Here is a 461,373-nt window from a genome sequence, read left to right as displayed (position 1 = left end):
CGCCCTTGCGGGAGGCCAGCTCGATCTGTCCCCGGTCCGGCAGCGGCAGGGTGATCACCCGTGGTGCGGGGTACCCGGCACGGCGCACCGCCTGACGACCGGTTTCGGACAACGCCCATGTCTCGGTCGCGGCGTGCCGGGGGCTGTGCTCCCCCGTGGGCAGGACGTCGATCAGGTGCCGTCCTGCCGGTACCGGCTGGTCGAAGTCGCAGCGCACGACCACCGGGTAGGAGGGTGTGTCCGCCGAGGGAAGGCCGGAGGCACGTACCGCCACGCGCAGGAGCTCCGCGACTCGCCCAGTACCGAGGACGGCCACGCCGAGTTGGTCGACCAGCGGTGTCCGGCCTTCGCCGGAGGGGTGCCGCACGGCTTGCTGAGGTACCCGCAGGTTCGTCGTGCCCACCCCGATGCACCATTCGCGGAAGGAGGTGGCGTCCGCCCCGAACGGGTCCGGGTAGTCCCGCTGCAACAGCGCGTCGTCGGCCCACACCGCCGCGGTCCAGCGGGATGCTCCCGCGGCCCGCTGCCACTCGCCGGCCGGAGCGCACGCCCAGTCCAGGAACGCCTCCACGGGATCGTGCTCCCGCGGTTCGAAGGGGCTGACCGGTACGGGTTCGCCGGTCTGCTCGGCACTGAGCCAGCAACTCAGGTACTCACCGCGCAACGCGTCCGGGATGACGAAACCGTCGGGTAGCGCGCGGAAGGCGTGCGGTTGCTCCGCCGTGTATCCGGCCATGACGAGGGCGTTGCGGTAAGCGGCGCACAACCGCGCCAACAGGGGGTTCTCCGATAGCAGCACCCGGGGGCGGTCCGCGTAGTTCGCCGAGAACAACCAGGGCCGCTGTGGCTCGAAACCTGTGAAGTGCACACTGCGCAGCGCGGTGCCGTCCACCGTGTACCCCCCCGCGGGCGAGGCCTCCAGCTCACGCTGGGCGGCGTTGAACGCCGACAGCCCCACACCGGGATCGCGCAGGACGTGGTGATCCACCAGGGCCGGTGCTCCCTCCAGGAAGTCGCCCCCTCCGGCCGGATCGGCCCGCACCTGCTCCGCCCACAGGGCCAGGAACCGCTCGGCTCCCGGACCGACCACGACCATGCTCGAGTCGAAGGTCCCCGCTTCCGCCAGGTCTGTGGTGCTGGGACGCAGGCCGTCCCGGAACAGCGGGCGCAGCACGCGCGGCACCAGGGCGACGGGACGCTGCGGCGTCACTTCGGAGACGATGTCGCCGAATCCGGCGAAGACCCGCACCGAGGGGTCCAGGTACAGGACGGTCGCTCCCGACTCCAGCAGGTTCGTGAGCAACCGGGGGCGGATCACCCCGCGAAGCTGCTCGGCCGTGCACGCCAGCGCCAACCGGGCGAACTCGACCGCGTCCACCCCGATGTCCATCGGTGTCAGGAACTCGGCGCGCTCCCGCTCGTCGAGCGCGTCCGGATGGTCCATCAGCAGGGTGATGAACCGTGCGCCGGCGTGACCGGCCAGAAAGGAGTCCCGAAGTACCCGCGCGGCGGGGATCTGGTCCCGGGACACGACCGTGCAGCCGACCAGCACCGTGGCGGGATCGGTCGTGTCCATCCGCTCGGTCTCGGATGTGTCGGGGGTTTCGGAGGGCCACCCGGGTTCGTCGGGGTCCTCCGGCACGGGATGGGTGGCACCGGAGTGGGGGGAGGCCTCCGGAGGGGTCGACTCGTCGAACGGTTCGGGGGGAGTCCGGGGGTCAGTCACGATCCCGAACTTACCGTTGAGCGCTGACCGGAGGCACTCCCCGCTGCTCACAACATCGGCATGAGGGTCCGCAACTCGTAGGGGGTGACGTGACTGCGGTAGGAGTTCCACTCGTCACGCTTGTTGCGCAGGAAGAAGTCGAAAACGTGCTCACCGAGTGTCTCGGCGAGCAGTTCGGAGGACTCCATCTCGGCGAGAGCCTCGTTGAGGTTCTGCGGCAGACTCGCGTACCCGGCCGCCTTGCGTTCGCTCTCGGTGAGCGACCACACGTCGTCCTCGGTCGCCGGGGGCAGTTCGTAGCCCTTCTCCACTCCACGCAGGCCCGCGGCCAGACTCACCGCGTAGGCGAGGTAGGGGTTGCAGGCGGTGTCGAGGTTGCGCAGCTCCACCCGTCGCGAGGTGGACTTGCCCGGCGAGTACATCGGTACCCGCACCAACGCGGAACGGTTGGCGTGACCCCAGCACACGGCCGTCGGAGCCTCGCCCCCGACGACGAGGCGCTTGTAGGAGTTCACCCACTGGTTGGTGACGGCGCTGATCTCCCTGGCGTGGTACAGCACACCCGCCACGAAGGCACGCCCCGTCTCGGAGAGTTCGAAGGGGTCCTCGGGGTGGTAGAAGGCGTTCTGGTCGCCCTCGAACAGACTGACGTGGGTGTGCATCCCCGAGCCGGGTTGGGTGCTGAACGGCTTGGGCATGAACGAGGCGCGCACTCCCTGGGTCAGCGCGACCTCCTTGACGACGTAGCGGAACGTCATCACGTTGTCGGCCATCGTCAGTGCGTCGGCGTAGCGCAGGTCGATCTCCTGCTGGCCGGGCGCCCCCTCGTGATGGCTGAATTCCACCGAGATCCCCATCGCCTCCAGGGTCTCGATGGCGTTGCGGCGAAAGTGCGGGGCGGTGTCGTGGCTGGCCTGGTCGAAGTAGCCGCCGGAGTCGGCGGGGGACGGTTCGCTGCCGTCGGTGGGAAGGTTTTTGAGCAGGAAGAACTCGATCTCCGGATGCACGTAGCAGGTGAAGCCCGCCTCCGTGGCCCGCGAGAGCGTGCGGCGCAGGACGTGCCTCGGATCGGCCCAGCACGGTGACCCGTCGGGCATCACGATGTCGCAGAGCATGCGCGCCGAGTAGTGCGCGCCGTCGGAGGTCTCCCAGGGAAGCACCTGGAACGTGGAGGGATCGGGCTTGGCGACCATGTCCGACTCGTAGATCCGGGAGAATCCCTCGATCGCCGAGCCGTCGAAACCGATGCCCTCGGCAAAGGCTCCTTCCAGCTCGGCCGGCGAGATCGCCACCGACTTGAGGATGCCGAGGACGTCGGTGAACCAGAGCCGCACGAAGCGGATGTCGCGTTCCTCCAAGGTACGGAGTACGAACTCCTGCTGACGGTTCATACCCGCAGCCTAAATCCTCCGACCGGGCACCACCCGTGCGCGCCCCGTGATCAACTTCCGCAGCGGGTTCCTTCCGGGGGAAGCTTCAGGTCCACGAGATAGCGGATCCCCGCGTCGTCCACGCACGAATTTCCCCGGAGGAACACCGTGTGCCGGGTTCCCCGGAAGGTCAACAACCGGCCGCCGAGGGTCTTCGCGAGCCGAACTCCGGCTTCGTGGGGAGTGGCGGGATCGCCCGTGGTCGAGAGGACGAGCGTGGGTGGCAGCTTCGCTGGGTCGGGCGGAACGGTGTCACCGGTCACCGGTGCGGGCCAGAAGGCGCACGGGCCGCGCGCACCGCTCGGCGGGTACCCGTCGTCCAGGAACGGAGCCGCTCGCCGGTAGCGGCGGTCGGCCTCCCGCTTCCTGGCCCTGTCGGTGATGCGCGGATCGTCGACGCAGCGCACCGCGTCGAAGGAGTCGGTGATACCGGAGTACTGACCGTTGTCGGCCCGCCCGTAGTAGGAGTCGGCCAGGCCCAGCAGGATCTGCCCGTTGCCCCGCTCCAGTTGGAGGAGCCCGTCGTTGAGGCGTGGCCACGTGCTCGGGGAGTACAGGGCCTGGATGGTGGCGGTGGTGGCGCCCGAGTAGGACAGCCTCCGGTCTCCCGCCGTGGGGACGGGCCGTCTCACCAGCGGACGGGTGAGCCGCTGGTAGACCCCGACCGCTCGGGAGGGATCGTCGCCGAGGGCGCAGCTGGCCCGCGGGGCGCACCAGGCCGCGAACGCGTCGAAAGCCCGCTGGAAACCGGCGGCCTGCGCGACCATGGATTGCACGGTGTCCTGCTTGGGGTCGATAGCGCCGTCGAGCACCATCGCACGCACGTTGCCGGGGAACTGCTCGGCGTACTCCGCGCCGATACGAGTGCCGTAGGAGTACCCGAGGTAGGTCAGCTTCTCGTCGCCGAGCGCGGAGCGCAGCACGTCCATGTCCTTGGCGACGTCACGGGTTCCCATGTTGGCGAGCAGCTCGGTACCGCTTCGCCGTGCACACCGGGCGGCGTAGGCGCGGTTCTCGCTTTCGGTCCTGGCCACGGCCGACGGTGAGGTGTTGGCGTCGGAGTCCAGTCGTTCGGCATCCCGTCCGTCCGCGGTCAGACAGTTCACCCGGGGCAGGCTGGCGCCGATACCGCGAGGATCGAAACCGACCAGACCGAAGCGGCGGCCGAGTTCGGTACCCGCCACGGTGCCGCTCAGTCCGGCCGCCATCGTCATGCCGGAGGCTCCCGGCCCACCCGGGTTGACCACCAGCGAACCGACCCGCCGCGAAGGTTGGCCGGCCGGTTTGCGCAGCACGCCGAGGGTGAGGCTCCTGCCCCGCGGCTCGGAGTAGTCCATCGGCACCGTCAGCCGGGTGCACTCCAGCCGCCGGTTCCGGTAGGCCGACCGGGTTCGGGGAGTCGTGGCGTACTCGGCGCAGGGCCCCCATTCCAGTGACTGACCGTAATAGCGCTCCAAGCCGGCCGGTACCGGCCCCACCGGCCCGTTTTGCTCGGTGTGCGGTTGCAGCGGCGGTGGCTGTGATGTCGGAGCGCAGGCCACGGCACCCACCAGAACGAGTGCGCCCAGGACCGTCAGCAGGCGAGTCACTCGTGGATCATGGCACGGGATCGGCACGACACTCCGAGCCGACCCTCCCGACGCACGCGGCGCGACTGCGGGAGAATGGAGCAATGCCTCAGCTGCGCATCGCTCTGGCACAGGTCAACCCCTGCGCCGGTGACATCACCGGAAACAGCTCGATGGTCCTGGAATGGACTCGCAAGGCCGTGCGAGAGGGCGCCAACCTGGTGGCCTTCCCGGAGATGGTGCTGCCCGGATACCCGGTCGAGGACCTGGCCCTTCGCAAGTCGTTCGCGGCGGCCAACCGGGCGGAGATCGACGCACTGGCCCGGCGGCTGCGTGAAACCGGATGCGGAGACGCTCTCGTCGTCGTGGGGCATCTCGACCACGACGACACCGGTGTGCGCAACGCGGCCTCGCTGCTCTACGGCGGCGAGATCGTGGCGACCTACTACAAGCACCACCTCCCCAACTACGGGGTCTTCGACGAGGCCCGCTACTTCGCACCGGGCCACGAACTGCCGATCGTGCGGCTGCACGGGTTGGACATCGGCGTGGTGATCTGCGAGGACATCTGGCGCAACGGCGGCCCTGTCGCCGCGCTGGGCCAGGTGGGGGTGGACGCCGTGGTGTGCATCAACGGGTCGCCCTACGAGCTGACCAAGGACGACCAGCGCATGCCCCTGGTCAAGCAGCGCGCCGCCGAGGCGGGCTCCCCCATGGCTTACGTCAATCTCGTCGGTGCGCAGGACGAGCTCGTCTTCGACGGCAACTCGATGGTCACCACCGCCGAGGGCGAGCTGCTGACTCGAGCGCCGCGTTTCGTCGAGCACCTGATGGTGCTGGACATGGACCTGGTGGCCGGTGGCCACACCGCCACCGAAATCACCGAGCCCGAAGCGGACGAGGACGCCTTCGTCACTCCGCGCCTGCCCGCCTTCGACGTCCGGCGGATCACGGTGGCCCCGGACCCGCTGCCCTCCTACGAGCCGCTGCCGCCGCCCCCGGAGGCCGAGCCGCTGTCGGAGGAGTCCGAGGTGTGGTGGGCACTGGTCACGGGCTTGCGCGATTACGCGCACAAGAACGGTTTCCCCTCGGTGACCTTCGGTTTCTCCGGCGGCATCGACTCGGCGATCTGCGCGGCGCTGTGCGCCGACGCCCTCGGCGCGGACGCCCTGCACGGCGTGTCCCTGCCGTCGAAGTACTCCACCGAGCACTCACGGTCCGACGCCGCCGAGCTCGCCCGCAGGCTGGGGTGCCACTTCGAGGTGCACCCGATCGCGGACATGGTCTCGGTTTTCGTGCGCCAGCTCGGACTCACCGGTGTGGCCGAGGAGAACGTGCAGGCCCGTTGCCGGGGCACCACGCTGATGGCGCTGTCCAACCAGCACGGGCACCTGGTTCTCGCCCCGGGCAACAAGACCGAGCTAGCGGTGGGCTACTCCACCCTCTACGGTGACTCGGTGGGCGGTTTCGCACCGATCAAGGACGTCCCCAAGACCCTGGTGTGGCGGCTGGCGACGTGGCGCAACGCCGAGGCGGAAAAGCAGGGCGAGACGCCCCCCATTCCGGAGAACTCGATCAGCAAGGCTCCGTCCGCCGAGCTGCGTCCCGATCAGGTCGACACCGACTCGCTGCCACCGTACGAGCTCCTGGACGAGGTGCTGGACGGTTACGTGGAGGGTGATCGCGGGTACGCCGATCTCATCGCGGCCGGGTTCGACGCCGAGCTCGTCGAGCGGATCCTGCAGATGGTGGACCGGGCCGAGTACAAGCGGCGACAGTACCCGCCGGGCACCAAGATCTCCTTCAAGGCCTTCGGCCGCGACCGCCGCCTCCCCGTCACCAACCGCTGGCGCGAGGTACGTCCGTAGCCGCGGGACCGTTCAGCCGATCCGGGCGCGCAGCGCGTCCAGCTCCGCGGTGCCGAGGACGAGGACGAGGACGAGCCCGCGAAGGGTGTCTTCCAGGTGCTCGGGCGGGACGTGTGTGCGCTCGGTGCGCCCCGAAGCGTGTTCCACGGTGAGTTCGTCACCGACGAGGCGACGACTGACCGCGTCATCGAGCCGCATGACCACCGGTTTTCCCCTGAACGACGAGTGGGGGCGAGCACCGTTCGGGGTTCTGCGCTGGAACGTGCCTGTCCGTGTCCTTCCACGTGGACCCGGTCAACCTTCGACTCGAAGGAACCCGGAGGACGGCGAAAACCAAGTCGTCTCACCGGGGAGCTGATCAAGTCCAGCATCGTGCTGGCGCTCACGGAGAGTCGCGCCGGGACGGAAAACAAGCCCGCTGGAAACCCACGTAAGACCAGCCGCGCTGGCACCGGGCATCGCCCCGGGAAGACCACACCACCTGTGTGGCCAACGTTGCGTAGCAATACGCAACTCAGGAAGTGCACGCTTTCACGCACTTCCTGAACGGTGGGTCGCGGTGTAGTGGTGGGCGACCTCGTAGTCCACCGCTCGCTGCAGCTTCACCCGCGCCATGCGGCTCCAGCCCGGGGTGTCGGCCGAGGACCACGTCGATGTTCTCGAAGGGGATGGTCCGCACGTGTGCCTCGTGCAGGGAACGTAGCGCCTCGGTCGAGGGCGACACGCGGGGATGGTCGATGCGCTCGAGGTAGGCCTCGACATCGACCGCGGCGATGTCCCACTCGTCGTTTTCGGTCGTTCGCCGTGTCGGAATGCTCGTGCGAGCGACCATCGCCCTTCCAGCGCGCTCGAAGTCAACACACCGTGCTCGGGAAAGCACGCGGCGCCCCACCGCCAGGTCCCGGTGTGACGTGCGTCGGAAGGTGTCCCCGTCGCTGCGCGACCGTGCCACGCTGGTGTCGTAAGCATCCGTAGCTAGCCCGTGGACCCGCCCGATGGGCCGCGAGGAAAAGGATGGTCGACGAGATGAGTTCGGAAAACCACTCCACCGCCGCACCGGCGACGCGGAGTACCGGCGATCCCCACGCCCAAAGCCCCGGCACCGAAACCGCCCCCTACGGCTCGCCCCCGCCGCGGCGGCGAGTACGGGTGCACCACCTTCAGCAGTTCAAGGAGAGCGGCACGGCCTGGCCGATGCTGACCTCCTACGACATGTACAGCGCCCGGATCTTCGACGAGGCCGGGATTCCGGTACTGCTCGTGGGGGACTCGGCCGCCAACAACGTCTACGGTTACGACTCCTCCCTGCCGATCACGGTCGAGGAGCTGCTGCCGCTGACCCGCGCCGTGGCGCGCTCGGTCGAACACGCCCTCGTGGTCGCCGACCTGCCGTTCGGCTCCTACCAGGCCTCGCCCGAGCAGGCGCTGGAAACGGCGGTGCGCTTCATGAAGGCCGGTGCGCACGCGGTGAAGCTGGAGGGCGGACGCCGCTACGCCGCTCACGTCGAGGCGCTGGTGTCGGCGGGAATCCCGGTGATGGGACACATCGGCTTCACCCCGCAGAGCGAGCACGGACTCGGAGGCTACCGCGTGCAGGCACGGGGTGAGCGGGGGGAGGAGTTGCTCGCGGACGCGCTCGCGCTCCAGCAGGCCGGTGCGTTCTCCGTGGTGCTGGAGATGGTCTCGGGGCAGGCCGCCAAGCGGGTCACCTCCGAGCTGCGAATCCCGACGGTGGGCATCGGCGCCGGTCCGGACTGCGACGCCCAGGTGCTGGTGTGGACCGACATGGCCGGGATGAACACCGGACACACCGCCCGCTTCGTCAAGCGCTACGCCGACCTCGGCGGCATGCTCTCCGAGGCCGCGAGCGCCTTCGCCGCCGACGTGCGCGACGGGGCCTTCCCCGCTCCGGAGCACAGCTTCGACTGACGCCGACAACCGGTATCACCCGCTTCCGGAAGAAACCGCCCGGCAGCTCCGGGAACACGAGAACCGGGCACACGCCGGCGCTCGGGGGCGACGAAAAGCGATTTCGTCGCCTCCCCGGGGGCGAAGGTTCCTCACTCGTCACCGACCGAAACGGAGTGAGGCTCACTTCCGGGATCCGGACTGTTCGGCTCGTTGCGCCAGGACATCGGCGTGGCAGGGTTCGGGAGCGCACCAGCAGCCGAGCGCACGGTTGTTGAGCTCGCCCTCCTTGACTCGTCGGACCAGCTCCGGCTGCTCGTCGAGCCACTGCTCGTAGTCGCGCACCATCTTGTCCCGGTCGGACTTGGCCTCGGCGACGAACGGATTGGCGAAGTCCGAACCGGGCCAGGAGTGCCGCTCTCCCGCCTTGCCGACGTAGTGCACGAGTCCCCGCGAGACCAACCACGGCACCAAGTGCTTGTGCGGACCGCTTTTACGGACGTTGACCACCGTCACGTGACCGTCGAGCACCTGCTCGGCCCGTCGCCGTTCGTCGTCGGTCCACTTGCCGGCCTCGTCGGGAAGTTCGTCGCTCCGCTTCACCACAGCAGCTCACCTCACGTTCGCGGGTTTCCCCCACGAAAGTGCCCGGCTCGCCACGTCATCACACGTCGGTGACCCGGATGCCCGCGTGCGCCTTGTAGCGGCGGTTGATGGCGATGACGTTGGCCGTCAGGGCCTCCACCTGGTGGGCGTTGCGCAGCCGACCACCGTAGATGCCGCGCACTCCCGGGACCACGTCGGCCAGTTCCCGAACCACGTCGGTGGCCTCGCGGTCGTCGCCGAGGACGAGGACGTCGAGATCGACGTGGGTGACGGCGGGGTCGGCGAGCGTGACCGAGGAGACGTGGTGGAACGCCGCGGTGACCCGTGACTCCGGCAGCAGCTGCTCGGCCTGCTGGGCAGCGCTCCCCTCCGGGACCTGCAGCGCGTAAGGCCCCTTCTTGTCGAAGCCGAGCGGATTCACGCAGTCCACGACGATCTTGTTCTTCAGCTCCTCGCTCAGCGAGCGCAGCGTTTCCTCGTGGGCGTCCCACGGCAGGGCCGCCAGCACGATGTCGGCCTCCGCCGCGCAGCCGGAATTGTCCAGTCCCGATACCTCGCCGCCGACGGTCTCGGTGATCTCCGCGGCCGCCTGCTGCGCCCGCTCCGCGGAGCGGGAACCGATCACCACCCGCAACCCCGCCTGAGCCCACCGCACGGCCAGTCCCCTGCCCTGCGCTCCGGTGCCTCCCAGCACACCGATCGTCATCTCCCGCACGCCAGTCACACCGGCCCCTTTCGTCGAATTCCTCGTCTCCTCCACGATCAGGGGCCGACGGCGAATACGCCAGATCACAGCGGTGTGGGGGCCACCACTTCGAACGCGACGGCACGCCGGACGGGATCGGCTTCGAACAGGCGCACACGCACCCGCCGTCCCTCCTCGAGGCCGTCGCCCCGGCACGGCGCGATCACCGGCGGATCGGCCACGAAGACCTCGCCACCGTCCCCCTCGGCACGCAGCACGGTGGCGACGTACTCCTCGCCGATGTGGCCGGTCAGGGTCCAGGACTGCGCCTGGGCGATGCACGCCCGCTCCACCTGGGTCGCGACCCGGTCGGACCCCCCCATGACGGAGGGCAACTGCGGTAACGCCGTACTCACCCACTCCGGTACGTCCCGCCCCGCGTCGACGGCCAGGCACACCTCGGCTCCGTACCGGTCCACGAGGCGCCGCAGGGGCGCCGTGACGTGCGCATAAGCGGCACCGATACCGGCGTGGCGGGTCTTTCCGGGCGCACCGTCCTCGAAAGAGGTGTATCCCGCGCCCCGAAGCAACCGGATGGCCGCCACGTGCAGTGCCAGGGCGTCGGGACGAGCCGGATCGATGCCGGCGAGGAACTCGGCGGGGCCGACCGAGGACGGCCAGTCCAGTCCCAACCGGGCCGCCGACCTGCGCAGCACTTCGATCGTCCCCGGTTCCGGATCGGGGACCGTACGCAGTACTCCGATCCCGGACGAGCACATCATCTCCGCCGCGCACATTCCGGTCATCAGGGAGATCTCGGCGTTGTAGGCCTCCAGTCGCAACCGGGGCCGCAACGTCAGCGACCAGCCCTCGTCCCCGTCCGGGTTCACCTGCTGCTCGGGCAGCCCGAGCTCGATCGCCCCACGGCGAACCGCCTGTTCCCTGCGGAGTTCGCCCACCTCGGGCAGCAACGCCACCGCCGGGGACGGGGTCCCGAGAGCCAGCGATCGCTGCAGCCCCTCGTAGTCGAGTTGGGCCACCGAACGCACCCAGGCACGCCGTACGTCGACCCGTACCGGGACACCGTCACCGTCGAGGTCGAGTCTCCACAGCACGGCGGGCCGGGTCTGCTCGGGCAGCAGACTGGCGGCGCCCTCGGACAACAACGTCGGGTGCAGCGGCACGGTGCCGTCGGGGAGGTAGAGCGTCTGACCGCGGCGGTGCGTCTCGACGTCGAGGGCTCCACCGGGCGGGACGAAGGCCGCGACATCGGCGATGGCGTAATGGATTCGATAACCCCGGCGGCCACGACGTTCCAGCAGCACGGCCTGGTCGAGGTCCTTGGAGCCCGGCGGGTCCACGGTGACCATCGCCAGGTCGGTGGCGTCCACGCGCACGTCCGTGAAGGCGGGATCGACCACGACCCGCTCCGCCTCGCTCAGGCTCGCGAACGAGAACTCCCCGGGCAGCCCCAACTCCGCGCGCACGGCCGAGAAGTCCGGTCCGGCGCCCTGCCCGACGGCGACAGCACCGGCACCATCCTGTGGTCCGCACGCCGCCGCCATGAGGATTCAGTCCTCCTCGTCCCGGCCTCGTCCGGTCTCGTCCCAACGTCGCTCGGCCTCGTCGGCGGCCTTGGTGCGCTGCCGGGCTATTTCGAGGGCCTGCGCGGCGGTACCGGCGTCGGGGTAGGGACCCAACCGATCGACCGAGCGACAACCGGCACCGGACTCGACTTCGCGATGCTGTAGGCAGAAGTACCAGCCGTTCGGGTCCATGACCCGAGCCTGCCATGCCCGCACGCGCATGTCACGAGGCGGAAGGAGGAACTCACCAGGTGGGGGGCGGTGCCGGAGCCGGCTGCTGACCCTGGCCACCACCGGATCCCCGATGCGGGATCGGGTCCATGCAGGAGACCAGCACCTGCTTGGTCTCCGGGTTCTCCACCGTCCGACCGTCCCGCCACCGGTACTCCAGCTCACCGCTGTCGCCGACCTCGACGGTGCATCCCACCTCGGCCAGCTGGTCGTCGTCGAGATCGGTGAGCAGTTCGTAGCGGGAGGGGACGACCTGGTAGATCGGCCACCGCAGGTGCCCGAAAGCCTGGTGGAACTCCTCGAGCAGTTGGCGCATGTGTTGCTGCCACGGCAGTGGCATGGATTCCGCCAGCGAGCGGGGCAGCACCGCGTAACCGCTGTCGACGCCGTGGCTCGCCTCGGAGAGGTAGTCCCCGAGTGGTGTGCTCGACGCGGGCGGACCGCTCGGACGCGGAATGGGATTCGGGGTGAACATCCTCAATCCTCCTGCAGGTGTGCGGGCATCGCCGTCGGCTGTTCGGCCACCGGCACGAGCGCGACGGATCACCGGACACGAAACATTCTCGCCGCTCGGGCGGGAAACGTGGCGTCCCGTCGCCGGGCGCGTCGTCACCGGATCACTTCGAGTCCCGCGCGGCCTCGTCGGGGACGGGGCGCACCACCGTCGGCAGCAGCTCGCCGCCGTCCCAGAGCTCGGTGCGCTCCACTGTCTCACCCGGCTGCGGAGCCTGGATGATCTTGTTGTTCCCCACGTACAGCGCCACGTGGTGAATCGCGCCCGGGTTCCGCCCGGTCCCCCAGAACACCAGGTCCCCCGGCTGCGCCTGCTCCAGCGGTACGTGTTTGCCCGCCTGGGCGTACTGGGTCTGGGAGTACTTCGGGATCTGGACCCCGGCGGCGGCCCACGCCTGCTGGACGAGCCCGGAGCAGTCGAAGGAGTGCGGGCCGGCCGCGCCCCAGACGTAGGGCTTACCGATCTGGTTCTCCGCGTAGGAGATGGTCTTGGCGGCCAACGCGCTCGTCGAGGACAGCTGTTCGCAGCCGCTGAAGCTGCTGACGTTACCGACGGTGCTGACCAGGTGCGCGGACATGGCCTGCGCTTCGTGGTACCGGTCGGGAAAGGCCGAACGTTCGACCGCCTGGGCGGCCTCACCCGGCCGCATCTCCTTCCAGCCCTCGACCTCCACCAGCACGTCGTAGAACTTGTTGATCGCGTACTCGACGTCGGTGACCTCGGCGGGACTGCCCCAGCCCTGAGAGGGCCGCATCTGGAACACGCCCAGCGAATCGCGGTCGCCGTGACGGACGTTGCGCAGGTTCGACTCTGTCTCGCCCGCCTGGATGGCGATCTGCCAGGCACGCGGGGGAAGGTCCCGCTCCTTGCCGATGCTGATGATCCGCTTGGAGATCCGCCGGGACTCCGCGCTCAACGTCTTGGCCGCGCGCTTGCCCTTGACGGTGGCGTTGCCCCAGGGACCGAGACCGCTGCTGCACTGCGACCAGCTCTGCCCCTGACGACCACCCATGCCCGCCAGCAGACCGGTGACGGCACCCACGCCGACCAGCCCGCCGAAGCCCAGCAGCACCACCAGCGCGAGCACGAGTTTGCGCATCTCAGGCCACCTTCTCGTAGTTGGCGACTCGCCACCCCTGATCGGTGTCGACGACCCGGACCTCGATGACCCCCGCGTCGGTCGGTAGCCGAACCCGCATGGCGGTGGCCGTGGAGGAGGTCGCGGTGACCGGCCCGGTGATCTTCGTCGCCGCGATGTTGGCCGGGTTGATCGTGGCCATCTGGGTGATGAACTCGGGAGTGGTGTAAGGCTTCAACCGCTCCAGCCACTGGCTGCTGGTGGTCCCCGGTGCGTGCTTGATCCACTGCTTGCCCCAGGCTTCGACGGTGGCCAGACCGTCCGGGTTCGGCGGTGCCTGTTTCGGCGATTCCGTGGGCACCGAGATGGACGGGGGCGAGGACTCGAGGGAGGAGGTGCTCGATGCGGACTCCGTCGGGGATCCGTCCGAGATTCGCGTGGAACCGACGCCCCGGCCCTCCTCCCGAGCGGCGCTGCCCTGCGGGGGCTCCGGAAGCAGCAGCCCCACACCGCTGGCAGCGGCCACGAAGAGCACGACCGCGACGATCAGGTGCTTGGGCGAGCGCAGCGGCCAGCCCCACAATCGGCGATACACCGCGGCGCGACCCCGATGGGTCCGGATCGGCATCGTTACCTCCCGGTCCTGCTCGGACGACGGCGGTCATTCATCGGCGACCTCCAGACCTCGCGACGGCCGGTAGAGGACCTGGACCGGCCGCCCGGCTACCACCTCGGAGTCCTTCCGCCGTGCCGGCCACGGGACGCTGGGCTCGGACGGACCACCACCGGCGGGACCACCACCGGCGGGGCCACCCGTTCTGGACGGCACCAGCACGGGGTCCTCGTCGTGGGTGTCCCACGAGGCCACGGAAACGGGGGAGGTGTCGACCACGCGGCTGCTCGCCTCCGGCAACGCGTTACCACCGTTGCGCACCGCACCGGGACGCTGCCGACTGCTCGCGTCGCCGGACGGAGCCGCCGAGTCCGTACCGCTTCCCGCGGGCGGCGGACCGGAGGGCAGCTCTCTTCGAGCCGTCTCGTTGTCCATGCGCCGGGCCGTGGCCACGACGGAGGGCGCCTCGGACTCCGGACGCTCGCGGCGCCTGGCTCCGGTGCCGCGCGACGTGGTGGTGTCCTCGGAATCCGAGGACTTCACCTGCTCCCAGAACTCGTCCTGCGGGCTGGACGGCTGCTCCTTTCGGCCACCGCGGAAGCGCGAGAACACCCCGGGAGGCACCCGGGGCATCGCACCGCCCACGGACCCGGCCGACAGCTCGATCATCTGCCCCATGCGCCGGAACGGCTTTCCGATCATCAGGAACATGATCGTCAGCAATCCGGCCAGCAGGATCTGGGTGAGCGGGCTGAAGGGGCGCGTCGGGTTGAAGACCCAGTTCAGCACGAGAGTGTGGATCCCGGCCATCGCCGAGATCACGATCACGTTGAGCATGGCCGCCCCCGCGATCCGTCCCACCGAACGCAGTACCTCGTGGTACAGCAGCGCGACGAGTCCGATCAGCGGCCCCGCCAGGATCAGTATCCTCAGCATCAACTGGGCGAGCAGAATCGCGGCCTTGGCCAGCAGCTGGAACGAGGTGTAGGCCAGTCCCTGAGTCATCGCCAGCGTCCCGGCGCCGATACGACTTCCGCTGAGTCCCTGGAGGTGTCTGTAGGAATCCTCGCTCATCTTGGCCGCGACTTCCTTGAAGGCCTGCTGCTTCTCATCGACCGTGGGAGCCTCTTCCCCGGCGGCTGCCTCGGACTTGGTCCACGCTTGAGCCGCCAACAGCTCCCGCCCCAGCTGATCGGCTTCGTCGGAGTCGGGGCGAGCGAACTCGCCCCGCAACCAGTTGCTGTAGACGACCTCGTTGTGCAGCAGGGTGGGCAACGCATCGCGCTCGTCGACCCCCACCTCCCTCAGGAAACCGCCCTGCACGGCGGAGGTGGCGCTGATCAACATCCCGTCCAGGGCGTGGGTGTAGGCCAGCGGGGTCAGATAAGTGGCCGAGGCGAACCAGAGCGCGGCCAGCGCCCACATACCGCGCTTGCCGATCGTGGCCAGGTCGCCCTGCCAGATGTAGCGGAACAGCACCACGGCCAGCAGCAGGGCGACCAGTCCGAACCAGGGGGCGAACACGCTGTCGTACAGCGCCACGGTTCCGCTCGCGACGACGTCGTCGAGCTGGCCCAGGATGTTGCCGTCGGCCAACGTGTAGTGCAGACCGTTGGTGGCCGCGACCATGGTCTTGCCCACGTTGAACAGCTGATTGCCGATCCAGGTGTCGACCATCGCGTTGGGGTGGGTCATCCCCTGCGGGCCGCAACCGAGGTCGTAGGTGTGCCAGACCTGACCGGCGTAGCCGTACATGTCGTAGGGGCTGCCCGACTGACCGTCGCCGGACTCGGACGGATCGAGAGCACCGACCATGCCGGCTCCCGGACGTTCCGGGACCGGCGGTTCCCCGCAGTTCATGGGCTGGGCGATGGCGGGAGCGCCCAGCGCCGCCTGCATCCCGAGCAGGGCGGTGACGATCAGCAGTGGGCCGCGCCTGCGTGCCGCACCGGTGTACTCGCGGCGACTCTTCGCTCGCCGCCGCAGCACCACGAACACGGCGGCGAGTCCCAACACCAACGTCACGGCCCACACGGTCAGGAAACTCCTCGCGTGTCGTCGCCCCGATGCCCGTTGTTCCCGGCTCCGTATGAAGTCGCGGGTTGCTCGTCCTGGCCGAGTGCGGCGGCTTCCAGCTCCCACTCACCGAACTCGTCGAGCTCGTCCGGGTGGTCGAGCTCTCCGGGCGCGGGAGAATCGGAGTTGGCCGTACGGCCGGGTGCCGCCTCGGCACTGACCTCCGACTCATCCGGACGGCCCTGCGGAGTCGTGTCCAGCGCGTTGCGCATGTGTTCCAGGTGCGGCCCACCGAAGTCGATGCGAATGCGCTCCACGCCGCTGGCACCGTCACCGAAGATGAACTGCCGCGGCGACCGGTCCCGCTCGGTGTTGTTCCGGGCCGGCCCCGGCCTGCGCCCCAGGGCCGAGACGACCTGCTCGTAGCCGGCATCGACGGGAACCTTCAGCAGGCGCAGGGCGTCGGACTGAGCCTGCTCGTCGTCGAGACGTCCCACGAACACCGAGTCGAGCAGCGACACGAACCCCTCGATGCGGAGGAAGTCGGCGGGGATCTGGCTGGACAACAGCACCCGCACGTTCCACTTCCGGGAGTCCCTGGCGAACCGGTTCATCAGCACCCGGCCGGTCGGAACCTCCGAGAGGAAGAACGCCTCGTCGATCCACACGCCCTTGCGCTCTTCCTTGGGGCGTTCGTACACCGAGCGCTGTGTCAGCCAAGCCGCCAGGTTGAGCAGCTGCACGCCGAGTGCCTCGCTGTCGGTCCAGTGCTCACGCCCGGAACCGTCCTTGGGCAGGGTCAGACCTGCCATCGTCAGCACGGTCAGCCGGTCCTCACGGGTCTGCGAGTACGGGTCGGCGTCGGCTTCCGGTATCAGCAGCGACATCCGCTCGCGGATCTCGTCGAGGAAGTCGGCCACCACCACGGCGTGCTCGTGATGCTCACTGGCGTCGCGGCGCAACGCCTCGAACACCATGCCCGGATGCGCGTCGGCCTGACCTCCCACGGCGCGAACGGCACGCAACAGCACGATCCGGGTCTGCGGCATCCGGGAGACCTCGTAGGGCAGCAGGCCGGTGAGCACGTCCAGGACGAGCCGGCGCCGGGTCGCCGCGGCCAGCGCACGCTCGCGCCGCCAGCTGCGCTCGGGGTCGTCCTCGTCGACGAAGTGCTCCAGTTCCGGTTCGGCCACCACCCGGTACGGGTTGAGGATGCCGGGCTGGGCGTTGAGCAGGTTGATCGGTCGCGCGTACGGACGCAGCTCCGGCAGCTTGCACAGTTCGGCCAACGGTCCGGACGGGTCCAGGATCGTCCAGTTCGCCCCGGCGCGCAGGGTCTTGTAGACCAGCCCTCCCCCCAGGAAGGACTTGCCACCCCCCAGGCCCGCGACCAGAGCGGTCAGTCCCGAGGAGTCCCGCACCTCCTGGGACATCCACGGGTCCCAGGCCACCGGCCGGCGCGTGGCCGTGCAGGTCTCCCCGAGCAGCACGCCCCTGCGGTCCCCCACTTCCGCGGTGGCCTGGGGGATGGCCGAAGCCGCCCACACGACCGAACCACGCCGCATGTACGCCGCGGAGGCCAATTGCTCGCCGGGGATGAACTCCCGCGCCAACGAGTACTGGGCTTCCGGGTGCTCGATGGCGATCTTCGGCTTGTACATCTCGAGGATCTGCTGGGCCAGCCTCAACGCGTCACGCTCGGTGGGACCGGACACCGCCATTCGCCACCACGACCGCACCCGGGTGGCCAGCGCCGTGAACCCGGAGGTCATCTCGTCGTCGATCTCCAGGACCCGTCCGGCCTGGCGAGCCAACGACGTCGGCGGCTCCAGGCCGTGCTCCTCGGTGTAGTGCCGGACCTGCGAGCGCACCTTGTTCATCTGGCGTTGCAGTTCGCCACCGACGTCCTCGGGGCGACGCACGTAGATGCGTGCCGACCACTCGACCGGAGCGGGCAGGCGGTCCGAATGCTGCATCCACGGGTCGTCGACCTCCGGGATCTGCAAGCCGTGCGACTGCCCCAGGGTCAGCACCGCGACGTTGCGACTGACGCCCGCGTTGGAGCCGGTGCGCCCCCGCACCGTCACCGTCGGCGCGTAGGGCTCCTGGTGCATGTCCGCGGCGTCGGTGAACGAGGCGAGGTCTTCCGGTTCCCACGGTGCTCCGGGCACGGCGGGGAGGTTGCGCGGGGCGGGCAGACCGAGCGAGCAGGATCGGTGCATCAGCCACGAGACCTCCTCGGCGGTGACCGGGCGCCCGTCCAGTCCGGCGGAGCCGATCACCTGGTCCAGGTGCTCGATCTCGCTGTCCAGGGCGACGAGTTCGGCCTCGACGGCCTCCGGCAGCACCTTGCGCAACAGCGGGGCGGCGCTTTCCACGGCCCGGTCCATGACGGTGCGGGTCTGCACCTGGACACCGAGATAGACCTCCTTCTCGGCCATCGACCGACCCATGAGCTGCTGCTGCTCTCCGACCATGTAGTCGTCGAAGGTGAGCGCGCCCGGCACGTCCGGCAGCTGATTACGAGCGTTGTACACGTGGGCCTCGGCCCACATCCGGATCGGGTAGGGCCGGTTGGTCACTCGCAGGTGCATCCACCTGCCCTGCAACTCCGAGTACTGCCCCGCGATGGCGGTGATCAGGTCTTGGCGCTGCGAGTCCGATCGGAACGACCACCGCTGCGGGGAAAGCCGGTACCAGGCGAAGACGTCCTGGCCGGTGCGCAGCAGGTGACCGTCGATGGAACGCGCCGCGATCGAAGGCGTGTAGGACGGGACCGCCTGCTCACCGGAACGCTTGCGTTCCTTGCGCTTGCCCTTCTTCTTCGCCGTCGAATACTGGGCGGCAGCGCGATGTGGTTGCCCCGAGACCGGCTGCGAGTCTCGCTCACGACCTCGCCCGCGACCGAACACCGCGAACCTCCTTGCTGTGTGGGCTCCTGCCGGCGGACCTGGTTCCCTCGGCAGGCCGCCGGGAGCGGCTCGGGGACCGGCTGGTGCCGCCGCCCCGTGTGGACTGTGACTGTGTGGACCGTTTCGCGCGGCCGGACCGCCGCGGCTTACCGGACCGTCTCGCCTGCTTGGGGCGTGGTCGCTGTTGACTTATCCGGACTCGTGCCGCACTGGCAGCGCCACCCCTGGCACGCACCGTCTCCCTCGGGGCCGAGAGTTCACGCAACCACATCACCATGACCGCGCTCAGCGGCCGTTCGTGTGTGATTCGGGAGCAGATGAGGCGAGTCACCGCGATCGTGATGACCACGGCCCAGGCGGTGGAGAAGAAACCGAAACCGATGTTCATCCGGCGCTCGACGGCCAGCACGACGAGGAAGACCATGGCTCCCACGCCCCAGGCCACGTAGCGCGCGCGCCACGGAAACGTGGCCTTCGGCGGCCCGAGCCAGACCGCGTCGACCCGATACACCTCGTCGTCGGTGCGTACTCGCACTGGCGATCACCCGCTGCTGCTGAACAGACCGGCGATGAACGTACCGATGTCCACACCGGCTCCGCTGACGGCCAGGCCGACGATCGCCAGGGCGACGAAGACGCCACCGACGCGGCGCATGACACCGGCGTTGTCCCCCTTGCCGCCACCGAGCCAGAGCAACAACAGGGCCACTGTCAACAGCAGCAGTGGCAGCAGGTTGTTGATGATCCAGCCCCGCAGCCCGACGGTGTTGAGATCGGCTTGTGCCAAGACGTCCAGTTGTGCCAACGAGTCCAGCGGTACGGCGGTCATCACGGTGTCCCTGAGTACGAGAAGTGCTGTCGGGTCGGTGCCTCGGCCCGCCGGGGCGCTCCCGGCGTGCGATACGAGTAGAACATGAGTCGGTCACGAGCTGTAGTGGTTGTGGGCGGGGTGTCGTACGCCACCGGACAGCTTGCCATGCGTCGTGGAGGTCCGACGAGGAATGCGAGAGACGATTCAATACGGAGAGTGAAAGTGCGTTGCCAATCGATCCTCGGAAACACGCTTTTACTCACCCACTCGCCGTCCTTTCGTCACACACCGTGCACTTCTGAGTGACGAGTGCGTGCTCGCTGCCACTGCCATGATGCGCCGAACCGGATCACACGGCCGTGAAGTCCGCGGCGCCCACGTCGATCCCACTAATTGATCATGATATTCGACAGCAAGGCTAGCGGCCGGAGACACCCCGTTTCTACGGGGGAAGCGAATGTCACAGCAGGTGGAAAGCTCACACCAGCACAAAGGGTCTCGGCGCGCGATCGCGAGGCCGGGTCGTCTCCCACGATTCGGGAAACTCGGATGTACTCGCAAACGGGTGAAATTCGTCCGGACAGCTCCGGTCGGCACGAACGCCCGGACGCCGGGCTCGCGCACCGGCGAGCCACGGCGGAGCGAAGGAGCGGACGAGTCGGCCTGTAAGCCGGATCCTGTTCGTGGGGGCCTCGCGGCGCACCCACTCGGCGACCATCCATCTTGGCCCGCCGTCACCGACGGGCTCCAGCGGTCCACCCGCAGGTCTCGGGCGGGCCACCCTCGAACACCTGCGCAGGCACCGAAAGCACGGTGCCCTCTTGACCTTGCTCCGGGCGGGGTTTACCGAGCCACCCCGGTCACCCGGGGTGCTGGTGGTCTCTTGCACCACCGTTTCACCCTTACCCGGCTCACGCCGGGCGGTCTGTTTTCTGTGGCACTTTCCCGCGGGTCTCCCCGGGTTGCTGTTGGCAACCGCCCTGCCCTGTGGAGTCCGGACTTTCCTCGACCGCGCGGGCTAGGCCCGCGCTGCCGCGGTCGCCCGGCCGGCTCGTCCGCTTCACGCATTGTACTGCGCTCAGCTCGGGGCAAGTACCACCGGTTCACCCCGGCGGGGTCGACGCACGGAGCATCCGCTTCGGGGCGAACGGAACCGAGTGGCTCCACCACGGGCCGGACCCACGCCACGGAGGCAGGCAGGCAGGCACGAGACGGGACCGGGCGCGGCCGGTCGACCTCAGCCCAGGTGGGAAGTGTCGTTGACGAGCCGGACCGAGGCGTTGCCGTCGGGGTAGAACTCCACGAGGGATACCGAGGCCAGATCCAGGTGCAGCCGGTAGAACAGCGTGGGCCCCACGTCCAGCCCGAGCCGCAACATCGCCTTGATCGGAGTCACGTGACTGACGATGACGACCGTCCGACCCGCGTACTGTTCCACGAGCTCGCGCTGCACCGAAGCGACTCGCTCGAAGACCGCCTGCAGGCTCTCCCCCCGCGGCGGGTCGACGCTCGGGTCCCCCAACCACCGGCGATGCAGGTCGGTGTACTGCTCCGCCGCCTCGGAGAAGGTCAGTCCCTCCCAGGCACCGAAGTCCGTCTCCAGCAGCCCCTCGTGCGTCCGTAGCTCCGCCCCCGTGGCCTCCACGACGGCCCGCGCCGTCTGCTGTGCCCGCGACAGCGGGGACGTGATCACCGGTGCGGCGCCCTCGGCGGTGACCACTCCCTCCAGCGCGGCCACCCGCTTGGCGGCGGCCACGGCCTGCTGCTCTCCCAACGGGGTCAGCTCCACGTCTCCGCGCCCGGAGTAGCGACGATCCACCGACATCGCGGTCTGGCCGTGGCGCACCAGGACGAGGCGGGTCGGAGCTCCCATCGCCCCGGTCCACGTCGACGACGCGGCGGGAGCGGTCGTTTCCGTCCGCGCGGCGGTCTCGGCCGGCGGCTGTTCGGGTTCCCGCGGCTTTCCGAGCCCCGCCTGCTCGTCCATCGCCTCGTTGGCCAGGCGATCGGCGTGCTCGTTGCGCGCCCGCGGAATCCATTCGAACCGCACACGCTCCAGGCGGCCGACCAGCTCAGTCGCCCGCCGAGCCAGCGGTTGCAGGCTGGCGTGCTTGACCCGCCAGCGACCCGACATCTGCTCGACCACGAGCTTGGAGTCCAGCCGGACGTCGGCCTCGGTGGCCCCGAGTTCGACGGCCGCCCGCAGTCCGGCGATGAGCCCCTCGTACTCGGCGACGTTGTTCGTCGCCGATCCCAGTCCTTCGGAGCGCTCGGCCAGCACCCGTCCGCTGGAGTCCCAGACCACAGCACCGAACCCGGCGGGCCCGGGGTTACCCCGCGATCCCCCGTCCGCCTCGACGACGACCCGCATGCTCACTGTCCGGACTCCCGAGTACGCACCAGGATCGCACCGCACTCCTCACAGCGCACCACTTCATCGGCCTGTGCCTCGCGCACGCGGGTCAGCGCGGTGCGGTCCAGCTCGATCCTGCAGGCTCCGCACCTGCTGCCCCGCAGCAGACCCGCTCCCGTGCCCCGCTGCTGACGAATCCGGTCGTAGATCGAAAGCAGGTCCTGGGGCAGGTTGGCGATGAACGCGGCGCGCTCGGCGTCACGCTTGGCCTCGGAGGTGTCCAGGTCGGCCAACGCCTCGTCGCGACGACCCTGCGCGTCCTCCAGGGTGGTCTCGGCGGTGGCGACCTCCTCGCGCGCGTGGGTGACGTTGGCCTCCTGCGCCTCGCGGCGCTCCATGACCTCCAGCATGTCGTCCTCCAGCGCCTCCTGGCGCCGCGACAACGTGCTCAGCTCGTGTTGCAGGTCCTCCAGCTGCTTCGACGATCCGGTGGAGTCCAGCAGCTTGCGATCGCGTTCCTCCCGCGCACGGACCTGCTCGACCTCGGTCTCCAGTCGCTTGATCTCCCGGTCGAGATCATCGAGCGCGGTCTGGGCCGTCACCAGGGAATCCCGTTTCTCCCGCAGATCACGCTCGGCCCGACCGATCTCCTCCAGTTCGGGCAATGTCCGGCGGCGGTGGTGGATCCGGTTGAGTTCGGCATCCACCTCGGCGAGTTCGAGCAACCTGTGTTGAACGGCGGGATCGGCTTTCACGCGGGCGTCCTCCCGAGATCGGTGGTCGCACCGAAGACGTGGGTGGTCCAGGGATCGGTGCGACGAGTGGAGACAAGAACCTCCACAGTATCCGGCAATGTCGCGGCCACGGTGTCGGCGGCCTGCTGACACCAGGGCCACTCACTCGCCCAGTGTGCGACGTCGACCAGGGCCGGTGCTCGTCTGCCCGGAACGTCCTCCTGCGCGAGGTGATCCCCGGCGGGATGGTGCCGCAGATCCGCGGTGACGAAGGCGTCCACCCCGGCCGCGGTGGCGGTGCTCAGATGGGAGTCGCCCGAACCACCACAGACGGCCACCGACGAGATCGGGCGGTCCGGATCCCCCGCTCCGCGCACTCCCCAAGCGGTCGTGGGCACGCTGTCCGCCACCCTCCGGACGAAGTCGCCGAACGGTTCGGGCTCCGGCAGCACTCCGATGCGCCCCAGGCCCGTGCGCGCGCCTTCGGCATGGGGCACCAACGGCCCCGTCACCGTCATCCCGATCGCCCCGGCGAGCGCATCGGAGACGCCGGGATCGGCGCTGTCGGCGTTGGTGTGCGCGCAGAACAGCGCGATGCCCGAACGGATCAACCGGTGCACCAGGCGTCCCTTGGGGTCGTCCGAGGGCACTCCGTGGACCCCACGGAGCAGCAACGGATGATGCGCGACCAGCAGCTGTGCGCCGAAGTCGATGGCCGCGTCCACGGTCGTCTCGACGGGATCCACGCAGAACAGCACACGCTGCACCGCCGCCTGGGGATCCCCGCAGACGAGACCGACCGCGTCCCAGGGCTCGGCCAGGTTCGGCGGATAGGCGTTCTCCAGGGCCGCGACCACGTCCTGTACCTGTGGAGTCACACTCGTACCCCGCTGTCCGTCGGTGTCGATTCGAGAATCTCGTGCAGGGTCTCGACCAGGACCGCGTTGTCCTCCGGCGCGCGCACCGAGACCCGCATGTGATCGGTGTCCAAGCCGGGGAAAGTGTCACCCCGCCGCACCGCGATGCCGCGCTGCCGCAGACGCTCCCGAACCTCGGCGCCGCCGGGGACCCGCAACAGCAGGAACGGAGCCGCGGCCGGACCGCGCACCTCCACACCGGGCAGCGCCCCGAGGTCGGCGGCGAACGCATCGCGATGGGAGGCGATCCGCGCGGCGGCCTCGTCGGCCTCGGCCAGCGCCGAGGGCGCGCAGCAGGCATCGATCGCTTCCAGCGCGAGCGTGCCCAACGGCCAGTGCGGGCGGGCGTGGGCCAGGCGCGCGAGCAGCTCCGGATCACCCAGCGCGTAACCGGCCCGCAGTCCGGGAAGGCCCCACATCTTGGTCAGACTGCGCAGAACCAGCAGACCCGGCAGCTCAGTGGTGGTCAACGACTCGGGCTCCCCCGGAACGGCGTCGGCGAAGGCCTCGTCGACCACAAGCACCCGTCCGGGCCGGGCGAGCTCGGCGAGTGCCTCGGCCGGGTGCAGTACCGAGGTCGGATTGGTCGGGTTGCCGAGCACGACCAGATCGGCCTCGTCCGGGACGGCCTCCACCCGGATCCGGTATCCGTCCGCCGGGTCCAGCTGCACCCGGGTCACCGGGACACCGGCACCGCGCAGCGCGAACTCCGGTTCGGTGAACGAGGGGTGCACCACCGCCGCCAGCCGCGGACGCAGCGTCGGCAACAGCGCGAACCCCTCGGCGGCACCGGCCAGCGGAAGCACCTCACCGGGATCACGACCGTGTCTGGCCGCGATCGCCGTGCGCGCTGCCAGGTCCTCGGTGGCGGAGGGGTAGTGACCGAGACGGTCGAGGGCTTCGACCAGGCGCTGCCGCAACCACGACGGCGGGCGCTCCAGCCGGACGTTGACCGCGAAGTCCAGCAGGCCGGGTTCGGCGTCGACATCCCCGTGATGGCGTAGCAGTTCCCGATCATCCCGGCTCGTCATCCCCAGCAGTCTAAACACCGGTCGCTCGGTGCCGTCGAAGCGGCGGAGACCCCTGGGCGCTCGAGCGCTCTCGGGTGTGCCCCTACTACCCTCGGCAACCGTGCATGTGGTTTTCCTCTGTACCGGCAACATCTGCCGGTCCCCCATGGCCGCGCTGGTCTTCGGCGAACACCTGCGCCGTGCCGGACTCGACCAACGTGTCACGGTGACCAGCGCTGGAACGGGACCGTGGCACGTCGGGCAGGACGCCGACGAGCGCGCCCGCAAGACGCTCGCCGAACACGGCTACCCCACCGAACACACGGCCGGGCAGCTCAGCGAGGAGCAGCTGGAGGCCGACCTGCTGCTGGCCATGGACGCCGGTCACCTGCGGGTCGCACGGGACAGCGCCGTCGACGCCGACAAGGCGCGCCTGCTGCGGTCCTTCGACCCCGCCTCGGACGTCTGGGCCGAGATTCCCGATCCCTACTTCGGCGGACCGCGTGGTTTCGAGGACGTGCTGGGCATGATCGAGGCCGCCGTGCCGGGCGTGCTGGAATGGGTGCGCGAACATCTCCCCGAGGACAGGACGGCGTAGGTGACCCCATGAGCGTGGCGAGCGAAGCACTCTCCGCCGTCGCCGAGCACACCGGCCGGACACCGAGCGGGGCCCGGCCGCTCGGTGGGGGCGACGCGGCGCAGGCGTTCGAGGTGCGGTTCGATGACGGCACCACGGTGTTCGCCAAGACCGCTCCCGCCGACATGCCGGGCGCGCTCCGGGCCGAAGCCGCCTCGCTGGACTGGCTGGCCGAACCGGCGAGCGTGCCGGTCCCCGCCGTCCACGGTCACGACGAGCACTGGCTGGTCACCGAGCACGTCGAGTCCGCGTCCCCCACCCCGGAAGCCGCCGAGGACCTCGGACGCGGCCTGGCGCGGTTGCACGCGGCCGGCGCCCCCGCGCACGGTGCTCCGCCTCCGGGCGGACCCACCGACGCCTGGATCGGACTCGCGCCGATGCGCAACGAACCCGTCGCGGAGTGGCCCTCCTTCTACGCCGCCCATCGCATCGAGCCCTACCTGCGACGTGCCGTGGACTCGGGGGTGATGGACACCGCCGAGAGCGCCGTGATCGGGCAGGTGTGCGCGCGAATCGACGACCTGGCCGGGCCGGCCGAACCGGCCGCCCGCCTGCACGGTGACCTGTGGACCGGCAATGTGCACTGGGGTGACGACGGCACCGGAACGCGGGCGTGGCTGATCGATCCGGCCGCCCACGGCGGGCACCGGGAAACCGACCTGGCGATGCTGCAGCTGTTCGGCTGTCCGCACCTGGAACGTGTGCTGGGCGCCTACGAGGAGGTGGCCCCGCTGGCACCGGGCTGGCGGGACCGCGTGGGCCTGCACCAGCTCTTCCCGCTGCTGGTGCACGCCGTGTTGTTCGGACGCGGTTACGCGACCAGGGCCGTCACCGTGGCACGCTCGGCCCTCGGGTAGACCGTTCAGAAAGTGCGTGGAAACGTGCGCTTCCTGAGCCGTCGTACTGCTGCGCGGCGTTGACCCCGACCCGGTGGTGGGTGGGGTCTTCCCGTGGCGGTACCCGGTACCAGCGGGGCTGGTCTCACGGGGGTTTCCGGCGGGCTCGTTTTCCGTCCCGACGCAACTCGCCGTGGACTCCGCGAGGCCCGCGAGGTCGCGGGCCGCGTTGAGGTCGGGATCAGCGCGGCAGCCGCAGTGATCGCAGGTGACGGGGTGGACGATGACCTCCCCGGTCGACAGCACCACCAGCGACGTCACCCCGAGATCGACACCGACCGCGCCGCCACGGTCGGCGGATGTGGATTCGGAACGCTCGATCTCGACGGACAACGACACCCGCCACCGCCACGGCGAAACGACACCGTCGCCGACCGGACCCGAGCCGTACCGCGCTGCCCGTGCCGCGCCAGTTCGCGGGGCGACTCGCGGATACGCACCACCCCGTAAGTGCGTCCCGCGACGCGCTGATCCATCACGACCATCACCCGAGCCAAGCCCCCAGTCGTAGGCGAACCGCGCCCCACGCAGCGGACATCCCCGGAATCAGCGTGACAACGCTGCTACCGCAACTCCTTCGTCGACAACAACCCCACCGCGCCCCGCACCCGGCGCCGCGAACACCCACCGAGACAGCGCACGCACTAACACGGTTCGACCCACACAAGCACACAACCACGAACAGTTAAACAACCCCGGCGGTGCGGGGACGGGTACTCGGCCTACGGTGGAAGGGTGCGCTTGAAGTTCCTGCTGCGACCCGGTTGGATCGCCCTGATTCTGCTGGTCGGTGTGTTCTCGGCGGTGTGTTTCACGGTGTTGGCGCCGTGGCAGTTCAGCCGCAACGCCGAGACGCAGGCACGCAACGATGCCATTCGCGAGTCGATGCACGCCTCGGCGCGACCGATGCGGCAGGTGCTCCCCCCGGGCAGCGAACCCACCGTCGCCACCGAGTGGATGAAGGTCACTTTCAGCGGGCACTACCTGCCCACGGGCGAGACCCTGGCGTGGCAACGCACGGTTCTGGGAGAGCCCGCGTTCGAGGTGCTGACCCCGTTCCGCCTCGACGACGGCCGGACCGTGCTGGTCGACCGCGGCTACGTCCGGCCGGTGCAGGGCACCCGCGCGCCGGACTACCCCGCTCCCCCCACCGGCCACGTCACGGTCCGCGCGCGAATCCGCACGAACGAGATCGACTCCGAACAGCGGCCCACCTTCCGGCACGACGGGCATCGCTGGACCTACGCCGTCAACTCGCGCACGGTCGGCGAGGGTGCCGGCATGCGACTGAGCCCCGGCTACTTCGCGCTGGTCGAGGGGCAGCCCGGTGTGACCTCGGCGCTTCCGCTGCCACGACTGGAGTCCGGTCCGTACTTCTCCTACGCGCTGCAGTGGATCGCGTTCGGAACCATGGCACCGTTGGCGCTCGGCTACTTCGTCTACACCGAGGTCCGGCCCCCCGGCTCCTCCGGTTCCCCGGGATCCTCCGGCTCCCCGAACGGTTCGACTCCGAGCCGTACCACACCCGAGCGGCGCTCGCGTCGCAGGGTATCGGTGGCCGAAGCCATCGCCGAGGACGAGCGACAGGAACGGGAAGGGATCTCCCGCGACGGCTGAGAGCGCCGGATCAGCGCTTGCGGCGCCCCCCGAAGAACGCGGCTCCGGTGGCAGCCAGCACCCCGCTGACCGCTCCGATCACCCGGGACAGCTCCACGCTGCGGGTGACGTCGCCGGCATCGGCCGTGCGCCCCTCACCCAGCACGGGGCGTTGCTCGACGGCGTGACCGTAGTCCGTCCGCCCTCCCAACCGGATCTGAAGTGCTCCGGCGAAGGCCGCCTCGATCTGGCCGGCGTTGGGGCTCGGGTGCGCCGCGGCGTCCCGTCGCCAGGTTCGCCAGGCACTACCGGCCGATCCGCCCACCACGGGCGCGCACAGGGACGTGAGCACGGCGGCGATCCGGGAGGGGACGAAGTTGGCCACGTCGTCGAGCCGGGCGGCGGACCAGCCGAAGTCGCGGTAACGGGGACCACGGTTGCCGACCATCGCGTCGAGGGTGTTCACGGCGCGGTACGTGACCAGTCCCGGCACCCCAGCCACCGCCGCCCACACCAGCGGAGCCACCACCGCGTCCGAGGTGTTCTCGGCCACCGACTCGACGCTGGCACGTGCCAGCCCCTGCAAGCCCAGGTTCGTCGTGTCCCTGCCGCACAAGTTGCACAGGCGGCGGCGCGCGGGCTCCAGTTCACCCGCGTCCAGACAACCTGCCATCGCCGTGCCCTCCCGGGCCAGCGAGGCACCGCCCAGTACCACCCAGGTGACCGTGCCCGTCACGATCGCGTGCGAGACCGGACCACGCCGGGACAGCCGCTCGGCGACCAATCCCAGCGACGCCGTACCCGCGACGAGCAACCCGGTGTGCACCATCCCCGCGGGGCGGCTGTCCCGGTACAGCAGCCGCTCCGCGGTGTGCGCGGCCTTGCCGAAGGCGGCGACGGGGTGACCACGTCGAGGGTCCCCGATCACCGCATCGGCAGCCACGCCGAGTAGCAGCCCCACAGCTCGCCCCGCACTCACCCGTGACCTCCCCGAACGACAGTCGCACCTTTCGGCACGCAACGTTACCGGGACCGGCGGCTCATCCGGTCGCCACCCGACATGTGACCGGGCGTGGCGACCCGGCGAGTTATCGTGGCCCACCGTGACCGTCCCCGATCGCGGCGCCGACGAACAGCGGCTGCACCTGTACACGTACCTCCAGGCACCCGAACACCGGACCTACCTGGTGATCATGCGCTTGTTCACGTCGACGCTGTTGGCGGAGCTTTCGGTGAGCGAGGTCGCGGCGACGCTGGCCACAGCGGAGCGGGAGGGGCGCGTCGAGCCGGGTGAATCCGAGATCGACACCGTTCTCGACCGGCTCAAGCAGCTCGTGCGGTGGGGCAATCTCGTGGTCGGCAGGCGGGAGACGTCCGCGGCCAGCATCGCGGAGTTCCAGCACGGGAGCGTGCGCTACCAGGTCAGCAAGCTCGCCATCCGGGTACAGCGCGAGGTGGACACGCTGCTCCGGGTTCCGGAGGGCGCCAGGGAGATCTCGCGGGAACTGCTTCCGGCGATCGAGCGCGGACTCTCCGAGATCACCACGATCCTCGACGAGGAACCGACCTCCGGGGAGCGGCTGGCCGAGCGCGTCACCACGGTCTTCCTCCAGCACGCCGAACTCGCCGCCACGGTCCGCGACTTCTACGCTCACCTGGGCCAGGTCGTCACCCGCCACCAGCCGGCCCCGGAGGAGATCTCCGGTCTGCGGGACCTGCTGGTCGAGTACATCCAGCTGGTCATCGAGGACGTCCTGCGCCACACGCCCACGATCGCGGATTCGCTCACGGAACTGGCCGGTCGACGCGAGCAACTGCTCCGGATGCTGGGACCCGCCGAGCAGCTCGGCACCGAGGTCGAGCGCGCGCGGGGCCGCAGCGAAGCGGACTGGCGGGAGCTCACCGAGTGGTTCGTGGACTCCCCGGGACGCCCGAGCCAGGTCAGCGCGCTGCGCGAGGCCACGGCCCACGCCATCGGCTCCCTCCTGGCCAGCGTGAAGCGGGCCACCTCGGACAGCGGTCTGGTACCCGGCCACCGCGGGGAACTGCTCAAGCTGGCGCGCTGGTTCGACCAGGCCGACGACGAGAGCGCCCACCGGCTGCACGCGGCGGCGTTCGGGCTGTACTCGGCCCGGCACCTGCTGCCCGCGCCGGATCACGACAGCGACAACCACGAGGTCGCCTGGCGCGACGGGCCGGTGCTCGACATCCCGATCAACGTGCGTAGTCGCGGGGACCGCGGAGCGCGGGGGCGTGCCTCGCGCGTACCGCACGATCCCCTGACCGAGGAGATGTTGCTGACCGATGCTCGCGAGCAGGAGCGGCGGCGCCGGGACGCCGCGGCCGAGCTGACGACGGCGGGGTCACGGCTGAGCGAGACCCGGTTGTCGGCCGAGGCGCTCGGGATGCTGTGCGAGCTGCTGACCCTGGCGATGGATCAGCGTGAGCGGGAGGAGGAGCGGGGGTCGGTGGTCGATCCGGTGCACCGGATCCGGCTCACCGTCCGGCGCGAACCCGGGCAGCACACTCGGATCGGCGGTTCCTCGGGAACGCTGACCCTGGCCGACACCGTGCTCGTGGTCCACGGCGAGGACACGGCCGCGCAGCTCGCCCTGGACGGAGGGAACCCATGAGTGGAAACGGCTCACTCGTCCCCGGTTTCGACGCCCTCGGGGACATCGAGACGGCGAACGTGGTCCGGTGCGCCCGGGTGCTGCTGCGCCGCCCGCTGCTGCGGCCGGACAGCCCGGACGGGGAGCTGCTGCCGCTGGTGTACCGGCATCGTGAGGTCCTGCGGGAGCTGTTCGGTGTCCTGCTCGGTTACCGGGTGGTGATTCAGCGCGGTTTCGCCCGGCTCTACAAGCCCGGACCCGTCGCCGACACCACACGCGGGATCTCGCTCTCCCCGCGCGGCTACGCCTACTTCGCGCTGACCCTGGCCGCACTCACCGGAGCCGGGCGGCAGGTGTTGCTGTCCCGGCTGGTCGGTGATGTCCGCACCGCCGCCGTGGAGGCGGGAATCTCGATCAGCGACGACCAAGCCGATCGCCGGGCGCTGAGTGCGGCGCTTCGGCAGCTCGTCGCCCTGGGAGTGCTCGACGAGACCGAGGGCTCGGTGGCACCCTCGGCGGGCGACCCCGGAACGGAGGCGCTGCTCACCGTCGACATCGACCTGCTCGGCCACCTCGTGACCGGTCCCGTAGCCGAGGCCGGCGATGCCGAGGACCTGATCAGGCGGGCTGCCACCGCCCACCACCCCGACACGGGGTCGCTCGGTACCGAACACGCCGTCCGCCGCAGGCTCGTCGAGGATCCGGTGGTGCACTACGCCGACCTGCCCGCCGAACAAGCCACCTGGTTGCGCGGTCGTCACGCCGCCGAGTCGAGGGTGCTGGAGCGCTACTTCGGTCTGGTCGGCGAGACCCGCTCGGAGGGGATGGCGGTCACAGATCCCACCGACTACCTCACCGACGTGGTGTTTCCCGGACCTGGCAGTGTCGCCCGGATCGCACTGCTGGCGCTGCCGCTGCTGCTGGAGCGCGGTCGCAGGACCGAGACGGGCAGCCATGCCGTGAGCTGGCAGGACATCGACGACGTGTGCGGTGAGCTGGTCGAGTCCTATCCCGCGGCGTGGTCGCGCCAGGCCACCGAGGAACCCGGGGAACCGACCCGTTCGGTGGTGACCCTGCTGCACCGGCTCGGCATGGTGAACAGGCAGGATGACGGGGTGGAGGCCCCGTGGCTGATCAGCCCGGCCGCCCACCGCTGGGTTCCGCGTCCCGACGCGAACCCGAGCACCGGCAAGGACCACGCACCGCCGCCCCCGCCGGAGTGGTCGCTGTTCGATGAACTGGAGGGGTGACGGTGAGCGGATCCGACGGTCTCCTACCGCGATCGGAGGGGCACGGAACCACCAGGTGGAAGCTGCATCGCGGCGGCATCGTCAACATCTGGCAGTACGGCGAGCAGACCTTCGCCCTCGACGGGGGCAGGGCGGTATTTCAGGGCGCCAACGGTGCCGGTAAATCGCGCACCCTGGAACTGCTGCTACCGCTGTGCCTGGACGGCGACCTGCACCAGATCGGCTCCAAGGGTTTCGACACGGTCAGCCTCCGCCGGTTGATGCTCGACGAGTACACCGGTGGACCCAACCGCATCGGCTACGCCTGGATCGAACTGCACCGGACCGACGCCGACGGTGACGACGAGTTCCTCACGTGCGGGGTCGGGATCAAGGCCTCCGGGCACTCCAAGCAGATCAGCGACTCGTGGCGGTTCATCACCGACGAGCGGGTCGCCGATCGCCGGACCGACGGCGGGCTGAAGCTGATCGGAGCGGGTGAGGTTCCGCTCGGTCCCGCGCAGCTTCGCGAGTCGCTCGGAGCCGACTGCGTCCTGGACGAACAGGCCTTCCGCGCCAGGATCGCCGCCACGGTCTACGGCGTACCGGCCGCCCGCTACGGTGATCTGCTGCACCTCCAGCGCACTCTGCGCAATCCCGAGGTCGGCCTGAAGATCCTGGAGGGCCAGCTCGAACAGATCCTGTCGGAGGCGCTGCCACCCCCGGACCCCGAGCTGATCGAGCGACTGGCTTCCTCCTTCGAGGACCTGGAGTCCATCCGGGACAACATCCTCCGACTGACCGATGCCGACGGCGCGCTGAAGACGTTCCTGGACACGTACTCCGACTACGCCCTCGCCGAGCTGCGCGACCGCGCGCGGACAATGCGCACCGCCGAGGACGGGGTACGCGAGCTGCGGGCGGAACTGGACGATCTGCGCTGTCGCCTGAGCGACAAGCAGCGGGAACGCGCCGAAGCGGAGCAGGCCGTCACCGAAGCGGAAAAACGGGAGAGCGAGCTCGACTCCGGCCTGCGTACCCTGCGCGCGCACAGCGATCCGGGGAGCCTGTACGACCGGCAACGGCTGGTCGACGACGCCCACGACACGATGGTGGCCGCCTTGGACACCGCAAGCAGGAATCGTGCCCAGGAACAACGTTCGGTGGAGGCGGTGGTCGGGCTGGTGCGCCGTCTGGCCGGGGACACCGAAGCAGCGGAACGAGCCGCCCAGCACGCGAAGCGGCAGCTGAACACGGCCGGCCTCGACGACTCCCCGACTCCCCGACTCCCCGAGGTACCCACCGCACACCCCACCGTCGCATGGGAGCGGGTACGGACCGCGCCGGAATCGGAACCGGACACCGTTGAGCGCCCGGTTCCTCCCGAGGTCGACGTCGAAGGAACGACGGCCGCGTTCCACGAGGCCCTCACCCTTGCGGAGCAGGCTGCCACGGCGGCCAGGGAGCGCGGTGCGCACACGTTGACGCTTCACCAGCAGGCGCTCGACCTGGACGCCCGGCTGGAGGGAGTGGCGGAAGTACACCAGCAGATCAAGCAGGCCAAGGTTGCGGCCACCGACGCGGTCGGCAGGCGCAACCAGGCGCGGCAGGAACTGTCCGAGGCCGCCAGATCCTGGCTGGAGGACTTCCGTTCCTGGGCGGAGGGACGGCCGAGTACCGCACCGGACGAACCCGTTCCCGATCCGCCCGGATCGGAACAGCTGATCGAGGATCCCTCGATCGCCCGGCAAGTCCGCGACCAAGTCCGTCGGTGGGCGCAACCGTGGTTGCACCGAGCCCGGCAGGTAGCCACCGACATCGAGCAGGAACTCGCCGTGCTGCGCTCGCACGGTCGTGGTCGGGAGGAAGAGCTCTCCGCCCTGCGCGCGGGGACCGAGCGCACCCCGGCCAGGGCCTGGTGGGTCACCGCCGAACGCGGTGACGGCCACGGGACGGCGTTCTACCGGCTGGTCGACTTCGCCCCGGGGTTGACCGAGGAGGACAGAGCGGGCCTGGAGGCCGCGCTGGAGTCCAGCGGGCTGCTCAACGCCTGGGTCACGGCCGACGGAGTCGCACTCGCCCCGGGAACTCAGGAACTGCTGGCCGCTCCCGACCATCGACACGGTGCCCGCGGCCTCGACGAACTGCTCGTTCCCGCGACCGAACCCGGTTGCCCGGTCTCTTCCGAGCGCGTCGCCGCTCTCCTGGCGGCCGTCCCGATCGACGGTTCGGCCGGCCTGTCGGTCGCTCCGGACGGGAGCTGGCGTACGGGAGTGCTGTCCGGAACGTGGCACAAGCGCACGGCCGAGTACGTGGGCGCCGAGGCGCGCGAGGCGGGCCGAAAGCGTCGGATCGCGGAGCTGGAGACGGAACTGGCGCGGCTGCGTTCCGAGGTCGGCGAGGCCGAACGGCGGTACAGCGCGGCCACCGAGCAGGCTTCCGACCTGGAGCGGTACGTGGAATCCCTGCCCGACGACGGGGACTTGCTGACCGCGCACGCCCGGCTGTCGGCAGCCACGGAGATCGCCGCCGCCGCCGAGAACGAGGCCGCTCGGCTGACGTGGGAGCACGAACAGGCCGAACAACGGCTGCGGGCCGCGCGCTCCGAACTCGTCCGCGCGGCCGGGGAACTCGGTCTTTCCGCCGAAACCAGGGTGTTGGAGTCCGCGCACCACGCCGCGTTCGAAGCGAGGGACTCCCTCGACGGGTTGCGGGACATCCTCGAGGGGCGGTGTCTGACGACGCTGTCCGAGCTGCACGGCACGTCGCTGCACCACGACGTCGCCGTCACCGATCGAGCCGCGGCCGAGACCCGGGCCGAACGGTGCTGTCACGACCACGCGGAGAAAGCCGACGCACTGGCCGAGCTGCGCTCCACCGTGGGGGGCGAGAGCCAACGGACCGCCGACAGGGTCGCCGCGCTGGAGCGGGAGCACGCGGACCTGCGCGCACGACTTCCCCAGTTGCGGGAAGCGGTCACCGAGCTGCGAGTGACCGAGGGCAGCCTCTCCACCGAGGAGGACGGCAAGCGCACCCGGCTCGCCGAACGTGAGAGCTCGGCCGAAGCCGCCACCGAAGCGTTCCGGCAGGCATTGCGAGTGCCGGGCCTGTGGTCGGCCGTGAGCACCACCGCGGCACCTTCCGACCCCTCCGAGGTCGCCGACCTGGTGCTCGCGGACAGCCGCCCCGCGGTGACGGCGGCGCGGGTCCAGGACGAGCTCCACGTCCTGAAGCGGACGCTCGGCGGTGGTTACGACATCAGCGCCGCTGAGCGACACGGGCTGATGACCGTCACGGTCACCAGTGAGCGGGGGCCGCAACCCGTCGCCGAGGCCGCCCGGGACGTGACCGAGCGCCTCACCGAACAGCGCGGCTACCTCGACGAGCGCCACCGCTCTGTCTTCACCGGCTACCTGGTCCGCGACCTCGTCGAGCGGTTGCGCGAGCAGATCGCGGTGGCCGACGACCTGTGCACGCGCATGAACGAGGTACTCGATGGCGCGCACTCCAGCCAGGGGGTGCACGTACGGCTGGAGTGGCGTCCCTCCGCCGCGCTGGACGACGACCTGCGCCGAACGATCGACCTGGTACGCGCCCCGTTCGCCGAGCGGGACGACGAACAGGACGCACTGCTGCGGCGCGTGTTCACCGATCTCATCGAGACCGAGCGGGACAGCGCCTCCGGCGGGTACGCGGAGATCCTCAGCCGCGCGCTGGACTATCGCCGCTGGTACGACTTCACCGTCCGAGTGCGCGACACCGACCCCGAAGGCAAACCCCGCGTGCGACGATTGAGGCAACTGTCCTCCGGGGAGACGCGGCTGGTGTCCTACGTGACGCTGTTCGCCGCGGCCTCGGCTTTCTACGACACGATCGCCCACGGACAGCAGGGGCCGCTGCGACTGGTACTGCTGGACGAGGCCTTCGAACGGCTGGACGACCCGACCGTCGCGCGAATGCTCGGATTGCTGGTGGACCTGGACATGGACTGGGTGATCACCTGGCCCAGCGGCTGGGGCGTGTCCCCCAAGATCCCGAGAATGCACATCTACAACGTGCTGCGGCCACGCAGCGGGCACGGGATCGCCTGCGCCCACACCACGTGGGACGGCCGGAGCATGGAACGGGCGGAACATTGAACGAGACCGAGGACATCCGGGCCGCCTGGGACTCCTCCCTATTGAACGGCCTCTGGCAACGAGCGCGGGAAGCGCTGGAGGCTCCCGATCGCCCGGCGACGTTCCGGCTGGAACTACCGGACGAGCAGACCCGGCAGGCCGTGGGAGAGCTCTACGGTCGGCCGATGTGGGGCCAGGGAACCCGCATCAACGTGTCCAAGCTGGATGCCGCGTTGCGGGCGAGTACCCGATCCGGACTCGGGTTGGAGCAGGTGCTGGAGATCCTGCACGAACGTCCCGTGGTATCGCGGGAGTCGTCGGCCCGCACCGAGCAGCGCGACCGCGTCGGCGAAGCGCTGAACGCGGCGCTGAACCGGTGGGGCCTGACCGAGCGGGAATGGGCACAGCCCTGGACGAGCTGGCTGCGCCAGTACGGGCGGATCGCCGAGGACGAGCTGGACCGGATCGCCGAGCGGTCGGCGGCGGTACTCGCCCAGCTGGTGCTCGACCCCGGGAGCACTCCGCGAGCGTGGTGGTCTCGGGCGGAGCTGGCCGCCCGTTTCGGTGGCGGGACGCGTCACCTCGACAACGGCGGGGCGCTGGCTCGGGTCGTGCTGCGAGCGGCGGCGATCGCCCACGACGTGGAGCCGCCCGGCAACGAACGCGACCGCAGGAGGCTGTGGGAACTCTGCGGCGTCACGCTCGACGCCGTGTCGGCCACGGCGCTGTGCTGGGCGTTGCCGCTGGACGGCACGGACGAGTGGTCACGGAACGCGCGGCGACGTACGGAGCTCGGGCTGCCCGTGCACCTGACTCACCTGGACCTGGGGGCCGCGCCGCGACAGCTCGTCGAGGCGGGCACCGCGGTCGCTGTCTGTGAGACCCCGCGCGTGCTGGAAGCCGCCGTGGAGGCGGGGATCCGACACCCGATGGTGTGCACCCACGGACACCCGACGACGGCCGTGTCCGAGTTGCTGAATCGCCTCGGCGACAGTGGAGCGGCCCTGCGTTACCACGGCGACCTGGACTGGACGGGACTGACGATCGCGCGGTCGCTGTACGACCACCACGGCGTGCTTCCCTGGCGCATGTCGGCGAACGACTACCGCGAGGCGGTCAACCGCGCCTCGGCCGAGCGGCTGGACCTACCGGTGCTGACCGGGGAGGCGACCGAGGCGCCGTGGGACCCGGACCTCCCGGAGCTCATGGCCAGCGCCGGCCGCGCCGTCGAGGAGGAGACCGTCCTCGACGATCTCCTGACCGACCTCCGCACCGGTCTGGGCTGATCCCCGCCCGGCGCTGCTCCGCTTCCTCAGGAGCGGCTCCGCACGAGAACGCGCGAGCCCCCGACCGAGGCCCCGTGCAGGATCCACTCCAGCGGGCCACGGCCGAACAGCTCCCGCCACGACCAGCAACAGACCAGGGTCACCAGCGCGAACCCGGTCAGCGGCAGCCACGGGTGCTCCCCGAAGTGGGGAACGGCGGCGTCGGTGAGCACGAACTTCATCGCGACCCCCTGCAGGGTGTAGGCGGTCAACGCGAGTGCGCCGACGGCCGCCAACGGGGCGAGCACGCCACGCAGCCGTTGTCCCACGAACAGGCACAGCGCGAGCACGGCGATCGCGCACCCGGCTGAGCCCACGATCTCGAACGGGGTACCGGAATGGGGTGCCGAGAGCAGCAGGTTCGCGAGGTTGTTCGCGGGAACCACCCCGAAGTTCGACTCCTGCACGAGTTCGAGCGGGGAGCTGCCCATCTTCGCGGCCAGCGGTCGCAGCCGGGCCAGCGTCGGCTCCAGGGCACGAAGACCGCCGAAGACGTGCAGCGCGAGCCAGGAACCACCGTAGCCGAGGACCGCCAGGCCGACACCGGTGCCCAACATCCGCGTCCGGACGACGGTCGAGCGCAGGTCGAGCCGTCCGATCGCCAGGCCCGCGAGGACGAACGGCATCCACGTCAGCACCGGGTAGGCGCCGGTCAGCACCAGGCGCAGTGCGGCGGAACCGGCCTCCGGCAACGTCGTGAGGTCCCCGAACGAGATCGTGCCGCCGATGATCTTCGTGTTCAGGGGCATGCGGACGACGAAGGAGATCAGCGGGCTGGCGATCGCCCACGCGGCGGCGATCACCGCGAGCGCGACCGGGCGAAGTCGCAACACCGGCAGCGCGAGCAGGAAGTACAGGCCGTAGAAGGACAGGATCACCATCATCGGCGTTCCGAGCTGGGTCAGGGCCATGCCGAGGACGAACAGGAGCACGGCGCGCACCGCGATCCGGACCCGGTCGCTTCGCAGGTCCGGCCCCGCGTGCGGGACGCTTCCCCCGGTGAGCAGCGCCAGGGACACTCCGGCCAGGGTGGCGAAGAGGATCGAGGCGTGTCCTTCGCCGAGGGTCGCCAGGACCCCGGCCGCTCCACCGGCGTGCGGATCGAACCGGAGTGGCCCGATGTGGGCGATGAACATGCCGAGCACGGCCAGTCCCCGTGCCAGGTCAACGCCGATCAGCCGGGATTTCCGAGAGCTCTCGGCGTGGGGGTCGGGGGTACCGCGAGAGCTCGCGGGGGCGGAGTTCTCCTGATGGACAGACACCACCGCAAGGTAGGCGGAGGAGGGCTGCACCGGCATCGACCACAGGTCGTGATCTGCGGTAGCACCCGCGCAGGAGGCGGACAGCGGCCCGGAGGTCTCCCTCCTACCGCGAGCCTACGACCGTGGGCCCACCCCTGCGTCCCTCCCCGCTGACGGGTGACACAAGATGTTGCCGGTGCGTACCCCGCGAACGGACGATCACGAGCGACACGACCGGCAGGCCGTGACCGGAGGGCGAAACGAGCCCGGGTCGATGCTCGGACGGATTCGGGCCTGGTGGCCCGCCTGGGCGACCGATGTCGTGCTGACCCTGCTGGTGCTGTGGGCACAGGTGCTGTCCGAGGTCAAGAACCCGGCCAGCGCCGTGCTTCCGCTCCCGTGGGGCGTGGTGGTCGCTGCGACGGCGCCCCTGGCGCTGCTGGCGCGGAGGTACTACCCGGTCGCCGTGCTCGTGGTGAGCACCGCCGCGATGTTCACGGGTATGTCCAATTTCGGCGCACAGGTCGCGCTCTACGCCCTCGGCTCCTACTGCCACGACCGCCGACTGATGTGGGGCTTCGCGGGTCTGAACATGATCGCCCTGCTGTTCTACACGAATGCCAACGAGGCCGACGGTCTGTCGGGCTTGTTTCAGATCGTCGTGCTGCTGGGAGTCATGTGGCTGCTTCCGCTGGTCACGGGGTTGTACGCCCGCACTCGACGGGACTATCTCACGGGACTGGTCGACCGCGCCGAGCGTGCCGAGCGCGAGCAGGCCCTGATCGCGGAGCGCGCACGGGGCGAGGAGCGCACCCGCATCGCCCGGGAAATGCACGACGTCGTCGCGCACCAGGTGAGCCTGGTCGTGATGCACGCCGGAGCGCTGCGGACCGTGGTGCACAAGGACCGGGAGCAGGCGGCCCGGGCGGCCGGCGTCATCGAGGGGGTCGGGCAGCAGGCGATGCAGGAGCTCCGGCAGATGCTCGGAGTGCTGCACTCCCACGACGCGAGCGGGCCCAGGGTTGGTTCCTCTTCCTCACCCCCGAAGGTGGAACGGATTCCGGCCCTGGTCGAAGCATCGCGGGAGGCCGGTCTGAACGTGGGGCTGAGCATCGAGGGTGATCCCGAACCGATGTCGGAGCAGGTCGAACGCGCGGCATATCGGGTTGTGCAGGAAGCGCTGACGAACGTGCACAAGCACGCGGGCGGTTCAAAGGCCGAGGCGCTGATCAAGCACGAAGCGGGGCGGCTGCGCGTGGAGGTCACCAACACCCGCCCGGCCGACGGGTTCGAGCGAACCCTGCCCAGCAGCGGCCACGGACTCGACGGCCTGCGCGAACGGATCGGGCTCGTCAGCGGGGACATCACGGCCGGCCCCCTCTCCGACGGGGGTTATCGAGTGCGGGCGACGCTCCCCACCGGAGCACGGAACTGAGGACTTCTCGTCCGGATGACGACGAAGCCGGTCGCGCTGACCACGACCCATCTCGCCGGCCGATGCTGCCTCAGCCGTGGTGGGGCTCGACGATCTCGACGCCGTGCATGCGCCGGACGAAGTCGGCACCGAACGCGGTCGAAGGAGTGTGCGTCCCCGGTGTGGCCGCTCCGGCCAGCAAGGCCTCGACAGTACGCAGCACCGAGTCGGCGGTGAAGTCGTAGGTGTCGGGTCCGACGAGCGCGGTGCGCACCGTTCGACCCGCGGGATCCCCGACCTCCGCGAAAACCTCGACCCAACTGTCGGAGCGGCTCCGTCGCCCCGGCCCCCGAACCAGCGCACCGATCGCTGCCTTGCCGATGCGCTGGGGCAGGGGACGTCCCAGCACCGTGCGCGCCCAGCCGGAGGACCGCGTTCCGACCCGGTCCAGACCGGGCAGTCGGGCGAACGTCGTGATGGTTCCGATGCCGGTGCTGCGATAGGCGGTGCTGAGATCGCCCCACGGCAGCGAGGTCACGCGGCAGCGCCCCGAGGGGAAAGGAACCTCCCGGCCCCGCTCCGCGACGGGAATGTTCCGGAGGTGCCCGTCGACGCGAACCCGGCCCCCGAGGCCCATCCCCTCCCACGCGCTCTTCAGGGTCCCGGGACTGATTCCGCCTCCGACCCGGAAAGCCAAATCGAGGCGGGTGGCCGTCGGCAACTCGGCCGCGGCCAGCGCCGCGAGGCAGTCGGTCGGCACCACGTCGAAACCCGCACCGGGCAACAGGGTCACACCCGCGTTCAGGGCTTGGTCGTGGCGGCCGAAGACCGACTCGAACACGTCGACCTCACCGGTGATGTCCACGTAGTGCGCACCGGCACGCAGGCAGCCGTCGACCATCGGTGCCGAGGTCGCCGAGAACGGACCGGCACAGTGCGCCACGACGTCGACGTCCTCCAACGCGGCGGCCACCGCCCGGGGGTCCAGGTCGAAAGTCCGGTACTCCAGACCCAGCGGAATGGCGATGCTCGCCACCTTCTCGGCATCACGACCGGCCAGGACCGGCCGCTGGCCGCGCCGAGCGGCCAGCTCGGCGACGAGCCTGCCGGTGTAGCCGCTGGCTCCATAGAGCATCCACGTCATGGCGCCCCTTCTCGGAAGTGAATCACGCTTCCGTGAACACTGTAGTCGCGCGAACGACCGTAGCGGCTCACCACTCGGCGAAGGAGCCGTCGGCGTTGCGCCACACCGGGTTGCGCCACCGGTGGGCCTGCTCGGAAGCCCGCCGCACGGCCTGCTCGTCGATCTCGATCCCCAGGCCGGGACCGGTGAGGCGCTCGACGAAACCGCCGGTGTAGTCGAAGACCGAGGTGTCGACGAGGTAGTCGAGCACGTCCGATCCCTTGTTGTAGTGAATGCCCAGGCTGGTTTCCTGGATGACCGCGTTCGGACTGGCGAAGTCGACCTGCAGGGACGCGGCCAGCGCGATCGGACCGAGCGGGCAGTGCGGCGCCAGGCTCACCCCGTACATCTCGGCCAGCGAGGCGATCCGTCGGCACTCCGAGATTCCCCCGGCGTGCGAGAGATCGGGTTGGGCCACGGCCACGCCACCGGCCAACACCTCCCGGAAGTCCCACCGCGAGTACAGGCGCTCCCCCGTGGCGATGGGGATCGTGGTGAACTCGCCGAGGCGCGCCAGCTCGAAGGACAGTTCCGGGACCACCGGTTCCTCCACGAACATCGGGTGCAACGGCTCCAGTTCCCGGAGCAGCTGCCTGGCCACGGCGGGCGACACGCGCCCGTGGAAGTCGATCGCCACATCGTTGTCGGTACCGATCGCCTCCCGCACGGCGCCGACCCGCTCGGCCGCCTCCCGGATCTCACGGTGGCTCTCCAGTCCCCGCGTCCGACCGGTGGCGTTCATCTTCATCGCGGTGAAGCCGCTGTCCACCCGCTGGGCGGCGTGTTCGGCGGCAGCCGTCGGTTCGTCCCCGGCGATCCAGGAATACACCCTCATCCGGTCCCGCACCGGCCCGCCGAGCAGGTCGTGCACCGGTACACCGTGAACCTTGCCCTTGATGTCCCAGAGCGCCTGATCGATACCGGCCACGGCGCTGGACAGCACCGGGCCGCCCCGATAGAAACCACCCTTGCTCAGAACCTGCCAGTGGTCCTCGATCCGGCTCGGGTCCTGGCCGATCAGGTAGTCGGCCAGCTCGTCGACCGCGGCCCGCACGGTCTCGGCACGGCCCTCGACGACCGGTTCGCCCCAGCCGACCACCCCCTCGTCGGTCTCGACACGCAGGAACAGCCAGCGAGGCGGCACCTGGTAGGTCTGCAAGCCGGTGATCTTCATCGTCTCTCCGATCGCGGGCACTAGTGGCGGTCCAACTACGTCTCCAGCACATCATCCGGCCGTGCGGTGACGCTCAAGGACCTCCTGTGCCCGCACGACCTCCCCGCCGAGCGAACTCACACCAACGTCAGCACCGCGTCCACCGTCATCCAGACACCGAACACGGCGAACAAAAACGCGGCACCGTAGCGAACGAGACGTTCCGGCAGATGCTTGCCGAACAGCAGCCCGACCCCGATCGCCAGAGCATCCGCCAGCACCATGCCCACGGTGGAGCCGATCCAGGTACCCAACCACCCGTGCTGGGTGGCCAGGGTGATGGTCGCCAGCATCGTCTTGTCACCCAGCTCGGCGAGAAAGAAGGCGGCCGTCACCGCCAGCACGGCCGAACCCGTGCTCCGGGCGGCCCGGTTCCTTTCCGTGTCCGTGAGCCGGTCCCCCCGAGCGGTCCAGGCCGCGAATCCCAAAAAGGCCACTCCCGCGACCAGGCCGACCCACCCGGCGGGTATCAGGTTGCCCATTCCCAGACCGAGCGCGACCGAACCCGCATGGACGACCGTCGTCGCCGCGGTAATTCCGAGCAGCACCTGCCAGGCCCGGTACCGGGTGGCGAAGGTCATCGCCATCAACTGGGACTTGTCGCCGAGTTCGGCGACGAAAATCGCCGTCGAACTCACCGCGATGCTGGTCAGCACTGGAGTCGCCCTTCGGTCGCCGCCGGAGACGAAGACACGACGCTTCGACCCGGCGTAGTAGGCCTGGTCGAAGGTCTTGCCCACCCATTACAGGGCTTCCCGGCCGGGTACCACCAGGCACCAGTGTGTCGACGCAGGAGATTGCAGGCTACTCCCCTTCTCGCCACATGACGTTATCCCCTTTTTCGGTGATGTTCAATAAGCGTGTGCCGTCCAACACTCGCATCCCGAAATGCGCTTCCTCCAAACAATCGTTTCGGCACGCCGTAATACGAATTTTCGTCATGGCTGGCCACGAATTGCCGGACTCCTGACGAATTCCCACCGCCGCACCGTCGAATACGGGTGCGCCCGCCCCGAAGCGGGCATTCGTTTCCGCGTGCTTCAAGGCTGATCCGCGGTAGTCCGGGCACGCCCGGGCACATCGGGGTCGCATCCCAGGTAGGCGACCCGAGCACGAATCGATCCCCGGGTGCGGGCGAAGTCCCGAGCCAGCTCGGCCAGCAGCTCACCACCGGAGGTCTCCGCGGCGGCCATCCAGCGCTGTCGCAGACGTTCGTCAAGTTCTTCGGTCCACGGCTGCCCCGCGTTGGCGGGCCGCGAGCGAGCACGCGCGGTATTCAGGCCCGTCGGTCGAACACCGTGCAGAGCGGCCGCACCGTCGAGAGTGCGCGTCAGGAAAGCCACCGCATCAGCGAAGCCCTCCACGGCCATCAACAGGTTGCCTTCGGCAACGATCCGGCCGTCGGCGTCGGCGCCGGTGAACTCCACCGCCACCGACGCGGGTTGGTCCGCGCAGTCCGAGGTGCCGGCCCGGACGCTGTAGGTGTGCTCTCCGACTCGGAGCTCATCGCGAAAGTCCATACACCGACGCTAAAGCGGCCGGTCCGCCGACCCCGGCGTCAAGCACCCGCCGACGCACGCGTGTCGGCAGGTTTTTCCGCCGCCACCGAGCGACGACCGTGCTGGAGGAGGGTAGCCGCGCACTCACTTCCCTCCGGAGTTCGGATCCGCCGGCCGTCGTCAGTCGAAGGCGAGCTCCGAGGCGGTGGTGCGCAGTGGCCAGTCGTCGGCGGCCGAACGCACGTCGGTGGCCCGTCGGCGAAGTTGTTCGACCTCGTGCTGATCGTCCTTCCCCGTGGCCAGGCGATCGAGGTAGTCGGCGAAACCGAGTTGCTGCGTGCGGTACCAGCCCCGCTGTTGCTCGTGCAGTTCGCCCGGATCGACGGTACCGATCTGCTCGGGGTAGTCCTTGGCCAGTCGCCACGCCAGCCGAGCGCAGGCCAGCGAGTCACCAGCGGAGCTGTGAGCGTCGTCGAGGCGCACGCGATGGTGCTCGCACAGTGCGCCGAGCGTGCGTTTGCCCTTGCGGAAGCGGTCCACCTGCTTGTCGATGCACATGGGATCGACCACCGGGCCGGTGATGTCCAGCGGCCGCTGGTGGTGACGGCGGAGTTCGGCGGACAGCAACGACAGGTCGAAACTGGCGTTGAAGGCGCACAACGGACTCGTCCCCGTCCACACCTCGGCCAGCACCTCGGCGATCTCGGCCACGACGGTGGACGCGTCCCGACCGTGCTCGCGAGCGTGCTCGGTGCTGATGCCGTGCACCTCGGTGGCCTGCTCCGGGATCTCCATACCGGGATCGGCCAGCCAGCTCCGGACCACGGGCCGGCTGCCGGGCTCGATGGAGATCACCGTGGCCGTCACCACCCGGTCGTTGTCGGTGTCCACCCCGGTGGATTCCACGTCGAAGGCCGCGAGCGCACCGTCGGCCCATGTCACGGGGGAAGGGTTCATGATCCGACCGTAACCGCGGGGCGGTGCACCGGGAAAATCACGGCGAAAGCGTTACCCGGTGTGATCACGACGGCTCGTCCCACAACACCGCGGAACTGTGATTTCCTCATGGTCGGCGGGAGAAGGAGGATCATGACCCGACGAACCTGGCTGGACGTGTCCTTCCACGAGAAGGACGAGGCCAAGCGTCACGGAGCGCGATGGGACCCTGCCGAGAAACGCTGGTACGCCCCGCGTCCGGGGATGACCGCTCTGCGACGCTGGGAGGCGCTTCCCGACGTCCCCGATCCGCTGCCCGGGGAGGACCGTTCGTTCGGTTCCGGGCTCTTCGTCGATCCGGTTCCCTCGTCGTGCTGGTTCACCAACGTGCGTTCCTGCGTCGCCGGCAAGGACTGGGAACGGCTGCGTCGCGTGGTCACGCGCCGAGCAGGGCAGCGCTGCGAGGTCTGCGACCGCGCGGAGGACCGTGCGAGCAGGTTCTGGATGGAAGTCCACGAGCGGTGGGACTATGACGAACGGGAGCGAGTACAGGCGTTGCGGCGCCTCATCTGCCTGTGCACCGACTGCCACCGGGTCACCCACTTCGGGCTGGCCCGGGTCCGCGGTCACGCCGAGCACGCGTTCGCACACCTGCGAGCGGTGACAGGCATGTCCGAGGAGAAGGCCTCCGAACACGTGCGGAGCGCCTTCGCTCTGTGGGAACGACGCTCGGCACACCAGTGGTCCCTCGACCTCCGCCTCCTCACCGACGCCGGAGTGACCGTGGCGCCGCCGCCCGACAAGGCCGCCCGAGTCGCCGTCGCCGAAACGGAGCTCCGCAAGAACGCCGAACGCTGATACGTCACCGGAAACGTGGCGTTGCGGATCCGGCCGTACGGGTTCATCGAAGCAGCCCGAACGCCGCGCAGCACCGACCGGACGCTCGGACGCGGCAGGCGCTTCTTGTGGCGAGCGCGCGAACTGGGCGGGAACCAGCACCGACAGCCGGGGTCAGTGCCCTCGGCGAGTGCGGAGTCCGCGTCGAGTTCCGTAGCCCACGGCCAGCCGGTAGACGAGCTGCGAGGGCGGGAGCCGATGACCGCCCCGGGCGTGTGGCGCGTAACCGATCCGGTCGTGGTCGTTCTCGAGCCAGCCGGTGTGGATTTGTCGGGTCTGACCGAGCACGTGACGAGTAAAGGAGTGGGCGGTCAGGCCGGCACGTCGGCGCCCCGGTGGGACGAGTCCTCCGGACGTCGTCAGGACGATGCCGCCGGCGGCGGTATCGTCGATATTCACCGGCGCGACGAGGCTGCGCGCGAGACGATCCTCAATGCCTGCACGGGCTTGGTGCGCGATGGTCGGCACCTCACGATGGAGGCGATCGCCCAGGCCGCTGGAGTCGGTAAGCAAACGCTCTACCGCTGGTGGCCCTCGAAAGGGGCCGTCGTGGCCGAGGCGATGAACCGGCGAGCCCACACGCGTGCCCGCGTGCCCGACACCGGAACGGTGCACGAGGACCTGACCACGTTCCTGGCCGATACTTTCGCAGGAGCAGCGCAGTCGGCCAACCAGCGGATGTTGCGTCGGATCATGGCCGGTGCCCAGCAGGGCTCCTACCTGACCGAAGCCGTCGCGGACTTCACCGCGACACGGCGCGAGGAGTTGCGCGAACTCCTGGAGCGCGGGCAACAGCGCGGCGAGATCGCCGCCGATGTCGACCTGGGCGTTCCGGTCGACCAGGCATACGGGGTCCTGTGGTACCGACTCCTGCTCGGCCATGCCCCGCTCGACCGACAGGCCGCCTCCGGACTGGCCGACAACCTCATGGCCTCGGCTCTGCACCGATGAAGCGTCTGCTGAGGGGGGCTACGACAGCGCCAGAGTCATTCGCGCGAGCGGCCGCTGGGAACGAGTGCCGCGGAGACGACTCGTTCGTAGGCTGACTTGTAGTCGCCGATGGCGGCCTTGCGGGACTTCTCGAATCGGATGGGAAGCGGGAGCAAGACCGCGAAGAGCACGACCGACACCAGTGACGCGATCGCGAGAACGTTTCCGGCGCCGGTGTGGCCATCGCGCCACAGGTCGGGGGCGAGGAAGCCGGTGAACGCGAACACCGCGGGTAACGCACTGAGCCAACCGAACCGCACGACCTTGCGCCGCCAGGCGAGATGGCGACCACGCACCGCGTCGAGAACCGCGTCGGAGAGGACGTCCACGCTGGTCTCGCGCAGCACCCGCGCCGCTTCTTCCCGCGCCGGGGGACTGTCGCGCAGTTCGGTGAGACTGGGGCCGCTGAGGAACTCCGGGCCGAGCCGCTGTGTCGTTGCGGACGTCCTGGCGCGCTTGACCTGGAAGTGGAGCGAGCCCCCGCTGCGTGAGATCCCCTCCACGGTCCCCCCGCGAGTGGCGGCGAGCTCGCGGTAGCGGGACAGCGACATCCGGCCGGGCATCTCCGCCAGCGAAACCCGAGCCGTTCCCGAGATGTCGGTGGTCAGTCCGTCGAGCCGAGCCAGGAACTCCGCCTCCGGCGAGCGCTCCTGCCCAGTCACGTCGCCACCGGCCCCCGCACCTCGCCCCGAGGATTCTCCCGCCGGAACAGCAGACGCCACTCGTTGCCTGTGATCTCCTCATCCCGAAACGCCCAGCCGTGCTCCTGAGCGGTGCGTAGGATCTCCGCCTTCGGCAAGGCCCCCAGCTCGTCGCGACGCAGGGTCAGGTCAGCCGCATCGGCCGCTTCGCTCAGGGTATTCTCCAGATGCTCTTGGTGTCGCTTATAGCCGAGAGCCCTGTCCATGTCGTTGCGACTGCCCTGAAGGGTTCCCGATTTTTCGCCACCGGACTGCACGACTGATCTCTGAAAGTTGAGAGAGCGCTCGAGCTCGTCCACGAAACAGAACCCTTCGGAATTTGCGATATCGCGCAGCATCTCCGGGGTCACCTTCGAGTACGCGCCGGAACGCAACTCCGACGCGCCCGCTTTCGTTTCCTTCTTCAGCAAGTCCCGGCGAGCCCGATCCAGGCGCTTTTCAAGCGGCTGAAGTCGATTCTGAGCTATGGCAAAAATTCCGACGGACAGGAAAACGACGACAAAAACTCCGAAAACCGCGATGAACATGTAGTAAAATATCATGCATGAGTCACCTGGCACCCACTGTTGTCACAGTCCTTCCAGTTTGGAGGCGATCGAGCGGCGCTGCGTCTCGCTCCAGGAGATGGTTTGGCAGATTTCGGCCATCATGGCGCCGTAGTCGTCCCAGTCCCACAGGAATTCGGTGGCCAGGGCGAAGATGGCCAACTGATTACGGTTGGCCATTGGCACGATGAGCTGGAACTGGCGGCTGCGACGAGTTTCCTGTGACTCCGCACCGGTGAGGTTGACCTCCAGCTCGGCCTGATCCTCTTGGACGACGGCAAGGCAGCGACCGACGGTCAGGTCCACGAAGTCGACTTCCCGCCCTGTTTGTCCGCGGAGCTCCTCGGCCAGCACCGTAAGCGGCTGGGAGGCTTTCAGCTCCGCGTGACGGACCAATACTGTGAACTGTGCCGTAGTGGCCGCCGTGGGATCTTGTGCGGAGCGACCGACGAAGTTGGCCGCGTAGATCACACCTTCCTCGGCCATCCGCCGCCCCGAGTGCTCATTGGCCATGATGACGCGCAGGAGCTGTTCGCCACTCAATCCAGGCATGTTGCGTTGCAACGATTCCAGCAGCTTCTCAGCTCGTTCCTGCGAGCTCCCCGCAAGATCAATCGATTCGACCCCCGAGTGCAGCGAGGAAGCAAGCGGAAAATGATCGGATGCGTCTGTTGTTTCCGTGGAACTCATGGTCGTCTCTTACCCTAGTGCTTTCGCGAAGTTCGCGATGGATCCGCCCATCTCGCCAATCGGTCTCATGTTTCTCCGCCAGTCACCGTAAGTTTGAGCCCCTGTGCCTCCCAGGGCGGCGTACCCCGTCCCGTCCTTGATGTTTCCCGTGGTTTCGTTTCCGATCGCCAGGTCGGCAGCGACCGGGACCTGAGTGCCCACGTTGAAAGTGCCCTGATTCCACCTTCGCGACCGTGTCGGCTCCCTCGGTAGTGCTAGCTACCTTGTTTCCAAAAGCCTTGGCCACATCAGCGGGCTCTGCCATCTTGGTCACCGCGTTCGACGCCTCGTCGGCGAAAGTCTTGGCACCCACTCGACCGGCGTCGACCAGTCCGTCGGCCACGTGCAGTGCCTCCGTAGCAGCAGTTCCGCCCTTGGCCCTCGGCCCCACGACCGGGAGCATGCCGAGTGCGTCGGTGCCCAGGCCGACCCAGGCGTTCAGACTGGTCCACTTATCCTCGACGGCCATTTCACTGCCGTGGGCCGCCAGGGCGACTCCGCCGGTGACGAGGATGATCGGTCCCGTAATGAAGTTGACGCCGGGGATGAACGACAGCGTTCCGGCGACCGCGGCGATCATGCCGGCTCCGTCGCCGATCTCGCCGAGGTGGTCGACGACCCAGTTGCCCATGTCGGAGAACGTGTCGCCGACGGCGTCCCAGAAGCCCGGTGCGACGCTGGTGGCGTCGTTGAGCTTGCTCTTGACAGTCCGGGCGTCGTCTTCCCACCGGTCCTGCAGGTCCTTGGCCTTGCGGCGGATGTCGTCGACGCGGGCCCAAGCTTCTTCCGCGTTCTGGCTGGCCTGCGCGGCGGCGTTGGCGTTGGCTTCTGCCTGCTTGTTGGCCGCGTGCGCGGCGGCCGGATCGTCGGGGGCGTGGGCGATCGGGGTGCTGGCTTTCGCTTTGGCCTGCTGTGCGGCGGCATCGGCTTTCTCGGCGGCGGCGAAGGTAATCGGCGGGTTTCGCAGCTACGACGGTGATTCGACCGATACGGCCCGCTGATGCGGTCCGTCCAGGCACAATGCGCCCGTGCTCGATGATCGACAAGCCCTGCGGCGCGGTGCACGACGTCTGAGGCAGCTTGCTACCCCGGCGGGATCGCGCTCATCCCGGCTCTGCTGCCGGCTACGGGTGTGCTGGCGTGGGTACTGGTGAATTGGACTGGGGTCGCTGCACGGGCGTGGCACCGACTGAACGCTGGGGAGCGAACGAAGCTCCGGTATTCCTGCTCGGTGTGCCGAGCCGAACTGTTCGTAGTACATCGTGGTCCGCACCAGGTCCCGCTCACGCGGTCCGATCGCAAAACCGTCGAGGTCGATCAGCGCGGGTGCGTCGCATGGGCCAGCCGCGGCCGGTGCTCGGCACGCGCGAACGGGCGAGCTCGGGCAACCACCGGATCAGCCGGGCGACTTCCTCCAGCGGGACGAATTCCTCCTCGTCGGACACCGACTCCCAGAAGGTGACCAAGCGCCCACCGACCACCACCGGCTGCTCGATGCCGAGATCCCGGGTGGCCGGGTAGACGCAACCCTCGAGGTCGAAGTACTTGTCCAAGTACCGCGTCAGCAGCTGCTGAACAGTCGCGCTCGTGCGGGTTCGGCCGCTCGTCCACCTGATTCAGCAGGAGGGTCAGGGCCTTCTCGGCCTACTGGCCGGACGTCACTGCCCTGGTCGATCGACCGCGCTGATTCACCCGCGCGTCGAGACCGTGTTTTCCCCGAGTATTTCCCCAGGTGGGAGAGGGTGGGCGCAGCTGGGCTCGAACCAGCGACCCCTCGCTTGTAAGGCGAGTGCTCTTCCGCTGAGCTATGCGCCCGACAGTCGTGGTCGACCGGGACACTACTGTACCGGTCGACCACCACCAGCCGTTACGCGGACACCTCTGCGAGGGCCTTCTTCCAAGCCGCCTGGTCACGGGGCTCGCCAGGCTGGTTCACCTCGGCGAAGCGCACCTTGCCCGCGGTGTCGATGAGGAAGGTCCCGCGAAGGGCCATCCCGGCCTGCTCGTTGAACACGCCGTAGGCCTTGGCGGCCTCACCGTGCGGCCAGAAGTCCGACAGCAGCGGGAACGTGTAGCCCTGCTGCTCCGCCCACGCCTTCAGCGCGAACGGGGAGTCCACCGAAACGCCGAGCACCTGAACCTGGTCGTTCTGGAAGTCGTCCAGCTCATCACGTACCTGGCACAACTCGCCCTGGCAGACACCACTGAAGGCGAACGGGTAGAACACCAGCAGCACGTTCTTGTCGCCCCGGAAGGACGACAGCGAAACCTGCTCCTTGTTGTAGTCCGGCAGCGTGAAGTCCGGTGCTTCGGCACCGACCTCGACCGTCATGGGCACGCACCCTTCTGTTCGGCGTGAGCCTGTCACCGTCGAACCTACACCGATCAAGCCGGTATGAGGGCACCGGCGTTACCGATGCCCTGCCGATCACCGTTTGGACTTCGTCTTACGCGACCCCAGACGCGTTCCCGTCCAACCGTCGAGATTGACGTTGGACGTCTGCGCCAAATTGGATGTCGATGCGGCCTCGGCGATGTCACTGGGCTCGACGTAGCCCTCGCGACCGGTTTTGGGAGTCAGCACCCAGATGACCCCGTCGTCGGCCATGGGGGCCATGGCATCGAGGAGCGCGTCCGTGAGATCACCATCGTCGTCGCGCCACCACAGCAGCACCACGTCGACCACCTCATCGGCTTCCTCGTCGAGCAACTCGCTTCCACAGCGCTGCTCGACCGAGGCCCGGAGGGCGTCATCGACGTCCTCATCCCAGCCAAGCTCCTGAACCACCATGTCCGGCTCGATATCGAGCCTCTCGGCGACGTCGACTTCAGACTTGCCGGCGTCTTCCGCGGCGACCACGGTCTTTTCACTCCTCCAACTACACCGGTACGGCGACCCTCCCGGCCCCGCACACATCCTGGTTTGCACGCTTTGGTCGACAGCGAACACCGTGGCCCACCGCCGACGCAACCCGCACGGCCAAAACACACCGTGGCGGCACGTTGGGAACCGACTGTAGACGCCCACCCCTGCAACCGGCCAGCGTAGGCACCTCACACACCCGAGTGAGGTGTGAGTTCACCGGCGTCCGCTCCGGAGCGCGGGCACGAATTCCGACACACCCGTCGGGGACGATGACGATACGCGCGTTACTGACCAAGATGGGGGACGATGAGGTCACCGGGTGCCACGACCCGGTTACAACGCCCACGACATCGTCGAGGAGTGTCCCGTGTCCCAGCATGACGGCCAGCCGAGCATCTCCCCCCAGCGCGTGCGGGTCATTCGGGACGGGCTGGCCTCGCACCTGCCGGACATCGATCCGGAGGAGACCGAGGAGTGGTTGGATTCGTTCAACTCCGTGCTGTCGGCCAACGGCCAGCAGCGTGCCCGCTACCTGATGCTGCGGCTATTGCAGCGCTCACGCGAAGCCGGTGTCGGCGTCCCCTCGCTGACCAGCACCGACTACGTCAACTCGATCCCCACCGAGCGGGAACCGTGGTTCCCCGGCGACGAGGAGAGCGAACGCCGCTACCGGGCGTGGATGCGGTGGAACGCGGCGGTCATGGTGCACCGCGCGCAGCGTCCGGACATCGGCGTCGGCGGTCACATCTCCTCCTTCGCGTCATCGGCGAGCATGTACGAGGTCGGGTTCAACTGGTTCTTCCGCGGCAAGGACCATCCCGGGGGAGGTGATCACCTCTACATCCAGGGCCACGCCTCCCCCGGCATCTACGCCCGGGCCTTCCTCGAGGGGCGGATCGGTGCCGACCAGCTCGACGGTTTCCGCCAGGAGTACTCGCACGCCGGTCCCGGCGGGGGCCTGCCCTCCTACCCGCACCCCCGCCTGATGCCGAACTTCTGGGAGTTTCCCACCGTCACCATGGGACTCGGCCCCATGAACGCGATCATGCAGGCCCGGTTCAACCGCTACCTGCGGGACCGCGGGATCAAGGACACCAGCCAACAACACGTCTGGGCGTTCCTCGGCGACGGCGAGATGAACGAACCGGAGTCGCGGGGGCTGCTGCAGGTCGCGGCCAACGAGGAGCTGGACAACCTCACCTTCGTGGTCAACTGCAACCTCCAGCAGCTGGACGGTCCGGTGCGGGGCAACGGCAAGATCATCCAGGAGCTGGAGTCGTTCTTCCGGGGCGCGGGCTGGAACGTGATCAAGGTGGTGTGGGGACGCGAGTGGGACGCGCTGCTGCACGCCGACCGGGACGGCGCGCTGGTCAACCTGATGAACACCACCCCGGACGGGGACTACCAGACCTACAAGGCCAACGACGGCGCCTTCGTCCGGGAGCACTTCTTCGGCAGGGACCCCCGAACCAGGGACATGGTCCGGAACTACACCGACGACGAGATCTGGGGTCTGCGCCGGGGCGGTCACGACTACCGCAAGCTCTACGCCGCCTACAAGGCGGCCATGGAGCACAACGGTCAACCCACGGTGATCCTGGCCAAGACGATCAAGGGCTATGGGTTGGGCGCCCATTTCGAGGGCCGCAACGCCACGCACCAGATGAAAAAACTGACCCTGGACGATCTGAAGTTGTTCCGGGACAGTCTGCGGATCCCGCTCTCCGACGAGCAGCTCGACCGCGACCCGTACCTGCCGCCCTACTACCACCCCGGCCAGGACGCCGACGAGATCCAGTACATGCAGCAACGGCGTCAGCAGCTCGGTGGGTACCTCCCCGAGCGGCGGGTCAGGTCCAAGCCGCTGGTCCTGCCGGGCGACAAGGTCTACGACGTCATCCGACGCGGCTCGGGCAAGCAGGAGGTGGCCACCACGATGGCCTTCGTCCGACTGCTCAAGGAGCTGACCAAGGACGCCGAGATAGGTCCTCGGCTGGTGCCGATCATCCCGGACGAGGCCCGTACCTTCGGGATGGACTCGATGTTTCCGTCCCAGAAGATCTACAACCCGCTCGGCCAGTCCTACACGCCGGTGGACTACCAGCTCATGCTCGCCTACCGGGAGAGCGAGCAGGGGCAGATCCTGCACGAGGGCATCAACGAGGCGGGGTCGACCGCCTCGTTCATCGCGGCGGGCACCAGTTACGCCACCCACGGCGAGCCGATGATCCCGGTCTACGTCTTCTACTCGATGTTCGGGTTCCAGCGCACGGCCGACGACCTGTGGGCCGCGGGCGACCAGATGACGCGTGGTTTCCTGCTGGGCGCGACGGCGGGGCGCACGACCCTGGTCGGTGAGGGGTTGCAGCACGCCGACGGGCATTCGCAGCTGATCGCCGCCACGAACCCGGCCGTGGTCGCCTACGATCCGGCGTGGGCCTTCGAGGTGGCCCACATCGTCCGGGACGGGCTGCGACGGATGTACGGCGAGAACGCCGAGAACGTCTGCTACTACCTCACCGTCTACAACGAGCCCTACCAGCAGCCGGCAGAGCCGGATGACCTGGACGTGGACGCGCTCCTGCGCGGGCTGTACCGCTATCGGCAGGCTCAGGACCGCTCCGGGCCCGGCGCGCAGATCCTCACCTCCGGCGTGACCATGCCCGAAGCCTTGCGGGCGCAGGAACTGCTCGCCGAGGAGTGGGGAGTGCGGGCCGACGTGTGGTCGGCGACCTCGTGGACGGAGCTTCGCCGCGAGGCCGAGACCGTCGATCAGTACAACCTGCTGAACCCCGAGGAGGAGCCTCGTACTCCGTACGTCACCCGCGCGTTGGGGCAGTCCGACGGACCGGTGGTAGCGGTCAGCGACTGGATGCGGGCGGTGCCCGACCTGATCCAGCCGTGGGTTCCCCAGGAGATGGTCAGTCTCGGCACCGACGGCTTCGGGTTCTCCGACACGCGACCGGCGGCCCGGCGAGTTTTCCTCGTCGACGCCGAATCCACCGTGGTCGCCACGCTCGCGGCACTGGCCCGGCGTGGTGAGGTGGATTCGGCGAAGGTCGGCGAGGCCTGCCGCGAGTACCGCATCGACGACGTACGAGCGGCGGCACCGCAGCCCTCCGGTTCCGAGGAGTCCTGAAGCCGCACGGATCGTGACCGTCCGGCACGCGCGGGTACGGTCACGATCCGCACCACCCGTCACGAGCCGCCGGGAGGCCACTCCGCCATGTCCGCGCTGGCGCCGACCGAAGCGAAACACCTACGCCGGGCGATAACCCTGTCCCTGGAAGCCGCTCGGTCCGGAAACCGTCCGTTCGGGGCCGTGCTGACCGGAGCGGACGGTTCGGTGCTCGCCGAGGGTGGCAACACCGTCGCCACGACGGGCGATATCACCGCCCATGCCGAGTCGGCCGCCCTGCGCATCGCCGGCACCGAGCTCGGCACGGAAGCGTTGCACCGTACGACGGTGTTCGCCAGTGGCGAGCCCTGCCCGATGTGCACCACGGCGATGTACCTGGCCGGGGTCGAGCGAGTGGTTTTCGGGATGCCCCTGCCCCGTGCGAACGCGGCCTTCCCCCAGGACGCACGGAGCATGAACGTGCGTACCCGGGACGTCCTGGCGTTGTTGCCGCACGGGATCGAGGTGGTCGGTCCCGTGCTGGAGGACGAGGCTGCCGCCGCTTTCCCGGCGAACGCGTAGGACCACGTAGCGCCGGGGAGGAAATCACATCGTGCCCCCTTCGCGTGCTGGTGATGTCAACATCGTCCGTCGGTTTCCTCGGTTCGACCTCAGCTCACAGGCCGAGTCTCGGTGCCGGTTCCCGACCGAACGGCCTATCGAACACACGTGCGCATACAAGTAGAGTGTCGGTGACACTTGATAGACATGCGGGCAGCAAGGGCGACAAGGGGGTTGTCGGATGAACGACACGGACCGCGCCATTCTCGACTTCGAGAGCCAGTGGTGGCGCCATGCCGGCGTCAAGGAGCGGGACATCCGGGAACGCTTCGGGCTGACGCCGACCCGGTACTACCAGCGCCTCAACCGACTGCTGGACGAACCGGAGGCGCTCGAGCAGCATCCGACGCTGGTCAACCGCCTGCGACGACTGCGCGACTCACGCGCCGACGAACGCGCGGCGAGATCGGGCTAGGGCGGCAGCGGCGAGCTCCTCGTCGGTCTACGCCTGAAGTGTCGCCGGAGAGCACCGGGAGCGTTCAGCGACGAGATATCGTGCGACTGTTAGAGCCATGAGTGCGGGCAACGTGGACGAGCGCGGCGATGAGCAGGAGCAGGTGTCCCCCAAGACCCTGCGTCGATTGGAGCGCGCTTCGGGGGAGCTCGCCAACGCCAGCATCGAGGCGATCCAACAACGACTGCCCTGGTTCCAGCGCCTCCCCGCCGACCAACGGGCCAGTGTCCTGCTGGTGACCCAGACCGGCGTGTCGAACTTCGTGTCCTGGCTGCAGGATCCGACCGAGGCGATCAGGCTCACGGCCGAGGCGTTCCGAGCGGCACCGAAGGACCTCTCGCGCTGGGTGAGTCTGCGCCAGACCGTGGACATGGTGCGAGCCGCGATCGACGTGTTCGAACAGCGACTGCCTAGTCTGGCCGAGGACGAGCCCGAGCGCATCCTGCTCACCGAGTCGATCCTGCGCTACACCCGGGAGATCGCCTTCGCCGCCGCCACCTCCTACGCGGCGGCGGCCGAGGCTCGCGGAGCCTGGGACGCCCGGCTGGAGGCCCTGGTGGTCGACGGCATCGTGCGTGGGGATGCCGAGGAGTCGCTGCTGTCACGAGCAGCCGCGCTCGGCTGGGAGCCCGGCTCGGAAGCGACGGTGTTGATCGGCAACGCTCCCTCGGACGACCCGCCGACCATCGTGTACCAGGTGCGCAGCCGCGCCGCTCGGGCCGGACGGCCGGTGCTACTCGGGGTGCAGGGCTCGCGTCTGGTGGTCGTGCTCGGTGAGCCCTCCGACGACCGGGCGGGCCATCGGGCGGCGGCCAGTATCGCCGAAGCGTTCGGCGAGGGCCCCGTCGTCGTCGGACCGACCGTGTCGAGCCTGGCCGAGGCCCGCCATTCGGCCAACGACGCGATGCAGGCCCAGCGCGCGGTCGTGGCCTGGCCCTCGGCCCCTCGCCCGGTACCGGCGGAGGACCTGCTGCCCGAACGAGCACTCGCGGGAGATCCCGAAGCCGAGCGCCAGCTCGTCGAGGGGATCGTCATGCCGCTGTCCGACGCGGGTACGGCGCTCATGGACACCCTCGACACCTACCTGGAGGTGGGCGGTGTCCTGGAGACCTGCGCCAAGCAACTCTTCGTGCACCCCAACACCGTGCGCTACCGGTTGCGCCGCATCGCCGACATCACCGGCCGCACCGCCTCGAACCCCCGCGACGCGCTCGTCCTGCGGGTCGCCCTCGCGGTCGGCCGTCTGGCCAAGTCCCGCGGCCTGTGGTGAGCTGCCCGGACGGCGGAGGGCACCACCGCTTCGCTGTTCAGCGCACGAAGTCGAGCGCCCACCCCTCGGGCACGATGCGCTGTTCCGGATAATGCCACCCGAACTCCCCGGCCACGGCGAACAGCTCCGACTTGCTCAAGTGCCGGTAGCGGTCCCAGTACACCACCGTGCTCAGCCCGGACTCCTTCGCGTGCAGCTCCTTCCGCAACCGCGCCTTCCCCCGCCACCGCCGCAACGCCCGCACGAACCGGGGCGGACGAAACACTTCGGTAAATGCCAAACACACGGCGATAATAATTGCAGCCTGCATCAACCGAATTGATGCCGACTTAAATGTATCCAACATCAACCACCCTGCGCGATCTTGTTAGCATTAAAGCGAAAACGGCAAAAACTCCTCCGTGAAAACCGAATCCACCCACCTCGAAACCCTATGGTCGAGTTATTTCATAAATCATTCCCCGAGGGGAATCTCGGAGTTTTGCCCAACGCACGCACGCCACGCCATCGTGATCGTCCCGCGAAGAGCGCAGCCGCTCCCTCAACTCTTCCACCAGCCGACAAGCACCCCGGCGGCGAGCGATGAAGCGCTCAACCTGAAACCGAGCAACAAAGGAAAAAGCCGCCAACGCCCCGACAAGGAGCACCGTGTCGTTCATGGTGACAACCTCGATTCAAAGCAGTCCTGCAAAACACTCAGCCGCCGGGTTACGCTTCGATCGGCAACGTGCCCTCGAATTTCGAAACGACACGAGTCCGAGCATCTCGCGGGTGATCGCGAGACAATAGCCCCGGTCTTCCGGCGACTCGGCGCTCAGCGCGAGAGCAACCGTTCGATTACCGCCCGGAAACCGGACGAACGCCCCGACTCGAGCCGTTTGGCGAGCTTGCCAGCGACTCCTCGCTGACGTCGCGCATCGCGTCGAGCACCTGCCGGAGGTTCTCCGATGCCCGGTCGAGGTTTTCCTCCAGGGCGCCCAGCCCCTCGACGTCCACCTGAAAGTCCGTCGTCGCCCCTCAGCCCCGTGATCAAAGCGGGGGCAGCCTATCCGGTGGCTCATGCACGCGGAGTCGGGTCGACCACCTCCAACGCGTGCGAATGGTCACACCGCGAGACGCACGTTTGATCCTCTTGTCACCGGAGGGTGACAACCGACAATGATTCAAGTCCCGGTCACCTCGGCAGCACCACCCTGGTTGTAGACACTCCATAAATTTGAGGCGCCGACTTCGTCCGTGTCAGCATCACGTCATCCCCCGGACGACGTGTTCAGTGGCAGGCGTGATCGCACTTCTCGCCCCCGGCCAAGGTGCTCAGGCACCCGGAATGCTCAGTCCGTGGCTCGAACTGGACGGCGCCGAACAACGTGTCCGGACCTGGTCGGATGCCACCGGGCTGGACCTGGTGCGCCTCGGAACGACCGCCACCGAGGAGGAAATCAAGGACACCTCCGTCACCCAGCCGCTGGTGGTGGCGCTGTCGCTGATCGCGGCCGAGCAGCTGCACGCCCGGTTGAGCCTGCCGAGCGAAGCCCCGGTGACCGGGCACTCCGTCGGAGAGCTCGCCGCCGCGGCGCTGGCGAACGTGCTCAGCTACGACGACGCCGTCTCACTGGCCGGCGTGCGCGGGCGGGAGATGGCCGCGGCGTGCGCGCTCGAACCGACCGGCATGTCCGCCGTGCTCGGTGGTGACCCGGACGACGTCGTGGCCCACCTCGACCAGCTCGGCCTCGACCCGGCCAACCGCAACGGTGCCGGTCAAATCGTCGCCGCGGGCCGCAGAACCGCGCTGGAGGAACTCAGCGAGGACCCGCCCGACGGCGCTCGGGTGCGCCCGCTGCCGGTGGCCGGCGCCTTCCACACCCGGTTCATGGCTCCCGCCCGCGAGGCGCTCGACGACTACGCGCGCGAGATCAAGACCGTCGACGCGGACCGTCCGCTGCTGTCCAACGCCGACGGAGCGATCATGTCCGGGGCGACCGAGGTGATGCAACGGCTGGTCGAGCAGGTCACTCGCCCGGTGCGCTGGGACTCCTGCATGGCGGCCCTGGCCGAGCGCGGTGTGACCGCGACGGTGGAACTGCCGCCTGCGGGCACGCTGTCGGGCATGGTCCGGCGCGAGCTCAAGGGCACCAAGACCGTGGCCCTGAAGACCCCCGACGACCTCGACAAGGTCGCCGACCTGCTGGCCGAGCACGGCCGTGACGACTCCGGGAGCAATGCGTGACCAACCGAACCACCATGACGCTGAACAGTGGTCCCGCCGCCACCAGGCTCCTCGGTTCCGGAAGTGCCCAGGGCAATCGGACGGTCACCAACGACGATCTCGCCCAGCTCGTCGACACCAGCGACGAGTGGATCCAGCAGCGCGTCGGCATCGTCAGCCGCAGGCTCGGTGAGGACGACCAGACCGTGGTCAACATGGCCGTGGAGGCCGGCGCGAAGGCCGTCGCCGACGCGGGCCTCAGCCCGTCCGACGTGGACCAGGTGATCATCGCGACCTGCACCATGCCGGGACCGATCCCCAACGCCGCGGCGCAGGTCGCCGACCGGATCGGCATCAAGGCCTCCGGGGCTTTCGATCTCAACGCCGCCTGCGCCGGGTTCTGCTACGCCCTCAACGTGGCTTCCGACGCCGTGCGCGGGGGGACCGTGCGCCGCGTGCTGGTCATCGGCGCCGAGCGGTTCCAGGAGTGGATCGACTGGCAGGATCGCGCCAACTGCATCATCTTCGCCGACGGCGCCGGAGCGGCTGTCGTGGGTCCTGCCGACGAACCCGCCATCGGGCCGGCCTCGCTGGGCAGCGCGGGAGATCTCGTCGACACCATCTACCTGCGGGACAACCGCTACATCTACCAGGAGGGTCAGGCGGTCTTCCGGTGGGCGACCACTCAGGTCGCCCCGGTGGCCGCCGACGCCGTGGCACGGGCCGGCCTCGAACTGTCCGACATCGACGCGCTGGTCGCCCATCAAGCGAACCTGCGCGTCGTCGAGGCGATCGCCAAGAAGCTACAGAGCCAGGGTGCCCGTGACGACCTCGTGGTCGCTCGTGACATCGTGCATTCCGGCAACACCTCCGCCGCCTCGATCCCGCTCGCGCTCGACCACATGCGGTCTGCGGGCGAGATCTCCAGCGGGGATGTGCTGCTGCTGGTCGGTTTCGGCGCGGGACTGTCCTACGCCGGTCAGGTGGTGGTCTGCCCGTGACCGCGACCGACGCCCACACCGACTCCCCAAGCCCGACCGGGTCCGTCCGGTCGTCAGGCGTGAACAAGGAAGGAAACACCGTGCCGAACGAGGAAATCACCCAGGGACTGGCCGGCATCGTCGAAGAGGTCGCCGGTGTGGACGCCGAGGACGTGGCCGTCGAGAAGTCCTTCGTCGACGATCTCGACATCGACTCGCTGTCCATGGTGGAGATCGCCGTGCAGGCCGAGGACAAGTTCGGGGTCAAGATCCCCGACGACGAACTGGCCAACCTCAAGACCGTGGGCGATGCGGTGGACTACATCGCCAAGAACGCATGAGTGCGACCGATGTCGTGGTCACTGGGCTCGGCGCGACGACACCGCTCGGCGGTGACGTAGCGTCGACCTGGGACGGCCTGATCAGTGGACGCAGTGGCGTCGGCAAGAACGAGGCGGAGTGGGTCGACACCTACGAGCTGCCGGCCCGGCTCTCCGCGACGCTGGCGGTGGAACCGAGCGAGGTTCTGCCCCGCGTGCAGTTGCGGCGACTGGACCGGTGCGAGCAGATCGGCGTCATCGCGGCTCACCAGGCGTGGGCCGACGCGGGATTCGAGCTGCCCACCGACGAGCAGCAGCCGGTCGACCCGGACCGTCTCGGGGTGTCACTGGGCACCGGCATCGGTGGGCCGCTCACGTTGCTGGAGCAGAACGACCTGCTCCGGGACAAGGGATTGCGCAAGGTCTCGCCGCTGACCGTGCCGATGCTGATGCCCAACGGTCCGGCCGCGCACGTGAGCCTGGCGCTCAAGGCCCGTGCGGGCGTGCACTCGCCCGCATCGGCGTGCGCCTCGGGCTCGGAGGGCTTGGCCACCGGGCTGGAGATGATCCGGTCCGGGCGAGCCGACGTCGTGGTCGCGGGGGGTGCGGAAGCTTGCATCCATCCGATCACGGTCGCCGGTTTCGCCCAGTCCCGAACGCTGAGCACCCGTAACGACGCGCCGGAGGAGGCCTCCCGGCCGTTCGACACGGATCGGGACGGTTTCGTCATGGGCGAGGGTGCCGGTGTGGTCGTGCTGGAAAGCGCCGAGCACGCTCGGGCACGTGGAGCTCGCGTGTACGCGCGGCTGGCGGGCGCTGGCATCACCTCGGACGCCTACCACATCACGGGCAACGATCCGGAGTGTCAGGTGAAGGCGGTCCGGAGCGCGGTGCAGAACGCGGAGCTGACCGCCGACGAGGTGGGGCACGTCAATGCCCACGCCACCTCCACCGTGGTCGGTGACGTGGGTGAATCCACCGCCGTGCGCAAGGCGCTCGGGGACCACGTGGTGCTCACGGCTCCGAAGGGATCCCTGGGGCACCTGGTCGGTGGTGCTGGTGCGGTGGAAAGCATCGTCACCGTCCTGTCGCTGCACAACGGGGTGATCCCGGCGACGCGGAACCTGGACAACCTCGATCCGAAGGTCGAGCTCGACGTGGTGGCCGGAGAGCCGCGCAAGGTCGAGCTCGACGCCGCCGTCAACGACTCGTTCGGGTTCGGTGGGCACAACGTCGCGCTGGCGTTCACCCGTTCCTGAGCGCTGTAGCAGTACGTCAACCATCCGTCACCCGTGGAGGAGTCCGATGACCGCGCTGGCCGCGCGTCCCGACAGTGAGCGCGCCGAGCAGGATCCGCGTGACCCGCAGCTGCGGCTGGAGCAGCTGTTGGACGAGGGTTCGGTGGCGCCGTTGCACCCGCGGGACGCCAGTGGGGTGTATGCGGTGCGGGGACGCATCGACGGGGCGAAGGTGATCGTGTACTGCAGCGACGCCACCAAGAAGGGTGGTGCGCTGGGCTCCGAGGGGTGCGGGCACATCGTGGAGGCCATCGACACGGCGGTGCGGGAGCGGTGCCCGGTCATCGGCGTGTGGCACTCCGGAGGTGCTCGGATCCCCGAGGGAGTCGAGTCGCTGGACGGGATGGGTCAGATGTTCGCGGCGATGATCCGCGCCTCGGGCAAGGTCCCGCAGATCTCGGTGGTGGTCGGTCCGGCGGCGGGTGGTGCCGCCTACGGACCGGCCCTGACCGATCTGGTGATCATGGCTCCGGACGGACGGGTGTTCGTCACCGGTCCGGACGTGGTGCGCAGCGTGACCGGCGAGGAGATCGACCAGGAGGGTCTCGGCGGCACCGAGGCGCACGGGTCCAAGTCCGGGGTGGTGCACGTGGTCGCCCGCGACGAGCCCGACGCCTACGTCCGTGCCCGGCACCTGACCGGGATGCTGGCCCAGCCGGGACTGTTCGACCTGGCCTCGGTGCAGACCGGCAGCGACCTGCGGATGCTGCTGCCCGAGACCGCACGGCGGGCCTACGACGTCAAACCGGTGATCAGGGGCATCCTCGACACCGACGAGTTCGGGACCGCCGACTTCGAGGAGCTGCAGGCCAGGTGGGCGCCGAACATGGTCACCGGGCTGGGCCGGCTCGGTGGCCGCACCGTCGGCGTCCTCGCCAACAACCCGCTGCGCAAGGGCGGGTGCCTGGACTCGCTGTCGGCGGAGAAGGCCGCCCGGTTCGTGCGCATGTGCGACTCGTTCGGGGTGCCGCTGCTGGTCATGGTCGACGTTCCCGGTTACCTGCCCGGCGTGGGCCAGGAGTGGGGCGGCGTCGTGCGCCGCGGGGCGAAACTGCTGCACGCCTTCGGCGAGGCCAGCGTTCCCCGGGTGACCCTGGTGCTGCGCAAGTCCTACGGCGGGGCCTACATCGCCATGAACGCCCGCTCGCTGGGCGCGACCACCGTCTTCACCTGGCCCGAGGCCGAGGTCGCCGTCATGGGTGCCAAGGCCGCCGTCGGCGTGATCCACCGCAAAACCCTGGCCGCCACTCCCGAGGAGGAACGCGAAGCCCTGCAGGACAAGCTCGCCGAGGAACACCAGAAAGTCGCTGGTGGCGTCGACCGCGCCCAGTCCATCGGCGTCGTCGACGAGGTCATCGAACCCAAGGAGACTCGCCGCCGCGTCGCCGAAGCCCTGGCCGCCGCCCCCGCCGGGCGCGGCCACCACGGCAACATCCCGCTGTGATCGCGGTCGGCTCGGATCATCCGCTGAGGGGAGGCGGCGGCCGGTTTCGCGCGAAACCGGCCGCCGCCTCCCCTCAGCAGGGGCGGAACAGGGCGTTACCGGGATGTCCGACCCCGAGCCGCAGTCCTCCGGAGTACCGCACGATCGGGTAGACCGTGCGCCACCGCAGACAGCCCACCCGCATCGTCGACGGGGCGTCGGAGGGGTCCTGGACGCTGGTGAACGACAGCAACACGCGCAACGAGTCGTCGGGGCCACCGGTGATCCGGTGGATCCTGATGCTGCCGTCGGACGTGCTCTGGTAGTTCTCCAGCCACTGGTCCTTCGGTTGCTGCCGCTGCTTGGCGGGGACGACGGTCGTTTTCCACCGGTCGTAGCGCGTGACATTGACGGAGTCGAAGTAGGTCTGCAGCAGAATACGCACGGCGCCGTGATCAGGGTGCTCGGCGGCACCCTCGCTGAGCACCACGCGGGAGGACCCCGGTTGCTCCTGCGCGCGGGTGGGAGTGGGCGCGGGCTGCGCGGGGGCGTCCGTGGGCTGCCCGTAGCGGAGACGAATCGCGACTCCCCCTGCCACGGCCGTGATCAGGACCAAAACGACCAACGGCACCGTCCACTTCGGCCAAGCCGATCCGGAACGTCCGGGTGATGAGGTCGCAGGCACCCTTCGAGCCTGCCACACGCTGTCACGGTGACATCGACACCCGGGCGTTCCCGCGAGAACGCGGCGTTGCTCATCCCACGCTGTGCAGCCAGGTCACGGGTGCTCCGTCACCGGCGCGGCGGTAGGGTTCCAGCGCTTCGTCCCAGGCCGCCCCCAGCAACTGTTCGACCCGGTGCCGAAAGGCCTCGGCACCACGGCTGTCGGTCGCGATCGCGCGGAGCTGGTCCTCGGAAACCATGATGTCGCCGTTGGCTCCCGTGCGGGAACGCCACAGTCCGAGTTCGGGAACGTGGCAGCACCGTTCCCCGTCCACTCCCGGAGTGGGATCCTCGGTGATCTCGAAGCGCAGCATCGGCCACGCGCGCAGCGCGCTCATCAGCCGAGTACCGGTCCCCGGCTCGGCCGACCAGGTGCATTCGGCACGCAACTGCCCGGGAGCGGCCGGTTGGGCCGTCCATTTCAGTACGGTTCGGACACCGAGCGCTCCCGAGATCGCCCATTCGACGTGTGGACAGACGGCGGACGGCGCGGAATGCACGTAGACGACACCACTTGCCGGACCGCACGTAGGACCACGAGTGCTCACTGCTGACCTCCGCTGTTCGACGAGGGACGTCTTCCCCTACGACCTCGCGTCCCGACGGATCGACCAACGAGCGATCACTCGCCGCGCCATTCTGCACCGCCGACATCAGCGCGCGCCACACGAGACCTCCGCGGCCGTGTGCACCTCGAAAGCCCCGAGAGATCGTCCAGGACGGGCAGCGAGTTGCTCCGATACGGTGAAATCCCAGTTCCGGGGCGTAATACCGACTCGGACGAATATCACCGGTATGGCTCAGCGGCTCCGACGGGCGAGTGCGCAACACCATCCGAAAGGATGAATATCATGATCAGGAGCAGCTCGTCCGGCACCGCTCCGAACGTTCTCCCGTGCCATGCCCGGCCCCTCACATTCCATAGTTTTCCAGCAGCCGCAGCCACACCTCGCTGATGGTGGGAAACGGCGGGACCGCGTGCCACAGGCGTTCCAACGGCACCTCGGCGACCACCGCGATGGTCGCCGAGTGCAGCAGTTCGGCCACGTCCTGGCCCACGAAGGTCACCCCGAGCACGACCTTGCGATCCTCGTCGACGACCATCCTGGCGCTGCCCCGGTAACCGTCGGCGTGGAGAACCGCCCCGGCCACCGTCAGCTCCAGGTCCACCGTGCTCGTGCGGTAGCCCTCGCGTTCGGCCTGCGAACTCGTGCGGCCGACCGTGGCGACCTCCGGATCGGTGAACACCACCTGGGGAACCGCGCCGTGGTTGGCCGTCGCCGTGTAGGTGCTCCAGTCCGCGGCTCCCGTCACGTCGGTGCCGTCGGCCGCCGCCACGATGACGTCGGCGGCGATCCGTGCGGCGTACTTGCCCTGGTGGGTCAGCCGGGGCTGATCGGTCGCGTCTCCGACCACGAACAGCCACCTGCCGTCGACTCCCCGCACGAGGCCGTGATCGTCCACGGACAGCGGTTCGCCCGGCCGCAGACCCACCGTCTCGAGTCCGATCTCCTCGGTCCCGGGCCGGCGACCGGTGGCGACCAGCAAGCGCTGCGCGGAGAAGGAGGAACCGTCCTGCAACTCCAGCCGCACCCCGCCCTCCTCGGGAGTCACCCGGCTGAGGGAGGTGTCCGTCCGCAGGTGCACCCCGTCCTCGCGCAATCCCTGGGCGACCAGCTCACCGACGAATTCCTCCATCCCGTGCAGCGGCCGCGACCCGGTGTCGATCAACGTCACCTCACTGCCCAGCCGTGCCCACGCCTGAGCCATCTCAACTCCCACCACGCCGGCCCCCAGCACCGCGAGGCTGGAAGGGACCCGCTGTGCCGAGGTGGCCTCCCGGGAGGTCCACGGTTCGACCTGATCGAGTCCGGGGACCGGGGGGAGGTTCGGGGCGCTGCCCGTGCACAGCACGACCGCGTGGTTCGCGTCGAGGCGCAGCGCACCCTCCGCGCCCCGAACCTCCACGGCACGGTTACCGACGAGGTGGGCGTTACCCCGCACGACCTCGATCCCGGCCCCCTCGGCCCAGTCGACCTGCCCGGAGTCGTTCCAGTGCGAGGCGAAGGAGTCACGCCTGCGCAGAACCTCGTTCGCGTCCAGATCACCGCTCACGGCCTCGCGTGCGCCTCCGACGCGACGCGCGGCGGCGAGCGCGTGTCCCGAACGCAACAGTGCCTTGCTCGGCATGCACGCCCAGTACGAGCACTCGCCGCCGAACCGGTCCGTCTCGACCAGGACCACCGACAGTCCACCGCTCGCGCACCGCGCCGCCGCGTTCTCACCGACGGCGCCGCCACCGAGCACCACGACGTCGTATCGCTTCGTCTCCGTCATGGGTATCAGCCCAGTACATCCGCACGAGGCCGGCAACCCGACGGCGAGGTCACCCCCACAGCACGGCGGGTGCGGCGACGCAGTCTCCCGCGCACTTTGAGGGGACACCGCTGATGTGCGAACCGTCGACGAGCCACCGCCGTCCCCCCGCCGAGACCAGGTAGCGGCCCAGCAGGTCCGCCGAGAGACCGATCCGCCCCACGCCGCCATCGGAGGGGCCGACCTCGAACGGCGTGCCCGCCGCGACACGTTCCCCGCTGCGGGGATCGAACGTCGCGATGCGCATCGTGCCGGGACGGCAGTCGACCGAGTTCAACGCCGCCACTCCGGTCTCGGTCCAGGTGATCGCCAGCGGACCGCACTCCGACCGCAGCACCGGGGTCAGCGTGGTGGCCCCGGCAGCGGCGAACCGGACACTCGTAGCCCGAAGCGCGGAGTCACGTGACCTCGTCAGCACCGCGACCCCTCCCCGCGGACCCACCGCGAGATCCACCACCTCGACTCCTCGCGGAACGGTGATCCCGCGCGAGTGTCGTTCCCCGACGACGACCACCTCGTGATCGACGAGGTAACCGACACCACCCGCGCCGGCAGCCAACCCCGTGATCCGCTGCCCCGCGGGCGCCCGTTCGATCGTGCGTCGTTCTCCGTCCGGCATGATCTCGACGACGGCGGAGCGGTCGCGCTCGGCAGCGACCGCGTAGACGCGCTTGCCGTGAACGGCCAACGGGCTCGGTGACCGGCCGGGCACTCGGGACACCTCGCGAATCCGCTCACCGGAAGCGAGGTCGTAGGCGGCGATCACACCCGGGCGAGGCTGTGCGAGGTAGCTGTTCGGGGCCACACCGACCGGAGCGGGCACACTCCGATCCGCGGGCACGACCACCAGCGCCACCAGAAAAGCCCCCGTGGCCACGACCGCGACGGCCACCGCCGCGCCCAGCGGACGACGGGCGCGGCGCGAAAAGCGACGACGGCGGGTCGCGGCCAGCAACCGGGGCAGGGTGTCGGAAGCGGGCCGGACATCCTCGACGTAGCGGTGCAGTTCCTCGCGGACCATCTCGGCATCGGTCTCCGCCCGATTCTCCCCGTGATTCACACCCGCTCCCGCAGCATTTCCGACAATCGCGCCACACCGCGCGAACAGTACGACTTCACCGCGCCCCGCGTAACGCCCATCAGCTCCGCGGTGCGGAATTCGCTGAAGTCCGCGTAGTAACGCAGGACGACGGCTTCCCGTTGCCTGCGTGGCAACCGCGCCAGAGCGGCGCTCAGCACCGCACGGTCCACTCCCCGGCTGCTGTTGTCGGGCTGGGCGTCCGGCACGGCGATGCGCGGCTGATACCGCTTGGCCACCAGCCTGCGGCGCAGCACCGAACGGGCGCGGTTGAGCACCGCCTGACGCAGGAAGGCCAGCGCCTTGTCGGGGTCGCGCAGCCTCGAGCGGGAGTCGTAGACCCGGACGAAGGCATCCTGCACGATGTCCTCCGCGGAGGGGCGGTCGTCGACGAGCAGCGCGGCGATGCGGAGCAGTTGCCGGTAGTGCTGTTGGTAGAGGTCGGTGAGTTTGGCCGTCAGCTCATCCATGTCCGCCAACCCGTCGCTCGGCCGGGCGGTCACGGGCACGGCGATCGAAACCGTCACGTACCAGCACGACGCCCGAGACCCCCTTTCAGGTTGGCAACCGACATCCACTTTTTTCCATTCAACCAGTGCCGCCGACGGCTGACGGTACCGGCATCGACACCGATGCCGTCCGGTTCGGACGGACCGCTCCGGAATAACCGATCACGGACAGCGTTGTCCGAACAGGACCACACACTCCAGCGGGTCCTGCGGGGTGGCTTGCTCTAGTGTCGGTACGGCAAGGTCTCCAGTAGTGTCCCGCGAGAAGCTCGTGAGGAGGGAAGGCTCCTGCCCGGTTCTCGGGAGCGGGTAGGGCCGATCTCGGATGAAGTTCGGAATCTCCACATTCGTCACCGACGAGGGCATCGCCCCCGCCGAACTCGGCAAGGCCGCGGAGGATCGCGGCTTCGACTCGCTGTTCCTCGCCGAGCACACCCACATCCCCACCAGTCGCGAAACCCCCTACCCCGGTGGCGAACCCCTGCCCCGGATCTACTACCGCACGCTGGATCCGTTCGTGAGCCTGACCGCGGCGGCGACGGCGACCGAGAACCTGCTGGTGGCCACCGGGATCGCCCTGATCATCGAACGTGATCCCATCGTCACGGCCAAGGAGGTCGCCAGCCTCGATCACGTTTCCGGGGGACGCGTGATCTTCGGGGTCGGCGCGGGATGGAACCGCGAGGAAATGCGCAACCACGGCACCAACCCGGCCCGCCGGGGCGCTCTGATGGACGAACGGATCCGCGCCATGCGCGCGATCTGGTCCCAGCAGGAGGCCCAGTTCCACGGCGAACACGTCGACTTCGATCCCATCTACTCCTGGCCCAAGCCGGTGCAGCAACCGCACCCGCCGATCTACGTCGGCGGGGAGAGCGCGCGTTCGTTCGCCCGCGTGGCCGAGTACGGCGGTGGGTGGCTGCCCCGCGCCGGAACCGAGAACCTCGCAGAGCAGATCAAGCAGGTCCGGGACCAAGCCGGGTGGCGCGTCCCCGTCTCGCTGTACGCGGCTCCGGACGATCCCGCCAGCGTCGACGAGTACGAACGGGCCGGAGTCGACCGGATCCTGTTCTCCCTGCCGACCGAGCCACGCGACGAGACCCTGCGGCAGCTCGACCGGATGAGCGGCCTCATCCGCGGGTAGGAACACATCCGCGTGGTGGTCACGTCGCCGGGCGGGCCACCACGCTCCCACCGGACACACCTGGTGCTTCGCCGGACACGCATGCCTCCGCTTCTCCCGCATGATGGTGAACCCGCCCGAAGGACTGGACAACCGGGCCCGTGAAGTCGATCCTCTTGACGGTCGTGCGGTTGATCGCACGGCTGTGTGGACATTGAAGGAGACCGGGCGCGGTGGCAGAAACGACGGAAGCGACGTCGACGAAAGAGACGTCGAGAAAACGAAGGATGAGTCCCGGCGAGATCGTCGTCTGGGCACTCGTGGCGGTCTTCGGGGCGGTCGCCTGGGGGTTACTCGCGCTCAGTCGCGGGGAGGAGCTCTCGGCGGCGTGGCTGGTCTTCGCCGCGGTGGCCTCCTACGCCATCGCCTACCGCTTCTACGCGCGCTTCATCGCACGCCGCGTGTTGCGCGTGGACGACAACCGAGCGACACCAGCCGAGCGGTTCGACAACGCCACCGACTTCCAGCCGACCGATCGCAGGGTGCTGTTCGGTCACCACTTCGCGGCGATCGCGGGAGCGGGTCCCCTGGTGGGGCCGGTGCTGGCGGCCCAGATGGGGTACCTGCCCGGCACGATCTGGATCATCGTCGGGGTCATCTTCGCCGGGGCCGTGCAGGACATGGTGGTGCTGTTCTTCTCCACCCGGCGCAACGGCCGCAGCATCGGCCAGATGGCCAGGGAGGAGATCGGCCCGGTCGGCGGTGCGGCCGCGCTGATCGCCGTACTCGCCATCATGATCATCCTGCTGGCGGTGCTGGCGCTGGTGGTCGTGGGCGCGCTGGAGGACTCGCCGTGGGGTGCCTTCTCCATCGGGATGACCATTCCGATCGCGCTGTTCATGGGCTGCTACCTGCGCTACCTGCGCCCGGGCAGGATCATCGAGACCTCGGTGATCGGTATCGCCCTGTTGCTGCTGAGCATCATCGGCGGCGGTTGGATCGCCGACTCCGCGCTGGCGGAAGCGTTCACCCTCACCGGCAACCAGATCACCTTCTCCCTGATCATCTACGGTTTCGTCGCCTCGGTGCTGCCGGTGTGGATGCTGCTGGCTCCGCGTGACTACCTCAGCACCTTCATGAAAGTCGGCGTGATCGTGATGCTCGCCGTGTCCGTGGTGATCGCGATGCCGGTCATGCGGTTCCCGGCCGTGACCGAGTTCGCGATGAACGGTCAGGGGCCGGTGACCGCGGGATCGCTGTTCCCGTTCGTGTTCATCACGATCGCCTGCGGTGCGCTCTCCGGCTTCCACGCACTGGTGTCCTCGGGCACGACGCCGAAACTGGTCGAGAAGGAGTCCCAGGTTCGGATCCTCGGCTACGGCGGGATGCTCACCGAGTCGTTCGTGGCGATCATGGCCCTGGCGGCGGCGTGCATCATCGACCCGGCGCTGTACTACGCGATGAACATGCCCGATCCCGTACTGGGTGAGACGCTGCGGTCGGCCTCGCAGGCCGTGGCCGGGATCGGTTTCCAGATCACGCCCGACCAGTTGGCCGCGGCAGCCGCCGCCGTCGAGGAGGAGACCCTGGTCGGCCGCAGCGGAGGTGCCCCCACCTTGGCGCTGGGCCTGTCGCAGGTGTTCTCCGACGTGGTCGGGGGCGATTCCCTGCGGGCGTTCTGGTACCACTTCGCGGTCATGTTCGAGGCGCTGTTCATCCTGACCACCGTGGACGCCGGTACCCGCGTGGGGCGGTTCATGTTGCAGGACACCATCGGCAACGTCTGGAAGAAGTTCGGCGACGTGAGCTGGAAGCCGGGGATCTGGATCTCCAGCGGGCTGATGGTCGCCGGCTGGGGCTACTTCCTGTGGGCCGGGGTCAACGATCCGCTCGGGGGCATCAACCAGCTATTCCCGCTGTTCGGCATCGCCAACCAGCTGTTGGCCGCCGTCGCCCTCACCGTGGGCACCACGATCCTGATCAAGAGCGGCCGGGCCAGGTACGCCTGGGTCACACTGGTGCCCCTGGCCTGGGACATCGCCGTCACGCTCTCGGCGAGCTGGCAGAAGGTCTTCTCCGCCGATCCCGACATCGGCTTCTTCGCCCAGCGCGCCCAGTACCAGACCGCCATCGAGGAGGGACGCACGAACCTGGGCTCGGCCAAGAGCCTCGAGGACATGCACCAAGTGGTGTTCAACAGCACCCTCGACGGCGTGCTGAGCATCCTGTTCGCCCTGCTGATCATCGTCGTCCTCGTGGACGCGATGCGGGTCTGGGTCAAGGCGCTGCGCGGAAACGAACCGCCCACCAGCACCGAGGCGCCCTACGAGGAGTCGCAGCGGTGGGCGCCCTCCGGTCTGATTCCGACCGCCGAGGAACGTCGGATCCGGCGAGAGCACGCCGAGCAGGAGCAGGAGCAGGAAACGGTCGGAGCCGGTAGTTGAGTTCGCCTGCGATGTTGTCCAGGCTGCGCGCTGGTCTGCGCGCAGCCTGGCAGATCGCTCGTGGCGTCGTCGGGGAAACGGCCTACGAGCGCTATCTCGAGCATCACCGGATCCATCACCCCGACGAACAGCCGCTCGGCGAGCGCGAGTTCTGGCGCCGGCACATCGACCGCGGGGACCGCGATCCCGGGGCGCGGTGCTGCTGATACCGGTCAGGCCTCGATCAACGGCAGGGGAAAGCCGACGGCGCCAGCGAGTTTGGACAAGTCGGCGGGGTCTGAAGTCACCACGGTCGCGTCGTGCTCGATCGCGGCGACCACCACCGCCGCATCCACCACGTCACTGGTGCCGCTCAGGCGCAACAAACGACCCACCGAGACTGCGGTCTCCTCGGTGAACGGCACCACCCGAGAAGTCTTGCGGAGTTTGTGCATCGGATACTGCCGAGGATCTTGGCGCCACACCTGAGCGAAAGCGACAGCGGGCAAGAAGATGTCACGACCGGTCTCAAGAGTCCTCGGTATCCGCTGAATCACGGCACCGTTCGGCAGTGACTCGACCTTGATCGGCACCCCGACGTCGAGCACGAGATCGAACCTGGCATTCATCCGGCAAGCCGCTCCCCTGTCTCGTGCCACTCTGTTTCCTGCGACTCTGTTCCCTGAAACGGTGCTGACAGCATCGCCGGAGCTGCCAATCGCTTTTGTTCATGGTCCGGGGCGGGCGGCTGCCAGAACCCTGCCTGCTCCAGCTCGTGTTCCACAGCAGCGACGGTCTCCGCGTCAGGCTCTCCGAATTCCTCGAAGTACTCCTGAACCGCCGCCCGCGCCGCGTCCCGTCCCGCTGCCTGCTCGGCCGCCCTGGACAGCCATGCCGACAAGGACATGCCATCGCGTTCGGCCGCCTGCGTGGCCTTGTCGGCGACTTCTTCGTCCAACGAGATGCTCGGTTTCTTCACCACCGCGCGGTCAGCATAAGCCGCCAGTACGACTCCGGGAGCACTTGACACGCATCGTCACCAATTGAGCACCTCGCGAACGGGCGGCCTCGTGGCCACCGAAGTTTCGTGCCGTGACTTCCACTGGGCAGAAGCTTGGGGTCGTGTCCTGCACCGCTCACCCTGAGAGGCTCAGGTCACTACCGACGAAGAAGGAGCAACGGATGCACACCCAGGTCGCGATCGTGGGAGCGGGACCAGCAGGAACGCTGCTGTCGCACCTGCTGCACCTGCAGGGCATCGACTCGGTCGTCCTGGAACGCCGCAGCCAGGAACACGTCCAGCAACGCGTCCGCGCCGGAATCCTGGAGCAGGGAACGGTCGACCTGCTGCGCGAGTCCGGGGTCGGTGAACGACTGGACCGCGAGGGCGACGTGCACCACGGTGTGAACATCCAGTTCGACGGTGAGCGCCACCGCATCCCGCTGAGCGACCTCACCGGCGGCCGGACCGTGACCGTCTACAGCCAGCGCGAGGTGGTCAAGGACCTCACCGAGCGGCGCCAACGCGACGGCGGGGAGGTGCTGTTCGAGGTCGACGACCTCACCGTCGACAAGATCGACACGGAGCGGCCGGTGGTCCACTACACCCACGAAGGCCGCACGCAGGAACTGACGTGTGATTTCCTCGTCGGGTGCGACGGGTTCCACGGCCCGTGCCGACAGGCGATTCCCGCCGAGTCCCTCAGCGTCTACGAGCGCGTCTACCCCTTCGGGTGGTTGGGCATCCTGGCGACGGTACCGCCATCCACCGAGGAGCTGATCTACTCCAACCACGAGAACGGCTTCGCCCTGCACAGCCTGCGCTCACCCGAACTGAGCCGGCTGTACCTGCAGTGCGACCCGAACGATCCGATCGAGCAGTGGCCGGACGAGCGGATCTGGGCGGAGTTGCAGACCCGGCTCGGCAGTCCGGGATGGACCCTCCAGGAGGGCCCGATCATCGACAAGAGCGTCACGGCATTACGCAGCTTCGTCGCCGAGCCCATGCGCTACGGTCGCTTGTTCCTCGCCGGGGACGCCGCACACATCGTTCCGCCCACCGGGGCCAAGGGGCTCAACCTCGCGGTGTCCGACGTGGAAAGACTGGCCCGCGCGGTCACCGACTTCTACGGCACCGGCAGCACGACCGGACTCGACACCTACTCCGAGGACTGCCTGCGTCGAGTCTGGAGGGTTCAGCACTTCTCGTGGTGGATGACCTCCATGACGCACCGCTTCGAAGGACCGGACGCCGCGTTCGACCGGCGACTCCAGCGTTCCCAGTTCGAGTACCTGCTGCACTCGCCGTCGGCGGCGACCACCCTGGCCGAGAACTACGTGGGACTCGCCAGCATCTGAACCCGCGCCGGTCGGCACCGCACTGGTGCCGACCGGCCCCGCCCGCTCGCGTTCGTAAAACAGCACCAACCGCTTGGCTAACCGCATTTCGGACACTTGGGCGTTCCACCGCCCTGGGGGGGAATCAGGGGACTTCCACAAGTGGGGCACATCGATAGGGTCACTCCTGTTCGTGATGCACCTCCGGACATTCCTCATCCATGACCGCCTCCACCCAGAGGTCCGTGCGCTCGTCCTGCCGGGTGATCGAGACGTAGATGCTGTCGCCACGCGAGGCCGTACTCTCGTCCGCGGCCAGGTCGTGATCGATGTGCCTGCCGTCGGCCATGTGCCCCCATCCGGCGTTCTCGCCGAGCAGCTTGACCGCCGTTCGCGGCGAGTGCTCGCGGGTCCTGTCCGCGAGCCATTCGGCCACGGACCTGGGGCTGAACAGAGTGACGTCAGGCTCGCGAGCGAGCCGGGACACGCGTGTCGACTGCCCCTGCTCATCCCGCTTCTCGCTGTAGGCGTGCCAGTGCTTGCCCAGCCGCCGCCACTGGTCGAAATCCTGCATGCATCGCTCCGTTCGCGGTCGCGGGTACGGCACCTTCCCTCTCCGAAGGCTCGGGAACCAGCGAGCATCGGCCCGCCGGGAGAATCGATACAGCATCGACGATCTTGACCTCGTAGCGGGTGGCTTTCGCGGTGTCATATTCCACCGCGCGCGAGAAGGCGTCCGCCGCGATTGGAAGCACGAAAACAAGAAGCGAGAATTGCTCACCAAAAACGCACCGTGGCAAGTTAATTCTTTCGAGTCAGGTATGTCCCGAACGGGAGCGCATCGGCGGATTTCGGCGTGTGACCGTTCGTCCGGTCCTCGGGCGGAGTCCCCGCTCCGGTTTCGGCGGCGGCCCGCGTCGCCCACCGCAGCCAGGCTCCGGTACCCCCGAAACAGGTACCGACGGATACCGGCGACCGTAAGCCTGGAGAGCCCGATGAACACGTACACCGATCGCGGCAGCGAAGCCTCGCGGACCCTCGCGCCGGGGTGCTTCGCACTGCTCGCCGTGTTCTGCTGGTCGACCGGTGTGGTCCTCTACGGGCTCACCAGCGCTCTCGTGCTCAGCAGACCGGTGTTCTACGACCTGCGAGGTCGAGCTCACCCGGCCGTACCGGGTGGCCATGGGTATCACCACCATCACGACCCTGGCCGGTGCCCCGGCGCCGGGGATGACCGGGACATCGCTGGTCACCGCTGCCCGGGAGCTCGTTACCGGGATCACGGTGGTTTTCCGGAGCTTCGGTACCTGGCTGATCCCCGCGTTCGTGACCGCGGGCTGGTGGCACCACGTCATTCACCGGGTTCCGGTGCGCCAAGCCCCGCCCTGGTGGGGCATCGTGTTCCCGCTCGGCATGTACGGCGCCGCGACGCACGCGCTCGGCACCACCAGGCTCGCGCCCGTCCTCACCGCGCTCGGCGAGAACGAGATCCGGCTGGCGCTGGCCGCGTGGACGGTGGTCTTCGTCGCCATGCTCCTGCGGTCGTTCCGCGCAACACGGCATGATTAACGAAGATCGTTCATCACCCCTCGACACACCCGCTGTTGATCAGTACTCTGCTGCTGTCCGCCTGACCCCCAGTGGTGGACACTCGACGCCCCGCATTCCCGGTGGCCTTTCCAGGTCGGCCGGTCGAGTGCGGGGCGCGTTTTCGCGTCTCCACCGGATCAGTACCACTCGTCGGACCACCACCGAACGCACCGAGGCCGCCGGCCAGTGTTGCAGTACTCGGTGACCGCTTCGGCTTACGCGTCCGCCGGCAGTGGCCCTCCGGCATCGGGCCACTTACCTTTCGCCACGTGTCCGCCCGCGGTCACCTTGACCTCTTGGGGACGAAAGGTGCGATCGAGCTCTCGCCTGCGCTGGCTGAGCTCGTAGTTCACCGACATCAGGCCGAGGAACAGCACCCCGAGACCGATCTCGAGCCAGGGGGAGCGACCGTGCGGGGTGACCAGATCGCCGACGATCACGCTGGCCCCCGCGAGCACCAGAAGCAGGGTCGGCAGTGGGAGTTGCGTCGCTTTCATGGGGTACCTCTTCGTTCGGTCCACTTCGCAGTGCCTCCGCGACGCTCGATGGTCGGACATCGGACCTGACCGAATCGCGGGAGAACAGCGCAGGGTGGATTACTCCGGTTGGCGTCACGAACAGGTTCGCCGGCAGGAGTGAGGCGGGGCTGAACGGCAGATGAAGCAGTGATCATCTCGATCCGCGCCTGCTGCTGGCGCGGATGCGGTCCGAACCGGCGCAGGAGTATCTGCTCGGAACACGCGTCGTGATCGAGTTCCTCGTCACGGACGAAAAACTCAGCGCGGTCGGCTACCGCTGAACGACGAGGAATCTTCGGTCCGCACTCGGGGTCCGATGTGCGAGGTCGACGTGCATGCCAGTGCTTCCTCGCTTATGACACGAGATCCGGTACGGGCACCGTTCCATACGCGAATCGCTCCGCAAGCACTCCGTTCGCTGACGAGGACGCAGCGCAGCGCGCTGTCGGGACGGCGCTGAAAAGCGAGGGTGACTCATCGGTCGGCCCTGTACGACAGCACGTCCACAAGCAGGTGAGCCAGCACGCGAGGTGGAGAGGCCATCCGTGGAAGTAGCCTGTGCCCGTCCGAGCAGCGTGATCGTACTTCCGTGGAAGGCTCGCCCCCTGACGTCGTGCCACCGACCGTGGCTCGCATCGTGGTGCCGGGATGATGCTTCCTCGTATCTGGAGACTTCCTCTGATCAGAAGGCGCCACCGCTGGGGGCGGACCAACTCGTCGTTGACTGGCTCGCGGTCGTGACGCCGGAAACGTAGCTGATCACCCCGCGGGTTCGGTTCCACCTCGTCGTCCCACGTCGGTTACGGCCGGGTAGAGTTCTCGTGCTCACGCTAGCGTGGGGCGGTGCTGTCGGGGCAGACCGCCGGTTGGCGTAGGGAGTTTGTGATCATGACGGAGGATCCCGTGTCGGAGGAGCTGGCTGTCTCGCTGGCGCACATGATGCGGCACCTGTTCGCGCAGGGTCTGGTGGAGAGCACGCTGGATCGCGTCGCCACCTATGCGGTGAGCACGGTCGAGGAGTGCGAAGAGGCCAGCATCCTGATGTTGGGGCGAGGGCGGCAGCTGACGACTCTGACCAGTACGAGCTGGTGGGGCCAGGAGTCGGATCGGCTCCAGACCGAGCTGGGCGAGGGGCCGTGTCTCGATGCGATCGAGGACCAGCAGGAGACCTATCGGACCCCCGACATGGCCAACAGCGAGCACCGATGGCCACGGTACGCCCCTCGGGCCTCCAAGCTTGGAATCGGCAGCGCGATGGGGTTCCTGCTGTTCAACGAACAGGAGACGTTCGGGGCCCTGAACCTGTACTCGTCGCAACCCCACGCGTTCACGGAGCGCTCCGAGCGGGTGGGCTGGGTTTTCGCCTCACATGCTGCGGTGGCCTTCGCCAGTGCCCGGAACGATGCGCAGCTACACGAGGCGATCGAGACCCGCCAGGAGATCGGCGAGGCGCTCGGTATCGCCATGGAGCGCTACAAGCTCTCCGAGCAGCGAGCGTTTGAGGTGCTGAAGAGACTCTCGCAGAACAACAACGTCAAGCTCCGCGACATCGCCCGCCAGATCGTCGAAACCGGCGAGATCTCCGGAGACGGTAACGGTTGAGCCGCTGGCATCCTCGCCCAACCACCAGCACGGGGCCTCCCGACCACTCCCGAACCGCACCCACCTCTCATCGCCTGCATCTCGAGGCCCTCCCGGGAACTTGGGCGGCGACCCCGAGCTTCAACTCCTGTGACGCTGGGATTCCTCGAAGCAACCAGGTCGAGGGCTAGCGGGTCAGCTCGTGTTGCGGGCCTCCTCAACGTGCGTCGGGGACGAAACCGGTAACCGTGCCTGGCGCACTTTTTGCCCATCCGAGCACTACTCGAGGCAAGGCTGTGGGCAGCGCGGCTCGCCCCGCGAGCCCCGATGTCCGCAGTCGCGGCAGCGGAGCGCCGGACTCAGCAGTACTAAGCCGACCAAGCCGGCGCTCATGGGGAGCTGTCACGTTGCCGGATGACTTCGGGTCTGGTTGTGAGTCGTCTTGTAACCGCCCTCGATCGAGCGTGCTTCGCCACCCGGTGCTCGTCGCTGTTCCAGCGTGCTCGGCTTTCCCCCGGCGGCCCCGGAGGGGCCGCCCACGATGAAGCCCAGCGCGCGGGCGATCGCCGGGCCATCGGGCACGCTCGCCCGTCGATCACCCAGGACGTGTGCATGGACAAACGTCCCACTTCGCGGGAAGCTGCCGACATCCTCGATGAAGCTTACGGATCAGAGCGAAGCGGAGTTTTGTGCACGTAAAGTGCACGGTCGGTTGGCGTTGTCGGTCTGCCCAAGCCGCTGACCTGGGGTGGAGTGGGGCGGGTCGGATTTGAACCGACGACCTGACGAATTATGAGTTCGCTGCTCTGACCTGCTGAGCTACCGCCCCCACAAGGCTCACGCGCGTGATCGTAGCGAGTACGTGCACGAAAGCTGCGCGCGGGGTTCCATCACACGCGGACACATCGAGGGCGGCGCCTCCAGCGATGCGTCACCCTCGTGTCTCCCGCGTTCACCGACTCATGATGGTCGCGATCTCCAACGAGCCGGTCACCTCTCCGATGATCACGACAGTGGCCAGCAGCGCTCCGACGACGGCCACGGTCAACACGGCCAACATGGCCAGATAAACGAGCGCCTTGATCGGCTTCGGCAACCGGGTCACCGAGGCGAAGTCGGGCACTGCCAGCCGTGGCTGCTTGCCGATTCCTGGTGCGGACATCAGTACTCCCCCGTTCCTGCTCCGTCCCCGTCTCCTGACTCCACTGCCCCGAGGACGCAAAGCAATGGGTTTCACGTTGTATATAACGCATGGCGGCGCCGGCTTGTTCACCGGAGCCACCGACGTCAGCATGCGATTACCGATCATGAGCGGACGTTCTGACCTGCAAAAACAGTGAAAATATCCCCGGTATTGCACTCGAATTACCGCCCGCGCGCCGGGAATCGTTACCCAAGCCTGACCTTTTCTTCACCCCGTCGCCCACCTAGGTGACAGGGCCGTCACGGCCGAACGTCGCCACGGAAGTGCGGGAGCGCATCGATGATCGCACTCTCCCGCGCACAGGAGATTCCCACCCCGAACGCGCACCCGATGATCTTTCGCGGTTGGGGGCGCGCTCCTGATCGTGGCTCATTCCAACGACTGGGAAGATCGCTCCCCGACATGCTCGTGCGTCGCGGTAGCACCGGCGTCGTCCGTGCTCCGAGTATCGGTGAGGGTCGCGCGCAGCTCGGCCAGCTCGGCCCTCACCGCGTGCAGCTCCTCGAGGACGGCTTTCTCCTGGAGCCGGGATTCCTTGCGGGATTCCTCCGCACCCTGGATGTGCTCGACGAACCAGGACGCTATCGAGGCGGTGACCACACCGAGCAACGCGATGCCGCCCAGCATCAGCCCCGCCGCGATGACCTTCCCCCGCGCGGTCACGGGTGCGTAGTCGCCGTAACCGACGGTGGTCATGGTGGTGATGGTCCACCACAGCGCGTTGGGGAAGGTGGTGATACTCGCCCCCGGCGCCCCGCGTTCGGTCTCCAGGACGGCCAGCGCGGCGCAGTAGCCGAGCAGGAGCGCGGAACCTCCGGTGTAAATCCCGACGTTGCGGCGCACGCTGCCGCTGGCGGCTCGGTTGAGCGCGGTCAGCACCGTGACGATACGCAGCAGCCTCAACTGCCGGAACACCGGCAACACGACCACCACGAGATCCAGAACGTTCCGTCGAACGAAGCGGAGCTTTCGCTGCGCGAGCGCGAGTCGGACCACGTAATCGAGGGCGAACAGTGCCCAGATCGCCCACATCAAGGCGTTGACGCCCAGGGCCCGGCCCGAGCTCATGTCGGGAGCGAGCACGTGCCAGGTGTAGGCGACCAGGAAAGCCACGGCAGCGGCGACGAGGGGCCACTGCATCCGGTACTCCCACGCGGCCACCCTCGGCTCGTCGCGCGTCGTGGTGCCCTTGGCGCCGTCGGCGGCCTTCCCAACCTCTTCGTCCGTGGTCACGGGCTTGATGCTGACAGACTGCGCTGGTCCACCGCTGTAGCATCGCTCACCTGCGGACGACATCATCGCGGCTGCGTGCGCTCGTGGCCGGCCGAAGCGGGCAAAAGAAGAACCCCAGGTCGGTGACCTGGGGTTTCTGCTCCCCCGACTGGACTCGAACCAGTAACCTTTCGGTTAACAGCCGAATGCTCTGCCATTGAGCTACGGAGGATTACGTCGATGCGAACTCGACCGTGTATTCACTTCGTCTTCGCTCTGCCGTTCACAGCGCCTCGACGCTGACAACACATACTCTAACTCATCCCCTCGAGGGTTTTCACACCCCCCTCCTCGAGTTCGCCGTGCCCCACGACGGAGCCGACCGACGATCGTGACCAGCAGCGGCGACACCAGCCAACCCCGCTCCACGCTCAACGGCGCCTCGCCACGGCGAAGATCCGACGGAACGGAAACCACGTGGTGCCACCGGAGCGTCGCGGATACCGTTCCCGCAAGCGCGTGGCGAGCTCGGCGCGGAACCGCTGCCACCGCCGCTCGTCCAGAGCCGCGCGGACGGGGCGCAACGCCGTCCCGCTGACCCAGTCGAGCACCGGGTCCTCCCCGCTCAGCGCGTGAACGTAGGTGCTCTCCCATGCATCGACCTCGGCACCGAGGTCGGCCAGGACGTCGGCGTAGTCCACCGGAGCGAGCACGGAGTCGGAACGCAGCAGACCGGCCGCGTGTTCGCGCCATTCGGGCTCGGCTGCCAGCTCACGAATCTCCTGGTAAGAAGGCGAGTCGAAGTTTCCCGGCACCTGGAGGGCGAACCACGCCCCGGAGGGCAGCGCCGGTATCCAGTTCCTGAGCAGGTCGACGTGTCCGGGGATCCACTGCAGCACGGCGTTGCACACGACGACGTCGGTGTCCTGACGCGGACGCCAGTTCCGCGCGTCCTCGACACTCGCCTCGATCCCGTTGGCGCGAGCGGCCCGGACCATCTCGGGGGAGGAGTCGATCGCCTCGACAGCGGCCTCCGGCCACCGCGAGGTCAGCAGCGGAGTCAGAGTGCCCGCGCCGCACCCGAGGTCGGTGACGCGTCGCGCGGTTTCCGCCCCGACTCGGGCGAGCAGATCGTGCGCGGGCCGGTCACGCTGTTCGGCGAAAGCCAGGTACTGCTTCGGGTCCCACATGAGCACCTCCGGCGAGAGTGAACCGTACGTTCGTACTGTAGCCGTCGCCGGAGCCCTCGCGGTGCTGTTCGCCTCACTCCCGGGCGGAGTCCCGTACCCGGCGTAGCTGGTCGGCGATCTCGGCGGCGTAATCCGCCAGTACGACCTCATCGGTTCCCCGATCCGCCCGCACCTGCAGCACGATGCCGTCCTGGCCGGGAATCTTGCGCTGCACGAACCACGCGCCCCCGCCGGGCAGCTCGCGGTGGTGGCTGGATTTGATGGAACCGGTCACCCTCGCGTGCACCACTTCGGGAACGCGCCCCGGCGACGACAGGACGAACCGCCGCGGCGCTTGATCACGCAGCAGGACGGCCGAGCCCGCCGTACCGAACTCCTCGGACTCGATCACGGTGAGCACGCCGTCGTTCCAGGACGCCCTGCTCAGCAGGTGCCACCCGACGCGCCTGGTCGTCCCGCCCTCCGGTACCCACAGCCCCGTGCTCGTTGCCACCAACGACCCGGCGTCGCCGTGCGCGACCGCCAGGACCTGCTCATCGGCCCCAAGCGTGCCGGAGAACCCCTCCGGCAGGATGTCGGTCCCGTTCATGCGCGCCAGCAGTCGCCGCGCCCAGCGTCGGAGTCCCAGGCTCATACGGCTCCGTCCACGGCCTTTTCGAGCAACGACTTGCGGTACTGCTCCAGGGCCACCAGGTCACCGAACAACGCGTGGTACTCGTCGGCGTCGTCGAGGGGCGACAGTCGCTGCACCCGTGACTTGATGTCGGCGATCTGGCCCGCCACCAAGTGCTCCTGCACCCGGGCGAGGATCCCGTTGACGTAGCGGTGGTCCGGTTCCGACTTCGTGTCGGGCGCTTCCACCGCGAGCTGGGTCAGCAGGCTGCCGGTGAGCCGGTCCGGGCAGTGCGGGCCGACCGCGTCGATCAGCTCCGGTCCCGACAGGCCCGACATCGTCCCACCCGCCGCGATCAGCGCGCGGTGCAGCTCCCGGTAGACGGGCTCGGTGAACGCCTCCTCCGGCAGCGAGTCGTACTGCGGACCGGCCAGGACGGGTACCTGCAGGGCCGCCTTCAGCACCTCGCGCTGGGACCACCGGGGGAGGTCGTGGCGCGGGGGACGCGCCGGCAACTCGGCCTCGAGACCGAGCGAGTCCTGGTTCGAGTCGCGAACCTGCTTGCGACGCGGTTTCGCGGGCTCACTGCCACCGGCCGTCTCCCGAACCCGCCGCACGACCTGGTTCTCGTCGCCCCATCCCGCCCACCAGGCGAGCTTGGCGGCGTAGCCGTCCCGGTTGGCGGGATCCTTGATCTGACCCACCAGGGGGACCGTGCGCTTGAGCGCGGCGACCCTGCCCTCCACGGAGTCCAGGTCGTAACCGGTCAGCAGGCTGCGAATGGCGAACTCGAACAACGGGCGACGGCGGGCGACCAGGTCCCGGACCGCCGCATCACCCTTGTGCTGACGCAGCTCGCACGGGTCCATCTCGTCCGGGGTGATCGTGACGTAGGTCTGGGTGGCGAACTGCTGCTCGCCGTCGAAGGCCTTCAGCGCCGCCTTCTGCCCGGCCTCGTCCCCGTCGAAGGTGTAGATCACCTCGCCGCGGAAGGCGTCGTCGTCCATCATCAACCGCCGCAGCACGGCGATGTGGTCCTCCCCGAAGGCGGTCCCGCACGAGGCGATCGCCGTGGGGACCCCGGCCAGGTGCATCGCCATCACGTCGGTGTAGCCCTCGACGACGACGGCCTGATGGCGCTTGGCGATCTCGCGCTTGGCCAGGTCGATACCGAACAGGACCTGCGACTTGTTGAAGATCGGGGTGGCCGAGGTGTTGACGTACTTGGCATCGATCGGGTCGTCGTCGAACACGCGCCGGGCACCGAAGCCGACGATGTCACCCCCGAGGTCCTTCAGCGGCCACAGCAGACGGCGGTGGAACCGGTCGATCGGGCCGCGGCGGCCCTCCCTGGCCAGTCCCGCCTTGTAGAGCTCGTCGAGTTCGAATCCCTTGCCCAGCAGGTGCTTGGTCAGCTTGTCCCAGCCGCTCGGCGCGAACCCGCAGCCGAACGTCGTCGCGGCGGACTCGTCGAACCCGCGCTGGGCCAGGAACTCCCGAGCGGCCTGCGCCTCCTGCGAACGCAGGCACTCGGCGTAGAACTCGGCCGCGAGCCGGTGCGCCTCCACCAGCCGCGCCCGGGTGCCCGGATCGCGCCGGGTGGTCGAGCCGCCGTCCTCGTAGCGCAACCGCAGTCCGGCCCGGTCGGCCAGCCGCTCGACGGACTCGACGAAACCGAGGTGTTCGGTCTTCATCAGGAAGGCGATGACGTCGCCACCCTCACCACAGCCGAAGCAGTGGAAGGTCCCGTGACTGGGACGCACGTTGAACGAGGGGGTCTTCTCGTCGTGGAAGGGGCACAGCCCCTTCTGAGCGCCACCACCGGCGCCGCGCAGGGCGACGTACTCACCGACGATATCGTCGATCCGGTTGCGGTCGCGTACCTCGGCGATGTCGCTTTCCCGGATCTTTCCTACCACGCCCCCCAGTCTAGAGGTCGGCTGGTAAGCACCCCGACGCGGCACAATGACGAGGTGGACGAGGGTGACGACGCTCTGGCGGCCGAGTTCGACCGCCACCGACCGAACCTGCTGCGGGCGGCCTACCGGCTGACGGCCAGACCCGCCGATGCCGAGGACGCCGTGCAGGAGGCGTGGCGGCGGCTCATGCGGTTGGCCGAGGCGCACAAGGCGCGGATCGGCGACCTCGGTGCCTGGCTGACCACGGTCGTCGGGCACATCTGCCTGGACCACATGCGCTCGGCGGCGGTGCGCCGGGAAAGCTACGTAGGACCGTGGTTGCCGGAACCGGTCGTCGGCGAGGTCGACGGGCAGGCGCGGGACCCGCTGGACGTCGTGGTCGATCACGAGGACCTGCGGTTCGCCGCGCTGCCCGTGCTCCACGAACTGACGCCGGAACAGCGGCTGGCGTTCGTCCTCCACGACGGGTTCGACACGCCGTTCGCCGAGATCGCCGATGTACTTGGCTGCACCGCAGCCACCGCGCGCCAGCACGCTTCACGCGGACGGCGCGCGATGACAACGGCCGGGCCACCACCGCGCATCCCGATGCCCGAGCAACAGCGCGTCCCGGGCGAATTCCTCGCCGCCGTTTCGGCGCGTGACGTGGCGGCTGTGGCCCGCGTCCTCCACCCGCGAGCCGCCCGTCCACGGCGACAGCGACGGCAGGGCACGCACCGCGCGGCACCCGGTGGTCGGCGTCGACAAGGTCTCCCGGTTCGTCGTCGGCCTGGCGGAGAAGTACGGGGACGACCTGCTCAGCGGCATGCGCCCGGCACTGGTCAACGGTGACCTCGGCTTGATCCTGCCCGGCGGGTCCGAGACCGCGGAAGTGCGCCCCCGGGTCATGACCTTCACCGTTCGTGACGGCCGGGTGGCCGAGGTGTTCGACATCTTGACGTGCTCCCCATCGTGAATGGGGTTCCCACGCGGCTATGCCGCGTTCGGGGTGGTACTGCCTCGCGGGTTCCCCTGCTTCCTCGGAGACCGCCCCGGTGTGGGGTCTTACGTCGCCTCCACAGGCGTTTAGCCTCTCCGCGCGTCCTGCGGCGAGGATGTTCTTCGCGGCATTGGTGTCCCGGTCGTGCACAGCGCCACACGGACACGACCAGGTACGCACCGACAAGGATTTCTTGCCGTCGAGACGCCCGCACACCGAGCAGGTCTGCGAAGTGGGCAGCCATCGGTCGATGACCACCAGTATTCGGCCCCATCGGGCGCACTTCTCGACCACCAACCGCCGGAACCCACCCCAGCTGGCGTCGTACACTGACTTCGCCAACCGCGTACGGGCCAACCCGCTGACCGGGAGGTCTTCCAGAACGACCGTTTGGCTCTCACGAGCGATCCTGGAAGTTTCCTGATGCAGCCAGTCCAAGCGGGTATCGGCCACCTTCGCGTGCTGCCGAGCCAGCTTCGTGCGGGCCTTGTCCCGGTTCTTCGACCCCTTCTCCTCGCGTGACAGTGCCCGCTGCAGCCGCTTGAGCTTGCGTTCCGCCCGCCGCAGGAACTTCGGATTCGTGATCGCGTTACCGTGCTGGTCCACCGCAAACGCCGGCAACCCCAAGTCCAGGGCGAGTTCCACCTCGTCTCCGTGTTTGTCGAGCACCGGCGGCAGGGTCTCGTCACCCACCTCGACCACGGACGAGGCAAAGTACCGACCATCGGCGGTTCTGACAATCGTCACCGACGACGGTGCCGAGGGCAGATCCCTCGACCACCGCACCTCGACATCACCGATCCGGGCCAGCCGCAGCCGCCCGTTGGCCCGCACCGCGAACCCGCCCGTGTGCAGCCGGATCACCTGCCGAGCATCCCGCTTCGATTTGAACCGAGGTGTCCTGACCCTGCGGCCGGCACGCTTACCGGACAGCGAGTCGAAGAAGTTCTTGTACGCGGCATCGCAGTCGCGGATGGCTTGCTGCAACACGATGTTCGACGCTTCGGCCAACCACCCGCGTTCGGCGGTGTGCTTCGCCTCAGTGATCAACCGCTTCTGCAACACGGCGCCGGTCGGGTATTTCTCCCCGGCAGCGTAGGCGTCGTGGCGGGCACGCACTGCATCGTTGTAGACCACACGAGCATTACCGAACGCCTGACTCAACGCCTGACGCTGCCCGTCGGTGGGATACAACCGATACCGGTACCGCAACTGCACACCCACACCATCGACCACCAGTTCGCCACCCTGAAGACCACGAACGAGTGACCACCACAGAACCACCCTGATCGACTCGCTCCGACCCGGAGACCGGAATTTGCACTGAATCTATCGTCAATCCGGACAAGCTCGGGCGCGTGCCGCTGTGAGCGGGGGCGGCTCCGGTAAAGCCGCCCCCCTCGGTCAGGACGTCGGAACGCGGCAGGCCTCGCCGGAGGCGAATCCCTGGGAGGTGATGCCCAGGGCGTGGTTGAACCGCGTGCGCTGGTTCTCCACGGCGATCACGTGGGTCAGCTCGACCACGCGCTTGTGGCCGAGACGCTCGTCGAGCTCGGCGACCTGCTCGTCGGTGACCCGCATCGGCTGCTCGGTCATGGCGTCGGCATAGGCGATCACCAGGCGTTCCAGATCACCGAAGCGCTCGGAGGCGGCGTAGTCGTCGATCCCGGGGAGCCCGGCGGTGTCCAGCCCCTCCCGATGTTGCAGCATCGTGCCGAAATCCACGCACCACGAGCAGCCGATCCGCGTGGACACCCGGTAGAGGGCCAGCTCCCGAATGCTCGCGGGCAGAGTGGTGGCCGTCTTCTCGATCGCCAGCTCGCCGACGCCCAGGCCGAGCAGCAGGCCCGGGTGGTGTGCCGCGACGGAGGCCGACCGCAGCACGGCGCCATAGCGGCGCCGGGAGAACCAGTAGCTCAGCCTGGTCAGGCCGGCCCGCCTGTTCGGTGGTCACTTCCGGAATCCGTGGCATCGTCGCTCCCCGGTGGAAAGCCCGCCCGGTGCGGGCGCCCACCCGGTTGACGAGACGGAACCGCCGAACGTGACAGCGCCGGTCAGCCGCGCCCCGACCAGCTCGGGGCGACCACGCGGGCCAGGAAGTGGAGAGCCCCGGTTTCCCGGTGGCGCACCAGGAACAGGAAGGGCCTGTTCACCTCGACCCGGATCGGATCGGGCTCGTCGACCGCCGCCATCAGGCGCATCATCACCGCCGTGGCCGCGGCGCCCTCGAATCCGCTCTCGTCCACCCGTAGCACCGACTGGTGCAGCACGGCCGAGACCCGCAGCGGATGCGGGGTCAGCGGCGCGAAGTCGGCGTCCGGGGTGAACAGGGTCCGGGCACCGAGCTCGCCCAGCGCGCCCTGGAGTTCGGCCTCGCCGGTGGCCTCGAACTTCGGCATCGACAGGTCGAGGCGCTGCTGCCGCGTCGCCGACACCAGCGCCTCGATCCGGGCGGCGTCCAACCGCGGCTCGGCCTGCGCCAGCCCGTCGTCGGGCAGCAGGACGACGGCTTCGAGTCCTCCCTCGGCAGGAAGGGTCACGACCTGCCACCCGTCCCGGGCCGCGTATCCCAGCCCGCGGGTCACCCGCATGGTGGGCACCTCGCGAGTGCCCTCCGGGGCGTGGAACGGGAGGTCCCGCGTGGCCTGCTCGTCGAAGGCCTCGGTCCAGGACGTCTTCAGGTACAGCGCGTTGACCAGGGCCGCGACCGTGTCGGAGTCCACCATTCCGGGTGCGATGAGTTCCGGGATCAGGTCACGGGTGGTCCGGGCGACGTCGGCGTTGATCTCCTGGCGGGCCTGTTCCGGGGCGGTTCGAAAGGGAGCACCGCGCACGGCACCGCCCGGCCAGTCCGACAGCTTCCGCACGTAGGAATCCTCGAGCGGCAGCTGCCCCTCGGCCCAGAGCGTGTTGGCCACCGCCAGGACGGGATCCTCGGCGCCGGCTCCGGCCTCGTCGAGCTCGGTCGCGCCTTTCAGCAACCCGAGGATGTCGGTGAGGTCGTCGTCACTCGCGCGCAGGGCGCCCAGGATTTCCTGCCGGGTTCGTCCACCGGCCGCTGCGGCGGCCAGTCCCAGCGCGCTGGCCACCGAATAGGGCGACCAGCAGAAGTCCCGGTCCGTGGCGGGGGCGAGCCGATGGTGCAGCGAGAGGCTGAAGTCGACGTGGTTACTCGCGGCCACACTGGTCTCCGTTCGCGAAGGCGCTGCTCGGCGCTTTGTCGCTCGGTCGGATCCGAGTCTGCCACGGTCCGCCTCCGGTGTGTTCGCGCAGCGAGCACCTACTCGGCGTCGGCCAGCCCCATCAGCCGCAGCTCCCTGGCGATGTAGTCGGCCGCGGCGAGGGCCGCGGGGTCCTCCCAGTTCAGGTCGCTGACCCAGTCGGCCAGGTTGTCCGCGTTGACGTAGGGCTCACCGCTCATGTCGAGCTTGCGGATGTAGTGCCGATTCGGCATCACGAAATCTCCTCACGGCGCGTGAGTACTACAGCGCCGTATCCCTGTCGAGCAGCGTCATCAACTCGGATGACCAATACACAGCGTCACTATTGTGCGTGCGGGAAAGTCCTGAACACCGGCGAAGCGGAGATAAGTCACACCGTCCCGCCCCCCGAGAGCACGTACCGGCGGTGCCAGGTGACTGCCTGTTCGTCCGTGAGCGAGGCGACCTGGTCCAGCACCACCCGAAGCCGGTGGGCGTCGTCTCCGGCGTGCTGCCACGCCGCGGCCAACGCCGGATCCAGCGACTCAGGAGCACCGTCGGCGAGCACCCCGACCAGCTCGGTGAGCAACGCACGCTGACGCTCCTGCAAGCTCAGTCGCCCGGGATCGCTCATGACGTAGCGCAGCGCGACGGCCTTGAGCACCGCGACCTCGGCGATCACCTGATCCGGCAGCACCAGGTCGGCACCGTAGCGCGTGAGTGGTCCCGGCCCGAACTCCGCCCTGGTGGCCGACACGGCCGCCGTGGCGAACCGGCCCACGAGCTCGCTGGTCAGCTGCTTCAGGGCGACCTGGGCCGACAGGGAACCGTCGTAGTCGAGCACGGCCGCGACGGTGGGGAGCCGCACCAGCTCCACGGCGGCCGATTCAAGCAGGTCGACGCTGTCGGCCGAACGCACCTCGTGGTGGAAATGCTTCGCGGCCATCCGGGCGATCTCGGAGCGCTCCTCCTCGCGGGTCAGCATCCGCAGCGAGATGCGCCCGGAGTGCACTCCGTCCTCGACGTCGTGCACCGAGTACGCGACGTCGTCGGACCAGTCCATGATCTGGGCTTCCAGGCAGCGCCGGGTGTGCTCGGCTCCCGAGCGCATCCAGTCGAACACCGCCAGGTCGGAGTCGTAGACGCCGAACTTGCTCCGGTCCCGTCGCTTCGGCCACGGGTACTTCGTGGTCGCGTCCAGGCAGGCACGTGTCAGGTTCAGGCCGTGGCCGGTTCCGGCGGAGTCCACCAGCTTGGGTTCGAGCCGGGTGAGGATGCGCAGCGTCTGCGCGTTGCCCTCGAACCCGCCGCAGCTCGCGGCCACGTCGTCGAGAGCTTGCTCGCCGTTGTGCCCGAACGGGGGATGCCCGATGTCGTGGGCCAGCCCGGCCGTGTCGACGACATCGGGGTCCGTCCCCAGGTCGTGGGCGATCCCCCGGCCGATCTGGGCCACTTCGAGCGAGTGGGTGAGCCGCGTGCGCGGCACGTCGCCTTCACCGGGGCCCATGACCTGCGTCTTGCCCGCCAGCCGCCGCAGGGCCGCCGAGTGCAGCACCCGGGCGCGGTCCCGCGCGAAAGGGGTCCTGGCCTCCTGCGCGTCCGGCAGGGCGGCCTGCTTCGGTGACTCGGCGAGCAGCCGCGTCACGTCGTGATCACCGTAACCGGGCAGGTCGTCCATCGACCTCAGCCTACGGCGCGACACCGCAGAAACGTCGAGCGGAAGAGCCGGAGCACGGCCTCAGTTCAACCCCATGCCACTGACATCGGCCGAGGCGTGGGACAAGCGGTAGTAGAGCATCGCCGCCGTCTCCCGAATGATGTACTGCCGCCGGATGTCGGCACCGTCCACGGTCGGCCCCACCCGGGTCGGCGACGACCAGGCCCGGAGCCCGACTTCGTTGGCCATGGTCCGCGAGCGCCACGAGTGCCACGGGTCGCTGACGATCAGTGCCGTCTGCCAGTCGCGCTGCTCGGCCAGGTCCCCCACCGCACGAATGCTGCGCAGCGTGTCCTTGCCCGTCTCGACGTCCTCGACACCGTGCGAGGGCACGCCGTGGTCGACGAGCCACATCCGGCTCGCCTGGGCCTCGGTGTAGTTGTCACCCTCCTGGTTGCCCCCCACCGTCACGATGTGCTCGGCATAGCCCTGCTCGTAGAGGCTGAGGGCGTGCTGGAGACGCGCCTTCAGCACGGCGGAGGGCTCACCGTTGTACTGCGCCGCACCCAACACGACGATCATGTCCGCGGGTCGCCGCTGTTCGACACCGGCGACCTGCCAGACGCGGAAAACGGTGCCTCCGAGTACCAGCACCGCCACCAACAGCGCACCGAACAGGATCCTGCGCAGGGCTCGCCCACCACCGGGCGAGCGCGGGTCTCGTACGTCTCGGGCGTGGGTCACGTCCCGCATGGTTCCAGATCGACATGAACCGCGGGCGCCGTCCCTGCCCGGAGGTGTTCAGAAGTCTCCGATCGGTAAGGCCACCCGCTCAGCCGCACCTGTCGTCGGGCAAGCGGCGCAGCCGCTTGCCCGCCAAGCACGCAGGTCGATCCGCCCGAGGTTCCGCGCTACCCGACCCCTGCACGACTCCTCCGGGGAACTGCGATCAGCAGCCGACGAGACGGGCGGCCAGGTAGCTCTCGAGCTGGTCCATCGACACCCGCTCCTGGGCCATCGTGTCGCGCTCGCGAACCGTGACGGAGTGGTCGGACAGCGAGTCGAAGTCGACCGTGACGCAGAAGGGGGTGCCGATCTCGTCGTGCCTGCGGTAGCGGCGACCGATGGCACCGGCGTCGTCGAACTCGATGTTCCAGTTCCGCCGCAGCGTCGTGGCCACGTCCTTGGCCTTCGGCGACAGGTCGCTGTTGCGCGACAACGGCAGCACGGCGACCTTCACCGGAGCCAGTCGGCGATCCAGCTTGAGCACGACCCGCTTGTCCACACCGCCCTTGGCGTTGGGGGCCTCGTCCTCGCTGTAGGCGTCGACGAGGAAGGCCATCATGGGCCGTCCGACACCGGCGGCGGGCTCGATGACGTAGGGCCGGTACCGGGAGTTGCTGGCCTGGTCGAAGTAGGACAGGTCGACCCCGGAGTGGTTGGAGTGCGTGGTGAGGTCGAAGTCCGTGCGGTTGGCGATCCCCTCCAGCTCACCCCACTCCTTGCCGCTGAACCCGAAGCGGTACTCGATGTCCACGGTCCGCTTCGCGTAGTGCGACAACTCCTCCTTCGGGTGCTCGTGGTGGCGGAGGTTGTTCGGATCGACGCCCAGACCCGTGTACCACTGGGTGCGCTCGTCGATCCAGTACTGGTGCCAGTGCTCGTCCTCGCCGGGCTCGACGAAGAACTCCATCTCCATCTGCTCGAACTCGCGAGTGCGGAAGATGAAGTTGCCGGGCGTGACCTCGTTGCGGAAGGACTTGCCGATCTGACCGATGCCGAACGGCGGCTTCTTGCGGGAGGTCGTCATCACGTTGAGGAAGTTGATGAAGATGCCCTGGGCGGTCTCCGGCCGCAGGTAGTGCAGGCCCTCCTCGGAGTCCACCGGGCCGAGGAAGGTCTTGAGCAGACCGTTGAACATCTTCGGTTCGGTGAACTGGCCCCGGTTGCCGCAGTGCGGGCACGGCACCTGGGAGAGGTCCTCCTCGGTGGCCTCCTTGCCGGTGCGCTCTACGTACTCCTCGACGAGCTGGTCGGAGCGGAAACGCTGGTGGCAGGACAGGCACTCAACGAGCGGGTCGACGAACTCCCGAACGTGACCGGAGGCCTCCCAGACCTCACGGGGCAGCACCACCGACGAGTCCAGCCCCACCACGTCGTCGCGCCCCTGCACCATGAAGCGCCACCACTGACGCTTGATGTTGTCCTTGAGCTCGACACCCAGCGGACCGTAATCCCACGCCGACCGGGTACCGCCGTAGATCTCACCGCTCGGGTAGACGAAGCCACGGCGCTTGCACAGGTTGACGATCGTGTCGATCTGGTCGGTGGGCACGTTCACTCCACGCGTCAGTAGGGTCGAACAGGGTGGTCTTACGGGTCGATACGCTGGTTTTCCAGCGTACTCAGGTCACTTGACAGCATTGTGTACCCCCACCCTTCCCCTTCGTCCGCACCCGTGGCGCCACACGATCGGCTGACATGGGCCGTGGTCGGAGCTATCCGTAGGATGGGAGGGGGCGCGACAGCGCACTCGGCCCGTCGGGACTCGTAATTCAGTCCGCCGGAGCCCTGTCGCCGGAGCTCTGTCACCAGAGCCCTGTCCAAGCCCCGCCAGGCCTGTCGAAACCTCGTCAGCACGAACCCCGCCGGAAGGGAAACCATGGCCGCCGCCAATCCGGACTCCGTTCCAGAATCGGCGCGGCAGGCCGCGAAGACCGAGCCGGCCCCGGAAGTGCTCCCGGCCGGGAGCGAGTCCCACGCCGACGACGTGCACTCGTCGGAGCGCCTGGCAGCCAGCCCCGAACCACAGCGCCCCACCAGCACCCTCTCCGAGGCCGGTGAGCTGCTGCGGGCCCTCGCCGCACCCGTGCGCATCGCCATCGTCCTCCAGTTGCACAGTGCCGAGCGGTGCGTCCACGAACTGGTCGACGCGCTCGGGGTCTCCCAGCCCCTGATCAGCCAGCATCTGCGTGTGCTCAAAACCGCCGGGATCGTGACCGGGAAGCGTCACGGCCGCGAGGTCGTGTACCGCCTCGTCGACGAGCACCTGGCCCACATCGTGGTGGATGCGGTAGCACACGCGGAGGAAACATCCGAGACGCGAGTGGAAGGTTCGACTCCCCTCGCACGCGACGACGGACAGGAGACAGCGTGACCACCGGCGAGCGCCCCACGGCCGCCGTACCGGGTCTGCGGGCGACCAAGCAACGAGCCGCCGTGTCGAAGCTGCTCAGCGAGACCAACGACTTCCGGTCGGCGCAGGAACTCCACGACCAGCTCAAACGCCAGGGCGAGGGCATCGGTCTGACCACCGTGTACCGCACCCTGCAAAGCCTCGCCGACGCCGGAGAGGTCGATGTCCTGCGGACCGAGTCGGGGGAGGCCGTCTACCGCCGGTGCTCCAGTCACCATCACCACCACCTGGTGTGCCGCCACTGCGCCCGCACCGTGGAGGTCGCCGATCCGCCGGTGGAGAGCTGGGCCGAGCGCATCGCCGCCGAGCACGGCTTCTCGGAGGTCGATCACACCGTGGAGATCGTGGGCACGTGCCCGGAGTGCGCCCGCACGGCCTGAAAAGCCGCTGCGCGGCCGCCGCGCTCAAAAGAGACGATCACCACCTTGATCACCCGTGGTTCCCGCCCGTCACGACCCACGTGTCATGATGTCGGACCGATCGCCGCGACCCGTGGCGATGCCGCCGATCCCAGAAAGGGCCAGACAGCGTGAGCGACGAACAGCGCACCACACCCCGACGCGGGCTCACCGCGGCGCAGAAGACCCGTGCCGCCGCCGAGTACGAACAGGGGCAGACGATCCGCACGCTGGCGGCGAGCTACCAGGTCTCCTACGGCACGATGCATCGCGTCATCCGCGAGTCCGGTGTGGCCGTACGGCCGCGCGGCGGAGACACTCGTCCGCAACGCGGCCAGTGAGGCCCTCGCTCACTCCGGCACCGGGTTCTCGACACTGCTGAGCAGCTCACCACGCAACTGCGAAGCGGTGGAGACCACCAGCATCAGCAACGTGCCCAGCGGTGCGGCGTCCATGCCCTGTGCCGGAAAAGCGTAACGCAAAGTGACGTCCATGCCGCTTTCGGTACGCACCACGCCGAGCGTGCCGAACAGTCCCTGACCGGCCCGTTCGGCCGCCGACTGCGCGAGCTGGTCCTCCTGCGGGAGGTCCCACGCCACCACGCAGGACAGGCTCAGCACCGTCAGACCGTCCGCGAGCTGCATGGCCTGAACGGCACAGGGCACCTCGGAGTGCCGAAAGGTCAGGGCGCCGTCGTCGTCGACGTGGACCTCGTGGTACGTCTCCAGCGCTTCCTTGGCCGCGGTCAACAGCTCCGCGGTCGTGGCTGCCTCCTGAGTCATGAGTGATCCTCTCGATCGGAGACGGTGGCCTGGTCACTGCGGTCGACGGCACCGCCGAAACGTCGATCACGACCCGCGTAGGCCTCGCACGCGCGCCACAGGTGGTGACGATCCACGTCGGGAAACAGGGTGTCCTGGAACACCATCTCGGCATAGGCGGACTGCCAGAGCATGAAGTTCGAGGTCCGCCGCTCTCCCGAGGGCCGGATGAACATGTCCACATCCGGCATATCGGGCTGGTAGAGATGCCGAGCCACGGTGCGCTCGTTGACCTTTTCCGGATTGATCTTTCCCGCGGCGGCCAGCCGGGCGATCTCCCGTGCGGAATCGCCGATCTCGGCGCGGCCACCGTAGTTCACGCACATGGTCAAGTTCATGACCTCGTTGTTCTCGGTCCGGGTCTCGGCCGAGCGCAACTCGTTGACCACACTGCGCCACAACTTGGGGCGCCGTCCGGCCCACCGCACACGAACACCCATCTCGTCGAGCTCGTCGACACGGCGACGGATGACGTCGCGGTTGAATCCCATCAGAAACTTGACCTCCTCCGGGCTGCGTTTCCAATTCTCCGTGGAGAAGGCGTACAGGGACAACCACCGCACCCCGACCTCGATGGCGCCGCGGGCGAGTTCGAGCACCACGGCCTCGCCCTGCTTGTGCCCCTCGACCCTGGGCAACCCTCGTTCGTTGGCCCATCGCCCGTTGCCGTCCATGACCACGGCGACGTGATTGGGCACCAGTTCCGGGGGCAGCTCCGGTGGCCGGTCTCCCTCGGGATGCGAGGCGGGTGCGACCACACTCGGGTCGTCCTTCCCCCGTCCACTGCGTCGCAGCATGGGGAATGTCTCCTTCGTCGTCGTCAGCGCGGTCCGTGCCGAACCGACGGACCATTCTCCCGGACCGGGGCGCGGGAAGTGTTCAGTGGTCGCCCGAATCGAACGGCGAGGCCACCGTCGGAAGGCAGCCGCGTCATTCCCGTGGCGCGGTAGAACTCCTGTGCGCCCGTGTTACTCGCCCGCACGCCCAGTTGCACGCCGGGGGAACCGGCGCGGGCGAGATCGGTGAACACCGCGTCCAGCAGCCGGCGACCGACGCCCTGACCGCGAGCGCGGGCCAGCAGGTTGATGTGCAGGTGCGAGGGGTAGGCGTCCAGGTCGATCGACAGCATCCGGCGCGGGTGGTGCAGGCAGGAGCGCAGTTCGTCGTCGGCGTCGTGGGGATCGACCCTGCGGCTGGCCGGATGGCTACCGGCGAAACGAGGGGCCCACTCCAGCTGCCAGCGTGCGTAGAACTCGGCGGAGTTCAGCGCCGCCACCGCGTAGCCGAACACCGTTCCCCGCCACTCGGCGACGAAGACCAGTTCCGGCTGCAGCAGCAGGTAGGGCTCGGCGAAGACGTAGGCCATCAGCCGGGGATCACGCAGGATGGCGGTAGCGGAGTTCCCGGCGTCTCCGGTGGCCACGCAGATGCGGTGCACCGCCGGAGCATCTTCGGGACGGTAGCTCCGCACCCTCAATCGTGGTTCCAGTGACCGGCAGCGCTCATGCCGGAGTCATCGACCTCCCCCGCGGCGGCCGCTCGGGCGCGGATGGCGTCGGGAACCGGAGGGCGCGACACGTCTCGTTGCACCAACGGCAGCGATCGTAGCCGCCGTTCCAAGTGCCACTGCAAATGAGCGGCAACCAGTCCGCTGCTCTCGCGCCGTACCCGGGTGTTCGTGGTCTCCGCGACGGACCAGTCACCGTGCAACAAGGCTTCCAGCAGGGAAAACGTCCCCGCGACGGGACGCACGGCACCGGCGGGCCTGCATTCTTCGCACACCGCGCCGCCGACGGGGACGCTGAAAGCGCCGTGCGGTCCCGGTGCCGCGCACCGGGCGCACTCTTCGAGCGCGGGAGCCCAGCCCGCATACGACATCGCCCGCAGCACGAACGCGTCGAGCACCAGCGAGGCGTCCCGTTGCCCGTCCGCCAGCGCGCGCAGCGCTCCCACGCCGAGCAGGTACAGCCGCAGCACCGGCTCACCCTCCTCGGCCGCGAGCCGGTCGAGCGTCTCCAGCACCGCACACGCCGTGGTGTAGCGCTGGTAGTCGCCGACGATCCCGGCGCCGAACGCGTCCAGGGTCTGCACCTGGGTGATCACGTCGAGAGTGCGGCCGCTGTGGAGCTGCACATCCACGTGGCAGAACGGCTCCACGCGCGCGCCGAAGCGCGAGGACGTCCGACGGACCCCCTTGGCCACTCCGCGGATCTTGCCGTGGCGACGACTCAGCAGGGTGACGATGCGGTCGGCCTCACCCAGCTTCTGCACCCGCAGCACGACCGCGGTATCCCGGTAGAGGCTCACCTCTCCAGTGTCGCACTCCGCCCCGGCCGGACCGGCGCGACCATGACGGCTCCCACACGAGCCACTCTCACGGCGCCGAACCGCCGATCATTTCGCCGAACGGGATCTACTTCGTCGCGATGACCAGCGTCTTGGCCATCTTGTCGTGCCAGCCCTGCCTGCGAACGCTGTCGAACGTCGGCGACAACCAGCACAGCAGCCCCATGATCCACCCTATGCAGGGGATGATGCTGCAGCCGTAGGGCACGGCCCACCGGGCGAACGCCGGACCCCAGCCCGGCAACTGCCCGGTACCTTCCTGAACGACTCGAACACCGAGAACTTGCTTCCCCAAGGTGGCTCCCCGCGTCGCGATCATCGACACCTCGTACATGACCGAAACGACGAGCATCGTGAGCGAAAAGACCAGGAACGTTCCGATCGTGCCCAGGGAGACAGCGGCTCCTGTGGAGTCGCCGCTGCTCGCCGCTATCGCTCCCATGATCACTAGCATCAGGACGATGAGCACGGTCAGGGCACCGCCGACGATCAGCCCGTCGAGCAGCCGAGCAAGCAACCGGTTACCGAGACCAGCCAATCGAACCGGCCCCACACCGGGGATCTGCACCACATCACTGACCATGTGAGGTGCCGGAGCGGGTTGCCCGTAGCCCGGCATCGCCCCGTACGGCTGGGACTGCGGTCCGGAAGGCGGGCCGTAACCGGGCTGCTCGTAGGGCTGCTGTGGTTGAGGTCCGGAAGGCGGGCCATAACCGGGCTGCCCGTAGGGCTGCTGTGGTTGAGGACCGGAAGGCGGGCCATAACCGGGCTGCCCGTAGGGCTGCTGTGGTTGAGGACCGGAAGGCGGGCCACCGTAGGGATTGCTCACGAAAAACGTCCTTGACTCTTCGGTACCGGCAGTACTGCCGATCTCGGGAACCGGCGCGCCGCAAGATACCCGATGCTCTCCGCACCATGGGCTCGTTTTCACCGATTCCGCCCCGGAGGTGACCGAGGCCTCCTGTATAACTCAGGCGCGCAGTGCCGTGAACGGCTCGAACGGGAGGTTGCGCAGCACCGTCCACGTCAGCACGACCACCGCCAACCCGCAGCCGAGGAGCTTGCCGAAGAAACCGGACGGCCACACCCGAGCCGCCACCCCCAGCTCGCGACGAGCACCGGACACCAGCATCGCCAACACGAACGGTGGAAACACCAGCAGGGCGAAGGCGTTGAAGTCCAGCGCTGAGAGAAGATCACCGTGCAACACCGCACCGATCATGCGGCTTCCACCGCAGAACGGACCGTCCAGCCCCGTGGCGAAACGGAACAGGCACGGTACGGAAAGGAGGCCGGCACCCAGCACCAGTCCCAGCACACCCAGCACGGCGACCGAGCTCGCGGTCCCGGGCACCTTCCGTAGCACGGACCGCATCCGGGTCGTACCTCCCGCCCCGAGCCTCAGCGTCGAGTGATGACCAGCGTCTTGGCCATCTTGTCGTGCCAGCCCTGCCTGCGAACGCTGTCGAACGTCGGCGACAACCAGCACAGCAGCCCCATGATCCACCCTATGCAGGGGATGATGCTGCAGCCGTAGGGCACGGCCCACCGGGCGAACGCCGGACCCCAGCCCGGCAACTGCCCGGTACCTTCCTGAACGACTCGAACACCGAGAACTTGCTTCCCCAAGGTGGCTCCCCGCGTCGCGATCATCGACACCTCGTAGAGCACGGTGATGGGCAGCACGAGCAAAGCATAGGCGAACACGCCCACGATGAATCCCGCCGTCCCGGCCATCGCGGCGGCGTCGGCGGAGGCCGGGGCGAACATCGCGACGCCGATCATCGGCATCAACACTCCCAGCAAGATCACGGCAACAGCGTTGATCAAGCTTTCCAGCGGCCGAGCGGCCAACCGGTTGCCGAGCCCGGCCAGGCGTAACTGCCCGCCCCCCGGGGATCTCGACGATGTCGGTGACCACGTGCGGTCCCGGCTGTTGACCGTAAACGGGCTGACCGTAACCCGGCTGGCTGTAGACGGATCGTCCGTAGAGCTGCTGTTGTGGTCCGGACGGGGGTCGTGCGGGGTGTTCATGGTGAATTCCTCCGGAGCCGACGCGAAAGCGGCCGTCACGCTCTATGTCCGCGTACGAACGTAGCCGCGATGTCCGCGGAGTAGCGCCGATTCCCGAAAACTCGTCCGGAACGAAAGTTCCCGGAGCTGCACCGTATTCACATCGAAACACCTTGCCCGGCCCGGAGACGACACCGACCGCGCGTCGAAGCACGAAATCCCGCCGTGGACGCGAGGGCCTTCAGAAGCCCAGGCGACGCAGCTGCTTGGGATCGCGCTGCCAGTCCTTGGCGACCTTGACGTGCAGGTCCAGGTGGATTCTGCTGCCCAGCAGCGCCTGGATGTGCTTGCGCGCCTGCGTCCCGACGTCCTTGAGCCGCTGCCCACCCTTGCCGATGACGATGGCCTTCTGGCTCTCCCGTTCCACGTAGATCACGGCGTAGACGTCCAGGATGTCCTCGCGCTCCTCACGCGGAACCATCTCCTCGATCAGCACCGCCAGGGAGTGCGGCAGCTCGTCACGAACCCCCTCCAGCGCCGCCTCCCGAATCAGCTCGGCGATGAGCGTGGACTCCGGCTCGTCTGTGATCTCACCGCCGGGGTACAGCTGCGGCCCTTCCGGCAACTGCCGCACGAGCAGGTCGGAGACCACGTCCATCTGGTAGTCACCGGAGACCGAGACCGGTACCAGATCGGTGAACTCCATCAGTTCCTGCAGGGCCAGCAGTTGCTCGGCGACCCGCTCACTGCCGACCCGGTCCGCCTTCGTGACGATCCCCACCACGGGGGTGTGCTGGGTGATCTTCGCCAGCTCCTCGGCGATGTAGCGGTCGCCCGGGCCGATCTTCTCGTCGGCGGGAACGCAGAAGCCGACCACGTCCACTTCCGACCAGGTCTCGTACACCAGATCGTTGAGGCGTTCCCCGAGCAGGGTGCGCGGCCGGTGCAGACCGGGGGTGTCCACGATGATCAGCTGCGCGTCCGGACGGTTCATGATGCCGCGGATCGCGTGGCGGGTCGTCTGCGGTTTGCTGGAGGTGATCGCCACTTTGGAACCGACGAGCGCGTTGGTCAGCGTGGACTTGCCCGCGTTGGGGCGGCCGACGAAGCAGGCGAATCCGGAGCGATGTGTTTCGTTCGAGCTGGTCACCGTCCCATTGTCTCCGGTGGCCTCAGCTGGCGTGGGCGGCGGTACGCATGGAGCTCAACAGCGTCTGGTGTCTGATCCACCCCACCAGTTCCGTCTCGTCGGCGGTCAGCACCGGTACTCCCGATCCTTCCGCTCCGACCAGCACCTCCAGCGCGTCGACGAGCTTGGTCTCGGACGACACGGTGTCCGGGAGCTCGGCCAGCTGGCCGACCGTGTCGCTCACGCGTTCGTTCTTGCCGAGCTCCTCGGCCACGGCGCGCGCGGTCACGCACCCCTGGTACTGCCCGGAGGAGTCGACCACCGGAAGGACGTCGTGTCCGGAGGCCGCCAGGGTGTCGGCGGCCTCACGCAGCCGCGTGTCCGCGGGCAGCGTCCGAGGTAGCTCCTCCATCACCGAAGCGACCGTGCTGTCCGGCAAGCTCCCCCGCAGGTGACTGGCCTCCAGGTCGATACCGCGGCGCCGAAGCTTGGTGGTGTAGACGGTGCTCTTGCTCAGGGTCCGGCTGACCAGGGTGGCGACCACCACGGCCAGCATCATCGGCAGGATGACCGAGTACTGGTCGGTGATCTCGAACAGGACGATCACACCGGTGATCGGCGCCCGGGCGGCACCGGCGAAGGCGGCGCCCATGCCGATCAGGCCGTAAGCACCGGGCGAGGCGACGATGCCGGGCAGCAGCGCATGGGCGGCCAGGCCGAACGCGGTGCCCCCCATCGCACCGACGAACAGCGACGGGGCGAACACACCACCGGAACCACCGATACCGATGGTCAGGCTGGTGGCGATCATCTTGCCGACCATCAGCAGCAGCAGGAACCCGATCGCGTAGTTGCCGGTGATGGCGTCCGCCAGCACCGGGTAACCGACCCCGTACATCTGCGGCAGCACCAGCAGCAGGCCGCCCAGCAGCAGTCCTCCCACGGCGGGCCGGAGCCACTCCGGCCCCCGCCAGAGCCAGTCGCAGACGTCCTCGACGAGGTAGAGGACCTTGCTGAACAGCACGCCCGAGGCGCCGATGAGCACGCCCAGCACCGCGAAGAGCCCGAACTCGGCGGGGCTGTGCAGGTGGAACGCGGGCAGGGACAGGAACGCCTCGTTGCCCATGACGGCACGACCCACCACGCTGGCCATCACGCTGGCGAGCACGACCGCACCGAACGACTCGATCGTGAAGCTCTGCAGGATCAGTTCCATCGCGAAGAACGGTCCGGCCAGTGGCGCGTTGAACGTCGCCGCGATGCCGCCGGCCGCACCACAGGCGACCAGCACGCGTAAGCGGCGTTCGGGAAGTTTGACCCACTGTCCGAAGGTCGATCCCAGCGCGGAACCGATCTGCACGATCGGCCCCTCCCGGCCGACCGAACCGCCACCCCCGATACACAGCGCCGAAGCGAGCGTCTTGACGAGGCTGACCTGTGGTTTGATCCGCCCTCCGCGCTCGGAGACGGCGTACATGACCTCGGGAACACCGTGCCCCCGGGCTTCACTGGCGAAACGCTGGACGAGCGGGCCGTAGACGAGACCCGCCACGACGGGAGCCAGCAGCAGGAACCAGGACCCCCAGCCGGGCAGCCACGGATGTCCGGCGCCGGGCGTCGCGGAGTAGTCGGCATGACCGGACAGCACCAGCGTCGCCCACTTGATCAGCCACCGGAAGGCGATGGCGCCGAGTCCGGCACCCGCGCCGATCACCAGCGCCAGGAACATCAGTCCGCTGCCGCGCTCTCGCAGCCAGTCACCAAGCGGTCGCCGTACTGGCACGGGAACCGCCCCCGTCCGTACCCCAGTCTTGGTCTCAACCACGGTTGCATTATGCAAATCTTGCCCTGTGCAGGTCAATGTGAGAATGGAGACATGACCGAAGAAGCCCCACCGGGCGGCGACGAAGTGGACGCGATCACCGAGTCGGTACTGACAGCATCGCGGCTGCTGGTGGGGGTTTCGGCCAAGTCGGTGGCGGCAGTGGCCGGCCCCATCACGCTGCCGCAGTTCCGCCTGCTGGTCGCGCTCGGCTCGCGGGGACCGTTGAAGCTGGTCTCGCTGGCCGAACTGCTCGGAGTGAACCCCTCCACAGCGACCAGGACCGTGGACAGGCTGGTCACCGCGGGGTGGGCCGAACGCAACAGCAATCCGCAGTCCCGCCGCGAGATCACCGTCGGACTCACCCCGCAGGGACGTGAACTGGTGGACCGGGTCACCGATTACCGCAGGCGGGAGATCGCCTCCATAGTCCAGCGGATGCCCGCCGAGCGGCGGGAGGGCCTCGTGGCCGCGCTCCAGGCGTTCAGCGAGGCCGGTGCGGAACCACCACCACGCACCTCGCCCTACGACGCCGCCCTGACGCAGTGGGACTGATCCGCACCACGGGGCGTGACACCACGACTTCGTCGGCCTTCGGGCTCCTTGCTCGACGTCGCGATGCCGACCTCGCAAACGGCGGATGGGAGTACGTGCTGCATTTGCCGTCCCCACGGCCTCCGAGGCAGTGACTCCTGCCACCGGGCAGCGTCAAACCACCCGACCTCGGTGGGTTCCTGCTTCCGCACCAACCGCCCCGGTGCGGGGGCCTACGTCGGATCCACAGGCGTTTAACCTCTCCACCTCCCGCCGCGCTTCAGCGGCGAGTTTCCGTCCGGCGGTGAGGATGTTGATCGCTGCATTGACATCACGGTCCAGCTCCGCCCCACAAGCAGCACAGCTGAAGACGCGCGTCTTCAGCGGCGCGGAGTCCTTGGTGGCACCGCAGGCGCTGCACGTCTTGCTCGTGGGCAACCATCGATCGATGATCACCAATACCCGTCCCTGACGGGCACACTTCTCCTCCGACAACCGCCGAAACATGCCCCAACCGGCATCGTGCACGGACCTGGCCAGGCGCCCGCGGGCCGAACCGGACACGGCCAGGTCTTCCGCCACGATCAGTTGGTTCTCCCGAACGAGGCGAGAGGTTTCCTGGTGCAGCCAGTTCAACCGGGCATCGGCGACCTCGGCGCGCTGGCGAGCTAGTTTCCTACGATTCTTGTCCCGGTTGTTCGATCCCGCTGCTTGCGGCTGAGTTCCCGCTGCGTCCGTTTGAGCTTGCGTTCCGCCCTACGCAAAAATTTCGGGTTCGTAATGGCGTTGCCGTGCTGGTCCACCGCGAACGCCGAGAGCCCCGAATCGAGGTCGATCTCGACATCATGGCCGTGCTCATCCAGCACGGGTCGCTGGGTTTCATCACCGATTTCGACCACGAACGAGCAGAAGTAGCGATCGTCGGCGGTCTTGATGACGGTGACCGAAGAGGGCTTGCTGGGGCAGGTCGCGGGACCAAGCCAAGCGCACGTCTCCGACTTGGGACAACCGGAGCTCGCCGTCGTCGAGAACACGGAACGCACCCGGCTGGAACCGAACAGCTTGACGCGGGTCCTTTCGGGATTTGAACCGAGGACACCTCACTCTCCCGCCCTCGCGTTTCCCCGTCAGCGAGCCAAAGAAGTTCCTGTATGCCGCGTCACAGTCGCGAAGGCTCTGCTGCAACATCGAGTGCTGTAGGCTGGCCAGCCACGCTCGCTCCGGAGCTTTCTTGGCCTCAGTGATCAACTGCTTCTGCAATACACTGCCGGACGGATGCTTCCGCCCAACCGCGTACGCGTCGCGGCGGGCGGCTACGGCATCGTTGCAGACCAGCCGAGCACACCCGAACGCCCGCAGCAACGCCAGCCTCCGCCCCGGATCGGGGTACAAACGGTAGCGATACCGCAGTTGCCTCTGTCGACCTCCTCGCTCTCGTATGGTGCGGGACAGCGAGAAGGACCGACAAAAACGCACGGACCGATTCCCGGCGTCCTCGGTCGGTCACGTGCGGGATCGCACCACCGAACGGGCCCTACTGAACGTCGACGACTTCGCCGTTGTCGTCGGCCCGCAGCACCCGGATACCCGTCCCGAGGTCGAGTACGGCAGCCACCGATTCCTCGTCCAGGACGTCGGCAGCGGTGACGACGGCGGCCGCTTCGAGACTTTCGGCACCGCTGGCCACCGCCGCCGCCACTGCGGCCTGCAAGGCACTCAGCCGCAACGAGGGCAGCGCGACGGTGCAAGCCGTGTAGGTACGGCCGTCGGTGTCGCGCACCGCGGCTCCCTCGGCCGCGCCGATACGGGCACGCGCCGACCGAGCCAGTGTCACGATCTTGGCGTCCTCCGGGTCGAGGTCCGCGGGCACCGACTCTTCAGCGTACTCAGCCACGATTGGTGCTTCCTTCCCGTTCGGCACCCTGACGGTGCGTGTTGTCGTTCTCGGCCCAGCGCACGAGCATGGCGTTGATCCGAATTCTGCCACGGTGGTCCTTGCCGCCCTCGGCGCGCAGCCGCAGGCCCGCGAGCTCGGCCTCGGCGCCGGGCAGTGGGACCCGACCGAGCCGTTGCGCGAGCAGACCGCCCACAGTCTCGACGTCGGAGTCGTCCAGCTCGGTCCCGAACAGCGCCGCGAGGTCGGCGACGGGCAATCGGGAGCTGACCCGGACCACTCCGCCCTCCAAGTGCTCGACGGGACGGTGTTCCTCGCGGTCGGACTCGTCGGTGATCTCGCCGACGATCTCCTCGATGATGTCCTCGATGGTCAGCAGTCCGGCGGTACCGCCGTACTCGTCGACGGCGATGGCCATGTGACTGCGGGAGAGCTGCATGTCCCTGAGCAACTCGTCGCACCGCTTGGAGTCGGGCACGAAGCTGGCCGGGCGCATGAGTTCGGAGACCACGGGGACGGTCTCCTGAGAGGAGCTGGATTGTTGCGAGGAGCCGGGGTCCTGCAGGGTGCCGCGCTCGGTCATCGCACCGGCCAGGTCCTTGAGCGTGACCACGCCCACGATGTCGTCGACGCTGTCGCCGATGACGGGCACCCGGGAGAACCCGGAGCGCAGCGACAGCGCGAGGCCCTGCCGCACCGTCTTGGTCTGTTCGATCCAGATCATCTCGGTCCGCGGCACCATCACCTCGCGGGCGGTGGTGTCGCCGAGTTCGAAGACCGAGTGGATCATCTCGCGCTTGCCCGCGGCGACGACTCCGCGCTCACCCGCCAGGTCCACCAGCTCCCGCAACTCGACCTCGGAGGAGAACGGTCCCTCGCGGAAACCGCGCCCGGGAGTGATCGCGTTACCGACCAGGATCAGCAACCGGGTCAGCGGGTTGAGCAGTCGGGCCAACACCCGTACCGGGGCCGCGGCCACCAGTCCCACCGCGTAGGGGTGCTGACGACCGAGCGTGCGCGGCCCGACACCGACCAGGACGTAGGAGACGACCAGCATGACCAGCGCGGCGACCAGTACCGCCCAACCGGAGGAGGAGGTCGCCCCCAGTACGACCACCGTGACCACCACGGTCGCACCCAGTTCGCACGCCAGCCGCAGCAGGAGCAGCAGATTGACGTGCCGGGGCCGGTCGGACAGCACCAGGGCGAGTTGTTTCGCGCCACCGCGCCCCTGCCGCACGAGTTCGTCGACCCGTGCTCGCGAAGCCGCTCCGATGGCGGCGTCGGCCGCGGCGAACAAGCCGGCGACCACCACCAGCAGGACAGCCCACGCCAGCAATGCGGGTAACTGAGTCACCGCCATCCACCCCTAGGTGTGGTGTTTCGGCACGTTACTTCCGGCAGGACGGAGGGAAACGCGACCATCCGGGTGCCGGTCATCACAACCTCCCGAGGTACTACGCCCGGGGCGTGTCGTCCGTGGAGGAACCCTCCAGCCCCACCGCACCCAGTACGCGTGAGTCGGCGTCGTGTTGCACGGCCTCGGCCCTGGCCTGGCGGAAGTCGGCCAGCAGCCGGTTCTGCAGCGAGAACATCTCGCGTTCTTCCTCCGGCTCGGCGTGGTCGTAACCGAGCAGGTGCAGCACCCCGTGCACCGTCAGCAGGTGCAGCTCCTCGGCCAGCCCGTGACCGGCCTTCCTGGCCTGCTCCTCGGCGAAGGAGGGGCACAGCACGATGTCACCCAGCATGGCCGCACCGGACTCACCGGGCTCGGGCCCGCCGGAGGAGCCGTACTCGTCCATGGGGAAGGCCATCACGTCCGTCGGACCCGACAGGTCCATCCAGCGCTCGTGCAGGTCGGCCATGACGTCGTTCTCGACGATCACGATCGACAGTTCCGCGAGCTGACTCACGCTCATCTTGTCCAGCGCGTAACGCGCCACGGACACGATCGTGGTCTCGCAGACTTCGACGGAGGACTCGTTGGCGATCTCGATGCTCATGTGCGCTTCCGTTGCTGCCCGTTGCCGCCACCCGAAGCTTGCCCGGAGTCCGGGCTCTCGTCGTGGGACTGCCAGCGGTCGTAGGCGTTGACGATGTCGGTTACCAGCCGGTGCCGGACCACGTCCTGGCTGTCCAGCATGCTGAAGTGCACGTCGTCGATGCCTTCGAGGATCTCCCGCACCACCTTCAGACCACTGCGCTGCCCGCCCGGGAGGTCGATCTGGGTGATGTCGCCTGTGACCACGATCTTGGAACCGAAGCCCAGCCGGGTCAGGAACATCTTCATCTGTTCCGGCGTGGTGTTCTGCGCCTCGTCGAGGATGATGAAGGCGTCGTTGAGCGTACGCCCGCGCATGTAGGCCAGCGGCGCCACCTCGATGGTGCCCGCCTGCGTGAGGCGCGGAACCGACTCGGGGTCGATCATGTCGTACAGGGCGTCGTAGAGCGGCCGCAGGTACGGGTCGATCTTCTCGTAGAGCGTACCGGGCAGGTAGCCCAGCCGCTCCCCGGCCTCCACGGCCGGACGGATCAGGATGATCCGGTTGACCTGCTTGGCCTGGAGCGCCTGCACGGCCTTGGCCATCGCCAGGTAGGTCTTGCCGGTTCCGGCGGGACCGATGCCGAAGACCACGGTGTGGTCCTCGATCGCGTCGACGTAGCGCTTCTGGTTGACGCTCTTCGGCCGGATGGTACGTCCCCGGTTGGAGACGATGTTCATCGTCAGCACGTCGGCCGGCGACTCGTCCTGCTCCGCCGAAAGCATCGACACACTCCGGCTGACGGCCTCGGGAGTGAGCTGATTGCCCCGGGAAACCACCGTGATCAGCTCGTCGAAGACCTTCTCGGCGAAGGCGACCTCGCCGACATCGCCGGACAAGGTCACTTCGTTGCCCCGGACATGCACGTCGGCGTTGACGAGGCCCTCGACGGCCCGCAGGTTCTCGTCCTTGGACCCCAGAAGCCCCAACACCGCGGTGTCCGGGATGGTGATGCTCGACTGCGTGACGGCCTGAGCCGGCTGTTGTTCTCCGGACTGGGCGGCTCCACCCGCTGCGATTCCGGCCACGTGCTTTCGGGCCTACTTCCTGCGCGCATGCGCGAGTCGGTATCGGTCTTTCCGCGTCACCCTCGATGATAGAGCACACCACAACGACAGTGCCGCTTCAGCGGGTCAACTCGATCGCGGCCACCGGTCGGTCAGCACACCCAGGGCGCCGAGGGCCACGGCACCGGCCGTCGAGGCGCGGAGCACCTCGGGGCCGAGCCGGACCGGCTGCGCCCCGGCCGAGGTCAACGCGTCCAGCTCGTCCGCGCTGACGCCGCCTTCGGGACCGACGACGAGGGCGATCTCACCCTCGTCGGGGATCGCCACCGAGGCCAGCGGTGTCTCGGCCGATTCGTGCAGGACCAGCGCGGCCCTGGTGTGCTCGACGAGCTCGGTGACCCCGCGGGTACCGCGGGGCTCTTCCACCTCGGGAGTCCACGGCCGCCGCGCCTGTTTGGCGGCCTGAGTGGCGGTGTTGCGCCACCGGGACAGCGCCTTCGCACCGCGCGGACCGTCGTCCCAGCGCGCCACGCACCGGCTCGCCCGCCACGGCGTCACCGCGTCCACTCCGGCCTCGGTCGCCAGCTCCACGGCCAGCTCACCACGTTCTCCCTTGACCAGCGCCTGGACCAGGCGCACCCGGACGTCGGGAGCGGGGACACGCCAACTGTGCACCACGCTCAGCCGGAGCGTGTCCCTCCCGACGTCCAGGACCTCGCACCGGGCGAGTCCGCCACGCCCGTCGGAGAGCAGCAACGCCGCACCGGTGCGCGTTCGACGCACCGTCGCGGCGTGCTTGCCCTCCGGGCCGTCCAGAGTGGTTTCACCGGTTTCCGGCAGTTCGTCGACGGAGAACACCGGAAGCGAGGAGGACACCGTTCACCTCACCTCAGCGGTGGCCGGAACGGAAGCGGGAGAAGAACCCGCCACGGTGGCCGTTACCGCTGGCGCTGACCGTGGGCTCGGGCTGTTCCTCACCCCGCGCGGCGGCGAGCTGGCGAAGCAGCTCGGTCTGGTGCTCGTCGAGGTTGGTGGGCACCTGTACGTCCAGGTGCACGTGCAGGTCGCCGTGCCCGCTGACGCGACCGTTCGACCGCAGCTTGGGCAGCCCCTGACCGCTGAGGACCTGCTCGGCACCGGGCTGCGTGCCCGGCTCGACCGTCAGCTCCTCCTTGCCGTCGAGGGTGTCCAACGTGACGACCGTGCCCATGGCCGCCGCCGTCATCGGGACCTCGACGTGGCAGTGCAGGTCGGCACCGTCGCGCACGAAGCGCTCGTGGGGAAGTTCGTCGACCTCGACGAACAGGTCCCCCGAAGGACCTCCACCCGGGCCGACCTCGCCCTCACCGGACAGCCGCACCCGCATCCCGTCGCCGACGCCGGCGGGGATCTTCACCGTGATCGTGCGACGCGCCCGCACTCGACCGTCACCACCGCACTGCTGGCACGGGTCGGTGATGACCTCGCCGAAGCCCCGGCACTCCGGGCAGGGGCGCGAGGTCATGACCTGGCCGAGGAAGGAACGCTGCACGGACTGGACCTCGCCGCGTCCACCACAGGTGTCACACGTCGATGGCGCCGTACCCGCGCGGGAACCGCCACCGTCGCAGGTGTCGCACATCACGGCGGTGTCCACGGTGATGTCCCGGCTGACTCCGCTGGCACAGTCCTCCAGCGTCAGTTCCATCCGCAGCAGCGCGTCCGAGCCCTGCTGCACGCGGCTGCGCTGTCCGCCACGGCCACCGCCCGCGGCACCACCACCGCCTCCGAAGAAGGCGTCCATGATGTCGCCGAGGCCGCCGAAGCCCGCGAACGGGTCCTGACCGCCTCCTCCGGCGCCGCCGCCGCCGCTTTCCAGCGGGTCGCCGCCGAGGTCGACGACCTGGCGCTTCTTCGGGTCCGACAGCACCTCGTAGACACTGGTGACCTCCCGAAAGCGCTCCTGAGCGCCGTCCTCCTTGTTGACGTCGGGGTGGAGCTCCCTGGCGAGCTTGCGGTAGGCCCGCTTGATCTCGTCCTGAGTAGCGTCCTTGGCCACCCCGAGGGTCCCGTAATAGTCCCTGGCCACCTTTTGCGTTCTTCCTCTGCTAGTCCGACGGGTTCACACCACAAGACTCGACCGTGCTCGCCGCACCGCCGTCAGCGTCCTGCCAGGATCTCTCCCACGTACGTGGCGACGGCACGTACCGCCGCCATTGTTCCCGGATAGTCCATCCGAGTGGGGCCGACCACGCCCAAACCCCCCAGCACCATCCCATGCGAGCCGTAACCCGTGGACACCACGGAGGTCGTCTGCATCTCCTCGGCCTCGTTCTCCATGCCGATTCGTACCGTGACGGTCTCCGCGTCCCGGGCCGCGGCCAACAGTTTGAGCACCACTACCTGTTCTTCCAGCGCTTCGAGCACCTGGCGTAGCGAGCCGGGAAAGTCGGCCACGTTGCGGGTCAGGTTGGGGGTGCCCCCAAGCACCATACGCTCTTCCGGCTGCTCCACGAGGGTCTCGATGAGCACGCTGCACACCCGGGTCATGGCGTCGCGCAGTTCCGGCGGCGCCTGCTCGGGCAGCTCGGCCACCGAGGCGGAGGCATCGGCCAGTCTCTTCTCGGCCATCGCCGAGTTGAGCACGGTCCGCAGCCTGGAGACCTCGTCGTCACCGATGACGTCGCCGAGGTCGACCATCCGCTGATCGACCCTGCCGGTGTCGGTGATCAGCACCAGCATCAGACGCGCCGGCGTGATGGTGACCACTTCCACGTGTCGTACGGTGGAATGCGCCAACGTCGGGTACTGCACGACCGCGACCTGCTGGGTCAGCTGGGAAAGCAGCCGAACGCTGCGGCGCATCACGTCGTCGAGGTCCAGGGCTCCTTCCAGGAAGGCGTGGATGGCACGGCGCTCGGCACGCGTCAGTGGTTTGACTTCGTGCATCCGGTCGACGAACAGGCGATACCCCTGGTCGGTCGGAACGCGGCCCGCACTGGTGTGCGGCTGAACGATGAGCCCCTCTTCCTCCAGCACCGTCATGTCGTTGCGTACCGTGGCGCTGGAGACACCGAGATTGTGCTGGTCCACGAGCGTCTTCGAACCGACCGGCTCGTTCGTGGAGACGTAGTCGGCCACGATCGCACGAAGCACCTCGAAGCGGCGTTCCTCGGCGTTCACCCCGCGTCACCTCCTCCTCGTGGCACCTCCGCGACCGTTCACCCGAACGACCACCTTCCCATTTTACGTACTCGCCGCACCAAACCCGGCGAACACGGGACGCTCGACCTCGGTGAACCGGCGGGTAACGTCCGGCGGTACGGCAGCGCCGGGGACACCGCAGCCGGTGGAGGAGGAGCCGTTCACCCGTGATTTTCAAGGACGTCCGTGAAGGTCGGCCCTATCCGGAACACCACCTGACCACCAAGGACTGGTCCAGAATCCCACCGCGTCAGGTCCGCCTGGAGACGCTGGTGACCACGACCACCGTGCTCAAGCTCGACCGGCTGCTCAGTTCGGACTCGACCTTCTACGGCGACCTGTTCCCCCACGCGGTGCTGTGGCGCGGCGAGCTCTACCTGGAGGACGGCATTCACCGCGCGCTGCGTGCCGCCCTGCAACAACGCACGGTCCTGCACGCCCGCGTCCTCGAACTCGACGCGCTGCGCTGAGCTCAGGTGTCGTGCGTGCTCGTCCACGAGCGCGACGAGAGAGCTCGTCGCGGGGCGGCACCACGTGGAGCGCTACCGGCGCTCACCCCAGCAGGCGGGTGACGACGCCGTCGGCGAGCAGACGGCCCCGGTCGGTGAGCACGCAGCGGCCCGTTTCCAGCGCTTCCGCACGCAGCAGTCCGTCGGCCACCGCCTGCTTGGCGGCGAGCAACCCGGCGTCGTCGAGAACCTCCACCGGCAGACCGTCGGCCAACCGCAGTTCCAGCATGATCCGTTCGACCCGCTGGTCCGCGGTGTCGAGGACCTCGCGAGCCGCCGCCGGTGACTTCCCCTCGCCCAGCATCGTCGAGTAACGGGCGGGGTGCTTGACGTTCCACCAGCGCACACCACCGACGTGGCTGTGGGCTCCCGGACCGGCGCCCCACCAGTCACCGCCCTGCCAGTACCCGATGTTGTGCCCGCAGCGGGCATCGACGCCGGAGGCCCAGTTCGAGACCTCGTACCACCCCAGGCCCGCGCCGCTCAGCACCTCGTCGATGAGCTCGTAGCGCTCGGCCAGCACGTCCTCGTCCGGCATCGGCAGCTCACCGCGCCGGACCTTGCGAGCCATCGCCGTACCGTCCTCCACGATCAGCGAGTACGCCGAGACGTGGTCCACCCCGGCACGCAGGACGGCGTCCAGCGACGCCCGCAGGTCGTCGGTGCTCTCCCCCGGCGTTCCGTAGATCAGGTCGAGACTGACGTGCTCGAACCCGGCCGCCCGCGCCTCCTGCGCCGCCTCGACCGCGCGCCCGGGGGTGTGCCTGCGCTCCAACACTCGCAGCACGTGCTCGGCGGCCGACTGCATCCCCAGCGAGACCCGCGTGTAGCCCGCTCGCCGCAGCCCCTCGAAGAACTCCGGGGAGGTCGACTCGGGGTTGGACTCGGTGGTGACCTCGACTCCGGCCGTCAGACCGAAAGTGTCGCGGATCGCTCCCAGCACCTCGCCCAACCGGTCGGCCCCGAGCAGCGAGGGCGTCCCGCCGCCGACGAACACGGTCTCGGCCGCGGGAACGGGATTGTCGCCGGCGGCCAGCACCCGGGCACCGAGCTCGAGCTCGGCCCGGAGTCCGTCGAGCCAGCCGTCGAAACCGGCCGACGAGCCGAGTTCGTCGGCGGTGTAGGTGTTGAAGTCACAGTAACCGCAGCGCGTGGCGCAGAACGGCACGTGTACGTAGACACCGAACGGGCGCCGCCCCAGCGTCGTCAGCGCGCTCGCGGGGAGCGAGCCGTCTTCGGGGGCGGGATCGCCGGTGGGTTGCGTGCTCACACCTCCAGTGTCCCAGCCTCGCTCTTCAACGGTGTCCCACCATGCGGATGGTGTTGGACCGCTTCGTAGGCGCATGGCACGCTGAAAGCCATGGACGCGACCACGACGCTGCTGCTGGTCGCCCGCCGCTACGTGGATTTGCGGCGGGTGTCGAGCGCGCTCTGCCGGAGCAGGGGCTAGCCCCGCCGCCGCGTTCCGTACTATCCAGTCGGCGCGGGGGACGCCGACCGTGAGAACCGTCACCCCGACGGACTTTCTATGCGGCGTTACCGCGCCATGTCAACCCGGAGGTTCCGACGATGGTCCCCCCGACGGAAGCCCCGAGCCAACCCCAGCGTCGCACTCCCGCTCGCAAGGGCAAGTCCCGCGGTGAGGGCCAATGGGCACTGGGGCACCGCGAGCCGCTCAACGGCAACGAACGTTCCAAGAAGGACGACAACCCGCTGAACGTGCGGCAACGCATCGAGAACATATACGCCTACAAGGGATTCGATTCGATCGATCCGGCCGACTTGCGTGGCCGGTTCCGCTGGTGGGGTCTCTACACCCAGCGCGCTCCCGGCATCCCCGGCGCGCGGACCGGCACGATCGAGCCGGAGGAGCTCGACGACTCGTACTTCATGCTGCGCGTCCGCGTGGACGGCGGTGCGCTGAGCACCGAGCAGCTGCGGGTCATCGGTGAGATCTCGCGGACCTACGCCCGCGACACCGCCGACATCACCGACCGGCAAAACGTCCAGCTGCACTGGATCCGGGTCGAGGACATGCCGGCCATCTGGCAACAGCTGGAGTCGGTGGGCCTCTACACCACCGAGGCGTGCGGCGACTGCCCGCGCGTGGTGCTGGGTTCGCCGGTGGCCGGCGTCGCCGCCGACGAGATCGTCGACGCCACCCCGGCCATCAAGGAGATCGCCGACCACTACATCGGCGACGAGTCGCTGTCGAACCTGCCGCGCAAGTTCAAGACCGCGATCTCGGGATCCCCGCGTCAGGACGTCGTGCACGAGACCAACGACATCTCGTTCATCGGCGCCGAGCACTCCGAGCACGGCGCGGGTTTCGACCTGTGGGTCGGTGGTGGCCTGTCGACGAACCCGAAGCTCGCGGTCCGGCTGGGCAGCTGGGTGCCCCGCGAGGAGGTGCCCGAGGTCTGGAACGCGGTCGTGCAGATCTTCCGCGACTACGGCTACCGCAAGCTGCGCCACCGGGCCCGGATGAAGTTCCTGGTCGCCGACTGGGGCGCGGAGAAGTTCCGCGAGGTGCTGGAGAACGAGTACCTCGGGCGCAAGCTGATCGACGGTGACGCCCCACCGATCCCGGAGGGCCCGCGTGACCACGTCGGGGTCCACGAGCAGCGGGACGGCAACTACTACGTCGGTGTCACCTCGGTGGCCGGCCGGGTCAGCGGTTCCACGCTGCTGGCCGCCGCCGACGCCGCCGAGCGGGTCGGTTCGCGGCGGGTACGCACCACCGTCGAGCAGAACCTGCTGTTCCTCGACGTGCCCGGCTCCGAGGTCGAGACGCTGATCTCCGACCTCGACGAGCTGCGGCTGCGGGCGCGGCCGTCCTCGTGGCGGCGCAACGTGATGGCCTGCACCGGCATCGAGTTCTGCAAGCTGGCCATCGTGGAGACCAAGAACCGGGCCACCGATCTGATCGAGGACCTGGAGAAGCGGCTGGCCGACGTGCAGAGCGAGGTCGACAACCCCGTCACGGTCAACCTCAACGGTTGCCCCAACGCCTGCGCGCGGACTCAGGTCTCCGACATCGGTCTGAAGGGCCAGCTCGTCACCGATGCCGACGGCAACCAGGTCGAGGGTTTCCAGGTGCACCTGGGTGGCGGCCTCGGCCACGATCCGGGCTTCGGCCGCAAGATCCGCGGCCACAAGGTCACCTCGTCCGAGCTCGGTGACTACGTGGAGCGGCTGGTGCGTCGTTACCTCGACCAGCGCTCCGAGGACGAGCTGTTCCGCCAGTGGGTCGACCGCGTCGGGGACGAGGAGCTCAAGTGAGTGCCGAACCGAGCCCGGAGGGCAGGGCGGTTCCGTTCTACTGCCCCTACTGCGGTGACGAGGACCTGATGCCCGAAGCCGAGCCGACGGGAGCGTGGAAGTGTGAGTCCTGCCGGCGAGTCTTCACCGTGAAACTCGTGGGACTGGCCCTGGAGTAGCGGGGCCGAGACCGATCATCTCCACGCGAGGGAGCCAGGATCCATGACTGCCGAAACCACCACGAATCCCGGAATGCGACGCGGCGACGAGGAGTTGCGCGCGATCGTGGACGACGCAGCGCCGCGACTGGCCGAGGCATCGGCTTCCGAAGCGCTGCGCTGGGCGGCCGAGACCTTCGGGGACGGCCTGATCGTCGCCTCCAACATGCAGGACGCTTCGCTCGTCGACATGGCGGCCAGGGCCAGGCCCGGTGTCGACGTGCTGTTCCTGGAGACCGGCTACCACTTCGCCGAGACTCTCGGCACACGCGATGCCGTGAGCCAGACCTATGACGTCACCATCGTCAACGCGATGCCCGAACAGACAGTGCCGGAGCAGGATGCCAGCGAGGGGGAGCGGCTCTACGACCGCGACCCGAACCGCTGCTGCTTCCTGCGCAAGGTCCTGCCACTGCGCAACACGTTGTCCCGGTACGAGGCGTGGGTCACTGGCGTACGTCGCGTTGAGGCGCCGACCAGGGCAAACACTCCCATCGTCAGTTGGGACGAGCGAAACGACCTGGTAAAGGTGAACCCGTTGGCCGCATGGACCGACGAGGACATGGACGCCTACATCGCCGAACACAATGTGCTGACGAACCCGCTGGTATCGGCGGGTTACCCCTCGATCGGGTGCGCACCCTGTACGGCGAAACCGGCGCCGGGTGCCGATCCGCGCAGCGGTCGCTGGGCGGGCACGTCGAAGACCGAGTGCGGCCTGCACGGCTGAGCGGAGGAATCATGACCGTACGAACGAGCGAGGTGGACGACCTCGCGCTGGAGGAGACCCCGGCACCCGAGGCGCCGCCCCAGGTGGACAACCTGGACGCGCTGGAGTCCGAGGCGATCCACATCTTCCGGGAGGTGGCCGGGGAGTTCGACCGCCCGGTGATCCTGTTCTCCGGGGGCAAGGACTCCACGGTGCTGGTGCACCTGGCGCTGAAGGCCTTCCGGCCCGCGCCGGTGCCGTTCCCGTTGTTACACGTCGACACCGGGCACAATTTCGAGGAGGTGCTGGGCTTCCGCGACGATCTGGTCGCGCGTCACGACCTGCGGTTGGTCGTGGCACGAGTGCAGGACTGGATCGACGACGGCCGGTTGTCCGAGCGGCCGGACGGCACGCGCAACCCGCTGCAGACCCAGCCGCTGCTGGAGGCCATCGAGCAGAACCGGTTCGACGCGGTGTTCGGCGGGGGCCGTCGGGACGAGGAGCGCGCCCGGGCCAAGGAACGCGTGTTCAGCCTGCGGGACTCCTTCGGCCAGTGGGACCCGCGGCGGCAGCGCCCCGAGCTGTGGAACCTGTACAACGGTAAGCACCGGGCGGGCGAGCACATGCGCGTGTTCCCGCTGTCGAACTGGACCGAGCTGGACGTGTGGCGCTACATCCAGCGGGAGAAGATCGAGCTCTCGCAGATGTACTACGCGCACCGCCGCGAGGTCTTCGCCCGCGACGGCATGTGGCTGACGTCCGGGCCGTGGGGCGGTCCCGGCGAGGGCGAGACCGTCACCGAGAAGACCGTGCGCTACCGCACGATCGGCGACGGCTCGTGCACCGGAGCGGTCGAGTCGGAGGCCTACACGGTGGACGACGTGATCGCCGAGGTCGCCGCCAGCCGCCTGACCGAGCGTGGCGCGACCAGGGCCGACGACCGGGTGTCGGAGGCCGCGATGGAGGACCGCAAGCGGGAGGGCTACTTCTAGATGACAGACGACACCAACACCCTGACCCGCACCGCACCGGACAGCGGGACGGAGGTCTCACTGCCGGTGCACACCGATCTGTTGCGGCTGGCCACGGCCGGTTCGGTCGACGACGGCAAGTCCACGCTGGTCGGGCGCCTGCTGCACGACACCAAGTCGGTGCTGGCCGACCAGCTCGACGCGGTGCACCGCGCCAGCGCGGACCGCGGGTTGGACTCCCCGGACCTGTCGCTGCTGGTGGACGGACTGCGTGCGGAACGCGAGCAGGGCATCACCATCGACGTGGCCTACCGGTACTTCGCCACGCCCAAGCGCAGCTTCGTGCTGGCCGACACACCGGGGCACGTGCAGTACACCCGCAACACGGTCACGGGCGCTTCGACCGCTCAGCTGGCGGTGTTGCTGGTCGACGCGCGCAAGGGTGTGCTGGAGCAGACCCGCAGGCACGCGGCGGTGCTGGCGCTGCTGGGAGTACCGCGGCTGGTGCTGGCCGTCAACAAGATCGACATGGTGGACTTCGACGAGTCGACCTACACCGGCATCACCGAGGAGTTCACCCGGCACGCGCTGGCGCTGGGTTACGGATCCCGGGACGTGGTGACCGTGCCGGTCTCGGCGCTGCACGGCGACAACGTGGTCGAACGCTCCGAGCGCACCCCCTGGTACTCCGGCCCGTCGCTACTGGAGCACCTGGAGACCGTGCCGGTGGCTCCGGACCCGCACGACGCGCCGTTCCGGATGCCGGTGCAGTTCGTCATCCGCCCGCGCACCGCGGAGCACCCGGACTACCGGGGATACGCGGGACAGGTCGCGGCCGGAGTGATCGCCGAGGGCGACGAGGTCGTCGTGCTGCCCGCGGGCGCACGCAGCCGCGTGTCCCAGGTGGACACACCGGACGGTCCGACGACGCGAGCGGCCGCTGGGCGGTCGGTCACGGTGCTGTTGGAGGACGATCTCGACATCGCCCGCGGCGATCTCATCGCCTCCGCCGACTCGGCACCACGGGTCACCGACGAGCTCGACGCGACGGTGTGCTGGCTGGCCGAGAAACCGCTGCGGCCGGGAGCGCGTGTGCTGGTCAAGCAGGGCGCCAGCAGTGTGCAGGCCAAGGTCGTGGAGTTGTCCGCCCGGTTCGACGAGCAGCAGCTGTCCAAGATCGACACTCCCGAGGCCCTGGAACTCAACGAGATCGGCCGAGTCCAGCTACGCACCTCGGAGGCACTGCCGATCGACGACTACGCCGACAGCCGCCGCACCGGGTCGTTCCTGGTCATCGACCCCTCTGACGGCACCACCCTGGCGGCGGGACTCGTCGGCCTGCCGCTGAGCACCCTGGCCGACTCCGTGGCGTAGCGGAGTCCACGGTCGAGGAGAGGTTCATGAGCGACGCACCACTAGTGGCGGTCGCCCACGGCAGTCGCGATCCTCGGTCAGCCGCGGCGATCCACGCCCTGCTGAACGCGGTCCGCGCCGAGCGACCGGACCTGGACGTGCGCACCGCGTTCCTGGATCTGTCGGATCCCCGGGTGGAAGACGTGCTCGACGCGGTCCACGATCACGGCCACTCCGAGGCCGTGATCGTCCCGCTGCTGTTGGGGCACGCCTTCCACGCTCGCGTGGACGTGCCCCGCGTCGCCTCCGAAGCCGAGCGGCGCCATCCCGGGTTCCGGGTGCGCACCGCCGGGGTGCTGGGCCCCGACCAGCGGTTGGCCGGGGCCGCCCGGGATCGGCTGCTCCAGGCGGGTGTCGATTCCGACGATCCGGAGCTGGGCGTGATCCTGGCGGGGGCGGGCTCCTCGTACGCCCCCGCCAATCGCCTCGTCTCCGAGGTGGCGGCCCGCTGGGAGCGGGAGAATTCCTGGGCCGGGGCCGTCGCGGCGTTCGCCGCCGCGGCCGAACCCGACGTCCCGGCAGCCGTGCGAACGCTGCGGGAACGAGGCGCACGCCGCTTCGCCATCGGCTCGTGGTTCCTGGCCCCCGGCCTGCTCCCGGACCGCGTCATCGGCCACGCCCACGACCAAGTCCGCGATCCCACGATCGCCGAACCGATGGCCGACCACCCCCGGCTCGTCGAGCTCGTCCTCCAGCGCTACACCGACGTCGACCGGACCGAGGACCTCCTGCCGGGCAGTCCGCGATAACGAACGCCCGGACCCGTTCCCGGCAAAAGCCCGGTTTCCCACTCCGCCACCCGCCCGGGCGCCGCGACGACCACGGGTTTGACGACCACGGCGCCCGGGGCATTCCTCTCGCGATGAGTCCTGTTCAGCGGCCGACAGCCGTACCCGACAGCTCCTCTCCCCCCTCGGCACGGCTTCCGGGGACCATCGCGTAGGAAAGACGGCCCATGCCCAAGAATGTCTTCGTCCTCGGTTTGGACGAGCAGAACCGCAAGCCCCTCGAGAACCTCCAGGACAGCTCCGAGTACCGCTTCCACCCCCTGCTCAGTGTCGAGGAACTCGTCGAGGGCGAGATCGACCTGCGCGGGCTGCTCGACCAGGCGAACGCCCAGCTGGAGGCTTTCGAGGGCTCTGTGGATGCCATCGTCGGATACTGGGACTTCCCGGTGAGTTCGATGGTGCCCATCCTGTGCCACCACTGGGGCTTGCCCAGCGCGAGCCTGGAGGCGGTGCTCAAGTGCGAGCACAAGTACTGGAGCCGTCTGGAGCAGGCGAAGGCGATCGACGAACATCCGCGGTTCGGCCTGGTCGAGCTCGACGACGAGACTCCCCCGGAGTCGGTCGGCTACCCGATGTGGGTCAAGCCGGTGAAGGCGTACTCCTCCGAGCTGGCGTTCCGGGTCGACGACGACGAGGGGTTCAGGTCGGCCCTGGCCGAGATCCGCGCCGGTATCGGACGGGTGGGCAACCCCTTCGAGTTCGCGCTGTCCTACGCCGACCTGCCCCCGGAGATCGCCGAAGTGGGCGGTCACCACTGTCTGGCCGAAGAGGCCGTGTCGGGACGTCAGGTCACCGTCGAGGGCTACAACGACGGTGACGAGATCCACGTCTACGGCGTGATCGACTCCTACAACTACGAGGGCACACCCTGCTTTCAGCGTTACCAGTACCCCTCACGGCTCCCGCGTGAGGTCACCGACCGACTCACCGACGCGTCCAAACGCGTGATCACCCGGATCGGCCTGCGCTCGGTGTTCAACATCGAGTACTTCTGGAACCAGGAGACCGGAGCCATCCACCTGCTGGAGATCAACCCACGCCAGTCGCAGTCCCACGCGATGCTCTTCGAACAGGTTGACGGCGTGTCCAACCACCAGTGCATGGTCCACCTGGCGACGCGGCGCCCACCCGAGATGCCCCATCGGCAGGGGCCTTACGCGGTGGCCGCGAAGTGGTTCTGCCGCCGCTTCTCCGACGCCGTCGTCCGCCGCGCTCCCACCCTCGACGAGGTGGAAGCCGTACAGCGCGACATCCCCGGTGTTCTCGTGAATCCGACGGCGCGCGAGGGCGACCGCCTCTCCGACCTGAGAGGTCAGGACAGCTACAGCTACAACTACGCGATCGTGAACGTGGGCGCCGACACCGAGGACGAGTTGAAGGACAAGTACGAGCGGTGCGTCCGGGCGCTGCCCTACGAATTCGACTGACCAACCGAACCGCGCCTCCAGGAGGTGTGCGATGCGAACCGTGACGTCCCTGCCGCACGAGGTCGACGAGGACGAGCACGTGTGGATTCCCCTTTCGGACGGGACCCGACTGGCAGGCCGGATCTGGCGTCCGGTCTCCTCGGACGAGAGACCGGTTCCGGCCGTGCTGGAGTTCATCCCCTATCGCAAGCGCGATCTCACGGCGCTCCGCGACTCGATCCACCATCCGTACCTGGCCGGGCACGGATACGCCTCCGTTCGCGTGGACCTGCGTGGCAGTGGCGATTCCGAGGGCGTGCTCACCGACGAGTACCTCGAACAGGAGTTCCGCGACGCCGAGGAGGTGCTGGACTGGCTGGCACGGCAGCCGTGGTGCAGCGGGCGGACCGGCATGATGGGGATCTCCTGGGGTGGCTTCAACGCCCTCCAGCTCGCCGCGCGCCGCCCGGACAGCCTGCACGCGATCGTCACCGTCTCGTCCAGCGACGACCGCTACGCCGACGACGTGCACTACAAGGGCGGCTGCCTGCTCAGCGACAACCTGTCCTGGGCATCGGTGATGTTCGCCTACACGTCCTGCCCTCCGGATCCGGAGCTGGTCGGCGAGCGCTGGCGCGAGATGTGGCACGAGCGACTGGAGGGCAGCGGGCTCTGGCTGGAGGAGTGGCTGCGTCACCAGCGACGTGACGACTACTGGCGGCACGGTTCGATCTGCGAGGACTTCTCCGACGTGAACTGCCCCGTGCTGGCGGTCAGCGGCTGGGCCGACGGGTACTCGAACTCCGTGTTCCGCCTGATGGAGAACCTCGACGTCCCCCGCAAGGGGCTGATCGGCCCGTGGTCGCACAAGTACCCGCACCTGGGAAAGCCGGGCCCGGCGGTCGGCTTCTTGCAAGAAGTCGTGCGCTGGTGGGACCACTGGCTCAAGGACGTCGACAACAACGCGATGGACGGCCCCATGCTCCACGTCTGGATGGAGGACAGCATGCCGCCGTCGACCGCCTACGAGCAGCGTCCGGGGCGTTGGGTGGGTGAACCGTCCTGGCCCTCGCCGCACGTGCACCCGGTTGAATACACCCTGGGGCCACGCATCCTCGCCGAACCCGACGAGGAGGTCGCCGAGCGGTCGGCGACGATCGAGTCACCGCTGTCGGTCGGCCAGTTCGCCGGCAAGTGGTGCTCCTACAACGCACCGCCGGACCTGCCCTACGACCAGCGCGAGGACGACGGCGGCTCGTTGGTCTTCGACAGCGCGAAGTTGTCCGAGCACGTCGAGTTTCTCGGCGCTCCGGTGCTGAACCTGTCGTTCGAAGTGGACCGGCCGGTGGCGATGGTCGCGGCGCGGTTGTCCGATGTGGCTCCGGACGGCAGGGCCACGCGTGTCACCTACGGTCTGTTGAACCTGACGCACAGCCACAGCAACGCGGAACCGGAGAAGCTGGTTCCGGGAGAGACCTACCAGGCGCAGGTGTACCTGAACGGGTGCGCGCAACGGTTTCCCCCCCACCACCGGATACGGCTGTCGATCTCGACGTCCTACTGGCCGCTCGCCTGGCCACCGCCGGAACCGGTGCAGCTGACCGTGCACACGAAACGCAGCAGCATCGAGCTGCCGATTCGCCCGACCACGGAGCCCGACAACATCTCGGAGTACCCGTTCGACGAACCGGAGGGGTGCCCGCCCATCACCGAGACCCAACTGCGTTCCGGGGACGGTCGCTGGACGGTCTCCCGCGACCTCGTCGACTACAAGTCGGCGCTGGAGGTCGTCAAGGACCTCGGCACGGTACATCTGGACGACATCGACCTGGAGCTCACCCGCAACGCCTACGAGCGCTACAGCTGGGTCGGCGACGACTTCAACTCCGTGCGTGGCGAGAACACCTGGACGATGCGGTTCGCCAGGGGGGACTGGCAGGCCGAGACGGTGACTCACACGGTGTTGACCTCGACTCCCACCGAGTTCCGGGTGCACGCCACCCTCGACGCCTACGAGGGTACGGAGCGGGTGTTCTCGCGGAACTGGCAGCGCACGTTTCCACGCGATCACGTCTGAATCCGTTGTGGACGCTGCTCCACACGGCGGAATCCCTGGGCCGTTGCGGTGAAATTTCATCGAGCTACCGCACCGACGTCCGGCATTCCGTCATGATTCGCCCGTGCCGCCCACAGCGGGCGCACCCCGGCAGCGGCTCGGAAGTCCCCCCGACACTCCGGCCGCTGCCCTCCGGGGGCCGGTGCGCCACCCCGTGATGTCGAGCGGATAATCACGCAGAGTTCTCACCGCACTCTCAGCTTCACCCCTTGCGGTCATGAGAGAGTACGGAGACAGCACCACGCGGAACCAATCACAGCACCGGCACGTCGAAGAGGCAGGCGGCCCTCATCGGAGGAGTTCCCGGGCGTGAAACCTTCGTCGAGGTGCCGCAGGGACCGAGGCTGGAGCGAGGAATCGGGGGAAACAGCGGGAGATGAACACCCAGCAACCGAGCCGACCGGTCATCACACCGGCGATGCGGGAGCAGGCCACCAAGCAACCGAACACCTGGCTGTACGTGGTGGACCCGATCTTCACCGACTCCCAGACGGAGGTGCCGCCCTGGGGATTCATCGGTGGCTACCGCGTCGACGAGCGCGGGGAGATCACAGAGGACTTCTCGCCCAACCCGAACTACCGGCCGTCCCCGGTGGCGCTGCGCCTGCCCGCTCCGACCAACGACGTGGAACGCGCCCTGCAACTGAGCACCACCGGCTATGCCCAGGGCCAGACCCTGCTGAACGCGCTGCTGGACGCCGAGCTGATCCTGTTCGCCCAACCCCAGGGAAACGGGCTGTTCACGCTCGAACACGAGTCCGGACGACGCCAGCTACAGGTGTTCACCTCCGATGGTTACCTACCCGCCAACTGGACCACCTGGCAACGCATGACCGGCAGGCAGTTGGCCACCCGGCAACCGGCCGGGATGGACCTCCAGGTGAACCCGACCAGCTCGGTCAAGGCCAGGGTCCCCGGGGAGGAACTGATCAAGGTGGCCGGCGCCACTCCGGTCCGGGCGATTCCGCCCCAGAACACCGCACCGGCGGGCCCCTCCCAGCAGGGCGCCCCCACTCCCGCCGCAGCGCCGAACAGCTCCCCGCCGGAAGCCACCCAACCCGTCGCCGCGGGCAGGACCGAAACACCGCCGAAGCCCGTCGAGCAGGAACCTCGCAAACCCACCGACACCTCCCCCTCGGAGCAGGCGGCCACGGAAGCGACGCAGTCCGACTTCGGGCGCCGCTTTCTGGGATCCCTGCTGGCCGGGGCGATCGGGGACGCTCTCGGCGCGGCGGTGGAGTTCTACCCGATCAACCAGATCCGCAGTCGCTACGGCGAGCGCGGTGTGACCGACTACGACCGCGACGGGGACCGGCCGGGTGAGTTCACCGACGACACCCAGATGTGTCTGTTCACCCTGGAGGGACTGGTCCGCGGGCACGTGGCCGTCCGGCACGGCCTGGCCACGACGCCGTTGCCCGCCGTCCAGTTCTCCTACCAGCGCTGGTTGCACACCCAGGGATACACCTGGCAGCGAGCGGCGGGCCCGTTCGCCGCGGACCACCCCGAACCCGACGGATGGCTGGTCGGTCAACACGAGCTGTTCTCCGTGCGCTCCCCGGGCAGCGGGGGCATCACCGCGCTGCGGGACTTCGCCTCCGGTGCCGCACCCGGCACCTTCGTGAATTCGATCAACGACTCCGACAGCTGCGGGGGCGTGGTGCGGGCGGTCGGAGCCGCCCTGTGGTCCGAGGACCCGAAGCAGGTCTTCGAGCTGGCCAGTGCCACCGCGGCCCTGACCTACTCGAAACCGGACGGCTACCTGCCCGCTGGAGTGCTGGCGGTGCTGGTGCACCGGCTGCTGCGGGGTAGTCCGCTGCGGAACTCGGTCGATGAGGCGCGGTCCCTGCTGGTCGGCTATGCCGGGCACGAAGGGACCGATCGGGCGCTGGGCGAGGCCGTGGAACTCGCCTCCCGGGGAGAACCCACTCCGGAACAGCTCAAGGACGCGCTGGGAGGGGGCTGGGCCGGTCACGAAGCGCTGGCCATCGCTGTGTGCGCGGCGCTGAGCACGAAGAACATGTCCGCTGCCGTGATGCTGGCGGTGAACCACTCGGGGGACAGCGACTCCACCGGCGCGCTCTGCGGCAACATCGTCGGAGCGCTGTACGGTTCCTCGGCCCTGCCCGGCGTGTGGCTGCGTGATCTGCGGCAACGGGAAACCATCGAGACGCTGGCCGCCGAAGCGCTGCTCGAATTCGGCGCGCAGCCACCGAACCACGGACAATGGTCCCTGCGCTATCCCCCCACGCCCGAACACGCCTCGCTTTCCTTCGTCTCCACCCTGCCCACCGTCGAGGCCGCCGAGCGCGGGGAACCCGAAGCTCCGGAAACCTCCGAGGAAACGGAAAACCCCGGGGAAGCGGAGCCGACGAACGCCGCCGAGATCGCCGGACCGGACCCCGGTGGGCAACGCGCGGCCGAACGGCGAAACCACGCGGACTGGTCCCAGGCGGTGCTGGGGTGCCTGCTCGGCGGGTCCGTCGGCGACGCGCTCGGCTACGCCGTCGAGTTCGACTCGTTGGAAGTGATCCGCGAGAAGTACGGACGAGCGGGTCTGACCGACTTCGTCGACGCCCACCGCCCAGGCGGGTCGATCAGCGACGACACCCAGATGACGCTGTTCACCCTGGAAGGGCTCATCCGGGCCAGCATCCGGCGCCGCCTGTTCGGCGAGACGGAACCGGGAACGCAGGTGCAGTACGCCTACCAGCGCTGGTTGCACACCCAGGGTTTCGAGTGGCGGGACGCCGGGGGGCCGATCGCCGACACCCGACCGGACGGGTGGCTGATCCAGCAGAAGGGTCTTTTCGTTCGACGCGCCCCCGGATCGACCTGCGTACAGGCTCTCCACGGTTACGCCAGCGGCAGGAAACCCGGTTCGTTCACCCACCGCCTCAACGAGTCCAAGGGGTGCGGTGGTGTCATGCGAGCAGCCCCGGTGGGACTGTGGTCCGAGGACCCTGCGGAGGTCTTCCGCGTGGGAGCGGTGACCGGGGTCCTCACCCACGGTCATCCCAGCGGTTTCCTGCCCGCCGGTGCACTGGCCGTCATCATCGGAGAGCTGCTCGTCGGGCACTCGCTCACCGACGCCGTGGAGAGTGCGCTGCGGGAGCTGTCGGTCTGGGACGACAACGAGGAGACCACGGCCGGAATTCGGCGCGCGCGGAACCTGGCCGCCGAGGGCGAGCCGAGTGCGGAGAAGATCCAGCAGGAGCTCGGCGGCGGCTGGGTCGGTGAGGAAGCGCTGGCCATCGCCGTGTACGCGGCGACGGTCCGACCGGACTCGTTCTCCGAAGCGGTCACACTGGCGGCCAACCACTCCGGGGACAGCGACTCCACCGCCGCCCTCTGCGGCAACATCATGGGGGCGCTGCTGAGCGTGGAGGCGATCCCCGAGCAGTGGCGGAGCAAGCTGGAGCTGCGGGAGGTCATCGAGCAACTGGCGACCGACGCGTGCCGTGAGTTCGGCCCCCAGCCGCCCGAGGAACCCGAATGGCTGGAACGTTATCCCGTCGGTGCCGTGGTCGAGCTCTCCACCGGAAACGACATCGCCCCGCGGGACTCCGCGGAGCTCGTGGCACCGGAGGAACCCGTCCCGACGACACCGGAAACATCCGCACGGGAGCCCGTCACGTCCACGACCCCCGAACCGAGTACGGAGGCCGTGGACGACGAGAACGACTCCGCCTCGGCCACCGAGGTGGAGCAGGCGGACTCCGAGCCCGCGGAGCACCCGGGGGCCTCGCCCACCACCGCGGACGAGCAGGATCGCCACCGCTCGGCGCCACGGGATTCGCTGCGCTCCCCTGCCCCGGTGAACTCGGAACCGAATCTGACCGAGCTGGCCGATCCGGTTCCGGCGGCGGTCGCCTCGGTCCAGGAAGCCATCGAGACCGAGCGAACCGAGGACGCGGAATCGGACGACGCCGCCGACCCGCTCTCCGAGGAGGAGCTGCGGCTGCTGGCGGCCTGGCGCAAATTCCGCGACGGTGACGAGGGCACCCCGGTCGAGCTGTCGCAGGGGTTGTACACGCTGTTGGTGGAGGCCTTCGGCGAACGACGCGCCGCCCAGATCGTAGGCGACAACACCGAGACGCGGGAGCGAAACCTGCTTCCGGCACAGACCCCCGTCGAACTCGATCTCGACGAACGGTTGGCCGGCTGCGTCCTCGGGGGAGCAGTGGGGGACGCGCTCGGTGCGCCCTGGATGTTCACCGATCTCGCCGACATCCGAAAGAACCACCCCGAAGGACTTCGCGAACTCGGCACGGCCTTCGGACGCCGCGGGGCCGCCACGGCCGTCACCCAACAGACCGCCTTCCTCCTCGAAGGCTTCATCCGGGCCAACATCCGCGGAATCATGCGCGGCATCTCCGCACACCTGCCGGGAATGGTGCGCTACACGCTGGAGAGCTGGCTGAACGCCCAGGGGACGACTTTCGAACCCACCCTGTTCACCAGCGCGCTCGACCGCTTTTCGATCCTGCGGGCCCAGCGCTTCCCGGACGAGGCCACCCTGACGGCCCTCGCGCGGTGGCGCGGTCACAATGCCGTTCCCACACCCGCCGCTCCGCCGAACGCCTCGACCAACGCCACCGCCACGGCACGTGGTGCGGTCGTGGGCTTCCACACCCGCGAATGCGCGCAAGCCGTCGCCCTGGGCGCGGAAGTCGCCGTGGTCACCCACGGCGGGCCGGACGGCTACCTGCCCGCCGGGGCTCTCGCCGGCCTGGTCAGCACCCTGTCGCAGGGGCGGACGCTGGTCGACGGTGTGAACGAGGTCCTCGCCGAGCTGGACAAGTTCGAAGGGTGCGAGGCGACCGCGCTGGGGCTGCGTTCGGCGGTGAAGCTCGCCGAGCAGGGACCCGTCCCGTCGGAGTCGTTGGAGGAGCTGGGATCCGGCTGGCAGGCGCCGGAGGCCCTGGCCATCGCGCTCGCCGCGGCCCTGTCGCACCCGGACTCCTACGTCGATGCCGTGTCGCTGGCCGCGTCCCACTCCGGCAACAGCCCGGCCACCGCGGCGATCTGCGGCAGTCTGCTCGGTGCCGTCCGCGGATCCGGGGACATCCCGTCGGAGTGGTCGCGGGCCCTGGAGCTGCGCGAGGTCCTGGACGAGCTGCTGGCCGACCAACAGCGGATCGGCGCGGAGATCCACAGCGAGCAGCCCGTGCCGGGCTGGGCCAAGCCCTACGTCACGTAGGTCACCGTGGACGAGACGATGAGTCGGTTCGACGAGTCCGAGAGGATCCTGCTCGCGATGTGGCGCCGCTACCGCGGGACCGCCCCGAACGAGCCGGACACGATCCAACACGCCCTGCTCGGTGCCTGGCGGCGGTACGACCGCTCTCCGGCCGCGCGCCCGCTCCGAGTCACGGCGCTGCGGCACCGGCTGAACGAGCGGCCGTCGTCGTCCACACCGTCCACGGGGCTGTTCGGGCCGTCCGGGTACCTCCCCGACTCCGCCGGCCGGGTACTGGGACTGGTGCTGGGAGGATCCGCGGCGGAAGCACTGGCACGGGGGCGCCCCGGCGAGCGGACCACCGCCACGCTGTTCACCCTGGAAGGGTTGATCCGGGCGCACACCCGCGCGCGGACCAGCGGCGTCGAAGAACCGGTCCACGAAGCGCTGGCGGGACTGCGGCGCTGGTTGCACACCCGTGGCGTGGCCTGGCGTGACTGCGTCGGTCACGAACACCTCGCCGACGAACCGGACGGCTGGCTGGCCGCGCAGGAGCTCCCCCGCGGCATCACCAGTGACGACACCGCGATGGTCACGACCCTGGCACGCACCGTGACGAACGGCCTCTCCGGGACGACGCGGCATCCCGCCAACCGGGCGAGCTCGGCGACGACCGTTCCGCTCGGTGCGCTCGGTGCACTGTGGTCGAACGCGGGCGAGACGGTGTTCGATCTGGGCACGGAACTGACCGCGCTGACCCACGGCGACCCGCGAGCACACGTCCCCGCGGGTGTCCTCGGAGTCACCGTCTCCGGACTGCTGCACGGCCGCGACCTGCGAAGCAGCATCCGCGCGGCGTTGAGATACGACAGCGGCGACGTGACCGGCCCGATACGCCGGGCGGTGCGGTTCGACCAGCGGCGGCCGGTGGGGCACCGCCCCAGCCGCCGAAACCTGGAAGCCATGAGCGGTGGACGTACCGGAGCGGAAGCACTCGCCATCGCCGTGCGGGTCGCGCTGGCCTGCCCTGACGACTTCGCCACGGCCGTGAACCTGGCCGCCGATCACCACGGCGACACCGTCACTTCCGCCGTGCTGTGCGGACAGCTGCTGGGGGCGCTCAACGGTCCCGCCATCGTCCCCGCCGCCTGGCGCGACACGCTCGACGGCCTCCTCGAACGCGTCGCCGAGGACGCCACCGCGGAGTTCGGTCCGCACCCCGAGGAGTCCGCTTCGTGGTTGCGGCGCTATCCCGTACCGGGGTCGCCAGAACCCACCGCCTCCCCCGACGAACCCGCGCGCTGGCAGCGGCGGTTCGTGGGAAGCGTGCTGGGATGCACCGTGGGCGAGGCGTTCGGGACTCCGATCACGACGGAGAGCTGGGACGACATCCGGGGTCGGCACGGCGAGCGAGGACTCGCCGATTACGTGCCCGCCGGACACCCGTCCGGTCGGCTCGGCAGCGACAGTCAGCTCCTGCTGTTCACCCTGGAGGGCATGATCCGTGCGGGCGTGCACCGCAGGAACGGTGGTGGGACCGACCCGATCCGCCCTCTCCAGCACGCGCACCAGCGCTGGCTGCACACCCAGCATCTGAGCTGGCCACGCGCGGCCGGTGAGTTCCTGAGCGGCACTCCCGAGCCGGACGGCTGGCTGGTCGGGGAACGCGGCCTGTTCCATACCCGCGCTCCCGGGCGGACCATGATGCGCACGCTGATCGCCTTCGCCAAGGGGCAGCAGGCGATGGGCACCCCCGAGGATCCGGTCAGCGACTCACGGGGCAGTACCGCCGTGCTCCGAGCCGTACCGGCGACGCTCTGGAGCAACGATCCCACCGAGGTCTTCCGGGTCGCGAGCAACACGGCCGCCCTGACCCACGGCGCTCCGGCGGCGCACCTGAGTGCGGGTGCCCTGGCCGTGCTCGTCTCCCGAACGACGCACGAGGAGCCACTGCCGATGGCCGTCGATGCCGCGCTGAACCAGCTGTCGGGGCACCCGGGACACGAGGAGGTGACGCGGGGTGTCGAAGCGGCGGCGAGGTTGGCCGCGTCCGGCCCCGCCGACCCGAACGAACTCGAAAAGCGGCTCGGCACCGGTTGGACGGCTCCCGAGGCACTGGCGATCGGGCTCCACGCCGCCCTCGTGTCCGGTGACGACTTCGACGCCGGTCTCCGCGTGGCGGCGAACCACTCCGGCAACAGCGCCACCTGCGCGGCGGTGTGCGGAGGGCTGCTGGGAGCCGCGCTCGGTGCGAACGGGATCGATTCCCGCTGGAGCACCGACCTGGAACTCGCCGAGACCGTCGAACGCCTCGCCGAGGACGCCACCCTGGAGTTCGGCACCCGACCACCGACCGACTCCGCCTGGACCACCCGCTACCCGCCCACCTGATCGAGCTGGAGAGCCGGGAACGGCCGTGGCCTCAGCACGACCGTAAGGCTAGTGTTCGACGTATGGCCGACGAACTCGTACACCGGACCGTGGACAACGGCATCGCCACGATCACGCTGGATTCGCCGCACAATCGCAACGCGCTGTCGGCACGGCTGCGCATGGAACTACGTGCGGCGCTGACGGCCTCGATCGACGAGAATTCGGTGCGTGTGGTCGTGCTGGACCACACGGGGCCGGTGTTCTGCGCCGGGATGGACCTCAAGGAGTCGCGCGACGAGGAGAGCACCGAGGAGCAGGGGGTCCGGGACCTTCCCGCGCTGCTCGAACAGATCTGGACCAGCCCGAAGCCGGTCGTGACCAAGCTGGCCGGTCCGGCGCGTGCCGGAGGGATCGGACTGGTCGCCGCCAGCGACATCGCGGTCGCCGCCGACACGGCCACGTTCGCCTTCAGCGAGGTCCGCATCGGGGTCGTCCCCGCCACGATCTCGGTGACGGTGCTGCCCGTGCTGGACACGCGCCAGGCCCACGAGCTGTTCCTGACCGGCGAGAAGTTCGACGCCGGGCGTGCCGCCTCGATCGGCCTGCTGAACTCGGCCGTTCCCGCCGAGCAGCTCGACGCCGAGGTCACCCGCTACACCGACATGCTCGCCCTCGGCGGTCCGAAGGCGCTGGCGGCGACCAAGGAGATGCTGCACCGTCCACGGCCGACGAAGCTCAGCGACGACTTCGCCGAGATGCTCGCGCTGTCGGCCGAGCACTTCGCCGGCGAGGAGGGCAAGGAGGGCATCAGAGCCTTCTCCGAGAAGCGCCGGCCCAGCTGGGCCCCTCGCCCGTCCTGAAGCTCGTCCACTCCCGTGGATGCTGTGCACGGGTAAGGTCATCCGTGCGACTGTTCCCCGGCCTGGGGCCGGGGAACCCTTCCCGGCTCGCGCCGGAAAGTTCCCGCTTCTCAGCCGATTGCCCCGTCCGGAAGGTCTCCCGTTGAGGTCTGACACCGGCTCCGCAGGCCGACGCCGCCAGCCCGGCGGCCTTGATGTTCGCTGCGGCGTTGACGTCCCGGTCGTGGGTCGTGCCGCAGCCTGCGCACGCCCACGTGCGCACCTTCAGCCGCATCACGTCGGCGAGCCCGCCGTTTTTCGGCATGTTGCGCGCCTGAAGATCCTCGATCAAGATCTTGTGGTTCTCACGGACGAGTCGAGTGGTGACCCTGTGCAGGTGGTCTTTCCATCGGTCGGTGATCCGCGCGGGCACGCGGGCCACCTACCGGCGGGCCTTGGCCCGGTCGTTCGACCCCTCTTCCCCGCGAGGCAGCTCCCGCTGTGCCTTCGCCGGCTTCTTTCGGTCGCGGCGTTCGTGTTGCGGGTCGGTGACCTTTTCGCCGGTCGACAGCGTCGCCAACGACTCGATTCCCCCGTCCACGCCCACTGCCTGATCGGTCGGCGCGTGATGGTCCACCGAGGTTTCGACCGGAACCGGGACGAACCATCGGCCGGCCGCGTCACGCGAGACCGTCACCGTGGACGGCTCAGCACCCTCCGGCAACGGGCGCGACCACACGATGTGCAACGGCTCGGGCATCTTCGCCAGCCTCAACCGGCCATCACGCCACGCGCAAGCCGACCTGGTGTACTCCGCCGACGGACGCGACTCAAACCGCGGACACCGCGCCTGCTGGGCGAAAAAGTTCGAAAACGCCATCCGCAGATGCGGCAGCGCCTGCTGCAGCGGCACGCTGGACACCTCGCCCGGATACGCCGGCCCCTCGGAGCGCTTCCACGCGGTGAGCAACTTCGAGGTCTCGACGTGTTTCACCCGGCGCTGCTCGGTGAACCACGCCCCGGTCCGCACCTCCAAGGCAAGATCGTAGACCTTGCGCGCACAGCCGAACGTGCGCAACAACCCGCCCCGCTGCTGCGCAGTGGAGGTAGAAGCGGTGGCCGTACACCCGCTTCGCCCGCGTCCTGACCATATTCACGTACCAGCGATCTTTCGCACAAGCCTGATCACGGGATGGTCGCCACGACCATTCGAGACCGACTCCTCCCCGGCGTGAACGCCGAGGTTTCCACCGATAAGGAGGCGCGATGACGACGCCGAGAGGACACTTACGCCGAGTCGGGATGACGTTCGGGATACCCGTGGTGGCCGCCGCCGTCATCCTGGTCTTTTACCTCACGTGGCTACCCCGGCTCCCCGAGCGCCTGGCCACCCATTTCGGCATGGGCGGACGTGCCGACGGGTTCACCTCCGTCGGCGCGTTCCCCTTCGTCATGCCCACGGTGACCCTCGGCTTCGGGGTCCTTTTCGGGTTACTCGCACTGGCCATGCGCAGGAATCCCTTCGCGCAGCGGTTGATGAGCGCCGCTGCCGGCGGAGTCGCCCTGATGATGCTGGCCATCAACGTGCTGCTGCTGCACGAGCATCTCGACGTCGCCGACTCCACGGCGGTGACGCTGCCCGGCTGGCACATCGGCACGGTCGGGATCGGCATGGCCGTGGGCGGTGCGCTGGGCTGGTTCGCGGCGGGCAGCACCCCCGCCGTCGAGGCCGAGCCGCCACCCGACGTCCACACCCCCGTGCGGGAACCGGCCGTCGGCGAGACGGTGAGCTGGCGACGGAGTCAGACGTCCCCGGTGATCGGGTGGATCATGGTGGGGATGTTGCCGGTAGTGGTGCTGACCTGCGCGGTGAGCACCTGGTGGCTGCTGGCCCTGCACATCCCGGTGTACCTGCTGCTGGCGTCCTTCGCCCGGGTCGTCGTCGAGATCGACGACTCCGGGCTCACGCTGCGCATGTTGGCGGGCCTGCCCCGGATCCACGTTCCCGTCCCCGAACTGCGCACCGCGTACAGCCGCGACATCGCCCCCTTGCGCGACTTCAGCGGATGGGGTTGGCGCAGCAACAGCACCGCCTGCGGGCTCGTCCTGCGATCCGGTTCCGGCCTGTGGGTCCACCGCAAGCAGCGGGAACCGCTGGCGGTGACCGTCCCGGACGCAGAGGAGGCCGCCGCCCTGCTCAACGGCCTGCGCGACCGGCGCGCCGCGGGCGGTCGCTGAGAAGCGGGTCAGCCGCGGGTGACCACCGCCGAGAAGGGGCGGTCGGGGGCGGAGTCGATCGCGGCGTCCTGCAACACCGAGCTTATGCCCCGATACGACTTCGGGTCGTGCTCGGCCAACACCTCGTAGCCGGACCAGATGAGCACGTGTTCACCCTCGGGCAACCACGACAGGTCGGTCAGGCAGTCGTGCAGGGCGTCCAGGTTGCGCCCGGCCCACTCGGGGAAGGACAGCACGGCCGCGATCCCGCACAGCATCATGCGTTTGTTGACCAGCTCCGTACCGTCCAGCACGTGCGGAATGGCCCCACGCCTGCGCGCGTCCTCGGCAGCCTGCCGAGCGGTGGCGGCGGCAGGAGGCCCAGCCGGTTCGCTCACCGCCGGTTCCTTCCTCAGCAACTTCGTAGCAAACATCAGCGCTTCACAAGATCAACGATGAGGAAAAGTTCCGGCCGGTTTCGTGCCGCGCCGTCGCGACCGAGGCGGCCGCCGACTCCGCTCCGGAGTCGCCACCGGTGTTCTGGCGCACCAGCCACCCGACGATCACCAGCACGATCAGTCCCACGAGGGCGATCGTGATACGCCTGCGGGAGCTCACGACGTCCTCCCCGCGACGATGGCACGGCGGTCAAGGAAGCCGAGGCCGTCGGCCCGGCCAGGACGGTCAGGAAGCACTGCGCTCCCCCATCCCGAGCTTACGCCGCTCGGCACGCGAACCGGACACATCGCGCCGACCCAGCGGCGGCTCGGCCCCACGCACCCGGGTCACCCGGGCCGACAGGCCGTCGACCACGCGGTCGACGACCCTGGCCACCGCCCAGGTCAGCGGCACCAGCACCGCCAGCGTCAGCATCACCTGCAACGGGTACGGGAGCCGTACGAGCCACAGCTCGACCCCGTCCCACCAGAGGACCAGCCACTCCATCACAGCGCGTCAGAGTACGCCTGATTTCGACGAGGCGTACGGCGCCCTCGGTATTTCGCTGTCCGCCGAGAACCCCCGGGCCGTGACGGCATGTCACCCACCCGCCGAGCCCCTCCCGCTCAGCCCGTGCCGGCGGACCGTTGCCGGATCGAGTTGATGACGGCACCGAAGTCGTAGCCGCCACCGCCCTCCTCGTTGAAACGCTGGTAGATCTCGGAGGCGAGGCGGCCGATCTCGGTTTCGGTACCGCTCTGCTCGGCGGCCGAGACGGCGAGGTTGAGGTCCTTGAGCATCAGCGCGGCGGCGAAGCCGGGTTCGTAGTCCTGATCTGCCCTGCTGGTGGGGACCATGCCGGGCACGGGGCAGTTCGTGGTCAGCGACCAGCACTGACCGGTGGAGACCGAGGCGACGTCGTAGAGCGCCTGGTGGGAGAGCCCGAGCTTCTCACCCAGCACGAACGCCTCGCCCACCGCGATCATCGAGGCGCCGAGCATGAGGTTGTTGCACATCTTGGTGACCTGCCCGTTTCCGGCCCCGCCGCAGTGGATCACCTTGCGCGCCATCGGCTCCAGCACCGGTTCCGCCCGCCGGAACGCCTCCTCGGGGGCGCCGACCATGAACGTCAACGTGCCCGCCTCCGCTCCGGCCGTGCCCCCGGACACCGGCGCGTCCACCGAGTCGAACCCGGCGCTGTTCGCCAGTTCGTGGGCCTTGCGGGCATCGGTCACGTCGACGGTCGAGGAGTCGATCAGCAGCGTTCCCGGATCCGCCGCGTCGAGAACGTCGCCGTAGCAGTCCAACAGGGGTTTCCCGCCGGGCAGCATCGTGATCACGGCATCGACCCCGCGCACGGCGTCCGCGACGGACTCGGCCGGTGTCACGCCGTGACCGGCGGCGGCCTCCAGGGTCTCGGCCGTGAGGTCGAAGCCCCGTACCGAGTGCCCGGCCCCGACCAGGTTCGCCGACATCGGGCCACCCATGTGGCCCAACCCGATGAAACCGATGACAGCCATGCCACTTCCTTCCTCGAGATTGACGTACCTGACGGGGCCGAGCACGGGCACTCAGTCGGACAGACCGAGATCCCCCACCTCGGGCGGCTGGAAGAACCGGTCGACGAAGTCGGTACCGACCTCTTCGACACGACCGGGCGACCACGCCGGGTTCTTGTCCTTGTCCACCAATGTCGCGCGCACGCCCTCGACGAAGTCCCCGATGCGCACGCAGGCCTCGGAGACGCGGAACTCGCGGTCGAGCGCCTGTTCCAGTGAACTCTCCCGCGCCGCCTCCCGCAGCGAGCGCAGCGTGACCTTCAGCGAGGTCGGTGACTTGGTCACGATCGCCTCGACGGCCGAGCGAGCCGCCGGTTCCGGACGTTGCCGGAGACGGTGCAGGAGCTCCTCGACGCTGTCCGCCGAGTAGACCTCGTCGATCCATCCCCGCTCGGACTTCAGGGCGGACTCCGGTGGCTGCTCGGCGTACTTCTCCAGCACCGCGTCCACCGGCCCGGTCGACAGCGCCGCGGCCAACTCCCCCAGACCGGCACTGGGGACGTAGTAGTCGGCCAAACCACAGTGCAGGGCGTCGGCGGCTCCCACCGGCGCTCCGGTCAGCGCCATGTGCGTGCCGAGCTCACCCGGAGCGCGGGAAAGCAGGTGGGTACCACCGACGTCGGGAGCGAAGCCGATGCCCACTTCGGGCATGCCGACCTTCGAGCGCTCGGTGACCACCCGGTGCGAGCCGTGGGCGGAGACGCCGACTCCGCCACCCATGCAGATACCGTCCATGAGGCCCACGACCGGCTTCGGGTACCTCGCCAGCGCCGCGTTCATCCGGTACTCCTCGCCCCAGAACGTCGCCACCAGCGATTCGTCCCCGGTCTGGGAAGCGTCGTAGATCGCACGGATGTCACCACCCGCGCAGAGCCCGCGATCCCCGGCTCCCTCGACGAGCACGGCCCGGATCCGGTCGTCGTCGCGCCACTTGTCCAGTGCCGCCCGCACCGACCGGACCATGCCCAGGGTCAGCGAGTTCAGGGCCTTCGGCCGGTTGAGCGTGATGCGCCCCAGCACCCCCTGCTCGTCGATCAGGAGTTCCTGCTCGGGGTCCGATGTCATGATTGTGACTCCAACAGTCCACGGGAAATGATCAGTCGCATGATCTCGTTGGTACCTTCCAGGATCTGATGCACCCGCAGGTCGCGGACGATCTTCTCCAAGCCGTACTCGGCAAGGTATCCGTATCCGCCGTGGATCTGAAGGGCCTCGTTGGCCACCGTGAAGCCCACGTCGGTGGTCATTCGCTTGGCCATCGCGCACAACCGGGTGGCCGACGGGTCCTTGGCGTCCAGTGCCGAGGCAGCCCGCCACAGCAGCATCCGGCCCGCCTCCAGGTCCGTGGCCATGTCGGCGATCTTGAACTGCACCGCCTGGAAGTCGCCGATCCGCGCGCCGAAGGCCGTGCGCTCACGCACGTAGTCCAGGCTCTTGTCCAACGCGGCCTGGGCACCACCGAGCGAGCAGGCCCCGATGCTGAGCCTGCCGCCGTCGAGCCCGGACATGGCGATCTTGAAGCCGGTGCCCTCCGCGCCGAGCCGGTTGGCCACCGGTACCCGCACGTCGGTGAACACGACCTGCCTGGTGGGCTGGGTGTTCCACCCCATCTTGCGTTCCTCGGCGCCGAAGGAGATGCCCTCGCTGGCACCGTCGACGACCAGGGCGGAGATGCCCTTGGCACCCGGCTCACCGGTGCGCACCATGACCACGTAGACGTCCGAGGTGCCACCGCCGGAGATGAACTGCTTGACGCCGTTGACCACGTAGTGGTCCCCGTCGCGGACGGCGCCGGTGCTCAGCGCTCCCGCGTCGGAACCGGCCTCGGGCTCGGTCAGGCAGTAACTGCCGAGCCGCTGCATCGAGCACAGCCCGGGCAACCAGTGGGCTCGCTGCTGCTCGTCACCGAACTCGTCGATCATCCACGCGACCATGTTGTGAATGGAGACGTAGGCGGCTGTCGACGGGCAGCCGGTGGCCAACGCCTCGAAGACCAGCGCGGAGTCGAAACGACTCAGCCCGCTGCCGCCGAACCGCTCGTCGACGTAGACACCTCCCATGCCGAGCGTGCCCGCCTCGCGCAGCACCTCCACGGGGAAGTGCTTGTCCTGGTCCCACCGCACGGCCTCGGGGGCGATGCGTTCGGCCGCGAACTCCCGCGCGGTCTGCTGGATGGCCCGTTGGTCCTCGCTCAGCGAGAACGGCGACGCCTGCGGACTCGCCTCCGTTGCCACGCCCACGTGTCCTCCTTTGCCGGGTGCCGGGATCGCCGGTCAGCCCATGGTCGGGATGGTGAAGCTGGCGCCTTCCTTGCGTCCGGAGGGCCAGCGTGAAGTGACCGTCTTGGTCTGGGTGTAGAAGCGGATCGAGTCCGGGCCGTGCTGGTTGAGGTCGCCGAATCCGGAACGCTTCCAGCCTCCGAAGCTGTGGTAGGCGATCGGCACCGGGATGGGCACGTTGATACCGACCATGCCGGTGTCCACGCGCCCGGCGAACTCCCGGGCGGCGTCCCCGTCACGGGTGAAGATCGCCACGCCGTTGCCGTACTGGTGTTCGCTGGGCAGGCGCAGCGCCTCCTCGTAGTCGTTCGCGCGCACCACCGACAGCACGGGGCCGAAGATCTCCTCCCGGTAGATCCGCATGTCCGGGGTGACGTGGTCGAACAGCGAACCACCCGTGAAGAAGCCGTCCTCGTAGCCCTCCTTGCGGAAGCCGCGTCCGTCGACCACCAGCTCGGCGCCCTCCTCGACGCCGAGGTCGATGTAGTCGTGGACCTTCTGCCGTGCCTCCGCGGTGACCAGCGGCCCGAAGTCGGCGGACTCTTCGAAGCTGGTTCCGATGCTGAGGTCGCGAACGCGTTCGTTCAGCTTCTCCACCAGGGCGTCCGCCGTGGGCTTGCCGACCGGCACGGCGACCGAGATCGCCATGCACCGCTCTCCCGCCGAGCCGTAACCGGCACCGATCAGCGCGTCCACGGCTCCGTCGAGATCGGCGTCGGGCATCACGATCATGTGGTTCTTCGCGCCGCCGAAGCACTGGGCGCGTTTCCCGTGCGCGGCGGCCGTGGAGTAGATGTACTCGGCGATGTCCGAGGAACCGACGAAGCCGACCGCGTCCACGACCGGGTCGGTCAGCACCGCGTCGACAGCGGTCTTGTCGCCGTTGACGACGTTGAGCACGCCCGGTGGCAGACCGGCCTCGATGAACAGCTCGGCCAGACGCACCGGCACGGACGGGTCCCGTTCGGAGGGCTTGAGCACGAAGGAGTTGCCGCAGGCGATGGCCGGGGCGGCCTTCCACAGCGGGATCATGGCGGGGAAGTTGAACGGGGTGATGCCCGCGGCGACCCCGAGCGGCTGACGCATCGAGTAGACGTCGATGCCGGTACCCGCGCCCTCGCTGTACTCGCCCTTGAGCAGGTGCGGGATCCCCGCCGCGAACTCGACGACGTCCAGGCCGCGTTGGACGTCACCCCGCGCGTCGGGGACCGTCTTGCCGTGCTCGGAGGCCAGCAACCGCGCCAGCGAGTCCATCTCGTCCTGACACAACTGCAGGAACTTCATCAGCACCCTGGCCCGCTTCTGCGGGTTCCAGGAGGCCCACTCGGGCTGGGCCTCGGCGGCGTTGGCCACGGCGGCGCGGACCTCCTCGGCCGAGGCCAGCGGAACGTGGGACTGGACGCGACCGGTGTTCGGGTCGTAGACGTCACCGTAGGAGCCCGAGGTACCCCGCACTCGCTTACCGCCGATGAAGTGCTCCAGTTCGTTGGTCATACCGCACCCTTCGCCGCCGTTACTCGGAACCCAAACCTTTGGCCCTCCAATCATTCATGGTTTCCGAGCAGACGCAACAGGGTGTCTTCCGTCACACTCGAAAGAGGCTGTCGTCACCGCACGACCCGTTCGGAGGCGAGATCGTGTTGACTGAGGACGTGGACGTCGACATCGCACCCTTCGACCTTCAGGACCGCTTGGACGAGGTCCGGGCGCTGGCGCGCACGGCCATGACCGATGCCGGGCAACCCGGCGGGATCCTGGTCGCGAAGTACCTGGACGAGGTCACCGAACTGGACGGCCTGCTGGCCCTCGGCGCCCACCGGGGGCAGCGACTGGTGGGGATGCTCGTCGGATGGCCGACCGCCAGTCGCGAGTGGTGGCCGCACCACGTGCGTCCGGCGCTGACCGCCACGCACAACGAACACTGGCTCGACGACGCCTTCGAACTCGCCGAGCTGCACGTGCACCCCGATGTGCAGCGCCACGGTCTGGCCTCGGCACTGCTGGACGAGGTGCGGTTGCGGATCGATCAGCCGCGCATCGTGCTGGGCACCAACGCCCTGAACAACCAACGGGCCAGGCAGTTCTACCGGGGCCAGGGGTTCCGCACGCTCACGGGACCGTTCGAGTGGCTGGGGCTCGACATGCGCATCTTCGTGCTCGGCCTCGAGTTCTCCGGGAGCTCACGCGGCTGAACACGTGGCTTCACAGCACGGCGGTGATCGCTTCCGCCCACGGAGCGGGCAGATCGTCCAGGCCCGCGGTCACGTGCTCGGCGAGACCCCGGTTCCCCATCCGGAACGCGAACACGTCGGCGACCGTCACCCCGTGCTCCGGCCGCGACAGCACCTTGCGCTCATCGCCGGCACCGACCTCACCGGGCGTTTCCACGGCGAGGTAGGCACCGGTCCTGCCCACGGCGGTGAAGCGCTTGACCAGGTCGGCGGCGTTCCAGAAACCGGCGAAGACCCGGCACGGAGTACGTGGACCCGTCACGCGCACCACCGCCGTGCCGACACGCCACCGCTCCCCGATCAGGGCCCGACTGGCATCGCAGTCCACCAGTGTCAGGTTCTCCCCCGCGCTGCCCGCGACGAGCTCCCCGTCCAGCTCCTCCGACCAGTACCGCAGGTCCTCGGCGTCGTAGGCGTAGGCGGCCTGGTACCAGGCGCCGTGACGCTTTGTGTCGCGGACGCTGTCACCACGGACCCCTTCCCGCCCGAACCACACCCGGTGCCCGACCGGTCGCTTGTCGATGCCGGTGCTGCCCACGCTCCCGGTCCAGTCGCCGGTCCGGACCACGGCGATGTTGACTGACTCGACGTATCCCACGAGCTCAACCTATGGGCAAGGCAGCCGCCCGCGCACCCTTGTTTCTCGTAGTCCCGGTCACGCCAGGGCCGTGGACGGCACCAGCCGGGCGGGGTCGCCCCACCCGGCTTCCGTCGTCGGCGCGACCGGGGCGACAGCCGCCACGGTCGCGCCGAGCACCGTCACGCTCCCTGATGGGCGATCTCGACGGTGATGCTGTGCGGCCCGGTACTCACCTCGTAGGGCAGCTCCGAGTGCGATTCGATGATCCCGATACCGAGCTTGACGTGCCCCTCGAACGACCCCAGGTTCTTGACCTGAGCGACGACGCTCTGCCGTTGCGGATCGACCGGAACCGCACCGGCCGCCGCGTCACCGTCATCGGCGTGGGTGAGATCCAGCTCCAGCGCCGGCCCCCCCTCCAGGTTGGCGGGGCGGCCCGAACCCTCGTAGCGCAACGGCTTGGGCCGATAACCCACCTGGTAGTCCGGGGTTCCGCTCCCGGGCGCGAACTCCAGGCGGATCGCGTCGCTGCCCTGTCGACGCAGCAGCCGCACATCGGTCAGCACCGCCGGGTCGGGGCCCGTGGCGCTGCCCGTTCCGGATTTGTCGCCGGTGGTGAAGCCGTCCTGCCGGGCACCACCGGAGTCCCCGAGCTCCCGGCGGGCGATCGTCTCGCCCGCGGCGTTGCGGGCCACCACGGCCTGCACGAACTTCGGCGCACTGACCGGGGAGAAGGCTCTGGCACGACCGTCGAGGACGTCGACGAGCCCGAAGTGCTCGGCCTTCTCGACGACGGGACTGCCGTCGTTGGCGATCAGGTCGACATCCCTGACGGCCTCGTTGTCGACGATACCGACGAGGTAGTCTTCGGCACCGACCGTCAGGGACCGCAGCTGAAGCTTCGGTGGCCCTGCGGGCACCGGGTCGCACACCGCTCGGCTCGACCGGTCGGTCCGGACGTCGACGCAGTAGCCCTGCTCCGAGGAGTAGCCGACCACGGAGAACTTCCGGTTGCCCCGATCGTAGGAAGCGATCCGGGTCGGCTCGTCCCGCGTGGGACCGGTTTCCCGCGGGGAGGAATCACCGGTCGACCGCACGGACCGTTTCGACCGCTGGGCCGAGTCCCCCGTCTCCGAGCTCGGCGTTCCGCGCGCCGCGGACTGGTGCCATTCCGGTGTCGACGTGGTCGCGACCGAATCACCTCCCGAAGCACAGCCGGTCACGGCGGCCATCGCGGCAACGGCACCCACGGTCAACGCCGCTCCGCGAGCACGCAACAAATCGAACGTCATCGCTTCCTCCCCGTCAGCTCGGGACCTTCCCTCTCGAAGGAGACCGCCCGGGAGACGCACCCGTCCCCGGGCGGGTTGTCTCGCGAGAGACACGGAGTCGAAGCACTTCGCCGCCCGCTCCGGCGGGCCGACGAAAAGTGGGCGGGAACCCGGCTGCCGGGTTCCCGCCCACTCGCACCATCGCGATCACTACACCCCGCCACAGGGCCGCTGGTGCGTCAGGGAGAGCGCCGTTGCGCTCAGAACTGGGCCGTCTCGGTCGAGCCGGCCAGCGCGGTGGTGGACGAGTCCGGGCTCACCGCGGTGTTGATCAGGTCGAAGTAGCCGGTACCGGCCTCGCGCTGGTGCTTGGTCGCGGTGTAGCCGTCCTTCTCGGCGGCGAACTCGCGCTGCTGCAGGTCCACGTAGGCCGTCATGTCGTCCTTGGCGTAGTTCTTGGCCAGATCGAACATGCTGTAGTTCAGGGCGTGGAAGCCGGCCAGGGTGATGAACTGGAACTTGTAACCCATCTGGCCGAGCTCCCGCTGGAACTTGGCGATGGTGCTGTCGTCGAGGTTCTTGCTCCAGTTGAACGACGGCGAGCAGTTGTAGGCCAGCATCTGGTTCGGGTACTTCGCCTTGATCGCCTCGGCGAACTGGCGGGCCTCGTCGAGATCCGGCGTGGACGTCTCCATCCAGATCAGGTCCGCGTAGGGCGCGTAGGCCAGACCACGCTCGATGCACGGCTGGATGCCGTTGGACACCTTGTAGAAGCCCTCGCTGGTGCGCTCGCCGGTGACGAACTTCTGGTCACGCTCGTCGACGTCGCTGGTCAGCAGCGTGGCCGCCTGCGCATCGGTACGGGCCACGACCAGCGACGGAACGCCGGCGACATCGGCGGCCAGGCGAGCGGAGTTGAGGGTCTTGACGTGCTGGCTGGTGGGGATGAGCACCTTGCCACCGAGGTGACCGCACTTCTTCTCCGAAGCGAGCTGGTCCTCCCAGTGCACACCGGCGGCACCGGACTGGATCATGCCCTTCATCAGCTCGTAGGCGTTGAGCACGCCACCGAAGCCGGCCTCGGCGTCGGCCACGATCGGGGCCAACCAGTGCCGGTCCTCGGTCTCCACCTCGGAACCCTCGGAGTCCAGCGCCTCGGCCCAGGCGACCTGGTCGGCGCGCTTGAGGGCGTTGTTGATCCGGCGCACGACCTGCGGGACCGAGTTGGCCGGGTAGAGGCTCTGGTCCGGGTAGGTCTCACCGGCCAGGTTGGCGTCCGCGGCGACCTGCCAGCCGGACAGGTAGATCGCCTGGAGGCCGGCGCGGACCTGCTGAACCGCCTGGTTGCCGGTCAGCGCGCCGAGGGCGTGGATGTAGTCGTTGTCGTGCAGGAGGTTCCAGAGCCGCTCGGCTCCCTGGCGGGCCAGGGTGTTCTCCTCTTGAACCGAACCCCGCAGGCGGACGACGTCACCAGCCGAGTAGGTACGCTCGACGTCCTTCCACCTCGGGTCGGTGTCCCACTCGCGCTGGAGGTCGTTGGCGGCCTGGAGGGCTTGCTCGCGGGTACCACGCTCGGGGCTCATGGTCTCCACCTTTCGATCGCTTGCGGCCTGCTACTTCCCAGTGTTGATGCTTGGGCAAGGAAAAACGAGGACTCTTTGGGGGGAAATTTTCGCTTCTTTTCGCTATCATGAAGCTCATGGCAGAGTTCACCGAAGAAGAAGACCGTACTTTTTCCAGTGACCAGGATCTGCTGGTCTTCGGTCAGCGCCTCCGGCACCTGCGCCGCGCCGCCGGACTGACCCTGGTCGAGCTGGGCGACAAGGTCGGGCGCGCCCCGTCCCAACTGTCCCTGCTGGAGAACGGTCACCGCGAGCCGAAGCTGTCCCTGCTGCGGTCACTGGCCGGAGCGCTCGGCAGTTCGGTGGACGAACTCCTGTCGAAGAAGCCGCCGAACCGGCGCGCGGAGCTGGAGATCGCCGTCGAGCAGGCTCAGCTCGACCCGCTGTACCAGCGCCTGGACGTGCCACCGCTGAAGATCGGCAAACGGGTCCCCACCGAGGCCCTGGAGCACGTACTGGCCCTGTACGAGGAGCTGCGGCGACGCGAGACCAAGCAGGTCGCCACCCCCGAGGAGGCCCGGCAGGCCAACGCCGAGCTGCGCAGCACCATGCGCGAGCACGGCAACTACTTCCCCGAGATCGAGAAGGCCGCGTCGGACATCCTCGACCGGGTCGACTACCACGGCGGCCCGTTGTCCGAGGGAGTGATCCAGTCCATCGCGACCCACCTGGGGTACGGACTGCGGTTCGTCCACGACCTGCCCCGCTCGGTGCGGTCGGTGACCGACCTGCGAAACAACCGGATCTTCCTGCGGCGGGAGTCGCTGGGCATGCACAGCCCGCGCACCATCCTGCTGCAGACGCTGGGGCACCTGACCCTCGGACACCGCCAGCCCCGCGACTTCGCCGACTTCCTGCGCCAGCGGGTCGAGGCGAACTACTTCGCCGCCGCCGTACTGGTTCCCGAACGCGCCGCGGTGAGCTACCTGCGCCAGGCCAAGGCCGACCGGGACCTCGCCGTCGAGGACCTGCGCGACGTGTTCTCGGTGTCCTACGAGATGGCCGCCCACCGGTTCACCAACCTCGCCACCGAGTACCTGGACCTGCGCTGCCACTTCGTGCGCAACGACGAGACCGGCATCATCTACAAGGCCTACGAGAACGACGGGCTGGTGTTTCCCAGCGACGCCACAGGAGCCATCGAGGGACAGCGGATGTGCCGCTACTGGGCCGGACGACAGGTCTTCTCCTCCTCCGACAGGTACTCGACGCACTACCAGTACACCGACAAGCCGGGAGCCACGCACTGGTGCGTGGCCCACGTCGATCCCAGTCGCGGCAAGGACTTCGCGATCACCCTGGGCGTGCCCTACACCGAGTCGCGGTGGTTCCGGGGGCGCGACACCACGAACCACCACCGGTCCGGCTGCCCCAACGGCGAGTGCTGCCAGCGCCCGCCGGCCGAGCTGGCCAACCGCTGGCAGGGCATGGTCTGGCCGTCGGCTCGGGCGCACTCGCACGTGTTGTCGGCGCTGCCCTCGGACACCTTCCCCGGCGTCGACGAGGCCGACGTCTACGCCTTCCTCGACTCCCATCAGGGGTGACCACTCTTTCGGGTGGTACGTCCACCGCAGTTTGACTTGATTCGTCCATCACCCAGCTCGCGAAGCGTGGTGACCTGCTCCGAAAGATACGGAAAACCGCCGAGCGACGAGGCGTGGCCTTGGAGGCTTCCGAACGTACCAACCACGCGGGAATCCGCTGCGGACACGCGCGCACGACCGTCGGCCGCCACACCGAGACCCCGGACCGGATGGTCGAAGTGATCTTCAAGCAGCTTGAGCCGGCACTTGGGAAGAGGTGGTGGAAACGACCCACTTCACCGCGGCAGCTCGGCGAGACGGCCGCTGGTGGGTGATCCAGCGTGATCAATATCCAGGCGCCCTGACTCAGGTCAGTCGCCTGGACCGCGCAGACGAGATCCGCCGCGAAGCGATCGCCTTCGTCGCAGAGGCACCAGAAGAGTCCGTCGAGGTGGCGGTCACTCCGGTTCCGGAGCCCGAGGTCGCTGATGTACTACGCGAATCGGAACAGCTCCGCGCCGAAGCAGCGGACAAGGACAAGGAGGCGTCGATGCTCAAACTCGAGGCCGCGCGGAAGCTGGCCGACACCGGCCTCACCGTTCGAGACATCGGGACCATCTCGGGGGTCTCGTACCAGCGTGCGCACCAGTTGATCAATACACCGGGCAACGCCTCAGGAGGGCATCACCAGCTCGCGTCATAGACCGACGCACCACCCCGCCCGAACAGTGCACCACGATCCGCACTCGGGACCCATCGAGAACCGTCCGGACTCGGCCTCCCCACCGCGCGGAAGGCCCGGAGCCTCCGCGCGGCGGCTTCGAGGCGCGGCGCCGGCTACTTCTTGCCCTTCTTGTCCTTGTTCTCCTTGTCTTCCTTGCCGGAGCCCTCGTCGGTGGACAGGGCGGCGACGAAGGCCTCCTGGGGAACCTCGACGCGACCGACCGTCTTCATCTTCTTCTTGCCTTCCTTCTGCTTCTCCAGCAGCTTGCGCTTACGACTGATGTCACCGCCGTAGCACTTGGCCAGCACGTCCTTGCGCATGGCGCGCACGGTCTCGCGGGCGATGATCCGCGATCCCACGGAAGCCTGGATCGGCACCTCGAACTGCTGACGCGGGATGAGCTCCTGCAGCTTGTTGGCCATCCGCGAGCCGTAGGAGTAGGCATTGTCCTTGTGCACGATGGCGCTGAAGGCGTCGACGGCCTCGCCCTGAAGCAGGATGTCCACCTTGACCAGGCTGGACGCCTGCATGCCGATTTCCTCGTAGTCCATCGAGGCGTAACCGCGCGTGCGCGACTTGAGATGGTCGAAGAAGTCGAAGACGATCTCGGCCAGCGGAATGGTGTAGCGCAGCTCGACCCGGGTCTCGGAGAGGTAGTCCATCCCGTCGAGGTTGCCGCGCCTGCTCTGGCACAGCTCCATGATCGGCCCCACGAACTCCGACGGCGCGATGACCGTGCACTTGGCCATCGGCTCGCGCACCTCGGAGATCTTGCCCTCAGGCCAGTCCGAGGGGTTGGTGACATCGGTGTCGCTGCCGTCCTCCAGCGTCACGCTGTAGACGACGTTCGGCGCGGTGGAGATCAGGTTCAGGTTGAACTCCCGCTCCAACCGAGCCCGCGTGATCTCCAGGTGCAGCAGCCCCAGGAAGCCGCAGCGGAAACCGAACCCCAGCGCGCCGGAGGTCTCCGGCTCGTAGGTCAGGGCGGCGTCGTTGAGCAGCAGCTTGTCCAGCGCGTCACGCAGCACCGGGTAGTCCGACCCGTCCATCGGGAACAGCCCCGAGTACACCATCGGCACCGGGTCGCGGTACCCGGGCAGCGGCTGCTCGGCCCCGTTCTTGTCGAAGGTGACGGTGTCACCCACGCGGGACTGGCGAACGTCCTTGACGCCCGTGATCAGGTAGCCGACCTCACCCACGCCGAGCCCCTTGGAGGGCTTCTGGTCGGGCGAGATGATGCCGACCTCCAGCAGCTCGTGGGTGGCGCCGGTGGACATCATCCGGATCCGCTCGCGCGGAGTGATCCTGCCGTCCATCACGCGGATGTAGGTGATCACCCCGCGGTAGGTGTCGTAGACGGAGTCGAAGATCATCGCGCGGGCGGGCGCATCGGCGTCGCCGCTGGGAGCGGGCACGTTCAGCACCACCGAGTCGAGCACGTCCGAGACGCCCTGACCGCTCTTGGCCGAGACCCGGAGCACGTCGGATTCCTCGCAGCCGATGATGTGCGCGAGTTCGGCGGCGTAGCGGTCCGGTTCGGCGGCGGGCAGGTCGATCTTGTTCAGGACCGGGATGATCTCCAGGTCGTGCTCCATCGCCAGGTACAGGTTCGCGAGTGTCTGCGCCTCGATGCCCTGCGCGGCGTCGACGAGCAGGATCGCGCCCTCACAGGCGGCCAACGAGCGGCTGACCTCGTAGGTGAAGTCGACGTGGCCGGGGGTGTCGATCAGGTGCAGCACGTGGTCGGCCCCGTCGACCTGCCACGGCAGGCGCACGTTCTGGGACTTGATCGTGATGCCGCGCTCGCGTTCCAGATCCATCCGGTCGAGATACTGGTCACGGTAGGCTCGCTCGTCGAGCACCCCCGTGAGCTGCAGTACCCGGTCGGCCAGGGTCGACTTGCCGTGGTCGATGTGGGCGATGATGCAGAAGTTCCGGATGCGCTCCGGAGACGTGAAGGTGGTGTCCGCGAACGTGCTCACTGAAGATTTCCTCGCGCCGATGTCGACTCGCGTCCGTGCAGGGTCCTCCCCCATCGTCCCACGCCGCCGGGAATGCCCGGTGTCCAACTCCGGGTCGTCCCGTGCCGATCGCTCAGGGCTGACGCACGTCGACTCGCAGCGGATGATCCTCCGGGACGTGGACGAGCACGATGCGGACCCCGTCGGGGTCGGCGATCCAGCCCTCGTCCAAGCCCCAGGGCTGACGCTGTGGTTCGGCCAGCACGGTGGCCCCGAGGTCGCGCAACCGGGCGAACTCGCCCTCCAGGTCACGCACCTGCAACCACAGGACCTGGTCCGGACTCGGTCCCTGCTCGGCCGCACCGGACACTTCCAGGAAACCCTGCCCCAGGAAGAAGACGGTCCCCACGGCGAATTCCCGGTATATCGCCAGCCCGAGGGTGTCGCGGTAGAACTCCAGCGAGCGCTGACGGTCACGCGGGTGCAGGATCATCCGGCTGTTCAAGACCTCCATACCGCCGTTCTACCCGAACACGGCGGTCGCACAACACGGCCACTCGAAGCCGATCGATCCGCACGTCGGCGGAGGACGAGCTTCCGGACGGCGCTGACCAGCAACCGAGCAGGCCGGTCCCAGATACCGGCGGCCGCACCCGAAACGGGCGGGGACAGCACCTCACCGGCAGACGCAACACCACCGAACGCGAGTGGTGGGCCGGACGAACCGGCACGCTTGGCGAAAGAGTTTCAGCTCACGGAGGCGGGCGTAGCGGTGACCTTCGAAAAAACAGCGGGAGTCACCGCAACCTCACCCGTACCCGCAGGCGCGTGACACCGGGTCCTCCAGGGGAGCCCTCCGGGCCGCTGCCTCGTCGAAGGTACGGATGTATTCCAGCCGTGGCCGCCGGCTTCACTCGGATCCACCCTCCCGATCGGCGAATCGGAAGCGAAGCCCTGAGCGCAGCCGACGGCCACGATCACGTCACATCACCGTGTCGACGTCACGATCGACGCCGACGTGGTTCGAGACGGAGTCGCACAGGAGAGTCTTACAGTACGCGGACTCCACTGGCCTGGGGTCCCTTCGGACCCTGGGTCACCTCGAACTCCACGTACTGATCCTCCTCGAGGTTCCGAAAGCCGGAACCGTCGATACCCGAGTAGTGCACGAAGACGTCGGCTCCACCGTCATCCGGAGCGATGAAACCGAAGCCCTTCTCCGAGCTGAACCACTTCACAGTGCCTTGCGCCATCTTTGGCTTCCTTACAAGTGCTGGGAACCGGCGCCACATCCTGCACGTGAACGCCGGGGCCTGGCTTATCAGACGGCGATGTCTCCAGCTACCTGAAGGACAACGACGCGCCCGCACCATCGTTTCACGAGCGTGTCGTATACACGAACGGAAACCAGCCGCCCTGTCCAACGAGTCGACCCGCGCTTTTGTTCCCGGCCCGGCAAGTCGACTGCCACTCGATCGCACCGGCCGCCGACTGACCAAAGAGTGATATCACTAAGCTATATCAGCGATGTGATCGCGCACCGGCCGAGCGGAGGCGCAGCGGACGACGAACGAACCCAGAGGCGGGAACCACCGGCATGACGGTCGGCACCGGAGTGACCGTGTCCGCCCCGGCCGCGCGGGAACACGAGGTGAGAGGGTCCCTCGTCGAGCTCGGCGAGGAGCGCGAGGCCACGGTGATCAGTAACCTGTTGGTGGTCCCGTGCGGAGAACAGACCCCACCCAGCCCGTTGTCAACGCGAGTTCGCTCCATCACCGAAGGCGCGGTGTGACACCCCGAAAGAGCTTCCTGCTCCGCCTCGACCCGGCCGTGCACGACGCCCTGGCCAGGTGGCCCGCGGACGAAATGCGCAGCACCAACGCGCAGGTGGGATTCCTGCTCCGCCGGGCGCTGGCCGATGCGGGACGCCTCCTCGGCGAGAGCGGCGAGCAGGCCCGGCGCGGCCGACCACGCAAACACGAAGCACCGGACGAGCAGGAATGACCGTGCCCGCCCACGGCCCCGCCCTCTCGCGGGGTCGTTGCTACGATGTCAAGCCGTGCCGCGTGGCATTTCCGACCAGGAGGAAAGCTGCCCTCGTCCGGCAGCGCCACACCAAACGCGACACGAGCACAGCAACCGGGAAGAGGCGCACCAGTGGCCAACATCAAGTCCGCGGCCAAGCGGATCCGCACCAACGAGGAAAACCGCCAGCGCAACAAGTCGGTCAAGTCGTCGGTCAAGACGGCCATCCGCAAGTTCCGCGAGGCCGCTGCCGCCGGTGACAGGGACAAGGCGCTCGAGCTGCAGCGCGCGGCGGCACGCTCGCTGGACAAGGCCGCCAGCAAGGGCGTGATCCACAAGAACCAGGCCGCCAACAAGAAGGCGGCGATGGCGCGGCGCACCAACCAGCTCTGAGCCACGTCCGGGGGGTGGCGCGGGTCAGCACGACCCCGCGCCGCCCCGTCGGCCGAACTAGCGACCCTGCAGGCCGACCAGTCGCAGCACGGTACGTTCCAGGGCGTAGTCGGCATCCGCCGCCTGTCCCTTCACCTCGGCGTTGACGGTGGCCACCGCCCGCATCGCCTCGGCGACGCTCGAGCTGTTCCACCCCCGCGCCTGTGACAAAGCCTTGCGCACCTTCCACTCGGGCAGGGAGAGCTCCCCGGCCAGCCGGTACGTGTCGGTCCGACCCGCCGCGGCCACTCTGCCGATGGTGCGCACCGTGTCGGCGAGCGCGTCGGCGATCAACACCTGGGGAACTCCGATCCGCAGCGCCCAGCGCAATGCCTCCAGCGACCCGGCCCGGTCTCCCGTGACCGCTTTCTCGGCCACGGCGAATCCGCTCACCTCCGCACGCCCCTGGTGATAACGCCGCACGGCGGTCTCGTCGATCCTGCCGTCGGTGTCGGCGACGAGTTGCGAAGCAGCCGCTGCCAACTCCCGCAGGTCCGACCCCACGGACTCGATGAGCGCGCTCACACCGGCGGCGTCGATGCGCCCACCGGCATTGCTCACCTCCTCCCGGACGAACGCCTCCCGCTTGGCGGGTTTCGTGATCTTGGGGCACTCGGTCACCCTCGCCCCGAGGTCGCGCAGCGCCTTGGGCATTTCCTTGGCCTGCTTGGCGCGTCCCCCTCCGCTGTGCACCACCACCAGGACGACGCCGTCGGCCGGTTGCCCGGCGTGGGACAGGATCGCCTCCACGATCTCCTTGTTGGCCTCCTGCGCGGCTTCCAGGGCCACGACACGACCCTCCGAGAACAGTGACGGACTCAACATTTCGTCCAGCTCGGACCCGGTGAGCTCGCTCACCTTCACCCGCCGCGACTCGGCCGTCGGATCGGCTTCGCGCGCATCCCGTACAGCGGCCCGCACAGCGCGCTCGACCAGCAGTTCCTCATCACCGAGCACCAGATGCAACGAAGACGGATCGACGGCCATACGTGCATCGTCGCACGGGCTCACGACAGTGCTGCCGGCTCTCGGATGCTGGACGAAGTTGGCCGGATGGCGGCAAGGTGTCGTAGCGTGACCGCAACAAACGGATAGCTCATCCAGAGGGGCAGAGGGATCGGCCCGCAGAAGCCCCGGCAACCGGCGCCGGCCGTTCGTGATCGTGTTCGCGAGGCCCCGGCGAGAAAGGTGCCAATTCCGACCCGCCAGCGGGACAGATGAGGAAAGGACCTCGCGATGACAGCTGCCGCCGATACCCGGAACTCCGCGGCGAACAAGCACTTCGACCTCGGCCCGGCCGCCGAACTCGTGTCCAAGGAAGAGGGGCACCGCCAGCCACTGGCCCCGGAGTTCGTGAGCCTGGAGGACTTCTCCCCGCTGGAGGTCGCCTACGACTTCGGGCGGGTACGCCGTGAAGACATCGAGGCCGGACCGCGGTCGATCTGGCGGTACAAGAGCCTGCTGCCGGTACCCTCCGACGTCGAGCAGCACCCGAACACCGAGCCGGGCTGTACCAGGCTGATTCGTGCCGACGGACTCGCCAAGGCCCTCGGCGTGAAAAAGCTCTGGATCAAGGACGACACCGGCAACCCCACGCACTCGTTCAAGGACCGCGTGGTCGCCGTCGCGCTGGCCGCCGCCCGCGAGTTCGGCTTCAACGTCCTCGCCTGCCCCTCCACGGGCAACCTGGCCAATGCCGTGGCCGCGGCCGCAGCACGCGCGCGCTGGGACTCGGTGGTGCTGGTGCCGTCCTCGTTGGAGCGCGCCAAGGTCCTCATGACCGCCGTCTACGACGGTTCGCTGCTGGCCGTCGACGGTAACTACGACGACGTCAACCGGCTGGCCACCGAACTGGCCGGGGAGCACGAGGACTGGGCCTTCGTCAACGTCAACGTCCGGCCCTACTACTCCGAGGGTTCCAAGACCCTCGCCTTCGAGGTGGCCGAGCAGCTCGGTTGGCGACTGCCCGAGCAGGTCGTCGTGCCCATCGCCTCCGGTTCCCAGCTGACCAAGGTGGACAAGGGCTTCCGGGAGCTCGGCGAGGTCGGCCTGGTCGAGCCGACCCCCTACCGCATCTTCGGCGCGCAGGCCGGCGGGTGCTCGCCGGTGGCCACCGCTTTCAAGGAGGGCCACGACACGGTCCAACCGGTGCGGCCGGACACCATCGCCCGGTCGCTGGCCATCGGGGCTCCCGCCGACGGCCCCTACGTCCTCGACACCGTGCAGCGCACCAAGGGCGCCATCGAGGACGTCACCGACGAGGAGGTCGTCGAGGGGATCCGGCTGTTGGCCCGTACCGAGGGGATCTTCGCCGAGACAGCCGGCGGTGTCACCGTGGCCAACGCCAAGAAGCTCGTCGAGAACGGCCAGCTCGATCCCGACGCGGAAACGGTGCTGTTCATCACCGGCGACGGCCTCAAGACGATGGACGCCGTGCAGGAGCACCTCGGCCCGAAGGCCACCGTGGCCCCCAACACCGAGGCGGTCGACGAAGCTCTCGGGCGCTGATCCTCAGGAGTCGGGCTGCAGTGGGTCACCTCGGCTCACGGTGGCCGGACCGTGCCGGCCGGCCAGGACCGCGATGTCTCCTCGCCGGTCGGTACGCAGGACCCGTGCTCCGGCCCGGGTCAGGCTGCCGACCACCATCCTGCTCGGGTGCCCGTAGTCGTTGTCATGGCCGACGCTGATCAGTGCCAGCCGGGGACGAACGACGTGGAGGAACCGTGGGATCGTGGTCCTGGAACCGTGGTGCGGGACCTTCAGGACATCCGCCCGCAGGTTCCGTCCCGAGGACAGCAACCTCGTCTGAGCTCGTAGTTCGATATCCCCGGTGAGCAGGATTCGTCCTGCCGTGGTCGTGGCCATGAGCACCAGGGAGGAGTCGTTGATCGACGCCTCGGACTCCGTCGGCGGGACGGTCGGTGCCAGTACTTCGAGCGCCAGACGCGACCAGCGCAGCCGTTGCCCCTCCCCGATCCGGATCAGTCGAGTACCCGCCTCGGCACTCGCACGGCGGATCTCCTCCATCGCCCAGGCGGGTTCGCTTGCTCCCCCGACGGCCACGGTCCCCACGGCACGCCCCTCCAGCACCGAGGCCAGCCCACCCATGTGGTCGGCGTGCAGGTGGGTGATCACGATCAGCGGTACGCGCCGGATGCCGAGCCGGTCCAAGCAGTCGTCCACGGCAGCGGAGTCCGGCCCGGTGTCCACGATCACCGCCGTGTTCGGTTCACCGGTGGCCAGTGCCAGCCCGTCCCCCTGGCCGACGTCGCAGACCACCATGCTCCATCCGGGCACCGGCCATGCCGGACGCAGCGTCCGTACCGGAACCAGCACGGCCACCACGAGTACCAGCGTCACGGCCAGCACCCGGCGAACGCGCCTGACGCGCAGGGCGACCGAGGCGATCACGAGGAAAACTGCCAACAGCAGACCGCCCCGGGCTCCCGAAGGCCATTCCAGAGCGGCTCCCGGAACGGCCGCGGCGTGGTGGGCCACCGCCAGCACCCACTCCAGTTCCGGTGCGGCCAGCCACACCAGGGCTCGAGCGAACCAGGGGAGTACGGAAGCGGTCACCGTGGCCGTCACCCCGAGCACCGTCGCCGGAGCCACCATCGGCCCGGCCAGCACGTTGGCCAGCACCGCCAGGAGACCGATCCGCCCGGACAGCGCCGCGACGAGCGGAGCGGTGGCCACCTGTGCCGCGGCGGGAACCGCGAGCGCCTCGGCAACACCGATCGGGACTCCCCTGGAGTGCAGGGCCGCCGACCAGGCCGGTGCCAACAGCACCAGCGCGGCGGTGGCCGCCACGGACAACGCGAAGCCCACACTGGTCGCCAACCCGGGTACGACCAGCACCAGACCGACGACGCCGGCCGACAGGGCCGGCAGCGCCGAGCGCTCGCGGCCCAGCACCAGTGCCAGCAGGGTGATCGCCCCCATGACCGCCGCGCGCAACACGCTGGGCTCCGGACCCGCGAGGAGCACGAAGCCCAGCAGAGCGAGTCCCGCGGCCGACGCCGCGAGGACAGGACCGATACGCAGCAACCTGAGCAGCAGGAGCACCGCGCCGCAGACGATCGCCAGGTTCGCACCGCTGACGGCCGTGAGATGACTCAGCCCCGCGTCCCGGAACTCACGCACCACCCCGCTCGGCAACATGCTGGTGTCCCCCACCACCAGTCCCGGCAGGAGTCCGGCGGCGGCCGGACCCAGCACCGTGGTGCTGGTCTCACGCAGCCGGGCGCGCAGGTACGCGGCACCGCGTTGCCATGGGGGCGCGGTCGTGGGATCGGTGGGCGGCCCGTACACCGAAAGAACCGCGACCAGCGGTTCCGCGCTGCGTGGAGGCACGAGTCCGGCTTCGACCGTGACCTCCTGCCCCGCGATCAGCTCCCGCCACTGCTCGCTCGGCACGAGCAGGAGCACTTCACCACCGATGCTCACCCAACGACCGCCGATCCGAGCACCGCGCAGGTCCCCACGCACCACGGCCCGAGATTCCGCATTGCGAGTGCCGTAGGAAGGGCCGTGCAGGGGTGACGGTGTGTCGTCGAGGACCACCCGCACCGTCGCTCGCGCACCATGCTCGGCCATCGCGTGCAGGGGATTTCGTTCAACCTGATGTACCCGGAGGGCGATCCCGCCGGCCGAGACCACCACGAGCACCAGTACCGCGAGACCTCCGTACACCCATCTCCTCGACCGCGCGAGAAACCACGTCACCGGCACGAGCACAGCTGCCGACAACGCCACGATCAGCGCCGGAATCCAGCCGCAGAAAAGTCCCAGCAGCGTACTTCCCCACACCGCCACGGCAGCGGGAGCGAGCCGAAAGTCGACGACGCGGCGGCGAGGAAGAGATTCCTGTCGAGGATCTCCCGAGGACTCCATCGGTCACACCCGGACCATTTCCCTCAGTCGGGAAAACCGCACCTCGCCTATGCCACTGATCTCCCGGAGCTGTCCCACCTCGGTGAAACGCTCGTGCTCGCGGCGCCACCGCAGAATCCGCTTCGCGGTCACCGGCCCCACTCCGGGAAGTTCCTCGATGTCCTCCCGACTCGCACGATTCAGGTCGAGTTTGGCCGTTCCGGTTCCCGCGCCCCGACGGCCTTGGGGGGAACGGTCCGAACCACGTGCGTTCGCCGGTACCGGCACCCCGACGTAGAGCTGCTCCCCGTCGGTGAGCTCACGAGCGAGATTGAGCGCCGTGACTTCGGTGTCCGGCAGCGCCCCTCCGGCGGCTCGCAGAGCATCGGCGACCCGGGAGCCGGGTTCGACGGTCACCAGTCCCGGCCGGTGCACCTCGCCTACCACGCTGATCACCAGTTCCCGAGGAGCCGCACTGCTGCTCGCCGGAGCCGTGGAGGACGAGGGCAGCGTCGGCAGTGGCGGTGCAGGAGTGATGGAAGGACGGTTGGTCCACACGGTGACGACGATGACGACCGCTCCCACCAGACCGGCGAACACGATCACCAACAGTCCCTTTCCGCCCGGGTCCACCCTGGACTGCAACCACGATTCGGGGAGCCAGCGCCGCACCAACCGCCGAAGCCGTGTCGGGGGCGTGACCGAGTTGCTCGTGGCACCCGGTTCCGGGGAATCATCGGATTCGGCACGCTCCGGAGGATTCCCCTCGGCTTCGGCCATCAGCGCAAGCAGGCGCCGCCGTGCCTCGGGGTCCCCGCGCGACTCTATCCCGCCGTCGCGAAGCGATTCCACGGAAGAGCCGTGGAAACGAGACTCGTCCATGCCGTCGAAACTAGCCCGTCTCGGCGGAACGACGAATCATCGATATCAGTTCCTGTGGACGAACCAGGCCGCTGTGGACAACTTCTTCGATGATTCACAAGGTTTCGCGCGAAACCGGGAAAACCCACACCACGATGCGGCCACGCAACAAAGCGACGTTACCGGAAAGTGTCCTTCCAACCTCCGGGCAGGATCACCACTCCCGCCGCCCCAGGACCGATGTGCGTCCCGACCACCGCCCCCACTTCGGAAACCACGCATTCCTGGTGGTCCGGGAGGTGAGCACTGATCCGCTCGGCGAGCTGTTCGGCCAGCTGCGGAGCGGCCAGGTGGTGAACCGCGGCCGCGACCGGGCCGGTCCCCGCAGCGTGCACGGAGGCGTCCACGAGCCGGTTCACGGCCCGCGCCGTGGTCCGCACCTTCTCCAGGACCTCGATGCGTCCCTCGCTGACATGCAGCAGGGGCTTGACAGCCAGCGCGGTGCCCACCAATGCCGCGGCGGTACCGATACGACCGCCCCTACGCAGGTGGTCGAGCGTCTGCACCGAGAACATCGTTCTCGTGCGCTCGACGGCTCCCAGAGCAGCGGCTTCGACCGCGGGCGGGTCCGAACCGAGCCGTGCGGCCTCGGCGGCTGCCAGTACCGGAAACCCCAGTCCCATCGCGGTGGATCGGGAATCCACCACGCGGATCAGCTCCGGGGCCACATCGGCGGCAGCCGCCCTGGCCGCGTCCCAGGTCCCGGACAGGTGACGCGACAGGTGCACCGAGACGACGGCATCGGCACCGGCGTCCAGAGCCCGCCGGTACGCCCGCGCCAGTTCCTCGTAAGTCGCCCCCGAGGTCGTCACACGATGTTTGCCGTGCAGGGCCGCCACGAGCTCGTCCGGACCGAAGGCACCCTCCTCGACGGAGTCGGCGCCATCCACGCTCACGTGCAACGGCACCGTAAGCAGCGCATAACGCCGTGCGAGTTGATCGGGCAGGTACGCGGTCGAGTCGGCAACCACGGCGACGGACACCACACGCTCCCTATCCGAGGCTGCCCACGTGCGTTCCACAACCTGCCGCGCCCCCGGGGACGGTCTCCCTCACTCCGGCACACCGCCGTTGTAGGTCATCAACCGCCAACGCTGGTCACCATCGCTCCGGCGAGCGAGCACCGCCCAGTGGCAGTTGGACACACCGCCCAACCCCGGCCACAGGGAGGTCGGCCAGTCGAGCAGCCGCGCGGTCAGTCCTGTGATCAGCCCCCCGTGCGTACACAGCAGGGCGGTGCCGGAGTGGGTCAGGTCGAGTTCCTCGACGACCTCCCGCGCGCGTTCGGCCACTTCGACCCTGGACTCCCCACCGGGCGGAGCCCAGGTGGGTTTCGCACGCCAGTTGCCCATGGCCCCGGGCCAGCCGTGTTCGACCTCGGCACCGTTGAGCCCCTGCCACTCGCCGAGATGAGTCTCGCGCAGGCGCTTGTCCAGGCGCACGGACGGACCGCTGACCTCCGCGAACGCCTCGGCGGTCGCACTCGCCCGCTGCAGGTCCGAGCTCAGGACCACGTCGGGGCGGAATCCGGCGACCAGCGGAGCCGCACGTCTGGCCTGCTCGTGGCCGGTGGAGGTGAGCACGCTGTCGAGGTGGCCCTGAATTCGTCCCACCGCGTTGTACTCGGTCTCCCCGTGGCGCCACAGCACCAGTCGATCCAGCGTCACTCCCCGCCCTCACTCGACTCGGTGGACTCGGCGGTGGAGCCGCCCTCGTCGAACTCGATGCGCGGGCAGTCCTTCCACAACCGCTCCAGGCCGTAGAAGGAACGTTCGTCGACGTGCTGGACGTGCACGACGACGTCGATGAAGTCGAGCAGGACCCACCGGCCCTCGCGCGTTCCCTCCCGCCGAACCGGCTTGGTACCGGCGGCGCGCATCTTCTCCTCGACCGTTTCCACGATGGCCTCGACCTGCCGCTCGTTGGGCGCGGAGGCGATCACGAAGCAGTCGGTGATGATCAGTTGTTCCGACACGTCCAGCAGGACGATGTCCTCGGCCTTTTTCTCCGCCGCCGCCCGCGCCGCCACCAGGGCCAGCTCACGGGCGTTGTCAGTGGCTACCACGTCACTCCTTCCGGGTGGGTACCGTCTTGTACCCGGCATCGAGGATAGCCAGCCGCCTCACGGTCCGTGGTATCCGCCAGCCGGTGCTCGTCGTCACACGCCGGAAGGGCGCGGTCCCCACTCCGGTGCGGGGGAGTGGGTCTCCGGCCGGTAGAGCCCGCGTTTCGAGATGTACTGGACTATGCCGTCCGGAACCAGGTACCACACGGGCAGCCCCGCGGCCACGCGCTGACGGCATCCGGTCGAGGAGATCGCCATGGCGGGGATCTCCACCAGCGACACCGAACCCTGCGGCAGGTGCTCGTCGTCCAGCGGGTAGCCGGGCCTGGTGACGCCGATGAAGTGCGCGAGCCCGAACAGCTCCTCCACCCGGTGCCAGGACAGGATCTGTTCCAGCGCGTCGGCACCGGTGATGAAGTACAGCTCGGCATCGGGGTACTGGGCGCTCAGATCGCCGAGCGTGTCGATGGTGTACGTGGGACCGCCGCGGTCGATGTCGACCCTGCTGACCGAGAACCGCGGGTTCGAGGCCGTGGCCACGACGGTCATCAGGTAGCGGTCCTCGGGCGAGCTGACGTACTCGTGCCCTTTCTGCCAGGGTTGCCCGGTCGGCACGAAGATCACCTGCTCCATGCCGAACTGGGCCTGTACCTCACTGGCGGCCACCAGGTGGCCGTGGTGGATGGGATCGAAGGTGCCACCCATGACACCGATTCGGCGCCGAGACATGGTTTCCGACTCTAACCGGCCGAGCACGACCGGTGTTCCGACACCCGCCCTCACGGCTCCGGGGCGATCACCGCCCCGGATTCGGCGTCGCGGACCGTGATCGCCTCGACCGGGCAGGACTCCGCCGCGTCGACGATCTCGTCGGCCGGTTCCACCTGGGAACGCAGCGGGCGGGAGACCCCGTCACGAAGCTCGAAGTGCTCGGAAGCCATTCCCACGCACATCCCCGAGCCGATGCAGCTCGGACCGTCCACCTCGATGAGCCAACTCATGCTTACCTCCATGCCGTCGATACGGCGAATGCCACGTTACGCCTCGGTGTCCCATGCCACGGGTAGTGACAACGGACCGCGGACGATCATCCCGGTCTTCCACGGCACCTCGTCCTCGGGGACCGCGAAACGCAGGCCGGGCAACCGCGCCAACAGGGTCTCCAGGGCGACCTGCAACTCCATCCTGGCGAGCTGGGCGCCGAGGCAGTGGTGCGGACCGTGCCCGAACCCGATGTGCGGACCCGCCTCGTGGTCCAGGCCGAACCGCTCGGGGTCGGAGAAGACCTCCTCGTCCCGGTTCGCCGAGGCGACTCCGACCACGACGGGCTCGCCCGCTCGCACGAGCACCCCGCCGAGCTCCACGTCCTCCAGCGCGTAACGCGGGAAGGCCGCGCTCACCCCGAGCGGCACGTAGCGCAGCAGTTCCTCGACGGCTTCCGGCACCCGCTCCGGCTGCTGCCGCAGCTGCTCCAACTGCTCGGGGTGGGTCAACAGGACGTAGACGAAGTTCGGGATCTGGCTGGCCGTGGTCTCGTGACCCGCCACGAGAATACCGACCGAGAGCTCCACCAGTTCCTGCTCGGAAAGCTTGTCGTGCTCGTCCCTGGCTTCGACGAGCGCGCTGAGCAGATCGTCCTCGGGCTGCTGCCGCCTGCGCTCGATCAGACCGGCCATGTAGTTCTGGAACCGGTCGATGTAGTCCTCCACCTGCTGCTCGGTCAGCTTGGTCGTGGACAGGAAGGCGTCGGACCAGTCGCGGAAGTCCGCGCGGTCCTCGTAGGGCACACCGAGCAGTTCGCAGATGACCGTGATGGGCAGCGGCAGGGCGAAGTCCTCGACCAGTTCGGCGGGGCTACCGCTTTCGAGCATCCCGTCCGCGAGTTCGTCGGCGATTTCCTGGGCGCGAGGGCGCAGCCGCTCCACCCGGCGCACGGTGAACGCCTTGGCCACCAGCTTTCGCAACCGGGTGTGCTCGGGTGGGTCCATCGCCAGGATGCCCCCGGCCGGCCTCCGCGACCGCAGACGCGGTTCGTCGTTGTCGACAGCGGCGGCCCGGCTGAACCGGGGGTCGGCGAGCACCGTCTTGGCGTCCTCGTAGCGGGTGGCCAACCAAGCCGGCTGCCCGTAGGGCAGCTGGACGCGGGACAGCGGCTCGGTCTTGCGGAGTTCGGCGTAGAACGGGTCCAGCCGCAACTTCTCGGCCGCGCTGAAGGGGTAGGACCTCGGTGTCGATTCCGTGGTGGTCATGCACAGCTCCGGAAGAGTGTCAGCGATTGTAAGCGCCTGCTTACATAATCACCATACGCTCGCGCCAGCACACGCGCACGCAAGATCACCTGAAACGACGAGTGGACGGATCAGCTGTCTTCCTCCGGCGTCGAAGAATCGCTACGCTCCAACAGCACCGAGATCGCCCGCATCATGTGCTCGGACAGGGCGTCGGCGGGCGCGTCGGCCAGCGGTTGCTTGCGCAGGACCGAGCGAACCATGCCCACCCCGAAGAACCAGGCCAGCACCAGGTCGGCACGCAACATCGCGTCATCGGAATCACTGAGTTCCGCCAGCCGCTCCACGTAAGAGCCCCCCAGCTCCTCACGCAGCACACGAGCGGCACGTTCGTCGCTGAACGAGCGCAACATCGCCGTGAACGGATGCTCCCCACCGGGATCCCCGCGGTCGGACAGCAGCCCCTTCAGGATCCTGCCGGGCAGTTCCTCCGCCGGGGCCCCCTCCAGCAACTGCCTGCTGTCGCGGTTGAGCACCTCGGCGAACAGCTCCTGCTTGGAACCGAAGTACCGGAACAGCAGGGCTTGGTTGACTTCCGCGTGCGCCGCGACATCGCGCACCGTCGTCTGATCGAAACCACGCTCGGCGAACAGCTCCGATGCCGCCTGGAGCAGCGCCGCCCTCGTGGCCGCGGAATCGTGTCGGCGGCGTGGAACCTCCGGCTCCTCCCCCACGTCGGCCTCCTCCGGTGCCGGACTTCCTCGGACATCACGGGGCGATACCACCCGGATGATCACCCGCCCCACGCGAATCAGTGGGAGCGGTCACTCGCGCGGGGCTGTCCCCATCGTGCTCGCGGTCCTGCCACGACGGGGACGCACTCCCGGAATCAGGTCCGCTTCCGGGCCCGATCAGGGCCGGAGGTGGCCGTCCCCGAAGGTGAGCCACTTGGTGGTGGTCAGCTCCGGCAACCCCATCGGGCCGCGGGCGTGCAGCTTCTGGGTGGAAATGCCGATCTCGGCACCCATTCCGAACTCACCGCCGTCGGTGAACGCCGTCGATGCGTTGACGTTGACGGCCGCGGCGTCCACGCGCGCGGTGAACTGCCGCGCCGACCGGACGTCGGTGGTCACGATGGCCTCGGTGTGCCCGGATCCGTGGGTGGCGATGTGCTCGATCGCCTCCGGCAGCGAGTCCACCACCGCCGCCGCGAGGTCCGACGACAGGTACTCGGCGTCCCAGTCCTCGTCGATCGCGGGAACGACGTACGAGGAGTCACCGGCGAGCTCGACGAAGCGCTGGTCACCGTGCACGGTCACGCCCGCGTCCGCCAGTTCCCCCACGGCCACCGGGACGAACCGGTCGGCGATGTCGCGGTGCACCAGCACGGTCTCGGCGGCGTTGCACACGCTGGTGCGGCGCGCCTTGGAATTGACCAGCACGCGCACCGCCGTGTCGAGCTCGGCGTCGGCGTCGACGTAGACGTGGCAGTTGCCCACGCCGGTCTCGATCGCCGGTACCGTGGCCTGCTCGACCACGGCGGAGATCAGCCCGGCACCACCCCGGGGGATCACGACGTCCACCAGACCGCGAGCGGTGACCAGATGGCGCACCGAGGCGCGGTCGTGGCAGGGCACGAGCTGAACGGAGTCGGCGGGCAGCCCGTGGGACCGCAGCACGTCGGCCAGCACGGCCACCAGGGCGGTGTTGGAGTTCTCCGCCGAGGAGGATCCGCGCAGCAGTACCGCGTTGCCCGACTTGAGCGTCAGGCCCGCGGCATCGACGGTCACGTTCGGACGCCCCTCGTAGACGATGCCCGCGACTCCCAGCGGCACCCGCACCTGCTGCAGCCGCAGTCCGTTGGGCAGCACGCTGCCGCGAACGACCTCGCCCACCGGGTCCGGAAGCCCCGCCACGGTGCGCAGCCCCTCTGCGACACCGACGATCCGGTCGGCGGTCAGCGCCAACCGATCGATCATGCTCTCCGGAGTGCCCGCCTCCCGCGCCGCGGCGACGTCACGCTCGTTGGCGGTCAGGATCTCGGCGGTTCGCTCCACCAGCGCATCGGCCATCGCGTGCAGCAGGGCGTCCTTGGTCTCCCTGGTGGCCAGCGCCAGCTCTCCGGCGGCGTGCCGTGCCCGGCGCGCGGCGGCGTGCACCTGCTCGCGCAGTTGATCGCCCTGCGCCGCGGCGGTACCCACAGTGCTCACGGACTCGCTCACTGAATCGGTGCTCGTAGTCACACTCCCAGGATAATCGCCGTGCGTACCGGGACCGGCGGGAGTGGGCCGCGACGGGCACGACACAATCGCGGCGTGGACGAACAATCCCTGCGTGAACTCGCCGAGCAGCACCTGCGAGCGCTGGCCGGGCCGGAGGCCGCCCTGCGCGAGGACCAGTGGAGCGCGATCCGTGCGCTGGTGCTCGAACGTCATCGAGCGCTGGTCGTGCAGCGCACGGGTTGGGGCAAGTCGGCCGTGTACTTCGTGGCGACCGCGCTGCTGCGGGAACTCGGCGAAGGACCGACCGTGATCGTCTCGCCGTTGCTGTCGCTCATGCGCAACCAGGTGCAGGCCGCCGCCTCGGCAGGGGTCCACGCCGCGACGATCAACTCCTCCAACACCGAGGAGTGGTCCTCGATCGAGGAGCAGGTCGCCGTGGGCGAGGTCGACGTGCTGCTGGTGAGCCCGGAACGGCTGAACAACCCGGACTTCCGCGACACCGTGCTGCCGGAGCTGACGCACGCCGCCGGACTGCTGGTGGTCGACGAGGCGCACTGCATCTCGGACTGGGGCCACGACTTCCGGCCGGACTACCGCAGGCTGCGCACCCTGCTCACCGAGCTGCCGGAGGGGGTGCCGGTGCTGGCCACGACCGCCACGGCCAACGACCGGGTCGTCCAGGACGTCTCCGAGCAACTGGGGGTCGGCGGGCACGGCGGCTCCGCCGAGACCCTGGTGCTGCGCGGCACCCTCGACAGGGAGAGCCTGCGGCTGGGTGTCGTGCGGCTGCCGAGTTCGCAGTCCCGGCTGGCCTGGCTCGCCGAACAGCTCGCCGAGCTTCCCGGTTCCGGGATCATCTACACCCTGACCGTGGCCGCCACCGAGGAGGTCTCCGGATTCCTGCGTCAGCGGGGTTACGAGGTGGCTTCCTACTCGGGGCGCACCGACGCGACCGAGCGCGGCCAGGCCGAGGACGACCTGCTGGCCAACCGCGTCAAGGCGTTGGTGGCGACCTCGGCGCTGGGCATGGGCTTCGACAAGCCCGATCTCGGTTTCGTGGTGCACCTGGGGGCGCCCTCCTCGCCCATCTCCTACTACCAGCAGATCGGGCGTGCCGGTCGCGGGGTGCAGCGTGCCGAGGTGCTGCTGCTGCCCGGCCAGGAGGACTCCGACATCTGGAGCTACTTCGCCTCCCTGGCGTTCCCGCCCGAGCCCACCGTCCGCGCGGTGCTGGACACGCTGACCCGAGCCGGTGGACCGCTGTCCACGGCGGCGCTGGAACCGCGGGTCGAGCTGGGGCGCGGCAGGTTGGAGATGGTGCTCAAGGTGCTCGACGTCGACGGCGCGGTGCGCCGGGTCAAGGGCGGCTGGGAGTCCACCGGCGAACCCTGGAGCTACGACGCCGAACGCTACGAGCGCGTCGCCGCCGAGCGGCGGTCCGAGCAGCAGGCGATGTTGGACTACATCGACACGCCGCACTGCCGGATGGACTTCCTGCGGCGCCAGCTCGACGACCCGTACACCGAACCGTGCGGCCGGTGCGACAACTGCACCGGTACCGCCCACTCGTCCGAGGTCGGTCGTCAGGCCTTGCAGCTCGCCGAGGAGCACCTGAACCAGCCCGGAGTGGAGATCGCACCGCGCAAGCGCTGGCCCACCGGCATGGACGCGCTGGGGGTACCGGTCTCCGGCACGGTGCGGGAGGTCGAACAGGCCGCACCGGGCCGCGCGGTGGGGCGGCTGACCGACATCGGGTGGGGCAACCGGCTGCGCGAGCTGCTGGCCCCCTCGGCTCCCGACCAGGAGCTGCCCGACGACCTCTACCAGGCGTGCATCCGGGTGCTGGCGTCCTGGGAGTGGTCGCAGCGGCCGGTCGGCGTGATCTCGATCGGCTCCCGCACGCGGCCTCGGCTGGTGGGGAACCTGGCCACCCGCATCGCCTCGGTCGGTCGGCTGCCGCTGCTGGGCGAGGTGGTCACGAACCCGAACACCGCACCGCGGAGGGGCACCAACAGCGCTCAACGGGTCGCGGCCCTGTGGCAGCAGTTCCGGATCCCCGACGACCTCGAACTGTCCTCGCTGGAGGGACCGGTGCTGTTGATGGACGACTACGTCGACACCGGGTGGACGCTCACGCACGTCAGCCGCCTGCTCCGCCACGCGGGAGCACCGGCCGTCCTCCCCTTCACCCTGGCCACCACGAGCTGAGCACAAGCGACGGCCGCCGGGATTCGTCGCGGTGCGGATCTGTTGCCGTGGCAGCTCGGAACGTAGTGTGTCCGCACCTGTTCGAAACGTCCCCGGAGGAGACGGCGGTGGCAGAGCGGACGGCACGCCCCGCGACGGGGGAACGGCATCGGTTGCCGGTGCGCAAGCTGGTCGCGGCCAGCATCGGCAACGCGATCGAGTGGTACGACTGGACCGTCTACGCCACGTTCAGCGTCTACTTCGCCGGTGCGTTCTTCCCCAGCGACAACGAGACGCTGGCGCTGATCAACACGCTGGCCGCGTTCGCGCTGGCGTTCTTCTTCCGCCCGCTGGGCGGCTGGCTGCTGGGACGGTTCGCCGACCTCAGGGGACGCAAGACGGCGATGCTGGTGACCATCGCGCTGATGGCGGGCGGCTCGCTGCTCATCGGCGTCCTGCCGACCTACGGGCAGGTCGGCTGGTTCGCACCGCTGGCACTGGTGCTGGCCAGGATCGGCCAGGGGCTCTCGCTGGGCGGCGAGGTCTCCAACGCCTCGGCGTACCTGGCCGAGATCGCCCCGCCCGCGCGCAGGGGCCGCTACTCCTCGTTCTTCTACATCTCCACCGGTAGCGCGCTGCTGTTCGCCTCGCTGCTGGGGTACCTGCTGACAGGGGTGCTCACCGAGCAGCAGCTGAGCTCCTTCGGCTGGCGGATCCCCTTCGTCCTGGGCGGCGCGCTCGGACTGCTCGGACTGTGGCTGCGACGCACGCTGAGCGAGACCGAGCAGTTCGAGGAGAACAGTGCCAAGGCCCGGGAAATCAGGAATCCGCTGTGGACCACACTGTCCCGGCACCCGAAGGCGGTGGGACAGCTCGTGGGCTTCACCATGCTGTCCACGCTGTGCTACTACACGTTCTTCAGCGCCCTGACCCCGTTCGCCGTGGGATCCAGGAACGCCGACGCGACGAACGTGTTCCTGGCGTTGTCGGTCGCCACGGTGCTGTTCATCCTCCTGCAGTACCCGATGGGTGCCCTTTCCGACCGGTACGGCCGCAAACCGCAGCTGCTGGCGTGGTCGGCGGCCACGGCCGTCCTCATCGTCCCGTTGTCGGCACTGGTCGGTCCGGGAACGGGCGGCCTGTTCGTGGTGTTCTGCACCGGTATCGGTCTCTACACGGCGATGACCTCGATCGCACCGGCGATCATGTCGGAACTGTTCCCGACCGCGTTGCGCGGGCTGGGCATCGGTGCCTGGTACAACCTGACGGTCGCGATCTTCGGCGGCACCGCACCGCTGCTCATCAACACTTTCGCCGCGATCGGCGCGTCGACGGCGTTCTTCTACTACGTGGCCGCCGGTGGCGCCGTGGCGTTCCTGGTGATCCTCACCCTGCCGGAGACCCGCGCCACCGAACTCCGCTGATCTCGCGGACGCCGAGCGGCAGCCGCAGAATCCCAGAGCATCCTCGTGTACGTGGTTCCCCGGCTCTCGCCGCCTCTCAGCAACAGCGCTGGACGACGAGCTGTCAGCAGACGCTCACAACGCGAGAAACCTGCGCAGAATCTTGCGAACGGCAGCAACGGTTTCCTCGTCGCACGTACCGCTGGGTTTGCGAAGCTGGTCAGCGGAGATCGCACGCACCTGTTCGCACAGCGCCCACGTGGACTCCTGCAGACCGGTCGTCGCACCTCCAACAGGAACGTGGTGCGGCAGTCCACGGTCTCGTGTGGTCAGTGGCACGGCCAGGACCAAACCGGGGATGTGATCGGTGTACTCGCCGCCGGAGACAACCAGCACGGGTCTCCACCCCGCCTGCTCCCGATCAACAGCAGGGTCGGGTTTGGTGAAGGTGATCGTCCCCGACCTCACTCCTGAGCATCCACGAGTCGGGCGCTGACCCATTCGTCTCGTTCGTTCACGTAGTCCGACCAGGCTTCCGGATCCTGGCGCAACCGCTCGTACCCCGCGTCGACCGCGGCCCAGAACTCCCGGCGCTCCAGAGCCTCCAGGGCCTCGGCGATAACGTCGGCCTGCGACACATGTCGCTCTTGAGCCCGCTGGGCAAGCCTGTTCCGCAGCTCGTCGGGAACCTTGATCGTAGTCGTCACGAGACTAGAATACCATCGAGGTATACTTTTTCGAATACTGATCTTGCATATATCCGGATCCGATCACAGGGGGACGAGGTCGTCGGCGTGGATGACCTCGCGGCGCTGCTCGGGGGGTAGTTCGTGGCTGGACCGGCCGATCAGCTCGGGAAGTTCCGCGGCGTCGTAGGCGACCACGCCGCGCGCGACCACCGACCCCGCCGGGTCGGCCAGCTCGACCACGTCACCACCCTCGAAAGAGCCCTCCACACCGGTGATCCCGGCGGTCAGCAGCGATCGCCGACGCTGCACCACCGCCGTCACCGCGCCCTCGTCCAGCCGCAGGAGCCCCTGAGCACCCGCCGCGTGCGCGAGCCAGAAGCGGCGGGCCGACAGCTGCGGGCCCGTGGAAGCGAACGCCGTGCCCACGTCGGCCCGGCCGAGAGCGCTCGACGCCTGTGCGGCCGAAGTCAGCAACACCGGGACACCGGCGGAGCAGGCCACGCTCGCCGCTCCGACCTTCGAGGCCATGCCCCCGGTACCGAGCCCGGAGGCTCCGGTGTCGCCCGCCGAGACTCCCTCCAGGTCCGCGGCATCGGCCACTTCCCGCACCACCGACGCGTCCCCGTCGCGGGGATCGCCGTCGTAGAGGGCGTCCACGTCGGAAAGCAGCACGAGCGCGTCGGCGTCGACGAGGTGCGCCACCAGTGCGGCCAGCCGATCGTTGTCCCCGAAGCGGATCTCGGAGGTGGCGACCGTGTCGTTCTCGTTGACCACCGCCACCGCCCCGAGCGTCAGCAGCCGGTTCAGCGTGCGTCGCGCGTTGCGGTAGTGCGACCGCCGCACCACGTCGTCGGCGGTGAGCAGCACCTGCCCGACGGTGAACCGGTAGCGGGCGAACGATGCCGCGTACGCGTGGGCCAGGGCCTGCTGCCCCACGCTCGCCGCGGCCTGCTGGGTGGCCAGGTCCCGCGGGCGGCTCCGCAGTCCCAGCGGGGCGATGCCCGCCGCGATCGCCCCGGAGGAGACCAGCACGAGCTGACTACCGGCAGCCACCCTGGCGGCCAGCGCGTCCACCAGCACGGCCAGGCGATCGTGATCCAGTCCGCCCTCGGTCGTGGTCAGCGAGGAGGAGCCGACCTTGACCACGAGACGCCGTGCGGCGCCGACGGCCTGCCGCGCCGGGGACTCGGCCAGTGTCTCGTCCGGGCTCACCGGTCGCCCTCCTCGTCGGTGCCCTCCTCGTCGGCGATGGCCTCGTCGGGGACCGTCTCCTCCACCCCGGCGCCCGAGCGCCGTGCCTTCATCGCCGCTCTGCGCTCGTCCTTGGACACCCGGTCGTCGGTGTCGAGCCGCATGTCGGTGCCCCGTCCGCTGAGCGCGGCTTCACCCCCGGCCGGAGTGGAGGGCTCCCAGTCGAAGGTGACATCGCCGATGGTCACCGGGCTGCCCTGTTGCGCACCCCGCCGGGCGAGTTCGGTCTCCACGCCGAGGCGGGCCAACCGGTCGGCGAGATAGCCCACGGCCTCGTCGTTGTCGAAGCTGGTCTGACGCACCCACCGCTCCGGTTTCTCGCCGCGCACGACGAAACCACCCTCGAGTTCGGGATCCTCCTCGACGGCGAAATCCGAACCGCCCACGCCCGTCGGGCGAACGACGACCCGCGCGGGTTCCGGCTCGGGCAGCGCCGCACGATAACGCTCGACCTCGTCGGCGAGGGCGAAACTCAGCTCACGCAGTCCTTCGTGAGTGGCGGTGGAAACCTCGAACACCGGCCAGCCACGGGCGTCGAGATCGGGACGCATCAGCTCGGCCATTTCCCTGGCGTCGGGCACGTCCATCTTGTTCAGCACCACCAGCCGAGGACGTGATTCGAGATCGACCACACCGTCCTCGGAGCTCAGCGCCGGCGTGTAGTCGGCGAGCTCGGCCTCGAGGGCGTCGATGTCGGAAATCGGGTCGCGCTCCGGCTCGTAGGTGGCGCAGTCGATCACGTGTACCAGCACGGCGCAGCGCTCGATGTGCCGCAGGAAGTCGAGTCCGAGTCCGCGCCCACCGCTGGCGCCGGGAATGAGGCCGGGCACGTCGGCCATGGTGAACACCGTCTCACCGGCGCTGACCACACCGAGGTTCGGCGCCAGCGTGGTGAAGGGGTAATCGGCGATCTTGGGGCGGGCCGCCGAGAGAGTCGAGATCAACGAGGACTTGCCCGCCGAGGGGAAGCCGATCAGGCCGACGTCGGCGACCGACTTCATCTCCAGCGTGAAGTCGCCCTGATCGCCGGGCTCCCCCAGGAGGGCGAAACCGGGCGCCCTGCGTGCCTTCGACGCCAGGGCGGCATTGCCCAGGCCACCCCGGCCCCCGCGTGCGAGGACGATGCTCGTGCCCGGACCGATCAGGTTGGCCACGACCTCGCCCTCGGGGGTCTGCACCACAGTGCCCTCGGGCACGGACAGGGTCAGGTCCTCGCCGACGGCACCGTTGCGGTTACTGCCGTGCCCCGGCTTGCCCGAGGACGCCCGTACGTGAGGACGGTGGTGATAGTCGAGCAACGTGTGCACACCCGGGTCGACGACGAGGATGACGTCGCCACCCTTGCCTCCGTTGCCGCCGTCCGGGCCGCCCAGTGGCTTGAACTTCTCCCGGTGCACCGAGGCACAGCCGTTGCCCCCGCCACCAGCCGCGACATGAATGTTCACGCGGTCAACGAAGCGCGACACCGATACCTCCTGCATACACGAGAAAAAGAAAACGAGGGGCAGGGCCGGTGGTAACCGGACCCGCCCCTCGTCGGGAAATCGCAGCCGAGGCCCGGGTCAGGCCTCGGCCGGCACGATGTTGACGGTCTTGCGACCGTGCTTGCGCCCGAACGCGACCTCGCCGGTGGCGAGTGCGAACAGCGTGTCGTCCTTGCCGCGCCCCACGTAGCCACCGGGGTGGAACTTGGTGCCGCGCTGACGAACGATGATCTCGCCGGCGTTGACGGCCTCACCGCCGAAGCGCTTGACACCCAGGAACTTGGGATTCGAGTCGCGGCCGTTCCGAGAGTTGGACGCGCCCTTCTTCGTCGACATGAGTTCTCACGCCCTCACTTCGTGATGCCGGTAACCTCGACACGGGTCAGCTTCTGCCGATGACCCATGCGCTTCTGATAGCCGGTCTTGTTCTTGAACTTGTGGATGCGGATCTTGGGGCCCTTGGTCTGCTCGACCAGCTTGCCGGTCACCGATACCTTGTCCAGCGCGGCGGTGTCGGCGGTGACATCGGAGCCATCGACGACCATTAGCGCCGGGAAAGTGACCTCGGCTCCCAGCTCGCCCTCGAGCTTCTCGACCTCGACGACGTCCCCGACAGCCACCTTGTACTGCTTGCCGCCGGTCTTGACGATCGCGTACATGAGTCGGAAGTCTCCTGCTGCTCGGTTTCGCTAGTTCACCGGTCTGCGACGGACGCCCTTCCCGACCGGTGATCGGGATTACCGCGACACCGACATGGCCCCGCGGTCGGTTCCTGCCTCGACGACGGTAGCCGACCTTCCCGGGCAGACACCGCCTCAACAGGCGTTTAACCTCTCCGCCCGTCCGGCGGCGAGAAATCCTGGAGTCATCATACAGCCGGTCGGCATCGCAGCCGAAAAGACCCCGTCACCATCCCCGGCCGAAGCGCCGAACAGCGAAGCCGCCTCACGAAGTGGCGCCGAAACACGAGGAGATCTCACTATACCGACCCCGGCGACCCCGCGCGGTTGCTACTGTTGATCGCCATTCGAGGCGACGGGAGAACACGGCGTGACGGAGATCTCATCCGAGAGCACATCGCAGCGGGACACAACGCCGCCCGTTTCGCAACGCGACCGGCTGGAGCGGCTTCGCCTCGCGCGCTCCGGACCGTGGCTGCTGGGACTGCTGGCACTGGTACCACCGGTGATGATGCTGCGGGAAGTCCTGAACTACTCGCAGATGCACTTCTACGACTACTGGTGGGTGCTGCTCGACATCACCAACCCGGACGGATCGCTGCGCCCCTGGGAACTGCTCAACTTCCGCAACGAACACCCCTTCGTGCTGCCCACTCTGCTGTTCTGGCTCAGCGCCCGCTTCGGCGACGGGCTCAACCAGCCACTGGGCGCACTGATCATCGTCTTCGGCGTCGCGTCCGTGCTGCTGGTGTGGCGACTACTCCCGTCGGGACTGGGGCGCTGGCCCCGCGCCGGACTCGTCGTGGCCACCTCCACGCTGGTGTTCAACCCGCACGGCATCCACAACTACGTGCGCTCGATGAGCGGGGCCTCCTGGCTGCTGGCCCTGATGCTGGTGCTGGCCGCGCTGCTGGCGATGCAGCGCGGGCGCCCGCTCGTGGCCGTGGCGCTGGGGCTGCTGGCCTCCATCAGCTACGGCACCTCGTTCGCGCTGTGGCCGGGGCTGGTTCTGATGGCCTGGCTGCGCGGCGACCGCAGGCGGTGGGTGATCACTCCCGCCGTGGTGGGAGTGCTCGTGGTCGCCACCTGGTTCGTCCTGCGCGGACCGCAGGGCGGCGGCGACTCGCCCACCGGGGATCCCGCCCAGGTAGCGCTGACCGGGCTGAGCATGCTCGGGTTGGTCTGGACCGGGTCCGGTGTGGCCATCGCGCTGCTGGCCGCCGTGGCGGGCCTTGCGGTGCTGGCTCTGCACGTGCCCACTTCGCTGTCCCCCGAAAACCGCCGAAGCAGCGCGCCCTGGTGGGGCCTGGTGGTCTACGCGCTCGGTTGCGCGGTGATGATCTCGGGATCGCGCGCGGCGTTCGGCACGGAAGCCGGACTCCAGAGCCGCTACAACAGCATGGCCGCGGCCCTGTGGATCGCTCTCCTCGTCATCGTCGTGAGCTGGCCCCGCGTACGGCGGCCGGGTACCCGGGCGGTGGTCCTCGGCAGCACGGTCGTCGCCACGGTGACGCTCAGCGTCCCCATGGCACAGACGGTGCGTGAGGACTCCTCCACCCAGCGCCTCCTCGCGGTCGCCGCACGCGTGGGGGCCACCGACACGCTGACCAGTCGCTTCCCCCGGCCTCAACAACTCCTGCCGCGGCTGCGGGATCTCGGCCACTACCCGTTCTCCGACGAGTTCGGTCTGGGATGCGGGCAGGGCATCGAAGTCGGCGCGCGCGTGAACACGTCGAAGTGGCGCACCCCCGGCATCGGCAGTTACCGGGAACCGTTGCCCAACGGGCGGAACGTGCTGCTCAACGTCGAACACGACAAGCTCCACGACGACACCCGGCTGTTGAAGGGCTGGGCGATCTCCGGAATCGAGCGGGCGCGATGCGTCGTGGTGCTCGACGCCGCCGACAGGGTCGTCGGCGGTGGCGTGGTCGATCTACCTCGCCCGCAAGCGGAGACGAAGACGCCCGGGGTGGAACTCGGGCTCGGTTACCGTGCCGTCGTCCCGGCCGGCTCCGGTCCCCTGCGGCTGGCGTTCCGCTTCCCGGACGGCTGGTGGAAACGACCCCTGTCCCGGAATCCCGAGGTGGCGAACTCTTGAGCACAGCACGAGCCGACCAAGACAGACCCGCGGTGGAAGTGAGCCTGGTAACGGCGGCGAAGAACGAGGGGGACAGTCTGCCGCGGCTGTTCACCGAGATCCGCGAGGCGATGGACGCTCAGCACCGCACCTGGGAGCTGCTGATCGTCGACGACGGGAGCACCGACGACAGTTGGCGGGTGATCTCCGAGGACCTGACCGCCGACCCACGCGTGCAGGGGATCCAACTGCGCCGCAACTTCGGCAAGGCGGCGGCGCTGGCCGCCGGGGTCGCCACGGCGAAGGGACCGCTGCTGGTCACCATCGACGCCGACCTCCAGGACGACCCGGCCGAGATCCCGCGCCTGCTCGACGAGATCGACGACGGGGCCGACCTCGTCAGCGGGCACAAGGCACAGCGCAAGGATCCGCTGGGCAAGCGACTGCCCTCACGTGTGTTCAACCGCCTCACCGGGGTCATCACGGGACTGCGGCTCTCCGATCACAACTGCGGGCTCAAGGCGGCCAGGACCGAGATCTACCGTCGGGTCCCGCTCTACGGCGAGCTGCACCGCTACATACCGGCACTGGCCCACCAGCTCGGCTATCGGGTACGGGAGCTGGCGGTCAACCACCGCTCGCGCGTGCACGGCCGGTCCAATTACGGCCTCGAACGCTACGTGCGCGGTGCGCTGGACCTGCTCACCGTCGTCGAGCTCACCCGCTACGGGCGACGCCCTGCCCATCTCTTCGGTGGCCTCGGCCTGCTGTTCGGCACGCTCGGCACCGGGATCCTGCTCTACCTCACGGGCGTGTGGCTGTTCACCCCGGAGCCGATCGGCACCCGGCCACTGCTGACCCTGGGCGTGCTGCTGGAGATCTTCGGGATCCAGATGATCTCGGTGGGACTGCTCGCCGAACTGGTCCTGCACCGCACCAGCAAGGGGCACGACGTCACCATCCTGGTCGCCGAACACACCGGTGACGGGGGTTCTCGGGACGGGGGTTCTCGGGAGAGCGCGGAAAGCTCGGTGGACCCCGAGCACGCGGACCGTTCACCGAGGTGAACGCGTCGTTGTGGCACTCTCACCGCCACAACGACGCGTTCGCCGTCGACCAGGAACTACTCCAGCGAGATCTTCGCCTGCGGAATGAACAGATTCCCGCCACCGAGCTTGACGTTGTGCACGACCGCGTCGGTGAACGTCAGCTTCGACAACCGCAGGAAACTCAGATCCAGGTTCGGCAACAACAGCGAATCCGGCGACAGCGTGACCGGCACGGCCGGATAGCCGAGGACATTGAGCGTGCCGGTCAGCTTCTGCGTGTAGAGCTCGATCGGCCCCTCGGTGACCGTGGAGACCAGGCCGGGAGCGCTCGCCGCCTTGATGTCCTTGCCGTTGCCCAACTTGCCACGCTGCACGAGATCCTTGATCTTCAACTTGTCGACCGTGAAGTGCAGCGTCTTGACCTGCTCTCCGTTGACCTCCCGCAACTCGTAACCGTGGTAGTGCGTACCGATCAGGGTCAGCCTGCTGGAGGTCAGCGTCCAGGCCCTGCCCGGCCCCGGCTCGACCTCACCCGGCTTCGGATCGGCGGTCGGCAGGTGCGGTGTCGACGGAGCGGACGACGCACTGCTGGACGGAACCGGTGCACCGCTCGACGGAGTCGGTACCCCGCTCGTCGGAGTCCGCGTGGCGGACTCCGACGGCGCCTTCGCCGAAGAGCTCGACGACGGAGCGGACGACTCCGCCGAGGAACTCCACAACGGATCCAGCAGGGACGGCGGCCCCGCCGCGCTGACCTGCGCGTCGGCCGAGCCGACGAACGAGGCGGCCCCGCCGAGCACCGTCAGGCTGGCGACCAGCGACACCGCCGGCCACAGGACACGCCGCCGGCGCGACTGCTGCCTCCGATCCCGCGATTCGGGGTTCACGCATCGCCTCCTCGCGTCGTCACGGATTGCAACCGCGTCGTCTCCCACTCGTCCGAGTCGGTTTCCGGTTCCGCGGCCGAATCGTCACGCCGCTTCCTCCGCTTCGATCGTTTCGACTTCTCCGGCGGTTTCGGCGACCACGACAGTGCCAGCGCGGCGCCGACGAGACCGAGGAGCGTACCGATCAAAAACGAACCCAGATTGGCGGTCACGATCGCCACGAGCGCCAGCACCAGCGTCACGATCCCCGCGGCCGTCCGGAACTGCGGACGGATCCACAACGAGACACCGCAGATGACCATCACGATCCCGATCACCGTCGCCGAGATACCACCGAGGGTGCGCAGGGATATCACGGCGTCACCGAACTTCAAAGAGGCGTACGGCGGGTACAGCAGGATCAGTGCCGACAGCAGTGTGAACGCACCGGCCCAGAACGGCCGCTGCCTGCGCCACTGCCGGAACTGCCGCCATCCCACCCGTACCTTGCCGGGCGCTTCCGCCTCGTCCGTCGAAGCATGGGACATCGGCTCATCGCCTCCTACCCGAAGGATCGTGCGCTCACGGACATCAGAAGCACGCGGCTTCCCGCCCGGTACTGGTGGTGATCTTGACGTCGTTGAGCCGCAACGTCGAAGCGGTCGTCGACCACGCGACCTGCCGCAGGTCGGCGATGGTGGCGCTGTCGGCCTGGATGCCGAAGGCGCCGGAATCGCCTCCCACGCCGGGGGGACCCTTCGTGAGGTTACCGGCGTCGCGGCCGATCTCGACGTTGTTCAGCGTGAGGTCACCGGTGACGGTGTCGACGCCGATCACCAGGTTCTTGGCCTGAAAACCTCCCTTGCCCGGTGCTTCGATGCGTACGGTCGTGTCACCGACGCCGGGGATGTCGGGGACCACGAACGACTGGCAGAAGTTGTCCAGCGTGGCGTCCCGGAAGCCGTTGACCAGCACGGGGCGGGCCTTGTTCGCACTGCGGTCCACGGAGCCGTACTGCACGACGCCCTCCGCGGAGAGCTTGTCCGCCGAGGCCTTGTAGCTCACTCCGGAAATGCTGAACGAAGCGGCCAGTGCTCCCTGGGACAAACCGGTGAACAGCGCGCCGATGCCGAGTACGCCCACACCCATCACCAGACCGAAGCGTCCCCAACGGGTCCGTCCGCGTCCGGGCTCTTCCGCTCGCCCGTCGTTCGACTCGTTCTCTGCTGCCATCGCGTCACCTCATGACTCCGGATGACCGTGTGACCGAACACCCAGAGTGATTTCAGTTACTGTACTGGCCGGTAACAGTAGAGGAAAATCACACATGACGCTATGGTTCACGCCACTTTCGTAAAAAATTCTCACCAGTTGATCACGGTGTGTACAACAGAAAGAGAACAGTTCTCCGAGGAGAGCAACGAAAAGGCCGTGCTTCGCGGCGACTCAACGAAGCACGGCCTTGACGAACGAGCGGCGGATGACCTAGGCGGGCGGTCCCGCGGAGCGGCCGGAGGAACGGCGGCTCGAACGACGCGCCGCCTTGGTGGTGACCTGCACGGCACCACTGTCGGTCCGCTCGTCCGAGTCGGTGGACTCCGCCCCGGACTCCGGCGTGGCGTTCGGTGCCACGACCACCGGTGTCGGTGCCGAACCGACACTGCCGGCCGCCCTGCTCACCTTGCGCCGCTTCGGGCGGCTCGCGGGCGTCTCCCGGGAGTCAGAAGTCTCCTGTTCGGGAGAAGCCTCCGGGGTCGGAGCAGCCTCCCGCTCCGGAGCAGCCTCCTGGGCCGGGGGAGCCTCCTCGGCCGGAGCAACCTCCGGGGCGGGGGAAGCCTTCTCAGCCTCTTGGACCGGAGCAGCCTCCTGGACGGCGGGGGCACTCTGCTCCGCACCGGCCGGCGCCGAGGTGGATTCCTTGGGCTCGCCCTTGGACTCGCCCTTGGACCGCTTGCGCTGCCGCGGCCGGTCTCGCTCGCCCGTTTCGCGTTCGGGTTGCCCGGCAACGGCCGGCTCCGGCTGCTTGTCCCCGCTCGCGACCTCGTGGGCCGGGGCGGCCGTCGTGTCGGCCGGGGACTCCTGCTGTGCCCCCTTCTTGCGCTGGCGGCCACGACGCGATCCTCCGCCGGACCCGTTGCCGGTTCCGTTGGTGGCGTGGACGTGCTGGGAGTGGTCGACCAGTTCCGTCGTCACCAGCACCCCACGACCGCGGCAGTGTTCACAGGTGCTGCTGTATGCCTCCAGCAGCCCGGTTCCCACCCGCTTGCGGGTCATCTGCACCAGTCCGAGCGAGGTGACCTCCGCGACCTGGTGCCGCGTGCGGTCCCTGCCCAGGCACTCGGTCAGACGACGCAGCACCAGGTCGCGGTTGGACTCCAGCACCATGTCGATGAAGTCGATCACGATGATGCCGCCGATGTCGCGCAGCCGCAGCTGGCGCACGATCTCCTCGGCCGACTCCAGGTTGTTCTTGGTGACCGTCTCCTCGAGATTGCCACCGGAACCCGTGAACTTGCCGGTGTTGACGTCGATGACCGTCATGGCCTCGGTACGGTCGATGACCAGGTAGCCACCGGAGGGCAACCAGACCTTGCGGTCGAGGGCCTTGGTGATCTGCTCGTCGATGCGCTGCTCGGCGAAGACGTCCTTGGGACCGGTGTGCTTGATCAGGCGCGGCATCAGCTCGGGAGCGACGTGCTGCACGTAGGCCTCGATCGTGTCCCACGCGTCGTTGCCCTGCACCGTCAGCGAGGAGAAGTCCTCGGTGAACAGGTCACGCACCACCTTGATCAGCAGGTCCGGCTCCTCGTAGAGCAGCTGTGGTCCCTGCGCCTTCGGTGCCTCGGCCCGTTCCTTGATGATCTCCCACTGGGCCTCCAGCCGGAGGACGTCGCGCTCCAGCGCCTGCTCGCTGGTGCCCTCGGAGGCCGTCCGGATGATCACGCCCGAGTTCTCCGGCACGATCCGCCCGAGAATCTCCTTGAGCCGCTTGCGCTCGTTGTCCGGCAGCTTGCGACTGATCCCGGTCGCTCCACCACCGGGCACGTAGACCAGGAACCGGCCGGGAAGACTGACCTGGGTGGTCAACCGGGCGCCCTTGTGCCCCAACGGTTCCTTGGTGACCTGGACGAGCACGTTGTCACCGGTGGAGAGCGCCTGCTCGATCCTGCGGGCCTTACCGGCCAGCCCGGCGGCGTCCCAGTCCACCTCACCCGCGTAGAGCACCGCGTTGCGGCCCTTGCCGATGTCGACGAAGGCCGCCTCCATGCTCGGCAGGACGTTCTGCACCCTGCCCAGGTAGACGTTGCCGACCAGCGAACCGGTGTCGGACGAGGTCACGAAGTTCTCCACCAGTACCTGGTCCTCGAGCACCGCGACCTGTGTCTGATCGCCCTGCTCGCGCACGACCATCCGGCGCTCCACCGACTCGCGTCGGGCGAGGAACTCCGACTCCGACAGCACCGGAGCGCGCCGCTTCCCGGTGTCGCGCCCGTCCCGGCGACGCTGCCGCTTGGCTTCCAGGCGCGTCGAACCCTTGATCGCCCGGACCTCGTCCGTGGCGTTGTCGTGCCGCTCGGCCTCGGTGGTCTCACGGACGTGCACGACGGTGTTCGGCGGATCGTCCTCACGGGTACTGCCGTCACCGTCACCACCCGAACCCTTGCGGCGGCGCCGACGCCTGCGACGGCTCGACACGGCCTCGCCGGGATCCTCCTGCGCCTCGCTCTCGGCGGGCTGAGCGGAACCGCTCTGCTCATCGGTGGTCTCGGCGGACTTGTCCTTCTTCTTGCCCGCCGACTCACCGCCCTTGTTCTTCTTGTCCTTCTTGCTCTGCTTACCGACGCGCTCGGCCTTGTCGGCCTTGTCGGGCTTCTCGGCCTTCTCCGGTTTGTCGGCCTCCTCGGAAGGGGCCTCCTCGGAGGGCTCGGCGTTCGGGTCGGTGGAATCGGCCTGCTCTCCGTCACCACCACGTCCGCGGCCACGTCCCCTGCGGCCACGCCGCCGACGACGGCGCCCGATGTACTCTTCCTCGTCCTCCGCCGTCCCCTCCGAAGCGTCCGAGGACTCGCTCGGTGTCTCCGCGGGCGGCGCCTCCGCGGACGGAGGCTCCTCGCTCGGACTCCCCGCGGGGGGAGACTGCTCGCTCACGGGCTGCTCGGGCTCGTCGCGGACAGGCGCTTCCTGGTTGGCCGGCGGCGGCTCCGGTGCCAGAAACATCGCCTGCAGAGCAGGCGCGACCGGAGCAGCCTGTGCACTGTCGGTGGCCACCGCCGTGCTCGCTTCGGCCGTCTCCGCGGTCGCTTCGGCAGCCGGAGTCGGCGCAGCGGTCTCGCCGGGCTCCTCCCGCGACTCGGACGTCCGCTCCGCCTCGTCGGCGTGCGGGCGAAGCGTGTGGACCACTCGTAACGCGAGTTCACGGCTGATGTTCGCCTGCGCACTGCGCACGGACTCACCCAGCGAACCCAGCGTCGTGATGATCTCCCGACTGCTGGTACCCAGCAACTTCGCCAGCGCGTGAACCCGCAGTTTAGGGGGCAACTCGAATGTAGTCGACTCTGCCTGCGAGCCATCCCCAGCGGGTGTGGTCGATGGCCCGCTGGCACTTCCAGCGGGCGTTTCCATGTTCAACATCCAGCTCCTTCGCCCCCGGGCGCATCCTGCGTACAGGACGCGGCCACACAGGGACCTTCTACGATCTTCGGTCTCCGCCACCCGCCGGTGACGGCAATTCTTCGGTTCCCCGAGGTCCCGACGTTCGTCGAAGTCTCACGACGGGGCCGACGGCGCCTGCTCACCGAGTCCGTCACCCGACGGGGAACTCACCTCGTCGGGCTCCGGCCGCTACCCTGTCCTGGGCCAACGGGTCGGTAAGCTCTCCTCGTTCGTCGAGCCGCCCCTGCCGCAACCGGGTCGCTCGCGCGACTACCGGCAGGACCGGACCGGCGACGACGCGAAGAGCACTCAGTACGTCGTCGGGTCGTACGACCGGTGTTGCCTGCCGTACGACCGTTACGAGTATCCCATATGGTTCCGAATCTTTCGCCCGATCGTCCATATCCGCATCGGACTCGGATTCACGAACACGCAGCGCGATCAATTCCTCGCAGGAGGGTGTCCCCTCGTGCACCTCGGCACTGATCACCGCGGCCCGTGCGTCCAGACTACGGCGGCCGTTCTTGGTCATCCGTTCGACCTCGACCGTGGGCGCCTCCATCAAGCGTGCCACCGCCGAGCGCAGTTCGGCCACCCGCACGCCGGGAAGCTCGATGCGCCACAGCCCGGCCTCCAGCCGGTCAGCCAGCGAATCGGACCCCGCGGGCACCACGTCCAGCAGATCCATCCCGGTGGGAAGTACCCACCGCAACTGCTCGTGTAGCTTCAGCGGATCCACCTGCTCGGCGAGATGGATCTCGACGTACTCCGCCTCGCTGGCAGCTCCGGTCGGTACCGCACCCGCCCAGGATACCTTGGGGTGCGGAGTGAAGCCCCGTGAGTGCGCCATCGGAACACCCGCGCGGCGCAACCCACGTTCGAAAGCACGAGCGAGGTCGCGATGCGAGGTGAAGCGCAGCCGACCCCGCTTGGCGTAACGCAGCCGCAGCTTCTGGACCGATGCGGCGGGCGAAGTGGGTTGATGCCGACTCACCGACGCGCTCCCCGGGGTCTCGCCGGTCTGCTGATGGACCGTACTCTTCCCGAACACCCTACCGGCAAGACGTCCACCGCCGACGAGCGGTCGGGGTGCCGACGGCGCCACACGGAGTCGTCGGAGCACGAGACCGTGCAACCGGCGGGCCCTCATTCCGACGGGGACAGGTCCGGGTTCCGTACCGGCGACGACGAACCGACGGGCGTGATGGGCAGCAGCGGACGTCCCGAGGGCCCCACCTCGATGTCGGTGCCCATGGTCGGGCACACCCCGCAGTCGAAGCACGGCGTCCAGCGGCAGTCGTCCTGCTCACGGCCATGCAGCGCGTCCGTCCAGTCCGTCCAGAGCCACTCCTTGTCCAGCCCCGAGTCGAGGTGGTCCCACGGCAGGACCTCCTCCGCGGTGCGCTCACGCGTGGTGAACCAGTCCGGCCCCACGCCGAACGGAGCCAACTCCTCGCGTGCGCACCTCATCCACTGCTCGAAGGAGAAGTACTCGTTCCATCCGTCGAAACGACCGCCCTCGCGCCACACGCGCTCGATGACTCGGCCGAGCCTGCGGTCACCGCGCGAGAGCAGTCCCTCGATCAAGGAGGGCCTGCCGTCGTGGTAGCGCACACCGATGCTGCGGCCGAGACGACGATCGGCCCGGACCGTCCGACGAAGCTTGCGCAGTCGTTCGTTGACCGTCTCGGGATCGCACTGCGCGGCCCACTGGAAGGGCGTGTGGGGCTTGGGCACGAATCCGCCGATGGAGATCGTGCAACGGATGTCGTCGCGCCCGGCGGCCCTGCGACCGGCCCGGATGACCTCCTTGGCCATCGCGGCGATCTGGAGCACGTCCTCGTCGGTCTCGCTCGGCAGACCGCACATGAAGTACAGCTTGACCTGGCGCCATCCGTGGACGAACGCGGTGGTCACAGTGCTGATCAGTTCCTGCTCGGAGACCATCTTGTTGATCACTCGGCGGATTCGCTCACTACCGCCCTCCGGTGCGAACGTCAGGCCCGACCGCCGACCGTTGCGGGAGAGCTCGTCGGCGAGGTCGACGTTGAAGGCGTCCACCCTGGTGGAGGGCAGCGACAGCCCGGTGTTGGTGCCCTCGTACCGGTCGGCCAGGCCCTTGGTGATCTCACCGATCTCGGAGTGGTCGGCCGAGCTCAGCGACAGCAGGCCGACCTCGTCGAAGCCGCTGGCCTGGAGGCCGCACTGAACCATGTCGCCGATGCCCTCCGCGGAGCGCTCCCGCACCGGCCTGGTGATCATTCCCGCCTGGCAGAACCGGCACCCGCGCGTACAACCCCGGAATATCTCCACGCTCATGCGCTCGTGCACGCTCTCCGCCAACGGCACCAGCGGCTGCTTCGGGTACGGCCACTCGTCGAGATCGCTCGTGGTGCGCTTGAACACCCGATACGGCGCGCGCCGGTGGGTGGGTGCCACCTCACCGATCCGCCCGTCGGGCAGATAGCTCACCTCGTAGAGCGCCGGCACGTAGACGCCGTCCGTCTCGGCCAGCCTCAGCAGGAGCTCCTCCCTGCCGCCGGGACGGCCCTCGGAGTCGAACCGCCGAAGTACGTCGGTGACCTCCAGGACGGCTTCCTCGCCGTCGCCGAGCACCACGGCGTCGAGGAAGTCCGCGACGGGCTCGGGGTTGAAGGCGGCGTGCCCGCCACCCAGCACGACGGGATGCTCGTCCGTGCGCTCGGTCGCGTACAGCGGGATACCCGCCAGGTCCAGGGCGGTGAGCAGATTGGTGTAGCCGAGTTCGGTGGCGAAGCTGACCCCCACCACGTCGAAGGCGCCGACCGGGCGGTGGCCGTCGACGGTGAACTGGGGAACGTCGTGTTCGCGCATCAGCGCCTCGAGGTCCGGCCACACCGAGTAGGCGCGTTCGGCGAGGGCGTCGGAACGCTCGTTGAGCAGCTCGTAGAGGATCATGACGCCCTGGTTGGGCAACCCCACCTCGTAGGCGTCCGGGTACATCAGGCACCACCGCACAGCGACGGTGTCCCAGTCCTTGACGGTGGAGTTGGGTTCACCACCCACGTACTGGACGGGCTTGGACACCCGCGGCAGCAGCGGTTCCAGGCGTTCGAAGACGGACTCGACGGGCACGCGGTCAGGATAGTTCCCGCACCGCGCGCCCGTCGCACGGCTCGGACGCTCTCGCGCCGCCTCAGACCTCGCGGGTGAACCAGACCTGGTCGCGCTGGTCGTCATCACCGACGCGCAGCGCACCCGGCCACCGGCCACGCTCGGTCCAGCCCCGGTCTGCGTAGAACTCCTCCAGCTCCTGACCGGAGCGGGTGGTCAGGCTCAGTTGCGCCAGCCCCAGTGCCTGGGCGTGGGACACGGCGGCGTCGAGCAGCGTCGCGCCCAGTCCCCGCCCCTGCACGTCGGGATCGACCAGCAACCACTCGATCTCGGCGTGGTGCTGTCGCACGGGCAGCTCACCCGGACGCAGGACGACAGCACCCGCCAGCGCGTGAGCCTGGCCCGACGTGAGCATGTGCCGACGCTTCGGGCGCACCGACAGATCTCCGATGACGTTCTCGACGACGCCGGTGATGGTTTCGAGCTCGGTGGTCGCCGTGAATCCGGTCGCCCCACCCGCGACCGTGACCCGCCCCAGCAGGTCGGTCAGCGCCGTGGACAGTTCCGGATGCGGTTGGTCGACCCGGTGCGGACCACTGGTGAAGTCCGGCTCGCTCATGCCTGCAGCTCCGGGAACCACAGCTTGAGCTCGCGCTCGGCGGACTCGACCGAGTCCGAGCCGTGCACCAGGTTGTACTGGACCTCGAGGCCGTAGTCGCCGCGCAGGCTGCCGGGGGCGGCCTTGCCCACCGGGTCGGTGCCGCCGGCGAGCTGCCGGAACGCCGAGATCGCGTGCGGTCCCTCCACGACGGCCGCCACGACCGGGCCGGAGGTGATGAACTCCAGCAGCGACTCGAAGAACGGCTTGCCGTCGTGCTCGGCGTAGTGCTGCTCGGCGAGCTTGCGGTCGACCCGGCGCAGGTCCATCTCGACCAGCTTCAGACCCTTGCGCTCGATACGACCGATCACCTCGCCGACGAGGCCGCGCTCGACACCGTCGGGCTTGATCAGCACCAGCGTACGTTCACTCACGGGCGTGTCTCCTTCGATATCGGGGGCGCACGTCCGTCGAACCGCCTGCGCCCGATTCGTCCCCCAGCGTATCGACGCACGTGGCCGTCCCCGGCGAGCGGGGGCTACGGCGCGATGAGCTCCACGGTGGGGAAGTACGTGCGGTAACGACGGGCATCGCGCGTCAGCAGCCTCAACTTGCTCACGGCCGCGTGCGCTCCGATGAAGGAGTCCGGGAGAGGTGCGTGCTTCCGTCCGCCACGCTTGCGGTGGTCCTGGAAGCACTTGCCCGCCAAGAACGCCGCCGACCACGGGAGCGGAGTTCGGAGGAAGTAGTCTTCCGGAAACGCCTCTTCGACTTCCTCCACCGTCGGGAAGCGCACCGAGACTTCGGCGAAGATCAAGGGTTTGATCACGAGTGGTCCCTCGTTGGCCGCCCGCTCAAGCGCGGACGCCGACCACTGCACCCAGTCGGCCTCCGCAATCACAAGATCCAGCAAGGCGTTGGAGTCGACCAGCGTAGCCGGCGCCCGGTTACGCTCGCTCTCCACGCGTCAGTTCCATGATCTCGTCGGTACTCATGCCCTCGCCACCGGCTCGCCCCGTCAGGTGTCCGACCAGGCGTCGTCCCCGATTCGGGCTCGCGTGACTGCGCCTGAGCACGAGGGCGTCCTCCCCGTCGACGAACTCGACCTCGTCGCCGGGCATGATGCCGTACTGCTCGCGCTTGTCGACCGGGATGGTGGCCTGACCCTTTTCGGTTACTCGCACAAGAGTAGGAATACTACCGTCCTTACTCTTACATCATGATCATCACTCGCTCGTGTGGCTCCACCACGCGCTGACTCTGGTGTGAACGGGAGCACGACGATAGATTCGACGGCATACCGACCGGCCGGTCCGGGCCGGGACAGCGAGCGAGGAGAGCCGCGATGCGCGCCGCCGTGCACACCGCCCCGAACGAACCGCTCCGGATCGAGGAGCTGGCCGATCCGCGTCCCTCCCGCGGCGAGGTGGCCGTCGACGTCACCTCGTGCGGCGCCTGCCACTCGGACCTGCACGTGCTCAAGGGCGAGCTCCCGTTCCCCACCCCCGGTGTGCTCGGGCACGAGGTCGCCGGCGTGATCAGCGAGCTGGGGTCGGACGTCACCGACCTGGCGGTCGGCGACCGCGTGGTCACGAGCTTCATCATGCCCTGCGGGGACTGCGCGCAGTGCGCGAGCGGGAACGAGGAGATCTGCCTGAACTTCTTCGCCTACAACCGGGCCAAGGGCCAGCTCTACGACGGCGACACCCGGCTGCGCCGACCCGACGGCGAGCCGGTGTGGATGTACTCGATGGGCGGGCTGGCGCAGCGCTCGGTGACCCCGACCACCTCGGTCTACCGGGTTCCCGACAACGTCGAGTTGGCCGACGTCGCCTCGATCGGCTGCTCGACCATGACCGCCTACGGGGCGCTGCGGCACACGGCCGACGTGCGGGTGGGGGACGCGGTGGCGGTCATCGCCGCCGGCGGCGTCGGCTCGGCGCTGATCCAGCTCGCGGCGGTGTTCGGGGCCTCGGTGATCGTGGCCGTCGACATCAGCGACGAGAAGCTGGCCGACGCCCGCGAGCTCGGCGCCACGCACACGGTCAACTCCGGTACGGTGGACGCGGTCGCGGCCGTGCGGGAGGCCACCGGCGGGCGCGGGGTCGATGTGGCGTTCGAGGCCCTGGGGAGTGCGAGCACCTTCGCCGTCGCGCGGGACTCGGTGGTCGAGGGCGGCCAGGCCGTCATGGTCGGCATCGCCCCCAAGGGCACCACCGGCGAGCTCGACCTCGGCACCCTCGCCAGGAAGAAACTGCAGATCAAGGGGTCCTACGGGGCCAAGCCACGACGTGACATGCCGGTGCTGCTCGACCTGGTGGCACGCGGCCGACTCCGCCCGCAGGACACCGTCAGCCGCCGCTACCCGCTGGAGGAGGTCGGCGAGGCCTACGCGGCGCTGGACCGCGGCGAGGTACGCGGCCGAGCCATGATCGACATCGGCTAGTCCGACGAATCCAACGGGTGGCGCCACCTCAGACCGGGATAGCGGGCGAACCCACGATCAGCGGTGATCCACTCGCAGCCGTGCTCGATCGCGATGGCCGCCAAATACGCGTCGGGGACGAGGTTGCCCTTGGCATCGGCCTTCCGACACAGCTCGGCAAAAATGTCCCAGTGCCTGGGGCCGGGGTCCAGTGGGACGAAAGCAGGCGCCGAACGAATCACGTTGACGAACTCCAGTGCCTTGTCCGGTGCCAGCCACCCCGGCCATACCCTGGGGTTGGTCACGACACGTAGGTATCCACTGAACACCAACGACGGAACACCCACCGGCGTGGGGCCGTTGAGCGCCTCTTCGAGCCATTCGTAGTAGGCGGAGTGATCCGGCAGCGCAACGTTCTGCGCGTTCAGCAGCACGTTGACATCGCAGGCGATCACCTCTCGTCGTCCATGAAGTCGCGCAGTGCGGCATTGTTCGCCAGGTCCACACCCGGCTTCGGCTCACCGAGATCGAAGGTCGGCAGCGTGAACCGCGGGACCTCCTTGCTCTCCATCTCGGACCGGCGCAACTCGGCGAAGCGCACGTCCTCGTCGATCAAGGCACTAACGGTCGTGCGCTCCATCGCCGCACGCTTCTTCAGATGATCCAGCAGATCACCCTCGATGGTGATGGTGGTCCTCGTCGCCGTCGTCATACATACGAGAATACGCAGACCGCATCATGATGCACCACCCTCGGACGGGCGAAATCAGGACTGCGGAGGGTGACCGGGTGGGTGGCCCAGTTGGTCGGCCAGGCGCCCCTCGCGCATCCGCCGGGCGACATCGCGACGCAGGTAGAGCATGTAGCCCCAGATCCCGGCGAAGAGCAGCCCCATGACTCCGATGGCCGGATGCGCGAAGAAGCACAGGATCATCGCCGCCTGGAGGGCCAGCGCGAACCCCAGCCCCCACGAGCGGCGCTGCACGAACGCCGCGACCAGCATCAGCACCGCCAGCGCGCCCACCACGGCGAAGCCGACGCTGCCGACCCCGGCCCCGAGCTGCCAGACGACCGGCAGGGCGAGGCCGAACACGATGAACTCCAGCACCAGCGTGCCCGCCATGACCCCGCGCAACCCCTTCCAGGGGTCGCGCACCTCGGGAGGAGCCGTCGGCAGGCCCTCCTCCCGTGCGGGCTCCTCCGGATTCGACGCGGTCACACGGGCTCCTTGCCGAACAGTGCCCGGCCCTCACCCGCGGTCACGACCGATCCGGTGATCACCACACCACCACCGGTGATCGACTCGTTCGGGTCCGAGGTCTCCTCGGCCATCCCGATCGCGGTCTCGACCGCGTCGTCCAGTCGGGCCTCGACGACGATGCGCTCCTGCCCGAACAGCTCGGAGGCCACCCCGGCGAGTTCGTCGGGGTCCATCGAGCGCGACGACGAGTTGCGGGTGATCACCAGCTCCTCCACCACGGGTTCCAGCTCGCTCAGGATGCCGCGGGCGTCCTTGTCGCCCATGATGCCGACCACCGCGACCAGGCGCCGGAAGGAGAACTCCGAACTCACCGCGTCCGCCAGCGCTCGCGCGCCGTGCGGATTGTGCGCGGCGTCGACCAGCACCGTAGGTGCGGAACGGACCCGTTCGAGGCGCCCGGGAGTGATCACGCTCGCGAAGCCGTCGCGAACGGAGTCGATGTCGAGCTGACGATCGGACCCGGCGCCGAAGAACGCCTCGACGGTGGCCAGCGCGATCGCCGCGTTCCGCGCCTGGTGCTCGCCGTGCACCGGCAGGAACACCTCGTCGTAGACACCGCTGAGCCCCTGCAGCCGCACCATCTGGCCGCCGACGGCCACGGTGCGCTCCAGCACGCCGAACTCGTGCCCCTCACGGGCGACGGTGGCGTCCATCTCGGCGACGCGTTCCATGACGACCTGCTCCACCTCGGCGGGTTGCGCGGCCAGCACCACCACCGATTCGGACTTGATCACTCCGGCCTTCTCCCCGGCGATACCGGCGAGGTCGGAGCCCAGGTAGTCGGTGTGATCGACCGAGACCGGGCACAGCACCGCTATGTGCGCGTCGGCCACGTTGGTGGCGTCCCAGCTTCCGCCGAGTCCCACCTCCAGGACCGCCGCCTCCACCGGGGCGTCGGCGAAGGCGGCGAAGGCCATCCCGGTCAGCACCTCGAACTTGCTCATCGGCACGTCGCTGCGGGAGTCCACCAGGGACACGTAGGGAGCGACGTCGCGATAGGCCTCGACGTAGTCGGCCGGGCTGATCGGACGAGCGTCGATGCTGATGCGCTCGGTGGCCATCTGGAGGTGCGGGCTCGTGTAGCGACCGACGCGCAACCCGATGCGGCTGAGCAGGGCGTCGACCATGCGCGCGGTGGACGACTTGCCGTTGGTTCCGGCGACGTGCAGAACGGGATACCCGCGCTGCGGCTCGGCCAGCAGGTCCGTCAACGCCCTGATCCGGTCGAGCGAAGGCTCGATCTGGGTTTCCGGCCGGCGCTCGTTGAGCTCGGCCTCCACGACCCGCAGCTCTTGCAGCCCGCTGGACTCCGTGCCGGTCACGCTGTCACTCCCCTGTCGAAAAACGGCCCTGTTGCCACGAACGGCCCTGTTGCCACGCCGGCGAAGAGTCTACGTCGCCGGAACCCCCTACTCCTGCGGCAGGGATGCCAGCCGGGCGTTGATGCGATCGACCTCACCACGAGCCGTCTCCCGCCGAGCACGGATCTTGTCGACGACCTCGGCCGGCGCCTTGGCGGTGAACGACGGGTTGTCCAGCTTCTGCTCGGTGCCGGAGAGCTCCTTCTCCGCCGCCGCGAGGTCCTTGGTCAGGCGCTTGCGCTCGGCGGCGACGTCGACCGCTCCGGACAGGTCCAGCTCCACGGTCACGTCACCGGTGGCGAGCCCGACCTCGATCGAGGCGGTGGAGGCGAACTCCTCCCCCGGTTCGGTGATCCGGACCAGCGAGCGGATCGCGGGCACGTGCTCTCCCAGTCCGGCGGCCTCGATCCCGCCGAGGTTGGCCGCGACCTTCTGCCCCGGCTTGAGGCCCTGGTCGGAACGGAACCGGCGGATCTCGGTGACCAGCTTCTGCACCGCGGCGACCCGCCGGGCGGCCCCCTCGTCGGCGGGTTCACCCGTCGGCTTCGGCCAGTCGGCCACGACCAGGGACTCCCCGCCCGTCAGCGTCGTCCAGAGCTCCTCGGTGACGAACGGGATGGTCGGGTGCAGCAGCCGCAGCAGCACGTCGAGCACGTGCCCGAGAACCGCGCGGGTCGACTCGGCGCGCTCCTGCCCCTCGTCGAGCTGCGTCTTCGACAGCTCGACGTACCAGTCGCAGAACTCGTCCCAGGTGAAGTGGTACAGCGCCTCGGTGGACTTGGCGAACTGGAAGTCCTCCATGAGCTCGTCCACCTCGGCCACCAGGGCGTCGGTGCGGTCCAGGATCCAGCGGTCGGCGTCGGTCAGCTCGGCGCGCGGCGGCAGGTCCCGCCCGGCGACGGCCCCCTTGGCCAGCGCGAACCGCGTGGCGTTCCACAGCTTCGTGGTGAAGCTGCGGGCTCCGGAGACCCACTCCTCGCTCATCGGCGCGTCGGTACCGGGGTTGGCGCCGCGGGCGAGGGTGAACCGCACCGCGTCGCTGCCGTAGGTGTCCATCCACTGCAACGGGTCGACGGTGTTGCCCGCGCTCTTGGACATCTTCTTGCCGTAGGGGTCGCGCACCATGCCGTGCAGCGCGATGACCTTGAACGGCTCGACCCCGTCCATCGCGTAGAGGCCGAGCATCATCATCCGCGCGACCCAGAAGAACAGGATGTCGTAGCCGGTGACCAGCACGCTGGTCGGGTAGAACTTGTGCAGGTCGGCGGTGTCGTCGGGCCACCCCATCGTGGAGAACGGCCACAGGCCCGAGGAGAACCAGGTGTCGAGCACGTCCTCGTCCTGACGCCATCCCTCGCCGCTCGGCGGCTCCTCGTCCGGCCCGACGCAGACGACCTCGCCGCCGGGGCCGTACCAGATCGGGAGCCGGTGGCCCCACCACATCTGCCGCGAGATGGCCCAGTCGTGCAGGTTGTCGATCCAGTCGAAGTAGCGCTTGGCAAGCTCCGGCGGGTGCACCGCCACCCGGCCGTCGCGCACGGCGTCACCGGCCCCCTCGGCCAACGGGGCGACCTTGACGAACCACTGCAGCGACAGCCGCGGCTCGATCGGCTCCTTGGAGCGGGAACTGTGCCCGACGCTGTGCAGGTACGGGCGCTTCTCCGCGACGATGCGGCCCTGCTCGCGCAGCGCCTCGCGAATGGCCTCGCGCGCGGCGAACCGGTCCATCCCGTCGAAGGCGGTGCCGCTGTCGGCGATCCGGCCACGCTCGTCCATGATCGTCGGCATCGGAAGGCCGTGGCGGCGCCCGATCTCGAAGTCGTTCGGGTCGTGGGCCGGGGTCACCTTCACGGCACCGCTGCCGAACTCGGGGTCGACGTGGGAGTCGGCGACGACCGGGATCTTGCGACCGGTCAGCGGCAGCTCGATCTCGGTGCCGACCATGTGCTGGTAGCGCTCGTCGTCGGGGTGCACCGCCACGGCGGTGTCACCGAGCATCGTCTCGACGCGGGTGGTCGCCACGACCAGCGAGTTCTCGCCGTCGCCGTAGCGCATGGACACCAACTCGCCCTCGACCTCCTTGTGGTCGACCTCGATGTCGGAGATCGCGGTGCGCATCTCCGGAGACCAGTTGACGAGCTGCTCCGCGCGGTAGATCAGTCCGTCGTCGTAGAGCTTCTTGAAGATGGTCTGGACGGCGCGGGACAGGCCCTCGTCCATGGTGAAGCGCTCGCGGGTCCAGTCCACGCCGTCGCCGAGGCGCCGCATCTGGGACAGGATCGCCCCGCCGTGCTGCTCCTTCCACTGCCACACGCGGTCGAGGAAGCCCTGCCGCCCCAGCTCGCGGTGGTCGACGCCCTCCTCGCGCAGCTGCTGCTCGACGAGCGCCTGCACGGCGATGCTGGCGTGGTCCATGCCCGGCAGCCACAGCGCCTCGTAGCCCTGCATCCGGCGGCGCCGCGTGAGCAGGTCCATCAGGGTGTGCTCGAAGGCATGGCCGATGTGCAGGCTGCCGGTCACGTTCGGCGGCGGGATGACGATCGAGAAGGGCGGCTTGTCGCTGTGCGGGTCGGCGGTGAAATAGCCCCGGTCCACCCAGCGCTGGTACAGCTCGGCCTCTACGTCGGCCGGGTTCCAGGTCGACGGAAGTTCACGGGACTGCGCTGCGCTGGTTCGTGTCACACGGGAATTCTACGAACCGTGTTCCGGGACCTCGTGCGGTGCTAGGGTATCGGCTCTACCGACCCCGACGTGGAGGCGCTCACCGCCATGACCCCCACCGTGCTCGAGCAGGTACGGCGCGGCCACCGAAACCTGTTCGACCTGGTCATCGGGCTCCACGCCGGGACGCTCCGGCAGCCGACCCTGCTGCCGGGCTGGACCAGGGGACACGTGCTCGCCCACCTCGCGCACAACGCTCGGGCGCTCACGCGGGTCACCGTCCACGCGTCGCGGGGCGAGCTCGTCGAGAACTACCCCGACGGGGACCGCGACGAGGCCATCGAACGGGACGCGCGGCGGGAGGCGGGCGAGCTCGTGCGGATGCTGACCGCCCACCAGGAGGAGCTGGAAGCCGTGTGGGAGGGCCTGAGCGGCGAGGACTGGGACAGGCCGGTCAAGTTCCGCGACGGCACGGTCGGGGACCTGCTGCTCTGCCGTTGGCGGGAGAACGAGATCCACGCCGTCGACCTCCTCCTCGGCCGCACCGAGGAGGACTGGTCACCGGAGTTCTCCGAGCACGCCATCGACTTCCTGAGTCCGCGCCTGGAGGGAAGCGACGTCACCGTCGCCCCGGACGATCTCGACCGCGCTTGGAGCTTCGGCACCGGCCGGGCACGGCTGAACGGCTCCTGCCGCACACTGGCCTGCTGGATGGCCGGCCGGCCCCCTCAGCAGCTTCCGGCCTCCGAGGGGCCACTCCCCGACCTCGGCCCCTGGCCGTGAGGAGCGGACTTCGCTGTGGCTGCCGGACTCATGACCGGGAGAAGGGAGAACCCAGGCCACCAATGATGATCACAAGCCCCCTGTAGAACATGATCAAGGTACCAAGGAACAGTGGAAACACGATGAAGCCCAGCCAGCCAGGTGCGCTACCTTCATACTTGGGTTGCCATTCACTGCTCCCGCTCAAGTAAACAGGTATTCTTTTGCCGACATCAGTCGTCTCGAACACTGAAAAGGACCTGTCATAGCGAAGCTGGTTATTCTCGTATCCCTGTATCGGATCGACCACGCCCTCGCACTGCGACCGCATCCCCAGCATGGCCCAGTTCGGTTCACACGACTCCAGAACGAGGTGCCCGTTGACGGAAAGTATTTTACTCCCGCCCTGATCACCCCCAAGGAAAAGTCCGTAGCTGAAGTACGCCGCGTAAGCCAGCACGACGGCGATGGCCCAGTATCGCCAACAGTGCCTCCGCGGAACGGGAATCCGAATGTTCGAGTGCTTCCTGTTTCCTTCCGACCGATTTCCGGATTCTCTCGGAAAGTCATCCGCCCCCGCCGCTCCCTCTGGATCCTTTCGAAACTGTCGTGCCACGAAAGCGACACCGAGGACGACGAGCCGCGCGAGGAACAGATACCAGAAAGCGAATGCCACGAGAAGGGAGCCGCCGATCAAGAACTCGGCCGGCGGCGGCGGCACGTCCTCCCGCGCTGCGGTCCAGGACTGCCCCGCCAGGATCCCGTAGGACCGAAACACGTCGATGGACCGGCCGACGTCGGCGCTGTCGAACCGCGAGAACGAAGCTTCGTAGTGCTCCGTATCGTCGGTCAACAGCGGGGTGACTGTCCCGGTGCACGTAGAACGCAGCCCAAGCACCGTCCAGTTTGGCTCGCACGACTCGACGACGAGGCGCCCTTCCGGAGACGGAGTTCCCTCGTGGGCCTTGGCCAGGAAAACGCCGTGGTCGAAGTACGCCGCATAGCTCATCACCACGGCCATGATGAAGGGCGCCCAGAGCGGCCACTTGTGGGCGGGTTGTTTCGTGTTCTTGCGCAAGGCGTCGAAGAAGCGGGCGATCCCGCGACGAGCCCGGGAATCGGGAACCCACCACTTCCACCACAGCCATCCGCCGCTGGTCAATTTCCACAGGGCCACGATCGTCAAACCCAGCGTGACGAAAACCAGCGCCACACCACCGGCTCCAAAAAAGGCAGTATGCGGTCCCCCCGTCCTCGCCATTATCCAGGAAAGGAATCCTCCGAACGCCGCAGAAGCCAGAAATATTCCACCGCTACGAAAACAACGGCGCACCCTACCCAGCGTGCTGGCGCCCTCCTCGTCGCTACTGATCACGTTCACTCCGGACCTCTCTGGTTTTGGACTCGTGGGGCTTTTCGGTAGGAGTCCCCTTCTCGGGATCGCCTTCCTCCTGGCCGAACGCCTTGTTGACCTCCTTTCCGTACTCCTTACCGACAGCCACGCCGTCACCGAACCACGGTTTGACATTGCCGAGGTCCTTCGGTGTGGGCGCGTGCTGCCCCAAATCTCCGGAGAGAGCCCTGACCCAGTTGCCGCCATCGAGGGCACTCTTGTTCAAGTGATTGTCGGTGTGCTCGACAACCCGACCGAGCCTGGTGTTGGCCAGCGGCCCTCCCTCCGCATCCCATCGGTCGGCTGTGGCGCGCATGTTCTCCGCACGAGTGTTGGCGGAGTCCGTGAAGTCGTCCACACGCTGGTTCCGCGCGTCCAACCCCTGCCCTTGGAGATGGTCACCGAACGCCTCGCGGCTGGCGGCCTTGGTCTGCGCCTCGGTGGCCATGTGCTCTTCCTTCATCTTGAGCCGTCCGCCCAACCCGCTGTCGGGGCGGCTCCTGCTGCTCGCCGAGAGATCGTCGGCACGCTTACGGAGGGCGTCAGCGGAGGACTTGGCCAGACCACCCAGCTTGTCCATGGCCGTGAACAGCTTCTTCAGGTACTGCGCGATCCTGCCGGCGATCTCGACGGCCTTGGCGACGGCCCGAGCGATGAAAGCCGCCACCGAACCCCCGAAGGTGAACCAGCTCGACGCGAGAGCCGCAGCTCCCCAGGCGATCAGAGTCCCCACCATCTCGGCGATCAGATCTCGAACCAGCGCACGAGTGGCCGCGACGCCAGCACCGGCATGCTTGATTTTGTTCGACACCGCTGACGACGCTGCGGAAGCGTTCATCACGTGTTCGAAAAGATTGGCCGCGGCTCCACGGTAGGCCTGACCGGACTGCCCCCGCCACTCCTCGACCTGCTTCATCGAGCTCTTGTGCTGGTCTCCCACCTGAGAAAGATGCTGGGATATGTTTCCCCAGGTATTGGCGGCGGCCTCGATGGCCGGAGGATCCCCCATCAGGTCGTCGAAGGGCTCGCGAACCCACTCGACGTTCTCGATGACCCATCCGATGGGAGCAGCGGCCAGCGTGGCCAGCGGATCGGTCAGGAAACCTGCAGCGTCGAGGGCCATCCCGAGTCCGTCGATGGCCAACTGGGTCTCATCGACCTCCGCACCTTCCTTGAAAACGTTCTGAACGTTCGCAGCGAAGTCCTCGGCACCGTCCAGCGGACCGGCACCGGTGAACGTCTTGTCCTCGACCTTGATGTCGGCCTGCAGGTCCTCCATCTACATCGTCCTCCCCAGCTCGTTGGCCGCACCCTCGTCGCGCTCGCGGAAGTCCCGTGAGGCGTCCAGGACCTTCTCCCCTTGGTCCTCCATTGCCTCGGGAAGGTTCCTGAGCATCTCCTCCGCCGCATCGCGCTCGTCCATGAAGATCAAGGCCCACAGCTGACACAAAGCACCCATCGCTCCGGAGTCGATGGGGGTCTGCGTCGAGGCCGTATGAGCCTTGTCGAGCTGGGAAGTGATCTCGCCGGTGAGGTGTTCACCGTGGGCGTCCATGGCGTCGGTGTTGGTGTTGGTGTAGCTCACGACGTGCCTCCCCGCCTGCGCCGCTGCTGCCACTCGTCGTACTCGTCGGGCTCCGCCTCGTCGGCGCTGCCGGGCCGGCCTCCGGAAGCGGCCGAGTCCTCGTCGTCGGGCTGCATCCGGGCGATGCTCGCCTCGACCTGCTCGCTGAGGAAGTTCATCGCCTCGCCATCCCCGAGCAGGGGCTTCATGCTCTCCTCGACCTGGCGCGCCGCCTGGGACTGCGCCTGGCGAATGGTCTCCATGATCGTGGAGGCCAGCTTGGTGTGGCCGAGTTCGAGCGACCGGGCGGTGAGGTCGATCGACTCGATGCCGCCGCCCCCGGCGACCGTGACCGTGACGCTGCCGTCCGAGCTGCTCGCCTCGCCGCGAGCGTTCGAGAACGCCTCCTGCGACTGCTCGAGCTGCTCCTGCATCTGGTTGGCCTTGCTTTCGAAGTCCGCAAGGTACTGGTACGGATCCACGAGTCTCCCTGATCGCCGTGCGTTGATCAGGCGGGATCGTATCGCGCTACCACCGTCCAATGTGACGGATCGGAGAAATCGGCGACTCCACCCAACCAGAGCCCGGCACCGAGCCGAGCCAGCCGATGCTTGCGCGTCTCGTAGGAGGGAACGGCCCGCGCACCCCTCAGTCGTGTTCGACGAATCCCGGGGCACCGCAGCACTTCTTGTACTTGCGCCCCGAACCGCACCAGCACACCTCGTTGCGTTCCGGAGGCCAGCTGATGCCCCGCCCGTGCTCGGCCAGCCAGCCCGCGTAGTCGTTCCGGATCGACGCCGTCGAGGGGTCGCGCTCACGCTCACCGCAGAAGTCGAGGAACTCGGCCACGTCACCGTGCGCCACGAGCGGTGTGTCCCCTTCGGCCGAAGCACGCAGCACGCGCTCGGTCTCACGACGGTGATCGACATGCGCCCGGGCGCCTGACTCCGAGTCGGCTGAGCTGTCCGACGACCGCCGCGGAACCCGCTCGTACTCGGACTCGGGCCAGTACAGCACGGCCGTGGGCCTGGACACCGGGTTCTGCCGCTCGAAGGAGTCGAGCGCGCTGCCGAAGGCGTCGTGGGCCTGCTCGCCGAGCTCGTCCAGCGTGTCCGCGGGTTGGTCCAGGGCCTCCCGGATTCGGGAGCGCGTGGTCAGCAGCATGTCGAGTTCCTGGTCGTCGACGACCTCGTCGACGCCCGGGGTGAACGGTTGCGGGTAGCACCGGGAGAGACCGGCGTTCGCCCAGTTCAGCGCCCGCTGATACTCCCCGTTCTCCTCCAGCGTCTCGGCCACGAAGTGATAGGTGCTCGGCACCGTGGGGCGACTCCGCCAGAGCTCGTCGAGCAGTTCGTTCCCGCGCACCGCGTCGTACTCCTCGATCAGGAAGGACGCGTAATAAGCCCGCGGATCGGGAAGTTCCGGCTCGGTCCCCTCGGCGGCGGCCAGGCGGTAGCAGCGTTCCGCCTGCTCCAACTCACCCGCCTGAGCCCAGGCGTGCCCGGCCTCGCACAGGACGTCGACGCGCTCGTCCGGATATTCGGCGAGGTCGGCTTCGGTCTCGCGGGCCCGCTGCGCCCACTCCGCCGGCGACTGCGGCAACCGGTGACCGGTTTCCGTCACGGCGTTCTCGGCCGGCAGCTCGTCACGGCCCTGCCGCAACCGGGCGGATTCCCCATCGGTCATGCGCCGAGGATAGCGATCTCCTCATCGCCACCACGCGGGTGCGGTATCGGGCACGGGCTGTTCGGGAAGCCGATCCGGTCAAGTGGTTCACCTGCGCCTCCCACTCACCCGAAGACCAAGTTGCCGCGAGTTCTGAACTAGTTCTTACTCGGGGTGTGATCACCGAGGTGCAGTGGAGCGAGTTACAACGCGATCCCCACTCCGTCGCCGAGCGGACCGAGCAGGGCGTCGTGCGTGTGCGCCGTCGCGGTAAAGCTCCACTCCTGCTCCTTCAGGAGGACGAGAGCACGCTGGGAGCGGAGGGGGCGGCCACGGCCGACCGAGCGCCGCGCAACTTGTTCACCCACCTCGACAGTGCGGAGATCGCGCGGATGCTCGGCGACACCTTTCCCCGGATCGACCTCCTGCCGGAGGACGATCGTCACCGGTTCGCCATCGACTTCAGCAGGGCGTTCGAAACATCCGCCGAGCTGGAACGCTGGAACGTGCTGTCGCAAACCGTGCGCGAGTGGAAGGCGACAGCGGCCGTCCACGCCGACCCTCGACTGCACCGGGCGCTGAGCGGTCCTCTCGACGAGGACCACGGACCGGTACCACCCCCCGAGGCCGGTGAGTAGTGTCCGCCAAACGCAACGACCGAGCCCCCGCCCGGCCGACCCGGCGGTTGGGAACCGCGCTTCGCGACGAACGAAGCCGCAAAGGGCTGGGAAGAGCTGTGTCGCACGGCCAAAGCCAACACCTGGGAAGCCTGGATCGTGCTGACCGAACAACCCACCGAACCGGAAAACCCCGCCCGCCAGCATCGCCTTCGTGGGAGTTCGGCCCATCGCAAGCTCGGGACGAAGGAACTGGACCAGTGGCAGTACGAAGTAACGTCGGGCGGCAGAGCTTGGTACTGCCCCGACCCGGACACGCGAATCGTCTGGCTCGTTCATGCTGGAACTGGTCATCCCAAATCAACCGAATGACGCACCGACGGGCGCGATCGCGCCGCTGCGGCTGCTCACCCGACCGCACGCGTCCACATGCTTGCTCGATCACCGCTCGCCGTTCGGGCGGGAGCGTATCCTGTGTGACCCGACAGTTGTGATCGATCGGGACGAAAATCCGGGAGGTGCGAATGGGACGAGTGACCGTGCGACGGCCGGTGCTGCGGATCAATGCCGACGGCACCCGCCAGCGGCCGGACACGCTGGCTGCCGAGGAACCACTGGAACTGCGCGTCGACTCGCGGCCGTTGACCGTCACCATGCGCACTCCCGGTAGCGATGTCGAACTCGCTCACGGCTTCCTGCTTACCGAAAGCGTCATCACGGGCAAGACCGACGTCGCCACCGCCCGCTACTGCGACAGCCCCGGCCCGGACGGCCGCAACACCTACAACGTGCTCGACGTCCAGCTCGCCTCCGGTGTCGCGCCGCCGGACGCCTCGGTGGAACGCAACTTCTACACCACCTCCTCGTGCGGCGTGTGCGGCAAGGCCGCGCTGGACGCCGTACGGCTGAGCACCCACCACCCCCCGGCCTCCGACTCGTTGGAGACCACTCCGGAAACACTGACCGAGCTCCCCGAACGACTGCGCGAGGCGCAGCGCGTGTTCGACTCCACCGGCGGGCTGCACGCGGCCGGGCTGTTCGACTCCAGCGGCGAGTTGCTGGCCGTGCGCGAGGACGTGGGCAGGCACAACGCCGTGGACAAGGTACTGGGCTGGGCCTTGCTGCAGGAGCGGGTGCCACTCGCCGGATGCATGATCAACGTTTCCGGGCGCGCGTCGTTCGAACTGGTGCAGAAGGCCGCGATGGCCGGCATTCCACTGCTCGCCGCCGTGTCGGCACCGTCGTCGCTGGCGGTGGAACTCGCCGAGGAGCAGGGGATGACGCTCGTCGGTTTCCTGCGGGGGTCCTCGATGAACGTCTACACCGGAGCCGAGCGGATCCGAACCGCCGAGGCCGCTGTCGGCCACTGAGTGAAATGTTGCGGTCGACGGGATGGCCAGCGACGGTAGAGGAGTGAGGAGATCCATGGAAACCGGCGGGCACTCCCCTGCGAACCCGGTCGGACGACGTACCCTGCTCGCCTCCGGACTCGGGGCGCTGAGCGTCGGTGCCTTCAGCCTGACCGGACGCGAAGTGGAATCCGAACCACCGCCCCGTCCGCACAACGCCGTCACCGTCGAACGGGTCCACTCCCGAGCACGTCACCGCGAGGTGGAGCTGGTGACGATCGCTCCGGAGGGCGTTCCGCACGCGGACCTCCCCGTCTGCGTGTTGTTCCACGAGCGGCATCGCACCGCCCGCGAGTCCGTCGACCTGATGTGGGCTCCCGCCGTGAACACCGCGAACCCACCACAGTTGGCGTTCGTGTCCGTCGACGGCGGGAAGAACGGGTACTGGCGCGAGCATCCCGAGGACGACCCGATGAGGATGATGCTGGAGGAAGTGCCGGGGTGGCTGAAGCAGCGGGGACTCGGCGGCCCGAACGGACTGCCCCGCACCGCGGCGGGATATTCCATGGGGGGATACGGAGCTCTGGACTACACCCGCCGCAGACAGGCGAACGGGACACCGCTGGCCGCGACGGCCGTGCTCTCCCCGTCGTTGTTCACCAGCTGGCAGGAGGTGGAGGTGCGTAACGCCTTCGCCAGCAAGCAGCAGTGGGCCGCGCTGGACCCGTTGCGCCACACGGACGAACTCGGGGACGTGGCACTGGCGGTGTGGTGCGGTACCGAGGATTTCCTGCTCGAGAGCACGCGCAGGTTCGCGGAACTGACCGACCCCGAAGTGGTCTCGTTCGGTCCCGGCGTCCACGAGGACGTTTACTTTCACACCGTCCTGCCGCACGCCGTGAGTTTCGTCGGACGCCACCGGGCCGAGACCGCGTGACCGTCTTCTAGACATCGCGCTTCCCCCACGACGCGGGCCGCAGGTACACCACCCAGGTCACCACCACGCACACCAGGTAGAAGCCGATGAAGGTGACGAAGGCGGGGACGCCACTGCCCGCCGGGTCCCCGTAGGAGTCCCGGAAGACCAGGTTGATGAACACACCCCCGAGAGCGCCGACGGCACCGGTGATGCCGAGCATCCCACCGGAGAGCCGGCGTGCCCGGGTGAACGAGTTCCCCGACCCCCGACCCGTCGCGCCGACCCACTCGGCCGCGATCGCCGGGATCATCTTGTACGTCGAGCCGTTGCCGACCCCGGCCAGGACGAACAGCGCCGAGAACGCCACCAGGAACAGGGGGAAGGCGTCCCCGGCCGAGGCCACCAGCAGCATTCCCGTTCCCACCACCATGAGCAGGAAACTCACCAGGGTCACTCGCGCACCGCCCCACCTGTCGGCCAGCCAACCGCCGAGGGGCCGTGCCAACGAGCCCAGCAGCGGTCCCAGGAAGGTGTAGCTCGCCGCTCGCAGCGGACTGAAGTCGAACTCGGTCTGCAACACCAGACCGAACGCGAAACCGTATCCGATGAACGAACCGAACGTCCCGACGTACAACAACGAGGTCCACCACGTGTGGGGGTTGCTCGCCGCTTCCCGCAGGCCGCCGTGACGGGCTCCCACGGCGTCCACATCGTCCATCCACTGTGCTGCTGCCAGTGCGGCCAACACGATCAACGGCAGGTAGATCGCCGCCACCAGGGAGGGGTGGGTGTTACCGACGGTGGCGATGACCAGCAGTCCCACGAGTTGGATCACCGCGACGGCGATGTTGCCGCCGCCCGCGTTGAGCCCGAGCGCCCAGCCCTGGTGGCGCTGCGGGAACAGCGCGGTCACGTTCGTCATCGACGAGCCGAAGTTCCCGCCGCCCAGCCCGGCGAACGCGCCGATCAGCACGAACACCCACAGCGGCGTTCCCGGTTGCCGTACGAAGTAGCACGCCAACAGCGTCGGCACGAGCAGTACGGCGCTGGAAAAAACGGTCCATCGCCGACCACCGAACCGCGTCACCGCGGCGCTGTACGGCAGCCGCAGCACCGCCCCCACCAACGTCGGCGTCATCACCAGCAGGAACTTCTGCGACGCGGAGAACGGCAGGCCGATGTCCGGTGACATGAACAGGACCATGACCGACCAGATGCTCCAGACGGAGAACCCGATGTGCTCGGAAAAGACGGAGCACAGCAGATTGCGGCGCGCGATGCGCCTGCCCGAGCGCTGCCAGAAGGCCTCGTCCTCGGGATCCCAGCCCTCGATCCAGCGTGCCGGAGGTGTGGAGGTGGTCGTCAACGTGGGACTCCTTTCGCCGGGGTGACCCCACGCTAGAAAGGAGGTGTTTCGTCCGGGATCGTGTCGAGTTACCGCCGCGCAACGGGTTGTGGGTTTCGGCGGTCGATCGCGGACGACAATGTCACCGCCCCGTCATCGCTGTTCGACCGATCGCAACATCGGGGCCCCACGCTGGGGACATGACGGGACGAGACAGAACCTCGCACGGCGCCGAGGCCACGAGAACCCTCCGGGGACACCGGGAGATCACCGAACTGGCGGCGGTGTTCCTCGCAGCCGGCCTGGTCCACCTGTTCACGTCCGCCATCGGTCACGTCGAACAGGGCTCCTACGCATTGATCGTGCTCAGCGGTCTGCTCGTAGTCGGCGACCTGGTTCGCGCGCGCCGGAAACGACGAAGCACCACCACCGACGACGCGGTTCCTCCGCCACGGCATCGGGGGGGGACGGGTCCGACGGCCCCTCCCGGAGGCTCCGTCGAAGACGTGGCTCCGCTGCCGCTGTGGCGGCTGCGGGTTTCGATGAAGGACACCCCGGGACGGCTGGCGCAACTGGCGGCGAGGCTGGCCGCGCTCGGCGGTGACATCCGCACCGTGCACGTGCACCCGACCTGTGACGGTGTCGTGGACGAGCTCCTGCTGCACGTTCCGGAAGGCGTCACGGCGACCGAACTGACCGAAGCCGCGGGTGAGGCCGGCGGGGAACGGGCCGGCGCGGTCCGCGCCGACGTCCGGGAGCTCGACGACGTGCCGACGCGCTCGCTCGATCAGGCCACGAACCTGGTCGAGGGCACCGCGGAACTCGTCGACGTGCTGCGGGGCCTGCTCGGCAGGATCGAGGTCCGCTGGTCGGAGGAGCCCGCGGACGGGCCCGCCGAGAGCTTCACCGAGGACGCCCTGCGCGTGTCGGCGCCGGGTGGCGGCGTCCTTCGGCTGCGGCGTGACGGGGCGGCGTTCACACCCGCCGAGTTCGCCCGCTCCCGCGCGATGGCATCACTGGCCGCCGCCTGCCGAACTCGAATACCGGCGGAGGTTCGACACGTCACCGTGGCGGGCCATCCGCTGATGCTCCGGCGAGCCGATCGACACGACCTGGAACCGGTCCTGGAGTTCCATCGGCGCTGCTCCGAACCCACGCGTCATCAGCGCTACTTCGACACCCCGACCGATTCCGCGTCGCTGCGGCGCCGGCTGGAGTCGGGGCTGGAGCGAACGTTGGTGGTGCTGACGCGATCGGACGGGATCGTGGCCGTGGGGAACCTGTCCCTCGAGGAGGACGAAGCCGAACTGGCGCTGATGGTCCGCGACGACTGGCAACGACGCGGTATCGGATCGATGCTGTGCGCCCACCTCGTCGCGGAAGCCGAATCGGCGCACGTGCGCTCGGTGAGAGCGCTGACCCAGGCGCACAACACGGTGATCGCCCGGACCCTGCGAGCGACCGACTTCGGACTCGTCGGCGCGGCCGAACCCGGCGAATGGCTCTGGAGTCGCACCACGAGCGACGCGGTGGCAGCCGACTCCCCCGTGCTCACGAGCAGCGGTGGTCAGGACGGTACCGGTGAGACCGGTCGTCGGTGACCGGGTGAACGGAGGAGTTTCGGCGATGAGAACGCCAGACCTTCTCCGTCCGCCCCCTCGGGAAACCTCGGTCAGACGAGCCGCAGCTTGGCCGGGGAACGATCCGCGGTGTGGGGCTCGGCCCCGAAGCGATCCACCAGCGGCACCGTGCCGTAGAGGGTCCAGCGCAGCACCGAGTCCCACGGCCCGTATCCGGCCTCGGTGTTGAGGTGCCCCCCGTCCGGGATGACGTCGAGGTCCACGCGCAGGGCGTCGGCGATCTCGTGCGCGCTGTGCATGGGCAGGTACTCGTCACCGGTCCCGGCGACCAACCTGGTCAGCCCCGCCGCGCGGCGCAGCGCTCCGGCGTCGAGCGGATACGGCGCCAGACCTCGCACGTCGGGATGACGCCACTCCGGCTCCGGAGGCGACACCAGCAGCACCCGGTCGGCTCGCCGGACCGAGAAGTCCATCGTCGCGGCGTGGTGCAGCCACAACGGCACTCCGCAGGAGTGCGCCGCCACCACGAGTTCCGCCTCGTCGGGGACGGCCTCCAGGTGCCGCCGCAGCGCGGGCAACCAGGCGTCGAACCTCGGATGGTCCGGATCGGGCAGGGTGGGCAGCTCGACCGTGACCCCCTCGTCGGTCAGCTGAGCGGCCAACCACCGCTGCCAGTGCCACGGGCCCGAACCGGTGAACCCGTGTATCAGCAGGACGTGCATCTTACTCATGGCGGTGCTCCCGAAAGTCGGCTCGCGGATGAGGACCAATGATCATTCATGAGCGGCCGACACGCAGCGTGAGAGATGCCACGAGTCACCGGCACGTACCGTCGACTCGACGAACGGGCGGGTTAGGCGGACTTCTCGCGGCGTTCGTGACGCGAGATCTGCCGAGCCACGATCGTGGGGTTCACGCCCTCCCGAACGGTCTGATCGGTGATCACGACCTTGGCGACGTCCGAGCGGCTCGGAATGTCGTACATCACGGGGAGCAGCAGCTCCTCCAGGATCGCCCGCAGTCCCCTGGCGCCGGTGCCGCGCACGATCGCCAGGTCCGCGATGCCCTCCAGGGCCGAGTGGGTGAACTCCAGCTCGACACCGTCGATCTCGAACAGCTTCGTGTACTGCTTGATCAGCGCGTTGCGCGGCTCGGTGAGGATCTTGACCAGGGCCTGCTTGTCCAGGTTGGTGACGCTGGCCACGGTGGGCAGCCTGCCGATGAACTCCGGGATCAGGCCGTACTTGATCAGGTCCTCAGGCAGCACCTCGGAGAAGTGCTCGGACGAGTCGATGTCGCTCTTGGTGCGCAGATCGGCGCCGAATCCGACACTGCTCTTGCCGACCCGGTCCTCGACGATGTCCTCCAGACCCCCGAACGCGCCCGCCACGATGAACAGCACGTTGGTGGTGTCGATCTGGATGAACTCCTGGTGGGGATGCTTGCGCCCGCCCTGCGGGGGCACGCTGGCCGTGGTGCCCTCCAGGATCTTCAGCAGTGCCTGCTGCACCCCCTCACCGGAGACGTCCCGGGTGATGGAGGGGTTCTCGCTCTTGCGAGCGATCTTGTCGACCTCGTCGATGTAGATGATGCCGCTCTCGGCACGCTTGGTGTCGTAGTCGGCGGCCTGGATCAGCTTGAGCAGGATGTTCTCGACGTCCTCGCCGACGTAGCCGGCCTCGGTCAGCGCCGTGGCGTCGGCGATGGCGAACGGGACGTTGAGCATCTTGGCCAGCGTCTGGGCGAGGTAGGTCTTGCCGCAGCCGGTCGGGCCCAGCATGAGGATGTTGGACTTGGCCAGCTCGATGCTCTCGTCGCGGTCTCCTCGTGAGGAGCCCTGCTGCTCACTGGCTTGAATACGCTTGTAGTGGTTGTAGACGGCGACCGAGAGGTTGCGCTTGGCGCCGTCCTGACCGATGACGTACTGGTCGAGGAAACCGTGGATCTCGCCCGGCTTGGGCAGCTCGTCGAGCTTGGCCTCGCCCGACTCGGCGAGCTCCTCCTCGATGATCTCGTTGCAGAGATCGATGCATTCGTCGCAGATATACACGCCCGGACCGGCGATGAGTTTCTTCACCTGCTTCTGGCTCTTCCCACAGAAGGAGCACTTCAGCAGGTCGCCGCCATCACCGATACGTGCCATGCCGCTGACCTCGTCCCCTCCGGTGCGCCGTCCTGTGGCGCCCCTGATACGTGTATACCCTCGACGGTACCTGTCGTTTCCCGAGTTCGGGGAGGCTCGCTACCACGAACTTGCCGCCACGAACCCGCACTCCGCGGCGAGCGACTTCACCGCTCCCCGCCACGCCGGGCACGACGAGGTCCGCCGTGCCCGGCGCGTCGTGGATCAGGAGCGCTGCTGCGAGAGCTTGCGGTAGGGCATGACCTCGTCGACGATCCCGTAGTCCCTGGCCTGCTCGGCGGTCAGGATCTTGTCCCGCTCGATGTCCTCGCGGATCTGTTCCTTGCTCCGGCCGGTGTGGTTGGCCAGCGTCTGCTCCATCAGATCGCGCATCCGCTGGATCTCGTTGGCCTGGATCTCCAGGTCCGAGACCTGACCGTAGACACCCTCGGTGGCGGGCTGGTGGATCAGCGCACGCGCGTTCGGTAGCGCCATGCGCTTGCCCGGCGTCCCCGCCGCCAGCAGCACGGCCGCCGCGGAGGCCGCCTGGCCGAGGCAGACGGTGCGCACGTCCGGACGCACGTACTGCATGGTGTCGTAGATCGCCATCAGCGCGGTGAACGAGCCGCCCGGCGAGTTGATGTAGATCTGGATCTCGCGGTCCGGGTCGTCGGACTCCAGGTACAACAGCTGAGCCATGATGTCGTTGGCCGAGATGTCGTCGACCTGCACGCCGAGGAAGACGATGCGTTCCTCGAACAGCTTGTTGTACGGGTTGGACTCCTTGACCCCGTAGGCCGTGCGCTCGACGAACGACGGCACGTTGTACCGGGCGTTGGGAAGCTGGAATGAGCTCACGTCGGTGACTCCTCGTGACTGTGATTGCCGAGACGGACGCGAACGGTCGATCACGCGCTCGGCAGGTTGGCGCGGTTGGCGATGTGATCGATGAAGCCGTAGTCGAGAGCCTCGTCAGCGGTGAACCAGCGGTCGCGGTCGGAGTCCACGGTGATCTTCTCGACGGTCTGTCCGGTCTGCTCGGCGATCAGCTCGGCCATCTCGCGCTTGTTCTTGGAGAACACGTCGGCCTGAATCGCGATGTCCGAGGCCGTGCCACCGATGCCCGCGGACGGCTGGTGCATCAGGATCCGCGAGTGCGGCAGCGCGAAGCGCTTGCCGGGCGCGCCCGCCGAGAGCAGGAACTGCCCCATCGAGGCCGCGAAACCCATCGCCACGGTCACCACGTCCGGCTTGATCAGCTGCATGGTGTCGTAGATGGCCATACCCGCGGGAACTGAGCCACCGGGTGAGTTGATGTACAGCGAAATGTCGCGTTCGGTGTCCTCGGCGGCCAACAGGATCAGCTGCGAGCAGATCTGGTTGGCGATGGAGTCCTCGACCTGGGAGCCGAGGACGATGATGCGCTCCTGAAGCAGTCGCTCGTAGACTGAGTCGGTCAACGAGAGGCCACTACCGGTGGATCGCATCTGCGGCGACTGTGCGTCGGACGCCGGAACAGTCTGGTGCTGCGTCACGTCTCCCTGCCTTCTTCCGGAATGGACCCGTCCGCTTCGCGTCGGCCGGGCCGAAATCGTTGTCCGTGATCCCTTACGACTGACCCTAACGAACGTGGGCGGCACCAGCTTCCCAGTACCGCCCACGTTCGCTCAGAGCATGTTTTTCGATGTGGTGCCCCACGGCCCCCGGATCACTGATCGTCGCGGGACTTCTCCTCGGACTGATCCTCGGAGGCGCCCTCGACGACCTCGGGCTGCTCCTCGGACTCGTCCTCCTGCGTGCCGAACAGCTCGTCCAGGTCCATGGCGTTGCCCTGCTCGTCGGTCACCGTGGACTGACGCACCACGGAGAACAGCGCCTTGCTGCGCCGGATGTCGGCGTAGATCGCACCGAGCTGGCCGGACTGCTGGATCTGCTGGACGTACTGGTCCGGGCTCGTGCCGGACTGCTGGGCCTGGTAGATGATGCGCTCGGTGAGCTCGTTGTCCGAGACGGAGATGCCGTCGGCGTCGGCGATCGTGTCCAGCACGAGCTGGGTCTTGACCGCCTCCTCGGCTTCCTGCCGCGTCTTGGCGTTGAACTCCTCGCGGCTGGAGCCCTGCTCGGTCAACGACTGGACGAAGCGCTCCTCGTCGTGGTCGAACGGGTGCACGGCGTCGTGCTCGCGTGTCTCGACCTCGGACTGGACGACGCTCTCCGGCAGCGGCACCTCGACGCGCTCCAGCAGCGACTCCAGGATCTTGTCCCGAGCCTGCATTCCCTGCTGCATGCGCTTGACCCGGCCGAGCCGCTCGCGCAGATCGGCGATCAGCTCGTCGATCGTGTCGAACTCGCTGGCCATCTGGGCGAACTCGTCGTCGGCCTCCGGCAGCTGACGCTCCTTGACGGAGTGCAGCGTGACCGTGACCTCGGCATCCCGACCGGCGTACTCGCCTGCGACCAGGCTGGTGGTGAAGGTGCCGGTCTCGCCCTCGCTCATGCCGATCAGCGCGTCGTCGATGCCCTCGATGAGCTGGCCGGACCCGATCTCGTAGGACAGGCCGCTGGTCTGGGCCTCCTCGACCGCCTGGCCGTCGACCTCCGCCGCCAGATCGATGCTGACGAAGTCACCGTGGGCGGCGGGGCGCCCGACGCTGATCAGCGTGCCGAACCGGGCACGCAGCTCGTCGAGCTGGTCCTGGATCTCCTGATCGGTGACCTCGACGTTCTCGACGGTGGCCGAGAGGTCGCCGTAGGACGGCACAGTCAGCTCCGGCCGAACGTCGACCTCGGCGCTGAACTCGACCTTCTCGCCGTCGGCGATATTGGTGACCTCGATGTCCGGGCGGCCGAGAGTGCTGACCTCGCTGCTGTTGACGGCCTCCAGATACTTGGACGGAACCGCCTCGTTGACAACCTCGTCGAGCACGGGGGCGCGACCGATGCGGCTCTCCAGTACCCGCGCCGGGACCTTGCCGGGGCGGAATCCGGGGATTCGGACCTGCTTGGCCAGTTCCTGGTACGCGCGGTCGAAGTTCGGCTTGAGCTCGTCGAACGGCACCTCGACGTTGAACCGTACGCGCGTCGGGCTCAGGTGCTCGACGGTGCTCTTCACGTGGTCTCCTAGTGCGAACGTGCTTGAAACTCCCGGCGGTGCCTGTGGAAGCCGAAAGGCGCGTGATCTCCGATCGCTCCGTCGACGCCGGGCTGACCTCTGAGTCTATTGCGTACTCTCGCAGTACCCGGTGTTGGGTTCCGCTGCACTTGCCGTGGCCGGAACAGTACCGGGTATTCGCGCCCGTACCGACCGACATGCTTGGGGAAAAGTGCGACAGCTCGGCGAGGCAGAGCACGAGACGACCGGGGCCACCACGTGCGCGGCACTGTCCGAGGCACTCGACGAACCCCTCGCGGGCACGGCCGCGGTGGCGGGTGGTTGGCTGTGCCTGGAGCAGCCCGGCCCCTGGGGACGCGACGCCCTCCTGCAAAGTCATCTCGACTCCGAGGTGGGAGCGGCCCTGTCGGCCCGAGCGGAGGCCGCCGGTGTTCGCGTTCAGCTGATTCGCGGTCCCGGGCGGCATCCGGACACCGATCGACCCCGTCGGGTCTACCTGGCGCACACCCGTCCCGAGCGGAGCTGGCTGCGCACGCGCACGGTGAACGACCCGGCCGAACTGCTGGAACTGGACTTCGAGCGGATCGCCCGCGGGCACCACGACTCCTGGGGCGAAGCGGTGTCCGATCCCGTGCTGCTCGTGTGCACCAACGGCCGACGTGACCGGTGCTGCGCGGTGTGGGGCCGGGCGCTGGTCTCGGAACTGGCCGGGCGGCACGACGGACTGTGGGAGACCACGCACACCGGCGGGCACCGGTTCGCTCCCGCCTGCGTGCTGCTGCCCTCCGGCTACACCTACGGGAGGATCACCACGCACCAGGCCGAATCCGTGCTGTCGGCGGCCTTCGCGGGCAAGGTCGTCACCGAGGGGTGCCGGGGTCGAGCCTGCTGGCCCGGTGCGGGTCAGGCCGCCGAACTGGCCGTTCGCGAATTCACCGGGGAGTACCTCGCCGACGTCCTGTCGGTGGAGGAGCCCCCGGCGGAGAACGGACAGGTCCGCGTGACGCATCGCGACGGCCGGCGCTGGACCGTGACCGTTCGCAGCCACGAGCTCGAACCACCGCGGCCAAGCAGCTGCGGCAAGTCATCCGCACGACCGACTTGCCGGACCGTCGAGCAGGTGTCCCCGCTGGACTGAGAACGCGGCGCGTCACCGGGTGGCCCGCGTCGGCGTGACCGCCGTGGCGATACCGCTCCCGGGCGCGGTCGACGGTGCCGGGGTGTCCACGAACACCGAAACCCCCACCAGAAAGGCCGAAACGGCTCCCAGCAGGGCCGCCACGACCACGGCGGGCAGGCGTGGACGCATCGAGCGGGCGAAGGATGACTCGACGTGGGTAGGCACATCTGCCTCATCGTGGAGCACCCCGCCCGCCGTTACCGCGCGAAAGGCCGGCCACCCGCAGGTGACCGGCCCGGAGTCGGGGTGGCGGGATTTGAACCCACGGCCCCTCGCACCCAAAGCGAGTGCGCTACCAAGCTGCGCCACACCCCGGAACACACCCGAAAACCCGGGTGCTTGCAAGCACTCTATCGCGACCCGTTACAGTGGGATGCACGCGGTCGACATCAGCCGATGTTCGATCCCCCTCGCGGGTGTAGCTCAATGGTAGAGCCCCAGCCTTCCAAGCTGGTCACGCGGGTTCGATTCCCGTCACCCGCTCTCACCGGGCTCCCCGGTCACCACGGTGACCGGGGAGCCTTCTCGTCTCGGGCGGCCTCCCGGGCCAATTCGCTTGCCCGACCCCGTCGCGGCACGCATGCTGGACTTCCACGGCCTTCTACTGGGGAGCACCGGAGAGCGGATCCGCCGCCGACGCGGGAGTCCCGTGCCGTGATGCGGAAAAGAGGAACACGCTTGTTACGACTGCGCGCGGGACTGCCGGAGTACAAGTGGCTGGTCGGGATCACCTTCGTACTCGCCCTGGTCATGCAGATCCTGGACATCACCATCCTCAACGTCGCGCTGGCGACGCTGGGGCGACGCTTCGGGGTCGAGCCGAGCACGCTGCAGTGGGTCCTGACCGGATACATGATCAGCCTGGCGGTGTTCATCCCCGCCTCCGGCTGGCTGGCGGACCGGTTCGGCAGCAAGCGCACCTTCCAGCTGGCCGTGATGATATTCACCCTGGCCTCGGCGCTGTGCGGGCTGGCTCCCGACATCACCACGCTCATCGCGGCCAGGGTGTTGCAGGGCGTCGGTGGCGGGATGCTCGTCCCGGTCGGACAGGCCATGCTCTTCCGGGCCTTCCCCGCCCACGAACGCGCGAAGGCCGGAGCGATCCTGGCCATTCCGATCACCATCGCGCCCGCCCTCGGCCCGCTGCTGGGCGGTGTGCTGGTGCAGTACGCGAGCTGGCGCTGGATCTTCTTCATCAATCTGCCCGTCGGGGCGGTGGCCCTGCTGTTCACCGTGCTGTTCCTCCGGGAGGAGCACCGGCAACGCCCGGGCCGGTTCGACCTGCCCGGTTTCCTGCTCGCCGGATCGGGGCTGGCCACCCTGCTGGTCGGGCTGGAGCAGGCCGCCAAACGGGGCTGGGCGAGCACGTCCGTGTGGATGGAACTGATCAGCGCGGTGCTGCTCCTCGGCGCGCTGGTGTGGCGCGAGCTCAGCGTCGCCGAACCGATGCTGAACCTGCGGCTGCTCGGTCATCGGCTGTTCGGCACCGGCAACGTCCTGTTGCTGTGCCAGACGGGGGCCATGTTCGGCGTGTTGTTCCTGCTGCCGCTGTACCTGCAGAACCTGCGCGGAATCTCCCCCGTCATGGCCGGGCTGGTGCTGATGCCGCAGGCGCTGGTCATGCTGGTGGTGACCCAGTTCGTCAGCCGCGCGTACGGGCGCGTCGGCCCGAAGCGGCTGATCGCGGTGGGATTCGCGCTGCTCAGCGCCGTCGGCGCCACCATGCAGCTGCTCGGTCTGCACACCTCGCTGTGGTTCGTCGTGGGCGTGCTGGCCTTGCAGGGGGTGGCCATGGGACTGCTGATGACACCGCTGCAGACCGCCACGTTCGCCCAGACCACCTCCGCGGAGATGGGGCAGGCGACGTCGATGTTCAACGTCAGCAGGCAGGTCGCCACGGCGCTGGGAACGGCGGTCGTGGCCAGCGCGCTGGGGATCCTGACCAGTGCCGCGATGGCCGGAGTGGATCCGAACGTGCCCGCCCGGGTGGCACAGGCCCAGCTGCAGGGGTACCGGGGCGCGTTCCTGGTCGCGGTCGTCTTCGGCCTGCTCGGCCTGGTGTTGACCCTGCGGGTGCGCGACTCCGACGCGGCGGCCACGCTCGATCAGTCGCGCCGCGCGGAGGCGGCCGAGACGACCGTGAGCGAGTAAGGCAACGTGGGTGCCACGCCTCGTGCGTGAGATACCTCAAGCCGGCGCCACGCACCGTCCCACACGACGTCGTGGCAATGCATGATTCAAAGGTGACCGAGATGCCCCACGCCGACCAGGTCCGCAATCACGCCCGCTGGCGCCCGGGCTGGAGCCCCGGACGCACCAGCTACGCCTGGCTGCTTCCCCTCGGCGACCAGCCCGCCCTGCGAGAGCTGGCCAACCAGTACCAGTACGCGCTGCGTGACCTGCCCGGATTCGATCCCGTCCCGCTGGAGTGGATGCACATCCTCCTGCAGGAGGTCGGGTTCACCGACGAGGTACCGCAGGGCCGCGTCAACACGCTGCTCGACACCGTGCGCACACGGCTGTCCTCGACCGCGTCGCCGCGGCTGACCTTCCAGGAGGGCGTCGTGCTGCCGGAGTCGCTGGCGCTGCCCGCCGAACCGCGCTCGGACCTGTCCGACCTGCGCTCGACGCTGCGCGAGGCGACCGCCGAGGTGATCGGCGAGTCGCTCCTGCCGGAGGAGCCCGAGCAGACGGATCAGCACGTCAGCCTCGCCTACTCCACGGCCGAGGGCCCGGCCGTGTTCGCCAAGGCCGTGCTGGAGGCCACGGAGAGCTCTCCCGCCACGGTGCGGGTGCCCGCCGTGTCCCTGGTCAAACTCAGCCGCGATCACTCCTCCAACGAGTGGGAGACCGTCGACACCGTGCCCTTCGCCGCCTGAGGAGAGCCGGTCGCGTCGGTGGTGCGTCGGCGGTAGGAACGTGAGCATGGCCGATCCGACTCTGACCGCCCACACCCTCGCCCACGACGACTACGACCGCTACTTCGACGTGTTCAGCGACGCCCTCATGGCGGACCGTCGCGAGCAGTTGCGGGAGCGGTTCCGCCCGGTGTTCCGGCCGGAGCGCTCGCACGGTGTTTTCGACGGCACCGAGCTCGTCGGTGTCGGTGGTCTGATGGCTCCGGAAATCACGCTTCCCGGAGCCGTGAGTTGCCCGCTGGCCGCTGTCACGGCGGTCGGTGTCCGGCCGGGGCACCGCAGGCGGGGCGTGCTGACCACCCTCATGCGCGCGCAGCTGGACGCCCTGCGCGAAGCCGCCACCGAACCGATCGCCGCCCTGTTCGCCTCCGAAGGAGCCATATACGGCCGGTTCGGCTACGCGGTGGGTTCCGAGGAGGCGCGGCTCGCACTGCCACGCGGCGCCGCCTTTCGTCCCACCGTGGAGGTCGATCCGCGCCCGGTGCGCGAGGTCGGGCGAACCGAGGCGCTGGAGCTACTCCGACGAGTGCATCCCGCGGTGGCCGACCAGCGAATCGGCTGGCTCACGCGGGACGAGGGTGCCTGGCACGCCCGTGTTCTCCACGAGGAAACGGGTGCGGACGGCACCGGAGCACTGCGCTACGCGGTGCACCCGGAGGGCTACGCGCTCTACCGGCCGAAGTCGAACTGGACCGCACGCGGCCCGGCCTACGAGATTCACGTCCAGGAGGTCGCGGCCACCACGCCCCGGGCGTACGCGACGTTGTGGCGCCACCTGCTCGATCTCGACCTCGTCGGCGAGGTGCGCTGGAACAAGGCGGCGGTGGACGAACCCGTCACCAACCTGCTCGCCGATCCCCGGCTGGCGGTGCGCGATGTGTCGGACGCCCTGTGGGTGCGGTTGGTGGATCTGGACCGGGCACTGCGGGCGCGCCGGTACTCGGCACCACTGGACGTGGTCATCGAGGTCACCGACTCCTTCTGTCCCTGGAACGCCGGACGCAGGCGGTTGCGGATCGACGAGGACGGGGTGGCCGACGTCGCCCCGTCCGACGCTTCGGCGCAGCTGGCCGTGGACACGACCCATCTCGCCGCCGCCTACCTGGGTGGTACGTCCCTGTCCGCGCTCGGCCGTGCGGGACTGGTCACCGAGCTCGGAACGGGCGCGTTGCGGCGTACGTCGCGAGCCTTCGCCGCCGAACACGCTCCGCACTGCCCCGAAGGGTTCTGAAAACGCGAGTAGGGTCGAGAGTGCAGATCCGTGGGCGCGGCAGAGCCCGGGATACAGGCCGTGGGAGACAGAGCGTGGGAGGCGTCATGGAAACCTTCGTCTGGTTCCTAGTGCTCGTGGTGCTCGTCGCGGTAGCCGCGGTCTGGTGGTTCAACCACCGGGCGACGGTCCGGAAGCAGGAGCTCGACGACATCAGGGCCGAAGCACGTCGGTGGGTCGAGCGTCTCGGTGGACAGATACTGAACCTGGTCGGCACCAACGAAGCCGCCAAACAAGCTCTCGTCGACGCCTCCGAACGACACACCGCGGCGGTCTCACAGCTGGAGCAGGCCACCACGGTCGAGCAGTCCCGTTTGACCACGCAGACCGCATTGGAGGGGCTCTACTACGTGCGCGGTGCCCGGGTCGCCATGGACATGGACCCCGGTCCGGAGCTGCCCGACCTGGCCGGCCAGCAACGTGCGGGCAGGGTCACCGAACACCGTGAGGTCGACGTCGACGGTCAGCGCCAGGTCGCCTCGCCCGAGCCCGGCGAGCGGACACCGCACTACTACCCCGGCGGGACCGTCGCCGGGCGTCCGGTGCCGCAGGGCTGGTACAGCGAGCCGTGGTGGAAGCCCGCCCTGGCCGCAGGAGCGTGGGGTATGGGTTCCTTCCTGCTCATGGGCGCCCTGTTCAGCGGAATGGACGGCGTCTCGGCCGCTGCCGCCTCCCCGGAGGAGTTCGCCGGCGGTGACATGGGCGACGGCATGGGTGGCGACATGGGCGAGATGGGCGGCCCCGACGACATGGGCGGCGGCATGGACGGCTTCGACTTCGGAGACCTGCTCGGCGGCGGCTGACCCGTCACCGTCCGGGGGTCCGCGCTATCCACGCTGGCAGGTGGGGCACCAGTAGAGCTTGCGGCCCACCAGCTCGGAGGTGGCCACGGGCGTGGAGCAGTGCAGGCAGGGCTGGCCGGCCCTGCGATAGACGTAGACCTCGCCACCGTGGCGGTCCTGGCGCGGTTCCCGTCCGGTGACCTCGGGCATGTCCTCGGGTCGCACGGTGTCCATGCGCCCGCTTCGCACACCGTCGGCCATCAGCTCGACCAGGTCCCGCCAGAGCAGCTTCCACCGGTCGTGGTCCAGTTCTCGTCCGGGCAGTTCGGGAGGGATGCCCCGCCGGAACAGCACCTCGGCACGGTAGATGTTGCCCACACCGGAGACGATCTTCTGGTCCATCAGCAGCGCCGCGATGGTGCTGCGGGAGCGCGTGAGCCTTTCCCACCCTCGTTCGGGATCGGCGTCCTCGCGCAGCGGATCGGGCCCGAGCCGCGAGAGCAACGTCGTGGCCTCGTCCTCCGTCAGCAGTTCACAGGCGGCCGGACCGCGCAGGTCAGTGCCGTGCGTCGACCCGACCACACGCATCCGCACCTTGCCGCGAGGTTCTTCCAGCGGCACCGGCAGCTCGGTGAACTTGCCGTAGAGCCCGAGGTGGACGTGAACGACGCGGTCGGGCGCGTAGACGTGCAGGAGGTGTTTGCCGTACGCCTCGGCGCGGTCGAGCACCAATCCGTCGACCAACGAGGCGCCGGAGGCGAACCGCCCCTGGGGACTGTGAACCCGAACCGCCGATCCGGCGTACCGCTGCTGGTGCAGCCGAGCCAACCGGTGCAGGACATGACCTTCGGGCACGGGTTACACCACGACCGACACGACGACCGACCCCACGAGGTAGGCCAGCACGCACCACAGCGCCACGAACAGACCGCGGCGCACGGCTGCTCTCGCTTCGGACTGTTCGCGGTGCACCAACCCCACCACCGTCCCGGCGACGACGGAGGCGCAGAGGACGAGGAAACCACCGGCGATCAACATGAGGCCGAGGCCCAGCACGCAGTCGGGGGTGCGACAGAGGGCGCCGACACCACCCGCCAGGGCGGGAACCAGCTCGGACTGGCCGTAGAAGAGCACGAGCACCCCTGCCAGCGTCGTCGAGAACGCCAACAGGGGCGTGAGCAACCAGGCGAGCGCCTGACGCTGCGTGGGCATCGGCTCAGTCGTGGGGCAGGGCCGGGGGTTCGTCGGTCCGCTCGTAGTCGGCGAGCATGTCGATGCGGCGCTGGTGCCTGCCGCCCTCGAACTCGGTGCCCAGGAAGATGTCGACGATCCGCTCGATCTCCTCGGTGGTGTGCATCCGCGCACCGATACCGGCCAGCAGCGCGTTGTTGTGCTGCCGGGACAGCTTGGCGGTGTCGACGTTCCAGGCCAGCGCGGCGCGGGCGCCGGGGACCTTGTTCGCCGCGATCTGCTCACCGTTGCCGGAACCACCGATGACCAGGCCCAGGCTGCCCTCGTCGGCCACGACACGTCGAGCGGCCTCGATGCAGAAGGGAGGGTAGTCGTCCTCGGCGTCGTAGACGGCGGGACCGACGTCGGTCACGTCGTGGCCGAGATCGGCCAGCCGCTTGACGAGGTGGTTCTTGAGTTCGAAGCCTGCGTGATCGGATCCTAGGTAGACGCGCACGGTCGCAGTGTGCCAAACGGACCACCCCACCGGTGCACCCTGGTTAGGCTCTGCGGTCGTGACCGCTCAGCATCCGCACGGAGTCAGGTTCGACTGGGGGATCGACGGCATGCGGAACCTGGCCACCGAATGCCCCGTGGTGGTCGTGGTGGACGTGCTGTCCTTCAGCACGTGCGTTGATGTCGCGATCGAAGCGGGCGCCCGTGTCTTGCCGCTACGTTGGCACGACGCGCGCGGCCGTCGAGCGGCGGAAGAGGCGGGCGCCGTCATGGCCGGACCACGCGGCACCGCTGGATGGTCGCTGAGTCCCTCCTCGCTGAGGGGTCTGCATGCCGGCGTATTACTCGCGCTCCCCTCCCCTAACGGAGCCACATTGTGCGCTGAAGCCGCCGATCTCGGTGCCACGGTGTTCACCGGCTGTCTGCGCAACACGACAGCCATCGCGCACTCGGCCGCGCACGCAACGGACGGGGAGCCGATCGGTGTTGTCGCGGCCGGGGAGCGCTGGAACGGCGGGGCATTGCGCCCCGCCGTGGAAGACCTGCTCGGAGCAGGCGCGATCACGGCGGAGTTGCGAAAGCACGCTGTCACGTGCTCCTCCGAGGCCGACCTCGCGGCCGTGACGTACCGTGCCGCCGCGCATCGCCTCGGTGCGCTGATAACGGACGGCGCATCCGGACGCGAACTCTCAGCACGGGGCTTTGCTCACGATGTGGAGCTGGCTTGCGACACGAACACGAGCTCGGTGGCGCCCCGACTGCGGAACGGCGTCTTCGAGGAGGGGTGACGACGTGGGGCGATGGGTGGATCTCGGCGACGGGGTGCTGGTGCGCCGCTACGCGGAGCTGGACCTGTCCGTGGGACTGGTCGTCGGCGACGAGTGGGCACTGGTGATCGACACGCGTGGTGACCGCGAGCAGGGCGCAGAGCTCGCCACGGCCGTACGGGAGATCACCCCGCTGCCCTGGAAGGTGGTTCTCACGCACGGCCACTTCGACCACTGCTTCGGCACGGAGGCGTTCCTACCCGCTCCCGTCTGGGCGCACGAGGGATGCGTCTCCCACCTCGAACGGACCGCGGCGGCTCAGCGCGACGCGTGGACCGAGCACTATCGCGAGCAGGATCGGAACGACACGGCCGACGCGCTGGCCCGGACGGTTCCGGTCGTGCCGGACCATCTCGTGCACGAGGAAACCGTGATCGGCCTGGGCGGGCGGTCGGTGCGGCTGTCCCATCCTGGCAAGGGGCACACGGACCACGATCTCGTCGCCGCGGTGGAGGACTCGGGGGTCGTCTTCACCGGCGATCTGGTCGAGAGCGGCGGGCCGCCGGATTTCGAGGACGCCCACCCGTCGCGGTGGCCGCACGCCGTGGACGCCCTCCTGGAATCGCGGTGCTCCACCCTCGTACCCGGCCACGGCGATCCCGTCGGGCCGGGATTCGCCACCGCCCAGCGGGACGAACTCGCCGCCCTGGCCTCGCTGTGCAGCGAGGTCTCGTCCGGTGCGATCACCGCGGACGAAGCACTGTGCCGATCCCCTCTCCCTGCCGAGACCACGCGTACCGCACTGCGGCACACCGCTTGCTGACGTTGCTCCCTCGCGGACAGCGACGCGCCGGCACCGTCCGGAACTCGTCCGGACGGTGCCGATGACGATCCGTGTTCTCGACGTACGCCACGTCGACTCCGGCGGGTCCGCACCTCGGCGGACCCGCCGTCGAACCGCACCAGTGTCCGAAGCCGTTCCCGCACGGAGACCGCCCCGGACGCTGTCAACGGCCACTCGTGCAACCGACTCAGTAGTCGAACTGCGGCGACTCGGTACGGGTGCGCTTGAGCTCGAAGAAGTAGGGGTAGCTCGCCAGCAGCCGGGCACCGTCGAACAGCTTGCCCGCTTCCTCTCCCCGGGGAACCCGCGTCGTGATGGGGCCGAAGAACGCCACGCCGTCGACGTGGATCGTCGGGGTACCGACGTCGTCACCGACCGGGTCCATCCCGGCGTGGTGGCTGGCACGCAGCTCGTCGTCGTACTCCTTGCTCGTGGCGGCATCGGCCAACGAGGCTGGCAGGTCGACCTCGGCCAGCGCCTCGGAGATCACCTGGTCGAAGTCCCGATCGCCCTGATCGTGGATCCGCCTGCCCATCGCCGTGTACAGCGGCGAGAGCACGTCAGCACCGTGATGCTTGGCCGCGGCCACGGCCACCCGCACCGGCTTCCACGCGGAGTCCATGAGCTCCTGGTACCCCTCGCCCAGGTCACGCCCCTCGTTGAGCACGCTCAGGCTCATCACCCGAAAGTGCAGGTCGATGTCGCGGACCTGCTCCACTTCGAGGATCCACCGCGAGGACACCCAGGCGAAGGGGCACGCCGGATCGAAGTAGAAGTCCACCCTCGGCCGCTCCGAGAGTTCGGGGTAAGCCTCGGCCACAGTCGTCATCGCCATCTCCAGATCCGGATCGTTCGCGACTCGTTCCCCCGTCTCAACCGCCGACCTCCCCGATCTCTTCCCGAAGACGCCGACACGCCGAACGACGAACACCCGCCCGGCGGCGAGCGCGGTGTGGACGTGATTGGATGCCAGCAATCCGCAATGATGCCGCACCGACGGCGCCCATCGAAGAACAACGAGGTGATCCGTGGCCCCGCCGAATCTCACCCGCCAGCAGGCCGAGCAGCGTGCCGAGCTGCTCACGGTCCGGTCGTACGTGGTGGACCTGGACCTGTCCGAAGGCGCGGGCGGGCAGGACGTGGAGACCTTCGGCTCCACCACGACGGTGCGCTTCCACAGCGCCGACGTCGGCGCCACGACCTGGATCGACCTGATCGCCGCCCGGGTGCGCAGCGCCGTGCTCAACGGCGTCGAGCTGGATCTGTCCGACTACGAGGAATCCCGCGGGATCACCCTGCCGGGCCTGGCCGAGGACAACGAGCTCGTCGTGCGCGCCGACTGCGCCTACACCAACACCGGCGAGGGGCTGCACCGCTTCGTCGACCCGGTCGACGGCGGCGTCTACCTCTACAGCCAGTTCGAAACGGCCGACGCCAAGCGGATGTTCACCTGCTTCGACCAGCCGGACCTCAAGGCCACCTATCAGCTCACGGTGACCGCTCCGGCCGAGTGGAAGGTCGTCTCCAACTCCCCGGCCGAGATCGGCGCCGAGGTCGACGGCGCGAAGCGGCACGTCTTCGACACCACGCCCCCGATGTCGACCTATCTCGTCGCCCTCGTCGCCGGCCCCTACGCGGAATGGCGGGACACCTTCCACGGCGTCGACGGCCAGGACGACATACCGCTGGGCCTGTACTGCCGCGCCTCGCTGGCCGAGCACCTCGACGCCGAGCGCCTGTTCACCGAGACCAAGCAGGGCTTCGGCTTCTACCACCAGGCCTTCGGGGTGAACTACCCGTTCGCCAAGTACGACCAGTGCTTCGTGCCCGAGTTCAACGCGGGCGCCATGGAGAACGCGGGCTGCGTGACCTTCCTCGAGGAGTACGTCTTCCGCTCCCGGGTTACCGAGTACCTCTACGAACGCCGCTCCGAGACCGTGCTGCACGAGATGGCGCACATGTGGTTCGGCGACCTCGTCACGATGCGCTGGTGGAACGACCTGTGGCTCAACGAGTCGTTCGCGACCTGGGCCAGCGTGCTGGCCCAGGTATCGGCCACGCAGTACACGCACGCCTGGACGACGTTCGCCAACGTGGAGAAGTCCTGGGCCTATCGCCAGGACCAGCTTCCCTCCACCCATCCGGTGGCCGCCGACATCCCCGACCTGCAGGCCGTCGAGGTCAACTTCGACGGCATCACCTACGCCAAGGGCGCGTCGGTGCTCAAGCAGCTCGTCGCCTACGTCGGCCTGGAGAACTTCCTGTCCGGTCTGAAGGTGTACTTCGACCGCCACGCCTGGGGCAACGCCACGCTGGAGGACCTGCTGACCGCGCTGGAGGAGGCTTCCGGGCGCGACCTGTCGTGGTGGAGCGCCCAGTGGCTGCAGACCACGGGGCTGAACATGCTGCGGCCCAAGATCGCCACCGACGAGGCCGGGCGCTTCACGGAGTTCGCGGTGCTCCAGAGCCCGGCCAGGCCCGGCCAGGGCGAGCACCGTACCCACCGGCTGGCCGTCGGCGTCTACGACGACGACTCCACCGGCAAGCTGGTTCGCACCAACCGGGTGGAGCTCGACGTCACCGGCGAACGCACCGAGGTGCCGGAGCTGCTCGGCACGCACCGCGGCAAACTCGTGCTGGTCAACGACGACGACCTCACCTACTGCACGATGCGGCTGGATCCGGAGTCGCTGGCCACGCTGATCGACCACATCGGGGACGTCTCCGAGTCGCTGCCGCGCGCGCTGTGCTGGTCCACCGCGTGGGAGATGACCAGGGAGGCCGAGCTCAAGGCGCGCGACTTCGTGACTCTGGTGCTCGGGCAGGACGCCGCGGGCGGCATCGGCGCCGAGACCGAGATCGGGGTCGTGCAGCGGGTGCTGATGCAGGCCCAGACCGCGCTGTCCTCCTACGCCGATCCGGCATGGCAGCCGGAAGGCTGGCAACGCTACGCGGAGCGGGTGCTGGAGCTCGCCCGCACCGCCGAGGCCGGTTCGGACCACCAGCTGGCCCTGGTCAACTCGCTGACCAGCTCGGTGCTCAACACCGATCAGTTGGCCGTGCTGCGCGGGTGGCTGGACGGTTCGGCACCGCTGAAGGGCCTCACCGTCGACACCGACCTGCGTTGGCGGCTGCTGCAAGCGCTGGTCGCCCACGGTGTCGCCGAGGAGACCGAGATCGACGCCGAGCTGATCCAGGACCCGACCGCGACGGGTCAGCGGCGTGCGGAACGGGCCAGGGCGCTGATCCCCACGCCGGAGGCCAAGGAGCGGGCGTGGCAGCGTGCCGTACACGACGACGAGCTGCCCAACGCCATCAACGAAGCGATCATCAGCGGCTTCCAGCACCCGCGCCAGCGCGAACTGCTGGTGGACTACGTGCAGCGCTACTTCGACGAGATCGACGAAGTCTGGCAGCGGCGCTCCAGCGAGCGTGCTCAGCCGACGGTGATCGGCCTGTTCCCCTCGTGGGCCGTGGAGCCGGAGACCGTGCAGGCCGCCGACGCGTGGTTGGCCGGTGAGCACCCGCCCGCTCTGCGCAGGTTGGTCTCCGAAGGCCGCGCGGGGATCGTGCGCGCCCTCGCCGCACGGGAGTTCGACCGCTCCTGAGGAACGAGCAGGCGCGGTGGTGGCCGTTTCGGGCGAGCTCGACCACCACCGCGCCGCTTCGTGACGCTACGGACTCGCATGGACACGTCACGTAAGATGATCGCAGCGGTCCGGCGAGCGGTGGAGCGGTCATGCACGAGTTGATCTCCTCGATATCCCAGCTCCTCTGGCCGCTGATCACGCTGGTGGCCCTGCTCATCTTCCGACGGGCCATCTGGCGGGTGCTGCGTACCGCCGAGCGGCGCGAGCTGGAGTTCGAGGTCGGTGGCCAGCGGCTGACGTTCCACGAGCTCAACGATCAGCAGAACGAGATGATCCAGGACCTGCAGCGTCAGTTGAGCAATCTCAACGAGAAGCTGGATGAGAGCGAGCGGACCACGCTGCCACGGCCGTCCGAACCGGAGTCGGCCTCCGAACCTCCCGTGGAGCGGGCACCGGACGAGTTCTCCGAGTTCGAGCAGGCCCCCGAGCCCTCCGACGAGACCGAACTGCCCCCGGTGCACGCTCCCACCGGCCCGGAACCGTTCGCCGTGCTCTGGGTGGCCGAGCGGCCGGAGACCCACGCGCTGCTCGTGGAGCAACTCCGAAGCAACGGAGTGCGAGTCACGACCACTCGGACCACTGACGACGCCCTCTCGGAAGTGGCCAACCGCCCGTACCGGCTGATCGTGTCGGACATGTCCCGCAAGGAGGACGGCCGGCGCCGCACCGACGCCGGCCTCGCGTTGCTGCGCGAACTGCGCGACCTCGGCGTGGACATCCCGGTCATCGTGTTCAGCGCGCAGCGCGGCCAGTCGCAGTACGGAGACCAGGCCCGTCGACTCGGCGCCGTGGCCACGACGTCCTCGGCCTACGAGATGTTCCGGCACTTCCAGAACTTCGACCTGCTGTGACCCGGAAGAGTCCCTTCGAGGGGATTCGCGCGTAACGGGCCGGCCGACCTCGGGTTCAGTGTCCGGGGGTGGACTCGAAACGGGTCCCGGCCGCATCCGAGAGCATCCGCAACGCGCCGACGAGTCCCTCGACCAGATCGCCCTCCTTGAAGGAGGCGACCATGTTCATCACGGCGAGCTTGCAGGTACGGTCCGGAACCCGCCGGTGGGACTCCTCACCCGTGATCACTTCGATCTGGCGCTGACCGGGCGAGACCGCGATCAGCACCCCTTCCGGGGACCGTCCCGCCAGGTTGGCGTGGATTTCTTCGGCACGCTCACGAGTCTGCTCGCCGAGATCACCGAGGTAGATCGCGAACTCCAGGCCCGTCGTACGGCTGGACAGTGCCAACGCCTCGTCCAGACGCGTGAGCTGGCCCTGGCTGAAGGGCAGGCTCGGCCGTTGCGGCTCGATGCGTCGAGCGATCGAAACTCGCCCGGTGGGCATGCGCACCTCACCGGTCGCCAGTTCCTCGGACCGCTTCCCGGCCGAGGTCTCCGCGATGTCACCAGTTGCCACGTGCGCCTCCCCGAGCCGTGTTGAGCTGTGGCTCCGTCCCGGTGTCGGTCTCCTTCGCCGGCGGGCTGCTCGTAGTCACGCTCCCCGGGTCGGCCACCCAGAAGACCGGCGGAAAGTTCCACTCCTGACCGGCGCGATAACGGGGGCGATGGACGAACTTCGGCCACAGCACGATGAGCACGACCACCCCGTAGATGGCCGCGGGGATCACCGCCAAGACGAGCAGGGTCTGCAGGACAGTCACACCAGCACGGTATCCGATGTTCGTCGCGTCCGGGCCAAGAGGCACGACGGAAAAAGGTGACCTCGGAAGCGAGCACCCCGGAACGTCCCGCGTAACGGGTGACACAGCTCGAAAAATCATCCAAAAGTCACACAGAAGCCGTCCAGAGATCACGGTGTGTCACCAAACACCGTGTGTTAACCCACCGATTTTACAGCGTTCACCCGAAGCCGACCACTGTTCGGAGTCCGACCGGAAGGGGGCAACCGGCGGTCAAGTTGGCGGCTTGTATCCGGCCAGTGGTGATTCTAGTTTCACCTGTATGGGTCTTGCGTATTCGATCAAACTTGTTCCAGGCAAGACCACGACTACAGGAGGTACATAATGCTCCCGAGCAACCGCCAAAATCAGGACCGCACTTTCACCCGTTCGGACTACAGGGCCGCACTCATTGAACACGGTGTGCGCATTAATAGTTACGACAGTGGCGTACGGATCAGCGGCAGGAGCGGCGTACGCATCAGTACACGCCACGGCGTCCGGATCAGCAGCAGGTCCGGTGTCCGCATCAGCGACCGCCACGTCGGCAACCGTCACGGCGGCCGCGTCGACAGCCGGAGTGGGGTACGTACCAGCAATCACCGCGGCGTGCGCATCAGCGGCAGGAGCGGCGTGCGCATCAGCGGCAGGCGGAGGCGAGTCGCGGTTTGAGCAGGAAAGTCTCAGCTACCGCGACCGGGTACCTGTTCACCCAGATAAGGAAGCCAGAGCGGATCGGGATCATGCGTTCCCGAAACCAGTCGCCAGTGCCTCCCCCGAGGAGCTCGCGGCGTTTCGGACAACTGCCATCCCAGCTCGCGCAGAGTCCGGTCCGCCTTCCGGTGATTGCACCTCGCGCAGCAGGCGACGCAGTTCTCCCAGGAATGTCCGCCACCACGACTGCGCGGTACGACATGGTCGATGGTCTCGGCGCGCTTGCCGCAGTACGCGCACCGATAGTTGTCACGCTGCATCAACGCCGGCCGGCTCAGCGGCACTCGTCCGCGATAGGGCACTTGCACGAAGGTGCTCAGCCGGATCACCGAGGGCACCTCGAGACTGCTGGTGGCCGAGTGCAACGTGTCCCCGGCCGAGTCTCCGTGAACCACCTCGGCCTTACCGCACATGACCAGCACGATCGCGCGGCGCAACGGCAGCGCGGTGAGCGGCTCGAAGGTCGTGTTGAGCAACAGCACGCGCCGCTTCCACCGGGACGTCGTACCGTGCGACAGGCACGAAACGGTCCGCGACGCCAGCCCCGTGGCTGCGCCGGCAGGCGTGGGTTTTCGGTCGGGCACTCGACCACCTCCACCGGTTACCGAGCAATAGTCGAACACAAAACCCGGCCGGAACGCACGTGTGATCCCCGTCGCACCGGGAAAATTTCGGTGAAGCCAGGCTGAACCAACATCAAATCGAAGGGCGTGCCCCCTTCGCACGAGTCCGAAACCGCTCCGTCCCGAAAAACGCACGCGAGGAAACGCTCCGAAGCATCGGGACGAAGTCCGTATGGTCGGTAACTGTGACCGACGTGGAACCAACGGCCCTGTCCTACCCGAACGCCGAACGAGCCGAGCTCGTCGAGGAGCTCCACGGCCACACCGTGTCCGACCCGTATCGCTGGCTGGAGGATCCCGCCGACCAGCGTACTCGGGAGTGGTCGCCGGCCCAGGACGAGCTCGCCCGAACGTGGCTCGACGCGCTCCCGGGCCGGGAACCGCTCGCCGACCGGATGAGGTTCCTGCTGCGGGCCGGTTCGGTCTCGGCTCCCGTGTGGCGGGCCGGACGAGCGTTTTTCACCCGACGCGCTCCCGACCAGGAGTTCCCCGTCCTGCTCGTGCAGGAGGCCGACGGCCACGAGCGCGTGCTGCTCGACGTCATCGCACTCGACCCCTCGGGGCTGACGACGCTCGACCGCTGGTCGCCGAGTTTGGAGGGTGAGCGGCTCGCCTACCAGGTCTCGACGGGTGGTGACGAGGAATCCGTGCTCCACGTCCTCGACGTGGACAGCGGGGAGCTCCTGGACGGCCCGATCGACCGGTGCCGCTCGTCGTCGGTGGCGTGGCTGCCCGGTGGGGCGGAGATCTTCTACGTCCGCAGGCTGCCTCCCGAATCGGTCCCCGAGGACGAGCGCCAGTTCCACCGCCGGGTATGGCGGCACCGCATCGGCACCGATCCCGCCCAGGACCTGCTCGTCCACGGCCAGGACCTGCACCACACCTTCTTCTTCGGAGTGAGCGTGTCCCGGGACGGGCGCTGGCTGCTGATCCACGGGAGTCCGGGCACGGCGCGACGCGACTCGCTGTGGATCGGCGACCTCTCCGACGGTGCCGCGATCCCCCGATTGCACCGCGTCCTCAGCGACTCCGACGAGGTTCGTGCCTCGGCCTGGGTGGAGCAGGACGGGCGGTTGTACGTGCAGACCACGCTGAACGCGCCACGCTGGAGGCTCTGCGTGGCCGACCCCACGGCTCCGGACCCGGCCGACTGGGTGGAGCTGGTCGGTGAGGAGCAGGACTCCGTCCTCGAAGCCGCTCGTCGGCTGCCTCCGACCGCGGAGGCTCCCGCCCGGATCGCGGTGCTGCGAACGCGGCACGCGGTCTCCGAACTGGCCCTGCACGATCCCGACACCGGCGAGGCCACCGGCACGGTGCCATTGCCGGGTACCGGTCAGGTCACCGGGCTGACCACGGTCGACGAGCACACAGAGGTGCACGGCGAACGGGTGTGGATCGGCTGGACCGACTTCGCCACCCCGCCGTGCGTGTACTCCCACTCGCGAACGACCGGGCGGACCACGCTCACCGAGCAGGCCCCCGGCACCCCCGAACTGCCTCCGGTGCACACCAGCCAGGTGCGCTACACCTCGGCTGACGGCACCACGGTCCGGATGTTCGTGCTGAGTCCCACCCCGGAGCCCGACCGCACGCGCCCGGTACTGCTCACCGGCTACGGCGGGTTCTCCCTGTCCCGCGAGCCCGGGTACTCGCCCTCGGCGCTGGCCTGGGTCGCCGCGGGTGGCGTGTGGGCGCAGCCCTCACTGCGCGGTGGCGGCGAGGAAGGTGAGTCCTGGCATCGCGCCGGGATGCGGGAGAACAAACAACGCGTGTTCGACGATTTCCACGCCGCTGCCGAACACCTGATCAGGCAGGGTTGGACCAGCGCTGAACAACTCGCGATCACCGGCGGTTCCAACGGAGGCCTGCTGGTGGGGGCGGCCCTGACCCAGCGGCCCGAGCTCTACCGGGCGGTGGTCTGCTCGGCTCCGCTCCTGGACATGGTGCGCTACGAGAAGTTCCTGCTGGGGCCGTTGTGGAGTGAGGAGTACGGCAGTGCCGAGGTCGCCGAGGAGCTGGGCTGGTTGCTGGAGTACTCGCCGTACCACCGCGTGACGAAGGGCACCGACTACCCGTCGGTGTTGTTCACCGTCTTCGAGTCGGACTCCCGCGTGGACCCCTCGCACGCTCGCAAGATGTGCGCCGCGCTGCAACACGCCACGGTATCGCCCCCCACCGGGCAACCGGTCCTACTGCGCAGGGAAACCGAGGTGGGGCACTCCGCTCGCGCTGTTTCACGTACGGTGGGGCTGGCGACCGACCAGCTCGCCTTTCTCGCGGAGGCCACGGGACTCGTCCCCGAGTAGGACGCCTCCCGCCCCCGAGGCCGGCTGACGTGGCGATTCGAAGATCGTCGCGATGCGTCGTGAACGGCGGGGCGTTCACGAAGCACCTCCCCCGAGCGTGGGCCGGCACGCCCTGCGAGTCGCGAGCGGAGCGTCGCCCCCTGCGAAACATCACCATGGAGCCCCCGAACCATGATCGAAGCGTTATCCGAGCCCAAGTGCGTCAACGAGGTCGACACCTGGTGTAACACGGTCTTCCAGTGGTCCGAGAATCCGTGGCTGGCGAAGTACGCGGACATGCTGATCGCCAAGCCGCTGCAGATCCTCCTGATCGTGACCGTGGCACTGGTGGTGCGCTGGCTGGCGCACCGGACCATCGGCCGACTGTCCCAGACCAACGGCAAACCCCCGAAGCTGCTACAGCCCCTGCGGGAACAGCGCGGCGAGGCCCTCGCCGGGGAGACGCTGGCCGAGCGGCGCAGTCAGCGTGCGCGCACGATCGGTTCCGTGCTGAAATCCCTGGCCTCGTTCGTCGTCTTCGGTTTCGCCCTGATCTACGCGCTCAAGGTGCTGGGCATCGACCTGGGTCCGCTGATCGCCTCGGCCGGTATCGTCGGTGTCGCCCTCGGTTTCGGCGCGCAGAACCTGGTACGCGACTTCCTCTCCGGTGTCTTCATGATGATCGAGGACCAGTACGGCGTCGGGGACTGGGTGGACCTCGGCGAAGCCACCGGCACCGTGGAGACGGTGGGCCTGCGCGTGACGACGCTGCGCGACGTCAACGGTACGGTCTGGTACGTCCGCAACGGGGAGATCCTCCGCGTGGGCAACTCCAGCCAGGGCTACGCGGTGGCCGTGGTCGACCTGCCGGTCGCCCACAGCAGCGACGTGAAGAAGGCTCAGGAGGTCGCGGGCACCGTCGCCACCGAAGCCGCCTGCCGCGAACCGCTGTCCTCGGACGTCCTGGAGGAACCCGAAATGCTCGGAATCAACCAGATCACTTCCGATACGATCACCCTGCGGCTGACGGCCAAGGTCCGCCCCGGACAGCAGTGGTCGGTGCAACGCAAACTGCGCGCCGAGATCAAGCGTGCCTACGACGTCGAGAGCATCAAGCCCCCTTACCCAGCGGGGCGCCTGATGCCAAACTCGGAGAACCACCAGTCCTGAAAGCACTCCGTAGGGAGAACGTGTGAGCACGCCCGGAACCTTCTACGAACAGGTAGGCGGCGAGCCCACCTTCCGCTTCATCGTGGCCCGGTTCTACGAAGAGGTGGCCAAGGACGAGCTGCTGCGCCCGCTCTATCCCGAGGAGGATCTCAGCGGCGCGGAGGAACGTCTGCGGCTGTTCCTGATGCAGTACTGGGGCGGCCCGCGCACCTACTCCGAGGAACGCGGCCACCCCCGCCTGCGAATGAGGCACGCGCCGTTCAAGATCGGCCTGACCGAGCGGGACGCCTGGCTGCGCTGCATGCGCATCGCGGTGGACGAGGCCGAGCTCGCCCCCGAGCACCGCGACCAGCTGTGGCAGTACATGGAGATGGCCGCACACGGCATGGTGAACTCCTGGTTCTGATCCGGAACAGCAGCCCAGGAAGGTATCCGACTCCGCCCCCACCGGGGGCGAACGACCGATGGCAGGATGGGACATCGTGCGCCGCTCCCCTGACAATCACCTCCCGCGCTCCGAGGCGCCTTCGTGGTGGCGGGACGCGATTTTCTACGAGGCCGACCTGCGGTGGTTCGCCGACTCCGACGGGGACGGCGTCGGTGATCTCGACGGAGTACGCGAGAGACTGGGATACCTGGAGCTGCTGGGTGTCGACGCTCTCTGGTTGACCTCGGTGCCGATGACCGGTGCCGGCCCGTCAGTGACCGACCCGCACGAGGCGGGAGCGGTACTCGAATCGTTCGAGTTCCTCGCGGAGGAGGCGCACGACTGCGACCTGCGGCTGATGATCGACGTGGGCGTCGACATCGCCGAGCTCCGGCAGGCGCGCTCGCGGGAGGAGCTCGCCGAGACGCTGCGGTTCTGGATGGAGCGGGGTGCCGACGGGGTCCGCATCACACCCACGGCCTCCCACAGCGCTCCTGAGGAGAGCATGCCGGCGGCGGACGCCGTGACCGAGATCAGCGACCTGATTCGTTCCACGGTCGAGGAGTACCCGGAGCGGGTGGTGGCCGCGCTGGCCGAAAAGGACCGTTCCGGGGGGTGGCACCTCGAGTTTCACCCGGGGATGGCTGACGTCACCTTCGACGCGGAAAAGCTGCGCGAGGTCATCAGTCACGGTCTCGCGGAGGCGGAGTCGTTGGGAACCCGCCCCACTTGGATGACGGCGGACCACGGACGTCCACGCCAGGTGACGCACCACGGAGGAGGCGACAAGGGCACGGCACGTGCACGTGCGATGGCCCTGGTCACGCTGGCGTTGCCCGGTGCTGTCCGCGTCGACAGCGGCGAGGAGCTCGCGCTCCCCGACAACCCGCTCTCCACCCGGGTGCCGATGCCCTGGGAGGCGGCGACCGTACCGCCACTGTTGACCGAGCAGTGGGCACGGTTGACCGTGGAAGCCCAGTTGGAGGATCCGGTCTCGACCCTGTCGCTGTACCGCGAGGCTCTCGAAGCGAGACGAACGCACGCCGAGGGGGACACCGTCGAGTGGTACGGAGCACCCGCCGGGTGCTTCGCCTTCCGGCGTGGAGGCTCTCTCGTCTGCGCGGTGAACACCTCCGAAGAACCGGTGCCGTTGCCACCGGGCGAGGTGCTGCTTTCCAGCGGTCCGCTGATGCAGGAGCACCTGCCCCCCGACACGGCTGCCTGGTTGGTGTGATCCATTCCTCTTTCCGGGTGGTTTCCCCGACGTGACGAGGAAGCCACAGGTAAATTGATTCACGTCTCGACCATCCGACCCGCCGGGAATCCATGACCGCGTCAACCTCGGCCGAGCAGGCTTCCGCCAAACGGCCAGGACGCCTGATCGGCATCGACCTCGCCCGTTTTCTCGCCGTACTCGGGATGTTCTGCGTTCACTTCGGTGTGCCGTTCGCCGGTGACGAGCTCACCGCGCGTGTCTTCGAGATTTCCAGCGGTCGCGCCACGGGCCTGTTCACCTTCCTGGCCGGGGTCTCACTCTCGATGATGTCCGGACGGCGGCGAATACCGACGGGGGCGGACCTTCACGAGGCTCGCAAGCGGATCGCGATCCGTGCGGTGCTGATGATCGTGCTGGGACTCGCGCTGGTCAAAGCCACCGACGCGACCGGGTTTCTGCTCACGGTCATCATCCCCTTCTACGGCACGTACTTCATGCTGTCCCTGCCGTTCATCGGGATGCGCCCACGGGGACTGCTGATCTCCGCCGCGACCGTGGGAGCACTCGGTCCGCAGGTCGCCTTCCTGCTGCGCACGTGGCTGACGCCGAACAGCCCGCTGTCGACCGTGACGACGGTCGTCGACATGCTCGACCCCGGCCACCGGCTCGCCGAAATAGGACTGCTGGACACCCTGCTGCTGGGGTTCTACCCGGCCATGTCCTACTTCGCTCTCGTGCTCGCGGGAATGGCGGTGGGACGGATGGACCTGCGCGCGACGGGGTTGCGGGCTTACATGGCCGCCTGTGGAGCTCTGATCGCGTTCCTGAGCTACACCGTCTCGGACCGGTTGTTGCGCGCTCTCGGCGGATCGCCCGACGCGGTGTTCAGGGGCCCCGTCTCGGTGGACCAGCCGGAAACGCTGCTGTCCTCGATGGCGCACACGGGGACGAGCTTCGAGCTGTTCGGGGCGTTCGGAGTGTCCCTGCTCGTGCTGGCGGGGTGCCTGGAAGTGGCCGACCGACTGGGCCGGCTGCTGTTCCCCCTGGTGGCAGCGGGTTCCATGGCCCTGACCCTGTACACCGTGCACGCGCTGGTCCTGGCCTGGCAAGTGGTGGTCGGCGGCTGGCCGCTGCACGGTGTCGAAGCCTCGCTGGCCGAACTCGCCACGATGCCGCCGGGAGCCGAGGACGTCCCCGGCCTCCCCGCGTTCCCCGCTGACGGGGAGCTGCCCACCGGGTTCATCGCATGGGTCAACGCCTACATGCCCGAGGTCTTCCTGATCGGCTCCCTCGTCTTCGCCACAGCCTGGCAGCTGAAGTTCCGACGCGGCCCGCTGGAGGCGGCCATCAGCGAGTCGATCCGCTGGCTCTCCGATCCGCAGGCGGCGCTGACCGCCCAGTCCGCCAAGCACTCCGGCAACCGAGGTTGACCGAGGCTTCGCGGACCGAGCGGCGGGGACTCACATCAGCAGCGGGAGCAGAGCGTAGCGGCGGCGCAGGACCGCACCGAAGCGGGAGTCCAGCCGCAGCCACGAGTCCGTGGCGCTGACCCGCACCACCTCGTCCTCCGTGGGATCACTCACCAGGAATCCCATTCCCGAGAGCACGAACAAGCAGCGCAGCGGCACCTTGATCTCGAACCCCGATCCGCTGACGGTGAACACTTCCTGGTCCATCAACGAAGCGGGTGGGGTGCCCTTCGGGCCGACGTTGTCCCGAGCCACACCGACACCCTGTTCGGCCACCTCCCCCACCAGCTTCGCGGGCAGGTCGTCGACGCGGTGCCAGCCCCGGTCCGGTGGTAGTTCGGAACGCCACAGCAGGTCCCGGGACGGCCCGGGGTCCATGGTCGCGCCCCCTGCCACGGTCAGTGTCGCCAGCAGCTCGTTGCCCGAGGCGGTCAGGTCCCCCGGTTCGACCTCCCCCGCCACCGAGCGGGTGCACAACGCGTCGAAAGGGGTGGCCGACCACGCGTCGAGAAGACCGGTGTCACCGCGTCCACGCAGGCGGATCGCCGCCTGCTCGTCCATCCGCACAGCGCGGGCGACGAACGCTCCGAGATCGTCACGATCCGCGGAACGAGGTATCCGCAATTCAGGCACCGGTGGGCTCCTTGTCCGCCAGTTCGACAGCGACCTGCCACTCGGCGAGGAAGTCCCGCTCCGCGGCGGTGAGCCGCCGGGGACGTCCCGCCGCCAGGTCGTAAGGCACCATCAGTGTCTCAGCCGTGGCCACCGAGGCCGATCCCCAGGCCGAAGCGGTGTAGTCGATCAGGAAGGAGGCGGCCCGCAGGTCGCGCACCGACATGCGCACCTGGAGCGATCCCGCCTCGTACACCAGTGGTGCGTGGTAGTCGATCACGACCCTGGCCACGACCATGCCCTCGGCCATGCCTTCCAGCCCACGGTGTCCCGCCTCGGTGAACAGCAGGCCCGCACGGGCCTCCTCCAGCAACGTGATGGTCCTGGCGTGGTTGACGTGGCCGAACGCATCCATGTCGGACCAGCGCAGAGCCACCTCGGCGATGAAAGCGCTCACCGGATTCCTTCCCTCTCCTCGTCGCACGAGTCTCAGGACTCATTCCTCGAAAGCGGCGGAGCCGCTTGTTTCCACGCACGCAGCTCGACCCGCCGGGATCCTCAGGCGAGGGCCTCGCCAGGACAGCTGACACGTGGCACAGTGACTACTCGATGTGTCAGATCCCGCAGCGAGGCCCCGGCTGAGGTTCCCACCCAGCCCCTCACACGAGCCGTCCGAAAGAATCCTTCATCGAACCATGCTGCGCAGTTGCCTGGTCGCCACTGACAGCGTCGCCAAATCCAGCCGCCCGGAGCGCTTGATCTCATCCAGCGAGGATCGCGCACGGCTGAGGCGGGAGGCGTTGGCCCACTCCCACTCCGCGATCTTGTCGTCGGCGCTGTCCCCCGGGTCACTGCCGCGCAGCACGTCGATGGTGATCGCACGAAGCGAAGCGTAGAAATCGTCCCGCAGCGCCAGCCGGGCCAGCGAGTGCCACCTGTTGCCGCGTTCCAGCGCACTCACCGACGTCAGCATCCGCTCGATGTCGAGGTGTTCGTACAGCGCGTAGTACAACTCGGCCGTCTCCGAAGGGCTGCGTTCGGCGCTGATCCCGGCATCGCGCCCGGCCAGCTCGGCGATCTCGGTGATGTCCAGCACCGCGAAGGTGTCCAGGAAGGCACCGACGCGCCTGGCCAGGGCCGGTGGCACTCCCGCGGCGACCAGCTTCTCGGTCCGCTCCGCGGCCGCCTCGGCCGCGCGCCCCCGCAGCAGTCCCGGCACCGAATCGGAGAGCTCGGCGACCACCGGCCGGAAACGATTGATCTCGGCGCCGATCGCCAGTGGTTGCGGCCGGTTCGACAGCAGCCAACGGGAGGCCCGGTCGAGCAGCCGTCGGGTCGCCAGCACCATCTCGTCGGCCACGGAACTGTCGACCACCGTTTCCAGGTCCTCGATCTGCCGCCACAGATCGGGCAGGTCGTAGACCCTGGTCACGACGGCGTAGGCACGCACGGCGTCGGTGGCGTCGGCACTCATCTCCTCCGAGAGCCGATAGGCGTAGGAGATCCCCGCGCCGTCGACCACCTCGTTGACCAGCAGGGTCGTGGTGATCTGCCGCCGCAGGGGGTGTTCCGGGATGGCGTCGGCGTAGCGGTCGCGCAGTGGCTTCGGGAAGTAGTCCGGCAGCCGCCGGGCGAAGGCGTCGGCATCGGGCAGATCGCTGTCCAGCACCTCGTTCTTCAGGGCGAGCTTGACGTGCGCCATCAGGGTGGCCAGCTCCGGCGAGCTCAGTCCCCGCCCCTCCTTGAACAGTTCCCGGAACTGCTCGGAACTGGGCAGCGCCTCCAGTTCGCGGTCGAGCCCGGTGCGCTTTTCCAGGTCGGTGACCTGGCGCGCGTGGACCGAGACCATCGCCGCCGCGTGGGACCGGGAAATACCGAGCACGGCGTTCTGCCGGTAGTTGTCGGCCAGCACCAGCTCGGCGACCTCGTCGGTCATCTCCGGCAGCAGCTCGTTGCGCTGGACGCCGTCCAACCGGCCTCGCGCGACCAGGTGATCGAGCAGCACCTTGATGTTGACCTCGTGGTCGGAGCAGTCCACACCCGCGGAGTTGTCCAGCGCGTCGGTGTTGACCTTGCCGCCTGCCCGCGCGAACTCGATCCGCCCGAGCTGGGTCAGGCCGAGGTTGCCGCCCTCGCCGACGACCCGCGCCCGCAAGGCGTTGCCGTCCACGCGTACCGAGTCGTTGGCCTTGTCGCCCACTTCGGCGTGGCTCTGCTCGCTGGACTTGACGTAGGTCCCGATACCGCCGTTCCACAGCAAGTCCACCGGAGCGCACAGGATCGCCCTGATCAGCTCGGCGGGGGAGAGCCGCTCGACCTCTTCCGCGATGCCCAGTGCCCGGCGGATCGCCGGGTTCAGGTTGATCGACTTCAGTGAGCGGGACCAGACACCGCCCCCTTCGCTGATCACGTCGCGGTCGTAGTCGTCCCAGGTCGAGCGGGGCATGTCGAACAGTCGCCTGCGCTCGGCGAACGAGCTCGCCGCGTCCGGATCGGGGTCGATGAACACGTGCATGTGGTTGAACGCGGCGACGAGCCTGATGTGCTCGGACAACAGCATGCCGTTGCCGAACACGTCACCACCCATGTCACCCACGCCCACGACGGTGAATTCCTCCCGCTGGGTGTTCGTGCCGAGCTCGCGGAAGTGCCGCCGGACGCTTTCCCACGCCCCCTTGGCCGTGATGCCCATTTCCTTGTGGTCGTAACCGACGGAACCGCCCGAGGCGAAGGCGTCACTCAGCCAGAAACCGTAGGAGTCGGCGACCTCGTTGGCGATGTCGGAGAAGGTCGCGGTGCCCTTGTCCGCGGCCACCACCAGGTACGTGTCGTCACCGTCGTAGCGAACCACGTCCCGGGGCGGGACCACGGTGCCGCCGGCGAGGTCGTCGGTGAGGTCCAGCATCCCGGAGATGAACATCCGGTAGCAGGCGATGCCCTCCTTCTGGACCGCTTCCCGGTCGCTACCGGAGTTGCCCGTCGAGGCGGGCGGGCGCTTGACGACGAAACCGCCCTTCGCCCCCACAGGCACGATCACCGCGTTCTTGACCGCCTGGGCCTTGGCCAACCCCAGCACCTCGGTGCGGAAGTCCTCCCTGCGATCCGACCAGCGCAGGCCACCCCGGGCCACGGAACCGAAGCGCAGGTGCACTCCCTCCACGCGCGGGGAGCAGACGAAGATCTCGAATCGCGGTCGCGGCTCGGGGAGTCCCTGGATCCGGTGGGGTTCCAGCTTGAACGCCAGGAACGAGCGTCGTGCCCCGTTCGAGTCGGTCACGAAGTAGTTCGTGCGCAGGGTGGCCCGGATGAGGCCGAGGTAGTTGCGCAGGATGCGATCGGCGTCGAGGCTGGTGACCTCGTCGATGAGTCGCGTCGCCTCGTCGACCAGGGCCTGCTCCTGCGTGGACCGTTGGTCGGCGGTCAGCGACGGATCGAACCGCGTCTCGAACAGGCGCATCAGTACGACCGTGGCGTCCGCGTGGGCGAGGATGGCGTCCTCGATGTAGTCCTGGCTGTAGGCGATGCCCACCTGCCGCAGGTACTTCGCGTAGGCGCGCAGCACGCTCGTCTGGTACCAGTTCAGACCCGCACGCAGTACCAGGGAGTTGAACCGGTCGACCTCGGAAACACCCTGCCAGCCGGCGCGGAAGGCGTTCTCGAAACGCTCGCGCACGCTGTCGAGCCGCTCCGTGCCCACCTGCTCCACCATGCCCTGACCCAGCCGCAGGCCGAAGTCGAAGATCCAGCAGCGGGTGCCGTCCTCGCGCAGCACCTCGTAGGGGCGTTCGTCGACGACTTCGACCCCCATGCTCTGGAGCACGGGCAGCACCTGCGACAGCGTCATCCGCTCGCCGAGGAACATCTTGAAACGACGTTCACCCGGTGTCGCCCCGTGCGGGGTGTAGAACGACATCTCCAGTTCGCCGGACTCCCGCAACGAGTCCAACCGGCGCAGATCGACGAGTCCCTCGCTGGCGCTGAAGTCCTCCTTGTACGCCTCGGGGAAGGAAGCCGCGTAGCGCTGCCCGACCTCACTGGTGGCCTCCGAGCCGCGCCCGGCGTACCGGAAGCCGCCCTCGGTCTCCTCCACCTCGTGGACCATCCGGTCGTCCCAGGTGCGGATCGCTTCGCTGAGGCGCCGCTGCACCCGGTTCAGGTCCGGTTCCACCTGCTTGGCCGGGTCGGTGTGCACCAGGAAGTGCACCCGCGCCAGGGTCGACTTACCGACCCGGGTGCTGTACTCCAGACCGCTGCCTCCCAGCTCGGCGAGCAGCACCTCCTGCATGGCCAGCCGGGAGCGGGTGGTGTAGCGGTCCCGGGGCAGGTAGACCAGGCAGGAGAAGAAGCGGCCGTAGGGATCCCGTCGCAGGAACGGCTTGAGCTTGCGCCGCTCGGCCAGTGCCAGGACCCCGGTGATGATCTCCCGCAGCACCTCGGCACCGGTGGAGAACAGCTCGGTGCGCGGGTAGTCCTGGATCTCCTCCAGCATCCGCTGACCGGAGTAGGACTCCATGGGAAAACCGGCCTGGTGGATGACCTCGCGGACGCGGCGCTCGATGACCGGGATGTCCAGCACGTTCTCGTGCAGGGCGGTACTCGTGAACAGCCCGATGAAGCGGTGCTCGCCGACGACCCGACCTCGGGAGTCGAAAGTCCTGACCCCCACGTAGTAAGGGTGCACAGCACGATGCACCGTGGATGGTTCGCTCGCCAGGGTCAGCACCAGCAGCTCGTCCGACACGGAGCCGGCCGCCGTGTCCGTTCCCGCCATCGGATCGCGAGTCGTGAGACTGTCGTTGCGCAGCACCCCCAGACCCGAAGCCAGCGCGGCACGCAACGCCGGTGCGCTGTCCTCGGAGTCCCGGACCAGCTCGTTGTGCTGGTATCCCAGGAAGGTGAAGTGGCCGTCGGCCAGCCAGCGCAGCAGGTTGGCCGCGTCCCTGACGTCCTCGAAGGCCAGCGGGGGCGGATCGCCTTCCAGCGCGTCGGCCAGACCTCGTGCGGTGCCGACCATGCGCTCGGCGTCCTCGACGACCTCACGCACGTCGTTGAGGACCTTGAGCAGTGCCTGCTCGAGCCCGCGGGTGCGGTCGGGGTCGGTGACCCTGTCGACCTCGACGTACATCCAGGACTCGGCGATGGCGTCGCCGGGTGGTGCTCCCGGGTCCGCGTTCGGCAGGACCTCCCGGAGTTCACCTGCCACGTCGCGGCGGACCACCACGATCGGGTGTACGATGCGCTGCACTTGAGCACCGTCGCGGGTCAGCTCGGCGATCACCGAATCGACCAGGTACGGCATGTCGTCGGTGACCAGCTGGACCACCGTGGCCGGGGTCTGCCAGCCGTCCTCGGCACGGTCGGGATTGAAGATCTCGACCACGGGACGGCCCGCGGTCCTGCTCGCGGCCAGTGCGTGGTGTGAGCGCAGTGCTCCGGCGAGATCGGCGGGCTCGTCGTCGGCGATCTCCTCCGCCGGAACGTGGCGGTAGTACTTGTCCACCAACTGCGCCAGCTCCGGAGCAAACTCGGCCGTCCTGCCCAACAGGCGATCCTTGGCCTGCTCAGGAGTCTCCGAGTGACTACCGGTCACGGCGGAAGGCATGCTGGATTCGCGGCTGTTCTGGGTACTCAACGGTCCGGTTTTCGAGGTCATTGTTCAGGCAGCTCCCATGTCGCGACACCTCGTTGTGTCCACACGGCTCCACCCTAGAACCTCGGGGAGCCATCATGTCGGCCTGGCGCGCAACAGCGGACACATCGTGTTCGTCTCGGAGCCGGCCCCAGCACTGAACCGATCAGTGGATGGGCGGCGTCCAGGACGAGGAGTCCGCGGAGGTCGACTCCGGGGCGGCATGGCGACGCCGCGCCCTGCCACGTTGGGCCACGGATTCCCCCGTGGATTCCTGCGTGTACCGCGCGGACCTCGTCGCGTCCGTGCTCTCGTCGGTGTCCGCTCCGGCATGGCGGCTCACCGCGGAACTCGCCCCCGAGTCGCCGTGCCGGCCACCGCGGTAGGCCACCAACGCCTCGGCCAGCAGGTCGGCGAGGCCGTTCTCACCGTGGGACTCGGAATCCTGCCGCCCCACCTTGATCGCGGGAAGCCCCTGGAGCAGTTCGCTGTGCGTGGCGAGGAAGTCGTCGCCTGACACCGCTTCCGGAGTTTCGGCCTCCTCCCGATGGCGGGAGTCGTACTGGCCGGTTTCCCCCTCACCGGGAGAGCGCCGGTTTTGCAAGCCGGCGCGGATCTCCGCCAGGGACCGCCTCGGCGACCACGTGCCACCCCCGGAACCACCCGTGTCGGAGTCGTGCGTCTCGGCCGACTCCCCTGCTTCGAACCGGTTCGCTCGCGCCTCGCCGTCCACGTCGCCGAGCGCTTGTTCCGCTCGCTCGTGGGCGGGAGGACCCGTTCCCTGAAGCGGTGGAGCGGCTACCACGGGCATGATCGTGGTCACGTCGGGCATCGGCGCTTCCGCTTCGAACCCCGTCTCGCTCGGTCTTTCCCAGGGGGCCGGCCCGCGTCCTTCCGGGTAACCACCGGTCGAGGTTCGCGCACCCTGTTCCCGACCGGATGCCGCGGTGTCCTGTTCCGCGGGCCACTGCCTTCCCACCTCGATCTCGGAGGAGCGTTCGATCTCCTCCGGCTCGCGGCGGGCGGCCCTGCGGATCTCGTGGGCCAGATCCGGCAGCATCTCCTCCCGCGGAGACGGTGCGACGGCGGACGCCTCGTGCGGTTCGTCCCGTACCGGCGGGACGTCCCCGCGCGACTCCCGCGAAGGCGATTCCTGCTGACGGGGCACCGCCATCCCGGCCATCTCGGGCGCTCCCGTGGCGAACTCCTCGACGAGGCGCAACCGCGCGGCATGCACGCCAGCACGCCAGCGGCGGTCCGCCGCATGGGCGTCGCGGAGACAGTGCAGGGCCTCGGCGAAATCCTCACAACGCTCGTGCAGCTGGGACAGCGTGCTGAGCACCTCGGCCCGCAGGTGATCCAGGCCGTGGCGCTCGGCTCCGGCCAGTGCCTCGTTCAGCAACCGCATCGCGATGCGGTACTCGCCCTCCGGGACGTGCACTCGTGTGGCCAGGGCGAACCGCAACCATCCCGCGGGGTCGGCCGCGGGAGCTCGCAACGGCCGCCACAGGACCGGCGCCGCGGTCCGCATCGCCTCGGCGGAAAACCCCAGGTCAAGAAGCGCCTGCACGCGTTCCAGGACGAGGCGAGCCTGAACGTCCCCACCTTCGGCGGCGGGATCCTCGAGCCGCTCCAGCAAAGCCAGCCCGTTTCCGGCGGCCGTCGCCGCCGCCTCGGCCTCACCGTGCCTGCGGTGATGGCACGCCCGCTCCGAGCCCACCCTGGCCCGCAGCAACCGAACGGTGTCGCGATCGAGTTCGGAGTCGGCGGAACAAAGGCGTTCCGCCTCGTCCAGAGCTGCCGCACGTTCACTCGCCCCGCGGTGCACGGGCAACGCCGCAGCCAGTTCGATCAGCGCGTGTACCCGGACCACGGGATCCACGTGCCCCCGTTCCAGCACGGAGCGCAGTAGCCGGAGAGCCACGTCGTGGCTCCCCGCGCCCCGTGCACAACAGGCCAGCTCCACGCACAGTTCGGCGACGCCTGCCGCATCGCCGCTGAACTCGGCGTCGCGCATAGCCGTGATCGCACGTTCGGTCACTGTCACGCCGTGTCCGAGACGGTTCGAAGCGAACAGGGCGAGCGCTTCGGCCTGCGACCGCAGTACGCCGTCACCGTCACGCCTGGACTCCGTCACCACCCGATCGCTGAGCATCAACGTCAGTTCCGGAGCCCGCCAGCGCAGTTGCCGGGCGGACTCCAGCAACTCCCGGGCGGAGTCGCTCGGGCCAGAACCGTGCACGCTCGCCACACTCGACTCCCCGCTCGGATTCAGCCTCGCGTCAGCTTACGGTGCGTGACACGGTGCGGGCGAGCGCCGTCCTGCCCGAGCCGCTCGATCTTGTTCTTCTCGTAACCCTCGAAGTTGCCCTCGAACCAGAACCACTTCGCCGGATTCTGGTCGTCGCCCTCCCAGGCCAGGATGTGCGTGGCCACACGGTCCAGGAACCACCTGTCGTGCGAGATGACCACGGCGCAGCCCGGGAACTGCTCCAGTGCGCTCTCCAGCGAGGAGAGCGTCTCCACGTCCAGGTCGTTGGTGGGCTCGTCCAGCAGCAGGGTGTTGCCGCCCTGCTTGAGAGTCAGCGCCAGGTTCAGCCGGTTGCGTTCACCACCGGAGAGCACCCCGGCGGGCTTCTGCTGGTCCGCCCCCTTGAATCCGAACGCGCTCACGTAGGCCCGGGAGGGCATCTCGACCTGGCCGACCTGGATGTGGTCCAGCCCGTCGGAAACCACCTCCCAGACGTTCCTGTTCGGGTCGATGCTCTCACGGTTCTGGTCGACGTAGGACAGCTTCACGGTGTCGCCGACCCTGACCTGGCCGGAGTCGGGCTCCTCCAGACCGAGCATGGTCTTGAACAGGGTCGTCTTACCCACACCGTTCGGGCCGATCACACCAACGATGCCGTTGCGCGGCAGATTGAACGAGAGCCTGTCGATCAGGGGGTTCTCCTCGAAGCCCTTGGTCAGCTCGTTGGCCTCGATCACGAGGTTGCCCAGCCGCGGGCCCGGCGGAATCTGGATCTCCTCGAAGTCGAGCTTGCGGGTCTTCTCCGCCTCCGCGGCCATCTCCTCGTAGCGCTCCAGCCGCGACCGCGACTTGCTCTGGCGGGCCTTGGTGTTCGAGCGGACCCACTCCAGCTCGCCCTTGAGCCGCTTCTGCAACTTGGCGTCGCGCTTGCCCTGGACGTCCAGACGCTCCTGCTTCTTCTCCAGGTAGGTCGAGTAGTTGCCCTCGTACGGGTAGGTACGCCCGCGGTCGAGCTCCAGGATCCAACCCGCGACGTTGTCCAGGAAGTAGCGATCGTGGGTGACGGCCAGCACGGCACCGTGGTAGTTCGCCAGGAACTGCTCCAGCCAGTGCACGCTCTCGGCGTCGAGGTGGTTGGTGGGCTCGTCGAGCAGCAGCAGGTCCGGCTTGCTCAACAGCAACTTGCACAGCGCGACACGACGACGTTCACCACCGGAGAGGTACCGGACCTCGGCCTCCGGCGGTGGGCAGCGCAGGGCGTCCATGGCCTGCTCCAGCTGGGAGTCCAGCTCCCACGCCTCGGCGTGGTCCAGGACCTCCTGGAGCCTGCCCATCTCCTCCATCAACTCGTCGGAGTAGTCGGTGGCCAGCTGCTCGGCGATCTGGTTGAACCGGTCAAGCTGCTCCTTGACCTCGCCGACACCTTCCTCAACGTTGCCCAGGACCGTCTTGTCCTCGTTCAGCGGGGGCTCCTGCTGCAGGATGCCCACGCTGTAGCCCGGCGACAGGAAGGCCTCACCGTTGTTCGGGTAGTCGAGTCCAGCCATGATCCGGAGCACGGTCGACTTACCAGCCCCGTTCGGGCCGACCACGCCGATCTTGGCGCCCGGGTAGAACTGAATGGTCGCTTCATCAAGGATGACCTTGTCCCCCTGAGTCTTGCGAACCTTCTTCATGGTGTAGATGAACTCGGCCATGGGACAAATGGTAATTGCGGCCGGTAGTGGGACGTGCACTGCGGTCGGCCCGTCCCACCAGCATGATCGGACCCCTGGGGAGCGGAGGGATTTTCCCTGATCAACACGCTGACAGAGAGGTTGTCAACCGCCTTCGGAAGCCACCAACGAGGCCCACTCGCCCTCCCCCGCCGCGGGGGGTTCCGCGGCGTGCGAGCCCGGCCGTTCGAACTCACGTCCCAACGACCGGACGCGCGCCAGGTCCAACCCGACCGCGTTCGCCTCGATCTCCGTGCTCGACCGTCGCTGGCCGTCGACCTCGTAGTCACGTGTTCGCAGCCGTCCCGTCACCAAGACGGGATCGTTCTTGAAGACGCCGTTGGAAACTCCGTCGGACAATCGCTTCCAGCAGTTCACGGTGGCGAAGACACGATCGCCGTCGACCCACTGCTCGGCGGCCTTGTCGAAGCGGCGTGCCGTACTGACCATGCGAAAACTGGTCACTCGGCTACCGTTGGTGGTCTCGCGCGCCTTGGGGGTGGTGATGACGTTGCCCACCAGGGTCACGGTCGTCTCGAACATGTCTTCCGCCCTTCCGCCACGGAACCCGTGGCCCGTCTGCGATCGCTTCCTCGCGACCTCGCAAACCAGCTTGCGGCACGTCGAGCACACAGCGCCACCAATTCATCACACACTGTTGGCAACTGCCTGCCCTGTGGATGAATCAGCTTTTCTTTTTCGTTGCTGCCGAAGAACTCGTCCACCCCCCGGCGACTCGATGACTCGCCCACGAGAGTTTTGACACATACAGTAATAAAATAACTACAAATCGACGCACGCAGCTGAGAGCCTAGTCACGAAAAGGACAGCTTTATCACTGTATGTACCCAGCGTGGAGATCGAATCGCTCATCCGGAGCCCCCGCACCGGTCCTCGACTGTCGATCGGCTTGCCATTCGATACCGGCTTGGCAACACCTGATGTGTGGGTTCTCCCAGTGACAGCACAGACCGTTACGCTGCTTGTTGCAGCTCAGCCGAGTGCGGCCGCCCTCGTAGCTCAGGTGGACAGAGCAAGAGACTTCTAATCTCTAGGTCGTAGGTTCGAGTCCTACCGGGGGCACCACTTCCCACCAGGGAAAACCCGTCGACCACGCCAGGTCGGCGGGATCTCATGACCCACTCTGTGACCCGCCGTCCCCTACACTGGGGGCATGGCTGGGCGCTCGAAAAAGCGACGGCAGCGCGGTGCGATCGACCGCTTGCCGAACGGATCCCTGCGAGTCAGGGTCTCCGCAGGTCTCGATCCGGTCACGAAGCAACGGCACCGACTCGTCGAAGTCGTGCCGGCGGGACCGGAGGCGGAACGCGAAGCCGAGCGGGTCCGGACTCGACTACTCAACGAGGTAGACGAGCGGCGCAACCCGAAGACCACGGCTACCGTCGAACAACTCCTCGACCGCTACCTGGACAAGCACTTCGACGGCGAACCGACGACCAGGAACGGCTACCGGAGAGCCGCCCGCAAACACGTGCTGCCCTACATCGGCCAGGTCAAGGTGGGTCAGCTCGACGCCGACTCCCTCGACTCGCTGTACTCCGAGTTGCGCCGGTGTCGTGATCACTGCACCGGCAAGCGCCGCATCGACCATCGGACCAGCAGCAAGCACGAGTGCGATCACCGCTGCAAGCCGCACAAGTGCCAGCCGCTCGGCGCGACCGCCATACGCCAGATCCACTACCTGCTTTCCGGCGCTTTCAAGCGCGCGGTGCGGTGGAAGTGGGTCGCCGTAAGCCCCGTGGGACAAGCAGATCCACCACCTGCTCCCCAACCACACCCGACGCCTCCGGACGCGCGGGAAGCGGTCCGGATCCTCAACGAGGCATGGCGAGTCGACGAGGACTGGGGCGCCCTCGTCTGGACCGCGATGACCACCGGTGCTCGGCGGGGCGAGCTCTGCGGGCTTCGCTGGGACCACGTCGACTTGAACGCGTCCGTCCTGCGCCTCAAGCAATCAGTCGCCTACGACGAACAACGCAAGCTCTGGTTCGCCAAGAGCACCAAGACGCACCAACAACGCCGGATCGCACTCGACACGGAGACGGTCAACGTCCTGGCGGACCTGAAGGCACGTCACGAGCAACGTGCTGCGCGGTTCGGCCTCGATCTGACAGCCGAGGCCTACGTGTTCTCGCCCGATCCCGACGGGGTTCAGTTCCTGATCCCCGACACCGTGACGCAGCGCTACGAACGCATGGCCCAGCGCCTCGGTATCAGCACCTCTCTGCACAAGCTGCGGCACTACTCGGCCACCGAGCTCATCTCCTCCGGTGTCGACCCTCGGACCGTCGCCGGCCGCCTTGGTCACGGTGGTGGCGGCACGACCACGCTGCGCGTGTACTCGGCGTGGGTCTCCGAAGCCGATCAGCGTGCCTCCGAGGCTCTGTTCTCACGGATACCCGAGCGCCCCGACAAGCCGATCAGCGCCGAGGAGCGGGCCAAGACCGCACCCGGGAGCCCGTACGAGCAGATCGCTTTCGACCTTCGTTCACGGATCGCGGCAGGTGAGCTCACCGCTGGTGACGCCATTCCGACACTGAAGAAGCTCATGGCCGACTACGACGTGGCCGCCGGCACCGCCAACCGAGCCGTGACGCTGCTCAAGGACTGGGGACTCGTCGAAGCCACTCGCGGCCGTCCCACCACTGTCACGCAAGGCGCAGCTGAGCACCTGGCGATCGAGGAGCCAGCGCCACAGCCAGTCGCTCCGACCAGCCCCGCAGAAGTCGATGCCGACGCCACACCCGCAATCGGTCCAGTGCTGTTGCAGTTCGAGGTCCGTCACCTCGGCGATCCAGTTCGCACCTTCACCGCCGAAGCCGACCCGAACGACCCCGACCACCTCCGACGCCTGCTCGCCGCATCCGTCCGCCGCGACGGCCGCGCCGCTGACGAGATCATCGACTACGAACTCGACGTACGCAGCTCCGATGGTGAGCTCCTGAGGACCTTCGTCACCCTGTCCCCGTAGTTACCTGCCGTCGTGAAGATCCCTCGTAGGGGCAGTGCGGACCCGCGACGAGACCCGCATCGTGCGCCACCTCGTACGATTGCGACCCCTTGTAGGGGCGGCGGGTCCGCGAGTGCAGGGGCCAAGCCCACAGGTTGCTACCCCTCATAGAGGCGGTGCGGGCGCCGGCGTGAAGCTGCACAGCCGCGAACCCTGCGAGTTGCGACCCCTCATAGGGCGGTGCGGCCCTGGTCCTCGACGAGGCCAACCTCAGTCACGATCGGTTGCGACCCCTCGTAGGGGCGGTGCGGACCTGCGCGAACAGCTCACGCTGCTGATCCCCGAGGCTTTGCGACCCCTCATAGGGCGGTGCGGCCCTGGTCCTCGACGAGGCCAACCTCAGTCACGATCGGTTGCGACCCCTCGTAGGGGCGGTGCGGAGGACCGGGGCGCGCCGCTGGTGGCGCTGGTGCACAAGTTGCGAGCCCTCATAGGGGCGGTGCGGACTGGGAGCCGCTGGGCAGGAGCCGATCCAGCTACGGGCGTTGCTACCCCTCATAGGGGCAATTGCGAACTGCCGCGCGTGGTGATGATGCGCCGTTGACCGCGCTGTTGCGACCCCCTCGCAGGGACGGCGCGGACCCCGTTGGTACTTCTCTCGCTACCAGCGGTTCCTGCGGTTGCGACCCCTCTCATAGGGGCGGTGCGGACCGGGCGCCCGGCGGTGAAGTACGCACGCCCGGTCAAGTCGCGACCCCTCGTAGGGGCGGTGCGTGCGCGTGGACCCTGGTCAAGATCCTGCTCGGCATTCTGGGTTGCGACCCCTCGTAAGGGCGGTGCGGGCGCCTACACGCTGCTACTCAACCGTGTCGGCGAGGAAGGTTGCGATCCCTCGTAGGGACAGTGCGGACGCGCCGGACCGGGCTGATCCATCCGCTCGGGCCGGTTGCGATCCCTCGTAGGGACAGTGCGGACTCGAGGACGTGCAATACAACCTCAAGCACGCCAGGCACCGTTGCGATCCCTCGTAGGGACAGTGCGGACATGGACAACCCCCGCATCATCGACCAGAACTACGCGTTGCGATCCCTCGTAGGGACAGTGCGGACCGCCAAGCGACAGGAATACCTACGCCACCGCCTGGTTGCGATCCCTCGTAGGGACAGTGCGAACTCGCCGAGGAGAAGGCGTCGCGCATCGCCGCGCCCGCCTCGTTGCGATCCCTCGTAGGGACAGTGCGAACCCGAGAGTAAAACCGCTGGTCATTGCTGGTGTGATCTTGTCAAACAGCAGATCGTGCGCAGCGGTCCGAGAGTCTGACGTCGCGACGCCGGGACTCGCTGAAGATCGCACTACAGGATGTCATGAGGGCGATCGTCGGCGACACCCCAAGACTGCCGTTCCGGCGCAGCACCGGGCGGGAAAGTGTAGACGAGGACGTGGTCGTAGCTGGCGTCGATGTGCGCCCCGATGTCGGCGCGGAGCCGGACGAGCTGAGCGGAGCTGAGGTCACCCTCAAATACACTGCGCTGCATGTGGTGCAGGTACTTGCGGCAGGTGCGCAGGACTCCGGCATTGCGCTCGCTGAGCGTGTCGTAGACGAGGATGGTGTACACGCTCACCACCACACCCGAAAAGGTTTGTACGCCTCCCCTTCCAAGCACCGCCGGGTGAGCGCGAGCGCGTCGAGATACATGAGCTCGTCGTAGCTGACCTTCCGCTTCAGCGTGCGATGACTGATGGTCGCTCCCAGCTCATCACGGACGGTCTGAATGATCAGCTTCCGGCCGGAGTCACTGAGCATGGCTTCGTGCGCGTCGGTGTCGAAGTGCTGAGGTTTGAGCTGGCTGCGCCCGGCCAGCCGCAGCAAGATTCGCTCGGCGAACAACGGCTTGAACAGCTCGGCGAGATCGAGCGCCAGCGAGTGGCGGTGCCGCTCCGTGCTGCTGTGCAGGAAGGCCACCCCGGTGTGCAAAGGAGTCAGCCGAAGCACGCTGAGCACACGCGCGTAGACCAGACCGTTGATGTAGCTGATGACGGCATTGCCAGCATTGCTCGGCGGACGCCGGTGACGCCCTGCCAGTTGAAGCCACTCGGGCAGCTGCGTGTCGAGTACCTCCCAGGCGCTACGGCGAAAGTTACCTTCGGCAGCCATGAGCTCCTCGCGGGCAGCAGCGCTCTTCACCTCTGCTCTCAACCGCTCGTAGGGTTCGTGCAGCTCACGGCGACCGAGAAACCGGCGGACGTTGAACGCGGCGGAATCCACGATCGAACGCGCTGTCTTCATCGCCTCGTCATGACTGGTGGCCAGCTGAGCCTGTCCGAGGACGGTTTGACTGGAAGTCGCGCTGTCCGCGGGAAGCAGTGATCCCGCGTAGTCACCGTAATAACTGAGGAAGTGGACGTTGATGCGGACACGACGATGGAGCAAGCAGAGGAGTCTGAGCTGGCTGTCTCTTCAACGACTGAGAACCACGAGACCAAGCAGCCTCCCCACAGCGGTCCGACGCTCTTTCAGTGCGAGGTCCACTACCTCGGCGAGCTGGTCCGCACCTTCACCGCCGAAGCCGACCCGAACAACCCCGACCACCTCCACCGCCTACTCGCCGCCGTCCGCCGCGACGGCCGCGACACCCGGCGAGGTCCTCGACTACGAGCTCGACGTCCGCCAGCCCGACGGCGAGCCGCTCACCACCTTCGTCACGATGACGGCGTGAACACGAATCGTTGGGCGAACTACGGTTACATCACCAGGGAGATCACTGCTGCCACAGCTGATACAACTCCGGCGAATGCCGATATCGTCGTAGCTCCCCCACTGAACTTCCGGAAAACTCCACGGCCAAACCTAGCCCAGCTCTGGCGGCTTGCCAACACCTTCGCGTTCTCCCATTTGTGGGCTTCAAGATGGCAACCCCGAAGCAGCCCCCTGGCGTTATTCTTGCAAAATGATACTCCATCCCGATTTAGGGCGCAGCATGGAGCCGGAGCCTGGAATAGGAAGTACACGACAAGTGCAAGTGACATTATTATCAAGATGACTGGGTCCGCGTTTATGCGGAACCAAGCGAAGTAGAGCACGACGAGGAGGATGTACCCCCAGTAGCGGGCGATGCGCCTCTTGGTTTCTGCTCGCATAGCAATGCACGATACGAACTGCTTGTCGAGTGCCGCGACGGCCAAATGGATGATCCTACGATGTAATATGTGACCTAAATAACAAGTTTTGCTGTTGTCTTTCGCGGTCCTTGGTTGATCGAATACTCTCGAACTGTATTTAATTTCATTCGATCCGGTTGTGCCGAAGTAAATTTTATCGAAAATACAGAGGCATGATGAACTTATCGTTCAAATAGAACAGAATGCAGGAATGCTGGGATTGCTGTCGGGTCGCTCTTGGGCCTCGACGAAGATCTCCCGGTCGTGAGCGTGGCTTCGGTGCGGCCGAGCGATACGCTCGCCGTATGGCGGAAATCCCGGAGGCTACGGAAGCCAAGGCCCTTGATGCGGAGGCGGCGAGTGGTGCGCTGACGGCGGCTTGTGCAGCTGCTGGGCTGGACGCGGCGGGCGCTGAGCTGATCCGGATCGGGGAGAACGCGGTGTTCCGGCTGCGGGAGCCGGTAATCGCGCGGATCGCGCGCACGGCTAGCTATGCCGAGGCCGCGCGGCGAGAGGTCGCGGTGGCGCGGTGGCTGGAGGACTGCGGCTACCCGGCCACGCGCGCACTGGGCATCGAGCAGCCGGTGGTGGTCGACGGGCGCGTGGTGACTTTCTGGGAGTCGGTCTCCGACGAAGAGGAGTTCGCCCCACTCGAAGAAGTCGCCCGGCTGATCCGGTGGCTGCACGAGCTTGAGGAGCCGCCGCTGGAGTTGCCCGAGCTCGACCCGTTCGCCCGTGCCGAGTACCGGCTGCGGTTGGCCCATGCCGGCCTGAACGCTGCGGATTTCGCCTACCTCGAACAGCGGGTGAACAGCGCCCGCCGACAGTGGGGCGAGCTGGACTTCGCGCTGTCTCGCGGTGCCGTGCACGGTGACGCCAGTATTGGCAACGTGATCCGATCCAGCACCGGCGAGCCCGTACTGATCGACCTCGACGGCTTCGCGACCGGGCCGCGTGAGTGGGACCTGGTGCAGACCGCGATGTACTACGAGCGGTTCGGCTGGCACACCGAGCAGGAATACCGGACCTTCGTCGAGGTCTACGGCTACGACCTGCTGACCTGGCCGGACTACCCGAAGCTGGCCGACATCCGCGAGACCCTGATGACGCTGTGGCTGAGCCAGAAGGCCCAGCATGACCAGCGCAGCGCCGACGAGGTCCACAAGCGCCTCAACACGCTGCGCACGGGCGCCGACCGCCGCGACTGGGCACCCTACTGAGTGTTCTGCGGTCTACTCGTGGTGGTCCGGCGTGTCGAACGTCTGGGCATCGAGGGCGTCCTCCCGGCGACGCGCCATGACCAGCACGGTCCCGATGCCCGCCCCGACGAGTAGGACGGCGGCGGCGAGGACGGCCAGAGCCGGGCCGAGCAGTTCGGGGCGGAAGAGGGAGATCGCGGCGAACACGGCGGCGATCACGAGCAGAAGCGTCCCGGCGCTCTTGGTCGGCACCGTGGGGCGATACACCTCGCGGCGCAGCGACTCCAGGCCGGGACGCAAGCGCAGCATCCCCGCGGCGAGATTGTTGATCCGGGCGCCGTGGTGCACCGAGTGGGCCATCCCGGTGTAGGCCAGCGCCCACAGCTGCCGGTTGGCTTCGATGGTGGTCATGGAGGTGCGGACCCTGCGCCCCTCGTTGTCTCGGAGGCGCAGCATCCAGCCGAACACAACACCGCGGAGGGTGATGTCGGTCAATGCGTAGGTGTCCACCCAGCGCCGATTCACCCGCAGCCAGTCCGAACCGGCCACCAGCCGGGTCGTCCAGTCCCGGACGACGGTGATGACGAAGATCAGAGCCATGAGGGTCCAGTGCACCGGATCCTCCAGCCAGGTCCAATTCCCCTCGGAGGACCGCAGCGAAACCACGTAGACCACCGTCAGAATGCTGGCAGCACCGAGCACGGCCACGCGGTCCGCGCCATACACTTCCAGCGCCGGGCCACGACCTTCAGGAGATTCGTCGCCCTTGCCAGCTCTGGTCGTGAGCTGTGCAGGAACACCGAGTATCACCGGAGCCGTCGGAGGGCGCGGCTGGCCGCTCGTGGCATCCGGACGTGGCGGAAGGTGTGTGGTCATTGCGCCGAGCCGCGCAGGCGACGGTGCAGCCACGGCTCCCGGGGAAGCGCAAAAGAACCCCTCTGCCGTGTCACCCTTGCCAGCCTTCGGGGCGCGGCACTTTGAACGCGCTGTGGACCAGGCCGTTGGTTTTGGCGTCTCCGGCGATGACGGAGTGCAGGATGCCGTTGTAGACGAGGTCCCACATGTCGCGGTCTTCCTGGATGTCGTCGGACTTGATCGTGAGTTCGCGTCCGGAGCTGTCTTTGAAGTCCAGGTGGATCGAGTGACTGCGATGCCGCGCCTTGATCTCGGTGAGTTCGTACAGGCGTACCCACATCTTGCCGACCTTGATCCACTCGGCTCCCACCGCGCATTCGACCGATCGAAAGGACGAATACACGCCGAGGGCCCCCAAGGCCATCGCGGGCCACGTCCACCAGAAGGTCATCCATGTGAGGTTGAAGCCCTGCATGAGGGTGACGCCGATCACGATGAAGGCGTATGCGAGCAGTCCACTGAAGATGGCATTGCGCTGGCTGTGGCGATACCACTCCAGCATGCGCCCCTCGCCCTCTGGCGGTGTCGGCATGCGGCGGATGCTCTGGTCCCGGTCGCGGTCCTGGTCCTTGGGAGGTTTGTCCTCCTTGTTGAACCCCGGGGCGCGGGGTGGCCGAGGTTCGCCCGATATCGGGTCTGGTTTGGGGGGCAACTCGGAAGCTGCCAGAAAGATCCTGTCCGTCACGCCAACCTCCTACTGTGGATCACCAACGAGTCAGCGAGCAGCATGGCTCACTCCCCGGTGGCAGCGTTCGCGCCCCAGCTGGCGAGGAGGCCGCCTCCAATACCCCCGACGACGCCGCCGATCACGGTCCCCACTCCGGGGCAAATCATGGTGCCGACGGCCGCACCGGCCCAGCCACCAGCAGCGCCTCCGGCGAGATTGGCACCGGTGTCCTCGACGGCTTCGCCGACGTCCTTGCCCATGGCAACATCAACGCCACCGGAAACCACAGTGAAAGTGGTGCCTACGAACGGGACGCCGCGCAGTGCTTTCGATCCGAACTTGGCGAATTTCGAGCTGCTCTTGACCCAGCGACTAGGATCAGCGGCAACGATGCCCCGGCCCTTCGATCCAAGAGGACCGTGAAACTTGCTGGCGTTGGTGGCTTTCGCATGAGCCTTGTTGGCGAGATTCTCGCCTTCGGCGGCGGCGTTCTTGCCGATCTGGCTGAGGTTTCCGGTCTTTTGCGCTGCTCGAGCTTGAATGGTTGAGGCAGCGGAGTCCAGCCGGCTGGCCCTCTCGAAGAGCCGCCCTGCTTCCTCGTGGGCACCCTTGATACTGCTCAAACCCCCGCTGACGACCATCATGGAGTAGGTCTTGGTGGTCTTGACCGTGGCGAGCGGGTCCTTCATTGCCTTGTCCAGGGCCTTGTGGGCCTCTTCCTGCTTGGTGCGGGCGTCTTCGACCGTGGTGCGGGCCTCCGCGAAGGCGCGTTTCTTCGCTTCGTGTGCGGCGATGGCGGCCTGGGAAGCTTGCGACTGGTGAGTTTCGATCTGCTGTCCCATCGGCCCGGGCGGCAGGTTCTCGGTCCCCGCGCCCTTGGGGGCGGGGCCGGGTGGCAGGATCGCGGTCGAGGTGACGATGAGTTTCCCGTCGCGGGCCACGGTGCGGGCCTGGTGCATCCGCTGGTTCACGGTGTCGATCTCGCCGGCGAAGGTCTCCAGGGCGGTTTTGACCTGCCCGACGAGCCCTTCCAAGGTGTCGGCGTCCTTGCCCTGGTAGGTCAGGGTCTGGCGTGCGGCATTGCCGGCCGTGCCCTGCCAAAAGCCTTCCGAGGCACCGCGCTGCCCGTAGACGGTGTCACCGATGTGGGTCACCCCGGGTTTGACCTGGCCCAGCCAGTCGGCGGTGGTCCGGCACGAGTCCGGATCGTCCAGCACCTCGGTGTTCAGCTCGCCTGCCATCGCCCCAGTTCCTTCCTGCTGCTGTGGAGAATGCCTGCGCTCGTTCGGAAGATGCTTGCCACGCGGCGAACTCAGTCCGGGCCGAGCTCCTTGGCCTGGCGCTGCAGCTCCTCGGCGTTGGTGTTGTCGACCTGGCCGTAGCTGCCGTCGCTGGAGTCGATCTTGCCCGCAGTGTCCTCGACTCCGGCGATGAGACCGGCGGCCGTTTTTGTGATCTCCGAGAGGGTGTGGCCGACCTGCTCCGCCGAGGTACTCACCTTCGGTGCGGGAGGCACTGTCTGCGCTGCATTGGTCAGCTTGTCCGTGCTGCTGCGCAAGTCGCTGGCCATGGACCGCAGCTTCTCGTGATCGGCCTCGATGCCGTCCCCAGCGCTAGTCATCGTTCCAGTTCCCCTCGTTAGTCCCGTGGCGCAGGTGCGGTGGCAGCGGTGTGTCCAGACAGATCGTGTGGGCACCCGCCTGCTGGCGAACCTCGCTCAACAGCCCGGCCGGAACCGGCACCGACGCCTGCTGAGGGCCACATCCGGCCTCCACGGCCGCCGTCGAGGTGTAGGCCATCACGGCCAGTCGGTCGCCGGGCATGGGTTGCAACTCCAGGTTTGCCTGCTCGTCGCCGTCGCGGAACGGTTGTGCGGCCAGGTGCACGATCGCCCAGTCCTCGGACTCCTCGGACTCGTCTTCATCCCAATGAGCTTCCTCGTCGGCCCACCCGCCGGCCGTGCCCCGCAGCTCAGGTGGCAACGATTCATCCAGCATCACGCCGAACCGGAAACTCGGCAGCCGTCCCCCGCCGCCGGCCTTCTCCGTGGCGAGCTCGGTCAACCGCGTGGTCGGAATCAGGATCCACGGCTGATCCGGACCACACCCCTCCACGAAGCGCTCCAACGAGGAGTAGGCAAGCACCACCAGTTGCTGGTCCGCCTCGCGGATCTCCAACATCAGCCCGCCGGTGCTCTCGTCCGGGCGAGCAGCCAGATACACCTGCCCCGGCAGGTACTCCGTCTCGTCCGGATCCACCACCGTCGGACGATCCCCAGTTCCGGGCACATTCCCTCCAGTACGCATGTTCGGCCCGGCGCGGTCGCTCCGGCCGAAGCCGCGCGAACGATACCGAACCGCAACCGAGTAGCAACACCGTGGATCTACTCAGTCAGAGCTCCGTGGCAACCCGGGCAGCGAAACATCCTTCGGGTCAAACACGAGTGAGCTCGCAAAACACCGCGCACAGGACCTTACTGAGCGCTCTCCGGGCGCCAGAGCGGCATGGTCTCGGCCTGCTCCCGGAAGTCGCGGGCGACGGTGCTGGTGCCGAGCGTGGTCAGGCGCTGGCGGAACTCGTCGACGTAGACCGCGCAACGGGCGGACTTGAGCTGCTGGCCGATGTCGATGGCCTTCAGCGCGACCTGGCAGGCGTGCTCGTCCTCGCCCTGGTCGAGGTAGGCATCGGCCAGCACCATCGTGGCGAAGAAGTCGCTGCGCAGGTACTCGCCGTTGGCCTCGCCGAGGGACTGGGTGGCGTAGGTGGTGGCGTGCGTGGCGCGCCCGAGATCGCGGTTGCAGTGGCCGAACTCGGCGGCGAGCTCGGCGTCGTCGAAGTAGTCCAGGAAGTCCGGCCCCTCGCCGGGCTGTCGTCGTTCGAACTCGCTGACAGCGGCCGACAGCGCGGTGTCGCAGTCGCTGGTCTCGCCGAGACGAGCGTGAGCACGTGCCTCCATCGCGTAGAAGTGCGCGGTCAACGTGGGCGTGGCCTGCGAAGCGGTTCCCATCCGAGCAGCCCGTGCCAGGTTCGCCGCCTCGCGGAAACGACCGAGGTAGGTCGCCTGGTGACTCATGGCGTCGAGGATGCTGCCCGCGAGCAGGGTGGCCCCGCCTTCCTGGGCGAGCGCGAGAGCCTGGATGAAGTACCGCTGAGCCATCCCGTGCACGCCGGAGTCGTAGGACATCCAGGCCGCGAGCAGCGTGGACTCCGCGGCTGTGGCGAACAGGGACCTGCCCGTCTCCTCGGTGTAGCTCCCACGTAACAGCGGGGGTAGATCGCTGCGCAGGAACTGGATCAGCGAGTGGCGAGCGTGTCCGCCCCCGTACTGGTTGTCGAGCTGGCCGAACAGGTCCGTGGTGGTGCGGATGCGTTCGATGTCGGCGAGTCCGACCCGCCGGCTCGCGGAGGACGGAGTGATCAACCCCGATGGCGTCCCGACGAGCCAGTTCAACGAGGCTTCGTTCCAGGCCGCGACGTTCGTCCCTGCCGTCACCAGCGCTTCGGCGTCGTGAAGGTCGGCCCGCCACAGGCGGGAGACCACGGCGACGCTCTCCTCCGCCGTCTCCGGGTACTGAAGCCCCAAGTCCGCGGGTAGTGGGGACGAGTCCCCGAAGCCCACTTCCTCGGCATCGACGCGGCGACCGAGCTTTCGGGCGAGTGCGCTGACGATGAACCCGCAGGTCTGCGCGTCGCGAGGAACCACACCGTTGAGCCAGCGGGTGACGTAGGTGTGGCTGTACTCCCGCTCGATTCCCTGGCTGCGCGCCTCCCTGGTCACGGCACGGGCGAAGACCTTCTTGCCGATCGAACCGTCGCGTGCCAGGAAGGCGGCCTCGCGCATGACCTTCGCCAGGTGTTCGTTGCCCGCCAACGCCGTTCACCCCCGGAATGTGTCCCGAGTGTACGAGTGTGCCCCCGAGTGCGCCCTGTTGTCCGGTGTTGCTGCTGGGGATGCTTGGTGATGTCGAACTTAACCGAGGCGACAAGGAAAGGACAGGAGGAGGTCGGAGTGCCGATGACGGATGGGGAGAGGCGAGAACTGGCTGCCGAGCTGGAACAGCTGCGTGCCGACTTCGAGGAGTGGGTGTCCGGCTTCCACGGTCGGCTCGAAGAGGTCGCGAACTCGGTCAGCCCTCGTCGCGAGCCTGGCTCTCCAAACGGGACAGCCGCTGATCGAGCTGACCAACCGCTTGGTCGAGAGCGGTGCGCAGGGAATCGATCTGCTGCTTGATCTCGAGGTATTCGCTGCTCGGGGCTTCCGGTGCCGGTTCGCTTCGCACGTAGACGCCCTTGCCGGGCTGACCGACCACCAGCCCCTCGTTGCGGAGCTCCTTGACGGCTGCCCGCACGACGGTGACCGAGACGTCGAACCTCTCCATGAGGCGGCTGGTCGAGGGAAGCTCGGCGCCGACGGGCAGCGTGCCGCGAGTGATCTGCTCGCGCAGCTCGGCGGCGACGCGCTTGTACTTGGGTTGCCCGTCGTTCGAGGTCAAATGCGGTCTCCCTGATTCGGCTCACCCGCTCTCCCCTCTAGTTGACCACACCTGGAAACAAGCCGGCAGAGCCGGCGTTGACAAGCAATGTGCACCATGTGCACCATGTGCATATAGTTGAACCAGTCGATCGGAGCTGACGATGCGGAAATTCCAGTCATCTGACGTGGTGCGGGAGGAGGTTCCCCGCTTCTACAACGTCGCCCAGGTCGCGCGGATGTTCCAGATGTCCACGATGACCCTGTACCGGGCGATCGCGGCCGGGGAGTTCCCGGCGGTGCGGATCCGCGGGCGCTTGATCGTCCCGGCGAAGGCCATCGACGAGATGGTCGAGGCCGCCTACGAGCACGGCGGAGAGGTCGACGCCGCCGACTTCGCGACCGAGGGGGCGGCCTGAGATGACGAAGCCGACCGAGGACGCGCAGATCAGCGCCGAACTGATCAGGACGATGCACGACCAGGTGCGCGGCGAGCTGACGCGGGTCGACAGCAAGTCGAGCACGCTGCTGGCGCTGATCGGCACCGGGCTCGGCGTCGTGGTCGCCGTGGCTACCCGCGGACCGCTTCCGGTCCCGGCGAGGATCGCGTTCGGCGCCGCGGCGCTGCCGCTGGCGGTGTCGGTGTTCTACCTGCTGAGGGTGGTGCGGCCGAAGATCGCCGGTGCGGCGTTCCTGCGCTACCGGCTCAAGACGACCGAGGCGATCGTCACCGAGTTCGAGGACGAGGCGCGGTCCGCGGCGCACTGGCAGGCCGCCCGGTTGCAGAACGCCTCGCAGGTGGTGCTCGGCAAGTTCCGGAACCTGCGGATGGCCACGAACTGGCTGGTCGCCGGCCTGGTCCTCGTCGCGATCGCCGCCAGTCTCGCGGTCGGGCTGGGATAGCGCATGAGCGGAAAGGTCATGACCTGGGTCTGGGAACGCTCGCCGACGAAGGGAACGGAGCTGCTGATGTTGCTAGCGATCGCGGACAACGCTTCGGACGACGGTACGGACGCCTTTCCCTCGGTGCGGACTCTGGCGCGCAAGACCCGTCTGGACGAGCGGACCGTGCAACGCGTGATCCGGCGACTGACCGACGAGGGGCACCTGCGGGTGGAGAAGGAGGGCGGCCGGAAGTCCAACCGGTACGCCGTCCTGATGGATCGGGAGTCGTCCACACCCCCGGCGAATCGCCACCCCCGGCAGAACGCCACCGGTGGCACAGCCACGCCACCCCAGCCCCGGCACGATCCCGCCACCCCAGGGGCGGCACAGCTGCGCCACCCGAACCTCCCTGGAACCGTCCTCGACCCCTCCTCCGGCGCGCGCGAGGACGAGCGCTCGCAGTCGGATGGGTTCGACAAGGAGGAGGGGGAGCCTTCGGCGGACATCGACGCGGTGCTGGATCGGCTCGGGAGCGCCTGGCCGTTGACTCCGACCCAGCGCCGACGGCTGGCACCGAAGGTGGTCGAGGCCCTGGCCGCCGGATGGTCGGCACAGCGGCTCGCCGAGCACTTGAGCGCCAACCCGGAGGGCGTGAAGTCACCGGCGGCCGTGCTCACGTCTCGGCTGGACGATCTTCCGTCGGCCGCCGACGGCGCTCGGGACCAGCGCCCGTCGTGGTGCGGACAGTGCGACGAGCCCAGCCGGACGATCGAGCGTTCCGACGGCCGCTGGAGGCGCTGTCCGGACTGCCATCCCCAGCACGCCGACCGGAACTCGGGGCGGCCGAAGCCGCCAAGCACCCACCGCCCCGAGTCCTCCACCCCGACCGATCACCAAACCGGAAGGAGTACCACCAGTGTCTCGCACCGAGCGTGAGTCCGACCAGCGGGAATCCGCCGCCTCCTGGCAGCTGCCGAACGAGGCTCGGTGCTCCGAGCAGCGGCGATCCTGCCTGGGACGAGGTGAGTTGCAGCTCGACCCGTACGCGCGCGAGATCGGCGAGCAGAACATCCACCGCTACCTCTGCTCGCACTGCGCCGGAGAACTCGCCGACGACATCTGACCCGCTCGGGGTGGCCGAAGCCGCCAAGCACTCACCACCCCGAGTCCTCCACCCCGACCGATCAACTTCAAGGAGAGAAGCGATGCCCGGAAAGCTGATCTGCCCCGAGTGCGGCGAGGAAGCCCTGAACAAGCCGCCGCGCTCGATCACGCCGCAGATGCGCGCCGACGGTGCGCCGCAGTACAGCCACCACGACGGCGAACCGCTGTGCCCGGTCGTGAGCGACTCGGGTTACAGGCCGGCCGAGCCGATCCGCTCGAGCTGACCCGTCCGGCTCGGGGCGGTCGAAGCCGCCAAGCACCCACCGCCCCGAGCTCTCCACCCCAGTACCGACGACCGATCGGAGACACCTGTGTCCACCTACGTCGTTTTCACCCCCGACGACCAGTACGACCGGGACCACGCGAGCGACGGTGAGTCCCGCTACGGCGCCTACCTGCGCCGCAACCTCGCGTCGTTCCTCGACATCGACGACTGGCCGACCGGTGACCCGCTGGAGTTCGCCGCTGCGGCGTGGCGCGTGGCCCAGTCACCGGTGATGAGCCCTGCCTACGTGACCGCGCACCCGCGCGTGCTCAGCACGAGCGTCGGCTGGGACTTCGAGCACTGCCTGGCGATCACGGTCGAGGTCGCGTCCGGCGTGCCCCGTGAGGTCGCCCGCGGGCTGCGCGGCAGCTGGACCGGGTGGCGTGAGGGAGACCCCTGGTTCGACGAGGAAGCCAATGACCGCCCGGTGGCGAGCTCGGTTCTGAAGTTCCGGGTGCCGATGCCGGAGGACGGTCTGCCCGAGCCCGCCTACCGCGCCGCGTCCGAGCCGGACACCGAGGTGGCCAAGGAAGCCGTGGAGATCGTCTGCGGGCGCCTCAACGCCGCGCTCGGCGGTGCGTTCTCCCGGTTCGACCGGAAGGAGGTCGCGTGATGACGTCGCAGCAGCGTTTGACCCGCACCAGCGCCTTGTACCGGCTGCTGACCCACCTGGACGGTTTCAACTTCGGTGGTCACCCGGTCTGCGCGGAATCCGACCCGGAGCTGTTCTTCCCGGTTTCGAGCACGACGAGCCAGGAGGTGGCCCGAGCCAAGGAGATCTGCGCCGGCTGCGAGATCCGCGAGGCGTGCCTGAACTTCGCCCTGCACAACGGTGATCAAGGAATCTGGGGCGGCACCACCACCCAGGAGCGCCGCGAGATGCGGGCCACCGGTGCGTCCGGAACGGAGCGTGCAGCATGACCGCGTATCTCGAGTCGGACGTGGTGGACCTCCACGGCACGCGGTTGCTGCGGTGCGGTGAGGGGCAGCTGTACGCACCCGAGTCGGCCATCGCGAACGAATCGGTCCCGACCGAGCCGGAGCCCTCCTGCGAGGCGGCGGGCTCTGGGGGCGAAAACCAGGGACAACACCCGGCCGAGCCGACCCCGGAGCAGACGGGCGAAACCGGCCGCAACCGGCCGGGGCGGCTGACCGACGCAGTGGCTGCTCGCCGGCGACGGGCGCGGCGCTACCGCGCTGCGGGATTGACCGGCCGGGTGCGACGCAGCCGGGACCGGTCGGCCGAGGCCGAGCAGTTGGCCGACGTGCCCGACCGGGGAGTGATCCGCCGCCGGAGGCGCAATCAGGTGGCGGCCGAGCGCGAGCGGTTGGCGTCCGACCCGTACGCCGAGGCGTACGCCAACCGCCGCGTGCGGGCCGTCGCGCTGGCCATGTCGTTCACCGGGATCGCGCTCGGCGTGAGCATTTCCTCGTCAGCGGCCCAGACCACGATCGCCACGGTCATGGGCTGGACCGCGGACCAGATCGCCTACTGGCTGGCCTACGGCGCGGACCCGGCCCTGGGACTGGTGCTGTTCGCCTCCCTGCTGGTGCGCACCGTGGCCTCGGCACGCGGCGTGGCACTGCCGGATCAAGCCAAGCGGATGTTCACCAGGGTGGAGATCGGACTGTTCGCCCTGGTCGCGGTCCTCAACGCCGGTCCGTCGGTCGCGGGACTGATCACCGTCCTGTGGACCGGCGCGTGGTCCTCGGTCGGCACGGCACTGATGGTGCTGGTCATCCACACGCTCGGCCCGGTGCTGGTGGCGACCGGTGTGTTCGCGCTGCCGTACGTGCTCGACGTCCTGGCCTGGATCTCGGTGGCCACCACCGCCAAGACCACGGCGATCGCTTCCCGGGGAGATCACCAGCCCGCGCTGCGGGGCCACGACCAGGTGTTGGCCGCGCTGGATTCCGGTGAGCTGTCCAGTGCCTCGGCCAGTGCGATCGCCCGGTTCCTGGGCTGCGACAAGCGGCACGCCGCCCGCCTGCGCGACGTGATCAAGGGGAGTGAGGCGGCATGAGCGAGCAGCACTCTCCCGATCCGGTGAACCGGGCCGCACGGCACCTGCGCACCCGGCGCGGGCAGAACGGATCTCGACCGGTCTCCGAGAGCGCATGGCGCTGCGAAGACCTCTGGCAGCCCGACGAGCAGATGGACATCTGGCAGTGCATCGACCAGGTCGAGCTCGACGCGATGCGCGAGCGCGGCGAACTCGACGAGGAGGAGGGAACCGAGGATGGCCACGACCAAGCGTGAGCCCAAGAAGGTGCGCTCGACCCGTCGTCGAGCCGCGCACCACGCGGACCGCGCACGCAGGGCCACGACGCCGGTCGAACGGTACAGGGCTGCGCAGGACGCATTGGTCAGCGCGACAGCGCATTCCCGCACTCCGGCGAGGGTGGCTCGGGCTCACTACGACGAAGTGGCGAACCACGTCCGGCGCGTGCTGGCCCAGGTCGAGCTGGGCGAGGCCAGCACCGCGCTGTACGAGCACAAGCTCACCCAGGTCGGTACCGACCTGGCTCGCCTGGGCGCGGCCCTGATGTGCCTGCGTGGCGCGATCGCCCATCTTCCCGACACGGAACGCGACCGGCTCTACGAGCACTACGCGCGGTACCTGAGCGAGGAAGCACACCGCATCAACACCGAGGGAGGTGAACGGTGATGCCCATCCCCGACCCCTGGAGCACCTCCGGTAAGGAGTCGGCGGAAAGCCCGCAGTCAGCTCCCAATGGGGCACGCGAACACGAGCCCGAGCGCGATCGCGCACGCGCGCGCGAGGCGAGCCCCGGACCGCCCGGTGCGGACGGCTCCGGGGAGGTTGTCCCGTTCCCCGGCACGACCTCGGAGCAGAACACGGACAGTGGTTCCTCGAAGGAACTCCGGAGCACTGAGGACTCGTCAGAGACCGCGAAGGGCTGGCGTGCGGCGGCGACGGTCTGGGCCGCCGAGGCACGCGAAACGGCTACGCGAGTCGTCGACGGGTCGGTGTGGCGCTCTCGCCCTCCGGCTCTGCGCGACATCCACATCCGCGCCCAGCGCGCGGAGTGGGCCGGAGATATCCCGGCCCTGCGCACGGCCGGGGTGTGGTTCGGCTACGTGTCGCTGGCGCTGACGGCCGCCGGCTACGGGGTGCTGTGGGTGGTCGGCCGCCCGGCCCGACTCGCCGTCGCTGCCCTGATCACTGTCCTGATCGTCGTGTTCGCGGTCTGACAAGGAGATTTCCATGAACTTCGCAATCGCACTGACCGCGTTCGGTCTGCTGTTCGTCCTCCGGAAGCGGTCGAGGACCCCGTGGTGGCTGCGCGCAGCCCTGGGTCTCATCGCTGGGGCGAGCCTGGCCAACACCGGCCTCGGTGCCTGGGCCGCCGCACGGGTGACAGATGTTTCCGGCCTGATCGGACGGATCCTCAACGCCAACGGAGCTCTGATCGTCGGTGTCGTCGCCCTGATCGTCAGCGTGATCGTCGTCTACGACATCGCCGTGGACCGCAAGGCCGACAAGCCAGCCATGATCGGTCTGATCGTGCTGCCCCTGCTGTTCCTGGCCGCCGTCGGTCCGCTGGCCACCGCGGGAAGCGGCTTGTCCGACGCCATCGCCCAGGTCGCCAGCAACAGCATCGGCAAGCTGATCGGGGGCTGACGTGGGTATCGACCTGATCATCGCGATGGCGGCCTCCGCCATGATCGTCCGCGGCTGGGAGAAGTCCAAGCGGCGTTCCGCTGCGGCGTGGGCCGAGGCTCGCCACCGGGCGGAGGAGCGGGGCGCGGCCCGTCAGCGGGCTCGTCAGGAGCGTTCCGAGGCGTGGCAACAGCGCCTCGACGACGCCAAGGCCACCGGACCGCGCAATCCGTTGTGGTGGGCCTACGCCACCGGCTGGATCGTCGCCGCAGCCACCGCGGCACTGACCGCGGGTGTCGCGGGCGCTGTCACCGGGGCGATCTCCGGCGCCCGTGGTGGGTACAAGGTCGGCCGTGCCGGTCTCCGACTCCGGTGGACCTACCGCGAGACCTGGACGCAGTGGCGCACTCACCGGGAGTGGATCGAGACCGAGCGGTGCGAACGCTGCGGCGGCTACGTGCCGGTCGATCAGGTCGTCCTCGTCGACGAGCACGGCCGAGTGTGCCCGGACTGCGTGCCCACCCCGTCTTTCGAGCGGTCCTCGACTCCCGACGAGGACGAGCCCACCGAGCGAGCCGAGGCCGGAGACCGCAGCAGGCGATCTCGCGAACACACCCGGACGTGGACGGCCGGACAGAGCCCGCGCTGCGTGGAGTGCGGGACCACCGCCACCGAACCCGGCTGGGTGCTGTGCGTGCTGTGCGCGAGATTGCGGCACGAACGACGGAAGAAGCAGCGGGAGCACGAGCAGCGCAGCGCCACGGAAGACACCAAGGCCTCCGGGCAGGACGACAGCCGGCCCTCACGGATCTACGTCAACGCCGAACGCGCTGACGTGCAGGAAGAAACCCGACCGAAGGAGATCACGACCATGTCCGAACTCGTCCCCGCCAACGGCGGTTCCGACCTCGCCGGTACCGGTGAGGGCTACACCGACACCGTCAGCACCCTGGCGACGCTGGCGAAGCTGCTCAACCGGGCGCACGAGGAAGTGCAGAACCTCGGCGACATGCTCACCGCCAACAGCCTGGACTCGGAAACGCTCGGCCAGATCAACGAGCTGGCCGACGCGCTCGACTCCGCCGCGCCGATGGCGGACGGCCTCCACAAGCACGTCGAGTCCCGTCACGCCCCCGTCGCCGACGCCGTGGCCGGCGCGGGCGGAAGCGGCAACATCGCCGCGAAGTCCTGGTACGACCAGTACTGATCTGGCGGGTGCGTGTCCCGCCCCGGCGGTCGTCGGGGCGGGGCGCGGACCCGGACAGCTCAGGAGGCTCCATGACCACCAAGACCCCACTGAAGCCGGACGCCGAGGTCGCGGAACCGGCTCCCGAACCGACCAGCTCGGACACGATGCTCCAGGCGCGCCAGGAGGCGATGCGGCTCGGAAAGCGGTGGCGTCGACAGGCGCTGCCACTGGCGGGAATCGGCGGCACGCACGCCGTCGGGGCGGCATCGGCCGCTCTGACCGGTCCCGCGGCGCTGATCCCGGTCGCCGCTGGCTGGGCCGCCACGGCAGGTACCTACGGTCACGCCCACAAGCGCGCGTCCCGCTGGGACCGGCTGTACGCGGGTATCGCCGCTGCAGGATCCGCGAGCTTCCAGGCAGGGTTGGGTCTGGTCGGCGCCGATGGCATCACGGCGAGTCTGCTGTGGGCCTGCGGCTGCGCTCTCTCGGTGCCCTACTGGGTGCGGCACTCCGAACCGGACCCGGACGTGACCGCCGAACTGGCCGCACCTGCACCGCCACCCGAGGCTCTGCCGGTGGCTCCGGGAACCGCGGACAGGCGGATCCGGCTGTGGGACGAGCACATCGCCGCCAGCGGCAAGGCCCTGCCCGGCTCGACGCTCAGCGACATCTCCGCCTTCGCCTACGGCTGGAAGGCCAAGCTCGAGCTCGCCATCACCGAGCACTGGCACGCGGCCCTGCAGGCCAGGAAGTCGATCCTGTCCGTGTTCGACCTGCCCGACGGGCGGGTCTTCGTCGAGGCGATACCGGGGGAGTCGGTGCGCAAGGCGCGACTGACGGTGCTCACGAGCGATCCGCTGCAGCTGAAGACCCGGTGGCAAGGACCGGGACTGGACCCGTCGACGGGCAAGTTCCCGCTCATGGTCGCCGCCGACGGGCAGCCGTTGCCGTTCAAGCTGTGGAACCCCGGCGCCGGCGCGATGCACGCGCTGATCTCGGGCGTGACGCGCTCGGGCAAGACCAAGGTGCTCGACGTGATCCTGACCGAGGCGGGCATGTCGGACCGGGTGCTGCCACTGGTGATCGACGGCGGTGGAGGTGCGTCGCTGCCGCAGTGGCGAGGTCGTACCAAGCTGTTCGCCGATACCCCGGCCAGAGCTCGCAAGGTGCTGCGCTACGTGCTGCGGCTGATGGAGCGTCGGCGGCCCGCCGTGGAACGGCAGGGTGGCGGATCGCTGGAGCCCTCGCCGGAGACGCCGCTGATCCCGGTGGTCATCGACGAGGCGCACAAGCTGCTGATGAGCGACGACGAGACCGACAACCGCGACGTCGTGCGCATGTGCGAGCGGATCGTGCAGGAGGGTGCGAAGTTCGGGATCTGCCTGATCCTGGCCACCCAGGTGCCGTCGATCAAGCAGCTCGGCAACTCCACGGCGCTGCGGGACCAGGTCAAGGCGGGAACGATCGTGGGCCTGCGCATCACGGAGAAGGGTTCCGGCAACATGATCGACACCGGGGACCCGATGCCGGAGCACCTGAAGGACCTGCCCGCGGAGTTCCCGGACGGAGCTCCGACGCACGGCCTGGGCTACATGATGACGGCGCGGAAGATCCGGGCTCGGGCGCTGCTGCTGGAGAACCCGGCGGAGCAGCCCCTGGTCGACGTTCCCCTGGACGCCGACTCGGCCGCCGAGCCGCTCCCCGCTCTGACCGAAGAGGCCAACGAGGAACCCAACAGCGAGCGCGAGTCCGCCAGGCACCTCCAGTCGCTCACCGAGGATCCCGGGGACGCCGACGAGCGGATCCAAGCCGCCATCGACGCCGGCACGCACCCCGACGCGGTGTCGCTCATGCAGGCCACCGGCCTCACCTTGGCCCAAGTCCGTCAGGCCCTGGCCAGGAGGTGATCCGGGTGTCAGGCGATGTAGCTGTAGAGGTCGTCGGCGATCTTGACGAGCTTGGCCGCGTCCCGGTCCGAAGTACCCGTGTTGGCACGACCGGCGGTGATGGTCAGCAACACGTGCCGCCTCAGGAGACGGTCGGTGTGGTCGTGTCCGTGCTTGAGCCAGCGGGTGAACTCGTCGGCGAACTGACGCACCACCTTCGAATCGCTCGGTGGCCCGGTGACCTGGCACGCCGCCTGCACCGCCGCCAACCGGTCGTTGACGATCTCGTCCACACCGGGGATTTCCACCGCACGGGCCGGATTCGCATCGCTCATGCGAGCGACAGTACACACTCGCGCGCCCGTTCAGGACCGTCAGCGCGCTGACCCCGAGACTTCCGGCCGCACGACGGCCGGAGCCATGAAGAACCGACCTGCGCTCGCCACGAAGCCGCCAAGCACCCGGCGTGAGCAGGTCCCCACCCGAACCGAAGGGAATCACCATGCCCCGCAAGACAACGCGGCGGAAGGGTCCGCCGGTGCTGCACTTCCCGAAGCCCTCGTGCTCGCTGTGCCACCGCGAGACCGTGGAGCGGGCCGGACGGTTCCGCTGCCGCTCCTGCGGCTGCTCCTGGGACGCCGACACCGCGCACCTCTACCCCGGTGAGTGGGACGCCACCGAACAGGAGGTGGCGTGATGACGCTGGACCCGAACGCCGTGCTCGCCGTCGCGAGCTCCGGCGGATTCCTCACCGCCGGACTCCGGGTGCGGCAGCTGCGTCGTCAATTGCGCACCGATCCGCTGACCGGGTTGGGCAACCGCACCGGGTTGCAACACGCCTTCGCCAGGACGCGGGCTCGTCCTGGTTACTGCGTGACCGCGCTGATGGTCGACCTCGACGACTTCAAGGCCATCAACGACACCCACGGGCACCGCGTCGGCGACCAGGTGCTCGTCGAGGTCGCCCGACGACTGCGACGACACCAGCACCGCGGGCAACTCGCCGTGCGGATCTCCGGTGACGAGTTCGCGCTGTGGCTCGGCCGCTTCCGGGACACCCCGCGGTGTTGGATCGCGGTCCAGGAGCACGTCCGCGCCGTGGCCGCCAGCATCGTCGAGCCCATGTCCGTGGACGGGCAGCGCCTGTTCGTCACCGCCAGCGTCGGCGGAAGCATCGTCTCCTCCACCGTGACCGGTCTCGAGGACGTCCTCGAACCCGCCGACCGGGCGATGTACGGCGAGAAGACCTCTCGGACGACGCGGCGGGAGGTGTCCTGATGGCACGCACCGACGCGCAACGCACCCGTGACTACCGGGCTCGCCAACGTCGTCGGAATCCACCGATGCGGCGTCCCGGCGAGAACATCGACCGGGCCGGACGTTCCTGGCGGATCCTGACTGATCAGCAAGTCCGGGGCATCCGTGCCCGCTTGACTGATGATGACGCGCCATCACGGGTCGCGGTGGCCCGTGAGTACGGCGTGCATCCCTCCACGATCAGCCAAATCGCGGCCGGGCGCAGGAGGGCCACCGCATGATGAACGGCAGTCATGCGGCGACCGTGCTGCTGGTCGGCGTCGCAGCCACTGGGCTCGCGGCGCCGACCACCGGCCTCGCCGCCAGCGGACTGTTCGCACTCCAACTCACGTGACCTTGGCACGTACGTGTCAACGGTTCGCCGTCAATGCCGAAGGGAGGTGAGCACCATGTCGAGTGAGTCCACCAGCGTCACGCTGCCGCTGGTCGGAGCGCTGGAAGCCGTGTGGCTGGCCATTCAACGGCACCATGCCGAGGTCCCCGACGTGGTGCTCACCCTCGGCTCCGGCACGATCGGCGCATCTCAAGGCGCGGTCACGCTGGGACACTTCGCCGCCCGCCGATGGCAGCAGGCCACCGGCCAGCAGCTCCCGGAGCTGTTCATCGGCGGCGAGGGACTCCGCCGCAGCGCTGCCGAAGTCCTCGGCACGCTGCTGCACGAGGCCGCCCACGCGCTGGCCTTCGCCCGCGGGATCAAGGACACCTCCCGGCAGGGCCGATACCACAACACCCGATTCAGGACCCTCGCCGAGGAGCTCGGAATCACCGTCGAACACGACCAGAGCCTGGGCTGGAGTCACACCACGGTCCCCGAGGTGACTGCCAGCAGGTACGGGGCCGAGGTCGACCGGCTCAGCCAGGCGCTGACCGCTTATCGCTACAGCGAGTACCAAGCCCTGATCGGCAACCCCGACCCCGGCGACGGGGAGGGCACCACCGACACCCCGAGCGGCACCGGCGGACGGCGCAGCAACAACAACGGCGTCAGCGCCGCCTGCGAATGCGGTCGACGTATTCGCCTGGCCCGCTCCACCTACGACCAAGGCCCCATCACCTGCGGCCTGTGCCGCCGCGAGTTCACCGAGTGAGCGACGGGGCTTCATCCGTATCGAGACGGGTGAGGCGCCGGGTCCACTCGGACCACCCAGCAAGGCCCGACCGGGGCGACCAACCTCCTACAGCCGCCGCCCCGGCCGGGTTCCACCCCCACGAAGGAAGTGGAGACCCCATTGTCTCTGGACAAGAGCTTGCCGCTCATCGACCTGAACCGACCCGTTCCCACCCAGCCGGAGCCGAACACCCCGGCCGAGGTCCACAGCCGCCTGGAGCGATTCCTGACCCAGGCGCGGGAGCACATCGCCGGGTTCACCCCGATCGACGACAGCGACCAGGCCGACCCCGACACCGCCTTGAGCAAGACGCAGCTGCTGTCGCTGCTGATCGGCTTCGTCGGCTGCGACACCACCGAGGCGCTGGACAACCGCACCTACACGCTCGTCTACACCGACCCCGAGCAGGGCAAATCCAACTACCAGACGATCTGCATCCCCGACTATCGCCAAGCCTCACCGGTACTGTTCACCCGCGAAGGCGGCAATCGGGCACGGCTGACGCTGCGCTCCACAGGCGAGACCCTCGCCGAGGTGCTCGTCCACGCCCGGCTCTTCGGTGCCAGCAGCCACTACTACAGCCGTGTCTCCCCGGACTTCGTCGAACTGCCCACGGCGACGATCATCTCGCCGTACTCGACCTGCGCCGGCGGATGCCTGGGCTGTTCCCGCGGTGCGGTCAAGAGCTTCACTCCGCCTCCGAAGGACTACATCGAGCAGCACGTGGCCGGCTTGGCTGCGGATTACGACCAACGCGGCTGGGATCGCGGCGAGCTCGTCAGCGTCAACATCACCACCGGCTGTCAGCCCGACGAGGTTCGCGAGCTGGAGATGATGGTGCAGCTCATGCAGACCTACCGCCGCTACGGATTCGCCAACGCGGCCTTCCACGCCTTCACCTACGCCATCGACTCCGCCAAGGCGATGGAGATCCTGCGCGAGCACGGCGCGATCGGCTTCATCGGCACCATCGAGACCTTCAACGACGCCGAACGCATCCGCCAGTAGGGCCGCAAGAAGGGAGCGATCACCTTCGACCAGCACCTGGTCAAGTACCAGCGAGCCCACGAGGTCGGCTTCGACATCGTCGAAACCGACTACGTCCTCGGCGCTGACTCCTACACCGAGATGCTCGACGGCATCGCCACCCTGGACGAGGCCGGAGTCGCGGTCGTGCCCAACATCAAGCGCAACTACACCCTCGACCAGTTGAACAGCAACCACCCCGACCTGTAGCAGCACGGCATGAGCTACATCGCAGACGGCTTCCACGCCGCCCCCGCGTCGTATGGCAACGGCACCATCAAACGCCGAGCAGCCCGATACTCCATCGACTACCTCCGCCGCCAAGGCCACGACGTGACCCTGCGCGACCTGCCCATCCGTCACACCTGAGCGGCTCACGCAATACGGACACTGAAAACCAAATAGATTGAAATAAAATCCCTACTTGCTCGACTGTCCACAAAGTGCGGACAGTCGAGCAAGTTTTTAGTTGACGGGATTTGGCTCGCCGTCGCAGGTATATTTACTACCTAAATTCTTCAAGTTTTGCTGCTGTCTTTTTGAGATCATCAGCGAGGCTGTGCAGGTCATGCATCCGTGCTTGAACAGTATTGAGGTTCTTTGTTGCTACATTCAATGAATGCGTTGAATCATGGAGGCCTTCAAGGTCTTTTGCTGATTCATGCAGAAGTTCGGCTGTATCTTCGAGATGAGAAAGCTTCCTTGTAGCTTGATCCAGCAAGCTTATGCTGTCGGTATCCAGGAAAGAAGCATTCTGGCGCACGTCGTTAAACTCGCCGACCAGGCCACGAAGCACATTGGCGGCCTCTGAGTCGACTTCTTGAAAACGGTCGAGAGCCCCTTGGAGCTGTTCGTCGCGCACTTCGACAGCTTCCGATATCATTTCTTGAAGTCGTTCTTCGGTCACGTTTTTTATCTCGTTCAGAGATGCCTGTCCTGAGGTTTCGCGCTCATGCTTCCATTTGGAGAGAGTTGATACGGGGTAGCTATCAGGGTCGATCTTGTCCACCATCTCGTGGTGCGGCTTGCAAAGTAGGATCAAGTTTCCAAACGAATCTCTCTCCTCGTTGGTCATGTCCGGTTCATAACGTGCCCCATTAGGCTTCGCTGCTCGGATGTGTGCCCGTTGGAGGTTTAGCACTGACCTGCCGTTCACGAATACCACTGTAGGTACGGTGCAGTCCGGCCAGTAGCACGACCCGGCGGAAAGTGAAATCAGCCCCGCAATATCACCAGTGCTATAGTTTCGATTAGACATAGAAACCCTCCTTGGATTCCTCTTTGATCTTGCTGTTGGCAGCGTATCGATGCAGTGCCGAGCATGAAACACCCAAACGCGTGAACCTTGCTATAAGGCGCTGATCTGCAATATCTTGGCTATTCGCCTGTCAGGACCTTGAGGGTGCTTCCATGTTCGACCTTGCTCCCAATCTCCGCACCGCGGGTACGCCGAGAACCCCGAGAGTGCTGGCGAGCACCCATGTCGCTGCGGCCGTGAGCATGGCCGGGGCCCCCAGCTGTGCAGCGATCGGGCCGGTGGCAGCGAGGCTGAGAGGTACGAGCACGAGGTTTCCCAGCTGCGAACAAGCCGATACTCGAGAGAGGCGTTCCTCGGGCACGTGGGTCTGCAGCATCCACGCCTGTGTGGTCAGGAAGTAGGAGCCCTGGAGTCCAACACCGACGGCCGCGGCTGCGATGAGCCACACAGGCTCTGCGGACGCGAGCAGCAGCAGGTACGGCACCATCAGCAGTGAGGCCGCCAGAGCAGGTACCAGCGGTCGTCGCGGGTGAAGTCGGAGCGCGATTAGGCCCCCAGCGATCGATCCGATGGCTTGGGCGACGCCGATGATGGCCCAGGCCGCCGCGCCGCCGAGCTTCTGTTCGCTGACCAGGGGGCCGAGCACCATGTGCGGACCGAGGACCAGTCCCTGCAGCAAAGCAGCGTAGAGCAGTAGCGCCGCCAGCCACGGCGTGGTGGCGACGTAACGCCATCCGGACCACATGCCCCGGAGCACCCCCTGCCGCTGCACCCGCGGCGAGGTGCCCAACGAGGGCAGCAATGCCAGCGACATCGCGCTGACCGCGAACGTCGCCGCGTCGACGATCAACGCCCATCCGGAGCCGAACGTGGCCACCAGGACGCCAGCGGTGCTGATGGAGATCATCTTGTTGGCATGGGTGGTCAGACTCAGCAGCGCGTTGGCCTGCCGCAGCTGGCTCTCGGGCACCAGGCTCGGCACCAGTCCCGTGGCCGCTGGTGTGAATAGCGCTGTCCCTACTCCGGCAGCAGCTTGCAGTGCTATCAGCACCCCGATTCCGGATGTGTCTGTGACCAACAACAAGCCACTCGCAGCCTGAGCGGCACACCTCAGCACGTCGGCAGCCACCATCACTTGTCGCCGGTCCCAGCGGTCCCCGACGGCTCCGCCGACCAATACCAGCACGGCCACCGGCACCCGGTTGGCCAGCAGCACCAAGCCCAGGTCCGCTGCTGAGCCGGCCAGCTCCAGCACCGCGAACGCGATCGTCAACGGCACCAGGCTGTCGCCGAACGTCGACAGCACCTGACCAGCGAAAAACCGTCGAAACCCTGGGTAGTGCAGCGGCCCCAGTGAACCAATACCCACCACCAGCTTTCGACGTGCCCGATGGCACTTCGACGCGATCACCCGCCCATCCAACTGCACAGCACTGACCAAGAGAAGAGTCCCAGCTACTGAGGCTGCTTAGCCCACGCGGGCAATACTAGCGAAATTCGCTAGCAATGTTGTATTATGCCGATCATGGCAGTACGAAACCTCATCAACGACCTGACATGGTTGGCATATCCCCATGCCACACCGGACAACATCGAGCCGCCAGAGCTTGCCGATGACGCCGAGAGCGATCTCGCTGACAGGCGGATTGACCTTGCTGAACAGATGCAAGCCGCCTTGGAAGGCGGTGACATCGACCCACTGCTCGGGCAGATCAGTGCAGCACGAGCGCGACGTGACGAGGCGGATCGCAAAATTCGCCTGCTGATGGCTTACGGACGCGAGTTCACCGGCACTCGCCCCGACTACACCTGGGAGAGCCTGGCAGCTGCCGCCAGGCTGCCCTACTCCACAGCCCGCAGCACCTTCGACGAAGACGACATCGCCACTGTCGCTGAACGCCTGGAAACCGAACCTCGTAATCGGACTCCTCGGGAACAAGCATGACTCACGCGGAAGCAGATCACTGCACATGCGTCCCGGAATGTCCCGGCCTCGTCACTGAGGTCGACGGCGATAAACTACGAGCACACCCCTCCACAACATTTGGCCCGTTGTCCTGCATGTACTACGCCCACTGCACCGGATGCGGCGCTCGCTACACCGGTCCATGGCGTCTGCCACCACGAGGACCAGAACAACGCCAGCGCCCATGGAGACCTTGCAGGGGACGCTGAACGAATGGGCCTGCGGGAGAGCTCTCCCACGAGCCCACTCATCGCGGTACTTCAGTTGCTCCTCTTGCTGTTACGAGTCCTGCCTCCGGTAGGTCATTCCGGCTCGGAAGTAGCGGGCGTGAAACCTGGTTCGCACAAGGTATCGATGACAGCGCCACCGTTGCCATACACGATGGTGTCGGAGTCCCAGGCCAACTCCACATCACCGAGTCCTCGGTTGCGGACCATCCAGTCGTAGTTCCGGAGCGCTGTGCGTGTTTCTTCGTTCATAACGTGAAGACTAGCTGTAATGACTCGGGAAGTTGCGGTTTTTACAGAGACAATGCGGATCAGCGGTCCGTAGCTAGCCGCACGCACCGTGTCAACGTTGCGCAGACGGCGCGAACACGGCGGTCTCGACTCGTCTTCACCAGCATCCCATTGCTATCCCTCGCAGGGCCGTGCAGACAACGCGACTCGCAGGTGGTCGAAGCAGTTGTTACCCCTCATAGGGGCAGTGGGGACATGCCTGGTCCGACGACACCGGGCTCCTGGTACACGGGTTGCTATCCCTCGTAGGGGCAGTGCGGACGCTGCTGCGGGCGGAGCCCGTCGCGCAGCAATGGTGGGAGTTGCGATCCCTCGTAGGGACGGTGCGGACTTCAGCGTCTCCACCACCACCGTCAAAGCCGCGATTGCGTTGCGATCCCTCGTAGGGACAGATGCGAACGCGCACAGGCACTCGTCGCTGCAGCCCGCGCCCTGTTGCGATCCCTCGTAGGGACAGGTGCGACGCCCTCCAGCGCCTCGAAGCGCAGCGGGTCGTCACGTTGCGATCCCTCGTAGGGACGGGTGCGACCCTTCCCCCACTACCGCAACGGCACCATGACCTTCGCGTTGCGATCCCTCGTAGGGACGGGTGCGACACGACCACAGTGAAGCTGGAACAAGTCGTCCCGGGGTTGCGATCCCTCGTAGGGACGGGTGCGACCACACTGCAAGACCCCTGGTGGGGCAAACAGCCCAAGTCGCGATCCCTCGTAGGGACGGGTGCGACCACACTGCAAGACCCCTGGTGGGGCAAACAGCCCAAGTTGCGATCCCTCGTAGGGACGGGTGCGACCCGAGAGTAAAACCACTGGTCATAGTCGGTATGATCTTGTTAAACAGCGGACCGTGTCCAGCAAGCCGGAAGTCAAGCACAGCCTCGGCCCGACTCGCTGAAAAGCACGCTACAGGACTCCACGAGGTCAATCACTGACAACATGCCGCGACTGCCGTCCGACACGGCCTCAGCAGGGAGCACAGCACAGGGGACAGTTGGGCTATACGGTGACCGCCCCGAAGCCGGCGGAATTCGATGCACCGAGCCCCCACGACCACAGTGCCTGGAGGGTCGCTGGTGGGCCGGACAACCGCAAGGCTACCTCGGCACCGATTTTAGTGCCTCGGCCGACCGCGAGCGAGTGTTTGCGGCCCACACGCGTCAGCATCTCGAGTTTCACGTCGGGGTCGAGGTCGAGGGTTTCGGCCTTGCGGCGCAGGTTGTTCACGAAGTAGGTTTCCCAGTCCGATTCTCCGGGAAGCAACCAGCGTTGTTTGCGTAGTCGTTGGCCGTGTTCGTCCCGCCCTGGTGGACCTTTGACCACGACCGGGGTGACCGTGCTCAGTTCCGCTGTTCCGTGGGAGAATAGCGGCGGGAACACGGGGGTCACTCGCTGCACCTGTAGAGCCACGCCGCCCCAGTCGAGCACGGACCTCTCCTGCAGTCCGGCGTTCAGCGCGTGAGCGATCTCGGTCAGGGGGCTGGAAAACTCCACCACGCCCGGCCCGCCAGCCGCATGCACGCCAGAGCGAGCGCGCGCCTCGGGAAACCGCGGGGCGCTGTGCCCGATCGGCACCAGCCCGTGCGGGCCCAGACCGGAGGTGTGCAGCCGGTCTCCCCACGACGGAGCGTTCTCGGCCAGCAGGCCGTACATGACCCCCCGACCCGGTCGCAGCACGTCCCGCTTCGGGATCTCCGTCGCTCTCGTCGTCAGCTCCACCCGCAGCCGCACGCAGACCTCCTCGTGATCACCCCGAGGTCTACCACACGCCGCGCCAGCGACGGGCCCGATTCACCCAGCTGGCTTCGCCATCCCTCGTAGGGACGGGTGCGACACGGGCTCGTGTCCTACTGGTGCGCCTACCTGAAGGGTTGCGATCCCTCGTAGGGACGGTGCGAGCACGACCAGAACCAGCTCGTAGGCCCGGTCCTCGTTCCGTTGCGATCCCTCGTAGGGACGGTGCGAGCATGGCTGTGTACCTCTACAAGCAGGATCACGGCATGTTGCGATCCCTCGTAGGGACGGTGCGAGCTTGGCCGGGGGGCGCCGTCATGTCGCGGAAACCGGGTTGCGATCCCTCGTAGGGACGGTGCGAGCCCGAGAGTAAAATCGCAGGTCACAGTGCTTGTTATGAGATCAACATGCCGCCCTGCGGCAGCAGGCCGCCAGTCTGGCATGTCGACGCCGGGGCCTGCTGACCGGATCTTACTCCGCGGGCTGCGAATCGTGCAGAGCCCCGCTTCGTCGAGGTGGGGTGCTCGGCTGAGAGGGGCGCACGCGCATTGGGATGTAAACGTCTCTGGCGTAGTCGTAGTGTATGAGGTGGGTACCCTGGAAGAAGCGGCACTCGTACTGGGAGAGGTGCCAGCCGACGGTCAGAGCCACGGTCTTGGGGATCATGGCGACCACGACGAGCTCCCTGTTTCCGCTGTCTCTCTTAACGCGGACGAGCTGCCCTGCGATTTCCCGGGCGAGCTGCTTCAAGCGCGCACCGTCGTGATTAGGTGGGTTATCCCGGCTCGGGATGCTCCCGCCGGCGGTGAGGACGTGCACGGTCTCGACACCGAACTGCTCGAAGGCGCCGGTGGAGAACTTCTCGGCCATGGGAGTGAACGCCAGCCAGACCCCGACTCGACCGCTTTGGTCCGCAACGGTCTCGTGGCACTTCACGTCCACCCCACCGGAACCACCTCGTTGCAGCTCGAACTCGTGCTCATTGCTGGGGGAGAGCTCCAGGAGTCGTAACTCGCGGCTGGTCGGCAAGTACGCACCGACGGCCAGGGCAGTCGGCCAGAGCATGTTCGGAGCAATGGTGCACCCGGTGTCATCGCGATCGGTGTTAATAGCGGTCTCCAGAGCCGCACCCATCTCGTGGCACGACTGGTGCAGGTCGATGACTCCCTCGATCGTCTGGCTGTCCAGGTCGGACCAGCGGACTAGGGAACGCGACGACATGCGCTGCTTGGTAGCGGACGTCAACGAGGCCGTCCGCAGATCTCGCATCCGCTCGTCGAGCAGGTGGACGTAGAACAGGGTGCCCGCGTTGCGCCAGACTCTCGAACGCCAGTACACGGCCAAGAACGCCAGCAGGATCGCGGCGAGCAGAGCAAGACCGCGGTACCAGACGAACTGGGGGTTCCATACGGGTTTGGCCAGCAAGTCTTCGATGACCAGGGCGACGGTCGCCGTCGTCAGCGCGGTCGCCACGACGAGCAGGAAGTTCGCCACGTCCGCACCCTTGGCGCTATTCACCCAGCGCAGCGGCCTTTTTCGCTCTCGATCCCCAGGAATTTTCATCACTCTCCCCTACGAGTGGATCACGTTCGGTACCGTAGCTCATGATCGAGTCGGCGAAGTCGCGGTGATCGACGTCCCAGGGCAGGGGTCACCTTGGAGGCAATACATGGACGAGACGTTCGTCAACCCGTACACGTTCGTCCCCTTCCCCAGCAGACCACCAGTGCGGAAGCGTCCGCACGGGCACCTCGGGGACCCGAACCTGCTGTCGGGAGCGCTACATATCAGGATCACGGCCGAGGCACCGCTGCTGGTTCGCAACATCACCCGGCTATCAGAGGGCTCGGACCCCGGCCCGAGCTTGCCTCTTCACCCCGACGGAACGCCATTCATCCCGGGCTCGTCGCTGAAGGGAGCTCTGCGGTCACTGCACGAGACGCTGGCGAACGGATGCCTGCGGGTGTTCAACGCCAATTTCTCCCCGACCTACCGCGACAGCGCCGAGTCGGACGTGCCAGCGGACCTTCGGCTGGCACAGGTCACCCAGCACGACGATCCGAAGCAACCACCGACCATACGGCTCTGCGATGACGAGGAACCGCGACGACGCGTGGGCCAGGACCTGCTTCAGCAGCTCAACAGCGACGGCACCTTAACCTCCGGGCAGCTGCTGAGCATCGAAGACTTCAAGAAGGGGATGGCCACCGACGCCGAGCGGAACAAGCACGGCAAGTGGATGTTGTTTCTCAGCAACGCCAGCGCCCGTGAGACGAAACATCCGTATCGCGCCCACGTCGGCAAGCTCACGAGTCACTCGGCCGACGTCTCGGAGTCGGCGTGGCAGCGGTTCCAGCGTGCCGTGAAAGGCACCGATGATCAGCGCACCGCCCAGCAAGAGAGGCGCGGCAGCGACCAGAGGTTCGTCGACGTCACGTTCCAGTACGATCCCAAACAGCAGGGTAACGCCCCCGAACTGAAGCTGGGCTGGCGCTACGTAGCCAGCTCGCAGCTCTCCCCCGGTCAGCCGGTCTGGGTCCGGACGGACTCCTCCGGACAGCGAGTCACCGACCTGCGGCTGGCCATGATCTGGCGTCATCCGGCCGATGAGGGGGACACCGCCGGCGAGCGTGCCGAAGATTTCCCCCCGTGCTGCTCCGTCAACAAGCTCTGTCCGAGTTGCCGCATGTTCGGGTCCGCCGACGTCAAGGGCAAGGACGACGAGGTGGCCAGGCAGAACTCCTACCGCGGGCACGTGCGGTTCGGGGACGCCCAGGCCACGACGGACGTGCAGCCGCTGGAGGTGACGCTGCCTCCGATGGGGGCGCCCCGCCCGGGCGCGGGTCAGTTCTACCTCGTCAACGACCCTTCGACAGTGGGCAACGCGGGCAAGCCTCCGCTGCGCGAGTGGAGTTCGTCCGCCGACTTGCAGGAGAGGCGGCGTCTTCGGGGCCGGAAGTACTACTGGCACACCCCGCCCGCTGGGCAGGAGCCACCTGCACGAGGTACAGCTCGCGAGCATCAGACGAACGAAGAGATGCTCGCCGAGGCGGCGGCTTTTCCGGCCGGCACCGAGTTCACCGCTCGGCTGAGCTTCACCGACCTCGACCGCGAGCAGCTCGGTGGCCTGTTGGCAGTGCTGCAGCCCGGGTTATTGCTCGAGCGCGAGGGACTGCGGCATCACCTCGGCGGCGGCAGGTCGCTGGGTTATGGCACCTGCTCGATCTCCCTCGATCGCGAGGCGGGCTGGGTGCGCTACTCCGGCACCAGATACGGAGCGCCGGGCCCCGAAGTGAGCCTCGATGACGTGGCGGAGTTCCTCGACGAGTTCCAACGGTCGGAGTCCAGCAAGGACACCCTGCAGGAGATCGGTCCGCTGGTGGCGAAGGTGCTGGATCCGAGCAGCGTCGACCCGGACACGGTCTGGTACCCGCCCGGTGCCTCCTGGTCGAAGCGCGGAGAGAAAGAGTTCGACGACGGCTACGACTTCTGGCAGCAGAGCTCCGGTGCCGAGCTCAAGGAGGAAAAGGGCGTGCGGACCGGATACCCCCTCGCTCCCCTGCCCGACGTGAGTGCCCCCGACCAGTCCCTGCCCATCGTGAAGGACGACCAATCAGTGGAACTGCCTCGCCAGAAGCCGCTGCCGGGTGATCGCTGATGGCCGACTACCTGGACATCGGGGTGGTGCGCATCCAGTCGTGGCTGACCCGGACACCGGTGCTGCGCGGCCGCCGGGGCGCCTCCGCCATGATCAGTAGAGCGACCGAGCGGGAGGAGATCGAGAAGGCCCTCGCGCTGGTCGAGGGCCTGGCCGAGATCAACGAAGTGGCCGGCCAGGTGGACGGCGTGGTCTCCCTCCAGCTGCTCACCGGATCCAAAGACGGGATCAGGCAGGTCGAAGAAGCAGTCGCGAGCCATCTGCGTCAGCACCTTCCGGCCGCCAGCCTTCAAGCAACGTACTGGCGAGGCGAGACCTATCTCGACGCCCGCACCGGCGATCCGGTCGCCGAGCGCGACTGGCCGGCACCGGTCGCGGAGTGGCCACCCGGCCGACCCTGCCAGTGGTGCCGCACGTGGCCGGCCACCGAGGTCGTCGGGGTCGGTGACGACGGACAGGAAACGGCGCTGTGCGCGGACTGCCTGCTGCGCAACGACCCGCGAAATTCCGGGCGCAACACCAGCAGACGACGTATCCCCCGTGCCGAACGTGAGCTGCGGAAGCGACTCGGCGACGAGACCGCACCCCTGCCCGACGAGTTCCAGGTGCTCGCCCGCCAGGGGCCGAACGACGACAACACGCACCTGGCCACGCTGCACGCCGACGGCAACGCGATCGGCAAATTCATCAGACAGGTCCGCGGCAAGCAGCGGAAATCCCCCGGCACCAGTCTCAATGTGGCACAGCTCCTCGACGAGGCGACCTGGCAGGCCCTCGTCAGCGCGGTCCAGAGCGTTCACCAGGGCCGGGAGAAGCTTCCCGTGATCCCGCATCTGGTCGGTGGGGACGACGTGCTCGTCAGCGTGCCCGTCCACGACGGCTGGCGATTCGCCGAAGAGCTGCAGCACTCCTTCGACCAGCACCTGCAACGCTTCAGCAGCGAGCTGGCCACCACACTGCCGTCGTTGTCGGTGGGGTTGGTGATCCACCACGAGACGACGCCGTTCTCCACCGTCGTCGAGCTCGCAGAGAGCCTGCTGGGCAAGGCTAAGCAGGAGCACCGCGGGGACAGGGCCGCCCTCGCCTGGCAGGACATCACCAACGAGGGCCCGACCCCGACGGGACGTCCCAGCGTGCCGCACAGCGCGCTGCGCCAGCAGTGGGAAGCGCTCCGCGAGCTGGCCGGGCTCACCCCCTCGACTCGGTCACGACTCGCCCAGCTTCAGCGGGCTGTCCGGAAGGGCGAAGGCGGAGCCACGGAAGCTCGGGACGAGCACGTCGGGCGGCGTGGCCTCCACTCCGCAGTAGGACCGTTCGTGAGCGGAAACGCAATGGATCTTCTCGACGCCCTGGGGATGGTGCGGTGGTGGTCTCAGTCATGAACACGCTCGAGTTCCGCATCGCCTTCCACGGTCCCTTCCGCGTCTCACTCGGCCACGCCGACTCGGGCGTCGATACCACCCTGGACCCTGCCGATCCGCTGCCCGCCACCAGCCTGAAGGGCGTCATGCGGGCCACCGCGTTCAGTCTGCTCGGCCAAGACTCCCGGGCAGCACGAGAAGTGTTCGGCTCCGGCTCCCAGCCCTCGCCGTGGAGGTGGAGTCGCGCGCACATTTCTGCCGATCAGTGGCACGGTACTCGACCGGCTGCTCGGGTCAGCATCGACGAGGAGACGCACACCGCCAAGTCCGACATGCTGGCCGTCGCCGAGGAAGCCGGCGCCACATCCGCGACGTTTGCCATCACCCAGCACGGCCACCTGGATGCCGAGCAGTTCGCCGCGCACCGGGCGATCCTGACCATCGCCGCCCAGGCCACCCGCTCGGTCGGGGCGCTGCGCCGCCGCGGACTGGGCTGGGTCAGCATCCAGTGCACCAACCACGAACCGGACGAGGACAGCGTGCGCCGCTTCCTGGAGCTGAAAACATGACCGAGGCCATCCGCGTCACCGTCACCCTCGACGAGCCCATGGCCGCCCGCCAGGCCCGCGCGCACTTCCACCAGGACACCCACGACCACGTGCCCGGCACGGTGTTCCGCGGGGCACTGGCCGCGGCCTGGATTCGCCACCACGGCCCGCCCTCCACCGACGACACCGAGTTCGCCGAGATCTTCGAGGGCGAGGGCAGCTTCGGCCCCCTGCACTCGGCGGCGAGCCTGCCCGTGCCGATCAGTGTGAAGACGCACAAGTACGAGCCCAGCAAGGATTGCAAGCAGCTGTGGTGGGACAGGGCCACCGACGGTAACGCGGACATCTGTGACTGCTGTGGTGAGAAGCTGGAGAGCAGCAAGGGGGTCACCAACGGTGCTGTGGCGCGGGACAGCCGCACCCGAGCCTCGCTGGACACCAGCGGCGTAGCCGAGGACGGCAAACTGTTCAACCAGAGCACATTGCCCGCCAGGACACGTCTGCACGGCTGGGTCTACGGACCTGCCGTACGAGCCCTCCACCTCGATGGTGAACCGATCGACGCGCTCCTGCTCGGAGGCGGGCGCAGCGTACGCGGACGCGCCACCGTCGACCTCGACACCGACACCGAACCCGATCCCGTCGAGCAGGACGGCACCGTCATCGTGCTCCGACTGGCCGGACCCGGGATCTTCGTCGACGGACTGGGGATGCCGTCCGAGTGCCCCGACACCACCGAGCTGGCCGAGGTCCTCGGCGTCGACCACGTCGACATCGAGGACAAGTGGACCCGCTGGGAGGAGGTCGGAGGCTGGCACGCCGCCAGCGGTCTGCCCAAGCCGACCGAGCGCGTCATCGCGGCTGGATCCACGTACCGCCTGCGCTGCAGCGAAACCGCCAGCGAAGCTGCCCGCCGCACGCTCATGGCCCGGGGGGTTGGACTACGCCGCCGCGAGGGCTTCGGAGCGCTCTACCGCATGCCCGAACCGCCACGCGGCCTCCCCGACTGGAAAGGAACGGTCGCACCCCTTCGTGGGCACAAGAAGTTCCCGATCCTGATTCGAGCGCTTCGCAAACGCACGCAACAGGTGCGACAGGGCAGGCAGGACGACTCGATATTTCGACAAGAGCTCGACCCGGCCCGGAACTCCGCAAAGATCATCGCAGCTCTCGAAGGCCTGTTGAGCGTCACCGACGCCGACCGCTACAACCAGATCCTCGACTACCTGGAGTACGACCAGTGAAGGTCACCCTGTTCACCGTCCGGGTGCGAATGCTGGCCTCCGGCGGGGTCACCGGCCCGGAGTCGACCAAGACCTCCGAGGGAGGACACCTCCTCAAGCTGCGTCGCGACCCGGCCGGCAACATCCACCTGCCGGGCAGTACGGTCGCCGGAAGCCTGCGCGACCACTGCCGCGGTGACGATCGGCTCGTCGGTGTTCTCGGAGGAACTCCGGAGGAGACGAAGAAACCCTCGGCCATCCAGGTGCTCGGCACCGTGCCTCGGACATCGATACCTCATGACGAGGCCCTGTCCAGCCATGCCCGCACCGCCATCGACCGGGAGCGCGGTGCCGCCAGCAACAGCACCTTCCACTCCGTGCAACAGCTGCCTTCCGGAACCGAGTTCGACATCATGCTGCGCTGGGACGATCCCGACGAGCAGCAGTACCTCGCCTTCCTCGAAGCCGTGAAGACCTGGCATCCGCAGTTCGGGCGCGGGGCCAGCCACGGCAGCGGGCGCTGCGCCGTCGTCGGCTGGGGCACCGAGCACTACGACCTGACCACCACGGAAGGGCTGCTGGCCTGGATCCAGCAACAGAACTCCTATCCCAACCCCGACAAATCCCCCGGTGAGTCCGCTGGTGCGGCGCAGGTACTCGACCTGCCCATGGAGATCGTCGACGGGCTGCACATGGGCACGGGCAAGGCCGTCGAAGACGACGATGGAACCGATCTCAGCCGCATCATGCGTGACGACGAGGGCTACCCGATCCTGCCCGGCTCCAGCCTCAAAGGCGTTCTGCGCTCCCGCGTCGAGTACATCTGCCGAGTCGTCGGAGCACAGACGTGCCGCGATCAGCGGTGCGGTGACTGCCGCCCCTGCTGGCTCTTCGGCTACAGCGGTGACAACGGCCAGGCTCGCCGAGCCGCCGTGGCCGTGCTGGATGCCCGGATCACCGAAGCCCACGCGGAAAAGCGTCAGCACGTCGCCATCGACCGCTTCACCGGTGGCGCTGCCGACGCACTCCTCTACCGCGACGAAGTCATCACCGCCGGGCAGTTCCGGCTGCTCGTCGAAGAACTCGCCGAGCTCGACGAGACAGATCGGCTTCTCCTGCAAGCCGTCGCCACCGATCTGCACGACGGGCTCATCGGGCTCGGTTCCAACACCACTCGAGGACTGGGCACCGTCCGCATCACTGCCCCGTCCTGGACACCACCCGAAAACCTGAACCAGCTGGCAGCACTGCTCACGAACGGAAAGCACTCATGAGCGCCTGGACCCTGCGCGGCACCGGCCGCCGCGATGCCGACACGTGGAACCAGCTCCACGCTGTCACCGAATCCTGGACGGCAGCCTGGGCCGACGTCGAGGGCTTCCACCTTGAGACCATGCCCGCGACACCACCGGTCACGACCCATGTCTGGGCCTGGAGCACCGGCCGGTGGCTCCGAGTGCGCATCGACGGCGCCCACTGGTGGGCCGCTCTGCTCGCCAACAACAACGAGCAGGAAGACGACCTCTGGACTACGTCCGAGTCGATCGCTGAACCCAGCATCACCCCGCTGCGGCACTGGATGCCCGACGAAGGCCAGGTCAAGCAGTACCGCGGCAGCGACAACGTGCTGGGCGAGCACTCCATGATCCAGATCACGCCGCTGCGTCGCACCACCGCTGCCTTCCTCGGCCACGCATCCACACATCAGGCATAGCGCGATCACCCTGCGCAAGGGCGACTACGAGGGCGACTACGACGAACCAACGCCTGCGCATCGGCAGCTACAACCTGTGTGACTAGTTGCGATCCCTCGTAGGGGCGGTGCGGACACCCTCGCCGCAGGCCGCATTGGCTGCGGCGTTTGCGTTGCGATCCCTCATAGGGACGGTGCGGACCCTCGAAGCGCTGCTGAACCTGTACGGGGCGATGGAGTTGCGATCCCTCATAGGGGCAGTGCGGACCCGGTGGGACCGACGCAGTGGACAAGCAGACCTCGAGTTGCGATCCCTCGTAGGGACGGCGCGGACACCTCGATGCGACGTGCCTGGAGATGGCCTACATCGCGTTGCGATCCCTCGTAGGAACGGTACGGGCCGAACCCGACACGAACAAGGCCACGATCACCCTCGACGAGTTGCGATCCCTCGTAGGGGCAGTGCGGACGCGGTTCGCCCGCGCTACCGGCAAGGGGTCGTTCCAGTTGCGATCCCTCGTAGGGACGGTGCGGACAAGTTGATGATCTCGGGAAGCTCCACCGACCCGTTGTTGCGATCCCTCGTAGGGACGGTGCGGACCGCGCCGTGACCGCCCGCGTATCCGGCCGGTTCCCGTTGCGATCCCTCGTAGGGACGGTGCGGACCGGCAGGCGGACGAATGATCAAGGCAGAACAGGAAGTGTTGCGATCCCTCGTAGGGACGGTGCGGACCGGGGATGTGGTGGTTGGTGTCGGCTACAGCCGTCACAGGTTGCGATCCCTCGTAGGGACGGTGCGGACCATAACCCCATTCCTGCGGAGGACGTCGAAAAGGTGTTGCGATCCCTCGTAGGGACGGTGCGGACCCAAGGAAGGGCCACATCATGAACCAGCAGGACAGTTGCGATCCCTCGTAGGGGCGGTGCGGACCCGAGAGTAAAACCGCTGGGCATATCCGGTGTGATCTTGTTAAACAGCGGGTCGTGTCCAGCAAGCCGGAAGTCTGACGTTTCGTCGGGCTGGCTCACTGAAGATCGGGCATCCAGGATGCCACGAGAGTAGCCGTCAACCACACCCCAGGACCGCTGTTCCCATCCGCCTCGGCATCAGATCGATCGGTACCGCCGGCCCGGCGAAGTCACCTTGGAAAACCACTCCCCTTGGTCCGAGACTGAGCGAGATCAAGCCGGACCGAGCCGCGTCAGGACTTCGCCGTCGTGACCCACTCCGTGACCCGAAATGGAGTCGACACGGGTGGCCACAGCGGGATGACGGGGCCGACGATGTGACCATCGTCGCTGGTCGTTGTCGGTGTCGATGCTGCTCGGGCGCCTTCTAATCTCTAGGTCGTAGGTTCGAGTCCTACCGGGGGCACCACTTCCCACCAGGGAAAACAGTGCTCGTCCCGCAGGCGAGCACGGCGCGCTCACTGTGTCGAGCCCGAGGAGCGACGACGTCCCGTGTCCTCGGTCTCCTGCCGGGCGGATACCGCGAGGCAGGACCGCCGGGTCTCGGCACGATAACGAAATCGGGACCCCGACGCCGACGAACGTCGGCAGGTGCCGGGTTGCGCGACCCGCCCCGTCTCGGTCGACGCCCGTGGCGGTCGGCCCTGGCACGCGCGGCGGTAGGCGCTGGGAGTGGTGTGGGCGTCGCCAGCCGGCAAGGCCCGCAGGTTGGCCACGGTACCCCGGCCGACGCGGTGGGCGATGTCGGCGACGGCGAGCCGTTCGTCGAGGTGCCGGCAGGCCCACCACGCTGCCGGCCACCGAGCCGGGTGTGGGCTCGCAGACGGTGACGGCGTAACGACGACGCTGGTCGGGGTGGGCGAAGACCTGCAGCGGGAGGGCCATGTCGAACAGCACGACCTCGGACAGGGCGAGCACGCGACGTCCGGTTGCACTGGACCGACCAGCCCTACGTCCGGCACGTCGACGACGGCCCGGAGGTCTTCGTCGTCCTGGACGGCGCCGTGGACATGCACTACCGCCAGGACGACCGGGAACGGATCGAACGCCTCGCTCACGGACGCGTCTGCCACGCCGACATCGGTGACGAACACGTCGCTCACCCCGCACCGGAAGCGAGGAGCCTCGTCGTCGAGCGAAAGGACAGCGTGTAGCGAACCGGCCTCGCCCGCACGGGGGGCAGAGTTCACCACCGGCGACGGAGCCGGGAGCCGGGACGGGCCCCGGCTCCCGGAGCCGCGAGGATCAGTAACGAACCTGCTGGTCAGCGGCCGGAGCGGAGTCCACGAACAGCTCGGGCGGTACAGCCACACCCGCGGCGAAGTTCCGGTCCACCTCGGCGGCTTCCTCCCCGTTGGGGTGCGCGCTGGAGCAGTCGGTGCCCGCGCTGTGACCCGACATCAGCTCCTCGCAGACGCCGGTACGGCGGTCGGGCAGTCCGAAGATGTGGCCGAACTCGTGCGCGGCGATGCGGGTGGGGTCGTGGCCCTGGTCGACGGCCTGCCGACCCATCCAGATCTTCCCGCGCCCCAGCCCGTCGGTCCGGGCGCGCGGCCAGCCGTCATCTGCCACGACGACCACGTCGGCGGAGCCATCGGCGGGTTCCAACCGCACGTTGTCCACGCTGCTGTTCCAGATCCGCGCGGCCTCGTCCACGACGTCGCGGAAATCGGCCGCTCCGCCGGCGTCGTAGGTGACCACACGCGGGGCCGCTTCCGGGGCGGCCACAGCCGTTCCGGCCACGGGCAGCCCGACCAGCGCCAGCAGTGCGATCGCGAAAACGGCGAAAACGGATCTCGACCTGAACGGATTCATCTATCCTCCTCGGGACGGAAACGACGGGCGGTCGAGAAACATAGCCGCGCCGAGCCAGGCCGGGAACAGTCATAAGTGGCACGGCCGGGCCACCGATCAGTGGAGGAATCACGAGCCTGAGCGCCCTCGCAGTGGCATGGCGGGCATGGGCCGAACTCGGCGAGAAGCTCGACGACGAGCAGTGGTCCCGGCCCACCAGACTCGAAGGCTGGAACGCCAAGCACGTCTACGCCCACCACAGTGGTTTTCCGGCCGGGCTGGTCGCGCTCAACGCGGCACCTCCTGCGCGGGGAGCACTCACTCACACCAGTAGCGCCGAGCTACTCGCCGACATGCAGCGGGCGGGAGGTCCGGCCGACGCGATGGCCGACCAACTCCGTCATCAGGCCGTCGAGCACGCCGCCGCGCATTCGACCTCCGAACTCGTCGAAGCGTTCACCACGACGGCTCCCCGGGCCATCGCCGAATGCGAGCAGCTCGATCCCACGCGCCCGATCGACTACACCGGCATGGGGATCGTGCCCCGGGGCGAAGCGGGGCGGATCGTCCTGATGGAAGCGGTCGTGCACTACTTCGACATCGCTTCGGCCCTGGGCATGACGATGCCCGGGCCGATGGCCGGTGAGCCCGTCCGGGACACGACCCTGCTGCTCGCCGAAGTGGCCGATCCGGTCGCGCTGATCGAGGCCGCCACCGGACGGGGCGAGCCGCCCGTGTTCCCCGTGCTGCGCTGAAGCACCGTTCGGGAAACGTGTAGAAGCGTTCCTGAGCCGTCGCATTCGGCGCGGCGCTGGCCCCGGACCGGTCGGGCCTTCCCGTGGCGGTACTCCCCGCACCACCCCTCTTGTCCTCGCGTCCCGTGGTCATTACCGTGCCCTAAAACTTACAGCGTTAGTTATTTGGCGCACAGTACGGCTCACGAATCCGGCCCCGACCACGAAGGGCGCCCGACATGGCCATCACCCAGGCACCTCCCCGGCGCGTGGCACTCGCCAGTCTCATCGGCACCACCATCGAGTGGTACGACTTCTTCATCTACGGCACGGCCGCCGCCCTGGTGTTCGACCAGATGTTCTTCCCCTCGTTCGATCCCGTGATGGGCACCCTGGCCGCTTTCGCCAGCTTCGCCATCGGCTTCATCGCCCGGCCTCTCGGCGGTGCCGTGTTCGCCCACTTCGGTGATCGCGTGGGCCGCAAACCGATGCTGGTCTGGTCGCTGACGCTGATGGGCACGGCGACGCTGCTCATGGGCCTGCTGCCCGGATACGCCACCATCGGGGTGTGGGCACCGGTGCTGCTCGTCCTGCTGCGTTTCGCCCAGGGCATCGGTGTGGGCGGCGAGTGGGGCGGCGCCGCGCTCATGGCCGTCGAACACGCACCGGATCACCGGCGGGGCTTCTACGGAAGTTGGCCGCAGATCGGCGTGCCCGCCGGTCTGCTGCTGGGCAACGTCACCTTCTCCATCGTCTCCGCGAGCCTCAGCAACGAGCAGTTCATGGCCTGGGGATGGCGCGTGCCGTTCCTGTGCAGCGCCGTACTGATCATGGCGGGCTTCATCATCCGGCTCAAGATCAGCGAGAGCCCGGTCTTCGAGAAGGTGATGCGGAACAAGGAGAAGACGCGCACACCGCTGCTGGAGGTCCTGCGCACCCACCCGAAGAATCTCGCACTGGCTACCGGGGCGTTCATCGGCACCCACGCCACCTTCTACATCACCAGCACCTGGATGGTCTCCTACGCCACGGAAACACTGGCCTACGAGCGCACCACCGTCCTCAACGCCAACTCGCTGCTGAGCTTCTCCGACATCCCGCTGATCCTGCTCTTCGGACTGCTGTCCGACCGCATCGGACGACGTCCGATGTTCCTGGGCGGCATGGCGGTACTCGCGCTGTTCGCGGTGCCGTACTTCCTGCTGGTCGACACGGGGATGATCGGACTGTTCCTGATCGGCGGCTTCGTCGTGCAGTGTTGCCGCAGCGCGGTCTACGGCCCCCAGTCGGCCTACTTCTCCGAACTGTTCGACGCCCGATTCCGCTACAGCGGGGTCTCGATCAGCTACCAGCTGGCCTCGATCCTCGGTGGCGGCATCGCCCCCATGATCTGCACCGCGCTGTTCGCATGGACCGGATCGTCGATGGCGATCGCGGGCTACGCGATCGTGCTCGCCGTGATCTCGTTCCTGTCGAGCTACTGGCTGACCGAAACCCACCGCGGGAACCGGGCCGCGACACTCGCACCGGCCGGGGAGGAACCCGCCACGACCTGACTCACCCCAGCACCGGCAGGCCTACGGCGGCGTCGACGGCGATGGCGACGAACAGGACCGTGAGATAGCTGTTGGACAAGTGGAACAGCTTCATCGGGTTGACGTCGTCGCCTCGGCGCACCGAGGCGTGCAGCCGCTGAGCCACGACCAGGAAGGTCGCTCCCACCAGGAGCGCCGAAGCGATGTAGATCCAGCTCGTCACGGGGAACAGCAACAACGTGCACGCCACGGTCGCCCACGAGTAGGCCAGGATGCGGGCGGAAACCTGGCGCGGGGTGGCGACCACGGGCAGCATCGGAACCCCGGCACGTTCGTAGTCGTCCCGGTACTTCATGGCCAGCGACCAGAAGTGCGGCGGGGTCCACAGGAACACGACGCCGAACATCACCACGGCCGGCCAGTCGACCGTGCCGGACACCGCGGCCCAGCCGGTCACCACCGGCATGCATCCGGCGGCCCCGCCCCAAACGATGTTCTGGGAGGTGCGCCGCTTCAGCACCAGGGTGTAGACGAAGACGTAGAACAGGGTCGCCGCGAGCGCGAGACCGGCCGCCACCAGGTTCGCTCCCAGGCCCAGAACGGCGAAGGAGAGCACGCTCAGCGCGATGCCGAAGACCAGCGCATGGCTGCGCGGGACGCTGTAGCTCACCAGCGGTCGTGACTTGGTGCGGTCCATCACGGCGTCGATGTCGGAATCGGCGACGCAGTTCAGCGCGTTGGCGCTGCCCGCCGCCATCGCCCCGCCGAGCAGCGTGACCACCACCAGACCGAGGTCGGGGATCCCCCTGGCCGCGAGGAACATCGCCGGGATCGTGGTGACGAGCAGCAGCTCGATGACACGGGGTTTGGTCAGCGCCACGTAGGCACTCAGCACGGTGCGTGGACCGGAGTGCCGCGCCGTCCGCGTGGCGGTCATGACAGTGCCGACCGGGTGTCGGCGGCGGCTCCGTCCTGGTGCCGACCGGCCCAGTCCCGATACCAGCGGACCACCCTGCGCTCGGCGAAGAAGGCACCGAACGGCACGGTCCCGGCGAGCAGGACCAGCAGCATCCTCCCGAGCTGAACCCGGAGAAGCCTGGTGAGGAAGAGCGCGACCAGCAGGTAGACCATGTACAGCCACCCGTGGGCGATGCCGATCGTGGTCGTCCAGGTCTCACCGAACCGCTGGATGCCGCTTCCGTCCGGCCAGCCGTACTTGAGCACCACGGCCACACACAGCGCGATCAGCAGGACGGCTGTCACGTAGGCCATGACTCGATAGCAGGCCAACAGAACACTCGGCTTCACGACAACTCCCTCAATCCCGTCTCGCGTCGCCAACCCCGTGCCGATGACGAGAAGTTGGTCACGCCGGGAGCGACGACCGGACGGCGAGACGCGACCACCACACGTTTTCGTTCCAACAGACCCTACGTCACGTGTCGCACACCCATGCGGCGACCGTGCCGCACAGTGTTCCCGACCACGTCACGATCGCCGAGGTCACTGCGGAACGGTGACCCCGGGAAAGCGGTACGCCCGCGCGATCAACTCGTAGGAGCGGAGTTTCGCGTCCCGGTCGGGGATGTTGGCCGTGAGCATCAGCTCGTCCGCGCCGGTGCGCTCGCGAAGCTCGTCGAGGCCGGCACGCACCGTCTCGGGTGAGCCGTAGACGGCATCGGCCAGCCAGTTGTCCACGAAGGCCCGCTCCCGCTCGGAGTAGGGGTACTCGGCGGCCTCCTTGACGGTGGGCATCCGGCCCGGATTGCCCATCCTCAGCCGCAGCATGCTCAGCGCGATGGGGCGGGTGAGCTCGAGGGCCTCCTCGTCGGTGTCGGCCGCGACGACCTGCACACCGATCTTCGCGTACGGCTCGTCGAGCACCTCCGAGGGCTTGAACGAGTCCCGGTAGAGCTTGAGCGCGGGCAACGTGTTGTCGGCGCTGAAGTGGTGGGCGAAGGAGAACGGCAGTCCGAGCGAACCCGCGACCTGGGCGCTGAAGCCGCTGGAGCCCAGCAACCACACGGGCGGCATCGGCCCGTGCGGGATCGCGTGGACGTCGACGTAGGGGTGGTCGGCGGGGAAGTCGTCATCGAGGAAGGCGATCAGTTCGCCGAGCTGCTGGGGGAAGTCGTCGGCCGACAGCGGTCCGGTCGTGCGCCGCAGCGCGCGGGCGGTGCCCTGGTCGGTACCGGGAGCGCGGCCGAGACCGAGATCGATCCGGCCCGGGTACAACGCCTGGAGGGTGCCGAACTGCTCGGCGACCACCAGCGGCGCGTGGTTCGGCAGCATCACGCCACCCGAACCGAGCCGGAGCGTGTTGGTCACCGCGGCCAGGTGCGCGATCAGCACGGAGGGGGACGAACTGGCGATACCGGGCATCCCGTGGTGCTCGGCGACCCAGAAGCGGTGGTAGCCCCAGCGCTCCACGGAGCGAGCCAGCTCGGCGGAGGTGCTCAGGGCCTGCGAGGGGCTGGTGTCGACCCCGACTGGAGCCAGGTCCAGCACCGACAGCGGGACGGGCGACTCCCCGCGGGCGATTCCTCGGATCGGGTGCGACTCCGCCTCGGACGGCTGCTCGTTGCCGAGCGCGGTACGGGAGGGGTTGGCGACGGTGTCCATCGAACGGTGCAACCCGTTCACTCCGTCCGTTGTTCCCACGGACGGCGTGGACCGGAAGCGGAGTCGGCGGGCGGAGCCCGGCCGGGTCACGTCCGGGCGTCCGTGCGGACCCGCACGCGCGACCGGACGCTAGCTCTCGACGCTGAGACCGGCTTCGGCCGCGAGCGACGGTGCGACCGAGGTGGCTTGTTCGAGGGTGATCCGCGCGCCCCCCAAACGCGAGACACCGCGCGCCCCGAGCAGGTCCGACGTGCGCAGATCGCAGTCCACGGCCTTGTTCACCTCGAAACCGGCACCGTCGAGCGAGCACTCGTGGAAGATCACGTTCGACAGGTCACCGGTGATCGTGGCCTCCCGAAACCGGCACTCCGCGAACACGAGCGCCCCCCTGACCTTTTCCACGTGGATCGCCGCGTAATCCAGTCGACAGCCGTCCAGGTACACGTCGTCGGCCCTTTCCAGCGACAGCCGCAGACCGATGGCGCGACCGCGGAGGATTTCCGTGCGGTTGGCCCTGACGGACTGCCAGGAGGCATTGGACAGGTCGACGTCCTCGAACCGGACGTCGGAAAGTTCCAGCGGCGCGAATCGACTTCCCGCAAAGTCCGCTTTCCGGACCGACGACCGAACCAGTGACCCCCCACCACGGACACCGGTGAAGTCACCTGATGTCACTTCGACCTCGTCGCAGTCGAAATCGTCCCGAAAAGTGACGTCCTCGGCCGTCAGATCGGCCGGATCGAACGACGGACGTCGTACGGCCCGCCCGCCGGCGGGGGCACGGGGATCCATGCCCGAACCCTACTCGACGGATCCACCGTCGGATGCGGAACTCGCGTTCACTCCGGCTCGGCGGTGAGGGCGTACGAGTGGCGGGAAACCGGCTCGGGGGACTGCCGCCGTCGCAGGATCGAGTCGCGGATCTCCCCGGCGCGCACGGCACCGTTGGACAGCAGCGACGAGGTGATGCCGTGGGTGTGTTCCGTGGCCCCCTGCAGGTAGATACCGCCCCGCAGTTCGTCCGTGGTGTGCACCCGGTAGTCCCGGGTGACGCGAAGCCGACCGTCCTCGTCGCTGAGGCAGTGCTGCCCGGCCGCGCCGAGCAGTCGCAGCGGGTCGTCCGGAAGGCACCCCGTGGCATAGATCAGCAGGTCGGAGTCCAAGGCGACCCGCTCACCGGTCGGCAGGAACTCCGCCGTCACGCGCGCTCCGTCCGGCCGGGATTCGACGGCGGCCAACCGCGAGGCGTTGAGTATCCGCAACCGTTGCCGTCCCCGGACCTTCTCCTGGTAGACGCGGGCGTATAGCTCCTCGATGAGTTCGAGGTCGACCACCGAGTAGTTGGTGTTGCCGTGGTACTCCATCAGCATCCGCTTGACCTCGGCGGGTGAGGAGTAGAAGTCGTCCACGGCCTGCGGATCGAAGATCCTGTTGGCGAACGGGCTGTCGTCGGCCGGGGTGTGGCCGTAACGAGCGAACACCGAACAGACCTCGGTGCGGGGGAATCTGCGATGCAGGTACTCGGTGACCTCGGCCGCGCTCTGCCCCGCACCGACGACGGTGATCCGCCCGGGATCCGTGCCGTCGAGTTCCTCGACCCGGTGCAGCAGGTCGAGGTTGTGCCACACCCGGTCACCCAGTTCGGCCCCGCTGGGGACGTTCGCCCGCAGCCCCGTGGCGATCACGATGTCGCGCGCCCGGTACACCGAGAGCCGGCCGGGATCGTCACCCTGGCGCACGACGACGTCGAAGTAGTCGATGCGGCCGTCGACGAGGACGGGGCGGACCTCGACGACCTCGGAGTCGTAGTGCGCGAAGTGGTCGAGTCGTCCCGCGGCCCACTCCAGGTAGTCGTGGTACTCGACTCGAGTGGGAAACATCGTTTTGTGGTTGATGAAGTCGGTCAGTCGTCCACGGTCGTGCAGATAGGACAGGAACGAGAAGTCGCTGGCCGGGTCCCGCGTGGTCACGAGGTCCTTGAGGAACGAGACCTGCATCGTGGTGCCCTCGATCAGCATTCCCCTGTGCCAGCCGAAGGACGGCTGTTGCTCGAAGAACAGGGCGTCGAGCCGATTCCGTCGGTTCGACCGGCGGTTGTGCTCCTCGATCGCCACCGCCAGGGCCAGATTGGAGGGACCGAATCCGATTCCCACCAAGTCGTGGACGGCGCCTTGCGTTTCGGTCGGTGACACAGACACTGTTGTCCCCTCGTCGCCCGTGTCCACGGGCGGTGCGAGTCGTTTTCGAATGATTCAGGACGCATTTGGTCAAAGCGGCGGAGCCGCTTTGGAGCCATGTACGCAGCTTGTTCGCCGGGGGTTCTCAGGCGTCGCCTCGCGAGGACAGCAGCCACGTGGCCCAGTACCTACTCGATGTGGCTGCTCCCGGAGACGAGGCGGCGTCTGAGGTTCCCCTACCCGCACAGCTACGCAAGCCATTGCGAAAGCACTCCTCAGTCGCGATCGTGGTTGTAGCGATCGTGGTAGTCGGGTTCGGCCATTCCGTACTTCCAGTACCCGACGGCCAGCACCGAGCTCGCGTCCAGCCCGCGGTCGTTGCGCAGGTGCCTGCGAATTCCGCGCACCATCGCGGACTCCCCGGAAACCCACGTGGACACGTCCTGGCCCTCGGGAATGTCGACGCCGCGGACCGCCTGGTCCAGCAGCGTGGAACGTCCGGGCTCGATGCCGTCGCGGTGCAACCAGGTCAGCTTCAGGTCCGGAGGACACTGGATGTCCTGCTGCTCGGCGGCGTCGGCGACCTCGACGAACACCTGCCCCCGTGCCGTGACGGGCAGTCGTTCGATGATCGAGGCGATCGCGGGCAGGGCGGTCTGGTCGCCGACGAGCAGGTACCAGTCGGCTCGGGGGCAGGTCTTGCCGCCGGGACCCATGATGCCCAGGAAGTCGCCGGGACGGGCGCGCTTGGCCCAGGAGGCGGCCACGCCGTGGTCGCCGTGCATCACGAAGTCCACGTCGAGTTCGCCCCGCGTCTCGTCGTAGCGGCGAACCGTGTAGGTGCGCATGGTGGGGCGTTCGGACGGGTCCGGCCACCGGTAGCGGCCGGTCTCGCGGTCCAGCGCGGGCAGCACGGGCCGCCGCTGCCCCTCCCGGGGAACGAAGACCTTGACGTTCGGGCCGTTGTGCTCGTCCAGGAACCCCTCCAGCTCGTCACCGCCCAACGTGACCCGCCGCATCGACGGGCTCAGGTCGGTCGTCCGGAGCACCTGGAGCGTGCGTGCGGGCGGACGGGGGTGCGAAGCACGAGGAGCTCGCTGCGCTGTCATCGGCCACGTCTTCCTTCCTGGCTCACCGTCGAAAGAACGTAATAAGGCTAGCCTAACCATAGAACACGGTTGTTGTCTTCCCCTCGGTGAGGCACATCGCCGGTTCAGTGGCCGTTCATCGACTCCTCGGCGGTGGCTTCCTCCATCCTGGTGGGCACCACCCGCCGCCGCGGGCCGCCGAGGCGCAACGCCAGCGGCACGCAGACCAGGGCGAAACCGGCCGCGACCAGCATTCCGGCGTGGTAGGCCGCCAAGTTCGGCACCGGGTTGCCCGCACTGTCGAGTGTGCTGGTCCCCACCACGGCCAGCACACCGGCGATGAGCGCCACTCCCAGCGCGCTGCCGACTTGGCGCTGCACGTTGAACAAAGTGGAGGCACCACCGGTTTCCGAGTGACTGATGGTGGTGAAGGCGACGACCTGGAGCTCGATCGAGGCCGCCCCGACGAAGAAGCCCGAAGCCAGTTGGATGCCACCCACCATCCACAACGGAGTATCCGCGTGAACCGTGTTCATCAGCGCGAACGAGACGGCGGCACCGAACATCGCCGCGGCGATGATTCCGCGTGGCCCCACCTTCGGATGCAGTCGTGTGACCACCTGTGAAGCGGCCATCAACCCGACCGCCTTGGGCAGCGTCACCAGCCCGGTCTCCCACGCGGAGGCACCCAGCGCCGTCTGGTACATCAGGGTGAAGGCGTAGAGGGTTCCGAGGAAACCCACCATGCACAGGCACAGCAGGATGCTGCCCCGCCGGAAGTTCGCGTCGGTGAACAGTCCCAGTTCGAGCATGGGGTCCCGGATCCGGAGCTGCGAGAACACCAGCACTCCCAGGCACACCAGGCCCGCGAGCGCGAATCCCCAGACGTCCGGGGCGAACAGGCCCCGGTGGCCGACCGTTTCCAGCGCGTACATCACCAGCCCCAGGCCCGGCGCGGCCAGCGCGAAGCCGAGCAGGTCGAAGCGCTTGTTCCCGGACTCGACGTGCTCGGCCAGCGTGAACGCACCGAACACCAGTGCCAGCACGCCGACGGGCACGTTGACGTAGAAACCCCACCGCCAGGTGAGGTGCTCGACGAACAGACCACCCAGCACCGGCCCCAGCGCAGGAGCCACGGCGGTGGGCAGGATCAGCACCCGCGAGATCCGGACCCGCTCCTCGGCGGGATAGGCGCGGAACAGCATCGTCAGCGCCACCGGGCTCATCACACCGCCACCCGCACCCTGGAGCAGGCGGGCCAGCGTGAGCTGGGTGAGGTCCTGGGCCGCGCCGCACAGGGCGGAGGCGACGACGAAGGCGCCGAACGCGGCCAGAAACGTCCTCTTGGTACCGAAGCGGTCGCCCAGCCATCCCGACATCGGTATGCACACGGCCAGACTGACCAGGTACGCGACATTGACCGCACTGGCGGCGCTGGGCGTCACGGCGAAGCTGTCACTGATCGTCGGCAAGGCCACGTTGACGATCGTGGCGTCCATACCGTTCATGAACATCGCGGCGACGTAGACCACGCACACCGCGACCTTCGGGCTCGCCTTGCCCGTCAACCGCTTGAGCATCCCGGTACTTTCAGTTCGAGGCTTGCGCGGCGGAGGACGACGGAGTCGTGGGATCGACTCGCGCCGCCGGGGGCCGCTGCGCGCCGGCGGGGCGCATGTCCGTCCAGGAGCTCTCGATGTGCTCCAGACACGCCTGCTTGCCGGCCGGACCGTGCGTGATGGTCCAACCTGCGGGCACTTCCACCGAGCACGGCCACAGCGAGTACTGGTCCTGGTCGTTGACCAGGGCGTAGTACGACGCATCGGGGTCGTCGAACGGATTGGTCATCTCCACCTCCTTAGCGGGTTGTCGCGGTTTCACGATTCGGTCCGGTGCAGGCGCTGCTCGACGACGGCGGCGATCTCGGCGAGCGGACCGGGCTGGGTCATGTCCTTGTGCTCGCAGGCGATGTCGTGGTCGTCCACGTCGCCCTCGACGTAGGGCTGCCACATCCCCGCGGTCAGCGACTCCTTGGCCGGGTTCACCGTGGCGGTGAAGAACAGCACGTCACCGCGGAACTTGTCGTGGTCGGCCGTGTTCTCCAGAACCGCGCAGTTGGCGAAGTTGTCGATGATCGCGTCGACGGTGTGTTCGGCCAGGTTCGCCAGCGCGCTGCTCTCGTCCGAGAGCGCCTCCAGCACGTCCGACCGCCGCAGCGGACCGTCGGAGAAGACCGAGAGGTCGTAGCCGGCCATGTAGAGCAGTGCCCAGAGCGCTTCCTGCTCGGTGGGCAGTACGTCCCACACGTCCTTCGGGTAGGAGTCGAGCATCGCCAGGAACCGCACCTGCTCCCCCTGAGCCTGGAGCTGGGTGCCCATCTCGTGGGCGATGACGCCGCCGAAGGACCAGCCGAGGAAGTGATAGGGACCGTGCGGTTGGACTTCGCGAACGTGCTCGAGGTACTCGGCGGCCATCTCGCGCAGGGTCGGCGCGACCGGTGCCGGTTCGGCGAGTCCGCGTGCCTGGATGCCGTAGAGCGGGCGTTCGGCGTCGATGTGCTTCATCAACCCCGCGAACGGCCAAGCCAGCCCGGCGGCCGGATGCACGCAGAACAGCGGTTCCTTGCTGCCCTGGACCCGCAGCGGCAGCAGGATCTCCAGCGCGTCGCGCTCGGTACCGCCGTCCATGCGCTCGGCGAGTCCGGCCGGTGTCGGCGCGGCGAACAAGCTGCCGACGTTGAGCTGCACACCGAGCTCGTCGCGAATGCGGCCGATCAGCCCGGCGGCCAGCAACGAGTGCCCGCCGAGGTCGAAGAAACCGTCCTCGACACCGACGGTCGGCAGTTGCAGGACCTCGGCGAACAGGGCGCACAGGATCTCCTCGGTGGGGTTGCGCGGCACGGTCCCCCCCACCGACCCGCTCAGGTCCGGCTCCGGCAGCGCGGCGCGGTCGAGCTTGCCGTTGGGCATCAGCGGCAGCGAGTCCACGAGCACGACCACGACGGGGACCATGTAGTCGGGCAACACCGAACCGACGTGGCGGCGGAGTTCGGCGTTGTCCGGACCGGCACCCGCACGCGGTACGGCGTAACCGACGAGGCTCTTGTCCGCCCCCCGCTCCCGGACGATCACCGCGGACTGGACCAGGTCGGGGTGCCGGGCGAGAACGGCCTCCACCTCACCCGGTTCGATCCGGAAGCCACGGATCTTGACCTGGTCGTCGGCTCGTCCGGCGAACTCCAGCACCCCGTCCGGGCGCCAGCGCACCAGGTCGCCCGTGCGATACATCCGGGAACCGGGCGGCCCGAACGGGTCGGCCACGAACCGCTCGGCGGTCACACCCGGCTGGTTGAGGTAGCCCCGTGCCAGGCCGGTCCCGGCGACGTGGAGTTCCCCCACGACACCGGGCGGCACGGGTTGCAGGAAGTGATCGAGCACGTGGAGCCGCGTACCCGGGTCGGGCACTCCGATCGGCACCGAAGCCCCTGGAGCGCTCGGCGCGCACTCCCACAGCGTCGAGTTCACGGTCGCTTCGGTGGGCCCGTAGCAATTGAGCATGCGGTGGTGTCCCGCCCACCGCAGCACCAGGTCCGCGGGTACCCTCTCCGCCCCGCACAGCAGGGTCGCCTGCGGTGGTAGCTCGGTGTCGGTCGGGAACATCCCCATCACCGACGGCCCCACGGCCAGATGCGTGACCCGGTGCCGGCGTGCGTAGGAGGCCAGTGGTTCACCGGGAACCCGCCGATCGGACGGCACGACGACCAGCGTGCCGCCGCTGAGCAGGCCCATGCACATTTCCCAGAACGCCACGTCGAAGCTGGGCGAGGCGAACTGCAGCACCCGGCTCTCGGCGGTGACCCCGACGCGGCGGGTCTGGGTCGCCACGAGACCGGCCACTCCGCTGTGCTCGACGACCACGCCCTTGGGGGTTCCGGTGGAACCGGAGGTGTAGATGACGTAGGCCGCGTCGTCGACGCGCAGCGGGCTGGTGCGCTCGGCGTCGCTCAGCGTGGTGCCCTCCGCGCTCGCCAGTTCCGTCCGCAGCCGCTCGGAGTCGATCACCAGCGCCCGGGTGCCCGCGACGTCGGGAAGACTCGCGGCCGTGGCGGCGTCGGTGACGATGTGCCGCGGACCCGCGTCGTCGACCATGTGGCGCAGTCGATCGGCCGGGTAGTCGGGGTCCAGCGCCAGGTACGCCGCTCCGGAGGTCATGACCGCGATCAGGCTCGTGATCAGTTCGGGCGAGCGGGGCAGCAGGACGCCGACGACGTCGCCCGGCCCGGTACCGTGCGCGACGAGCACCCGTGCCAGCGAGTTCACTCGTTCGTCGAGCTCGCGATAGCTCAACCGCACGTCATCGAAGATCACCGCGTCCTTGCGCGGTTCCCGCTCGACCTGCCCGCTCAGCAGGGCGGGGAACGTGGTCGGCGCCGTGTCGTCGCCCTCGGCCACGGCGTCGCCCCACTGCTCGAGCAGCTCTCGCCGGTCACCGAGGACGTCCAACCGGTCGATCGGACACCGGGGGTCGTCGGCGGCTCCCTCCAGCAGCCGCAGCAGCAGGTGCACCATCTCCTCGGCGGTGTCGTGCCGGAACAGGTCGGCGCTGTAGAGCAACACCCCGTCCAGGTGCTCGTCCCGCTCGGTGACGCTGAAGGCCAGGTCGAACTTGGCCGTGCCCGCGTCGTAGGTCTCCACGCTGGTCGAGAGGCCGGGGAACTCGGCGTGGATCGCGTCGGTGGCCGTCCAGTAGGCCACCATCACCTGGAACAGCGGGTGCCGCGACAGCGAGCGCGTCGGGTTGACGACCTCGGCCAGCCGTTCGAACGGCAGCTCGCTGTGCTCGTAGGCGGCCAGGTCCGTCTCGCGGACACGGTCGAGCAGCTCGCCGAAGCCGGGCTCACCCGAGGTGTCGGTGCGCAGCACCAGGCTGTTGACGAAGAAGCCGACCATCTCGTCGAGCTTCTCGTCGGCGCGTCCGGCGACCGGGGTGCCGACCGGAACGTCGGTGCCCGCGCCGAGGCGGGTCAGCAGTGCCGCCACTCCCGCCTGCACCACCATGAACACGCTGGCCCCGTGCTCGGAGGCCAGCCGGCGCAGCCGCCGGTACAGCGCCGGGTCGACGGTGAAGGTCACCGAACCGCCCCGATGGCTGGGGGACGCCGGGCGCGGGTGGTCGGTGGGGAGTTCGAGCTGGTCGGGAAGGCCCGCCAGGGTTTCGGTCCAGAAGGCCAGCTGTCGCGCGGCGAGGCTGTCCGGGTCGTCCTCGTCGCCCAGCAGGTTCCACTGCCACATCGTGTAGTCGGCGTACTGCACGGACAGCGGCGGCAGGTCCGGTGGCGAACCACGCAGCCGCGCGGTGTACGCGGTGGAGAGATCGCGCATCAGCGGGGCCATGGACCACTCGTCACCGGCGATGTGGTGCAGCAGCAGCAACAGCACGGACTCGTTCTCGCCGGTGCGGAACAGCATCGTGCGCAGCGGTGGTTCCTGGGCGAGGTCGAAGCCGCGCCCCGCCGCCGTGAGCAGTTCCTCGTCGAGCGCGGACTCGGTGGTGCGCACGGACGCCGGAACCGGTCGCGCCCGCTCGGGATCGAGGATCGACTGCCGTGGTCGCCCCAGCGTCTCCGGGAAGATCGTGCGCAGGCTCTCGTGCCGCTCCACGACGTCGCCGAGGGCCGCCCACAGCGCCTCCTCGTCGAGGTCCCCGGACAGGCGCAGGGTGATCGGCAGGTTGTAGGTCGGGCTCGCCCCCTCCAGCCGGTACAGGAACCACAGCCGCCGCTGGGCGAAGGACGGGGGCACGACCTCCGGGCGCGGCACCGGCCGTAACTCGGCTCTGCCGGACTCGCCCGCGTGCTCCAACTGCTCGGCCAGTCCGGCCACGGTCGGGTGCTCGAACAGCGCCCGGATGGTCGGGTCGCTGCCGAGCTCCGTGCGCACGCGCGCCAGCAGCCGAGTGGCCAGCAGGGAGTGGCCACCGAGGTCGAAGAAGCCGTCGTCGATGCCCACCTCGGCGAGACCGAGCACCTCGGCGAACAGGGTGCACAGCGACGCCTCGGTCTCTGTGCGCGCGGACCGGCCACCCGCCTCCGCGGTGAACTCGGGGACGGGCAGCGCCTCGGTGTCGAGCTTGCCGTTGGCGGTCAGGGGCAGTTCGTCGACCTCGACCAGCGCCGAGGGCACCATGTAGTGCGGCAAGGACTCGGCGGCGTGGGACCGCAGTCGGGCGGCATCCGGTCCGCCACCGGGACGCGCGACCGTGTAACCGACCAGTCTGCGATCACCGGGACGGTCCTCACGAACCACCACGGCCGCCCGGGCCACCTCGGGATGCGCGTTCAGGACCGATTCGACCTCTCCGGGCTCGATGCGGAAACCGCGCACCTTGACCTGCTGGTCGGCGCGGCCGAGGAACTCCAGGGTTCCGGTCTCGTCCCACCGGGCGAGGTCACCGGTGCGGTACATCCGGGAACCGGGCGGCCCGAACGGATCGGCCACGAACCGTTGCGAGGTCAGCCCACGCCGCCCCAGGTATCCACGGGCCACACCCGCTCCCCCGACGTACATCTCCCCCACCGCACCGGGCGGCAACGGGCGCAGTCCCGCGTCGAGCACGTAGACCCGCAGGTCCGGGATGCCCCGGCCGATCGGACTGGCCTCGTCGTCGAGATCCCCGGAGCCGACCTCGGCGTAGGAGACGTGCACCGTGGTTTCGGTGATGCCGTACATGTTGATCAGGGCGGGTGCGGCGGGATGCCGCTGATACCAGCCGCCGAGCCGGGTGGGGTCGAGCGCCTCACCCCCGAAGATCACGAAGCGCAGCGCCAGCTCCGCCGAGGTGGCCGGGTGCTCGCCGTCTGCCTCGACGAGCTGGTGGAAGGCCGAAGGTGTCTGGTTGAGGACGGTGACCCGCTCACGAGCCAGCAGCTCCAGGAACTCGCGGGGTGACCTGCTCACCGCGTGCGGCACGACGACCAACCGACCGCCGTGCAGCAGGGCGCCCCACAGCTCCCACACCGAGAAGTCGAAGGCGTAGGAGTGGAACAGGGTCCACACGTCGTGCGGACCGAACCCGAACCACTGTTCGGTCGCGGTGAACAATCGCACCACGTTGCCGTGCGGGATCACCACGCCCTTGGGCTTGCCGGTCGAGCCGGAGGTGTAGATGACGTAGGCGGCGTGCTCGGGAGCCAGTCTGCCCCGTTCACCCGGGCCCGGGTCGTTCTGGGAGTGCTGGGACAGGGCCGCGGCCGTCTCCGGGTCGTCCAGGACCAATCGGGTCAGGGACTCGGGCAGGCGGTGGGCGTGCTCGACGTCGCTGACCGACACGGTGGGGCGGGCGTCGTCGAGGATGTGGGACAGCCGCTCGGCGGGGTGCTCGGGATCCAGCGGCAGGTACGCCGCACCCGACTTGACGACCGCGATCAGTGCGACGACCAGCTCCTGCGAACGCGGCAGGGCCAGCGCCACCAGGTGTTCCGGGCCGACACCGTGGTCGACGAGGTAGTGGGCGAGCCGGTTGGCCCGCGCGTTGAGCTCGGCATAGGTCAGCGTCACCGCGTCGAACGTGACGGCCGTCGCCCGCGGTGTCCGCGCCGCCTGCTCCTCGAACAACTCGGGCAGGGTTCGTTCAGGCCACTCCTCGGTCCCCGAGTTCCACTCGTGCACGATCCGCTCGCGCTCCTCGTCCGAGAGCAGCTCGATCCGGGCGATCCCGGTCTCGGGTTCGACGGTGCCGAACGAGCGGAGGAACCGCAGGAACCGCTGCCGGTGGGCGGCGAGGTCCCGCTCGGTGTGGACCCGGGGATTCGCGTCGAACTCGAAGCACAGCTCGGCACCGTCGGTGTAGACGGCTAGGGTCAGATCGTCGACCGGCCCGGCGGCGAGGTTGTGCACGGTGGCGGGAGCGTCCCCGAAGGACGAGTCGTAGTCGAAGGTCTTGATGTTGACCAGGGGACCGAACAGCGGGCGGTCGAGCATCCGCAAACGTCGCCGCAGGTCCTCGCTGCGGTGCTGCTGGTGCTTGCGAAGCTGACGCATCTCGCGGGCGACCTGGTCGATCAGCTCCTCCCGCGTGGTCTCGGGAGCGACGTGCAGCCGCAGCGGGAGCACGTTGACGACCATGCCGGGAGTGCGCAGCGCGGCGGAACCCCTCCGGTTCATGACCGGAACGCCGAGGATCACGTCGGGGGAGCCGGTCATGCGGTGCACGTAGGCGGCGAGCGCGGCGACGAGGGCGTCGGGCCAGATGGTGCGGCTGCGGGCGGCGGCCTCCGAGAGTCGTCCGGTCTCCTCCTCCGGAAGCCGGTCCGACTGGCGCAGGAAGGAGTGGGCACTGGTACGGAACCGGCCCGCCAGGGGCGTCGCCTCGGGCCGGTCGGCGAACTTGCCGTCGAAGAACGCGGCGTCCCGGGGTGCCTTCTCGGAATCGCGGTACCGGTGCTCCTCGGCGAGCAGCTCGGCCAACGTCCCGAAGGGGGACTCTCCGGGCTCCTCCGCCGCGATCAGTGCACTGTAGACCTCGGCGACGCGGCGCAGGACGATCGAGAAGCCGTAGCCGTCGATGGCGACGTGGTGAATGCGCTGGTACCACCACCAACGCCCTTCGCCGAGTTCGAACAGTGCCGCCGTGAACAGCCGTCCGCGGCCACTGGCCGCCGTGGTGGGATCGACCGGTTCGGCCAGGTCGTCACGCATCCACTCCAGCGCACGAGCGTCCGGATCGGCCTCGGCGCTGACGTCGAGCACCGGAACGTCGACGTCGACGGTGGGTTCGACCACCTGACCCGGTTCGTCGCCGTCCTCGACCACGCGCAGCCGCAGCGACTCGGTCTCGTCGACGACGCGGCGCAGAGCGCTCCGGAACACATCGGGGTCGACGGTGCCGTGGATCTCCACGTATTCGCCGGTGTTGTAGATCGGATTCGCACGGTCGAGCTGCTGAGCGAACCACACCCCCGCCTGCGCGGAGGACAGCGGCAACACGCCTGAAGGTTCCGGCATCGTCTGCGTCTCTCCCAAGTAACCGGCGAACGAAGTAAGGCTAACCTTATTTCACATGTCCGGCTCTCGCCAGGAGGAGACACGGTGCCCTGACTCTCACCCCGCTGCGGCACCGCGGGGCGTACGGCGCCACGCCCTCCCGGAACTCAGCGGGGGTGCACCATCAGGGCCGAGTTCTTCGTCGGCAGTCCCACCTCGCGCTCCCGGGTGTAGCCGGCCTTGGCGAAGGCCGCGATCGAGGCCGCGTTGTGGACGTTCGGCTCGGCCACCACGCGAGGGCACTCGGGATCGGCCTCCAGCAGCCCCCTGGCCACGGCCAGCAGCAGCGAGGAACCCAGTCCGCGCCCGATCACCGCATCGTCACCGATCGCGATGTGCACCCCGAGATCACGGGGATGGCGCGGGTAGCACCCGGCGAGCTTGTCCCGCTCCACCCGGTAGAGCTCGACGTAGGCGATCCGGCGACCGTCCAGGCTGACGATGCAGGGCAGCGAGTGCGACCCACCGAGCTGAGTGGCCAGTTCGGTGTGCCACTCCTCCCGCGACCACGCCTGGTTCCAGTTGACCGCGACGTGCTCGGTGTTCATCCACTCGTGCACCAGGGCGGCGTCCGGCCCACCGTCGTCGCCGGTGAGCTCGACGGGACGCAACGACCACCCCTCGCCCAGCTCGGGCAACGGCACTCCGGGAACCCTCGGGGAGGCCGCGTTGAACGGCCGCAGCGGATTCGCGATCTCGTGGAGCACCGGGTCCGGGCGGATCTCGCCCGACCGGCTCCGATACCGCAGCGAGGAGCCGTTCACAACGGCGACATCCGTCACGGTCGGCCCGGTCAGCCAGCTCCGCAGCAGTGGATCCAGCTCCGGATGACTGTCCGTGAAGGCGTCCAGCTGGGCCGAGAGCACGGCGAGCAGGTCCCGCTCGTCGGCCACCCCGCAACGGCCGAGCACCCCGATGGCGGCGAGCACGCCACTGCTCAGCAGGGAGGCCGTCGCCTCCTCGCCCGGAGACTCCAACGCGCACAGTCGCGGCAGCAGTTCGGTCTCGACGTGCTTGGAGAGCCACCGTTCGGCCTCGGCACCGTCGGTGACCGACTCCAGGATCCGCGGCGGGGTCCACGCCCCCTCCCGGAGTTGTTCGTGCAGCGTGGACTCGCGAACGCCGGCGCCGACCGGATCGAGCTCGGCGTCACGTTCCCCCGTCGACCGCAGCGCCCAGTCCACCAGCGATCCGGCATCGGCAGCGTTGATCGTGGCGTCGGCCACCGCACGCGCCCGAGCCTCCGCCGACAACGCCGCCGACAACAGCCCCGGCTCGGCGATGGCGAGCGGGCGGTCTTCGGCGTCGACGACGCGGATCGGGCCGAAGCGGTGCGCACCTGTCGGGGAGACGTACTCGACCTCCGCGTGCAGCCGTATCGGCCCCAGGGGCAGCCGCAGCGGACCCCCTCGCACCGGAGTGTGGGTCTCACTCAGCCAGCGCCGCAGCAACACCGAGCAGCGCCGGTGTGCCGCCACGGCCAGGTTCTCCTCGTCCGTCGTCACGCCATCCCACCGAAAGCCTCGTCACTCGTACCGCACCGGACGATGCGGTGAAGCGAGCCTAACCCGAGGGCTCGGCGCACCGGCCCGCTCGGGGCTGCCCCGCCGAGGGGCCCCGATCGATTCGATCGTCCGGACCGCCGGCTCGTTCACGACAAAACACAAAATCGGTTCGGGTGGAGCCCGAAAACCGTTCACGCTGAGAACACACGCACGGTAGCGGATCATTCGTTGGAGTGATATTGGCTCGAAGCCCCTCACAACCGCCCACTTCGAATCGCAGGCCCCGGGCGCAGCGCTTACGATCTCCACCAGCATAGCGCCGAGGCGGGAGTAACGGTGAACTATGAATGACGAGTCGGTCGTACCCCTTCGACCGGGGTTCGACAACGAGTTCCGAGGATTCAACCGAAACCAGGTCATCGAGCACATCGAACTGCTCGAAGATCAAATCACCATGTTGACCACCGACCGCGACGAAGCGGTGCGAATCAACGAGGACCAACGCCGGATCACCGACGAGACCCGGCACCAACTGGAGGAAACGGTAGCCGAGCTGAAACGGCTCGAGGACTCCGAAACAGGTCTTCCCCAGGCCACCCGTCGAATGCAGAACATGCTGATGATGGCGGACGAGGAAGCCAACACCATTCGGGAGCACGCCCGGCGGGACGCCGAGACGATCCGAGGAACCGCCAGCACCGACGCCGAGCACATGCGCCGCGAGGCCGAGGCGACGGCCACCGCACTGCGCGAGGAGTGTGCCGGGCTGGTCGCCGATCTGGAGAACAAGCGCGAGCGGATCGACTCCGACCACGCCTCCCAGACCGCCGAAATCGAGGCGAAGCGCGAGGAAATGCACCGGTCGATCCAGGCCGAGTACAACGACGTCATGTCCCAGGCGCAAAGCGACGCCACCGAAATGCTGCGCCAGACCAGACAACGGTGCGAGGAGCTGGAGACCGAGTCCCAGCGCTACCACGCACGCATCGTGGATGATCTCGACGGACGAGCGGCCAAGCTGGAAAGCTTCCGTCAGCTCATCCTGGAGACGCTGGACTCCATGTCCGGGTTCGCCTCCATGTACCGCTCCTCGGTCACCCAGCAGTCCGCCGTGGCCGCGCCTCAGGAGTGGCCCGCGCTGACCGAGCACCCGAACGCGGCCGCGGATGAGCTGAGGCGGCACGGCCAGGACGGTGCCGTCGCGATCGCCCACGGCGAGAACGGCCCCGCGGGCCACGCGGGACCCGTGGGACCCGTGGGACCCGTGGGCCACGAGGACAACGAGCGGCGCCGCATCAGCCCCATCACCGACGAGGACGTCCTCGGCGAGGAGGTGCCGCTGGCCTCCGAGTCGAAGCAGCCCGCTTCCGCGGTCGGTCACCCCGTCCACTCCAGCACGCAGGGGAGCTAAAAAGACATGCCTGTGGATCTCTCCGCTTGGGACTTCTCCCTGATGTTGGTGATGTTCCTGTCGGGAGCGCTGATCGCAGCGGCCGTGCTCGGTACCCCTCTCCTTCGCGCCAGGCAGCGAAACGCACGTCTGCGCCGCCAGGTCGCTCGACTCACGACCGCCACCGCACTGTTCTCCACGCCCGAGCACTCCCGTGGGGACGACGGTGGCGTTTCGAACGACCAGGGAGTTTCACCTCCGGCACCCGTGCCGGAACCACCGACCGGCCATCGGGAGCTCTCCGCGCAACCCCCGTGGGAGGCGGTCGAAGAGGAGGCACGAATGCCCGCGTTCCCCACCGAAGAACCCCACGACATCGATCCCACCCATTCCCGGAACCACGACGATGCGATGCACGGCTACCCCGGCATCGACGCCCCCACCGAGCCCGTCCGGCCGGAACCGCACCCGGCGGGCGAGAACGGTCGGGACGTCTCGCACTCCGGGACCAACGGCCATGATCAAGCCGAGGCGTCCTCCTTCGCCACCGAGGAGGCCGCCGACCGGTTCCGACGCGAGTACAACGAGCCGATGGCCGAGACGCGCGACCGCATAGCCCGGTTGCGAGCACAGCTGCACGAGGTTCCCACGACCACCAACGGCCACGGTGGTCCGGGCGGCCACCTCTGAACAGCCGGGAAGCGGTGCTCACCCGCCGCTTCCCGGCGAAGCCGAACCACCTCTCACGACGAGCCTGCCGTCCGGGCACCGAAAGTCCGGGGCCAAGGCGGAAAGGAGTGTCCAGCATGGAAGACGCCGCCGACACCGTCGTACCGCTGCGGCCGGGATTCGACGTCCAGTTCCGGGGCTACCACCGCGGCCAGGTGACCGAACACATCGAGATGCTGGAGGATCAGCTCAAGATCGTCAGCATCGACCGCAACGAGGCCGTCGAACTCAGCTCCACCCTGCGCAGCCTCTACGACGACGCCCGCCAGGACCTCAACGACATCGAGAACCGGCTGCGGCGGATCGGTTCCTCCGACACCGGGTTGCCCGAGGCCTCACAGCGAGTGCAGAACATGTTCGCCAACGCCGAGGAAGAGGTCCAGGAGCTGCGTGAACACGCACAACGCCAGGCCGAGACCATTCGCGGGGCGGCGGAGTCGAACGCCGCCCAGCTCGTCGACGAGGCCGAGCGCAACGCCGCCGAGCTGCGCAAGGAGTGCTCCGAGCTGATCGCCGAGGTCGAGCGCCAACGCGAGCAGATGCGGCACGAGCACGCCAAGCAGATCCGGGAGCAACGGGCACGGGAGCAGCGGTTGCGGCGCACCATTCGCTCCGAGTACCAGCGCACGGTCGACGCGGCGCAGCAGAAGGCCGACGAGCTGGTTTCCCAGGCCCAGAAGCAGGCGGGGCAACTCAACACCGAGAGCGAACAGCTGCGCGCGGCCGCGCTCGAGGACATCGAGCAGAAGCGCTCGGAGATGGAGCAGGCCCGGCAACGCGTGCTGGCGGCTATGCAAGCCGCCGGTGCCACCATCGGGGAATCGGCGCCGGCATTGCACACCCCGCCGCAGGATTCCACCTCGGAAGCCACGCCGTTGTACGAAATCGCCCACGTCCAGCTCCCCGACCAGCGGGAGGACAGTGTTTTCTACACGATTCCCACCAGCCAGACCAGTCCGACCAACCAGACCGGTCAGATCAACGGGTCCAACGGCGACACCGAATCACGCAACTGAAGGAATGGTGCCATCATGCCGTTCTTCGTACTGATCCTGACTTTTTTCGGGGGTTTCGCACTGGCGGTGTTCTTGTTCTGGCCGATCCAGCGCCGCGGCTCTCGGGGCCATGCCGGAAGCTTTCAGCGCAGTTCCCCGAGCACGGGCAAGCACGCACTGGACCGGACGGCGACGAATCCCGTCAGCATCCCGGTTCAGGATCGCGTCGAGCAGAGCAAGGGGGCGTCCGTGGCCAAGCACTCGGTGCTCGGCAGAAGTGCCACGGCCACGACTTCCGCGTATTCTCCGGAAACGACCTCGGAAACCGGCCCGGAGAAGAGTGGCGACAAGACCGAACCGGCCGCGGAGTTCCCGCAGGAGGACCTCTTCAGCCGGCACCACGCGGCCAAGTTCGATCAGGCCCGCCAACGACTCGCGAAGGTACGCGTGGAACTCGACTCATCGTGAGGACCTCCGCACGAGGACCACGAGGACACCGCAGCGCTCACCCGCGCCCGGCCGAACCGGGCGCGGGTGATTTTACTCACCGGGGCCGGTGCGACGAGTGGTTTCCGGGCCGCTGACGGCGGGAGCCGGCTTCGCTCGTTGCTATGTTCGAGTCAGTAACCGCGCGCGCGGCACCTCGACCGGTAGGAGCCTCACCCGTGTCCAGTTCCGACCCTTCCGCTCCAGCCGTGGTGTACCTGGTCGGTACGACCGGCAACCCCAACTACGGTGACGAACTCATCGGCGCCACGTGGTTGAAGTACCTGGCCCGCACGGCGCCGGAGACCGAGGTCTGGCTGGACTGCCCGAACCCCGGGCAAAGCGAGGTACTCCTCGGGCACCTGCATCCACGGGCCCGGTTCACCGACACTTTCTGGCGGCTGTGCTGGGAAGCACCCAGCGAGGAACCGTGGCAGGTCGCCGCCTTCGTCCAGCACGCGGTCAACGATCCCGGACTGGCTCCGCGCTGGGTGGCGGGCATCGAGCTGGCCGCCACCGCCGACGTGGTGCACCTCATCGGCGGTGGCTACGTCAACGGCATCTGGCCCCGCCACATCGGCCTGCTGGCAGCGGCCGTGGCCGCCGTGCGGCGTTCCGGGGGACGTGCCGCGATGACCGGGCAGGGCCTGTGGCCGGTCCCCGAGAACGCGCACGCCCTGCTCCGCAGTCTCGCCGACCAGTTCGAGATCATCGACGTCCGCGACGAGCCCTCCTCCGCACCGCTGAGCACATCGCTGCGACCCAGCGTCACCGGTGACGACATGTTCTTCGGCATTGAGCCCGGACTGTTCCGCGAGGACGAGACGCGCGAGATCATGGTCTGCGTCCAGTCCGACCTGCTGGACGTGTCCGTGCCCTCGCTGGCGGGGTTCCTGCTGGACACGTTGCGCGCCTGGGGAGTCAGCTCCGAGCAGGTGGGACTCGTGGAGGGGATCCCCCGGGTGGACCGCGAGGTGTTCTCGCTGGTGGAGCACGACCTGCCGAACGCTCGCTTCTACCCGTTCTCCGAGATCACGAGCTCCGGGCTGCCCGCCACCGCCGGACAGTGCTGGCTGTCCACACGGTTCCACACGCACCTGATGGCCGCGGCGGCCGGAGCCGGAGGTGTCGCCGTGTCCATCAACTCCGGCTACTACACCAACAAGCACCGGTCGCTGATCGAGCGCGGATCGAACTGGGCGCTGAGCGAGGGCCTGAGCATTCCCGAACCCCCGGTCGACGGCGGGTTCGACCCCGCCGACCTGCGTACCCTCCACGATCACAAGGCACAGCTGGCCCGCTCGATCTACTCGCCGCACCTGTCCTAGCGCCACCGGGTCTAGCGCCACCGGGCGGTGGGCCACTCCTCCCGGATCCAGGCGCTGTTCCAGAACAGCCACTCGTACTCGCTGGCGCGGGTGAACGCCCCCAGCATCCGGTCCCTGGTCGATTCGTCGGCCTCGCTCGCCAGTCTGTCGGTGAGTTCGCGGGCACCGAGCACCGCCTGGGCGAACTCCTCGTCGGCGTAGGTCTCGATCCAGCGGCTGTACGGATGGTCGCCGGCCCCACCCGTCGCCTCCAGGATGGTGCTGCCGACGTGCTGATACACCCAGAAGCAGGGCAGGATCGTCGCGATCAGCACGGGGTAAGGATCGCTGAGCGCGCTCGCCCGCAGAAACGAGGTGTAGGCCAGGCACGACGGCGAGGTCTCAATCCCGGCCATGTCGTCCTCGGACAGCCCGAACTCCTCGACGTAGCCCGCGTGCAGCCGACGCTCCTCGACCAGCGCCCCGTGTGCGCTACCGGCCAGGAAGGCCGCGTCCTCGGCGTTGTCGGCACGGGTGGACGCCGCCGCGAGTGCCTGCGCGAAGCCGACCAGGTAACGCGCGTCCTGCACGATGTAGCGGGCGAACCGATCGCGGTCGAGCGAACCGTCGGTGAGAGCGACGTTGAACGGATGCTGCACGATGGCGCGCTGCAACTCGGCGGTGCGCTCCCAGGCGTCGGCGCAGAAACCGCCATCGGGAGGGGCGGGCAAAGTACTCATACGATCCTTTCCACGGTGACGCCCTCCGAGGGAGTCACCACCAGCGGTGAAAGTGGTGCACAGGCCCGTGACCGCGCCCCACGGTCAACCGGTCGGCGGCACGCAGCGCGCCGCCGAGGTAGTCCTTGGCCTCCCGTACCGCTTCGGCCCAGTTCGCGCGCTGGGGCCGCAACGCGGCGATCGAGGCGGACAGGGTGCAACCCGTCCCGTGGTCGTTGGAGGTCGCCACTCGCTCGCCGGCGAAGAACTCGACCGCGCCCTCCTCGTGGAACACGTCCACACTCGAGTCCCCGTTCAGGTGCCCGCCCTTGAGCAGGATCCGCTCGGCTCCCAGCCCCGCGAGCCGCTCCGCCTGTTCGGGCATCCCGTGCGTACCGGTGAGCTCGGTGGTTCCCAGCAGATCGGCGGCCTCAGGCAGGTTCGGCGTGATCAGATCGACGCGGGGCAGCAGCTCCTCCCGCATGGCCTCCACGGCCTCGGCGGCCAGCAGCCGGTGACCGCTCTTGGACACCATCACCGGATCGAGCACGACGCACGGCGGGGCGTACTCGTCCAGCACCCGGACCACCGCACGGATGACCTCGGCGTTGGCCAGCATCCCGATCTTCACCGCGTCCACGCGGACGTCGTCGAGCAACGTGGTCAGCTGGGCGGTGACGAAGTCATCGGGGATCTCGTGGATGCGGGAGACACCGGTGGTGGTCTGTGCGACCAGCGCGGTCATCACCGACATGCCGTAGGCACCGTGCGCGGAGAAGGCTTTCAGATCGGCCTGGATCCCGGCGCCGCCGCTGGGATCGGTCCCGGCGATCGTGAGTACGTTGGCGATCACGGCCGCACCTCCGACGTCCGGAAGGCGCTGCCGCGCGGAACGAGACGAACCGTCATCACGGGTGACGTCCCTCCACTAGTGTGAGCTAGGTCAGGTTCGACGGGTCTTCTCTCAGCCCGATCCCTGATCGGACACCCCGCGTCACTGGGATCAACCTAGCAAGCACCGTCAAGCCCTCGACCCCGTCCCCGGGAAATCCCTTCGGCGCAACGAGACCAAGTACAACTACACGGAGTCACTATTTTGCCGCTCGATCGGGCGCATATTTTTCGCTCGAACGGGTTATATACAGCTCCGAGCCGACGCGACGAGACTGATGTGAGCACACGCGAGCACAAGGGGGTCAAGCGAGTGTTCCTCGATCGTGAACAGGTGTGGTGGATCGTCCCGGCCGGCCAGCAGATCCGACACGCCATCACCCAGCGTCCTGGTTCGCGCCCGTCGGGATACCTGGTCACAGCGCTGTGTTCGATGGCGGTCAAGTTGCCCCACGAGACGTGGCCGACATCGCGGGAACCGGCCAGTCGCGCCGTCACCACCCACTGTCCCGGTTGCGAATCCGCGGTCGCCGAACACCGCGAGCGCAACGAGGAACTGGTGGTGGCGAACTGGGAGAGCTGACGCGAGACAACTCACACCGAAAACGAGTTCATAGGGAGTGAGGGCACCCTCAGTGGCGGTTTAGAGTCGGGGGTGATGACTAGCACGACCGACTCCTCCTCCGTACGTTCCGGACACACCGCACGACGTGATCCGGCTGCCATCTGGGCTCCACTGGCCGGTCTCGCCGACGCGGCGACCGAGACCGTGACGGATTCCGAGACCGTCGCCGTCACGCGCGGGTTCGATCGGAAGAGTCGCCAGCGCGCGAAGGCTCTGAGCGAGTTGCTCGAGGAGCGCGGGGTGAACGCCGTCGAGGTGACTCCGGCGCCGGACAGCGAACGGCTTCTCGACGGGAGCACGGTCGCGGCGGTCGTCAATCTGGTGGGCGCCGGTGCCTGGAACCCCTACCGGTTGGCCGCCAAGAAGCAGGTACCCGTGCTCACGCCGCGCCCCACCGAGGAGGACTCGGCGGCGGAGGCCACTCGCGACGTCATCAGTGTCACCGGCACCGACTCCACCCGCGACATCGCGCTCACCAGGGTGGCCGTGCTCCCCGAGGACACCGAGAACAGCGACATCACGCTCACCAGGGACGGCGAACCGCTGACCATCCCGGGCGGCCAGGTCGAGATCACGCCGAACGAGCGGAACCTGGACGTACGCATTCAGGGCCCGGACTTCGCCGCCCAGGACATCACCGTCGGTGAGCTCCTCGTGCAGACCTCCGGTGCTCCGCACCGGTTCATCCGCGACGAGCTGCCCATCGCCGAGTTCGAGGGTTCCCTGACCGTGACCAGCGAGCCCACGGGCCTGCGCGTACGCCCGGTGTGACCAAGGGAGTTCACGGATCGGCCCCGACGTCGATCCGTGGACTCCCTCACAACCGGGTGAGACGGGCGAGCAGGGTCGTCGAGCCGGCGACGATCACTCCCGTCAGGGCCAGTGCCAGCGGGAAGAACGTGCCGGGGGACAGCGCGTTGAACAGCGTCCACCAGGCGACCAGTGCCGTCGTGATCGCGAGCAGGACCGCGGTCACGAACACCAGGGGTCGACGACGCGGGAGTGAGCTCAGGGCCGCGCGCGCCCGCGGTGGCAGTCGCCAGAGCCGCACGCCGATCGGCGCGACGACGAACAGGACGATGAGCAGCCCGAACACAGAGTCCACCCGGCCCGGACTCGGCCCCAGCCCGAGCAGCAGACCGAGGACACCGAGAGTCAACAGCAACAGCACCCGGTGCAACACTCGCCACAGAAAAGCGTCGAAACCACTCACGGAGTCTCGCAGGCTCTCGCACATCGACACGGCCGGTACGTGACCGTGCTGGGGAGCTCGCGCTTGCACTCGCGGATCCCCAGCAGCGGTCGCACGCCTGCGGCCATCGGGGGCTGGCCCAGACTTTTTCAGACTAGCAGGTGAATCCATCCAGTCAACGATCTTGCGTTGACGGTGGACGAAAACCCGCCACCCGCACCAGGACCGACCTCCGGTTCCCCCTTGGCTCGCGGCCTCCGGAGCAGGCATTATCTACTCGTCAGTAACCACAATGAGGGGTGGACGTGTGGCAACCGACCGGATCGAACAGGCACAGCGACTGCTCCGACGGAGCTCGACCGCTCTCGGCGAGCGCACCTCCGCGTCGCGGGTCAAGGAGCCACTGCTCAGCGTGCTCACGCTCGCCCGCCGGGGCGTCGTACGACCGATGCGGCCGGACAAGCTGATCCGGATCGCCCGCGCCTACATGCGCTGGGGCGTCACGCCACCGTTGGGCTACGCCGTGGGAGCCGTGCGGCACCCGGACCGCCCCGCGGTCATCGACGACCGGGGCGCCCTCAGCTACGCCGAGATCGAGCACCGCACCACCCGGATGGCCCGCGGCCTGCTCGAACGCGGGGTGACCAGCACGAGCCGCGTGGGGGTGCTGTGCCGCAATCACCACGGTCCGGTGGAGGCGATGTTGGCCTGCTCCAAGGTCGGAGCCGACGCCGTGCTGATCAACACCGGGCTGACCTCCCAGCAGGTGAGCAAGGTGCTCACCGAGCAGGGCGTGGGGCTGCTGATCGCCGACTCCGAGTTCGCCGAATCGGCCGAACTCGGCGATGTCGAGTTGGTGCTGTCCTGGACCGAGGGCACCACCACGCACACCACGCTGGAACACCTGATCGGCAGTTCATCGGCCCGCGCCCTGCCGAAACCGCCCCGGCACGCGAGGATGATCGTACTGACCTCGGGAACGACCGGAGCGCCGAAGGGCGCGCGACGCCCGGACCCGCCCGGACTCTCCGCTCCCGCCACGATCCTGGACCGTGTTCCGCTGCGCAGCGGGGAGCGGATCCTGCTGCCCGCGCCGATCTTTCACACCTGGGGGCTGGCCGCCTTCCAGCTCGGTGCCGTCCTCGGCGCCACCTTGGTGCTGCCTCGCAAGTTCGAGCCCCAACAGGCCCTGGCCAGGCTGCAACGACACCGGTGCACGTCCATGTTCGTGGCCCCGGTGATGCTGCAACGCATTCTCGAGATCCCCGAGGACGTGCGCCGCCGCTACGACCTCGGCTCGTTGCGCGTCGTCACCTGCAGCGGCTCGGCGCTGGGCTCCGAGCTGGCGGAACGCTTCCAGCGGGCCTTCGGCCCCGTGCTGTACAACTTCTACGGCTCGACCGAAGCCTCGTGGGTGAGCATCGCCACTCCCGAGGATCTCCGGCGGGAACCGGGTACGTCGGGCCGGGCCCCGCGCGGGACGACGTTGCGCATCCTCGACGAGACGGGGGATCCCGTTCGACCGGGCGAGCTGGGGCGCATCTTCGTCGGCAACGACATGCTCTTCGACGGGTACACCAACGGCAGCGGCAAGGAGACGGTCGACGGGCTGATGTCGACCGGTGATCTCGGGCACCTGGACTCGGCCGGGCGGCTGTTCATCGCGGGCCGCGAGGACGACATGATCGTCTCGGGCGGGGAGAACGTCTACCCCAAGGAGACCGAGGAGGCGATCGCGGCCCTGCCCGGGGTCACCGAGGTGGCCGTGGTCGGAGTCGACGACTCCGAGTTCGGCCGGCGGCTGGCCGCGTACGTCGTCGCCCGTCCGCAAGCGCACCTGGACGCCGACACCGTCCGGGAGCACGTCCGCGGAAAGCTCTCGAAGTTCGCCCGGCCCCGGGACGTGGTCTTCCTCGACGAGCTGCCCCGCAACGCCACCGGCAAGGTCGTGCCCGCGCGACTGCCCGACCCCGGTGAGCTCTGAGCGGACACGACGCACCGACGATTTCGCGATCACCGTGTGTGTCACGTTAGGCTCACCCGGGTGAACGATCGTCTAGTGTGGATCGACTGCGAAATGACCGGCCTGGATCTCGGCAAGGACGCCTTGGTCGAGATCGCGGCACTGGTCACCGATGCCGATCTCAACATCCTCGGAGAGGGCGTGGACATCGTCGTCCACGCCGACGACGAGACCTTGGCCACCATGCCCGACGTGGTACGCGACATGCACGAGCGCTCCGGACTCACCGAAGAGGTCCGGAACTCGGCGATGAGCCTGGCCGAGGCCGAGCAACGAGTGCTGGACTACCTGCGTCAGCACGTGCCCGACGGGCGCTCGGCACCGCTGGCGGGCAACTCGATCGCCACCGATCGGGGCTTCATCGCCCGGGACATGCCCGCGCTCGACGAGTACCTGCACTACCGCATGGTGGACGTGTCCTCCATCAAGGAGCTGTGTCGCCGCTGGTTCCCGCGCATTTACTACGCCCAGCCCGAGAAGGGGCTGGCGCACCGGGCGCTGGCCGACGTGCACGAGTCCATCCGCGAACTCGCCTACTACCGGCGGACCGCGTTCGTACCGCACCCGGGGCCGAGCAGCGAGCAGGCTCAGGCGGTGGCGACCGAACTGCTCGCCGACAGTGCCGAGGTCGGCGGGACGCAGAAGGCCCGCGAGGAGCTCGGCGAGCAATGAGCCGCTGAGCTGGAAATATTCCTTATGCCCAACCGGTGACAAAGCCGTTTACGGCACACTGTAGGATGGTTGATGTCGCTGAGGGCAACCGTCGAGGACGGGCGGCCCGAGTGAACGTGGTGGGTGTAGCTCAGGCGGTAGAGCACTGGGTTGTGGTCCCAGGAGTCGCGGGTTCGAATCCCGTCACTCACCCCAACCGCGAAAGGCCCCGCTCCGAGTCGGAGCGGGGCCTTTCGCGTGAAACCACCCCGAACGCCGTCACTACTCCGCGGCTTCGTCCCGGAACATCGTGGCGACCTCGGAGGCCAGGGTCAGCGCACGCCGCGCCCACTCCGGAGAACTCCGCGCCAGCCCGCCCGACGGTGTGGGCACGCTGTGAGTCGCCAGCGTCCGTTTGGAGAAGCCCAGCCGCGCCGCGAGGTCCCGGGCGGGGCGCGCCGCCTGCCACACCGTGAACTCCTCCCGAGGGGCCGTACTGGGCACCAGCCCGAGGAACAGGGCCACCTCCTCCTCCCAGGCCTCACCGAGCTCGTCGGCCAACTCACCGGAGACGTCACCGAGGTCGGTGGCGTCCAGGGCGATCGCTCCGGCTCCCGCCCGGCGCAGCAGGCTGACCGGCGGACGTGCCGCGCCGCAGCGCACCACGAGCGGATTCGCGGTGGCCGCGGCCACTCTGTCGATCACTTCCGCCAGCAGCCGCTGCGCCTCGGGGTCGGGAACGGCGGGAACCGTGCCGTAACCCGAGGGAGTAGTCAGACTGCCTTCCAGGACGGCGGGCAGCGTCGGCTCGTCGAGCTGCACCAGCACGTTCGCGCCCGTGCGGGCGCCGACCTGTGCGGTGTGCTCGGCCAGCCCCTCGGCCAGGGAATCGGTGAAGTCCCGCAGGGCACCGTGATCGGTCAGCACGCGATGCCCGCGCTCGAGTTCGATCCCCGCCGCCAGCGTCCACGGGCCGGCGGCCTGAACCTTGACCGTGGCGGGGCTGCCCGCGGTCTCCGCGACGATCTCCAGCGCGTCGAGGTCCCAGTGCAGCAGGTCGACCGCTCGGCGCTGGTCGCGGCCGGAGCGCGCGGCTGCCCGGTAGCCCGACGGAACCACCTCGACGGGCAGGTCCAGCAGCATGCCCGCCGTGCGGCCGAGCATGTCGGCCCCCACTCCCCTGGCGGGCAGTTCCGGCATCGGCATCAGGTCGGGCAGCATCCCGGCGACGAGCCGGGCGGTCTCGGCGGGATCGGTTCCCGGCATCGAACCGATCGCGGTGGCAGTACCGGGTTTCCAGGGTGTCTCGGTCACACGTCCATTGTCGCGATCCGATGCCGGGCACCACCGTGACGGGTCGACCTCGGCCCGCGAGACGCTTTCGCGTCGTTCGAAAAATACCCGAAAGGTATTCAGTCACCTGACCGCGTGGCGCCGAGAATTTCACCGAGTCACCGATCCCGCGATCTCACGAATCCACTACTCCGGGAGAGTAACACCACACCGGTGTCATTGACGTGATCAGGCCATCCTGGTTTCCTGACAATCGGACCCGATTAGGCGCGATGAAATCGTCCGCGCACCCCGATCGAAATCAGAACACGAAATCGGACAAAGGCTCCATCATGGCCAAGACGCTGGAAGAGTGGGTCGATACGGCGGTTCGTCCGGTATCGGACCGATCGCCGAACTGGCTCGCCGAGAACTACTTCTTCCGGGATCCGGCTCGCCCGCGGATCAGCGACAACGGGTACTTTCTGTCCCCGGCGGACGGGATCGTACTCCATCAGCGGATCGTCGACCCGAGCGAGCGCGTGCTGGACATCAAGGGGGAGAACCACTCGATTCGTCACGTGCTGCGCGACGAGTCCTACGATCGGCGCAGCATGGTCATCGGCGTGTTCACGACCTGCTACGACGTGCACGTCAACCGTGTTCCCTACTCCGGCCGCCTGTCCTACTGGGAGCTCCCTGCCATCTCCGGCCTCGATCTGCCGACGCTGGACGTGGAGATGCTGGGCGTGGATAAGTCCCTGTTGCAGCAGCTGAAGCTCGCACCGGACTCCGCCGAGCACCCGCACCACAACCAGCGGGTGGTGAACAAGGTCCACGCGCCCGAACTGGCCCAGTCGTACTACGTGATCCAGATCGCCGACCACGACGTGGACGCGATCACGCCCTTCGGGCTGAGTCAGAACCGACCCGTCGGTCAGGGCGGACGATTCTCGCAGATCCGCTACGGCTCCCAGGTCGAACTCGTCGTTCCGCTGTCCCGGTGCTTCGACTTCGAGTTCGTCCAGCGGGACGGGGCGCACGTGGAGTCCGGGATCGATCCGCTGGTGTCCGTCCGCGGCCGGCGACGATATCTCCGCCCGATTCGAGGAAAGGAGTCCCGTGAGCAATCCGAGCCAGTTGAAACGTCCGGCCTTCCTGCTCAACGCGCCGTTTTCCTATGACACGGAGGTGGCCAACAACCCGTGGATGGTCGATCTCACCCAAGAGGATCGTGAACCCGACCCGGACCGGGCGATGACCCAGTTCATGGCACTGTACCGCTTTCTGGCCGCCGACAGCCTGGTGTGCGTACTGCCCACCCCGCGCACGAAGGGGCTCCAGGATCTCGTATTCACCGCCAACCTCGGAATCGTTCCGGAACACCTGTCCGACAAAAACACCGTGATCGTGTCGAACTTCACCCCCGAATCCCGTCGCGGCGAGACCGAGGTGGGCGTGCGGTTTTTCGAGTCGATGGGCTACCACGTGTACGTGCCCGAACACCGCTTCGAAGGCGAGGCCGACCTCAAGCATCTGTCCGGAAACGTCTACATCGGTGGCTACGGGCAGCGCACGGAGAAGAAAGTCTACGACTGGATGGAGCGCGAGTTCGGCATGGAGGTGATACGGATGCGCATGACAGAGCCGTACCTGTATCACCTGGACTGCTCGATCTTCCCGCTCACCACCGAGCGGACGCTGGTCTGCACCGAGGCGTACCGGGGAGGTGAGCTGCGCGCCCTGGAAAAGCGCACCGAGATCATCGACGTTCCCAAGGCCGTGGCCCTGCCCGGCCTGTGCAACTCCGTGCGGCTGCACAACACGATCATCAACGCTTCGGACATTCTCGAGCTCAGGGCCGGTACGGACGACTACGACCGGGAACTGGCCAAGAACCGGACGTTGGAGGACGTCGCCCGCAGGCTGGGTTTCGACGTGGCGTTGTTCAACCTCGACGAGTACACCAAGAGCGGAGCCATGCTCTCGTGCCTGGTCATGCACCTCAACCGTGACTCCTACGCCCACGATGCCCGGTGAGCGCGCATCGGGACCGCGGCTAGCGGGTGGCCGAGATGACGGCGCTGCCCAGCACCAGGTCTCCCTCGTCCTCGGGGCTGTAGAGCACCACCGACTGCCCCGGAGCCACCCCCTCCATCGGCTCGGCCAGCCGCACGCTCACCCCGGACTCCGTGACCTCGGCGGTGGCTCCGACCGTGTCACCGTGCGCACGGATCTGCGCACGACACTCGGTCGGCGCCGGCAACGGCTGCTCGGACGGCCAGATCGGGCGGGTGGCGTCGATGTCGGTCACGCCGAGGTGGTCGGCGTTGCCGACCTTGACGTCACCGGACACCGGCTCCAGCGACAGCACGTAGCGGGGACGGCCGTCGGGAGCGGGAGCGTCGATACCCAGTCCCTTGCGCTGACCGACGGTGAACCCGTGCACGCCGGTGTGCTCGCCGAGGACGGCACCGCTCTCGGCGTCGACGAGGTTGCCCGGCCGCTCCCCCAACCGGGAGTCCAGGAACTTCTTGGTGTCGCCGTCGGGGATGAAGCAGATGTCGTGGCTGTCCGGCTTCTGGGCCACCGCCAGGTCACGCTCGTCCGCCTCGGCGCGCACCTCGGACTTCCACGAGTCACCGAGCGGGAACATCGCGTGCCGCAGCTGTTCGGGCGTCAGCGAAGCCAGCACGTAGGACTGGTCCTTGCCGGTGTCCCGGCTGCGCCGCAGCAGCGGTGTCCCGTCGACGACGGACAGACGCGCGTAGTGGCCGGTGGCCACCGCGTCGAAGCCCAGCCCCATCGCCTTCTCCAGCAGGGCCTCGAACTTGATCTTCTCGTTGCAGGTCATGCACGGGTTCGGGGTGCGCCCCGCCGCGTACTCGCCGACGAAGCTCTCGACGACCTCCTCGGTGAAGCGCTCGGCGAAGTCCCACACGTAGAACGGGATGCCCAGGATGTCGGCGGCCCGACGCGCGTCCCGGGAGTCCTCAACCGTGCAGCATCCGCGCGCCCCGGTACGCAGGGTTCCCGGCTTCGCCGACAGTGCCAGGTGCACGCCGGTGACGTCGTGCCCGGCTTCCACGGCTCTGGCCGCCGCCACGGCGGAATCCACGCCGCCGCTCATAGCTGCGAGTACTCGCACGCTCACACCTCCGTCGGAGTGGTCGTCACCGGGTCCACCGGGTTCTTGCGCAGACCGGTCAACCCGGCGCTGCGTGCCCTTCGCACCGCCGGGCCGATCGCGGCGGTGAGTGCCTGGACATCCGCGGGAGTCGAATCGTGTCCCAGGGAGAACCGCAGCGACCCCCGCGCGGCCGTCGGTTCGGCGCCCATGGCCAGCAGCACGTGACTGGGCTCGGCCACTCCGGCCGTGCAGGCCGATCCGGTGGAGCACTCGATGCCCTGGGCGTCCAACAGCATCAACAGGCTGTCGCCCTCACAGCCGGGGAAGGTGAAGTGCGCGTTGCCGGCCAACCTGCCCGGTCCGTCGGCGGTGGGCTCGTCCGGATCGCCGTTGAGGACGGCGTCGGGCACGGCGTCGCGTACTCCGGTGATCAGCTCGTCGCGCAACCGTGCCAGTTCGCCGACGTGGTCCGCGCGTGCGTCGACGGCCTCTCGCACCGCGCTGGCCAGTCCCAGGACGGCCGGTGTGTCGAGGGTGCCGGAACGCACCTCGCGTTCCTGCCCCCCACCGTGCAGCACGGGGGTGCACTCCACGTCACGGGCGAGTACCAGCACGCCGATCCCGTACGGTCCGCCGATCTTGTGACCGGTCATGGTCAACGCCGCGGCACCGGAGGTCCCGAAGTCGACGGGCAGGGTCTCGATCGCCTGCACGGCGTCAGTGTGCAGCGGAACCCCGTGTGAAGCGGTGACCGCGGCGAGATCGGCCACGGGATTGACCGTGCCGACCTCGTTGTTGGCCCACATCACCGTGGCCAGGGCCACCTCGTCCGGCGCGGCGACGATGGCCCGTTCCAGCACCTCGGGCAGGACGCGGCCGTGAGCGTCGACTTCCAGCCAGGTGACCTCGGCCCCCTCGTGCTCGACGAGCCACTCGACGGCGTCGAGCACGGCATGGTGCTCCACCGCCGATGCCAGGATGCGACGGCGCTTCGGGTCCGCCGCGCGCCTGGCCCAGAAGATGCCCTTGACAGCCAGATTGTCGCTTTCGGTTCCCCCAGCGGTGAACAGCACCTCCGACGGTCGGGCGCCCAGCGCGGCGGCGATGCCCTCTCGGGACTCCTCCACCGCGCGACGCGCACGCCTGCCCGAGGTATGCAGGGACGAGGCGTTGCCGGAACGGGTCAACGCCTCGCTCATCACCGCAACAGCCTCCGGCCGCATCGGAGTGGTGGCCGCATGGTCCAGATACGTCATCGCCCTTCCAGGGTAATCCTCCCGACGTGGTGGACCGTCCTGCGGTCACGAAGCCACGCTCCGGTGATCAACCGGACACGAGCGGCACCGGAGGATGCGGCAGTTCCGGCAGGGACACGCCGCTCACGGCGGCCTCGCACCGACGCGCGAGCTCGCGGCGATCCCGAACCCGACGGGCGTCGACAGCGGGCAGCGTCCTGAGCTCGACGGTCAGCCCGCTTACGCGGGTCACCTCGCGAACCGACTCGACCAGGCTCATCTCCCCCACGAACGCCGCGGAGGTGCTCGACCGGCCGGTGCTCGTACCGAAGCGCAGTGACACCGGCCGCACCAGAGCACCGGCGTCCACGGCCGCCTGGAACACGGCGGGGCGGTACCGCCCCGAAGCCATCCCGCACCACGTGGTTCCCTCCGGGAAGGCCCCCACCACCGATCCGGCGCGCAGAGCCGCGCCGAGACGGTCCACGGCGGCGGGGAGCCCCGTCAGCCGGTCGCGGTCGATGTAGAGCGTGCCCGCCCGGTCGGCCAGGGGCCCGATCAACGGCCAGGTCCCCACCTCCTCCTTCGCCAGCATCCGCATCGGGTGCACGGCCTGGAGCGCGACGACGTCCAGCCAGGACACGTGGTTGGTCACGATCAACACCCCGCGCCCGGTAGGGGTCCACCGCCGATCCGGCACGACGCGGACACCGAACGCCCACAGCAGGCCCCGGAACCAGGACCGCACCAGTGTCCGTCCGGCCGAGCCACCCATCAGCGGCAGCACCGCTGCCAGAGCGATGCCGAGCAGGAGCACCGCCACCGCACAGGCCAACCGCAGCGCCTGCCGCGGGCGCCCGACTCGCGAAACGGTCTCGCGCTTTGGCAGGCAACACGGCCCGCACGGCGAGGACGGCCTCCACGCGTGTTCCGTGCTCATGCCGCGGTACCCAGGAAGTACTTGAGGTAGCGTTGATCCATCCGCTCCAGGTCGAGCAGGACGAAGAAGTCCGCCACTCCGAAGTCGGGATCGTGAGCGGGGGGCCCGCAGACCCACGCCCCCAGCCGCAGGTAGCCCCGCAACAACGGCGGAAGCGGCCCCTTCCGCACCGACGCGGTCGGATCGGCCTTCCACGGCAGGTGCGGTCGTACCCGGTACGGCTCGGGAACGTAGTGACGGGCGGACACCGTGTCCCACACTCGGGCGGCCAGCGCACCGCCGTCGGACAACGGCACCGAAGCGCAGCCGGCCAACCAGCGATGCCCGGACAGCAGCATGTAGCGGGCGATCCCCGCCCACACCAGACCCACGGCGGCACCGCTGCGGTGCTCACGGTGCACGCACGAACGACCGGCTTCGACCAGCGCCGGACGCAGCTCGTCGAGCGCGGTGAGGTCGAACTCGCTTTCCGAGTACAGCCGGCCGGCTTCGGCGGCACGCGCAGGAGGGAGCATCCGGTAGGTGCCGACGACCGCTCCGGTGCGGTCGTCGCGGACGATGAGGTGATCGCAGAACTCGTCGAAGGCGTCGGTCTCCGTCCCGGTGTCCCCGGTGACGTGCGCCCCCATCTCCTCGGCGAAAACCTGGTAGCGCAGGCGTTGCGCCGCACGCACCTCGTGTCCGGTTCCTGCCACCAGGAGCGAGTAGGGGGCTGTGCTCGATGACTGCCGGTCCGTGGTGCTGGCCAGCAACACCGACTCGGACTGTAGATCGGTCATGGGGCAGGTGTAGCCCCGCGCGGAAAACACCCGGTAGACCGCGCGGTGACACACGACAGGAACTTCCGGTGAATGCCCGGTACCCGGCCCGAACACGCCGAGGGCGGGCCGCCCTCGGCGACCCGCCCTCACTTCCGGACGTCAGGCACGCGATGGTGGTGCGATTTTCCCTAAAGTTGTGGCACAACTTTAGGGAAAATCGTCAAACCCCTCGGCAAGGGTCCTCATCAGCCCTGGCGTTTGCCGATCTCTTCGGTGAGTTGGGGGGCGACCTGGAACAGGTCTCCGACGACGCCGAAGTCGGCGATCTCGAAGATGGGGGCCTCGGCGTCCTTGTTGACGGCCACGATGGTCTTCGAGGTCTGCATGCCGGCGCGGTGCTGGATCGCCCCGGAGATGCCCAGCGCGAGGTACAGCTGCGGCGACACGGTCTTGCCGGTCTGGCCGACCTGGAACTGGTGCGGGTAGTACCCGGAGTCCACCGCCGCGCGCGAGGCGCCCACCGCCGCGCCCAGCGAGTCGGCCAGCTTCTCGACGACCGCGAAGCTCTCCGCGCTGCCCACGCCCCGGCCACCGGAGACCACCACGTTGGCCTCGGTCAGCTCGGGACGGTCCCCGGCCTCGACCGGCTGCCGCGCGGTGACCCTGGCGGCGGTGGCCGCGTCCTGGGCCGGGACCTCCACGGCCTCGACCGCGGCCGCGCCCTCGGCGGAGGCGACCTCGACGCTGCCCGGCAGCACCGAGATCACCGGCGTGCCCGTGGCCACGGTCGCGGTGGCCTCGTAGGAACCGCCGAACAGCGAGTGCGAGGCCACTCCCGCGGAGTCCAGGTCGACGACCTCCGAAAGCAGCCCGGAGCCGAGCCGCACCGCCAGGCGACCGGCGATCTCCTTGCCGTCCACCGAAGCCGGGATCAGCACCGCCGCCGGGCTGGTGCGCTCGACCAGCGCGGCCAGCACGTCCACCGCCGGAGTCACCAGGTAGTCGTCGACCTCGTCGGACTCGGCCGCGTACACCGTGGCGGCCCCGGAGGTGTTCACCGACGCCGCGACCTTCTCGCCCGCGCCGGACGTGCCCACCACGACCGCCGCGGGATCCCCCAGCCGACGTGCGGCCGTCAGCAACTCGTGGGTGACCTTCTTGACCTCGCCGCCGGCATGGTCGGCCAGGACCAGCACCTCAGACATGAAAAAAGCCTCTTCTCCTCGCGAACCGACGGCTGTCTCAGACCAGCTTCTGGCCGGACAGGAACTCCACGACCTGCACGCCACCGTTGCCCTCGTCGGTGACCTTCTGCCCGGCCTCCTTCGGAGGCGCCGGTGCCGAGGACACCACCTGGCTACCGGCGTTGGCCAAGCCCACCGCGCCGGCGTCGATGCCGGCGTCGGCCAACGACAGCACGCTCACGGGCTTCTTCTTCGCGGCCATGATGCCCTTGAACGACGGGTACCGCGGCTCGTTGATCTTCTCCGTCACGCTGACCACGGCGGGCAGGTTCGCCTCGACCGTGGCCACACCGGCGTCGGTCTCCCGCTCCACGGTCACCGCGGAACCATCGGAGGTGACCTTGCGCGCATGCGTCAACTGCGCCCATCCCAGCAGCTCGGCCAGCATCGCCGGCACCGCGCCACTGCGGCCGTCGGTGGACTCGTTGCCCGCCACGACCAAATCCACCGACTCCACCGTGCCGATCGCGGCGGCCAGCGCCCGCGCGGTGGCCACCGCGTCCGAACCGTGCAGGCCCTCGTCCTGCAAGTGCACCGCCTTGTCGGCCCCCATCGACAGGGCCTTGCGGATGGCCTCGTTCGCACGCTCCGGGCCCATGCACACGGCCGTCACCTCACCACCGTGGGCTTCCTTGGCCAGCAACGCCTCCTCCACCGCACGCTCGTTGATCTCGTCGAGCACCGCATCCGCAGAGGCACGGTCCAACGTGTGATCCGAACCCGACAACTTGCGCTCGGACCACGTGTCCGGCACCTGCTTCACCAGGACAACAATGTTCATGGGTCCTCTTCGACCTCCCGCGGACTGATGACGGCATCGGACTCACTACCCCGGCAGAGTAGCCGGGGGGCCGACATTGCCACGGAGCCGTCCCAAAGACACAGTGACGCCGACCACCCCTCATGTTACTTGTCGGTAGCCCCTGCGTAACCGGGGTATGGACGTGAGGGTACTCACGCCGTCACCGCTTTTTGCACCCGGACGGAGCAATCCGTCCCTCCTTGGCGACGAAGAAGGACACGCAGGGTGTCGAACATGAATGCTGTTTACGATTAGTAGTCTTGGTGCATGAGCCAACGTGTGGCCCTCGTGACCGACTCCACCGCCTCCGTCCCCCCGGACGTCGCCGAACGGCTGGGCATCACCGTGATTCAGCTGGAACTGCGGGTCGGCGAGGAGTACGACGACGAACGACGGGTCCCGCACGAGCGGCTGGCCCAGGCCCTGCGCGACGGCGTACCGGTGTCCACCGCGCCACCCCCTCCTCCGGCCTTCTTCTGGAACTACAGCGACATCGCCAGCACGGGCGTGGAGGCGATCGTGTCGGTACACCTGTCGGAGGGCATGTCGCAGACGTGCGAGTCCGCTCGCGTCGCCGCCGCCGAGATCGGCGTCCCCGTCCACGTCGTGGACTCGCGACTGTGCGGCCTGGGCCTGGGCTACCCCGTGATCGCAGCGGCCGAGGCGGCTGCCGCCGGGGCGACGCTGCAGGGCGTGCTCGGCGTACTGGACCAGCGGCTGCGCACCACGAGCGAACTGCTCTACGTGGACACCCTGGAGTACCTGCGGCGCGGCGGACGTGTCGGCCGGGCGCAGGCCATGCTCGGGCAGACGCTGTCGATCAAGCCGGTGCTCACCCTGCGGGACGGCCAGCTGGAACCGCTGACCAAGGGCGTCGGCCCGGACCGGGCGCTGAAGAAGGCGGTCAGGACCGCCGTGGACAGGGCGGGGGACGGTCCCGTGGACATCGCCGTCGAGCACTTCCAGCAGGGCGAACGAGCCGAGGAGCTCGGCAACCGGCTGCAAGCGCGATTGCCGCGGTCCCGCAAGCACATGCTGGAGCACACCAGCGCGATCATCGGCGCCCACACCGGCCCCGGCGCCATCGGCATCACCATTTCTCCCGCCTGAGGAGCATCATGGGCCGATGGACGACTTGCACCAGGTCCACGAGCCCGACGCGGAGCAACTCGCCGCGGTGCGCGCGCTGCTGGACGCGGCGTTCGAGGGGGAGTTCGGCGAGGACGACTGGACGCACGCCCTCGGCGGTCTCCACGTCATGCTGATGCGGGCGGGGAAGCTGCTCGCCCACGCAGCGGTGGTTCCGCGCACGCTGTACTACGACGGCCGCCCGCTGCGCACGGGATACGTCGAGGGGGTGGCCGTGCACCCGTCGCACCAGCGGCGTGGTTGCGGAACACGAGTCATGACGTCGGCCACCGAACACGTCCTCGAAACCTACGAGCTGGGAGGGCTCTCCGACGGCAGCGGCTTTCCCGGCTTCTACCGACGTCACGGCTGGCTCCCCTGGCTGGGCCCGACGAGCGTCGCCACCGCGCAGGGGATGTTCCGCACCGCCGACGAGGACCACTTCGTCCGCGTCCTGCCCACGGCCCGCAGCGGCGACCTCTCCCTCCGAGCCCCGCTGGCCTGCGACTGGCGCCCCGGCGACGTCTGGTGAGTGCGGGTCGTGCGGTTTCGCGCGAAACCGCACGACCCGCACTCCGACGCGGAGCGGCGACCGTCAGTGAGTGGGGTCCGGGGCCGACTCGATCGGCTCGGCGACGACGGCGGGCTCACCAGCGGGCCGTGCCGCCATCGTCATCACCAGCGCCCCCAGGGCGGCGATCGCGCCGAAGACGTAGAAGCCCCACGGGTAGGCGATGTTCGCCGTCAGCAGCGCACCACCGAGCATCGGTCCCGTGATCGCACCGATACGACCGACCCCGGTGGACCAGCCGAGACCGGTGGCCCTGCTGGCGGTCGGGTAGGCGCGACCCACGAAGGCGTAGACCAGCACCTGCGCGCTGAAGACGAAGAACCCGGCCAGCAGCACGACCGCGTAGAGGCCGACCGCGGGAAGCTTGATGCTGAGCAGCGCCAACAGCACCGCCGCCGCGACGAACCACAACAGCGTCGACCGCTTCACACCGGCGCGATCGGCGACCCGACCCGCCACGAGCAGGCCGAGCACGGCACCCACGTTCAGCGTCAGCAACAGCCCCAGCGCCGCACCGAGCGGGTAGCCGGCCGCACGCATGATCTCGGGCAACCACGTGTTGAGCCCGTAGACGAGGATCAGCCCCAGGAACGAGGCCACCCAGAACGCGACGGTGGAGCGGGCCATACCGTCACGGAACAGCAGCGCGATGCTCTCCCTGGCGGAGGCACCCGTACTCGAAACAGCGGACTTCCGCTCCCGGAAAGCAGTCGACTCCGGCAGGTACAGCCAGATCAGCGGCACCAGCACCAGCGCGGGCAGAGCGCCCGCGACGAACATCGACCGCCACCCCAGCGAGGAGAGCAGCACCAACCCGAGCACCGCGGTGAGCACGGCACCGGCGTGGTAACCGGTCATGAGCGTCGTCGTCGCACTGCTGCTCTTGCCGCCCCGCGCGTGCTCGGTCACCAGCGTGATGGCGGTGGGCAGGCAGCCACCGAGGCCCAGACCGGCCAGGAAGCGCAGCAGACCGAACACGAACATCGACGGCGCCACCGCGCACAGCAGGACGAACAGCGAGAAGCTCGCCACGGACAGCATCAGCACCTTGCGGCGCCCGATCAGGTCGGTGATCGTACCGACCACCAGGGCACCGACCATCATGCCGATCAGTCCGATGGTCGTGACCAGCGAAGCACTGGCCTCGGTCATCCCCCACACGCCCTTGTCGAGCATGACGGGAAACACCGTGCCGAGCACGACCAGGTCGAACCCCTCAAGAAGCACCGTCGCCCAACACAGCGGCAGCACCCAGCCGGAGCCCGCTCGGGTGGTTCTCTCGGTATCCGGCACAGCACTCTCCCCGCACAGCTAATTCCGATTCGTGTTCACGAACCTTCCGACCAACAGCCAAAAGAGTGACGTTGACCTGTGTCATATGTCCAATACCATCTTGTGTCAGTACTCATATGACAAAGCTATGACTCGGCACACTGCGGGAGTGGCGATGGAGCTCAGGCATCTGCGTTACTTCGTCACGATCGCGGAGGAGCAGAGCCTCACGCGCGCCGCCGCGCGCCTGCACATCGCCCAACCGCCGCTGAGCGCCCAGCTGCGCAAGCTCGAAACCGAGTTGGGGACCACGCTCGTGCATCGCAGCGCGCGGGGTACTCAACTCACCGAAGCGGGGCGCATCCTGCTGGAGGAAGCGCGCCGGATCCTGCACGAGGTCGACCAGGCGGCCCGGATGACCCGCGAGGTGGGCAGCGGACTCGTCGGGAGACTGGCGCTGGGGTTCATCCCCTCGGCGACCAACGCCGTGCTGCCACCGATCCTGCGGCGGTTCAAGACCGCGTACCCGGAGGTGTCGCTGCACCTCCAGGAACTGCGCCCCAACGAGATCGTCGACCGGCTGCACGACCGCAGACTCGACGTTGGGCTGTTCTACCTGCCCTACAGCGATCCCTCGCTGCGGGTGCACTGCGTGGCCGATGAATCCCTGGTGTTGGCGCTGCCCACCACGCACCGACTCGCGCACCGCACCGAGGTGGATCTTTCGGAGATGGCCGACGAGCCGTTCATCCTGCCCGCCCGGCACAGCAGCATCCCCGGGCTGTACACGATCGTCATCCAGGCGTGCGAGCAAGCGGGGTTCACACCGCGCGTCGTTCAGCGCGACGTCTGGCTCATGCAGACGATCGTGGGCCTGGTCGCCGGCGGAATCGGCGCTTCCGTGCTCCCGGACTCGATCCGGCAACTTCCCCGCGCCGGGGTCACGTTCCTGCCGCTGACGGGTACCCGCGGGAGAGCACGCACGGCGATGGCCTGGCGGGACAGCACGGAGTCACCCGTGCTGCGTTCCTTCCTCGACATCGCCGCCGCGGAGTGAGCCGCTTACGCGCTCACCTTGTCCATAGCCCTGTGCAGGCGTTTCTCCGAGATCGAGTGGGCCGTCCTGACTTCCTGGGCGAAGTAGCTGACCCGCAACTCCTCGATCATCCACCCGATACCGCGCAGGGGCTCCGGGACCGGCTGCCCCTTGGGCACCTGGTCGAGCAGCTCCCGGTACCGCTGCTGCACGTCGCGGACCGAGTCCATCCACTCCTTGTCGCGCCGGGGATTGCGCGGCGCCTTCTCCAGCCGGTACTCCAGCGCCCGCAGGTACCGGGTGACGTCGGGCAACCGTTGCCACCCGGTGGCGGTGACGAAACCCGGGTACACCAGGTTCGACAGCTGCCCGCGAACGTCGCGCCACGTCTCGGCCGGCAACGAGCGCTTCTTGTCCGTCAACGCGGCCTCGGCCTGCTGCCACGCGGCGAGGGCCTGCTCCACCCGGCTCATGACATCGGCCGAGGTCCTGTTCAGACCCTCCCGGACGTCGGTGAGCAGCCGGGAGAAGCCCTCCGGCGTCGACACGGGCCAGCCCGACTCGACCATCAGCTTGTCCACCGCGCCCGCGACGCAGTCCTCCAGCATCCCGGTCACGTCACCGTGCGGGGTGCGGCTGAACACGAGCTTGGCGTTGGTGCTCATGGCCCGCTGCAGGAACTTGGTCGGCGAGTTGATGTTGAGCAGCACCAGCCGCCGCGTGCCCTTCCACAGTGCGCTCCGCTGCGCGGACTCGGTCTCGAACACGCGCACCGCGACGCTGTCGCCCTCGTCCACCAGTGCCGGATAAGCCCGGACCACCCGGCCGTCGCGCTGTTGCTCGACCTTGCGGGGCAACTTGCCGAAGCTCCAGTCGCGCAGCCCTTCGCGCTCGTACTTCTCGGCAGCGGCCGAGATCTCGGCTCGCACTTTCGGGTGCAGACGCTGCTTGAGCGCGTCGAGGTCCTTGCCCTCCGCCACCGCGTGACCCTCGGAGTCGACGATGCGGAAAGTGATCTTCAGGTGGTCCGGGACGCTGTCGAGCTGCCACGCGTCGTGCGGCACGACCACGCCGCTCATTCGCCGCAGCTCCCGCTCCATCGAGTCCAGCAACGGCTCCGCGCGCGGCGTCATCCGCTGCAGCACCGCCCTGGCGTGGTCGGGAACCGGAACCAGGTCGCGCCGGACCGGTTTGGGCAACGACTTGAGCAGAGCGGTCACCAGTTCCTCCCGCAGCCCCGGAATCTGCCAGTCGAAGCCCTCCGGCCCGATCTGGTTGAGCACGTTCAGCGGAACGTGCACGGTGACGCCGTCGGCGTCGGCACCGGGCTCGAACTGGTACGTCAGCGCCAGCTGGTGCCGGTCCTGCTGCCAGTGGTCCGGGTAGTCGTGCTCGGTGATTCGTTCGGAGTCGGTGTTGACCAGCAGCGACCGCGGGAAGGTCAGCAAGTCCGGCTGCGACCTGCGCACCTTCTTCCACCAGGTGTTGAAGTGGACGGCCGAGACGACCTCGCTGCCCACGCGCCGGTCGTAGAAGTCGAACAGCGTCTCGTCGTCGACGACGATGTCCCGGCGGCGTGCCCGCTGCTCCAGCTCCTCGACCTCGGCCAGCAGCGCGCGGTTGGTGTGGAAGAACTCGTGGCGGGTCTCCCAGTCGCCCTCGACCAGCGCGTGCCGGATGAACAGCTCCCGGCACAGCTCCGGTTCGATCTTGCCGTACTGGACCTTGCGCCCGGCCACCAGCGGCACCCCGTAGAGGGTGACCGTCTCGTAGGCCATCACGGCACCCCGCTTGGCCTCCCAGTGCGGTTCGCTGTAGCTGCGCTTGACCAGGTGGCCGGCGAGTTTTTCGATCCACTCCGGTTCGACGCTGGACACGGTGCGCGCCCACAGCCGGGAGGTCTCCACCAGTTCCGCGGCCATGACCCAGCGCGGCGGCTTCTTGGCCAGCGCCGATCCGGGAAAGATCGCGAACCGCGCGTTGCGGGCGCCCTGGTACTCGTTCGGCCCCTTCTTGCGGCCTCCCTGCGAGCCGGACTTGCGCTCCTCCTCCTTGAGCCCTATGTGCGAGAGCAGCCCCGCCAGCAGCGACTGGTGGACCCGGGCCGAGTCGGCGGGTTCGTCGTTGACCGAGATCCCCAGCGACTTGACCATCTGGCGCAGCTGGCCGTAGAGGTCCTGCCACTCGCGGATGCGCAGGTGGTTGAGGAACTCCGCCTTGCACTGCTTGCGGAACTGGTTGGACGACAGCGCCTTCTGCTGCTCGCGCAGGTGGTTCCACAGGTTGAGGTAGGCGGAGAAGTCCGACTCCTTGTCGGTGAAGCGCGCGTGCTTCTCGTCCGCGGCCTGCTGCTTGTCCGTGGGGCGCTCGCGGGGATCCTGGATCGACAGGGCCGCGGCGATGACCATCGTCTCGCGCACGCACCCGTTTCGTTCGGCCTCCAGCACCATCCGCGCCAGGCGCGGGTCGATCGGCAGCTCGGCCAGCTTGCCGCCGATCGCGGTCAGCCGCCGCTTCGAGTCCTTGCTCCCGGACTCCAGCGCACCCAGCTCGTGCAGCAGGTTCACCCCGTCGGTGATCTGGCGCTTGTCCGGCGGCTCGACGAACGGGAAGGAGGCGACGTCACCCAGGTTCAGCGAGGTCATCCGCAGGATGACCGAGGCGAGGTTGGTGCGCAGGATCTCCGGGTCGGTGAACTCCTGGCGGGCCAGGAAGTCGTCCTCCGAGTACAGCCGGATGCAGATGCCCTCGGAGACCCGGCCGCAACGCCCCTTGCGCTGGTTGGCCGAGGCCTGCGAGATCGGCTCGATGGGCAGGCGCTGCACCCGCGTGCGGTAGCTGTAGCGGGAGATGCGCGCGGTGCCGGGGTCGATCACGTACTTGATGCCCGGCACCGTCAGCGAGGTCTCGGCGACGTTGGTGGCCAGCACGATGCGGCGGCCGGAGTGCTGCCGGAACGCGCGGTTCTGCTCGGCGGTCGACAGTCTCGCGTACAGCGGCAGGATCTCGGTGTCGCGCAGATTGCGCTGCTCCAGCGCATCGGCGGTGTCCCGGATCTCCCGCTCACCGCTGAGGAACACCAGGACGTCGCCCGGCCCCTCGGCGGCGAGTTCGTCGACGGCCTCGCAGATCGCCTGGGCCTGGTCCCGCTCGTTGTCCTCCCACTCGTCGGAGTCGTCGACCAGCGGCCGGTACCGCACCTCGACCGGGTAGGTACGGCCGGAGACCTCCACGACGGGGGCGTCGTCGAAGTGCCGCGAGAACCGCTCGGGGTCGATGGTCGCCGAGGTGATGACCACCTTCAGGTCCGGTCTGCGCGGGAGCAGCTGCTTGAGGTAACCGAGGATGAAGTCGATGTTGAGGCTGCGCTCGTGGGCCTCGTCGATGATGATCGTGTCGTAGCGGCGCAGCATTCGGTCCCGCTGGATCTCGGCCAGCAGGATTCCGTCGGTCATCTGCTTGACCAGCGTGTCCTCGCCGGCGCGCTCCGTGAAGCGCACCTGGTAGCCGACCGCGCCGCCGAGCTCGGTGCCCAGTTCCTCGGCGATGCGCTCGCTCACCGTGCGTGCCGCCAGTCGGCGGGGCTGGGTGTGGCCGATCATGCCGTGCACACCGCGCCCCAGCTCCAGGCACATCTTGGGCAGCTGCGTGGTCTTGCCGGAGCCGGTGTCACCGGCCACGATCACCACCTGGTTGTCCCGGACGGCCGCCAGCAGGTCCTCCCGACGCTGGCTGACCGGTAGCTGCGGCGGGTAGCTGATCTCTGGCAGCTGGGCGCGACGCAGGTCCACCCGCGTCTGCGCGGTGTCGATGTCGGCGCCGATCTCCGTCGTGACGGCCTCCAGCGCCTCCGGATCACGGATCTTGCGGGCGCCTTCGATGCGCTTGCGCAACCGACGCTGGTCCGAGGGCATCAGGTCGGGCAGGCGGTCTCGCAGGTCGGCAAGAGCAGAGGTCACGGATGGCTGTCCCATACGACGTCTTCGAGGTTGAGCAGGCGGCGAGTTTCGTCCGTCGTTGTACAACGCCGCCGGGCAGGGCCTCATTCCTTGCTTTGCGCACGGTGGCGCACAACACCATATGGCCGCGGCGCGCAACGCCTCATCGGGGGGCGGTGGTCGGGTTACGGGTGGGCCGCGGCGCGCAGCGCTTCCTCGAGGGGTGGTGGTCAAGTTACGGGCGACCGCAACAGCGTAGCCGGAAACCCGCCCGCTCCACCACGAAATTCTTTCGCCCTTCCTCAGGTGCGCTCGGCGTGGCAGAGGTAGGCCGTGGGGGTGTCCCCGACGCGGGTCAGGATCACCGTCGCCTCGGCGGAGCCGTTGAGCTTGAGCCTGCGGCGGAGCGCGTCGGGGTCCACGTCCAGTCCGCGCACCAGGATCTCCAGTCGCCCCACGGCATGCCGCCGCAACAGCGTGCGCAGGTATTTTTCGGTATAGCGGCCGTGGTCGACCACGCGGAACGCGCGCACTCCCGCAGGTGGTTCGTCACCGGTCAGGTAGGCGATCCGCGAGTCGAGCTGCCCCAGGCCGTGCCGAGCGGCGTAGTGGCGGACCAACCCCGCGCGCACGATGGCACCGTCCGGATCCAGCAACCACTGCCCGACCTCGCGCACCGGGCACTCGTCGGGTTCGGCGTCGGTGATCGTCCACGCGGACGCGTCGGCACCGAGCACGGTGGCACGGCGGCGCACTCCTGACGTGGCGAGGCCACCGAACCAGAGGGACGCCTCCCGAACCTGCCCGGACAACGAGACGAGTTCGATCTCCGCGTGCGGTACGGCGTCGAAATCCAGCCCCGGTGCGCACTTGACCACCAGGTCACGCCCCGCGTAGGTCTCGATCAACTCGTCCAGGGGCGGGCGCAGATCCTCCGGCCGCCACCGGCGGCGTCCCCCACCGTCCCTGCGGCCCGGATCGGCGAGCACTGTCGTGGCCACAGTGGTCGGAAGCAGGGCGTCCGCCCGTGCCAGCGGAACGCCGCCGAGATTGTGCCGGGCCATGCTCAGGCGTACCGGGTCGAGGTCCGAACCCACGCACCGCCGCGCCACCACCGCGATCTCCCGCAGGTCCGCCCCGATCGAGCAGGTCACGTCGTGCACGTCGCGCCCGGTGAGCCTCCTCGCCCGGTGCCGCGCCACGGCGGTGGGCGTGGCCTGCTGCAGCCCCTCGTCGGTGAACAACCAGTCGCCCGCGGAGTCCAGTTTGGTCTCCGCACGGCGCCGCAGGGACGCGGTCTCCAGGGTCGCGGCGGCGAAGCGCTGCCCGGCGACCCGCCTGGCCCGGGCGGTGTCGTCCAACCGCGAGGAGGCCGTCAGGGGCAGCCGCGCGACGGCGGCCAGGGCCTCCGCCCCCTCGGGGGAACGCAGGTACGCGACATCGTCGAGGTCGAAGACGTAGGACACGGTCCCACATCCTCTCCCGTCCGACCTTCCGGACGAGACCGGCCCAGCGTGGCGGGGCCGAACGCACGCGGGGCGGGCGGTTTTCGTCGAAACCGCCCGCCCCGCGCACGTGCCCGGATCACCGACCGGTGAACTCGGCCTTGCCCGGTCCGTGCTCGATGAACGAGCGCATCCCGATCTTCTGGTCCTCGGTGCCGAACAACGAGGTGAACAGGTGGGTCTCGATCCGCAGGCCGTGGTTGAGGTCGACTTCGACGCCCTCGTCGATGGCGGCCTTGGCCGCGGCCAGGGCGTGCACCGGTCCACCCACGAACTGCTCCGCCCAGCGGCGTGCCGCGGCGTAGACGTCGTCGGCGGGCACGACCTCGTCGATCATCCCCAGCGACAGGGCTTCGTCGGTCTTGACGAAGCGGCCGGTGTAGATGATGTCCTTGGCCTTGCTCGGCCCGACCAGTCGCGCCAGCCGCTGCGTACCGCCCGCGCCGGGGATGACGCCGAGCAGGATCTCCGGCTGCCCGACCTTGACGTTGTCACCGGCCACACGCCGGTCGCAGCTCAGAGCCAGCTCGAAACCACCGCCGAGCGCGTATCCCGTCAGCGCCGCCACGGTCGGCTTGCCGATCGCGGCCACCGCGCTCAGCGCCGCGGACAGCCCCTCGCGCTCCTTGGCCGACATCTCCGTGGAGGACTTCTCGGCCATCTCCTTGATGTCGGCCCCGGCGGCGAAGACCTTCTCACCACCGTAGACGATCACCGCGTACACGTCGGAGCGCTCGGCGGCCTCGTTGGCCGTGGCTCGAATCTCCTGTTCGACCTGCTGGTTCAGGGCATTCATGGGAGGACGGTCCAGTCGGATGGTACCGACACCACCGTCCACCTCGAGCCTGACGAACTCACCCACGCCACAACCTCCTCGTCGAACTGCCGGTGGGCGGGAGGCTACCGCCCCCGGTGGACTCCGTCAGTGTTGCCGGTCTCACACACGACGCCGGGCGAAGTACCGATCACCACTGCGCTGGAGCACCAGGTCCTGGTCGAAGGTCTTCGACAGGTTGTCCTCGGTGAGCACGTCGTCGAGCATCCCCCGGGCGACCACGCCGCCCTCCCGCAACAGCAGTGCGTGGGTGAATCCGGGAGGTATCTCCTCGACGTGGTGGGTAACCAGCGTCATCGCCGGGGCGTCCGGATCCAGGGCCAGCGTCGACAGGCGGGAGACCAGGTCCTCCCGGCCACCCAGGTCCAGCCCCGCGGCCGGTTCGTCGAGCAGCAGCAGCTCGGGGTCGGTCATCATCGCCCTGGCCAGGACGGTGCGTTTGCGCTCCCCTTCGGACAGCGTGGCGAACGTGCGGTCGGCCAGGTGCCCGACACCCATCGCCTCCAGCAGCTCCGTCGCCCGGTCGGTGTCCATGCTCTCGTACTCTTCGCGCCAGCGGCCGAGCACCGAGTACCCCGCGCTGACCACGACGTCGCGGACGAGCTCGTCGCCGGGGACGCGCCCGGTCACGGCGGTCGAGCACAGCCCGATGCGAGGGCGCAGCTCGAAGACGTTGGTACGACCCATTCGTTCGTCCAGCACGTCGACGGTGCCGGTCGTCGGATGGAGTTCGGCACCGGCCAGTTTCAACAGGGTCGTCTTGCCCGCGCCGTTGGGGCCGAGCACCACCCAGCGCTCGTCCAGCTCGACCGACCAGTCCAGGTCGGACAGCAGCGTGGTCGCCGCCCGCCGGACACTGACGCCATCCATCCGGATGACCAGGTCCTCCACGTCTACCTCCCAGCCGTGACAGGCCGTATTATCGACCGCCGATCTCCCACGGCGGCTCCCCTCTCAGAACCCATTGTCGCGGTCGACGCACGGGGACGTGCCACCGGGAGCGCCGTGACCGTTCACGCGCCGGGCGCACCGGACGAAGGACGGGAACTTCGACGGATTCGTCCACCACTGTTCGTCCTCACCGGTAAGCTCCCGTGCTCGTGCGAGCACTGCGCTTCTTCACCCGAACGTGGGTCCTGGTCTCCGTGGCCGCCCTGACAGTGGTCGGCGTCGTCGAAGCGACGGCGGGCGCCGGGGCCGGTGGTTTCGGGGCCGCGGTGCTCGGCGCGCTGACGGGGGCGATCCTGCTGCCCGCGAGCACCCAGCTCGGGCTGCTCGCCGGAGCGGTGTCCTTCGGGCTGCGGGTCCGCCACGTCGTGGTCGGGGCGCTGCGTCAGGTCGCCTCGTGGCGGCTCGGTCACGTGACCGTCACCCTCCGACTGTTGCCCGTGGTGCTGGCTTCGGAGATCGGCCCGTGGCGCAAACCGGTCATACTGCGCTGCTGGCTGGCCGGCGTCCTTTCGGCACCGGCCGGACTGGGCACGGTCGCGACCGGCTGGCTGTTGGCCGACGGACCGTTCGGGCGCGGCTTCGCGATCGCCGCGACACCGTTCATGCTGTACAAGCTGTGGCCGAGACGGGCGCCGCTGACGACCTCGACCGGATGGTTGCTGTTCGGGCTGCCCAGCATGGCCGAGTCGAGACGCGCGGAGTTCCGCGCCGGTGCTTCGGCCGCCCGCGCCCACGAAGCACTCCAGGCCGGTGATCTCGAACGGGCCCAGTCGCGTGTCGACGAGCTCACCGACGAACACCCCGACCTGAACACGACGGTGTCCTGCCGGGTGAGCCTCCACGAGGCCCGGGGAGACTACGGCGAAGCGGTCGCGCTGCTGCTGAGCCACATCTCGGCCGCCGACCTACCGGCGCGGGAGCTGTCCTACAACCTGGCGGGACTGGCCGGGCTGGCCTTTTCGGCGGTGGAGGCCGAGCAGCTCCCCGGGGACGAAGCACTGCCCGTGGCCAAGAAGGCGCTGCACGACGCTTCCGCGCTGGGGTTCCCGGAATTCCAGCTCAACGGCGTCCACGGCTTGCTGGCTCTCGTCGAGGGCGACGCCGACGAGGCGGTGCGGCGGGCGAAGCTGGGGGCGGAGCACGCCACCTCACCGCTCTCGCGGGCCGACGATCTCGTCACCCTCGCCCGCGCCCACATGGCCCGGCACGACAACGCCGCCGCCCACCGAGCACTGGCCGAGGCCGAGGAAGCCGCCGCGTGGTGGCCCCGAGTCCGCGCGCTGCGCACCCGACTGTCCGTGGCGTGAACGGGACGACGACCATCCGGGTTTCGCGCGAAACCGCACGACCCCCTCAGGCGGCGAGGATCACGCGGCCGAGCTCGGCGGGTTCGGACAGCAGCGGGTGGTCGGGCAGCACGCGGACGGTGTAGCCGGCCGGGCCGGTGTGCGGCAGGGTCACCGTGGTCTCGTACCAGCCCTCGTCGTCGAGGGTCATGGCGGCGGTGACGAAGTCGCTGAGCTCATCGGAGTCGTCGACGCGTCCCACGACCACCTCGACACCGACCTCGGAGTCGTCGAGCCCGGCCAGGTCGACCCGTGCTCGCACGGTCACCCGCCCGCCCAGCAGCGGAGTGCTCGTGTCCTCCACGGACATCTCGGTGTGGGTGACCGTCACCGAGCTCCAGACCGCGGCCAACCTGGCCCGGTACTCCGCGATCTCCTTGGCTCCCCGGTACTGGTCGGCCGTGGCCGCCCGCACGGAGTGGATGGCGGGCGAGTAGTACCGGTCGACGTACTCCCGCACCATCCGCGAGGACTGCACGCGCGGCCCGAGCGTGGACAACGTGTGGCGCACCATCGACATCCACCGCCCGGGGACGCCGTCGCCGTCGCGCTGGTAGAACATCGGCGCCACCTGGTTCGACAGCAACTCGTAGAGCGCGGTGGCCTCCAGGTCGTCGCGCCGGTTCACGTCGGTGACGCCGTCGGCGGTGGGGATGGCCCAGCCGTTGTAGCCGTCGTACATCTCGTCCCACCAGCCGTCCCTGGTCGACAGGTTCAGGCCGCCGTTGAGCGCCGCCTTCATCCCCGAGGTCCCGCAGGCCTCCAGTGGACGCAGCGGATTGTTCAGCCACACGTCACAGCCCGCGTACAGGTACCGGGCCAACGACATGTCGTAGTCCGGCAGGAACACGATCCTGTGCCGCACCTCGGGATCATCGGCGAAGCGCACGATCCGTTGGATCATCGCCTTACCGCCCTCGTCGGCGGGATGCGACTTGCCGGAGACGACCACCTGAACGGGGTGATCGGGGTCCAGCAGCAGCTCACGCAGCCGCTCGGGATCACGCAGCATCAGGGTGAGTCGCTTGTAGGTCGGCACCCGGCGGGCGAAGCCGATGGTCAGCACTCCCGGATCGAACACCGAGTCGCACCAGCCGAGCTCCAGTTCGGAGGCACCCCGCTGCAACCAGGCCTGACGCAGCCTGCGCCGCACCTCCTCCACCAACCGCTGCCGCAACGAGTACCGCAGCTCCCACAGCAGCGAGTCGCTGACCGGCTCCACGCCCCGCAATCCGGCACCGCTGTCCATATCGGACTCGTCGAGCAACTTGCCGAGATCGCGGGCCGACCAGGTCGGCCCGTGCACCCCGTTGGTCACCGAGGAGATCGGGATCTCGCCTGTGCCGAAGCCCGGCCACAACCCGTTGAACATCTTGCGGCTGACCTCGCCGTGCAGCTGGGAGACCCCGTTGGCACGCTGGGCCAGCCGCAGACCCATGTGGGCCATGTTGAACATGCCGGAGTTCTCCTCCGACCCCAGCTCCAGCACCCGGTCGGTCGGCACGCCCGGCAGCAGCGACTGCTCCGAGCCGTCACCGAAGTAGTGCCTGACCAGATTGGCGGGGAACCGGTCGATGCCCGCGCGCACCGGTGTGTGCGTGGTGAACACCGTCCCGGCGCGGACAGCGGCCAGGGCCTGGTCGAACCGCAGTCCCGGCTCGTCCAGGAGTTCCCGGATGCGCTCCAGCCCGAGGAACCCCGCGTGCCCCTCATTGGTGTGAAAGACCTCGGGGGGCGTGGTGCCGGTGAGCAGGCAGTAGGCGCGGACGGCGCGGACACCGCCGATACCGGCCAGGATCTCCTGCCGGATCCGATGGTCGGAATCACCTCCGTAGAGCCGATCGGTGATCCCGCGCAGTTCCTCGTCGTTGTCCGGCAGGTCGGTGTCCAGCAACAGCAGCGGAACGCGGCCGACCTGGGCCTTCCAGATCCGCGCGTGCAGGGTGCGCCCCACCGGCATCGCGACCCGCACCAGCACCGGCTCGTCGGCGTCGTCGGTCAGCAACTCCAGGGGCAGCCCGCGCGGGTCGAACACCGGGTACTGCTCCTGCTGCCACCCCTCGGTCGACAGGCCCTGCCTGAAGTAACCCGAGCGGTACAGCAGGCCCACCCCGATCAGCGGCAGCCCCAGGTCGGAGGCCGACTTGAGATGGTCCCCCGCCAGGACGCCGAGACCGCCGGAGTAGTTCGGCAACGCCTCGGTCAGCCCGAACTCCATCGAGAAGTAGGCGACGGACGACGGCAGCGCGGTGCCCTCGTCACGGCGTTGTTGGTACCAGCGCGGCACTGTCAGGTAGCGGCGCAAGTCGTCGTCGACCGCCCGGGCGCGGGCCAGGAACTCCTCGTCGCGCGCGAGTCGTTCCAACCGATCGGCGGGCACCTCGGCCAGCAACCGCAGCGGGTCGCCCCCCACCGCCGACCACACTTCCGGGTCCACCGAGGCGAACAGGTCCTGGGTCGGCGGGTGCCAGCTCCAGCGCAGGTTGGTCGCCAAAGTACCGAGCGCGGCCAGCGGCTCGGGCAGGTGGGCGCGAACGTTGAAGCGGTGCACGGCTCTCACGAGTGGATGACCTTATCTGTTGCCGGCCTGCGAGCCACCCCCGTACCCGTGCGACGGTGGTCGAGTGCGTGCACGACGAGAGCTCCCGGCAACCGTCGTGGTCGTGCTGCTCGCCCTGGTGGTGGCGGGATGTTCGACGATCCCGGGCAGCCCACGCCCCACGGACGTGGTGGTTCGGGAGGTGGCTCCCTCCTTCGTGCACGGTACCGATGGTGGTTCGGCGGACACGCTGGCGGCCACCGTCGTCACCGACGTTCGGGACTACTGGTCGGCGGAGTTCCCCCGCCACTTCGACCGACCGTGGCGCCCGCTCGACGGCGGGTTCTTCTCCGTGGACACCTCCGCCCCGGACGACGAACCACCCCCGTGTACCGCCGAGGTCTCCGACATCGAGGGCAATGCCTTCTACTGCGCCACGGTGGATGCCATCGCCTGGGACCGCGCGGCGCTGCTCCCCGTGCTCCGGGAGCACTACGGCAAGGTCGCCGTCGCCGTGGTGCTGGCGCACGAGATCGGCCACGCGGCGCAGCAACGCGCGGGCACCGACTCCGGTTCTCCGGCACGCTCGGAAGCCGTCGCCGACTGCTACGCGGGGTCCTACACGCGGTGGGTCGTCGACGGCCACTCCAAGCACCTGCGCCTCGAGGAGGGGCAGCTCGACGGGGCCCTGCGCGCTCTGATCAACTTCCGTGGCTTCGCGAGCTCCGGCCGGAACGACGTCGACGCGCACGGCAGCGCCCTCGACCGGGTGTCGGCCTTCCAGCACGGCTATCGGCACGGCCCGCCGCACTGCACGGGGAAGATCGTCGAAAACCGGCAGCGGCCGATCTCGAGTCCGGACGCCGAGCAGAGCAACCAGCCGGTGGAGCAGGTGCTGCGTTCCGGCGCGGCCCTTCGGGCGTACTTCGCGGAACTCGCCCCGGCAGGCCGGTGGAAAGCGCCGGAGGTGCATCGCTTCGGTGCCACCTCCGAGTGCGCTCGACGCCGAGCGGCGGTGATCCACTGCGCGCCGTCGAACACCGTCCTGGTCGACCGGGACGACCTCTCCGAGCTCAACCACACCATCGGTGACCAGGCGAGCGTGACACTGCTGGCGGCCGGCTACGCCCGCGCCGCCCTCCCCGCCCTGGGACTGCCCACCACGGGTCCGGCCGCGGACCGGAGCACCGCCTGCCTCGTCGGCGCCTACACCGGAGCCCTGGTCGAGCCGGGGTCCGAACGCGTGGTTCCGCCCACCGGCCCGCTCACGGTCAGCGGTCTGGACGAAGCCGTCACCGCCGTGCTCGCGATCGAGCGCGCCCGGGATTCGGACGCGCTCACCGGGTTCGACCGGATCGCCGCCTTCCGCACGGGTATGCGCGACGGCGCGCAGGCCTGCGGTAGCTGACCGGGCTAGTTGGAAGAGTGAACCCAAAAGGATGAACACCGTGGATCACCGACGAATTACCGAACGCGGGCCGATAGGCTCCGGTCGTTCGAGAGATCCGCACCGGATTCCGACGATCCGAGAGGGCACGGCAGTGGCACGTAGCTCGACGACGCGCCGACGAAAGCGCCTCGCCACGACGGCGATCGTGATGGCGGTCTGTGCGACCGTGGTGGGTGGTTGTTCACGGACGATCGGGGGCATCCCCACGACGGCGGACACCGTACCGACCACCACCGTGGCCGGGTTGCCCGTCACCGACGGACCGAGCGGGCCGAAGCCCGGGGTCCCCGACGCCACGATCCCGGTGGAAAACACCGACGGCGGGGAGATGGACACCCTCGCCGCCAACGCCGTCGCCGATATCCAGACCTACTGGAAGCAGGCCTTCCCCACCGCTTTCGGAAAGAAGTTCACCCCGGTCAAGCGGTTTGTCTCCTACGATTCCACCGCTCCGGGGATGCAGCTGTGCGGGCAAAGCACCTCCGGGGCCGTCAACGCCTTCTACTGCCCGCTCGACGACTCCGTCTCCTGGGACCGTGCCCGGCTACTCCCCAAGCTCGACAACAGTTTCGGGCCGATGGCGGTGGTAACCGTGCTGGCCCACGAAATGGGACACGCGGTGCAGCAACGGGCGAACGACGGCACCGAGGGCGTCCCCACGATCGTGCTCGAGCAAAAGGCGGACTGCTTCACCGGAGCCTTCTTCCGGCACGTCGCCGAGGGCGCGGCCAAGCACTTCCGGATCTCCACCGGCCCCGGCCTGAACAAGGCCATGGGAGTGCTCAACTACATCCGCGACACCCCCGGAAAGACCGGGTTCACGGGCGAGAACGCGCACGGCAGCTCCTTCGACCGGATCTCGGCCTTTCAGCACGGGTTCGACGACGGACCGCGGAGATGCGCCGAGATGACCACCGAGTCGATCAAGCGGCGCACCACCCAGTTCCGGTTCTGGAAGGACTCCCAGGAAACCGACCTGCCGATCAACCGCGACAGCGCGACGGCGGTCGAGCGGAGTTTGCGCGAGGTCTTCGGTGACACCGGCGCCGCACCACCCGAGATCACCACGTCCCGGTCGCCGTGTGGCGGCGGGGAAACCACCTCACCGGCGTCGTACTGCCCGGAGACCAACACGGTCTCGCTGGACGTCCCGGCCCTGCGCCGGGTGGCCCAACCGCCGAGCACGGACAAGCGGAACTCGGGCTACGGCGACTTCGCCGCCTACGCCCAGGTCGCCTCGCGCTACGCGCTGTCGGTGCAGAAAGCGGCCGGTCTCCCCCTCGACGGCAAGGCCGCCGGTCTGCGCACCGCCTGCCTGGTGGGCTCGTGGAGCGGACTGCTGGTCGAGGACCCGATCGGGCAGCGCAATCCCGTCGGCAAGCTGCGCATCGCTCCCGGCGACATCGACGAGGGAACGGCGGCGCTGTTGGGCGATGACAGTCTGATCGCGGCCGATGTCGACGGGGACCAGGTACCCGCCGGGTTCGCACGGGTCGAGGCCTTCCGCGTCGGTTTCCAACAGGGGATGTCCCCCTGCACCACCAAGTACGGGAAATGAGGAGGCACGGCACGGCTTGCGTGGGTGCCTCACCGCGCCCACCCGCGAAACCTCGCGACTCATTTCAGCAAGCGGCGCCAGCCGCTTTCCCAGCACGACCCATCGCACGCAAGCCAGCCGCGGGTTCTCAGGCGCGGGCCCCGCGAGGACACCCCGACGTGGTGTAGAGACCTACCTGATGTCGGGGATCCCCCAGCGAGGCCCCGTCCGAGGTTCCGCCACAGGAACCGCCGAGCGAGCCTTCCCGATGGGACTCCGATTCAGAACAGGGCGCTGGCGAGGGAGCGTCGTGCCGTCGCCACCCTCTCGTCCCCCTCGGGGAAGAGCTCGAACATCTCGATCAGGTGGCGGCGGACGCTGTCCCGGTCCTCGCCCGATGTGCGCTTGACCGTGCCGATCAGCCGGTCGAAGGCCGCCTGCACCCGCTGGGCGGCGACCTCGGCGTCGGCCGCCGCGATCTGGGCGTCGGGATCCTCGGGGGCGGCCTCGGCCCGCTCGATCGCCGTCGGATCGGCGTTCTCGGCTCGCTCGGTGAAGCGGACCTGCGTCAGCGCGGCCCTCGCCTGCTCGTTGTCGGGCTCGGCATCGAGGATTCGCTGGTAGGCGGATGCGGCCTCGGCGTAGTCACCACGCTCCAGCGCGTCCTCGGCAGCGGTGAAGCGCGGGTCCTCCTCCTCGGAAGCACCGGCCGACTCCTCCGCGGCCCGGATGCCGGGCAACTGATCGCGCTGGGCGTCCAGCACGGAGGTGATCCATTCCCGGATCTGCGCCTCGGGCTGGGCACCGGCGAACGCCTCCACCGGCTGCCCGCCGGCGACGGCGATCACCGTCGGAATCGACTGCACGCCGAACAACTGGGCGATGCGCTGGTTGGCCTCCACGTCGATCTTGGCGAGGACCCAGCTGCCGCCCCCTTCCGCGGCCAGACGTTCCAGCGCGGGCGAGAGCTGCTTGCACGGTTCGCACCAGTCCGCCCACAGGTCCACCACCACGGGGACCTGCATGGACCGCTCGACGACCTCGGACTGGAACGTGGACTCGGTAACGTCGACGACCCAGGAACCTCCCGCGTTCGCCTGGGCTGCTCCCCCCTGTGCGGAACCCCGCTGGGTGGAAGCGCCGCGGGACGACTCCGTCGTCTTGTTCTTGAGTGCCGACAGGTCCACCGCACCCGCCATGGCGGCGGACTCGGCTGCGTTCTGGCGTGGATCGGGCCGTGTCACGCCTCCATCGTGACACGACACGCGGCACGCGCGGTGTCCGGGCACGCCCCTTCCGCTGTCGCCGAGCACTGCTTCGCACAACCGGGTGACTCATCCATCACCCCACGCGATCAAAACACGGAGACCATCACTGACGGATGAAGCTAAATCACTCGATCAGGTGGCTTTGATCGAAATCTCTCAGGTTGTCCACACCAGACGTCGAAGTATCCAACGGATCCGCGAAGCAGGGGCACGCCCCGATCGCGAATCCGTGGGGGACTCCGATGTGGGGTACCTCCCCGCCCGAAGTTCGACGAGAGGTACGAAAACAGTGCGTATTGCAACCCGTGTGGCCGGTGCGGCCGGCGCCACCGCCCTCGGCATCGTGACCATGGGCTCCACCGCGTTCGCCGACACCGCGGACAACGACGGCGTGAACGTCCTCGACGACAACAACATCAGTGCCGTTCCGATCCAGCTGTGCGGCAACAACGTCGGTGCCGTCGTGGGGGTCGTCGTCCCGATCGGCTCGCCGCAGACCAGCAAGTGCGTCAACGCCCCGATCGTGGATCACCCCAAGTCCGTCAGCTCCGCCAACCTCCACCAGGCCGAGGGCTGATCCGAAGCGACGCTCACGGGTGGTACCGGCTCGGGGCCGGTACCACCCGTTCCGTCACTCCTCGGTCCTACTCCTGCTCCAGCCGCTCCTCGACCCGACGCACCTTCTCCTCGAGCTGGTTGGTGTGGCCGGGCCGGATGTCGGCCTTGATCACCAGGCTGGTGCGCGACGACTGCGCGGCCACGACGTCGGTGGCCTTCCTGACGACCTCCATGACTTCGTCCCACTCGCCCTCCACCGTGGTGAACATGGCGGTGGTCTCGTGCGGCAGTCCCGACTCGCGGACGACCCGCACAGCCGCCGCCACGGCCTCGCTCACTCCTGTCGAGTCGCCCTCTCCCGCAGGCGCCACACTGAATGCCAGCAGCACGTCGACCTCCTCCTCCTACTACGGCTGGTTCGGCCCGCGATCAACGCCGGCCACCCCGCAGTGTCACCGAGATCGGCGCCGCGCACACGTGCGGGGCCACGCTCCCCCACCGTGTGGTGGGGCGCTGCTAGCGTCGAACACCATGAGCACCCGCCAACCGCTGCCCTTCGACCCCATCGCCCGCGCGGCAGAGCTCTGGTCGGAACGAGTCGGCCCGTCGACGACCATGGCCGCGGTGACCAGTGTGATGCGGGTGCAGCAGATTCTGCAATCAGCGGTGGACTCCGCACTCCGGCCCCACAACCTGACCTTCGCGCGGTACGAGGCGCTCGTGCTGCTCACCTTCTCCCAGCACGGGAGTCTGCCCATGAGAGTCATGGGAGACCGCCTACAGCTGCACCCCACCAGCGTCACCAACATCGTCGACCGGCTGGAGCACGACAAGCTGGTGCAGCGCCTGCCGCATCCCACCGACCGCCGCACCACGCTGGTCGAGATCACCGACAGCGGGCGCGATCTGATGAAGCAGGCCACCGAAGCGGTCGATCGGATCGACTTCGGACTGAGCGGTGTGACCGAGCGGCAGAAACAGCAGCTCACGGAGCTGCTGGGCAAGGTCCGCCACTCCGCCGGCGACTTCTAAGTGGATTCGCCGGGGAAGCTCGCCTACTTGGTACACGATCGTCAGACAAGCGGCGTAGCCGCTTTCTCCCCAAGCACGCAGGCCGACCCGCCGGGGTTCTCAGGCGCGGGCCTCGCGAGGACAGCTGCTGGAGGTGCTGCGGCGCGCGGCGCCTCCATGAGGAGCGGTGGTCGGGTTACGGGTGGGCGCAGTACCTACTCGACGTCCCGGATCCCACAGCGCGGCCCCGGCTGAGGTTCCTCCACCCGACCCACTGCGCCAACCAATTCGTGGCCTCTCTCTAGTTGAGCTCGCGCAGGGTCCAGGTGACCCTGTTCCACAGGTTCGGTCCCGGCTCCTCGGGCATCTCCAGCCATCCGCGCCTGAGCGCCCACCGTTCGAACGCGATCGAACCGAACGGCGGGACGGAAGCCGCCAACGCCAGCACCAACACCAGGAAACGCCACCTCAGCGGACTGGAGACCAGCAAGCTGGTGATCACGTAACCGGTGAACACCGCACCGTGAACCCACCCGAAGATCGTGACTCCGAGCGGCTCACCCAAGCCGTACTTGAACATCATCGCCACCAGCAGGCCGGCCCACGAGACGGCCTCGGCAATGGCGACGAAACGGAACCATCCGACATACGTACGCAGCACGCCGACACCGTATCGCCCGCGGAAATCGCGGCCGTGAGCACCGATACCACCCGTGAACCCGGTTACCGTGGTCCCATGGGTGCTTACGGTGAGCTCTTCCCCGGTCGCAAGCTCAAGCACGAGGGGGACCAGGGCTCCCCCGGGCGCGAGCACGATCCCGGCGGTCCGCTCGATCTCGATCGGGGCGTGGTGTTTCTCTCGGCTCCCGCGAAAGCGGAGCGGGAAAGCCCGGGCGAGGACGCTGATCAGGACGAACGCTGACGGAGCGCGGCGTCCGTCCACCGCCACGGCCGGTGGTTGTCACGCCGGGATCACGGATGTCGGTGAACAGCCACCACGTTCGTCCACTCTCGGTTACGGTCCCCGGGACAGGTGACAACCGCGGTGGACTGACGCACTCCGACGACCACCAGACGTGCGAAGTCCGTCCCGCGCCGCAGCAGGAAGGGGCCCCGTGCAGCCGGTGGAGGGCAACGCCCACCTGAACCAGGACGAGGCCGCGTGGGACGGCACCGCGCTGATCGGTGACACCGACTCCGACAAGACCGACCGGATCGAGTTTCCTCAGCAGCCGAACCACGGTGACGACGCCGGGGCGGTCGGGCAGGACTGGCAGTGGATCAGCGAGCGACTCGCCCACCTGTTCAGCACCGGAGTCACCGACAACGACCCCCGCACCCAGGAAGTCATCCACGAGCACTACAGATGGATCTGTCACTTCTGGGTTCCTGATCGGGACTCTTACATCCGGCTGGGGCAGATGTACGTGAACCAGCCCAAGTTCCGCAAGCGCATCGAGCGCAAGAAACCCGCGGGACTCGCCACCTACTTGCGGGACGCGATGACCGCCTATGCCTGGTCCTTCCTGAACTGAGGTGGGCGCGGGGGCGTGCGGTGTCGGGCCTCTCGCGTTCAATGGGGGTCATGAACCGGTGGGTCGTGCACTTGGACATGGACGCGTTCTTCGCCTCCGTGGAACAGTTCACCCGCCCGACGCTGCGTGATCGAGCGGTGCTCGTGGGCGGCCCCGGTCCGCGTGGCACGGTGGCCGGGGCCAGCTACCAGGCGCGGGAGTACGGAACGCGCTCGGCGATGCCGATGTCCGAGGCACGGCGTCGCTGCCCGGTGGCCGTGGTACTACCACCCCGCTTCCGGCTGTACCGGTCGCTGAGCAGCCAGGTCTTCGAGATCATGGGCGAGGTCTCGGACCGCATGGAACGGGTCTCGATCGACGAGGCGTTCCTGGAACCGGACGAGTTGGCGGGATCCGACGCCGAAACCGTGCACGAGTTCGCCTCGCGACTGCGTGCCCGGGTGCGCCGGGAGGTCGGGGTGAACGCCTCGATCGGCGCCGGCTCCGGCAAACAGCTCGCCAAGATCGCCTCGGAGCTGGCCAAACCGAACGGAACGATGATCGTGGCTCCCGAGCGGGAACCGGAGCTGCTGGCGGAGCTGCCGGTGCGCAAGCTCTGGGGCATCGGACCGATCGCCGAATCGAAGCTGCACCGCATCGGCGTGAACACCGTCGACGAGCTCGCCGCGCTGCATCTCGGCGACATCGTCTCACTGCTCGGTCAAGCGCACGGCGAGGAGCTGCACCGGCTCGCCCGGGGCATCGACGACCGGCCCGTGGCGGAGCGGGGACAGGCCAAGCAGGTCAGCGCGGAGACCACCTTCGACACCGACATCACCGACCCGGTGCGGTTGGCCTCCGAGGTCGCCTCGATGGCCGAGGCGGCCCACCGCCGACTGGTGAGCTCACGACGCGCCGCTCGCACCGTGACAGTCAAGGTCCGCGATTCCGCGTTCACCACGATCAGCCGCTCCGAGACGTTGCCGATGGCCACCAGCGAACCGGGCGCCCTGACCGCGGCGGCACGTCGGCTCACCTCGACGACGGTGCCTCCCGGCACGCCGGTCCGGCTGGTCGGCGTCTCGTACTCGGGGCTGGCCACTTTCGAACAGGTGTCCCTGTTCGGCAGTCCCGCCGACGAGCAACGACCCGCCGAGGAGCCTTCGGAGGAGATCGAGTCACCCGGTGAACAGCCGGAACCGCCGTGGCGAGCAGGTGACGACGTCGATCACCTCGAGCTGGGGCACGGTTGGGTGCAGGGGGCCGGTCACGGCCGGGTCACCGTTCGGTTCGAGACCGCCACCACCGGCCGCGGCCCGGCGCGCACCTTCGACGTGAACGATCCGTCGCTGAGCCGGGCCGATCCGCTGGACAGCCTGGGAACGACACCTGCCGTCGAGTCGGGAACCTAGTGGCGCCGGTACTGGCCCACCCATTTGCGGGGGGCGACGGACTGGACCGCCTGCTCCATGCGGTGCGGCAGTCGGCTCAGCGGCGGAAGGTGGAAACGGTAGCGGACGCCGGGTAGTCCGGGCATCGGTGCGGTCTCCTCGACTCGCCAGCGCTCGAGCTCGGGATGACGTTCGGGAAAGTCCGCGTCGGCGGGGTAGATCTCGAGCGCCTGCCGCCGTTCCGGGTGCGTCGGGCGCTTGTTCTGAATCCACGGCAGCGAGCCGACGCCCACGGCACCGATCTCCCGCCAGGTTATGCCGAAGACCTCACCCCGCGTCCGGGCGTACAGGCCACCCCGGTCGACCAGGAAGCCCCTGCTGCTGAGCACCCCGCGCGAGGAGATCAGGAACCACAGGAAGATCACGCCGAACAACAGCTGCCACAGCCACAGCCAGAAGCCGCTACCACTGCCGGAGAGCGCCGCCGCGCACACGACGGTGAGAAAACCGCTGATACCCCCACCGATGATCAGATTCCGAAAGGCAGTGGCGCTGATGTCGATGTCCCGGGCGTCCCGCCCCAGGATCGACGGACCGCCCGGGGGTGCGCTGTCGCGCGTCGCGGTGGGGTTGACCCGGGTTTCCTCCGCCGGGTGCCGCGTCGCTCCGCGCTGGATGTCCACCCGTCGCGTCGAGCCGTCCCGATGGGGTGTCGTCGCCCGTTCCCGCTCGGCCTGATCGGCCCGTTGCCATCCACCCGGCAGCCACTTCATGACTCTCAGGATAGCCGTACGAAGCAGCACGATCTCGCCGGAGTGGTTCACGTGGCGTGTGAGTCCCGAGAGGATCTCGGGGTCTCCCGGCACCTCCGACCACGGTGCGAAGCCCGGAAGCGCGGGGCGCACGAACAAGTGCTCTCACGACGCCCCGGGCGCCCCGGCCATCGTCAGTTCTCGGGCACGCGCAGGATCAGGGCGTCCCCCTGTCCGCCTCCGCCGCACAGCGCCGCCGCACCAGTGCCACCACCGCGGCGCTTCAACTCCAGCGACAGGTGCAGGGCCAACCGCGCTCCGGACATGCCGATCGGGTGCCCCAACGCGATCGCACCGCCGTTGACGTTGACCCGGTCCTCGCCGATGTCGAGCTCACGGGCGGAGACGATGCCGACCGCGGCGAACGCCTCGTTGATCTCTACGAGGTCCAGCTCGCCCGGCTCGCTGCGGTCCCTGGCGCAGGCGGCCTTGACGGCGTTCGACGGCTGCTCGTGCAGGCTCGCGTCGGGGCCGGCCACGACACCGTGCGGTCCGATCTCGGCGAGCCAGCTCAGTCCCAGGCTCTCGGCGCGGCTCCTGCTCATCACCACCACGGCGGAGGCACCGTCGGAGATCTGCGAGGCAGACCCCGCCGTGATGGTGCCGTCGGCGGCGAAGGCCGGGCGCAGCTTGCCCAGTCCCTCCGCGGTCGTGTCGCCCCGAATGCCCTCGTCGGAGTCGACCACCAAGGGGTCACCCCTGCGCTGCGGCACCGTGACCGGCGCGATCTCCTCCGCGAAGACCCCGCCGGAGGACGCCGCGGCGGCACGCTGGTGCGACCGGGCGGCGAAGGCGTCCTGCTCGTCGCGGGTGAGGCCGTGCCGACTGTTGTACTTCTCGGTGGCCGCCCCCATGGCGACCTGGTCGAAGGCGCAGAACAGGCCGTCGTGGGCCATGTGGTCGAGCATCTGCACGTCGCCGTACTTGAAGCCCTCCCGGGAGTTGCCCAGCAGGTGCGGGGCCCGGGTCATCGACTCCTGACCACCGGCCACGACGACGTCGAACTCGCCGGCACGAATCTGCTGGTCGGCGAGGGCGATCGCGTCCAGCCCGGACAGGCACACCTTGTTGACGGTCAGCGCCGGGACCTCCATCGGGACACCGGCGGCGACGGCGGCCTGGCGTGCGGGGATCTGGCCCGCACCGGCCGTCAGCACCTGCCCCATGATCGTGTACTCGACCTGGTCGGCCTCGACACCGGCACGCCGCAGTGCCGCCTCGATGGCGACCCCGCCGAGCTGGGCCCCGGAGAAGTCCTTCAGCGAACCGAGCAACCGGCCCATGGGCGTGCGCGCCCCCGCCACGATCACGGAACTTTCCACGGCTACCTCCCGGCGATGCCTTCGACGTCGTCCCCCATGATGACCGCCCGCCACGTCGGAGACCACACCCGCGGCCGGCTGTGACGCACCACACGAACCGAGCGGACACGACCCGGGCGCGCCGGAGTTAGGGTGCACGCCATGCGACAGGAACTCGGTGAGTTGCTCAGCGGCGTGGACCACGTCGGCATCGCGGTGGCCGATCTCGACACCGCGATCGACTTCCAGCGGGACACCTTCGGTCTCGAACTCACCCACCGCGAGGAGAACGAGGACCAGGGGGTCCGCGAAGCGATGCTGGCCGCCCCCGGTGACAGCACCGGAGCCACACGGATCCAGTTGCTGGCTCCGTTGCGGGCGGACTCGGCCATAGCCAAGTTCCTGGACCGCAACGGCCCGGGACTGCAACAGCTGGCGCTTCGCGTCACCGACGTCGACGCGGCCTGCGCTGCGCTGCGCGACCGAGGGATGAGGCTACTCTACGACGCGCCCCGGCGCGGCACCGCCGACAGTCGCATCAACTTCGTGCACCCCAAGGACGCCGGAGGTGTCCTCGTCGAACTGGTCCAACCCGCACAGTGACCTCCGCGGGCGGCGCTGTCCCCCGATCGTGGGTTCACTTTCGAGTCCGCTCGAGATCCGTCGTCGTCATCTTCGTCCGTGAAATTCGGGGCTTCCTGCCCACACCCACCACGAAGAAGCCCGAGAGCAGGTAGCGTTGAGGTATGGGCCTTGCCGACGACCGTGACCTGCTGCCCCTGGGATCAGGCTTCGATGTCGTTCGAAAGGGTGGTTACGACCGCGCCCAGGTCGACGAACACCTCGAACGCGTCGACGCCGACTTGAGTCTCCTCACCTCGGACCGCGACGCCGCAGTCTCCCAGGCGGCCGACCTGTCCAAACAGCTCGAATCGGCTCGCTCGGAAGTCGAGGACCTGCGCGGCCAGGTCGAACGCCTGTCCAAGCCGCCGACCACGCTGGAGGGTCTCAGCGAGCGGCTGCAGCGCATGCTGCGGCTGGCTCAGGACGAGGCTTCCGAGATCCGGAGCAAGGCCGAGAACGACGCCGCCGAGACTCGCTCGCAGGCCGAGGCCGAGGCCAACCAGCTCCGGGCGCGCTACGAGACGCTGATCGCCGAGCTGGACACCCGGCGCAGCGAGATGGAGACCGAGCACCGCTCACTCATGGACTCGGCCAAGGCCGAGGCCGAGCGCATCACCCGTGAGGCCGAGGAGAACCGCAAGCACGCCGACGAGGAGTCGGAAGCACGCCGCGCCCAGGTCGAAGAGGACTTCGAGATCGCGATGGCGGCCCGGCGCAGCGAGTCGATGCGCACGCTCACCGAGCAGGAGGCCACGAGCAAGGCCGAAGCCGAGCGGCGGGTCCGCGAGGCCACCGAGGAGTCCAACCGGCGGCTGCGCGAAGGCACCAACGAGGCGCACCGGCGGGTCCGCGAAGCCACCGACGAGGCGAACCGCCTGGTCGAGGAGGCCACCCAGGAGTCGGAGCGACTGCACCGGGAGAGCACGGAGACCGCCGAGCGGCGCGAAGCGGCGAGCAAGGCCGAAGCCGAGCGGCTGGTCGACGAGGCCACCGAGAAGTCCCGCGAGATGGTCCGCGAGGCCACCGACGAGGCGACGCGCCTGGTGCAGGAGGCCACCCGGGAGGGCAATCGGCAACGGGAGGAGGCCCGCGCCGACGCCGAACGACGGATCGGTGAGACGAGCCGGGAATGCGCACGCCGCCTCGAACGGGCCGACGAGCAGGTCACCGCGCTGGCCGAGCTCAGGGACACGGTGGCCGCGAAGTTGCGCGATGCCGCCGAACTGCTGGGGCAGACCACTCCACTGCTGGAACGACTCGACCAGCAGGACGCGGAGGAGGACAAGCTCCGCGAGGCCGCTGACGAGGCCCGCGAGCAGGCGCGCAGGGACGCCGAAACCGCTTTGGACGTGCCTGGCTCCGACGGGGACGCTCCGGACGAGACCGAGAGCTCCTCCGGGCAGGACGAGGCGACGGGTCCCCCCGAACGGGACGAAGCCGGGAAATCCCCCGAGGGGAGCGAGGCGGTGGGCTCCTCCGAGCGGGGGAAGGCCGACAGCTCCCCCGAGCGGGACGAGTCCGCGAACAACGCCGAGGAACCGACCGAGAAGATCCGCCGGGACACCGGGCGGACCTCCGACTCGCTGGACCCGCCGACACGCCGCATCAAGCTGCCCGTTCCCGGACCCGACGGGGACACCGCCGAGTCCGGTGGTCCGACCGGAAGCAGCGTCACCACCGGGTAGTTTCGCGCGACCCCCGGGCACCGAGCTACAGCGTCCGTGTCCGGGTGACCGTCACCACCGGTTCCACCAGCACGCGGTCGGCCGGCGGGGTGAAGTCGGGCACCTTCCGCAGGTCGTGACCGCGATCGTCGATGCGCACGGGAAGGGTGTCGCGGTGCTGGTCGAGGACCAGCCGCACATCGACGCCTTCCCCGGGGGCACCGTCGAAGACGAATCCGAAGTCCTGCCCCGCCCCGTCGACCACCAGCCTCCGGCCCGCCACCGTCGCGGCGCGCACCGCCGCTTGATCGGCGTCGATCCACAGTCCGAGCCCGGAGACGCCGCGCTTCGAGGACAGCCGAAGAGTGAGCTCCCGGGTTCCGTCGTCGCGCCTGCGGTCGGTGACGACGTCGAGTTCGGGCGCGGGCAACTTCGCCACCGGCGCGGGACCGTGCGCGAGCCGCTCCCCGTCCAACCGGGGGAAGGCCTCGTCGAGCACGGCCGGTCGTTCCGTCAGCAGGGACCGGCTCCAGGCCGTGTCCGGTGCGCTCGGTGAGGCCCAGTGGGCCCTGCCGGTGTCGGCGTCGACGGAGTAGAGGATCCGCTCCTGGCGGGGCGGGGTCGCTGCGGCGCGGTTGGCGACCAGGCCGGTCGCCGTGACCGCGGTGACGAGCACGATCCCCAGCGCGGGGACCGCCACGATGCGCCGGGAAGTGCGCGGGCGCGGGCTGTCGGAGCCGGACCGGACGTTCTCGATCACAGGTAGCGCCAGCCACGCGAAGATCGCGAGCAACAGCGTGCCGAAAGTCCCACCCATCGCCAGACCGACGTCGAAAGCGCTGAGCACGTTCGGACCGAGCAGGAGCGCGGCCGGTACCAGGGCGAGCAGGGTCACGACGATCTGCGCGGTTCTCCACCGACGGGGCATCAGCGCGGTGACCAGAGCACCGGTGACCACGGGCAGCACGGGCGGCGCCAGCAGCGACGAGGCACCGGGCATCGTCAGCGTCGCCAGCACGCCGAGAAGCGAGAGCGCGAGCAGTCCGCCCGTGGCCAGCGCCGCGGAACCGAGTCCGCGACGCAGCAGCGCGTGGCTCCCGACCGTCACGCCGAGGCCCGCCAGCAGCATCGCGATCCGGTACGGCTCGGGCCGGTAGGGAGCCCCGACCTCCACCGAGGCCTGACCCGGATCGACGGCCAGCGCCACCTGCCACACCGCGAACGCCGCTGCCCCGGAAGCGGCCAGTGCGACGACCGCGACCCCGACCGAGGCCACGGTGCGCGGCAGCGTGAGGGTGCGACGGCGCCGCGACAACGCCGTCACGGCCCCGGCCAGCACGAGCGTCGCCCAGGCCAACGGCCCCCCAACAGCCCGGGGATACCGGATCGGTCCCCAGGGCGTGGTGATCACGAGATCCGCGCCGCTCTCGGGCACCGTCGCCAGGTCCTCGCCGGCGAGAACGCGTGTCATCGCCAGGCTCGCCCGTCCCATCTGCCGCAGCGAAGCCCTGCTCAGACGTTCCGGGGTGTCGAGAGGAGTGTGGTAATAAGCACCGCCGCCCGTGATGGCCGTGTCGTAGGAGTGCAGGCCGCCCGCGGCGAAGCGGGTGACGTCGGTGTCGTTGGGCAGCGCTTCGAAGGCGGCCTCGAACGCGGAGTTCGCCACGACTCCGGGCGCGTGGGAGAGCACCTCCATCAACGCGCCGTTGGGTGAGGTCGTGCGGAAGGTCATCGGAACACCCTCGTTCCCGCGCGCCTCGTGGTTGAGCAACACGGTGGCCCCGAGAGCGGCGGCACGGTCCCGTACGAACGCCTCGGCCCCGAGCAGCCCGAGTTCCTCGGCATCGGTGAGCAGGATCGTGACGGTGTTGCGCGGTTCGGCGTCTCCGGCACTCAGCGCCCGCGCCGTCTCCAGCAGCGTGCCCACGCCGATGCCGTCGTCGGCCGCTCCCGGAGAACCGGGCACCGAGTCGTAGTGAGCCGCGAGCACCACCGTGCCGGTCGGGTCGGTTCCGGGCATCGTGGCGACGACGTTGGAGACAGCGGCGAGCTGCCGCGTGGGGGACTCCGCGGCAGGTGTGGCTCCGACACCCCGCCGGACCCCGGTGTTCCAGCCCCACGAATCGAGTCGGTCGAGCAGGTATTCCCGCGTCTCGGCGTGCGCGGCCGAACCCAGCGGTCGCGGGGCGTCGGCGATCCGTCCGATGTGGTCCATCGCGCGCTCGGCGCTGAACTCCGAAGCCGGGGCGTCCGCCGACCGTGGCGCCACCGGGCGACGTTCGAGCGCGGCGAGCACCCCGATCAGCAGCACGCAGGCGAGTCCGATGCTCGACAGCCACCGGGACCAGCTGGGGCGATCGACCCCGGCCACGTCCGTCGAGGTGCTCATGAACCGACTCTAGCCACACGCGGCCGGACGGGAACACCGCTTGCACGAGGAGTTCTCGCCGCTCGGTGACCGGAGCGCCGCCCGAGGGATCACGCGCTCGAGCACCGCGTCAGCCGCTCCGGTCCCACCACGCCAGCACCTCGCGGGAGAAGGCCTCGGGCGTCTCCGTCGCGGACAGGTGTCCCGCTCCGGGCAGGGTGGTCAGTTCCGCGTTCGGCAGGAGCGCCGCCGTGCCCTTGGCGGCGTCCGGCGGGGTGAGGGTGTCCTCCGAACCCACGACGACCAGCGCGGGACCGGTGAAGGCGCGCAGCGTTTCCGCGCTGTCCGGGCGAGCCGCCATCGCCCGCTGCGCCCAGGCCACTCCCTCGGCGGGCTGTTCCTCGATCAGCTCGCGCACGTGGGCGACGGTTTCGGGACGCTCGGTGCGGGTGGTCGTGCCGAGTGCGCCCGACACGCTGTTCTCGGCGAGCCACCCGGCTGTGCCGTCTCGCTCGGCCCGCGCGGCGGCTTCCAGCCGTGTGGCGCGCTGCTCCTCGTCGTCGGCGGCGGCCTTGGTGTCGGCGAGCACCAGTCCCCTGACGCGCTCCGGTGCGGCGCGCAGCACGGCCATGGCCACGTAACCGCCCATCGAGCAGCCGCCCAGGACCACGTCCGGAACATCCAGGTGATCCAGCAGGGCGATCACGTCGGCGGCCACCGCGTCCACGCCGGGGGGCTCGGTGAAGCGGCTCTCCTCTCGCTCGGGCATGGACGTCGCCACGGGCTCGCCCAAGGGGCTCTGCCCGAGCCCGCGCTGGTCCGGAGTGATCACCCTGACCTGCTGTTCGAGCAGCCCGCGCGTGCCGTTCCACATGCGCGCGTCCACGGGGAACGCGTGCAGCAGCATCAGCGGCGGACCCGCTCCCGAGTCGATGTAGTGCACGCCCCCATCGTGCCGCAGCCGATCAGTTGTCGCACAACGGCCGCGTGGTCGTGCGCGGAGACCGAACGACGAGCGCGGTCACATGCTTTCGGGAGCGCTGATGCCGAGGAGATCGAGTCCGTGCCGAAGGGTGCGTGCGGTGAGTCGGCACAGGGCGAGGCGGTTGTCCCGGAGAGGTTCCTCTGCGTTGATGACCGGGCAGGCTTCGTAGAAGCTGGTGAAGTCACGAGCGAGGTCGTAGAGGTACCCGCACAACTTGTGCGGTTCCAGGTTGTCGCTGACCTCGGTCAGCGCCGTGCCGTAGGCGTCGAGTTCCAGAGCCAGCGCGCGCTCGGCCGGTTGCAGCTCGGTGCCCGGGTCGATGGAGACGTCGGGATCCCCGGCTTTGCGCAGGATCGAGCGGATGCGGGCGTGGGCGTACTGGAGATAGACACCGGTGTTGCCGGTGAAGGAGACCATGCGGTCGATGTCGAAGACGTAGTCCTTGACCCGCGAGGAGGACAGGTCGGCGTACTTGACCGCGCCGATACCGGCTTGTTCGGCGATCCGGTCCAGCTCGGCCGCGGGCAGCTCCGAGTTCTTGTCGGCGACGACGGTGTGGGCGCGGGCGACGGCGTCGTCCAGCAGATCCATCAGTCGCACGGTTCCGCCCGAGCGGGTCTTGAAGGGGCGCCCGTCCGTGCCGAGAACCGTTCCGTAAGGAACGTGTGCCGCTTCGACGTCGTCGGTGAGCCAACCGGCGCGACGCGCCGCCTCGAAGATCATCTGGAAGTGCAGGGACTGGCGCGCGTCGGTGACGTACAGCAGCCGGGTGGCCGCGAGGTCACGGATGCGGTGGCGGATCGTGGCCAGGTCGGTGGTGTCGTAGCCGTAGCCACCGTCCCGCTTGCGCACCATCAGCGGAACGGGGGTGTCGTCGGGTCCGGTGACCTCCTCGGACAGCACCACCAGCGCACCGTCGCTGTCGACCGCGAGCCCCCGGTCGGTGAGTTCGGTGACGACGTCGTCGAGGAGATCGTTGTAGGTGGATTCCCCGGCCGAGTCGTCGGAGGTGAGCAGCACGCCGAGCCGGTCGTAGATGTCGTGGAAGGACTTCTCGGACTCGGCGACGATGTCCTTCCAGCGGGCGATGGTGGAGGGATCGCCGGACTGCAGGGCCACGACGCGCTGCCGAGAGCGGTCGGCGAACTCGGGGTCGGCTTCGAAGGCCGCTCGGGCGGTCCTGTACAGCTCGTCCAGCGCCGACACGGCCGAGGTGCCCGGATCCAGTTCGTCGTGGTGCCAAGCGACCTCGGGATGCTCGTCGAGGTACTGGATCAGCATCCCGAACTGGGTGCCCCAGTCGCCGAGGTGATTCCGCCGGATCACATCGGCGCCGAGGAATCCCAGCACGCGTGCGAGGCTGTCGCCGATGATCGTCGTGCGCAGGTGGCCGACGTGCATCTCCTTGGCGACGTTGGGCGCGGAGTAGTCGATGACGACCCGTTGCCCCTCGTCGCGCGCGCTCACCCCCAGGCGAGGGTCGGTCAACCGAGCGGAGAGCTGGTTCCAGATCACCCGGTCGGGCAAGGTGATGTTGAGGAATCCGGGGCCGGAGCGTTCGACGCGGGCGATGAGGCCGTCCACGTCGAGGGCGGTGGTGAGGGCCTCGGCGAGTTCCGGGGGCTTGGTCCGGGCGCTCTTGGCCAGGGCCAGGGCCGCGTTCGACTGGAAGTCGGCGTGATCGGATCGGCGGACGACCGGGTCCGATCCGGCCAGCTCGGGGCGGACCTCGGCGATGGCCCGAGAGACGGTGTCGGCGATCCGGCCGAGCAACGGCAGAACCTGGTTACTCACTGATTGTGCCCTCCTTGTCGAGCGACATTGTTCCAGGTTCCCGCTGGGCAGGCGTGAGCAGGCCGAGAGGCCGGATCAGGCTTGATGGGTGGCAGGTCGGGTGCGAAACGCACGCCGGCGAGTACCGATCAAGGCGCGATACTGTGCATTTTCGATTATATGACAGGTCGTATGACACTGGTACAAGCTCGGGTTCCCGAACCCGATGCACATCGACTGGACGACGACGCGGAACTGCCGGGGTTGTCCAGCCGTTCGGAAGCCGTCCGGGAAGGGCTGCGACTACTACACCGCCGGGCCCGGCGCGCCGCGTTGGCTCAGGATTACGACGCCTTCTACGGCACCGACGCCACAGCACCGACCGGTGAGCTCGCCGAGATCGGCGATCTGATCGCTGCCCAGACCGCCCACGACAGCACGGCCGAGTGAACGTGTTCCGTGGAGATGTCTGGGACGTGGTGTTTCCGCAACTGATCGGCGCCCGGCCCTGCGTGGTACTGACCACCAATGTGCTCATCAACCGCCTCGGGGCGATCACCATCGCCGAGGTCACCGGCACCGAGGGGCCCGCTTCGACTCACGTCGAACTCGGGGACGAGGCCGGACTGACCGGCCGCGACCGCTCCTGGGTCGATGCCACCGGACTGCACACGGTTCCCAAGGGCAAGCTCCGCCGCCACCGTGGACGACTCGCTCCCGAGGAGCTCCACCGTGTCGCCGAAGCCCTCCGCGACTACCTCGACCTCGACGACGACCGCTGCTGAGTCGACGCGCCTCAGGAGTCCACGATGGTGACCTGACGGGTCTCGGCCGGGCCCTCCCAGGTGCGCGGCAGCGGCGTGGGGACGTCGGGGGCGACGACCCCGACCAGCGCGTCGAGCGCGGTCTCGGCCTTGCCGACCCACAGGTGCTTGGTGTCGGAGAAACCGGTGACCTCGGCCTGCGGGATCGCGGCGAACCGCCGCCGCGCCTCGTCCGGGCGCAGGTAGTCGTCGAACTCCGGCACGAAGGCGTGCACCGGCTTGCCCGAGTCACCCCACGCCCGCAGGTGCTCGTCGGTGCTCCACCGCAGCGGCGGAGAGATCAGCACCGCTCCCCGCACCAGCGGATCCAGACCGTGGACCAGCGTCAGGTCGGTGCCGAACGACCAGCCGACCAGCCACACGTTCGGCAGGTCGTGGAACTCCGCGTACTCCAGGGCAGCCGCGACGTCGAACCGCTCCGCCGAGCCGGCGTCGAACTCTCCCCCGCTGCGACCGGCCTCGCTGGCGGTACCGCGCGTGTTGAACCTCAGCACCGCGAGGTCGGCCAGCGCGGGTAGCCGGAAGGCGGCCTTGCGGTACAGGTGGGAGTCCATCATCCCGCCGTGGGTGGGCAGCGGGTGCAGGCACACGAGCGTGGCCCGGGGCTCGCGGTCCTGCGGCAGGGACAACTCGCCGATCAGTTCCAACCCGTCGGCGGTGTGCAGCGTGATCTGCTCACGTCGTCCCGGCAGCAAGGTGTTCGCGCGGATTTCGGTGCTCATCGCCTCGATCCTGCCACGAACGGGTGAGCACGACGCCGTGGCACCTCGGCTTCACCACCGCCTGCGCCCGTAGCCACTCCGCCAGCAGCCGGTGTGCCAGTGCCGACGTTCCTCGACGCTGCCGTGCTCGTCGGCGGGCCAGGCCACGACGTGGGAGACACCGGGACGGATCTCGTGGTCGCAGCCGGGGCAGCGGTAGAGCTTCGTGGCCTGGGCCGCGGGAATCGTGCGCACCAACCAGTCGCCGTCGGGACCGGCCTCCGTCCGCGACCAGCCGAGACCCGCGCCCAGACGCGGGGCGCTCGTATCGGCACGTCCGGGGCTGCGGGGGCGGTTGCGGCGAGGCACGCCGACCACGTTAACCGTTCCCGGACGCGCACCGCGGTACCGCTGCCGTCAGCGGGCGGGGAGGCGCGGCCATATCCGCTCGGCCAGACCCCTGGCGTACTCGCAGGCATCGATACCGTCGCCGCCGGGGACGGCCACCACCAGCATCGCCACCTCCACCTGCCCGGAGTCCGCCGCCCCGAACGGGAGGTGAGCCGTCTCGGCCATGCACAACGGCATCCGCGGATCGCCTCCGACGATGCTGACGACCGTGCGACGACCGGCGATTCGCTCGATGACCGCCGTGGCGTTGAGCCTCCTGGGCGGATCGCCCGCCGTGTGCACCAGGCGCACCCTGGACTCCCGGGCGCTCTTCTCGCCCCAACGGCACTGATGCCGGGCGGGAGTGGAGTGCGGACGAGCCCGCCCCAGTCCCGGAACCCGGCCCACGACGTCGGATTCCACCAGCCGGCAGGGGTCGGTCAGCGCCAACGAGTTCGGGGCGAACCGGCGATGTTCCAGCCGACCCCGACCGATCGCGGTGACCGCCTCCCGCGCGCCCGCTTCGGCCACGGAACACAGGCCGGAGCCCGGATCCCCCCGGAGCAGGTCGGCGCTGACCTCCATCGCGATCCCGTCGGAGAACACGATCAGCCGCGTGCAGTGCCCGGGTAGGGGGGCCTCGCGCACGATCCGGAACGGTCCCCGACGGGTCACGGGACGACCTCGCGTCACGGTGGCCGGATCGACGTGGCGCAGCTCCCCCACCGCGAGTTGCAACAGGGAGCCGTTGCCCATCCGCACGTGCAGCAGGCAGTAGTCGAGGGAGACCGTCCCGGCACGGGTGACGTGGCCGAACCGCCGCAGGGCGGCCGGATCGGTCATCGTGCAGGGGTCGATCGTGCGCGGGTCACCGAGCACCGCGCTCGACGCGTTCGCCGGGCCGGCACTCGTGCGCTCCGGCTCCGGCTCCGGCGGAACCGCTGACCCGCTTACGCAACCGACGACCACCAGCAACAGCAGCGCGAGGATCACCGGCAGGCCACGAGGACGGGGACGCGGCGGCATCCGGTCACCCTAACCCGCCCGCCCCGAGGACGGCAGTATCGTTCGGGAGCTCCCTCGAACCACTACGCAAACCGCACCGCGGACCCTCTAGGCGTCGAAGTTGTTGTCGGCGAGCTCCGTGATCCGCTGTACCGCCTGGACGGCGTCGGGACCGGTGGCGCGTAGCGCGATCCGGTCGCCCTTCTGCGCTCCCAACCCCATGACTCCCAGCACGCTGCTCGCGTCGGCCTCCTTGTCACCCAGTGCGACCGTCACCCTGGCCTGCATACCGGTCAGGCTCCGGGACAACAGCGCCGCGGGTCGTGCGTGCAGGCCGACCTCGTTGTCCAGCACGATTTCCTCACGAACCACGCCGGGCTGCTGGGACTCCGGGTCACTGGTGGCCGCCTGCCTGGTGTCCGTGCCGACCGCGTCGGCGGCGGCACGCGCGACCGCGTCCTTGTCCCGATCCCCCTGCGCGGCCACGGCCGCGGCGACCGCGCCCTCCACCAGCGGCCCGTCGGCCACGACCGCTCCGGAGGGGTCGTCCAGTGCCTCCACGGCGAGTTCGGCGGTCATGTGTGCGCTTCCGAGGTCGTAGACCAGCACGACTCCGGAACCGGTCTCGGCCTCCTCCAAAGCCGCCGAGACGGATTCGAAGTCCGTTCCGGTACCGCCGTCGGCCGTGCCACCGGTGGGGACGATCCGCACCCCGGGAGCCATCTGCTCCGCGAGCTCGGCAACCCCCTCGGCCAACCGTCGGCTGTGTGAAACGAGCACCAGTCCCACGCTCACCGCCGCACCCCCGTCGTCTCGGCGAAAGTCCCGAGCAACAGAGCTGTCGAGCGCGCCCCAGGATCGACGTGCCCGGCACTGCGCTCCCCCAGGTAGGAAGCCCTGCCCTTGCGTGCCACCAGTTCCTCCGTGTTCCGCGCACCGGTGTGGGCGGCTTCGGCCGCCGCCGCGAGCACCCCGGACGGGCCGTGTCCGGAGCCGGCGGCCGACTTGGCCGCGTCCACGGCCGGTGAAAGCGCGTCGATCATCGTCTTGTCTCCGACCACCGCCTTGCCCCGGGCGGTGACCCCTTCCATACCGGCCTGCAACGCGGCGGCCACGGCGGTCCCGTCGAGTTCGGTGACGTCACCGACCGCCGAGGCCGCGCGCAGGAACGCCGTGCCGTACAGCGGCCCCGAAGCGCCTCCCACGGAAGAGATCAACGTGGTGGCTACGAGCTTCAGCACGGCTCCCGGGGTCTCCGATGGCGCGGATTCCACTTGGGAGACCGCGGCGCGGAAGCCCCGTTCCATGTTCTCCCCGTGGTCGGCATCGCCGATCTCGCGGTCGAGGCGTACCAGTTCGTCGCGGTGCTCGGTCACGGCTTCCGAGCCGGCACGCACGGCCGCGATCACGTCCCGAGTACTACAGCCACCCATCGAATCACCCATCGTCGTCGGTTGATCACCAGCTTAGTGCCGGAGTGCGCACCGGTGTGTCCCACAATTCGGTGAGTTCGTCGTCGAGTTTGAGCAGGGTCAGGCTCATGCCCTGCATTTCCAGGCTCGTGACGTACGGACCGACCAGTCGCCGCCGCACCCGAATGCCGCGCTCGGCCAACATCCGTTCCGCGATGCCGTGCGCCAGGTACAGCTCGATCAACGGGGTGGCCCCCATCGAGTTGGTGAACAGCAGCACCTCGTCCCCCTCGTCGAAGGGCAGGTCCTCGATCACCGGGTCGAGCAGCCGCCGCACGATCCCCTCGGCCGACTCCAGCGGTGCGCGTCGGCGGCCGGGTTCACCGTGAATACCGATGCCGATCTCCATCTCGTCGGCTCCGAGGTCGAAACTCGGTTCACCCGCGTGGGGAACGGTCGGAGCCGTCAGCGCCACGCCCATCGACCGCACCCGCGAGCCGACCCGCTCGGCCAGCTCGTGACACCGGTCCAGGTCGTGGCCACGCTCGGCCGCCGCACCCACGATCCGTTCCAGCAGCACCGTGCCGCCCACACCGCGCCGCCCCGCCGTGTTGGTCGAGTCCTCGACGGCGACGTCGTCCTGAACCACCACGGTGCGAACGTCGACCTCCGCCAACTCGGCGGCCGTCTCGAAGTTCAACACGTCGCCGGTGTAGTTCTTGACCACCAGCAGCACGCCGGCTCCCGCCTCCGTCTCCCCGATGGCGGCCTGCACCGCGTCCGGTGTCGGGGAGGTGAACACAGGTCCCGGCACCGCGGCGGCCAGCATCCCCTTCCCGACGAAGCCCGCGTGCAACGGCTCGTGACCGGAACCGCCACCGGAGACGACAGCCACCCGATCACGGACGGGTGCGTCGGCGCGAACGACGACCGCCGGATCGGTGCGCACCCGCAGCAGTTGGGGATGGGCCGCCGCCATGCCCCGCAGGGACTCGGCGACCACGTCCGCCGGTTCGTTGACGATCTTCTTCACCGGTGGCCTCCTCGCGGAAGAACTGTTGACTACCCGACTCAACGACCGCGCAGCATCCGCACCAGGCGCATGAGGTGTCGCACCGTGCGCGAGGAGCGGCCGAAGGTCATGGGATTGATCGGCATCCGATACTTCATGCGCGTCACCGCCTGCGAACGGGTGAATTCACGCAGGCCGTCCGCACCGTGGATGCGGCCGAAACCCGATTCCCCGACCCCGCCGAAGGGCAGGGCCGGTACCGCGGCGAAGGAGATCACGGAGTTGACGGCCACCATCCCGCTCCGCAACCGCCGCGCCAGTTCGGCGCCGCGCGCGCGGGAGAACACGGTCGCGCCCAGTCCGTAGCGACTGGCGTTGGCCCGCTCGATGCCCTCGTCGGCGCTGGTCACCCGATCGACGACGATGGTCGGACCGAAGGTCTCCTCCCGCACCGCTTCGGCCTCCGGGGGGACGTCGGTGAGCACGACGGGCTCCACGAAGGGCGGACGCACCGAGTCGCTGCCGCCCACGACCGCCCGCGCCCCGAGGTTCAGCGCCTCGTCCACGTGTCGGCGGATCACCTCCACCTGGGAAGCCATGGTGATCGGCCCGAGGTCGGCGCGGGGTTCACCACCCGGCCGGAGCTTGTCGGCGCGTTCGGCGACCAGTTCCAGGAACCTCTCGGCCACGGTCTCCACGACGTAGACGCGCTCCACTCCGATGCAGGTCTGCCCGGCATTGGACATCGCCCCCCACACGGCGGCGTCGGCCGCGGCGTCGAGGTCGGCGTCGGCGTCCACGACCAGGGCGTCCTTGCCGCCGCACTCCACGAGCACGGGAGTCAGCGTTTCCGAGCAGGTCTCCATGACCCGCTTGCCGGTCTCGGTGGAACCGGTGAAGGCCAGCTTGTCCACTCCGGAACGACACAGCGCCGCACCGGTCTCGCCGTACCCGGTGACCACGGTGAACACGGGATGTTCCGGCACGATCTCGGCGAAGGTGTCGGCCAGCCAGCGCCCGACACCCGGCGTCAGCTCGCTCGGTTTGAAGACCACGGCGTTACCCGCGGCGAGGGCGTAGGCGATCGAGCCCATCGGCGTGAAGGCGGGATAGTTCCACGGCCCGATGACACCCACCACGCCCTGCGGCAGGTACTCCACGGTGGCCGCCTGGTTGGCCATGAGAAACCCGGGGGAGACCTTGCGGCGACGCAACACGCTCTCGGCGTGCTTGCTCGCCCAGTGCAGGTGGTCGATGACCAGGATCAGTTCCAGCCGGGCGTCGTCGACGGGCTTGCCGGTCTCCGAGCAGATCACCCCGGCGGCCTCGTCGATCCTGCGAACCAACAACTTGCGCCAGGCGTCGAGCCGCTGCTTGCGACCGGCGAATCCGAGCTCGTCCCACCAGCGCTGCGCGCCGCGAGCGGTTCGAACCGCTTCGTCGACGTGCGCCGCGTCGTGGGTCGGATGGCTACCGACGAGTTCCTCCGTGCGCGGATCGTAGGACTCGAACGTGGCGCGTTCCACCGGTCGTATGTCCGCCTCGGCCGAAGTGTCGGGATTGCCACGGGCGGTCTGGGTCATGACTGGCCTCCCACCGGTTCCTCTGTCGTTGTATGCGGCAGCTTACTGCAACAACGACCCGAAAAGGTGTCCGTGACTACTCCGATCGTGCCAGCGGACGAAGCCGGGGCGCTCGGCACCGACGGTGCCCGGATCACGGGACGGCCCGGCCGAAGGGCCATCCGCACCGCTGCGGAACCGACGCCGAAGACCTTGTCGGGGTGCTACGTCCGGAGCACCGTGATAGGTACCGGCCACGGTGCCCTCCCGGCACGACCGCGGACGGAGGTATTCGCGATGGCACGGGACCACCACGACGAGAAGCTTCGCAGGCCCGGGCGAACAGCGTTGTTGATCGTGACCGTGGCTGTCTTCCCGGCCTCGGCGATCGGTTACCTGGTCACCTGGGCTCTTGCCCGGGGTGCCGTCTCCGAGGACTGTCTCAGTCCCGGGCCGTGGAAAACACGGCGAGCTTGCCTGCCGAGTGCCGACTGGTCGGTTCCCGGGTGGCCCGCTGCTCCGCGGATCCACCCGCTACTACGAGACACCGGACGGGCGACGGCTCCACCGCGAAGCCGCCGGCCCGTTCGAGGACCCGGAGCTGGTGAACTGATCCCGGCCCCGTTCCGCGAGTGCACGCACCTGGGCGTTCCTGCCCCGCGCGGGGCGGAGAACCACGGGCTCGAACAACGCCGACAGCGCCGACCGGCACCACACGGCACGGCGCCCCCGGTTTCCACGAGAGATACCGGGGGCGCCGTCGTACCGGGCTCGTGCACTGCCCGGGCGAGTTCCGCACTGCTTTCGAAAGCTCGCATGCCGCGCTCGACCGGCCGAGCACCTCCCTTCGGAAGCCACGGCCGGTCCGGGCTCACTCCGCGGAGCTCTCCCCCTGCGTCTCCGGAACGATGATCGGCCGCCACCGCGCCCAGAGCAGGAACAGCGCGGCGAAGATCAGCATGCCGATGCCGCTCCACAGGTTGATGTTGATCCCCGCTGCCTTGGCGATGTCCTCGGCGCTGGTTGCGACCAAGCCCATGACCGTGATCACGACACCGTAGATGCCGAACAGGGCGGCGATGATCACCCGGATGTCGAAGGCACCGGCGGTGTGTCCCCGGCGTGTCGACTGGCTCATTGGAACCTCCCGTCAGGCGAAGATGATGTTGAGAACGATCGTGATGACGAGCACGATCCCGGCGAGGATGCCGGGCCTGCGATACCAGCCCGCGTCCTCACCCGTGGTCGAGGCCGTCCGCGTCGCCTTGGGGGTCAACGAGTACACCAGGCCGACAAGTTCGGCGTCCGCCTTCGGACGCGTCACCATGCTGACCGCGATGCTGACCACGATGTCAACCACGAACGCCGCACCGGCACCGAGGAAGCTGGCACCCTGACCGGGCAGCTCGATCACCCCGACGTTCGACAGCACGAAGACGGCCAGCGAGGCCACGGTACCCATCACCAGACCGAGCCACCCCGCTGTCGGCGTCATCCGCTTCCAGAACATCCCGAGGATGAACGTGGCGAACAGCGGCGCGTTGAACAGCGAGAACAACGACTGCAGATAGTCCATCAGGTTGGAGTAGCCGGCGGCGATGAACGCCGTGCCGACCGCGGCGGCGGTGGCACCCACCGTGATCCAGCGGCCGATGCTCAGGTAGTACTCGTCCGGCCGGTCCTTGACGACGTAGGACTGCCAGATGTCGTAGGTGAACACCGTGTTGAACGAGCTCAGGTTCGCCGCCATACCGGCCATGAACGAGGCGAGCAGACCCGCGATGGCGATGCCGAGGATGCCGTTGGGCAGCAGGTCGCGCATCATCAGCAGCAGCGCGTCGTTGTAGTCGACGTTGCCCTCGCCGGTCTGCTTGAACCTCGTCATCTCCTGCACCGACACCGCGGCGATCATGCCGGGGATGATGACGACGAACGGGATGAGCAGCTTGGGGAAGGCACCGATGATCGGGGTGCGCTGGGCGGCGGACATGCTCTTGGACGCCATCGCGCGCTGGACCTCGACGAAGTTCGTCGTCCAGTAGCCGAACGCCAGCACGAAGCCGAGGCCGAAGACGATGCCCGCCGCGCTGAGGGCGTTGTTGGCGAAACCGGTCAGCTCGCTGCCCGGCCACGCCGAGAGCTCGTTGGCGTTGCCCGCCGCCGACATCTTGCTCACCAGGCCCTGCCAGCCGCCGACCTTGGTCAGCCCGACGATGGTCAGTGGCAGCAGTGCGGCCACGATCACGAAGAACTGCAGCACCTCGTTGTAGATCGCCGCCGAGAGCCCGCCGAGTCCGGTGTAGGCCAACACGATCACCGCGGCGAGGATGATCGACAACCACAGCGGCCAGCCGAGCAGCAGGTTGACGACCGTGGCCAGCAGGAACAGGTTGATTCCCGCGATCAGCAGCTGTGCCAGCGCGAAGCTGAGGCCGTTGACCAAGTGCGCTGGCTTGCCGAAGCGGCGCAGCATGAACTCGGGAACGCTGCGGACCTTCGAGCCGTAGTAGAACGGCATCATCACGATGCCGAGGAACAACATCGCGGGCACGGCGCCGACCCAGAAGTAGTGCATGGTCGGCATCCCGTACTCGGCGCCGTTGGCCGACATGCCCATGATCTCGACGGCGCCGAGGTTGGCCGCGATGAACGCCAGCCCCGTCACCCACGCCGGCAGCGAGCGTCCGGACAAGAAGAAGTCCAGACTGGACGACACCGACCGGCGGGCGAGATAGCCGATACCGAGCACGAACACGAAGTAGAGCGCGAGCAGCAGGTAGTCAACCGCTCCCGCATCGATTCGTAGCTCCTCTTGGGCTAGCACATGCACGCTACCCCACCTCCAGATCAAACATTTTCAAACGATAACCACCACGTCTGCAACAGCAGACGAACAGTACCGCACAGTGCCCCCAGTCACAGGATCCGATATCAATTCGTTGGATCAGGTAGCTAAATCGATCCGGCTCACTCCACAGTGTAGTGATCTTGGCGGATTTTCCCCGGACGACGGGAAACACCGCATCGGCGAGACACATTCGGAGCAGTCACGACAACCAACACAACCGCCCGAACGGCGGGAGCGGGCCGGACTCGCCCGGATCCGCCGGACCGAGGGCCACAACGATGCGCGCCACTGACACCCCGTGTGCCCCGAGCGGTCACTGCGGGCGAACGAGGCCTCGTCACGTGATCGAGGTCTCGCTAAGCTGGCGGATACCTCTTCGCGGAGGTTCGCGAAGGGGTCAACTTCCGCGAAGGTGGTGGTCAGTTCGTGAGTGCCGACGTGGGGCAACGGATCAAAGCGGCCCGGCAGCGTGCGGGCATGTCGCGGCCGGTGCTGGCCGGTCTGGTGGGCCGTTCGGCCGAGTGGCTGAAGGCGATCGAAGTAGGGCGTCTGCAGGTTCCGCGGCTGCCGATGTTGGTCAAGCTCGCACGGGCACTGGACATCTCCGACCTCGCCGAGCTGACCGGAAATGGCGCGGCGATCCCGGTGCGGGCCTTCGCCGGTGGTGTCGAACACGCGGCGCTGAGCGAAGTACAGGCGGCGCTCACCGCCTACCGACTTACTCCGGATCCTCGACCCGCCGGTCTTCCGCACCTGGCCGAACGGCTCGCGGGAGCGTGGCGACTGCGGCACGCCTCGCCGGATCATCGGACACAGGTCGGGACGCTACTGCCCGATCTCATCCGGGACGCGCAGAACGCGGTACGGGCACATACGGACGCTGATCGACGGCAGGCTCGCCGCATCCTGGCCGGGGTGTACCGCCTGGCGCAGTTCTACACCGCGTATCAACCGGCACCGGAACTCGTGTGGCTGGTCGCCGATCGGTCGCTGAGCGAAGCGCAAGACGCCGATGATCCGTACGCGATCGCATCGGGTGCCTGGGGGCTGGTCCAGACACTTCGTGAATCCGGCCGGTGGGACGAGGCACTACAGGTAGCCGAGGACGGGCGGGAACAGCTCGCACCCCATCTCACCGAGGGAGCCGACGAAGACTGGTACGGGTTGTACGGCGCGTTGTTCGCCGAGTCGTCCCTGACCCACGCCAGACGGGGCAAACACGGGCTGGCATGGCGAGAGTGGGAGCGCGCGCACGGCATCGCCCGCAAGCTCGGACCCGGTTACCGACACACGCAGTCCTCGTTCGGTCTTCCCGTGGTGGGCGCACACGCGGTGAGTATCGCCGTCGACCTGCAACACACGGGCGAGGCACTACAAGCAGCACACACGGTCGCCCCGGAAACGATCACGTCGATACCGCGCCGGTCGCGGCATCTGATCGAAGTCGCTCGAGCACACCACAAGCGCGGAGACCGTGCCGCATCGCTGGCGACACTGGAACGTGCCGAGCGGACGGCATCGGAAACGGCACGTTACAACGGGTCCGCTCGTGAAATGGCGGTCGATCTGCTGCACTCGCCCCCGGCCGGTCAAGGTGACGCGACCCGCGAGCTGGCCGGTCAACTGGGACTACTCACCCGATAGGTCGAGGGTACTGCTCGTACCCCTCCTATGATCACCCGTGCCCGACGGTAGGGGTATGGATACGCAACCATCACCTCCGCACAAGGCGCCGCACTCGACCCAGCGCGACGAGCCGGCCGAAGAGTCCTGCGACTCGGTGTTCCGGTTGGAGCGGATCACCCTCGCGTACGGGCCGCCCGGGTCGAGCCGACGGGACACGTGGGTGGATCACCGCGGCGACGTCCACGAACGCCAACCCGGCTCGCACGAGCGGGTTTCGCGCTGCGGCCAAACGAGGGGCCCGAACAACCCCGCCCCGCCCGCACGGGCCTGCCACGAGCGCGTCGACGCCTACTTGCGGGCCTACGCCGCGACCCACGACTGCCGAACAAGCCGGTGCCTGCACCGCACCACCGACGACGGTCCGCGCTGATTCAGAACAGGCGGTACTCGTCGGGCTCGATGCCCCGGAGGCTGTCGTAGTCCAGCGTCACGCAGCGGATGCCCCGGTCCTCGGCCAGCGTCCGCGCCTGCGGCTTGATCTGCTGCGCGGCGAACACCCCGGCCACCGGAGCCAGCAACGGGTCGCGGTTGAGCAGCTCCAGGTAGCGGGTCAACTGCTCGACGCCGTCGATCTCGCCGCGCCGCTTGATCTCCACCGCGACGCTGGCCCCCTCGGCGTCCCGGCACATGAGGTCCACCGGACCGATCGCAGTCGGGTACTCGCGGCGCACGAGCGACCAGCCCTGCCCCAGGGTCGTCACGTGCTCGGCGAGCAGCTCCTGGAGGTGCGCCTCCACGCCGTCCTTGACCAGACCGGGTTCGGCACCCAGTTCGTGGTCGGAGTCGTGCAGGACCTCGTCGAAGCTGATCACGAGCTTCTCGCCCGACTTGTTCTGCACGGTCCACACGCCCGCGTCCTCGATCAGCCAGCACGGCGGGCTCATCCAGTTCAGCGGCTTGTAGGCGCGGTCGTCGGAGTGCACCGAGACCGAGCCGTCGGATTTGATCAGCAGGAGCCGCTGCGCGAGGGGCAGATGCGCGTGGAGCCGACCGACGTAGTCGACCTTGCAGCGAGCGATGACGAGACGCACTCGAGACAGGGTACGGACCGGGATCGTCACGGTGAGCACCCGTGCGCATCGCATTACGGCAACGTCTCTGTCGGGTCACTCGACCGAGGGAGTACGGTCCGTCGGCGTGTCGCTTGCCAGCAACCTGCTCCGCGTCAAACCGGCCGAACAGCTCACCGGGGAAGGTTCCCACACCGAGCTGAAACGGACGCTCGGGTTGGTACCGCTGGTGGCCCTGTCCGTCGGCGCGACCCTGGGTACCGGCATCTTCGTGGTACTCGCCGACGCCGCCCCGACAGCGGGCCCCGCGGTGGTCTACTCGTTCGTCCTGGCCGGGATCGCCGCCCTGTGCTCGGCGCTGTCCTACGCCGAGCTGGCCGGGAGCGTGCCGGTCTCGGGCTCGGCCTACTCCTACACCTACGCCACGCTCGGCGAGCTGATCGCCTGGGTCTGCGGGTGGTGCCTGCTGTTGGAGTACGGCGTGTCGGTGGCCGCGGTCGCGGTCGGCTGGGGCGGCTACCTCAACGAGTTCTTCCAGGGCACCATCGGCCTGAGGATACCGGAGGCGCTGTCGGCGCCGCCGGGCGAGGGCGGGATGATCAACATTCCCGCCGCGTTCGTCGTGCTCCTGGCCATGGGAGTGCTGCTGCTCGGAGTTCGGGAGAGCGCGCGGGCCACGACGATCGCCACCCTGATCAAGATCGGTGTCCTCCTGTTCTTCGTGGCCGTGGCCGCCACCGCGTTCAACTCCGGCAACATGACCCCCTTCGCCCCCGAGGGGTTGGCGGGCATCTCGGCCGGTGCCTCGTTGGCCTTCTTCTCCTTCATCGGCTTCGACGCGGCCTCGACGGCGGGTGAGGAGGCCCGCGACCCGAAGCGCGACCTGCCCCGCGCGATCATGATCTCGCTGCTGATCGTCACCGCCATCTACGTGCTCGTGTCCCTGACCGCCGTCGGCGCGGTCGGCACCGAAAGGCTCGCCGAGGCGAAGGCCTCGCTGGCGATGGTGCTCGACACCGTGACCCAGCAGGCCTGGCCGTCGATCGTGCTCGCGCTGGGTGCGGTGATCGCCATCGCCTCCGTGGTGCTCACCGTGCTCTACGGCCAGACCCGGATCCTGGTGTCGATGTCGCGCGACGGCCTCATGCCGCCGGTGCTGTCCCGGGTCAACCACCGCCGGATTCCCGCGCGCAACACGCTGATCGTCGGCATCCTGGTGGCCGTGCTGGCCAGTGCCATCCCGCTGAGCCGCCTGGCCGAGGCGACCAGCATCGGCACGCTGACCGCCTTCGGGCTGGTCAACATCGGCGTGATCGTGCTGCGCTACCGGCGCCCGGAACTGCAGCGCAGCTTCCGCACCCCGCTGATGCCGTTCGTGCCGCTGCTCGGCGTGGTGCTGTGCGGGTACCTGATCACGGGGCTGGCCGTGGTCACCTGGATCGTCTTCGGAATCTGGATGGTCGTCGGGTTGGCCGTGTACTTCCTCTACGGTATGCGACGCTCGAAGCTCAACGAGAGCGATTCCGAGCCCGAGAGCACCGTCTGAGGCAGCCGATGGAAACCGATCCACCCGTGACGACGGGCAGCCGCCAGGTCTACGCGAATCCCTGGATGACCGTTCGGGAGGACGCCATCCGCCGCGCCGACGGTTCGGAGGGGATCTACGGCGTCGTGGACAAGCCCGACTACGCGCTGGTGCTCCCGCTGGACGGCGATCGACTGCGGCTGGTGGAGCAGTTCCGGTATCCGCTGCGGCTGCGCCGCTGGGAGTTTCCCCAGGGGACGGCCCCGGACCTGGCGGAGGTCGAGCCCACCGAACTGGCCGCCAGGGAGCTGCGGGAGGAGACCGGCCTCCGCGCGCGCGAGCTGCTCGACCTCGGCCGGATCGACGTGGCTCCGGGCCTGTCGAGCCAGCGTGGTCGCGCCTTCCTCGCCACCGGTCTGACCGAGGGCGAGCACGCGCGCGAGGCCGAGGAGCAGGACATGCGCTCGGCGTGGTTCACCCGCGCCGAGTTCGAGCACATGATCGACACCGGCGAGATCACCGACGCCCAGTCCCTGGCCGCCTACACGCTGCTGCTCCTGCACGAGAGGCGATGACCACGCCGACGCACCCGCGTTAGCCTGTGGCGGTGCCCGCGCAACTGTTCCCCTTCCTGCTGCTCGCACTCCTGATCACCGTCGCTCCCGGTCCCGACATGGCTCTGGGCCTGCGCAACAGCCTGCGCGGCGGATCGAGCGCCATGTGGTGGACCGGCCTGGGATGCTGCTCGGGCGTGCTCGTGCACGCCACCGCGTCGGTGATCGGCCTGTCGGCCCTGCTCGCCGCCTCGGCCGTCGCCTACGCCGCCGTCAAGATCGCCGGCGCGGTCTACCTCGTGTGGCTCGGGGCCACCACGCTGTGGAAGAGCTGGCGCGACCGGGCGGAGTCGAACGAGATCCCCGACCTCTCGGCGACCGTCTCCGGGATCACCCGACGGTCCGCCTTCCGACAGGGGGTGATCAGCAACCTGCTCAACCCGAAGATCGCCATCATGTTCCTGACGCTGCTGCCGCAGTTCGTCTCGTCCGGCGAACCACGTGTCGCGACCACCGCCGCGCTGGCCCTGGCCTTCCTCGCGGTCGGTCTGGCCTGGTGGCGCCTGACGTCGTTGCTGGTCGGCGGCTTCCGCCGGTTCCTGACCCGGCAGCGCGTCCGGGTGGTCCTGGAGCGCCTGACCGGCACCGTCATGGTCGCCCTCGGCCTGCGCGTCGCCGCCGGGCCGTAGTCACCGGGCACGACTCCCGACGACGAGCAACGCCACCGCGCACACCAGAGAGACCAGTTCGGCGATTCCGGCGAGCGCCTGCGGGACCCCCGCGGCGACCTCGTGCGAGCCGAACAGCCCCACCGCCACGGCCAGCCCGAAGGCGATCAGCGTCAGCACGTTGAAGGCGATCGCACCCAGCACGGGAAGCCAGTGCTTCCAGGTCAGCAGCACCAGGGCGAGCACGAGCCCCGCCACGGAGTTGAGCAGGAACAACGGCCCGATCACGGGCACATCGTCGACCCCCTGCGCCCACAGCTCGAAGTGCACCACCGCCGACATCAGCAGGCCGGCGGCGGTCAGTCCCCTGAGCAGCTCCGCTCCGGCCGCTCGTGCCGGTCCGGCCGCACGGGTTGGTTGCTCGCTATGCATCCCACATCCTCGGGGCGATCAAGGTCGCGTGTGAGGTTATTCTGCCACTATCGTCCGGATTCGCACCAATGGTCGGATTCGATCGACCCACCCGGAGGTAACCGTGAACCAGGACCAGCCCACATCGCGCCGTCGGCTCCTCGCCACAGGAGGAGCGGGAGCAGGCGCCCTCGCCCTCTCGGCCTGCACGGGCGGTGACTACCAGGGAACGGAGCTGACGTCGACACCGAGCCCCGAGGACACGGCGCAGGACCAGCCGAAGGCGACGCTGATCGAGCTGGCGGCCGTCCCCGTCGGCGGGACGGTGGTCACCAAGGGACCGGACGGCAAGCCCGTCGCCGTCACTCGATCCGGCGAAAGCGAAGTCACCGCGCACAGCGCCGTGTGCACGCACATGGGCTGCACCGTCAAAGCCGCGGGCGACCAGCTTCGCTGCCCGTGTCACGGCTCGGTGTTCGAGGCCTCCAACGGCGATGTCGTCACCGGCCCGGCCAAGACACCCCTGGGCGCGGTCCCCGTGCACGTCGAAGACGGCAAGGTCGTCACCGGGTGACGTCCGGGATCAGTCGGCGACGCGCTCGACCGAGGCGCCGAGGGCGCAGAGCTGTTCCAGGAAGCTCGGGTAGCCGCGGTCGATGTGGAACACGTCCCACACCTCGGTGACGCCATTGGCGCACAATCCCGCCAGCACCAACCCCACGCCCGCGCGGATGTCCGAGGCCCACACCGGAGCGCTGGAAAGCCGTTCCACCCCTCTGACCACCGCGTGGTGGCCGTCGGTACGGGCATCAGCGCCCATGCGCACCAGTTCCTCGATGAACCGGAACCGCGACTCGAACAGGTTCTCGGTGATCATCGACGTGCCGTCGGCCACGGCCGACAGCGCCAGCGCCATCGGTTGCAGGTCGGTCGGGAAGCCGGGGAACGGCAGGGTCACGTAGTCCACGGCGACCGGACGCGAGTCCATCACCACTCGGAAGTGGTCCTCGTCGGTGGTGATCTCGGCACCGGCACCGCGCAGCTTCTCCAGCACCAGGTGCACGTGCTTGGGATCGACTCCGCGCACGGTGAGGTCGCCCCGGGTGGCCACCGCGGCGAACGCCCAGGTGGCACCGACGATCCGGTCCCCGATGACCTGGTGCTCGACAGGCCTGAGCTCGGTGGTGCCGTACACGGTCAGCGTCGAGGTGCCTGCCCCCTCGATCTTGGCGCCCATCTGCTGCAGCATGACGCACAGGTCGACGATCTCCGGCTCGCGGGCGGCGTTGTCGATGACCGTGGTGCCGTCGGCCATGACCGAGGCCATCAGGATGTTCTCGGTGGCACCCACGCTGGGAAAGTCCAACCAGATCTGGGCGCCGTGCAGGTTCTCGGCCTCGGCGACCACGGCACCGTGCTCGATGTGACTGGTCGCGCCGAGCTGGCGCAAGCCGCTCTGGTGCATGTCCAGCGGGCGTGAGCCGATCGCGTCACCACCGGGGAGCGTGACCACGGCGCGGCGACAACGGGCGACCAGCGGTCCGAGGACGCAGACCGAGGCGCGCAGCCTGCTCATGCTCACCGAGACCGCTTCGTGACTGATCTCGGCAGGCGTCGTGATGGTGGCGGTGGTCCCGTCGATCTCGACCTCGCAGCCGAGGCTGCGCAGCACGTCACCCATCAACGGAACGTCCAGGATCTCCGGGCAGTTGGTGATCGTGGTCGTGCCCTCGGCCAGCAGCGCGGCCGCCATCAACTTCAGCACACTGTTCTTCGCGCCGACGACGTCGACCTCTCCGACGAGCCGTGCGCCACCGTGTACCCGAAAATGCTCACTCACGGACAGCCAGGTTACGGCCGGAACACGATCGCGGGTGGAGCGGGTAGGGATACGGCCACGCGGTGTGAGATACGCGTCCGCACCACCGTCGGCGGTCCGAGCATCACGAGCACTCGACACGGAACACTAGGCTGAAGCGCATGAACGTCCACCTGACCAAGATCTACACCAGAACCGGCGACGCGGGCGACACCCGACTGTCGGACAACTCGAAGGTGCACAAGACCGACCCGAGACTGACCGCCTACGCCGACGTGGACGAGACCAACTCCGTGCTGGGGGTGGTCCTGGCCACCGCCACGTTCGACACCGGCGTCTACGAGGCCCTGCGCGCCGTGCAGAACGACCTGTTCGACGTCGGTGCCGACCTGTCCACCCCCGTGGTCGAGTCCCCGCCCCATCCCCCGCTGCGCGTCACGCAGAACTACGTCGACCGCCTGGAAAGCCTGTGCGACGAGTACAACGCGCAGCTGGGCAAGCTCGACTCGTTCATCCTGCCCGGTGGAACCCCCGGAGGTGCGCTGCTGCACCAGGCGCGGTGCGTGGCCCGCCGCGCGGAGCGCTCCGCGTGGGCGCTGATGGAGCACGACGCCGAACGCACCCACGAACTTCCCGCCAAGTACCTCAACAGGCTCTCCGACCTGCTGTTCATCCTGGCCCGCCTGGCCAATCCCGAGGGGGACGTGCTCTGGAGGCCCGCGGGCAACGCCTGACCCGCGAGCTGAACGGGACGTTCTGGCGGTGGGAGCAGCCCGAACGGCCCGTTCACTCCGCGATGCTGTCACCTCGAGTGGTTGTCCGACTCGCTCTCGTCGTCATCCGTGGCGGGCACGATCCGCATGGAGTGCCCGCTGCCGTTGGTCATCTCCGCGTGCACCGTCGTCGACGCGTCGACGAGCCGGCGGCTGGTCGCCACGGCGTTGGGATTCGATTCCAGGTCCGTGTCCGGTGCATCGGTGTAGCAGTGCGCCACGTAGGTGCCTTCACCGAGGAAGTCCAGCGGCACTTCGACCGTGCGCGCCCGCTCGTCGGTGAGGGTTCCCACGTACCACTCACGGCCGCTGCGACGCGCCACGCTGACGTAGTCACCGATGGCGCCGTCGACCACCCGGGTCTCGTCCCACGTGGCGGGCACGGACCGGAGGAACTCGAACTCGGGAGCTCCCCGGTAGTTCTCCGGCACGTCGGCGAGCATCTGAACCCCGCTGAGCAGCACCGGATACAGCGCGATCTGGTGCGCTCGCGTGGTGTGCACCCGCGTGCGGTCGTTGTCCGCACCGTGCGGGTCCTCCGGTGACTGCGGCGGGAACCAGGTGATGTCGAAGATCCCGGGGGTGTAGTCCAGCGGCCCCGCCAGCATCCGCGTGAACGGCAGCGTCACGGTGTGCTCCGGCGGGTTCCCGCGCGACCACGCCTCGTACTCCTGGCCCTTGACACCTTCCCTGGACACGAAGTTCGGATAGGTGCGCTCGATGCCCGTTCCCTTGATCGGCTCGTGAGCGTTGATCATCAGGCGGTGCTCGGCCGCCTTCTCGACGACCCGCTGGTAGTGCCGGACCATCCACTGGTCGTGGTGGTAGTGCGGCTCGATCACGCCGGCGTAGCCGGTCTTGACGCCGGGGAGCCCGAGCCGCTCGTACTTGGCGAAGGCCCTGTCGAGCTGCTTCTCGTAGTTGTCGACGCCGCCGCCGGTCTCGTTGTGCGCCAGGAACTCGACGCCCCGCTCACGTCCGTACTCGACGACGCGCCGCAGATCGAACTGGGGGTTCGGGGTGAGGAAGTCCTGCCGGTTGTCGAAGTCCTCCCCCTCCCCGTCCGTCCAGCCCTTGTTCCAGCCTTCGGCCAGCACGTAGGAAGCACCGTTCTCGGCGGCGAAGTCCATGTAGCGCATGACGTTCTCGGTGGTGGCACCGAGATCCGGACCGGGTGCCCAGGTGTTGCGCCCCTTGTGGATGCTCCACCACACGCCGACGTAGGTGGCGGGCCTGATCCAGGACGTGTCCTCGATGGCGCAGGGCTCGTTGAGGTTGAGCACCAGGTGCGACTCGATGAGGTCACCGGGGTGCTCGGCCAGCACGAACGTCCGCCACGGGGTGGCGAAGGGACCACCGAGGTGCGCCTTGGTCCGTCCCTTGTTCTTCAGCGGTGCCAGCGCGCTGCGCAGCTGAGGACCACCGTCGATCTTGGCCAGGGTCATCTCGGGGAAGTCGTGGAGCGCCGCCTCGTGCAGGGCCAGGTACAGGTCCTCGGCGACCTTGACGGTCAGCGGCGTCGCCGCGGTGCCGAGCCGCTGCCCCGGATCGTCGCGGGGCTCCTGCCAGTCGGCCAGGCCGCCGATACCGGTCAGGGGCGTCTCGGTGTGGAGGTACTCGTAGGAGTCGTAGTTGCCCGGGATCGACCAGGCCGTGTGGTCGTCGGTGAAGCGGAACTCCGTGAGCTCGTCCAGAACGTCGAACTCGCCCGCCTCCGCGCCGAAGAGGTAGCGGAAACCGAGGCCGTCGTCGAAGACGCGGAACTCCACGGCGAGCTCACCACCCTGACCGGGTTTCCGGAGCCGCAGCACCGCGCGGTTGCAGTGGCTGCGCACCTCGGCCCGCGCGCCCCACACCGGCTGCCAGGTCTCGTCGAGCTCGTCGCGGTGCACGCCCGCCAGCTTCATCCCCTCGCCCAGCACCGCTCCGTCGCCGAGCTCGAACCCCATCGCCGACCAGGACAGCGCCGTGCGCCCCGCCCGACTGACGGAGTACTGCGGCCTGCCGTCGGCCACTCGGAACAGCAGCCGCACCTTCCCGTCCGGCGACTCCACGACCACGGGTTCGCCGCGGGACTCGGCCGCCGTCACGGGCGCGAAGCTCGCTGCCGACGCGACGGCCCACCCGGCCGCCGTCATCCCCGTACCCGCCACGAACGTGCGCCGACTGATTCCCTCCGACATGCAAGCCACCTCCAGCAGCTATGGCCATCGCTGGAGCAGGATCCCAGCACGGAGGGGTGCACCGGTCAAGAAAGACTTTCACGAAAAGTCCGTACGCAGGCACGGTGCGTGGAGGTTCAGAGCCTCTTGGCGAAACAGCGGCTCTCCGGCTCGGCGGAGTACACGCCGAACTTCGGGATCTCGTGGTAACCGGAGGAGGTGTAGAGGCCGATGGCCTCCGGCTGGGCCAGCCCCGTCTCCAGCACGAGGCGAGCGCGTCCGGCCTCGGCGGCCGTGCGCTCCAGTTCCGCGAGCACCTGACGGGCCAGACCGAGTCCCCGCGCGGCCGGAACGACGTACATGCGCTTGAGCTCGGCGTCACCGTCCCGGAATTCCGGGTCGTCGCTGCCGCAGGCACGCCAGGCACCGCAGGCCACGGCCCGCCCGCCCCGGTAGCCGAGCAGGAACAAACCGTTCGAACCCGTGAACTCGTCGACGTCGACCGGAGTCTCGTCCTCGTGGCCGTAGCGCACGACGTACTCCTGCTGGACCTCGTCGACGAGCTTGCGCGCGTCGGGGTGATCATAGGTGGCGACCACGATTCGCATGATCACACCCTAGACCGGCGGACGGGATCGCCGTGCGGGAGCGGGACGCCGACGTCCGACCGCCGCCCCGGACGCGTCACTCCAGGGATTTCTCGAACCAGTGCCCGGCGTAGGCGTTGTCGTTGTAGGCGGGGATCTCGACGTAGCCCGCCGAGGCGTACAGCGACCTGGCCTCGTCCAGCTCGGCCGCGGTGTCCAACCGCACCCTGTGACAGCCGTACCGACGCGCGTGGTCCTCCAACGCCCACAGCAGCCTCCGCCCCGCTCCGCGGCCGCGCAGCGTCGATGATATCCACATCCGGCGGATCTCCGCCGTACCGTCCTGCTCGGTGCGCAGCGCACCGCAACCGGCGACGGTGCCCTCCGCGCGCACCAGCAGGAAGACCCCGCGAGGCGGCACGAAGTCACCGGATTCCGGTGGCGCGGCGCGGTTCGCGTCGAAGCCCTCCTGGAAGCGCTCGTCCAGCTCCGCGGTATAACTCCCCAGCGCCCAGCGCGCGTCGACGCTGTCGATGGGTTCGGGCCCGATACCGATGGGGGAGCTGCGAGCAGCGGACGAATCAACCACGCGTCCAGTCTCCTCGTGCTCACCACTTCAGGTCCAGTTACCGCTCACTACGGGGACTAAAGTTTCGCTTTATGGCCTTGGACGAATCCCGCCTGCTGTTGCTTCGGCTCATCCGCGACTTCGGCAGCGTCACGCGGACGGCACGGCCACACCGGGCGGACCCCGCCCGCCGTCTCACAACAGCTCACCCGCCTGGAGGAGGAGGTGGGCACTCAGCTGGTGATACGCCTCCCGCAGGGCGTACGGCTCACTCCCTTGGGCGTACGACTCGCCGCACACGCGGACACGATGGCCCGAAGCCTCGCCGCTGCCTCCGAGGATGTTCACGAGTACCTCGGAGAGCACCGTGGCCGCCTCCGCCTGGGGGCCTTCCCCACAGCAGGACTGGGGCTCATGCCCGAGGCGCTCACCGCCCTGCGTCACCACCACCCGAGCGCGGAACTATCCGTGGTCGACCTGGGGCCGACCGAGGGATCCGCTCTCGTCGCGGAGGGAGAACTGGACCTGGCGATCGTGGGCGAGTACGCCGAACCGCTCGAACAACCGCCCGGTGTCGAGCACGTTCACCTGGTCGATGATCCGATCCACGCGGTCATGCCCGACGAACACCCGAAGGCCCGCACCGGTGAACTCCGGTTGCGCGAGTTCGCGGATGATCCGTGGGCGAGCGCCGCCGCCAACCTGCCGAATCGCCGTCAACTCGACGCCGTCGCCGCGGCCGAGGGCATCGCTGCGAACGTTCCGTTCGAATCGGAGTCCTACGCCGTGGCCCAGGCGATCGTCTCGGCAGGAGTCGCGGTGACGTTCGTTCCTCGTCTCGCGTTGACGCACGCTGCCGGGACGGTCCACCAACCGATGACGGAACCGAACCTGTTCCGGCGCGTTCACGCGGCTGTCCCCTCGGACACCCGCCACTGCCCGCTCACTCCGCTTTTCCTGCGGCTGCTCCACGGGGTCCGTGCGGAGCACCTCACGTGACCACTGCGCGACCGCGGGGGCCTCGAGGAGCGACGATGTCGCGCGAAAGCGCGTCAGGAAGCCCAGGGTACGGAGGCTCCGGGCGGGGCGGATTCCAGCCAGGAGAGGAAACCGGTCAGCGCATCCGGGCCCATGGCCACCTCGACGTCGCCACCTCGACAGCTCAGATGCAGCACCATCGATCGCACCGGCATCGTGTAGGTTTCCGCGTTCGACGGGCTGCGCCGTCCCACGATCTCGACGTTACTGCGATCGAGCACCCAGTTCGGCCCGGAACCCAGCCCCAGCGCCCGGTACCACACGAACTCCTCACCGCGGTAGCGAGCGATCCCCAGATGCCAGCCTCGCGCACGGCCGTCCTGGTGGACACGCAAGGCCACGTCTATGCCGCCCGCGCGCAACTGCCGCAACCTTCGTGCGGCGAACAGCACAACCACCGCACCCGCGAGCACCACCAGCCCTACGAGTGCGGTGGACCACACGATCGGAGACTCCATCCGCGCGGAAAAAAGATCAGGTCGTCTGTCCGGCCACCCGCAGACGGCTCATTCCCCGTGCTCGAGTCTGCTCGTCGCTCTCCTCGGCTTCACGGCGAGCCTGAGCGATGTCGATCTCCTGGGCGAGCTCGGCCGTCTCCGCCAGGATACTGACCCCACGGTTGTCCACGGACAGGAAACCACCGTGCACGGCAGCCGTCACGGTTGCCCCCTCGCTCGTGGTGATCGTGACGACGCCACCCTCGATCAGCTGTCCGAGCATCGGTTCGTGCCCGGGCATGAGCCCGATCTCACCTTCGGTCGTCTGAGCCACCATGGCTGTCGCTTCACCGGACCACAGGCGGCGCTCGACAGCGACCAGCTCGACGGTCATGTTGGCCACGCGCGTCTCCTTCGTCGGGTGCGTTCAGCCAGTCTATCCACTCGGCGACTGGCGCTGTCGCGGACCGGGGCGGACATGACCCTTTCGGGCACATCCACCGGCGAGCGCGGCCGGAACCCGCACGGGCTCCGGCCGCTCAAAAGCCGATCAGCTCACTGCTCGGCGTACTTCTTGTAAGCCTGCTCCAGGTCGTCGAGACCACCGATGGACAGGAAGGCCTGCTCCGGGTAGTGGTCGAAGTCGCCGTTGCAGAGCTTGTCGAAGGCCTCGACGGTCTCCTTCAGCGGCACGAAGGAGCCCTCCTGGCCGGTGAACTGCTTGGCCACGTAGAAGTTCTGCGACAGGTAGCGCTCGATCCTCCGGGCGCGGTACACCGTCACCTTGTCCTCCTCGGACAACTCGTCCATACCGAGGATGGCGATGATGTCCTGGAGCTCCTTGTACTTCTGCAGGAGTTGCTTGACCTGCTGGGCCACCCTGTAGTGCTCGTTGCCGACGATGCCCGGCTCCAGGATGTTGGACGTGGAGGTCAACGGGTCCACGGCCGGGTAGATGCCCTTCTGGGTGATCGCGCGGGAAAGCTCCGTGGTCGCGTCCAGGTGGGCGAAGGTCGTCGCCGGGGCCGGGTCGGTGTAGTCGTCGGCCGGGACGTAGATCGCCTGCATCGAGGTGATCGACCGGCCCTGCGTGGAGGTGATCCGCTCCTGCAGGGCACCCATCTCGTCGGCCAGCGTCGGCTGGTAACCCACGGCCGAGGGCATCCGGCCCAGCAGCGTGGAGACCTCCTGGCCGGCCTGGGTGAACCGGAAGATGTTGTCGATGAACAGCAGCACGTCCTGGTTGTCGACGTCGCGGAAGTACTCCGCCATCGTCAGACCCGACAGGGCCACCCGCATACGGGTGCCCGGCGGCTCGTCCATCTGGCCGAACACCAGGGCGGTGTCGTCCAGCACGCCGGACTCCGACATCTCGGTCCAGAGGTCGTTGCCCTCACGGGTGCGCTCGCCGACACCGGCGAACACCGAGGTCCCGCCGAAGTTCTTGGCGACACGGCGGATCATCTCCTGGATGAGCACCGTCTTGCCGACACCGGCACCGCCGAACAGGCCGATCTTGCCGCCCTGGACGTACGGGGTGAGCAGGTCGATGACCTTGATCCCGGTTTCCAGCAGCTCGGTCTTGCCCTCGAGCGTGGAGAACGACGGCGGGTTGCGGTGGATGCTCCACCGGTCCAGGTCCGCACCGTAACCGGGCTCGTCGAGGCAGTGACCGAGCGCGTTGAACACGTGGCCCTTGACGGCGTCACCGACCGGCACCGAGATCGGCGCCCCGCTGTCGGAGACCGACACGCCCCGCACCAGCCCCTGGGTGGGCTGCATGGCGATGGTCCGCACGACGTTGTCGCCGAGGTGGTGGGCGACTTCGAGAGTCACCGTGTTCTCCATGGCCTCGGCGGTGATCTCGACGGTCAGCGCGTTGTTGAGGTCCGGCATCTCACCGCGCGGGAACTCGACGTCCACAACCGGACCGAGAACCCGGACGACGCGGCCGGTGCCAGTAGCCGTGCTAGTGGCAGTAGCAGTCATGTCACTCACTTCCTGCAGACGAGAGCGCCTCGACACCACCGACGATCTCGCTGATTTCCTGGGTGATCTGGGCCTGACGGGCCCGGTTTGCCTGGCGGCTGAGGTTCTCCACGATCTCGTCCGCGTTGTCCGTGGCCGCCTTCATGGCGGTACGACGAGCGGCGTGCTCGGAGGCAGCCGAGTCCAGCAACCCGGCGAACAGGCGGGTATTGATGTATTTCGGAAGCAGTGCCCGAAACAGGGTCTGCGCGTCCGGCTCGAAGGCGTAGGCCGGACGCAGCGTGCCCGCTTCCTGCTCCTTGTACTCCACCGCCAGCGGAGCGATCCGCCGGACGGTGGGCTTCTGGGTGAGCATGGACACGAAGTCGGTGTGCACGAGATGGAGCTCGTCGACGCCGAGGACCCCGTCCCCTCCCGACTCGTCGAGGTAGTCGTCGGCACCGGCCATGAACGCCTTGACCATGGTCTCACCGACGTCGGCCGCGTCGGAGTACTCCGGGCGGTTGGTGAACCCGGTCCAGCTGCGCTCGACCTCCCGGTTGCGGAACCGGTAGTACTCCTTGCCCTTGCGACCGATCACGTACAGCGCGGGGGTCTTGCCCTCCGAGCGGAGCAGGTTCTGCAACTCCTCGGCCGCCCGCAGCACATTGGCGTTGTACCCGCCGCAGAAACCGCGGTCGCTGGTGACCACCAGCACCCCGGCCCGCTTGGGGTTGGCGCGCTCCTGCAGCAGCGGGTGGGTGAGCGGACTCGCCTCGGCCAGGGAGGACAACACCCGCACGATCTCGTCCGCGTAGGGGCGCGAGGCCTCCACCCTGGCCTGCGCCTTCATGATGCGCGAGGTGGCGATGAGCTCCTGCGCCTTGGTGATCTTCCTGGTCGACTTGACCGATCGGATCCTGTCGCGTAGTTCGCGAAGCTGAGCCATGGCTATCCGGTCACTTCTCGTTGTCCGACGCGGGACGGTTGACCTGCACCGTCTCCTGACCGACGCTGTCGGCGTCGAGGGCCTCTTCGTGCGACTCCACCGGGGCGGACCCGGAGTCCTTCGAGACGTTGAACTGCTTCTTGAACTCGTCCACCGCGTCGACGACGACCTTCTCCCCGTCGTCGGAGAGCTGCCTGGACTCCACGATGTCGGTCAGCACGGTCTCGTGGTTGCGACGCATGTAGTCCAGGAACTCCGTCTCGAACCGGCGCACCTCCTCGGTGGGGAGCGAGTCCAGGTGGCCCTTGGTGCCCAGGTACAGCGAGACGACCTCTTCCTGGACCGGCAGCGGCTGACCCTCGCCCTGCTTGAGGACCTCCATCAACCGCGCACCGCGGTCGAGCTGGGCCTTCGAGGCCGCGTCGAGATCGGAGGCGAAGGCGGAGAACGCCTCCAGCTCGCGGAACTGGGCCAGGTCGATCTTCAGCGAACCGGTGACCTTCTTCATCGCCTTGATCTGCGCCGAACCACCCACGCGGGACACCGAGGTACCGACGTCGATGGCGGGACGCTGACCCGAGTTGAACAGGTCGGACTGCAGGAAGCACTGCCCGTCGGTGATGGAGATGACGTTGGTCGGGATGTAGGCCGAGACGTCGTTGGCCTTCGTCTCGATGATCGGCAGGCCGGTCATCGAGCCACCGCCCAGGTCGTCGTGCAGCTTCGCGCAACGCTCCAGCAGCCGGGAGTGCAGGTAGAAGACGTCACCCGGGTAGGCCTCGCGCCCCGGCGGACGCCGCAGCAGCAGCGAGATCGCGCGGTAGGCGTCGGCCTGCTTGGTCAGGTCGTCGAAGACGATCAGGACGTGCTTGCCCTGGTACATCCAGTGCTGGCCGATGGCCGAGCCGGCGTAGGGGGCCAGCCACTTCAGACCGGGCGAGTCGGCGGCGGGTGCGGCCACGATGGTCGTGTAGTCCATCGCTCCGGCCTCCTCCAGCGAGCGCTTCGCGCTCGCGATGGTGGAGCCCTTCTGGCCGATGGCAACGTAGATGCAGCGGACCTGCTTCTCCGGGTCCCCGCTGTCCCAGTTGTCCTTCTGGTTGATGATCGTGTCGAGCGCGATCGTGGTCTTGCCGGTCTTGCGGTCACCGATGATCAGCTGACGCTGACCGCGACCGATCGGGGTCATCGAGTCGATGGCCTTGATACCGGTCTGCAGCGGTTCGTTGACCCCTTGGCGCTGGACCACCGAGGCGGCCTGCAGCTCCAGGGGACGGTTGTCCTCGGAGGAGATGTCGCCGATCCCGTCGATGGGCTCGCCCACCGGGTTGACCACGCGGCCCAGGAAGCCGTCGCCCACCGGCACGGAGGAGACCTTGCCGGTGCGCCGGACCTCCTGGCCCTCCTCGATGAGGTCGGCCTCACCCAGGATGACCACACCCAGCGAGTTCGCCTCGAGGTTCATCGCGACGCCGTAGATGCCGCCGGGGAACTCCAGCAGCTCCTCGGTCATGACCGAAGGCAGACCCTCGACATGGGCGATGCCGTCACCGGTATCGGTGACGACCCCGACCTCCTCGCGGCTGACCTCCGGAGAGTAACTGGAGACGTATTTCTCGATCGCACTGCGGATCTCGTCCGACGAGATCGTCAGCTCCGCCATGTCTCGTTCCTGCTCTCGGTTCGTTGTTCAGGGAGTAGGAGTGCGGCCGGTCGGGCCGCTGCCGGTCGCCCCGGGTCAGTCGCCCAGGGAGCCCCGCAGGGCTTGCAGACGTCCGGCCGTGCTGCCGTCGATGATCTCGTCACCGACCCGAATCACGAGTCCACCGCCGACCTCGGGGTCCACCTCGAGGTGGACCGCGATCGGTCGCGAGTAGATCCGCTGCAACGCCGCGGACAGCCGCTGCTGTTGCTCATCGGTGAGCGGCAGGGCCGAGCGGACGTGGGCCACCGACCGTTCCCGCCGACGCGCCGACATCTCGGCGAGCTCTTCCAGTCCCTCGCTGACGTGCCGGCCGCGGGAGTGGGCCACCAGCTGGCGAACCAGGTCCCTGGTCACCGACTCGACCTTGTCCTCGACGAGGTCGGTGACCACGACGGCCTTGCCCTCGGGGTCGCCGGCCGGATCCGACAGCAACCGTTCCAGGTCGGGGCGGCCACCGATGATGCGCCCCAACCGGAACAGTTCGTCCTCCACAGCGTCCAACCGGCCGGAGCGCTCGGCCTGCACCAGCAGCGCGGTGCGGCCCAGCCGCTCCAGTCCGTGGACCATGTCGGTGGGATGGGACCACCGCGCTCCGACCGCCTCGAGCACCACGGGTAGCGCCCGGCCACCGAGCCGGTCCGCGAACAGGTCACGGGCCAACTCCTGCCTGGACCCGGGAGCTGTGGAGGCATCGGCGAGAGTCCGCCGAAGCGTGGACTCGCTGCCCAGCAGCGCGGCCACCTCGAACAGCTCGTCGGCGAGCCCGGTGATCTCCGCGGGTCCGGCACCGTCGGTGGCCTGCAACAGTTGCAGCTCGGTAGCTGCCAGTGCGTCACGACTCGCGGCGTTCACGAGGGTACTCAACTCTCAACCCTTCTCTCTGGGTTAGTCGCCATGGTGCCCATCATCCGGACCTGTCAGCTTTTGGTCGACTCGGCCGCCGGAGCCGAGGTCGCCTCCAGCTCGTCCAGGAAGCGGTCGACGGTGCCGCGACGCCGGGCCTCGTCCTCCAGGGACTCCCCGACCACGCGACCGGCCAGGTCCACGGCCTGCCGCCCCAGGTCGGAGCGCAGCTCCGCGATGATCTGGGACCGCTGGGCGGCAAGCTGAGCCTGCCCCTGGCTGATGATGCGGTCGGATTCGGCCTGGGCCTGGGTCCGCATCTCCTCGACGATCTGCTGCCCCTCGGCGCGGGCGTCGTCGCGGATCCGTGCCGCCTCGGCGCGTGCCTCGGCCAGCTGGGACTTGTACTGCTCCAGCGTGCGCTGGGCTTCGGCCTGGGCCTCTTCGGCGCGGGCGATGCCGCCCTCGATCCGCTCGCTGCGCTCCTTGTAGATCTTCTCGAAGCGCGGCACGACGTACTTGTGCACGACGAAGTACAGGATCGCGAAAGAGATCAGACCGACGATCGTCTCGGGGAGGTGCGGCATCAGGGGGTTCGGTTGCCCCGCCTGTGCCAGTACCGCGGTGCTCTCGTTCATCAAGATGTCTCCTTGCGTATCCCTTCAGGTCACATGAAGACGAAGGCGAGCACCAGGCCGAAGATCGCGAGCGCCTCGGCCAGAGCGAAGCCCAGAATGGCGATACCCTGCAGCACGCTGCGAGCCTCGGGCTGGCGAGCGGTGCCGTTGATGTAGGCGGCGAAGATCAGGCCGATGCCGATGCCGGGGCCGATGGCCGAGAGGCCATACCCGAGAATGGCGATGTTGCCTTCCAGCACGAATGTTTCCTTTCACTCGGTCCGCGTTGATCGCGGATCGGGTTGCTCAGTGCTCCTCTTCCAGCGCACCGCCGATGTAGTTGGCGGTGAGCATGGTGAAGATGTAGGCCTGCAGGAACTGGATCAGCAGCTCGAAGAACATCAGCACGATGCTCAGCACAAGAGCCACCGGGCCGGCGACCATTCCCAGCACGCCACCGTGCAACAGGAGGTACTCGCCACCCATGATGAAGACCAGCAGGACGAGGTGGCCCGCGAACATATTGGCGAACAGCCGCAGGGACAACGTCAACGGCCGCACCAGGATGTTCGACAGGAACTCCAGCGGAATCACCAGCGGCTTGATCCCGACGGGAACACCGGGAGGCGAAGTCTGGTGTTTCAGGTAGCCGAACGCTCCGTGGCGACTCATCCCCGCGGCGTTGTAAACCAACCAGACCACCAGTGCGATCCCGTAGGGGATGCCGGGGTTCGACATGGTCGGAAGCTGCAGGAACGGTACGAAACCGTAGACGTTGTTCACCAGTACGAAGGTGAACACGGTAACCAGGAGCGGAAGGTAGGGACGAAGGTCCTTACCTGAAATCATGTCACGGCCGATGGTGTTGCGCACGAAGTCGTACGTGCTCTCGGCGGCGAACTGTGTCTTGCCGGGCACCAGCGACGGCTTACGCAGCGCGAGCCAGAAGAAGACGCCGATGATGATGATAGACAGAACCAGCAGTACCATCGGTTTGGTGATACCGGCCACAAATGGCGGGTAGATGACGCTGTTCGTACCGGGGGGCTGGAACTCCCCACCGCCAGCGGCCAGCACGCGTGTGCTCACCCGGGCTCCTTCCGGTTCTCTCGAAGTTTACGAGTCCTTACCGGTGCAACGCCTCGAGGACGAGGCACCGACGAGAAGACCACACCTTCGAGGGAATCTTCACGATCAGGACTTAACGTACCTGACGTAGATAAGGTACACAGAGGCGGCCCCGCCCCCGACGAGCCCGAGGGGCAGGAACAGGACTGTTCCCAGCCACTCGTCCAGGCCCCATCCCACCAACCCGTAGCAGAGCGGACCGGTCAGCATGTAAGACAACGCGGTCCACGCATCAGCCCGTTCGTGCGGCTGAGCAGAGCCGTGTTCAGGGGTTTTGTCGGGTGGATCCACCATCGCAGCCGCAGGTTACCAGGCGGTTGAGCAAGGGCTGAACACCTGCTCACCCTGCTTCGTCACGCGCGGGTATGACAGTGGGCACACGGGCGCGGGTGAAGCCGACGACCTCGGCCGCCGTCCAGGCGACCACCGTGGCGAGGATGGCCAGGGCGAACGAGTCCATGTCGAACAGCGTGGTGTCCGCCAGCAGGAGCAGCAACGTCAGCAGGATCGAGAACTTGGTGCAGTACCCGCCGAGAGCGGCGGCCATCACCATCAGCGGCGCCGAGGTCGCCATCCAACGCATCACGGCGACGTTGATCCAGCAGCACCCGATCACCAGCAGGGTGCCGAAAACGGCACCGAGAACCCCCTCCACACCGGCGACGACGGCGGCGACCGCCACGGCCACGCCGCCGGTCAGCAGGGTCGCCGTCATCGCCGGGCGCACCATCGCGCGGGCGAGCCGCACCGTGGTGTTCTTCGTCTCTTGATCGAGCAGGTCGGCGGGATCGCTCATCTGGCCCTCATTCTCGGGATCGCCGAAATGACGCCCGCCGTCAACACGGCGAGCCCGAACACCCAGGATACCGCCACCACGTTGTCGAACAGGGTGAGCGAGACGGCACCGAAGGCCAGCACACCGGCCCACAGGTAGATCAGCAGGACCGCGCGGCGCTGCGAGTGGCCGATCTCCAGCAGTCGGTGGTGCAGGTGCATCTTGTCCGCGTGGAACGGGCTCTTGCCCGCGCGGGTGCGCCGCACGACCGCCATGATCAGATCCAGCAGGGGCACGAACAGCACGGCCACCACCACCAGCAGTGGCGAGAACAGCCCCAGGGCGTCCCGCGGGCCGAAGCGCGTGGGGTCCACGTTGCCCGCCGCGGTGGTGCTGGCCGCGGCCAGCATCAGCCCGATCAGCATCGATCCCGAGTCGCCCATGAAGATCCGGGCGGGCTGGAAGTTGTACGGCAGGAAGCCCAGGCACCCCCCGGCGATGGTCGCCGCGATCAGCGCGGGCGGGTAAGCGTTGACGTCTCCGCCCTGGTCCTGCAGCAAGCCCAGGCAGAAGGCGCAGGTCGCGCTCGCGGCGATGAGGCCGATCCCGGAGGCCAGCCCGTCCAACCCGTCGACGAAGTTCATCGCGTTGACCATCGCCACCGTCAGCAGCACCGTCAGCAGCTGCCCCTGGTTCGTGCTCAGTACCAGCACCGAACTGGAGTCGCTGGTCTGGACCCAGGGCAACACGTACCACTGCAGGCCCATGAGCACGAGAATCCCGGCCGAGGTGACCTGTCCGGCGAGCTTGGTCAGCGAGTCCAGCTCGAAGCGGTCGTCGAGAGCCCCGACCACCGTGATCAGGCCACCGGCTATGACCACGGCCAGAGCGTGATTGGAGTAGTCGAAACTGCGCGAGAGCGCGGGCAGGTTGCTGGCCAGGAACATTCCGCCGAGCACTCCGCCGTACATCGCCACGCCGCCCATCCGGGGCATCGGCGTGAGATGCACGTCACGGCGCCGGGGGTAGGCCACCGCCTTGAAACGGATGGCCAGCATCCTCACGAGCCCGGTGAGCAGGAACGTCACCGCGGCGGCCGTGAGCAGGACGAGTAAGTACTCTCGTGCCGGCAGACCGGCCGGCGCCCACGCGGGTGCTTCGTCCACGATGACGACTCAGCAGCGCGGGCCGACGGACGGCACGGAAGCGCTGGTCAGCCCCCACAACGGCATATTCACGTTCGGTGCTCCTCTTGACTGTCCACGGTGCGCGTCCCCGCCCCACGCTATCGCCAGGCGTGTGGCGCGCTGACACCGGTCCGTGACATTCAAGATCTTTTCAGGTTTTGCCGCCGGCACCCGTCTCACGGGGGGTCACGTACAGTCTCCCGTCCACGCACTCGCGCATCACCTTTTACGCGCCGCGATCGTCGTTCCCGGATCCACGACCGGCGCTCCCTCGTCAAAAGAAGCATCGGCGCGCGAGAGGCCGAGCTGAAACGAAGTTCGAGAATCCACCCGTTCGAGTGACACCCACACGGGTACCACCGGGCGCCGTCAGGTGTCGGGCTCGGCGCCGAGCACCTCGGTCAACTCGGCATGACCGATCGCGCCCTCGCGCAGGACGCGCGGCCGGGCCTGGGTGAGATCGACGATGGTCGAGGCCACCGCGTCGGTGGTCGGCCCGCCGTCGAGATACACCGACACCGAATCACCCAGTTGCTCACGCGCCTGCTCCGCGGTGGTGGCCGGGGGATTGCCGGTGGTGTTGGCGCTCGACACCGCCATCGGACCCACATCGCGCAGCAGGTCGAGCGCCACCGGGTGCAGGGGCATCCGCAGGTTCACGGTTCCCCTGGTGTCCCCCAGGTCCCAGGCCAGTGACGGTGCCTGCGGCAGTACGAGCGAGAGACCGCCGGGCCAGAAGGCCTCGATCAGCGCCCGCGCCTGCCGGGGTACCGAGAGAACGAGGCCGTCCACGGTGGTCCAGGAGCCGACCAGCACCGGCACCGGCATGTCGCGGCCCCGCCCCTTGGCCGACAGCAACGACCCCACGGCGGTGGAGTCGAAGGCGTCCGCGCCTATGCCGTAGACGGTGTCGGTGGGCAACACCACCAGTCCGCCCGCTCGCACCGCATTGGCGGCCGTGCTCAGGCCCGTGTCCCTACTGTCCGGACGATTGCAGTCGTAGACCGTGCTCACGCCCCGATCCTTGCACGTCCGACACGGTGGGATGCGAATGGCACACATTCGAGCTCGACACGGAATATCCTGTTGATCCGGCAACCCGCCCCACGTCGCCGTCCTCCCCGTCAACCGCGGATGTAGCAAAGCCGGCGCCGGTGCCGATGATCGCACCAGGACATCGCAACCCTCACGAGCACGAGGAGAATCAATGACCGCCCCACCGCAAGGTGTCGAGGTCGACCACGTCGAGTTCCCGGCAGGGAAGATCCGCTACCACCGGGCCGGATCCGGTGGCCCGGCGGTCGTTCTCCTACACGGTGGTGGTGTGGACAACGGGTTGCTGAGCTGGCGGCACGCGGTCCCGACGCTGGCGGTCGACCACCGGGTCTACATCCCCGATCTGCCCGGCCAGGGCGGCAGCACGGGATGGCGCGGACGCGCGAACCAGCGCACCCTGGAGGAGGTGCTGCGCTGGCTGCTGGACACGTGGGGGGTTCACGAGGCCGTCCTGGTCGGCCTGTCCCTGGGGGGGAGCGTGGCCACCGGGTTCGCGCTGCGCCACCCTCACCGAGTGCGGGGACTGGTGCTGGTCGATGCCGGTGGCCTGCAACACCGCATGCACCACCACCTCGCCCATTATCTGCTGACGCGGACGCGCTTCGTCGACAGCGCGGTGGCGAAGACGCTCGGGCTGCACCGGTCGCTGACGCGATCGTTCCTCACGCGCGGCGTCCTGGCCGACACCGACCAGGTCCCCGGCATGGAAGAGGTCCTCGGAGAGGTTCACGCGGAGATCCGCAACAGGAAGTCGGTGTTCACCGACTGGCAGCGGGACGCGATCGGGCGCCGGGCCATGAAGGTCAACCACCTTCCGCAACTGGAGCGGCTGCGGTGCCCGACGATGCTCGTTCACGGTGAGCGGGACACCGTGGTGCCCGTGTCGGTGGCCCGGGAAGCCGCCGGAGCGATCCCGGGATCGAAGCTTCGTGTGATCTCCGGTGCGGGGCACTGGCCGAACCGGGAAAGGCCCAACGAGTTCAACGCGCTGCTTCGGGAGTTCGTCAACGGCAAGCGCTGATCAGTCCACGGCCCGCCGTGCCGTGGCGAAACGGGGACGGCTCGCCAGATCGGTGTGTTCCTCGATCGCGGTGAACACCCGCCCGGACCGCAGCAGCACGGGGACCGACCCCCCGTGCGTGTCGTCGTGTTCGATCGCCACTCCCCCGCCGGGCTCGAGGAGTCGTGCCGCACACCCCACCACGTGACGAAGCACGTCGAGGCCGTCGCGCCCCGCGAAGACGGCCTCGGGCGGATCGTGGTCGCGAACTTCGACGGGAACCGGCGTGCCCGCGGGAACGTAAGGGGGATTGCACACGACGAGGTCCACGGTTCCGTCGAGTTCCCTCAGCAACGTCGGGTCGGCGACGTCTCCGAGCCGGAGCTCGACCGGGGTTTCGCCGGCACGACTCCGCCGGTCGGCGTTGTGGCGCGCCCACGCCAGGGCTTCCGGGTCCTTTTCCACGGCGTGCACCGAAGCGTCGGGGCGCGCGTTGGACACGGCCAACGCCAGCGCTCCGGTGCCCGTGCACAGGTCCACCACCACGGGAGCGTCCACCCCCTCGAGCGTGGCCAGCCCCCATGCCAGCAGCAGTTCGGTCTCCGGACGAGGAACGAACGCCCCCGGTCCGACGGACAGCGTGACGCCGCCGAGCGTGGCCTCACCGGTCAGGTGCTGGAGCGGCACGTGCGCCGCGCGCCGGCGCACCAGCTCGTGCAGCGCCTCCACGGTGGGCGGGTCCACCAGGGGCACCATCATCAACTTGGTGCGCTCCACACCGAGCAGGTGGGCGGCCAGCAGTTCGACGTCGGTACGTGGGCTCGCCACTCCGGCCGCGGTCAGAACACGCTGGGCCTCCAGGATGGCCAGGCGTAGCGGTTGTCGTTTCACGCGGGCAAGCTTAGAGGGCCGCTCGCCGTCCCGGGACGGCCTCGCACCGGAAAAGGGACGCGCCCACGGCCTTTCACGATTCACCTCGGCAAGCGGCGGAACCGCCGAGACCCCGCCGAGCGGTTTCCTCAGGAGTCGACGGCGAGTTGTTCCTGCCGGTCGGCGGCGGTCAACGCCGCCAGCACTCCGTCGAGGTCACCGTCGAGGACGTGGTCGAGGTTGTAGGCCTTGTAGTTGATCCTGTGGTCGGAGATGCGGTTCTCGGGGAAGTTGTAGGTACGCACCCGCTCCGAACGATCCACCGTCCGCACCTGACCGCGGCGGGTCTCGGCGACCTCCCGCTCGGCTTCCTCCTCGGCCATCGCCTGTAGCCGAGCTCGCAGCACCTGAGTGGCGCGGAGCTTGTTCTGCAACTGCGACTTCTCGTTCTGGCAGGACACGACGATTCCGGTCGGCAGGTGAGTCAGCCGCACGGCCGAGTCCGTGGTGTTCACGCTCTGCCCTCCGGGCCCCGACGACCGGTGGACGTCGACGCGCAGGTCCTTCTCGTCGAGCTCGACCTCGACCTCCTCGGGTTCGGGGTACACCAGCACCCCGGCGGCCGAGGTGTGCACCCGCCCCTGGGACTCGGTGACCGGCACGCGTTGCACGCGGTGGACGCCGCCCTCGTACTTCAGCCAGGCCCACACGCCGTCCGGCCGGTCCTGGCCGGACTTGTCCTTGACCGCGAGAGTGACTTCCTTGTAGCCGCCCAGGTCGGATTCCGCGGCACCGAGAACGTCGACCTTCCAGCCCTGCCGCTCGGCGAAGCGCAGGTACATCCGTAGCAGGTCACCGGCGAACAGCGCCGATTCCTCCCCGCCCGCGCCGGACTTGATCTCGACCAGCACGTCGGTGGAGTCACGCGGATCACGCGGCACGAGCAGCTCGGCGAGTTTGGCTTCCAGACTCGGAACGGCCTCCTCCAGCGCCCTGACCTCGGCGGTGAACGCGGAGTCCTCCTCCGCGAACTCCCGCGCGGTCGCCAGATCGGCCTGAGCCTGCTCGAGCTCCCGCGCCGTTCGCACGATCGGGGTAAGTGCGGCGTACCGCCGTCCCAGTTTGCGTGCGCGCGCTTGGTCGGCATGCACGTCGGGGTCGGCCAGCCGCCCCTCCAGCTCGGTGTACTCGGCGAGTAGTTCTTCGAGCTTCGACGTCTGCACTGTGCGGGCCTGCTTTCCTTCCGAGCCGGGTGTTATCCACCGTGTCCACGACACACCGGCGCCCGTCCCGCGGGACGGGCGCCGGTGGCTCGGCTACTTCGTGGAGCGCGCGTTCTGGGGGCGACGGCCGTAGCGAGCCTCGAAGCGGGCGACACGGCCACCGGTGTCCAGGATCTTCTGCTTGCCCGTGTAGAACGGGTGGCAGTTCGAGCAGACCTCCACGTGGATCTGGCCGCTGGAACGGGTGCTACGCGTGCTGAAGGTGTTTCCGCAGTCGCAGACCACCTCGGTGTCCACGTACTGGGGGTGAATACCGGTCTTCAACGCCTTGTCCTCTCATCATGGCTCCGGGTCCCCCCGCGCCGGAAGTGTCGGGAGGTGAACCGGAACCGGACTCCAGCCTTGCATTTTGCCAGACCAAGGCTACTGACCTGCAACGCAGGGCAACCCCCGCGGTATTCCCGAAGCGGCAGCCCTGCGTAACCCCTGTACGACGGCCAGGGGGTTATCCGGTTTCGCGCGAAACCCGGCGAACGCGGTGTTCGCGCGAAACCGTCGACGTTCACGAGACCGAACGAGCCGGAGGAGTCAGTCCTCTTCCTTGTTCGGTGTCGTCTTGGCGACCTGCATCAGGAACTCGATGTTGGTCTTGGACTTGCGCAACCGGTCCTGCACGAGCTCCAGGGCCTGCTGCGTGTCCAGGGCGGCCAGCACCCGACGCAGCTTGTGGTTGACGGCGAGCTCGTCCGACGACATCAGCAACTCGTCCTTGCGGGTGCTGGAGGCGTCGACGTCGACGGCCGGGAACAACCGCTTGTCGGCCAGCTTGCGGTCCAACTTCAGCTCGGCGTTGCCGGTGCCCTTGAACTCCTCGAAGATCACGGTGTCCATGGTGGACCCGGTCTCGACCAGCGCCGTGGCGACGATCGTCAGCGAACCGCCGTTCTCGATGTTGCGGGCGGCGCCGAGGAAGCGCTTCGGCGGGTACAGCGCGGTGGAATCGACACCACCGGACAGGATCCGGCCCGAAGCCGGGGCCGAGAGGTTGTAGGCACGCCCCAACCGGGTGATCGAGTCCAGCAGCACGACGACGTCGTGCCCCATCTCGACCAGTCGCTTGGCCCGCTCGATGGACAGTTCGGCGACCGTGGTGTGGTCCGACGGCGGCCGGTCGAAGGTGGAGGCGATGACCTCACCCTTGACCGAGCGCTGCATGTCGGTGACCTCTTCGGGGCGCTCGTCGGCGAGCACGACCATCAGGTGGCACTCGGGGTTGTTCGTGGTGATCGAGTTGGCGATGGACTGCAGCACCATCGTCTTACCCGCCTTCGGCGGTGAGACGACAAGTGCGCGCTGTCCCTTGCCGATCGGCATCACCAGATCGATGACCCGACTGGTCATGTGCTGCGGCTCCGTCTCCAACCGCAGGCGCTCGTTCGGGTACAGCGGGGTCAGCTTGTGGAACTCGTCGCGCCGCTTGGCGTCGTCGGGATCCAGACCGTTGATGCCGTCGACACGCACCAGCGGATTGAACTTCTGCCGCTGCTGCTCCCCCTCACGCGGCTGGCGGATGACGCCCTTGAGCGCGTCACCGCGGCGCAGCCCGTACTTGCGGACCAGCGACATCGATACGTAAACGTCGTTGGGGCCCGCGAGGTAGCCGGAGGTGCGGACGAACGCGTAGTTCTCCAGCACATCGAGGATCCCGGCGACCGGTAGGAGGACGTCGTCCTCGCGCACCTCGGGCTCGTTCCCTCCGCCTTCGCTGCGGCCGCGGTTGCGGCGGCGGTCCCGGAAGCGGCGACCGCGCCGGTTACGACCGTCGTCGTCGGAGTCGTCCTGGCCCCGGTTGTCCTGGCCCTGACCCCGGTTGTCCTTGTCCTGACCCCGGTTGTCCTGGCCCTGGCCCCGGTTGTCCTGACGGCGATTGTCCTTGTCCTGACCGCCCCGGTTGTCCTTGTCCTGACCCCGGTTGTCCTGGTCCTGGCCCTGACCCTGGCTCTGGTCCTGCCCCCCTCGTCCCGAGGAGCGCCGACGACGGTTGTTGTTGCCACCGCGGCGATTGTCCTCCTCCCCGGAGGAGTCGCCACCCTGTCGACGCGGACGCCCGCGGGTCGGCGCGCTCCCGTTGGCGGTGGAGGAATCACTCGTACCGCCGTCCTCGGCCTCGGCCGGTGCCGCGGCTTCTGCCCGCTTGCCCTGCCGGGTCGGCTTCGACTCGGTTTCCGGCACGAGCGCCTCCTGAGTGCCCTCGGGCTCGGCGGAGGATTCCGAAGACTTCGCGGACTCACCGCGACCACGGCTCGTCCGTGTCTTGGCAGTGGAGGAACGCTGTTGGTTCCCGTCCCCCGACTCGCTCTGACGTTGTTTGATGGCGGAGATCAGATCACCCTTGCGCATGCCGCTGGTGTCGATCCCCAGTTCCCCAGCGAGCTGGCGCAGTTCGGCCAGCACCATGCCGGAAAGACCACCGCGTTTACGTGGGGTCCCATTAGATTCGGACACAGCGGTTCCTGCGCTCGTTGACTCGGATTCCTGCTGGCCAGCCGGGGAGGCGCCATTGGCTGCCTCGCTGCTCAACAGATCGGTGTTGCTCACGAATGTCCTTCCTGACCGGATCCGCGCCTCCTACGCGGCCCAGCGGATTGCCCGCCCGTCGGGAAGACGGGCGACCTTGTAGTGCTAACAGCCCCTGTGTCGAAGAAACCCGACGGGGCATGCGACACGATCGGGGGTCGGCGCCGACTCGCGAAACCAGCCGCACCCGGTGGAGGTATCCGACTCACGTGACCCTGCCGATACCGCTCGGGGCATGACGTTCGAAATACGCGCCCGCAGACGCATCCACTCCGATCCTCGGGTGCACACCCTGCTGTCGCCTCACACCAGAAATCACCCGCTCAACGGGTGTGACGCCGCCTCCGGCCTCACGCCACCACGGCAACCACGAAGGCTCCAGCAACCCGTTGCGGGTCATCGACCATCTCCGCTGATGCCGTACGGGAACGCGGCCTGACAGGCCCTTGGCTAGCGGCCCGACACCGGCTACGACTCGACGTTCGACTCCGCCGAAGCGAACCCGCCTGAGTGGACAACTCCTGCCTCGGTCACCGCGATCGGGTACGCCGATCTCGATCTTCACCCGCGACGGGTTGAAGTCAATTCATAGCGAGGGATGCACCCCGAGAATGGATACCTCGGGAAAGCACCAGCGCCCGTGCGCGCGGTGACTGATTGACCTTGAGGGTAGACGCCCTGTCATTCCGGTGCAAGAACCTCCTGGGCGCGACACGCCCTGGATCAGCCTGCCCTGCTTGATCAACCTGCTTGAATGGCAACGCCCCACCGGCCTCTGACCGGCCGAGATTGCCGTACACCGGCCGAGTACTGGTTGTCTCGGTGCCGACATCCTCCTTTATACCACCCTGTGCCCACCACGTGTCGTATGGGCCGTCAGGCCGAGGACTCGACCCGCACTCCCGTCCGATCGACCGGAATCCACAGCGCACCGAACCCGGTCACGTCGACGTCGCCGGGAAGCGCGCCCCCTGCCGGCAGGGCCAGCACGGTCGGACCGGCACCCGAAACGGCCGCGGGCACCCCGGCCGCACGCAGGCGCAGCACGAGGTCCATCGTCGCCGGCCACGCGGGTTCCCGCTGGTTCTCGTGGAGGCGGTCGTCGAGCGCGTCGAGCAGCAGCTGCGGCTCCTCGGTCAGAGCCCGCACGGCCAGCGCGGCACGGCTCGCCGCGAAGGCGGCGTCGGCGTGCGGCACCGTGTCCGACAGCAGTCCCCTCGTCGTGTGCGTGGCCGACTCCTCCGCCGGAACCAGGGCGATCGGTCGGATGTCGGCATGGGGGCGCAGGCGCGTGGCGCGGAAACGTTTTTGTTCGCTCCACGCGATCACCAGTCCGCCGTGCAGACTCGCGGCCACGTTGTCGGCATGGCCCTCGTGCGAAGCCGCCAACTCCAGCACGCTCGCCATGTCGCCCTCATCGGACAAGTCACGGCCCGCCAGGATGTAGCCGGAAACGACACCGGCGACGATCGCCGCGGCCGAGGACCCCAGTCCGCGCGAGTGCGGAATAACGTTATGACAACGCAATCGCAACGCCGGTGCATCGGAACCGAGTTCGGCCAAGGCACGGTGCAGCAACCGCACCACCAGGTGGTGCTCGTCGGTCGGCACGGTCTCGCTCCCCGCCCCGGCCACCTCGACTCGTGCCGTGCCCGGAACACCGTCGACGACCTCGACGTCGACGGTGTCGTACAAGGCCAGCGCCATCGCGAGGGTGTCGAAGCCGGATCCCAGGTTCGCCGTGGACGCCGGGACCGTCACCCGAAAGGCCGTTCCCGGCGTCGGGCTCATGTCAGCTCCAGCGCCGTGGCCACCGCGTGGGGATCCACCGACAGCGGCTCGACCTCGACCATGCCCGCCAGGGCGGTGTCCGGGTCCTTGAGGCCGTGGCCGGTGACGGTGCAGACCACCTCGGAGTTCTCCGGCAGGCGACCGTCGGCGGACTTGGCCAGCAGCCCGGCCACGCTGGAAGCCGACGCGGGCTCGACGAAGACTCCCTCGCGGCGCGCGAGCAGCCGGTAGGCGTCCAGGATCTGTTCGTCACTGACCGCCGCGAACAAGCCGTCGGAAGCTTCACGGGCCGCGAGCGCGGCCTGCCACGAGGCGGGGCTGCCCACGCGGATCGCCGTGGCCACCGTCTCGGGGCCCGACACCGGTTCGCCGTGGACCATGGGGGCCGCGCCGGCGGCCTGGAAACCGAACATGCGCGGCTTGGAGTCGACGAGCCCGTCGGCGGCGTACTCCTCGTAGCCCTTCCAGTAGGCCGTGATGTTGCCCGCGTTGCCGACCGGCAGGCAGTGCACGTCCGGCGCCCGGCCGAGGACGTCGCACACCTCGAAGGCCGCGGTCTTCTGCCCCTCGATGCGCACCGGGTTGACCGAGTTGACCAGGGCCACCGGGTGTTCGGCCGAGGTCTTGCGGGCCAGTTCCAGGCAGTCGTCGAAGTTGCCCTGCACCTGAAGGATCTTCGCACCGTGCACCACCGCCTGGGCCAGCTTGCCCATCGCGATCTTGCCCTGAGGCACCAGCACGGCCGAGGTGAGCCCGGCGCGGGAGGCGTAGGCGGCGGCCGAGGCCGAGGTGTTGCCGGTCGAGGCGCAGATCACCGCCCTCGTCCCCTCGGCCACCGCGTGCGTCATCGCCACGGTCATGCCCCGGTCCTTGAACGAACCGGTGGGATTGGCGCCCTCGACCTTGAGGTGAACGCGACACCCGGTCAGCTCCGAAAGGTGGGGAGCGGGCACCAGCGGAGTGTTGCCCTCCTGCAAGGTCACCACTCGAGCGTTCTCGGGTACGGCCACCCGGTCGGAGTAGGCCTCGATCAGACCGGGCCAACCGGCCTGGGAACGCTGCGATGCGGCTCGAATCCCGGAAGTCACGACAGTTCACCTTCCACGCGCATCACGCTGACGACCTCGCGCACCGCGTCAAGCCGTGCGATCTCTTCCACTGTGGATTTCAATGCCGCGTCGAGCGCGGTGTGGGTGACCACGACCAGACTCGCCTCGGCTCCTCTGCCCTGCTGGCGGACCACCGAGATGCTGACGTCGTGCTCGTTGAACATGGACGCGACCTGGGAGAGCACTCCCGGTTTGTCGGCCACGTCCAGGCTGATGTGGTAGCGGGTCGGGGTCTGGCCCATCGACCGCACCGGTAGCTGAGCGTGTGCCGACTCGCGCGGCCCCTTGCCCGAGACGACGAGGTTGCGCGCGACGGCGACCATGTCGCCCAGCACGGCGCTGGCCGTCGGGGCACCACCGGCACCCTGGCCGTAGAACATGAGCTGTCCCGCGGACTCGGCCTCCACGAACACCGCGTTGAACGCACCACCGACCCCGGCCAGCGGGTGGTCCCGGGGAATCATCGCCGGGTGCACCCTGGCCGAGACGGACTCGTTGCCCTCCTCGTCGGTCACCCGATCGCAGATGGCCAGCAGTTTGACCCTGCGATCCAGGGCCTGGGCCGCGGTGATGTCACCGGCACTGGTTCCCGAGATGCCCTCCCGGTGCACGTCGGTGGCCGTGACGCGGGTGTGGAACGCCAGCGATGCCAGGATCGCCGCCTTGGCCGCCGCGTCGAAGCCGTCCACGTCCGCCGTCGGGTCCGCCTCGGCGTAACCGAGCTGACCGGCTTCCTCCAGGGTCTCCGAGTAGCTCGCCCCGGTGGAGTCCATCGCCGAGAGGATGTAGTTGGTGGTGCCGTTGACGATGCCCATGACACGGTTGATCCGGTCACCGGCCAGCGACTCGCGCAGCGGGCGCAGCAACGGGATCGCACCCGCCACCGACGCTTCGAAGTAGATGTCGGCGCCGGAGGCGTCGGCCGCCGCGTACAGCTCGGAACCGTACTCGGCCAGCAGTGCCTTGTTCGCCGTCACGACCGACTTGCCCGCCCGCAGTGCCCTCAGCAGCAGGGACCTGGCCGGTTCGATCCCGCCGATCAGTTCCACCACGAGGTCGACGTCGCCGTCCACGAGAGACGCCGAATCGGTGGTCAGCAGCTCCTCCGGCAGTTCCGGGTGCTTGTGCGGGCGACGCACCGCCACCCCCGTGACTCGCACGGGCGCACCGACGCGCGCGGCGAATTCCTCGGGGCGATCACGCAGCAGGCGCACCACCTCGGTCCCGACAGTGCCGCATCCCAGCAGCGCCACCCTGATGGGCTCACGATCCTCGATCACTCACACCTCCAGCCGGAGCAGGTCGTCCTCGGTTTCCCTACGCAGCAACAACCGCGCCTGCCCGTCGCGCACGGCGGCCACGGGGGGCTTGGGCATGCGGTTGTAGTTGCTGGCCATCACGTAGCAGTACGCACCGGTGGCGGCCACCGCGAGCAGGTCACCGGGGGCAATATCCTCCGGCATCCAGCAGTCGCGCACCACTACGTCACCGGATTCACAGTGTTTGCCCACGATGCGGGACAACACCGCGGGTGACTCCCCGGCGCGCGACACCAACCGGCAGTCGTAGGACGCGTCGTACAGGGCGGTGCGGACGTTGTCGCTCATCCCGCCGTCGACGCTGATGTAGCGGCGTGCCATGCCGCCGTCCAGGGCGACGTCCTTGATGGTGCCGACCTCGTAGACCGTCACCGTGCCGGGGCCCGCGATGGCCCGGCCCGGTTCGACGGCCACGCGGGGCGGCTCGAACCCCGCCTCGGCGCACTCCCTGCGCACGATCTCGTGCAAGCGTTCGGCCAGCTTCGGCACCGGCAACGGGTCGTCCTGCGGCGTGTAGGCGATGCCCTGTCCACCGCCGAGGTCGACCGTGTTCAGCGACGACACCGCCTCGGCACCGTGCTCGGAGCGCAGGTCGGCCAGCAGCGCGACCACGCGGCGGGCCGCCAGCTCGAAGCCGCCGTCGTCGAAGATCTGCGAACCGATGTGGCTGTGCAGGCCCACCAGCGCCAAAGAGTCCAGCTTGAGGAGCCGCCTGGCGGCCTCGGCGGCGTCGCCGGAACTCAGCGAGAAACCGAACTTCTGGTCCTCGTGGGCGGTGGCGATGAACTCGTGGGTGTGGGCCTCCACGCCGACCGTCACCCGGATCATGACCGGCTGGCACACGCCGCGTTGCCGGGCGACGTGCTCCAGCCGGGCGATCTCGTGGAAGGAGTCCAGCACCACGGAGCCGATTCCGGCGGCGACCGCCTCCTCGAGCTCGGCCGTCGACTTGTTGTTGCCGTGGAAGGCGATGCGCTCGGGCGGGAACCCGGCGCGCAGGGCCAGCCGCAGTTCACCGCCGGTGCACACGTCCAGGCTCAAGCCCTCCTCGGCGACCCACCGGGCGACCTCGGTGCACAGGAACGCCTTCGAGGCGTAGTGCACCGAGGCGGGGTCTCCGAAGGCCGTGGCGTACTCGGCGCAACGAGCGCGAAAGTCGGCCTCGTCCAGCACGAACAGCGGTGTGCCGTACTGCTCGGCCAGCTCGCGCACGTCGATCCCGGCGAACCGGGCGACACCGTCCTCCCCGCGCGAGGCGTTCCGAGGCCAGACGACGGGGTCCAGCCGCACGGTCTCCTCCACGGAAGAAGGTGCGGGACCTGCGGTACTGCCGGGCGGGACGACATCGGCATGCCGTGGCCCGGCGGGATGGGCGCGCATGATTACCTTCCGCTACATCTGTTCGGGAGCGCTGACCCCGAGGACCTCGAGGCCGTTGGCGAGCACCTGACGGGCCGCCTCGCACAGCTGGAGCCGGGCGACGGTCAGCGGGGTGACCTGGTCGTCACCGGGTTGCAGGACCCTGCAGGCGTCGTAGAACCGGTGGTAGGAACCGGCCACCTCCTCCAGGTACCTGGCGACGCGGTGCGGCTCGCGCAGCTCGGCCGCCGAGTGCAGCACGCGCGGGAACTCGCCGAGCGTGCGGATCAGCTCGCCTTCCTTCTCGTGGTTGAGCAGCGACAGGTCCGCCTCGGCCACCGTACCCCGCCGTATACCCAGGGATACCGCGTTGCGCTGCAACGACGACAAGCGCGCGTGCGCGTACTGCACGTAGAACACCGGGTTCTCGTTGGTGCGCTTGCTGATCAGGTCGAGGTCGATGTCCACGGGCGAGTCGACCGAGGAGCGGATGAGCGTGTACCGGGCGGCGTCCACCCCGACCGCACCGACGAGGTCCTCCATCGTGACCACGGTGCCGGCCCGCTTGCTCATCCGGACCGGCTCGCCGTCGGAGACGAGGTTGACCATCTGGCCGATGAGCACCTCGACGACGTCCGGGTCGTCGTTCATGGCCGCCGCGGCGGCCTTCAGGCGCGCGACGTAGCCGTGGTGGTCGGCACCGAGCATGTACAGGCACAGGTCGAAGCCGCGTTCGCGCTTGTCCCTCAGGTAGGCGATGTCACCGGCGATGTAGGCCGGAGCGCCGTCGTTCTTGATGACCACGCGGTCCTTGTCGTCGCCGTGGTCGGTCGAACGCAGCCACCAGGCGCCGTCGGCGAAGTACAGGCTCCCGGACTCCTTGAGCCGCTCGACCTCACGGGTGACCGCGCCCGAGGTGTGCAGCGAGTCCTCGTGGAAGAACACGTCGAAGTCGGTACCGAACTCGTGCAGGCTGCGCTTGATCTCGGTGAACATCAGACCGACGCCGGTGCGGCGGAAGGTCTCGCGCAGCTCGTCCTCGGGAAGCCCCATGACCCGCGGCTCGCTGCGCACGACTTCGGAGGCGATCTCGTCGATGTAGGCACCGCCGTAACCGCCCTCCGGGGCCGGAGCGCCCTTCGCGGAGGCGATCAGCGAGTCCACGAAGCGATCGATCTGCGATCCCGCGTCGTTGAAGTAGTACTCGCGGGTGACTTCGGCACCCTGCGCGCTCAGCACGCGCCCGAGAGCGTCACCGACCGCCGCCCACCGGGTGCCACCCAGGTGGATGGGTCCGGTCGGGTTGGCCGAGACGAACTCGAGGTTGACCCGGCGCCCCCGGTACAGCTCGCCGTGACCGAAGGTCGCGGTGTTGTCGAGGACCTCCCGCACGATCGCGCCCTGCGCGTCGGCGGCCAGTCGCAGGTTGAGAAAGCCCGGACCCGCCACGTCGACCGAGGCGATGGCCTCCTCCGAAGCCAGCGCTTCGGCCAGCCAACCGGCGAGCTCACGAGGTGAGACGCCGGCCTTCTTGCCCACCTGCATGGCGAGGTTGGTCGCGTAATCGCCGTGTTCCGGGTTGCGGGGTCGCTCGACCGTCACCGAGTCCGGCAGGACCGAGGTGTCCAGCCCTCGGGCGTCGAGGACTGCTGTGGCGGTGTTGCGAACCAGTTCTGCGAGCGCGGCGGGAGTCACCTTGTGAAGTCTAAGGAAGTGTCCCCGCTGTTCAGCCAACGGGTTGTCCCTCGAACGTCGCAACGGCGACACCGCGACCTCACGGGGACCGCGCATCTCACCAAGTGAGATTCTGGCACCGGCTCGCGCAGTCCGCGGGCTCCACCTGCAAAGTGGCGTGATCGATACTGTAGCGCTCGGAAAGCAGTTGCTGCGCGGCGACCAGCACGTCGCCGTGGTCGGCATCGGGCTGGGCCGCCAGGTGCGCGGAAGCCACCTCCATGCCCGAGGTCAAGGTCCAGACGTGCAGGTCGTGGACCTCGGTCACGGCGGACAGCGAGGACAGCTCACCGTGGAGCTCGTGCACGTCGACGCCTTCGGGCGCCTCCTGCACCAGGATGCGCAGCGCCTGACGGGCCAACTTGTAGGTGCGGGGCAGCACGAAGAGACCGACCGCGCAGGCCACGATCGGGTCCGCGAGATACCACCCGAAGGCCCAGGTCAACGCACCGCCCACGAGAACGCCGAGCGACCCCACCGTGTCGGCCAGCACTTCCAGGTACGCGCCGCGCACGTTCAGGCTCTCCGAGGAGCCCGCGCGCAGCATCGCGAACACCACCAGGTTGGCCACCAGCCCGGCCGCCGCCGTGAGCATCATCGGCAGGCCGGCCACCTCGGTCGGTCGGAGGAACCGCCCGACCGCCTCGTAGAGGATGTAGCCCGCCACACCGAACAACAGCACGGCGTTGGCCAGCGCCGCCAGCACCTCGATCCGGTAGAGCCCGAAGGTGCGCTTGGCGCGGGTGGAGCGACGCGCGGCGGTGATGGCGGCCAGGGCCATGCCGACGCCGAGCACGTCGGTGAGCATGTGACCGGCATCGGAGAGCAGTGCCAGTGACGAGGTCAGGAACCCGACGACGGCCTCGAGGACGAAGAACGCCAACAGGATCGCGAACGAGTACGCCAACCGCCGGACGTACTTGCCCGACGCGCTGGTCGCCGCCGATCCGACGCCGCCGTGCCCGTGATCGTGTCCGTTACCCACGCCCTACACCTCCTGTCGCGCACACAGATATATAGTCATTCGTGCATGAGTGCAACCGGAGGGAGTGTCACCTCACTCCACCGAGCGGCGCTACCGCACGCGCACCGCCTCCCAGTCCTCCGAGCTCTCGGACGAGGTCACGTACTCGGCGAAGTCGGTGATCCGCCGCGCGACCGCCTCCGGGTGAGTCCGCGGGGCCCAGTGCCCCGCGGGCAACCGGTACCGCCACAACCGGTCGCACCACGGGTCGGCACTGGTCAGCATGGTCGGCAGCACGTAACCGTCGCGGGCGAGCACGAGCTGCTGCACCGGCAGGTCGGTGTGGTGCGGCGCGGACGTCCCCCGCCCGATGTTCTGCCGGTAGAGCTCCAACCCGCGTACCGCGTCACCGCGCTCGGCCCGGAACCAGGAGCGCAGCATCGGCGAGCGCCACAGCAGCTCCGGAAGCAGGGGGGCGCTGAAAAGACCGATGTAGGACGAGTGCAGTCCCTGGTTGAGCAGTCCCGGCAGACCACGAGGCGTGAGGTTGCGGCGCCACCATCCCCCCAGGTGTCCGAGGCAGGGACCGGACAACGTGGTGAACGAGGCGAGCAGGTGGCGGTAGCGCGGGTCACCGACCGCCTCCCAGCTCTGGATGGAGCCCCAGTCGTGCCCGACGAGGTGGACCGGGTGATCCGGGCTGACCGCGCGCACGACGGCGGCCAGGTCGGCGGCGAGGTGCTCCAGCCGGTAACCGCCCGAGTCCTCGGGAGCGCTCGACTCCCCCATGCCCCGCACGTCGTAGCGGACCACGTGACGCCGGGGATCGACAGCCGCCAGGGCCGCGACCACGGCGTCCCACACGGCGGAGTTGTCCGGGTAGCCGTGCACCAGCACGATCGGGCGGTTCCCGGGCTCGCCCCGCTCGCGAACCGACAGCCGCACCCCTGCCGACTCGACGAAAGACTGCTTCTCCTGCATACACGAGAAGCTACTTGCCCGTAACCTCACGCGAAACAGCACGATCGAGGGGGCCTCACAACAGCCCGCACCGATGCGATAAGCTGTTCCCAGTCGAGCGCGAAGCCCTCGTAGCTCAGCGGATAGAGCACCGCCCTCCGGAGGCGGGTGTCGCAGGTTCGAGTCCTGCCGAGGGCACCCAGGTCACAGACCCGTGATCCCCACCCAAGATCACTCTTGGGGCACATTTGGGACACGCACCGCCGAGTCCATCCGGCCCGCGATGTCGTCGAGCCGGTCCGGGAACAGGTGCCCGTAGAGGTCCAGCGTCATCGTGGCGGTCTTGTGCCCCAGCATCTGCTGCACGATCTTCACGTCCGCGCCGGAGGCGATCGCCAGCGACGCCGCCGTGTGCCGCAGCTCGTGCGGATGGAAGCCTTCGGGACCGACATCGCGCACGGCCGCGTCGAAGACCGCCCGTCGGAAGTTGCGCACCCGAAGCACTCCCCCGTGCGGAGCCGTGAACAGTAAGGCGTCCGAGGCTCGACCGATCACTCGCTCTGTCAGCTCCTCGGCGAGGAATCGCGGCAGCGGTACCGAGCGCCGTTCATGGGTCTTGGGTGTGCCCCACACCACTTCGCCGTTGACCTCGGTGACCGACTCGGCCACCAGAACGCGACGCCGCGTCAGATCCACCCGTCCGACCGTTAGCGCAGCCAGTTCGGCCCAACGCAGGCCGGTGCAGACCAGGAATCGCACGATCAGCCCGTACGAGCCGCAGCGGTCCAGCCAACTTGGCCACCTCGGCATGATCGAGATATCGATGGTCGAGCCGAAGCACTTGGCCGCCACGGTCCCGAGGCGCACGTAGTGCGTGTGGTCAGAGTTTCTTTTCTTCATCGAGGGCGACCCCTCCGGGGCCGCAGCATAAGCAATCACTCGCTTCGATCACGTCGACCACTTTCCCTCTTCGGAAAATCAGGCTGGAACACTCGGAACTGTGTGTCCATACGCTCCGATACCAAGCATCCACGGACATCACTTACAAAATCACGCGCCTCCTCCTCCCCGTCTTTCAATTCGTCAACACTGGGTGGTTTTATACTGATAACGCAAATCACGCAGGTGCTCCCAAATCGCGGCGCGTCATCAAAAATTTCCACATATTTTTGGCCGCAAAAAGACGGGGGTACTCTCAACGAATTCATCATGCGCTCCACGTTCCGCCTCAAAAAGAACAGAGGCACGGTCTCGGGCACCTTTACTTATACCCATCGCCCTTGACGTACCTGCAACTTTTTCACGATAGAAATCAAAACTGCGCAACAGGTCTTCAACGATTGTCTGTCGCCTTAAAAGGTCTTCTTTGCTGACAACATCCGCGCTCTGTTGAACTTGACCCTTAGAGCCCCTAACACGTTGATGATCTCCACCTCGGATGATCTTGGTTGATGGCTGCGCCGTGGAACGTCTCCGACGAGTTGTGGGCTCGGATCGAGCTCTTGCTGCCGGTACGGCCGACGAGTCGGACGGGTCCGAAACCGCTGCCGGACCGACAGGTGCTGCAGGGCGTCCTCTTCGTGCTGTTCACCGGAATCGGCTGGGAAGACCTGCCGCAAGAGCTGGGATTCGGATCCGGGATGACCTGCTGGCGGCGCCTGCGGAACTGGCAGGACGCCGGGGTGTTCGACCAGCTCCACGAGCTATTACTGGCCGAGCTCAACGCGGCCGGGCAGATCGACTGGTCACGCGCGTGTGTGGACGCCTCCCACATCCGCGCGAAAGGGGGGCTCAGCGACCGGGCCGAGCCCCGTCGACCGGGGCAGGACCGGCTCGAAACACCACCTGATCTGCGAGGGCGGCGGAGTCCCTCTCGCCACGGCGCTGACCGGTGGCAACCGCAACGACGCCACCCAGCTCATTCCGCTCGTCGACGCGGTTGCGCCCGTCCGAGGCCGCCGGAGCCGCCCACGCCGCCGACCAGAGGTCATCGTGGCCGACCGCGGCTACGATCACGACAAATACCGAGACCTACTGCTCCAGCGAGGGATTCAGCCACTGATCAGCCGTCGCGGCACCCGGGACACCAACCAACCCGTGCGGTGGGTCGTCGAGCAAATCCTCGCGCTGCTGCACCAGTTCCGGCGCCTGGCCGAACGCTGACAACGCCGCACCGACATCCACCGCGGCTTCCTCGCCCTGGCCTGCGGACTCATCACCTGGCTCCGACTCGAGTGCGTTAGGAGCTCGTAGTCAGTTGATCTTGTTTTTCGGCGGCATCGGCCGACCGCTTCGCTACTTCCGCTTGTTTTTGCGCTGTCGCAACTTGTCGTTGCGTGTCACGAGGTTGCCAATACGCAACAATACCCGTCACAGTGGAAACCACTAATGTGAACCACGCAGCTAGATCACCAAGTTTCACGCCTGTAGATCTTGCCTCAAACGCTAGAAACAAGGAAATGAAGAGCTACCCTGCGAAAATGATCGAAAGAGCCGTGCACCAGGGCCACCTCGGGCCGATCGCCCACGGGGGTCACTCGTGAACCGCTGAGCCCGGCGATCGCCGCCGCGACTGTGGGCCTCGGAGATCGCAGACGATCCGCGCTGACCACAGCCTTGCCACAGGTAAAAGTGAACGGCTAAAGATTCGGCATCTCGACTGCACACGCCCGTGATCAACTATCCATTTTATTCGATCTCCATTTCATGATTGCGATGACTGCGAGCCATAGCGCGAGCGGGTCACTCAACGATCCCAATAAGCTCGAGGCAGCGTGACTTGTCACGAGCAGTAGCTCAAGTAGGCCAATCGCCGCGACCCCTTGGACCGCCGTTGCAGGGCGAACGCCAACAATGAAGCCGCGTGGAGCATTCTCAAGTTCCCAGTCACCTGGATCAGCCGAGTTTGTTACGGACAAACCCGAAAATATCCCAGGGACACTGTCGCCGAACTTGACTTCATCTCGGAAAGGCGGGGCGACCAGGCCCCGCGTCAGCGCCGACGTATCCACACTCCGCATCACCGACGACAGCATCGACTGCTGCGAACCGATCACCGAACGCGGACCAGAAATTTGAAGAGGCTGGTCTACGCACCCTTCTGTCGTATCTTCCGTAAGAGGGGTGCCTTCGTCACAGTCCGACACAGCCTCGTCCTCCACCGCCGTGCAGGATTCGCTACCTAGCTCGACCGAAGACGCATCTTCTTCCATCAATTGAAGATACGCCCAGCCCCGGACACAGGAGCGTCGCATCACCCCGACACCACGATGCGAACCGCGGTCGGCGGCACCACGTCAAGGTGGGAAAGAGGACCTTGACGAGGCACCACCGACCGCAGAAGCGGCACCGTGTCGGGGTGATGCGGCGGGGATGGCGAATCAGTGGGGACAGCAGTTGAGCCGAGATCATCTCCATGCTTTTCCCACACGAAACGACGACAAGCGCCGATGACCAACGCCGTTTGCGCTTGCAAGTCGTGCAGGGCGTGCCAAGCGTCGACAAACAACCGCGAGACGTTCTCACGATTCGTCAGATCATGGGAGGAGCTCGGAGCAGCCCTTGGGGCACATGTCGGCAAGTACCAACCGCAAACGACGACAACCAACCGGCACCACGCGGCAGGCTCACCACCACAGCCAGACCGACAGTCGAGGTAGAGCGGTCGGCTGAAATGACCTCCGCCGGCGGGCGGTCGGCCGAACGCGCGACGGAGGGTGAACGGGCGGCTCGCACCGGGCTGTTCGACAAAGATCGCCGCGTCGGTCGAGGAGTTTAAGGACAGTGGTGCACGGTAACTCAAGGACAGGGACACATGTTGATATCGCTTGGAGGGCACGATGCTGACCATGTTGCGCCAGAAGGGCGTCACATCCGACCACATGTTCGCCGCAGGGCTGGGATCGATTGCACTGAGCGTGATCGTTTGGGCCGTTTCCCTCAACGCGTCGGAGCCGACCTCCCGCGCGGACCGGTGGGGAATTTTCGTGGGAGAATGGGCGCCCAGCTTTTTCGCCTTGGGTGTCGGGCTGCGTATCGACGAGAACCAGAACCCGAAGAGGGGTCGATAGCCAGAGTCACCGCGAAGAAAACCGAGAAAAGTGGGTGAAATCCTGCGATCAGGGACTTCACAAGAAAAATAAAAATTTTGTTTCGCATGGTTGACTACGCCACCCCTTGGCGTTGAGGCAGCGCCAAACCCAGATGCCACCACGGACAGTTTTTGCGCCGATGCGTGGACCGCCCGAGCGAATAGGTGACACCGATCACTGTTGGGATCTCTCCGGGGCGCTGAACTAGCGGCCCTGCAGAGCTGATGCGACGTCAGCAGCAGCACAGTGACCGACCGGCGGGCGCGGATCCGGCAAGTGACACGACACAGGCAGCGCCCCTCAGTAGCGCAAGCGCCCTGCTACTCCGCTGTCCCACCTCGTGACTCATCGCGAACGTTCTCGTGGACGTCCTCGGCGCGTACCCGGTAGCCCTTCGCGTCCTCAATAGCCACGTTCAGGGAACGACGCAGGTAGCTCAAGTACTCAAGAGCGTGATCGATCACCTCGTAGGGGTGGTCCTGCAGGGCTCTCTGATAAAGACGCTCCCTGTCGAACTCATCCACCTGACTGGCCAGCGTCCCCACAAGATCACCCAGGCTGTCGATAACTGATTGCAAAGCCCAACCGTACGAAGGCAAGTCCTGTTTCGCTAGATCAGCCTTCTTCTGAACAGCAGTAGCTCGCTGCAGCTCGTCCCGAACCTGATAGAGCGCTTCGAGCGGATGCTGCCCCTCCCCTGAGGATCCCATACTCCCTCCCCTCCACTCGACCGTCACTCACAGTCTCGCAGCGAAACGAGCAGCCTGCACAGTCCTGGGGCTCGCGCCACCCCCAGCCCCAGGCGGGTCACCGGGATGGAGGCGACGCGAGACCGGTTGCGGTCCGGCTGTGGCTGAGCAGTCCTCATCCCGTTTGACCTCCCCAAGAGCAATCAGACCGAGTCAAGGGCACAAGCCTGCCACCAAGACGTACCGTTGAGCTCGACGGTTGCACCCTTGACACGGCCTGATCGGGCGAAGCCAGGTCAGACGGGATGAGCACGAAACCCCCTGCTGGGGCACACAGCAGCAAGTACCGACCGAAGACGATGACCACCAACCGCCACCACGCGGCAGGCTCACCAGCACGGCCAGACCAACGATCCAGGTAAGTCGCTCGTCTGAAATGACCTCCGGGGGCGGGTGTCGCAGGTTCGAGTCCTGCCGAGGGCACCCAGTCACGAGCACACGTTCCCCGTTCGAGATCACTCCGGGAACCTCGCGGGGCGCACACCGCAGAATCGATCGCGATCACCGCACCGACGCGGCCCCGAATCGGGGAGACTAATGCTGTGGCCGGGGTGTTCCGTCCCAGCGCCACGTGGTTAGGCGAGCGTGTCCGGGCAGCTCGGCGCGTCCAGTGGCCCACAACAGGGTGGACCAGGGAGCCGTGTCCCCCGGAGCGTCCGGAAACAGTCGTTTGAGCACTCGCGAGCACAGATCGGCGGGCGGAGTCCAGGTGAGCCCGAGCCCCTCCGCCACATCGTGCACGTGCACCACGGTCTCAACCGTTCCCATGGCGGCGAAGCCCTCGGGATCCGAGGCGCCGAACACGTGGTGAGCCGTGACGCGGGGAGAGGTCGTACGCACCATGGCAACCAGCAGTGCTCCCGACGCCTCGAGCACCTGCAGCAAGCCATCGGAGCCCGCCGACCGGTCGGCGCAGATGGCCAGCTCCGGACCGCCGCTCCGCCGGTGCTCACACGAAAACGGCACTTCACCGCTCATGGGAGGCTTCCTCGGACCGAGCTGAGTGGCGTACGTGAAGAGGTCGTCGCTGAGGTGCTCGACGGTTTCCCAGCAGTCCCACTCGAGTGAGCCCGCCTTCCGCTCCCATTCTTCGGGAGACACCTCTCGAAGAGTGGTAACAGCGAGCTGGACTGCTTGGTCGAGGTCGTCCGCGGTGACGGGTAATTCGGCTTCGGCTGATCGCGACATGGCGGAACCGTAGCGTGAAACCGGGGTCATGCCCTCCGTCCGCTGCTTGTTGCGCAGTCCTCACCCACCCGGTGGCAGGAGCGACGCGGTAGGTCGCCGCGGCCGAGCAGCACGCGACGCCGCGCAATCTCGACAGCCGTGTGGCGCGGCGGTCGAGACCGCCGCGCCCCAGGTGCGGTGTCGCGGGTGTTCGGGACCAGTTCCGGCCGCGGGAGGCCGTCGGACCGATCCAGCTGCCACCGGCCCGGATCATCAGCTCACCGTCATGTTGGAATTCCCGCTGCTCTGGTATCCCTCCGTCGCGAGGATCATGTAGTAGTCGAAACCGCCCAGATTCATCCCGGCGCCGGACCAGGAGTCGAAGTGGTTTCCGGTGGTGATGGTTCCACCCGACGTGTTCGACTGCCGGACGCTCCAGAACTGAGGAAATGTTGCCGTGCCTTCGACGGAGGGGGCGTCGTACCGCATCGTCCGGTAAATGTCGTACGTGCCACCGTCACTGGTCAACGTACCCCGGTGATCGTTGCCTCCCGGGCGGTAAGTTCCGTAGCTCTCGACGACGTAGTATTCCACGAGCGGGTTCGACGTCCACCCGTAGAGGCACAGGTATCCGTTTCCGGACGGATCGAAGCTACCCGAGTAGTACACGGTTCTGCGCCCGCCGTTGCTCCAGCCCTTGCCGCAGACGAAGTTCCCGGTGTCGCTCCACGAGGTGCTGTAGTTGCCACCGGAGGCCAGTGTCATGGAGACGGTCCCGGGGGCGTCGGTCCAGAACGAGTAGTAGTAACCGTTGTGGGTACCGGTTTGATTGTCGGTGATGGTCGTCGCGGCGCGGGCGGTTCCGGGCAGCAGCGCCGCGGACGACGTGGCCAAGACCAAGGCGCCCGCACCGCCGATGAACCCTCTGCGGCCGATCGGGTGATCGGGGGTGTTTTCCGTGTTCATAATTTCTCCTCGCGAAGACTGGCACGAGACCGGGCAACGTACTCCGAACCGACGGAACCCTCGTTGAACCAGGTCGCCCGAATGACCCCGGATCGACAGTGACCGAGGCCTGTCGGCACCGACATTCTTGGGCCGGCCCCGTCGAGTTGTCAACGGTTTCCGCGGGTTTTCCGCGAACGCTGTCGCGATCGGTGATCTCTCGGTAAAAAAATCGATCCTGGTCATCGGCGCATTCCGACCGAACGATTTAAAAATTAGCCGGTGGAAGCCTCGAAGGGTGTCTCACGTGGGGGGTTTTCGTAGCAGGTGAGCGCGGGGCGCGGGTGCGGAAGGGGCGAAGCGGCCGACCGCGCGTTCGTAACCCGTAATCAGGCTCCGGTGGCCGACTGAACGAACTCGGGCCGGTCGGCGATGCCCCTTTCGGCCCGCACCGTGGCCGCGTCGACCACGGCCCTGGCCCACTCGAGCTCGACGCGGCTGCCGGCCTCATCCGGCAAGGCCCGGTGCAACCCGTCCCAGAGCCCGGCCTCGGTCCACTGCTGAAACCGGCGATGCACGGTCGGCACCGCCACCCCGAACGAGGGCGGCAAGTCCCGCCAGGGACACCCGCTCGTCAGGACGTACACGATCGCGGTGAGCACCGCCCGATCGTCGACCGGGGCCGTGCCACCACCCTGCGGACGCGGCGCGAACCGCGGAATCAGCGGCCACACCAGCTCCCACAACCCGTCCGGTACCAGCCGTCGCGACAACCGACCCACCATGCATCCCACCCATCCACCCACGTGAGACAGGACCTCAACCCGAAGACCAGGATCCGGGCCGACACAGCCGAGATTCTCGGGCGACCTTCCGGACCGTGCTGCGCGCGGTCGAGCCTGCCTCTCGGGTGTCGGGGTGTCGAGTACGTCGGAGAAAACGTGCAGGTCTTCCCCATCCACCGCACGCACCACGAGAACGAGTCACCGCTGGAGAACTGCGACGTCGCGATACCCAGCGACCGCTACGAGCTGTCCTACCGCATCCCCGTCGAAGACGGCCCCTGGAACCCGGCGGCGCGCTGGAGCTGTCCGAGATCCCTGCCTTCACCGACGTACCGGACCACCCGCGCCCACGCCGGAGTCCGTCTCCGGCGCCGCCCGAGACGCACGACCTCTGTACGACCGGTCTTCACCGTGTCACGATGCGCTCGTGGTTGATGATCGGCATCGAACCCCGCTGGCGAACGAGACGCCCTTTCCGGAGGGGCTGGACGAGCGGCTGCGGGAGCAACTCACCTTCCTGGTGGAGGTGGATCGGCTGAAGACGGTCCTGCGCCAGTCACCGCTCGTCTCGGCCCGGCGGCAGGAGAACGACGCGGAGCACTCGTGGCACCTGGCCATGATGGTGGTGCTGCTGGCCGAGCACTCCGACGAGCCCGTCGAGGTGGGCCGCACGGTTCAGCTGGTGCTCGTGCACGACCTCGTGGAGATCTACGCCGGAGACACCCCGCTCTACGACACTTCCGCGGGGGAGAACCAGCAGGCACGGGAAGCACTCGCCGCGGACGAGCTGTTCGGGCTGCTGCCCGACGACCAAGCTCGGCGACTGCGAGCGCTGTGGGACGAGTTCGAGGAGCGCAGTACCCCCGAAGCCCGCTTCGCCAAAGCAATGGACCGCCTCCAGCCGCTTCTCCTCAACTGGATGGCACGTGGGGGAACCTGGAGGACGCCGGGTGTCACGGCCGACGACGTGCGGCAGCGCAAGGCCGTGATCGGAGAGGCTTCCGACTCCCTGTGGAAGGCGGGGCAGCACCTCATCGACGAGGGAGAGGCACGCGGATGGTCCCGGAGCAGCACTCCTCGGTGAAGCCGACCGTGCTCGGGAGGAGCGCGCACCGGCCATGACCCCGGCCGAGATCCCCGCGGAGCTGGTGGACGACGTGCGGATCCTGTGGGATTACCACGACCTTCACCACGAACCGGCCCCGACCGACGTCGGTGTCGGGCTGGGGAGCCACGACCTCGGAGTGGCGACCCGCACCGCCGAGCTCTACCACGCCGGGTACTTCGCCCGGATCGTGTTCACGGGAGCCAACGCCCCCACCACCGTGCAGCGGTTCCCCCGGGGCGAAGCCGTGCACTACCGCGAGCACGCCGAGGCGCTCGGTGTGCCCGACGAGGCCGTCCTCGTGGAGCCGAAGGCCACCAACACCGGCGAGAACATCGAGTTCACCCGCAGGGCACTGCACGGAGCGGGGATTCGTCCCCGGTCGATCACCCTGGTCTCACGGCCCTACCAACAGCGCCGGGCCTTCGCGACGTGCCGCAGGACGTGGCCCGAGGTGACCGTGTTCTGCACGTCGCAGCGCACGTCGCTGCACGATTACGTGACCGGCATCGGCGACGCCGACCGGGTGATCAACATGCTCGTCGGGGACACGCAACGCATCACCGCGTACGCCACCCGGGGATTCATCGCCCCGGACGTCGTTCCTCGGCACGTCCGGGCAGCGTTCCAGCGTCTCGTCGCGGCCGGATACACCAGCCGCCTCGTCCCGGAGTGATCCAACGTTGCCCCCGCTGCCCGGCCGGTGGGAGTCTCGACGACGTGTACTGGCCTCCCGACAAGCATCCGCCCGGATCGCGAATCCGGCTGAACATCGGCCTGGCCCTCAACGCCGGTCTGCTGCTCGTCGTGAACCTGCTGGATGTTTCCCTGACCGTGGTCCTGGCCCTCTTCATCGGCGTCGCCACGCCCTACGCCGCATACGTGTTCTGGTGGCAACGAGAACAGCAGCGCAGCGCCAACCGAGGACGCGCTCAGGACGAGAGGTCCGGCTGAGCGAAGCGACGAGGTCACGAGTTCAATACGACGTGTACGGAACACACCGGGTGTACACCAGTATGTGAGCCGTGCGCATACGTGTTCCCTGGGAGCAGTTCCGTGGCTTCTCGAGCAGGGATGCGTACTGGTTGGCCGTCGGCAACGCCGTCCTGACCGGGTCTGCACGCTCATGAGCGCGCTGGTGCTGTTCACCTTGGTGGTGGGGGCCACCGGAGCACCGTACGCACTGCCCATCTGTCTGCTCGGCAGCTGCATGTTCGGCTTGCTGCACCTCCTCTGGTTGAAGGTCTACCGCCAACGACGCGATGAGGAGTAACCCACCGCCGAGACGTACGCCGACCCCGAGCTCCACGATCAACTCACCACCGGGGGCACGGCTCGCGGACCTGCGACCGCACCACCGGCCGAGGCACGAACGAGCGCAAGCAGCGGCTTGCTTCTCCATACCGGCCCCGGCTGGGAGAGGAAGTGCGACGCCGCCGTACCAACTCGGTCTCGCGTTCGAGCATCTCCGGCGAGGCATCCGACCGCTCAGGCCGCGTCCTTGGCGCCTCGGGCGCGCCACAGGTCGGCGGTCCACATCACCAGCACGAAGGGGAACGTGGCGGGTACGAGGCCGACGGCCTCGACGGCGGCCTGGATCAGCAGTGCGGCGGGAACGGCGAGCAGGCAGGAACGCCACCCGCGCCCGGTGCTGAGCATCCCGACAGCGACGAGCGCGGCGTTGAAGCCGTAGGCACCGGTGGCGATCTCGTCGGCGGGGAACAACGGGACGAGTTCGACCACGAGGAGACCGACCACGGAGGCCGCCAGGGCACCCCCGACGAGGCGCCAGCGGGAAGCGGCGAGCCCGGCCAGGATGAACAGGCCCGGCAGCAGACCCGACACCAGGAACACCGCGGCCTCGCTGCCGAAAACTCCCCACACGTCGGCGTCCAGATCCAGCGGCCCGCCGAAGGACGGAGCCGACGACCAGTCCCCGAAGACACCGAGATGCAGCAGCGGCCAGTAGGTGAACACGAACGGGGCGGTGTAGGGCGGCACCCGCAGGAAGAAGTCGGCGACGCGGGTCAGCAGCGCCGCCACCGCCGCGGCCACCACCGCCGCCACCAGAGCCAGCCACAGCGGACGGAACGAGACCACGGCCCCCACCGCCACGAGGGTGGAGTTGAAGCCGTAGAACCCCCGAGCGACCCGTTCCACCGGGGCGCGCACGCTCAACGCGGTCGCCAGCCCGACGGCACTGCCCAGCAGCGCAGCCAGCCCCACCACCGGTCCCGCCACCAACAGTCCCACCAGGAACAGCAGACCGGTGACCACGTTGTCCTGCAGGTAGACCTGGGCGATGCCCCGCAGGATTCCCCTTGGCAGGTCCCCCGACTCCGGGACGCCACTTTCCGCGCTCACCAGTGCTCCTTCGCCAACTCGGTACCGTCCGGGTGACCGCGCACGGCCTCGGCCAATCGGCGCCGCGCCGTCACCGCGTCGGCGGCCACGGCACTGGCCACGGAGCCGCCCGCCGCCAGCGGAACCAGCGACCACCAGTCACCACTGACCGGTGCCGGTGGATCGCTTCCCCACATCATCGGTTCGTTGGCCACGACACGCGCGCTCGCGAGATGACCCGCGCTGGCCCGACGACGCGCGTCGCCCGGATCGAGGGTCTGACGCAGTAGCGGAGTCCCCTGCCGGGTCACGTGCGTGCTGGTCCGCAGCGAGCCGGGGACTTCACCGCTGCGTCCCAGCACCAGGATTTCGCGGCAGCGCATCCGCGCCCGCGCTCCCAGCTCCACGCGGAGTTCGGCCCGGTGCTCGGCCCGGCGGGTCAGGACGGTGTGTTCGGGCAGGTACTCGAGCGTGCCGCCGTCGTCGACCTCCACGTGCACGGAGCTGCGGCTCCCGCCCGGGTGATGGCCCGGCAACGCGAGTGTCGCGGCGATACCGCGCAGCAGCAGACGAGCACCCGCTCCGACCCGAATCCGCAGGTCCAGCTCGTCGCCACCCAGCGGCGCGGTCATCGAGCCGACCAGATGCACCACCGCGTGCTTCCCGCCGGTACGCGCCGCGGGTCGGGGCATCAGCGTCAGCGGCGAAGCCGAACGCAGCTCGCGCACCACGCTGTCTCCCCGGGAGTCGCACTCGACGGACAGTCGTGCGCACGCCTTCATCGGGCCGGAGCACCGGCCGCGAGCCGCTGCCGGACCCAGGCGGCGACCTCGGGAGCCCGCGGGGTGTCGGTCAACGACTGGGCGATCACCGGCAGCTCACCACGCATCCGGTGCGCGTCGGAGAGCATGACCTCCATGTCGGCACCCACCCGCTCGGCCAGGTCGATCTTGTTGATGACCAGCAGGTCGGCGGTGGTCACGCCGGGCCCGCCCTTGCGGGGGACCTTGTCGCCGCCCGCCACGTCGACCACGAAGACCTGGGCGTCGGCCAGTCCGCGACTGAACACCGCCGTCAGGTTGTCACCACCGCTTTCCACCAGCACCAGCCGCACACCGGGATGGCGCTGCTGCAGCCGCTCGACGGCGTCGAGGTTGGCGGTGATGTCGTCGCGGATCGCGGTGTGCGGGCAGGCCCCGGTCTGCACCGCCTCGATGCGGTCGGCGTCCAGGACTCCGGCCTTGATCAGGAAGTCGGCGTCCTCGGTGGTGTAGATGTCGTTGGTGACCACGCCGAGCTCGATCTCGGCGCCGAGGGTGCGGCACAGCGCGGCGGTCAACGCGGTCTTGCCGCTGCCCACCGGACCGCCCAGGCCGATGCGGAGCGGCCGGTCCCCGGCGGAAGCCGGTTCGAAGGGATCCGGTTCGGCGACGGTCGGATCGAAGTTCACCGGGTGGTTGTGGCCGTGATCGTGTTCAGCTCGCAAAGAGCCGCACCTCTTCTCGATGGTGTCGTTGGTGTGCTTCGGCCAGCAGGTCGAGCGCGGGAGCGCTCGGAGCGGGCAGGTCGGCCGGGTCGTCCCCGACCGTGTCGGCGGCGCGTTCGGCGACGCGGTCCAGTTCCGGGCCGAGCTCGGTCACGGCGGCGTTCGCGGCGAACGGATCCAGCCCCAGCAGCCGCACGGCGGCCGAGGCGGAACCGCTCAGCGCCAGATACGCCGCCACGGCGGCGGCATCGCGCGGAGTGCCGTTGCCGGAGCCGCCGAGCAGGACGCCGAGCACCGTGGCGTGGTGCGGCCTCGCCGTGGCCGCCAACAGCTCGTCGAGAGCGGACGAGGGCCAGGCGACCCGTCCTGCGCGCGCGGTCCCGCGCCCCTGCGCACGGGAGGCGTCCCGCTGTGCCGGGGACGGCGTGCGGGCGTCGAGCTCGGCATCGAACCGGAGCCAGTACTGCCGTCCCGCTCCACCCGCCGCGGAGTGCGTCGCCGCGGCGGCGAACACGGCGGCCAACTCCCCCGTACCGTGCAACCGCCCGAACAGGAACTCCCGCAGTTCCTCGGGACGAGTCACCACCCCGCGATGGGTGGCTTCCTCCAGACCTCCGGAGTGCACGTGGCCGCCACCGGGGAACCGAGCGTCGGCGAGAGCGAGCATCGCGAGTCGCCCCGACGTGGTCACGGCCGCGGACTCCGGCCCGCAAAGGTCCTCACAAGAGCTCCTAGAAGAGAAAGTAGCGCTGGGCCATGGGCAGTTCGGAGACGGGAGCGGGTTCGATGAGCTCACCGTCGACCCGCACGGCGAAGCTGTCCGGGTCCACGTGGATGTCCGGAGTGGTGTCGTTGAGCGGCAGGTCGGCCTTGGTGACCTGCCGCGTGCTCGTGACCCCGATGAGCTCGCGTTCCAACCGCAGCTTCTCGGGAAGCCCGGTGTCGAGCGCGGTCCGGGCCACGAAGTGCACGCTGCTGGCCGCTGCCGCCTTGGGCGCGGCCCCGAACATGGGGCGGGATGCCACCGGTTGCGGTGTGGGGATGGAGGCGTTGGCATCGCCCATCGCCGCCTGAGCGGCGAACCCGCCCTTGAGCACCAGGTGCGGCTTGACCCCGAACATCTTCGGGTCCCACAGCACCAGGTCGGCGAGCTTGCCCACCTCCACCGACCCCACCGACTCCTGGATGCCGTGCGTGATCGCGGGGTTGATCGTGTACTTGGCGACGTAGCGCCGCGCCCGCGTGTTGTCGGCGCGGTCGTCACCGGGCAGCGAGCCGCGTCTCCGCTTCATGGCGTGGGCGGTCTGCCACGTGCGCATGACGACCTCGCCGATGCGTCCCATGGCCTGCGCGTCCGAACTGATCATGGAGATCGCGCCGAGGTCGTGCAGCACGTCCTCGGCCGCGATCGTGGTCGGCCGGATGCGGCTCTCCGCGAACGCGAGGTCCTCCGGGACCGAGGAGTTCAGGTGGTGACACACCATGAGCATGTCCAGGTGCTCGTCGATGGTGTTCACGGTGTGCGGCCGGGTCGGGTTGGTCGACGACGGCAGGACGTTCGACTGCGAGGCCACCCGGATGATGTCCGGAGCGTGCCCGCCCCCGGCGCCCTCGGCGTGGTAGGCGTTGATCGAACGGCCGTTGAGGGCTCCCAGCGTGGACTCCAGGAACCCGCTCTCGTTGAGGGTGTCGGTGTGGATGGCGATCTGGACCCCGGATTCCTCGGCCGTCCGCAGCGCGCTGTCGACCACCGCGGGAGTGCAGCCCCAGTCCTCGTGCAGCTTCAGTCCGCCCGCTCCCCCGCGCAGCTGCTCCGAAAGCGCCTCGCCGCGCACGGTGTTGCCCTTGCCCAGCAGCAGGATGTTCATCGGAACGTGGTCCAGCGACTGCAGCATCCGGCCGATGTTCCAGTCACCCGGGGTCACCGTCGTGGCCTTGGAACCCTCGGCCGGGCCGGTGCCACCGCCGATCAACGTGGTCAGTCCGGAGGCCAGCGCCGTGTCCACCTCCTGCGGACAGATGAAGTGCACGTGGCAGTCGATGCCGCCCGCTGTGAGGATGCGGCCGCTAGCCGCGATGACCTCCGTGGACGGGCCGATCACGAGTGCCGGGTCCACGCCGTCGGCCGTGTCGGGGTTGCCCGCCTTGCCGATGCCCGCGATGCGCCCGTCGCGAATGCCGACGTCGGCCTTGACCACTCCCCAGTGGTCGAGGATGACGGCACCGGTGATGACGACGTCGGCCGCGCCCTCGGCGCGGGTGGACACCGACTGCCCCATCGACTCCCGGATGACCTTGCCGCCGCCGAAGACGGACTCGTCGCCGGAGCCGCCGGGCCCCTGACTGCGGTCCTCGGTGACCTCGATGAGCAGGTCGGTGTCGGCCAGCCGCACGCGGTCACCGGTGGTCGGGCCGAACAGCTCGACGTAGCGGTGCCGGTCCACCGACGGGTTCGGTTCCTCCGTGCTCACTGGTGCCCCTCTCCCCTGCTTCCGTAGCCGAGCTCGCCCGGCCGGGCTCCCCGACCGTCCAAGTCCCCCGCCCACTCCCGGCGCAGGCCGCGGATCCTGCGATGACCGGCGACGGGAACCAGGACCACCTCGCGCTCGACCCCGGGTTCGAAGCGCACCGCCGTACCCGCGGGAACGTCGAGGCGCCCTCCCCACGCGGCGTCGCGGTCGAAGTCCAGCTCCGGGTTGGTGGCGGCGAAGTGGTAGTGCGAACCGATCTGGATCGGCCGGTCCGCGTGGTTGACGACGGTGATCCGCGTGCGTTCCCGTCCCTGGTTCAACGGCACCGGCGTCTCGACGGGAATGATCTCCCCTGGTATCAACACGTCTCCTCAGGTGATCGGGGAGTGGACCGTGACGAGCTTCGTACCGTCCGGGAAGGTGGCTTCCACCTGGACGTCGTCGACCATCTCCGCCACGCCGTCCATGACCTGGTCCCGCGTGAGCACGTGGCGACCACTGGACATGAGCTCGGAGACGTCCCGTCCCTCGCGCGCGCCCTCGACCACGTGATCGGTGATCAGCGCGACGGCCTCCGGGTAGTTCATCCGCAAACCGCGCTCCAGCCGACTCCGGGCCAGCTGGGCTGCGACGTAGACGAGAAGCTTGTCACGCTCCTGCGGTGCCAGATGCATGTTCCTTTTCTAGCACCACGAAAGAATTTCGCAATACCGCGTTCTTCGCGAAACTCGTCACATTTGTTGCGATCTCATGGCGAATTGGCCGGTTGTGTGAATATTGTGTTTCCGCCACGTGAGTCGCGCTCTTCGCCACGATGCGCTTATTCGTCCGATTAATCCTGTCCGGGATCGCCGCGCCGCCGTTGTCGCTTGATACCGCCACGGTGCTTCTTGTTCTCCAGACGACGTCGCCGCGCTCCCTTGCTCGGCTTCGTCGGCCGCCGTCGCGGCGGTGGGGGCGCGACGGCCTCGGCCAGCAGTGTGGCCAGACGCTCCCGCGCGGCCCTGCGGTTGGCGGCCTGACTTCGCTCCCGCGAGGCCGCGACGGTGAGCACACCACCTGTCAGCCGATGCTCCAGGCGCGCGAGCGCGCGCTGACGCAGCTCGTCGGTCAGCGCGGGCGAGTTCCCCACGTCGAAGGACAGCTCGACCCGTGACTCGGTCGTGTTCACGTGCTGACCGCCGGGTCCCGACGAGCGCGAGAAACGCTCGTCGAGCTCCGCGGCGGGAATCAGCAACCGCCGGGTGATGCGCAGGTCGTCCGTCATGCCTCCAGGGTGCCGCACGGCGCCATTCGATTTCCGCGCGTAGCGGGATCACCCTGCCGGAAAACCGTGTCCGCCCGGGCACGGTCGTCGGGTGATGACGGGTTTCGTCACCGCCACGACTCGACGCCTCCGGGCACCGGGGCGTCCGGGTCGTACGGCGTGCGCGTGAACACGAACGTGTTCAGGTCGAGGTGGTTCGGCCGTCCTTCGGAGTCCCGGCCGACGCGCAGCAACTCCCCTCGGTGATACCCGTCCAGGCCCGTCCACGTGCCGTCGCCGTTGGGACGGAACCGCGACGCGCGCCCCTTGCCCCTCCACGGCGCGAGATCGAGCATTCCGTCCGGCAGGACGCGCATCACGTGCGCCACCGGGCCCCAGTACCACGCTCCGGTCAGTTCCAACAGCGCCGGATCGGCCCCGGAGGGCTGCCACGGCTCCGGTATCCGGGGCTCGTGCTCCTCCAGGATGTCCAGCAGGTCCGTGGCCAGTCCCGCCCCCGGACCGGCGGTCGTGTTGGCCAGGAACACCACACCGGTGCGCTCGGCGGGATCGGCCAGCACCGTGGACAGGAAACCGGGCATCGATCCCCCGTGCCCGACGAGCCTGCGGCCCCGGTACCGGCTCAGTTGCAGACCGAGGCCGATCCCGGCCGTCCACGCGTCCGCGTCGTCCACGGAGGTCGGTGTGCGCATCTCCACGAGAGTGTCGGGGTGCAGCACCTCACCGGTCTCCCCCGAGAGGAACCGCGACCAACGTGCCATGTCGTCCACGGTCGACCACAGCTGCCCGGCCGGTGCCATGGCGCCCGCGTCCTCGGCGGGCTCCTCCTGAACCAGGTCGGCCCAGGGGTGGACCGCCCACCCCCGCGGGCGGGGTGCGATCGGGCTCGTCGTGGTCCGGTGCATCCCCAGCGGGGTCAGGATCTCGTCGCGCAGCACCTCGAACCAGTCCGCGCCCCGGTGCCGGGCCACGAGCTCGCCGAGCAGCCCGAATCCGCTGTTGGAGTAGTGGAAGACGTGCTGCGGGTGCGGGCGCACCTGGGAGTCGTCCAGCGCCGCGACGAACCGCTCGGCGTCCACACCGGGAGTGCGCTCCCACCACTGGCCGGGGGACTCGGAGCTGAGTCCGCTGTTGTGCGCGAGCAGTTGCCAGACGGGCCTGTCCCCCACGGCGGTTCCCGGAACGTGATCGTCGATCCGGTCGGTCAGTTCGAGGCGCCCCTCGTCGCGCAGCCGCATCACCAGCACCGCGACGAACGTCTTGGTGATCGAGCCGATCCGGTACTGGGTGTCGGAGGTCGCGGGCTCACCGTCGACCCAACCGCGCGTGTCCACCCAGATCGTCTCGCCGTCCCGGACCAGCCCCGCGATCAGGGAGGGAACGCGGCCCTCCCGCTGTTCCAGGGCCAGTCGCCGCAGCAGGGCGCGCTCGGTCGTGGGCAACAGAGTCGTCGACATGCGCTCATGTTCACGCCCTTCGTGGGCACCGGCAAGGAATTTCCCCGGCGTGGCACCCTGCGGAGAGGCAGAACACACAGTGATGACGACCACACCGACGAGCGCGCGTCCGCCGCCGCGCGGAAACAGGCAGTTCAGCGGCGCTGCTCCCGTTCAAGCTCCGCGAGTCGTATCCCGCCGAACCCTTGCCAATCCGGATCCACCGAGTAGCGTGGGCGTCGCCGATGGTTCATCGACGGGGTTCGGTCCCGCGTCGGTGAGGCAAGAGGGAACCCGGTGCGACTCCGGGACTGCCCCGCAGCGGTGAGTGGGAACGAACGTCGTCATCCGGCACTGGGTGCAACCTGGGAAGCCGACGACGCAGTAGGAACCCCTGTTCGCAGGAAACGCCCACGAGTCCGAAGACCTGCCATCGGTGCGCACTTCGTCGTGCGCCGGTCCGAGGCCTCGCGGGAGGCCGGACGGACGGTTCGCTTCGCGCGCTCCCCGCGACGCGTCGCCGTACGCTCTGTCTCCCCGAGGCGCTCGGCTGCCCTGTCGACGAGCTCGCGAGGAGAGAGCTGTGACCATCGGATCGACCGTACTCGGATACCCCCGCATCGGACCGCGCCGCGAACTCAAGCGCGCGCTGGAAAGCTACTGGGCCGGACGCAGCAGCGCTTCGGAACTGCGCGAGGTCGCCCGCGAGCTGCGAACCGGGACCTGGCTCGAACTGCGCGACGCGGGACTGACCTCGGTGCCCGGCAACACCTTCTCCTACTACGACCAGGTCCTCGACACCGCGGTGACCTTCGGGGCGATCCCGGAGCGCTACACCGAGTTGGGCCTGGATTCCCTGGACACCTACTTCGCCCTGGCGCGGGGTGTGGAGTCCACGCCACCGCTGGAGATGACCAAGTGGTTCGACACCAACTACCACTACCTCGTCCCGGAGATCGGGCCGGACACCGAGTTCCGGCTGGCCGACCGCACCCCGATCGAGCAGTACCGGGAAGCGGCCGAGCTCGGCGTGACGACGCGGCCCGTGCTGGTCGGACCCCTGACCTTCCTGCTGCTGTCCAAGAGCGCCGACGGCGCACCGGAGCGGTTCCGGCCGCTGGACCGGCTCGACGACCTGCTCGCCGCGTACACCGAGCTGCTGGGTGAACTGCACCGGCGGGGAGTCGAGTGGGTGCAGCTCGACGAACCCGCCTTCGTCGCCGACCGTTCCCGGCAGGACCTGGAACACCTCCGACGGGTCTACCGCGCCCTCGGTGAGCTCACCGAACGGCCGAAGCTGTTCGTACCCACCTACTTCGGCGATCCGGGCGAAGCACTCGACGTCCTGGCGGCGACCCCGATCGAGGCCGTCGGCGTGGATCTCGTGGTGGGGACCTCGGTTCGGGACCGGTTGCCGACGGTGCGGGGGCTGCGGGACAAGACGCTGGTGGCCGGACTGATCGACGGGCGCAACATCTGGCGCGCCGATCTCGACTCCGTGCTGTCCACCGCCGCCACCCTGCTGGGAGCGGCCGGTGCCGTGGCGGTGTCGACCTCGTGCTCCCTGCTGCACGTGCCCTACGACGTCGCGGCCGAGACGAACATCGACCCGCGGGTCGAACCGTGGCTGGCCTTCGCCCGCCAGAAGGTCTCCGAAGTGGTCGTGGCGGGTCGGGCCCTGAGCGAAGGCCGCGCCGGGGTCCGCGACGACCTCACCGCCGCGCGGAGTCCCGTGGCCGATCGACGCACGTCGGAGCGCCTGCGCGACGAGGGAGTCCGTTCCCGGCTGGAAGCGCTGCGTCCGCGGGACTTCCGACGTGCGGAGTACGCCAGTCGCCGCGAGGCGCAGCAACGCGTCCTGAAGTTGCCATCACTGCCGACCACGACGATCGGCTCGTTCCCGCAGACCACCGACGTGCGCAAGGCGCGCGCGGCTCTGCGCGACGGCACCATCGATCGCACCGCCTACAAGCAGCGGATGACCGACGAGATCGAACGGGTCGTCCGACTCCAGGAGGAGATCGGCCTGGACGTGCTGGTGCACGGCGAGCCCGAGCGCAACGACATGGTCCAGTACTTCTCCGAGAACATGGAGGGCTTCGTCAGCACCGAGCAGGGCTGGGTGCAGTCCTACGGTTCCCGTTGCGTCCGGCCTCCGATCCTGTTCGGCGACGTCTCCCGCCCGAAGCCGATCACCACGGAGTGGGCGAAGAAGGCGCAGGGCATGACCGACAGGCCGGTCAAGGGGATGCTGACCGGTCCCGTCACGATCCTGGCGTGGTCGTTCGTCCGCGACGACCAGCCGCTCGGTGACACGGCCAAGCAGGTCGCCCTGGCCATCCGTGACGAGGTGAGCGACCTGGAAGCCGCGGGGATCGGCGTGATCCAGGTCGACGAGCCCGCCCTGCGGGAACTGCTGCCGCTGCGGACCGAGCACCACGCGGAGTACCTGAGCTGGGCCGTGGACGCGTTCCGGCTCGCCACCTCTGGCAGCTCCGAGACCACGCAGATCCACACCCACCTGTGCTACTCGGAGTTCGGCGAGATCATCGACGCGATCGTGTCCCTCGACGCCGACGTGACGAGCATCGAGGCGGCCCGGTCGCGGATGGAGGTGCTCGACGACCTCAACGCCGTCGGGTTCGCCCGGGGTATCGGCCCCGGCGTCTACGACATCCACTCCCCGCGCGTGCCACGAGCGGAGGAGATCGAGCAGCTGCTGGGTGCCGCGCTGAATTCGGTACCCGTCGAGCGGCTGTGGGTCAATCCGGACTGCGGGCTCAAGACCCGCGGCTACGCCGAGGTCGAAGCGGCTCTGCGCAACACGGTCGAAGCCACCGAGCGAATTCGTCGTTCGCTGCGCTGATTCGACCCGTGCCGCGAACGTCCCTGCTCAACACCGCGGCGAACTGGTAAGAATGTCTTCGATGAACAGCGGGTACAGCAGAGTGGACGTTCGCGGCGTGGTCGGCTTCGTGCTGATCGCCTACCTTCCGGCCTGGTTGATGACCCTGCCGCTGTGGCTGAGCGGTCGGGGCCTGTCCTGGGAGTGGGCGCCGGCTCTGCTCGTGGGCATGATGTTCGTGCCGGCGGTGGCGACCTTCGTGGTCACCCGGTGGATCAGCCCCGCCCGGTCGACACCGCGCGAAACCGGGCTCACCGATCCCGGTGGCATCCGGAAGTGGTGGCCGCACGCGCTGCTCGCCTGGTTCGGCCCTCCGCTGGCCGCGATATTGGCGCTGCTGGTCAGCTACGCCTTCACCCTCTACGACTGGACGGGCTTTCCCGTGCGGGACGTCCTCGTCGATGTCGTCCTGCTCGGCTGGCTGGGCATCCTGCCCGCCCTCGGCCAGGAGTGGGGCTGGCGCGGTTACCTGGTGCGCGCGTTGCTTCCGCTGGGGCAGCCGGCGGCGTTCCTGGTCAGCGGTGTGCTGTGGGGACTGTGGTACAGCCCGCTGCTGGTGCTGGGCTACAACTACCCCACGGTGCCGGTCGTCGCCTCGTTCATCATGATGATCTGCTACTGCACGCTGGTGGGAACCCTGCTCGGGTGGCTGCGGCTGGCCACGCGCAGCGTCTGGCCGGCCGTGATCGCGCAGACCTTCCTCGGCGCCGCGGCGGGGCTACCCGCCATGCTCAACGGCGCGGGACAGCCGGTCTCGCACGTGACGGAGGGGCTGCTGAGCTGGCCGGGGTGGATCGTGCTCGGCGTGCTCGTCCTGGTGCTGGTGGGGATTCGGCAACTGCCGGTGGTGTTCCCGTCCGAGCACAGCACCGGCATCAGCAAGGGCGTGCGGCGCCTCAGCCGCCCCTGATTCCGCCCGCGAAATCGCCGAAACCGCGAAAACGACCACCCGGTGCACCTCGCGCACCGGGTGGTCGACGGGCAGCGGCGCCACCGGCAAACTCTCGTGAATCTTGGTCATGGCGGTGTACCAGGTGCGTCCCGGAGCTTACTCGTTCAGTCGGGACAAGAACGCCGACCAGCGCTGACGGTCCACCTGCAACACGGGACCGTGCGGGTCCTTCGAGTCCCGCAGAGCCACCCCACCAGCCACGAACGCCACCTCGACGCAGTTGCCCTGGTTCATGCTGCGGGACGACTTCCTCCACGCCGTGACGGGCACAGTTCGCACTTCACACCTCTACACCAGGTCAACGATCACACTTTCGATGAGCTCGGTCGATTGTCGCTGATCGAGCGCTTCATCACGAAGAGCTTTCGCGATTGAGGCATAGGTCTCCGCCAGCTTCGGGTCCTCGACGTCGTAGCGAGCACCGAGCACGGGATGGCTCTCCAGGAACACTCCGGGACTGAAATCCTCGAACTCCAACAGGACGAACTTGCCGTCCATCCCGGAATGCGCACCGACACCGGTAGGCATGACCTGCACGTCCACATGAGGCAATGCCGCCATCGTCGCGAGATGGCGAAGCTGCGCCAGGAGAACGTCCCTCCCTCCGATGGGACGCCGAAGCACGGACTCCTCGATCACCACGTGCAGAGCCAAAGGATCAGAGTCGGTAAGCCGCTGCTGGCGTTCCAGACGGAGTGCGGCGACCTTCTCTCGATCGTGAGCAGCCACGCTACGACTGGCCGAGGTCAACGCCGCCGCATAGTCCTGGGTTTGCAGCAAGCCGGGGACGACCAGCTGCTCGTAGTTGAACTCCCGCAGTGCCTCGCCTTCCGATCCCAGGAAGAAAGCGAACCAATCTTCGACGACATCGGCATAGGGTGCCCACCAGCTTGGCTCAGCGGAACGCTTGGCCTGTTCCACCAGCGGGTTGAGTTCAGCTTGCGCGACACCGTAGAACTTGAGCAGATCGCGCACGTCCCGATGCTGGAGTCGGTACATACCGGCCTCCATCTGGCTGATCTTCCCTCGCGAGCACCCCAACTCCTCAGCAGCCTCGTTGGTCGTCCTGCCCGCTTCGGTGCGCGCATGGCGTAGTTGCGCTCCGATTCGTCGACGCAGTGACGCCGGGTCCGTCCTCGCTGCCACACGCACCTCCTCAAGACGAGCACCAGTCTCTCTCAGCGGCGATCGAACACCACGATCACCCGATCGTGGCTTTCTCATGCTAACCGTTAGCCATTAACGTGTTAGCCAGATTGCAGTCACCGACCCGAGGAGGGACAATGACCGACACCGACACCACCGCATCCGAGTGGCGCCCCTGGGCCACGCGGGAGGAGTTCCTGGCCGAGCTGCAGGACATGGTCACCGAGAACGCCCCGGCCGTCTTCGCGCTGTGCCAGGAGATCGGCGAGTACCAGGACGGCGTCGTCGCCTACTGGGGCATCGCCCACGACGACCACACCGACCTCATCGGAACCGGCGGCAGCATCCACACCGGATTCCGCGACGCCACCACCGCCCACAAGCGCCTCGCCCGCGCCCACCCCACCCTCCACCTCATCTGGGCATAACCAGTCACACCGCTGTGGGGGTCCACAACTCTCCCCAAGTTGTGAACCCCCACGGGCGACACAGCTACGGCCGGGGAGGGATGCCGGGCAACGGCGCCACCGGCAAGCCCTCGTGGATCTTGGTCATGGCGTTGTACCAGGTACGCCCCGGGACCGTCCCGCCGTAGAGGTTGCCACCGTTGTCCCCGCACAAGTAGGGCGGCTTGCCGGGACCGCCGACGCAGATCCCCTCCAGATCACTGCCGCTGGTGAACGTCAGCACCGCACCGGCCATCTGCGGGGTGGCCCCGACGAAGGCGGCGGAGTGGTAGCGCTGGGTGGTTCCGGTCTTGGCCATGACCGGCCGGTTCCACCCGGAGGACTTCGCCGCGGCGTGGGACGTACCGCCCGGCAGGTGGTCCTTGCCCAGCCCCTGTGCCAACGCGGCGGCGACGTGCGGCGAGACCACCTGTTCACAGGGCGCCTCCGGGAGCCGGACCGGATCACCGTTGCGGTCCTTCACGGACTCGAGCGGGGTCGGAGGACACCACACGCCACCACTGGAGATCGTGGCCATGACGTTGGACAGCTCCAGCACGCTCACCGACGAGACCCCGAGGGTGAACGATCCGGAGTCGTACTTCTTGACGGTCTCGGCCTCGGACATTTCGCCCTTTTGCAGCGATTTTCCCTGGGCGTCCGTCTTGTTCAAGCTCCGGCGCAGCCCGAGCTTGGAAGCCATGTTCACGACATTGTCGACACCGACCTTCTCCTCGAGCATGATGAAGCCCGTGTTCGGTGAGGTCGCCAGGGCGTCCTGCAACGTCCTGGGGCCGGGCGCCACGCCTTCGGCGTTGCCGACCGTGTACGGATCACCCGGTTTGCCGTACTTCGTGGACGAGTACGTCGGTGGCACGGGTATCACGTCGTGGATGCTCTTGCCCTGCTTGAGGGCCGCCGCTGCCGTGAAGATCTTGAACACCGACCCGGCGCCGAACGGCTGAACATCGCTGACGATGTCGCGAGCCGTCTGCCCCTTGCTCGCGTCGTTGCCGTAGTCGCGGTTGGCGACGAGCGCACGCACCTTGTGCTTGTCCTTGCCGGGTTCGACCACTGCCATCGCGTTGGCGATGCCCGGAGTGCGAGTCGGCACCTGCGCCTCGGCCGCTTTCTTGGCCTCCTGGGTGTCCTCACGACTCATCGTGGTGCGGATGGTGTAGCCACCGCCGTCCAGCTTGTCCCGGTCGATGCCGGCCCGCCGCAAGTAATCGAGCACGTAGTTGCAGAAGAAGCCGTTGGCGGCACCGTCCCCGATGGTCACGCAGCCGTTCGGCGGGCGACCCAGCGGGGAGAGCACGTCGAGCGGTTGCTTCTTCGCCCGCTCGGCGGCGGCCTCGGAGATCCTGAACCTGTTGGAGTGGCTGGCCATGAGATCGATGACCAGGTTGCGGCGCTGCAACGCGTCCTGCGGGTTGGTGTTGGGGTTCAGCGCCCCGGGAGCGTTGACGATCGCGGCGAGCAGCGCCGACTGCGGGATGGACAGCTTGTCCGGGGTCGTGCCGAAGTAGGTCTGGGCGGCCGCACCGACCCCGAAGGTCTGGTTTCCGAACGGCACCACGTTCAGGTAGCCGGCCAGGATCTCCTTCTTGCTCATGGTGCGCTCGAGCTCGACGGCGATCCGGGCCTCCCGCAGCTTGCGCGCGACGGTGGTCGCCTGCGCCTCCTGCCGCTCGACGTCGTTGTCTGCCAGGACGTGCACCCGGTAGTTCTTCACGTACTGCTGGGTGATGGTGGAGGCGCCCTGGGTCACCGAACCGCTGCTGATGTTGGCCGCCATCGCGCGCATCGTGCCCTGCCAGTCCACACCCCGGTGGTCCCAGAACCGCTTGTCCTCGATCGCGGTGATGGCGACCTTCATGGTCTGGGAGATGCGCTCCTTCGGAGTCGGAATCCGGTAGTCGTCGTAGAAGTAGGCCAGCGGCTTGCCGTTGCGGTCGGTGACCTTGGTCGTCAACGGCATCTGCCCCTTGGCCATGGTCGCCGACATGTTCGACATCGCCGAGGTCGTCTCGTTGACGAAGGCGCCGGCGCCGAAGGCCATCGGCATGGCCAGACTCGCCACCAGCACGCCCGAGAGAACACACAGTCCGAAGAGCTTCAGCAGCCCGCTGCGCACACCAGCCCCAATCCCTAGTTCTCGCTGTCGGGCAGCGGCGAAGTCCGAGCTTCGCCGCTGGGGAACATCGCTCACCGGCCGTGTCCGAAGGCCGCCGGAGATCCCCATGTGTCACTAGTTTGATACCACACTCGCCCGGGAGAACTTCGTGATGGCTTACTCATCGCAGTGTGAGCATCGCCGCTGCTTCGTGGCGAACGAACCCGGGCTTTTCGACCACCATCGGCGTCGGAATCACTACACTGAGAGTTCGACGACGTCCCGGCGCGGCGCGCCGATCTCAGCCACGGAGGCATCATGACCGACCCGTTCCTGGAATCCATCGCGGCCGCGCTGGCCGGTCAGGCCGCCGCCGGACTCGGCGCTGCGGGGCTCAAGGCGCTGGAGAAGGTGCGCGAACTGGTGCGGCGCAAGTCGCAGGACGATCCCCGGACGCAGGCCGCGCTGGAAGGTGCCGAGGACCGTCCCGCCGACCACCCGAAGGTGGAGGCGCTGGCCGAACGACTGGATCAGGTCACCACCGCGGACCCGGACTTCGACGGGCGGCTGCGCTCCGAGGGCGCGGCGATCCACAGGGAGCTGAACGCCACCGAAGGCGGAGTCGTCAACGAGAACTCCGGCACCGTCACCGGCACGCTCGTGCAGGGGCAGAACTTCGGTGACCTCACCATCAACTGAGGACTCCGCGCGGAAGCACCTGCAGCGGGCCGATGGTCAACCTGCGGCGCACAGGAGCAAAGCGGCTCCGCCGCTTTGCCGAAAGGCCCCCTACCCGCGCTCGTCGCGGTCGTTGAGCTCGGCGAGGTAGCGGTTGTAGGCGGCCAGATCCGGGTCCTCGTCCGGATCCACGGACGGAGCAGGCGGCGGTACGAGGGGGCGCCGCCGCTGCCGGACATCGGCGGCCGGCTCCTCGTCGTGTTCGACCGCGGCCCCGGAGCTCTCCTCCGGAGGCCGCTGGTCCATGCGCGCCACCTGGTACCAGAGGAAGAGCACGAACGCACCGAACAACGGCCATTGCAGGGCGTAACCGAGATTGCGGAAGCTTCCGCCCGCCTCGTGCGCACTCTCCCACTGCCACCAGCCCAGCCAGAGCGTGGCACCGAAGGCCGCGAGAAACACCAGGTGCAACAACACCCAACGCGGACTCAGCAAGCTACGGTTCACGCCCCGCATTCTAGTGGCTCACCGACTCCTCTTCACGAAGCCGTTTGGGCAGGACGCGGACGCAGTGTCAGCTCGCCGCGCTTGCCCTTGCGCTCCACGATCAAGTAATCGTGGTGATCCTCGACCACGGGCTCGATCTCGGGGAACTGGTGCCCGCTGACCACCGCGAACCATCGGGGGTGGCTGCGCAGATGGCGGTACCGCTCGATGGTCATCATGATCTCGGAGGTGCACTGGGCGTTGGAGCACTCGCACACGAAATGAGCGGTGGCCTCGGCCTCACCGCCCTGCTTCGGGCTCCGTGAGAGTTGCTCGCTGCGGCGGCGGAACACGCTCTCGTTCTCGGCCAGGCGCCGCGCGCGGCGCCGGTTCAGCTGGGAACCACCGCGGACCTGACCGTAGTTGAACAACGAGACGAGGAACACGCCGCCGATGATGTTGCCGCTGGTGGCTACCAGCAGCCACACCACGTACGCCCCGACGGAGGTCGCCCCGCTGAGGACCGCACCCAGGATGTAGCCGCTGGAGGCGATGCAGTGGGCGAATCCCAGCAGGCCGACCGGGAAGGTGATCAACCAGATCACGGCGATCTGCCCGATCGTGCGCTGGGCGCTGGTGACCAGCCACGACATCAGGGCGATCAGGAAACCTCCGAGAACACCGCTGCTGAAGACCCGAAGCAGCGGCTGCTCCACGGCCGTGGTCCCCAGCTCCATCAGCTCGGTGAGCACCTCGGGTTTCAGCGCCCCGGTAACGGTCGCCAGCACCGCGAAGAGCAACGCACCGATCACGTTGGCGACGAACACGACCGCCCACAGCCGCAGCGTGGCCATCAGATGGCGACGCTCCTCCAGTATGAGCACGACGGGGAACAAGGTGTTCTCGGTGAACAGCTGGGCACGGCCGATCACCACCGCGATGAACCCCAGTGGGTAGAAGAGCTTGGCGATGAACTCGCCTCCAGGACCGGGCAACGCCGCCAGCGCGCCGGCCACCCCCAGACCGGTCAACCCCATGAACAGCCCGGCGGCGACCCCGGAAAAGGCCAGAGCGCTGGCCGTGCGGTTCAGCTCGGAACGAGCGTCGACGAGGACGCGGTCATAGATCTCACGCGCGGTCAACCGTCCCAGCTCAGGGGCCATCTGCACACCTCGATCCTTCCAAGGAACCGGCGAGCGTCCGGGCACACGACAACGGACTCAGTAACAGGGAAATACACACGGCCGTCTACGCTACCCGGCGGGCACGAACCCGACAGAGCGGCCGGGCCGATCGTCACCGGCCCGCCACCGGATGTTCGGCGACGATTCCGCGGACGTCGAATCACGCGTTACCGTTTTTCGGCGCCGCCGAAATCCGCGGCTCTTCGCTCGGAAGTGCACGGCGAGTACCACGCAGCCTACCAATGCGACGAGAAACGCTTAGAGCAGCGGATCCACGCAGGCCGGAACCAGGTCGAGAACCTTCCCGTTCGCTCGCACGCACTCGACCTCCACCGGAAACGCCTCGTCGTCCACTACCAGGAAATCGCCCGCACCGGACTGATATCCCCGAGCGGCGAATAAAACAGCACGACGAAAAGCACCCCCGTAAACCGACACCCCCCGGAAGCTCACGGAACATTTCCGGAGCACGAATCACCCGACATCGACCCCGCAACGGAGATCACGCGAGGGAAACAGTACCCCGACCACGGGATCAAACATTCTTCTTTCCGGCAACGAGGCAGCCACCCGGTCACCGCCGACGTCACGAACGACGCCGGGCGATCGCCACGGTCACGGGGACACCGCAGGCCACGAGCACGGCCGCGGCGGTGAACGTCGTCGGGTGGTCGGCGGCGGCCACCACCGCCCCGAAACCCACCGACCCCAGACCGTTTCCCGCGTCGTAAGCGATGTTCCACGCCGTGCTCGCCGTGGCCGAGTCGGCGCGGTCGAACATCAACACCAGCGTGGCGTTCTGGAGGGCACCGAAACCGGCACCGAGCCCGAGAGCTCCGGGCACCGCCGCCCAGGCCGGTCCGGTCGCGGCCAGCGCCACCACGACCAGGCCGAGGCAGGCTATCGCCGCGGAGGGAAGCGGGATCCACCGCGAACCGAAGCGATCGCCCAGCTGCCCGGCCACCCACCGGAATCCCACCGTGGCCACTCCGAAAGCCAGCAGCGCGACGGGGCTCACCGCGTCCGCCACCGCCAGTGGCAGGAAGGCGACCAGGCCGCCGGCCGCGATCGACACCGCCAGCATCACCAGCCACGGCGACAGCAGGCTCACCGGGAACGGGGACGAACGGCCGGGTCCGGCTTCGGGGGTGCGCCGGGGTACTCGCGCGATGCCGAAAGCAGCTCCTGCCGCGGCGACGGGCAGGGCTCCCGCGACCCAGAACAGCAGTTCGAAGCCCACGTATCTCGCCAACCACACGCCGACCGGCAGCAGCACGGCGTTGGGCAGTCCCACGGCGAGTCCGTACAGCCCGGTGGCCCGCCCGCGCTGTGCGGCGGGCACGAGCTCGGCCACCAGAGCACTGCCGGTCACCGTCAACATGCCGAAGCCGACGCCCCGCACTCCCGAGACCGCCAGCAAGGGCCAGAGCTCGGTGGAAACCGCGAACAGCGGAGTGGGCACACCGATCAGCAAGGTGCCCACCCCCAGCGCGACCCTGTGGTCGACCCGGCGCAGCGACCACGGCATGAACAGTTGAGTCAATACCGTGATCAGCATGAACACCCCGTTGGTCGCGCCGGCCGCGACCTCGCCGGAGCCCCCGGTCACCGCCCACAGCGGCACCACGGGCAGCAGCAACACGTATCCGGAGAAGGCTCCGAGCGTGGCCACCAACAACAGCAGGAAGGACCGGTCGCGCAACACGCTCTCGCGCGCGTGCGGTGCGGCACGGGAAGGCATGCGACCTCCGGTAGGAGCGTCGGAGCGCGCCGGGGGACGGCGTAGGCGTTCACGACACGAAGAAGGCGGTACCCCAGGGGGATAGGAGGTACCGCCTCGGCTCAGTGTAACCGGTGAACCCGGTCGTGATCGAACTGGTCAGTGATCCAGTTCGTCCAGCTTCTGCTGGGCGTCGGAGAGCTCGCGCTGCAATTGTTCGATCCGGCTGCGCTGCTGTTCGCGGGCAGCCTCCAGCATCGGTTCCACCGCATCGGCGACGTCGACGTGCAGGGTCCTGGCCGCCTGGCCGACGACGGAGGCGGGCACCGAGGTGGGACGCAGCACCCGCTTCTTGCCGTTGTTGACCTCGACGCTCCACTGGCCCTCCGCATCGGCGGTCAGCGTCACAGTCGCCCCCGCGTGCTGGGCCGCCTTCCGCTTGGCGGTGCCACCGGAACGCGTGGCGCTCGACTTCGTCTCGGACTTACCGGAGTCGGCCGTGCCACCGTCGGCAGCGCTCCCCGAGGGTTTCGTCTCCGACTTCTCCGAAGCCTTCGCCCCCGCCTTGCCCGACGTCTTCGCCTCCGACTTCTCCGAGGACTTCGCCTCCGACTTCTCCGACGTCCGCTTCGCCGAACTCGCCTTGACATCGCTCGCGGAACGCTCGCCGGAGTTCTTGACCTTGCGTTCGGGTTTGACCACGGTGACCTCACCCGCGGAGAACGACAGGACGTCCTTGGACCCCGCCGGCCGTACCTGGATGAAATCTCCCTCGGCGGGCTCACCGAGCGCGGTCACCTTGCCGGAACGTCCCTGTTCGACACCGACCGCGGCGGCGGTGAACCACACCGTGGGGGTGGTTCCAGCGGCCAACTCCTCACGCAGGCCGTTGATCTCCTCGGACGAGAGCGCGCGGGCCTGAGACATCGGTGCCCTCCGGTCGGTGGGACGGTGCCGCACCCCGGCCACGGGCGACAGCCGCGAGCGACAACCGCAAGCGACGGGGTCCGACGAAACCATGTTGATCGTGACACACACAGTGTATCGAACCCCAGTGCGAAACCTCATCCGACCTTTAGGCGGCCTCGATCTCGTAGTCGGCCGGATCCGCCTTGCGAGTGCGCAGCCAGTACTTCCACGAGAATCCGGGCCACACGGTGCGGTTGACCCCGTTGGCGTCCAGGTACCAGCTCTGGCAACCCCCGGTCGACCACACCGACTCGCCGAGCTCGGACTGGATCCCGCGATTGAACTCGTCCTGGACCGACTGTCGCACGTCGAGCTGCGCGATGTCGCCGCGCACCAGCGGGCGCAGACAACTCATCACGTAGTTGATCTGCGACTCGATCATGAACACCACGGAGTTGTGCCCCAACCCGGTGTTCGGCCCGAGCAGGAAGAACAGGTTCGGGAAGCCCGAGACGGTCATGCCCAGGTGAGCTTCCATGCCGTGCTGCCAGGCGTCCCGGAGCTTGCGGCCGTCGCGCCCGACGATCTCGAGGTGGTCGAAGGCATCGGTGACGTGGAACCCGGTACCGTAGATGATCGCGTCCACCGGGTGCTCCTCGCCGTCACCGGTGATCACCGAACGCTCACGCACCTCGGAGATACCGCTGGTGCGCAGGTCCACGTTGGGCTTGTTCAGCGCCGGGTAGTAGTCGCTGGAGAGCAGGATCCGCTTGCACCCCATGGAGTAGTCCGGGGTCACGGCCTCGCGCACCCGGGGATCCTCGACCGTCCTGCGGATGTAGTACTTGGCCAGCTTCTCGGAGATCCGCTGCAACTTCGGCTGCTGGATCACCGCGACCGAGCGCAGCTCCAGGGTCCAGTAGACCACCGCCCTCGCGGCTCGCTGCAACGGCGGGAAGCGCCGGAACCAGCGTTGCAACCGCTCGGGGATGGGCCGGTCCGGTTTGGGCTGAATCCACGGGGGCGTGCGCTGGAACAGGTGCAGGCGCGCGGCCTCCTTCGCGACCTGCGGGACGAACTGGATCGCGCTGGCCCCGGTACCCACCACGGCGACCCGCTTGCCCTCGAGGTCGTAGTCGTGGTTCCAGTCCGCCGAGTGGAAGACCTCGCCCTCGAACTTCTCCACTCCGGACAGATCCGGATAGCTCGGCAGGTGCAGCGCGCCGATACCGGAGACCAGCGCCTTGCCCACGTACCCCGTTCCGTCCGCGGTGCTGACCCGCCAGGTGTGCGCGCGCTCGTCCCACTCGGCACCGGTGAACTCGACACCGTAGTGGATGTGCTCGTTCACGCCGTACTTGTCGGCGCAGTGCCGCAGGTAGTCCGAGATCTCCTGCTGACCGGCGAACATGCGCGACCAGTCGGGATTCTGCTCGAAGGAGAACGAGTACATCAGCGAGGGCACGTCGCACGCGCACCCCGGGTACGTGTTGTCCCGCCACGTGCCGCCGAGCGACTCGGCCTTTTCTAGCACGATGAAGTCGATACCGGCCTGCTTCAGCCGGATCGCCGTACCCAACCCGGAGAACCCGGTGCCGACGATCACCACCGATGCCTGGTATTCGCGTCGGTTGCGCACCTTCTTCGCCATCACCGAACCTCCTCGACTCGACGCCGATGTGAACCTACTAACAAGTAGCTTACTATGAGTAGATTACTTTCGGTAGGGCTGTTTTCGCTGCGATAGAGTCGAGACCGTGAAGGTTGAGCGGACAGTCACCTCGGGGACCACCGACGCCCCTCGTAAGCGGCTCTCCCGAGCCGAGCGTGAGCGCCAGATCCTCGCGGTCGCCGAGGAGGTCTTCGCCACCCGCGGATACCAGGCCGCGTCGATGGACGACATCGCCGACCGCGTCGGCCTCTCCAAACCGATGCTCTACGAGTACTTCGGTTCCAAGGACGGGCTGCTACTGGCCTGCCTGGAGCGCGCCAAGCGCGAACTCCTGGACAGCACCGCCGCGGCCGCGGGCGACGCGGACAACGCCGAACAGCTGCTGCACGACTGCCTGCTGGCGTTCTTCCGGTTCAGCGACGAGCACAAACAGGCATGGGCCCTGCTGCGCAACGAATCGGCGGTACTCAGCGTCCCGATCAACTCGGAGCTGGAGGCGATCCGGGGCCAGCAGGTGGAACTCACGGCCGAGTTGATGCGCACGGCCCGTCCCGACCTGTCCCAACAGCGCCTCGAAGCGTTCGCCGAGGCGATCATCGGCGCCTGCGAACGCATGGCGATGTGGCGGGAACGACGACCGGAGATCACCTCCGACCAGGCCACCGAGCACCTCATGGCCCTGGTCGCCCCCGGCCTGACGTAAGCGATCCGGTTCGCACGAGGTGCGGACGGTCTCGCGCGAAACCGCGGAGGTCACGGTTCCGCGCGAGACCGGCGACACACCTGCCCACCGGGGTCGTCACGCGGCGGCTACCGCCGAGACCACCTCGGCATCCGGCTCCCCCAGCGCGAACAGCTCACCGGACTCGGCCCTGCGCACCAACGAGCGCGGGGGCTCGAACCGCGAGCCGTACCCGGCGGCCAGCTCCCGCGACCGCCGGACGAAACCGGCGAGTCCGCCCGGGTAGCCGTTCATGTACTGCACCACACCGCCGGTCCACGCCGGGAAGCCGATGCCGAAGATCGAACCGATGTTGGCGTCGGGCACCGACTCGATGACGCCCTCGTCCAGGCAGCGCGCGGTCTCCAGCGCCTCGACGAACAGCATGCGCTCCTGAAGATCGGCGAAGTTCACCTGTTGCGGGTCACGGCTGCCTGCGCCGAAGTGCTCGGTCAGCCCCGACCACAGTCCGGCACGCTGGCCGTCGGTGTACTCGTAGAAGCCGGCACCGCCGGAACGCCCCTTGCGGCCGAACTCCTCGACCATGCGGTCCAGCACCTCGTCGGCCGGATGCGGGGTCCAGACCTCGCCCGCGGCCTCGACAGCCTGCCTGGTCTCCTCCCTGATCTTGCGCGGCAGCGTCAGGGTGAGCTCGTCGAAGAGCTGGAGGACGGGAGCGGGGAAGCCCGCCTGCGCCGAGGCCTGCTCGATCGAGGCCGCGTGCACCCCCTCGGACAGCATCGCCACTCCCTCGTTGAGGAAGGTGCCGATGACCCTGCTGGTGAAGAAGCCCCGGCTGTCGTTGACCACGATCGGCGTCTTGTTGATCTGACGCACCACGTCGAAGGCACGGGCCAACGCCTCGTCTCCGGTCCGCTCGCCACGAATGATCTCCACCAGCGGCATCTTGTCCACCGGCGAGAAGAAGTGCAGACCGATGAAGTCGGCACTCCTGCCGACCCCCTCGGCCAGACCGGTGATCGGCAGGGTCGAGGTGTTCGACGTGATCAGCGCGTCCGCGGCGATGACCTCCTCCGCCTCGGCGTAGACCTGGTGCTTGACCTTCGTGTCCTCGAAGACGGCCTCGATGACCAGATCGCACCCGGCGAGATCGTCGGCCCGGTCGGTGGGAGTGATCCGGGACAGCACCTCGTCACGCTGCGACTCGCTGGAGCGGCCCTTGGAGACCGCCTTGTCGAGCACCTTGCGCGAGTAGTCCTTGCCCTTGGTGGCGGCGTCGACGGAGATGTCCTTGAGCACCACCTCCATCCCCGCCTTGGCGCACACGTGGGCGATGCCGCCACCCATCATGCCGCCGCCGAGCACCGCGACCTTGCTCGCCTGCCACTGCGGCACCCCGCCCGGGCGGCTGCCGCCGGAGTTGACGTGTTCCAGGTCGAAGAAGAACGCCTTGCTCATGTTCTTCGAGGTCTGACCGCAGAGCAGCTCCAGGAAGTAGCGGCCCTCGATGGTCAGCGCGGTGTCCACATCGACCTGCGCACCCTCCACCGCAGCGCACATGATGTTGCGGGGGGCGGGCAACGGCGCACCCTTGAGCTGCTTCTTCAGGTTCGCGGGGAAGGCGGGGAGGTTGGCGGCGAACTTCGGGTCCGAGGGGGTCCCACCGGGAATCCTGTACCCCTTGCGGTCCCACGGCTGGTCGGCCTCCGGATTGGCCTTGATCCACGCCTTGGCGCGGGAGAGCAGCTGATCGGTGTCGTCGACGAGCTCGTCGACGAGGCCGAGCTCCTCGGCCTTGCCCGGGCGCAGCCGCTGCCCCTGGGTGAGCACCTGCAACAGCGCGTCGGCGATGCCGAGCAGCCGCACGGTGCGCACGACGCCACCGGCACCGGGCAGCAGACCGAGGCTCACCTCGGGAAAACCGAAGCGCACCCCCGAACCGTCCACCGCGATCCGGTGGTGGCACCCGAGGGCGATTTCGAGGCCGCCGCCCAGCGCGGTCCCGTTCAGCGCGGCGACGACCGGAACACCCAGCGTTTCCAGGCGCCGCAGCTGCTCCTTGGCCTTGGTGCTGGTCTCGGCGACCTCGGTGACGTTGTCGGGCCGCGCCCGGATCAGCTCGCGCAGGTCGCCCCCGGCGAAGAAGGTCTTCTTCGCCGAGGTGAGCACGACACCGGTGATCCGGTCGCGCTCGTCCTCGAGTCGCTGCAGGGTCTGCTCCATCGAGCGCAGGTAGCGCTCGTTCATGGTGTTGGCCTGCTGCTGGGGATCGTCCAGGGTGAGCACGACGATGCCGTCGGCGTCGCGATCAGTCCAGCGAATGGTGCTCTGGTCGCTCATGAATTCGGTGTCCTTCGGAGACTGGGGGCTGAGGAATGGATCGCGGGCCTGCGGGCGATTTTCTTTTGCTCTTGGTCGTTCCGCGCGGGTGATCAGCCTGAGCAAGGGACCCAGCTCCGCCGTCTCGTTTGGATGCATCCCACGGCGGAAGGCCACGTGATGTAGGCGGCCACCCGAGGTGGCCTCCGACACGGCAAGGCGCCAAATGAGGCGGCGGTTCAGCAACCACCTGCGCAGGCCCCAACACTGATCAGGTTCGCTCGACGATGGTGGCGATTCCCATGCCTCCACCGATGCACAGGGTGGCCAGCCCGTAGCGCTGCTGACGACGTTCCAGCTCGTCGACGAGCGTGCCGAGGATCATGGCTCCGGTGGCGCCGAGCGGGTGCCCCATCGCGATGGCACCACCGTTGACGTTCACCTTCTCGTGCGGCACCCCGAAGTCCTTCATGAACTTCAGCGGGACGGCGGCGAAGGCCTCGTTGATCTCCACCAGGTCGATCTCGTCGATCGTCATGGACGCCTTGGACAGCGCCTTGCGCACGGCGGGACCGGGGCCCGTCAGCATGATGGTCGGGTCACCACCGCTGAGCGCGGCGGCGACGACCCGGGCGCGCGGACGCATGCCGGTGCGGTCGCCGAAGCTCTCACCGCCGACCAGGGTCAACGCGGCACCGTCGACGATGCCGGAGGAGTTGCCCGGGGTGTGCACGTGGTCGATGCTTTCCACCCAGTGGTACTTCTGCAGCGTGACGGCGTCGAAGCCGCCCACGTCGCCGATCCCGGCGAAGGAGGGTTGCAGCTCACCGAGCTTGTCCACCGTGGTGTTGCCGCGGATGTGTTCGTCCTGCTCCAGCACGGACAGCCCGTTGCGGTCGGTGACGGGCATGACGGAGTCGGAGAAGCGGCCGTCGGCCCAGGCCTTGGCGGCGCGGGTCTGCGACTCGGCGGCGAAGGCGTCCACCGTCTCGCGGTCGAAGCCCTCCATGGTGGCGATGAGGTCGGCGCCGATGCCCTGCGGGACGAAGGAGGTGTCCAGGTTGGTCTCGGGGTCCATCGCCCAGGCCCCGCCGTCGGTGCCCAGCGGAACGCGGGACATGGACTCCACGCCGCCGGCCAGCACGACGTCCTCCCAGCCCGAACGCACCTTCTGGGCGGCCGTGTTCACGGCTTCGAGGCCGGAAGCGCAGAAGCGGTTGAGCTGGACGCCGCTGACGGTGTTCGGCAGCCCGGCCGCCAGCGCGGCGGTCTTGGCGATGTCCGAGCCCTGGTCGGAGACGGGCGAGACCACGCCGAGCACGACGTCGTCGATCACCTCGGGGTCCAACTCGGGATGGCGACGGCGGAGCTCGTGGATGAGGTCGACGACCAGGTCGATCGGTTTGGTCCCGTACAGTGACCCGGTTTTCTTGCCGCGACCGCGCGGAGTGCGGATCGCGTCGTAGACGAACGCCTCGGACATGGGCGACGTGCCTCCTCGTTGCGGCAGGTACTCCACTTAGAGTGTGACACCAGAACTGTCATAGTCAATGACCGGTGGCGACGAGACTTCCCCAGCGAGACGGGGACGGCAACCGGGCCCTACTGAGGCGCGTCGACGATGATCTCGAAGTACACGGGCTTCTGGTTCGGCAGCAGGAACTCTCCCCGGGAGTTGGTCATCTTCCAGTAGCTCTTGCAGTAAGCGGGCCGCGGGCTCGCTGTGACCTCCACGGAGATGGTGACGACCCTCCCCGGCTCGGTGTCCGGGACGCGCACCCTCTTCGGCGCGGAGCAGGGAGTCGAGTTGATCCGGGTCAACCACCGGCCCTCCCATCTCCTCGTCCCGAGATTGCGCAGTATCCAGCTCTTGGTGAAGCGCTCTCCGGTGGCCACGTGCGTGCCGTCCTCGTACGTCTCGTCGACGAGAGTGGAGCTGAGGTCCGGGTCATCGGATGAAGGGGCCGGCCCGGAGGGGGGAACCAGCCGGCTCATACCGAGCACCGCCAGCCCGAGGACCAGCGCCCCCGCGGTCGTGGTCGCTATGACGCGCGGCCGCGCGAACCAACCGGACCCGGCCGGGACGTACCCGCCCGGAGCGGTTTCGGGCGCGACCGGTGCCGGACCGGTTTCGGAGGGCGCGGGAGCCGGAGCCACTTCGGACGCGACCGGCTCGGGACCGACCCTGGCGGCGTCCCGCGCCGCCGTCCACCGATCCCGCCACAGCCGCTCGGCGGTGGCGGGATCGGTGCCGAGTCGCTCCACGTCGAGAACCCGCACGAACTCCCACGTCGTCTCCCAGCTCGGCAGCGTGGTGCCCCGGGTCGCCGCGGCCAGCGACGATCGGGACGCGGCCGCGCCCAGCTTGGTGCACATCGTCGCGAAGGACGGATCACCGGCCCGGCGCTTGAGCGACCACAGCTCGTGGGCCAGCGCCGCGCACGGCCCCTCGTCCGGGGCGGGCGGTCGTGCCTTCCTACCTGGTTTCGCCGGATCCTCACCCGCGAGACCGTCGAACTGATCCTCCACGGTTCTCCCCTCGTCTGGTGATCGACACTAGCGGCGAGCGCGTGCCGGGACAGGGGTTTCCATGACGAGAACCCGTTCGGGGGAACGGGAACCAAGCTCCGATCCACACACCCGGCACCCGCGCACGGACGTTTCGGCGAATATCCGCCGGACAATCGACATCGCTGGTCACAGCGCTGGACAAAAGAGCTTTGTCCGTCCGGTGTCCGGCGGACGACCAACGGACGCGCAACGCCTTCCCGGCCGCCGAATCCCTGCCTAACGTTTGTTCCGCACCGCCGGAACGGATTTCCACCGTGAGGGATTTCAGAACAAACGCACGGCGGTTCGTCCCGGAGGAGGAACCGGGACGACGAGAGGACGAGGAGAGATCCGATGTCGAACCGAGGTATCGTCGCAACGGCCAAGGCAGCGTCCGTCGCGATGGGGGTCGTGATGGCCGTGGGGATCGGCGCCCCGGCGGCCTTCGCCGGTACGAACGACTGCGCGAGCGTCGACGGCGCCGCCAAGGCCTGCTTCAAGCACAAGGGCGACAAATTCACGCTCGAGGACACCGCGGGCGACAGTCACGCCGTCTTCCTCAAGTACGAGGTGGAGCAGGGCCCCAGTGGTCGGCACGACTTCACCGGAGGTTCCGGCCGCGACATCACCTACGACCACAACTTCAAGGAGGGTCAGACGGTGCGGTACCAGGTCTGCGTCAACGTGCAGTGGGCGCCCGACTCGTGCTCGGTCTGGCACGACGCCATCGCGTGAGCGAGCAGTCGGGTGAACCGATGCACGACGACGCCCCGGCTTCGGCCGGGGCGTCGCGCTCAGCCGTTCAAGGTGGTGCGCCGGAAGGTGTCCAGTTCGGCTGGCGGCGGAGCGTCCTGCGGCTCGGGATGGGGATAACCCGCCGCCAGCACGTACAACGGGATTCGCCCCACGTTGTCCAGGCCCAGCCGATCGGCCACGGGCGTGTCGTGGAAGGCGCCGGTCTGGGCCGGACCGAGTCCCAGCGCGGTGGCGGTGAGGGCGAACGTCTGGCCGAGGTGCCCGGCGTTGATCAGCACCACCCGATAGCAGCGCGGGGTCGGGTACTTGCTGAGCATCCGGTCGACCACGGCCGAGAGCACGACCAGGAACGCGGCACCACCCGCCCAGTCCTGGTCCGCGCACAGGTGCGCGCCCTCCTCCGAGGTGAACCCCTCGGACAGCAGCTCCAGCGAGTGTTCGCGGAGGTTGTAGTGGTACGTCCCGGGCTCGACACCGGCCACGTTGCGGATCGCCAGGTAGGCGTCGAGCTCCTGGCGGGCACCACCGGCGGGGCTGGTGCGCCGGAACAGGGCGCAGCGGCCGCAGTCGACGAAGTCCGTGGGGCCGAACGTGGTGGACAGCAGAGTGGCCAGGGTGGACAGCGGTACCGGGTCCTCGGTGAAGTCGCGGTGCGTGCGGCGCCCGTGGAGCACCTGGTCGTAAGGAGCGCGCAGGTCCGTGGACAGCGGGCGGGGCAGAAATATCCGATCGGCCTCGGAATACTCGGTGAACAACTCGAACAGGGCCGGCGACTCCTGTTCCGTTTCCTGTGCTTGAGCTTCCTCGTCCGGATAGGGGACGTCCTGGGTGGCGTAGTGGAAGAAGGACGCCTCGGGATCCCACGGACCCCACTGGCGCGCGAAACGATCGTCCCTCGAGGCTTGTTCCGTGTCCTCGGCCAGCAGCAGACCTGCTTCGCGCAGTGCCTCCACCGCCTCGTCGACGGTCTCCGCCGTGAGGTGCTCGAGAGCCTTGTTGACCTCGGCGGGGTCGGTCCAGTCTCCGAAGGCGGACAGGACCTCCGTCGCCGCCGGGTGCAACGCCGTGGGGGCGCCGTGCGGGTAGGCGTGGGCGATGAAGGAGCCCGCGTGCCAGTAGCAGACGAGGCCACGGGAACGGCGAAGTCGCATCCGTACTCCAAGCGCGATACGTTCGTCAACGATTCTGTACTCACCTGCCCGGGGGCTCGCCTCCCGAGGGAACCGAGCCCCCTGCGAGGGGGATCAGCTGTGCTGCCAGACCCAGAAGAAGCGGCTTGCCTTCCTGTCCTGCCGGACGACTGGCCGGGCCTGGATTGCGAAGGTACGCATGATTGTCACCTCCTTTCACGAGTCGCGAATCGGACGCTGCTGATTGAGCCAGCAGAACTCCGCTCGATCAATGGATCCGACACCGGATCACTCTTTTGCGGACGCAGCCAACCCGCAATGCGCACATGACTACTTTCCGTATGCGCCACGTTCAAATGAAACCCCCGAAGAACTCTTCAGCGCGAACTTCGAACCCGGTAAAATCCACGATCCATGAAGAGGTTTCATTTCGATTCACAAAACGAGGAATATTCACTTTCGTGCTGGCCGCTGCGGAAACTCACCCTGGTCACGACCCGCCTGGAACTCCGCCTCCCGACGGAGGGCGAACTACACGAGCTCGCCGCGCTGGCCTCCACCGAGGATTACGACCCCGCGGTTCCCCCGCTGGCCGGGCGGCACGACACACCGGCGGAGCGGGGCAGGCGAACGCTCCAGCACCACTGGCACTCCTGGGGGACCTGGACGCCGGAGCGCTGGTCCCTGGACCTGGCGATGTTCGAGCAGGGGCGTCCCGTGGGGATCCAGAACGTCCGAGCCGCCGACTTCGCACGACACGGGGCGATAGAAACGAGGATGTGGACGCACCACAGCCGGCGGGGCACGGGACTGTGCACCCTGGCGCACACGATGGTGCTGCATTTCGCGTTCGAGGGGCTGCGGACGACGCAGGCGCTGGCCGAGACCCGGAAGGACAACACACCCGCGCAGTTGGTGCTGCGAAAGTTCGGCTACCGCACGCACGGAGCCGATCACGCCGACGAGCAGGACCGGGCGGTGGTCTGGCAGGGGCTTCGGCTCACCACCGAGCAGTGGCACGCGAACCGGCCCACGACCAACGTGTCCATGCGGGGAGTGGACGAGTGCCTGCCCGTGTTCGGCCTCGCCCCCCAGCACCGTCCCAAAGGGTGAACGGACCGTTTTGGCACTCACACCGCCTCAACGGTCCGTTCACCACCGCGGAATCAGACCACCGTCCAGCTCAGCACCGGGGTGGACTGCAGGAAGACGAGCGCGCACATGAGCAGCAGGAAAAGCAGGCTCCACGGCAGTACCCGCCGGAAGATGTCACCCTCTCGCCCGGCCATTCCCACGGCACCGGCGGCGATGGCGAGATTCTGCGGGGAGACCATCTTGCCCAGCACGCCGCCCGAGCTGTTCGCCGCCGCCATGAGCACCGGATCCAGTCCGGCCTTGTTGGCGGCGGTCACCTGCAACGCTCCGAACAGCGAGTTCGACGAGGTGTCCGAACCGGTCACGGCCACGCCGAGCCACCCGAGGATCGGTGAGAGCAACGCGAACAGACCGCCGGTGGCCGCCAGCCAGTTGCCCAGCGTCGCGGTCTGCCCGGAGGCGTTCATGACGTAGGCGATCGCCAGTACCGACATGACCGTCACGATCGGCCAGGTCAGCTGCACGTAGGTCCCCAGGTACCGGGACAGCGCGGTCCGGGGCCGGATCCCGATCGCGAGAATCGACAGCAGTCCCGCGATCAGCAGCAGCGACCCGGCGCTGGCCAACCAGTCGAACTCGAACTCGACCAGCGACAACGCCTGCCCACCGGGTCCGCGGATGTCCAGTCCCGGCCAGTCGAACGCCACGGTCACCGAGTCCAGCGCAGCGGCGATCGGTTTGATCTGCGCCGCGACGAACACCGCGATGATGATGCCGTAGGGCGCGTAAGCACGCAGCACCGCGCCGCGATCGTCGCCTGCCGACATCGCCCCCGGCGCTGCCGCGGCGCTGTCCGCGTCGTCCGCGTCGTCCGCGTCGATACCGCGCGGTGTCCAGACCCGCAGCAGCAGCACCGTCGTCCCCGCGGCCAGCAAGGCGGCGATGATGTCGGTCAGCGGCACGGAGATGTAGTTCGAGGCGACGAACTGAGCGACCGCGAAGGTCGTTCCGCACATCAGCGTGGCCGGCAGCGTCTGACGGACACCGCGCATCCCGTCGATGATGCCCACGAGCACGATCGGCACGATCAGCGCCAGCACCGGCGTCTGCCTCCCGGTCATCGCACCGAGCTCGCTCAACGGCAGTCCGGTGACGCTGGCCAGCGTCACCATGGGCGAGGCCAGCGCACCGTAGGCCACGGGAGCGGTGTTGGCCACCAGCGAGACCACGGCGGCCGTGAGCGGGCGGAATCCCAGGGACAGCAGCATGACCGTGGTGATCGCCACCGGTGTACCGAATCCGGCCAGGGCTTCCAGCAACGCCCCGAAGCAGAACGCGATGATCACCGCCTGGATCCGGCGGTCCCGGCTGACCCGTGCGAACGAGCGTTGCAGCACGTCGAAGTCGCCGGTGGTCACGGTCATGTTGTAGATCCAGAGTGCGTTGATGACGATCCACAGAATCGGGAAGAACCCGAAGGCCGCGCCCAGCGTCGCCGACAACAACGCCTGCCCCGCCGGCATCGGATAAACGACCACGGCGACCAGCAATGCGACCGCCAACGCCAGCAGCGAAGCCTTCCACGCGGTCATTCGAACGATTCCCAGCAAAGCGAACAGCACCACCAGCGGCAGCGCCGAAGCCAGGGCACTCCACCCGAGAGAACCGAGTAACGGGTCCAGAACCTGTTGGTACAACAATCCCTCCATCGTGGAAGGTCTACGTCAGTGATAACCACCCGATCGTGGCGTGGTTTCGGCGGGCGAAAGTTCCCCCATGAAACGCGAGGATTCAGCGTTCTGACAAGGACTTCACACCCGTTCCGCGAATCGACGCGTCCAGCACCTCCACCGTGTGGGCCATCGGCATCGACTCGCCACGGCGCTCCAGCGCGGTGCGAATCTGCATCGAACACCCCGGATTCGCGGTGATCAGCAGGTCGGCGCCGGTGTCGGCGACGTTCTCGGCCTTGCGGTCTCCGAGCTGACCGGCCGCCTGCGGCTGCAACAGGTTGTAGACACCGGCCGAACCGCAGCAGATGTCACCACGGTTGATCTCGCTGAGTTCGAGCTCGGGGATCTCGCGCAGCAGGGCTCGGGGGGCCGACCGGATTCCCTGGCCGTGGCTGAGGTGGCAGGCGTCGTGATAAGCGATCCTGCCGGGCAGCGGATGACGTTCGGCGACGGTTCCGAGCTCGTCCAGCAGCTCGGAGACATCGCGCACCCGCTCCGAGAAGTGCTCGGCGCGCGCGGCGTAGTCGGGATCGTCGGCCAACAGTCGGGGATATTCCTTGAGGGTCGAACCGCAACCAGCGGAATTGATCACGACGTAGTCGACGTCGGCGGCGTGGAGCTTGTCCAGCAGCCCGCGAGCGAACTTCACGGCCTCGGCCTCCCGCCCGGAGTGCTCGCTGAGCGCACCGCAGCACCCCTGGGCGGGCGGGATCACCACGTCGCAGCCCTCGGAGGCCAGCACGCGTGCGGTCGCGGCGTTGACGTCCGGGAAGAAGGCGCTCTGCACGCACCCCGTCACCATGCCGACCACGGCCCGGCGCTGCCCACGTGCCTTCACGCGTTCGGGGAGCTTGGGCGCGCGCCGGACCGGTGGAGCCAACGATTCCATGGTCCGCATGTGCGGGGGCAACTTCGCGAGCAGCCCGGAGCGCTTCAGCAGCTCGGCCATTCCCGACCGCTGGTACAGCGCCAGCGGACCACGCAGGGCGCGGAGGCGGCGCGGGTACGGGAACAGCGCGAAGATCGTGCTCCGCAGCATCCGCTCCCAGAAGCCGCGCTGGTGCCTGCGCTCGACCTGCGCCCTGGTCTGAGTGATCAGGGATCCGTAGTCCACTCCCGACGGGCAGGCGGTCACGCAGGCCATGCAGCCCAGGCAGTTGTCGAAGTGCTCGACCATGCTCCCCGACAACGGCTCGCCGTCGAGACCGCTTTCCATCAGGTGGATCCGCCCGCGCGGGGAGTCCATCTCCTCGCCCCACAGCTCGTAGGTGGGGCAGGCCGGCAGGCAGAAACCACAGTGGACGCAGTCGTCGACGAGCTCGCGTTGCGGCGTGTGAAAGGCGTCGAAGGCGCCCTCGGATGCCGACTGGATGGGATTCTCGGTCAACGGATTCCTCCAACGAACCGACCCGGCGACAGGCGGTGCTCGGGGTCGAACTGGTCTTTCGTGCGGCGCATCAACGTCAGGACCCCCGCCGGGATCGGCCCCCACGGATCCACCGACGCCAGCACCGCGCGCGGGGCGCGCAGCACCACGCCGTAGCCGTGGTGCTCGGCGGCGGCGGCACGCAGCTCACCCACCAACTCGGCGACGGTGGCAGGCGGCACTTCTTCCGGGATGGCGGCGTGGACGAGGCCGAGCCCGACCGAACCGCGCGTCCGCAGTGTCACACCGCGGCGCTGCGCCGCCTGCTGCGCACCGGTGAGCAGCGCCGCGACGGCGGAGGGTTCGACCCCCAGTCGCAACCCCGTGTCCCCGTCGAACGGGTACTCGCCCCACCACTCGGGGGCGGTGTCCAGGACCTCACCGGTGACACCGACGGCCGATCCGAGCACCTCGGACAGCTCGAGCGCCCGCTGGTGGGTGGCACCGGGACGTCCCTCGATCTGCGCGCAGACCGTGATCGGCCCGGTCGTCCCGGCACGCTCCAGCTCCACGGCGGTGGGCATCGCCTGCGAACTCCGCACCACCCGGACGGCCTCCCCCGCGGCCGCGGGCTCGTCCAGGGTCACCGAGATCCACCGGTGCTGCTCGGCCACGGGATGCAGCCGGAAGATCGCTTCGGTGATCACGCCGAGCGTGCCGTGGGAACCGGTGTAGAGCTTGCCCAGGTCGTAGCCGGCCACGTTCTTGACGACCTTGCCGCCGGAGATGGTCACCACGCCGTCCGGACGCACCACGGTGATGCCGATGAGCAGGTCGCGCACCGCGCCGTACAGGTGGCGGCCGGGTCCGGTCGTGCCGGTGGCGATCACGCCGCCGACGGTGGCCGTGGGCAGGGGCTGGTCGATCGACAGTTGCTGCCCGGCGTCGGCGGCCACCCGCCGCACCTCGTCGAGGGGCGTGCCCGCCCGCGCGTGCAGGACCAGGTCCCCCGCCGCGTGTTCGAGGACACCGCCGGCCTGCGACAGGTCCAGCACCAGATCCACCGCCTCGGGCGGCGCACCCCAGTCGATCTTGCTGCCGGAACCGCGCGGGACCACGCGCAGGCCGTGCTCGGCCGCCGCGCTCATGGCGGAGGCCGCCTGCTCGGTGGTCGCCACGGAGGCCACCCAGCGGGGGCGCACTCCGCCGACGGTGTCGCCCTCCTCAGCGTCACGGACTCGCTCGGAGCCGATCGCTCCGGTCAGCGCGCCCCTGACCGCGTCCCCGGTACTCGTCGTCATCAGAACTGATCCGCCAATCCCGCCTCGGTGAGTGGGTGCACGCCGCGACGCTGCCCCGGGGCCTCCCCGCACAACCGGGGCGTGGGGAATACCTTGCCCGGGTTGCAGCGGTTGTCCGGATCGAAGGCGCAGCGCACCCGCTGCATGGTGTCCAGGTCCTGCTCGGTGAACATCCGGCCCATGTACTTGACCTTGTCGGCGCCGACCCCGTGCTCCCCCGTGATCGAGCCGCCGTGGGCCAGGCACACGTCCAGGATCGAACCGGAGACCTCCTCGGCGCGCTCGACCGCACCCGGTTCGGAACCGTCGAACAGCACCAGCGGGTGCAGGTTGCCGTCACCGGCGTGGAAGACGTTGGCGACCCGAACGCCGGATTCCGCCGACAGCGCGCTGATCCTGGTCAGCACCTCGGGCAACGCGGTCCGGGGAATCACGCCGTCCTGCACGATGTAGTCGGGACTGATGCGTCCCACGGCGGCGAAGGCCGACTTGCGGCCCTTCCAGATCATGGCGCGTTCGGCGTCGTCGGCGGCCACCCGGACCTCGAAAGCCCCGTGGTCGCGACAGTGCCGCTGCACCTCGGCGAAGGTGTGCTCGACCTCGGGAGCGGGACCGTCCAGTTCGACGACCAGCACGGCTCCCGCTCCCTCGGGATAGCCGCACCGGACCGCCTGCTCGGCGGCCTCGATGGACAGGGCGTCCATCATCTCGATCGCGGCGGGGGTGATGCCCTCGGCGATGATCTTGGACACGGCGCCCCCGGCCTCGTCGGTGGAGGGGAAACCGGCCAGCAGCGTCTGCACCGACTCCGGCGCGCGCAGCAGCCGGACGACGATCTTGGTCACCACGCCCAACGTGCCCTCGCTGCCGACGAAGGCACCCATCAGGTCGTAGCCCGGCACGTCACGGGCGCGACCACCGAGTTCGACCGTATCGCCGTCGGGCGTGACCACCTCCAGGGCCAGCACGTGGTTACTGGTGAACCCGTACTTCAGGCAGTGCGCACCGCCGGAGTTCTCGGCGACGTTGCCGCCGACCGAGCACACCTGCTGGCTGGAGGGATCCGGGGCGAAGTAGTAGCCGTGGGGCGCTGCCGCCTTGGTGACGTCGAGGTTGATCACGCCGGGTTCGACGACGGCTCGCTCGTTGGCCACGTCGACCTCCAGGATGCGTCGCATCCTGGAGGTGACGATCAGGACTCCGTCGGACCGCGGGAGCGCCCCGGCGGACAGGCCGGTGCCGGATCCCCGCGCCACGAAGGCGATCCCGTACTCCGCGCAGGCCGCGACGATCTCGCCGACCTGGTCGGCGTTCTCGGGAAGCACGACCACGGCGGGCACCACCCGGTAGCTGGCCAGGCCGTCGCACTCGTAGGTTCGCAACCGCTGCGGGTCGGTGATCACCGACTCCGGCGCGAGCGCCTCCCGGAACCGCCCGATCAGTCCCTCCAGATCGGTGGGCGCGGTCTCCGCCTCGGTCTGGTTGGCGGTGCTGGCCGGCTGCATGATCAGCCTCCCTCGCCGTAGGAGTCGGTTCCACTATGCGAAATAACTCGTCTCGATGTAACGCAGACCATAGGTTAGATACGCCATAGATACAAGAGGGCTTCGCTTCTCCGTGCCGCTCGGCCGACTCCCTGCGAAAACGGACATGTTCGCCACGACGCTCGCGAATGCGAACGCCTCTGTCGCGTTTCCCCGAACAGCCCCACCGAGTGCCCCTCCTTCGCTATGGTGAGCTCGATCGCGATGATCAGCTTTGCGGGAGGGGACAGTGCCGGATCCGAACGAGCGCATCCAACAGATGATGCAGCGATTCGAGCAGCAGGCGGCCGAGGCCGCGCAGGTCAAGGACAAGATGAGCGAGCTCAGGGGCGAGGCTCGCAGCCAGGACGGCGCGGTCGCGGTCACCGTCGCCCCCTCCGGCGCCGTCCTCGACCTCCAGCTGAGCGCGGGCGCGATGCGCCAGTCCCACGGCGCGTTGCAGCAGTCGATCATCGGCACCATCCGCGAGGCCACGCAGCGGGCGGCTCAGCAGATGGACGAGACGGTGCAGCCGATCCTCGGGGACCGCGCCGAGCAGTTCAAGGAGGCCTTCAGGGCCCACGGCGCCGAACCGGTCATGCCCGACAGTTCCGAAGGGTCCGAGTCGGGCTCGGCGGGTTCCCAGTCGCAGAGCGGACCGGATTCCGGTGACACGGCCCGGCCGAACAGCAGGCGTCCGTCGTGGGAGGACGAGGACGACGACTTCGGCAACAACGACTCTTACCTGAGGTAACGACATGACCGCGAGAATCGGAGTGGCTACCCAGGCGCTGCACGCCCACAGCAAGGGGTCCCGGGAGGCCTCCGACCACCTCGCCCAGCTCGCCGACCTGCTGGAGCAGGCCCGCGTCAGCGACGACTGCTTCGGGCCGATCGGGGAGCTGATGGCCTACAGCTACTTCAACTCGCTGGAGGAGTGCCAGGGCACGGCCAAGAAGGCCGGGCAGTTCATGGACCACATGGCCCGGAACGTCACCCGGTGCGCCGAGAACTACACGGGCACCGACCAGGAGCAGTCCGCCAACCTGAGCAAGATCGACGTCAGTGCCATGCGGGTGCCCGGTTCCGGGCCCGGCACGCTCGGCGACGTCAACGGCGCGGGTGGTCCTCCCGGCGGCTTCTGGGAGCAAACGGCCGGATACGGCAGTTCCTGGGCCTCGACCAGCCAAGGTCTGTCCAAGGCGAGCAGCCCACCCGACATCGCCATCGCGACCGTCAACGCTCGGATGGAGCAGCTCAACACGATCACCAGTCCCGGCCAGGCCTTCATCGACAACGGTCTCGGCTTCCTGGTCTCCCTCGCGATCAGTCCGCTGGTCGAGCTGGTCCTGGAGCCGGCCATCGGTGACCCCGAGCAGATGCGCAGCACCGGCAAGGGCTGGGAAGAGGTCGCTCAGTGGGTCGAGAAGATGGGCGAGCACGAGACCGACCGGGCCGAGGCCACGGCACCCGTCTGGGAAGGTCGGGCCGGTGACGCCTTCCGCGCCCAGATGCACGAGTTCACCGGTGGCGCCACGGCGCTGGCCAACGACGTTCGCGGCCTGAAGGAGGCGCTCGACACCGCCGCCGACGTCTTCGACGCGTTCGTCGAGATGTGCGTCGACATCATCCAGGAATTCGTGATGGGCCTGATCATCGAGTGGCTGGCCGCCCTCGCCGCCTCCTGGATCACCGCCGGGGCCTCCGTCGGCGCGGCCTCCGGCCTGACCGCCGCCCAGACGGCGATCACCAGCACTCGCCTGGGCACCAAGGTCGCCAACCTGCTGCACAAGCTCAAGCCGCTCATCACCAAGCTCGAGGACCTCCTCCAGGCCATGCGCAAGGGGCCGCTGAGCAAGGTCTGCGACAAGATGAACGAGCTCCGCAACGGCAACGTGGCCCAGCAGTGGGTCGCTCGCCAGGTCGACGCCAACCCACTGGTCAAAATGGCCACGCGTGGCGAAAACGTCAACCTCCGCAAGGCGGAGAGAGTCTACGAGGAAACCCGGCAAGCCGCCGAGCGCGGAGAAAAGACCGCCGACGACGTCGCTACGGCCCAGCGACATGTCGACGCCGCCAGGGACGCGAACAAGTACGAATCGACCACGGCGAATCGCTACGCCGAGCAGTCGGTCACCGACAGCGAGGGCACGGTTCGAGCGGAGCGGGACAGTAACGGCAATTTGAAGGCCTCGTGGAGCGGGGAGATCAAACCGGAGCACGAGAAGGCCACGGGAGAGAAAGCCACGGCGACGAACGCGGTTCAGGCCGGCCTCAACGCAGTCGGTTTGAACGGCGAGCACCGGTGGCAGGATGCGGTCATAAACCAGAGCACTCAAGCTGTTGTCAACGAGGGCGGCGAGCAGCTCATCAAGCAGAGCTACGACGAATCCACGGAGGCCTCCGACCAGGATCAGCAGGCCGCCCAGGAACGCGGATTCAGCATCTGAGACGGAGGTTCACTATGACGGTTTCCCAGCCACTCGGAAAGTCCCTCGCTGCTCGAACCAGCTGGTGCCGGACCGGCGAGCCGATCGTCTGGACCTTCCCGCAAACGTCCCTTCGTTACGATGTCGAGGGACTCGATCTCTCGGGAAAACCGTTGCCCGGCTGGGGGAAACGAGCCGGTAAAAACGTCAAGAGGGCGGCTTCCGCGGTCGGTGGAACAGCACTGGACGTGGGGTTGACAGCCGTGTTCGGCGGAGGAGGCGAGCCAGGAAGAAATGTCGGCGGAAACCCCAAGAGCGACCTCCCCGACGTCGTCGTTTTCGGTGGTCACCCGAATTCCAAAGCGGCGCGCCTGCTTTCTCTCGGAGAAGCGGCGAGACTCCTCGGATCGACCGAAGTGACGTTGGACCACATTCGGTCCGATTGGATACTGACATCACACCGGCTGAGCCTCGTGGTTTCCGACGAAGCACAGGAAGAGGAAGCAGCGGACGCGCAACAGGCCTCAGGATCGCCGTTCAAGCTACTCAAACAGGCCAGGTCGTTCACCGAAAAACATCCGGAAAAGTTCGGACCGAACCCTCCCGGCACCCCACTGCGAAGCGATGGGCTGCGAAGTTTTTTCGATATCGACCGAAACGAAATCAAAGCATTCGACACCCCACAGCGAGAGCTGAGCCAAGACTTCCGAGGAGGAATCTGCTTCAGGGTCGTCCTGGACGACGACTCGGGTTTCGATTTCTGCGAGAAGTACGGCGAACCCCTTCGCATGATGGAAATGACGATGGGGCGAGCATGAGGACACACCGACGAGGGATCCATGACTGACCACACTCCAAAAGAGGCGATGGCGCTTCGCCAAAAGTGGGAAAATCATCTGACCGAGCAGTGGACAACGTCCGGAGAAGCGCTGCTCTGGGTGCACATCGGCCAGCAGGCGTACGCGGCCTCCGTCATCAACGGTCAGCCGCACGTACCGCACGCCCCGCTGGGCGAAGTTCCACAAACCACTCTCGAAGCCCCCTTCTGGCCACTGCCCTCCGAAGCGGTGACCACGGGAAGGTTCATGGGCGACGAGTGGGCCGATGATCCCTCGATCGGTTGGTGGGCCACCGCCGCTCGTTCCGACCAGGACGCCGTTCGCTTCGCCGACCACCTGGCCGCCGGGTACGATCACACCCTCCTGGTGGCCAGTAGCACCCGGCTGGCCCTCGTCGTCGAATCCGGCATTCTCACTGAACCGGACACGGCGCCCGAGCCCGTGACAGAGGGCAAGGGGTGGTTCGGCAAGGCTCGACAGGCCGTCGCGCAGGCGCAGAGCGCGGCCGAGGGCCTGTCCAACAAGTTCAGCAACCACAACAGTGCCACCTCGTTCCACGAGATCGGTGTGCAACGGGTCCGGCAGATGCAAACACTCCACTTCGGCCGCAGCATCCCGCGGAAGCACTTTTTGCGCATCGATTTCATCGATGACTCCTACCTTCTCATACGGTCCGGATCCATGAACAACGAAGAAACCATCTTCAACGACGCGCTCGGGCGGAATCAGCAGGGGAAACCATGACCTACGAAGCGGAACGTCAGGCGCAGAAGCGAGCACGGGACCGCAACCGGGACCCCGCAAAGCTCTGGACCAGAATAATCGCCTTTCCCGCACTTGTCGGATGCTTTCTCGTGCTGCGCTTTCTCCAGCCAGCGGGGGCACTCTCATGGGCGGTCATCACCTTGGGCCTGCTGGCACTGTTTCCCGCCGGATTCACGCTCTCGGAATGGAGCGGCCAACGCGCACGATCTTCGCCTTGGGGAATCCTCAGAGGAACATGCATCATTGTGGGCATCACGTTCATGTTCTTGTATGCCCTCTTCACCGTCATCTACATCCTGGCCGACTGACCGTCGGGCTCGCTCCACAGGGCAGCCGAAGCCGAGGGCGCAGATCGAGTTCAGACCGCATCCTTCGAACAACCGAAGTGGGCGAGGTGACATGGCAATCCCTGGCACATGCCCAAACCACCAGCGAAGAAAGACATGGCCTACGAAGTGGAACACCAGGAGCAGGAGCAGGAGCAGGCACGAACCCGCGACCGGGATCCCGTCAAGCTCTCGATCACGGTACTCGCCTTTCCCGTACTACTCGGGGCCATGCTCGTGACGCGCTTTTCCGCGTGGGACATTTTCCACCCCGAGGGATTCCTCTCATGGGCAACGCTCATTCTGAGCATGTTGACAGCGCTTCTCCTCGGTTACACGCTCGCGGACCGGAACGACCCATCCGTACGACCACGGCGTTTGAGGATCGCCCGGGTAGTGTGCATCATCGTATGCGTCACGACCCTGCTGCTGTACCTACGTCTCCTCGCCATGTACTTCCTGGCGGGGTGACCGATCTGGTTCACCGCACCGGGCAGCCGGACCCGAGGGCGCCGATCGATTCCAGGTCGTAGCCCTTCGGGTAGCCGGGGTAGGTGCGGTTGATGCCCTTGCCGAGACGACTGCGCTGGCGCGCGGGCAGATAGCGCTCGACCGCACCGCGCAGTCGCAGCGCACCGCGCACGGCCGTGACCGTGGCCGCGGCGGGCTCGGGAAACCCGAAGGCGCGACGCATCGAGGGGTCCAGCCCGGCCACGAATCCGCGTCCGGCGAGTCCGCGCATCGGGCGCGGGAACCAACCGCGAAACATCTCCAGGCAGTCCGCTCCCACCTCGTGGTTGCTCTCGGCGTAGCGGACGTGGCGGTCCTCGTAGTCGCGTTTGAAGCGCTCGAAATCCTCGTAGGATCCGGGAATCTCGCGGATGCCCATCCTGCGCCCGACCTCACGGTAGTAGTAGTAACCGGCCAGCTTCTCGTGTCGGCTGAGGGGCCGCCATCCGTAGGAGTCGATCCAGTGGATCGGATCGTAGACGAACGTCGACAGCACGTAGCGCATGTCGTCGTTGGTGATGTCGTACTGTCCGTGCATCCGGTTGATCCTGCGCAATGACTGCTTGCCGCGCGAGGAGTCGTAGCCGTGCAGGGCCACTTCCTCCATGAGCACGGCCGTGTCGTCGTAGCGCCGCTGGGTGCGGGTGGCGAACTCGCCGGTGCGGGCGAGCAGACCGGAGATGCTGGGCACGCAGAACGTCCGGAACAGCGCGAGTTCCAGTGCCCTCTTGTAGTCCCAGGGAAACTCCAGGCCGGCCGAGATCCGGTAGACGAGCTGGTGGTCGCGCTCCGGGTCCAACGAACGGATCAGTCGCAGCCTGCGGAAACGCCCCGGCGGACCGGACACCGAACTCCCGTCTCGTGCGGACATCCCCGTCAGCCTCCGATCACCAGCAGCGGTACGAACTGCTCGTCGGCCGTGAGCGAACCGTGCTGGCCCAGCAGACGCGACTCCCCCGGCTCGACCTCGGTGCGCGCGACTCCCGCACCACTTCCCATCACGGCGAGGACATCGCCGATCCGCGGGAGCACGGCCTCGTCGACGACCGGACCGAACCAGCCCTCCTCGATGGCCCGTTCTCCCGAGACCACCACGCCGTCGGAACCGACTGTCTCCTGCCAGGCCGCACGCACGTCCTCGACCGCGCCGGGTTCGGCATAGACGTGGCGGGCGCGCACCTCGCCGCCGATCAGTCGGACACCGTCCCGCAGGGCCGGTTCGGTGTCGGCGTCGAGCAAGCTCCCGGGGTCGAGACCGACCATGCCGTGATCGGCCACGACGGCCAGCACGGCGTCATCGGCCAGCCGCTCGGCCATCGAGGCGACCAGCCGGTCCACCTGGGCGAGTTGCAGGCGCCACGGCAGCGACCCCGGCCCGTAGACGTGTCCCATCATGTCCAGCTGACCGTGGTAGCCGTAGCACAGCGTCCGCTCGGAGCTCTCCACGGCGGTGACGAGCTCCGTGCCGAGGTCTCCCATCGCCAGCACCCCGCGGAAGTCACCTCCCCGGAGGGCCGCCCTGGTCAGGCCGGTGTCCCGGAATTCGGGCGGGGTGGCCAGGCGGAAGTCGACCCCGGCGTCGACCGCCTGCTGCGCCACGGTCCGGCCGGGCTGGGCCCGCTCCGGCGGCCACGCTTCCAGCAGACTGCGTCGTTTGCCCGCGGCGTCGTCGACAGTGCCGTGAGTCGCCCAGCTCAGCGGGTGCAGCAATCCGCCCGAGGGTTCGGCGAACGAGTAACCGACGACGCCGTGCTCCCCGGAACGCCGGCCGGTACCCAGCGAGGTGATGCTCGTGGAGGTCGTGGTCGGGAATCCGACCGTGAGCGGTGCGCCGGTGGCCAGCCCCGCCAGGAACGGAGCGTCCGCGGCGTACTCGTGCAGCAGGTTCCAGCCGAGCCCGTCCACCAGCAGCACGGCGGCGTTGCGGCACTTCGGCAGGTCCAGCGTGTCGGCGAAGCCCGCCGTCCCCATCGCGGACAGCAGCGACGGCAGCACGTCGGCCAGTCCACGATCGACCCTGTCGGGGACGACGATCCAGTCCGTCACGTGCCACCTCCCACCGAAGACACCCGTGCCTGGTGCGACTGTAGCCCGCTCGCGCCGAATCGACCCGCCCCCGAACGGATGTTTCCCTAGAAACCCATCGACCTGCCGACGATCTCCTTCATGATCTCCGTCGTACCGCCGTAGATCGTCTGCACCCGGGAGTCCAGGAACGCCTTGGCGACCGGGTACTCGGTCATGTACCCGTACCCGCCGTGCAGCTGGAGACACCGGTCCACGACCCGCTTGTTCATCTCCGACAGCCACCACTTGGCCATCGCGGCGTTCTCGATGCTCAGCTCACCGCGCAGGTGCTCGGTCACGCAGCGGTCCACGAAGACCCGGCCGATCCGCACCTCGGTGGCCATCTCCGCCAGCTCGAAGCGGGTGTTCTGGAACTTGCCGATGGGACGGCCGAACGCGGTCCGCTCCCGGCAGTAGTCCTTGGTCACCTCCAGCACCTTCTCCGCGCTGGCCGCCGAGGCGACCGCGATGGACAACCGCTCCTGCGGCAGGTTCTGCATCAGGTAGACGAATCCCTGGCCCTCCTCGCCGAGCAGGTTGGCCGCGGGCACCCGCACGTCGTTGAAGAACAGTTCGGCGGTGTCCTGGGACTTCTGGCCGATCTTGTCCAGGTTGCGGCCCCGCTCGAAGCCCGGCGTCCCGCGCTCGACCACGAGCAGGCTGATGCCCTCGTGCCCGGCGTCGGGGTCGGTGCGGGCGGCCACGATGACCAGGTCGGCGTTGACGCCGTTGCTGATGAAGGTCTTCTGCCCGTTGAGCACGTACTCGTCGCCGTCGCGGACCGCGCTGGTCTGGATGCCCTGGAGGTCACTGCCCGTGCCGGGCTCGGTCATGGCGATGGCGGTGATCGTCTCGCCGCTGCAGAAGCCCGGCATCCAGCGCTGCTTCTGCTCCTCGGTGGCCAGGCGCGTCAGGTAGGGCTCGTTGATGTCGTTGTGCACCGGGACGCCGAAACCGGATATCCCGGCCGAGACCAGTTCCTCGTCGAAGACGACGTTGAAGCGGAAGTCCTCGACACCGCCACCGCCGTAGCGCTCCTCGACCGAGGTCCCCAGCAGGCCCTGCTTACCGGCGGCCAACCAGGCATCGCGGCTGACCACGCCCGCCGCTTCCCACTCCTGCTGGTGCGGGACGAGCTCCTTGTTCACGAACGCGCGCACGGACTCCCGGAACGCCTCGTGCTCGTCGTCGAACAGTTCCCTGCGCATGGCTCACGCATCCTCTCGGTTCGGCCGGATGGCTCCGGACTCCAGCAGGTCGTCACCGTTGCCGACCTGCCACTCACGTAGCACCGACGCACCGTCGGCCCCCGGTTCGGGCGCGGGGCGGAGTGGGGGGTTCGGTGTGTGGGAGAACCTGGGCGCCGGGGCGGGTTGGAGCACACCGTCGGAGCGCGTCAGCGTCCCCCGCGCCCGCACGTGCGGGTTCTCGGCCGCCTCGGTCATCGACAGCACCGGCGTCACGCAGGCGTCGGAGTCGGCGAACACCTCGGCCCACTCCTGCCGGGTTCCCCGCGCGAAGGCCTCACCGAGCCGCTCGCGCAGTTCGGGCCAGTTCGCCGGATCGTCGCGGTCGGGGACCTCTCCGGTGAGGCCGAGGCGTTCGATCAGCTCGTCGTAGAAGCGAGGCTCCAGGGCACCGACGGCCACGTACTCGCCGTCGGAGGTGGCGTAGACGTCGTAGAAGGGCGCACCGGTGTCGAGCAGGTTGGTCCCGCGCTCGGTGTTCCATCCCCCGGCCGAGAGCATTCCGAACAGCATGGTGCCGAGATGCGCCGATCCATCCACGATGGAGGCGTCGACCACCTGTCCGTGGCCGCCGCCCCGCGCCTGGATGACCGCGGCCAGCACTCCGACGGTCAGGTACATCGCACCGCCGCCGAAGTCGCCCAGCAGGTTCACCGGCACCTGCGGTGGCCCTCCCGCGCGCCCGAGAGCGTGCAGCATTCCGCTGAGGGCGATGTAGTCGATGTCGTGGCCGGCCGTGGAGGCCAGCGGACCGTCCTGCCCCCAGCCGGTCATCCGCCCGTAGACCAGGCTCGGCCGGACCTGCCAGCACTGCTGCGGCCCCACTCCGAGGCGTTCGGCCACTCCGGGCCGGTATCCCTCCAACAGCACGTCGGCGCGTTCGACCAGCCCGAGCACCGTCTCGGGGCCCCGCTCGTGCTTCAGGTCCACCGCCACCGAGCGTTTGCCACGATCGAGCAGGCCGTCCGGGGCGCCCCCGTCGCCGGGCCGCTGCACTCGCACCACGTCGGCGCCGAGATCGGCCAGCAGCATCGCGCAGAACGGGGCGGGACCGAGCCCGGCCAGTTCCACCACGCGAACGCCGGCAAGAGGCCCCCTACGAGCACCGTCACCGTCCGGTTCCGCCACGCGCGTGTCTCCCAATCGACCGGTCACCGCACGGGTGACGGCGAGCACAACAAATATGACGCTGATAGTGTTACACCGCTGGTGTCACACCGGTCAAGGAGTATGGTGCTCCTATGCTCCGGACAGCGGATGAAGAGCTCACCATCGACGGACTCGCGGCACGGGCCGGCGTTACCGTGCGCACTATTCGCTTCTACTCCTCACGCGGACTCATCCCGCCTCCGCACCTGCGCGGGCGCCTGGGGTTGTACGGCAGCGAACACCTCGCTCGGCTCGATCTCATCCGCGAGCTGCAGAATCTCGGGTTCACCCTCTCGGCCATCGAGGGGCACCTCCAGCGCATCCCCGACGACGCCTCGCCCGAGGACCTCGCTCTCCAGCGCGCCCTGCTCGCCCCCTGGACCAACGACCAGGCCGAGGACATCGACCGGCACGAGCTCAACCAGAGGGCCGGGCGCACGCTCGACGACGAACGCGTGGAGCAGCTCGTCGCGCTCGGGATACTGGAGCACCTGGACGAGGACTCGGAGAAGCTGCGGCTGACGAGTTCGGCGATGCTCGGAGTCGGCCTCCAGATCCTCGACCTCGACCTGCCGATGGAGATGCTGGTCCAGGCCAAGCAGATCGTCGAACAGCACACCACGCAGATCGCGGTGGAGCTGCGCGAGCTGTTCGCCGCGAACGTGTTGCGCCCCTACGTCGAGCGCGGCCGCGACGACCAGGAGCGGGAGCGGGTCCGCGCCGCCAGCGACCAGTTGCGGCCACTGACGATCCAGGTGCTGGTCAACGGCTTCCAGCGCGCCGTCGACGACGTCATCCGCGACCGCGCCTCCAAGGAGTGAGCCGAGACGGCTCGTGGCCGGGAACGCGCGAGCCTCCGCCCCGAACAAGCACGCACAGTAGTACCACTCCAATGGGTGAAACACTTTCAGGTGAACTCCGGGCGCAGAAGCGGCATACGCGCGGGGTCTCCGGGTAGATAGGAGCGAACTCACACTCAATCTACTGCGAAAACGAGGAAGACACGATGGCAAGAGCTCTCGGCCGCACGCTGCTCGCGACGACGGCGATCGCCGGCCTGGCGCTGGCCCCCGCCACGGCCACCGCCGAGCCGACCTCGGTAAAGCCGCCCGAGAGGGGCGCCAAGGTCGTCCACCTCACCGTCGAGGACGGCATGTCGCAACAGCACCGTTCGGTGTGGCTCAATTGCTCACCCGCCGGCGGCACGCACCCGAAGGCGAAGGCGGCCTGCGACGCCCTGAACAGCACCGGGGGCAAGTTCAAGTCCCTCAGCGCCAACAGAGACGCGCTGTGCCCGCTGATCTACCGTCCGGTGACGGTCACCGCCAAGGGAACCTGGAACGGCACGCGCGTGGACTACACGGAGAAGTTCTCCAACGCCTGCGTACTCCACTCCCACACCGGTTCGGTCTTCGACTTCCGGAAAACCGGTTCGAAGCCGTCCGCGTAGCACTCCCGTGACGCGCTGTGCGCAGGGTGTTTTCCGATCGTGGCGGGATACGGTGGTGTCATGGCGCCACAGGAAACCTCACCCGACGGAACCCGGCGTCGGCCGCACCGGGTCTACCGCGAAGGCGCGGAGCCCGATCCACGCTTCACGCTCGCCAACGAGCGCACGTTCCTGGCGTGGTTGCGAACGTCCCTGGCGCTGATGGCCGGTGGCGTCGGCATCGAGGCGCTCAACGCGGTGGCGCCGGGAGCCTCCAACCCCGCCAGGACGGCGCTGGCGGTGCTCCTGCTCGGTGGCGGAGTCGTGTGCAGCGCTACGGCGTTCACGCGGTGGGCCGCCACCGAGCGTGCCCTGCGCACCGGTCAGCCGTTACCCGCCCCGAAACTGGCACCGGTGCTGGGCTACGCCCTCACGGCCGTGGGCGTGGCGGCCTGCGCGCTGCTGCTGATCACCGGGAGCTGACCGTGCGTTCCGAGGCGGAGAACCCGTGGGACATCGGGCTGCAGAACGAGCGCACCACGCTGGCCTGGTCCCGTACCGCGCTGTCCTTCGTGGTCGGCGGGCTCGTCGTGGTCCGCTTCATCGCGCACAGCAGCACGACGCTGGCGATCGTGTTCGCGGCAGTGACACTGCCGCTGGCCGTGGTGATCACCTGGCTGGCGTGGCGCCGGTACCGGCGGGGGCAGCACCGCCTGCACGGCCGCTCCCCCCTGCCTGACGGCGCACTCCCCGGCGCCGTGGCCGCACTCGCCGTCCTGGTGGGCATCATCGGTATCGTCTACGTCCTGCTGAGTTAGCGACCGAGGCGACGTCGCACGGCTTCACGAACGTCGCTGCGGCGGCGTGGTGACCGGCCGACCCGTGATCGGACCGGTGGCGGGAGGTGTACACCGCCGTAGCCCGGGGCAACGACACAGAACCCGATCTACACCGGCGGAACCAGTCCGGAGAGGTGGCCGGTCCCCCCGCAGTGCGGGCAGTCCCGCCACTCGCCCATGCTCATGCCCGTTCGCGTGTCGCTCGTGGCCTGAATGACGTAGACCCGAGGCTCGCTGACCTTGCGGAAACCGCCGCAGCTGAAGCAGACGGTGTTCGGGCCCCGGGCAGGGGATTCGGAGTCGGGGGCTTCGGAGTCACTGTCATCCATGTCGCCAGTGTCCTCCACGCTCGCCCGTCCCCCGGTACGCGGCCCGGGACGGTTTCACCGTCCGGCGGGCAGCTCCTCGACCTCGATGTCGAACTTCACGTCGCCGCCGTCCACCGAGGTAACGCTGGTCGTGACGTCGAGAGCGGTTCCACCGGCGGTCAGCTCGCACTTCACGGAGGCTCCCACCTCGGCGGGGAGCTCACGCGGGCACGTGACCTCGTCGGGCCGCTGCCCCACCTTCTGCTCGAGGCGCCGACCGATCGTCTCGGCGAGCTCGTCCTTTTCGACCGTACCCGGACCACACCCGGCCATGACCGGCACCGCCGTCAGCACCGCCGCCGCGAGCACACCGCGTCCGTACCTCAATCTCGTCTCCTCCGCCTGCTGCGCCACCCCGTTGGGAAGGTCATGACTGTTCGTCGACCAGCGCAGGAGTGTAACGGCCGGAATCACCGGCGGGGGCGCTTTTGGCGAAATCGTCGCGGACGGCGTGCGGCCCGCACCGAACTCCGGGTACGGATGCCCGGTACGGGCCGTCAGACCTTCTCCGGGCCGTCAGACGCCGGGCACCGGCGAGCAGCGCCGAGACCCCACGAGAGACAGCACGACCGGTCAGCCTCCTCGGTCAGCACTCGATGACGTTGACGGCCAGGCCGCCGCGTGCCGTCTCCTTGTACTTGTCCTTCATGTCCTTGCCGGTGGCGCGCATGGTCTTGATGACCTTGTCCAGCGACACGTGGTGGCTGCCGTCGCCGCGCAGCGCCATCCGCGCCGAGGTGATCGCCTTGACCGAGGCCACCGCATTGCGCTCGATGCACGGGATCTGCACCAGACCGCCGATCGGATCGCAGGTCAACCCGAGGTTGTGCTCCATGGCGATCTCGGCGGCGTTCTCCACCTGCCACGGGGTGCCCCCGAGCACCTCGGCCAGCCCGGCGGCGGCCATGGAACAGGCCGAACCGACCTCGCCCTGACACCCCACCTCGGCACCGGAGATCGAGGCGTTCTCCTTGAACAGCACGCCGACGGCACCCGCCGCGAGCAGGAACCGCACCACACCGTCCTCGCTCGCTCCCGGCACGAACCACCAGTAGTAGTGCAGCACCGCCGGGATGATGCCCGCCGCACCGTTGGTCGGGGCCGTCACGACCCGCCCCCCGGCGGCGTTCTCCTCGTTGACCGCCAGCGCGAACAACGTGACCCACTCCATCGAGTCGTCGTCCGCGGAGAGCTTGGCCTGCAGCTCGGCCGCTCGACGCCCCACCTTCAGCCCCCCGGGCAGGTCCCCGGTGTTGGCACACCCGTTGTCCACGCACTCGCGCATGACCTGCCAGATGTGCAGCAGACCGGCACGCACGGCAGCGGCGTCACGCCAGGACCGCTCGTTGGCCCACATGACATCGCTGATCCTGACATCCGGCCCCGGCCCGGACACCTGCTCCAACAACTGCGCCGAGGTGTGGAACGGATACTCGACCGCCGTCTCGTCGGGCTTGACGCGATCGGCACCGGAGGCCTCGTCATCGACGACGAAACCACCCCCGACCGAGTAGTACGCGGCCACCAGCAGCTCGCCACCATCACCGTCCAACGCGCTGAACCGCATCCCGTTCGAGTGCACCGGCAGCGACTCGCGCCGATGCATCACCAGGTCACGATCGACCGAAAAGCCGATCTCGTGCGTTCCACCCAGCCCGATCCGACCGGACTCCCGGATCCGGTCGACACGCCCGCTGACCGCGCCCGGATCGACCGTCTCCGGCTGATGCCCCTCCAGCCCCAGCAGCACCGCCTTCGGGCTGCCGTGACCGTGCCCGGTCGCACCCAGCGAACCGAACAGCTCCGCCCGCACCGACGCGACGGCGGGCAACACCCCCTCAACACGCAACCTGCCGACGAACATGCCGGCCGCCCGCATCGGACCCACGGTATGCGAACTCGACGGACCAATGCCCACCGAAAAAAGATCGAAGACGCTGATCGTCATTGACCAGTTCCTCCTTGTGAGTGGCGTGGGCCGCCTACGCCCCGCCGGTCAATTCGGCGTACTGCTCGGCCGTGAGCAGCTCGCCCTTCTCGCTGACCCGCAGCTCCATCAGCCATCCCTGGCCGAAGGGGTCGGCGTTGACCAACGACGGATCGTCCACCACGGCCTCGTTGACCGCCACGACCTCACCGGTGGCGGGGGCGTAGAGGTCGCTGACCGACTTGGTCGACTCCAGCTCGCCGCAGGCCTCGCCCGCTTTGATCTGCTGACCCACATCG

439 protein-coding genes, 8 tRNA genes, 1 other RNA gene, 8 pseudogenes, 1 CRISPR repeat array and 3 riboswitches (2 of these 460 only partly in view) are annotated in these 461,373 nt (G+C 68.3%); of the genes and pseudogenes, 174 read left to right on the top strand and 282 right to left on the bottom strand.

Features of this window, described 5'->3' with window-relative positions:
• The 3 genes from FHX42_RS14125 to FHX42_RS14115 all read right to left on the bottom strand — a co-directional run.
• Positions 1-1,726 carry part of the coding region annotated (locus tag FHX42_RS14125) for an FkbM family methyltransferase (RefSeq protein WP_182544734.1) on the bottom strand (this coding region is incomplete at its 3' end). Its footprint begins 1,399 nt before the window's first position, so 1,726 of the 3,125 annotated nt are shown.
• 47 nt (positions 1,727-1,773) lie between these two features.
• Complete coding sequence (gene glnA, locus FHX42_RS14120) at positions 1,774-3,117, bottom strand: type I glutamate--ammonia ligase (RefSeq protein WP_182544732.1); 1,344 nt, start codon at positions 3,115-3,117, stop codon at positions 1,774-1,776.
• A 50-nt stretch (positions 3,118-3,167) separates the two neighbouring features.
• Positions 3,168-4,745, bottom strand: coding sequence for an alpha/beta hydrolase (locus FHX42_RS14115; RefSeq protein ID WP_182544730.1), 1,578 nt, complete (start codon positions 4,743-4,745; stop codon positions 3,168-3,170).
• 83 nt (positions 4,746-4,828) lie between these two features.
• Between FHX42_RS14115 and FHX42_RS14110 the strand changes: the two genes are divergently transcribed.
• Positions 4,829-6,592 (top strand): NAD+ synthase, encoded by a 1,764-nt coding sequence (locus tag FHX42_RS14110; protein ID WP_182544728.1) that lies wholly within the window; start codon positions 4,829-4,831, stop codon positions 6,590-6,592.
• Between the two features lie 12 nt (positions 6,593-6,604).
• Here FHX42_RS14110 and FHX42_RS14105 read toward each other — a convergent pair whose 3' ends face one another.
• Both FHX42_RS14105 and FHX42_RS27435 read right to left on the bottom strand, forming a co-directional pair.
• Positions 6,605-6,790, bottom strand: a complete 186-nt coding sequence (locus FHX42_RS14105; protein ID WP_182544726.1) for a hypothetical protein — start codon at positions 6,788-6,790, stop codon at positions 6,605-6,607.
• Between the two features lie 316 nt (positions 6,791-7,106).
• Entirely contained in the window at positions 7,107-7,424 is a 318-nt protein-coding gene (locus FHX42_RS27435) for an arylamine N-acetyltransferase (RefSeq protein ID WP_182544724.1), read from the bottom strand.
• A 194-nt stretch (positions 7,425-7,618) separates the two neighbouring features.
• Here FHX42_RS27435 and panB point away from each other — a divergent pair, with 194 nt between their 5' ends.
• Complete coding sequence (panB, locus tag FHX42_RS14095) at positions 7,619-8,521, top strand: 3-methyl-2-oxobutanoate hydroxymethyltransferase (RefSeq protein WP_182544722.1); 903 nt, start codon at positions 7,619-7,621, stop codon at positions 8,519-8,521.
• Positions 8,522-8,683: 162 nt separating this feature from the next.
• Here panB and FHX42_RS14090 read toward each other — a convergent pair whose 3' ends face one another.
• From FHX42_RS14090 to cobC, 16 genes are all read right to left on the bottom strand, one after another.
• Complete coding sequence (locus tag FHX42_RS14090; RefSeq protein ID WP_182544720.1) at positions 8,684-9,106, bottom strand: DUF4326 domain-containing protein; 423 nt, start codon at positions 9,104-9,106, stop codon at positions 8,684-8,686.
• Positions 9,107-9,164: 58 nt separating this feature from the next.
• A complete protein-coding gene (gene npdG / locus FHX42_RS14085) occupies positions 9,165-9,830 on the bottom strand; it encodes an NADPH-dependent F420 reductase (protein WP_328796117.1) in 666 nt (221 codons plus the stop codon).
• Positions 9,831-9,895: 65 nt separating this feature from the next.
• A complete protein-coding gene (locus tag FHX42_RS14080) occupies positions 9,896-11,356 on the bottom strand; it encodes an RNB domain-containing ribonuclease (protein ID WP_182544718.1) in 1,461 nt (486 codons plus the stop codon).
• A gap of 6 nt (positions 11,357-11,362) precedes the next feature.
• Positions 11,363-11,599 (bottom strand): hypothetical protein, encoded by a 237-nt coding sequence (locus FHX42_RS14075; protein WP_182544716.1) that lies wholly within the window; start codon positions 11,597-11,599, stop codon positions 11,363-11,365.
• A 22-nt stretch (positions 11,600-11,621) separates the two neighbouring features.
• Positions 11,622-12,083: a hypothetical protein gene (locus FHX42_RS14070; RefSeq protein ID WP_182544714.1), complete on the bottom strand. Its 462-nt coding sequence runs from the start codon at positions 12,081-12,083 to the stop codon at positions 11,622-11,624.
• 142 nt (positions 12,084-12,225) lie between these two features.
• Positions 12,226-13,221: a C40 family peptidase gene (locus FHX42_RS14065; RefSeq protein ID WP_182544712.1), complete on the bottom strand. Its 996-nt coding sequence runs from the start codon at positions 13,219-13,221 to the stop codon at positions 12,226-12,228.
• A 1-nt stretch (position 13,222) separates the two neighbouring features.
• Entirely contained in the window at positions 13,223-13,828 is a 606-nt protein-coding gene (locus FHX42_RS14060; RefSeq protein ID WP_182544710.1) for a hypothetical protein, read from the bottom strand.
• Between the two features lie 33 nt (positions 13,829-13,861).
• Entirely contained in the window at positions 13,862-15,838 is a 1,977-nt protein-coding gene (locus FHX42_RS14055) for a hypothetical protein (protein WP_328796116.1), read from the bottom strand.
• 11 nt (positions 15,839-15,849) lie between these two features.
• Positions 15,850-18,741, bottom strand: coding sequence for an ATP-binding protein (locus tag FHX42_RS14050; RefSeq protein WP_182544706.1), 2,892 nt, complete (start codon positions 18,739-18,741; stop codon positions 15,850-15,852).
• Entirely contained in the window at positions 18,716-19,276 is a 561-nt protein-coding gene (locus tag FHX42_RS26655) for a hypothetical protein (RefSeq protein WP_328796115.1), read from the bottom strand. The genes FHX42_RS14050 and FHX42_RS26655 overlap by 26 nt, the downstream gene beginning before the upstream one ends.
• Positions 19,277-19,282: 6 nt before the next feature.
• On the bottom strand, positions 19,283-19,570 hold the full coding sequence (locus tag FHX42_RS14045) for a hypothetical protein (protein ID WP_182544704.1): 288 nt from the start codon (positions 19,568-19,570) through the stop codon (positions 19,283-19,285).
• Between the two features lie 632 nt (positions 19,571-20,202).
• Positions 20,203-20,606, bottom strand: an RNA gene (rnpB, locus tag FHX42_RS14040) — RNase P RNA component class A.
• Between the two features lie 183 nt (positions 20,607-20,789).
• A complete protein-coding gene (locus FHX42_RS14035; protein WP_182544863.1) occupies positions 20,790-21,923 on the bottom strand; it encodes a bifunctional RNase H/acid phosphatase in 1,134 nt (377 codons plus the stop codon).
• A gap of 2 nt (positions 21,924-21,925) precedes the next feature.
• Positions 21,926-22,660, bottom strand: coding sequence for a zinc ribbon domain-containing protein (locus FHX42_RS14030; RefSeq protein ID WP_182544702.1), 735 nt, complete (start codon positions 22,658-22,660; stop codon positions 21,926-21,928).
• On the bottom strand, positions 22,657-23,517 hold the full coding sequence (locus FHX42_RS14025; RefSeq protein ID WP_182544700.1) for a Nif3-like dinuclear metal center hexameric protein: 861 nt from the start codon (positions 23,515-23,517) through the stop codon (positions 22,657-22,659). Before FHX42_RS14025 ends, FHX42_RS14030 begins: the two co-directional genes overlap by 4 nt.
• Complete coding sequence (gene cobC / locus FHX42_RS14020; RefSeq protein ID WP_182544698.1) at positions 23,514-24,587, bottom strand: Rv2231c family pyridoxal phosphate-dependent protein CobC; 1,074 nt, start codon at positions 24,585-24,587, stop codon at positions 23,514-23,516. The genes FHX42_RS14025 and cobC overlap by 4 nt, the downstream gene beginning before the upstream one ends.
• Positions 24,588-24,687: 100 nt before the next feature.
• On the opposite strand from cobC, the gene FHX42_RS14015 reads away from it, so the two are divergent.
• The 3 genes from FHX42_RS14015 to FHX42_RS14005 all read left to right on the top strand — a co-directional run bounded on the left by FHX42_RS14015 (position 24,688) and on the right by FHX42_RS14005 (position 27,716).
• A complete protein-coding gene (locus tag FHX42_RS14015) occupies positions 24,688-25,164 on the top strand; it encodes a low molecular weight protein-tyrosine-phosphatase (protein ID WP_182544697.1) in 477 nt (158 codons plus the stop codon).
• A gap of 8 nt (positions 25,165-25,172) precedes the next feature.
• On the top strand, positions 25,173-26,060 hold the full coding sequence (locus tag FHX42_RS14010) for a fructosamine kinase family protein (protein WP_182544696.1): 888 nt from the start codon (positions 25,173-25,175) through the stop codon (positions 26,058-26,060).
• Positions 26,061-26,834: 774 nt separating this feature from the next.
• Entirely contained in the window at positions 26,835-27,716 is an 882-nt protein-coding gene (locus tag FHX42_RS14005; protein ID WP_182544695.1) for an SURF1 family cytochrome oxidase biogenesis protein, read from the top strand.
• A 10-nt stretch (positions 27,717-27,726) separates the two neighbouring features.
• On the opposite strand, the gene FHX42_RS14000 is transcribed toward FHX42_RS14005, so the two are convergent.
• On the bottom strand, positions 27,727-28,674 hold the full coding sequence (locus FHX42_RS14000) for a cobalamin biosynthesis protein (protein ID WP_182544694.1): 948 nt from the start codon (positions 28,672-28,674) through the stop codon (positions 27,727-27,729).
• A gap of 124 nt (positions 28,675-28,798) precedes the next feature.
• Here FHX42_RS14000 and FHX42_RS13995 point away from each other — a divergent pair, with 124 nt between their 5' ends.
• Genes FHX42_RS13995 through FHX42_RS13980 form a run of 4 tightly spaced genes read left to right on the top strand, consistent with a single transcriptional unit; the run spans position 28,799 to position 36,940 of the window.
• Complete coding sequence (locus tag FHX42_RS13995) at positions 28,799-30,328, top strand: TIGR02677 family protein (RefSeq protein WP_328796114.1); 1,530 nt, start codon at positions 28,799-28,801, stop codon at positions 30,326-30,328.
• On the top strand, positions 30,325-31,557 hold the full coding sequence (locus FHX42_RS13990) for a TIGR02678 family protein (protein WP_182544693.1): 1,233 nt from the start codon (positions 30,325-30,327) through the stop codon (positions 31,555-31,557). Before FHX42_RS13995 ends, FHX42_RS13990 begins: the two co-directional genes overlap by 4 nt.
• Before the next feature lie 2 nt (positions 31,558-31,559).
• Entirely contained in the window at positions 31,560-35,675 is a 4,116-nt protein-coding gene (locus FHX42_RS13985; RefSeq protein ID WP_182544692.1) for a TIGR02680 family protein, read from the top strand.
• Positions 35,672-36,940 (top strand): TIGR02679 family protein, encoded by a 1,269-nt coding sequence (locus FHX42_RS13980; protein WP_182544691.1) that lies wholly within the window; start codon positions 35,672-35,674, stop codon positions 36,938-36,940. Before FHX42_RS13985 ends, FHX42_RS13980 begins: the two co-directional genes overlap by 4 nt.
• Positions 36,941-36,966: 26 nt before the next feature.
• On the opposite strand, the gene FHX42_RS13975 is transcribed toward FHX42_RS13980, so the two are convergent.
• Complete coding sequence (locus FHX42_RS13975) at positions 36,967-38,241, bottom strand: DUF418 domain-containing protein (RefSeq protein ID WP_328796113.1); 1,275 nt, start codon at positions 38,239-38,241, stop codon at positions 36,967-36,969.
• 175 nt (positions 38,242-38,416) lie between these two features.
• Between FHX42_RS13975 and FHX42_RS27430 the strand changes: the two genes are divergently transcribed.
• Positions 38,417-39,655, top strand: coding sequence for a sensor histidine kinase (locus FHX42_RS27430; protein WP_182544689.1), 1,239 nt, complete (start codon positions 38,417-38,419; stop codon positions 39,653-39,655).
• Between the two features lie 70 nt (positions 39,656-39,725).
• Here FHX42_RS27430 and FHX42_RS13965 read toward each other — a convergent pair whose 3' ends face one another.
• The 5 genes from FHX42_RS13965 to FHX42_RS13945 form a co-directional block, all read right to left on the bottom strand.
• Positions 39,726-40,778, bottom strand: a complete 1,053-nt coding sequence (locus FHX42_RS13965) for a saccharopine dehydrogenase family protein (RefSeq protein ID WP_182544688.1) — start codon at positions 40,776-40,778, stop codon at positions 39,726-39,728.
• A gap of 67 nt (positions 40,779-40,845) precedes the next feature.
• Complete coding sequence (dgoD, locus tag FHX42_RS13960; protein WP_182544687.1) at positions 40,846-41,991, bottom strand: galactonate dehydratase; 1,146 nt, start codon at positions 41,989-41,991, stop codon at positions 40,846-40,848.
• A gap of 116 nt (positions 41,992-42,107) precedes the next feature.
• Complete coding sequence (locus tag FHX42_RS13955) at positions 42,108-42,770, bottom strand: TMEM165/GDT1 family protein (protein ID WP_328796112.1); 663 nt, start codon at positions 42,768-42,770, stop codon at positions 42,108-42,110.
• A 300-nt stretch (positions 42,771-43,070) separates the two neighbouring features.
• Positions 43,071-43,550 (bottom strand): hypothetical protein, encoded by a 480-nt coding sequence (locus tag FHX42_RS13950; protein WP_182544686.1) that lies wholly within the window; start codon positions 43,548-43,550, stop codon positions 43,071-43,073.
• Positions 43,551-43,709: 159 nt separating this feature from the next.
• A complete protein-coding gene (locus FHX42_RS13945) occupies positions 43,710-44,486 on the bottom strand; it encodes an exonuclease domain-containing protein (protein ID WP_182544685.1) in 777 nt (258 codons plus the stop codon).
• 132 nt (positions 44,487-44,618) lie between these two features.
• Here FHX42_RS13945 and FHX42_RS13940 point away from each other — a divergent pair, with 132 nt between their 5' ends.
• Together FHX42_RS13940 and FHX42_RS26645 are read left to right on the top strand one after the other, a co-directional pair.
• Entirely contained in the window at positions 44,619-45,323 is a 705-nt protein-coding gene (locus FHX42_RS13940) for a DUF5710 domain-containing protein (RefSeq protein ID WP_182544684.1), read from the top strand.
• A 327-nt stretch (positions 45,324-45,650) separates the two neighbouring features.
• Positions 45,651-46,313, top strand: a complete 663-nt coding sequence (locus FHX42_RS26645; protein WP_220480262.1) for a TetR/AcrR family transcriptional regulator — start codon at positions 45,651-45,653, stop codon at positions 46,311-46,313.
• Positions 46,314-46,348: 35 nt separating this feature from the next.
• On the opposite strand, the gene FHX42_RS13930 is transcribed toward FHX42_RS26645, so the two are convergent.
• From FHX42_RS13930 to FHX42_RS13920, 3 genes are read right to left on the bottom strand one after another with little or no spacing between them, the layout of a single operon-like run.
• Entirely contained in the window at positions 46,349-47,014 is a 666-nt protein-coding gene (locus FHX42_RS13930; RefSeq protein ID WP_182544683.1) for a YaaA family protein, read from the bottom strand.
• On the bottom strand, positions 47,011-47,595 hold the full coding sequence (locus FHX42_RS13925) for a hypothetical protein (RefSeq protein ID WP_182544682.1): 585 nt from the start codon (positions 47,593-47,595) through the stop codon (positions 47,011-47,013). The genes FHX42_RS13930 and FHX42_RS13925 overlap by 4 nt, the downstream gene beginning before the upstream one ends.
• A gap of 27 nt (positions 47,596-47,622) precedes the next feature.
• A complete protein-coding gene (locus tag FHX42_RS13920) occupies positions 47,623-48,288 on the bottom strand; it encodes a hypothetical protein (protein WP_182544681.1) in 666 nt (221 codons plus the stop codon).
• Between the two features lie 517 nt (positions 48,289-48,805).
• Here FHX42_RS13920 and FHX42_RS13915 point away from each other — a divergent pair.
• On the top strand, positions 48,806-49,306 hold the full coding sequence (locus FHX42_RS13915) for a hypothetical protein (RefSeq protein WP_182544680.1): 501 nt from the start codon (positions 48,806-48,808) through the stop codon (positions 49,304-49,306).
• A gap of 304 nt (positions 49,307-49,610) precedes the next feature.
• On the opposite strand, the gene FHX42_RS13910 is transcribed toward FHX42_RS13915, so the two are convergent.
• From FHX42_RS13910 to FHX42_RS13895, 4 genes are all read right to left on the bottom strand, one after another.
• Entirely contained in the window at positions 49,611-49,880 is a 270-nt protein-coding gene (locus FHX42_RS13910) for a hypothetical protein (RefSeq protein WP_182544679.1), read from the bottom strand.
• Positions 49,881-50,070: 190 nt separating this feature from the next.
• A tRNA-Val gene (locus FHX42_RS13905) sits at positions 50,071-50,142 on the bottom strand.
• A gap of 52 nt (positions 50,143-50,194) precedes the next feature.
• Positions 50,195-50,659, bottom strand: a complete 465-nt coding sequence (locus FHX42_RS13900) for a peroxiredoxin (RefSeq protein ID WP_182544678.1) — start codon at positions 50,657-50,659, stop codon at positions 50,195-50,197.
• Between the two features lie 96 nt (positions 50,660-50,755).
• The gene (locus tag FHX42_RS13895) at positions 50,756-51,187 is read right to left on the bottom strand and encodes a DUF3052 domain-containing protein (protein ID WP_182544677.1); all 432 of its coding nucleotides are present in this window, start codon (positions 51,185-51,187) and stop codon (positions 50,756-50,758) included.
• 373 nt (positions 51,188-51,560) lie between these two features.
• Between FHX42_RS13895 and aceE the strand changes: the two genes are divergently transcribed.
• The 4 genes from aceE to FHX42_RS13875 all read left to right on the top strand — a co-directional run bounded on the left by aceE (position 51,561) and on the right by FHX42_RS13875 (position 56,656).
• Positions 51,561-54,332 carry a pyruvate dehydrogenase (acetyl-transferring), homodimeric type gene (gene aceE / locus FHX42_RS13890; RefSeq protein WP_182544676.1) on the top strand — a complete coding sequence of 924 codons (2,772 nt, stop codon included), beginning with the start codon at positions 51,561-51,563 and terminating at the stop codon, positions 54,330-54,332.
• Between the two features lie 87 nt (positions 54,333-54,419).
• Complete coding sequence (locus FHX42_RS13885) at positions 54,420-54,893, top strand: nucleoside deaminase (RefSeq protein ID WP_182544675.1); 474 nt, start codon at positions 54,420-54,422, stop codon at positions 54,891-54,893.
• A 220-nt stretch (positions 54,894-55,113) separates the two neighbouring features.
• Positions 55,114-55,347, top strand: a complete 234-nt coding sequence (locus tag FHX42_RS13880; protein WP_182544674.1) for a DUF3263 domain-containing protein — start codon at positions 55,114-55,116, stop codon at positions 55,345-55,347.
• A gap of 97 nt (positions 55,348-55,444) precedes the next feature.
• Positions 55,445-56,656: a PucR family transcriptional regulator gene (locus FHX42_RS13875; protein WP_182544673.1), complete on the top strand. Its 1,212-nt coding sequence runs from the start codon at positions 55,445-55,447 to the stop codon at positions 56,654-56,656.
• A gap of 37 nt (positions 56,657-56,693) precedes the next feature.
• Here FHX42_RS13875 and FHX42_RS13870 read toward each other — a convergent pair whose 3' ends face one another.
• Complete coding sequence (locus FHX42_RS13870) at positions 56,694-56,936, bottom strand: hypothetical protein (protein WP_182544672.1); 243 nt, start codon at positions 56,934-56,936, stop codon at positions 56,694-56,696.
• Between the two features lie 557 nt (positions 56,937-57,493).
• Positions 57,494-57,652: a hypothetical protein gene (locus FHX42_RS13865; protein WP_182544671.1), complete on the bottom strand. Its 159-nt coding sequence runs from the start codon at positions 57,650-57,652 to the stop codon at positions 57,494-57,496.
• Positions 57,653-57,938: 286 nt separating this feature from the next.
• Between FHX42_RS13865 and FHX42_RS13860 the strand changes: the two genes are divergently transcribed.
• The 5 genes from FHX42_RS13860 (at position 57,939) to FHX42_RS13840 (ending at position 62,904) form a co-directional block, all read left to right on the top strand.
• Entirely contained in the window at positions 57,939-58,883 is a 945-nt protein-coding gene (locus FHX42_RS13860) for an ACP S-malonyltransferase (RefSeq protein ID WP_182544670.1), read from the top strand.
• 14 nt (positions 58,884-58,897) lie between these two features.
• Positions 58,898-59,863 carry a beta-ketoacyl-ACP synthase III gene (locus tag FHX42_RS13855; protein WP_182544859.1) on the top strand — a complete coding sequence of 322 codons (966 nt, stop codon included), beginning with the start codon at positions 58,898-58,900 and terminating at the stop codon, positions 59,861-59,863.
• 80 nt (positions 59,864-59,943) lie between these two features.
• Positions 59,944-60,183, top strand: a complete 240-nt coding sequence (locus FHX42_RS26640; protein ID WP_182544858.1) for an acyl carrier protein — start codon at positions 59,944-59,946, stop codon at positions 60,181-60,183.
• Entirely contained in the window at positions 60,180-61,421 is a 1,242-nt protein-coding gene (locus FHX42_RS13845; protein ID WP_182544669.1) for a beta-ketoacyl-[acyl-carrier-protein] synthase family protein, read from the top strand. The genes FHX42_RS26640 and FHX42_RS13845 overlap by 4 nt, the downstream gene beginning before the upstream one ends.
• A 46-nt stretch (positions 61,422-61,467) precedes the next feature.
• Complete coding sequence (locus FHX42_RS13840) at positions 61,468-62,904, top strand: acyl-CoA carboxylase subunit beta (protein WP_182544668.1); 1,437 nt, start codon at positions 61,468-61,470, stop codon at positions 62,902-62,904.
• A gap of 73 nt (positions 62,905-62,977) precedes the next feature.
• On the opposite strand, the gene FHX42_RS13835 is transcribed toward FHX42_RS13840, so the two are convergent.
• The 5 genes from FHX42_RS13835 to FHX42_RS13815 all read right to left on the bottom strand — a co-directional run bounded on the left by FHX42_RS13835 (position 62,978) and on the right by FHX42_RS13815 (position 67,587).
• On the bottom strand, positions 62,978-63,514 hold the full coding sequence (locus FHX42_RS13835; RefSeq protein WP_328796111.1) for a hypothetical protein: 537 nt from the start codon (positions 63,512-63,514) through the stop codon (positions 62,978-62,980).
• Positions 63,515-63,638: 124 nt separating this feature from the next.
• Positions 63,639-64,154, bottom strand: coding sequence for a DUF3145 domain-containing protein (locus FHX42_RS13830; protein ID WP_182544667.1), 516 nt, complete (start codon positions 64,152-64,154; stop codon positions 63,639-63,641).
• A 364-nt stretch (positions 64,155-64,518) separates the two neighbouring features.
• Positions 64,519-65,943, bottom strand: a complete 1,425-nt coding sequence (locus FHX42_RS13825; RefSeq protein WP_182544666.1) for a dihydrolipoyl dehydrogenase family protein — start codon at positions 65,941-65,943, stop codon at positions 64,519-64,521.
• A gap of 49 nt (positions 65,944-65,992) precedes the next feature.
• Positions 65,993-67,042, bottom strand: a complete 1,050-nt coding sequence (locus FHX42_RS13820) for a hypothetical protein (protein WP_182544665.1) — start codon at positions 67,040-67,042, stop codon at positions 65,993-65,995.
• Entirely contained in the window at positions 67,039-67,587 is a 549-nt protein-coding gene (locus tag FHX42_RS13815) for a SigE family RNA polymerase sigma factor (protein ID WP_328796110.1), read from the bottom strand. The genes FHX42_RS13820 and FHX42_RS13815 overlap by 4 nt, the downstream gene beginning before the upstream one ends.
• 307 nt (positions 67,588-67,894) lie before the next feature.
• Between FHX42_RS13815 and FHX42_RS13810 the strand changes: the two genes are divergently transcribed.
• From FHX42_RS13810 to FHX42_RS13800, 3 genes are all read left to right on the top strand, one after another.
• Positions 67,895-68,713 carry an LLM class F420-dependent oxidoreductase gene (locus FHX42_RS13810; RefSeq protein WP_182544664.1) on the top strand — a complete coding sequence of 273 codons (819 nt, stop codon included), beginning with the start codon at positions 67,895-67,897 and terminating at the stop codon, positions 68,711-68,713.
• A gap of 266 nt (positions 68,714-68,979) precedes the next feature.
• Positions 68,980-71,136, top strand: a complete 2,157-nt coding sequence (locus FHX42_RS13805) for a carbon starvation CstA family protein (protein ID WP_182544663.1) — start codon at positions 68,980-68,982, stop codon at positions 71,134-71,136.
• Positions 71,133-71,342, top strand: coding sequence for a YbdD/YjiX family protein (locus FHX42_RS13800; RefSeq protein WP_235987289.1), 210 nt, complete (start codon positions 71,133-71,135; stop codon positions 71,340-71,342). The genes FHX42_RS13805 and FHX42_RS13800 overlap by 4 nt, the downstream gene beginning before the upstream one ends.
• Before the next feature lie 6 nt (positions 71,343-71,348).
• On the opposite strand, the gene FHX42_RS13795 is transcribed toward FHX42_RS13800, so the two are convergent.
• Together FHX42_RS13795 and FHX42_RS13790 are read right to left on the bottom strand one after the other, a co-directional pair.
• Positions 71,349-71,744, bottom strand: a complete 396-nt coding sequence (locus FHX42_RS13795) for a hypothetical protein (protein WP_182544662.1) — start codon at positions 71,742-71,744, stop codon at positions 71,349-71,351.
• Positions 71,741-72,097, bottom strand: a complete 357-nt coding sequence (locus FHX42_RS13790) for a hypothetical protein (RefSeq protein WP_182544661.1) — start codon at positions 72,095-72,097, stop codon at positions 71,741-71,743. The genes FHX42_RS13795 and FHX42_RS13790 overlap by 4 nt, the downstream gene beginning before the upstream one ends.
• Before the next feature lie 200 nt (positions 72,098-72,297).
• On the opposite strand from FHX42_RS13790, the gene pobA reads away from it, so the two are divergent.
• Entirely contained in the window at positions 72,298-73,473 is a 1,176-nt protein-coding gene (gene pobA, locus FHX42_RS13785) for a 4-hydroxybenzoate 3-monooxygenase (protein WP_182544660.1), read from the top strand.
• 160 nt (positions 73,474-73,633) lie between these two features.
• On the opposite strand, the gene FHX42_RS13780 is transcribed toward pobA, so the two are convergent.
• Complete coding sequence (locus tag FHX42_RS13780; RefSeq protein ID WP_182544659.1) at positions 73,634-74,026, bottom strand: hypothetical protein; 393 nt, start codon at positions 74,024-74,026, stop codon at positions 73,634-73,636.
• Positions 74,027-74,634: 608 nt separating this feature from the next.
• Here FHX42_RS13780 and FHX42_RS13775 point away from each other — a divergent pair.
• Positions 74,635-75,021: an SLAC1 family transporter gene (locus FHX42_RS13775; protein ID WP_182544658.1), complete on the top strand. Its 387-nt coding sequence runs from the start codon at positions 74,635-74,637 to the stop codon at positions 75,019-75,021.
• Between the two features lie 158 nt (positions 75,022-75,179).
• On the opposite strand, the pseudogene FHX42_RS27815 reads toward FHX42_RS13775, so the two are convergent.
• Together FHX42_RS27815 and FHX42_RS13765 are read right to left on the bottom strand one after the other, a co-directional pair.
• Positions 75,180-75,254: pseudogene (locus FHX42_RS27815) on the bottom strand (Imm1 family immunity protein); the annotation flags it as partial.
• A 3-nt stretch (positions 75,255-75,257) separates the two neighbouring features.
• Positions 75,258-75,539: a hypothetical protein gene (locus FHX42_RS13765; protein ID WP_182544657.1), complete on the bottom strand. Its 282-nt coding sequence runs from the start codon at positions 75,537-75,539 to the stop codon at positions 75,258-75,260.
• 909 nt (positions 75,540-76,448) lie between these two features.
• Here FHX42_RS13765 and FHX42_RS13760 point away from each other — a divergent pair.
• Positions 76,449-77,162, top strand: a complete 714-nt coding sequence (locus tag FHX42_RS13760) for a GAF and ANTAR domain-containing protein (RefSeq protein WP_182544656.1) — start codon at positions 76,449-76,451, stop codon at positions 77,160-77,162.
• A 381-nt stretch (positions 77,163-77,543) separates the two neighbouring features.
• On the opposite strand, the gene FHX42_RS13755 is transcribed toward FHX42_RS13760, so the two are convergent.
• The 8 genes from FHX42_RS13755 to dnaG all read right to left on the bottom strand — a co-directional run bounded on the left by FHX42_RS13755 (position 77,544) and on the right by dnaG (position 83,279).
• Positions 77,544-77,723 carry a hypothetical protein gene (locus tag FHX42_RS13755; protein WP_182544655.1) on the bottom strand — a complete coding sequence of 60 codons (180 nt, stop codon included), beginning with the start codon at positions 77,721-77,723 and terminating at the stop codon, positions 77,544-77,546.
• A 172-nt stretch (positions 77,724-77,895) separates the two neighbouring features.
• Positions 77,896-77,970 (bottom strand) — tRNA-Ile (locus FHX42_RS13750).
• Between the two features lie 123 nt (positions 77,971-78,093).
• Positions 78,094-78,303 (bottom strand): hypothetical protein, encoded by a 210-nt coding sequence (locus FHX42_RS13745; RefSeq protein WP_182544654.1) that lies wholly within the window; start codon positions 78,301-78,303, stop codon positions 78,094-78,096.
• A gap of 411 nt (positions 78,304-78,714) precedes the next feature.
• Positions 78,715-79,578 carry a potassium channel family protein gene (locus FHX42_RS13740; RefSeq protein WP_328796109.1) on the bottom strand — a complete coding sequence of 288 codons (864 nt, stop codon included), beginning with the start codon at positions 79,576-79,578 and terminating at the stop codon, positions 78,715-78,717.
• A gap of 139 nt (positions 79,579-79,717) precedes the next feature.
• Positions 79,718-79,789: transfer RNA gene (locus FHX42_RS13735), tRNA-Asn, on the bottom strand.
• A 199-nt stretch (positions 79,790-79,988) separates the two neighbouring features.
• Entirely contained in the window at positions 79,989-80,747 is a 759-nt protein-coding gene (locus FHX42_RS13730; RefSeq protein ID WP_182544653.1) for a trans-aconitate 2-methyltransferase, read from the bottom strand.
• A 73-nt stretch (positions 80,748-80,820) separates the two neighbouring features.
• Entirely contained in the window at positions 80,821-81,381 is a 561-nt protein-coding gene (locus FHX42_RS13725; protein ID WP_182544652.1) for a hypothetical protein, read from the bottom strand.
• On the bottom strand, positions 81,378-83,279 hold the full coding sequence (gene dnaG / locus FHX42_RS13720; protein WP_182544651.1) for a DNA primase: 1,902 nt from the start codon (positions 83,277-83,279) through the stop codon (positions 81,378-81,380). The genes FHX42_RS13725 and dnaG overlap by 4 nt, the downstream gene beginning before the upstream one ends.
• A 54-nt stretch (positions 83,280-83,333) precedes the next feature.
• Here dnaG and FHX42_RS13715 point away from each other — a divergent pair, with 54 nt between their 5' ends.
• A complete protein-coding gene (locus FHX42_RS13715) occupies positions 83,334-84,110 on the top strand; it encodes a sigma-70 family RNA polymerase sigma factor (RefSeq protein ID WP_328796108.1) in 777 nt (258 codons plus the stop codon).
• On the top strand, positions 84,085-84,234 hold the full coding sequence (locus FHX42_RS27425) for a hypothetical protein (protein WP_328796107.1): 150 nt from the start codon (positions 84,085-84,087) through the stop codon (positions 84,232-84,234). The genes FHX42_RS13715 and FHX42_RS27425 overlap by 26 nt, the downstream gene beginning before the upstream one ends.
• Positions 84,235-84,384: 150 nt before the next feature.
• Here FHX42_RS27425 and FHX42_RS13710 read toward each other — a convergent pair.
• The 7 genes and pseudogenes from FHX42_RS13710 to FHX42_RS13680 form a co-directional block, all read right to left on the bottom strand.
• Positions 84,385-85,476: pseudogene (locus FHX42_RS13710) on the bottom strand (RNA-guided endonuclease InsQ/TnpB family protein); the annotation flags it as partial.
• Positions 85,477-85,662: 186 nt separating this feature from the next.
• Positions 85,663-86,230, bottom strand: a pseudogene (locus FHX42_RS13705) (carboxymuconolactone decarboxylase family protein).
• A gap of 82 nt (positions 86,231-86,312) precedes the next feature.
• Positions 86,313-87,440 (bottom strand): serpin family protein, encoded by a 1,128-nt coding sequence (locus FHX42_RS13700; RefSeq protein WP_182544650.1) that lies wholly within the window; start codon positions 87,438-87,440, stop codon positions 86,313-86,315.
• Positions 87,441-87,538: 98 nt separating this feature from the next.
• Positions 87,539-87,715 (bottom strand): hypothetical protein, encoded by a 177-nt coding sequence (locus FHX42_RS13695; RefSeq protein WP_182544866.1) that lies wholly within the window; start codon positions 87,713-87,715, stop codon positions 87,539-87,541.
• A 134-nt stretch (positions 87,716-87,849) separates the two neighbouring features.
• Positions 87,850-89,136 (bottom strand): deoxyguanosinetriphosphate triphosphohydrolase, encoded by a 1,287-nt coding sequence (locus FHX42_RS13690; protein WP_182544649.1) that lies wholly within the window; start codon positions 89,134-89,136, stop codon positions 87,850-87,852.
• Positions 89,137-89,196: 60 nt separating this feature from the next.
• Positions 89,197-89,859: a YdcF family protein gene (locus FHX42_RS13685; RefSeq protein WP_328796106.1), complete on the bottom strand. Its 663-nt coding sequence runs from the start codon at positions 89,857-89,859 to the stop codon at positions 89,197-89,199.
• 205 nt (positions 89,860-90,064) lie between these two features.
• A complete protein-coding gene (locus FHX42_RS13680; RefSeq protein ID WP_182544647.1) occupies positions 90,065-91,450 on the bottom strand; it encodes a glycine--tRNA ligase in 1,386 nt (461 codons plus the stop codon).
• Positions 91,451-91,777: 327 nt separating this feature from the next.
• Between FHX42_RS13680 and FHX42_RS27420 the strand changes: the two genes are divergently transcribed.
• From FHX42_RS27420 to FHX42_RS26635, 3 genes are all read left to right on the top strand, one after another.
• Entirely contained in the window at positions 91,778-92,272 is a 495-nt protein-coding gene (locus tag FHX42_RS27420) for an ArsR/SmtB family transcription factor (protein ID WP_328796105.1), read from the top strand.
• Complete coding sequence (locus tag FHX42_RS13670) at positions 92,269-92,691, top strand: Fur family transcriptional regulator (RefSeq protein ID WP_182544646.1); 423 nt, start codon at positions 92,269-92,271, stop codon at positions 92,689-92,691. The genes FHX42_RS27420 and FHX42_RS13670 overlap by 4 nt, the downstream gene beginning before the upstream one ends.
• Positions 92,692-92,840: 149 nt before the next feature.
• On the top strand, positions 92,841-93,050 hold the full coding sequence (locus tag FHX42_RS26635; RefSeq protein WP_182544645.1) for a helix-turn-helix domain-containing protein: 210 nt from the start codon (positions 92,841-92,843) through the stop codon (positions 93,048-93,050).
• Between the two features lie 9 nt (positions 93,051-93,059).
• Here the strand turns inward: FHX42_RS26635 and FHX42_RS13660 are convergent, their stop codons facing one another.
• From FHX42_RS13660 to FHX42_RS13620, 9 genes are all read right to left on the bottom strand, one after another.
• Entirely contained in the window at positions 93,060-93,491 is a 432-nt protein-coding gene (locus FHX42_RS13660; protein WP_182544644.1) for a hypothetical protein, read from the bottom strand.
• The gene (locus FHX42_RS13655; RefSeq protein ID WP_182544643.1) at positions 93,488-94,327 is read right to left on the bottom strand and encodes an isoprenyl transferase; all 840 of its coding nucleotides are present in this window, start codon (positions 94,325-94,327) and stop codon (positions 93,488-93,490) included. The genes FHX42_RS13660 and FHX42_RS13655 overlap by 4 nt, the downstream gene beginning before the upstream one ends.
• 23 nt (positions 94,328-94,350) lie before the next feature.
• Complete coding sequence (locus FHX42_RS13650; protein WP_182544642.1) at positions 94,351-94,968, bottom strand: GNAT family N-acetyltransferase; 618 nt, start codon at positions 94,966-94,968, stop codon at positions 94,351-94,353.
• Positions 94,969-95,003: 35 nt separating this feature from the next.
• On the bottom strand, positions 95,004-95,837 hold the full coding sequence (recO, locus tag FHX42_RS13645; protein WP_182544641.1) for a DNA repair protein RecO: 834 nt from the start codon (positions 95,835-95,837) through the stop codon (positions 95,004-95,006).
• Positions 95,838-95,943: 106 nt separating this feature from the next.
• Positions 95,944-96,705, bottom strand: a complete 762-nt coding sequence (locus tag FHX42_RS13640; RefSeq protein ID WP_182544640.1) for an RDD family protein — start codon at positions 96,703-96,705, stop codon at positions 95,944-95,946.
• A 141-nt stretch (positions 96,706-96,846) separates the two neighbouring features.
• Entirely contained in the window at positions 96,847-97,251 is a 405-nt protein-coding gene (locus tag FHX42_RS13635; protein WP_182544639.1) for a DUF2752 domain-containing protein, read from the bottom strand.
• A gap of 26 nt (positions 97,252-97,277) precedes the next feature.
• A complete protein-coding gene (locus FHX42_RS13630) occupies positions 97,278-97,910 on the bottom strand; it encodes an RDD family protein (RefSeq protein ID WP_182544638.1) in 633 nt (210 codons plus the stop codon).
• Positions 97,911-98,130: 220 nt separating this feature from the next.
• Entirely contained in the window at positions 98,131-99,039 is a 909-nt protein-coding gene (gene era, locus FHX42_RS13625; RefSeq protein ID WP_182544637.1) for a GTPase Era, read from the bottom strand.
• Between the two features lie 22 nt (positions 99,040-99,061).
• The gene (locus FHX42_RS13620; RefSeq protein ID WP_407926238.1) at positions 99,062-100,843 is read right to left on the bottom strand and encodes a chloride channel protein; all 1,782 of its coding nucleotides are present in this window, start codon (positions 100,841-100,843) and stop codon (positions 99,062-99,064) included.
• A 51-nt stretch (positions 100,844-100,894) separates the two neighbouring features.
• Between FHX42_RS13620 and FHX42_RS13615 the strand changes: the two genes are divergently transcribed.
• Positions 100,895-101,395 carry a MarR family winged helix-turn-helix transcriptional regulator gene (locus tag FHX42_RS13615; protein WP_182544636.1) on the top strand — a complete coding sequence of 167 codons (501 nt, stop codon included), beginning with the start codon at positions 100,895-100,897 and terminating at the stop codon, positions 101,393-101,395.
• 153 nt (positions 101,396-101,548) lie between these two features.
• Here FHX42_RS13615 and FHX42_RS25955 read toward each other — a convergent pair.
• The 10 genes and pseudogenes from FHX42_RS25955 to hrcA all read right to left on the bottom strand — a co-directional run.
• A pseudogene (locus FHX42_RS25955) lies at positions 101,549-102,043 on the bottom strand (RNA-guided endonuclease InsQ/TnpB family protein); the annotation flags it as partial.
• Positions 102,043-102,408, bottom strand: coding sequence for a transposase (locus tag FHX42_RS27415; RefSeq protein ID WP_328796121.1), 366 nt, complete (start codon positions 102,406-102,408; stop codon positions 102,043-102,045). The gene FHX42_RS27415 and the pseudogene FHX42_RS25955, both read right to left, overlap by 1 nt.
• A 304-nt stretch (positions 102,409-102,712) precedes the next feature.
• Positions 102,713-102,850: pseudogene (locus FHX42_RS27410) on the bottom strand (helix-turn-helix domain-containing protein); the annotation flags it as partial.
• A gap of 58 nt (positions 102,851-102,908) precedes the next feature.
• Positions 102,909-103,268, bottom strand: coding sequence for a cytidine deaminase (locus tag FHX42_RS13605; RefSeq protein WP_182544635.1), 360 nt, complete (start codon positions 103,266-103,268; stop codon positions 102,909-102,911).
• Entirely contained in the window at positions 103,261-104,631 is a 1,371-nt protein-coding gene (locus FHX42_RS13600; RefSeq protein WP_182544634.1) for a hemolysin family protein, read from the bottom strand. Before FHX42_RS13600 ends, FHX42_RS13605 begins: the two co-directional genes overlap by 8 nt.
• Before the next feature lie 94 nt (positions 104,632-104,725).
• Positions 104,726-105,271: an rRNA maturation RNase YbeY gene (gene ybeY, locus FHX42_RS13595; RefSeq protein ID WP_182544633.1), complete on the bottom strand. Its 546-nt coding sequence runs from the start codon at positions 105,269-105,271 to the stop codon at positions 104,726-104,728.
• Positions 105,268-106,338: a PhoH family protein gene (locus tag FHX42_RS13590; RefSeq protein ID WP_182544632.1), complete on the bottom strand. Its 1,071-nt coding sequence runs from the start codon at positions 106,336-106,338 to the stop codon at positions 105,268-105,270. The genes ybeY and FHX42_RS13590 overlap by 4 nt, the downstream gene beginning before the upstream one ends.
• Positions 106,339-106,443: 105 nt before the next feature.
• Positions 106,444-107,193, bottom strand: coding sequence for a 16S rRNA (uracil(1498)-N(3))-methyltransferase (locus FHX42_RS13585; protein ID WP_182544631.1), 750 nt, complete (start codon positions 107,191-107,193; stop codon positions 106,444-106,446).
• 13 nt (positions 107,194-107,206) lie between these two features.
• Positions 107,207-108,385, bottom strand: coding sequence for a molecular chaperone DnaJ (dnaJ, locus tag FHX42_RS13580; protein WP_182544630.1), 1,179 nt, complete (start codon positions 108,383-108,385; stop codon positions 107,207-107,209).
• Between the two features lie 71 nt (positions 108,386-108,456).
• On the bottom strand, positions 108,457-109,479 hold the full coding sequence (gene hrcA, locus FHX42_RS13575; protein WP_182544629.1) for a heat-inducible transcriptional repressor HrcA: 1,023 nt from the start codon (positions 109,477-109,479) through the stop codon (positions 108,457-108,459).
• A 188-nt stretch (positions 109,480-109,667) separates the two neighbouring features.
• On the opposite strand from hrcA, the gene FHX42_RS13570 reads away from it, so the two are divergent.
• Entirely contained in the window at positions 109,668-109,970 is a 303-nt protein-coding gene (locus FHX42_RS13570; protein WP_182544628.1) for a type II toxin-antitoxin system VapB family antitoxin, read from the top strand.
• Positions 109,971-110,052: 82 nt separating this feature from the next.
• Here FHX42_RS13570 and hemW read toward each other — a convergent pair whose 3' ends face one another.
• Positions 110,053-111,279: a radical SAM family heme chaperone HemW gene (gene hemW / locus FHX42_RS13565; RefSeq protein WP_328796104.1), complete on the bottom strand. Its 1,227-nt coding sequence runs from the start codon at positions 111,277-111,279 to the stop codon at positions 110,053-110,055.
• A 90-nt stretch (positions 111,280-111,369) separates the two neighbouring features.
• Between hemW and FHX42_RS27405 the strand changes: the two genes are divergently transcribed.
• The 12 genes from FHX42_RS27405 to FHX42_RS13510 all read left to right on the top strand — a co-directional run bounded on the left by FHX42_RS27405 (position 111,370) and on the right by FHX42_RS13510 (position 129,306).
• A complete protein-coding gene (locus tag FHX42_RS27405; RefSeq protein WP_328796103.1) occupies positions 111,370-111,459 on the top strand; it encodes a putative leader peptide in 90 nt (29 codons plus the stop codon).
• 119 nt (positions 111,460-111,578) lie between these two features.
• A complete protein-coding gene (locus FHX42_RS13560; RefSeq protein WP_182544626.1) occupies positions 111,579-113,291 on the top strand; it encodes a nitrite/sulfite reductase in 1,713 nt (570 codons plus the stop codon).
• Positions 113,288-113,449, top strand: a complete 162-nt coding sequence (locus FHX42_RS13555; protein WP_182544625.1) for a hypothetical protein — start codon at positions 113,288-113,290, stop codon at positions 113,447-113,449. Before FHX42_RS13560 ends, FHX42_RS13555 begins: the two co-directional genes overlap by 4 nt.
• Positions 113,450-113,492: 43 nt before the next feature.
• A complete protein-coding gene (locus FHX42_RS13550; RefSeq protein WP_182544624.1) occupies positions 113,493-114,218 on the top strand; it encodes a phosphoadenylyl-sulfate reductase in 726 nt (241 codons plus the stop codon).
• Between the two features lie 11 nt (positions 114,219-114,229).
• On the top strand, positions 114,230-115,189 hold the full coding sequence (gene cysD / locus FHX42_RS13545) for a sulfate adenylyltransferase subunit CysD (RefSeq protein ID WP_220480257.1): 960 nt from the start codon (positions 114,230-114,232) through the stop codon (positions 115,187-115,189).
• Positions 115,190-116,542, top strand: a complete 1,353-nt coding sequence (locus FHX42_RS13540) for a sulfate adenylyltransferase subunit 1 (protein ID WP_182544623.1) — start codon at positions 115,190-115,192, stop codon at positions 116,540-116,542.
• Positions 116,543-116,568: 26 nt separating this feature from the next.
• Positions 116,569-117,330, top strand: a complete 762-nt coding sequence (locus FHX42_RS13535) for a sirohydrochlorin chelatase (protein ID WP_182544622.1) — start codon at positions 116,569-116,571, stop codon at positions 117,328-117,330.
• A 206-nt stretch (positions 117,331-117,536) separates the two neighbouring features.
• The gene (locus tag FHX42_RS13530; RefSeq protein WP_182544621.1) at positions 117,537-118,796 is read left to right on the top strand and encodes an ATP-grasp domain-containing protein; all 1,260 of its coding nucleotides are present in this window, start codon (positions 117,537-117,539) and stop codon (positions 118,794-118,796) included.
• A 31-nt stretch (positions 118,797-118,827) separates the two neighbouring features.
• Positions 118,828-120,852 carry a CocE/NonD family hydrolase gene (locus FHX42_RS13525; RefSeq protein ID WP_182544620.1) on the top strand — a complete coding sequence of 675 codons (2,025 nt, stop codon included), beginning with the start codon at positions 118,828-118,830 and terminating at the stop codon, positions 120,850-120,852.
• A gap of 415 nt (positions 120,853-121,267) precedes the next feature.
• A complete protein-coding gene (locus FHX42_RS13520; protein WP_182544619.1) occupies positions 121,268-126,094 on the top strand; it encodes a type VII secretion system-associated protein in 4,827 nt (1,608 codons plus the stop codon).
• A gap of 18 nt (positions 126,095-126,112) precedes the next feature.
• Positions 126,113-128,464, top strand: a complete 2,352-nt coding sequence (locus tag FHX42_RS13515) for an ADP-ribosylglycohydrolase family protein (protein ID WP_182544618.1) — start codon at positions 126,113-126,115, stop codon at positions 128,462-128,464.
• A 62-nt stretch (positions 128,465-128,526) separates the two neighbouring features.
• Positions 128,527-129,306 carry an enoyl-CoA hydratase-related protein gene (locus FHX42_RS13510; protein WP_182544617.1) on the top strand — a complete coding sequence of 260 codons (780 nt, stop codon included), beginning with the start codon at positions 128,527-128,529 and terminating at the stop codon, positions 129,304-129,306.
• Here the strand turns inward: FHX42_RS13510 and FHX42_RS26630 are convergent.
• The gene (locus FHX42_RS26630; protein ID WP_235987342.1) at positions 129,254-129,580 is read right to left on the bottom strand and encodes a transposase; all 327 of its coding nucleotides are present in this window, start codon (positions 129,578-129,580) and stop codon (positions 129,254-129,256) included. The genes FHX42_RS13510 and FHX42_RS26630 overlap by 53 nt on opposite strands.
• Positions 129,581-129,727: 147 nt before the next feature.
• A complete protein-coding gene (locus tag FHX42_RS26625; RefSeq protein WP_235987341.1) occupies positions 129,728-130,363 on the bottom strand; it encodes an RNA-guided endonuclease InsQ/TnpB family protein in 636 nt (211 codons plus the stop codon).
• Between the two features lie 188 nt (positions 130,364-130,551).
• On the opposite strand from FHX42_RS26625, the gene FHX42_RS13500 reads away from it, so the two are divergent.
• On the top strand, positions 130,552-131,523 hold the full coding sequence (locus FHX42_RS13500; RefSeq protein ID WP_220480256.1) for a DUF1648 domain-containing protein: 972 nt from the start codon (positions 130,552-130,554) through the stop codon (positions 131,521-131,523).
• An 8-nt stretch (positions 131,524-131,531) separates the two neighbouring features.
• Here FHX42_RS13500 and FHX42_RS13495 read toward each other — a convergent pair whose 3' ends face one another.
• The 7 genes from FHX42_RS13495 to FHX42_RS13465 all read right to left on the bottom strand — a co-directional run bounded on the left by FHX42_RS13495 (position 131,532) and on the right by FHX42_RS13465 (position 137,272).
• Positions 131,532-131,900 (bottom strand): barstar family protein, encoded by a 369-nt coding sequence (locus FHX42_RS13495; RefSeq protein ID WP_328796102.1) that lies wholly within the window; start codon positions 131,898-131,900, stop codon positions 131,532-131,534.
• 43 nt (positions 131,901-131,943) lie between these two features.
• Positions 131,944-132,120 carry a hypothetical protein gene (locus FHX42_RS26620; protein WP_235987287.1) on the bottom strand — a complete coding sequence of 59 codons (177 nt, stop codon included), beginning with the start codon at positions 132,118-132,120 and terminating at the stop codon, positions 131,944-131,946.
• 66 nt (positions 132,121-132,186) lie between these two features.
• Positions 132,187-132,447: a hypothetical protein gene (locus tag FHX42_RS13485; protein WP_220480344.1), complete on the bottom strand. Its 261-nt coding sequence runs from the start codon at positions 132,445-132,447 to the stop codon at positions 132,187-132,189.
• Between the two features lie 119 nt (positions 132,448-132,566).
• A complete protein-coding gene (gene mmsB / locus FHX42_RS13480) occupies positions 132,567-133,460 on the bottom strand; it encodes a 3-hydroxyisobutyrate dehydrogenase (RefSeq protein ID WP_182544613.1) in 894 nt (297 codons plus the stop codon).
• Between the two features lie 51 nt (positions 133,461-133,511).
• The gene (locus FHX42_RS13475; RefSeq protein ID WP_182544612.1) at positions 133,512-134,564 is read right to left on the bottom strand and encodes an enoyl-CoA hydratase/isomerase family protein; all 1,053 of its coding nucleotides are present in this window, start codon (positions 134,562-134,564) and stop codon (positions 133,512-133,514) included.
• On the bottom strand, positions 134,561-135,739 hold the full coding sequence (locus FHX42_RS13470; RefSeq protein ID WP_328796101.1) for an acyl-CoA dehydrogenase family protein: 1,179 nt from the start codon (positions 135,737-135,739) through the stop codon (positions 134,561-134,563). Before FHX42_RS13470 ends, FHX42_RS13475 begins: the two co-directional genes overlap by 4 nt.
• Before the next feature lie 33 nt (positions 135,740-135,772).
• Complete coding sequence (locus FHX42_RS13465; RefSeq protein WP_182544611.1) at positions 135,773-137,272, bottom strand: CoA-acylating methylmalonate-semialdehyde dehydrogenase; 1,500 nt, start codon at positions 137,270-137,272, stop codon at positions 135,773-135,775.
• Between the two features lie 143 nt (positions 137,273-137,415).
• Here FHX42_RS13465 and FHX42_RS13460 point away from each other — a divergent pair, with 143 nt between their 5' ends.
• The gene (locus tag FHX42_RS13460; RefSeq protein WP_182544610.1) at positions 137,416-137,970 is read left to right on the top strand and encodes a GNAT family N-acetyltransferase; all 555 of its coding nucleotides are present in this window, start codon (positions 137,416-137,418) and stop codon (positions 137,968-137,970) included.
• Between the two features lie 10 nt (positions 137,971-137,980).
• Here the strand turns inward: FHX42_RS13460 and FHX42_RS13455 are convergent, their stop codons facing one another.
• The 3 genes from FHX42_RS13455 to aceA all read right to left on the bottom strand — a co-directional run bounded on the left by FHX42_RS13455 (position 137,981) and on the right by aceA (position 141,443).
• Entirely contained in the window at positions 137,981-138,607 is a 627-nt protein-coding gene (locus tag FHX42_RS13455; protein WP_182544609.1) for an MOSC domain-containing protein, read from the bottom strand.
• Positions 138,608-138,768: 161 nt separating this feature from the next.
• Complete coding sequence (locus tag FHX42_RS13450; RefSeq protein ID WP_182544608.1) at positions 138,769-139,881, bottom strand: AMIN-like domain-containing (lipo)protein; 1,113 nt, start codon at positions 139,879-139,881, stop codon at positions 138,769-138,771.
• 239 nt (positions 139,882-140,120) lie between these two features.
• Positions 140,121-141,443, bottom strand: a complete 1,323-nt coding sequence (gene aceA, locus FHX42_RS13445) for an isocitrate lyase (protein WP_182544607.1) — start codon at positions 141,441-141,443, stop codon at positions 140,121-140,123.
• Between the two features lie 116 nt (positions 141,444-141,559).
• On the opposite strand from aceA, the gene FHX42_RS13440 reads away from it, so the two are divergent.
• Together FHX42_RS13440 and FHX42_RS13435 are read left to right on the top strand one after the other, a co-directional pair.
• On the top strand, positions 141,560-143,026 hold the full coding sequence (locus FHX42_RS13440; protein WP_182544606.1) for an XRE family transcriptional regulator: 1,467 nt from the start codon (positions 141,560-141,562) through the stop codon (positions 143,024-143,026).
• A 310-nt stretch (positions 143,027-143,336) separates the two neighbouring features.
• Positions 143,337-143,708, top strand: a complete 372-nt coding sequence (locus FHX42_RS13435; protein ID WP_182544605.1) for a hypothetical protein — start codon at positions 143,337-143,339, stop codon at positions 143,706-143,708.
• Positions 143,709-143,842: 134 nt separating this feature from the next.
• On the opposite strand, the gene lepA is transcribed toward FHX42_RS13435, so the two are convergent.
• The 3 genes from lepA to FHX42_RS13420 form a co-directional block, all read right to left on the bottom strand.
• Positions 143,843-145,711, bottom strand: a complete 1,869-nt coding sequence (gene lepA / locus FHX42_RS13430; RefSeq protein ID WP_328796100.1) for a translation elongation factor 4 — start codon at positions 145,709-145,711, stop codon at positions 143,843-143,845.
• Between the two features lie 112 nt (positions 145,712-145,823).
• Positions 145,824-146,204 (bottom strand): VOC family protein, encoded by a 381-nt coding sequence (locus tag FHX42_RS13425; protein ID WP_182544603.1) that lies wholly within the window; start codon positions 146,202-146,204, stop codon positions 145,824-145,826.
• A gap of 535 nt (positions 146,205-146,739) precedes the next feature.
• Entirely contained in the window at positions 146,740-146,943 is a 204-nt protein-coding gene (locus tag FHX42_RS13420) for a cold-shock protein (protein WP_182544602.1), read from the bottom strand.
• Between the two features lie 344 nt (positions 146,944-147,287).
• Here FHX42_RS13420 and FHX42_RS13415 point away from each other — a divergent pair, with 344 nt between their 5' ends.
• The 3 genes from FHX42_RS13415 (at position 147,288) to rpsT (ending at position 148,108) form a co-directional block, all read left to right on the top strand.
• A complete protein-coding gene (locus tag FHX42_RS13415) occupies positions 147,288-147,482 on the top strand; it encodes a hypothetical protein (protein ID WP_182544601.1) in 195 nt (64 codons plus the stop codon).
• Positions 147,479-147,694 carry a hypothetical protein gene (locus tag FHX42_RS13410; protein ID WP_182544600.1) on the top strand — a complete coding sequence of 72 codons (216 nt, stop codon included), beginning with the start codon at positions 147,479-147,481 and terminating at the stop codon, positions 147,692-147,694. Before FHX42_RS13415 ends, FHX42_RS13410 begins: the two co-directional genes overlap by 4 nt.
• Before the next feature lie 153 nt (positions 147,695-147,847).
• The gene (rpsT, locus tag FHX42_RS13405) at positions 147,848-148,108 is read left to right on the top strand and encodes a 30S ribosomal protein S20 (RefSeq protein WP_182544599.1); all 261 of its coding nucleotides are present in this window, start codon (positions 147,848-147,850) and stop codon (positions 148,106-148,108) included.
• A gap of 57 nt (positions 148,109-148,165) precedes the next feature.
• Here rpsT and holA read toward each other — a convergent pair whose 3' ends face one another.
• Positions 148,166-149,134, bottom strand: coding sequence for a DNA polymerase III subunit delta (gene holA, locus FHX42_RS13400; protein WP_182544598.1), 969 nt, complete (start codon positions 149,132-149,134; stop codon positions 148,166-148,168).
• Positions 149,135-149,240: 106 nt separating this feature from the next.
• Positions 149,241-149,371: riboswitch (SAM riboswitch) on the top strand.
• A 12-nt stretch (positions 149,372-149,383) separates the two neighbouring features.
• Here holA and thrC (FHX42_RS13395) point away from each other — a divergent pair.
• Complete coding sequence (gene thrC, locus FHX42_RS13395; RefSeq protein WP_182544597.1) at positions 149,384-150,655, top strand: threonine synthase; 1,272 nt, start codon at positions 149,384-149,386, stop codon at positions 150,653-150,655.
• Between the two features lie 3 nt (positions 150,656-150,658).
• Here thrC (FHX42_RS13395) and FHX42_RS13390 read toward each other — a convergent pair whose 3' ends face one another.
• From FHX42_RS13390 to FHX42_RS13345, 10 genes are all read right to left on the bottom strand, one after another.
• Positions 150,659-153,040: a DNA internalization-related competence protein ComEC/Rec2 gene (locus tag FHX42_RS13390; RefSeq protein WP_182544596.1), complete on the bottom strand. Its 2,382-nt coding sequence runs from the start codon at positions 153,038-153,040 to the stop codon at positions 150,659-150,661.
• 3 nt (positions 153,041-153,043) lie between these two features.
• Positions 153,044-153,901 carry a ComEA family DNA-binding protein gene (locus FHX42_RS13385; protein WP_235987286.1) on the bottom strand — a complete coding sequence of 286 codons (858 nt, stop codon included), beginning with the start codon at positions 153,899-153,901 and terminating at the stop codon, positions 153,044-153,046.
• Between the two features lie 158 nt (positions 153,902-154,059).
• Positions 154,060-154,923, bottom strand: a complete 864-nt coding sequence (locus FHX42_RS13380; RefSeq protein WP_182544595.1) for a DegV family protein — start codon at positions 154,921-154,923, stop codon at positions 154,060-154,062.
• Between the two features lie 69 nt (positions 154,924-154,992).
• Positions 154,993-155,607, bottom strand: a complete 615-nt coding sequence (locus FHX42_RS13375) for a histidine phosphatase family protein (RefSeq protein WP_182544594.1) — start codon at positions 155,605-155,607, stop codon at positions 154,993-154,995.
• Positions 155,604-156,005 (bottom strand): ribosome silencing factor, encoded by a 402-nt coding sequence (gene rsfS / locus FHX42_RS13370; protein ID WP_182544593.1) that lies wholly within the window; start codon positions 156,003-156,005, stop codon positions 155,604-155,606. Before rsfS ends, FHX42_RS13375 begins: the two co-directional genes overlap by 4 nt.
• A 93-nt stretch (positions 156,006-156,098) precedes the next feature.
• Complete coding sequence (gene nadD / locus FHX42_RS13365; RefSeq protein ID WP_182544592.1) at positions 156,099-156,734, bottom strand: nicotinate-nucleotide adenylyltransferase; 636 nt, start codon at positions 156,732-156,734, stop codon at positions 156,099-156,101.
• A 50-nt stretch (positions 156,735-156,784) separates the two neighbouring features.
• Positions 156,785-157,006: a ferredoxin gene (locus tag FHX42_RS13360; RefSeq protein WP_182544591.1), complete on the bottom strand. Its 222-nt coding sequence runs from the start codon at positions 157,004-157,006 to the stop codon at positions 156,785-156,787.
• Between the two features lie 36 nt (positions 157,007-157,042).
• The gene (locus tag FHX42_RS13355; protein WP_182544590.1) at positions 157,043-158,254 is read right to left on the bottom strand and encodes a cytochrome P450; all 1,212 of its coding nucleotides are present in this window, start codon (positions 158,252-158,254) and stop codon (positions 157,043-157,045) included.
• 110 nt (positions 158,255-158,364) lie between these two features.
• Entirely contained in the window at positions 158,365-158,967 is a 603-nt protein-coding gene (locus FHX42_RS13350; protein WP_182544589.1) for a TetR/AcrR family transcriptional regulator, read from the bottom strand.
• Positions 158,968-159,144: 177 nt separating this feature from the next.
• The gene (locus FHX42_RS13345; RefSeq protein WP_407926237.1) at positions 159,145-160,476 is read right to left on the bottom strand and encodes a glutamate-5-semialdehyde dehydrogenase; all 1,332 of its coding nucleotides are present in this window, start codon (positions 160,474-160,476) and stop codon (positions 159,145-159,147) included.
• Between the two features lie 72 nt (positions 160,477-160,548).
• Here FHX42_RS13345 and FHX42_RS13340 point away from each other — a divergent pair, with 72 nt between their 5' ends.
• Entirely contained in the window at positions 160,549-162,663 is a 2,115-nt protein-coding gene (locus tag FHX42_RS13340; RefSeq protein WP_182544587.1) for a RecQ family ATP-dependent DNA helicase, read from the top strand.
• 107 nt (positions 162,664-162,770) lie between these two features.
• The gene (locus tag FHX42_RS13335; protein WP_182544586.1) at positions 162,771-164,066 is read left to right on the top strand and encodes an MFS transporter; all 1,296 of its coding nucleotides are present in this window, start codon (positions 162,771-162,773) and stop codon (positions 164,064-164,066) included.
• 114 nt (positions 164,067-164,180) lie between these two features.
• Here FHX42_RS13335 and FHX42_RS13330 read toward each other — a convergent pair whose 3' ends face one another.
• The 6 genes from FHX42_RS13330 to rplU form a co-directional block, all read right to left on the bottom strand.
• On the bottom strand, positions 164,181-164,546 hold the full coding sequence (locus FHX42_RS13330; RefSeq protein ID WP_235987285.1) for a type II toxin-antitoxin system PemK/MazF family toxin: 366 nt from the start codon (positions 164,544-164,546) through the stop codon (positions 164,181-164,183).
• The gene (locus tag FHX42_RS13325; protein ID WP_182544584.1) at positions 164,510-164,752 is read right to left on the bottom strand and encodes a ribbon-helix-helix domain-containing protein; all 243 of its coding nucleotides are present in this window, start codon (positions 164,750-164,752) and stop codon (positions 164,510-164,512) included. The genes FHX42_RS13330 and FHX42_RS13325 overlap by 37 nt, the downstream gene beginning before the upstream one ends.
• A gap of 63 nt (positions 164,753-164,815) precedes the next feature.
• Positions 164,816-165,946, bottom strand: coding sequence for a glutamate 5-kinase (gene proB, locus FHX42_RS13320; protein ID WP_328796099.1), 1,131 nt, complete (start codon positions 165,944-165,946; stop codon positions 164,816-164,818).
• Positions 165,943-167,466: a GTPase ObgE gene (gene obgE, locus FHX42_RS13315; protein WP_182544583.1), complete on the bottom strand. Its 1,524-nt coding sequence runs from the start codon at positions 167,464-167,466 to the stop codon at positions 165,943-165,945. The genes proB and obgE overlap by 4 nt, the downstream gene beginning before the upstream one ends.
• A gap of 81 nt (positions 167,467-167,547) precedes the next feature.
• Positions 167,548-167,805 carry a 50S ribosomal protein L27 gene (gene rpmA, locus FHX42_RS13310; RefSeq protein ID WP_182544582.1) on the bottom strand — a complete coding sequence of 86 codons (258 nt, stop codon included), beginning with the start codon at positions 167,803-167,805 and terminating at the stop codon, positions 167,548-167,550.
• A gap of 14 nt (positions 167,806-167,819) precedes the next feature.
• Positions 167,820-168,128: a 50S ribosomal protein L21 gene (gene rplU / locus FHX42_RS13305; protein ID WP_182544581.1), complete on the bottom strand. Its 309-nt coding sequence runs from the start codon at positions 168,126-168,128 to the stop codon at positions 167,820-167,822.
• 391 nt (positions 168,129-168,519) lie between these two features.
• Here rplU and FHX42_RS13300 point away from each other — a divergent pair, with 391 nt between their 5' ends.
• The gene (locus FHX42_RS13300; protein WP_328796097.1) at positions 168,520-170,247 is read left to right on the top strand and encodes a hypothetical protein; all 1,728 of its coding nucleotides are present in this window, start codon (positions 168,520-168,522) and stop codon (positions 170,245-170,247) included.
• Positions 170,244-171,293, top strand: coding sequence for a glycosyltransferase family 2 protein (locus FHX42_RS13295; protein ID WP_220480253.1), 1,050 nt, complete (start codon positions 170,244-170,246; stop codon positions 171,291-171,293). The genes FHX42_RS13300 and FHX42_RS13295 overlap by 4 nt, the downstream gene beginning before the upstream one ends.
• A gap of 56 nt (positions 171,294-171,349) precedes the next feature.
• Here the strand turns inward: FHX42_RS13295 and FHX42_RS26615 are convergent, their stop codons facing one another.
• The 10 genes from FHX42_RS26615 to FHX42_RS13245 form a co-directional block, all read right to left on the bottom strand.
• On the bottom strand, positions 171,350-172,162 hold the full coding sequence (locus FHX42_RS26615; RefSeq protein ID WP_235987284.1) for a hypothetical protein: 813 nt from the start codon (positions 172,160-172,162) through the stop codon (positions 171,350-171,352).
• Entirely contained in the window at positions 172,159-172,689 is a 531-nt protein-coding gene (locus FHX42_RS13285) for a DUF6114 domain-containing protein (RefSeq protein ID WP_182544580.1), read from the bottom strand. Before FHX42_RS13285 ends, FHX42_RS26615 begins: the two co-directional genes overlap by 4 nt.
• A 43-nt stretch (positions 172,690-172,732) precedes the next feature.
• Positions 172,733-173,374, bottom strand: a complete 642-nt coding sequence (locus FHX42_RS13280; RefSeq protein WP_182544579.1) for a DUF6230 family protein — start codon at positions 173,372-173,374, stop codon at positions 172,733-172,735.
• Between the two features lie 252 nt (positions 173,375-173,626).
• Positions 173,627-176,773 carry a translation initiation factor IF-2 N-terminal domain-containing protein gene (locus FHX42_RS13275; RefSeq protein ID WP_220480252.1) on the bottom strand — a complete coding sequence of 1,049 codons (3,147 nt, stop codon included), beginning with the start codon at positions 176,771-176,773 and terminating at the stop codon, positions 173,627-173,629.
• Positions 176,774-176,945: 172 nt separating this feature from the next.
• Complete coding sequence (locus tag FHX42_RS13270; RefSeq protein ID WP_328796095.1) at positions 176,946-177,788, bottom strand: TIGR03936 family radical SAM-associated protein; 843 nt, start codon at positions 177,786-177,788, stop codon at positions 176,946-176,948.
• A gap of 152 nt (positions 177,789-177,940) precedes the next feature.
• Entirely contained in the window at positions 177,941-179,908 is a 1,968-nt protein-coding gene (locus tag FHX42_RS13265) for a TIGR03960 family B12-binding radical SAM protein (protein ID WP_182544577.1), read from the bottom strand.
• 61 nt (positions 179,909-179,969) lie between these two features.
• The gene (locus FHX42_RS13260; RefSeq protein ID WP_182544576.1) at positions 179,970-180,506 is read right to left on the bottom strand and encodes a GNAT family N-acetyltransferase; all 537 of its coding nucleotides are present in this window, start codon (positions 180,504-180,506) and stop codon (positions 179,970-179,972) included.
• On the bottom strand, positions 180,503-180,919 hold the full coding sequence (gene ndk, locus FHX42_RS13255) for a nucleoside-diphosphate kinase (protein WP_182544575.1): 417 nt from the start codon (positions 180,917-180,919) through the stop codon (positions 180,503-180,505). Before ndk ends, FHX42_RS13260 begins: the two co-directional genes overlap by 4 nt.
• A gap of 104 nt (positions 180,920-181,023) precedes the next feature.
• Positions 181,024-181,314 (bottom strand): type II toxin-antitoxin system VapC family toxin, encoded by a 291-nt coding sequence (locus FHX42_RS13250; RefSeq protein WP_235987283.1) that lies wholly within the window; start codon positions 181,312-181,314, stop codon positions 181,024-181,026.
• 118 nt (positions 181,315-181,432) lie between these two features.
• On the bottom strand, positions 181,433-181,669 hold the full coding sequence (locus FHX42_RS13245) for an AbrB/MazE/SpoVT family DNA-binding domain-containing protein (protein WP_182544573.1): 237 nt from the start codon (positions 181,667-181,669) through the stop codon (positions 181,433-181,435).
• 161 nt (positions 181,670-181,830) lie between these two features.
• On the opposite strand from FHX42_RS13245, the gene FHX42_RS13240 reads away from it, so the two are divergent.
• Entirely contained in the window at positions 181,831-182,931 is a 1,101-nt protein-coding gene (locus FHX42_RS13240) for a zinc-binding dehydrogenase (RefSeq protein WP_182544572.1), read from the top strand.
• Here FHX42_RS13240 and FHX42_RS13235 read toward each other — a convergent pair.
• From FHX42_RS13235 to FHX42_RS13215, 5 genes are all read right to left on the bottom strand, one after another.
• Entirely contained in the window at positions 182,928-183,365 is a 438-nt protein-coding gene (locus tag FHX42_RS13235; RefSeq protein ID WP_182544571.1) for a type II toxin-antitoxin system VapC family toxin, read from the bottom strand. The genes FHX42_RS13240 and FHX42_RS13235 overlap by 4 nt on opposite strands.
• Entirely contained in the window at positions 183,362-183,622 is a 261-nt protein-coding gene (locus FHX42_RS13230; protein WP_182544570.1) for a DUF2191 domain-containing protein, read from the bottom strand. Before FHX42_RS13230 ends, FHX42_RS13235 begins: the two co-directional genes overlap by 4 nt.
• A 54-nt stretch (positions 183,623-183,676) precedes the next feature.
• Positions 183,677-184,129: a DUF4233 domain-containing protein gene (locus FHX42_RS13225; protein WP_182544569.1), complete on the bottom strand. Its 453-nt coding sequence runs from the start codon at positions 184,127-184,129 to the stop codon at positions 183,677-183,679.
• Positions 184,126-185,493 (bottom strand): bifunctional tetrahydrofolate synthase/dihydrofolate synthase, encoded by a 1,368-nt coding sequence (gene folC / locus FHX42_RS13220; RefSeq protein ID WP_182544568.1) that lies wholly within the window; start codon positions 185,491-185,493, stop codon positions 184,126-184,128. Before folC ends, FHX42_RS13225 begins: the two co-directional genes overlap by 4 nt.
• Before the next feature lie 87 nt (positions 185,494-185,580).
• Positions 185,581-188,214 (bottom strand): valine--tRNA ligase, encoded by a 2,634-nt coding sequence (locus FHX42_RS13215; protein WP_182544567.1) that lies wholly within the window; start codon positions 188,212-188,214, stop codon positions 185,581-185,583.
• A 69-nt stretch (positions 188,215-188,283) separates the two neighbouring features.
• Between FHX42_RS13215 and FHX42_RS13210 the strand changes: the two genes are divergently transcribed.
• Positions 188,284-188,976 carry a maleylpyruvate isomerase family mycothiol-dependent enzyme gene (locus FHX42_RS13210; protein ID WP_328796094.1) on the top strand — a complete coding sequence of 231 codons (693 nt, stop codon included), beginning with the start codon at positions 188,284-188,286 and terminating at the stop codon, positions 188,974-188,976.
• 28 nt (positions 188,977-189,004) lie between these two features.
• On the opposite strand, the gene FHX42_RS13205 is transcribed toward FHX42_RS13210, so the two are convergent.
• The 5 genes from FHX42_RS13205 to FHX42_RS13185 all read right to left on the bottom strand — a co-directional run bounded on the left by FHX42_RS13205 (position 189,005) and on the right by FHX42_RS13185 (position 193,598).
• Positions 189,005-190,168 carry a hypothetical protein gene (locus tag FHX42_RS13205; protein ID WP_182544566.1) on the bottom strand — a complete coding sequence of 388 codons (1,164 nt, stop codon included), beginning with the start codon at positions 190,166-190,168 and terminating at the stop codon, positions 189,005-189,007.
• A 151-nt stretch (positions 190,169-190,319) separates the two neighbouring features.
• Positions 190,320-191,627, bottom strand: a complete 1,308-nt coding sequence (locus FHX42_RS13200) for a WXG100 family type VII secretion target (RefSeq protein ID WP_182544565.1) — start codon at positions 191,625-191,627, stop codon at positions 190,320-190,322.
• Positions 191,628-191,933 carry a hypothetical protein gene (locus FHX42_RS13195; protein ID WP_182544564.1) on the bottom strand — a complete coding sequence of 102 codons (306 nt, stop codon included), beginning with the start codon at positions 191,931-191,933 and terminating at the stop codon, positions 191,628-191,630.
• Positions 191,930-192,394 (bottom strand): YbaB/EbfC family nucleoid-associated protein, encoded by a 465-nt coding sequence (locus FHX42_RS13190; RefSeq protein WP_182544563.1) that lies wholly within the window; start codon positions 192,392-192,394, stop codon positions 191,930-191,932. Before FHX42_RS13190 ends, FHX42_RS13195 begins: the two co-directional genes overlap by 4 nt.
• 166 nt (positions 192,395-192,560) lie before the next feature.
• The gene (locus tag FHX42_RS13185; protein WP_182544562.1) at positions 192,561-193,598 is read right to left on the bottom strand and encodes an SEC-C metal-binding domain-containing protein; all 1,038 of its coding nucleotides are present in this window, start codon (positions 193,596-193,598) and stop codon (positions 192,561-192,563) included.
• Positions 193,599-193,753: 155 nt separating this feature from the next.
• On the opposite strand from FHX42_RS13185, the gene FHX42_RS13180 reads away from it, so the two are divergent.
• From FHX42_RS13180 to FHX42_RS13170, 3 genes are all read left to right on the top strand, one after another.
• Positions 193,754-194,215 (top strand): hypothetical protein, encoded by a 462-nt coding sequence (locus FHX42_RS13180; protein WP_182544561.1) that lies wholly within the window; start codon positions 193,754-193,756, stop codon positions 194,213-194,215.
• A gap of 503 nt (positions 194,216-194,718) precedes the next feature.
• Positions 194,719-195,564 (top strand): formate dehydrogenase accessory sulfurtransferase FdhD, encoded by an 846-nt coding sequence (gene fdhD, locus FHX42_RS13175; RefSeq protein WP_182544560.1) that lies wholly within the window; start codon positions 194,719-194,721, stop codon positions 195,562-195,564.
• A gap of 55 nt (positions 195,565-195,619) precedes the next feature.
• Entirely contained in the window at positions 195,620-196,480 is an 861-nt protein-coding gene (locus FHX42_RS13170; RefSeq protein WP_182544559.1) for an alpha/beta hydrolase, read from the top strand.
• A 7-nt stretch (positions 196,481-196,487) separates the two neighbouring features.
• Here FHX42_RS13170 and FHX42_RS13165 read toward each other — a convergent pair whose 3' ends face one another.
• The gene (locus FHX42_RS13165; RefSeq protein WP_182544558.1) at positions 196,488-197,828 is read right to left on the bottom strand and encodes a nitrate/nitrite transporter; all 1,341 of its coding nucleotides are present in this window, start codon (positions 197,826-197,828) and stop codon (positions 196,488-196,490) included.
• A 179-nt stretch (positions 197,829-198,007) separates the two neighbouring features.
• On the opposite strand from FHX42_RS13165, the gene FHX42_RS13160 reads away from it, so the two are divergent.
• The gene (locus FHX42_RS13160) at positions 198,008-199,408 is read left to right on the top strand and encodes a GNAT family N-acetyltransferase (RefSeq protein ID WP_182544557.1); all 1,401 of its coding nucleotides are present in this window, start codon (positions 198,008-198,010) and stop codon (positions 199,406-199,408) included.
• A gap of 71 nt (positions 199,409-199,479) precedes the next feature.
• Here the strand turns inward: FHX42_RS13160 and FHX42_RS13155 are convergent, their stop codons facing one another.
• The 5 genes from FHX42_RS13155 to tig all read right to left on the bottom strand — a co-directional run bounded on the left by FHX42_RS13155 (position 199,480) and on the right by tig (position 204,621).
• Positions 199,480-200,118, bottom strand: a complete 639-nt coding sequence (locus tag FHX42_RS13155) for an RBBP9/YdeN family alpha/beta hydrolase (RefSeq protein WP_182544556.1) — start codon at positions 200,116-200,118, stop codon at positions 199,480-199,482.
• Between the two features lie 122 nt (positions 200,119-200,240).
• Complete coding sequence (clpX, locus tag FHX42_RS13150) at positions 200,241-201,530, bottom strand: ATP-dependent Clp protease ATP-binding subunit ClpX (protein WP_182544555.1); 1,290 nt, start codon at positions 201,528-201,530, stop codon at positions 200,241-200,243.
• A 204-nt stretch (positions 201,531-201,734) separates the two neighbouring features.
• Positions 201,735-202,367, bottom strand: a complete 633-nt coding sequence (locus tag FHX42_RS13145) for an ATP-dependent Clp protease proteolytic subunit (RefSeq protein ID WP_182544554.1) — start codon at positions 202,365-202,367, stop codon at positions 201,735-201,737.
• A gap of 50 nt (positions 202,368-202,417) precedes the next feature.
• Positions 202,418-203,044 (bottom strand): ClpP family protease, encoded by a 627-nt coding sequence (locus FHX42_RS13140; protein WP_182544553.1) that lies wholly within the window; start codon positions 203,042-203,044, stop codon positions 202,418-202,420.
• A 173-nt stretch (positions 203,045-203,217) separates the two neighbouring features.
• A complete protein-coding gene (tig, locus tag FHX42_RS13135) occupies positions 203,218-204,621 on the bottom strand; it encodes a trigger factor (protein ID WP_182544552.1) in 1,404 nt (467 codons plus the stop codon).
• Positions 204,622-204,832: 211 nt separating this feature from the next.
• On the opposite strand from tig, the gene FHX42_RS13130 reads away from it, so the two are divergent.
• Positions 204,833-205,759 carry a sucrase ferredoxin gene (locus FHX42_RS13130; RefSeq protein ID WP_328796093.1) on the top strand — a complete coding sequence of 309 codons (927 nt, stop codon included), beginning with the start codon at positions 204,833-204,835 and terminating at the stop codon, positions 205,757-205,759.
• Positions 205,760-205,771: 12 nt separating this feature from the next.
• On the opposite strand, the gene FHX42_RS13125 is transcribed toward FHX42_RS13130, so the two are convergent.
• A complete protein-coding gene (locus FHX42_RS13125; protein WP_182544551.1) occupies positions 205,772-205,966 on the bottom strand; it encodes a hypothetical protein in 195 nt (64 codons plus the stop codon).
• 76 nt (positions 205,967-206,042) lie between these two features.
• Positions 206,043-206,116, bottom strand: a tRNA-Pro gene (locus FHX42_RS13120).
• Between the two features lie 97 nt (positions 206,117-206,213).
• On the opposite strand from FHX42_RS13120, the gene FHX42_RS13115 reads away from it, so the two are divergent.
• The 5 genes from FHX42_RS13115 to FHX42_RS13095 all read left to right on the top strand — a co-directional run bounded on the left by FHX42_RS13115 (position 206,214) and on the right by FHX42_RS13095 (position 210,792).
• A tRNA-Gly gene (locus FHX42_RS13115) sits at positions 206,214-206,284 on the top strand.
• Between the two features lie 195 nt (positions 206,285-206,479).
• Positions 206,480-207,952: an MDR family MFS transporter gene (locus FHX42_RS13110; RefSeq protein WP_235987282.1), complete on the top strand. Its 1,473-nt coding sequence runs from the start codon at positions 206,480-206,482 to the stop codon at positions 207,950-207,952.
• Positions 207,953-208,053: 101 nt separating this feature from the next.
• Positions 208,054-208,680 carry a 2'-5' RNA ligase family protein gene (locus FHX42_RS13105; RefSeq protein WP_182544836.1) on the top strand — a complete coding sequence of 209 codons (627 nt, stop codon included), beginning with the start codon at positions 208,054-208,056 and terminating at the stop codon, positions 208,678-208,680.
• A 46-nt stretch (positions 208,681-208,726) separates the two neighbouring features.
• Entirely contained in the window at positions 208,727-209,950 is a 1,224-nt protein-coding gene (locus FHX42_RS13100; protein ID WP_182544550.1) for a GNAT family N-acetyltransferase, read from the top strand.
• Positions 209,951-210,036: 86 nt separating this feature from the next.
• Entirely contained in the window at positions 210,037-210,792 is a 756-nt protein-coding gene (locus FHX42_RS13095) for a hypothetical protein (RefSeq protein ID WP_182544549.1), read from the top strand.
• Positions 210,793-210,816: 24 nt separating this feature from the next.
• Here FHX42_RS13095 and FHX42_RS13090 read toward each other — a convergent pair whose 3' ends face one another.
• From FHX42_RS13090 to FHX42_RS13080, 3 genes are read right to left on the bottom strand one after another with little or no spacing between them, the layout of a single operon-like run.
• A complete protein-coding gene (locus tag FHX42_RS13090) occupies positions 210,817-211,626 on the bottom strand; it encodes an Fpg/Nei family DNA glycosylase (protein ID WP_182544548.1) in 810 nt (269 codons plus the stop codon).
• Between the two features lie 3 nt (positions 211,627-211,629).
• On the bottom strand, positions 211,630-211,983 hold the full coding sequence (locus FHX42_RS13085; protein WP_182544547.1) for a hypothetical protein: 354 nt from the start codon (positions 211,981-211,983) through the stop codon (positions 211,630-211,632).
• A 4-nt stretch (positions 211,984-211,987) separates the two neighbouring features.
• A complete protein-coding gene (locus FHX42_RS13080; RefSeq protein ID WP_182544546.1) occupies positions 211,988-212,458 on the bottom strand; it encodes a ribose-5-phosphate isomerase in 471 nt (156 codons plus the stop codon).
• Positions 212,459-212,516: 58 nt separating this feature from the next.
• Between FHX42_RS13080 and FHX42_RS13075 the strand changes: the two genes are divergently transcribed.
• Together FHX42_RS13075 and FHX42_RS13070 are read left to right on the top strand one after the other, a co-directional pair.
• Positions 212,517-213,245, top strand: a complete 729-nt coding sequence (locus FHX42_RS13075; protein ID WP_328796092.1) for a 2-phosphosulfolactate phosphatase — start codon at positions 212,517-212,519, stop codon at positions 213,243-213,245.
• A 4-nt stretch (positions 213,246-213,249) separates the two neighbouring features.
• Positions 213,250-214,047 (top strand): MBL fold metallo-hydrolase, encoded by a 798-nt coding sequence (locus FHX42_RS13070; protein ID WP_182544545.1) that lies wholly within the window; start codon positions 213,250-213,252, stop codon positions 214,045-214,047.
• A gap of 208 nt (positions 214,048-214,255) precedes the next feature.
• Here the strand turns inward: FHX42_RS13070 and FHX42_RS13065 are convergent, their stop codons facing one another.
• On the bottom strand, positions 214,256-214,897 hold the full coding sequence (locus tag FHX42_RS13065; RefSeq protein ID WP_182544544.1) for a mycothiol-dependent nitroreductase Rv2466c family protein: 642 nt from the start codon (positions 214,895-214,897) through the stop codon (positions 214,256-214,258).
• Between the two features lie 199 nt (positions 214,898-215,096).
• Between FHX42_RS13065 and pepN the strand changes: the two genes are divergently transcribed.
• Both pepN and FHX42_RS13055 read left to right on the top strand, forming a co-directional pair.
• Positions 215,097-217,676, top strand: coding sequence for an aminopeptidase N (gene pepN / locus FHX42_RS13060; protein ID WP_182544543.1), 2,580 nt, complete (start codon positions 215,097-215,099; stop codon positions 217,674-217,676).
• Between the two features lie 131 nt (positions 217,677-217,807).
• Positions 217,808-218,569, top strand: a complete 762-nt coding sequence (locus FHX42_RS13055; RefSeq protein ID WP_182544542.1) for a response regulator — start codon at positions 217,808-217,810, stop codon at positions 218,567-218,569.
• A 55-nt stretch (positions 218,570-218,624) separates the two neighbouring features.
• Here FHX42_RS13055 and FHX42_RS13050 read toward each other — a convergent pair whose 3' ends face one another.
• The 3 genes from FHX42_RS13050 to FHX42_RS13040 all read right to left on the bottom strand — a co-directional run bounded on the left by FHX42_RS13050 (position 218,625) and on the right by FHX42_RS13040 (position 220,583).
• Positions 218,625-219,128, bottom strand: a complete 504-nt coding sequence (locus FHX42_RS13050) for a DUF5130 family protein (RefSeq protein WP_182544541.1) — start codon at positions 219,126-219,128, stop codon at positions 218,625-218,627.
• A complete protein-coding gene (ctaJ, locus tag FHX42_RS13045) occupies positions 219,115-219,372 on the bottom strand; it encodes an aa3-type cytochrome oxidase subunit CtaJ (RefSeq protein WP_182544540.1) in 258 nt (85 codons plus the stop codon). The genes FHX42_RS13050 and ctaJ overlap by 14 nt, the downstream gene beginning before the upstream one ends.
• Positions 219,373-220,073: 701 nt before the next feature.
• Entirely contained in the window at positions 220,074-220,583 is a 510-nt protein-coding gene (locus FHX42_RS13040; RefSeq protein WP_220480322.1) for an HNH endonuclease, read from the bottom strand.
• 329 nt (positions 220,584-220,912) lie between these two features.
• On the opposite strand from FHX42_RS13040, the gene FHX42_RS13035 reads away from it, so the two are divergent.
• The 5 genes from FHX42_RS13035 (at position 220,913) to FHX42_RS13015 (ending at position 227,255) form a co-directional block, all read left to right on the top strand.
• Positions 220,913-223,033, top strand: a complete 2,121-nt coding sequence (locus FHX42_RS13035) for a prolyl oligopeptidase family serine peptidase (protein WP_182544538.1) — start codon at positions 220,913-220,915, stop codon at positions 223,031-223,033.
• 171 nt (positions 223,034-223,204) lie between these two features.
• Entirely contained in the window at positions 223,205-224,182 is a 978-nt protein-coding gene (locus FHX42_RS13030) for a mechanosensitive ion channel family protein (RefSeq protein WP_182544537.1), read from the top strand.
• A 22-nt stretch (positions 224,183-224,204) separates the two neighbouring features.
• On the top strand, positions 224,205-224,588 hold the full coding sequence (locus FHX42_RS13025; RefSeq protein ID WP_182544536.1) for a globin: 384 nt from the start codon (positions 224,205-224,207) through the stop codon (positions 224,586-224,588).
• A 76-nt stretch (positions 224,589-224,664) separates the two neighbouring features.
• Positions 224,665-225,843 (top strand): alpha-amylase family glycosyl hydrolase, encoded by a 1,179-nt coding sequence (locus tag FHX42_RS13020; RefSeq protein ID WP_328796091.1) that lies wholly within the window; start codon positions 224,665-224,667, stop codon positions 225,841-225,843.
• 92 nt (positions 225,844-225,935) lie between these two features.
• Entirely contained in the window at positions 225,936-227,255 is a 1,320-nt protein-coding gene (locus FHX42_RS13015; protein ID WP_235987281.1) for a heparan-alpha-glucosaminide N-acetyltransferase domain-containing protein, read from the top strand.
• A 30-nt stretch (positions 227,256-227,285) separates the two neighbouring features.
• Here the strand turns inward: FHX42_RS13015 and FHX42_RS13010 are convergent, their stop codons facing one another.
• The 6 genes from FHX42_RS13010 to ssb all read right to left on the bottom strand — a co-directional run bounded on the left by FHX42_RS13010 (position 227,286) and on the right by ssb (position 238,044).
• Complete coding sequence (locus tag FHX42_RS13010; RefSeq protein ID WP_182544534.1) at positions 227,286-227,927, bottom strand: hypothetical protein; 642 nt, start codon at positions 227,925-227,927, stop codon at positions 227,286-227,288.
• The gene (locus FHX42_RS13005) at positions 227,920-228,363 is read right to left on the bottom strand and encodes an acyl-CoA thioesterase (protein WP_182544533.1); all 444 of its coding nucleotides are present in this window, start codon (positions 228,361-228,363) and stop codon (positions 227,920-227,922) included. Before FHX42_RS13005 ends, FHX42_RS13010 begins: the two co-directional genes overlap by 8 nt.
• A gap of 228 nt (positions 228,364-228,591) precedes the next feature.
• Positions 228,592-233,559 (bottom strand): NAD-glutamate dehydrogenase, encoded by a 4,968-nt coding sequence (locus FHX42_RS13000; RefSeq protein ID WP_182544532.1) that lies wholly within the window; start codon positions 233,557-233,559, stop codon positions 228,592-228,594.
• A 142-nt stretch (positions 233,560-233,701) separates the two neighbouring features.
• On the bottom strand, positions 233,702-235,786 hold the full coding sequence (locus tag FHX42_RS12995) for a hypothetical protein (RefSeq protein WP_182544531.1): 2,085 nt from the start codon (positions 235,784-235,786) through the stop codon (positions 233,702-233,704).
• 20 nt (positions 235,787-235,806) lie between these two features.
• Complete coding sequence (gene ettA / locus FHX42_RS12990) at positions 235,807-237,483, bottom strand: energy-dependent translational throttle protein EttA (RefSeq protein ID WP_182544530.1); 1,677 nt, start codon at positions 237,481-237,483, stop codon at positions 235,807-235,809.
• A gap of 123 nt (positions 237,484-237,606) precedes the next feature.
• Positions 237,607-238,044, bottom strand: a complete 438-nt coding sequence (ssb, locus tag FHX42_RS12985; RefSeq protein WP_182544529.1) for a single-stranded DNA-binding protein — start codon at positions 238,042-238,044, stop codon at positions 237,607-237,609.
• A 466-nt stretch (positions 238,045-238,510) separates the two neighbouring features.
• Here ssb and FHX42_RS12980 point away from each other — a divergent pair.
• Together FHX42_RS12980 and FHX42_RS12975 are read left to right on the top strand one after the other, a co-directional pair.
• Positions 238,511-238,587: transfer RNA gene (locus tag FHX42_RS12980), tRNA-Arg, on the top strand.
• An 88-nt stretch (positions 238,588-238,675) separates the two neighbouring features.
• Positions 238,676-240,493 (top strand): tyrosine-type recombinase/integrase, encoded by a 1,818-nt coding sequence (locus FHX42_RS12975; RefSeq protein ID WP_182544528.1) that lies wholly within the window; start codon positions 238,676-238,678, stop codon positions 240,491-240,493.
• 726 nt (positions 240,494-241,219) lie between these two features.
• A CRISPR array of direct repeats spans positions 241,220-241,712; the repeat unit is 27 nt; unit sequence GTTGCGATCCCTCGTAGGGACAGTGCG.
• A 112-nt stretch (positions 241,713-241,824) separates the two neighbouring features.
• Here the strand turns inward: FHX42_RS12975 and FHX42_RS12970 are convergent.
• Together FHX42_RS12970 and cas1 are read right to left on the bottom strand one after the other, a co-directional pair.
• Entirely contained in the window at positions 241,825-242,094 is a 270-nt protein-coding gene (locus FHX42_RS12970) for a CRISPR-associated endonuclease Cas2 (RefSeq protein ID WP_328796090.1), read from the bottom strand.
• Positions 242,091-242,903: a CRISPR-associated endonuclease Cas1 gene (cas1, locus tag FHX42_RS12965; RefSeq protein ID WP_182544527.1), complete on the bottom strand. Its 813-nt coding sequence runs from the start codon at positions 242,901-242,903 to the stop codon at positions 242,091-242,093. Before cas1 ends, FHX42_RS12970 begins: the two co-directional genes overlap by 4 nt.
• A 1,033-nt stretch (positions 242,904-243,936) precedes the next feature.
• On the opposite strand from cas1, the gene FHX42_RS12960 reads away from it, so the two are divergent.
• Positions 243,937-244,851: a phosphotransferase family protein gene (locus FHX42_RS12960; protein WP_182544526.1), complete on the top strand. Its 915-nt coding sequence runs from the start codon at positions 243,937-243,939 to the stop codon at positions 244,849-244,851.
• Positions 244,852-244,863: 12 nt separating this feature from the next.
• Here the strand turns inward: FHX42_RS12960 and FHX42_RS12955 are convergent, their stop codons facing one another.
• The 7 genes from FHX42_RS12955 to FHX42_RS12925 form a co-directional block, all read right to left on the bottom strand.
• A complete protein-coding gene (locus FHX42_RS12955; protein ID WP_182544525.1) occupies positions 244,864-245,505 on the bottom strand; it encodes a hypothetical protein in 642 nt (213 codons plus the stop codon).
• 271 nt (positions 245,506-245,776) lie between these two features.
• A complete protein-coding gene (locus FHX42_RS12950; RefSeq protein ID WP_220480248.1) occupies positions 245,777-246,430 on the bottom strand; it encodes a hypothetical protein in 654 nt (217 codons plus the stop codon).
• A gap of 47 nt (positions 246,431-246,477) precedes the next feature.
• Positions 246,478-247,653 carry a hypothetical protein gene (locus FHX42_RS12945; RefSeq protein ID WP_182544524.1) on the bottom strand — a complete coding sequence of 392 codons (1,176 nt, stop codon included), beginning with the start codon at positions 247,651-247,653 and terminating at the stop codon, positions 246,478-246,480.
• A 71-nt stretch (positions 247,654-247,724) separates the two neighbouring features.
• Positions 247,725-248,033, bottom strand: coding sequence for a hypothetical protein (locus tag FHX42_RS12940; RefSeq protein ID WP_182544523.1), 309 nt, complete (start codon positions 248,031-248,033; stop codon positions 247,725-247,727).
• On the bottom strand, positions 248,026-248,673 hold the full coding sequence (locus tag FHX42_RS12935; protein ID WP_182544522.1) for an SAV_915 family protein: 648 nt from the start codon (positions 248,671-248,673) through the stop codon (positions 248,026-248,028). Before FHX42_RS12935 ends, FHX42_RS12940 begins: the two co-directional genes overlap by 8 nt.
• Before the next feature lie 212 nt (positions 248,674-248,885).
• Positions 248,886-250,283, bottom strand: coding sequence for an XRE family transcriptional regulator (locus tag FHX42_RS26610; protein WP_182544521.1), 1,398 nt, complete (start codon positions 250,281-250,283; stop codon positions 248,886-248,888).
• 256 nt (positions 250,284-250,539) lie between these two features.
• Complete coding sequence (locus FHX42_RS12925) at positions 250,540-250,905, bottom strand: winged helix-turn-helix domain-containing protein (protein WP_182544520.1); 366 nt, start codon at positions 250,903-250,905, stop codon at positions 250,540-250,542.
• 166 nt (positions 250,906-251,071) lie between these two features.
• Between FHX42_RS12925 and FHX42_RS12920 the strand changes: the two genes are divergently transcribed.
• The 14 genes from FHX42_RS12920 to FHX42_RS12855 all read left to right on the top strand — a co-directional run bounded on the left by FHX42_RS12920 (position 251,072) and on the right by FHX42_RS12855 (position 259,919).
• Positions 251,072-251,302 carry a helix-turn-helix domain-containing protein gene (locus FHX42_RS12920; protein WP_328796089.1) on the top strand — a complete coding sequence of 77 codons (231 nt, stop codon included), beginning with the start codon at positions 251,072-251,074 and terminating at the stop codon, positions 251,300-251,302.
• 1 nt (position 251,303) lies between these two features.
• A complete protein-coding gene (locus tag FHX42_RS12915) occupies positions 251,304-251,786 on the top strand; it encodes a Pycsar system effector family protein (RefSeq protein WP_182544518.1) in 483 nt (160 codons plus the stop codon).
• 3 nt (positions 251,787-251,789) lie between these two features.
• Positions 251,790-252,704 (top strand): helix-turn-helix domain-containing protein, encoded by a 915-nt coding sequence (locus FHX42_RS12910; RefSeq protein ID WP_182544517.1) that lies wholly within the window; start codon positions 251,790-251,792, stop codon positions 252,702-252,704.
• Complete coding sequence (locus FHX42_RS12905; protein WP_182544516.1) at positions 252,685-252,891, top strand: hypothetical protein; 207 nt, start codon at positions 252,685-252,687, stop codon at positions 252,889-252,891. The genes FHX42_RS12910 and FHX42_RS12905 overlap by 20 nt, the downstream gene beginning before the upstream one ends.
• Before the next feature lie 82 nt (positions 252,892-252,973).
• The gene (locus tag FHX42_RS12900) at positions 252,974-253,156 is read left to right on the top strand and encodes a hypothetical protein (protein ID WP_182544515.1); all 183 of its coding nucleotides are present in this window, start codon (positions 252,974-252,976) and stop codon (positions 253,154-253,156) included.
• An 87-nt stretch (positions 253,157-253,243) separates the two neighbouring features.
• A complete protein-coding gene (locus FHX42_RS12895) occupies positions 253,244-253,810 on the top strand; it encodes a hypothetical protein (protein WP_182544514.1) in 567 nt (188 codons plus the stop codon).
• Positions 253,810-254,118: a WhiB family transcriptional regulator gene (locus FHX42_RS12890; protein WP_182544513.1), complete on the top strand. Its 309-nt coding sequence runs from the start codon at positions 253,810-253,812 to the stop codon at positions 254,116-254,118. Before FHX42_RS12895 ends, FHX42_RS12890 begins: the two co-directional genes overlap by 1 nt.
• Positions 254,115-255,221 carry a hypothetical protein gene (locus FHX42_RS12885; RefSeq protein WP_182544512.1) on the top strand — a complete coding sequence of 369 codons (1,107 nt, stop codon included), beginning with the start codon at positions 254,115-254,117 and terminating at the stop codon, positions 255,219-255,221. Before FHX42_RS12890 ends, FHX42_RS12885 begins: the two co-directional genes overlap by 4 nt.
• Complete coding sequence (locus tag FHX42_RS12880) at positions 255,218-255,457, top strand: hypothetical protein (protein ID WP_182544511.1); 240 nt, start codon at positions 255,218-255,220, stop codon at positions 255,455-255,457. The genes FHX42_RS12885 and FHX42_RS12880 overlap by 4 nt, the downstream gene beginning before the upstream one ends.
• Positions 255,438-255,866: a hypothetical protein gene (locus FHX42_RS12875; protein WP_182544510.1), complete on the top strand. Its 429-nt coding sequence runs from the start codon at positions 255,438-255,440 to the stop codon at positions 255,864-255,866. Before FHX42_RS12880 ends, FHX42_RS12875 begins: the two co-directional genes overlap by 20 nt.
• Complete coding sequence (locus FHX42_RS12870) at positions 255,866-256,414, top strand: hypothetical protein (RefSeq protein WP_182544509.1); 549 nt, start codon at positions 255,866-255,868, stop codon at positions 256,412-256,414. The genes FHX42_RS12875 and FHX42_RS12870 overlap by 1 nt, the downstream gene beginning before the upstream one ends.
• A gap of 13 nt (positions 256,415-256,427) precedes the next feature.
• Positions 256,428-256,844 carry a hypothetical protein gene (locus FHX42_RS12865; protein ID WP_182544508.1) on the top strand — a complete coding sequence of 139 codons (417 nt, stop codon included), beginning with the start codon at positions 256,428-256,430 and terminating at the stop codon, positions 256,842-256,844.
• Between the two features lies 1 nt (position 256,845).
• Positions 256,846-258,030 carry a hypothetical protein gene (locus FHX42_RS12860; RefSeq protein WP_182544507.1) on the top strand — a complete coding sequence of 395 codons (1,185 nt, stop codon included), beginning with the start codon at positions 256,846-256,848 and terminating at the stop codon, positions 258,028-258,030.
• Between the two features lie 71 nt (positions 258,031-258,101).
• Positions 258,102-259,919 (top strand): FtsK/SpoIIIE domain-containing protein, encoded by a 1,818-nt coding sequence (locus tag FHX42_RS12855; RefSeq protein WP_182544506.1) that lies wholly within the window; start codon positions 258,102-258,104, stop codon positions 259,917-259,919.
• An 8-nt stretch (positions 259,920-259,927) separates the two neighbouring features.
• Here FHX42_RS12855 and FHX42_RS12850 read toward each other — a convergent pair whose 3' ends face one another.
• Complete coding sequence (locus FHX42_RS12850; protein WP_182544505.1) at positions 259,928-260,233, bottom strand: hypothetical protein; 306 nt, start codon at positions 260,231-260,233, stop codon at positions 259,928-259,930.
• Positions 260,234-260,400: 167 nt separating this feature from the next.
• On the opposite strand from FHX42_RS12850, the gene FHX42_RS12845 reads away from it, so the two are divergent.
• The 6 genes from FHX42_RS12845 (at position 260,401) to FHX42_RS12820 (ending at position 263,719) form a co-directional block, all read left to right on the top strand.
• Positions 260,401-260,595 (top strand): hypothetical protein, encoded by a 195-nt coding sequence (locus tag FHX42_RS12845; RefSeq protein WP_182544504.1) that lies wholly within the window; start codon positions 260,401-260,403, stop codon positions 260,593-260,595.
• On the top strand, positions 260,595-261,176 hold the full coding sequence (locus FHX42_RS12840; RefSeq protein ID WP_182544503.1) for a GGDEF domain-containing protein: 582 nt from the start codon (positions 260,595-260,597) through the stop codon (positions 261,174-261,176). The genes FHX42_RS12845 and FHX42_RS12840 overlap by 1 nt, the downstream gene beginning before the upstream one ends.
• The gene (locus FHX42_RS12835; protein ID WP_182544502.1) at positions 261,176-261,436 is read left to right on the top strand and encodes a hypothetical protein; all 261 of its coding nucleotides are present in this window, start codon (positions 261,176-261,178) and stop codon (positions 261,434-261,436) included. The genes FHX42_RS12840 and FHX42_RS12835 overlap by 1 nt, the downstream gene beginning before the upstream one ends.
• A gap of 168 nt (positions 261,437-261,604) precedes the next feature.
• Complete coding sequence (locus tag FHX42_RS12830; RefSeq protein WP_182544501.1) at positions 261,605-262,303, top strand: SprT family zinc-dependent metalloprotease; 699 nt, start codon at positions 261,605-261,607, stop codon at positions 262,301-262,303.
• Between the two features lie 141 nt (positions 262,304-262,444).
• Positions 262,445-263,332, top strand: coding sequence for a hypothetical protein (locus FHX42_RS12825; protein ID WP_182544500.1), 888 nt, complete (start codon positions 262,445-262,447; stop codon positions 263,330-263,332).
• 237 nt (positions 263,333-263,569) lie between these two features.
• The gene (locus FHX42_RS12820) at positions 263,570-263,719 is read left to right on the top strand and encodes a hypothetical protein (protein WP_182544499.1); all 150 of its coding nucleotides are present in this window, start codon (positions 263,570-263,572) and stop codon (positions 263,717-263,719) included.
• 136 nt (positions 263,720-263,855) lie between these two features.
• Here FHX42_RS12820 and FHX42_RS12815 read toward each other — a convergent pair whose 3' ends face one another.
• Positions 263,856-264,425 (bottom strand): hypothetical protein, encoded by a 570-nt coding sequence (locus FHX42_RS12815; RefSeq protein ID WP_182544498.1) that lies wholly within the window; start codon positions 264,423-264,425, stop codon positions 263,856-263,858.
• Between the two features lie 313 nt (positions 264,426-264,738).
• Positions 264,739-265,977 (bottom strand): MFS transporter, encoded by a 1,239-nt coding sequence (locus tag FHX42_RS12810; protein WP_182544497.1) that lies wholly within the window; start codon positions 265,975-265,977, stop codon positions 264,739-264,741.
• Between the two features lie 156 nt (positions 265,978-266,133).
• Here FHX42_RS12810 and FHX42_RS12805 point away from each other — a divergent pair, with 156 nt between their 5' ends.
• Positions 266,134-266,553, top strand: a complete 420-nt coding sequence (locus FHX42_RS12805) for a hypothetical protein (protein WP_182544496.1) — start codon at positions 266,134-266,136, stop codon at positions 266,551-266,553.
• Positions 266,554-266,876: 323 nt separating this feature from the next.
• Here the strand turns inward: FHX42_RS12805 and FHX42_RS12800 are convergent, their stop codons facing one another.
• The 3 genes from FHX42_RS12800 to FHX42_RS12790 form a co-directional block, all read right to left on the bottom strand.
• Entirely contained in the window at positions 266,877-267,053 is a 177-nt protein-coding gene (locus tag FHX42_RS12800) for a hypothetical protein (protein ID WP_182544495.1), read from the bottom strand.
• 1,034 nt (positions 267,054-268,087) lie between these two features.
• Complete coding sequence (locus FHX42_RS12795) at positions 268,088-268,741, bottom strand: CRISPR-associated endoribonuclease Cas6 (RefSeq protein WP_182544494.1); 654 nt, start codon at positions 268,739-268,741, stop codon at positions 268,088-268,090.
• A 552-nt stretch (positions 268,742-269,293) separates the two neighbouring features.
• Positions 269,294-270,340 carry a hypothetical protein gene (locus FHX42_RS12790; protein WP_182544493.1) on the bottom strand — a complete coding sequence of 349 codons (1,047 nt, stop codon included), beginning with the start codon at positions 270,338-270,340 and terminating at the stop codon, positions 269,294-269,296.
• A 151-nt stretch (positions 270,341-270,491) separates the two neighbouring features.
• On the opposite strand from FHX42_RS12790, the gene FHX42_RS12785 reads away from it, so the two are divergent.
• The 7 genes from FHX42_RS12785 (at position 270,492) to FHX42_RS12755 (ending at position 279,428) form a co-directional block, all read left to right on the top strand.
• Positions 270,492-272,480 (top strand): TIGR03986 family type III CRISPR-associated RAMP protein, encoded by a 1,989-nt coding sequence (locus tag FHX42_RS12785; RefSeq protein ID WP_182544492.1) that lies wholly within the window; start codon positions 270,492-270,494, stop codon positions 272,478-272,480.
• The gene (locus tag FHX42_RS12780; RefSeq protein ID WP_182544491.1) at positions 272,480-273,862 is read left to right on the top strand and encodes a Cas10/Cmr2 second palm domain-containing protein; all 1,383 of its coding nucleotides are present in this window, start codon (positions 272,480-272,482) and stop codon (positions 273,860-273,862) included. Before FHX42_RS12785 ends, FHX42_RS12780 begins: the two co-directional genes overlap by 1 nt.
• Positions 273,859-274,410, top strand: coding sequence for an RAMP superfamily CRISPR-associated protein (locus FHX42_RS12775; RefSeq protein ID WP_235987280.1), 552 nt, complete (start codon positions 273,859-273,861; stop codon positions 274,408-274,410). The genes FHX42_RS12780 and FHX42_RS12775 overlap by 4 nt, the downstream gene beginning before the upstream one ends.
• The gene (locus tag FHX42_RS12770) at positions 274,407-275,633 is read left to right on the top strand and encodes a type III-B CRISPR module-associated Cmr3 family protein (protein ID WP_182544490.1); all 1,227 of its coding nucleotides are present in this window, start codon (positions 274,407-274,409) and stop codon (positions 275,631-275,633) included. Before FHX42_RS12775 ends, FHX42_RS12770 begins: the two co-directional genes overlap by 4 nt.
• Positions 275,630-276,886, top strand: a complete 1,257-nt coding sequence (locus tag FHX42_RS12765) for an RAMP superfamily CRISPR-associated protein (protein WP_182544489.1) — start codon at positions 275,630-275,632, stop codon at positions 276,884-276,886. The genes FHX42_RS12770 and FHX42_RS12765 overlap by 4 nt, the downstream gene beginning before the upstream one ends.
• Positions 276,883-277,326 (top strand): hypothetical protein, encoded by a 444-nt coding sequence (locus FHX42_RS12760; protein WP_182544488.1) that lies wholly within the window; start codon positions 276,883-276,885, stop codon positions 277,324-277,326. Before FHX42_RS12765 ends, FHX42_RS12760 begins: the two co-directional genes overlap by 4 nt.
• Positions 277,327-279,203: 1,877 nt before the next feature.
• Positions 279,204-279,428, top strand: a complete 225-nt coding sequence (locus tag FHX42_RS12755) for a cupin (protein ID WP_182544487.1) — start codon at positions 279,204-279,206, stop codon at positions 279,426-279,428.
• Positions 279,429-279,519: 91 nt separating this feature from the next.
• Here FHX42_RS12755 and FHX42_RS12750 read toward each other — a convergent pair whose 3' ends face one another.
• On the bottom strand, positions 279,520-280,089 hold the full coding sequence (locus tag FHX42_RS12750; RefSeq protein WP_182544486.1) for a snapalysin family zinc-dependent metalloprotease: 570 nt from the start codon (positions 280,087-280,089) through the stop codon (positions 279,520-279,522).
• 131 nt (positions 280,090-280,220) lie between these two features.
• Between FHX42_RS12750 and FHX42_RS12745 the strand changes: the two genes are divergently transcribed.
• Together FHX42_RS12745 and FHX42_RS12740 are read left to right on the top strand one after the other, a co-directional pair.
• Positions 280,221-280,823 carry a maleylpyruvate isomerase N-terminal domain-containing protein gene (locus FHX42_RS12745; RefSeq protein WP_328796088.1) on the top strand — a complete coding sequence of 201 codons (603 nt, stop codon included), beginning with the start codon at positions 280,221-280,223 and terminating at the stop codon, positions 280,821-280,823.
• 218 nt (positions 280,824-281,041) lie between these two features.
• Complete coding sequence (locus tag FHX42_RS12740) at positions 281,042-282,358, top strand: MFS transporter (protein WP_182544485.1); 1,317 nt, start codon at positions 281,042-281,044, stop codon at positions 282,356-282,358.
• 1 nt (position 282,359) lies between these two features.
• Here the strand turns inward: FHX42_RS12740 and FHX42_RS12735 are convergent, their stop codons facing one another.
• The 10 genes from FHX42_RS12735 to FHX42_RS12690 form a co-directional block, all read right to left on the bottom strand.
• On the bottom strand, positions 282,360-283,274 hold the full coding sequence (locus tag FHX42_RS12735; protein ID WP_182544484.1) for a heme o synthase: 915 nt from the start codon (positions 283,272-283,274) through the stop codon (positions 282,360-282,362).
• Positions 283,271-283,645, bottom strand: a complete 375-nt coding sequence (locus FHX42_RS12730; protein WP_182544483.1) for a DUF3817 domain-containing protein — start codon at positions 283,643-283,645, stop codon at positions 283,271-283,273. The genes FHX42_RS12735 and FHX42_RS12730 overlap by 4 nt, the downstream gene beginning before the upstream one ends.
• A 195-nt stretch (positions 283,646-283,840) precedes the next feature.
• Entirely contained in the window at positions 283,841-284,971 is a 1,131-nt protein-coding gene (locus FHX42_RS12725) for an LLM class flavin-dependent oxidoreductase (protein WP_407926242.1), read from the bottom strand.
• 117 nt (positions 284,972-285,088) lie between these two features.
• Positions 285,089-285,751, bottom strand: coding sequence for a pentapeptide repeat-containing protein (locus FHX42_RS12720; RefSeq protein ID WP_182544482.1), 663 nt, complete (start codon positions 285,749-285,751; stop codon positions 285,089-285,091).
• A gap of 47 nt (positions 285,752-285,798) precedes the next feature.
• A complete protein-coding gene (locus tag FHX42_RS12715) occupies positions 285,799-287,151 on the bottom strand; it encodes a lysine N(6)-hydroxylase/L-ornithine N(5)-oxygenase family protein (RefSeq protein ID WP_328796087.1) in 1,353 nt (450 codons plus the stop codon).
• A 260-nt stretch (positions 287,152-287,411) separates the two neighbouring features.
• Positions 287,412-288,245, bottom strand: a complete 834-nt coding sequence (locus FHX42_RS12710; RefSeq protein ID WP_182544480.1) for a siderophore-interacting protein — start codon at positions 288,243-288,245, stop codon at positions 287,412-287,414.
• A 104-nt stretch (positions 288,246-288,349) separates the two neighbouring features.
• The gene (locus FHX42_RS12705) at positions 288,350-289,804 is read right to left on the bottom strand and encodes an MDR family MFS transporter (RefSeq protein ID WP_182544479.1); all 1,455 of its coding nucleotides are present in this window, start codon (positions 289,802-289,804) and stop codon (positions 288,350-288,352) included.
• Between the two features lie 10 nt (positions 289,805-289,814).
• Complete coding sequence (locus FHX42_RS12700) at positions 289,815-290,072, bottom strand: MbtH family protein (RefSeq protein WP_182544478.1); 258 nt, start codon at positions 290,070-290,072, stop codon at positions 289,815-289,817.
• Positions 290,073-290,101: 29 nt separating this feature from the next.
• Positions 290,102-297,226 (bottom strand): amino acid adenylation domain-containing protein, encoded by a 7,125-nt coding sequence (locus FHX42_RS12695; protein WP_182544477.1) that lies wholly within the window; start codon positions 297,224-297,226, stop codon positions 290,102-290,104.
• Positions 297,227-297,372: 146 nt separating this feature from the next.
• Complete coding sequence (locus FHX42_RS12690) at positions 297,373-298,770, bottom strand: GNAT family N-acetyltransferase (RefSeq protein ID WP_328796086.1); 1,398 nt, start codon at positions 298,768-298,770, stop codon at positions 297,373-297,375.
• 343 nt (positions 298,771-299,113) lie between these two features.
• On the opposite strand from FHX42_RS12690, the gene FHX42_RS12685 reads away from it, so the two are divergent.
• The 5 genes from FHX42_RS12685 (at position 299,114) to FHX42_RS12665 (ending at position 303,698) form a co-directional block, all read left to right on the top strand.
• Complete coding sequence (locus FHX42_RS12685; protein WP_182544476.1) at positions 299,114-300,181, top strand: DivIVA domain-containing protein; 1,068 nt, start codon at positions 299,114-299,116, stop codon at positions 300,179-300,181.
• 6 nt (positions 300,182-300,187) lie between these two features.
• Positions 300,188-300,850, top strand: a complete 663-nt coding sequence (locus FHX42_RS12680) for a LapA family protein (protein WP_182544475.1) — start codon at positions 300,188-300,190, stop codon at positions 300,848-300,850.
• Positions 300,851-300,966: 116 nt separating this feature from the next.
• Complete coding sequence (locus FHX42_RS12675) at positions 300,967-301,905, top strand: hypothetical protein (protein WP_182544474.1); 939 nt, start codon at positions 300,967-300,969, stop codon at positions 301,903-301,905.
• A 15-nt stretch (positions 301,906-301,920) separates the two neighbouring features.
• Positions 301,921-302,352 (top strand): hypothetical protein, encoded by a 432-nt coding sequence (locus FHX42_RS12670; protein ID WP_182544473.1) that lies wholly within the window; start codon positions 301,921-301,923, stop codon positions 302,350-302,352.
• A gap of 197 nt (positions 302,353-302,549) precedes the next feature.
• Entirely contained in the window at positions 302,550-303,698 is a 1,149-nt protein-coding gene (locus tag FHX42_RS12665; protein ID WP_328796085.1) for a polysaccharide pyruvyl transferase family protein, read from the top strand.
• Between the two features lie 11 nt (positions 303,699-303,709).
• On the opposite strand, the gene FHX42_RS12660 is transcribed toward FHX42_RS12665, so the two are convergent.
• Positions 303,710-304,417 carry a TenA family protein gene (locus tag FHX42_RS12660; protein WP_182544471.1) on the bottom strand — a complete coding sequence of 236 codons (708 nt, stop codon included), beginning with the start codon at positions 304,415-304,417 and terminating at the stop codon, positions 303,710-303,712.
• Between the two features lie 34 nt (positions 304,418-304,451).
• Positions 304,452-305,249: a bifunctional hydroxymethylpyrimidine kinase/phosphomethylpyrimidine kinase gene (gene thiD / locus FHX42_RS12655; RefSeq protein WP_182544470.1), complete on the bottom strand. Its 798-nt coding sequence runs from the start codon at positions 305,247-305,249 to the stop codon at positions 304,452-304,454.
• Between the two features lie 50 nt (positions 305,250-305,299).
• Positions 305,300-305,398: riboswitch (TPP riboswitch) on the bottom strand.
• A gap of 169 nt (positions 305,399-305,567) precedes the next feature.
• On the opposite strand from thiD, the gene FHX42_RS12650 reads away from it, so the two are divergent.
• Together FHX42_RS12650 and FHX42_RS12645 are read left to right on the top strand one after the other, a co-directional pair.
• Positions 305,568-305,870 (top strand): hypothetical protein, encoded by a 303-nt coding sequence (locus FHX42_RS12650; protein ID WP_220480247.1) that lies wholly within the window; start codon positions 305,568-305,570, stop codon positions 305,868-305,870.
• 75 nt (positions 305,871-305,945) lie between these two features.
• Positions 305,946-306,683 (top strand): hypothetical protein, encoded by a 738-nt coding sequence (locus FHX42_RS12645; RefSeq protein ID WP_182544469.1) that lies wholly within the window; start codon positions 305,946-305,948, stop codon positions 306,681-306,683.
• A gap of 46 nt (positions 306,684-306,729) precedes the next feature.
• Here FHX42_RS12645 and FHX42_RS12640 read toward each other — a convergent pair whose 3' ends face one another.
• The gene (locus FHX42_RS12640) at positions 306,730-307,125 is read right to left on the bottom strand and encodes a hypothetical protein (protein ID WP_182544468.1); all 396 of its coding nucleotides are present in this window, start codon (positions 307,123-307,125) and stop codon (positions 306,730-306,732) included.
• Positions 307,126-307,411: 286 nt separating this feature from the next.
• Here FHX42_RS12640 and FHX42_RS12635 point away from each other — a divergent pair, with 286 nt between their 5' ends.
• The 3 genes from FHX42_RS12635 (at position 307,412) to FHX42_RS12625 (ending at position 309,994) form a co-directional block, all read left to right on the top strand.
• Entirely contained in the window at positions 307,412-309,088 is a 1,677-nt protein-coding gene (locus FHX42_RS12635; RefSeq protein ID WP_328796084.1) for an AMP-binding protein, read from the top strand.
• A 60-nt stretch (positions 309,089-309,148) separates the two neighbouring features.
• Positions 309,149-309,799, top strand: a complete 651-nt coding sequence (gene orn, locus FHX42_RS12630) for an oligoribonuclease (RefSeq protein ID WP_182544466.1) — start codon at positions 309,149-309,151, stop codon at positions 309,797-309,799.
• 119 nt (positions 309,800-309,918) lie between these two features.
• Positions 309,919-309,994, top strand: a tRNA-His gene (locus tag FHX42_RS12625).
• A gap of 66 nt (positions 309,995-310,060) precedes the next feature.
• Here FHX42_RS12625 and FHX42_RS12620 read toward each other — a convergent pair.
• Positions 310,061-311,092, bottom strand: coding sequence for a uroporphyrinogen decarboxylase/cobalamine-independent methonine synthase family protein (locus tag FHX42_RS12620; RefSeq protein WP_182544465.1), 1,032 nt, complete (start codon positions 311,090-311,092; stop codon positions 310,061-310,063).
• Between the two features lie 311 nt (positions 311,093-311,403).
• Here FHX42_RS12620 and FHX42_RS12615 point away from each other — a divergent pair, with 311 nt between their 5' ends.
• Positions 311,404-312,234: a phosphatidylserine decarboxylase gene (locus FHX42_RS12615; RefSeq protein WP_182544464.1), complete on the top strand. Its 831-nt coding sequence runs from the start codon at positions 311,404-311,406 to the stop codon at positions 312,232-312,234.
• Positions 312,173-313,090, top strand: a complete 918-nt coding sequence (locus FHX42_RS12610) for a dimethylarginine dimethylaminohydrolase family protein (RefSeq protein ID WP_328796083.1) — start codon at positions 312,173-312,175, stop codon at positions 313,088-313,090. The genes FHX42_RS12615 and FHX42_RS12610 overlap by 62 nt, the downstream gene beginning before the upstream one ends.
• A 19-nt stretch (positions 313,091-313,109) precedes the next feature.
• On the opposite strand, the gene mnmA is transcribed toward FHX42_RS12610, so the two are convergent.
• The 6 genes from mnmA to FHX42_RS12580 all read right to left on the bottom strand — a co-directional run bounded on the left by mnmA (position 313,110) and on the right by FHX42_RS12580 (position 319,141).
• Positions 313,110-314,198 (bottom strand): tRNA 2-thiouridine(34) synthase MnmA, encoded by a 1,089-nt coding sequence (gene mnmA, locus FHX42_RS12605; protein WP_182544463.1) that lies wholly within the window; start codon positions 314,196-314,198, stop codon positions 313,110-313,112.
• 2 nt (positions 314,199-314,200) lie between these two features.
• Positions 314,201-315,436 carry a cysteine desulfurase family protein gene (locus FHX42_RS12600; protein WP_182544462.1) on the bottom strand — a complete coding sequence of 412 codons (1,236 nt, stop codon included), beginning with the start codon at positions 315,434-315,436 and terminating at the stop codon, positions 314,201-314,203.
• Positions 315,437-315,503: 67 nt separating this feature from the next.
• On the bottom strand, positions 315,504-316,355 hold the full coding sequence (locus tag FHX42_RS12595; RefSeq protein WP_182544461.1) for a lysophospholipid acyltransferase family protein: 852 nt from the start codon (positions 316,353-316,355) through the stop codon (positions 315,504-315,506).
• Complete coding sequence (locus tag FHX42_RS12590; protein WP_182544460.1) at positions 316,352-317,134, bottom strand: GNAT family N-acetyltransferase; 783 nt, start codon at positions 317,132-317,134, stop codon at positions 316,352-316,354. The genes FHX42_RS12595 and FHX42_RS12590 overlap by 4 nt, the downstream gene beginning before the upstream one ends.
• A 227-nt stretch (positions 317,135-317,361) precedes the next feature.
• Positions 317,362-318,321 carry an electron transfer flavoprotein subunit alpha/FixB family protein gene (locus FHX42_RS12585; RefSeq protein ID WP_182543237.1) on the bottom strand — a complete coding sequence of 320 codons (960 nt, stop codon included), beginning with the start codon at positions 318,319-318,321 and terminating at the stop codon, positions 317,362-317,364.
• 37 nt (positions 318,322-318,358) lie between these two features.
• A complete protein-coding gene (locus FHX42_RS12580) occupies positions 318,359-319,141 on the bottom strand; it encodes an electron transfer flavoprotein subunit beta/FixA family protein (RefSeq protein WP_182543238.1) in 783 nt (260 codons plus the stop codon).
• Between the two features lie 288 nt (positions 319,142-319,429).
• Between FHX42_RS12580 and FHX42_RS12575 the strand changes: the two genes are divergently transcribed.
• On the top strand, positions 319,430-320,272 hold the full coding sequence (locus FHX42_RS12575; RefSeq protein ID WP_182544459.1) for a DegV family protein: 843 nt from the start codon (positions 319,430-319,432) through the stop codon (positions 320,270-320,272).
• Between the two features lie 16 nt (positions 320,273-320,288).
• A complete protein-coding gene (locus FHX42_RS12570; protein WP_182544458.1) occupies positions 320,289-320,822 on the top strand; it encodes a GNAT family N-acetyltransferase in 534 nt (177 codons plus the stop codon).
• A gap of 63 nt (positions 320,823-320,885) precedes the next feature.
• Here FHX42_RS12570 and FHX42_RS12565 read toward each other — a convergent pair whose 3' ends face one another.
• A complete protein-coding gene (locus FHX42_RS12565; protein ID WP_407926241.1) occupies positions 320,886-322,112 on the bottom strand; it encodes an MFS transporter in 1,227 nt (408 codons plus the stop codon).
• A gap of 169 nt (positions 322,113-322,281) precedes the next feature.
• Between FHX42_RS12565 and FHX42_RS12560 the strand changes: the two genes are divergently transcribed.
• On the top strand, positions 322,282-323,190 hold the full coding sequence (locus FHX42_RS12560; protein ID WP_220480246.1) for a LysR family transcriptional regulator: 909 nt from the start codon (positions 322,282-322,284) through the stop codon (positions 323,188-323,190).
• 5 nt (positions 323,191-323,195) lie between these two features.
• Here FHX42_RS12560 and hrpA read toward each other — a convergent pair whose 3' ends face one another.
• The 4 genes from hrpA to FHX42_RS12540 form a co-directional block, all read right to left on the bottom strand.
• Positions 323,196-327,143: an ATP-dependent RNA helicase HrpA gene (hrpA, locus tag FHX42_RS12555; RefSeq protein ID WP_182544456.1), complete on the bottom strand. Its 3,948-nt coding sequence runs from the start codon at positions 327,141-327,143 to the stop codon at positions 323,196-323,198.
• 266 nt (positions 327,144-327,409) lie between these two features.
• The gene (locus FHX42_RS12550; protein WP_182544455.1) at positions 327,410-328,573 is read right to left on the bottom strand and encodes a THUMP-like domain-containing protein; all 1,164 of its coding nucleotides are present in this window, start codon (positions 328,571-328,573) and stop codon (positions 327,410-327,412) included.
• A 118-nt stretch (positions 328,574-328,691) separates the two neighbouring features.
• Positions 328,692-329,474 (bottom strand): enoyl-CoA hydratase/isomerase family protein, encoded by a 783-nt coding sequence (locus tag FHX42_RS12545; protein ID WP_182544454.1) that lies wholly within the window; start codon positions 329,472-329,474, stop codon positions 328,692-328,694.
• Positions 329,475-329,549: 75 nt separating this feature from the next.
• Complete coding sequence (locus FHX42_RS12540; protein WP_182544817.1) at positions 329,550-330,317, bottom strand: ABC transporter ATP-binding protein; 768 nt, start codon at positions 330,315-330,317, stop codon at positions 329,550-329,552.
• Between the two features lie 224 nt (positions 330,318-330,541).
• Between FHX42_RS12540 and FHX42_RS12535 the strand changes: the two genes are divergently transcribed.
• The gene (locus FHX42_RS12535; RefSeq protein ID WP_328796082.1) at positions 330,542-331,705 is read left to right on the top strand and encodes a hypothetical protein; all 1,164 of its coding nucleotides are present in this window, start codon (positions 330,542-330,544) and stop codon (positions 331,703-331,705) included.
• Between the two features lie 46 nt (positions 331,706-331,751).
• Here FHX42_RS12535 and glgP read toward each other — a convergent pair whose 3' ends face one another.
• Positions 331,752-334,304 carry an alpha-glucan family phosphorylase gene (glgP, locus tag FHX42_RS12530; protein WP_182544453.1) on the bottom strand — a complete coding sequence of 851 codons (2,553 nt, stop codon included), beginning with the start codon at positions 334,302-334,304 and terminating at the stop codon, positions 331,752-331,754.
• 64 nt (positions 334,305-334,368) lie between these two features.
• Between glgP and FHX42_RS12525 the strand changes: the two genes are divergently transcribed.
• Both FHX42_RS12525 and FHX42_RS12520 read left to right on the top strand, forming a co-directional pair.
• Positions 334,369-335,691 (top strand): neutral zinc metallopeptidase, encoded by a 1,323-nt coding sequence (locus FHX42_RS12525; RefSeq protein WP_182544452.1) that lies wholly within the window; start codon positions 334,369-334,371, stop codon positions 335,689-335,691.
• A 190-nt stretch (positions 335,692-335,881) separates the two neighbouring features.
• Entirely contained in the window at positions 335,882-337,291 is a 1,410-nt protein-coding gene (locus FHX42_RS12520) for a neutral zinc metallopeptidase (protein ID WP_235987278.1), read from the top strand.
• Positions 337,292-337,551: 260 nt separating this feature from the next.
• Here FHX42_RS12520 and FHX42_RS12515 read toward each other — a convergent pair whose 3' ends face one another.
• Positions 337,552-338,514 carry a tetratricopeptide repeat protein gene (locus FHX42_RS12515; protein ID WP_407926232.1) on the bottom strand — a complete coding sequence of 321 codons (963 nt, stop codon included), beginning with the start codon at positions 338,512-338,514 and terminating at the stop codon, positions 337,552-337,554.
• Positions 338,515-338,827: 313 nt separating this feature from the next.
• On the opposite strand from FHX42_RS12515, the gene FHX42_RS12510 reads away from it, so the two are divergent.
• Positions 338,828-339,115, top strand: coding sequence for a hypothetical protein (locus FHX42_RS12510; protein WP_328796081.1), 288 nt, complete (start codon positions 338,828-338,830; stop codon positions 339,113-339,115).
• 67 nt (positions 339,116-339,182) lie between these two features.
• On the opposite strand, the gene FHX42_RS12505 is transcribed toward FHX42_RS12510, so the two are convergent.
• The gene (locus tag FHX42_RS12505) at positions 339,183-339,485 is read right to left on the bottom strand and encodes an MTH1187 family thiamine-binding protein (protein ID WP_182544450.1); all 303 of its coding nucleotides are present in this window, start codon (positions 339,483-339,485) and stop codon (positions 339,183-339,185) included.
• Positions 339,486-339,627: 142 nt separating this feature from the next.
• On the opposite strand from FHX42_RS12505, the gene FHX42_RS12500 reads away from it, so the two are divergent.
• Positions 339,628-340,128, top strand: coding sequence for a MarR family winged helix-turn-helix transcriptional regulator (locus FHX42_RS12500; protein WP_182544449.1), 501 nt, complete (start codon positions 339,628-339,630; stop codon positions 340,126-340,128).
• Between the two features lie 280 nt (positions 340,129-340,408).
• Here the strand turns inward: FHX42_RS12500 and FHX42_RS12495 are convergent, their stop codons facing one another.
• Entirely contained in the window at positions 340,409-340,768 is a 360-nt protein-coding gene (locus FHX42_RS12495) for a DUF3817 domain-containing protein (protein WP_182544448.1), read from the bottom strand.
• Between the two features lie 75 nt (positions 340,769-340,843).
• Here FHX42_RS12495 and FHX42_RS12490 point away from each other — a divergent pair, with 75 nt between their 5' ends.
• The 3 genes from FHX42_RS12490 (at position 340,844) to FHX42_RS12480 (ending at position 343,033) form a co-directional block, all read left to right on the top strand.
• Positions 340,844-341,029 carry a hypothetical protein gene (locus FHX42_RS12490; protein ID WP_182544447.1) on the top strand — a complete coding sequence of 62 codons (186 nt, stop codon included), beginning with the start codon at positions 340,844-340,846 and terminating at the stop codon, positions 341,027-341,029.
• Between the two features lie 193 nt (positions 341,030-341,222).
• A complete protein-coding gene (locus FHX42_RS12485) occupies positions 341,223-341,642 on the top strand; it encodes a TipAS antibiotic-recognition domain-containing protein (protein WP_182544446.1) in 420 nt (139 codons plus the stop codon).
• Positions 341,643-341,692: 50 nt separating this feature from the next.
• Positions 341,693-343,033 carry a DNA polymerase IV gene (locus tag FHX42_RS12480; protein WP_182544445.1) on the top strand — a complete coding sequence of 447 codons (1,341 nt, stop codon included), beginning with the start codon at positions 341,693-341,695 and terminating at the stop codon, positions 343,031-343,033.
• On the opposite strand, the gene FHX42_RS12475 is transcribed toward FHX42_RS12480, so the two are convergent.
• Both FHX42_RS12475 and FHX42_RS12470 read right to left on the bottom strand, forming a co-directional pair.
• The gene (locus tag FHX42_RS12475; RefSeq protein ID WP_182544444.1) at positions 343,030-343,785 is read right to left on the bottom strand and encodes a hypothetical protein; all 756 of its coding nucleotides are present in this window, start codon (positions 343,783-343,785) and stop codon (positions 343,030-343,032) included. The genes FHX42_RS12480 and FHX42_RS12475 overlap by 4 nt on opposite strands.
• A 173-nt stretch (positions 343,786-343,958) precedes the next feature.
• Positions 343,959-345,146, bottom strand: coding sequence for an acetyl-CoA C-acetyltransferase (locus FHX42_RS12470; protein ID WP_182544443.1), 1,188 nt, complete (start codon positions 345,144-345,146; stop codon positions 343,959-343,961).
• Between the two features lie 141 nt (positions 345,147-345,287).
• On the opposite strand from FHX42_RS12470, the gene mce reads away from it, so the two are divergent.
• A complete protein-coding gene (gene mce / locus FHX42_RS12465) occupies positions 345,288-345,728 on the top strand; it encodes a methylmalonyl-CoA epimerase (RefSeq protein WP_182544442.1) in 441 nt (146 codons plus the stop codon).
• A gap of 143 nt (positions 345,729-345,871) precedes the next feature.
• Positions 345,872-346,648 (top strand): annotated as a pseudogene (locus tag FHX42_RS27980) (M protein); the annotation flags it as partial.
• A gap of 811 nt (positions 346,649-347,459) precedes the next feature.
• On the opposite strand, the gene FHX42_RS12455 reads toward FHX42_RS27980, so the two are convergent.
• From FHX42_RS12455 to argS (FHX42_RS12445), 3 genes are all read right to left on the bottom strand, one after another.
• Positions 347,460-349,802, bottom strand: coding sequence for a M28 family peptidase (locus FHX42_RS12455; protein ID WP_182544440.1), 2,343 nt, complete (start codon positions 349,800-349,802; stop codon positions 347,460-347,462).
• Between the two features lie 109 nt (positions 349,803-349,911).
• Positions 349,912-350,724 carry an alpha/beta fold hydrolase gene (locus FHX42_RS12450; protein WP_328796080.1) on the bottom strand — a complete coding sequence of 271 codons (813 nt, stop codon included), beginning with the start codon at positions 350,722-350,724 and terminating at the stop codon, positions 349,912-349,914.
• A gap of 78 nt (positions 350,725-350,802) precedes the next feature.
• Positions 350,803-352,560, bottom strand: a complete 1,758-nt coding sequence (gene argS / locus FHX42_RS12445; RefSeq protein WP_182544439.1) for an arginine--tRNA ligase — start codon at positions 352,558-352,560, stop codon at positions 350,803-350,805.
• A gap of 171 nt (positions 352,561-352,731) precedes the next feature.
• Between argS (FHX42_RS12445) and FHX42_RS12440 the strand changes: the two genes are divergently transcribed.
• Together FHX42_RS12440 and FHX42_RS12435 are read left to right on the top strand one after the other, a co-directional pair.
• The gene (locus tag FHX42_RS12440; protein ID WP_182544438.1) at positions 352,732-352,989 is read left to right on the top strand and encodes a ribbon-helix-helix protein, CopG family; all 258 of its coding nucleotides are present in this window, start codon (positions 352,732-352,734) and stop codon (positions 352,987-352,989) included.
• On the top strand, positions 352,986-353,324 hold the full coding sequence (locus tag FHX42_RS12435; RefSeq protein WP_182544437.1) for a type II toxin-antitoxin system PemK/MazF family toxin: 339 nt from the start codon (positions 352,986-352,988) through the stop codon (positions 353,322-353,324). The genes FHX42_RS12440 and FHX42_RS12435 overlap by 4 nt, the downstream gene beginning before the upstream one ends.
• An 11-nt stretch (positions 353,325-353,335) precedes the next feature.
• Here FHX42_RS12435 and FHX42_RS12430 read toward each other — a convergent pair whose 3' ends face one another.
• From FHX42_RS12430 to FHX42_RS12390, 9 genes are all read right to left on the bottom strand, one after another.
• On the bottom strand, positions 353,336-354,085 hold the full coding sequence (locus FHX42_RS12430) for an alpha/beta hydrolase (RefSeq protein ID WP_182544436.1): 750 nt from the start codon (positions 354,083-354,085) through the stop codon (positions 353,336-353,338).
• A 51-nt stretch (positions 354,086-354,136) separates the two neighbouring features.
• Positions 354,137-354,433, bottom strand: a complete 297-nt coding sequence (locus tag FHX42_RS12425) for a hypothetical protein (RefSeq protein ID WP_182544435.1) — start codon at positions 354,431-354,433, stop codon at positions 354,137-354,139.
• Positions 354,434-354,481: 48 nt separating this feature from the next.
• Complete coding sequence (locus FHX42_RS12420; protein ID WP_182544434.1) at positions 354,482-355,480, bottom strand: hypothetical protein; 999 nt, start codon at positions 355,478-355,480, stop codon at positions 354,482-354,484.
• Between the two features lie 87 nt (positions 355,481-355,567).
• Entirely contained in the window at positions 355,568-356,254 is a 687-nt protein-coding gene (gene dhaM, locus FHX42_RS12415; protein WP_182544433.1) for a dihydroxyacetone kinase phosphoryl donor subunit DhaM, read from the bottom strand.
• The gene (dhaL, locus tag FHX42_RS12410; protein WP_235987277.1) at positions 356,251-356,904 is read right to left on the bottom strand and encodes a dihydroxyacetone kinase subunit DhaL; all 654 of its coding nucleotides are present in this window, start codon (positions 356,902-356,904) and stop codon (positions 356,251-356,253) included. The genes dhaM and dhaL overlap by 4 nt, the downstream gene beginning before the upstream one ends.
• Positions 356,905-356,917: 13 nt before the next feature.
• Positions 356,918-357,904 (bottom strand): dihydroxyacetone kinase subunit DhaK, encoded by a 987-nt coding sequence (gene dhaK / locus FHX42_RS12405; RefSeq protein ID WP_182544431.1) that lies wholly within the window; start codon positions 357,902-357,904, stop codon positions 356,918-356,920.
• Between the two features lie 38 nt (positions 357,905-357,942).
• Positions 357,943-359,466 carry an aldehyde dehydrogenase family protein gene (locus FHX42_RS12400; protein WP_182544430.1) on the bottom strand — a complete coding sequence of 508 codons (1,524 nt, stop codon included), beginning with the start codon at positions 359,464-359,466 and terminating at the stop codon, positions 357,943-357,945.
• An 850-nt stretch (positions 359,467-360,316) separates the two neighbouring features.
• Positions 360,317-360,583 (bottom strand): hypothetical protein, encoded by a 267-nt coding sequence (locus FHX42_RS12395; protein WP_182544429.1) that lies wholly within the window; start codon positions 360,581-360,583, stop codon positions 360,317-360,319.
• A 12-nt stretch (positions 360,584-360,595) separates the two neighbouring features.
• On the bottom strand, positions 360,596-362,275 hold the full coding sequence (locus FHX42_RS12390; RefSeq protein ID WP_182544428.1) for a sodium:solute symporter family protein: 1,680 nt from the start codon (positions 362,273-362,275) through the stop codon (positions 360,596-360,598).
• A 444-nt stretch (positions 362,276-362,719) separates the two neighbouring features.
• On the opposite strand from FHX42_RS12390, the gene FHX42_RS12385 reads away from it, so the two are divergent.
• Positions 362,720-363,937, top strand: coding sequence for a helix-turn-helix domain-containing protein (locus FHX42_RS12385; RefSeq protein ID WP_328796079.1), 1,218 nt, complete (start codon positions 362,720-362,722; stop codon positions 363,935-363,937).
• A 55-nt stretch (positions 363,938-363,992) separates the two neighbouring features.
• The gene (locus FHX42_RS12380) at positions 363,993-364,349 is read left to right on the top strand and encodes a hypothetical protein (protein WP_182544427.1); all 357 of its coding nucleotides are present in this window, start codon (positions 363,993-363,995) and stop codon (positions 364,347-364,349) included.
• A gap of 1 nt (position 364,350) precedes the next feature.
• Here FHX42_RS12380 and nucS read toward each other — a convergent pair whose 3' ends face one another.
• Positions 364,351-365,010 (bottom strand): endonuclease NucS, encoded by a 660-nt coding sequence (nucS, locus tag FHX42_RS12375; RefSeq protein ID WP_182544426.1) that lies wholly within the window; start codon positions 365,008-365,010, stop codon positions 364,351-364,353.
• 106 nt (positions 365,011-365,116) lie between these two features.
• Here nucS and FHX42_RS12370 point away from each other — a divergent pair, with 106 nt between their 5' ends.
• From FHX42_RS12370 to FHX42_RS12360, 3 genes are read left to right on the top strand one after another with little or no spacing between them, the layout of a single operon-like run.
• On the top strand, positions 365,117-366,535 hold the full coding sequence (locus FHX42_RS12370) for an amino acid permease (RefSeq protein ID WP_328796078.1): 1,419 nt from the start codon (positions 365,117-365,119) through the stop codon (positions 366,533-366,535).
• An 8-nt stretch (positions 366,536-366,543) separates the two neighbouring features.
• A complete protein-coding gene (locus FHX42_RS12365) occupies positions 366,544-367,089 on the top strand; it encodes an NUDIX domain-containing protein (RefSeq protein ID WP_182544424.1) in 546 nt (181 codons plus the stop codon).
• Between the two features lie 32 nt (positions 367,090-367,121).
• Positions 367,122-367,757: a LysE family translocator gene (locus FHX42_RS12360; RefSeq protein ID WP_182544423.1), complete on the top strand. Its 636-nt coding sequence runs from the start codon at positions 367,122-367,124 to the stop codon at positions 367,755-367,757.
• Here FHX42_RS12360 and FHX42_RS12355 read toward each other — a convergent pair whose 3' ends face one another.
• Positions 367,758-368,168 (bottom strand): hypothetical protein, encoded by a 411-nt coding sequence (locus FHX42_RS12355; RefSeq protein ID WP_182544422.1) that lies wholly within the window; start codon positions 368,166-368,168, stop codon positions 367,758-367,760.
• A 103-nt stretch (positions 368,169-368,271) separates the two neighbouring features.
• Here FHX42_RS12355 and FHX42_RS27400 point away from each other — a divergent pair, with 103 nt between their 5' ends.
• Positions 368,272-368,721, top strand: a complete 450-nt coding sequence (locus tag FHX42_RS27400; RefSeq protein ID WP_182544421.1) for a QcrA and Rieske domain-containing protein — start codon at positions 368,272-368,274, stop codon at positions 368,719-368,721.
• A 9-nt stretch (positions 368,722-368,730) separates the two neighbouring features.
• On the opposite strand, the gene murA is transcribed toward FHX42_RS27400, so the two are convergent.
• Positions 368,731-369,987 (bottom strand): UDP-N-acetylglucosamine 1-carboxyvinyltransferase, encoded by a 1,257-nt coding sequence (gene murA, locus FHX42_RS12345; RefSeq protein WP_182544420.1) that lies wholly within the window; start codon positions 369,985-369,987, stop codon positions 368,731-368,733.
• A gap of 140 nt (positions 369,988-370,127) precedes the next feature.
• On the opposite strand from murA, the gene FHX42_RS12340 reads away from it, so the two are divergent.
• Positions 370,128-370,700: a cob(I)yrinic acid a,c-diamide adenosyltransferase gene (locus FHX42_RS12340; protein ID WP_182544419.1), complete on the top strand. Its 573-nt coding sequence runs from the start codon at positions 370,128-370,130 to the stop codon at positions 370,698-370,700.
• A gap of 68 nt (positions 370,701-370,768) precedes the next feature.
• Here FHX42_RS12340 and FHX42_RS12335 read toward each other — a convergent pair whose 3' ends face one another.
• The 3 genes from FHX42_RS12335 to FHX42_RS12325 form a co-directional block, all read right to left on the bottom strand.
• On the bottom strand, positions 370,769-372,922 hold the full coding sequence (locus FHX42_RS12335; RefSeq protein ID WP_182544418.1) for a glycoside hydrolase family 97 protein: 2,154 nt from the start codon (positions 372,920-372,922) through the stop codon (positions 370,769-370,771).
• Between the two features lie 116 nt (positions 372,923-373,038).
• Positions 373,039-373,509, bottom strand: coding sequence for a GNAT family N-acetyltransferase (locus FHX42_RS12330; protein WP_182544417.1), 471 nt, complete (start codon positions 373,507-373,509; stop codon positions 373,039-373,041).
• Positions 373,510-373,585: 76 nt separating this feature from the next.
• Positions 373,586-374,077, bottom strand: a complete 492-nt coding sequence (locus FHX42_RS12325; protein ID WP_182544416.1) for a GNAT family N-acetyltransferase — start codon at positions 374,075-374,077, stop codon at positions 373,586-373,588.
• Between the two features lie 204 nt (positions 374,078-374,281).
• Here FHX42_RS12325 and FHX42_RS12320 point away from each other — a divergent pair, with 204 nt between their 5' ends.
• The gene (locus tag FHX42_RS12320) at positions 374,282-375,055 is read left to right on the top strand and encodes a LysR substrate-binding domain-containing protein (RefSeq protein ID WP_328796077.1); all 774 of its coding nucleotides are present in this window, start codon (positions 374,282-374,284) and stop codon (positions 375,053-375,055) included.
• A 53-nt stretch (positions 375,056-375,108) separates the two neighbouring features.
• On the opposite strand, the gene FHX42_RS12315 is transcribed toward FHX42_RS12320, so the two are convergent.
• The 12 genes from FHX42_RS12315 to FHX42_RS12260 all read right to left on the bottom strand — a co-directional run bounded on the left by FHX42_RS12315 (position 375,109) and on the right by FHX42_RS12260 (position 385,717).
• Positions 375,109-375,537, bottom strand: a complete 429-nt coding sequence (locus tag FHX42_RS12315; protein ID WP_328796076.1) for a DUF2550 domain-containing protein — start codon at positions 375,535-375,537, stop codon at positions 375,109-375,111.
• A gap of 31 nt (positions 375,538-375,568) precedes the next feature.
• Entirely contained in the window at positions 375,569-375,934 is a 366-nt protein-coding gene (locus tag FHX42_RS12310) for a F0F1 ATP synthase subunit epsilon (protein WP_182544414.1), read from the bottom strand.
• A gap of 152 nt (positions 375,935-376,086) precedes the next feature.
• Positions 376,087-377,520 (bottom strand): F0F1 ATP synthase subunit beta, encoded by a 1,434-nt coding sequence (gene atpD, locus FHX42_RS12305; RefSeq protein ID WP_182544413.1) that lies wholly within the window; start codon positions 377,518-377,520, stop codon positions 376,087-376,089.
• Position 377,521: 1 nt separating this feature from the next.
• The gene (locus FHX42_RS12300) at positions 377,522-378,448 is read right to left on the bottom strand and encodes a F0F1 ATP synthase subunit gamma (RefSeq protein WP_182544412.1); all 927 of its coding nucleotides are present in this window, start codon (positions 378,446-378,448) and stop codon (positions 377,522-377,524) included.
• A 10-nt stretch (positions 378,449-378,458) separates the two neighbouring features.
• Entirely contained in the window at positions 378,459-380,111 is a 1,653-nt protein-coding gene (gene atpA / locus FHX42_RS12295; protein WP_182544411.1) for a F0F1 ATP synthase subunit alpha, read from the bottom strand.
• Between the two features lie 75 nt (positions 380,112-380,186).
• The gene (locus FHX42_RS12290) at positions 380,187-381,017 is read right to left on the bottom strand and encodes a F0F1 ATP synthase subunit delta (RefSeq protein WP_182544410.1); all 831 of its coding nucleotides are present in this window, start codon (positions 381,015-381,017) and stop codon (positions 380,187-380,189) included.
• A gap of 53 nt (positions 381,018-381,070) precedes the next feature.
• Positions 381,071-381,634: a F0F1 ATP synthase subunit B gene (locus tag FHX42_RS12285; protein ID WP_182544409.1), complete on the bottom strand. Its 564-nt coding sequence runs from the start codon at positions 381,632-381,634 to the stop codon at positions 381,071-381,073.
• A 29-nt stretch (positions 381,635-381,663) separates the two neighbouring features.
• Entirely contained in the window at positions 381,664-381,873 is a 210-nt protein-coding gene (atpE, locus tag FHX42_RS12280; protein WP_328796075.1) for an ATP synthase F0 subunit C, read from the bottom strand.
• A 46-nt stretch (positions 381,874-381,919) separates the two neighbouring features.
• Positions 381,920-382,702, bottom strand: a complete 783-nt coding sequence (gene atpB / locus FHX42_RS12275; protein ID WP_328796074.1) for a F0F1 ATP synthase subunit A — start codon at positions 382,700-382,702, stop codon at positions 381,920-381,922.
• Between the two features lie 379 nt (positions 382,703-383,081).
• Entirely contained in the window at positions 383,082-383,537 is a 456-nt protein-coding gene (locus tag FHX42_RS12270; protein ID WP_182544408.1) for a hypothetical protein, read from the bottom strand.
• Positions 383,534-384,682, bottom strand: a complete 1,149-nt coding sequence (locus FHX42_RS12265) for a glycosyltransferase family 4 protein (RefSeq protein WP_182544407.1) — start codon at positions 384,680-384,682, stop codon at positions 383,534-383,536. Before FHX42_RS12265 ends, FHX42_RS12270 begins: the two co-directional genes overlap by 4 nt.
• Positions 384,683-385,072: 390 nt before the next feature.
• Positions 385,073-385,717: an L-threonylcarbamoyladenylate synthase gene (locus FHX42_RS12260; RefSeq protein WP_182544406.1), complete on the bottom strand. Its 645-nt coding sequence runs from the start codon at positions 385,715-385,717 to the stop codon at positions 385,073-385,075.
• A gap of 193 nt (positions 385,718-385,910) precedes the next feature.
• Here FHX42_RS12260 and FHX42_RS12255 point away from each other — a divergent pair, with 193 nt between their 5' ends.
• Positions 385,911-386,780 (top strand): alpha/beta fold hydrolase, encoded by an 870-nt coding sequence (locus FHX42_RS12255; protein ID WP_182544405.1) that lies wholly within the window; start codon positions 385,911-385,913, stop codon positions 386,778-386,780.
• Here the strand turns inward: FHX42_RS12255 and prmC are convergent, their stop codons facing one another.
• The 11 genes from prmC to FHX42_RS12200 all read right to left on the bottom strand — a co-directional run bounded on the left by prmC (position 386,781) and on the right by FHX42_RS12200 (position 400,686).
• A complete protein-coding gene (gene prmC, locus FHX42_RS12250) occupies positions 386,781-387,650 on the bottom strand; it encodes a peptide chain release factor N(5)-glutamine methyltransferase (RefSeq protein WP_182544404.1) in 870 nt (289 codons plus the stop codon).
• A 128-nt stretch (positions 387,651-387,778) separates the two neighbouring features.
• Positions 387,779-388,852 carry a peptide chain release factor 1 gene (prfA, locus tag FHX42_RS12245; RefSeq protein WP_182544403.1) on the bottom strand — a complete coding sequence of 358 codons (1,074 nt, stop codon included), beginning with the start codon at positions 388,850-388,852 and terminating at the stop codon, positions 387,779-387,781.
• Between the two features lie 93 nt (positions 388,853-388,945).
• Complete coding sequence (gene rpmE / locus FHX42_RS12240; protein WP_182544402.1) at positions 388,946-389,176, bottom strand: 50S ribosomal protein L31; 231 nt, start codon at positions 389,174-389,176, stop codon at positions 388,946-388,948.
• A gap of 264 nt (positions 389,177-389,440) precedes the next feature.
• Entirely contained in the window at positions 389,441-391,450 is a 2,010-nt protein-coding gene (gene rho, locus FHX42_RS12235; RefSeq protein ID WP_182544401.1) for a transcription termination factor Rho, read from the bottom strand.
• A gap of 855 nt (positions 391,451-392,305) precedes the next feature.
• Positions 392,306-393,220 carry a homoserine kinase gene (gene thrB, locus FHX42_RS12230; protein WP_182544400.1) on the bottom strand — a complete coding sequence of 305 codons (915 nt, stop codon included), beginning with the start codon at positions 393,218-393,220 and terminating at the stop codon, positions 392,306-392,308.
• A complete protein-coding gene (thrC, locus tag FHX42_RS12225) occupies positions 393,217-394,308 on the bottom strand; it encodes a threonine synthase (protein ID WP_182544399.1) in 1,092 nt (363 codons plus the stop codon). Before thrC (FHX42_RS12225) ends, thrB begins: the two co-directional genes overlap by 4 nt.
• Positions 394,305-395,609 (bottom strand): homoserine dehydrogenase, encoded by a 1,305-nt coding sequence (locus FHX42_RS12220; protein WP_182544398.1) that lies wholly within the window; start codon positions 395,607-395,609, stop codon positions 394,305-394,307. Before FHX42_RS12220 ends, thrC (FHX42_RS12225) begins: the two co-directional genes overlap by 4 nt.
• Positions 395,610-397,028 (bottom strand): diaminopimelate decarboxylase, encoded by a 1,419-nt coding sequence (gene lysA / locus FHX42_RS12215; protein WP_182544397.1) that lies wholly within the window; start codon positions 397,026-397,028, stop codon positions 395,610-395,612.
• Positions 397,029-397,040: 12 nt separating this feature from the next.
• Positions 397,041-398,702, bottom strand: coding sequence for an arginine--tRNA ligase (gene argS / locus FHX42_RS12210; RefSeq protein WP_182544396.1), 1,662 nt, complete (start codon positions 398,700-398,702; stop codon positions 397,041-397,043).
• A 97-nt stretch (positions 398,703-398,799) separates the two neighbouring features.
• Positions 398,800-399,726 carry a cation diffusion facilitator family transporter gene (locus FHX42_RS12205; protein ID WP_182544395.1) on the bottom strand — a complete coding sequence of 309 codons (927 nt, stop codon included), beginning with the start codon at positions 399,724-399,726 and terminating at the stop codon, positions 398,800-398,802.
• 90 nt (positions 399,727-399,816) lie between these two features.
• On the bottom strand, positions 399,817-400,686 hold the full coding sequence (locus FHX42_RS12200; RefSeq protein ID WP_182544394.1) for an alpha/beta fold hydrolase: 870 nt from the start codon (positions 400,684-400,686) through the stop codon (positions 399,817-399,819).
• A gap of 104 nt (positions 400,687-400,790) precedes the next feature.
• Here FHX42_RS12200 and FHX42_RS12195 point away from each other — a divergent pair.
• Positions 400,791-400,863, top strand: a tRNA-Arg gene (locus FHX42_RS12195).
• A 33-nt stretch (positions 400,864-400,896) separates the two neighbouring features.
• Here the strand turns inward: FHX42_RS12195 and FHX42_RS12190 are convergent.
• The gene (locus FHX42_RS12190; RefSeq protein WP_235987275.1) at positions 400,897-401,565 is read right to left on the bottom strand and encodes a tyrosine-type recombinase/integrase; all 669 of its coding nucleotides are present in this window, start codon (positions 401,563-401,565) and stop codon (positions 400,897-400,899) included.
• Between the two features lie 551 nt (positions 401,566-402,116).
• On the opposite strand from FHX42_RS12190, the pseudogene FHX42_RS12185 reads away from it, so the two are divergent.
• Positions 402,117-402,918, top strand: a pseudogene (locus FHX42_RS12185) (IS5 family transposase).
• A 422-nt stretch (positions 402,919-403,340) separates the two neighbouring features.
• Here FHX42_RS12185 and FHX42_RS12180 read toward each other — a convergent pair.
• Entirely contained in the window at positions 403,341-403,877 is a 537-nt protein-coding gene (locus tag FHX42_RS12180; RefSeq protein ID WP_182544393.1) for a hypothetical protein, read from the bottom strand.
• Between the two features lie 627 nt (positions 403,878-404,504).
• Here FHX42_RS12180 and FHX42_RS12175 point away from each other — a divergent pair.
• Positions 404,505-404,735 (top strand): hypothetical protein, encoded by a 231-nt coding sequence (locus FHX42_RS12175; RefSeq protein ID WP_182544392.1) that lies wholly within the window; start codon positions 404,505-404,507, stop codon positions 404,733-404,735.
• A gap of 341 nt (positions 404,736-405,076) precedes the next feature.
• On the opposite strand, the gene FHX42_RS12170 is transcribed toward FHX42_RS12175, so the two are convergent.
• The 4 genes and pseudogenes from FHX42_RS12170 to FHX42_RS12155 form a co-directional block, all read right to left on the bottom strand.
• Positions 405,077-405,466: a hypothetical protein gene (locus FHX42_RS12170; protein WP_182544391.1), complete on the bottom strand. Its 390-nt coding sequence runs from the start codon at positions 405,464-405,466 to the stop codon at positions 405,077-405,079.
• A 573-nt stretch (positions 405,467-406,039) separates the two neighbouring features.
• The gene (locus FHX42_RS12165; RefSeq protein WP_235987274.1) at positions 406,040-406,483 is read right to left on the bottom strand and encodes a hypothetical protein; all 444 of its coding nucleotides are present in this window, start codon (positions 406,481-406,483) and stop codon (positions 406,040-406,042) included.
• 462 nt (positions 406,484-406,945) lie between these two features.
• Positions 406,946-407,638 (bottom strand): glycoside hydrolase family 11 protein, encoded by a 693-nt coding sequence (locus FHX42_RS12160; protein WP_182544389.1) that lies wholly within the window; start codon positions 407,636-407,638, stop codon positions 406,946-406,948.
• A gap of 413 nt (positions 407,639-408,051) precedes the next feature.
• Positions 408,052-408,402 (bottom strand): annotated as a pseudogene (locus tag FHX42_RS12155) (transposase); the annotation flags it as partial.
• Between the two features lie 156 nt (positions 408,403-408,558).
• Here FHX42_RS12155 and FHX42_RS12150 point away from each other — a divergent pair.
• The 5 genes from FHX42_RS12150 to FHX42_RS12130 all read left to right on the top strand — a co-directional run bounded on the left by FHX42_RS12150 (position 408,559) and on the right by FHX42_RS12130 (position 410,780).
• Entirely contained in the window at positions 408,559-408,837 is a 279-nt protein-coding gene (locus FHX42_RS12150) for a hypothetical protein (protein WP_182544387.1), read from the top strand.
• Positions 408,830-409,486: an HD domain-containing protein gene (locus tag FHX42_RS12145; protein ID WP_182544386.1), complete on the top strand. Its 657-nt coding sequence runs from the start codon at positions 408,830-408,832 to the stop codon at positions 409,484-409,486. Before FHX42_RS12150 ends, FHX42_RS12145 begins: the two co-directional genes overlap by 8 nt.
• A gap of 34 nt (positions 409,487-409,520) precedes the next feature.
• Positions 409,521-410,183, top strand: coding sequence for a YdcF family protein (locus FHX42_RS12140; protein ID WP_182544385.1), 663 nt, complete (start codon positions 409,521-409,523; stop codon positions 410,181-410,183).
• 44 nt (positions 410,184-410,227) lie between these two features.
• Positions 410,228-410,461, top strand: a complete 234-nt coding sequence (locus tag FHX42_RS12135) for a hypothetical protein (protein WP_182544384.1) — start codon at positions 410,228-410,230, stop codon at positions 410,459-410,461.
• A gap of 172 nt (positions 410,462-410,633) precedes the next feature.
• Positions 410,634-410,780, top strand: a complete 147-nt coding sequence (locus FHX42_RS12130; RefSeq protein WP_182544383.1) for a hypothetical protein — start codon at positions 410,634-410,636, stop codon at positions 410,778-410,780.
• Positions 410,781-410,995: 215 nt separating this feature from the next.
• On the opposite strand, the gene FHX42_RS12125 is transcribed toward FHX42_RS12130, so the two are convergent.
• The 9 genes from FHX42_RS12125 to FHX42_RS12085 all read right to left on the bottom strand — a co-directional run bounded on the left by FHX42_RS12125 (position 410,996) and on the right by FHX42_RS12085 (position 418,531).
• On the bottom strand, positions 410,996-411,871 hold the full coding sequence (locus FHX42_RS12125) for an urea transporter (RefSeq protein ID WP_182544382.1): 876 nt from the start codon (positions 411,869-411,871) through the stop codon (positions 410,996-410,998).
• Complete coding sequence (locus FHX42_RS12120; RefSeq protein ID WP_182544381.1) at positions 411,868-412,632, bottom strand: urease accessory protein UreD; 765 nt, start codon at positions 412,630-412,632, stop codon at positions 411,868-411,870. The genes FHX42_RS12125 and FHX42_RS12120 overlap by 4 nt, the downstream gene beginning before the upstream one ends.
• Positions 412,629-413,336 (bottom strand): urease accessory protein UreG, encoded by a 708-nt coding sequence (gene ureG, locus FHX42_RS12115; protein ID WP_182544380.1) that lies wholly within the window; start codon positions 413,334-413,336, stop codon positions 412,629-412,631. Before ureG ends, FHX42_RS12120 begins: the two co-directional genes overlap by 4 nt.
• Positions 413,326-414,003 (bottom strand): urease accessory protein UreF, encoded by a 678-nt coding sequence (locus tag FHX42_RS12110; protein ID WP_182544801.1) that lies wholly within the window; start codon positions 414,001-414,003, stop codon positions 413,326-413,328. The genes ureG and FHX42_RS12110 overlap by 11 nt, the downstream gene beginning before the upstream one ends.
• 64 nt (positions 414,004-414,067) lie before the next feature.
• A complete protein-coding gene (locus tag FHX42_RS12105; protein WP_328796072.1) occupies positions 414,068-415,807 on the bottom strand; it encodes an urease subunit alpha in 1,740 nt (579 codons plus the stop codon).
• A complete protein-coding gene (locus FHX42_RS12100) occupies positions 415,804-416,169 on the bottom strand; it encodes an urease subunit beta (RefSeq protein ID WP_182544797.1) in 366 nt (121 codons plus the stop codon). Before FHX42_RS12100 ends, FHX42_RS12105 begins: the two co-directional genes overlap by 4 nt.
• Positions 416,170-416,178: 9 nt before the next feature.
• Positions 416,179-416,481, bottom strand: coding sequence for an urease subunit gamma (locus tag FHX42_RS12095; protein WP_182544379.1), 303 nt, complete (start codon positions 416,479-416,481; stop codon positions 416,179-416,181).
• A 158-nt stretch (positions 416,482-416,639) separates the two neighbouring features.
• Positions 416,640-417,074, bottom strand: coding sequence for an alternative ribosome rescue aminoacyl-tRNA hydrolase ArfB (gene arfB, locus FHX42_RS12090; RefSeq protein WP_182544378.1), 435 nt, complete (start codon positions 417,072-417,074; stop codon positions 416,640-416,642).
• A gap of 107 nt (positions 417,075-417,181) precedes the next feature.
• Positions 417,182-418,531, bottom strand: a complete 1,350-nt coding sequence (locus tag FHX42_RS12085; RefSeq protein WP_182544377.1) for a serine hydrolase domain-containing protein — start codon at positions 418,529-418,531, stop codon at positions 417,182-417,184.
• Positions 418,532-418,751: 220 nt separating this feature from the next.
• A riboswitch (cobalamin riboswitch) is annotated at positions 418,752-418,948 on the top strand.
• 145 nt (positions 418,949-419,093) lie between these two features.
• Here FHX42_RS12085 and metE point away from each other — a divergent pair.
• Together metE and FHX42_RS12075 are read left to right on the top strand one after the other, a co-directional pair.
• Positions 419,094-421,376, top strand: coding sequence for a 5-methyltetrahydropteroyltriglutamate--homocysteine S-methyltransferase (gene metE / locus FHX42_RS12080; RefSeq protein WP_182544376.1), 2,283 nt, complete (start codon positions 419,094-419,096; stop codon positions 421,374-421,376).
• Positions 421,377-421,437: 61 nt separating this feature from the next.
• Positions 421,438-422,325 carry a CPBP family intramembrane glutamic endopeptidase gene (locus tag FHX42_RS12075; protein ID WP_182544375.1) on the top strand — a complete coding sequence of 296 codons (888 nt, stop codon included), beginning with the start codon at positions 421,438-421,440 and terminating at the stop codon, positions 422,323-422,325.
• A 138-nt stretch (positions 422,326-422,463) separates the two neighbouring features.
• Here the strand turns inward: FHX42_RS12075 and FHX42_RS12070 are convergent, their stop codons facing one another.
• Positions 422,464-422,646: a DUF397 domain-containing protein gene (locus tag FHX42_RS12070; RefSeq protein WP_182544374.1), complete on the bottom strand. Its 183-nt coding sequence runs from the start codon at positions 422,644-422,646 to the stop codon at positions 422,464-422,466.
• A 9-nt stretch (positions 422,647-422,655) separates the two neighbouring features.
• Positions 422,656-423,591, bottom strand: coding sequence for a helix-turn-helix domain-containing protein (locus FHX42_RS12065; RefSeq protein WP_268898390.1), 936 nt, complete (start codon positions 423,589-423,591; stop codon positions 422,656-422,658).
• Between the two features lie 59 nt (positions 423,592-423,650).
• Here FHX42_RS12065 and FHX42_RS12060 point away from each other — a divergent pair, with 59 nt between their 5' ends.
• On the top strand, positions 423,651-423,941 hold the full coding sequence (locus FHX42_RS12060) for a hypothetical protein (protein WP_182542870.1): 291 nt from the start codon (positions 423,651-423,653) through the stop codon (positions 423,939-423,941).
• Positions 423,942-424,005: 64 nt separating this feature from the next.
• Here the strand turns inward: FHX42_RS12060 and FHX42_RS12055 are convergent, their stop codons facing one another.
• The gene (locus tag FHX42_RS12055; protein WP_182544372.1) at positions 424,006-426,096 is read right to left on the bottom strand and encodes a transglycosylase domain-containing protein; all 2,091 of its coding nucleotides are present in this window, start codon (positions 426,094-426,096) and stop codon (positions 424,006-424,008) included.
• Between the two features lie 297 nt (positions 426,097-426,393).
• Here FHX42_RS12055 and FHX42_RS12050 point away from each other — a divergent pair, with 297 nt between their 5' ends.
• Complete coding sequence (locus FHX42_RS12050; RefSeq protein ID WP_182544371.1) at positions 426,394-426,774, top strand: hypothetical protein; 381 nt, start codon at positions 426,394-426,396, stop codon at positions 426,772-426,774.
• Positions 426,775-426,864: 90 nt separating this feature from the next.
• Here FHX42_RS12050 and FHX42_RS12045 read toward each other — a convergent pair whose 3' ends face one another.
• The 5 genes from FHX42_RS12045 to FHX42_RS12025 form a co-directional block, all read right to left on the bottom strand.
• Positions 426,865-427,260: a hypothetical protein gene (locus FHX42_RS12045; RefSeq protein WP_328796071.1), complete on the bottom strand. Its 396-nt coding sequence runs from the start codon at positions 427,258-427,260 to the stop codon at positions 426,865-426,867.
• A gap of 32 nt (positions 427,261-427,292) precedes the next feature.
• Positions 427,293-428,402 (bottom strand): formate/nitrite transporter family protein, encoded by a 1,110-nt coding sequence (locus FHX42_RS12040; protein WP_182544369.1) that lies wholly within the window; start codon positions 428,400-428,402, stop codon positions 427,293-427,295.
• Between the two features lie 607 nt (positions 428,403-429,009).
• On the bottom strand, positions 429,010-430,164 hold the full coding sequence (locus tag FHX42_RS12035; protein ID WP_182544368.1) for an MFS transporter: 1,155 nt from the start codon (positions 430,162-430,164) through the stop codon (positions 429,010-429,012).
• Positions 430,165-430,302: 138 nt separating this feature from the next.
• A complete protein-coding gene (locus FHX42_RS12030) occupies positions 430,303-431,070 on the bottom strand; it encodes a DUF6319 family protein (RefSeq protein ID WP_182544367.1) in 768 nt (255 codons plus the stop codon).
• Between the two features lie 148 nt (positions 431,071-431,218).
• On the bottom strand, positions 431,219-432,703 hold the full coding sequence (locus tag FHX42_RS12025; protein WP_182544366.1) for a flavin-containing monooxygenase: 1,485 nt from the start codon (positions 432,701-432,703) through the stop codon (positions 431,219-431,221).
• A 106-nt stretch (positions 432,704-432,809) separates the two neighbouring features.
• Here FHX42_RS12025 and FHX42_RS12020 point away from each other — a divergent pair, with 106 nt between their 5' ends.
• Positions 432,810-433,427 (top strand): TetR/AcrR family transcriptional regulator, encoded by a 618-nt coding sequence (locus FHX42_RS12020; RefSeq protein WP_182544365.1) that lies wholly within the window; start codon positions 432,810-432,812, stop codon positions 433,425-433,427.
• A 96-nt stretch (positions 433,428-433,523) separates the two neighbouring features.
• Here FHX42_RS12020 and FHX42_RS12015 read toward each other — a convergent pair whose 3' ends face one another.
• The 3 genes from FHX42_RS12015 to FHX42_RS12005 all read right to left on the bottom strand — a co-directional run bounded on the left by FHX42_RS12015 (position 433,524) and on the right by FHX42_RS12005 (position 438,254).
• A complete protein-coding gene (locus tag FHX42_RS12015) occupies positions 433,524-435,746 on the bottom strand; it encodes a 3-hydroxyacyl-CoA dehydrogenase NAD-binding domain-containing protein (RefSeq protein ID WP_182544364.1) in 2,223 nt (740 codons plus the stop codon).
• 250 nt (positions 435,747-435,996) lie between these two features.
• Positions 435,997-437,208, bottom strand: coding sequence for an acetyl-CoA C-acetyltransferase (locus tag FHX42_RS12010; protein ID WP_182544363.1), 1,212 nt, complete (start codon positions 437,206-437,208; stop codon positions 435,997-435,999).
• 119 nt (positions 437,209-437,327) lie between these two features.
• Complete coding sequence (locus tag FHX42_RS12005; protein ID WP_328796070.1) at positions 437,328-438,254, bottom strand: NBR1-Ig-like domain-containing protein; 927 nt, start codon at positions 438,252-438,254, stop codon at positions 437,328-437,330.
• Between the two features lie 375 nt (positions 438,255-438,629).
• On the opposite strand from FHX42_RS12005, the gene FHX42_RS12000 reads away from it, so the two are divergent.
• Positions 438,630-439,010 (top strand): hypothetical protein, encoded by a 381-nt coding sequence (locus tag FHX42_RS12000; RefSeq protein ID WP_182544362.1) that lies wholly within the window; start codon positions 438,630-438,632, stop codon positions 439,008-439,010.
• 59 nt (positions 439,011-439,069) lie between these two features.
• On the opposite strand, the gene FHX42_RS11995 is transcribed toward FHX42_RS12000, so the two are convergent.
• A complete protein-coding gene (locus FHX42_RS11995) occupies positions 439,070-440,182 on the bottom strand; it encodes a SagB/ThcOx family dehydrogenase (protein WP_182544361.1) in 1,113 nt (370 codons plus the stop codon).
• A gap of 393 nt (positions 440,183-440,575) precedes the next feature.
• Between FHX42_RS11995 and FHX42_RS11990 the strand changes: the two genes are divergently transcribed.
• A complete protein-coding gene (locus tag FHX42_RS11990) occupies positions 440,576-441,274 on the top strand; it encodes a GNAT family N-acetyltransferase (protein WP_182544360.1) in 699 nt (232 codons plus the stop codon).
• 53 nt (positions 441,275-441,327) lie between these two features.
• On the opposite strand, the gene FHX42_RS11985 is transcribed toward FHX42_RS11990, so the two are convergent.
• From FHX42_RS11985 to FHX42_RS11970, 4 genes are all read right to left on the bottom strand, one after another.
• Entirely contained in the window at positions 441,328-442,965 is a 1,638-nt protein-coding gene (locus FHX42_RS11985; protein WP_235987273.1) for an L-lactate permease, read from the bottom strand.
• Positions 442,966-443,047: 82 nt separating this feature from the next.
• Positions 443,048-444,376 (bottom strand): (Fe-S)-binding protein, encoded by a 1,329-nt coding sequence (locus FHX42_RS11980; protein WP_182544359.1) that lies wholly within the window; start codon positions 444,374-444,376, stop codon positions 443,048-443,050.
• A complete protein-coding gene (locus tag FHX42_RS11975) occupies positions 444,373-445,656 on the bottom strand; it encodes an FAD-binding oxidoreductase (protein WP_182544358.1) in 1,284 nt (427 codons plus the stop codon). Before FHX42_RS11975 ends, FHX42_RS11980 begins: the two co-directional genes overlap by 4 nt.
• The gene (locus FHX42_RS11970) at positions 445,656-447,161 is read right to left on the bottom strand and encodes an FAD-linked oxidase C-terminal domain-containing protein (RefSeq protein ID WP_182544357.1); all 1,506 of its coding nucleotides are present in this window, start codon (positions 447,159-447,161) and stop codon (positions 445,656-445,658) included. Before FHX42_RS11970 ends, FHX42_RS11975 begins: the two co-directional genes overlap by 1 nt.
• A 268-nt stretch (positions 447,162-447,429) precedes the next feature.
• Here FHX42_RS11970 and FHX42_RS11965 point away from each other — a divergent pair, with 268 nt between their 5' ends.
• From FHX42_RS11965 to FHX42_RS11940, 6 genes are all read left to right on the top strand, one after another.
• Positions 447,430-447,933 (top strand): YbaB/EbfC family nucleoid-associated protein, encoded by a 504-nt coding sequence (locus FHX42_RS11965; RefSeq protein WP_328796069.1) that lies wholly within the window; start codon positions 447,430-447,432, stop codon positions 447,931-447,933.
• A gap of 4 nt (positions 447,934-447,937) precedes the next feature.
• Positions 447,938-449,629 (top strand): WXG100 family type VII secretion target, encoded by a 1,692-nt coding sequence (locus tag FHX42_RS11960; RefSeq protein ID WP_182544356.1) that lies wholly within the window; start codon positions 447,938-447,940, stop codon positions 449,627-449,629.
• A gap of 14 nt (positions 449,630-449,643) precedes the next feature.
• A complete protein-coding gene (locus tag FHX42_RS11955; protein WP_182544355.1) occupies positions 449,644-450,426 on the top strand; it encodes a hypothetical protein in 783 nt (260 codons plus the stop codon).
• 48 nt (positions 450,427-450,474) lie between these two features.
• A complete protein-coding gene (locus FHX42_RS11950; protein ID WP_182544354.1) occupies positions 450,475-451,191 on the top strand; it encodes a hypothetical protein in 717 nt (238 codons plus the stop codon).
• A complete protein-coding gene (locus FHX42_RS11945) occupies positions 451,188-451,520 on the top strand; it encodes a hypothetical protein (protein WP_182544353.1) in 333 nt (110 codons plus the stop codon). Before FHX42_RS11950 ends, FHX42_RS11945 begins: the two co-directional genes overlap by 4 nt.
• Before the next feature lie 135 nt (positions 451,521-451,655).
• Positions 451,656-452,009: a hypothetical protein gene (locus tag FHX42_RS11940; protein ID WP_182544352.1), complete on the top strand. Its 354-nt coding sequence runs from the start codon at positions 451,656-451,658 to the stop codon at positions 452,007-452,009.
• A 10-nt stretch (positions 452,010-452,019) separates the two neighbouring features.
• Here FHX42_RS11940 and FHX42_RS11935 read toward each other — a convergent pair whose 3' ends face one another.
• From FHX42_RS11935 to FHX42_RS11920, 4 genes are all read right to left on the bottom strand, one after another.
• Positions 452,020-452,919 (bottom strand): oxygenase MpaB family protein, encoded by a 900-nt coding sequence (locus tag FHX42_RS11935; RefSeq protein WP_182544351.1) that lies wholly within the window; start codon positions 452,917-452,919, stop codon positions 452,020-452,022.
• A gap of 5 nt (positions 452,920-452,924) precedes the next feature.
• Positions 452,925-454,094: an alkaline phosphatase family protein gene (locus FHX42_RS11930; protein ID WP_328796068.1), complete on the bottom strand. Its 1,170-nt coding sequence runs from the start codon at positions 454,092-454,094 to the stop codon at positions 452,925-452,927.
• Between the two features lie 86 nt (positions 454,095-454,180).
• On the bottom strand, positions 454,181-455,323 hold the full coding sequence (locus FHX42_RS11925; RefSeq protein WP_182544350.1) for an acyl-CoA dehydrogenase family protein: 1,143 nt from the start codon (positions 455,321-455,323) through the stop codon (positions 454,181-454,183).
• Positions 455,324-455,326: 3 nt separating this feature from the next.
• Positions 455,327-456,490: a CaiB/BaiF CoA transferase family protein gene (locus tag FHX42_RS11920; RefSeq protein ID WP_182544349.1), complete on the bottom strand. Its 1,164-nt coding sequence runs from the start codon at positions 456,488-456,490 to the stop codon at positions 455,327-455,329.
• Between the two features lie 113 nt (positions 456,491-456,603).
• Between FHX42_RS11920 and FHX42_RS11915 the strand changes: the two genes are divergently transcribed.
• The 4 genes from FHX42_RS11915 (at position 456,604) to FHX42_RS11900 (ending at position 458,758) form a co-directional block, all read left to right on the top strand.
• Positions 456,604-457,332, top strand: a complete 729-nt coding sequence (locus tag FHX42_RS11915; RefSeq protein ID WP_182544348.1) for a MerR family transcriptional regulator — start codon at positions 456,604-456,606, stop codon at positions 457,330-457,332.
• Positions 457,333-457,517: 185 nt separating this feature from the next.
• A complete protein-coding gene (locus tag FHX42_RS11910; protein WP_182544347.1) occupies positions 457,518-457,961 on the top strand; it encodes an SSI family serine proteinase inhibitor in 444 nt (147 codons plus the stop codon).
• Between the two features lie 60 nt (positions 457,962-458,021).
• Positions 458,022-458,423: a YidH family protein gene (locus FHX42_RS11905; protein WP_182544346.1), complete on the top strand. Its 402-nt coding sequence runs from the start codon at positions 458,022-458,024 to the stop codon at positions 458,421-458,423.
• Positions 458,424-458,425: 2 nt separating this feature from the next.
• Positions 458,426-458,758, top strand: a complete 333-nt coding sequence (locus FHX42_RS11900) for a YidH family protein (RefSeq protein ID WP_182544345.1) — start codon at positions 458,426-458,428, stop codon at positions 458,756-458,758.
• Positions 458,759-458,886: 128 nt separating this feature from the next.
• Here FHX42_RS11900 and FHX42_RS11895 read toward each other — a convergent pair whose 3' ends face one another.
• From FHX42_RS11895 to gcvH, 4 genes are all read right to left on the bottom strand, one after another.
• Positions 458,887-459,108, bottom strand: a complete 222-nt coding sequence (locus tag FHX42_RS11895; protein WP_182544344.1) for a hypothetical protein — start codon at positions 459,106-459,108, stop codon at positions 458,887-458,889.
• A gap of 54 nt (positions 459,109-459,162) precedes the next feature.
• Positions 459,163-459,474: a DUF4333 domain-containing protein gene (locus FHX42_RS11890; RefSeq protein ID WP_220480236.1), complete on the bottom strand. Its 312-nt coding sequence runs from the start codon at positions 459,472-459,474 to the stop codon at positions 459,163-459,165.
• A gap of 259 nt (positions 459,475-459,733) precedes the next feature.
• A complete protein-coding gene (locus tag FHX42_RS11885; protein WP_182544343.1) occupies positions 459,734-461,095 on the bottom strand; it encodes an L-serine ammonia-lyase in 1,362 nt (453 codons plus the stop codon).
• A gap of 34 nt (positions 461,096-461,129) precedes the next feature.
• Positions 461,130-461,373: the 3' portion of a glycine cleavage system protein GcvH gene (gene gcvH, locus FHX42_RS11880; RefSeq protein ID WP_182544342.1), read on the bottom strand. Its footprint extends 131 nt past the window's final position; the window shows 244 of its 375 coding nt (coding positions 132-375); the start codon falls outside the window, past its right edge — the gene reads right to left on this strand; it ends in the stop codon at positions 461,130-461,132.

Source organism: Halosaccharopolyspora lacisalsi, assembly GCF_014137975.1.
Taxonomy (GTDB): Bacteria; Actinomycetota; Actinomycetes; order Mycobacteriales; family Pseudonocardiaceae; genus Halosaccharopolyspora; species Halosaccharopolyspora lacisalsi.
Note: the sequence above shows the minus strand (reverse complement) of the source record. Positions and strands in the feature narration are given on the sequence as shown.

What these genes read in the sequence shown, in the direction of transcription:
- glnA (WP_182544732.1), bottom strand. Translation starts at nt 3,117, where the DNA reads ATGAACCGTCAGCAGGAGTTCGTACTCCGTACCTTGGAGGAACGCGAC.
- FHX42_RS14110 (WP_182544728.1), top strand. Translation starts at nt 4,829, where the DNA reads ATGCCTCAGCTGCGCATCGCTCTGGCACAGGTCAACCCCTGCGCCGGT.
- FHX42_RS14105 (WP_182544726.1), bottom strand. Translation starts at nt 6,790, where the DNA reads ATGCGGCTCGATGACGCGGTCAGTCGTCGCCTCGTCGGTGACGAACTC.
- FHX42_RS27435 (WP_182544724.1), bottom strand. Translation starts at nt 7,424, where the DNA reads ATGGTCGCTCGCACGAGCATTCCGACACGGCGAACGACCGAAAACGAC.
- panB (WP_182544722.1), top strand. Translation starts at nt 7,619, where the DNA reads ATGAGTTCGGAAAACCACTCCACCGCCGCACCGGCGACGCGGAGTACC.
- FHX42_RS14080 (WP_182544718.1), bottom strand. Translation starts at nt 11,356, where the DNA reads ATGGCGGCGGCGTGCGGACCACAGGATGGTGCCGGTGCTGTCGCCGTC.
- FHX42_RS14075 (WP_182544716.1), bottom strand. Translation starts at nt 11,599, where the DNA reads ATGCGCGTGCGGGCATGGCAGGCTCGGGTCATGGACCCGAACGGCTGG.
- FHX42_RS14070 (WP_182544714.1), bottom strand. Translation starts at nt 12,083, where the DNA reads ATGTTCACCCCGAATCCCATTCCGCGTCCGAGCGGTCCGCCCGCGTCG.
- FHX42_RS14065 (WP_182544712.1), bottom strand. Translation starts at nt 13,221, where the DNA reads ATGCGCAAACTCGTGCTCGCGCTGGTGGTGCTGCTGGGCTTCGGCGGG.
- FHX42_RS14060 (WP_182544710.1), bottom strand. Translation starts at nt 13,828, where the DNA reads ATGCCGATCCGGACCCATCGGGGTCGCGCCGCGGTGTATCGCCGATTG.
- FHX42_RS14045 (WP_182544704.1), bottom strand. Translation starts at nt 19,570, where the DNA reads ATGACCGCCGTACCGCTGGACTCGTTGGCACAACTGGACGTCTTGGCA.
- FHX42_RS14035 (WP_182544863.1), bottom strand. Translation starts at nt 21,923, where the DNA reads ATGCGGGTCGTCGTCGAGGCGGACGGGGGATCGCGGGGTAACCCCGGG.
- cobC (WP_182544698.1), bottom strand. Translation starts at nt 24,587, where the DNA reads ATGACGAGCCGGGATGATCGGGAACTGCTACGCCATCACGGGGATGTC.
- FHX42_RS14010 (WP_182544696.1), top strand. Translation starts at nt 25,173, where the DNA reads ATGAGCGTGGCGAGCGAAGCACTCTCCGCCGTCGCCGAGCACACCGGC.
- FHX42_RS13990 (WP_182544693.1), top strand. Translation starts at nt 30,325, where the DNA reads ATGAGTGGAAACGGCTCACTCGTCCCCGGTTTCGACGCCCTCGGGGAC.
- FHX42_RS13965 (WP_182544688.1), bottom strand. Translation starts at nt 40,778, where the DNA reads ATGACGTGGATGCTCTATGGAGCCAGCGGCTACACCGGCAGGCTCGTC.
- dgoD (WP_182544687.1), bottom strand. Translation starts at nt 41,991, where the DNA reads ATGAAGATCACCGGCTTGCAGACCTACCAGGTGCCGCCTCGCTGGCTG.
- FHX42_RS13950 (WP_182544686.1), bottom strand. Translation starts at nt 43,550, where the DNA reads ATGGACTTTCGCGATGAGCTCCGAGTCGGAGAGCACACCTACAGCGTC.
- FHX42_RS13945 (WP_182544685.1), bottom strand. Translation starts at nt 44,486, where the DNA reads ATGAACCCTTCCCCCGTGACATGGGCCGACGGTGCGCTCGCGGCCTTC.
- FHX42_RS13940 (WP_182544684.1), top strand. Translation starts at nt 44,619, where the DNA reads ATGACCCGACGAACCTGGCTGGACGTGTCCTTCCACGAGAAGGACGAG.
- FHX42_RS13925 (WP_182544682.1), bottom strand. Translation starts at nt 47,595, where the DNA reads ATGATATTTTACTACATGTTCATCGCGGTTTTCGGAGTTTTTGTCGTC.
- FHX42_RS13920 (WP_182544681.1), bottom strand. Translation starts at nt 48,288, where the DNA reads ATGAGTTCCACGGAAACAACAGACGCATCCGATCATTTTCCGCTTGCT.
- FHX42_RS13900 (WP_182544678.1), bottom strand. Translation starts at nt 50,659, where the DNA reads ATGACGGTCGAGGTCGGTGCCGAAGCACCGGACTTCACGCTGCCGGAC.
- FHX42_RS13885 (WP_182544675.1), top strand. Translation starts at nt 54,420, where the DNA reads ATGTCCGCGCTGGCGCCGACCGAAGCGAAACACCTACGCCGGGCGATA.
- FHX42_RS13880 (WP_182544674.1), top strand. Translation starts at nt 55,114, where the DNA reads ATGAACGACACGGACCGCGCCATTCTCGACTTCGAGAGCCAGTGGTGG.
- FHX42_RS13875 (WP_182544673.1), top strand. Translation starts at nt 55,445, where the DNA reads ATGAGTGCGGGCAACGTGGACGAGCGCGGCGATGAGCAGGAGCAGGTG.
- FHX42_RS13855 (WP_182544859.1), top strand. Translation starts at nt 58,898, where the DNA reads ATGACGCTGAACAGTGGTCCCGCCGCCACCAGGCTCCTCGGTTCCGGA.
- FHX42_RS13845 (WP_182544669.1), top strand. Translation starts at nt 60,180, where the DNA reads ATGAGTGCGACCGATGTCGTGGTCACTGGGCTCGGCGCGACGACACCG.
- FHX42_RS13840 (WP_182544668.1), top strand. Translation starts at nt 61,468, where the DNA reads ATGACCGCGCTGGCCGCGCGTCCCGACAGTGAGCGCGCCGAGCAGGAT.
- FHX42_RS13825 (WP_182544666.1), bottom strand. Translation starts at nt 65,943, where the DNA reads ATGACGGAGACGAAGCGATACGACGTCGTGGTGCTCGGTGGCGGCGCC.
- FHX42_RS13810 (WP_182544664.1), top strand. Translation starts at nt 67,895, where the DNA reads ATGAAGTTCGGAATCTCCACATTCGTCACCGACGAGGGCATCGCCCCC.
- FHX42_RS13805 (WP_182544663.1), top strand. Translation starts at nt 68,980, where the DNA reads ATGAGTCCCGGCGAGATCGTCGTCTGGGCACTCGTGGCGGTCTTCGGG.
- FHX42_RS13795 (WP_182544662.1), bottom strand. Translation starts at nt 71,744, where the DNA reads ATGAATGCCAGGTTCGATCTCGTGCTCGACGTCGGGGTGCCGATCAAG.
- pobA (WP_182544660.1), top strand. Translation starts at nt 72,298, where the DNA reads ATGCACACCCAGGTCGCGATCGTGGGAGCGGGACCAGCAGGAACGCTG.
- FHX42_RS13780 (WP_182544659.1), bottom strand. Translation starts at nt 74,026, where the DNA reads ATGCAGGATTTCGACCAGTGGCGGCGGCTGGGCAAGCACTGGCACGCC.
- FHX42_RS13775 (WP_182544658.1), top strand. Translation starts at nt 74,635, where the DNA reads ATGGGTATCACCACCATCACGACCCTGGCCGGTGCCCCGGCGCCGGGG.
- FHX42_RS13765 (WP_182544657.1), bottom strand. Translation starts at nt 75,539, where the DNA reads ATGAAAGCGACGCAACTCCCACTGCCGACCCTGCTTCTGGTGCTCGCG.
- FHX42_RS13760 (WP_182544656.1), top strand. Translation starts at nt 76,449, where the DNA reads ATGACGGAGGATCCCGTGTCGGAGGAGCTGGCTGTCTCGCTGGCGCAC.
- FHX42_RS13745 (WP_182544654.1), bottom strand. Translation starts at nt 78,303, where the DNA reads ATGTCCGCACCAGGAATCGGCAAGCAGCCACGGCTGGCAGTGCCCGAC.
- FHX42_RS13730 (WP_182544653.1), bottom strand. Translation starts at nt 80,747, where the DNA reads ATGTGGGACCCGAAGCAGTACCTGGCTTTCGCCGAACAGCGTGACCGG.
- FHX42_RS13725 (WP_182544652.1), bottom strand. Translation starts at nt 81,381, where the DNA reads ATGAGCCTGGGACTCCGACGCTGGGCGCGGCGACTGCTGGCGCGCATG.
- FHX42_RS27425 (WP_328796107.1), top strand. Translation starts at nt 84,085, where the DNA reads ATGCGCCCGGCACTGGTCAACGGTGACCTCGGCTTGATCCTGCCCGGC.
- FHX42_RS13690 (WP_182544649.1), bottom strand. Translation starts at nt 89,136, where the DNA reads ATGGACGACCTGCCCGGTTACGGTGATCACGACGTGACGCGGCTGCTC.
- FHX42_RS27420 (WP_328796105.1), top strand. Translation starts at nt 91,778, where the DNA reads ATGGCCGCCGCCAATCCGGACTCCGTTCCAGAATCGGCGCGGCAGGCC.
- FHX42_RS13660 (WP_182544644.1), bottom strand. Translation starts at nt 93,491, where the DNA reads ATGACTCAGGAGGCAGCCACGACCGCGGAGCTGTTGACCGCGGCCAAG.
- FHX42_RS13655 (WP_182544643.1), bottom strand. Translation starts at nt 94,327, where the DNA reads ATGCTGCGACGCAGTGGACGGGGGAAGGACGACCCGAGTGTGGTCGCA.
- FHX42_RS13635 (WP_182544639.1), bottom strand. Translation starts at nt 97,251, where the DNA reads ATGCGGTCCGTGCTACGGAAGGTGCCCGGGACCGCGAGCTCGGTCGCC.
- FHX42_RS13630 (WP_182544638.1), bottom strand. Translation starts at nt 97,910, where the DNA reads ATGAACACCCCGCACGACCCCCGTCCGGACCACAACAGCAGCTCTACG.
- FHX42_RS13615 (WP_182544636.1), top strand. Translation starts at nt 100,895, where the DNA reads ATGACCGAAGAAGCCCCACCGGGCGGCGACGAAGTGGACGCGATCACC.
- FHX42_RS13600 (WP_182544634.1), bottom strand. Translation starts at nt 104,631, where the DNA reads ATGGCGGTGACTCAGTTACCCGCATTGCTGGCGTGGGCTGTCCTGCTG.
- ybeY (WP_182544633.1), bottom strand. Translation starts at nt 105,271, where the DNA reads ATGAGCATCGAGATCGCCAACGAGTCCTCCGTCGAAGTCTGCGAGACC.
- FHX42_RS27405 (WP_328796103.1), top strand. Translation starts at nt 111,370, where the DNA reads ATGGACGCGACCACGACGCTGCTGCTGGTCGCCCGCCGCTACGTGGAT.
- FHX42_RS13560 (WP_182544626.1), top strand. Translation starts at nt 111,579, where the DNA reads ATGGTCCCCCCGACGGAAGCCCCGAGCCAACCCCAGCGTCGCACTCCC.
- FHX42_RS13550 (WP_182544624.1), top strand. Translation starts at nt 113,493, where the DNA reads ATGACTGCCGAAACCACCACGAATCCCGGAATGCGACGCGGCGACGAG.
- cysD (WP_220480257.1), top strand. Translation starts at nt 114,230, where the DNA reads ATGACCGTACGAACGAGCGAGGTGGACGACCTCGCGCTGGAGGAGACC.
- FHX42_RS13540 (WP_182544623.1), top strand. Translation starts at nt 115,190, where the DNA reads ATGACAGACGACACCAACACCCTGACCCGCACCGCACCGGACAGCGGG.
- FHX42_RS13535 (WP_182544622.1), top strand. Translation starts at nt 116,569, where the DNA reads ATGAGCGACGCACCACTAGTGGCGGTCGCCCACGGCAGTCGCGATCCT.
- FHX42_RS13530 (WP_182544621.1), top strand. Translation starts at nt 117,537, where the DNA reads ATGCCCAAGAATGTCTTCGTCCTCGGTTTGGACGAGCAGAACCGCAAG.
- FHX42_RS13525 (WP_182544620.1), top strand. Translation starts at nt 118,828, where the DNA reads ATGCGAACCGTGACGTCCCTGCCGCACGAGGTCGACGAGGACGAGCAC.
- FHX42_RS13520 (WP_182544619.1), top strand. Translation starts at nt 121,268, where the DNA reads ATGAACACCCAGCAACCGAGCCGACCGGTCATCACACCGGCGATGCGG.
- FHX42_RS13515 (WP_182544618.1), top strand. Translation starts at nt 126,113, where the DNA reads ATGAGTCGGTTCGACGAGTCCGAGAGGATCCTGCTCGCGATGTGGCGC.
- FHX42_RS13510 (WP_182544617.1), top strand. Translation starts at nt 128,527, where the DNA reads ATGGCCGACGAACTCGTACACCGGACCGTGGACAACGGCATCGCCACG.
- FHX42_RS26630 (WP_235987342.1), bottom strand. Translation starts at nt 129,580, where the DNA reads ATGCGGCTGAAGGTGCGCACGTGGGCGTGCGCAGGCTGCGGCACGACC.
- FHX42_RS13500 (WP_220480256.1), top strand. Translation starts at nt 130,552, where the DNA reads ATGACGACGCCGAGAGGACACTTACGCCGAGTCGGGATGACGTTCGGG.
- FHX42_RS13485 (WP_220480344.1), bottom strand. Translation starts at nt 132,447, where the DNA reads ATGGAGTGGCTGGTCCTCTGGTGGGACGGGGTCGAGCTGTGGCTCGTA.
- mmsB (WP_182544613.1), bottom strand. Translation starts at nt 133,460, where the DNA reads ATGGCTGTCATCGGTTTCATCGGGTTGGGCCACATGGGTGGCCCGATG.
- FHX42_RS13475 (WP_182544612.1), bottom strand. Translation starts at nt 134,564, where the DNA reads ATGACATCGGACCCCGAGCAGGAACTCCTGATCGACGAGCAGGGGGTG.
- FHX42_RS13465 (WP_182544611.1), bottom strand. Translation starts at nt 137,272, where the DNA reads ATGACCAACGAACTGGAGCACTTCATCGGCGGTAAGCGAGTGCGGGGT.
- FHX42_RS13450 (WP_182544608.1), bottom strand. Translation starts at nt 139,881, where the DNA reads ATGACGTTCGATTTGTTGCGTGCTCGCGGAGCGGCGTTGACCGTGGGT.
- aceA (WP_182544607.1), bottom strand. Translation starts at nt 141,443, where the DNA reads ATGAGCCCCGAGCGTGGTACCCGCGAGCAAGCCCTCCAGGCCGCCAAC.
- FHX42_RS13440 (WP_182544606.1), top strand. Translation starts at nt 141,560, where the DNA reads ATGGCAGAGTTCACCGAAGAAGAAGACCGTACTTTTTCCAGTGACCAG.
- FHX42_RS13425 (WP_182544603.1), bottom strand. Translation starts at nt 146,204, where the DNA reads ATGGAGGTCTTGAACAGCCGGATGATCCTGCACCCGCGTGACCGTCAG.
- FHX42_RS13420 (WP_182544602.1), bottom strand. Translation starts at nt 146,943, where the DNA reads ATGGCGCAAGGCACTGTGAAGTGGTTCAGCTCGGAGAAGGGCTTCGGT.
- FHX42_RS13415 (WP_182544601.1), top strand. Translation starts at nt 147,288, where the DNA reads ATGACGGTCGGCACCGGAGTGACCGTGTCCGCCCCGGCCGCGCGGGAA.
- holA (WP_182544598.1), bottom strand. Translation starts at nt 149,134, where the DNA reads ATGGCCGTCGATCCGTCTTCGTTGCATCTGGTGCTCGGTGATGAGGAA.
- thrC (WP_182544597.1), top strand. Translation starts at nt 149,384, where the DNA reads ATGACAGCTGCCGCCGATACCCGGAACTCCGCGGCGAACAAGCACTTC.
- FHX42_RS13390 (WP_182544596.1), bottom strand. Translation starts at nt 153,040, where the DNA reads ATGGAGTCCTCGGGAGATCCTCGACAGGAATCTCTTCCTCGCCGCCGC.
- FHX42_RS13385 (WP_235987286.1), bottom strand. Translation starts at nt 153,901, where the DNA reads ATGGACGAGTCTCGTTTCCACGGCTCTTCCGTGGAATCGCTTCGCGAC.
- nadD (WP_182544592.1), bottom strand. Translation starts at nt 156,734, where the DNA reads ATGTCTCGGCGCCGAATCGGTGTCATGGGTGGCACCTTCGATCCCATC.
- FHX42_RS13360 (WP_182544591.1), bottom strand. Translation starts at nt 157,006, where the DNA reads ATGAGTTGGCTCATCGAGGTGGACGGTCCGAGCTGCATCGGCTCGGGG.
- FHX42_RS13355 (WP_182544590.1), bottom strand. Translation starts at nt 158,254, where the DNA reads ATGACCACCACGGAATCGACACCGAGGTCCTACCCCTTCAGCGCGGCC.
- FHX42_RS13330 (WP_235987285.1), bottom strand. Translation starts at nt 164,546, where the DNA reads ATGGGTCAGCGCCCGACTCGTGGATGCTCAGGAGTGAGGTCGGGGACG.
- obgE (WP_182544583.1), bottom strand. Translation starts at nt 167,466, where the DNA reads ATGCAGGAGGTATCGGTGTCGCGCTTCGTTGACCGCGTGAACATTCAT.
- rpmA (WP_182544582.1), bottom strand. Translation starts at nt 167,805, where the DNA reads ATGTCGACGAAGAAGGGCGCGTCCAACTCTCGGAACGGCCGCGACTCG.
- rplU (WP_182544581.1), bottom strand. Translation starts at nt 168,128, where the DNA reads ATGTACGCGATCGTCAAGACCGGCGGCAAGCAGTACAAGGTGGCTGTC.
- FHX42_RS13285 (WP_182544580.1), bottom strand. Translation starts at nt 172,689, where the DNA reads ATGTCCCATGCTTCGACGGACGAGGCGGAAGCGCCCGGCAAGGTACGG.
- FHX42_RS13280 (WP_182544579.1), bottom strand. Translation starts at nt 173,374, where the DNA reads ATGGCAGCAGAGAACGAGTCGAACGACGGGCGAGCGGAAGAGCCCGGA.
- FHX42_RS13275 (WP_220480252.1), bottom strand. Translation starts at nt 176,773, where the DNA reads ATGTTGAACATGGAAACGCCCGCTGGAAGTGCCAGCGGGCCATCGACC.
- FHX42_RS13260 (WP_182544576.1), bottom strand. Translation starts at nt 180,506, where the DNA reads ATGAGCGAGCCGGACTTCACCAGTGGTCCGCACCGGGTCGACCAACCG.
- FHX42_RS13240 (WP_182544572.1), top strand. Translation starts at nt 181,831, where the DNA reads ATGCGCGCCGCCGTGCACACCGCCCCGAACGAACCGCTCCGGATCGAG.
- FHX42_RS13230 (WP_182544570.1), bottom strand. Translation starts at nt 183,622, where the DNA reads ATGACGACGGCGACGAGGACCACCATCACCATCGAGGGTGATCTGCTG.
- FHX42_RS13200 (WP_182544565.1), bottom strand. Translation starts at nt 191,627, where the DNA reads ATGGAGGACCTGCAGGCCGACATCAAGGTCGAGGACAAGACGTTCACC.
- FHX42_RS13185 (WP_182544562.1), bottom strand. Translation starts at nt 193,598, where the DNA reads ATGACCGATGGGGAATCCGCCCGGTTGCGGCAGGGCCGTGACGAGCTG.
- fdhD (WP_182544560.1), top strand. Translation starts at nt 194,719, where the DNA reads ATGGGACGAGTGACCGTGCGACGGCCGGTGCTGCGGATCAATGCCGAC.
- FHX42_RS13170 (WP_182544559.1), top strand. Translation starts at nt 195,620, where the DNA reads ATGGAAACCGGCGGGCACTCCCCTGCGAACCCGGTCGGACGACGTACC.
- FHX42_RS13160 (WP_182544557.1), top strand. Translation starts at nt 198,008, where the DNA reads ATGACGGGACGAGACAGAACCTCGCACGGCGCCGAGGCCACGAGAACC.
- FHX42_RS13155 (WP_182544556.1), bottom strand. Translation starts at nt 200,118, where the DNA reads ATGAGTAAGATGCACGTCCTGCTGATACACGGGTTCACCGGTTCGGGC.
- clpX (WP_182544555.1), bottom strand. Translation starts at nt 201,530, where the DNA reads ATGGCACGTATCGGTGATGGCGGCGACCTGCTGAAGTGCTCCTTCTGT.
- FHX42_RS13105 (WP_182544836.1), top strand. Translation starts at nt 208,054, where the DNA reads ATGCCCCACGCCGACCAGGTCCGCAATCACGCCCGCTGGCGCCCGGGC.
- FHX42_RS13100 (WP_182544550.1), top strand. Translation starts at nt 208,727, where the DNA reads ATGGCCGATCCGACTCTGACCGCCCACACCCTCGCCCACGACGACTAC.
- FHX42_RS13095 (WP_182544549.1), top strand. Translation starts at nt 210,037, where the DNA reads ATGGAAACCTTCGTCTGGTTCCTAGTGCTCGTGGTGCTCGTCGCGGTA.
- FHX42_RS13085 (WP_182544547.1), bottom strand. Translation starts at nt 211,983, where the DNA reads ATGCCCACGCAGCGTCAGGCGCTCGCCTGGTTGCTCACGCCCCTGTTG.
- FHX42_RS13065 (WP_182544544.1), bottom strand. Translation starts at nt 214,897, where the DNA reads ATGACGACTGTGGCCGAGGCTTACCCCGAACTCTCGGAGCGGCCGAGG.
- FHX42_RS13055 (WP_182544542.1), top strand. Translation starts at nt 217,808, where the DNA reads ATGCACGAGTTGATCTCCTCGATATCCCAGCTCCTCTGGCCGCTGATC.
- FHX42_RS13030 (WP_182544537.1), top strand. Translation starts at nt 223,205, where the DNA reads ATGATCGAAGCGTTATCCGAGCCCAAGTGCGTCAACGAGGTCGACACC.
- FHX42_RS13015 (WP_235987281.1), top strand. Translation starts at nt 225,936, where the DNA reads ATGACCGCGTCAACCTCGGCCGAGCAGGCTTCCGCCAAACGGCCAGGA.
- FHX42_RS13000 (WP_182544532.1), bottom strand. Translation starts at nt 233,559, where the DNA reads ATGACCTCGAAAACCGGACCGTTGAGTACCCAGAACAGCCGCGAATCC.
- ettA (WP_182544530.1), bottom strand. Translation starts at nt 237,483, where the DNA reads ATGGCCGAGTTCATCTACACCATGAAGAAGGTTCGCAAGACTCAGGGG.
- ssb (WP_182544529.1), bottom strand. Translation starts at nt 238,044, where the DNA reads ATGTTCGAGACGACCGTGACCCTGGTGGGCAACGTCATCACCACCCCC.
- FHX42_RS12975 (WP_182544528.1), top strand. Translation starts at nt 238,676, where the DNA reads ATGGCTGGGCGCTCGAAAAAGCGACGGCAGCGCGGTGCGATCGACCGC.
- FHX42_RS12960 (WP_182544526.1), top strand. Translation starts at nt 243,937, where the DNA reads ATGGCGGAAATCCCGGAGGCTACGGAAGCCAAGGCCCTTGATGCGGAG.
- FHX42_RS12945 (WP_182544524.1), bottom strand. Translation starts at nt 247,653, where the DNA reads ATGGCAGGCGAGCTGAACACCGAGGTGCTGGACGATCCGGACTCGTGC.
- FHX42_RS12940 (WP_182544523.1), bottom strand. Translation starts at nt 248,033, where the DNA reads ATGACTAGCGCTGGGGACGGCATCGAGGCCGATCACGAGAAGCTGCGG.
- FHX42_RS12915 (WP_182544518.1), top strand. Translation starts at nt 251,304, where the DNA reads ATGACGAAGCCGACCGAGGACGCGCAGATCAGCGCCGAACTGATCAGG.
- FHX42_RS12910 (WP_182544517.1), top strand. Translation starts at nt 251,790, where the DNA reads ATGAGCGGAAAGGTCATGACCTGGGTCTGGGAACGCTCGCCGACGAAG.
- FHX42_RS12900 (WP_182544515.1), top strand. Translation starts at nt 252,974, where the DNA reads ATGCCCGGAAAGCTGATCTGCCCCGAGTGCGGCGAGGAAGCCCTGAAC.
- FHX42_RS12890 (WP_182544513.1), top strand. Translation starts at nt 253,810, where the DNA reads ATGACGTCGCAGCAGCGTTTGACCCGCACCAGCGCCTTGTACCGGCTG.
- FHX42_RS12885 (WP_182544512.1), top strand. Translation starts at nt 254,115, where the DNA reads ATGACCGCGTATCTCGAGTCGGACGTGGTGGACCTCCACGGCACGCGG.
- FHX42_RS12880 (WP_182544511.1), top strand. Translation starts at nt 255,218, where the DNA reads ATGAGCGAGCAGCACTCTCCCGATCCGGTGAACCGGGCCGCACGGCAC.
- FHX42_RS12875 (WP_182544510.1), top strand. Translation starts at nt 255,438, where the DNA reads ATGGCCACGACCAAGCGTGAGCCCAAGAAGGTGCGCTCGACCCGTCGT.
- FHX42_RS12870 (WP_182544509.1), top strand. Translation starts at nt 255,866, where the DNA reads ATGCCCATCCCCGACCCCTGGAGCACCTCCGGTAAGGAGTCGGCGGAA.
- FHX42_RS12865 (WP_182544508.1), top strand. Translation starts at nt 256,428, where the DNA reads ATGAACTTCGCAATCGCACTGACCGCGTTCGGTCTGCTGTTCGTCCTC.
- FHX42_RS12855 (WP_182544506.1), top strand. Translation starts at nt 258,102, where the DNA reads ATGACCACCAAGACCCCACTGAAGCCGGACGCCGAGGTCGCGGAACCG.
- FHX42_RS12850 (WP_182544505.1), bottom strand. Translation starts at nt 260,233, where the DNA reads ATGAGCGATGCGAATCCGGCCCGTGCGGTGGAAATCCCCGGTGTGGAC.
- FHX42_RS12845 (WP_182544504.1), top strand. Translation starts at nt 260,401, where the DNA reads ATGCCCCGCAAGACAACGCGGCGGAAGGGTCCGCCGGTGCTGCACTTC.
- FHX42_RS12840 (WP_182544503.1), top strand. Translation starts at nt 260,595, where the DNA reads ATGACGCTGGACCCGAACGCCGTGCTCGCCGTCGCGAGCTCCGGCGGA.
- FHX42_RS12835 (WP_182544502.1), top strand. Translation starts at nt 261,176, where the DNA reads ATGGCACGCACCGACGCGCAACGCACCCGTGACTACCGGGCTCGCCAA.
- FHX42_RS12830 (WP_182544501.1), top strand. Translation starts at nt 261,605, where the DNA reads ATGTCGAGTGAGTCCACCAGCGTCACGCTGCCGCTGGTCGGAGCGCTG.
- FHX42_RS12820 (WP_182544499.1), top strand. Translation starts at nt 263,570, where the DNA reads ATGAGCTACATCGCAGACGGCTTCCACGCCGCCCCCGCGTCGTATGGC.
- FHX42_RS12815 (WP_182544498.1), bottom strand. Translation starts at nt 264,425, where the DNA reads ATGACCAACGAGGAGAGAGATTCGTTTGGAAACTTGATCCTACTTTGC.
- FHX42_RS12805 (WP_182544496.1), top strand. Translation starts at nt 266,134, where the DNA reads ATGGCAGTACGAAACCTCATCAACGACCTGACATGGTTGGCATATCCC.
- FHX42_RS12800 (WP_182544495.1), bottom strand. Translation starts at nt 267,053, where the DNA reads ATGAACGAAGAAACACGCACAGCGCTCCGGAACTACGACTGGATGGTC.
- FHX42_RS12795 (WP_182544494.1), bottom strand. Translation starts at nt 268,741, where the DNA reads ATGTACGGCCTGCTGGCCGAGAACGCTCCGTCGTGGGGAGACCGGCTG.
- FHX42_RS12785 (WP_182544492.1), top strand. Translation starts at nt 270,492, where the DNA reads ATGGACGAGACGTTCGTCAACCCGTACACGTTCGTCCCCTTCCCCAGC.
- FHX42_RS12780 (WP_182544491.1), top strand. Translation starts at nt 272,480, where the DNA reads ATGGCCGACTACCTGGACATCGGGGTGGTGCGCATCCAGTCGTGGCTG.
- FHX42_RS12775 (WP_235987280.1), top strand. Translation starts at nt 273,859, where the DNA reads ATGAACACGCTCGAGTTCCGCATCGCCTTCCACGGTCCCTTCCGCGTC.
- FHX42_RS12770 (WP_182544490.1), top strand. Translation starts at nt 274,407, where the DNA reads ATGACCGAGGCCATCCGCGTCACCGTCACCCTCGACGAGCCCATGGCC.
- FHX42_RS12760 (WP_182544488.1), top strand. Translation starts at nt 276,883, where the DNA reads ATGAGCGCCTGGACCCTGCGCGGCACCGGCCGCCGCGATGCCGACACG.
- FHX42_RS12750 (WP_182544486.1), bottom strand. Translation starts at nt 280,089, where the DNA reads ATGAATCCGTTCAGGTCGAGATCCGTTTTCGCCGTTTTCGCGATCGCA.
- FHX42_RS12740 (WP_182544485.1), top strand. Translation starts at nt 281,042, where the DNA reads ATGGCCATCACCCAGGCACCTCCCCGGCGCGTGGCACTCGCCAGTCTC.
- FHX42_RS12735 (WP_182544484.1), bottom strand. Translation starts at nt 283,274, where the DNA reads ATGACCGCCACGCGGACGGCGCGGCACTCCGGTCCACGCACCGTGCTG.
- FHX42_RS12720 (WP_182544482.1), bottom strand. Translation starts at nt 285,751, where the DNA reads ATGGATCCCCGTGCCCCCGCCGGCGGGCGGGCCGTACGACGTCCGTCG.
- FHX42_RS12710 (WP_182544480.1), bottom strand. Translation starts at nt 288,245, where the DNA reads ATGACAGCGCAGCGAGCTCCTCGTGCTTCGCACCCCCGTCCGCCCGCA.
- FHX42_RS12705 (WP_182544479.1), bottom strand. Translation starts at nt 289,804, where the DNA reads ATGCTCAAGCGGTTGACGGGCAAGGCGAGCCCGAAGGTCGCGGTGTGC.
- FHX42_RS12700 (WP_182544478.1), bottom strand. Translation starts at nt 290,072, where the DNA reads ATGACCAATCCGTTCGACGACCCCGATGCGTCGTACTACGCCCTGGTC.
- FHX42_RS12695 (WP_182544477.1), bottom strand. Translation starts at nt 297,226, where the DNA reads ATGCCGGAACCTTCAGGCGTGTTGCCGCTGTCCTCCGCGCAGGCGGGG.
- FHX42_RS12685 (WP_182544476.1), top strand. Translation starts at nt 299,114, where the DNA reads ATGAATGACGAGTCGGTCGTACCCCTTCGACCGGGGTTCGACAACGAG.
- FHX42_RS12680 (WP_182544475.1), top strand. Translation starts at nt 300,188, where the DNA reads ATGCCTGTGGATCTCTCCGCTTGGGACTTCTCCCTGATGTTGGTGATG.
- FHX42_RS12675 (WP_182544474.1), top strand. Translation starts at nt 300,967, where the DNA reads ATGGAAGACGCCGCCGACACCGTCGTACCGCTGCGGCCGGGATTCGAC.
- FHX42_RS12670 (WP_182544473.1), top strand. Translation starts at nt 301,921, where the DNA reads ATGCCGTTCTTCGTACTGATCCTGACTTTTTTCGGGGGTTTCGCACTG.
- FHX42_RS12660 (WP_182544471.1), bottom strand. Translation starts at nt 304,417, where the DNA reads ATGAGTACTTTGCCCGCCCCTCCCGATGGCGGTTTCTGCGCCGACGCC.
- FHX42_RS12645 (WP_182544469.1), top strand. Translation starts at nt 305,946, where the DNA reads ATGACTAGCACGACCGACTCCTCCTCCGTACGTTCCGGACACACCGCA.
- FHX42_RS12615 (WP_182544464.1), top strand. Translation starts at nt 311,404, where the DNA reads ATGGCCAAGACGCTGGAAGAGTGGGTCGATACGGCGGTTCGTCCGGTA.
- FHX42_RS12600 (WP_182544462.1), bottom strand. Translation starts at nt 315,436, where the DNA reads ATGACGTATCTGGACCATGCGGCCACCACTCCGATGCGGCCGGAGGCT.
- FHX42_RS12595 (WP_182544461.1), bottom strand. Translation starts at nt 316,355, where the DNA reads ATGAGCACGGAACACGCGTGGAGGCCGTCCTCGCCGTGCGGGCCGTGT.
- FHX42_RS12590 (WP_182544460.1), bottom strand. Translation starts at nt 317,134, where the DNA reads ATGACCGATCTACAGTCCGAGTCGGTGTTGCTGGCCAGCACCACGGAC.
- FHX42_RS12585 (WP_182543237.1), bottom strand. Translation starts at nt 318,321, where the DNA reads ATGTCTGAGGTGCTGGTCCTGGCCGACCATGCCGGCGGCGAGGTCAAG.
- FHX42_RS12580 (WP_182543238.1), bottom strand. Translation starts at nt 319,141, where the DNA reads ATGAACATTGTTGTCCTGGTGAAGCAGGTGCCGGACACGTGGTCCGAG.
- FHX42_RS12575 (WP_182544459.1), top strand. Translation starts at nt 319,430, where the DNA reads ATGAGCCAACGTGTGGCCCTCGTGACCGACTCCACCGCCTCCGTCCCC.
- FHX42_RS12570 (WP_182544458.1), top strand. Translation starts at nt 320,289, where the DNA reads ATGGACGACTTGCACCAGGTCCACGAGCCCGACGCGGAGCAACTCGCC.
- FHX42_RS12560 (WP_220480246.1), top strand. Translation starts at nt 322,282, where the DNA reads ATGACTCGGCACACTGCGGGAGTGGCGATGGAGCTCAGGCATCTGCGT.
- hrpA (WP_182544456.1), bottom strand. Translation starts at nt 327,143, where the DNA reads ATGGGACAGCCATCCGTGACCTCTGCTCTTGCCGACCTGCGAGACCGC.
- FHX42_RS12540 (WP_182544817.1), bottom strand. Translation starts at nt 330,317, where the DNA reads ATGGATGGCGTCAGTGTCCGGCGGGCGGCGACCACGCTGCTGTCCGAC.
- FHX42_RS12520 (WP_235987278.1), top strand. Translation starts at nt 335,882, where the DNA reads ATGGCGGTCTGTGCGACCGTGGTGGGTGGTTGTTCACGGACGATCGGG.
- FHX42_RS12500 (WP_182544449.1), top strand. Translation starts at nt 339,628, where the DNA reads ATGAGCACCCGCCAACCGCTGCCCTTCGACCCCATCGCCCGCGCGGCA.
- FHX42_RS12490 (WP_182544447.1), top strand. Translation starts at nt 340,844, where the DNA reads ATGGGTGCTTACGGTGAGCTCTTCCCCGGTCGCAAGCTCAAGCACGAG.
- FHX42_RS12480 (WP_182544445.1), top strand. Translation starts at nt 341,693, where the DNA reads ATGAACCGGTGGGTCGTGCACTTGGACATGGACGCGTTCTTCGCCTCC.
- FHX42_RS12475 (WP_182544444.1), bottom strand. Translation starts at nt 343,785, where the DNA reads ATGAAGTGGCTGCCGGGTGGATGGCAACGGGCCGATCAGGCCGAGCGG.
- mce (WP_182544442.1), top strand. Translation starts at nt 345,288, where the DNA reads ATGCGACAGGAACTCGGTGAGTTGCTCAGCGGCGTGGACCACGTCGGC.
- FHX42_RS12455 (WP_182544440.1), bottom strand. Translation starts at nt 349,802, where the DNA reads ATGAGCACCTCGACGGACGTGGCCGGGGTCGATCGCCCCAGCTGGTCC.
- FHX42_RS12440 (WP_182544438.1), top strand. Translation starts at nt 352,732, where the DNA reads ATGACACTGGTACAAGCTCGGGTTCCCGAACCCGATGCACATCGACTG.
- FHX42_RS12430 (WP_182544436.1), bottom strand. Translation starts at nt 354,085, where the DNA reads ATGAGCACCGAAATCCGCGCGAACACCTTGCTGCCGGGACGACGTGAG.
- FHX42_RS12420 (WP_182544434.1), bottom strand. Translation starts at nt 355,480, where the DNA reads ATGCCGCCGCGTCCCCGTCCTCGTGGCCTGCCGGTGATCCTCGCGCTG.
- dhaL (WP_235987277.1), bottom strand. Translation starts at nt 356,904, where the DNA reads ATGGGTGATTCGATGGGTGGCTGTAGTACTCGGGACGTGATCGCGGCC.
- FHX42_RS12400 (WP_182544430.1), bottom strand. Translation starts at nt 359,466, where the DNA reads ATGACCCAGACCGCCCGTGGCAATCCCGACACTTCGGCCGAGGCGGAC.
- FHX42_RS12395 (WP_182544429.1), bottom strand. Translation starts at nt 360,583, where the DNA reads ATGAGCCAGTCGACACGCCGGGGACACACCGCCGGTGCCTTCGACATC.
- FHX42_RS12380 (WP_182544427.1), top strand. Translation starts at nt 363,993, where the DNA reads ATGGATACGCAACCATCACCTCCGCACAAGGCGCCGCACTCGACCCAG.
- FHX42_RS12365 (WP_182544424.1), top strand. Translation starts at nt 366,544, where the DNA reads ATGGAAACCGATCCACCCGTGACGACGGGCAGCCGCCAGGTCTACGCG.
- FHX42_RS12355 (WP_182544422.1), bottom strand. Translation starts at nt 368,168, where the DNA reads ATGCATAGCGAGCAACCAACCCGTGCGGCCGGACCGGCACGAGCGGCC.
- FHX42_RS12340 (WP_182544419.1), top strand. Translation starts at nt 370,128, where the DNA reads ATGAACGTCCACCTGACCAAGATCTACACCAGAACCGGCGACGCGGGC.
- FHX42_RS12335 (WP_182544418.1), bottom strand. Translation starts at nt 372,922, where the DNA reads ATGTCGGAGGGAATCAGTCGGCGCACGTTCGTGGCGGGTACGGGGATG.
- FHX42_RS12330 (WP_182544417.1), bottom strand. Translation starts at nt 373,509, where the DNA reads ATGCGAATCGTGGTCGCCACCTATGATCACCCCGACGCGCGCAAGCTC.
- atpD (WP_182544413.1), bottom strand. Translation starts at nt 377,520, where the DNA reads ATGACTGCTACTGCCACTAGCACGGCTACTGGCACCGGCCGCGTCGTC.
- FHX42_RS12300 (WP_182544412.1), bottom strand. Translation starts at nt 378,448, where the DNA reads ATGGCTCAGCTTCGCGAACTACGCGACAGGATCCGATCGGTCAAGTCG.
- atpA (WP_182544411.1), bottom strand. Translation starts at nt 380,111, where the DNA reads ATGGCGGAGCTGACGATCTCGTCGGACGAGATCCGCAGTGCGATCGAG.
- FHX42_RS12285 (WP_182544409.1), bottom strand. Translation starts at nt 381,634, where the DNA reads ATGAACGAGAGCACCGCGGTACTGGCACAGGCGGGGCAACCGAACCCC.
- FHX42_RS12270 (WP_182544408.1), bottom strand. Translation starts at nt 383,537, where the DNA reads ATGAGCGATCCCGCCGACCTGCTCGATCAAGAGACGAAGAACACCACG.
- FHX42_RS12255 (WP_182544405.1), top strand. Translation starts at nt 385,911, where the DNA reads ATGACCGCCCCACCGCAAGGTGTCGAGGTCGACCACGTCGAGTTCCCG.
- thrB (WP_182544400.1), bottom strand. Translation starts at nt 393,220, where the DNA reads ATGAGCCCGACGCCGGGAACGGCCTTTCGGGTGACGGTCCCGGCGTCC.
- lysA (WP_182544397.1), bottom strand. Translation starts at nt 397,028, where the DNA reads ATGCGCGCCCATCCCGCCGGGCCACGGCATGCCGATGTCGTCCCGCCC.
- FHX42_RS12200 (WP_182544394.1), bottom strand. Translation starts at nt 400,686, where the DNA reads ATGCAGGAGAAGCAGTCTTTCGTCGAGTCGGCAGGGGTGCGGCTGTCG.
- FHX42_RS12190 (WP_235987275.1), bottom strand. Translation starts at nt 401,565, where the DNA reads ATGAAGAAAAGAAACTCTGACCACACGCACTACGTGCGCCTCGGGACC.
- FHX42_RS12180 (WP_182544393.1), bottom strand. Translation starts at nt 403,877, where the DNA reads ATGGAAGAAGATGCGTCTTCGGTCGAGCTAGGTAGCGAATCCTGCACG.
- FHX42_RS12175 (WP_182544392.1), top strand. Translation starts at nt 404,505, where the DNA reads ATGCTGACCATGTTGCGCCAGAAGGGCGTCACATCCGACCACATGTTC.
- FHX42_RS12170 (WP_182544391.1), bottom strand. Translation starts at nt 405,466, where the DNA reads ATGGGATCCTCAGGGGAGGGGCAGCATCCGCTCGAAGCGCTCTATCAG.
- FHX42_RS12165 (WP_235987274.1), bottom strand. Translation starts at nt 406,483, where the DNA reads ATGAGCGGTGAAGTGCCGTTTTCGTGTGAGCACCGGCGGAGCGGCGGT.
- FHX42_RS12160 (WP_182544389.1), bottom strand. Translation starts at nt 407,638, where the DNA reads ATGAACACGGAAAACACCCCCGATCACCCGATCGGCCGCAGAGGGTTC.
- FHX42_RS12140 (WP_182544385.1), top strand. Translation starts at nt 409,521, where the DNA reads ATGACCCCGGCCGAGATCCCCGCGGAGCTGGTGGACGACGTGCGGATC.
- FHX42_RS12130 (WP_182544383.1), top strand. Translation starts at nt 410,634, where the DNA reads ATGAGCGCGCTGGTGCTGTTCACCTTGGTGGTGGGGGCCACCGGAGCA.
- FHX42_RS12120 (WP_182544381.1), bottom strand. Translation starts at nt 412,632, where the DNA reads ATGAAGGCGTGCGCACGACTGTCCGTCGAGTGCGACTCCCGGGGAGAC.
- FHX42_RS12110 (WP_182544801.1), bottom strand. Translation starts at nt 414,003, where the DNA reads ATGCTCGCTCTCGCCGACGCTCGGTTCCCCGGTGGCGGCCACGTGCAC.
- FHX42_RS12095 (WP_182544379.1), bottom strand. Translation starts at nt 416,481, where the DNA reads ATGCATCTGGCACCGCAGGAGCGTGACAAGCTTCTCGTCTACGTCGCA.
- arfB (WP_182544378.1), bottom strand. Translation starts at nt 417,074, where the DNA reads ATGACGGACGACCTGCGCATCACCCGGCGGTTGCTGATTCCCGCCGCG.
- FHX42_RS12085 (WP_182544377.1), bottom strand. Translation starts at nt 418,531, where the DNA reads ATGTCGACGACTCTGTTGCCCACGACCGAGCGCGCCCTGCTGCGGCGA.
- FHX42_RS12075 (WP_182544375.1), top strand. Translation starts at nt 421,438, where the DNA reads ATGAACAGCGGGTACAGCAGAGTGGACGTTCGCGGCGTGGTCGGCTTC.
- FHX42_RS12065 (WP_268898390.1), bottom strand. Translation starts at nt 423,591, where the DNA reads ATGAGAAAGCCACGATCGGGTGATCGTGGTGTTCGATCGCCGCTGAGA.
- FHX42_RS12060 (WP_182542870.1), top strand. Translation starts at nt 423,651, where the DNA reads ATGACCGACACCGACACCACCGCATCCGAGTGGCGCCCCTGGGCCACG.
- FHX42_RS12050 (WP_182544371.1), top strand. Translation starts at nt 426,394, where the DNA reads ATGACCGACCCGTTCCTGGAATCCATCGCGGCCGCGCTGGCCGGTCAG.
- FHX42_RS12040 (WP_182544369.1), bottom strand. Translation starts at nt 428,402, where the DNA reads ATGGCCCCTGAGCTGGGACGGTTGACCGCGCGTGAGATCTATGACCGC.
- FHX42_RS12035 (WP_182544368.1), bottom strand. Translation starts at nt 430,164, where the DNA reads ATGCCTTCCCGTGCCGCACCGCACGCGCGCGAGAGCGTGTTGCGCGAC.
- FHX42_RS12030 (WP_182544367.1), bottom strand. Translation starts at nt 431,070, where the DNA reads ATGTCTCAGGCCCGCGCGCTCTCGTCCGAGGAGATCAACGGCCTGCGT.
- FHX42_RS12025 (WP_182544366.1), bottom strand. Translation starts at nt 432,703, where the DNA reads ATGGCGAAGAAGGTGCGCAACCGACGCGAATACCAGGCATCGGTGGTG.
- FHX42_RS12015 (WP_182544364.1), bottom strand. Translation starts at nt 435,746, where the DNA reads ATGAGCGACCAGAGCACCATTCGCTGGACTGATCGCGACGCCGACGGC.
- FHX42_RS12010 (WP_182544363.1), bottom strand. Translation starts at nt 437,208, where the DNA reads ATGTCCGAGGCGTTCGTCTACGACGCGATCCGCACTCCGCGCGGTCGC.
- FHX42_RS12000 (WP_182544362.1), top strand. Translation starts at nt 438,630, where the DNA reads ATGTCGAACCGAGGTATCGTCGCAACGGCCAAGGCAGCGTCCGTCGCG.
- FHX42_RS11995 (WP_182544361.1), bottom strand. Translation starts at nt 440,182, where the DNA reads ATGCGACTTCGCCGTTCCCGTGGCCTCGTCTGCTACTGGCACGCGGGC.
- FHX42_RS11990 (WP_182544360.1), top strand. Translation starts at nt 440,576, where the DNA reads ATGAAGAGGTTTCATTTCGATTCACAAAACGAGGAATATTCACTTTCG.
- FHX42_RS11985 (WP_235987273.1), bottom strand. Translation starts at nt 442,965, where the DNA reads ATGGAGGGATTGTTGTACCAACAGGTTCTGGACCCGTTACTCGGTTCT.
- FHX42_RS11975 (WP_182544358.1), bottom strand. Translation starts at nt 445,656, where the DNA reads ATGACGACGAGTACCGGGGACGCGGTCAGGGGCGCGCTGACCGGAGCG.
- FHX42_RS11970 (WP_182544357.1), bottom strand. Translation starts at nt 447,161, where the DNA reads ATGCAGCCGGCCAGCACCGCCAACCAGACCGAGGCGGAGACCGCGCCC.
- FHX42_RS11960 (WP_182544356.1), top strand. Translation starts at nt 447,938, where the DNA reads ATGACCGCGAGAATCGGAGTGGCTACCCAGGCGCTGCACGCCCACAGC.
- FHX42_RS11955 (WP_182544355.1), top strand. Translation starts at nt 449,644, where the DNA reads ATGACGGTTTCCCAGCCACTCGGAAAGTCCCTCGCTGCTCGAACCAGC.
- FHX42_RS11950 (WP_182544354.1), top strand. Translation starts at nt 450,475, where the DNA reads ATGGCGCTTCGCCAAAAGTGGGAAAATCATCTGACCGAGCAGTGGACA.
- FHX42_RS11945 (WP_182544353.1), top strand. Translation starts at nt 451,188, where the DNA reads ATGACCTACGAAGCGGAACGTCAGGCGCAGAAGCGAGCACGGGACCGC.
- FHX42_RS11940 (WP_182544352.1), top strand. Translation starts at nt 451,656, where the DNA reads ATGGCCTACGAAGTGGAACACCAGGAGCAGGAGCAGGAGCAGGCACGA.
- FHX42_RS11935 (WP_182544351.1), bottom strand. Translation starts at nt 452,919, where the DNA reads ATGTCCGCACGAGACGGGAGTTCGGTGTCCGGTCCGCCGGGGCGTTTC.
- FHX42_RS11925 (WP_182544350.1), bottom strand. Translation starts at nt 455,323, where the DNA reads ATGCGCAGGGAACTGTTCGACGACGAGCACGAGGCGTTCCGGGAGTCC.
- FHX42_RS11915 (WP_182544348.1), top strand. Translation starts at nt 456,604, where the DNA reads ATGCTCCGGACAGCGGATGAAGAGCTCACCATCGACGGACTCGCGGCA.
- FHX42_RS11910 (WP_182544347.1), top strand. Translation starts at nt 457,518, where the DNA reads ATGGCAAGAGCTCTCGGCCGCACGCTGCTCGCGACGACGGCGATCGCC.
- FHX42_RS11905 (WP_182544346.1), top strand. Translation starts at nt 458,022, where the DNA reads ATGGCGCCACAGGAAACCTCACCCGACGGAACCCGGCGTCGGCCGCAC.
- FHX42_RS11895 (WP_182544344.1), bottom strand. Translation starts at nt 459,108, where the DNA reads ATGGATGACAGTGACTCCGAAGCCCCCGACTCCGAATCCCCTGCCCGG.
- FHX42_RS11885 (WP_182544343.1), bottom strand. Translation starts at nt 461,095, where the DNA reads ATGACGATCAGCGTCTTCGATCTTTTTTCGGTGGGCATTGGTCCGTCG.